Origin of the sequence: Pseudoalteromonas sp. SS15 (assembly GCF_049257195.1) — a bacterium.
In the GTDB taxonomy this organism is placed as follows: domain Bacteria; phylum Pseudomonadota; class Gammaproteobacteria; order Enterobacterales; family Alteromonadaceae; genus Pseudoalteromonas.
In genome coordinates this window covers 1-365,282 of record NZ_JBMMUD010000006.1, presented here as the reverse complement: position 1 = coordinate 365,282, position 365,282 = coordinate 1, and the positions used below count along the sequence as shown (strand labels likewise).

Sequence of the window (365,282 nt, the reverse complement as noted above, 5' to 3'; positions counted from 1 at the left end):
AGGTTAGGAAGTCAGGGCTCAATCTACAAAACAGCATCTGAGTGCTCAGGTCGTGCTCGAGCTCTCTGACTTCCAGAATTGATAAGTGCTAGCTAAACACTCATCAAGGAGAGATACAAGGTCTTTAGTTTCTATGCGTAAAAGATATTCATACGGGCCCGTCACATTATGACATTCTTTTATTTCATCAACATCTTGTAGGGCTTGCTCAAATGCCAGTTGAGAAGGTGTTGAATGTTCCGTTAACCCAACAGCTACATAAGCGATAAAACCGACGCCCAACTTTTCGGGATCAACCACTGCCTTGTAGCCTTTTATCAAACCTGACTTTTCTAATTCTTGTACTCTTCTTAAACAAGCTGAAGGTGACAAACCAATTTGCTCAGCAAGCTCTGTGTTAGCTATACGCCCATCCTTTTCTAGAATGCGCAATATTTGGTGATTATAACCATCAATTTTCGTCATTAATTGCAAAATCCAAGTTTATAAAAGTGAAATACGCATGATAATTGAGTTTATATCTCGCTAAACTTGTTTTAACACAAGTAAGGGAATAATCCTATGACTCAAGAAATCATTCTCGCGTTTGCCGCATTCGCGTTTGTTTCATCTATCACACCAGGACCAAATAACTTAATGCTAATGAGTTCTGGCGCAAATTTCGGATTTAAAATGACTGTGCCCCACTTGATGGGTGTTATAGTTGGCTTTGCAATCATGATTGAATTGGTTGGTTTAGGCGTCATGCAATTGTTCAATGCCTTCCCTGTGACTTACGACATTTTAAAAGTCGTTTCTATAGTCTACTTGCTTTACCTTGCTTTCAAAATTGCGACCGCCACACCGAGCGACGGCAAAGATATTTCAGAAAAAGGCAAACCTTTTTCATTCATACAAGCTGCACTCTTTCAATGGGTCAATCCTAAAGCATGGACTATGGCACTCACCGCCGTCAGTGTTTATGCGCCGGAACAAAACTTACTCACGGTCACTATTATCTCTGTTATTTTCGCTGTAGTTGGTTTTCCGTGCGTAGTAAGTTGGATTGTTTTGGGGCAAAAAATGCAATCAATCTTGAGCCAACCAAGTCATATGCAAAAGTTTAATTGGGCCATGGCGGGGTTATTAATCATCTCTATTGTTCCAGCACTTTAAAAAACTTTTCATCAGCAAAATATCAGTTTTTTATCAAAATAAAATCAATTAATTAACTGCAATTGCTTTCATCATGGTGGCAACTATTCAAGGAGTCACCATGAACATAATTAAACACTTCACGTTATTCATACTTTCACTCGCCTGCCTATTAAACTCGCTCGCGCACGCTCAAGAGCAACAAAGCAAGGGCGTTAAAACAATAAAGCACCAGTTTCAATCTAAGGCTGCCAAACAAACGATTTCATTCGATGTCATCTTGCCTTGGGGATACGACAAAAATCAAAAATACCCTGTACTCTATACCACTTCAGGAGGCAGTCGAATTGATATGCTTACTTATCAAACCGATTGGCTAAGTCACGTTGAAATGGGCCCTATGCCTGCCATGATCATAGTGCAATTACCTTATCTAGATGTTGAATCGACATTACATCCGAAAGATGTTTCAGCGTCAGGCGAGGGTAACTCATTGACTTTAAATGTACTAAAAAATGAACTCATCCCATTTATTGATAAAACCTACCTAACGTACAAATACAAAGTGCTGGAAGGATATTCAAGTAATGGTAATTTTGTGCTGTATGCGTTTGAACAATCACCGACGTTATTTAATGGTTTTATCGCCAGCTCTCCTGCTCTAGAACTAGACAAATCAGGACTTGTTGAAAGACTTTCAAAGCTAAAGTATTCAGAAAAGTATCATGATAGATTCTTTTATCTATCACTGGGCTCTTTCGTGAATAACGCACCTCTGTTTGAAAACATCAAAGAGAATCTTAGTCAGCAAGCGTTTCACGCCCGCTTTGCAAATTACAGCCAATTTAATTTCTTATCGGTTGCAAGCTTCAGCCTTACCGAAGCAATGGAATACCTATTTGCTGATAAAAGCCCTGACATTGCACAATTTGCAAGTGCAGGCCGACAAAGTGTTATTGCTTACTTTGAAAAACTTTCTCAAAAATACCAGCAAACGCTTAGTCCAAACCCAAGCTTAATCGATTTAAGTTTTTACTATATAGAGCACAAACAAGGTGAAAAAGCCGTTTTGACTATACAATATTTAGTTAACGCTCACCCTGAAAATACCTTTTATTTGAGCAGACTCGCAAAGGTTTATGAACAATTAGGAGAAACTCAAAAAAGCCGCCTCACATTACAACAAGGCATTAAGCTTGCGAATAAGCTCAACAATGCAGATGCCCTCACCTATTTCAAAGGTGAATTGAGCAAGCTTTAGACTAACTTTACTTAGGCAATTTAAGCAGCTTAGTTTTATTCAATTGAGCTGCTACGCTCTGCGCGTTAGACTCTGTAAAAAGAGGAACAAACTTATGACATTAAACGACTTCTTAGCTCAGCTTAACGCACAACCAGAAACCACTACCTTTGAGCTGTGTCAGCAAATAATTGCTGATAATTACACTTACACTGCATCAGCTTTTAATAATAATGGTTTGCAGAGCAGTGCTGAGCAAAACCAAGGCTCTTGTAAAATCTTAGCTTTTGCACAACTCAACAATTTAAGTAAAGAGCAAACATTGCATTGCTTTGGCGATTATTATCGTATCGATGTTGTTCAACATCCTGAAAATGACGACCACGGTAATATCCGTGCACTTTTAAAAGCAGAATCGAGTGTCGCAGCAGTTACTTTCGACGGTACGCCGCTTCAGTAAGCTTTTAGTCATTCAGATAGTGGTTTAAGATAAAAAAGCGTTAAACCACTATTTGATATTATGTCTATTGAACAAATTTGGGCTGAATACAAAACCAGCCTACACGCTTTTTTACTTTCGAAAGTGTCTAACCCTGCAGACGCAGAAGAGTTATTACAAGACATCTTGTTAAAAACACATTTGCAGATCCACCAGCTAAAAGATCAGGCCAGTATCAAGCCTTGGCTTTTCCAAATTGCCAATCACGCCATTATTGATTTTTATCGCAAACACAATAACTACCAACATACCGAGTTGATAGAGGTAATTGAAAAACAAGATGCAAACATTCGTGCTGATTTAATTAGATGCATTGAGCCATTTCTGCAGGCCATGCCTGAAGATGAAGCTGATTTAATAAGAAAAATTGAATTAGAAGGCTGCTCGCAAAAACAACAAGCTGAACAGCTTGGAGTAAGTTACTCCACTTTTAAGTCTAGGATGCAAAAAAGTAGAGCTGATTTAAAAGTGTTATTTGATCGCTGTTGTGACTTTGAGTTAGATAAACAAGGCAATCTAATTGACTATCATAGAAAACCACAACAAACCGAAAAAAAGAATTAAATAAAAACTTTTTAAATAGTTTCGTCTTTTTGCACCGCGCTTCGTCTTAATAAGTGAATACAAAACACCACTATTGGAGATGTAATGCGTTTTTTAAACAACCAAGCTTTTGAAGTAACCCCGAAGCAATTTTCAATCAGCAATCATAAACCACGTGTATTAGTGCTATACGGCTCACTTAGAGCCCAATCAATGAGTCGTTATGCAGCAGAAGAAGCGGCAAGAATACTCGAGTATTTAGGCGCTGACGTGAAGTTGTTCAACCCAAAAGGACTGCCTCTTTTTGATAATGGCGTATCGGTCGAAGACGAAAAAGTACAAGAGTTACGTGCTTTAGTAAAATGGTCAGAAGCACAAGTTTGGTCTTCTCCCGAAATTCACGGCAACATGTCGGCAGTACTTAAAAACCAAATTGACTGGATCCCACTCTCAGAAGGTGCAGTAAGACCTACACAAGGAAAGACACTGGCCGTCATGCAAGTATCAGGCGGCTCACAGAGCTTTAATGCGGTAAATAATATGCGTGTTCTTGGGCGTTGGATGCGTATGTTAACCATACCGAATCAATCTTCTGTTGCGAAAGCTTGGCAAGAATTTAATGAAGACGGAACCATGAAAGAGTCCGCCTACCACGCTCGTATTGTCGATGTGATGGAAGAGCTAATGAAATTCACATTGCTGACTCGTGACAATCTTGAATGGTTGGTTGACCGATACAGTGAACGAAAAGAAAGTATCAATACAGCCATTAAAGAGCAAGTGAGTCAGGCTGATGTTCTTGAAGTAAGAACCAAGAGTAAAACAAAGAAACAAGCTGCTGAAAAAAGCACTGCCAAAGTAGCTTGCTGTTGATTAACTTTAAAGCGTGCTATTTAGACCTTACAAAACTTTATCCTAGCCAAGTTTCAAAAAGAAGATTAAAGCTCAAGGGCTAAGTCGATGAAAGACAATTTCCCTCTTAAATTGTCTTTCTATTTCTTCTATTTTATTTGGCTCTACAGAGCCTCCCTCCATAAACAGTACTTTAATAAATTGCTATTTAAGCAATATAACCTACTCATAAAATCATAACCCTATGAAATAAATACTAATAAAAATAATCAGCAAGACGTCAGACTGATTTCATAACCCTTTCATGTTTTTTGTTTTTACAAAGTGGAATATCGCTTCATCAAGTCACAGCTCGTTGACTGTATTAAGTCTAGTTACAGGAAGAAACATTATGTTAAAGAAATTGGTAGTCTTAACTTTATCTTTATTACCTCTTTCTCAGTTACACGCTGAGCAGACAGAGTTCGCCACATTTAAAGGCGCATATATGGGTCAGCAAACCCCGGGGTTAATTGCAGAGCCTTTTGCACCGGGAATTATTTCAACTCAGGGTTGGGAACTTGAAGGCGTGTTCGCACCCGGTATGCAAGAGTTTTACTACACCATTGACCTTGCGCAAGGCAACAAAGACAAAAAGTTCAGCCCGACAGTGATTGGCTACAAGCTTGAAAATAATAAATGGCGTAAGTTTACCCAGTTCCCTCGCAGCGGCGAGATTGTATTCTCTGAAGATGGTAACACCATGTATATGGCAGAAAAGTACAGAGAGCGCACAACTGAAGGCTGGTCTGAACTCAAAAGCTTGGGGCCATTAATCGACAAAAAAGAATATGGCATCATGCGTCTGTCAGCATCAAACCAAGGCTCGTACGTATTCGATGACTATAAAAGCAATGATCTTATCCGTATTTCTAAATTAGTTAACGGCCAACGCCAAATCCCTGAAGTCATGGGAAAACAAATTAACACAGGGAAATGGACTGCTCACCCTCTTATCGCACCAGATGAAAGCTATATTATTTGGGATAGCGAACGAGAAGGCGGCTTTGGAAAGTCGGACCTTTATATTAGCTTTAAGCAAGCAAACGGTGATTGGGGCAAGGCCATTAACATGGGCCCAGAAGTAAACTCAGCAGAAAGTGACTTTTACGCCAGCGTTACACCCGATGGGAAATATATTCTCTTTAACCGAACTATCGACAGAGAAAAAAGAGACATAGACATTTATTGGTCAAGCGCAGAAATCATTGAACGATTGAGGGAAAAGCACAGCAATATCGACGTGACTTTAACTGAATAAAAACATACTCATTTTGGAGTGGCACACTGAGATCCCAGTTAGATTGTGCCACTTGAGTCTAAAAACTCACAATAACAATACAAAATGTATAGGAAAGTTATGAACCTAAGATCTGTTGTAATCTCATTATTCATTTTGATACTGCCTTTAAGTAATGTGGCATATGGTCAAAATAAAGAACCAAAACTTGAAGGTAAGTATTTAGGACAAACACCACCAAGCTTAACTCCTCAAGTCTTTGCGCCAGGCCTTATATCTATTCAAGGTCGATATGAAATGGGGGTTTCATTTACTCCCAATCTCGAAGAAGTGTATTTTTCCTCACAAAAAGAAGGCGATGTGGCATCTATACACTTCTCACAGATAACTAATGGTGTATGGCAACCTATAAAAAAAGCAAATTTTACCCAAGGTCAGAAGGCTGGAGAAATGGAGCCATTTGTGACACAAGATGGTAAGCATATTTACTTTACTGCGTATAATAAAGACTTCACCGATACCAAAATTTGGGTAGTCAATCGAGAAAACAATGGCTGGAGCACAGCTAAAAAACTTAAATCTCCGATAAATAACGAAGAAGTATTTAACTCCACACTAGCAAGCAATGGCGACCTTTATTATACGGATATCTTTAAATCACAAACCTTTTATTCACCGCTCAAAAATGGGCAATACGCAGAAATCTTCCCAGCAGATATCCCTTTTGGAATTCATGGGTTCATTTCACCTGATCAAAGCTATTTACTCGTTGATAATAGAAATATAGAAGAAAAATCAAGAAAAGACAGAGACTTGTATGTTTATTTCAAACAAAAAGACGGTAGTTGGTCAAAGCCTATTAATCTAGGGGAAAGCATAAACAGTAAAGTAAGTGAAACTGTCCCTACAGTTAGCCCGGATGGCCAATATCTGTTTTTTAGTCGGTTTGATGAAAAAGGAGATTTCTCTAATATTTACTGGGTAAGCACTGACGTGATTGAAAAGCTTAGACCTAAGGTTTAACTACGATTTTAAATAATGGTTTAAGCTAATTCTTTTCTACTTAACCTAAACTTTGGTTAAGAGATTTACAGTACAAATATTCAGCCAAACAAAATGTTTGGCTATTTTCTTTTTATGTTAGGTAAAAGCCTTGTTGGTTTAACCATTCAATTGCTTCGTAATCGTTTATGAACTTTCTAAAAGTAACACCGGCATTTTCAATGTGATGTTGAATATGGCTGCCTTGACAAGTGTTATCTACTAACCAACATTCTACTTGTTGGTTGTGTCTGGCTAGTTGAATAGCATTGTTGTGTTTATAGTTGATAACTTCTTCAGAGACCTGCCAGCCTCGCAGATCAGCAAAGAGTGCCCACTTTGTATCGCGAACTTTAGCAATCGTTTCATCAAGCTCCGTTAAATAGGCAATATCAGTTTGAATATCCCAGTCACCAGATATCTTAGCAACAACTATGTTGCTTTTGAGTTCAACGCTAAAAGTTGGTTTTACCATAGTAACTGACGCTTTTATTACAATGAGTTCTTTAATTAATTTATGAATGCTATTAATCAAATAATAGGCAATAAAAAGTCTGCTTTCAAAGTGCCATGATAAGCTACAACAGTATTGATTTAACTAAGTTAAAGTTAAACTCCAACGCCTATGGGCTCTATTGTGCCTTTTTACTCGACACAATTATTTAAGTCTACTTTGAGTTGCCCTATTTGCTGTGCAAAACCACCCACTTCTACTTTAGTTACTTGGCCACTATTTAACTTTACACTCGCACTCAACTTGGATGCTCGTCCCATAGCGCGACCTTGCTCAAAAACAAAATCGAATGTCTCTTCACCTGCAAAAACATGCTTCACAAGATAACAAGCCAAAGCGCCACTTGAACTGCCTGTCGCTGATTCCTCTGGAATACCAAAAAGCGGCGCAAAATTTCGGCAACTGGCTGTGAACTCACTGTCTGAGTCATTTAACTCAAAAGCATGCATGCCAATTAAATCGTACTTTTCACAAAACTCGCTAAGCTTCTCGTTATCTACTTCTAATTTGTCTAAATAACCTAAAGGCACTGGCACAATCACATCATGTAAGCCTGTGGAAATGACTTCAATGGGTAACTGAGTTGAAGATAATATATCAAACGGTAAACCAATTAATTCAGCGATATCCTCATACTCGAAGGTTTGTAGATAAGTCGGGCAAACTTGCTCCATCACTACACGACCATCTTCTTCAACATTAACTGATAAGATGCCGGCTTTCGTGCGTTGTTTATACTTGCCTGCAGAAATTAGACTCTTGTTAAATAAAGTTGAAAAAGTAGCAAGCGTCGCATGACCGCAAAAGTCAACTTCATCAGTGACAGTAAAAAACGACACTTCAAAATCAACCTCATCATCTTTTGAGACAAACGCAGTTTCTGAGTAACCTACAGCTTGTGCTATTTTGAGTTTTTCAGCATGAGACAAGTTGTCCGCATTTAATACTACCCCAGCAGGGTTTCCGCCTTTGCCGTCCATTGTGAACGAATTAACTAAAATAGCGTTTATATTATGCAAATCAACACCTTTGAATCATTAACTAATAGGTATGAAGTTAACCTTCAAAGAAAAAAAGCGCAATCAAAACGCTTACTAATTGAAATAAAAAAGCCGCTATCAAAAGCGGCTTTTTTGTTAATTTCAAAGCAGTTAAAGCTTAAACCTCTCAACAGACTCAGCCAGCCTATGCGCAAACTCACTTAATGACTCACTACTTTTGGCCATTTGTTTCATTGAAGATGCGTTATCACTCGCAGTATCTTTCGCTTCTAGCATGACATGGCCAATACGCTGGCAATCTCCTTCTTGCTGCTCTGCTGAGTGTGTTACTTGCTCACTTAAATGCGTCACTTCATTTAGCGCATCTTCAATTTGTTGCATTACAGCAACCAATGCTTGGCTTTGTTCAACACATACAGATGCATCTGTTTGCCCACTATGAATTGCATCAGCAGCTTGCTTGGTATCTTGCTGTAATGCCGAAATCATCTTATTGATTTCTTCAGTAGAGTCTTGAGTGCGAGACGCCAATGTTCTTACTTCATCGGCAACAACCGCAAAACCTCGACCTTGCTCGCCCGCTCTTGCCGCTTCTATTGCTGCGTTAAGTGCTAATAAGTTTGTTTGCTCAGCAATCGACACTATGGTGTCTAAAATCGACCCAATATTATTACTGTGCGAGGTTAAACGGGTCATCATTTCCACCGCTTCAGCCATCTTTTCATCAAGTGATTCGATGTGAGACTGATTATCAACCACCAAGGTTGAAGCCTCTGCTTTGCGTTCATTGGCTTGAAGTAAACTCTCTAAACTTTGCTGCGCGTTTTGAGATACATTTGATGCTGAACTTGATACATTTTGCGCCAAGTTTGCGGCATCATCCATTCTGATCATTTGTGATGCGGCATTCTCCGCTACCAGTCGACTCTCTGAAAGTGACTTTTCAGACACACTATCAAGCTCTTGCACTTTGGTGTTTATGTCATTTAAAAGGCTTCTGAGACTGTCTTTTACCTTGTTAATATTATCAATCAAAGTACCAAACTCGTCGTCATTACGCTTTTTCATGTCGCGAGAGAAATCTCCCTCGGCCAAAAAATTAAGCATTTTATTTACCGCTTTCAATGGGGAGAGCATGGCTTTACTGGTCGAATATGCAATAAATGCAGCTAAACCGACAAAGATGATCACTAAGATAATCGCACTGGTTTGGGCTTGAGCAATCAATTCTTGTGTAAGTTTTTGTGATGATTCAAACGATGTTTTGGTTTTATCTTGTATTGCATTTAATGCGCTGATGACGTTAACAGAATACTGCTCTGTTTGGCGGTAAGTGGCTGTCGCATCAACTTGAGATTGGCGCTGTTTATCAAGCTGTGCGTATAAACTACCAGGTGAGCGAAGTAAACTCTCAAGTTCCCGTTGTGCATTTTCAAAGTTATTAAATACTTCCTCTGCATTAACGCCTTGAGCTTGGCGTTTTAGAAAAGCAAAGTTGTCACTGATATTGTCTAAAATAAAAGACATATCTTCTTTATGCGCTCTGAGATTAGCGAGAGTTAACGTTGGGATCTGTTTAGCATTACTTTCTAACGTAAACAGCATATCGTCAATGCGAACACCTGTCCCCATCATTTCTTCAAGTTGACGATTATTCACACCTTCTAGCAATTCTATATCTAGCATAGCCACACTCGCTTGCTCTTTGCTATCAAGAAGTTTTACAAGGAGTGAAGAAATGTCATTCTGAGCAAGAAGTGATGTAGTTTTAAGTGCAAGCATTCTTTCGCCTGCTTGCTCCATTGCATCAACAGTTTGTTCTACCTTGGATACTGAACTACTTAGAGTTTGATCGTATGACAACTTGTTTTTGAGTTGAACGACTAACGTCTGTTGTGATGATGCGGCTTTATCAAAGCTTTGCTTTGCTTGAGTAACCTCATTAGACGACTCTAAATTATAAGCTTGGGCAATGAGTTTACTTAACCTCAATTGCTGAAGTTGAAGTTCATCAACGGCCCTTTGCCCTGGCAGTGTTATATCTGTTACTTTCCTATTTGCATCACTGATCTGTGATAGCGCCATATATCCCAATGAGCACGCCAGTAAAAGCAAAATCCCGATTGCCCCAAAGCCTGCTGTTATTTTTTGTTTTATTGTTAAATTGCTAAGCATAAAAATGGTTCCCACGGTTGAGGACCGACCACTATGTTATAAAACAAAGTAAATTCCAAGCATTTACTCTAAAACAATTAACGATTCTTTAATAAATTTAGGCAATTATGGTAAAAAATTCCAAGGTGATGAGAAATTAGACGGTTTTTATATTATTCAAAATGAAGCTATAGAACCTGACAAGTGATTAATCTTGACTGCTCTGTGCAAATAAATGCTTGTTATAAATTTTCAAAGTGCATTAACCTCGCTGTAACGCCACTTTTTCAATGCCATGAGCCGGTGTGAACTGCTTGAAAACTTTAAAACCATGTTTCTCATATAATTTAATTGCGGGTTGATTGACCGCAGCAGTCTCGACGATGGCATATTCAAACGCTTTGTTTTGAAGAACAAACTCAATTAATCGGCTAGCAATACCTTGTTTAAAAAACAATGGAGATACCGTTAAGCTCTCTATTTCTAATGTTGTGTTTGAAATGTCCTGGGCTGAAGACTCATTCAACGATATTTCAATCACACCAGCAAGCTCACCATCAACAATAAAACCATAAAACTCAGTCGTTGACTCTTGTATGTGTTCAACTGTACGTGATAAAGGCGGAAAGTTCTCAACACCAATAAGAACAGCTTCGATTTTGTAAGAGCTTTGAAAAACCTGATAAATTTGCTGGCTAACTTCTGGCGCTGTATTGTTTAATTGTTGGATCATCATCTTATTTATTATAGTTATCGATTTATAGAACAGTGCCGAGAATAACTCACTCAACTACCACAAGGTTATTTTTACTCAGCATTTTATGCGCAATGAAATTGTAAAGCACAAGCCAGACAAACACACTCGTTAGAACCGCGTAGCCTCTAAAAGTAGGTAAAAGCCAAATCATCATCACCACAACCAGCATATATGTAATGAGTACTGACGAAAGCAGTTTCAAAGATTTAAGCTTGAGCCTCACACTACAATGATTGCACTTAAAGTAGAACGGGAAAAAAGCGAGTGACATCGCAAAAGGCTCGATTTTTTCGTGGCACTTTGGGCAAATCGCATCAGACATCTTGGCTCCTCTAAACTTCATACAACTCTAAAGGCAAACCATCTGGGTCTTGGAAAAAAGTAAACCGCTTTTTGGTATATTCATCCACACGAATAGCCTCTACTTCAACCCCATGACTTTCTAATGCCTTTACTTCAGTCTCTATACATCCCACGCAAAAAGCCAAGTGCCTTAAGCCCTGAGCTTCGGGGCGGCTCACTCTTTTTGGCGCATTCACAAAAGAAAACAATTCAATTTGACTGCCATCTGGCAAGGCTAAATCTAATTTGAAAGAGTCTCGCTCTGCTCGGTAATTTTCTGCAACGACTTGTAAACCTAAAACTTGTGTGTAAAAAGCTTTAGACCTTTCATAATCAGAACAAATAATTGCCGCATGATGAATGCCTTTTAAATTCAACCTCTTCTCCTAACAAAATAAAACATTATCAAAGCTTACTCATCTATAAACGTCCAAGTGTCCGCACCGTCAAAACGCCTTATCTTAATATCTTGCGTAGTTACTGGGTCCACCATACGAAAATTCACAGCGGTTTTTTCTCGACCTGCTTTTTCAGTCAAGGTGTAATGGGTAGTACACCCACATTTTCTACAGCGATGAAAGTGTATGTATTCATCACCATGACTGTAAATTTCTGTACTACCTTGGCCGATATTGAGCGAAACTTCTTGCGGAGGGTAGTTTCCCCACAGGGCTGCTAAACGATGGCAAATAGAGCAATTACAACTGGTTAGTGACTCAGGTTTCGGCATAGTTAATTGTATATTCCCACAATGACAACTTGCATTTAGCATTCTATTTTCCTTTAGTTATTCGAAAAAGTGACTTTCACTAATTCGTTATTAGTTTTCACAAAGTTATCGCCTAGCATTTTTAATGGTTGTTTTGAAAAATCACTCATAAACAAATTGTTTTCATCAAAGCGGCCGACAATTTCTGCTTGCTCTAATGTTGGGTTATAGCGCCAAACATTTTGCTGTTTATCTTGAAGAAAAACTTCATTCCCTTTTGCGTAATAACGGCCTTGAAGTGTTAGAGTTGGCAATGCTGTAATTGCTTGCGCCTGACTGCCTACTATTTTTTTAAGTTGGCTGCTGTCATTCAATATTAGGGTGTTATTGGCTAACACCTGTGCCCAATGAAAAGGCCCTTCAAATAGAGTGCTAAGGTTATTCTTTTTTAAATCTATGGCAATTAGAGAGGTGTTTAACTCTGTTTCAGATTGTACGTACAAAGTATTGGCTGTTGCTTGCAGCAATTGTTTTACTGGTACATTCAACTCGAGTTTTTTTAGCTTAGAGTTTTCATCAGCAAGGCTTAAAAGCCAAACATGATTTTCAATAAGATAAGCCACTCGATTTTTATCTAACCAAATGTGATCTGTAACCTCACCTGCTTGAGTTAATTGTAAAAGCTGCTCACCTTGTTGCAGCCAAATCTGAGTTGAACGACTTCGGTTGCTGAGTACACTGATTTCATCTGTTTCAGGTCGAAACTTTCCCTGCACATCAGTAAATTTCGATGGCGCAATATCAACTACATCATTTAGCTGTGTTACAGAGCTTAATCGAACCTGATGGTTGTCTCGACCGAGTAAAGCAAACAACTGCTGGTCAATAAACGTTAACTCCGACACTTGCATGCTACTGGCTAGGTTTGTGTTGCTGATAACTTTTCCCTGCGGGCTGTATTCTACAAGTGATTTATCTAGAGCTACCCATAGATTGCCATTGTCTGAAAATGTCATAGCCAAGTTGCTCGAGCTTAACGTTTGGTAGAAATTTTTCGGCAAGCTAAGGGTTTCCAGCTTATGCTCTTCTAAGTCAAACATCTGTAATTGATTATTAAAATTAATAGCAAGTCGAGTTTTATCAAGCGACAAAAAAGCATTATCAATCTGACCTGCAAGCAAACTTGTTTGCTGCTGTGTTTTAAAATCCAACGAAATCAGCTCTGACTGCCATTGTTTATCGGTTTTAATAAATAAGAGTGTTTCATCATTTATGAAAAGCGGCGTGTGATAGAAGTTAGTTTGGCAAGGCAATATACGAGTAAGCGCTTTAGTCTTGATATCTAACACCACTAACTCGGCGCATTTAACGCCATTTTGCTCAATAATTTGGCCAAAACGCAGTTGCTGTTTATCTTCAACTAAAACCATTCGGCCATAAACATGCGCTTTATCTAACAGCACTTCCCGCAGGTTGCTTTGTGTATTGTGAAGCACTAGCTGATTGCCAGCTTGTTTATCGATAAAGATAAACTCAGTTTTAGACAGTGGCATTACTTGAGCTAATTGCTCAGTTTGTGTGTCTAAACTGGTCAAATTTACCTGAGCTATTTCAGCTTTTGTCGTCGGTTTATAAAATAAATGAATAGACGTAAATATGACGATTAAGAATGAAGCAACGACCAACAAAGCAATAGGTTGATTCAAGAGATTCTGTTTTATTTGATGGGCGGCTTTGACGATTTGCTTTTCAAACGCCTCTCTTTCAAGCTTCTCATTTGCACGACCTTTACCTTCAAGGCCTTCACTAACAAAAACCAAGCTATAACCGCGTTTAGGATGCGTTTTAATAATGGCCTGCTGTTTGGCAGTATCACCAAGAGACTTTCTCAGTTGTGCGATAACGCGTTGTAACGCATTAGGTGCAACAATCACATCTTGCCAAACTTGTAGCTGCAATTGCTCATAACTGACAAGCTCACCTTGGGCATCAAATAGCACTTTAAGCACCGACACCAGCTTAGGTTCGAGTTGCGTTACAGTGCCTTGTTTGCTTAGTTCGCCTGATTGCCAGTTTATGGTGAAACCATGAAATTGTGCCTGGTGCATACTTAGTGAGCTCGCAAGTTCTGTAAGATATTGCACTGACTCGAATTTGCGTCATCGCAGCCTTCGAGCAAGCCCGTTAAGGTTTGCTCTAACGCTTCAAGTTCAATTTTGGCTTTTTTAACTCGCTCTAATTGCGCAGCAATTAAGTCATCAACATGATTATTGTGCCCTTCGCAGGCATTGCCATGATCGCAACCAAGTACTTTTTTAATCTCTTCAAGAGGAATTTGTAAATCTCTACAACGGCGAATAAACGATAATCGCTCAACATCCTCTTGCTGATAAACGCGATAACCGTTGTCGGCACGTGCTGGCTCTGGTAATAAACCAATCTCTTCGTAATAGCGAATGGTTTTACTGGTCACCTGAGTTAATTTTGAAAGTTCGGCAATTTTCATGTTGACCTTCCTGTTACTGGAAGCTTTATAGTGGCCTTACACTAACGCACTTTTTATTCGTGTGAAATAGTTAAACTCATTTAAATTATTGGTTTATAGATTAGTCATGTTGAAATCGCGCATCGCATACATTTTTGTATTGGTCTTGCTGCACAGTTTATTAAACTGTGACCGCGCGCCTTTTCATGCCGATAATAGTCATGATGACCCTGTCCATGTACATGAGTTAGTTAAATCACCTCATTTCGATCAAGCCGATGACGGCTCTCAGATTTTCCACGCTGACATTCATAACCATCACACTTGTCACAGCGGCAATAGCGTTAAAGTGCAAAATGTACTGGCTTATAGCGAACAAATCTGCAGTTACAACCCAGCTTATCAAAGCAAAAGTTACCCGCCTTTAGTACCGCCTCCGAGTTTACTCAATCACGCCTAGCGCACACATTTCATCATTTTTTACTGATGACTCATAGCTATGGGCTTTAGCTTTTAGCTTTTAGCTTCTAGCTTCTAGCTTTTAGCTTCTAGCTTTTAGCTTCTAGCTTCTAGCTTCTAGTTTCTAGCTTTTAGCTTCTAGCTTCTAGCTTCTAGCTTCTAGCTTCTAGCTTCTAGCTTCTAGTTTCTAGCTTTTAGCTTCTAGCTTCTAGCTTCTAGCTTCTAGCTTCTAGCTTCTAGCTTCTAGCTTCTAGCTTCTAGTTTCTAGCTTTTAGCTTCTAGCTTCTAGCTTCTAGCTTCTAGCTTCTAGCTTCTAGCTTCTAGCTATCATCCAGTGTGCGCTCGACTGTTAATTTTCATACAGAATTTTAATAAATTGAGTAATAAACATGAAAAAGATCTCATTTTTGATCATGGGTTTGGCTGTTTGTATGCCACAACCTGTGTGGGCCGAGCAAACGCCGCTTAGCCTAAAAACTGTGCTACAACGCACACAAGCAAACCACCCTAGTTTGCAACTTTACAAAGAAAAAGCAGCAGTTATCGAAGCGAACCGCTTACAAGCGGGTTTATCGCCTAACCCTGAATTAAGCTTCTCGCTAGAAAATGCATTCGGCAGTAACGAAGCAAAAGGTGTCAGTGGTGTAGAAGGCACTTTACTTATTAGCCAACTGTTTGAACGTGGTGATAAAAAACAGCGGCGTATTGCGGTGCAAGATAGCAAACTGGTGCAATTTCAGACCGAATATCAACTCACGCAACTCGATGTATTTGCTAATGCCACCGCGCAATATTATCAGGTGATGCGCTTACAAAGCTTAATCGCGTTAAGTCAAACGCAGCAAAGTACGGTATCGGCCGCGCTTAATACCATTAAACAACGCGCAGCGGCAGGTGCGGTATCGAATGCCGATGTGGCTCGAATGCAGTTTGAATACGGGACATTAGAGCTCGAGCAGCAACAACTTGAAAGTGAATTTACAACAGCAAAACTGCGCCTAGCCCAGTTTTGGTTAGGTGAAACTGACTTCAGTAACGTTCTAGAACTACTGCCGACACGCAGAGACGCTAACGGCAATGTGAAAACAGAACTGAGCCTGCCAAATTTAGCTGACTTACATAACGCCATTGATATGGCCCCTGAAATTCAACTTATTTCACAACAAGTGCTAGCCGAACAAGCAACTATGCAATTGGCTTCCGCAAATTCGGTAGCAGATCTTACTTTGGGCACAGGAGTCAGATTTGATAATGCCAGCAACAGTGCTTCACTGCTGTTTGAAGCAGCGATGCCTCTGCAACTCAGCAATCCACAACAAGGCAATATTAAAGCGGCACGTGCGCAAATCGACTTATTAAGTGAGCAGCAGCAATTAATTCGTCAATCTCTTAAACAACAGATCAGCCAAACCTACAATCAAGCACAAAACCAACAACGCAGGCTCTTGCAGTTGCAAAGCCAATTACTCCCTTTGGCAAAAACTTTAATCTCACAAAGTTTAGACAGCTATCGTCTTGGCCAGATCTCAGTGTTGCAACTGTTAGATGCGCAAAAAGAGCGTTTCAATACCGAGCAAGCAATCATAGAAACACAAATATCACTGTTTAATTCACACCTTATGTTACAGCGCTTGATAGGCAACACCTCACTATCAGCACTGAATAACGCTCATTCTCAATCACCTCTCTCTAATCAAACTGCAACTTCTTCGCTATGGAGCAACACACTATGAAATCATTAAAACTATCGACTATCGCGTTAACATTCGCTTTTTCAACGCTTGGAATGACTCATAGTGCTATGGTTTTTGCTGGCGAAGGACATGATCACGATGAAAAGCCGACTTCAGTACAGAAACAACCACAACATGATGATGAAGAAAATGTGGTGGTGCTCAACGAGCAAGCCATTCTAGCCAATGGCATAAAAACCGAACGTGCGAGCAATGGCACAATAAGCCAACACGACACCTTGTTTGGCGTGGTTGCGCCAACCATAGACAACACTTTCACCATCATGGCCCCTTATCAGGGCATTGTTGAAAAAGTATTTGTAGAAATTGGTGATCGAGTGACAAAAAACCAGCCGTTACTCAAAGTACAAAATCGCCAAACGTTACAAAGTTATATCATCAAGAGCCCTGCCGATGGTGAAGTCACTGAGCGTTTAATTGCGCAGGGGCAACTGGCGTTAGATCAAACCTTACTGACCATCATTAATCTTAAGCAAGTGTGGGTTGAGCTGTCGGCATTTCCTGAAAACATCGAAAAACTCCAAATCGGTCAAAGCGCAGCTATTTACGATTTACACCAACACTTAAACACCTCAGGCAAGGTCTCGTATATCGCCCCTATGATGACAGGCGGACACATCGCTCGGGCAAGAGTGGTGATAAACAACCGTGACGGACACTGGCGACCGGGCATGCATGTGAAAGCTGATGTAAAAACGGCAGAGCTTACAAGCCAATTAAGAGTGAAACAAACCGCCATTCAAAGCTTAGAAGACGAAAACGTGGTGTTTGTTAAAACCGCAAACCGCTTTGAGGCACGCCATGTAACACTTGGTGAAGCCAACCGCGAATGGGTGTCGGTCATTGAAGGCTTAAATGCGGGCGAAGAGTATGTCACTGAAAACAGTTACATCTTAAAAGCCGATATTCTTAAAAACGGCGCAAGCCACGCACACTAAGGAGCAGATATGATTGATTTTATAGTTTCTTTTGCCGTAAAGCGTCGCTGGCTAGTCATGGCTGCCACTTTGTTGGTTGCCGCATTTGGTGTGTATAACATGACACGTTTATCGATTGATGCGGTCCCCGATATCACCAACGTACAGGTGCAGATCAATACCAAAGCCACTGGTTTCACCCCGTTAGAAACCGAGCAACGGATCACCTATTTAATAGAAAACGCCATGGCAGGGTTACCAAACCTCGAAACAACACGCTCATTGTCGCGTTATGGATTATCTCAAGTCACCGTTATTTTTGACGAAGGCACCGATATTTACTGGGCTAGACAGCAAATTGGCGAGCGCCTACAAAGTGTTCGCAGCGAATTGCCCAATAACATAGAGCCCAGTATGGGCCCTATTGCCAGTGGCTTAGGGGAAATATTTACCTATATTGTTAGAGCACAAGACAGTGCCAAAAAGCCCGATAGCTCGGCTTATAGCGCTGAAGATCTGCGCACTTTGCAAGACTGGGTTATCAAACCGCAACTCATGAAAGTTAAAGGTATTACAGAGATAAACAGTATCGGCGGGTTTGAAAAGCAATATCAAGTCGCCCCTGAGCCGAGCAAACTACTGGCGTATAAACTGACTATTGCCGATGTGGTTAATGCGCTTGAGCAAAATAATGCCAATCGCGGCGCAGGTTATATTGAGCGCAATGGCATGCAATATTTAGTTCGATCCCCTGGGCAATTGAAAACCCTGACTGACATTGAACAACTTGTTGTCGCAAGACGTGACGATGCACCTGTTCGTATTAAAGACATAGGCAAAGTCTCGTACGGAAAAGAGCTACGAACCGGCGCTGCCAGTTATGGCGGTGAAGAAGCGGTACTCGGCACAGCCATGATGTTGATGGGCGAAAACAGTCGTGTGGTTGCCAAAGCCGTGGCCGATAAACTACAAGCAATTCAACCCAGTTTGCCTAAAGGGGTTATCGTCGAAGCCGTATACGACCGCACAACATTAGTTGATAAAACCATTGCCACCATTGAGAAAAACCTATTTGAGGGTGCGGTGTTGGTTATCGTTATTTTGTTTTTATTACTTGGCAACATCACTGGTGCGCTCATCACCGCATTGGTTATTCCACTGAGTATGTTGTTTGCCATGACGGGCATGGTAAGCAATCGCGTATCGGGTAACTTAATGAGCTTAGGCGCCATAGATTTTGGTTTGATTGTCGACGGCGCGGTCATAGTCGTTGAAAATGCCCTGCGCCGTTTGGGATTAGCCCAACACCAACACGGCCGCTTGTTGACTTTAAAAGAGCGCTTAGACGTTGTGTATCACAGTACCAAAGAGGTTTTTAATCCCGCCGCATTTGGCATGCTGATCATCATGTTGGTGTATTTACCCTTATTTGCTCTAGAAGGCATCGAGGGCAAAATGTTCCAGCCAATGGCGTTTACCGTGATTGCTGCGTTAATCGGCGCGCTGATCTTTTCTATTACCTTTGTGCCTGCAGCCATTGCCATTTTCGTTAAAGGTAAAATTGAAGAAAAAGAAAATCGAGTCATGCGCTCAGCAAAAGCCATTTACCAGCCGTTACTCGCTTTCTCTTTAAAACACTCAGTTGCGCTAGTCGCCGTGGCATTCACTTTTGTAGGAATTGTCGCTTGGCAATCACAAAAGCTCGGAGCTGAATTTTTACCTAAACTCGACGAAGGCGATATTGCTATGCATGCGCTTCGGATCACCGGCACTGGGTTAGAGCAATCGGTTGAGATGCAATTAACGCTTGAAAACACCATTAAAACCCTGCCTGAAGTAGCGCATGTGTTCTCAAAAATTGGCACACCGGATGTCGCCACCGATCCTATGCCGCCGAATGTGGCAGACACCTTTATGATCTTAAAGCCTAAATCTGAATGGCCCAATCCTGATGAAAGTAAAGCCGATGTACTTGCACGACTCAGAGCTAAAGTCGCAGACATACCGGGTAATAACTACGAGTTTACTCAGCCCATTGAAATGCGCTTTAACGAATTAATCGCCGGTGTGCGCGCCGATGTGGCACTGCGTATTTATGGCGATGACTTAAGTGTACTTAAACAATATGGTGAAAAGGCCACGGTGCTATTGAAAAATGTCAAAGGTGCCACCGATGTACGTTTAGAGCAAATGGCAGGCTTACCGACTTTATTGGTTGAACCACAACGTGATCATTTGGCGTTACTCGGCTTAACGGTCAGTGATATTCAAGACACCCTCGCCGCTGCAGTCGGCGGTGTTGAAACAGGCCTAATTTATGAGGGCGACAAACGCTTTAAACTCTTAGTCAGGCTAGATAAACAATGGTCACAAGATTTAGAGGGCTTAAAATCACTACCTGTGGCTTTGCCCGCAAGTCAGAACCCAGATCTGGCGTTTGTGCCTTTGGGGGAAGTGGCCAATATCGTGTTAACCACAGGACCGAATCAAATTAACCGTGAAAGCGGCAAACGCAATGTGATTGTCACAGCTAACGTTAATGACCGAGATTTAGCCAGCTTTATCAGCGAAACAAAAACGCTTATGAATGGCGAACTAAATCTTCCTGCAGGTTATTGGCTTGATTATGGGGGGACTTTTGAGCAACTCGAATCAGCCAGTCAGCGACTCAGCATTGTAGTACCTGTGACTTTATTATTGATTTTAGGGCTGCTTTATAGCGCGTTTAATTCAATCAGAGATGCATTGGTCATTTTCAGTGGCGTACCATTGGCGTTAACAGGCGGTGTATTGGCTTTAGTACTCAGAGACATGCCTTTCTCGATTTCTGCCGCAGTCGGCTTTATCGCCCTCTCAGGCGTCGCAGTGCTAAACGGCGTGGTCATGCTGTCATTTATAAAGCAACTCAGAGAACAAGGTTTAAACTTATACCAAGCAATCGAGCAAGGGGCGCTTCAAAGGCTGCGCCCAGTAATGATGACCGCCCTAGTCGCCAGTCTCGGGTTTCTTCCCATGGCGCTGAATGTCGGCACAGGTGCAGAAGTACAAAGGCCGCTGGCTACAGTCGTCGTCGGCGGTATTATCACCTCGACACTTCTAACTTTAGTGGTGTTACCTGCGCTTTATAAATTGGTTTCTCGAAGATAACGGTACTTTCTTTTCTAAAGTAACCTTTCCTAAAGCAATCATTTCAAAAATAGCCACTTTAAGAAGCAGTGTTGGAACCCTGCTTCTTATTTAGAGTATATGAAGTGTATTTTTGATTAGATAAAATTAGACAGGAACTTTTATTTGCTTAACACCACATCAAACATAACACCCATAGTCGCCATATATACCAAATAAATAACACCAGATTTTAAAATTGTGACCCACCATGATCCCTGATACATGGTCTTAAATGCTTTTAAAAAGTACCACAAAGCATATAACAAGATAGGTGGTTGGAGAATTAGAAAAATTGTGTGCTTTTGTTCTAATACCTCAAGTGGCCCTATTAAAATCAAGACCAAGTAGCTCATGGTATGAATATGTAACGAAAACACAATATTACTCACCATGTAACTACTTGGGTAAAGTGCTTTTACGTAGAATGCAAATAGGGGAAACAAGATAAACATCGCTTTAGAATACAAATCTAAAGACGAAGCCGAGTAATCTTCTGCGACAATAAAAAACTGTTGAAATGTCGAAAACAATAAGAAAAAGATCACACTGAAAACCAAGTACAACCTAAGTGGTGGCGTATATTTAGCTCGCATTCCCTGATCATACTCGTATGAAGCCAAGCCCGGTTTAGTACAAAGGGTTTTAAGCGTTCGAGACAACCTGCCATCAATGTCTAACAATTCATGCACAGACTCTTTTATAAAAGGAATAAGTGGTTGCTTGGTTGATTTAATGCTTTGCCCACATTGAGAACAAAACTTAGAGTCTTCAGATAACAGGGCTTGGCAATTCTTACAATTCAATTCCATGTAATTATTCGTTATTCACTTAAAAACTATAAGTTTTTAAGTCGTTATATGACTTTTATCCATTTCATATTAGATATACGAGCAACGCAAGTACTATTAAAGATAAAAGGTTACTTCAATTCTAATTAGACTGTCACCCTTCAACGATTAGTGACTTTGGTCGTATTGCTAACTTTATAAAGTTTGCTTTATAAATAACTCGCAAACGCGTTTTTGATGACATTAAAGCAGCTTGTATTAAACAAGCTGCTTTTTATTGCTATTGACTTCGATTTACCCCACGCCAAAACAAAATATATCTGGCTGCTTTTTAATGCCGCATTCGATAAAATAACCAACTTAACAAATGTTAAATTACACACTAAACGCGCAATTAAATAAGGCAAGAACTCATTTCTCACAAAATTCACTTTAGCTCAACGCTATTAATCACCTACTCAATTGGCGCGTTTGCTTGCTTTTTATTACACGCTTTTTTTGCGTTTCCTGTGGTTTTAGCTGCAAGTATTCCTGCATTTGTTGCAAGCTTTATTCCGAGCAATGAAAAACTCGCTCACCACCCCCATGCAACCTTGTATGCAGGTTGTTTCACCGGTATGTGCTCTGTCAAATTAATAGAAAGCTTGTGGGCATTATCGCTCATTTGCTTTATCGGCACTTTGCTTTATGTTTCAAGTATTCGTCTGTTCAGTGGCTTTGGCGGACGACTTGGCGGAATTGCGTTTACCTCGGTCGCTATATTTGTACTTACTCGACAGGTATTGATGTAATGCTAAATTCGATTGCGATTGATTTGTTATTTATCTCTTTATTGGGCGCCATTTCAACCTACCTGGTAGCAAAACGAAACCGCTTTGATGCCATACGTGCGTCGAGCTGCTTATCGATTTTAGCCTATGGTATTTTCTACTTAGTTGGTTTGAATACTGAACTTTATAGCTTGGTATTTTTTGGCAGTACTTTTGTGGGCATGAGTGCCCCTATTCGGTTTGGTCTTGAAAGCATCTGTTTATCTGCGGTTTTATTTACTGTGTTTTTTGAGTATCTCATCCCTCACTTAACAGGATTTGGTGGCGCACTTGGGATCAGTGCATTCTTGTCAGTATGTATTTCCCATATTACTTTTCTACTGTTAGCCAAGATAAAAAGGTTTACACCCTAAGCTTTAATGAAATACAAAAAAACAAAGAAAGTCAGAAGCTTAAAGCCAAAAACCTCAACTACAACCACAAGAAGTACTAACCTAAATCCTGATCTACTCTCGTTTTAAAACCAATTTACTTTTATATCTAATTATTTATTAAGGATATAAATTAAAGTTATAAACACAAGAAACTCATATAGCGAAAGAATCAAAGCCTAATTAAAACAGATATTTAAAAACAAAAACACATAATATTAGAACTCTTAATTCCACCCTGTAACAAAAAGATCAAAAAACAACCTTGATAATTCGAACTCTAATTATTAGACTAATAAGCGAATAAACAAAACAAAGAGGAAATCATGAATACTTCTAAAAGCCTTACAGAGCTTGTCTGTTTCTATACCATTCTTTCTGTTGGTTATGTTTTCGCTATCTGCTCTGAAATCGTAAACTATAACCCTAAGTGGTCACACTCGAACCGCTAATTATAGTATGGCCAGTTCGCTGGCCTCCAAATCTCCCCTCATTTTAATTTCACTTTTGTCTTAATTCTTACCTATTCTATTATTAGTTGTTATAGTCAAAGCCTTTACATTATCTAGGTTTACTTCATTGCAAGCTGCATTTACCCATTTAGAACAAATACTTAAACAATACGCGCCATTATCAGATCAAGCTTTAAAACGCTACTTTAGTGCCTGCCACTTTACACATGTCGCTAAAGGAACAACCTTATATGCCATTGGTGAAATACCAAGTAGTTTTGCCTTTATTCATAAAGGGCTGATGCGCGCTTATTTAATAGATGAAGAAGGTAATGAATTTAATAAAAACTTCTTTGCTGAAGGACGTTTTCCAGGCTCAATGAGTGCCTTACTAAAAAATGAAACCAGCTTTTTAGCCATAGAAGCACTTGAAGACTGTGACATCATAACCATAGATTTTAAACAGTTTCGCCGTGAGTTGTTTGCTGATAATGAACTTATGGCATTTCATATTAACTATTTAGAGCAACATTGGCTGTTAGAGAAAGAGCCTAAAGAAATTGGATACTTACAACACGAAGCAAAACAGCGCTATTTGATGTTTTTAGACAAGTACGAGTCAATTTTGCCTAGACTCCCTCAGTACCACATTGCCAGTTATCTAGGGATCACGCCTACCCAACTCAGTCGCATTAGAAAAGATTTAAATAATTAATTGCTTTTATCAACATATGTAAAGGCGTTCAAAGTTCAGCTTTCATAGACTTACCACATCAACCACATGCAGGAATGAAAGCAATGAACTATTTAAATGCACTAAACTGGCGCTACGCTGTAAAAGAATTTTCAAACCAGACTTTATCGCAAGCACAGATTGATGGCTTAGCTGAGAGCGTCAGACTCAGTGCCAGCGCTTATGGTTTGCAACCTTACAAGCTTTTAATTGTTGAAAGTGCTGCACTTAAGAATGCTTGCTTACCTTTCAGTTATGGGCAAAACAAAGTCGCTGAGTGCTCACATTTATTGGTATTGGCAAATTATACCGAGATCACCGCTGACACTATCAACACTTTTATCAGTGAACTTGCGGCATCTCAAGGCAAAGAAGCTGAAAACTTATCGGCATATAAAAACATCATTTCACAAGACATTTTGAGTAGAACGTCAGCAGAGCAAAGTATTTGGGCGCAGCAACAATGCTACATCGCACTAGGTAAACTCCTCAGTTATGCAGCAATGAATCAAATTGATGCCGGTCCTATGACAGGATTTGATACACAAGGTATCAACCAAGTACTTGGGCTCGATAAACAAGGGCTCAATGCCGCTATTCTTTGCCCTGTTGGTATTCGTAGTAAAAATGACAGCACTGCAACTCGACCTAAATTTCGAAAAACAACCGAGCAGTTGGTGGTAACATTATGAATTCGCTCGGTATACTGGCAATCTTTGCTGGTGGCTGCATTGCTATTCAGGCAGCCATGAATGCAAGGCTCGGGGTACACTTAAACAGTGCGTTACTAGCCACAGGTTTTGCGTTTTTAGCAAGCTTTGCGCTTATCGCCAGCTTTATTGTGCTCAGCCAGTTTAAGACGCTGCAAATCACTTTTAGTAACATACAGCTGACAAGTGTGCCCTGGTATTTATGGTTTTCTTGCGCGTTGAGTGTGATTGGTGTCGGTGCAATGTATTGGTTAATACCAAAAATGGGTGCGGGTATGATGATGAGTTATGCCCTCACTGGCCAGCTTGTTATCGCCATGCTGATCAGCCATTTTGGACTATTTGAAAGCCCACAAAAACTCATAACCTGTAGCAAACTATTAGGCAGCGCACTGCTCATCGTCGGTATTATTTTAATTAACAGGGACTAAGATCATGACTTCAGAACTTGCAAAAAACTTACAGAATTTAGACGCCTTTTGGTCTTCAATGGCGCACAGTCCTGAGCTAAAAAGTGAGCAAATAAAGGAGCAAAAAAGCGAGCGAGAACTCAAAATACATACCAATTGGCCGAATAAAGCTTGGCAGGCCGACTTCGGTTTAGATTACTCAGAAAAAGCGCACCCAATACCCGCAGGAAAATCTAGAGTGACGATTTTAAAGCCTGCTGAGCATAGTTCAGAGCAAGTAAAAATGTCACTGCAAGCCATGGTTTTGCCTTTGGACGAGGCACACTTTAATGGGTCAAGCCAAGTTGAAGTGCTTACTCAACCCGATGATTTACCTTCTTGGGCTCAAGCTTGTTCAAACGCATTTGGTTATAACATCGCGCCAGAAGCTCTGTTACCTTTTCTCTCAAACTCAAATGCGACATTGTTTTCTTATAAGGTTGACGGGAAAATAGCTGGCACCGCCATCGCATTTCAAAGCGATGATGTGATGGGCGTGCATCAAGTCGGTGTCGATCCTAATTTTAGAGGCCAAGGCATAGCAAAAACCCTCATGCATCACTTAGTTGATTTTGCCAAGCGTCAAGATACTCGTTTAATGACGCTACAAGCTTCAAAAGCAGGGCTTCCGCTATACCAACAAATGGGATTCAGCTTACTTGCTGAGGTTTATCACCTAGAACCAAGACTAGCAATCTGACCCATACTGATACTCTTATTGCCGGTTTGGCTCGTAGGCTTCGTATTGGGGTAAATCTTCATTTAGACTATCCCAACACGCTTTTGATGTAACAAAGTTATGGGAAATTGGTCGTTCTGAAATGTCAGAATCAAGAATACCAAGGCGCAGGCGGATGCGAGATTTATCGGCATCATTTGAGCTATAAACTGGCGAACCACAAGCTTTACAAAAGTGACGTTTACGGCCGGTTTTCATCTCGAAGAAATTTAAGTTATCAGCACCTTTAACTATTTTGAATTCATCGATGTTCACAAAGCCATTGGTTGCAAACGCAGTACCGCTCGATTTACGACATAAAGAACAATGACAGTGAATAATAGCACTGATTTGACCAACTTCGACATTGATAGCGCCACACAGGCAACTTCCTTGGTACATCATATTTACTCATTACAATTATTGTGTGGCTAGTGTAATCAGCTAAGAGCCATTAATGAAGTAGCTCAGCAAATAATTTATGGGCATGCTCTAGAGCAGCTTTGCCATCATCAAGTGCCTTAATAGAATTTAGGTGTGCTCTTGCCCATTCTGCCAACGGTGGAATACGTTTAACTTCTTGCACTACAGTCTTTTTTGTCACCCCCTTCATGTGGTAGACCATTTCACTGCATAAGTCAGCAAGTTGAATAATTCTAGCTAAATGAACCGCTTCTTCATTTAACTCATGATGCGCCGATAATTCATAGTGATGATGATGAGCGACTACATCAGATATAGATTTGGGTATATTCCATTGCTTGCAGATCTGTTCAGATAATTGTGCGTGTGGCTCTTCAAATAATCGCTTTTCTGATTCAACATGCTGAGCAGGCGTAGTCCACACATAGTCATCAATATGATTGAACTTGTCCTGACTTTCTTGAAAGCGTAAAAATAACCCTAGGTCATGCAGTAAACCTGCTAGATATGCTTGCTCAGGTTTTACATGGCATTCGTTTAAATGACTCGCTATAAGTCGGGCCAAACACGCAACTTCAAGAGAATGCTGCCATAACCGTTTTTCGGCATCTGTCACCGGCACAAATACTTTAGTAACCGCGATAGAAGCAAGTAGATTATGAATTTGGTCGATACCAATACGGATCACCGCATCATGAATATTTGTTATTGGATTATGAATGCCAAACAATGCACTGTTGCTTAACTTGATAGTACGAAGAGCGAAAGTGGGATCAGACTCTGCAAGCTGAATGACTTTGTTAAAATAGTCAGGATCATTAACAGACAAAGATAAGAGTTGCGTTATCACACTCGGCAACATAGGAATGTTGTCGATTTCTTTTGTTAGCGCATTCGTCATATAACATCCTCAAAACAAAGCCCATACTAAAAGTATAGGCCTTGATTCAAATAACTAACAAAATGCTTTAGTGTGAATTTATACCAATCCTCTTAATTAAGTGATCTATTTTGAGGAATGGTATTAAGCTATCCACGCGTATTTCGGTAACTGCTTCTTTTTGGTTTGTTCGCACTATCATTGCTGCCATTTCTCGAACGACCACCACTGCTTGGGCGATTACTATTACTTGAACGATTCGAGTTATTTGCCTTCCCTTGCTCACTGCGTTGCCCTTGACCGCTCGGCTTGTTATTGCCGTTTTGCGGTTTGCGATTCCCCGAGATAGGCTTATTTCTGCGCGGTTTATTCGCGTTCGATTTATCACCTTCAACGCGATTACCTTGCGACCTAGGCTTTGACTTCGGCTTAGCTGCGTTGCTTGAATTTGGTTTAGCTTTGCTCTGCTGATTGCCAGTTGCAACTTGTTCACCATCCACTTGCTTAGGTTTTTTTGGCTTCTTAGGCTTTTTCTTTTTCAGTGGACGTGTGTCTAGCTTAGATTCTGGTACGGGGTTTTGCGGCTCAAAGCCAGGCTCAATTTTACGCGGAATGAGCTCTTGAATGAGTCGTTCAATCCCAAATAAATCATCGGCATCTTCATGGGTTACGAACGAAACGGCCTCACCAGTTGCGCCTGCACGACCTGTACGGCCAATACGATGCACATAATCTTCATACACATTCGGTAAATCGAAGTTCACAACATTTGGCAGCTCTTGAATATCTAAACCGCGAGCAACAATGTCCGTTGCCACCAGCACACGCACTTCACCCTCTTTAAAACCCGAAAGGGCTTTCATGCGGGCGTTTTGGCTCTTATTACCATGGATCGCTGCAGCCGCAATTTTTGCTTTTTCTAAATCACGAACCAAACGGTTTGCACCGTGCTTAGTGCGAGTAAAGACAAGCACCTGTTGCCAGTTATGAGTTTTCACTAAATGCTTAAGTAAGCCAGTACGTTTACTTCTATCAACTTCATAAACGCTCTGCTCAATGCTTTTCACTGTGCTGTTCGCTGGTGCCACTGAAATCTCAACCGGATCGTTGATAAGGCCTTTTGCCAGTTCACGGATTTCATCCGAGAAAGTCGCAGAGAACATTAAGTTTTGACGATTTTTTGGAAGCAATTTAATCACACGCTTGATGTCGTGAATAAAACCCATGTCTAACATGCGATCGGCTTCGTCTAATACAAATAGCTCTAATCTGTCGAACTTGATGGCATTTTGCTGGAATAAATCAAGTAAACGGCCTGGCGTTGCGACTAGTATGTCTGCACCACGACGCAACTTCATCATTTGCGGGTTGATTTTCACCCCACCATACACAACCTGTGTCGACAGGTTTAAATGCTGAGAATAAGTTTCAACATTCTGCCAAACCTGATCCGCAAGCTCACGCGTTGGTGTTAATACCAATGCACGCACTTGATTCGCTCTGGCTTTATCCCCTTTACTGAGTAGTTCAAGCATTGGCAGCGTGAAGCCCGCCGTTTTACCAGTGCCCGTTTGAGCAGCAGCCATTACATCTCTGCCCTCTAAAACGGCAGGAATAGCTTGTGCTTGAATGGGAGTTGGTTGGGTATAACCTTTGTCGGTTAAAGCTTGAAGAATATTTTGGGATAAAGCGAGATCAGAAAATTGCATATAATTACTCAAATTTGTAAGGCGATGCAGAGTACAGGAATAAAGGTGCGTAAGCAATTTAAGCTTAGTAATAGTTTTAATTTAAAGAAAGTTTACGGAAAATATCAGCGTTTACGTCTCTCGTGCTTAAAACGCTTGTCTGATAACTTAATCGTTAATTTGCAAATATCTGTGCTTTTGAGAATGTAAGGAACAAACATGTCACATGATTTCACCCAGGCCATTATCGAGTGGCAAGCTGGCGCTCCTAATGCCCAAGAGAAATTTCAATTGGTGATTTACGACCACCTGAGACAACTCGCCTCAAAGCAAAAACAAAAAATGGCGAAAAAACATGGCGAGCACAACCTTGAAGACAACATTAATGCAACAACTGCACTGGTGCATGAAGTCTTTATTAAAATTCAACAAGGCAGTACAGAATACCTATCGAACCGACGAGACTTTGCCTTGCTGGTCAGTAAATCTGTACACAATATTTTAGTCGATCATGCTCGTAAAAGTGCCTCCCAAAAACGCGATGCCGATATCACCAATATTGACAGTAAAAACTCGCTCATTGATGAAAGCCATGACCCTGACAACAAACTCCTTGATTTAAGTGCAGCTATCGAAGCCATGGAGGTCTCTTTTCCTCGCCAGGCGCAAACCATGCAGCTCAAGTACTTTGGTGGCCTATTGGTAAAAGAGATTGCAGACCTTTTAAACATCAGTGTTTCTAGTGCAGAAAAAGACATCGCGTTTGCTAAATCTTGGTTGAAAATGAGACTAAGCTAATGCAATTAACCGTGTTATCTACCCAGCTAAATTGCGTAGAAATACGCGTTATTTGGGACTCAAGGATAGGAAAATGCACAGTTTGGATTGGTGAACGATGTCACCATTTTCATACTTTATTTGGCAAATTAAAGCGAAAAGTTCAACTCACATTTGATGATATATGTCTTACTTTTGTCTTTGTGCCTATTAATAACAATCACAATAACAATCGCATTGGCTTATTTCTCATTAAGAAAAATCAGCTCATTTATAAAGCGACAAGTTGGTCACTGCAAACTTATAAACCAGTCAAAATATCAGACTTGCCTTTATCACAGTGGCGCTAATGTTCACCTCTTTTAGATTGAATATGTTTAAGCAAAAATTAAGCGTTTACATTTATTTACTTGAACTTATACTCATTAACCAGAGCTTTGGTTAAGAGATTTACTAACTTACAGATATTGAAATGATAATTGTTTTTTCAAGTCTGCAGCCGGAGACTTTCAGCGATAACCCCGCTCACGCGTCCTGCTATCGCTAAGGTACCTACATCCATGTAGGCAAGGCGAAATTACGCGTCAATAGCTGGCCTATTGCAAGTAAATTCAACGCAGTTAACGTTGAAAGTAGCCGCTGGAGATAGATTTATTATCCAGAGCTGAGGTTAATTATTAAGGGAAAAACAAGCATAACGCGCCATGTCACTTTACCAACATTTTGAAGCTTTATTAGACTTAGACTCTCAGGCACAAAACGATTACCTGACAGCACTGCAAGACGCAGAGCTATTGAGTCAATTACAAGCCTTGCTCACCCACCATAATCAATTAGAAGAAGCCACCGACTGGCATGATTTGGTAGCTGAGCAAGTTGGCAGAGTAACCGGCGATGAACAACTCCACCAGCTTCAAGGCACACACATTGGCCCTTATCAATTAACTGAGATGATAGGCCAAGGTGGTATGGGCGTTGTCTATAAGGCCGAACGAGTCGATGGCGCACTCAAGCAAAGTGTGGCGATAAAGTTCTTAATGCCCTCGGTGATACGTGTTGTTGGCGAGCAAAATGCAAAAAACGAAGCGCAGATCCTAGCGACACTCAACCATCCAAATATCACCAAAGTATTTGATGCTGGCACAACCGACGGTGGCATACATTACTTTGTTATGGAGCTACTTGATGGCCTGCCAATTGACGTTTACTGTGAGCATCACACACTCACTTTTGATGACACAATTAAGCTCGTACTCGATGTCGCAGACGCGATACAAAGTGCGCACCTTTTAAATATCGCGCATACTGACATTAAGCCATCTAATATTTTCGTGACATCGAGCGGTCTGGTAAAAGTGCTCGACTTTGGCATTGCCAAGCTCGTGCATGGTCAGTCTGAAGGAAACCATCAACAAGCATTAAAGCAGTATCTACAGGCAATGAGTTTGCCTTATGCCTCACCAGAGCAACTTGCCAATGACACACTGACGCTTAAAACCGATCAATATTCTTTGGCTGTCCTGCTTTATAAATTATTGTCAAAGCAACTTCCGTTTGAAACCGATGGTAAGACAAAACCTGAAATCATAAAAACCAAACAAACTCTGCCAAGTATTCCACTCTCAAAACAAGTAAGTGGTTTTAAAAACAAACGTTTGATTGGCAGCGACTTAGAATTCATTCTGGGCAAAGCGCTACAAATAGAACCTAAAAATCGGTTCGACAGTGTTAAGACGTTTAAGTCTGAGTTACACCGTTATTTGCGCCATTTACCGCTGCACAACCGCAAGCATAGCGTCGTATATAAGTTGAAAAAATGGCTACAACGCAGCCCTGCTCAGGCTGCTATTTATGCGGTTTTAGCGGTTTCAAGTATGACCTTTTATCAGCAAAACATTCGCATTGAAGCTGAACGTAAAACAGCTGAACAAGTCGCTGAGCAAATGATCAACATTTTTAAAATGACCGATCCGACTCAAGGATTTTCGCCTACGCTCTCAGCCAAAGATATTTTACTGCAAGGAGCTCAAAACATAGAGCAAGACGAAAACATCAACTTTGTCGCAAAGTCTCGGCTTATGACCAGCATTTCAGAGAGCTTAATTGGCCTTGGCTACTATTCAGAATCGATCCCATTTTTAAAAAATTGGTCAAACAATCACGAGTTTAAAGCAACCAACCCGAGCCTATATTTTAAGTCCAATCGTTTATATGCAAAAGCACTTCGTGGGGTCGGCGACACACAAGCTTCTTACGCGCTTACTAAACAGTTATTAGCTAACATCGACGAATACAAACCGTCTCAAACAGAGCAACTCGATGCCTACATCAACCTAGCAAGTTTAGGCATGGTCAAAGTGAGTCAGGCTGGCTATGACGAAGTGCAATCTTTACTTGAGAAAACACCAAGTATTGAAGACCCTGACCGTTACTGGCAAATGAAAGTCTCTGAGTTCACTGCGCTACAAGATGATGCTTATAGCCTCTACTTCCATGGCCATATCAATAAAGAGGAGATGCAAGCGAAGCATCAACAAGTCAAAGAGATGGCTAAAGCGTTAGATAATAATTTACCTAAGACGCATTTTGACTATGCACATTATCAAGCAAGTAAAGCCTGGCTAGAAATTGAATATGGTACTCAGTGCAAGGATTGTGTGCAAAATATCATAAATGCCATGCCTAAACTTGAGAAAAAATACGGCAAAGATCATCGCCACGTCGATTTTGCATATCGACAACTTGCACAAACTTATGAATTAGAAAGAAAGTTTGATAAGCAAATCGAAGTGCTCGAGCATGTCGTCAACCTCAGAGAGCGTCGGTACGGACAAAGTAGTTACGAATTTCTAGAGCAATACCTTTCTATGTCGAGGGCTTATGAAACCATTGGCAAAGTAGAGCTGTCAGAGAATATGCGACTTTATGCCTATAATTTATTTAAAACACTGGATAATAATTTTAACCGAACCGAAATAAATATTGGTTTATACGGTGAACTTCATACTGCGATTGCCATGTTTGAAGCGACTGAACAAATGGATAAGGCCTACCCTTATATTCTCGAAGCTGAAAAGTTACTGCATTCAGATCCAATATTTAAAATAGACAGTAATTTCGATATCCAAAGTATGCTAATGACTAGCCGAAAGAATTACATTCTTGAAGGTGTAAAGTTCAACATAGCGTTCTTACGCTCGCAGCAATCAGAATTTAGCTTTCCAAATGATTTTGAGCTTAACTTTGAGCTAGCCAGAATGTACTTTTTTGACCAACAGTTTGAACTATCGATCGACCACTATGAACAAGCCATGGCCGCCATCGAGCAATACCGAAAGACGATCCCCAGTTTTTTCGCTCAACATATCGGCCTACAATATATGAAATCACTTGCCGCCGCAGGTCGCTTAGAACAAGCGCAAAAAGAGTTCGACACTTGTTACACCTTTAACTATCTCGCCAACCCGTCAGAAGATAACTTTTGGCTAGGTTTACTCGAAAAAATAGCCAAGCAATATAACCTAAAAGTGAATGTGCCTGAGTTAAGCGAATATCAAGAAACACTTTCGGCCGAGAGCTCACAAGAAACCAAAGCGTCTAGTTTATAAAGTAGTTCAAATTCACATTGGTGATTTTTAATGATGACATCAGAGTCTGCACATTGGCTTATATCAAATTTGTTTTGTTTAGACTGCGCACAATGTAAACCAAAGTACATAATATTGAGGTTTTCTAGCACCTCGTAATTGAATACTAAAATCGCCAGATGCTCTTTCACTGGTAGTGAAAAGGTTGGTATGGTCTCTTTTATCTCTCCAAAACACACTTTATTATTTACTACCTGCCCCACTTTCATCGCTTTATTGAATTCAGAGATTAAGTGATGCAAATTAGTTGGCAAACAGTATGATTGTTCGAGTAATTTAAAAAAATAACACAATGAAAGTATTTCACCCTGCTGGCTCTGTAACTCTGTATTCGCATAGTGATTAATGCCTCGCGTTAAAGGCGGTAATGCATCTGAAATACACTTTATAGCAGCCAGTAAACTCGATTCTGTGCAAGGTAAGACAGCTGAAGTATGATGCTTAAAATCTGCCATATTAAATTCATAGAAGGCGTTTTTAGTATTTTTTTCTACTATCGGCTCAGGGTAGCTGTCAATTAACCCACATAAACCAAAGCGAGATTCCAACAATTCAACTACATGGCTATGTAGAATAGGGTTTGCAGCTTTGCAGTCACCTAAACTGGTGACTAACCAGTGGTTCTTTTCTTTTGATAGTTTGACAAGTGGAAATGCACTAATAAGTCGAAGCTCTATACTTTGACCATTATCGCTTTCATGCACCTCAACCCAATTCGTCAGAAACTCTGCCCACTCATCCGCGCCGATTAATGCATGGAGCTTAAAGCTGGCAGTGATATAAGCTTGAGATAACAACGCATCGAAGGCCAATGCTTGCTGTTCCAATTTAAACCAACGAAATTTTTGTGGGCAAGATAATAAACTACTCATTGAGCTTGGCAGTTTGTTTTGTTGCTTTTGATAGTCACTAAGTACTTGCAATTGTTCTGTGAGAGTGCGCATTTTGTTCATAGACTCCATGTTTAGCTAGGCTCAATCTAGCTATTCAACAACCGCTTTTTAATACACGCATTTTCAACTCAGAACCGTAATCGATAAACAAACTAGTACTAAATTACCCCGTCAGAGATTTTGCTAGTACGTTTTTATAGTTTTTCAAGTTTTTTCTTTTCATAACTGGTTATTGAGTTTATTGCAACTATACTCGTCTTGCTTTTGCTTACTTGTAATGGACATTTTTGATAGGGATTTCTAAGGATATCTAGCCACTCATAATGTATCCGCCAGTATTGATACTGACCCTTACACTATCCGTCGACTGGTATCTCCGTTGAATAATCGGAGGAATGACGATGAAAAAATCTGTAATGTGTAAATCACTGATCACTGCCAGCATTCTCGCTGGTCTATCTCTAACTGCTTATGCAGGTTCAAATAAAGGCTCGACACCTAAAGGTAAACCCTTTGTAGAACTTCAAGGCCAAATTGTTGAAGTCGAAGGTAAAGTTGCCACACTTCAAGATCAGGTCAATGCATTGGTTGCACGCGTTGACACTATTGAAGAAAGAGTCGGCGCTAATGAAGACGCCATTGCATCTTTAACGGCGACCAATGCCAGCCTTCAAGCGCAAATTGACGCCAACGCAGACGATATTTCGTCTTTGCAAGCGCAAGTTGATTCGCTCGAGGCCGAAAATGCCGACTTGCAAGCACAAATTGATGATTTGGGTGGTGCTGATGACTACTTACAATCTCAAATTGACGCGAACAATGCGCTTATCACTTCGCTGAATCAATCAATTAATGACATGGGAGTGTCATTACAATCTCAAATTGATAATAATTTAGTACTTATATCTATGCTTGAAAGTGAAATTGATAGCATTAATGCTTCACTTGATATGAAACAAATGATTGTGTCTGGTTCGTGCCCTTCAGGTCAATCTATCAGAGAAATCTATGATGATGGTAGTGTCGCCTGTGAAGTCGACGATGTAGGCGGCGGTAGCGGTATTATCAGTCAGGTAAGAGTCTATTCTTATAGATACGTTCATTGGAACTCTGCCGGCCATGCTTACGCAACTTGTCCTAATGGCTATGCGTTAACTGGTGGTGGCATACAACATAATTCAGGTTACCGAGGCTTTGAATTGTCAAGACCATACCAGGTCTCTGGTACCGCCTACGACGCTAATTGGGCCGCTCGAACTTGGCAAACTTACATATCGTACCCTTATTACAGTACTTACCTTTATGCTTTCGCAGTATGTATAAAATACAACTAAATGTATTTATTAAGTAATTTACTATGAAGATGGGCTCAGCCCATCTTCTCTTTGTTAAAACCAATGGCGCGTTTTATTTGCAAACCACACAAGGCTCAGCATCACAGGTACTTCGACCAATACACCCACCACAGTTGCAAGCGCTGCGCCCGAATGCAGCCCAAACATTGAAATAGCCACAGCGACCGCCAGTTCAAAAAAGTTAGAGGTGCTGATCATACATGCCGGTGCGGCAATGTTATGAGGCAGCTTCAACTTTTTAGCAAGCCAATAGGCCAAAGCAAAAATACCGTATGTTTGAATAAGAAGCGGAATAGCAATTAAGCCAATGACTTGCGGCTGTTCAATAATCGTTTGTGCTTGAAAGCCAAATAGCAGTACCACAGTGCCTAACAAACCAATAACAGAGAATGGCTTGATACCAGTCAAAAAGCGGTTTAACTGCGCCTCACCCTGCTGTTTCAGTAACAAACGTCTAAAAGTAAAACCTGCCGCCAGGGGGATCACAACATAGAGTACGACTGAGATAATCAATGTTTCCCAAGGGACTGTAATGTCACTCACCCCAAGTAACAGTGCGGTGATAGGCGCAAACGCAAATGCCATGATGATGTCGTTCATCGACACCTGCACAAGGGTGTAGTTTGCATCCCCTTTGGTTAGTTGACTCCACACAAATACCATCGCAGTACAGGGCGCAACACCCAATAAAATCATTCCTGCGATGTACTCGTTTGCACTTTGTGGGTCAACCATAGATGCAAAAAAGACTTTAAAAAACAACCAGCCTAACAAAGCCATTGTGAAGGGTTTAATCAACCAATTAATCACCAAAGTGAGGATGATCCCTTTCGGCTTTTTGCCGACATCTTTAATGGCTGCAAAGTCAACTTGCACCATCATAGGAAAAATCATCACCCAAATGAGCAAAGCAACGACTAAATTGACATGAAAGAACTCTAAACCTGCTACGACTGCAAAGGCGTCAGGCATAAAGTTACCTGCAATCACGCCAACTAAGATACTTAGCCCAACCCAAACCGATAAATATCGCTCAAATAGCCCCATACTTTACTCACTTTCAACTGGCTCATTCTTGTGTCAAACAGTGCCAAACAAGAATATATGAATTTTCATATATTCTAAGTCAATCAAGTTCAAATAGGTATATGGAAATTCATATATCTAAGCTTCTAACTTTAAAAGCTAATAGTCCGCACGGATGAAGTGATTTTGCACTAGGCAATCCAAATATCGTGTGGCTTTCACATGTTTAAACTTGAGTGGTGCTTTGAGCTCTGCAAAAAGTGGAATACCACCTCCGAGTAAAACTGGAATGGTCGTTATGATTAACTCATCAATCAAATCTTGTTGCAGAAAACTTTGAATGGTTTTACCGCCATCAATATACAGGTTTTTAAACCCTTGCTTATTCAAGCTATCGATGATTTCTTTTAATCCGCCCTTAACTAAAAATACCTTGTCTTTCAACTTTTCTGGTACTTGCTGTAGCGTATTGCTTAAGACAAACACGGGCTTCGAATATGGCCAATCACAGTCAAAACTCAATACCACTTCCAAGGTATTTCGGCCCATCACTAACGCGTCTATGCCCTGTATAAATTCAGAAAAACCACAATCATCGCCAGTTGGGTTTGGCACTTGATGCAACCAATCTACTTGGTTGTTTTTGTCTGCAATAAAGCCATCGAGACTGGTTGCTATATAGACCGTGTTTGTCATTGCACACCTCTTTTAACTTGTATAAAACTTAAAACCTTATTAAAATTCTACACTGTAGAATTGATTGTATAATTAGAGATATTTTGATGAGTGTCAAGCAAACAAAAAGAGGCCGCCCTGCACAAAAACAGTTAAGCCAAGACATCATCATCGACCAAGCAAAGCAACTCATGCTTGAAAAAGACAAGCCACCAAGCATTAGAGCTTTGGCAGCTGCATTAAATGTCGATGCCATGGCCATTTACCATTACTTTAAAAACAAAGATGCATTGCTCGAAGCTGTAACTGTGTCATTGATAAACGAAATTCATGACCCACAATCACTGCATTGGCAACAAGAAGTTTACGAATTAAGCAAAAGCTATTTAGCGATACTTGATAAGTATCGCGGGCTTTTACAAACCTTACTCAGCAGTAAAATGATTGGCCCAGCCGATGTGTTCGCAGCACGTTTCGAGCGTATAACTGAGTCACTAGATTTAAATACAGACACACAACAAACCGTGCTGCATTTGCTCGTTGATTATTTACATGGTTTTGCCCTTGCTATGGAGTGCAACCCCAACCGAGATGAACTAAACCTTGAGATGATAGAGCAACCTGTTACTTTTATTTGTAAAACAATGGTTTTAGAATAAATAACTTGATTAGGGAGAAGCTTCAATGAACACAGATATTTCAAAAATTCTAGTTGTTTGTATGGGTAACATTTGCCGTTCACCAACCGGTGAAGCTGTACTAAAGCACAAAGCTAAAGCATTGGGCTTAGATCTAACCATAGATTCTGCAGGCACTATTGGTTATCACAGTGGCGAGAAACCCGATAGCCGTTCAATGAAAGCGGGTGAAAAAAGAGGATACAGCTTTAAGGGCCAATATTCTCGCAAGGTTAAGCAAAGTGATTTTACAGAGTTTGATTTGATCTTAGCCACAGACAAACAAAACCTAGCTGATCTACAAGCTATTTGCCCAACTGAGTATCAGCACAAACTTAAGCTATTTTTAAGTTACGCAGATAGCCAATACGATGAAGTACCAGATCCCTATTATGGCGCAGGTGATGGCTTTGAACTGGTATTAGATTTGATTGAAGAAGCTTCAGACAAACTATTAGCCAAGATTAAAGAAACACAAAAATAGCGTTAAAACTTAAGCCAGCGCAATAAAATCAAATTTCATGCTCGTCTAAGGTATATTTCTGTGGTACAACGCAGCCAAACTGTTTTTAGATGAGCAAATTTGTGACCAATAATACTGAACTCTTTGCCAACATTGCCCAAGACTTGCAATTTACAGGCTACAGCATTCAAACCTTAGACCAAGAATTACCTGCGCTTCAGGCGCTAAAATCGCGTCTTGCTGAGTTTGACTTCGACACGTTTGATGAAGCAGGTATAGGTCGCAAAGATGATCATCAAAAGAATGAAACCATTCGCAGTGACAAAATTCATTGGTTAGATAACAGCAACGCACTTGAAGGTTGCTTTCTAGATTATATGGATGAGTTAAAAGCTTACATGAATAAGCGTTTATTCATGGGACTATTTAGTTACGAATGTCATTTTGCGCACTATCAGCCAGGTGCTTTTTACAAAAAACACCTAGATGCTTTCAAGGGTCAAACCAACCGTTTACTTTCTACTGTGTTGTATTTAAACCCTGACTGGCAAGCCGAAAATGGCGGAGAGTTAGTCATTTATGACGGTGAAGATCACGACAAAGAACTTACCCGTGTTTCGCCAAATTTTGGCACACTTGTGACGTTTCTCAGTGACGAGTTTCCTCATGAAGTTCTGCCAGCAAAGGCTGAACGCTTTTCAATTGCAGGCTGGTTTAGGGTGAATAACAGTGTAAATGGTCAAATAGACCCGCCACGTTAAATATTAATCTCATTTGTAAGAGTGCTTTATTAGCTAATGCGCTCTTACAATGCTTTCTATCACACTACTCTCCACTAAAGCGTTTTATTTGTAAAAACTGCCAAGATAACTCCTAGTTAATCTATACAACATTACCTCTCCCCACCCAGATTAAGTAACGTTTACTTTAAAGTCAGAGAATAAAGGACCTTGCATTTAACCACTCATCCTTCTTCTTTTAACTTTAGAAAAGCAACCAATTTAGATTTAAAGACAAACCAACATAAAGCCGAGACTGCAATGACAGTCAGGATAAACTGAAAAGTGACATGAACCAGCTCTGTTGAATTCGTTAAGTAAACTGAGGGCAAAATAAACAAAAAGTTCACTAATAAGAGATTTAAAAGCTGATAGTTTTTTTGCCATAAAAACGGACAAATAATACCAATGAATAGTCCAATTGAAGCGCCAAGCGTTAAAGCCAATACCGAGCTATTAAAAACCATTATTAATCCCAATAGCGCTAGCGAACTTCCAGCCATAATCCAACCAGCCTTTTCTATAAAGACTTTATTGAAATTTGCTAAATGTGCTTCTTGCATTTTTATCCTTAAATTAATCTCTATTTGTGTACACAAAAGTAAGTGTAAATAACATTTTAGAAGTGACTTTTATACTTAAATGCTGACCAGTTCTTCAGCTTTTATGTGTGCATGAGTCACAGCACAACCACCGTGCTTTTTAATATATTCTGCTACTAAATTGAAACCTACCCAATAACCTGCTCGATTAGGAAATTTCGATTGGTCTTTCCCTGCAAAATAAATCGTATAATCAAATTGACTATCTGATAAATGCGGTTGCATTTGTTGATATAAATCTCGCCAAGCGTACTGTTTTATATCATTAAAAAACGTCAACGAAGCCTGATTACTGAACTCACTCTCAAAATGACAAGCCAGCCCTTCTGTTACTAGGTGTTGAAGCAAAGTGTCATCTTTGCCGGTCACTGACGACCTTATGACGTGATGTAATTCATGTGCCATCACCATAGTTAATTCATTGTTGATAATATCGACTAAATCTTCGCGCTCGGTATCTAATAGAATATCAACTATATATGGCGTGCTGACACACCCAAGAATACCGCTGTTAGTTTTGTAATCTTGACTACAAGGGCTGATAACAATATCTATGTCGGGTAGTGCCATGTACCTTGAAATTTCGACCAATGAGCTCTGCGCTTTAGACTCTAATCGTTTGTAAATATGATCAAACTTTCCTGAAGCATTTAAAATCGTAATATTTGTTGGCATCGGATTTTTATTATTTACAGTGGGTTAGGGCCTAACAACTAAGACCTATCAATCAACTAAAAGCTTCGCACTATTTTATTGCAGCTTTAGTCAGTAACTCATTTAACGTAGTTGATTGATAGAACTTATAAAGCTCAGCATATGATTTAAACTCCATTAATCGTTTGGAGTACGTTGATGTGTAAGCCCATTCGTCAAAAAAGCGCTCCAAGTTCACATCAGCATATTTTTTAATATACTGAACAAACTGCTCGGCTGTCGCACCACTAGCATAATAATCTTTGTAAAAACCACCAATTAACGCATTAAACTTATTTTCACCTACCAGATCATACAACAAGCGAAAAAATACCATCCCCACCGTGTATGAATTTAAGCCATTTTCTCCGTAATCAATAAACGCTGTTTTAGAATATAGTGGATTATCTTTAAACAACTTTTTAAGGCGCGCTAAGTTCTTCTCTGTCTGAACATGCAAATGTCCTGACTTTCCAAATTTATCTAACGTTAGCTCTTCTAAGAATGTAGCCAATCCTTCATTCCACCTTGGTGAATGCGTATCAAGGCTTTTAACATTCCATTGGTGGCTAATTTCATGATAAACCCTATCGAGTTCTTTAAACCCTTGTGCATCTTGAATAACCGCAGTCACATCTGCTTGTGCACCATAATTCTTAGGTACTTCGATAAAAGTATAACCTAAGTCTTTTTGTAAAGGCCCAAACCACTTTGAATATAAGTCAAACGTTAATACTATTTGTTCAAGCAACTTCTGAGAAGATTCTTTTGATTCCCAGCTGAAAACAGCATAGTTACCTTTCGAATAAAGCTGGTAATTGGCAATTGCAAAATCCATACGCCATGCTGGCAATTTATTTACATATCGGTAGACACTCTTATGATTGTTTATATGATGAGATAGTAATTTCCCACCATTTGCCACTACCAACTCCTCTGGCACACTTATGGTTACATCATAATCGTAAGTATTTAACCAAAACTTTGCCTTTTTATTCACTTTATCATTTGGATAGGTAACAAGAGGGTATGCCAGCGCATCCATTCTAATAATAGAAAAATCTTTAGATATATTATCCTTAACATAATTCATTCCTGTCTCGGAATAACCCCTCAATGAGCCATCAAATTTGATTTCAAACTTAAAAAACTGATTTGGCTTTATGGGAGTATCTAGTTCTATTTCAATATAATTTGTCTGTAGTACAGGCCAATCTTCATTACTCAATACTTGTTGTGTGAATGCAAGCTCATTGCCTTTCATATCAAGGAGTTTTGAGACTTTTAATAATCGATATAAACGAAGCGGAATGTGGTTAGCATCTTTGCTAGATGTATTTATAACAGTAATAATCCCAGAAGCAGCTAAAGTTCGCTTTTCAATATTAATATCATAATTTAACTCATAGTGATCGGCAGCCAGTTGCAGGCTACGATGAGAAAATGAAACATTAGCTTGAGCCAGGCTCGTATAAATTGAAGTTAAGATAATAATGACTTTTAACAAAATTTATCCTTAATTGTGTCTAAATATATCCCTCAAACCATACGTAAAAAATGAGCATATTAAATACACGAACAACGAGCCTTGAATTTAAAAACCTATTAATTGCCGCTCACATTACATATGTGTTTTTTCTCATGTTATTCTGCAACTTGCAAGTTATAAACAAAAAGATTAACGCCTGATTATTATTATGTAAGAAGCATAACTTATAGCAATGCTTATCAGTTTTTTGCTTGTGCTATCAATTGCGATAACTGTGTTTTTGTTAACGAACCACTTTTTCTTGTGACTTCCTCACCGTTTTGGAAAACAATCACTGTGGGTAAGCCCCTTACTGCAAATTGTTTACTTAATGTCGAATTTAAAGAAACATCAACTTTACCCACAGTGACACTGTCAGCATTCTCTTTCGCAAAATCATTGATTGTATTGTTCATTAACAAACACGGGCCACACCACTGTGCCCAAAAATCCAACAAGACAATTTCATTCGAATCTAAGGCTTTTCTTAACTCTTCTTCACTAGACAAATTCAAAGGCCCATTAAGACTTTGGGCTTTCTTATTCACCTTTTTGGACATTGCTGATAATGGCCACTTGGCTATGGCAAGTAGGTTCGTCACCATCAAAGCTAAAAACAGAAATATCCACCCTAAGATTTTTATAGGAAAGAAATATATTGGCGCGTTTTCTATAAACGACTCGATGTTATTTAGCTTGCCTGTAATATGATTTCCAAGACTCAATGTTTTCTCCTTTTATGACTGACCGCTTATGTTAACTCTTTATTCGCTCGCTGCGGCTATCTTCGCGTTCGTATTCAACGCAGTCGTTTTACCTAGTTCAAAACCCCATGCAAAGAATAAACAGACTACAGCAGAGAAGAGTACAGCATATGCGATGAGCTTTGAGTCAGATAGGCTTTCGTTTTTCATATATTTACCTCATACGTACATTTGAAATGGGTAGAACCATTAAGCTAATACCGTATTCACAGAATTTACTTAACCAATCAGACTTAAATTCTCCAATTTCGTGTTATGTGTTCAGTTCTGAGCAGTGCTCTTTAGATACATAAATGCGACTAAACGTCTTACCTGGTTCACCCTGATATTTAATGTGCATACTTATGTGATAACCCTCTTCAAATTGAGCATCATAATTTGAGCTTTGGCAGATATAGTTTAATGCCACCTCATCATAGTGAGATTTAAACTCATCAATATTTTTTACATTTGAAGTAATACCAGAAACTGTTAACGCTAACGTGAAGCTTTTATCTGTCACATCAACGCTGTCTAAGGCGAGTTGCTCATCTTTAAAAGGTGTTATTTTCTTAATTTCACTTGCGACTGTTTTAGCATAACTAACTTTCGAGTAACCATAATAACCCACTGCAGCAACACCTAGAATTACCACTAATGCGATTTTTTGCTTTGTGAAACTGTTTTAGACATATAACCAAATTTCCCTATGTGTATTAAACCTTTGTAACTTAATAAAGATCGCTTTCTAAGTTTTAGCACGGTACTAACAGAACCAACTGTGCAGAATTGATGCTTTAATCTGCTTTTAGATAAGGCGGTTGCACCGCGTATTGACGATACTGTATTACGAACTCTGCTGCTTGGGCAAGAGTTTCTGGATAAGGAACGCTTTCGTAGCTATTTTTTGTTGTTCGAATTTTTTGAAATACAAACCCATGTTCAATTAAAAATTTAATCTTTTTCCACTGTGCTAAATCAGATTTTTTTGGGGGTTTAAAATGGCGACCTAAGTTAACCGCAATTCCCTTACAAATAGGGCACTCTATAGCCTTAGGATAATCATATGGTGCAACATCAAATTGACGCATGTTAGAAGTTCTACACTCACAACATGCAAATGACATTGAATATCTAGGGCCCTGATATTTTACTTGAGGTTGAGGTAAATCTCTTAGTCCAGCTTTTCTTCTAAACTCCATTCTCGACTGTTTATTCATCATTATTTTCGACCTACGACTCTTCCCCTAAATAGTCAAAAATACAAAGCTAACTAAAAAATTAAATCTTACAGGCTTGCTGCCTGACACTCTTTTTTGATTGAGTTACCCGTCAAACTAAACTTACAACTTGCTTAAGATACTAACTAATTTACTAACTATAACTTCTGGTGAGTGAGTTGGAACATCATGAGTGCTACCTTTAGCGACAACTAGTTTGCTACCACACTTTTCAGACAACTTCTTGTGTGCAGCTTGCCATTCATAGATCTCTTTTAAGGATGACCATTCAGGTTTTTCAGCTGAAATAATGAAACAATTTTTCCTATACTTGTCTCGAAGATTTTTTACTGAGGCATATGTTTCTGCTAATCCCTCTGTCTCGCGTGTTAGGGCTTTGCCTAAGTTGTTATTAGGTAGCTGAGACAAATCAATATTTTTCAACTCTTCTTCTATTCCACCCATTGAGTCAATAAACTCAACAGTAATCGGATCGATGAAAACTAATGAATTCAGTGAGTTTGAATATTTGGCACCATACATTTCCATTAAGTAATACGCATAGGAGTGACCCACATAAACGAATGAATTTGCATAACCTAACTGCTCAAGCCCTTTTTTCAAACCTTCAACTTCACCATAAATGTCATAAGGAGATTTAGGTAACTCACTTAAACCATAACCAGCTCTGTCGTAGGTAATAATAGCGTTATCTATTTTATTGGATAGTGTTTCAACTATGTTATTCCAGTGAGAAGAGTCTACGCCGGATCCCGACTCAAAAACGATTGCCGGTTTAGTTCCTGCTATAAAATTAAAACTAAGGTTATATTCTCCTACATCAATTAAAACTTGTTGAAGTTTTCTTTTTTCATCCAAACTATATGCTGAACTAGGCAAAAAAGAAGATATAGCTGTGAAGATTAAGAATACAAATCGTAACATGTATGTTGGAGTTCCTTTTTAATAGAACGCTTTGATAATTGCAGATTTTACTGAGTGATTTTGCATTCACAGCAGAATAGAAATAACACAGTAAAATTTGCCCAATGACTCAATTCGCCATGCTGTTACACAACAGACTTATCGTAACACACTAACTCTACAACGTTACTCTCTGGATCTTTGACATAAATCGACCTCCACTGACACCAAGTATGTTCAGCGGTGATAACCTCACACCCAGCATTCTCTAAGCGTGTTTTTTCAGCTAAATAATCTTCTGATGAGATTTCTAGTGCAAAATGATGCAGGCTAGAACATGCCGATTCAACTGTTGCGATATTGTCATTCACAAATGCTCTAGGTAACTCTTCAGCAAATAAACCGATTACTTGTGTATGACCACCATGCCCATCTGCAATTTTAAAAAATGCCACCTTAGGAAACTCTTTAATCAGCTCAAGACCAATAATGTTAGAGTAGAACTCTTTCATTTTATCCAGATCACGAACTCTTAATACCGTTTCACCTAACCCTTTAATTGCTGGATTCATCACTTTCTCCTTAAAACTATCGCCCCGAGTGAGGCTGTTACATTAAATTAGGGGCAGGTCTTGAACCGTGCAAAGCTTGCACAAAGCAAGACCTAAAATATTGATATTATTAAAAAATCATTATCTTTAAATTTCACGAGCTGGGCAATTTTTAAGATATTCAATATCAGTTGGGTTTCTACTTGTCGTAAAATCCAAACGAACAGAAGTTAAGACAGGAATACTATCCTTATTTTTTTCAGTCGGCTTCCACTTCCATTTAGTCAATGCTGCTGCGGCATTCTTATCAAAAACACCTTTAGGGAAGGAAGAGCGCACTTTGTAACCCTTAAGTTTTCCGTTTTGATCTATGCCTACAATCAAGTCAACGCAACCAGATATATTTTTCTTGGCTGCAGAAACCGGATATCTTGGTTCAACTCTTTTAACGACAGTCCAATACTCTTCAACAAGTTTGACGTGTTTTTTCGCAGACAAGTCTAGGTAATTCGATTGAGCTTGTTCAGTCTCAGGTATTGATGTACACGCTGCCAAAGTAAATGTTAGAGGTATTAACAAGTAAGATTTATGCACTGCTCTCTCCTTGGTTTTATTATTCTATTTTAAGGGCTATCAGAACTAACTCAAAATAAGCGCTAATAATCGACTGAATTTAGCATATTCAAAAGGTTGTTAGTTTTACAATTTACCTTGAACGTTTTAGTGAAAAATATTTATTTGACCATTCTTAATAAGAGAAATAAGAAACCAATAACCGCCAATACGAAAACTATAACCATTATTGTTAATGTCTTAGATTTTCGCATTGAGCTCAACAACGCCAACTCAGTGTGTGGGGTAAACAAATCGACAATACCATTAGATTTATGATTCTTAGGATGTTTATTCTTCATATAAACATTAACCTCCTACTCGACTTATCGTTTAGCTAACACTTGCCCCCTGTTGTTTAGGCACGAGTTAAATGAATGCACTCCCTTATTTAGGGCGTTTTAGAATAGCAATTGCAGCAATATTGTTAGCCAAACTACCCATATTGAACTCTAGTTCAACAAGCTCCCAGCCATTATTGCCCAAACTATTTAAGTCATCTTGTAAGGCTTGTGCGTCAAGTTTTGACGAAAATAGGCCTTGGTATCCGAACTGAACCGTTTTATATTCCCACTTCATTGATTAAACTCCGTTTTATAGATTTTTTATTGCGCTATTTTAAAATTATTCTAGAACTACGGACTTCTTTTTCGGTAGCTTTAGGTTGCATAGAAGGATTTAATGGGTACTCAAAACCATCAAAATTTAAAACGACTTGACCAACACCGCCAGTAGACACCACTAAATTGCTCCACCCTTTATTTTTAATCGGCGAGACTAATACCGGCTTTTTAGTGATCATAACTTTAGATTGAAATTTAAAGCCTTCTTTAGTACCAACAAAAACAAATGATGTGCAACCACCTGAGCCACACCAGTTTCTGTCGTTAAGGTAAACATAAGCATCTTTTATACCGTCATTGTTTAAATCAACAAAAGCAAATTCATAATTAACTTCATCCATATTAAAGTGTGAATTCAATGCTTTTTTTAATTCAATCTCACTTTCTGCATAAGTCACGGTAGTAAATAATAATGTCAATATAGTTATAATTTTTCTCATAGTATTCCTTTATGCCCAACTGATGAAAAAAAGAGGCTAAAATTAGCGGCGAAAGAGCATTGGCCTGCTGTTTTGCGTCCTTTGGTTTAGGCACTTGTTATGCATTTTCTGACCAAAGTGCATCCGAACGGAACGCATACATATAAATCGGATATGCAACAAATAGTAAAAAAGCAAAAACCCCTAGTGAAAACAATAATTGTATTAAACTAAATTGGTTAAACGTATAAAGGACTAACCAAAACACACTTATACCACCAAAAATCAATACATTTAAAACAAATATTAATATAGCTATTGTTTTAGTTCCGATAGCCACGCCGTATGCGTAACCATATATCGGTATTAGTATTGATGCTGAGACTATAACAGACAAAAAATCTGAATATTTTAAGCTTTCTTTGAAAGGTAAACCAACCAACTCAAGAAATGTAATGAGGGCTACAAAAGAAAATAGAAACTTCCACTTTTTCAAAATATTACTCTTAATGCATAACGTTCGAATAACGGGCGTTTACTGACCCAAAATGATTCAAACGCCTGAATCACAACGTTTCTATGAAAAAATGCGCCACGAGTAAACGTCCCTCGTTCATTCGCTTGTTAGAAGCTATGTTCGCACCTTAGATGCTATGAGCGCCCCTAATGGTGACAAAATTGCTGTGAGTGTAAACCAAACCGCCAAGTCAAACTGCTTGAATTTGACAAATGCAACCTTCGAATTAACAACTATCTGATTTGCATACATCGACTCCAAATCGAAGTTGGTAGACTTTACTTCTTTCCCACCATATAACTTACTCATGTACTTTGACGCTGAATATTTACAGGCATGGCCAAAGTACAATAGGTTGTCACTTTCATCCCGTTCTCCAATATGTATCCACGGTACTCTTAGCCTAGGTACAAAGGATAATAATGATATTGCAAGGGAAATGACCAGACATATGACCATAAATAATAGGTAGTAGGATAAATAGCCTTTCATCAACTCCGTTCCAGAAACCAGCCTCAATAAGCCAAAAATACTAGCAGAACAAAATGCTATATTTGCCGCATTCTTTGCCTCTGCGTACTTTATCCAGTCATTAACTTTGGAGAGAGTATCTTTTAAAATATCTATCAAAACAGTCCACCAAAACCAGTTGCACTTGCCTTGCAGTTTTCGTCATACCACTTTTCCATTTCTGTATTAACAAAATTTCCATGGTAACAGTCATGACTGTAGTTTTTTTCAAGCAGTTTCTTATTGTGTTCATTGAGGTTTGAATAGATCACATTTGATGCAAAGATAACTTTATTTTCCCAACCTTTATTTGCCTTACCACACAAGTTTGATGCGCCGTTCACTACATCTCCCATCCAGACTATTTCATTTAGACCGCTCCCCTTATAACCTGATTTGATCATTAGGGCTCGACCATAATCCATACCGATTCCGACCTCAATTTCAGTTATGTTACGTTTCTTGAACTTGTGGTTTAGCACTTTTATCAAGGAGTTGATCTTCGCCGAATCACTAAACATGCTGTCAATCTGCCACTTCTTAGGCGTATTGTAGATACCACTAACACAGTCACCTTCAATACGAATTTCGGAGCAGTTTATATTCCCATTCATTATTGCAACTACTTCCGATATGTAGCTCCTATAAATTTTGGCTAAAGTTGGACGTTTGTGCTTGTTCGGTAATTCTGATGAGTCTCTAATATCAACGAAGAGAGCCGAGCAGTTTACATAATAACCATTCTTATATGTCAACTTATCTCTGGACGGTATCTCATCAACCTCCGGGAAGGATGTATCAGACGCATCCAAAATCTCATCTAATCGTTCAAAGCTTTCCTCATGCTTATATTCTTTGTATTTGGTTTCCAACTACAGAACTCCTTTAGCTTCTAACGCCGCCGTAAGAGGCGGAAAATGCTTGGCTAAAATTAGCGACGAAGGAGCACAAGCCAAGCATTTTGCGTCCTTTCTTGACGGCTTTGTTATGTTGTTTTACATATGCTTGGAAAACTCTTTGAACCCTTTCCACGACAGGTAAAATTGAAAGAAAGAGTTTTGCATTAAAAATATTCCGAAAGACACTATCAAAACAGAATACCTATAGCTTGTATTTCCAATTTTAAATGTCAGTGAATCTGGGATAAACAATACAAGCAAGAACGTAAAACAGACGAATAGTAAAAGCCCCATAGTTACATGAAGCCTACCAACTAGCTTGGGTAAATATCCTGTCATTGTAGTATTGCGCACAAGTTTGTTATCTTTTGCGGATGCAAATAGGGATATGGATGCCATAACAAAGCCAAATAAAATCCCCGATAAGGTTGAGACAGCTGAAGCTATAGGCTGAATTTCTTTACTTGTTAATTTAGAAATTATTGGCCAAGAAAACCAGCATAGTGCCAATGTGACACCTATCACTAACCAATAGTAATGTTTCTTAATAAGTTCCATAGCATTAAGCCAATCTCGCTTGGTTTAAGTCGCCAAAATAATTAACTAGTTCATTTTCTTTTTCTAACCTAGCTTCATCAAGTGCTGACCACATTTCAAACGCAGGAGGATACCTGCCTTCCACTTCAATAGGTTTAGTATAAAATAAACGGTCTGCAACAAGATCTACAGGGTGCGTTATTAAAGTTTCATCGTTTTCTAACAATAACTTGCACTTTTTGACATCAAATTTAGTTTGAAGTTCTCTAAGTGCGCCCTTTAAAGTGGAGGCTAAATATCTTTCTTCCGCTACATCAGAGCGAGCATTGCCTCTTAAAGATAAGTTTAAAACCGCAGTACCTGTGCCGTTTAAAGTCGAAATTATAGAGTTATTAAAATCATGCTCTACATCGTTAAATAACTCTGGGTTTGTTGGTCTAGCAATGGCGAATTCAGCTGTTCTTATTTGCACATGGTTGTTCATTAACCACTGTAAATCCGCAGCTTCAATTATAGGATTTAAAACAGTTACATAGGCAGATTCTGTGAGGTATTTCCCCATGTTTGCGCTACTAATACAAAAGTGATTACGCTGAATTATGAGTACAGAGTAATCAGAGTAAAATGTAAAATAAGCTTTTTCTAAGAGATTTTCATTAGGGGCAAGCGAAATTTCACGTTCTTCCCCACCAATTATTGCAGCATGTGGTAAATCATTCGCTCTATGTTTACCAATAATACCCTTAAAACCATAAGCCGTAGACTCTATGTGCCTTAGTTCATAGCTATTTGAACCAATAATTTTTACGGTGCTATCTCCATTGTCAAACTTCGTTAGCATTGCATTCAATATTTCGAATGTCGTCTTCGGCTGTGCATTAGGACTGGAATTAGTCGTTGAGCACCCATAAAAGTCAAAATTATAATTTTTTTGTGGCATAAATAAATTTTCCTTAAAAACTCAACGATTGTAGATTTAACAACATAACGCCCTGTTAATGGGCAAAATATAGTTGGCTAGAATAAGCGACGAAGGAGCAAAAGCCAACTGTATTTTGTCCTTGTTAAACAGCTTGTTAGGTGTACTTACACGTTTTGCGTATACGGTTTTATACCAATTAACTCAGAAACACCTGAACCCGATTTTAAAGCTAATTTGATAGAGGATACAAAGGCATCCAATGATAAAGCTTCAAATTGAACGGTAAATTTTGCAGTACATGCGGTGTCATTTGACAGAGAGACTAATACAGCCGTATGACCAACAGAATCGAAGCAATGAAATTTAAGCTCACAATGCCCATAAGATGAATCAACGTCACCAACTTTAAAGCTGACTTCATCTGAATTAGATTGAGGAAAAGTTGATAATTGCTCAGCTAGTTTTTCAAACATTTGAGCATTTATATATTGCTCAGTTTCTCCAGCGAAGGTTTCATTGCACGCCTTTACCCATATTTTCGCTGGGTCATCTCGTAAAAATTCGATCTCTAATCTGGGCTGCATCCGCATGTACACCTAACGCCGTTGTAACCGGCAAAAAATTGTTGGCTAAAATGTGAAGCGAAGCGTAGCAGCCAACAGTTTTTTGTCCGCGTTGACAACCTTGTTATGCGTTGACACACAAAATTAAAAGCGCTTGCGCCTGCACCAATAAGCCAAACTTTAAAATTTAAAAACACCCACCAAACCCAAAATTGCAAAGAAGCGTTCTACTGGTGAATGATGATTCTGGTCACAGCTTAAATTGAAAAACGAAAAGCCAAGACCAGCTTAAAACTTAATTACGCCACTGTACCTAAAAGCTGATTTGAAGGAAAGACTTGAGATGAAAACCGCATTAAATACAGCGATTTAATGTGACGCATAACGCCGCAAATAAACGGCAAAAATTAGTTGGCTAAAATTTGTGAGGCACGAACAAAGCCAACTGGTTTTTGTCCGCCATTTTAATTTGCTTTGTTATATGACCAATAGCTTCTATTTTGAAAAAAGCTTTTTGAATAGCTCTTCGGATTGCTTAATGCCTTCATCGGTCAATTGCACTGACTTAGCCTTACCAACCGGATCACAAATTAGACCTTTTTCATGAAGCCTATTCATAACTTCCCAGTCAATTTGTTTCCAAGCTCGGCCATAGTCATGCAAGGTGAGATGTAATAAAGCTAAAGCTGCTTCATCTATTTTATTTTCATCTATATCCATTCAAAACTCCAAAGCCTGATGGGCATATAACGCTTGCCGTAAACGGCACAAAATAGTTGGCTATAATTTGCGACGCAGGAGCACAAGCCAACTGTTTTGTGTCCACGGTTTAACGGCCTTGTTATATGCCACATTTCTCAATCCATTTTTGAACAAATTTATTAAATCCTGGAGCATATTGCCAAAGCATAATAATAGTTTTTTTATTTGAGTCTAGTAACGCAAGAACGTCCATGTCAGAGTATTCTTTATAATTTTTTAGATCATGCCACTTAAAATATATTTTTTCGTTTGAGCCTTCAATCTCGACACCGCTGTCGTTATAAGTAATCTTAAAGTTAATTGTTTTTAGAAAAACACTAGCTAAATAAGCACACCTTATGCAGTACACCCATGAAACCAAAATAATTATGACGAGAAATAGGCTAGAGTGAAGGTTGGATTCAATTTCTCCCAAGTAGAGCAAAAAGAAAAACGCGGTTAAGCCTGCACCACTTATTGCAAGAGCAAAAAACATTGCTGTTGAAATGTAAATAAATATTTTATGTAGCAATGGGTGGTGATACACGATGCCTCCGTGGCATATAACGCTTGCCTAACCGGCGCGAAATAGCAGGCTATATTTAGCGACGAAGGAGCGCAAGCCTGCTGTTTTGCGTCCGTAGTTTAGGCACTTGTTATATTTCATTCTTTACGCGTTCCCATTCTTTCTTTAAGACTATTTGAGATTGCTCTATGGCTAACTGATGTGACTTCCAAAATGCCGCATCACTTTCCGTCGAACTACCTGATAACAGTGCATTGTGCATCTCTGTTATAAACACGACCAATTTGAGATGGCTTTCTTCATTAGGATTAATATATAAATTCAGCTTATTAATAGACTCTACAATATATTGATATTCAGCATCGCTTCGGTCTTCGAATCCAGACGCCCAATAATGAGAACATTTACCAGTTATATCTGCTAATAGCACTCTTAATTCATTAATCCATGTTTGACGAATAGGTGCAATAATTTGCTTGTTTGCAATACGTAAATTATTCGCATTTTGTTTTTTTGAAATCCGGATTGAGATTAGGGGGCCAACCACTACTGCTAGAATCGCAACTACAAGCGATAGAAAAGGTAGCAAAGACTTGGCAAATTCGAACATTATTTCTCCCTGAAATATAACGCCCTGTTAACAGGCAAAAAATAGTTGGTTAAAATTAGCGACGAAGGAGCAAAACCAACTGTTTTTTGTCCTTGTTTAACAGCTTGTTAGCTGCTGATTATATAATACCTTGTTCTGTACACCATTTTCGTAATGCTTCTTCAGTGCGCTTTGCTTCAAATTCATACCATTCTTCAATTTTATCAGCGCTCTCTAGTAAAGATTTGAACCTTGCATAAGCACCTTTACGATTAAAGATTGAACGTACTTTTTCATATTCTGTTGGTAAGTATTCTAGAGTAAAATCGAAAGCGAGTTTATTACCAAGGTTCAATTCATTTTTATGAGGGATAGCCAAGTATTTTTCATCATTAATATCGTCTGGTAATTCCTCTTCATTATCACCAAACTCAGAATAAAAATATGTTTTGCCTGATTCTTTACAAATGTACCCTTCATGATCAAGTGGTGAACCAAAATTGACGAGTTCAAATAGATCTAAAACATCGCTAAATTTAATATTCATACTGACCTCTGATGTGCGACTAAGCAGCTAACGCCTAATTAACAGGCAAAAAATTGTTGGCTAAAATAAGTGAACGTAGTGAACAAAAAGCCAACTGTTTTTTGTCCTTGTTTAATTTCTTGTTATGCAGATTCATCGTCAAAGTAAATGTCCCAAGATATATTAAGGTTTAATGAAACAAGCCTATTCATTAAATCCACAGTCATTGATGGGCCACCTTGACCATTAGAGTCCCAAAAACAAAATATGTCAGTTGAACAATTTAACTTGTGCAAATTACTCATAACTTCGAGTTTATCTTGCAGGTTATTTAGGATTATCTCAAGGTGCTCTACATTATCAGTTGAATCAGATAAATCCTTAGTAGAAAAAGCCCAATAATTAAATTCTCGCTCATGCTTATATTTGGAATCATGATTAATAGCTTTAACCTTTGTAGGATTAAAACCAATTAAGTCCGTGATTTTTTCAGGCGACAGTTCAGAAGAGAAAATCCTTAATGTCGCATAGGTCAATGTACATGCCATAGTTTGAGTTTAACTTATCTGCATAACGCCCGATTAACGGGTAAAAAATTGTGGGCTAAAATAGAGCGAAGCGAAAAGCCCGCAAGTTTTTTATCCCTGTTGAATTGCTTGTTATGCGTTGACGCACCGCTTTTGAAGCGCTTGCGCCTGCACTAATAAGCTAAACTTAAAATTGAATAACCCTCACCAAACTCAAAATTGCAAAGAAGCACTCTACTGGTGAATGACCTTTCTGGTCACAGCTTAAATTGAAAAACGAAAAGCCAAGACCAACTTAAAACTTGATTACGCCACTGTACCTAAAAGCTGATTTGAAGAAAAGACTTGAAGCAAAAACCATTTTAAAGACAGCGATTTAAAGTGACGCATAACGCCGTTGTAACCGGCAAAAAATTGTTGGCTAAAATGTGAAGCGAAGCGAAACAGCCAACAGTTTTTTGTCCGCGTTGACGACTTTGTTATGCGTTGACACTCAAATTTAGAAGCGCTTGCGCCTGCACTAATAAGCCAAACTTAAAACTTAAAACACTCACCTAACCAAAAATTGCAAAGAAGCGCTTGACTGTTGAATGACCTTTCTGGTCACAGCTTAAATTGAAAAAAGAAAAGCCAAGACCTACTTAAAAATTGATTGCACCACTGTACCTAAAAGCTGATTTGAAGGAAAGGCTTGAAGTAAAAACCGCATTAAAGACAGCGATTTAAAGTGACGCATAACGCCTTACTAATTGGCGCACAAATGCTTGGCTAAAATTAGCGACGAAGGAGCGCAAGCCAAGCGTTTTGCGTCCTTTTAAGTAACTTGTTAGCAGTACATTAATCGCCGACAAAAATTACGCTTTTACCATTGCTTTCGGCTGACTCCAAAACAGAGATAAACTCTGAAAATAGAGCGGCACTTTTACCGTACTGTGGAGCAACAGAGCTAAGTATATCTATTAAATTTTGAAGCCCTGATGAGAACTTGGTATCGGAATATTGATCTATGACTAAGCCAGTTTTAGCTTTAAATATCTCGAACGCTTCATTGAATAATGACCATTTCTCAGAATCAATTGCGTAAATCCATTCCTTTGGTTGGCCATTTTCCATTATGTGTAAATCTAGTGCCATATTTCCTGTACTGCTAACGCCCCATTCAGGGGCTTTTAATTGTTGGCTAAAATAACGAACGCAGTGAGGAAAGCCAACTGTTAAAAGTCCCGCACTGCAATGGCTTGTTATATGCTATTTAAAATCAAAACCAAGCCTTTTGTTACCGCAACAAATATAGCTAAACCAACCATAATTTTCGGTAACTTTGGGTAATTACCTATCATGTATTTTAGAGCTGGAGATTTATCTACTGTTCCAAGTTTTCCGCTGAAATGCAAAGCACCCATAACGCAAATTAAAATCACCAATAATGTATTGTATGGTTCAGGCAACATCTATTCTTTCCATGGCATATAACGCCTTAATAAACGGCGAAAAATAGCAGGCTAAACTAAGCGAAGAATGAGCGCAAGCCTGCTGTTTTGCGTCCATTGTTTAATTAATTTGTTATAAGGGCAAAACTCTATTTATTTGAGATTGAATACCAAGCAAAGAAAATTAAAAATAAAGCACTAAGCTTCAAAGCAATTAAAAAAGTAACCCCAATTTTTGAACTAGAATCAGAAAACCCAACTTTCATTTTTGAACTACTTGATTTTGGTTGCTCGATCAGACCAATACTTAATACCTCTTTAGCAAGTAATGTATAGTCATTGCTATCAGTAATACTTATTTTCCCGTTCCGTAATTTCCACATAAAGCTTGAAATGACATATAAAATAAAACCAACTCCCGTGACACTAGCCATGGTAAATAGAGAGAATAAGAACTCCATATATTTTCCCTGTAATAAGCTATTACTGAAAAAGATTAGAGGAAAAAGAACTATATAGAGCCAGTAATGCTTCACTGCTAATGAAACTATTTTCACCCAAAAAGATGGGAATAGAAGAACTTTCAATTGATTAATACTCCGCCCCTGCTAAAGCCCTTATAACAGCTTATTCTCTCCCAAATTGCCTGAATAAATACCGACAAAACGGGCTATATTACGTGTCCCAATATTCACACAAGAAAAGTTCATTGTAAACATGAGTTTAGAATGTCCAATTTTGCTCAGTTGTGAAAACTGGACAAAACGCGCTGTAATAATGTTATGCGTCAAAAATAAAATTCTGTATATAAAAACAGTGTTTTATTTTGATGTTTTTTGTGAGGTAGTTAAATTGATATTAGTGCATCATGATTGAAGGCTGAGAGTCTAAACAAACTTGCAAAGTAAACTTGATTAGATACCTAAACTCTCTTGCACACGTATTTTAGCTGCCACAAAATCTACATGCGCTACATACATCAAACTCGATATTTTACGAATGATGTGATCTTCATAATCATCTAAATGACCATCTGCAAAAGCAACGTGCCATAACAACTCGATCACTTCCATACGTTCTTCGTAGCTTGTTTTCGCATTCACTTCTTTTACAAATTGGTGCAAATCTAGCGCAGCTTCAACCATAGGTCTTACTTTATCTATCAGAACTTTAACCTGGCTTTCATCTAGCTCACACTGTGTTTTTAAAATTTCGGCAATCTTATCTAATTCCGATTGCTCAATTTTGCTGTCAGCGCGCATGACTTCAACTAAGAGAGCTGCAAGTCCAGTATTAAAGTCGATTGAATTCTCAGGCTGATTGGTTTGCTGTAATTCATTACTGAAGTCAGCTAATAATGCTTTAAGCTTTTTAAACACTAGTATGTCTCTGATTGTTCTATATAGTTTGATTATATCTCTGTTCTTCAAATTATATCGACTCATAAACATTTTCTTACAGTATTTAGGGACTCAATGACATACACTCGCCATTCTACATTTTGGAATTACATGGATGCATATGAAAACGCTTATCTCTGCACTACTTTTGACTCTTTTAGCGGGGTGCGTTTACGTACCAGAAAACGCACATAGCTATGATGAAAAATGTAATGTCATGCGTAAAAAGAAGGTGTTAGCCCTAGAAGAAGCAATCCCCATGGCAAATTGCTCAAATGAGGCATGTGCGCTATTAATGGCTAGTTATGGTTTAGTGACTGCAGCTAGCTTTGTGGTATCAGGTAGTATTGTGGTTATTTCTAACACCGTGTATTGGCTCGAAAAGCCCTCTGATTGCAAACCAGAGGAAACAAACATCAACTAAACTAAAATCGAGTTAACTTGGGAAAAACACCTGAACAACTAAGCCCGTTTTCCCATCACCTCGGTTATGCAAACTTAGTTGACCATGATGGGCTTCTGCGATTTCTCGACAAAGCGCAAGCCCCAAGCCGCTTCCACTTGCTTTGGTTGAATAAAAAGGTACAAGGGCATTCGCCATAACCGCTTCACTCATACCTTTACCTGCATCACTCACGCTGAGTAATGCACCTTGAGATTTAGCTTCAATTTTTACTTTAATCTGTTCTGCTTCTGAACCCGATTCATGCGCATTTTTAAGCAAATTAATAAGAAGCTGCTCTAGCTGAACTCTGTCTGCAAGGCATTCAACGTTTGGGATATCCCCTTCAATACTAAAAGCCCACTCTTGCTTAACACTGTTCAATAAACTCGACCAATCAATTACTTCGAGTTTTGGCTGAGGCAATTTGGCAAACTTGCCGTAACCTTGAACAAACTCATTCAGGTGATTTATGCGCTCTTGCATGGTCGAAAATACTCGCCCTAGCCTTGGTTCATCCAGGTTTTGCGTCAGTATTTTTCCACTGTGTAACATAGACGACATAGGGCCTAAAGAGTTATTGAGCTCATGACTGATGATACGTATTACTTTCTTCCATACTGCCACTTCTTGACGACTCAGTTCACGTGTAAGCTGTTTAAAAATATATAAACGGTGACTATGGTTATTTAACAAGAACTGTCCGGTTGAAAGGTGCCAAGTTTGGGCTTCGTCATCATGCTTTAATTGACTATCGTTTGAATGTGCGTGCTTTAGGTGAAATAGTCCATCTCTGCCTGCTTCCATCGCGTTTTGAATTTGCTCACTGCCAAAAGCATAGAGTTCGTTGCGAGTCAGACCTTCAAGTTTCTGCTCACTATTAAATAACAGTTTGGCACTGTGATTACTGAACACCACATAATCGTTACTGTCTATTAAAACCAAGGCTTGAGGCGATGACTGTAGCACTTTATCGAGCATCAATTCGCGCTGATAAATCCATTGTTTTTCTTGTCTAAGTTGCTCGGCGGTTTGATTGTAAGTGTGGCACAAACGCCCAAGCTCATCGTCTTCACTGTATGCAAGTAAACTCGAAAACTCACCGTCTTTGAAATTCAACAAACCCGTTTCTAGCGCTTTAATACCTGAGTTCACAGGCTGAGTAATTAGGCTACTGACAAACCAAGCCAAAACGATGGCTAAACTAAAACTAATCAGACTAAGGGTACTCGAAGCGCCAAGTACAAGTAAAACAGGCACTAACGCCAATACCACACTTAACATTGTTGCTAACTGCAATTTATGACGAGTACTGAGATTGGCTGTGAGTGATTTCATAAAGGTTATCGTTTTAATTTTATTAGTAGTCGATATCGAATTTTTGTAAACGCCTATATAGCGCTTGTCGTGAGAGCCCAAAATGTCTTGCTACTTTGGCAACAACCCCTTGGTATTCTCGCATTGCAGCCTCTATTTCATCTTTATTGGGTTCTTTGTTAGTATTTGTTTGCGTCACGTTTTGTGTTTGGTTTAAACCAAAGTCGGTAAACTCCAGTGCGCCACTTGGCTTTAGAACAGCAGCCCGCTTACAGGCGTTTTCAAGCTCTCGGACATTTCCCGGCCAAGCATAGCTCGTCAGAGCCTGCTCAGTAGCCAATCCAAATTCTCGCTCTGGCAAGAAATGTTTTATAAGTGGAACGATGTCGTCTTTTCGCTCACTCAGCGGTGGCAGCCTGAGCTCTATGACATTCAGTCGGTAATATAAATCTTCTCTAAATCTGCCTGCTTTTATGTCTTGTAATAAGTCAGCGTTAGTTGCCGAAATAACCCGTACACTGACTTTTTGTGTTTGCACTGAGCCTAAGCGCTCAAACTCACCCGTTTGTAGGACTCGCAATAATTTCATCTGACCAGATGGAGGAAGGTTGCCTATTTCGTCCAAAAATAACGTGCCACCATCCGCAGCTTCAAAACGGCCAATACGCTGTTTATTAGCGCCTGTGTAGGCACCTGCTTCTGCGCCAAATAGCTCGGCCTCGATTAACTCGCTGGGCAATGCGCCTGCATTTACCTTAATAAAGGGTTTATCTGCCAGAGCAGAGTTTAACTGTACAATTTCGGCAATGCGCTCTTTACCACTGCCATTTGGCCCTGTGATCAATACCGACACGTCTGACTTAGCGAGTTGCAATGCCATATCTACCACTCGCTCCATGGCTGTACTCGTATACACAAGGCCAGCCAGATTTGCCTGTTCATGGACAGAGTGTCGCTCATCTTGTTGTCGGTTAAATGTATCGTTGTCTTGTTTGGCTTTACCCAGTTCAATCAAATTTGCAATGCTGGTCAGTAATTTATTGTCATCCCAAGGCTTGGCAATGTAATCTGCGGCGCCCGCTTTCACTAACTCTATGGCGGTTTCTAGCTCTGTCCATGCCGTGATCAGAATAATCGGTAAGTGCGCATTGAGTGCACGAAGTTGATAAAAGAGATTCTTGCCTTCTTCACCCGAAGTGGTGTCAGCGGTAAAGTTCATGTCTTGGATAGCCAAGGCAATACGTTGATAGCGAACAACTTGCTCTGCTTCGAAAGGAGTGTGTGCTGTCACAACATCATAACCATGTATTTCGAGCAATAGCGATAACGCATCAAGTACAGCTTGGTTATCGTCAATGATGAGTATTTTGTCCATGTATTTTCTTTTTATTATTCGTGCTACACCAAAGGCTTGAGTGTAGCACGAACTAAGAGGTTGAGTATTTAGAAGTTAAATTGTTCGTGTTGCGATACTTGGGTCGATATTAGCCGCACGTCTTGCAGGACCAATTACCGCTAATAAACTCATCACAAAAACGGCAACGGCTGTTATTGCAACATACCAATTCGATAACGCAGGGACTGAATAATTCGCCATTAATTGTTGCCCCAGTAACACTGCACCACATACCCCTAGTACTAAACCAGCTATACAAATTAGGCTGTTTTCGACCACAAAATAGCTGATAATCGCTGATTTGCGAGCTCCTAACGCGCGTCTTGTACCAATTTGCTTAGTGCGCTTATTAATATTAAACAAGGTAAGGCCAAAAATACCCAAGGCTGTCACTAATACTAGTACGCTGATCAATATCACTAGCATACGCATCATTAGTCGGTCTTCGGCAACATAATCTGCTTTTTTTACATCCAGCCCGGTTAAATCTTGAATAACGCGCTTTGCATAATTTGAATGCATCGCACTTTCAATTTGCTTCATCACCTCGGCGCGGCGTCCTGGCTCTGTGCGAACTAAAAACTGATGAAGCTTACCTGGGCTCACTGTCGGTAGTAATACTGATTTATCTTTACGGTTTTCAATTTTCAACCAAGGGCCTTTCATCATGCCGATAATACCGACAATTGTTAAAGGCTGGTCGCCCATATAAATCACTTTGCCTAATCCATCCTCACCGGGATACAGATCGTCCATCAATGCTTTAGTTGCCAACGCCACTTTAGGGAATTTGCTATAGTCTCGATTCAACACAACTTCATCTTCAGTAAAGTTGCGACCAGCAATTAAGTTAACACCTAAGGTGTTTAAACCGTGCTCGTCTGTTTCAAAGTAACTGGCATTAACCGATTTTGACTTTTCTGGTACGGGTTTTAATCTAAAACCCGTTGACGAACCTCCCCCCGACAGTGGCACAGCACTGATCTGAACAGCATCAACAACACCCGGCATGGCTCTGAGCATCTGCTCATCTAAATCTACCTGTTGGATTAAATCAACGTCAGTGCCAAAGGTCATTACGTTAAACTTAAAAATATTTTCTTCTTCATACCCCGTTGGCTGGTTTAAATAATCGAGTCTGTCTTTGATGATAAAAGCTGCATTGCTAACAATGGCTGTAGTAATCGCTATTTGTATTAACAACAACACTGCCCCCACTTTGGAGCGTAACAAGGCATTGAAAATAGGCTTAATTTCTAACATGTCAGGCTCCTATTGGGTTTTAAGATAAGTAGCTGGTGTGGTGTTACATACTAACCAAGCGGGGTAAAGACCGGCGATAATACACGCTGAAATGGCGATTAACGGCGCGGTCATCAGCATGGAAATGTCCATATTCGCGAGTGCATCGTAATAACTCAGGCTTTGACGTATACCAAATAGACCAACTTGCGCCACAATAATGCCAATAACACCACCAAAAAGTCCCAACATACCAACTTCAACAATGTGCTGAAAAAACACTTGTTTCTTACTTGCGCCCAGCGCTCGTCGCACGCCCACTTCTGGCGCTCGACGTAAGAATTTCGCCAGTAATAGGCCTAGAATATTAGCTAAACATACTGCCAAAAACATAAAGCTCAGTGCGACCATAATCTTGTTATCTTCGTTCACTACCTCCCAGTAACTGATCCACTGGTTTACATCTCTAAGCTTATATTCGGCTTTTTCACGCGTAAAACGTCCAGCTTTCTTTTCTTCAGCAATATAGTTTTCTAAATACGCTTCAAAAACACGTTTCTCAGAGGCATTGTTTAACTCTACCCAAAACTGTAACCAAAACTTTTCTGATTGCAGCTTGTCGTTAAAGACTTTTACAGGTTCATGTTTCCAACCATTGGTATTTCCCCAAGTGTCTATTTCATTCGCTTTGATCAATGAGAACGGAATAAAAATATGCTCTGGTTTGTTGAAAGAGCCATTGTTTAGGTCGAAATATTTTATGTGTAACTTCCAGTCTTCGATCACCCCGACAACACGCACACTTAAATCATCAAGATAAAAGGTTTCCCCTACACTATTACTCGTACCGAATAATTTTTTGCTAATGCTTTGAGAGATTACAGCGACTGGAGCTGCACTACTTTCCTGCTCTTTGCTCCATACGCCGCCATTGATGAATGACAGATTAAACATATCAAATGCATCTCTTGACGCCACGCGTGTTTGCTCTAAAAATGGTTTCACTTTATCTGAGTTTAAGTGCACCGAAAAACCGGTTTTCATCAAAGCTGCGCGTTTAAATGGTAAATCCGCGTTTAATAAATTTTCAGTATCACGATAAGTTAACTGGTATGGCATGCTGTCAGGTGACCACCAGCTTTCTCCTTCATCCATACTTTGCAGTTGTACCGCAAACAGTTTGTCACTCTTTTCAGGAATAGGGTCCATCGACATCATGTGGTAAACCGACAAGCTGGTCATTGTAATGCCAATACCAACTCCTATGGCAATTACCATTAACAGGCTTACTAATGGCGTGCGTTTAAAGCTCCGCCAACTTAGATCTATATAATGACTGAACATATTAAGCTCCTACTGCCATATTTGGATTACCCTGATATAGCGTAAAATCAGCAAGTTGGCCGTCTACTACCTGAATATTGCGCGGTGCACGACGAGCTAACTCCGCGTCGTGCGTTACCATGATTATGGTGGCGCCATCTCGGTTAATTTGTTCAAGCAGCTCCATGACTTGACGTGCCATTAAGCTATCTAGATTACCTGTTGGTTCATCGGCCAATAAAAAGCGTGGTTCACCAGCCAGCGCTCGAGCAATAGCAACTCGCTGCTGCTGACCACCCGATAGTTGCTGAGGTAAATGCTTAGCACGGCTAGCTAGCCCCACTTGCTCCAAACACTGCTCTATTCTGCGCTTGCGCTCAGCCGCTTTGATCCCGCGATAACGTAAAGGCACTTCAACGTTTTCGTACAAGTTTAAATCTGGAATGAGGTTAAAGCCCTGGAAGATAAAACCAATCTTTTGGTTACGTAAGTCCGCACGTTGATTGTCATTCAGTTTGCCAACATCAATGCCATCCAATAAGTATTCGCCACCGGTGAAGGGTTCTAACATACCTGCAATATTCAAAAAGGTCGTTTTACCTGAGCCTGACGGGCCAGTTACCGCAATAAACTCGCCTTCTTCAACGTTTAAATTAAAATCACGTAATGCATGTGTTTGTACCATTTCTGTTTGATACATCTTGCTGATATTATTCATTTTTAACATTGTTCTTTCCTTTTTAATTCGGTCTATATTCTGTTGATGATGCCTAAATGTGCTTTTTGTTATCTCTGTAATACTTATCTCAACAGCCCTTATCTCAACAATACGGCATCGGCATTTTTAAATGTGTCGTAATTTGAAATGATGATTTCATCGCCTGGTGTAAGCCCACTTAGCACTTCCACATGGTTAATACTGGTGACACCTGTGTTGATTTCGATGCGTTCTGCACGTTCACCATTTAGCTTGTAAGCCACGTAGCCGCCCGCATTCATAAATGCGCCACGCTTTACCATTAATACATCACTGCGGTTTTCTAATAAGATACGCCCTGATAAACGCTGGTTTTGACGTATATTGCTAATATCACTTTGGTTAAAGCGCACACGTGTGGTTACTTCTCGGTTATTCACCTCTGGCGAAATGGCTGACAAAGTACCTTTTACTAACTCAGTACCCATTTTCAGCTCTACTTGCATGCCGATCCCTAAATCATTGGCATAGCTTTCTGGCACTTGTAGCTCGGCTTCAAAAGCGGACAAGTCGACTAAAGTGAGTAAGGCTTGGTTTTTAGTCACCATAGCTTTAGGTTGCACCATCAAGTTACCAACAATGCCTGACACACTGGCTTTTACATTTAAGTTACTGACTTTTCTTTGAAGTTCATCAACAACTAGCTGTTGTCTTGCAACTTGGCTTTGCGATGACTGTAACTCAAACGCCAAAGTATCCTTGGCGAGCTCAACCTCTTGCTTTGCATGTTTAAAGGTCAGCTTAGCTTTGGCTAAATCATCGACGGCTTTTTCTAAATCAATTTGACTGATCAGGCTTTTCTCTATTGAGAGTTTTGCTCGGCGGTTTTCACGCTCTGCGGCACTCAGTTCAACTTGCGCCATGTCTAAAGTTTTATTTAGAGCCAATGTTTGACGCCTTGCTTCTAACTCGCTTCTGGCAAGTTCACCTTTCAGTCTGGCAAGCTCTGATTCTTGCTGCTTTAAACTGTTGTTAAGCTCCGGGCTTTCAACCTCTGCAATCACCTGCCCCTTCTCTACACTGTCACCTGCTTTCACTTGCAAAGTGACAAAGCCTTGCTCTGGGCTGTACGCTTTTGGTGCATTAGCAGCAACTATTTTACCTGTTGTCGCTACATCTCTGACCAAGTCTCCTTTAATGACCGTCGCAATTTGTAGCTGTGCTTTATCAACAGACTGACTGACATTATCGGTATTCATCATGGCGTAGCCTGCCCAAGTAACAAGCGACAGCACACCAGCAATCAACAGTACAGGTTTTAGTTTTTTAGGCTTATGTTGGACCATTTGATCTTGGCCACTGGTATCTCTGATCATACTCATTCCTTATTGATTCAAAAATTGCTCAGTGCAGCTGATAAGTAATGACATCAACAACATCAAAAGGGGTGATACAAAAAAAGCGGTCGTTAAAATCATTGTCTTGCTCCTGAGCCTATTATGTCTAAATAGATACCAAGACTGTGCCAAACTTTAAAAACCAATATTATCATATAGTTACCTGTTTATAGGTTCTTGTCCGCTTGTCCGCGGACGATAAAAGTGTCCGCATCGGACACTTTTTAACTAATACCACCCCTCTTAATTAAGTGATCTATTTTGAGGATTGGTATAAGTCACTCACGCAATGATAAAAATGCTTAAGTCATTGAAATGAAGTAATAGACTGTTAATCTAAGAAAATAACAACGGTATCTAAACTGAGATTAAGGAGTATAAAAATGAAGTTCAGTTTATTAGCGCTTATCGCATTGCTCTTTTCGAGTCAACTTATGGCACAACCAGAGCAAATCTTTTTATTACGCCACAGTGAAAAAGCCAGTGGGAGTGATCCGTCATTAACAGATAAAGGAAAACTCAGAGCCAATAACATTGCCAAACAACTTCAGTCAGCCAAACCAACACAGCTGTTCAGTACTGATTACAACCGTACTCAACAAACCATCGCACCACTGGCAAGGGCAACGTCACTCAAAGTAAAAAGTTACAACCCAAGAGAATTAGTACAATTTGCTGGTGAGTTAAAGTTATTAAATGGAGTAGCTGTGGTAGTAGGCCACAGTAATACAACGCCTCAACTTGTAAAGCTGCTTTCAGGGCACCGAGTGAACATTGAAGAAGATGAATACGATAAGCTATATGAACTACGCTTGCATGGCGATAAATACCAGCTTATTCGTCACAAAACATCAGCTAAAGAAAAGTAATATTCTCTCATCAAAGATAACGCTTTTGTAACGTGAAAAATCGACAATCTAAATCTATGCTTTATAAAAAAGATAAAGCATAGAACTTCATGAACGTTCAACAATCGATTGTTATTCCCGCAGAAAAAGAGCAAATATGGCGCGTCATTAGCGATATTCGTCATGCCCAAAAGCATATTTCTGCCATTAAAAGCCTAGTGATTCTTGAGCAACCTAAAGAGGGGCTAAAAGGCCTAAAATGGCAAGAAACCAGAACCATGTTTGGTAAAGATGCCACAGAGAAAATGTGGATCACTGAGTCACAAACCAATGTATTTTATAAGACCAAAGCACAGAGTCATGGTTGCGATTACTATTCTGAGATGAAAATTATCGAAGGCACAGATCAATGTGAACTTATTATGGGGTTTACAGGAGTACCAAAAAGCTTGTTTGCAAAAATAATGGGAAAGCTCATGTCACGATTCATGACAGAACAGCTTAAGAAAACAATGCAGGCAGACTTAAAAGACATCAAAAGTGCAGTGTTGGCAATTCATAATCTAAAAAGCTGAGTGAATTATATTTGCTCTGAAAAAATTTCGTATATACCGGCTTCTGCTTGCTCAATTGTTTGTGAAGCAAACCCTAAGCGAATATGACTTATCTCGCCATCATTTGGTTTTAAAGAACGGACTGAATTAGAGTGATAAAACTCTTCTTCCGATTGAAAATAAATGCCCTTTTCTCTGGCTCTTAATTTTAACGCAACCACATCTTGATGGCAGTTTAGCCAAAATGCCATACCGCCATCAGGCTTGATAAATGAGAGGTTTAGGTCCTGCGCTTTTAAAGCATTTAGGGTACTATTCATTGCTTCCCATCGCGCTTTATATGATTTGGTCATGCGCTTTAAGTGGCGTTCAAATTCTCCTGTCTCCATCCAGTGCGCGACCGCCAGTTGAGTAAAGACGTCATTCTTATGATTAATGAGCTTTTTTAACCCTTTTAAATGCGCTAGAACAGGTTTGGCAGCATGTAAATAGCCGAGTCTCGCTCCCGCACACATTATTTTAGAAAAGGTCGATATATAAATCACAATACCCGCGGGATCATCTGCCGCCATTGGCTGAAGAGGCCGGCACTGATAGTGAAATTCATGATCGTAATCGTCCTCTATGATCAGCACACCATGTTGATAACACAAACGGTAAATTTCAAGGCGCCTAGCTATAGGCAAGGTTACTGTGGTTGGGTATTGGTGTAATGGTGTTAGATATAGTAGCTTGATTTTTCTCAGTTTTAGCTGGGTTTCTAAGTCATCAACACATATCCCCTGCTCATCTTGTGCAATATCGACTAGTGCAGCACCACAACTCTCGAATGCCTCTCTTGCAGGCGGGTAGCCTAAGGTCTCAATCGCAACAAAGTCACCTTGATTAATAAATGCTTTTGCAACCAAGTATAAAGCTTCTTGTGAGCCATTACAGATAAGTAAATCATCTGCATTAAACGCTCTTGCCTGACCAAGGTATCTTAAAATTTGGTGCTTAAGTGAAGGTAATCCTGCACTATCTGAATAATGCATGTCATGGGCGTTGAATTGCCTCGCGGCCATACTCAAAGATTGTTTAAATTTCTGTTTAGGAAAAGCAGATAAATCAGGTAGGCCGCCAGCGAAAATATAGTCAAAAGCAGAAAGTTCAATTTCACTTGTCTGTTGTAAGGGCATCGAAAAATTATACTCAAATGGTTTTACACTTCTTTGTTTAGTATATTTTTCACTGGCCTCAATTGGTAAATGCTCACTTACAACATACCCGCTTCTTTGTATGGAAGTCAGCCACCCTTCAGCCACTAAGCCTTGTAAAGCGTTCATCACAGTGTGACGATTTACTTGGTAATAAAAAGAAAGAGCTCTGGCTGACGGAAGCGCTGTGCCAGGTAACAATGAACCTGACTGAATTGCATTGCGATATATATCAATAATTTGCAAGTATTTTGCTTTACCATCACTAAAAACAATCTCTAACGGCTGCATGATACTGTAGTTTCACAAAATTGCGTTTTCATGGTTACCAACATAGTTAATCCAACCTCACCTGCGTTCTATCGAATTAGCTATAATTTTGCAGGAGCATTAATAATCTGCCAACTGCTGACCTTGTCATTCACGTATCCAGACTGGCGATACGCTTTTTCAATTTCACCGGTTTCTTTTAAAATTGATAGCCCTTTTTGGAGCGCTTTGATCAAAGGCTGGCTTTGAGCTGTGAAACGCGCTACGGGAAAATGGCGGCTGTCAGGCATAATGATTTTTAAGTTTTTGATCGGTAGATAGGTTTGCCCATTATGTTTAAAGCTCAAATCATCAGAGTTATGAAACGGGCCTAGCATCACATCAGCTCGTCTTTTATAGAGCATATCCAACATGGTCGTGTACTTACCTGTGTGATACATACCATTAAAGTTTAATTGTTTAAGTATTTTCCAATCATGTTGCCAATTTTGATTTGAAACTGCGATTAACTTAACTAATTCAGCGGGTTGCTTAACTGACAGCACATCAACATTGTCGCTATGCGTATATAACCCAGCTTCTGCACGACCCGCTTCTAACACGGCGCTGCTAATATGCAATTTATGCTCAAACTGTTTAATCTCATTCAACCAAAGCGGAGTCGCACTTAAATGGATTGCCCCTTGCTTCATCAATTTAATTCTACGTGGCGGATGATCAACTTGAATATAGTTAATTGGTAATTTAAATCCGCCAAGGCGAATTGCTTTAACAAGCAAAGCATGTTCAACAACATCGCGAGAAGCTTTTAAGCTGCTGTAGTCGTTTACGTCTAATATGTGTCTATTGTCTAAAAACTCAAAGTACTGCTGTTTTATATCATCTTGTATAGCTATGGTTATCGTTGAGTTGTCTATTTCGGCTATGCTAGCACTGTGCCAAAGCATACAAAAACACAATAATAGTAGGCGGGTCATATCAATCCTTAATCTTCTCAACGCACTGTCATTAAATCGTAATTTACTTATTAACTCAATAATAAAAAACTATTAACACTGGTCTAGTTGTTTGTTCCGCTCTGGTTGTATTTGTTAGACCTAATAACAGCTAACTTGCCCTTAGAGATCATTGCGACGATAAGGAATTACGAAGATGTTAAAACCCATTTCATTAGAGACCGAGAAAGTTAAGCTCATTCCATTAACTGAAAATCATCTAGGTGCCCTCTTTAAAGCAGGCAGCCACCCTGATATTTGGCGATGGGTGTTTAACAATTATTGTGAGAGCGAAGAAAAGTTAGCTTTGTGGTTTAAAAACACCGCACAATTTAACCAGAATGAACAAATTGTCATGGCAATCATAGATAAAGCCTACGGTACTGTCGTTGGCACTACACGGTTATTTCGACTTGATACACACAATCATAGTGCTGAAATTGGTCATACATTCATTGCTAAGTCAGCACAAAAAACCTATGTAAATACCCATGCAAAGTATCTACTACTCAGCCATGCCTTTGAGGATTTAAACTTAGTGAGAGTTACCTTTTGTACACATGAAAATAATAAGGTCTCAAGAAATGCCATTTCGCGTATTGGTGCCAGATTTGAAGGATTAGCATACAAACAACGTAAATTACCTAACGGTAATTTTAGAAATTCAGCCATTTTCAGTATCACTGACGATCAATGGCCAGATATAAAAGCTAAGTTAACGAAACGAATGCAAGCAACTGAAACTGCACAAAACTAAATCAATTTAATTGATTTAACACAATAATAAGGGAGTCAGTTCTAATTTATGGGCTCCTTCTGATCTTCATCAAATCAGCTCTAAATTAAGTCAGTCACCTAGGTTATTTTGTTTATAAATCAACCTTATTTGACTATATTGCCCGTCTTGCATTAACAGGATGGAATGCCAGTATGAGTTCACGGCACACTCAAGAAATAACACTAACAAAAGAAACCGTTCTACTTTCAACCACAGATCCCAGTAGCAGGATCACCTATGCTAATGAAGCTTTTTGTGATGTCTCTGGTTTTAGCACCACAGAAATGTATGGTCAGCCACACAACTTAGTGCGCCACAATGATATGCCTAAAGCAGCTTTTGCCAATATGTGGCACACAATTCAAGGTGGTAACTCTTGGATGGGCCCAGTTAAAAACAAAAGCAAAGATGGCCGATTTTATTGGGTGAATGCCTTTGTCACGCCCATAAAAAATGAGCAGGGTAAGATCATTGAGTATCAATCTGTCAGAACCCATCTGGACGACAAAGTTAAAAAGCGTGCTGAACGCGCATACAAAAAAATACAAGCCGGGCAAGTTGCCAACCGTTATTACGATAGCACCAAATGGATAAGCTATGGTTTGGTTGCATCAAGCGCTATTGCTTTTATGACATTGGCCTTCACCTTTTCACCTGCCATTTTGGCGCTCGCTATTTTGCTTATGTTAACTTCATACATGCAATTGAGATGGCGTAAGCGTTATCTTTATACCCTCAAAGAGGCCAAAGAAGCGTATGATAACCCACTTATGTCATTCTTGTATTCAGGGCATAACGATGCCGTTGGTTCATTATCTTTAGCAATAAAAATGCAACAAGCCAAAGTCAGAGCGGTTGTTGGACGGGTCAATGATGAATCTCTTAGGGTAAATATTAACGCTCAAAAAAATACTCAAAGTGGGCAACAAGTCTCAGAGCTATTAAAAAAACAAAATAATGAAGTTCAGCAAATGGTGCAATGTATGCAAGACTTTACCGTCACCATCGAAGAGTTGAATACAAATGTAGAACGAGCCTCACGCGCTGCAATGGCTTCAGAGCAACACACTCAAGATGGTAAATCATCGGTAGATAAAGTTATTGATGCCATACATCATTTAGATGAGCATTTAGCTGAGGTTAACCAAGCCGTATCTAGACTGGTTGCTGGAAATGAGAAAATCCATGGCATTTTGAATGTCATCAATTCAATTGCTGAGCAAACTAACTTGCTGGCATTAAATGCCGCGATTGAAGCAGCAAGAGCCGGCGATCATGGCAGAGGTTTTTCTGTTGTCGCAGATGAAGTAAGGGCCTTGGCTCAAAAGACTCAAGCATCAACAGAAGAGATAACCCAGCTAGTCCAAGAGCTGAATGATGTATCACAAAGTGCTGTTAGCTCGATGGACCAAGGAAACCTTTTGTCTAACACCAGTGTGGAGCTTGCAAGTAAGAATGGTGAAAGCCTATCGACGATTCAGTCCCATGTTACCGAACTGGCTGATCTTAACCGTTCGGTTGCAGCCGCAATAGAACAGCAGTCCGTGGTCATTAAACAAATCAACCTCAATGTTGAGAGCGTAAGTGAACTGGCCGACTTAGGTGGGCAACATGGTCAACATTCTCATAACTTAAGCCAAGAGCTGTTAAGCCAAATCGAGCAGCAAACCAAACTCATCCAGCAATTTTGCTAACATCAAGTTGCGTGGCTTAGGTCACGCAGCGCCCACTAACCGAATATCTTTTGTACCGCATTATTTACAAATCATAAAACGGGAGAGCTTAATGCTGACCAAATACTTCATTTAAAGCCCACTCAGAGCGATCGCTTCACTGTTTTCAGCGTAATGACTTGTACCAACTCACGCGAGGCCAATACCATGCTGTACTATTTAATTACCAGTCAAAACTACAAAACCTTCAGAAACATTGAAGATAAAGTAAAAGGAATTGCCTACGTTGAGGACATTACTCACCTGTGTAACCACGAACCACATCCTTGGCACATCTGGCTGACAAATAAGGTCGCTCACCTCATTAAAGCTGAATCATTATTTGCTCTGCTAGTCGTCATTTCAGCATTTATTGCAGCTTCTATGACTAATCTTTCTACCGGTCTATTTGTGATTGGCGGAGTAGTTGTTGTGCTCTTTAGTATCTGGGTTTGCGGATTAATTGGCATCGAGCAAGTTTCTCATTATGTATCATGCCAAGATATGCTTAAAGATAAAGAGGACTCACTTGCAATGTACATTGAAGCACAAGAGGAAAATCAGGAAACAATTGAAAATATACTGAAGTCTGAAAGAGAGCTTAACTTATATAAAGTAAGTGTCTAATTTATATTAGCGGGACAAGTCCCGCTAATATAACTTTATTTCTGGTTAGATAGCTTTTCTTTTGCAGCTTCAACTTTTGCAAAGTCTAAGCCTAATTCATCTACAGCCTCTTTAATCAAGCCTGGATTTTGCATGACTAAGCCCATTAACTGCTGCAGCTTTTCTTGAGGGATACCTAGTTGCTGCACAATCCCCATCGCCATAAGTGGGTTTTCTGTTAGTGCTTCAAATAGTTGGTTAATCTGTTCATCAGCAATATTGTGTTCTTTAAGAATGGCAATAATTGGATTCATAATTTATCACTCGGAATTAGTTTATAACTATTTATGTATGGGCAAAATCATTGTTTTCAACTCTCGCCATGAAGTTTGTTATATTTATCAAGCGCTAATTGAACGCGCTTTACTAAGGCTTTATCAGTTTTAAGGCTGAATGCCATGCAAGCTCGGCGATTATCTATTTCTTTTACCTCAATGACTTTTCTGAGCATAGAGTAATCATACCCTAGCTCTTTCATCCTTTCTGAGGCGGTGTATTCAGTGTGTAAAATCAGATCTACTCTTCCACCAAGTAACTTTCTAGGTGTTGAACTAGGATCTGAAGTGAGATCTAAATTTAACCCAGGCTTAAAACCTGCATCTGTCAGATACCCTTCACTTACGCTACCACGCACGATAGAAATCACATATCGTTTCGCATCTTCGAGAGAATTGAGCTGAATATCATTTCGTGTTTTTAACGCAAATAAATACTCTTTAACAGGGGCCATTAGCGGGCAAACCCATTGAAATAGCTTTTCTCGTTCGGGCGTTCGATAAATTGAGTAGATCATGGTATTGGCTTGAGTCTTAGCCAAATGCATAGAGCGTAACCATGGATAGCTTGTTATTTTATATTCAACACCAGCATCAGACAAAACAGCCCTCACTTTGTCTGTAGAGCGGCCAACAAGGTGGCCTTCGGCATTGGTATAGTTATAAGGTAACCACTCTTCAGTCACGACATGAAGAGTTTCTGACGCTGATACCTTAATACTGAAAAATAAGGCTAAATAAAGAAAAACTTTCATTTATTCCTCAAGGCAAGTAATAGTAGCTCACCTATCAAAAAAAGCATCAACTGCGAATGCGATTAACTCATCAACTTGAGATTCAAACTCTTCTAGCGGCTTTTCTATTTTTTGAAAATAGCTATCAACTTGTCCTTGAGTGAGTTTGCGATTTAATAAAGAGTATTCTTTTTCATCTAGCAGCTTGTCATACCTTGGAACAAAAGAAAAAATAGCATAATTAGGAGGCGGTATTTTCTTCACTGCGAATTGACAAAACTCTTCTATGTAATCGATACCATCAGGACCCAAACAACCGGGTTCAACACGGTAAAGAAGTTGGATCCTCATGTCTTTGCTCATTTTACTTACCTAAAAAAGACCACCTTTTTGATTTTTCCTTTTTCAATCTGGTAGCTAGTTACAAACTCAGAACGCTTATCAACTACACCTGCTTGCTGGGTGCAAATTTCTGAGCTTTCATGATCAATAACAATACTGCCATGCACAATTCGCTTAAGCGATTTTGCATTTAAGCATTTCATTTTCTTAAACATCAAACCATAACGTTTGATTAAATCTTCTTTACCCGTAAACATGAGTTTTTGTGGGTACATGTAGAACTCTACATCATCAGCATATAAAGCCAAGAATGATTTAATGTTTTGTTGATTATAGGCAACAATTAACTCATCTATTACTTTTTCAGCTGCTTTTTCTTCTGCTGTTTTAATATTGCTTAATGCGGCCGCCTTTTCTTCAAAGGCTGGATTTGCATTAATAGCAAATGAAAAAAAGAACAAAGTGATAAAACTAAAAAATCTCATAAGTACCTAATAAAAATACAGCATAATCCTGAGCACCTTATCAAATCTCAGTCTTTTTTCATAGCTTACCAGTATTGTTCGACTGATATATGACCAGGTTCAGAACGCCGGTGCCTTGAATAACCGAGCGTTTGAAGAAGTTGCGCCAAGTCTTTTACCATGTCTGGATTTCCACATATCATAAAATGAGAATCTTCAGGTAAACGTTCTTGATTGAAATACTTCGCTATTTCATTGCTTTGAATAAGATCTGTGATTCTGCCTCGTAAGCCCTTCTCTGGCATTTCTCGCGTCACTAGGGGTAAGTAATTAAATTGCTTAAACAGCTTTTGGTGTGCATGTATAAAGTCTTGATAAGTTAAATCTGTATTAAACCTGACACTATGAATAAGCACGACTTGCTTATATTTGTCCCACACCTTGCCATCTGCCAAAATAGATAAAAAAGGTCCAATGCCTGTGCCTGAGGCAATCATCCAGAGAATTTGGCGCTCTGGTGATTCTTCAATAGTTAAAAAGCCATTTGCTTTCGCTTCGACCTCAATGCTGTCACCGACTGAAAGATCAACAAGACCTGATGTCAACTTGCCACCTTCAACCTCTGTCAGATAAAACTCAAGTACAGGATCTTTCGGTGCATTAACATATGAGTAAGCTCGAGCAATTCTTTTATCACCTATTGTCATCGCTAACTTAGTAAACTGGCCAGCTTGAAAAGGGGCTACATCTGCAGCAACCTTGATGGTAAAAAGTGTTGGCGTCCACCAGTTTACTTCCGTGATTTTTCCACTAACCCATTGAGACATATAATAGCTCTGTTTATTTCACACTCTATAACTGTGGCAGATAGCACCGATATGTCAAAAATCTCAGCAGTTCACAAATTTTAGGCAAAAAAAAGCCACACTATTCAGTGCGGCCTTTTGGGGTGTGATTCGCTTTCATTTTGGGCGTGTCTCCAAAAATCAGCGATTACGTTACCAAGGAACTTTTTTGCTCAAAACCCAACGAGCAAATAACAACTTAAAACGCTTTGTGAAATCGTTAGATTGACTCTAAAGCAATCTTAACCATTTCGTTAAATGTACTTTGTCTTTCTTCAGCAGGTGTTGCTTCACCTGTGATCACATGGTCACTTACCGTGAATAATGCCATTGCTTTTGCACCATACTCGGCTGCAACGCCATACATGCCTGCTGTTTCCATATCTACAGCTAATACACCTAGCTTGTCTAATTCTTCATAGAAAGAACCGTCAGCTTGGTAAAACGTATCGGTAGTAAACACATTACCAACTTTCGCTTCAATACCTAGTTTACGTGCTGCATTAACACCGCTTTCAAGTAAACCAAAATCAGCAATTGCTGCGAAGTCATAACCGCGTACTCGAGCGCGATTTACATTTGAATCTGTACTTGCACCTTGTGCAAAAATAACATCACGGATTTTAATGTCTTGGCTAATACCACCACATGTACCGATACGGATAAGGTTCTTAACACCATAGCTAACAACGAGCTCACGCGCATAAATTGACATTGATGGAATGCCCATACCAGAACCCATGATACTTACAGGTTTACCATTGTAAGTGCCTGTAAAACCAAACATATTACGAACACCTGTAACTTGGCGAGCGTCTTCAAGGAAGTTTTCTGCAATATATTTTGCGCGTAAAGGGTCACCGGGCATTAATACCGTTTCAGCAAAATCACCATTGTTCGCATTGATATGAGGAGTACTCATTCTCTTTTCCTTCTTACGCCTTGATCAGGTCGTCAGCAAAGCTGTCGCCGTAGTCAAGTGTTGATAAATTAAACCACTGGGCAAGGGTTTGACCTATGTCAGCAAAACTTTGTCGTTCGCCGAGTGCGATATTGTCAATCCCCGGTGTATAAGCCAGTACCGGTACATATTCTCGTGTGTGATCTGTACCCGGTGCTGTTGGATCGCAGCCGTGATCTGCCGTAATAATTAATAAGTCATCTTTTTGCATTTTATTAAGTATTGTTGGTAGGTAATCATCGAATTGCTTAAGCGCTTCGGCATACCCTACGGCATTACGTCTATGACCAAATTTTTCGTCAAAATCCACAAGGTTTGTGAAAATCAAACTGTGATCAGGGGCGCTGTCGATGATTTCTGAGGTTTTCTCAAGTAAATTCATCAAACCTGGCGCTTTATGTTTCTGAGTAATACCTTGGTGGGCATAAATATCAGAAATTTTACCAATGCTGATCACTTCACCACCATCTTGCGCCAACTTATCTAATAATGTTGGTGCAGGAGGTAGCACAGAGTAATCTCGACGATTACCTGTTCGCATAAAGTCGGCACTCGAAGTGCCTATAAATGGCCGCGCAATCACTCGCCCTATATTCATATCATCAAGCAGTGCCCGTGCGATTTCACATACTTGATAAAGCTTGTCAAGGCCGAATGATTGCTCGTGTGCGGCTATTTGGAACACACTATCAACTGAGGTATAACAAATTGGCATGCCCGTTTTTACATGCTCTTCACCCAGTTGTTCTAAAATAACGGTACCTGAACCGTAACAGTTGCCTAAAATTCCTGGAATTTCGGCGCGTTTGCACAATTCAGTAACAAATTCTTCAGGGAAGCATGGTTGTGTATTAGGAAAATAACCCCAATCAAACAACACAGGTACGCCTGCCATTTCCCAATGGCCCGATGGCGTATCTTTACCGCTTGAAAGCTCTTTTGCATAACCCCAAGCCGCCTTTGGCGCTGAGCGTTCTGCCACTTCACACGCTTCTTTACCCGCGGCTTCACAAGCATCAACTAAACCAAGTTTAGTTAAGTTAGGTAAAGGAAGTGCTTCTCCTTTATCTTCTTTGTATGAAGCTAAAAGGTGCGCAAGGGTATTTGCTCCTAAGTCTCCAAATTGCTCTGCATCTGGAGCGGCACCTACGCCTAAGCTGTCTGCCATCAGGATAATTGCTCTTGCCATAATTTACCTCTTAACTTATGCCAATCTGGAGAATAAATAATTGCCTCCGAATCAGTGTTGAATACTTTAATAGTTGGTTAACAATAGCGTACAGGACATAAGTCCGCTTTTAAAACTAGACGCCAATTGTCACGAAAATGTCATAAAAGTCCTGTTTTTAGCAAGCGGACATAAGTCCTGTCGCAGAAATATCAAAATCGCTAAATTTGCTCCCTAAGCGAAGCAAAAGAGATTATTCGTGTCTTTTTTGCTATTGTGATCTTCCGAGTGAATCAACAGTTGGGTGTGAACTTTAGTGACACGAACAATTATAGCTATTGCTGGTGCATCTGCATCTGGCAAATCTCTTTTTACGCAAACTATTTATAACGAGCTTGTAAATGAGCTAGAAGATGGTTCTATCGCCATCATCGAAGAAGATGCCTATTACAAAGATCAATCGCATTTACCGTTTGAGCATAGAACACAAACAAACTATGACCATCCGGATGCATTTGAACATGAGCTTCTTAAATCGCATTTAGAGCAATTAAGATCTGGTCAGTCTGTAGAAGTACCAAGTTACGATTATGCGCAACATACTCGTAGTAAGGAAACTCGTCAGGTTAACCCTGCAAAAATATTAATTGTTGAAGGCATTTTATTACTCAGCGACCCTGAGTTATGTAAAGAGTTTGATATAAAAGTATTTATTGATACGCCCCTTGATATTTGTTTACTGCGTCGAACGCAGCGTGACATCGAGCAGCGAGGCCGAACACTACAATCTGTTGTGGAGCAGTATCAAGCAACGGTAAGACCCATGTTCTATCAATTTATAGAACCATCTAAACATTCAGCTGATTTAGTGGTTACACGCGGTGGCATGAATCGCGTGGCGATTGATATAATCAAAAGCAAGATAAAATATTTGCTACAAGAATAAAAACGGGAATTTACCATGACAACAATAATGAGCCTAGTGGGCATGATGGCCCTGCTGGGTATTGCATTTGCAGCCTCAACGAATCGCAAAGCTATTAATTTGCGCACTGTTGGGGTGGCGTTTGCACTACAGCTTTTTATCGGTGGTTTTGTACTATTTTCAGAAGCTGGCAGAAACATACTTGACCAATTATCAAGCAAAGTATCAGCGGTAATTGGTTATGCAGGAGACGGTATCGAGTTTTTATTCGGCTCTCTGGCAAAAAGTGACAGTAATATTGGTTTTATTTTTGCGATCCAAGTATTACCAGTCATCGTATTTTTCTCTGCGCTAGTCGCAGTACTTTATCACCTAGGCATAATGACATGGGTCATTAAAATTTTAGGTGGTGGTTTACAAAAGTTGCTTAAAACGTCTCGTCCGGAGTCGCTTTCTGCAACAGCTAATATCTTTGTCGGACAAACGGAAGCCCCTTTAATTGTAAAACCGTTTATTCCAAGCATGACGAAGTCAGAGTTATTTGCTGTGATGGTAGGTGGCCTCGCAACCGTAGCAGGTTCAGTTATGGCTGGTTACGTTGCAATTGGTGTAGAGCTTAAATATTTAATTGCTGCCAGCTTTATGGCTGCACCAGGTGGCTTCTTAATGGCAAAAATGATCGTGCCAGAGACAGAAACACCTAAACAGAATTTATCAGATGTCATGTCTGATGAAGAAAAGCCAGTGAATGTAATTGATGCAGCTGCATCTGGTGCGTCAAGCGGTATGCACTTAGCACTGAACGTAGGTGCTATGTTACTCGCTTTCGTAGCGTTGATTGCATTATTAAATGGTTTGTTAGGCGGTATTGGTGCTTGGTTTGACCATCCGACTTTAACATTACAAGAGATTTTAGGTTACGTATTCGCACCAGTTGCATGGTTACTTGGTGTTCCTTGGAGCGAAGCTGTAACGGCCGGTAGTTTTATCGGACAAAAGCTAGTAGTTAACGAATTCGTTGCTTATCTAGACTTTATGAATTATCGAGAAGGGTTAAGTGCACATACACAAGCAATTGTCACATTTGCGTTATGTGGATTTGCTAACCTTTCATCGATTGCAATCTTACTAGGCGGACTTGGCGGTATGGCGCCGAGTCGAAGAAAGGATATCGCACGCTTAGGGCTCAGGGCGGTTTTAGCAGGGTCAATGGCTAACCTAATGAGCGCCGCAATTGCAGGGTTTTTCCTCTCGCTAGCTTAGAAACTTAACGAGATTTCCCTAAAATTTGCAAAACAATTGGTTGGTTGCTTTAAGGGGTTAAAGTAACCACACTAACTTGAACGATACTTCACCAAAGGGCCTTTATGGCCCTTTTATCGTTTCTGGAGCAAGCTATTCTTTAAATGAAAAGTTTCCAATGAAAAATTTGCCCCTACTCCTCAGTTATCTTCCTTGAGCTATCTCTTACCAATTAACGATTGCAGTTTGTCTTGTTTTAAAAAGTTCTCTAAAGATAAAAACAGGGGCTTTGGCAACTCATCCAACCCAAACCATTGCCAACCTAGACACTTATTTGGTTCCATGATTTCTGGCTCGCCTTCTACATCATTTGCCACCACGTACAAAGTCACATAATGTTTATTTAATGGGTTAAATACATCGTTAGAAAAACCTAACTGACTTACTTCAGAAACCCTCAAACCTGTCTCTTCTAACGTCTCTCTGATTGCACAAGCCGCTATTTCTTCACCCATTTCTAGATGACCACCTGGAGTGGCCCACGTATTCGCACCATGTGACCCAATACGTTCACCGAGTAGAATTTTACCATCACGAATAATGACAACTGCGACACCCACTCGAACATGTTCTGACATAATATTTGCCTTAATTGTTATTTTATTAAACACAAAAAAAAGCCGCTTAATCGCGGCTCTGTATGGATAACCTGAGCTCAGGTTAGATAAATTTTTAAACTTCTTTCTTTGTTAATACGGCGGCATAAAAACCATCGTATTCAGAGTTAATTCCCGGTTGTAGGTTTAACTCTTCTAGTAATTCAAAGTTTGGATTGTTTTCAAGGAATGCCTGCACTTGCTGTTGGTTTTCACTCGGAAAAATAGAGCAAGTCGCATACACAAGCTTTCCGCCGACTTTACACATCTGGCTGTAACGTTGCAGAATTTCAGCTTGCAAGCTGATCATAGTATCAATATTTTCAGGTTGTAAATGCCACTTAGCATCTGGGTTACGACGTAATACCCCCGTGCCTGAGCACGGCACATCTAACAACACGCGATCAAACTTTTCTTTTAGGCGCTTAATCGTTTTACTATTTTTGATTAAACGCGTTTCAAGCATATGTACACCCGCACGCTTTGCACGTTTTTTTAGTGCATCTAGCTTATGCTGGTGAATGTCCATCGATAAGATGTAACCTTTATTTTGCATCAGATTAGCAAGGTGTAAGCTCTTTCCCCCAGCTCCCGCACACGCATCAACAACGCGCTGACCTGGTTTTACATCGAGTAATGGTGCTATCTGCTGAGAGCCCGCATCTTGCATTTCAAACCAGCCTTTGCTGAATGCTTCAGATTTAAATAAATAACCGTACTCTTCAACTTCTAAACAGTTCTCTTGCTCGAGTACTTTGGTGATTGATTGACTCTTTTTCAAAGACGTTTGTAACGTTTCAGCGTCAGCCTTCAAAGTATTTACACGTAAGTAAGGTTTCGCAGGTACGTTCAGTGCCTGGGCGATGTTAACCCAATCATCACCAAGCTCTTGCTCAGCGCGTTGCCAAAGCCAATCAGGGTAACTTTGTTGCTCTGCAGACGAGGCTTCATCAAGGTTTGCTTTTAGTGTCTCAACATCTAAACCTGCAAACTCAGACCAATTTGGTAACTCAACGCCATTTAACAGCTGATAAGCCTCAAAGTGTAGCCACGGCCAATTCTCATCTGAGGTGTCGATATCAAGTGCCGTATTGAGCTGGCGATGATAACGGATCAGCTCGTAGCAATGCTGCACATAATAAGCTTTGGTCGCTTGATTCCAAAAAGCTTGGTTGGCAAGGCCAGCTTCTATTGCTTTATCAGCGTACTGCTCTGTTTCAAAAACTTGTTTAATACAGCTAATAATGGCTTCAACACATTGGCTATCGTTTAACACTCGCCTAACTCCTAAATTCAATAACGACGCGGATTGTAGCTGATTTTCAGATAAGCGACGAGCACTATCCACATAAAACATGTAGGGTGCTCATTACATTTGCAACAGTTCATTACAAATTCGAACTTGTTTGCTCTGCAATTAAACCTAAGATAGAACCACACCAAGTTCGAGGAAAGGAATTTAAAATGAAACACACGCTTTTATTGATGGCAACTCTAGGCGCATCTTATTCAGCGATGGCAGCAAAAGACATTCCAATAAAAACCAATCGCAGCCTGATTGAAACTAAAAGCCCCATAATGTTTGCCTATCATGATGAAGACGCAAATTTAGCCGAGCTTAATCTTGAAAACATGGAATTTACCAAGCTCGAACTGCCAAAAGATACTTTTGGTTTTGATTACGGCAAGCTTGCGGGCTCATCTAAAATCACCGCTTTTGTAATGAATAAAGAAGGCATTTTTGCAGTCGATAAACACGGCGCTAAAAAAGTGCTCGCGACCAATGCACTGCTTTCAAAACTAGCATTCGACGAGTTCGAGAAAATCAATTTTATTAGCGACATTAATAATGATGGTCTCAGCGACATTGTTCTGCCCGATTTAACTCACTCAGAGATTTACATTCAAAACCCTGATAGTAGTTTTACCAAACACACATTCAGCACGGAGCCTAAATTCTCGGGTAATTTTAGCAGCGGTAAATTGCGTCTAGACATTGACCTAACCATGGTGCCTAAAGTATTCGACATAAACCAAGACGGCTTTAACGATTTAGTGTTTCATGATAGAGAAAAAATCGATGTCCTTTATGCCAATAAAACTGGCTATGCAAACGCGCTTAAGCCTTTAAAACTGCCTGTTGAGACGGGCAAACTTGATGACGTAGAAGCGAATCGCCGCATTGCAAAATTACTCGATATCAACAATGACGGAAAGCTTGACCTTGTCACGCGTTATGCACCAATTGTTGAAGGCATGGACTCACTCGATGTTGAACTCACCTTTCAGGTATTCTACGGACAAAAAGATGGCCAATTTTCAGAAACACCGCTAACTTTGCCTAAGGCTTCTGGCACTAGTCGGTTTGAGTTCGATAATGACTTTAACGGCGATGGTAAAAGTGAATTACAGAAATTCCACGTTGATTTTGGCTTAGGGACCATTGCCTCTATGGCTCTCGGTGGCGGCAGTACTGATGTTGATGTAGAAATCAGCTTTTATGCGCAAAATCCAGACGGCACCTTCTCTGAAGAGCCTGACTCTGAAAAAGAAGTTGAAATGGAAATTGGCATGAGCAGTGACGAAATGGCACTCACTTACTACGCCGGTGATATAAATGGTGATGGTAAACAAGATGCGGTATTTAAAACCGGCAGCAAAACGCTCAGTGTTTACTATGGCAATGCCGAGACAGTGCTAAACAAAAAGCGCGGCAAGATCAAACACAAACTACCAGAAGATGGCAATGACATTAAGCTAGTCGACATCAATAATGATGGCAAACACGATTTTGTACTTAGATTTCAAGATGATGACGGCAAAAGTACAATTCAAACTATTTTAAATTAGATAGCAAAAGTTTTTACGCTGCAATTGGGAGTGCCTTTGGTACTCCCTTTTTTATTTCAAATTAAAGGGTTGTACCCAACTATTTACTTGTAGAGTCACATTTATTTCATTATCTTTAAAATCAGAAGAATAATAAATCGGTGATATACGTGCAGTATCTTCCTCTCACATACACGCATTTTCAAGATGTGATCTCACTGGCTAATATCGTTCATGGTGATAACTATATGGACGAGCAGAGCCTAACAAAAATGCATCAACAGGGTATCAAGCATGATATTAATGCCAGCTTTGTTGCAATAAATGATAAAAACGAACTCGTCGGGTTTAGGCTCAGTTATGCCGCAGATCAATGGGACATTGATAAGTGGTGTAGCCCAAAGCTTTGGCCTGTACTCCCTTCACAGATGGCATATTTCAAATGCATCGCCGTTTCTGAAAAAGCCCAAGGCCAAGGCATAGGCCCCAAATTACTTCATGCCTCTATTGTTGCTTTAAGACAACAAGGAGCTTTGGCTGGTGTTGCGCATTTATGGAAACAAAGCCCAGGTAATGGCGCGGTGAAATATTTCACAAAAGCAGGTGGAGAGCTGATCAAGCTTCATGACAATCGCTGGACAGAGTTATGTGATACGCAAGGTTATGTCTGTACAGTTTGTGAAAACAGCTGTCAGTGCCAAGCGGCTGAAATGGCTTTACTTTTTTAAAGTTTAGTTCACGAAACATTGCGCGGCCCCTAACCGCGCAACTAAACGTTTTTCCTACCAAGGTATTTGCTCACCCTTATAGCTGTAAAACCCGCCACTTTGCTCGGCAGTTAAAGACTCAATAACTTGCTTTAACCCCTGCGCTGATTCTTCAGCACTTATCAGTGCATTTGGTCCGCCCATTTCTGTTTGAACCCAGCCAGGATGCAGCGCAACCGTTTTAACACCTTGTGGTAACAAATCGTTTGATAGGCTTTTGACGACTGAGTTTAAAGCCGCTTTCGAGCTGCGGTAAATGTATCCGCCCCCTTTGGTATTTTCAGTATGGCTACCAACTCGCGATGATAAAGCTGCGATTATTTTAAGTTCACTATTTAAGACTTGAGAGACAAACGCTTCTGCCAGTTTAGCTGGCGCTATCACATTGGCTTCAAATACATCACGCCAAGCATCTACATCGCAATTGCCAAAGCCATAACCTTTTGGCCCATAGAGCCCAGCATTATTCAAAAGCACATCAATGTTTGAGTCTGCTAATTTCGCGCTCAAAGTTGCCATTTGCTGATAATCGGTAATATCTAGTTCATAGACGTGGATCTTTTTGAATTCATTCTTTAATTGATTAAACGAAGTAGCAGCAACACTGTTGCGACACGTTGCGATTACTTGCCAATCATCAGCTAAAAAGACCTTGGTCAATGCTAGCCCTATGCCACGGTTTGCACCGGTAATAAATACTGTTTTCAAGCTGGTTCACCTAATAGATTCGATTTTGCCATTTTTACATTTGCCATAACACCCCGGCTTTCTTGGACAGCTGTTACCTCGAATACAAATGACTCTAAGTTCAGACGCCAACCCCCGCTCTATCCAATTAATATTAAGAATACGCGCCACACTAAGCAGTTGCTGTCGAATATTATGTGGTACAACTGTTGAGCCACCGTGTTTGATACAAAGTGCTTGTAGGTTCTCAACGACAGCTTGCGCATCAGTGCCCTGCGCATCAATGGCAGGATTCAAATCTATACCCATACACAGAACATGTTTTGCGCCAGCTAAGTCCTCAACTAATACTGACTCGCAGCAGTACAAACGCGTCTTACCATCAACGCTTAAAATTGAAAGCTGGGCACTGCTTTCTCGCGACATTTCACCAAACTTTCTAAATACCGCCCAGTGCTGACAGGGGTCTTCAACCTGACGCATGTTACCCCAAGGTAGTGGAATACCATTCCCCCGATATACCGCTTTCAATTTACCCGGTTTATACGCATCAAAGTAATGCCAATGTGGGTAGGGTGACACCACTGTCATGCGACGCATCGCCACAGATACCGAAATGTCGAGTTGTTTATGAACCGAAATATCATAGCCATAGCTGTCGAGTAATTGCCTAAACGGCGCTTTAGGACACAGTAATGCGCCAGCAAAAAAACTGGCTTCAAAATCTTGCCATGCTTGAAGAATATCTTGCGCATTGGGTGTGGTGTGTAATTCAGTTTCTTTTTGCTCAGCCCCACCTATCGATAAAATGCACTTAACCCCATCTTGATTGTGTAACACTGCATGCCCAATATGTACGGCTAAATCATATTTTAATCTGCTTTCTTTCACTTTTAATTTCTCATTTAAGAACACAATATTGGGTGCTCTTAAAAAGGAACTCACTAATCGTGACTTATTAACTTGTTTTACTTCGCTATGTTTATCTTTGTCATTAAACCATCTAATTTGTAAGCCTTTTTCTTGAGCGATACGCATTAAATCGTTGGAGGTTAAATAGAGGTTTTTATTGCCCACTTCTTCTGCTGCACGCTCTAAGTCAGGAAAATGATTTTGATGATGCTCTTGGTGGGCACGAATTAATAAATGTGCGAATTGACGGCCACTGATTCCCGTTTGAGACAGCATTTCTGGAATCGCAATTTGTAAAATATCATTACTAAACAGAAAGTTGGGCTCAAGTGCCATACCTGTGATCCCGCCACTTCTGCCTTTATCTGGCGTGATGGTGTCTTTTTCAGGCTCACTGTCTAAAAACCACTCAACTGGCTTTTGAAAGACTTGGGCGAGATTTTCGAGCATTTCTTGACTCGGCGTACGCTTGCCACGTTCTATCATAGAAAGGTAAGAAACAGAGGGCGCAGAATAGGCATCAACTCTCACACATCGACTAGATAAATCTTCTAATGTCAGATGGTTACGCTTTCTTAAATTACGTATTTTGGTCCCCAAAAAATGTGATTTCCGCATTAATGTTGATGTTTTTTTCACTGCCGTCCCCTGCTTATATTTTATTCACACAGTAAAAATAGCAGATTTTGTAAAATTTACACTGTGAAATTCTTTTTGTGAAATTATAAAAAATATTCACATACACTGAATTCAACAACCAACAAAAACGATTTAACGAATGAGGTTACGATTATGACAGCATTAACTCGCAGTGAAATGACAGATCAAACATGCCAGAAAATGACACTTGCAAAACAATATCTTGATGAGCATTGCCCGCTTGATCAGGGTTCACACACGCAAGTGACACATTACTTGGTTTACTACAATCACCTAATGGCGTTTTTCGCAGATGGCAGTCACTGTGGTTTAGAGCAGCCAAAACAATTTGTTGCCCTTTGCGGACACCGTGATGACCCAACAGCTATTTTACTTAAGAAAAAAGATGGCTTACATATTGAATTGACTTTCAATCGCCGAGGTGATGCAGGTCAAATTGATATGGCACACATTGATGACATTCAAATGGAAACACAGCTTAGTACCGTAGATAGTAATAATGACGCAACCCAATTAAAGCGTCTTTGGATCAGCTTTTTAACTGGCATCGAGTATTCAATTGTTCGTGAAGGTCAATCTAAAGCTTATACCGCCAAAGATGGCAGCGAGTATGTGTTGTAAAATAAAGTCACAATTAGCATGAAAAATCAGTGAGCACTGTAAATAAGCAGCGGTCGGTGCTCAATCGTATTTTTTGGATTACACCAAAGTTAAAAAAACTGTCGTAGATATAGCCTTTTTACTTGTGGATAACTTCACTGCTGAAATCATATTTTACCTTCAACCCTTCAAGTGCTGCCAAAAATGCCTCTTGCTCAAACAAACTTTCAATTATGTTAAATTGACTCTCTAAATAAGTTGGACTTAATATAGCTCTGTAATATTGCTCATGAGGTGCTTTTGAGAAATAAACTAAATCTCGCCAATGCGGGTGCAAGCTAAAATAATAATTTACTGTTGCTCGACTGATTACTGCCAGATCAAGGCGTTGCTTTATCAACATTTCTAGCAACTGTAATTCTGAGCTCGTTGGCGTCAGTTTGGCTTTCCCTGCTTTTAAAACAGGCGCAACTCTAAAATAATGATACCCTCTCACCCCTCCAATATTTTTTTCATAAAGCGACTTTTTACCCGCATAATCAAAAGGCTTTTTAATATGAGAAATAAATTCATCTTGATCATGTAATAAAGGCCTGGTCCAGAGAAACTTGGTTTTCTGCTTGTCTTTAAACCACACAGGGTGAACACCTAAGATCATGCCATCTAAGGTATTGTTGGCGATTTCTCTATTTAGTCTTTTACGAGGGACAAACTGGGCGACAAACTGATATCTGCTTTGAAAACGATTAAAAAGCTCAACTAGTTCAAAATAAAGCCCTGTTTCTAATTCTAATTGTTCAATATATGGCGGTTTTAAATGGTAGACATACACGTAAACTTTTTCAGTAGTGTGTATTCTTTTTCCCTCTTCTTTTGCATTCAGTGACAAAGGTATTAATAACAAAAGAAGTAGAATAACTAAAAAGTTTGGCACGATAATTCTATATTTTATTTATCATTTAATAAGTTATAGACGATTTTTGAGTTTCTACAACTGCTAATTAATTATCAACGCTGCAAAAAAACACAACTAAAAATTAGCATTGTAGCGGTTGTGCACCGCAAAAGTTCTTACGAAAAGTTAAATACACACCTATAAGACTGATTAAAGCAAGGGTTCTTTTATTGTGTCTTTGTACCAGTTCTTTGCATTCTGTAATTGAGCTTTAATAAACTCATCTTTTAACGTCATATAAACTTGTATGTCATTATTACAAGCCAGAGCTGCGTCCGTTTTAATCTCAGCATACTGTAAAGCAGCTTGCTTATGCGCTTTTAAATAATCTCTAAAAATACGATGCTCAAGCGCATGTTCATGGCCTTGTTCAAAAATATGCACATGATGGGTTCTTTGCAGGCCACCCTTTTGAAAGTAACGTCTTCCAACAATGCCGTTCTCGCCTTTGGCAATAAACCCAAGCGCCGTAAATTGCGCAGTGAGATTATCTAAAAAGTCCAATCTTTTCACTTCAACAAGTATGTCGATTATGGGTTTAGCACATAAGCCAGGTACTGATGTACTCCCTATGTGTTCAATCAAAATTACTTCATCTTCAAGCAAAGATTTTAGTTGTTGTTTAACCTCTAAAAACATTTCTGGCCAAAGTGGGTTATATTCTACGACCTCGATAATCCTTGCCATTCACTTTAACCTTATTGCTTAAACGTATTAATTAAGAGATATGACACGGTTTCTACCACTATCTTTCGCTTGATAAAGTGCTCTATCGACTCGAGAAAATACATCATCGAAGCTAGTATCCTCGCGATTGAACTCAGTAAGTCCAATACTGACCGTGAGCTGGATTTTTTTAGCGCCACATAGTAAGGATGACGCAACTTGATTTCTCAAACGCTCAGCAACATAGCCGCCTGCATTGATGTCCGTATAGGGTAACAATATTGCGAATTCTTCCCCGCCGATACGGGCAAAGGTATCTTCTTTTCGCAACAGGTCTTGTACAGTTGAAGTAAGATTTTGCAGTACTTCGTCTCCTACCGGATGGCCAAACTGGTCATTAATATTTTTAAAAAAGTCGACATCCAAAGTTAACAAGCTAAAGCACGTATTTTGCCGTTTAAAAATACTAAATGCTTTCTCTGCCTCTTTTAAAAAATAGCGACGGTTGTAAATACCGGTTAAATCATCCGTGTTAGCTAGACGCTTAAACTCTTCTTTTAGCTTGAAAATCTCAGTTACATCAGTTGAGAAACCAATCAGAGAGCGCTTTCCTGCCATGGTCACTGGTACTTTCACGCTTAAATAATGCTGAGTTTCTCCATTATCAACCATAACTTCCTCAACACGTTGTACTTGCTGCTCTGTTATGGCTTTAGAATCACTCGCATGAAAGTGCTCCGCAGTGTCTATAGGCAAAATATCTTGCTCTTTTTGACCAATTATTTGGTCTGAATCTAGACCGAATAAGTTCGCGACTTTGGAGTTCACATATAAAAAACGTCGTTCCTCGTCTTTCATGTAAACATAAGCTTCTACATTATCTAGAATAACGCTCAATAGTTGTTTCTGTTCTTCAACTTGCTCTCTAAGACGCTTTTCTTCGGTGATATCATGTGCGATACCTACCAAGCCAATGATATTTTTATCTCTGTCGAATAGTGGGGTTTTAATAATTCGGTAAACTCTTTGTTCTGAAGTATGGCGAACAAAGTTAGTTTCATCAGAGGCAATTTGCTGCTTACCAGAAAAAACTTTCCTATCATTTTCAACTATTTGTTGAGATATTGAGAGATCAAAAAACGCACTATCGTCTTTACCTACAATGTCATCTTTTGAACAACCAAATAATGTTTCAACTTTGTCATTTGCATATATGTATTTCCCTTGCATGTCTTTTGCGAAAATATAAGCGCCTAAGTTGTCACATATATTAGACATTAAAGAAATAGACTCACTTGTGACGGTATTTTGTATATTTTCCAAAAAATTATCCCTTATAGATTTTCGTATTTTTTGAACATTCTTTCGGTAGTCTTTCTAAAGAACAATGCAAACTTAGCACAACTAAAGCAAATAGAAACGTATTTGCGAGTAATCACTTCACTTTTAGGCTTGATTAATCAATTCAATTCAAGATATAAATTGTATACAGTATTTCATTTTGGATTATTAGTATGCACTTTCGGCTTTTAATTATCTTCACACTATTATCTCCTTTTTTCACTCAAGCACTAGATATAAAAGTACATACGCTGCCAGTTCAAAGCGAGCTCAGAGCAAGTGCCATTAAAGGAGATTTGATTTGGGTCGCTGGTAATGAGAATACTATCTACAAAAGTTTGGACAAAGGTAAGACCTGGATCAAAAGCGGATTCAAGTCTAATAAAAAGTTCGACTTTAGAGACATAGAGATCATCAATAACCAAACCGCCATTGTGATGGCGACAGGATACGGTGAAGATTCAGCGTTATACATTACCAACGATCAAGGGAGAAACTGGAGGTTACTTTATCAAAACACCGACAAAAAAGGCTTCTTTAATAGCATCGCCTTTGTTAACAGCAAGCTTGGTTTTCTAATGGGCGACCCTGTTAACGAACACTTTATGCTTAAACGCACAAAAGATGGCGGTGAAACATGGCACACCATCGACATGACACATTTTCCAGAGATTGAAAAAGATGAAATCGCATTTGCTGCAAGCGGTAACACACTCATCACTAATCGCCAAAACGAACTCTATTTTGCGACAGGTGGCAACCAGGCTGCGATCTATAAGTACAATTACAAAACCAAAACAAGTAATAAAATTCAACTCCCTCTGCATAGCAAGGGAAATACATCTGGTGTGTATAGTGTCGCGTTCAATAGTAAAAATGATCTATTTGCACTAGGAGGTGACTATAAACAAAGACAAGGTCCATATGAAAACATCGTATTGGCAGATAAGAATGGCACAATGGTTAACCAAACTATTAATTCTGGTGGTCTCATTACTGCGATGCAATGCGCTTACAACTTTTGTATTGCTGTTGGTAAATCAAATAGCTACATATCGAAAAACCATGGTTATCAATGGCAGCCGTTAACCAGCACTAGCTTTGAAGGGTTTTATACTTTAGCCCAAAGTGAAGGTACTTTTATTGCCGCAGGTACACAAGGAAAAGTAGCTATCATAACTCATGGCTTTCAACACTGAAACCTTGGTTTTTTGAGCACAAAAGCTTATCTTTAATTGGGTCTGTATGTTTATTTAGAGGAACTAAAATGCGTACTATCGAAAAAGAACTGTATCAACTTAGCGCTGATGACATTTGTGTTTACGCGGTTGTTAAAGGGTCTTGGAGTTATGACGAAGCGATCCAGTTCAGCAAAGACTTTTTAGATATTATCAAGACATTTGAAGGAAAGCCTTTTACACATCTGGTCTATTTTGATGAATTCACTTTTTCAGTGCCAGAAATTGAAGAAGTCATTCAAAAATTGGTAGATAAACTAGTATCTCAAGGTTTAAGATTTACCGCTCAAGTTATCCCATTTGAATACTACAACATCACTCAGTTTCAACTTGCAAAAATGACGCAAACTAAAGGCTTATTTGTCAAAAAGTCTTTTAATTGTTTAATTGATGCACAAGATTGGTTAGAGTCTCAATCTTTCAATATGCCTCATCAAAATAACCACTTTGAATGCGAAATCTTTAAAAGTTTAAAAACAGGATGATAACCAAAGGTTAAAAAATGTAAATGGTATAAATGCTTGTTTATTAAAAAATTAAACCAGGAAAAGCCTCTAAAATCACATCAAAATAAAACAAAAAATTTACAATTGTCATTGATAAAGGTGCAAAAACAAGTGTAAATTGTTCCTCTTTTGAACTGGAGGCGGCACTATGAAACGTATCTTATTTATCTCACTCTGCGCTGTGATCATAATCGCAACATTTTTCTTTACTAAGCATAGTGAAGATAAACAAAATACTGTCATCTCACAAACCAGCAAACCTGATGTAGTCAACGTAACTCCCCCTTCAGTACCTGTTGAAAAAGAAACCCACATTGAAGCTACTAAGCCTTTAACGAAAACTGATGTCAGATCAGATTTTTATGCAATCAACAAGCTATCAGAGAAAGCTAAATTTGTGCTAACTGAAGCCGGTGTGTTGCCATCAGATCTGAATAACGAAGCATACGTTGAGTTTGACCTTCCTTCTCTTCGAGCATTAGAAGCGGGCGACAATTTTGAGCTTATGATCCCTCAATCGGCAGAAACTTTTATCGCAGAAGTCACATTTATTGATGTCGCTGGAAATGGCGATAAAAGTATTTTTGGTAACGTGACTGGTGCAGATGGTCGCTTTCACACCACAGTTTTAACCGTAGGCAAAGATGCGGTTTACGGTCAACTTACCGCACCAAGTGGAAATTATGTATTTGAAACTAAAGACCAATATGGATGGATAGCTGCAAAACGGGACTTGTATAGAAAACACGTTGAGTTCGAGCATTCTGAGTCTGAACATCACTCAGATGCACAACACACGGAGCATGAAAAAACTGACATTTTTGCTCCTAAATTAAACAAAACTGACAAGTAAGGAAAACAGATGAAAACATCACTTAAAACACTGGTCGCTGCATCTGCAATTGCGTTTTCTGGTTTCGCTTCGGCGGTTACCATAGATATCGGTATTTTATATACAGATCAAGCAGCTGCTAAAACAGCAAACATCAACACTAAAATCAACCAACTGATTGCCTTTTCAAATCAAGTATATCAACAAAACGGAGTTGATATTCAACTTCGCTTAGCAGGTAGCCAAAACCTTGGAAACTATGCCATCACACCTGAATCTGGCTGGTTAAATGCCGTAACAAACAGCACTTATGTTGCAGATCTACGCAACACTTGGCGTGCTGATATGGTCGCTGTGCTAGGTACAGGTGAGAGTGCTGGTAATGGCTTAATTTCATGTGGTTTAGCTTGGGTTGGCCAAGGCTCTAACGGTAACTTATATAGCTCAATGAGCGATCGCATGTTCAGCATTACGGCCATTGATTGTGGTGCAACGACATTTGTCCATGAACTAGGCCACAATCAAGGCCTTGCTCACTCACGTAAGCAAGGTGATACATCTGGCGGTGTGTACGTTGATGGTATGGGTCACGGTGTACAAAATAACTTCGCAAGTATCATGGCTTACCCTCACGTGTTTGGTTCAGCAACTCAGTACGATTATTTTGCAAATCCAAATTGGTCGGTAAATGGCGTGCCTTACGGTGTTGTAGGTCAGGCATATGGCTGGAAAACAGTGAATGACACCAAATACAGTATTGCAAATTTTAAGTAATATTGTACAAAAATAAAGTGAGGTGCATTTAGCACCTCATTACTCGTAGCAGCTTTTCATACTACAGACATATTTACACTATTTTATTCCTTTTCTAAGAATAAATAACTTTTCTCTAAAGTACTTAAAAAATAAGTCGATAACTTGGCAATGTCATATTTGCTTGATATGCTGAAACATACACAAGCGCTTGTTCCAAAAGCACTGTTCAGTTTTTTGCAAAAATAATTTACACGCTAGAAATAAACTAAGTATTCCATGCCTCTATCGCAATTTTCAGATCAACTCATTCACGATCAATTTAACTCTACTCAATATGAACTATTGCATAAAATTGGGGAAGGTGGATTTGGTAAAGTTTTTAAAGCTATACAAGCTAATACAGGGCAACCCGTTGCGATTAAGTTTTTGGCAATCGAGCCTCATTGTGACGAGCAACAAAAAAAGCGTTACATAGAACGCTTTAAAAGAGAAACTGCATTAAGTAGTCAACTTCAGCACCCAAATATTGTTCGATTGCTCGACAAAGGGCAAATTAACGATAATTTATTATACGGTGTGTTTGAGTATGTCGAAGGACGATCACTTAGAGAGCATCTGATTCAAGAAGGTGCATTAAATGCCGTCGATGCAAAAGAAGTTATGCTACAGGTACTTGATGCCCTAGTTCATGCCCATCAAAATGGTATTGTTCATCGAGATATCAAGCCCGCTAATATCATGCTTAGCAAAACGGGTGCTAAGACTCACGCTAAAATTCTCGACTTTGGCATCGGCACGCTTACGCAAGATAGCCGTCAAGCCGATTTTAATACCCTAACGCTCACACAGGAAACATTAGGCACGCCATCTTATAGTGCCCCAGAGCAGTTGCGTGGCGAACCTGCAACAGAAAAAACCGACCTTTATGTTTGGGGTTTGGTTTTCTTAGAGTGTTTAACCGGTCTACCAGCAATTACAGGCTCGAGTATCGCCGCTGTTTATCATAAACAATTAAGCGATATGCAGGTTTCTATACCGAGTACTTTACTGGGACACCCAATAGCAGATTTATTAAGACGCGTATTAATTAAAAACGCCACCGATCGTGTAATTACTGGCGAGACGCTTTATCAAGAAGTGTCACAAGTTAATATGACTAATCTGGTTGGTGTATTAGCAGATTACCGAGCACAACAGCATGCGGATGATGACACTATGATCATGCGTAATGACGGTCCTGCCAGTGCGTCAATGCAAAACTTTACAGCTCATATCGAGCGTAAACAAATCACAGTTTTAGCTATGCGACTTAGCACCAAGGTGCTAACAGACAAAGAGCTTGATTTAGATATTGTCGATACTCTATTCAGATCCCAACGTAATCACTGTATAGACATTGCAACGCGCTATGGTGCGACCCATGTTGGTAACTTGGCAGATTCTGTGCTGTTTTATTTTGGCTACCCAATTGCCTCAGATAACGATACACGTCTTTGTGCGCGAACAATATTAGACGCCATTAGTGACATATCTAGACGTAACGCTCTTACCCAAGAAGCCCATGGTGTACAAATTAATGTGCATGCAGGTATTCATTCGGGGGTGTTCACAACCTATGCGACCGCTATGCCTGAAGGTCATATTGCGAATACGGCAATGGCTCTGGCAAGAGAAGCTGGCGAGCGACAAATTTTGTGTAGTGAGGAATCGAGGACTATTCTTGATCCCTATTCAGAGTTTGAATATTTTGGTGAAAAATTACTAAACCATCACGTTAGTAAAGAGCGTATTTTTAGTTTAACCGGTGAACGCCGAGTAGAAGCTTTTGGTTTTATGCGTGGCACAAGAAATAGCCATGAGCTTGTGGGTAGAAGCAATGAACTCGAACAGTCACTGTTAATTTTTAATCACGAAAAAACAGAAAATCGATTTACCCATATCCATGGTGAAGCTGGTATTGGGAAATCTCGTTTACTACAAGAAATCAGAAGTAATGCAGCCAGATACCAACACCTTGTTGCACAGTGTTTGCCTGAACATCAAAATAATGCGCTTTACCCAATTCTGACTTTGGTTCGATATTTATATAACACCAATAATTTAACCACCGCAGAAGCAATAGAAACCTTTACTTCTATTATCACAAAACATGACAACACATTAGATTGCAAACAAACTCTACCTATCTTATTGATCTGGTTAAATATTGCATTAAATGATGAATTAACTGCTTCAACTCTTGCTCCTGATGCGCAAAAAGCTCTATTGTTTCAAACACTTAGTGCATTACTAATGAGTCAAAGTGTCAGCTTCAGTGTCTCAAAACTTTATATAGTAGAAGATATTCATTGGGCAGACGTCACGACCATTGAGTTTATGCAGCATTTTGCAAAACAACTCCATAATGGCGATGTGCTTATTAGTACCTCACGTCAAAAAGTACCAACTGAATTAAAAGATCTCACTTTAATAGAAGTCGGTTTAAAAAAGTTAACTGAGCGAGCAACCGAAGACTTTATTGTAAAGTTATTTGACAATCAAGCAGTGTCACAAAGCGTACTTGACGTATTAGTTAATCGTACTGACGGTATACCGCTGTTTATCGAAGAGCTCATCGATATGCTTAAGCAAAAAAGCTTAGTCAGTGTCATAAACGGGGAGATTAACTTCACCAGCCCAGACAAACTAGACCAAGTCCCAACCAGTCTACGTGAGTCACTTCAGCAAAAACTAGACAATTTAATTCATGCTAAAGAAACTGCACAACTGGCCGCCACAATTGGCCGTGAATTCGAATATGAGCTACTTGTCGCCGCCTCTTCTCTGAGTGAAAATCAAATTCAAAATGACTTAAATGAATTGATTGCTAAAGATTTAATTATTCATCAACGCCATGTGAATAATGACAGTTATATTTTTAAGCATGCATTAGTGAGAGATGCAGCTTATGAAAGTACAAACACGTCAAACAAAGAAAAGAATCATAACAAGATAGCTGACATTCTCGTTTCAAAGTCATATTTAGAAGCTTTACTGGTTGCCCATCACTACAAACATGCAAAAAAATTCTTATTAAGCAGCACATACGCATTTAAGGCTGCTGATCATACGTATGAAGGCTCTTTGTATAAAGAGGCGTTCAACATAACTAATGAGTACTTTCAAATCGCTCAAAAGATTAGTGATGAGAATGAATCAATAAAGTGGCAACTTAGATTAAATAGCTACAATATTAGCTCGCTTATGCTTGGATTTGGCTACGGTGATGTTCGAATTTTTGAAAAAGCAAAACAAAATGAAGAATTGCTTAGGCAAAGCAATGGATCTTTAAGTATATCAATCGAAGAATATCAGAGATTACGCCACCAGCTTATTTGGTCTCAAATCAGTTACCACAATAACAATAATGAAAGAACTAAAGCGATAGCGCTGGCTGAAGAAGCTTTGATAGACAAAACACACAAAGCGAGTTATCTACACCGTCTACTAACTCAATCAATGCTTGCAAATAACTATGTATTTGATGCCCAGTTAGACAAAGCTGAACAATCATTATATGAATGTTTTGCACTTTTAGGTCAACTCAACCCTGAAGAAATTAGAAATGGCTTAAAAACTTACGGTTTGCTTCCAAACTGCTTACCGTATTATTTTAATTCAATTTTTCAAGCCATTGTAGGTCAGTCTGAGAAGGCAATAGAAAGCATAGAACTAGCTATTAAAGTTTCGCAAAAGTTTAATCATTTACCAAGCTATTTGATGGCATTAAACTATGCTTCGATCGTCTCTTATATTTGCAATGAAACTACTTTTGCAAAAGTCACGATAGAGCGAGCACGACAAGAGTTTAAGAGTGATTCACACCTTTATTTGGTTTTTCTACCAACTGATGCACTGAATGCTTGGCTAAACCAAGATACCGATTTGCTAAAAAATATCTGTGAACAAATTGAACAAACCGGGCAAGTACACTCCCTATCTTTCTATAAAACCATGTACATAGATACTTTAATTGAGTCTAAACAAATAGACCGTGCATCAACTCAACTTAGTGAGTTAACTGCCTGGTGTGAAACTCAAAACGAGAAAATAATGTTGAATAAATTAAAGGAATTAAAAAATGGAATCTGTTAGTGACGAGTTGCAACATGAATTCAATGAAAATGGCTATGTAATTGTCGATAACTTATTTGACGAAAACACATATCAAAAGCTCGCATCAGCTGCGTACTTATTAACCATAGATAAAATGAACCTCATTGAAAAAGATATAAAAAATGATTTGGGTGGTATCTTTGAGTTCATTTGCAATAAACCAAATTACCCAATTGCAAATACTAACAATCGTTATTTATCGAGAAGCCACCTTGACTGCAGAGCAGATAAACTCATCGATACCATCGCGAGCAACTTGATTGCAGCTGACATTCCAGACAGGCTTTTAGGTCATAAAGCAAAAAGGGCAGATTTTAAAGGATACATTTCTCTGATCCCTGAAGATAAAGTGAGAGGGATTAACAATCTTCATCAAGATTATCCATTAGATCATGATGTTAATGATTTAATTATGTGTTGGTGCCCAATCTCTCCCGTAGATGAAGCCAATTTCAGAATCATACCTGGCACGCATAAGCTTGGCGCTTTACCACAAGAGGTGTTTGGTCAATTTAAGCAATTGCCACCAAACATTACAGAGCAACTCAAAGACAGAATTAAAACCGTTGAAGTAAAGCTAGGACAAGCAATCATCTTCAATACCAAAACCGTTCATTCATTGGATAAAAACTTTACCAATAAGACAAACTGGTCTTTTTTCGTGAGTTTCGAAAAAGACTTTAATTAAACAAGGAAATTATAATGTCAAAAGAAACATTACTATCCCCAACTCTGCATTTTTTAAATGAAATTATGAATAACCCGGAAAGCTGTAAAGACTTTTCAGATAATCCAGAAGTTTTTTTCGAAAAATTCGAGGAAAAGTACGAGCTTAAACAAGAAGTTAAAGACTGCTTATATCACCCAATGCAGGGTCTTGAAGAAATACTAAAGATTGTCAAAAGTGAACTGACAACAACAACGACAAATTACCAACCTATTATTATTCTTCCGCCTCCAGGTGATAATGACTAAAAAGAAGTAACGTCCAGTTGCTCTTTACGTAATATCTTATAAAGAAAATGAGCATCGCAAAGCGCCTTGCTCATTTTTTTTTATTATTAGACACTTAACTAGATTATAATGTTAACTTTACGTAAATCCATTCTTTGTCCATAATTCAGATTTACAATGAGGTCTGGCTTTAACCACAAAGGATTCAATAATGCGCCGCTATGTACATACATTGGTTGCTGGAGCCTTACTTACAGCGTTGTCTGGCTGTGGGTTTGGAGACAATGATAACCATGAAATCGATTTTACCCCTCCTAAAGAAGAAGTAAATGAAGGAGATGTTAGTACTGAAGAGCCTCAGTCAAACATTGCCATTACAGAAATTTCAACTGGTCCATTAGATGTACTAGAGCCAAATAGTACATTTAGAGCCTACTACGATGTGCATGTAAAAGGCTTCGACGACATTGACGTTGATGTACACTTTTATTTAGTACATGCCGCTGAACTGGATGAGTCTGGTGATACTGAAGTTGAAATCGACGAAGTACACAAAGTCGGAGCATTAGAGCTGGTTGGTGTTAGTGAAGGTGATCACACTTTTGATATCGATATTACTGTTCCTAATGACTTAATTGGTGGTCACTACCATGTAGTTGCACAAATAGACCCACACGATGATCATGCTGAAGACATTGAAGATGATAACCACCCTTCTGTCGACCATGAACCATTTGCTGATGGTGAATTTCCTTTCGCTGACGTACATGTACGTGTATTAGAAAGCCATGACTACAAATTACTGAGTGCCGAGTTTGGTCAAGAAGCGTTAATTTTAGATGCACCAACGACTGATAATGGCACTAGCCATCATCACTCTGACCTAGTAGGTTTTATTGTCGCTGATTATGAAGGTGCTGAGCTTGGTTCTACTAGCATCAAAGCCGAAGTTATGGTTAACGGTAACTGGGAAGCAACCCATTTCTGGAATGCTCAAAACCAAGGGTATGAAGATGTGATCTTACATAACTTCACTGCTGGTTTACATGACGAGCACATTGGCTTTGACATTGCACTTGAAGATGACTTGCTACAACGCATTCATGACGAGCATGATGCAACGCAAGAACAAAACTTGCAAGTTCGTTTCATCTTAACTGATCTTGCTGAAAATGCAGAAACAATCACTGATAACAATGTGATTGAGACACAAATCCCGCTTTATTTCTACACAGGTGAAGAAGCAGATTCATCTGAAGGGTTTGCTAAGCGCGGTCCACAATATGCCGTTGGTTTAGCGAACATTAAGCTAGAAAAATCGTTCGATAAGTCTTACGGCGATAAGTCAAAATTCAGCGTCGGTGTTGATTTAAATGGTCAATTATTCATTGTACCTACCGGAGATATTGGTGGTCGTGTAACTGGTGAAGGCACTGTAGAAGCTTACTTCTTCAATGCTCAAAATACCCTTTTCAGCATCTCTTACGATGGTAGTGCGTATGTAAGCGGTAATAATACTGGCTATGCGTCAGAAATGATCATTTTCAATAACGTTGTTTTTGAAGATGAAAAATACGTCGCTAAATATGAAAAAGCTTGGGAAAAGAAATGGGAAGAAGAGAAAGTACTGGCGCAAGCACGCTTTACTATCGGCCCTATTCCTATGAGTGTTGAAGCAGGCGTAGATGGCAGCTTAGGTTTTGAATTAACTGTTGGCTACAACGCTGAATTATACGCAGAAGGTGACTTGTTCCACGTTGACTTCGGTGCATTTGGCCGTGGTGGTGTAAACTTAGGTCTAGTGTCTGCTGGTGTACAAGCTGTTCTAACGCTAATCGACAATACTTTCTCATTAGAGTCTAATGCAGGTTTTGCTCTGGTCAGCACAGGTAATAACAAGCCACATATTTATTATGGTATTGAGCTGAAAAATGACCTTGATGTAATCTCAGGTAAGTTTGGCCTATATGCTGAAACGGTTGGTGTTAAGTGGTGTAAAAAATGGGGTATCCCATACCCGTGTGGTAAAAAGACCACTAAATATGACCTATGGTTATATCAAACAAACAGTGTTTACAATAAGTCTTGGACACTATACTCGAAAGAGGACGAAATCGAACTATGATCCTATCATGTCGATTAAATTTGCTTGCTGCGCCCTTAGTGGCGCTAGCAAGCTTTCAAAGCCAGGCAAGCAACTATTGCCAACCTCAGTTTGACTTCAACATAAAGTCTTTCACCAGTTTCAATTACACCAAGCTTAGCAGCCCAGCTCAGCAAACTGATATTGAGATCCAAGGTAAGTTGTCTGTTATTTCAGTCAAAAAAGAAGACGAAAAAAATTGGTGGGCGATTAAAGCAGATCAAGTCAAAACGGTGCAAGGTCAGCTATCCATGCCTTTGCCAAATTACGAACGACCTTTTGCATTTAAACTCAATGAACAGGGCCTGATCACCGAATTTTATTTCGCTGATACTTTAGATACCCAGTCTCAAGATCAGCTTAAAGGTCTTGCTTATTACTTACAGTATCAAAAGAACTTATCTAAAATTACCAATGAAACCGACACACTCGGTGAGTATCGTGTTAATTATCAGCAAAAAGAAAATGCCTTAAGCTTTGCCAAAGTGAATTATGAGCACAAAAATAAGCAGGCATTAAATGCTTTTTCTCACATTGAGGTAGAAAAGTCAGAGCAACAAATCACGCCCTCAGAGTGTTTCTTAGATTCCCGTGACGGCATAGAAAAGCTGAACTTAGTGGGTGCAGATCTCACTTTTACATCTGAGCAAAGCTTCAGCGTTAAAAAGCTCAAGCAATCTTTTGAAACTGCCCTTTTCTCAATGTCTGATGATTTATCACTTTGGCAAAGTACTCATGTTGAGTTAACTCAAGCCGAAAAAGACAAGTTAAAGAAAGAGTTACTCGCTTTTGTTACTGAGCAAGATATTACTCAGATTGATGCACATACACTGGCCTTGTTACTGAAAAAATACGATGCCGTTATTGGTGAATTAAGAGGCGTAATCTTAGCAAATCAGATTTCAGATAATGCCCAAATGCGCTTATTTAATGCACTTGGGCAACTCGATACCCCGTCTAGCCAAATGTTATTAAGTGGTTTATTGGTAGGCACAGAGAAGCAGCCGCAAACTCAATTTAGAGCCCTGCGCGCGCTTACACAAGGGCACCAACCTCTTTCTCAACAAGCAACCGACACGCTTTTAGGTCTCTTGAACGATGGCTTTTTAAGTGTTGATCAAGAAGTGAGTTCAAGCTTCTACATGACGCTGGGTATTTTACTCAATAACCGAATTGGCTCAACGACAGCACAGCAACTTAGCCAAGCGATTGTTGAACACATCACGCTCAGTGAAAGTGAAAGCAAAACGGCCGACTTAATCACGGCGCTTGGCAATAGTCGCGACGATCAACACGTTGAATTGATTGAAGACTACTTGACTGATAGCAGTCCACGAGTTGAAAAAGCATCAATCAGAGCGCTTGGTATGATGCAAAGTGATTCTGCGTATCAAAACCTTGAAAAGCATTTTAATACTCACTCTGGCAGAAACACCAAAGCCTTACTTTCAGCACTTGGCAATTACGATATGAAGCCAAAAACCAGTGACTCTGTGCTTAACCTTGCGGTAAACGACAATGACGATGCGGTTCGTTATGCCGCGATTAATGCATTAGCAAAACAGCCTAATAACGAAGGTATTAAACAAACTCTTAGGCAGGCACTTCGCTCAGAAAAGTCTAAGCGTAACTTTAAGGCCATTGTTAAGTTACTGCATAAAAAACCTGCGCCTAAGCAAGATAACCAAGGTTAATTATTTAACATCTAAATCCAGCGCCTTACTTTTGTTAGATAAACGTCGTAAGGCGCGCCAAACTTCTCCTTCAAAATACGTTCCTCTGGTTTGATTTGAAATTGGGTAATGTACATCACAAATAACACTACTCCACACAACGCACTGTAATCAGCCAAAAACACCGCAAAAGCCAACAGACTCAATGCCACAGATAAATACATGGGGTTGCGGCTATACTTAAATACCCCAGTTGTTACTAAGCACGCTGTATTATTTGGTCTCGTTGGACTAATCGTGGTTTTGGCTTGTTTAAATGACCACACCGCAAACAACGCAATCCAAGATGAAAACACAAGCATAACGAGCGCTATTTTTGCCTTAAAATCGATAATACTATCTATGGAGATGGCAAATTCTGAACGTGAAAGATAATACATCCCCGCAGCACTCAGTAAGGAGATAAAAGGCGGTGGAATTTTGTGTTCCAGAAAATGCATATTATTCACTCGAAATAAAACTGATATCTAGCCTACTCCAATTTCATGCTTCTGCATATAAGTCGCTAGTAATTGCGCTTCAAGGTCTCCTTGTTGCAGAGCTTTGAGCACGCCTTGTTGATCTCCTCTACTACGCTGCTGTCCTAGTTTTTGCTTGCCTTCAAAATTCATAATATCAATCTTAAGCCCTACGATCGCTTTCGCTAGTTTAGCGTTAAAGTCATCATTAAAAACGTCTAGCTCTGATAACAGCGACGGCTCATATTTTTCTACAGTTTGGTTAACTACATTCACTGTTTCAGTTTCACTTAAAAGAGAAACAGTGCCGATAACATGCACCGCTGCATAATTCCATGTTGGTACGGCAGGCCCTTTTTCATACCAACTAGGAGAAATATATGCATGAGGACCTGAGAAAATAATCAGTACTTTTTGCCCTGCTAACGCTTGCCATTGCGTATTTGCTTTAGCTAGATGTGTGTAAAGTACATTTTGTTTTTCATCAAACAAAAAAGGTAAATGTGAGCAAGTTAAGTTAGCTGAAACCAGACAACCAAAACCATATTCATGAATAAACTGATTGACTGAGCTTGCTGTCATTTGAAGATTTTTAGGGATATACATAGTGTTACTCCTTTCTATAATTGCAGTAACACTAAATAAGTTTGGTCTAACTTAAATCAACCAGAAATGAAAACATTGTTAGACCAGTAAGTAGGATTGATATTATTACTTAAAACTGACTTCTCTTGTCTCTAGTAAAAATTGCTCTCCTGAATGAAAGTTAATTTCTATAAAAAATACATGGTTTTGTTTATATTTGGGTTCAGTATTGAGCGCCAACTGGGTGATTTCTGCAGGCATATTATCTGGCTGAGCAGTGAACTCTGTCACAGAAAAGTAGTCCACATCGCCATTTTGCTCGCTGTAATAAGGGGTAGGCACATAATCTAAATACACAACATCAAAAACATCATTCAAACTGCTTCCTGCGGGTAAGTCATCATTGAAAGCGGCACTAGAAGTAACCTTAATACTTGAAATACGCTGTTCTGTATAAGGTGGAATAGGCGAGCACGCATACGCTTTACTTATGAGTGAAAAGTCAAAAAATGTGTCAAAACGCTTAGCTAAAGCACTCTTTTCTATGTCTAGTTTTATGATAAAAGATTGAAAATCAATGGCATCAACACTCTCATAAGCATCTCCACCAACATATACACCACGAGCGTCAGAATTAAATACACTCAGTGTATAGTTATTAATAACATACTCAGGATTACTAAAACTTCCACAAGGGTTATCAGGTCCCTCATCGTTGCTACAACCGGCGATTAATAAGGCAAGTAAAACTGAGGTAAATAAGGTACTGCGTTTCATAGATGCATCCTTTCTAGTTTAAATAAGCGCTTCTATTTTGATTCCAAATCGAGTTTATGAAAAGCCTGTAGCATCAGTTTTTAGTTTTATTCTGATCTTCTTTGTAAATTAATGTAATAGCTCAATAAAAAGGCCAAAACCTAAGATGGTTTTGGCCTTTCGCTCTGGGGGTTGTTTTATAAAAACTTAATAACTTATTTGCTTTTTAAAAGCTTTTGAGTTCACGTAAGCAGTCTACTTCTATCGACAACCTGGTGTGTTGTAATCAACCACAATTGAAGCTCCTTTGGCGTTACCCGATACTTTAAGGTAGCCCCAATATTGGCTTTGGTTGTTTATATAAATACACTCACCATTGCCGCTATTGGTAGAAGAAGCCTCTACATTTGTGCTGGTAGGCCAGCCTTGGTTGCTATATTCAAGACTTAAATCGCCCGAGCCATTGGCGGTTGTGATTGCGATGCTGTTTTGGCCGCTCATATTTTCTAAGCTCAACCAGATTGTGTCTTGCTCAGCCAAGCATCTCACTTGGCCTTCGTATAAACGACCACCTGTTACAGGACCGCTTGTCGCACACGCATCTGGTACATTAAAGCCTGAACCCGCGTTGAAGCTCGCCATAATCGACGTATCAAAGCTGTTGTAACCATAAACCATCACATGGTAAGTCCCAGCTTGTACATTACTGATCTCACATGTTTCGTTATTGCCACCGATATAAGGACGGCAATCATAGTCTGACATGGTCGGCTCTGAACCAAACTTCACGTACAGATCGGCATCACCAGTGCCACCGTTTAAAGCAAAGTTCAGATTACTTGCACCTGCAGGTACCACAAACGTGAATTTCAATATGCTGTCTTGCGCGCCAGAAATAGCCTTCGATTCACCATTTTTCAATTGGTTGGTCGGCGTCGTATCACCTAAAATAGTCGCTGTTGTTGACTCAGTTCTGCTCGCACCTTCTGTATCAGTTGCAGTCAGTGTGACCGTATATTCACCTGCCTGCGCATAGCTATGTGCTGGGTTCGCTTCAGAGCTTGATGTGCCATCACCAAAGTGCCATGTATAACTTGCAATACTGCTTTCTTTATCAAATGAGCCTTGGCTAGAGAAGTTAATTAGCTCAGCTTTGTTTGCTGTATAAGGGCCGTTAATCGACACGACTGGCGCTTCATTCACTGTACCGCCGCCATTGGCTAGTTGCTGTGTCCACTGGGTAAATTCGGCATCGTAATCAACTGCCCAATTATTCAGACGTGCCTTATACGCAGCCCAATCACCTGTGCGAGTTGAGTTAAGCATCAACTTTACTTCATCTAAATGACGTTCAAACATAAATCGAACAGCCAAATAGCCCCAACGATAAATACGGTCTTGATCAAAGCCATCATAGGTGGTGTTAAAGATTGTACCTAACGTGTAAGTTGAGCCATCTTTAATAGTATCAATTGCAGCTTGGTTGTTATCTTCATTGGCAACATACTCGGCAACACCTTCACTCCACCACACAATTGCTTCAGTTGGAGCATTAAAATCACCATATAAGTCAAAGCGACCATCAAGATAGTGAACATATTCATGCTCTAAGTTCCAAACATAGTGATCAGGGTTCGCATAACTCGCTTCGTATGCAACGAAGTTTGGAATGTTACCAGGCTTTGAAGGGTCACCTTCTAAATACATACCGCCATTGTTGGTATTAATACCAAATATAGGGCCACCATATTTACCGTAGTCTGTGCTTGAATCAAAAATATTAACTTGTAATTGAACGTTGTTATCGTCAGCAACAGGTACATTATTAGTATCTAACTTGGTATGAAAATACCCTTCTTCATAGCCCATTTTGCTACATGCGGCTTGATGTTGGGTCGTGGTCATATTCTGCGAGCGAATTTTAATTGTGCTGCTACAAGTATAAGTTTGTGACAATACTTGATTTTCTAACTGTTCACCGTAGTTACAAATACCATAGTCGTTACAATCACCATGATAGCTTGCTGTTTCTGCTGCGCCTAACCAAGCAACATCGCCATAACCGACCATTTCATAACGACTAAAGATGTCCTTTAACCCTGCATCAACTGAAGCCTGAATTGCTGTACCTGAGTATTGCTTTAGCCTGCCAAGCTCACGAGCTGCATTTGCAAACATAAACTCAGCTTCAGAGTTAATCATATATGTGCTGGTTGTGAACTTTCTCAGTGCAGCAACGAGATCTGTTTGCGTACCAATTTTAGCTTTAAATTCGTTATTCCACTGACCGCGGAAAAGCAAAGTGAAAACGCCATTTACCGCACCACGCATGTTCCATTTTGATGCGTAGCTTTCGTTCCAACGGTTTAGCCACTGAGTCACAACTGGCAGATAAACATCTTGTTGCTCTGAACTATCCATCGTAATGATGACTTCAGATAAGGTTTTGCCGTGCGCATCATTGTCGTCATAGAAATGGCTGTTATTTACAAAGGCATCAATTGCGCCTTTTACCGCAGGCGTGACCCAAGTCGCAAATGTGACTTGATCGTTATAAAACTCTGCAAAATAACCCGCTCGCAAGAACAAGAACATGGCTTCAATATTTGCATCACCGCCACCTTGATAGTTTTGGCTCAGTGTTTTTACGTGATTTGCCACTGCATACATATTGTTCGAGTCAAATGCAGTTGCCTGAATATTGCTCGATGCTGAGAATAGTTCGTTTACACATTGCACACCTTGAGACTTAATTTCATTGATTAAAGTCGTGCTATTGGTGGTTGCCAATGCATTAACATTACATACCGCCGTTGCCTGTATATTCGCCATTGAGAATGCACTCATTTGCATCATGACAGGTTGCTCAGCATATTGAGATTCAGCAGTCGGGGCATTTTCAACATGACTCTCATTTTCTACACCATGATGATGGTGGTGGTGATGCTCTGTATTGATGGTGTTTGTTTGCTGCATTTGCGGTGCTGTCATCGCAAATGCTGTTATGCCATAAAACGAGCCTGCCACCAGTACTGCCAGTTTTTTAAGTTTCATTGCTTTTCCTTACTTGTTGTTTTTTATTTGAACAAATCGTTCAAACGCCAAACATTAAAGCAGCACATTAACAAGAATGCAATATATTGTATGCAATTATCAATTTCACAAACAATTAATTTACAAAGTGTGAGGTAACTGAATTGATTATAAGCGCTTTAATTGACTAGGAATTATAAATAGAAAAAGAGGCGAAGCCTCTTTTCTAGTTAGAACATAAAAAATTATTTAGACTTAGCAAAGCTGTGTATCAGTGCAAAGGCCTGTAGTGACACACCAAACTCGAGAGGTGGTGACACCACCAGCAACTGCTGGTGTTTGCTTTTCATCTAATAGCTTGTGTTCTTTAGATAGATTTTTTAGCTTCTTTTTATTTAATTTCAGCATGTTAAACTCCTTTTAATTAGCAAGTGAAGCCAACAAATGATGTACAAATAAATGGGTGGGTAAATGTTTCGTCATCAATGGGCTTTGCACCACCACCGACCTGAGGTGTCGCTGCTTCGCCTAACTGTTTATTTGCTAAAGGTTGCTGAAGTGTTTTAAGGTTTTTCTTTTTAAGTGTAAGTTTCATCGTTCTTCTCCTTAGATAGTTGATGAAACATTAAATTAACACCTCATTCTAAAACATGTTAGAAAATAGTTAGATTGAATAAATATTAAACACATTAAAAACTATCCAGAATTGAATATATAATACCAACCCTCTTAACTAAGCGATCTATTATTAGGATTGGTATAATAGCGCCCTATCAGGCTATAGGTAATGTAATCTCTATTTTTAAGCCACCTAATTCACTGTGAGAAGCGCTAATTTCACCACCATGGGCTTCTACTACCTTTTCACAAATAGATAATCCGAGTCCCGACCCACCTAGATCGCGACTTCGAGACTTATCACAGCGGAATAAGCGTTCGAATAAATGCGGTAAATCTTGCTCAGATACACCTGGGCTTGAATCTGAGAAGGACAAAATTACAACCTGTTCAGTATGTGAAACCTCAAAGCACACTTCCCCAGGTTTATCTGTGTAGTGGATAGAATTTCGACTCAAATTAGCAACAACTTGATGTAATCTTGCTGCGTCTACTTCAAGTAATACCTTATCGAGTGATGACTTTTTCACCTCAAGATGTAAATCATGGTCGCACAGTACATCTTCGATTTGCCCTGCTAAGTCATCGAATAACTCACTCGCATCATGCGTTTCTAAATTTAAATTAAACGTACCTGTATCAGCCTGAGCGAGCTCATAAATATCTGATATTAGTAGATTTAGGTTATCTAATCTCTGATTTAATACCTTGTAAGTCGACTGAGGATCTGACACAAGATTATGCTCAAGTGCTTCTAAATGAAGCTTTAAAACAGCAAGTGGTGTACGTAATTCATGAGACACATCAGCAAGCAGCTGCTTTTTAAGCTCTAAGGCTTGGTTTAAATGCTTGGCTTCCTGCTCCAACCTCGCTCTTCGTTGTCGAGTAAAAACCAACACAAATAAAATAATAAGCAATAAAACAGCAACTATTGAGAAACCAATATACCGCGTAAGTGTTTGCTCGGCTTTCAATAACGCCTGCTCCGCTTTTGCTTGCTTTAACTCGAATTGACCAGCCACGTATTCTGATTCAGAAGCTAAAACAAGGGTTTTCAGACTCCCTTGTTCTTTCATTTTGTTTTTGTAATTCAAATGCATTTGGTTTTGCGCTTCAAACGCTCCTGCTAAATCGCCTTTCCCCTGCAATGCTTGGGCTAGAAAGCCATAATACTTAGCGATATCTTTATCTTTGAGCGACTCAATTAACAAAATCTGTATATGTGCTTGTTCAAATAATTCCATTTGCAAATACGTATCAATCAATAGGAAGCTTGCTCGTAGGTATGCATTCACATTCTTAGTTATATCTAGCTGTGCAATAATTGCTTCAAGCGTGTCTTGAGCTAATTGAAACTTGCCTTGTCGCAAATACATTTCACTAATGTAAGTTTTCGTATCCAAAATCGCCAAAGGCACATTTAGCTCAGTTAATATCTCTAAAGACAGCTCAAAAAATTCATCAGCTTCATCAAATTGCTTTAGGGCGACTTTTTGTTCGCCCATTCTTCTAAGTGTAACTGCTTGGTCTTGCTTGCCATTAAGCCGCTTGTCTATGTCATAGACTTTTTTAAAGTAATCGAAACTTTTTGCATATTCACCAAGCGCAGCATAACTTTCAGCTAACCCCCACAGCGTATCATTCATCCAAAACTCTTGAGATTTTTTAGGCAAATATGGAATTTTTTGCAGTTGTTGCAATTGAATTTCTAGTGACTTTTCAACTAAGCCTAAACTTGTATAAATTGCACTTTTCTGCCTCGCAACGGCCATTTCAAGCTGCACATTTTCTGCTTTTACAGCAGCATCAAGAGAGGCATCTAATGCAATGACAGCATCTGAGTATTTGTTTAACTGTTGATAAGCATGGGCCAAAAATCGATTAGCATGAGATGATAAAGTATGTAATTCAGCTTGTTCAAAAAAATTCGCAGCAGCAATTAAGTAAGGAATTGCTTCGAAGTGATGACCACGAGTAATTGCCATATTACCGCGAGAGAGGTTCAACTTACCTGAGTACTCTAAGCTTTCAAATGACTCAAGTAAGGTTTCTAACTCTGCTAAATAAATGACTGTTTGTTCAAAGCACCCTTCACGGATGCACACAAGGCCTGCTCTATGAAGCACATATGCGGTTTGCATTTGTGTCAACTGTCTATTTTTAAGCAAATCATCCGCTTTTTTGAGCAAAACCTGTCGCTCTTTCGATGACTTCAAGCTTTCAGCTTGCACTTTAAATTCATCAAATTCAGCGTTAACTGAGCCGATAGCAGCCACACTAAAAAGTGCAAAAAACACAAAAAAAGCAATTTTCATATTCTAGAACAAACACTTGATTAACAAACAAAAGGAAAGTCTAGCGCGTAATGCAAAACGATTCCAACTAAAGTCTAACCCCATTAAACACATATGAGTCATTATAACCCACACCAAACCAAGTCAAAATGACTACCCCCATTTAAAAAAAGCAACTAAATTCAATATTATCAATAAGATAAAATCTGGCATCAATATTGATTAATATAACTCGTCGCGTTTAATTAAGAGTAAGCTTTATGCAATTAAAAGTCCTATCAGAGCAATCCCTTTATCAGCACTGCTTAAAGTTTGGCAGCCGTGCCATGCTGATTTTGTTATTACTGACGCTTTGCTCGCTCATTATCAGCTTTTCACTAGCAGAACAAGTCTCTTTGCCAGTGCAGATTGCTAGCCATATCGCAACAATCATTTTTAGCGCGTTATTCAAAGTTGCTTATGTGATCCGCTGTATCGGCGCTTATCACTTAGGCCACACTAGTTTTTAATCTTGAGGAAAGTCATGTTAACCAAACAGCACATAGATATTGTTAAAAGTACATCTGTGATTATTGAACAAGGTGGTAGTGCCATCACAGAGCATTTCTATAATCGTATGTTTAGAGACAACCCTGAACTTAAACACATTTTCAACATGAGTAACCAGCATACAGGTCGTCAAAAGGTCGCGTTATTTGAAGCAATTCTGGCCTATGCAAAAAACATAGATAACCTGAGTGCATTAAAAAGTGCGGTAGAGCGCATTGCAAACAAACACACCAGCTTTCACATTCAAGCGCATCATTATGACATTGTTGGTCTGCATTTAATTGAGACATTTAGAGAATTATTAGGCGCAGACTTTACACCAGAAATAGAAGACGCGTGGACCACTGCTTATGGTGTACTCGCTGATATTTTTATCAATAAAGAAAACTCAATTTATACAGAAAACGCCAGTAAACTTGGGGGTTGGCAAGGTAAACGTGCTTTTAGACTCGAAAGTAAAACACCTGAATCAAAATTGGTAACCAGTTTTGTGTTTATTCCTGTCGATGAACAAGCGGTTGCAGACTTTAAACCTGGCCAATACTTAGGTATTGAGATCAGTAGCGAACATTTTGAACACACAGAAATACGTCAATACTCGTTATCAGATAAACCTAATGGACGAAGCTACCGCATCTCTGTAAAACGAGAGTTGGGTGAGCATAATGGCATTGTCTCAAACTTCCTGCACGATCATTTAAATGTTGGTGATGTTGTTGATTTACATGCACCCGTTGGAGATTTCTATTTCACAGATAAACAATCTCCGGTTGTGCTTATTTCTGCAGGGGTAGGCATCACGCCAATGCAATCCATGCTTGAATTTAAGTCCGATATTAAATATCCACACCCAGTGACATTCTTACATGCCTGTGAAAACCAAGAGCAGCATTCTTTTGCACGTCAAACTGCGACTTTATGTGAGCAAAACCAATGGTCACACCATACTTGGTTAAGAGAAACGAAACAGTCTCAGTTGCTGGAAAATCAATCAACTGGCTTGATTAATTTTTCGCAAATCGAACTGCCAAAGCAAACAGGTAATTTCTATCTCTGTGGGCCGATTGGATTCATGAAATTTGCTAAAACCGAATTAGAAAACCTAGGTGTTTGCAGCAGTCGAATTCACTACGAAGTATTCGGCCCGCACGCCCAACTTTAATTTTTCCCACCCCAACAACGCAACCGAGCTGGCCACACATGTTACTTCGGTTGCTTCTAGCTTCTAGCTTCTAGCTTCTAGCTTCTAGCTTCTAGCTTCTAGCTTCTAGCTTCTAGCTTCTAGCTTCTAGCTTCTAGCTTCTAGCTTCTAGCTTCTAGCTTCTAGCTTCTAGCTTCTAGCTAATACTATTTACTCATTTTAAATGGTCGTACTAGTTCTTTTTTATAAACCCTGATATTAATACTACTACTTTAGTAAATTTAAAAAACAGACTAATACTTTTTAAGTATTCCCAAGGATGTAACTGGGTCAGTTTTCCAAATATTTGGGGTGCAATATGCATTTATTCGAACCTGATACAACCAATACATCAAATGGTGCTCGTCCACTGGTATTTTACGTCATCATCACATGCGTTCTTTTTCTTATTACTTTTTTCAGCTTTCCTTCTAAAGCAATCACCATGATGTCTGGTGAGTTAGCCAAACATTTGAAGTCATATAACTATGGCACCAAAGCCGATAACCGCTGGGTGATGCCATCAGCACAAGAGCAACACACATTCGAGCAAATGTTTGATGCCTTTTATCAACAAAACTGGCCGCTTGCAGAAGAATATGCCCAACAAATTGATTACCTAGTTATTCAGTTTTCAGATGTAGATACGGGTAATACTTACTACTTATTGCAAGAGAAAAACCAATTGCCAAGTGCCGATTTTAAAGGTGGTGGTACTTATGTGCTTAACCCAAATGGCTTAAACGCGGTACTTCAAGCGCCTCATCCAAAGCGCGACTCTTTCACAGGCACGCAATCAATTGACGCTTTTTTACACACGCAAAGCAAATTACTAATGCTCGCAGGAACACGTCGCGACAGTAGCCATGATATTAGTGAATGTACAGGCACTAACTACTCTGCAAGCGACGTTGCACACCAAACTGAATCATACTTTCAAGTCGCTCACGAACAAGCTAGCAACTACGATGACACGACCGTGTTTATTCAATATCACGGCTTCGGGTCTACCACTCGCGCCAAATTACAATCTCAATGTGGTACCGATAACGACCTAATGCTTAATTTAAGTGAAGGTGTTCGCTATGCAACCAACGATGATGAACACAGTATTATGCAACTGCTCAGAAAAAACGTCGAAGCGGGTGGAATAATTAAAGCCTGTGTTTATGGTAACGATACCAAAAGTCTTGGTGGTACTTGGAATGTGCAAGGTCGCCACTCAAATGGCTCTGTTGATAGTTGTCATAAAAGCGCAGCGGCTTCAGCAAAACGCTTTATTCACTTAGAGCAAAGTTATGGCGTCAGAAAGTATCACCGCGACGCAATGGCAGAGCACTTAAAACAAGCTTTGAATCAGTACTTTCAATAAGTTTTATTTGACGAAGATCCCCCAAACAAAACGGCGAACTGATGACTCGCCGTTTTTATTTGTAAATAAGCATTTCAAGACAGTAGTCACCAATCAACAGCTCTGATAGCTTAAATATTAGACTCCACCTAAATCGAATAATTGAGGAACCAATATGTTTATAAGGAAAGCTATTAATATTGCAATTGCTAGCAGTTTAATACTCGTTGCAGGCACGCTTAGCCAACCAATCTATGCTGCTGACACAATCGAACAGCATATTCAAAAAAGCATTGTTATTGCAGGAGAAGCACAACCTAAGACTACCTTAATGCAAAGGATGACTGAAGAGAATGTACCGGGCTTGAGCATCGCAGTATTAAAAAATGGTGAGATTATTTGGGCTAAAGGCTTTGGTATTGCTAACAGTAAGACAAAACAACCTGTAAACGAACATACGCTATTTCAGGCAGGCTCAATTAGTAAACCCATCGGTGCATTAGCCGCATTAAAATTAGTTGAGCAAGGTAAGCTGTCTTTAGACGAGGACGTAAACAAATACCTAAAAGGTTATCAATTAACTGGCGATAAGCTATCTAAAGAAACGCCTGTCACCCTGAGACAGCTACTCACTCATACCGCAGGGCTATCAGTGCACGGGTTCCCCGGCTATGCAACAGGAAATAAAATTCCCTCAACTATCGATGTACTCAACGGCCAAGGCAATACATCTAAGGTTGAAGTTGTGTTAACGCCAGGTTCTGAATGGCGTTATTCTGGAGGTGGCTACACGGTTATGCAGTTACTGGTTGAGCAAATTAGCGGACAGACATTTGCTGAGTTTACCGATGCAAACATCTTAAAACCTATGGGGATGCTAAGCAGCACCTACGCACATACATTACCAAATGATCTTAAGAAACGAGCCAGTGCCGCGTTTGATGGTGATGGCAATATGCATTCAGCTGTATTCAATGATTACCCTGAAAAACCAGCGGCTGGTCTTTGGACAACCCCAACTGATATTTTAAAGTATGCCGCTCATATGCAAGCCATTATGAAGGGTAAAAAAGACGGTATTTTGCAAAAAGAAACCGTACAAGCTATGTTTACCAAACACAAAAATGATTGGGGCTTAGGCCCTGCATTAATGGACGTTAAAGGACAACTTGCATTCGGACACGGAGGAAAAAACCTTGGCTTCACAAATGACTTTAAAGCGTTAGTAAATAAAGGCGATGCTTTTGTGGTGATGTCCAACGGTGACAACGCAAATACACTGAATAACGAGATTATGGCGACATTATCTAAGCATTATGATGTTGCATTCTTAGCGCAAACTGTCATTCAGCCAGTCACATTACCCCCCCAGCAATTAGACGCCTATAAAGGTGAATACCTGCTACTCACCGACATTGGTTATAACGGCGACTTCATCTCTAAAATTAGTGTGAATGAAGGTAAGGTGACAATTCAAAATCCTGGTGACGCAATGCCGTCCCGACTCGTGCCGGAAAACACCTCGAAATTCATCAGTGCAGTTTCTGGCAATGAGTTTGTTTTTAAATTTGAAGGTAAAAAAGTGACGGGATTAACTGTTGCCGGTCGATTTGAATTACAAAAGATAAAGTAAAGAAATTAGGTAAAAAATAAAAAAAAGTGCTTACTAAAGAGTAAGCACTTTGGTCTAAGTGAATTTTTATCGGGAAACGTTTTACCTTACTAAAACCTCAGGTCTAAACGAGTTTGGTTAGCATTTCTTCAGAGTACTCAACCACAGCCTCACCTGCTTGAACACGCTCAACATAGTCAGGGTTGGCAATGAAAGGGCGACCAATTGCCAGTAAATCGAACTTATTATCAGCAATGGCTTGGCTTCCTGTCTCTGCAGAAAAACCACCCACACCCACCAGCGTGTGTGGGTAATTTTGTCGAATATAGCCACTTACAGTACCACCTAAATAGTCGAACTCCATGGCATCATCAAAGATACCCACATGCAAATAAGCTAATTGGCGTTCAGACAATTGATCTAATAAATAGTCAAATACGGCTTTGTCTCTGCTGTCTGCTTCCATATTAAAATATGCCCCAGGAGAAACACGTAACGCGGTTCTATCTGCGCCGATTCGGTCACTGATGGCATCTACAACTTGTAGTGGAAAACGTGCCATATTTTCAGGTGTCTGACCAAACTCATCTTCACGGGTATTACTTGAGTAATGTAAGAATTGATCAACCAAATAGCCATTAGCACCGTGGATCTCTACACCATCAAAGCCAGCGTCGATGGCGTTCGATGCAGCTTGTGCAAAATCTTCTACCATTTGTTGGATCTGAGCTTGCGTCATAGGGGTTGGCGTTTGGTACTCAAGGTCTCGCATTCTCGGCACAGTGCCTTCAACCTTCACCGCACTTGGCGCAAGTACTTCATCGCCTTCATAAAAATACGGGTGAGATACTCGCCCTGTATGCCAAATTTGCGCAAAGATTTTTCCGCCATTCTTATGTACTGCATCTGTGACAACACGCCAACCATTGATTTGTTCAGGTGTGAACAAACCCGGAGTATTTGGATAACCTTGACCGTCTGCACGAATTTGTGTTGCCTCTGTGATGATAAGGCCAGCACCTGCTCGACGGGCATAATAGTCAGCCATCGCTTGAGTCGGTACTAAATTATCATCGGCCATACAACGCGTAAGCGGTGCCATTAAAATGCGATTTTTTAGTTCTATGGTGCTGTTTAATGCAAATGGTTGAAATAGGTTGTCAGTCATGGAGTTTCTCTTTAAGTAACATTCTTGAACGTTTATTCAAGATAGCCCTATTTGAATGATCGTTCAAGAACTTTTTTGAACAAACATTCAAATTGATTTAAACTTGTCGCATTAATACTTCAAGACAAATACAATGCGTAGTGCCGAATTCGACAAAGTTGCAGTACTTCGAGCTGCCATGCAGGCCTTTTTGAATAAGGGTTACACTAAAACTAGTATGCAAGATCTGAAACAGGCAACGGGTCTTCACCCTGGATCTATTTACTGTGCTTTCGAGAATAAGCGAGGCTTACTACTGGCTGCAATTTCGCAATATAACCAAGACAGAAGCGATGAGTTTTGTGCTTTCTTCATCAATAGCGAATCAAGTAAACAAGGTTTAGAAAACTATTTAGCACATATTGTGGAAGAGTGTTTAAGCTGCGATACCAGTAAAGCCTGCTTGCTCACAAAAGCACTCAATGAACTGGCCGAACAGGATGACGAAGTACAAACCTTGATAAGCCAACAGCTAGAAGCATGGCAGTCAGCCATCACCGACAAATTTGCTCGAGCACAAAATGACGGCGACATTTCTGATTCACGCTCTGCGGAATGTAGAGGACGATATTTTGTAATGGGTATTTATGGCTTGCGAACATTTGCTAATACGCATCCAGAACCAGAAACATTAAAAAAATTAGCAAAGCAACTATTCAAAGACGTTTGTGCTTAGGCCGCATTGAAAGCCTTTGATTAGATTAAAACCATACCTCAAAGACAAACACGCCCTAATAAAACAAAAAAAGAGCCATTTCGGCTCTTCTTTTTGATTTATTGAACGTTAATTAGTTAATTTCATCAGGGCATGTTCTTAATGTTGAGCGCTCGGTGGTGTAACACACTTTGTTTAATAAATTTACGAACTCTAGCGACTTTACAAAACTGCGTTTATCTTGATAAATCAGTTCACTTTTATTGTTATAACACTCAATGTAACCTGAGTTAACTAAACACACGCCCTGTTGCGTACCAATTAGATTATCAATATGACTTTTGCCTACAAACAAGTTATTGAAATAATCTGCCTGTTCGCCCCAACAGTGCCAGTCACCTGAACTATATTGAGCGCACATGTCTGTATTACTCACTGCAACAATGTTTGCCACACCCGCTTTTTCTGGTACTTCAAGCACAGACAACGGCCCTATACCATGACAACTCACCTGATCATCATTATTGAGTAAACAAACAAACTCTCCCTTGGTTACACCCTTTTTAACAGGGGCAGCTAGCTCTCCTACATCAAGCAAAGTATATGAATTATCTCGACATGAGACTTCATCGGCTCTGAAATAACAGGTGTAGCGTTCACCTTTGCCATAAATACGAGACGTCATATTGGTTTTTAAATCGGCTTGTATCAATTGGTTTTCACTATCCCGTGCACTGAGTGTCACAATACGAAAGCTGCTTGTTGCGTTATTAGTGACTTTCGCATCAGTCGAATTCAGAGTTTCAATTGTTAAATCATCATAATTAGTTGACCAACTCATTGCGTTGATTGGATTATTTAGGCGCTCTTGCCCATAACCAAATACATAAAAATCACTTCCTGAAATATAGGTTTTTTCTGAACCTGCAAATAATTTCAAGTTACTTTTATTAAGATTGACCGAAACATATTCTATGGTTGAAACCGTACCTGCATTCATAACGACTTTGAGCATCAGCTCTCTATCGAGTAAAATTTCTGAGGCTTTCAAGGTGAAAAATAAATTTAAACCATCTTGAGTCAGTGTCGCAGTATCTAAATCTGCGTAACTCACGTTCGATACGTCGAGTGAAACACTATCTAACACCCCAGCCCTATCAACTGCTAAAGCATTGAAAGTCAGCGGCTCGTTTTTAAATAGTTGTGGTAATTCACTTGGCTGCTCTATACCTAATGTCGCTTTTGTTGAAGATTCACTTAGCAAAGCAAATACAGCATTTTTTTGGGCTTCAAGCCCATTTTTAAAAGTAACTTTGTATTGCACCAAGGTACTTACTAACGAAGTATTTTGCGACGGCATCACTAATGAAAGCTCGGTCGCCGACTCTTCTTTTTGTTTAAAAATTTCTTCGTCAATTACCCACTCAAAAGACTGAATATCATCAGCACTATCTGTATCGACGCTCACCACCACTTCTTGTCCCGGCGCAGCATAAGCTCTGTTCACCGATAAAGAAAGCTTACCGACTTGCACGACATTATTTACTTTTACTTCAGTTTGAACAGACTTCTTTTCACCGCTTTGAGTTTCAACATCGAGTACTAATGTTGCACTGGTATCATCAGATACTTCATTCGCTTTGATAGTCACAGTCTTATTCTTGGTATTAACCAGTTCTCCTAACGAAGTATCTAGCCAGCGCCACTGATAAGAAGTAATGCGCTCAGATGATTGAATTCTCGGCTCTATCAATAAATAATCTTGCTCGTTAAGCTCATAGCTTGCATCAAGGTTAACCGTCAGACCCGCTTCGCTTTTCGGCAAAATAGTTAACTTAAATGGCTGTCGATATTCATCATGATCTGTCGTTATGACAAAGTTCAAATTATAGGAGTACTCGCTGGATAACGTCGGCGCTGTAAATGTCACAACTGAAGTACCACTATTATTAATCTCTTGCGTTATAACTTGTTTGTTCGCAAGGTCTAGCTCATCTGTTTGCCATTCAATATCAGTTATTTCTTCACTTGAATAAAATTTTGCAGTGATTTCAACTAAGTCACCAGAGAAAAACTCATAGTTATCTTGTAAATCAATATCAACTTGATTATTTGAGGCTTTCACCATAACGATAAAAGTTTTCATTACTTTGTTATCGGCACTGTCTGTCACTTCAAGAGTAAGTGTCACTTCTTGATCTGTTGTAACAGCAGGAAATTGCACTAATACCCCCGTATTTGACGAGTCCTTAAAAGTCACACCACTTAATGAGCTTGTCCACTTAACTGTGACGCTTTCATTTTCTGGATCAGAAATGGATGTCTTTAGTCTCATTGCGGTTAGAGAAGGCGTTTCTGAATCACCTGAAATACTGACTTGAGGGGCTTTATTTTGACTCACCGGTTGTGAGTCAGCAGTCTCTTTTTTACCACTACTGCCACCACAGGCATTTAACAAGATACAAAAAATCAATAATGAGAGATGACGCATTTTAATGTTCCTTATTTAGCTTAAATTCCTCAATTAGAAACTTACATTGAACCTAATAAAACCGCACTTTAAAAAGTGTATTAATTTGTAAGTAATTAATTTTATTTTAATTATTGCTAATTCAGGAACATTCCATAAAACTCAACGGGTACATTAATGCAAAATGTAACAACAGCCATATATTGTTTCAAATATAACCAAATGAACTATTCACAACAGGTTATCACTATGTTAAAAAAACACTTCACCATAACAATGACAACATAGATTAACAGGGAAAATATGAAAGTAATCAATAAACTATCTGCGGTAGCAATGGCTGTAATCGTTGCTAATTCAACTTCGGTATTTGCAGCTGAAAATAACGAAGAAGTAGAACGTATTGAAGTCACCGGCTCACATATTAAACGTACTGATATGGAAGGCCCTTCACCAGTCCAGTCTCTTTCTGCAGCAGATCTCGCTGCGACGGGCTCAACGGATTTAATTGGCGCATTACAAAAGTTACCAGTTTCTGGGGCAGGTACTTTTAGTACCCAAGGTAACTCGAGTGATGATACAGCCAATGGTGGTTCAAGTGTCGCGCTACGTGGCTTAGGTGCTTCATCAACATTGGTATTAATTAATGGCCGTCGCGTTGCTGTCAGCCCATTCGCAAAAGACATCGAAACCTCTTTCGTTGATTTAAATACCATTCCTGTTTCAGCAGTAAAACGCATCGACATTCTTAAAGATGGTGCGTCTGCAACCTACGGTTCTGATGCCGTTGCTGGGGTAATCAATATTATTATGCGTGACGACATCGATGGATTTGAAGTCGCAGGCAAAATTTCAGATACCGCTGACGGCGGTGGTGAAGAGCAAAACTTCACCCTACTTTGGGGCTCTACCAGTGACAAAGGTTATCACAACTTCTCTTTAGACTATTTTAAGCGCGGCGATGTTTTCTATGCTGATCGTGATTATGCCTCAACAGCCGATCAACGTTTCCGTGGCGGTAATAACTCGCTGAGCTCTTCTGGTATCCCCGGTAGTATCGAAGTCGTTAGAAGCATGCTAACAGACGCACAATGGAATGCCTTACCAACGAAGAGTATTGCCGATGACGGTACTCCTGTGAAACAAACCATCTTTGCTGATGTTTGGGGCCAAGACAAATGTGACGAATCTTTGATCATTGGCGACATTTGCCGCTATGACTATGCACCACACATGAGCCTAGTGCCTTCAACTGAACGTATTAGCTTTAACTACAATGGTGTGCAAGAAATCACAGATGACATCGAAGGTTTCATGGAGTTTTCAGCGCAACACGCTTCTACATTCATTCAAGGTGCAGGAAGCCCAAGCTTCACCGAATTATTCATGAGCGGCGATAACCCAAATCATCCGCTTGCCGATGACGCTGATCATTTCCTACATGGTGTTGATATTTCAATGCGCCGTCGTACATATGATATTGGCAACCGTAAGAAAGACGTAGACTCTGAGTATTATCGTGCCGTGATCGGCGCCCGTGGTACATTCAATGATTGGGATTGGGAAACAGCTTACTCAGCTATTCGTTCGAGTGCAGTAGAAAAAGGCTTTGATGGCTTCCCGAACAAACTGCGTGCTCAAGAAGCGATCGATAAAGGTTATTGGAATCCGTTTGAACCAAGTACCAATACCCCTGAAGGTTTAGCTTTCATTGAAACAACAACAACACGATATGGTAGCTCAAGCATGCAGTCTTTTGATGCGACGGTATCAGGTGAAGTATTTGAACTTGAAGCTGGTGCAGTGGCTGCGGCATTTGGTTTAGAACACAGATACGAGAAAATCGAAGATAACCCAGATAGCCAGTACCTACGCGGTGAGATCTTTGGTACGGAAGCAACACAGGCTAACGGTGATCGCGATAACACCGCCCTATTTGCTGAATTCAGCGTGCCAGTGCTTGAAACATTAGAACTGCAATTAGCTCTTCGTTATGAAAACTACAGTGACTTTGGTAATACCACTGATCCTAAAGTTGCTTTCCGTTGGGCACCTTCTGAAGATTTAGTTGTTCGTGGTTCATGGGGTACTGCGTTTAGAGCACCTTCTTTGGTTCAACTTCACTTAGGCCGTACTGACGAATCGCCAAGCGTCATCGACAAAGAGCGCTGTAAAATCACGGGTTCAGAACTTGACTGTGAACCGTACGAGTACACAGCCGTTGTTGCTGGTAACAAAAACCTACAACCTGAGACATCAACTAACTACAATTTAGGTGTGGTTTGGCAAGCGACGGAAGATTTCTCTGTGGGCGTGGACTATTGGAACTACGACCAAGAAGATCTTATTAAGAAAATTGGAGCACAAAAGCTAGTTGACTGCTGTGGTACCGATGCAAACCTTGTTGTACGTGGTCCGAACGAAGGCAGTACGCCAGGTCGTATTCAAACGATTTATGATACCTTCGTGAATATTGGTGGTCGTGAAACTGATGGTTTTGATTTAAACCTTGCCTATAAGCTTGATACCAATGACATCGGTTTCTTCAAGTTTGACTATAAACTTAGTTACGCACTGAACTTCGAGGAGCAATCTTTTGAAAGTGATGCAAATGGTAACACCTCAATTGCTGCTGAAGATCTAAATGGTGAATATCAGCACCCTCAGTTCAGATGGACTGCAAGCATTGATTGGGAATTAGATAATGTACTCACTACGCTAAGCTTCAGCCACATCGACGCTTACAACGATCTAGCTGATGCAAAAGGCGATAAATTTAAGATTGATTCTTGGACCACGCTGGATGCTTCAGTGAGCTACACAGGTTTTGATAATCTAATCTTAACAGCCGGTGCAGCAAACCTCATGAATGAAGAAGCACCGCAAGCGCCTTCTGAATCTATGGGTATTGATAATAAAACTCACAATGCGCTTGGTCGCCAGATGTACGCGAAATTCAAGTACAACTTCTAAGACATAAAAGCAAAAAGCCCTAGAGAATTTTCTAGGGCTTTTTATTAATTCAGGTTTTTAATTACTTACCACTTCTTGTACCGGCTCCGCCTCGAGTAGCAATTGACCTTTCAAACTTTTCCGCATCACGCTCGGCAAATGCCTTACGATATGCATCTTCTTCTTTAGTCACACATTTTTTCTTTACAAATCGACTACCTAGCTTAGGCTCTGTGTAACACACCATATTTTCTTCATCTATTTCTGAATTGTTAGCCTGAAGATTGTTATTAGTAGAATTACAACCAGCTAAAAAAATCATCGCGATTAATGAAGCACTCAGTGTAAAACTTTTCATAATTATTCCTTGTTGTCTGATCTGTACAGAATAAAGCTACACAAAAAACAACAGATTGTGTAGTTTTTATTCAAATTAATTTATACAGTTATCATAAAACGTTGTTGTTGCGGGCCAATCACTAAATACACCTATTACACCCACATCTTGGGCTAGAAAATCTAAAAGCGTTAACGTAAATCCATCATCTTTAGCTAACTCTTTCACTGATTGATAATAAAAACCACCACCATTATTGAGCGGCCCAGATCTTTCTAGTGACCAGGCTATGATTTTTAATCCCGCTTTTTTTGCCTCTATTGCATAAGTTGATTGCGCGAGTGTTCCTTCTTCACTGATAGTAACTAGCATCCAAAGCGGTGGCGCAATAATATTCACTCCCTTGGCTTTCAGTTCAGCCATTGTATGTTGCCAAGTGCTCGGATCATTGTGGTCAAACCCAGCAATGTCATAGCTATCATCTAAGTAAACCGCTTGCTGAGCATAATCAGGATGATGTTTTATCCAATATTGTACGTCTGAGAGTAAAAACGATTGAGGAAACACATCCTTCGCCGGCACACCCGCTTGCTTATATTCTGCAATCAGTTTTGTCGCATAATCTTGCTGAGTAAAGCCGTTGAATGGCATCTCAACTTGTGGTGTTTTAAGCTCAGGCGTCATTTTTACGCCTAGCCGTTTGAATAACGCAATACTTTGTTTATGCGTCATTAATGTACCACTTGCTGCATATAAATCAGTGCGCCACTTAGGTGTGCCCTGCATATACTCTTGTTTTGTTCTAGCAAATTCGTTGGCACCATCCATCTTGCCATTAAGTTGCAAAAATTCGTCTAGCGTTAAATCTGAAGTACAGCACTGGACCTGTGCCTTAATGCCTTTATTGATATCACCTGCTTGAAAAGGAATACGACATTTATTTGCAAGTTCAGGCATGGCTAATATGTTTGTCGTGGTATGCAGATCGCACTGAGAATGACGGCATACTAAGGCTTCGTCTTTGGTAAAAGCCACATCACACTCTAATATACCTGCCCCCATTTTAGCTGCTGCTATATATGACTCTTTTGTATGCTCAGGAAATTGCAAAGGTGCGCCTCGGTGGCCTATAGAAAAGTCAGTCTTTTTAATGCTCGAAGCTTCACACGCGCTAAGTCGGCTCTTTAGTTCAGACTCTGGTAGTTGTTCAAGTAAATAGTATGGTCGCACACCGACTTGAACTTCCTCATTCGATAGTTTGGGTTGCTTGGCACTACACCCTGCTAGAAGTATTAAACCTAAACCTAGTAATCTCTTCATCATAAGCTTTTTATTTGTTCACTTATGACAATTAAAACACCTAATAATGACAATAAAATGGATATCGTCACAAAACTCATCACAAACCGCTTGAATAAAACCCTTACTTTTAACCATCTAAAAGTCTAAAAAAACCAAAATACCCATTCCGGGGAATAATTTATTTAAATTAACAAAATAAGAAAAATGCATAATACTTTCATAAAATAGAAATTATGAGATATTTATATCTTAAAATAGAAATTTTTACATAAACTATCCCAAATGAAATCCGATGAGTATTTTTTATTCAATTCTCACCTTGACAAAATCCCGCCATAATTTAACTTTTAACACACCAGATTAACAACTGGTTAACTTAAAATATAAATAAAGGACAACAAGATGAATAAAACTCTGATCGCTGGTGCTGTTATCGCTGTGTGTGCAACACAAATGGCATCTGCTCAGCCAGCTACTTTCCAAGGGGCAAGTTTAGATTTAGAAGTAAACAACACCTGTATTGTTCGCTTCAACGATGACGTCTCAAAGTTTGATGTTGAAGGTAAAGCACGCGGCATGTTGGTTTCAAGTAATGCCAAAGCAAAACATATTTATAAAAATGCCATTAAAGGCATGGCAGTCAACATGAGTTGTGATAAAGCAAAAGCAGCTTTTGCTAATAACGCTGATATTATGCGCTTTACGCCAGATGGTATAGTACACGCTAACCCGGCTAAAGCATTTAAAGGCAAGCCAGGTTCTGGCGGTGGTAGCAATGGCCAAACAACGCCTTGGAGTGTGACACGTGTGGGTGGTCCTGTAGATGGCAGCAACTACACAGCTTGGGTTTTAGATTCTGGTATCGACTTAGACCACGCCGACTTAAATGTTGACAGTTCACGCGGTTTTACCGCATTCACGAAAGGCCGTGATGCAGGTATGGACGATGGTAACGGTCACGGTACTCACGTAGCTGGTACGATTGCAGCATTAGACAACAACATTGACGTGGTTGGTGTAGCAGCGGGTGCAAAGGTAGTACCAATCAAAGTATTAGATTCTCGTGGTTCAGGCAGCTGGTCTGGCGTTTTAGCGGGTATCGACCATGTTGCAGCAAATGCAAGTGCTGGTGATTGTGCAAACATGAGCTTAGGTGGTGGTTTTAACCAAGAATTAAACGATGCGGTTGAGAACGCTGCGCAGCAGTCAGGTGCCTTCTTTGTGATTGCAGCAGGTAATGAAAGCCAGCATGCGTCTAATGTTTCTCCTGCAAGTGCCTCACACAACCGTGTATTCACTATCTCTGCAACTGATTCTAACGACCGCTTTGCGAGCTTCTCAAACTATGGTAATCCACCAGTAGACTATGCTGCACCGGGTGTAAGCATTCTTTCAACACGCAGCGGTGGTGGTACAACAACAATGTCGGGTACTTCAATGGCTTCGCCTGCAGCATGTGCCGTTATCATGATGAGTAATGGCAACCCTAGTGTGGATGGCAAAGCGATTAACGATCCTGATGGCAACGCAGACAGCATTTTACATCTTTAACTAACCTGAGCTTTGGTTAAGAGATTTACTAAAGTAGTGATATTGAATTGGTAAGTATTTTTTTCAATTCTGCAGCCGGAGACTTTTAGCGATAACAAGGCGAATTTACGCGTCAATAGCTGGCCTATTGCAGGTAAATTCAACGCAGTTAACGTTGAAAGTGGCCGCTGGAGATAAATTTATTATCCATAGCTCAGGTTAACTAGTTGTTCTTTTGTAAGCTGTTCGTTGCTTAACTAACGCTCACATAAAACACTTCATATCATTCAAAAAGGAGAAGCGGATCTTCTCCTTTTTGTTTAGTTTCTAAAACAATAAAAACTTAAATCCAATCAAAATCAATACCACGCCACCGAGCATCTCAGCTTTACTTTCAAGCCAAGTACCAGACTTATTGCCAACCAACACACCTAAGTAACTAAACACAGCGGTAATAACCCCTATGATTAAACAGGCAATAAATGGATTTACTGACATTAAGTTTAAAGTAAACCCTGCGGCCATGGCGTCAATACTGGTAGCAATGGCCAATAAGCACATCACTTTTTGTGTTAGTTTTTTAAATTCTACTTCTTCATCGCCATCAAAAGCTTCGTATATCATTTTTGCGCCAATACCAAATAACAAAATAAAGGCTATCCAGCGTTTGTAATCATCGACCCAACTTAATAGTCCTGCACCGCCTAAATAACCAATTAGCGGCATGGCTCCCTGAAAAATACCAAAATAAAGGGCACACATTAGAGCAACTTTAGGTAAATTGTTTTGCTTTTTAGCGCCAAGTCCAACCGATACCGCAAAGGCGTCCATACTCAGCGCGACGGCCAATATCAATACTTCAAACATTCAACTTCACAACCATCTTAAATTGGTCGTGAATATTAATTTATTTTATTAGAGAGTAAAGCGAATTTGTCCGTTGCTAACTTTTAAGCCCTTGCTATTTTTGAGGGTAAAATAATGGTTTAGTGAACTAATCACAAAAGACCTTCATAAAACGTTATTCACCTGCATAATCTAATGTCTTGACTATACTAGAGTAATAACGAGTTCCTCTTTCAAATCCGCAGTGTTAGGAGCTTACTCTAAATTAGCAGCAATGATGGATTGCGTTGTATGGGTGATTTCGAAAAGGCATTGTTTTTATTAATTTTTAGCTTAGTCATGTTTAATGCCAATGCACAAAGCCGACATGCGGACACACCAACCTTTAGCGGTCATAGCGTTAAAAATAAAGCGGTGTATAGTTTATCACTGCAAGACTTACTTAACGTCAAAATTGCCACCAGCACACTCACAGACAAAGCAATTACTGATATTCCCTCTCCCGTCACCGTCTTTACTCGGCAAGATATTGAAACAATGGGTTTGCGGTATTTACACGAAATACTAGAGTTTGTGCCGGGCTATCAAGTAACACGCTATAGTAATTACCCCTACGAGTACTCCGCCTCCTCACGTGCACTAACCTTTGGCGCGTCGAGTAAAAAAATTCTATTTTTACTCGACGGCCATAAAATAAATGGCCCGCGCTCAGGCAATGCGGCTCATTTAGCAAACTTTGCTTTGGCACATATTGAACGACTAGAAATTATTCGCGGTCCTGGCTCTTCAATCTACGGCAGTAATGCGTTTACTGGCGTTATCAATATCATTACAAGAAAAACCGGAAAGTCGGTCAGTTTAGCAACTGGCAACGACATTGATTACGATTTATTTGTAACCCACTCAGGCCAACAAGGTGACTATAACTGGAATATTCAAGCAAATCGTATTGAAGCGTCAGGTAGCGACTACATAGTAAATAATACCTTTACTCAGCAAACTTTTCATACTCAAGACCCATATGACTTAACGACACTTCATGCCCAAATACATAATCAAAACAGCGCCTATAACATTCATTTTAGGCAGCTTGATATGACTGAGTTTTATCATATTGCCCGCACCAGCAACGAACATAACTTTTCACGCCATAGTGCTTTACTATTTTTGACCGAGCATCAATTTAGCCTAGTTGACAACATTCAATCTCGTCTGCAGTTTGATTACTTACAAACCACATTAAAAAATGGCAACCAAAGTACGCCAGGTGGCGTGTTCAGTAAAATCAGCGAACCGAGCAGTGACGCGCCTTTATTTGGCTATGGGGTATTTGAAGACTTTAGAGCTGCCCTTGCTTTGCATAACAACTGGCAAGCAACTAAAGAGTCGAGTGTGCAATTTGGCTTTGAATGGCAAATTAACAAAGAACAGCGGGCCGAAGGATTTACCAATTACGACCTACCCGCTTTACTGAATCAAAACTACCCTATTCAGCATTACCCTAATGTTGACTTTAAAACACAAATTGGCGGTGAAACTTCGCAGCCTTTCATTGGTGCTTATGCGCAGTATCAAACATCATTCGCAAACATAAATTGGGTTATCGGTGGCCGGTTTGACCGCTATCCAGATCTTAAGACACAATTCACACCAAGGCTTGGGGCCGTCTATTTAGCTAAGAATAACTGGCAATACAAACTGCTTTATGGCGAAGCCTTCAGAGCACCAGAGCTCAGTGAACTAACTTTATTTAGCGGCATCACTCGAAGTGGTAACGCAAACTTAGAAAGCGAATCAATAAAAACCACCGACTTCATCGCACAGTTCACAGGTGAGCAAATGCTATTTTCGGTTGATCTATTTTATAACCATTTTTCAGACCCCATTATTAATGGTCTGGTGAGTGAGAATCTGGCTGGGCAAGTTAATTCGACCGATCAATATAGTCACGGCATAGAAACTGAGCTGGTTTGGGAGTTACAAAACAATATTAAACTAAGAACAACGGCCACCTACTTCACAAAAAGACCGATTTCTGCGTTTAGAGATTCAAAAACATTAGCAAGTATTCAGCTAGAACACACTCTAGAAAACTTGACCTATCAATTATCTGCAACTTATCGCTCCAACAGAGAAACGCCAACCACAACAGAGCTGAATAACAACATTGCTGGCTTTTGGTATCTCAGGGCATATGTGCACTATCGGTTAAACCCTAAGCTGTCCTTAAAATTTGGCATCAATAATTTACTTGATGATGCGTTGTATAACCCTTCTACTGTTCCGGCTCACCCAAATGGCATACCGTTGAAAGGTCGCAATGGTACATTAGAGTTCAGTTGGAAATTTTAGGTATGAGTATGAAATATCTCTTACTTTCAATATTCTGCACTGTGGTCATGCTAAGCAGTATTAACAGTAATGCAGAAGACACTATCTCTGAACAAACCCTAAAATCAGCTTTTATTGGCCAATTTAGTCACTATATAAATTGGCCAAACAGGCCCCAGCAGTTGAATGTCGCATACATGGGCAATGACGACCAATACTGGCAGGCCCTTCAAAATATGGCGAACTCTGGGGCGTCTAAATACCCTTTAACATTAAGCCGCATTTCTAAAGCAGAACATGTGCTCTTAACAGACGCACATATTTTAGTAATAGGACAAAGCCACAATAGATATATTTCTGGAATTAATGCCTTGTTAGGCGACCGAGCAACCTTGCTCGTCAGCGAATATGTCACTGATAACAAATTGATTGGCATTAACTTTTATAAAACCGATAAACAAACGCTGTCTTTTAACCTTAACCGCTATAACTTGCTGTATCAGGAACTCACAATCAGTGAAGATATTGTCTTGCTCGGTGGCTCTGAGATTGATGTTGCCCATATGGTTAAAGAAATGACCGCCAAACTCTCCAACTCAGCTAAACAAATCGATAAGTTAAACAACCATATAAAAAACCAGCAACAAACCATCACCAGTAAACAAACCCAAATAGAACAAAAGCAAGCGCAGATAAATAACCGAAACAAAGAGCTACTTCTACTCAGTGATAAAATCAAACAGACTCAGTTTGATCATGAAAAGCAATTAGACGACCTTGCCAGTCAACTGGCACAGAAAGAGCACCTTCTTGCAGATAAACAAAATAAAGTGAGCGAGACTCAAAATGAACTTGATAAAATGAACGAGCAAAGTCGTAAATTAACGGCACTTATTGATAAAAACCAACAACACATTGAACAACAAACTCAAAAATTAAATCGTTTATCAAATGGCCTCAAAGAAAAAGAACAAGCGTTGCAGGTCAAAGAAAAACAAGTAGAACAAACCACTAATGTGCTATTTATTAGCCTAGGCGCATTGATAGCTTTTGCTGTGCTTGCGGCAAACCTATGGTATTTATCTAAACGTAAACAAGCCCTAAACAAGCTACTAGAAGCACATAACGAAGAGCTAGAAAACATCAATCAGCAGCTTATATCAACGCAAAAGCAACTCGTTGAATCAGAGAAAATGGCGTCACTTGCTGGTTTAGTGGCGGGGGTTGCGCACGAAGTTAACACACCATTAGGGGCTGCAATTACAGCCGCCACCCACCTAAGCGCGATTTCGACAGAGATCTATTCAGATTTCAAAGATAAAAAACTATCAAGCCAAAAATTTGAACGTATTCTTGAGGAGCAGCTACAAGCAACCGATATCATTTTCAAAAATTTGTGCCGCTCTGCAGATCTGATCAAAAGCTTTAAGCAAGTGTCCGCTGATCAGGTATCCGAAGCAGCCAGAGAGTTTGAAATAGGAGATTATCTACACGAAATCATCACGAGCTTAAAACATGAGCTTAAACGCGCCCAAGTTGATGTTTCTATTCGCTGTGATTTTCAAAAACGTATTTACACTTATCCCGGCGTTTTTTCTCAGGTGATCACCAATCTTGTCATTAATTCACTTATTCATGGCTTTAAATCTCAACAAGCTGGGCACATCCAACTCGAAGTAAAACAAGAAAACGGACACCTCTTCATTAACTATACAGACAATGGATGCGGCATAGACAAACAGAATATAGATAAAATTTTCGACCCATTCTTCACCACAAACCGAAATTCAGGCTCGACAGGCTTGGGCTTGAGTATTTGCTATAACTTAATTACCCAAAAAATGCAGGGAAATATCACCTGCTTAGAAAGTGAAAGCGGCGCACACTTTGAACTGTCTTTTCCTTTTACCATTCAAACCTAACCAAAACTGGCCCAAAATAACAAAACACTCAAACCTATCGAGCTTATACCTATTAAAACGAGATGTTTAAGCGCAGGCGGTACAAAGCGCTGTGCAAATTAACGATGTTTTTGCCAGGGTATCACTAACAATCCAAGAGTTGTCCCTATCAAAACCCAGCCAAACACACTAAAAACGAGCGCCCATTTCATATTTTCAGCATTCAAAATTAAAGCTGTACCAGCCACCAAACGACAAGCCATTTCTGTAAAATGGGCTTTCTGTGAATGAGCAAATGCGAGCAAGAACGTTTTTACACGCTCAGGCTTAATCAAAGCCAAAAAACCAAATGCGATAAAATATGCACTCAAAAGTGCAACTATCCATTGCGCCAAGTCACTCATCATTTTAACCCTGCACGTTACTTTCTTATAAAGCCTGCTAAACGAACATTAATCAGTTTCTAAAAAAGATAAAAACGTTAACTTTGTAAATAGTTAAATAATAATTAGAAAATAAAGCAACAAGAAAAAGAAAACTCAATAAAAAACCACAAAAAGTGAATATTAATTCTTTATCTTTGAATGAACATGAGTAGAATCACCGTTCTCAAAATGACGTTCAAATTAACTATGAGGTTTTACGTGTTCTCGCTTTTTCGTCCTTCAATGATTGCCCTTGCAGTCTCTACTGCGGTTTTACCAAGCACATTCGCACACGCGCAAACTCAGCCTAATACTGAGTTAAAAGCGCAACTTTCTAAAGAGATTGAGACCATTCAGGTAACGGCAACACGACGAAAAGGCACTGTACAAGAAGCCCCCCTCAATATTACAGCGGTCGACAATGATGTGATGAAGCAGCAAAACATCACTGATCTTGAATCTGTATCACGCTGGGTGCCGGGTTTAACCATTACCGATCAGGGCGGCCGTGAAAGCTCTCCCATCATTGTTCGTGGTTTGAATACAAATTCATCTGAGCGCGCATCTGATTCTGGTACAGTTGCCACTTATTTAGGTGAAATCCCACTCAGCGTTAACTTACGTTTAACCGACATTGAACGTGTAGAAGTGCTCATCGGACCGCAAGGCACGCTTTATGGTGCGGGTACATTAGGTGGCGCTATCCGCTACATGCTAAAAGCACCTGAACTTGATTACACTGAAGTACAAGTGAGCGGCGACGTGTTTGCCCTATCTGAAAGCGACGGCCAAGGTGGCGAATTCGGTGCAGTTTTAAGCCTGCCATTGATTGAAGATACACTGGCACTGAGAACGAGCTTTAACCATTACACCAACCCAGGCTATATCGATTACAACTATGTTGTTAAAACACCCGGTGTTAGCAAGCCAGATATTGACTGGAACAACTCTGAAGAGCTTGCACAAAACATCACCCAATATAAAGACGCCAATGACGAAAGCATTACCACAGCGCGCGTATCTTTACGCTATCAGCCATCTGATGTGTTTGAAGCAACGCTTAACTACTTCTATCAAAAACAAGAAAACGGCGCGAACAGCATTAGCCAATATCAAAGTTTGGCGAGCAGTAATCCGCTTGCTGACAAAGTCGGTAAGTACGAATCGGCCTACCGCGTATTAGAGCCAAATACCCAAGAAGATGAGCTACTCAGCCTTGAAATAAAAGTAGATTTAGACTTTGCAGAGCTCGTTTCTGCTACGGGTTTAACAGACTACGAACAAGTGGGTCAACGTGACCAAACCGATCTGCTTTACGATATTTGGCCGGGTTACGCAGACTTCCCTAGTTTCACCGCACTAACCGACGACACCAGCGAAGTAAAAAACCTTACACAAGAAATTCGTTTAGTGTCGAAAACCGACACTGCATTAAATTGGATAGCCGGTGTCTATTACAACAAAACCAAAGGTAGTTCAGACGACCGTGAATACACGCCAGGCCTTAGCGATTTTTGGGGCGGTGATATCACCAATATCGAAAAAGACTTAGAGTATTTAGCACTGGGTGAATACGACAACAAAGAACAAGCTATTTTTGGTGAAGTTGGCTATGCGTTTAGCGATAAGCTAAACGCCACTGTCGGTGCGCGTTTTTATGAGTATGAAGTAAAATCACTGTCTGGTGCTGTCACACCGCTATACTCGGGTGATATTAGCAGCATCAGCCAAGTTCCAATGGAACTGGTAGAAGCCAGCGACAATGGCTCATTATTTAAGTTTAATCTTGATTATAAGTGGGATGACAACGTCATGACCTACTTCACTATCAGCGAAGGCTTTAGATTAGGCGGTGGTAATGGCGTAATGTCATGCCCTGAAGTATTGCCTGATCAACAGATTATTTGTGCCTTGCCACACGAGGTGGATTATAAGCCAGATACCACCACCAACTATGAGTTAGGCTTAAAATCGACTTGGTTTAAGAACAAGCTACATTTGAACATCGCAGCCTTTAATGTGCTCTGGAATGATGCACAAATTCAAGCAACCACGGTTAACGGTAAAGCCATTATTACGTCAAATGCCGGTGAAGCACAAAGTAAAGGTATTGAATTTGCGACTCGTGCAATATTAACCGATAACTTAAGTACTTATTTAACTTATTCATATGCCGATGCAAAGTTAACGCAAGACGCACCTGCACTGTTTGCCGTTTTCTCTGAAGACGACTACAGCAGCGAAGAAATCGCCAAATATCAACCTTACTATAGTGGTGAAAAAGGCGATAGATTACCGGGTGCCCCGAAACATCAGTTGTCATTTGGCGTAACCTACAACACCGACGTATTAGAAGATAAACTGCTGACTATCAACTATGGTTTAACGGCGCAAAGTGATGTGATCACCAAAGTAGGTTTAAAAGCTGACGGTGAAACTTTAGCGGGTTACGCTATGAGTAATTTAAGCTTTAGACTTGCCGGTGAAGCTTGGTCAACGACCCTATATATAAACAACTTATTCGATAAATACGCGCAAACGTCAGTACGTCGTGATAAGTCTTGGGCGGGTGAAGGCAAATATCCAGAGCTTTCAAAGGCACTGCCTGAGCTACAACGTGTGTACGGGCACTATGTCACTACACCTCGTACTATTGGTGTTAAATTCGACTACCAGTTTGAGTTATAAATGACCTTAGCAAGTCAAGTAAAACAATACCTTACAAAGGGCGCGCTCACCAAAGCGCACCCTTTATTGGTGTCTTGGTTACAGCAGGAGCCCCACAACCCTCATGCTTGGGGCTTTCTGGCTGAACTAAATTTACTCGCTGGCGATAAAAGCAAAGCGCTTAAAATTATTAGCAAGGCGCTGAGTTTAGCACCGTCATTACCTATTACACTTCACCTAGCTAAAACTGCATTGTTGGCGGGCGATCACCAACAATGCGAAAATATACTCAAAGACTTAACCTTTAATACAGCACACCCACTTTCAGCCTCTGCAATAGAGCTAGATTTGGCCGCTAATTTATGGCTTCGCCTCAACCAACCATATCGCGCACTCAGTTTATTCGATCAAGCCCATTCACTTGATGAATTAAACGCAAACATTAGTTTAAATTACGCGATATGCTTAAAAATGGCAGGCAAAATACAAGATGCTGAAAGGTTATTTGAGTCAGTAATAAAGCAGCAGCCTTTAAACGAATTGGCGCATTTATCACTCGCTGAGCTCAACGCTGACAAATCGAATACTATTCCCATTTCTTTAGAAAAGGCGCTCGAAAAGAAGCCAAAAAGCCAGTACCTCAATTATGCCAAAGCCTTATATCTAGAAGCACAAAAAGACTATAAATCGGCATGGCATAGTTTTGAATTAAGTAAAGAAACTGCAGCGCAAAGCGTTCAATTTGAGACAGACGCCCACCAGAAGTTTTGTTTAAATCGTATTCAAAGTTCGATTAGTGAAAAACTTGATGCGTTTATAAAAAATACGTCCAAAACTGGTAACAAAGCCATTGCTCCTATTTTTATTGTTGGCATGCCCCGCTCTGGTACCAGCTTGTTAGAGCAACTTTTAGCAACGCAACCACGACTTAAACCGCTCGGTGAACTGAGTTTTTTACCTCAATTACTAAACATCAAAGCGGGGTTTTATAAGCAAACAGAATTAACCCTTTCGGATACCGCCGAACTATTATTTAAGCAATATAGTCAGCTACTTAACGAGAATAACCAGCAAACAGACATGCGACAAAACAATATAAGAGGCATAGATAAACAACCGTTTAATCTCTACTTTGTCGACGTAATTTTGAAGCTGTTTCCTAATGCGAAAATCATCTGGCTAGTGCGTAATAAATTCGATACCTGCGTCGGTAATTTTAGACAAGCCTACCAAGTAAACAGTCCATTTCATCATTACAGTTTTGATTGGCAACATATCAACGCCTGTTACGACGACTTTCTTAAGCTAGGTACCCATTGGCAGCAAACATTTAGCGAAAGTTTTATACGTATCGATTATGAAAACTTAGTCAGCGAGCCACACTCTCAGCTTGCTGATTTATTCAATTTTCTAAATATCGAAGCCGAGGGTGATCCCCTTGAATTTCATCAGCACAACTACTTTTCAGCAACCGCCAGCAAGTTGCAATTAAGACAGCCACTGAACACGCGCTCTATCAACAAGTTCAAAGGGATTTACCCTGTATAAACCGTTATAAATCATCTGGCGTGAAATTGGCTTTAAAAGTAAACGCATAAGGCGAGTCACCGTGTTCTCTTAAATGTTGTAAGCGCGCTTTTGCTTCTTCAGCGGTGGGAGTGTGCCCCTCTTCAATCCACCATAATACATAAGAGTCTTCATTTAGCTTTTCGAACCACTCACCTTTACGTCGCATAAAATCACGGTGATGAGTGCGAAACATAAAATCTTTAAGGGAGTCTGGGCTTGTCCATACTGACATATTGATTAACAAACTCGGATCATCAAACGCTTGAATGCTTGTCGCATCACCCTATTCATCATTTATACCAATCCTCTTAATTAAGTGATCTATTTTGAGGCAAGGAAAACTGCTCGATAGCAAGGCGAAAATTTTGCTATTTAGTTGCTCTAAATAAGAAATTTTTAACGAAGCTAGCGTCAGTTTTAGTCCCTCAAAATGATTGAGTATTATTGAGGATTGGTATTAACCGCCATACGAAACCTTCGCTTTGTTCCGCGGTGGCATTTACCACATCGAGATTATCAACAAAGTCTTTAATTTCTGGGGCATCCAAAGGGTATTTTGCTCGGGCTATATTCAATTGTGCTAAATGCATGACTCTCTCCATGAAAAATTAAAAGGCTAAGTTGCATCGCAAACAAACCCACTCAACAACTTACTTCTCACCTTTATAGATAAGGTCAAAATTGTTTAGTTCAATTTTTAAACAGTAAGTTGTTTAAAAATAAGCAATAATAAATCCCCAACTCAAACAAACTAGAACAAAAATTCTTGCCTATACTCTAAATAAATCGGCAATGTAAGGGGAAGTTATGACTAAAAACAGGATTGACGCGCTCACTGGCATTCGTGGCATTGCAGCTTTATGGGTGTTATTACATCATTTGGTTAGTCAGTACCCTTTGCAAGGTAAACTCCCCGTTTTAGTCGAACACATCGCTGAAAAAGGCTGGCTTGGTGTCGACCTGTTCTTCATTTTAAGTGGCTTTGTGATTGCATATGTTCACCATAAAGACTTTTCAACTCAAATCACAGCCAACACCATGAAACAATTTATGGTTAAACGCATTGCGCGTATTTATCCTGTACACCTACTGACCACTTTATCACTCGTGCCCATCTATTTTGGTGCAAAATGGGCGTTTGGTTACGACTCGCCTGTGAATGCTTTCTCACTTGAAAAACTACTTTACAGCTTGAGTTTAACAAATGGTTTTGGCTTTCATGATTCCTTGGGATGGAATGCCCCTTCTTGGTCAGTCAGCTCGGAGTTTTTAGCCTATTTGGCCTTCCCATTTTTGGCCGCTTTGCTGCTCAGAAAACAACTTTCAGCATTGGTGTGCTTTGCCTTAATCGCCATGATTTTTACCATAACCACCTCTATAGGCTGGGTATTAACAGATATGGATAGCTACATTGCAGGCTGGGAGTGGGTATCGATGCGTGTTTTATCAGAGTTTATTTTCGGTATGCTTATTTTTCAGCTTTATCGTCTAAATTTTAAAGCCCCATTTTGGCTGTTTGCGATAGTTTCAGCGCTGATCATCGTCTATATGAGCGTGATTAACGCCCATAGTCGTTGGGACTGGGTCATGGTACTCACCTTTGGCGTGTTAATTTATGCGCTGACGAATTCCGAACATGGCGTCAGCCGTTTTTTAGCCTCATCTAACATGAAATATTTAGGCGAAATCTCCTACTCTATCTATTTATGCCATGGCGTAGTGTTTATGGTGTTCAACAGCGCATTACCAAAACTACTGCCAAGCGGCGAGGGAGTGTTCTTATTTATTCCCATATTAATTTATGTGACCACCACACTGATTGTTGCACATTTTATGTATAAGCTGGTTGAGATCCCCGCACAGGCTTATTTAAAAAAGAGATTGTTATAAACGGTAATTTCAAAAATGAGTAGGATATTAACCCGCTTTTGCACACATCAAATTGTTATTTTTGTTTATTCTACGCTCATATTCACTTGGAGGTAAATACCCCAAAGAAGAATGCAAACGTTGGTTGTTATAAAAACCAATATACCGTGTGATCACGCCCCTTAAGCTGTTTTCACAATTAAATTTCCGACCGTGATACCGCTCTGCCTTAAAGTTATGAAAAAATGACTCCATATGGGCATTATCATTCATTACTTTTGGCCGGTTCATACTTTGAATAATACCGCGTTGCTCTAGTCTTTTACTGTACAAACGAGCCCTGTATTCAATCCCTCTATCGGAATGAAAGACTAACCCCGCTTCAGGCTTTCTATTTTTCAACGCTTGCTTCAAAGACTTCAGCGTCAAAGAGGCATCGCGTGTGTCTTTGAGCGACCAGCCCACCACTTTTCGGCTGCACTTATCCATAATTACCGATAGGTAACGCCATTCCCCTTTTACTTTTAAGTAGGTCACATCACCAACCCAAACTTGGTCAGGTTTGTTGGCCATGACGTCCAACTCCCTATTGGGAATAGCAGCAACAAACTCTTTAAGCTTTTTATTATTGCGATAAAAAGTAGCCACTCTGGCTTTAATTCCATTTTCACGCATCAGTCGAGCAACTCGTTTTTGACTGACTCGAAAACCTTGTTGTTTCAGTGCTTGGGTTATTTTGGGGCTACCGTATACTTTTCCACTCTGATGCCAAATTTTAAAAATTTCATCTGTCAGTGCTTCATCTTCAAATGTTCGATTACTTTTCCCTCTTCGTTTCCATGCGTAGTAGCCATGACGAGAAACACCATATACACGGCACATCACGAGTAACTTATGCTTTGCTCTATTCGCATCTATAAATTCGAAGACTTCTTTTTTTGTTCCAAAGAGTGTTGGATGGCTTTTTTTAAAAGTTCATGCTCTTCTTTGAGCAAGTTATGCTCACGCTCAAGTTCTTTTAAACGCTTTAATTCAGCACTAGTTTTAGGTCGATATTGACTTGTTTAGGTTTAGACATGAGTGTTCCGTTACGAATTTCCATACGCCAACGGTATAGCATGATGGGATGTATGCAAAGCGCTTCTGCTACATCTTTTGCTCGAATGTTATCTATTTTGCTCAATGCAACAGCAGTTGCTTTAAACTCATCTGTGTAAAAATTGTAGTGTTTTCTTCGTGCCATCTGACACCTCCATAGTTATATGAAGATGTGTGCATTATCGGATCAAGTTCCGTCCACTGTTTAATTAATTTGTTATGTTTAAATTAACTCAAACGGGTAATTATTTTTGCGGCCAACTTGTCCATTAGTTTGCTAGGTGCAAACGCTAACAATAGGCCAATTATTGGAAATAAACAGGCAAACAACACAGCCGATATTTTTGTACTTTTGTCATTGGTCGGGACACCGTTGACTTCAATTACAGCATTCGGATCAAGTGCAGCTTGGACAAAGAAGAATACTAGTAGGCACCCTATTAAAATAAGCATGCCCCCAGCAAGCCTGCTAAGCCCAACTATGACATCAACTCTTTTCTTTAATTCTGCTTCCATACTCACTTTAAACATAGACACAATGACTCCCACACGGTGTTAGCCTCCGCTTTTCGTGGGTTAGCTTAATTCAAAGCCAGAGCCATAATTAGTTTGTCAAATAACTAAACAGCAGAGGCTAACATGAATAAACATAGCATACTTTTTATCGCTCTTGATACACATAAAGAATTCAATGAAGTCGCCTATATTGAAGAACATAGAGGCGCACAACCTGTTCACCTTGGTCGCTCTCCTTCTTCCAAAGTGGCCGTTCAAAAACTGGTTCGCCAATTCGAATCTAAATACCCAGGTGCAACGCTACACTTTGTTTATGAAGCTGGCCCATGCGGTTATTGGATTTACCGATTAATTACCAGTCTCGGACATTTCTGTTACGTAGTTGCCCCTTCCCTTATTCCTAAAAAGCCTGGTGAGCGTATCAAAACCGACAAACGTGACGCTCTAAAGCTCGCAAAACTCCTTAAATCTGAAGACCTAACACCCATTTATGTGCCTGAGCCTGAAGATGAAGCCATCAGAGACTTATCTCGCGCACGCGAAGTGGCTATGAAAGACCTAAAAGATGCTAAATATCAATTAAAAGCCCTACTACTTCGCAATAATATTAACTACAAAGGTACTGCAAACTGGTCTCTCAAACACTTACGCTGGCTTACAGAATTAGTATTGCCACACCCAGCACAACAAATCGTTTTACAAGAGTTTATTCAAACTATAAACGAGCGAACTGCACGATTGGAGCGACTCGACAACGAACTCTCTCATCATGTTTATCAATGGCGTTACTATCCCGTAGTGAAAGCAATCCAAGCGATGCGCGGCGTTCGCTTGCTCGTGGCCGCTGGCGTTGTCGCTGAGCTTGGCGACTTATCACGCTTCGACCATCCCCGTAAATTAATGAGTTATCTTGGTCTTGTGCCTAGTGAACACTCGAGTGGTGGCAAACGCCATATTGGCGCCATCACAAAATGCGGAAATGGCCGAGCAAGGCGCCTCCTTGTTGAAGGCGCGCACACATATCGCTATGCAGCAAACATATCGACAGATATGCAAAAACGACAAGAAGGTTTACCAAAAAACATTATTGATATCGCCTGGAAAGCGCAGCTTAGGCTCTGCAAGCGTTATAAAAAAATGATAGCCAAAGGAAAACACTACAACCTTGTTGTCACGGCAATTGCCCGAGAAATGATTGCGTACATATGGGCAATTGCAAAAGAAGTGGTGCTTACGCCTGTCAATGCAAAACTGAGATTGGCAAGAGTACCTGCATGAGAAACGAATTAGAGTTAATGCATGAGATCAAGCATCGGGTGTGGTACAACCACCGACGGCGTTAGGATGGCAATGCAGCTAACGCTGCATTGAACCACGAACATAGACTGAAGACAGGTGCCACGACGAACTAAGTAAGGTCTGCTCTGTTACTAGAAATAGTAATAACCAACGAATATCAGCAAGATAACCGACGACATTACTTGCTTCATCCTATGTATTAACTCGCTCTAATTCGAGTTGAAGTAATTATGGCTTAAAAAGTTAGGCGAGGATCAGTGCGTTTAACTTGACAGTGGGAGTCATACCAACGCTTGCCTAACCGGCGCGAAATAGCAGGCTAAAATTGGCGACGAAGGAGCGCAAGCCTGCTGTTTTGCGTCCTTTGGTTTAGGCACTTGTTAGTTTTTAATTTTCTGTCGCAGATCTTTGAAACTCTTTTAAGTACTCTTCTCTTGAACCAATAACTCGCTCTCGAGCTTGTGTATACATTTTTTGATTGAATTTATAAATATCTAACCCGCCCTCATCAACACTGGAGGCTACAATGATATTTTTAGTTAAAGGGAAAGCAAAAACTTTAAAGTCAAATAACTCATTTAAGTCAGAATAAACTACAGGATTATCACATGTTAAAACCAATCCCTGATCTTGTTCTGTTACGTAGAATGAAAAATTAATTAAGCTTTCATCTAACATCTTAAAAGTTAATAATGGCAATAGGGAATTTTGAATTACCGTTAAATGAGAGTCTTTTTCCCTATGTGCATATAAATATTTAATAAATTTACGGTCATAACCCAAATTTTTCTTAGTTATCTCGCTTGCTGAATCATATAGCCCTAGTAAGTTTGATGCATATTCTTTTGCCAAACCTCTTTGGCAAGGAGTTCTCCAGAATTGAAGAGCAATAATAACTTTCAATAATTGATGAAATTCAATGGTATTTTTAGCTTCAAGGTATTTTTTAGGGTTATGTCTAATCTCGTTCATTAATCGAAATGCGCCAGATAACTCACTCTCTACTTCAGAGTAAAAGTCTTCTATCATCTGTGAACGCTCATTCTGAAAGCTAACTGTATATAAGTGCTTGTCATACATTATTTGAGCAGGGTGCATAGTAGAAATATTATGCCTAGGCTTCCTTAAAACATATACTTTGTCTTCTTCTTCCATGGTAAACCCTTTCATATAAACTTCAGGGACATAGTGATGTTTTACTTTAGTTTGCTTGCTCAAATACTTTCCTTAAAAACTAACGCCTAAAGCAGCGGCCGTAGTGTAGGCGCGAAGCGCCGAAACGTAGGTCCAGCCCCACAGGGGCGATGCTGGCTTTACTTGTTAGCTGTGAACCCGTCAAGTTGACATTTGCACTACCTATACATGAATAATAAATATTTAGTGAATGCATCTAGCAACGCCGAATATAAAAAATAGAATAAAGTGGCCACCCCATTCTATTGAGGACAGTATGAGTGGAAAAACATACCATCTCTTTTTTGATTTTGTAGTAATCATCATAAAGAAGATTACACCCGGTATTAGTAACGGCCAGATGAGTAGAATAAGCTCGAACCAACTCCAGCTTTTGCAATGAACCGCTTTAAGCCATAACCAAATAGGTAGAAAGCTCAATACGATTAAGTAGGAAACGGCCACTCTAGTCTTCATGTACATAACGCCGCAAATAAACGGCTAAAAATAGTTGGCTATAATTTGTGAGGTACGAACAAAGCCAACTGTTTTTTGTCCGCACTTTTTGATTTGCCTTGTTATGTTGCATTAACACAAGGGTAGCCAATTTCTGAAATATCTTTTTTTAGCTGTTTTATTGATACTTCAGGGTTTACTTCTTTAACCAATTCTTCGGTTAAAGGTAAATGGTTATAAATCTTTGCAATAGTTGTAACATCCAGATCTAATTCATAATACTCTTGAGCAAATACCCTATATGTTTCAGGGTTACAGTCAAAGATTTCTAAAAGATATTCTGAACCATCAGGATCTTCGTCATCTGCAAATTCGAAGTCACCTTTACCCCAATAGTCTGCCGAATGAAGTTTCCAAATACAAAATGAAATATTATCCATAGAGAAAGCCGGTTCTTTAGAGGCAGTAACGAATTCAGAAGGCAATCCTTTTAATAAACCTGGCCATGGAACTTGCCCATCAGTACTCCAAGATGACATTGAAGATTCATGGTCAAAACCTTTAATAAAGCAGCCCTCTTGATTGAATAGTACATAGAAGTCATCACCACAACCATTCCTCATCGAACCCATTTGCTCATTAACGTCCCAATTTGAATTGAATGAATAAAAACGTTCATCCCATTCAGGGGACATAATTGCATCTAGCATTGCGAGTGATTGAAGTAGCTTTTTTAACTGCAATACTTCTGGCATTGAGCTTAAATTTTTAGTTGATATAGCATCCAATGCTGGAGACTCCTTTTGCAACATAACGCCTTAATAAACGGCGGAAAATAGCAGGCTAAACTAAGCGAAGAATGAGCGCAAGCCTGCTGTTTTGCGTCCATGTTTAATTAAATTGTTAGGCATACTAGGCGCCTCGGTATGACATTATCGCAACTAGGTTACTGGGTTTAGCATTATTTACTGTTATTACCCATTGCTCTAGAAAACTGTTGCCTTGATACAGAGTATATGAAGTTGTAGTTAGGCTACCCGATTGAGAAACTAACTCTTTTTTATAAGTAAACCCGCTGTTTTTTGGTGGTAACCAAGCTTCCATACTAGCTTGAATTGTTTTTGGCTCACCTTGGTGTATAAACACAGAACAAAGTCTATTTTCGAGTAATACAAGCCCGAAATCACCATCATCATTATTCAAGTGCCAAGCTTTGCCTGCGTTACCTTTTAGGTAATTTTGAGCAATTTGCTCAGGTGCGATTACAAAACCTTCTCTGTTAGCTAATTGCTCTAGAGCCTTTGAGCTTTGGCGACCAACAACACATGTTCCCATAAACAATTGGATTGGCGTTGATTTTCTTAGAGCAAGACCTTTATCTTCTTTCTCTGTTGTTGATTTGCACCCAACAGTTGATAAAAGAAGGGTTGCAAGGATGTAAAATGTAACTCGATTCATATTCCGTATGCCTAACGCTTACAATAACGGGAAAAGCTGAGCGACAGCGAGGCTTTTTCCCAATGAGCGAAGCGAATGTTGTTGATTGTTTTGTTATATGCCATCTATCACCAAAATCAAACTCTTAACTACTGCAACAAATATAGCTAAACCAGTTATGTATCTAGGCAGCTTAGGATATTTTTCATTCATATATTTTAGCGTTGGAGATTTATTTGCACTCCCAAGTTTTCCACTAAAATGCAAGGCGGCTAAGATGCAAATAATTATCACCAATAAGGTATTGTAAGGCTCAGCTAACATCAAAGAATCCTTGGCATATAACGCCGTTGTAACCGGCAAAAAATTGTTGGCTAAAATGTGAAGCGAAGCGTAGCAGCCAACAGTTTTTTGTCCGCGTTGACGACCTTGTTATGCGTTGACACTCAAATTTAGAAGCGCTTGCGCCTGCACTAATAAGCCAAACTTAAAATTAAAAAACACTCACCAAACCCAAAATTGCAAAGAAGCGTTCGACTGGTGAATGACCTTTCTGGTCACAGCTAAAATTGAAAAACGAAAAGCTAAGACCAGCTTAAAACTTAATTACGCCACTGTACCTAAAAGCTGATTTGAAGAAAAGACTTGAAGTAAAAACTGCATTAAAGACAGCGATTTAAAGTGACGCATAACAGCTTTTTCATAGGAAAAATTCCTTAATTTGTCAGTACAAAATCGGGAATCATTCCTGTTAATTTCGCTAAACAATATCTTGTTTCTGAAACAGACTCAACACCTTATGTTTTTCTTGGAAAATAAACAGGCATTGTAAACGGAGAAAATCGGGCATTGTAAATAAACTTGCATCTTACAGCTATTTGACTACTGTTTATTTATACATATTAAAAACTTTTAACCCTATGTCAAACTCTCCTTTTCTAAATGCTTTAGAGCGCTACATGGTCACCCGTAGGTATGCTAAGCGTACAATTAAAACTTATATTTATTGGGTGTATCACTACATTCTGTTTCACAACAAACAACATCCTAAAGACCTTACTGCAAGCCACGTTGAGCAATATTTAGAGTTTTTGTCGAACGACAGAAGTGTTGCCGCAAGTACACAAGCAACCGCATTAAACTCATTAGTCTTTCTATACCGAGAGTTTTTGAAATTACCATTTGAACGGCAATTACAATTTAATATGAGTGAGCGCCCCAGAAAATTACCTGTCGTTCTCACACAAGATGAAATTAAGCGGTTATTTGCGAATCTCACGCCTTCAATATTACTTCCTTGCCAGCTCATGTATGGCAGTGGCTTAAGGGTTATGGAAGCAGTTAGATTACGTGTACAAGATATTGATTTCGATTACTTAAGTGTGAAAGTTTGGCAAGGTAAAGGCGCCAAAAATCGGCGAGTCACCCTTGCTCCTGCACTTATTCCTGCGCTTAAAACACAAATAGAAAAGGCTAAGCAAACGGCATTCAATGATATAACTAATCAAGCATACAAAGGGGTTTGGTTACCACATGCACTTGCCAAAAAATACCCCAATGCACCTAAAGATCCGTTGTGGCATTATCTATTTTTTTCTAACAGCCTAAGCTATGACCCTCATGAACAATCTGCATTGAGAAGACATCATATCGATGAGTCGAGTTTGCGGAAGGGAATTAAAATCGCGACTAGAAAAGCGAAAATAGAAAAGAATGTCAGTTGTCACACCCTACGCCATTCATTTGCGACCCATTTACTACAAAGCGGAGCTGATATTAGAACGGTTCAAGAACAGCTGGGTCATAGTGATGTGAAAACAACGCAAATTTATACCCATGTACTACAAAGAGGGGCGAACAGTGTTGAAAGCCCTCTATCAGCTATTTTGTAGTCTTTATTTAATAACCTGAGCTTTGGTTAAGAGATTTACTAGAGTAGTGGTATTGAGTTGATAAGTGTCTTTTCGACTGAACAGCCGAAACTTTAAAATCAAAAAAGCGCAGTCCGTTGCGCTTGCCCAACACGGGCCAAAATAAACTCAGTTGAAAAAGGTTATTTGTATTCGCTGTCAAGCTTAGTTACACGTGCCTAACTTTTTCCAAACCGCCCATTGGCTTGAGTATTGAGCTGGGTTTTGACCACGTGTCCACCACTTAGCTTCATATAGCTCACCGTTTAAGCTTGCTTTATTTCCCGCGGTATACACTTTGTTATTACTCCACTCGGCGACTGCACAATCACTGCTGCTATCAACCACATTGATGGTGTTTGACTTTGACTGTGTGCTTAAACCCGTTGCATCAGTCGCCACAGCGTAAATGCTCACATTACCTAATTGGTTGGCTGTGAAGCTCGCCGCGTAAGGCGCTTGTGTACTCACGCTCACTTGTTTGCCATTCACAAAATAAGCAACTTGTTTTAGGTCGCCATCTTTGTCATTTGCGCTAACAGAAAGTGATAAACGCTCGCCAAGTTTTACCGTTTGGCCTTGGCTTGGTGACAATAGTGTCACTTCTGGTGCCGTTGGCGTTGGCTCTTTGCTTTCATTTACCACCACTGTGACTGCTTTGGCTGTGGTCGTTGCACCTTTATCGTCTTTTGCAATGGCGCTAAAGCGGTAGCTTCCAGCCTTGTCTGACTTCCAATTAAATTGATAAGGTGCGCTGTTTAAACGCGTTAGCAGTTGACCGTTAATGGTTACTTCAACTAACTTAATTTCACCGTCACTGTCTTTTGCATCAAGGTTAAAGTTAACGCTTTGCCCTTGTTCAACCTCAGTATTGTTTAGCGGGCTGATGAATTGCACGCTCGGCGCTTGATTTGGCTTGTCAGTAACGCCGCCACATTCTAGGCCTTTTTTCCACACACCCCATGACCCTGAGTTGCTACCCGGGTTTTGGTCTCGGTTCCACCACTTGGCTTCGTATTCAAAGCCATCAAATGAGACTTTTTGGCCCGACGTATACACGCGACCGCCCTGCCAAGGTGCAGTATTACATTGACTCGGATCGATTAGAGTAAAACTAACCGTTTGCGCATCTGCCTTAGCGCCATCGTTGTCTGTTGCACGAGCAGCAACCACGAATTGACCGGTATTGTTTGAAGTAAACTTGGTTTCGAATGGCGCTTGTGTGTCAGTTGCATGTAGTTGACCGTTTACAAAAAACTCTACCTTTTCAACACGTCCGTAATCATCTTGTGCATTTGCAGTAATGGTCACGTCCGTGCCCACAATAAAGCGCTCGTTTACGTTAGGGCTAGTCAGGGAAATCGTTGGCGCTTTGTTTTCAGTACAAGCAAAAACACCCACTTGTTTAAAGGCTTCACCAATGGCTTTAATGTCGTACCCAAGGTCTTTTGCAGATGCCGTTACGCCACAGGCAAGTGATTCAAAGTTACCGTTATAAACCCAAAAGTTTTTGTTGGCGTTGTACATCACTTCATAGGCTTTTTTTACACCCCAGTCAGGCGTATTTGCTAATAAATAGAAAGCTTTATTAAACACACCTGAACTACTATGAACGCCCATACCCGGTTTGAATTTGTCTGCATGACCAATTGAATGACCATCTTTTTCAGGGTTCGCCATATAACGCAGTGCAGTGCGGTTTTTAAAAATACTTGCGCCAATTAACCAGTCAACTTCACAGCTGCCATCCGGTTTTTGGTTCATGTAACACTCCAGCGCTTCTGAGGTCATATCAGAGAATGCTTCATTCACACCGCCCGACATATTGCTATAAACCAACTTTGAATTTTGATGCGTCACGCCGTGGCCGATTTCGTGGGCAACAACGCCCAATGAAGTGAATGGGTAAACGCCATAATTGGCTAAGTCACCATCACCAAAGGTCACCTCTTTACCATTCCAAAAGGCATTTAAATAATCTTCGCGATAATGGATACGCATCACCAAATCGCCAGTTAGGGCGCGGCTATCAAACCAATCTTTGAATAGATCTATGGTGGCTTGGCCGTAATACATTGCGTCATTGAGCGGTGAGTACGCGCCATTTACGCTTTTATGGGTGTTTTCATAGCAAGGAAACTGAAACGTTTCTGTATTTGTCGTGCCGTGCTCCATGTCAATAACACGAATATCTGTGTGCCACATCTCACATTGTCCGTTGCCTAGCTCTTTGGCATGAAAATGGGGTTTATCGGTTCCATAGTGATGTAGACCAATTTTTTCATTGCCGCCGGGGCCTGAGCCTACTCTGGTGTGGTGCAAGGTTTCAATGCGTTTTAATACCGCACCTGAATGCGCATCAATGGTAAACTCTGGGCGCGTTGGTGCATCTTGTGTTTCAGCCAAAATAGAGACTAAGTAAGCCAGTTTTAGCTCACCATTATGCGGGAATATAACCAGCTCAGCGTGCTCATCAGATGATGAAATAAGTGCTTTAATTTGCTCTTTAGCAAACGCGATTGCTTTATCAGCGTCGATGCTCGGAATAACTGTATCTATACTTGGCTTTGTGATCACCGAGCCACTAATAGACTTTATTTCGCCCTCAGTTTGAAACCAGGCACTGAACACATTTTTTTCTTCATGGTGAGTGACAATTTCACCACCATAAACACGCACACCTTTATAATATTGGCTACGACGCAAATGCTTACCATCAGCAGATTTTGTGTGTGTTCTAAATTCAAAATCGCTCTGAGACGACGAACTTGCTACTCTAAAAAAGCTATCATTTTGTGATAACTGAGACTTTAAGCTGTTTTGTAGTTGTTTGTTGTTATGAAGGCTTACCGGCTCATTGGCCATTGCAGTAACACTGGTTAATGCACTTGCACCCATGCTTGCAGCCACAAAAAAGGCCACCTTACTCATTTTTAACATTTTTATTCTCTTTTTATGTCTTTGTTACTTCGTCTAAAAAGGTGCGTCCATGCACCTAGAATGAACTTGGTTTTGATTATTGATTTATGAAGATTAAAGCTTGCGCCATACGCCGCCGTTGCCTGGAATTTGACCACGAGTCCACCAGCGCGCTTGGTAGGTTTCGCCGTTATGCTCAACCTTATCGCCACCGGTATAAACTAGGTCGCTACGCCATGCGCGTACTTTGCCGTCATCTGGGATGATCTCGGCCCATACACCGCCATTGCTTGGTATTGCACCTTTGGTCCACCAACGAGCACGATACTCAACGCCTTTGTACTTAACCGTGTTACCGCCTGTGTAAACCTTGTTCGGGTCCCACGTTGTGTCATCGTTACCCGGTGGAGTTGGCTCAGTTACCTCAACGTTATTAATGGTTACGTTGAATTCGCGTGTCACTGTGTGCTTGCCATCAGTCACTGCAACACTGCCTTTTACAGTGGTGGTTTTAGCCACTTCGCCCGCTTTAAGTGTCACACTTGCGCCATTACCCACCACAGTGTGGCCCGGCACACGCCATGTGTAAGACAGCGCCTTGCCCTCAGGGTCGTTGGCCGTTACACTCAGTGTTTTTGACGTGTTTTCGTCTAAAGTTACTGCGGCAACTGAGCCCACAACAGGTGCTTTGTTTTCAACAACTGGGGCTTTTACAGTCACTTTGACTGCACGATTAACTGTGTTAACGCCGTCGCTCACGCTTAGGTTAACGGTGTAAACTGAGTCAGTGGTTACTTTAGGTGCCACGATGATTACGCTGTCATTTTCAGTCTGAAGATTCAGCGCTGCATCGCCTTGCCAGTTAAAGGTCACCGCTTTGCCTTCTGGATCAGTCGCAGTAGCTGTTAGAACATGAACATCACCCGCGTTGAGTGTGATCTGCTCAACAAGCGTCACAATTGGGGCTTTGTTTTTAGGCTTAGGTGGCACAACCTCTCCCGCTAAGCCTTCGTGCATGGCGTTTAAGATATCGCCGTTATCTGCATCGATTTCCCATGCAAATAAACCAGCTAGATTATGCTCGCGTACATAACGACCTTTGGCACGCACAGAGCGAGGGCTATCATAAGTAACCAATGTGCCCTTTTGACGGTTCCAAACATAAGCGGCTTCTGCTTGTTCATCGTACCCTACTTCAAACCCGTTAATACCTTGCTCGTCTTGACCAATCATGTGGGCTTTTAAGCCTTTATAATCAATCACACCCGCTTCCCACACACCTTGTGACGTTGAACCTTTCAGCTTGCCATTCGCAGGGGCGGTCATTGGGTTGCCCTCAATTTCAGCGTTTTGTGGGTAAACCCCTTCCCAACCACGGCCGTACATAGCGGTCCCCACTACCAGCTTGTCGCTTGGTACACCTTGCTTAAGTAGTAATTGGATAGCGTTGTCTAGCGTGTAAGCAGGGCCTTTTCTTGGCTCGCCGTTTTCGTCAACACCTGTGCCGTTACACTCATCGGCACTCATGTGAGAGCCACAGTAAATCGCAGTTTGGTGACCCGTTACATTGTTCCAACCACCAGCGAAGTCGTAGGTCATGGCAAAAATGTAGTCCATGTACTGCGCAGCTTGCTTGTAGTCAACGTCTTCAATTTTGTCGTAGCCTGTACCAATTGCGGAAGTCAGTTCAAACTCACGGCCCATTTCGATTTCTAACTCATCAAGCATCTCTCGTAGCTCTTTCATTAGAATGATGTACACTTCGCCGTCTTTTTCAAAGCCAAGATCTGGGTTCGCACCATCACCACCCGGGAACTCCCAGTCGATGTCGATACCATCGTAGAACTTCCACGTTTTTAAGAACTCGCGCATTGAGTTAACAAAGGTGTCGCGATTTTCTTTTTTGTCGAAGTCGAAGAATGGATCAGACAGCGTCCAGCCTCCTACCGACGGTAAAATCTTCAGATCAGGATTGCGCTTTTTCAGTGCCATAAGCTGCGCATAAGTACCACGAATTGGATCTTTGCTGCTCACACCCGGCAGTGCTTTTTGAACTGCCGCCCACGGGTCGTGTATAACGACTTCGTAATCTTTTGAGCCACCACATGCCAGTTCAAGGGCACGTAAGCTGTTACCGTTTTCAATTTCTGCGAGCGAATCATTTGGACCACACACAGGAATAAAGCCGTAAAGCAGGTGAGTAATGTTGTCAGCTGGGATCTGAGTTACATCGAATTTACGACCGTAGATACCCCACTCTACAAAGTAAGCACCAACCACCGTATTTGGATCGGTGTCGAACTTTTTGTTGTTAGGGTTAACGTTGAGTTTAAGTGGCTCTAAGTGGCCGCCGTCTGTGTCGGCAATGACAATTGGCTTAGACGCAGACATAGCACAGCCGCTAGAATCACATAGGGCAATACGCAGTTGGTGACGGCCTGATTTATGATACGGGAAGCGAATAGTGCCGCCAGTCGTGCCTGCCGATAAAGTGCCTTCGTTCACCACTTTATCATCAAAGTATACTTTGTAGCTGTCACCGCCTTTGCCAGACCATGCGTTCCATTCAATTTGAATGTCGACAACATCTTTGGCTTGAATTAACTGCTTGTAAGATCCGCGACCATAGATGTTTACATCGACAAACGAATAGTTTTGCGGTTTCCAGTTAATGCTTGGCGTCGATGGTGCGGCAAATGAAGCGGCACTTGCTAAAGCTGCGCCTACGGCGGCAGCTGTGGTTAAATATTTAAACATGTTGTATTTACCTTACTGAGTATTATTAGAGTTTTTTCCAAACAGAACTTTGGCCCGGTGTTTGACCGCGCGTCCACCAGCGAGCTTGATAACGCTGACCTTCAAAGGTCACAATGGCGCCACCTTGGTAGGCTTTGTTGGAGTTGTATGAATTGGTATCGTCACCACCGCTTTGGACTAATTCCCAAGCTTGGCTAGAGTCTGGCGCTTGGCCGCGTACCCACCATTTGGCGCGGTAAGTTTTGCCTTTATAAACGGCTGTATTACCTGCGGTATAAACCTTGTTCGCATCCCACGTGTCTTTACCTGTTGGAGGTGTAGGTGTAGGTTCAGGCTTGTCTACTTTGTTCGTGACATTAATCACCAGCGGCACGGTTTTACTAATGAAGCCGTCTGACACCGTTACCTTGCCATCAAAACGCGTGTCTGCATCCACTTGCGGCGCAGTCACTGTGATGGTTGAACCTTGACCTGTGAAACGCACAGCAGCAGGTAGCTGCCAGTCGAAGTTCAGCGTTGCTTGCTCGTCATCAAAAGCATGCACATGTAGATGTTTACTTTGCCCTTCTTCTAATGTCAGCGGCGCTGGCGTATGCACAGTCGGTGCGGTATTGGTTGGTTTTTTGTGTACTTTAAGGTTAAAGCTGTGCGCCTTATTGCTTAAGAAAACTTGATTGCTCTTGATGTTTTCAGCATCAAATACAATCTCACCACTGGCATTTTGCACACCAATGCGGAGCAAGCTGTCAAAGCCAGATACCAGCTTGTTGGCAAATTCAGCCTGCCACTGGTTGGCATTCGCTGTAGTCACATCGAACTTTTCTTGAATCAGCTCTCGGCCATTTTCGTCAAATAGTCGTGCCCAAATGGTGTCACCGTTTTGAGCTTCTTGCCCTTGTTTTACAAAGTAGTCAAAGGCATACCAAGTATCAGGGGCTGGCGTCGAGGCATCATCGCGCTTGATGGTGATGTCGCTACAGTTGTAAAAACCTTCGCCAACCACATCGTCACGTTGCCAGCGGCTATACAAAATTGCATCGCCCTCAAAACGTTCTGGTATGGCAACTTCCATCTCGTAGTAACGATGTCCATCTGGTGCCATAAAGAAGTCAACATTGCCGTGCGCTTGCACCAGCTCTAAGTCGCCCCATGCCAGTGGTTTATTTTTAAAGTCCACACCCGGCTTGGTTAAATAAAACTGCCAAAAACTTGGATTATGAGGCGTGGTTGCGCGGTAGCGGATCTTAATTTTGCCTTCGCCATTGGGCACCACTTCGGTTTTTTGCCAATCTGCTGAAGGAATATTCATGCCCGCCTTGCTGGCATTACCTGCCGCACATAGCGTGCCGTCAGGCACATTGGCTTCAACCGCGCTTTGGTTGTTGTAATCTGCAGTGTTTACAGAAAACTCATGGCGCTGAATAAGCGGCTCATGTTTTGATTGTAAATACGCTGCGCGACAAGCAGCATTTGGAATATTAGAGCCATCTTCTGGCCACCAATATCCACCTTGCTCGTGACAAATTGTTTGTCTGGCTTTAGGAAAATCCATATAACCGTGCGCATTGACTTTGCCAATGAGCCCCGCCCCTAAAGCGACGCCAACGGCGCATAAGGTGAGTTGTTTTTTCATGGTTTACTCGTTTTTGTTATCAATTCCAATTGTTTTACACATGACTTTGCTCACGTCGCAGACTCTATTCAGTCGCAATCTGTCAATCATTCATGTTGAAAACGTTTGATAAAGGAGCGGCCTAATGGCCACTCCCCGTTGGGAACCCTAACGGGTTAAAGGCTACATACTTTTTGCCATGCGCCACCGTCACTTGGTGCACCGTTGGTCCACCACTTGGCTTTGTAAACTGCGCCGTTGTGGATCAGAAGGTCGCCCCCGACTGCATGACTTGGCTGACCCGCCCAATTTGTGCGAGGCCAATTCGGGTAGGTGTTAATGTTGTTTACATTGACACCTTCACAAGCTTTGCCATCTGGTGGGGTATTGTCATCAGTATCACCACCGTTACCGCCGCCGTTGCCTGTGTCAGGCTTAGTCGCAATAGGTAACTCAGGGTATTCAGACGTAAACGCATATTTGCTGCCGTCTTTTTCAACTACAAAGTTCACCGGACCTGTAATTGGCATGTAATACATCACTTGTGCATTGACCGTTTCGCCCGGCTTAAATGACTCAAGCTGACCGCCCCATTGGTTTTTAAAGGTAATTGAGAAACGGTGGAATTCGTTCTCAAAACCGCCAATGTTATTACCTGCGCTATTTGACGCATCGTGCTCTACTGCCATGCCCAGTTTTTTGCGTGCATTCCAGTTCGATTTAAAAATCGGTGACGTCGACGTCGGGACGTTAAACGTGATCGTCGCTCCAGTTAGATCCAGCTCTGAATTATTAGTAAACGCAAAGGTTGGACGAATTGGGTAGTTTTGATCACCAACCGGGAAGTCTTTGGCAACAAAACGAATATCGACGGCTTTTTCTGGCGCAGCAAACTCGTTGTCACCCAGGTTCGTGTTATACGCCACACCACTTTGGTTAAAGGTGTTGTACGCTAAAGACGTCATGGTTGACCCCATGAAGTATTCGCCTTTGTCTGCGTGGTAGTCAAAGTCACCTGCCAGTTCCCAGAACATCACCCCGCCGAGACCCTTTTCAACCACATAGTCGAGTTTGGTTTTCATCGACTCTGTGTCTTCCATTGAAAGGAATACTTTTTTCTCGGCGTTGTATAACCAAGGAGCCACCGCGACGTCGTCGTAATGACGCACATAGTCACCTTTAAATACATCATCCGGATCTGAGTCAGGCGTTAGACCATAAACCCCTAGGTAGCTTGGGTTAATGCCATGCTCTAGGTTTTTAGCGTGCCAAAGTGGGTTCGAGCCTGCTGCAACTTCTTGGCCGTTTTCGATGTCGTGCCATAAGTTATCGATACCAATGGCACCGTTACCACACTTGTTTTTTTCACCAATGCCCGTGCCTTTTGGACAGTCGTTTTGGTTAGGAAGAGGTGCGCGACCCCACAGGCCATTTTCGCCACCGCGTACGTCTTTAAAGCCACGGGTATAGTAAGGAATACCAATGTTAATGCGCCCTGCAGGCATAGTGCCGCGGAAGTAATTCACCGCCCAGTCAGTATTGAGATAACCGATACCACCAAACTCTTTGGTGTTGTACACATTCCAGGTTTTAAGCTCTGTATCTTTACCTGTGTCGTACAGTGGCGCATTGTGACCAACGTGATCATTCCACGCACCGTGCAGGTCGTACGTCATGATGTTTACAAAGTCTAAATACTGAGCCGTTTGGAATGTTTCCATACCGCGTAGTAGGTAGCCTGATGACGGCGCGGCAATGGTTAACATGTAGTGTTTACCGTCTTGCTCACCCGCTTTATCAAGGGCTTCACGTAGGTCTTTCATCAGTACTTGGTACGATTTGTTTAAACCTGCACGACGTGCGTTACTGATCGCAAAGTCTTCTGGGTGGCCTGTGTCTTTCATTGATGACGGGTATTCATAATCCACGTCTAGGCCATCAAAGTCATAGGTTCTTAAGAACTCAACTGAGCTTTTAACGAACGCGTTGATACCAGCTTGGTTAACACTGCCATTTTCATTGGTGGTCATGGTGTAAAAACCGCCGTTGTTAACGCGTTTACCCGTTTCGTCAAAGTAACCGCCGGTTTCAGCCCAACCACCTACCGAGATAAGCGTTTTCACGTGCTTGTGTTTTTTCTTGTATTTGCTCAGTAAGTTAAAGTGACCTTTGTATGGCAGAGATGGGTCCATCTCAGCGCCTTCAACACCCGGCCAAGTCATGTTAGTGGCGGCATTACCTTCGGCATTTGGATTACCAATACTGATTTCGTTTTTGTCATTAACATGGGCAAACGCGTAGTTAATATGGGTGATCTTATCCCAAGGAATATCATCAACTAGGTAGCTTGGTTGGTCATTTTTACCATGACGCCAGCTAGTAAAGTAACCAATCACACGTCTTGGGTGATCGGCACCCATTTTTTCACGACCTTCTGTGTCGTAAATATCACAGTACGCAGGCGTTACACCGGGTGTTTGATATAAACCTGCTGGGCGACAGTCTTCATGCGAAACTTGGCCGTCTGTGGTGTCTTTAACTACAAATGTGCGGCTGATAATGTCAGACGCTAAACCGTGTTCGTCTTCAGCAACTAGGCTAAATACTTGACGGCCAGCCGAAGTGGCTTTCCACACAACTTGATGTTCATTGTTAGTGCTGGTCGCTAGCACGTCGCCATTTAATTTTAGCGTTTGTGTTAGCTTGTCGCCGTCAGTGTCGTTGGCAATCATAGTGAACACAATTTCACTGCCGACTTCTAGCTCGCTTGGAAGCTGAGCCGCAAGCCTAGCAATTGGTGCATTGTTTTTATCTTTTGGTGGTTCTGCCGTGACTGTGACTTTACGACTTACAGAGCGTGCTGTTGCACCGTCATCATCCAATGCCACGCCATGGAAATTATGCGTACCCGCTTTTGCTTTCCAAACGAACGTATATGGTGCATTGCTCAGTACTTTAACCAACGAATCGTTATGATATATCGCAACATGTTTAACAACGCCGTCACTGTCTTGTGCACTAAAGTCGAGCGTGACTTCTTCGTTTTCTTGCACAGAGAGATCTGCCGCTGGCTTGAGAAGCTTCACCGATGGCGCTTGGTTTTCTGGCTCAGCAGAGCCACAAGCACCTAGCTTAGTCCACTCTTGCCACTGACCTGAGCGAGCTTTTGGTGAAGAGCGGTTCCACCAATTAGCTTTGTAGGCAACATCGTCTTGCTGGACTTGATTACCGCCAGTGTAAACTTTCCCTGACTCCCATAGAGGGATATTTGTACAATCTACAGCGGCAAAAGCGGGTGCACTCAGCATGGCTAACACCAAGGCTGAAGGCTTGAAACCTCTGCGCACTAAATTGAAATGTTTCATATTTTGTTCCTGACCTTAATTATTGTGATTTACTCAACCAACTAATTTGAAAATCACTTATTTACCCATTTAAGGGGCAAAAAAAGTCTAGAACACAATTTTTGAATCACAAAACTTTAACATTTGTGATTTTTTGAATTTTAAAAAAGTAGCGATTAGTAATAAAGGATGAGACAAAAAACAATCAAAAATGACGATATTGTTAAAATACCCATATATAACAAAAAGATATAAATTTATTTAAAGTTATACACTGAAGAAATAACTGATTAAAAACTACAAAAAATCGTTACATTTACTTTACGAAACTCACTGAGCATACCAGCCACAAATAATATAAAAAGATTATTAAAATAAATTATTATAATACTTTTAGTTCAATTTTAACCGTAAACTAGTAATTTGACTAAATGGTTTGAAAAGAAGTGCTTAGTCAAAACTGTTAAAAAATTGATATTGATTCTTATTCAAAAAGCTGGTTTTAATACATTTTCACTATCTTTTTATTGTTAAAAATTTCGCAAAAATCAGCAAAGGTAACAATGCTCTTTAAAGTAAGTGAGTTTTTCCAGTTCAGACAGAATTGAAAAACAATTCTTTATGCTTAAAAAAGCATGCCTCCTTTCTAATTTTCAAACTTTAAAGCGTCTATATTTCAGCCAAGAAATTAAGGGGTTGGATTAGAAGAATGAGCAACAATGGTCGGGCGCTATTTTAGAAGGCGAAACCATATCCTCGTTTGGATATGTTAAAAGCACACATTAAAGTATAAGAAGAATACATGCCTGCTTAATCTGAGGTTTTTACATATTAAGCAGAGCATGGAGTGTTGATTCATAATAAAAAAGGCGTCCTTGCCAAAAGAAAAATCTATGCGTTAGCTATATGTCATACCAACCCTCAAAATAAATGACTAAATAAAGAGGGTTGGTAATAAAGTTATAGCTTTGTCCAGACTGAGCTAGTGCTTGGGTTTTCGCCACGAGTCCACCAGCGCGCTTTGTATTGTGTACCTTCGTACCAAACTAAGTCGCCGCCAACATAAACTGTATTGGCATCCCAAGTTGTTTTACCTGCATCAGCAAGATTATTGACTGTGACGTTGAAAGTACGAGAAACCGTATTAACACCATCGCTCACACTCACTGTGCCTTGTACTGTTTCAGTTGCAGTCACTTCGTTAGCCGTTAATGTTACTGAGCTACCAGAACCCGTTACTGTGTGACCTGGTACTGACCAAGTGTATGTCAGTGCTTGGTTCTCAGGGTCATTTGCAGTTACAGAGAGTGAAGTAGATGCTTTTTCGTCAACAGTTACATCAGCAACAGTACCCACGACTGGTGCTTTGTTATCTGAAGCCGGTGCTTTTACAATCACTTTAACTTGACGGTTTACTTCGTTTTTACCGTCTGACACTTTAAGGCTTAGGGTATAAACGCTGTCTACTGTGACTGTTGGGGCAGCAACAGACACACTTGCGCCATTCGCTGTTAGCGTTAATGCTTGATCTGCAGACCACTGGAAAGACACTGCTTTACCTTCTGGATCAGTCGCTGTTGCTGAGACAGTAGCAGATTTACCAGAGTCGATTGTCACTTCAGAAACAAGGTCAACCACTGGTGCGCGATCTACTGGCGTATCACTTGCACCTAAGCCTTCATGCATTGCATTTAAGATATCGCCGTTATCTGCATCAATTTCCCATGCAAATAAACCACCTAGGTTGTTAGCGCGCACGTATTGGCCTTTTGCCTTTACAGAGCGTGGGCTATCATAAGTGATTAATTTACCTGTACTACGGTTCCACACGTATGCGCCTTGTGCTTGCTCGTCATAGCCTACTTCAAAGCCATTCACACCCTGCTCGTTGGCACCAATCATGTAAGACTTAACGCCTTTATAGTCAATGACACCCGCTTCCCAAACGCCCTGCGCTTTAGTGCCTGTTAACTTGCCATTACCCGGTGCTGTCATAGGGTTATCAGCAATCGTCGCATTTTGTGGATAAACACCTTCCCAACCACGGCCGTACATGGCCGTACCTACGACTAGCTTCTTACTTGGTACACCTTGTTGAAGCAATAACTTGATTGCATTATCAATTGTGTAAGCTGGGCCTTTGCGAGGGTTACCTTGGTCATCAACACCTGTACCATTACACTCACCCGCGCTTAGATGTGAACCACAATAAAGTGCAGTTTGGTGACCAGTTACGTTATTCCAACCACCAAAGAAGTCATAGGTCATCGCGAAGATGTAATCCATGTACTGAGCAGCTTGCTTGTAATCAACGTCTTCAATCTTGTCGTAACCTGTACCAATCGCCGAAGATAACTCATACTTACGGCCTGTTTCAGCCTCTAGACCATCAAGCATGGCACGTAGCTCTTTCATAAGTGCAACATAAGCGGCACCATCTTCAGGGCTACCTAGGTTAGCATTAGGACCACCACCACCTGGGAATTCCCAGTCAATGTCGATACCATCGTAAAATTTCCACGTTGTTAAGAACTCTTTCATTGAGTTAACGAATACGTCACGGTTTGCTTTAACCGTAAAGCCATGGAAAGGGTCTGAAAGTGTCCAACCGCCTACAGAAGGAAGGATTTTAAGATCAGGATTACGTTGCTTAAGCGCCATTAATTGGGCATAAGTACCACGAATTGGGTCTTTACTGTTGATACCAGGCAATGCTTTTTGGATTGCAGCCCATGGATCATGAATTACGACTTCGTAATCTTTTGAGTCGCCACATGCAAGCTGAAGCGCACGTAAGCTGTTGCCATTTTCAATTTCACCTAGTGAGCTATTCTCACCACAGATTGGAATGAAACCATAAAGAATGTGCGTTAGGTTATCGACAGGGATCTTAGTTACATCATAGTCACGACCGTAGATACCCCATTCTACAAAGTAAGCACCAACCACAGTGTCTGTTTGTTTCGGATACGTTTTGTTATTTGGGTCAACATTCATCGCCAATGGCGCAAGATGACCACCATCTGTATCAGCAATGACAATCGGTTTTGCAGCTGACTTAGAACATCCTGTTGCATCACAAAGCTCAACACGTAAATCGTGACGACCAGACTTTGTGTAAGGGAATGAAATCGTGCCACCATTTGCGCCTGCAGCAACTGGGCCTTGATGAACAACTTGATCGTCAAAGTAAACTTTATAAGTGTCGCCTGCAGAGCCAGACCATGCATTCCATTTTATGTTGATCTGGACTTCTTTTTTGGTTTTAACCAGCTGTTTGTATGAACCGCGACCATCGAGGTTGATTTCAACAAACGAATAGTTTTGCGGCTCCCAATTAAGACTTGGTGTTGCCGGTGCCGCCATCGCTGTTGCTGCGCTCATGGCTGCCGCGACTGCGACTGCTGAAGTTAAAATTTTAAACATAGTTTAGTTCCTTCAATTGTTGTGTTTCCCGCCACGTTTCGACACTGAATGAGTTAACAAACACGAAAAATCTTGATGCGCACGCACATCTCTCATTCGTATTTGCTTTTCAAACACGAGCATCTCAGCGCTTTGGGTCGTTCTAATGGTTATTAAAGTTGTTTCCTTATGTTGTTTGAGCTCGAGCATTGCCCTTGCATCAAACAACATGCTTTATAATTTTTCTTTCATAACTCTCTGGGGTTTTGCCTAAGAAAGCTGTATTCCTAATTCGCTTCTTAATTACCACCAGACTTTGTGAGTAACTCCCACGCTTGAGAGCTGTCAGGTTTTTGCCCTCTTACCCACCATTTGGCACGATACGTTTTGCCTTTATAAATAGCGGTTTGACCTGCGGTATAGACCTTGTCAGCGCGCCATGTATCTTTTGAACCATCAGGTGGTGTCGTAGCTTTATTTTTCACATTGACAGTCAATGGCACTGTTTTACTAAACTCACCATCAGATACGGTGACTGAACCTGTAAATTGCTGATCGGCAGTCACTTCTGGCGCATTCACTGTGATGGTTGAGCCACTGCCAGTAAACGTTAGCGGTGCAGGTAATTCCCAAACAAAACTAAGTGTTGGCTGCTCATCATCAAACGCATGAACATGAAGATGGGCACTGCTATTTTCGTCCAGCGTCAGTGCCGATGGAGTATGTACCGTAGGCGGTGTATTTTTAGGTGCCGCGACAATAGATAAATTAAAGGTGTGGTTTTTATCCGTTACAAACACTTGGTTTGAAAGCAAATTTTGACCATCAAATTGCACATTTCCTTGCGCATCTTTGATACCAATCTGGATCAATTGGGCAAAGTCTAGACTGACTTGCTCTGCCAATTGCTGCTGCCAATTTGGCATATCAGCGGCAACTTTTAATTGTTGCTGAATAAGCTCTTGACCGTTCACATCAAATAAACGCAACCAAACTGTATCGCCAGCATTGGCTTCTTGCCCTTGTTTGATGAAATAACCCGCCGCATGCCATTCAATTGGATTAGGATCTGTGACTCGTTCAATGGTAATGTCTGAGCAGTTATAAAACCCCTCACCCACTACATCGTTACGCTGCCAGCGACTGAATAAAATGGCTTCACCATTGAACTTCTCTGGAATAGCCACATCCATTTCGTAATAACGCTTACCATCTGGTGCCACAAAGAAATCCACATTGCCATGCTCTTGAACAAGCTCCACATCAGCCCAATTTAATGGCTGCGCGTGAATATCAACGCCAGGTTTTGAAATATAAAACTGCCAAAAACTTGGGTTGTGAGGTGTGGTAGCGCGGTAGCGAATTTTAATGGTGCCGTTTACATTAGGTTTAACAACAGTTCGCTGCCAATCCACTGAAGGTGTGTTGATGCCGATTTTATTTACATCGCCACCTGAGCATAACTCACCGTCAGGCACAGCCGCTTCAACTGCCGCTTGATTTAAGTAATCAGCTACATTAGCTGCAAACTCATGTAGCTGTATAAATTGTACTTGCCCACTTTTTAGATAAGCTGCACGACAGGCAGTATTTGGAATATTGCTGCCATCTTTTGGCCACCAAAATCCGCCTTGTTCTTCACAGATTGCCTGTCTCGCTTTGGGGCTGTCCATGTAACCATGGGCTGAAACAGAGTCAGCAAAACCTAGGCCCATTGCCACAGCAATAGCCGATAACATTATTTTTTTCATGATAGTTCCTTGGGGCTGGCAAGCAGCCCCTTAGATTTCTGGTTAAATAATTTCTAGTTAAAGGTTTGGCTTACAAAGCACACACTTTTTTCCAATCGCCGCCTTCAACAGGCTCTTTCGATGTCCACCAGTTGGCTTGGAAAACAACTTGGTTGTGTATGATGTAATCGCCTGCGTTGGCATGGCTTGGGTTACCCGCCCAATCAGTGCGCGGCCAGTTCGGATAAGTGTTAATGGTGGTTACATCAACGCCATTACATGTACCATTTCCTGGGTCACCGTTACCTGTATCTGGCTTAGTCGCGATTGGTAGTTTTGGATACTCGCTAGCAAACGCATACGAAGCACCATCTTTTTCAATCGTGAAGTTAACCGGACCGGTAATAGGTATGTAGTAAAGTACTTGCGCATTCACAGTTTCACCCGGCTTAAATGATTCAGCTGCACCGCCCCACTCATTGGTTAGTGTGATTGAAGCTCGGTGGAATTCATTCTCAAACCCACCAATATTATTACCCGCGGCATTAGAATTATTCGTATCAATCTTGATACCTAACTTCTTCTGCGCATTCCAATCTGACTTAAAGATTGCAGAGGTAGAGACTGGAATATTGAATGAAATCGTTGCACCAGATAAATCAATTTGCGAGTTGTTAGTGAACGCGAACGTTGGACGAATTGGGTAGTTATCATCGCCAACTGGGAAGTTCTTCGCCTCAAACTTAATATCAACGGCTTTGGCTGCAGGTACAAATGCACCGTCACCTAAGTGCGCTCCATAAGGTGTTGATGCTTGGTTGAAAGTGTCATATGCAAGACGCGTCATAGTGCTCCCCATGAAGTACTCGCCTTTTTGAGTGTCGTAGTCAAAGTCACCCGCAAGCTCCCAGAACATCACACCACCAAGCTCTTTATTGACCACATAATCAAGCTTGGTCTTCATTGACTCTTCGTCTTCAATCGATAAGAACACTTTCTTTTCTGCATTGAACAGCCAAGGCGCAATGGCAACGCTGTCATAGTGACGCGTATAAGTACCCACCATTTTGTCTTCAGGGTTATTTACCGGATCTAGACCATAAACACCTAAGTAGCTTGGCGTAATGCCGTTTTGTAAGTTTTTAACGTGCCATAGCGGATTACTACCCGCTGGTACTTCAATGCCATCAACGGTGTCATGCCATAAGTTATCGATACCAACCGCACCATTACCACACTTGTTTTTCTCACCAACACCAGTGCCCGGCGCACAATCAGCTTGGTTTGGTAACGCTGCACGACCCCAAAGGCCATTTTCTCCTCCCTGCACATCTCTAAAACCACGAGTGTAATAAGGCAGACCGATATTGATACGACCTGCTGGTAACGCACCTCTGAAGTAAGTCGCAGCCCAATCAGTGTTTAAGTAACCAATACCTTCAAATTCTTTAGTGCCGTACACATTCCACTGCGCCAGCTCAGAATCTTTACCTGTATCGTAAAGCGCTGCGTTATGACCAACATGATCGTTCCATGCACCGTGTAAGTCATAAGACATGATGTTCACAAAATCTAGATATTTAGCTGTTTGGAATGTTTCCATACCACGCAGTAAGTAACCAGAAGATGGTGATGCAATGGTGAGCATATAGTGTGTATTATCTTGTGCACTTGCCGCATCGAGTGCTTCACGAAGTTTACGCATTAACACATCGTAAGAGGCATTTAGACCTGCACGACGGGCATTACTAATTGGGAAGTCATCAGGGTGACCTGAGTCTTTCATTGATGAAGGATATTCGTAGTCAATGTCTACACCATCAAAACCATACTCACGAATGAATTTAACCGCACTTGCTACAAATGCGTCGATACCAGCATGGTTTACACTGCCATCAGCATTCGTCGTCATGGTATAGAAGCCACCGCTATTCACACGATTACCATTTGAATCGAAGAAACCACCAGTTTCAGCCCAACCACCGACAGAGATCATGGTCTTCACGTCTGGGTATAGCTTCTTATATTTGTTTAATAAGTTGAAATGACCTTTATACGGTAAGCTTGGGTCCATCTCAGCACCTTCAACACCCGGCCAAGTCATATTAGTAGCCGCGTTACCGGCCGCATTTGGATCGCCGATGCTTAGTTCATTTGCCGCATTCACGTGTGCAAACGCATAGTTGATGTGGGTGATTTTATCCCAAGGAATGTCTTTGACTAGATAGCTTGGTTGACCGTTCGCACCATTTCTCCAACTTGTGAAGTAACCAATAACACGACGTGGGTGATCCGCACCCATTTTTTCACGACCTTCAGTGTCGTAAATATCACAGTAAGCAGGTTGTACACCTTGCGCTTGGTATAGACCTGCTGGGCGACAGTTTTCATGACCTGTAATTGGGTCACCTTTTTCTTTGACGATGTAAACACGCTCAACAGGTGTTGCTGCAAGGCCCAACTCATCTTTAGCAGTCAACTTGAATGTGTAAGTGCCCGCAACAGTAGGTGTCCAAACATACTGCTCAGTTCCTTTTGTGCTATTTACAACCACTTCGCCATTCACGGTCAGTGTTTGCGTTACTGCGTGACCATCTGCATCTGACGCACTCAGGTTAAATGTTACTTGCGAACCGACTTCTAGTTCTGATGGTAGAGTCGCCGCTAAGCTTACAATCGGTGCGCGGTTCTCATTTGATTTCTTCTGAACTGTCACAGAGTGACGTGCCGACTCCGTTCGCGCCCCGTCATCATCCTGTGCAATCGCATAAAATACATGCTCACCAACCACTGCTGTCCAATTAAACTCAAATGGTGCAGCGCTTAGCGTAGTTAATAATTGACCGTCTAAATAGACTTCAACTTGCTTAACTTGACCATCGGTATCACTGGCTTCGGCCAAAATGGCAACGCTGTCATTTTCATTCAACAAATTGCCATTTGCAGGGCTTAACAAAGACACCTTTGGGGCTTCATTAACAGGTACATCGGATTGACAGCTACCTAATTTCGTCCACTCCTGCCAATCACCTGAGCGTAATTTAGGTTCTGCTTTGTTCCACCAATTAGACTTATAAGCTACTTTGTCTTGCTGAGCTTGCATACCTGCAGAGTAAGCTTTTCCAGCCTCCCACTGAGGAATATTTGTACAATCCACATTGGCAAACACTGGGGTGCTGAGTATCGCTAAAACCAATGCAGAAGGTTTAAAACCTTTTCGCATCAAATTCAAATCCTTCATAACTTGTTCCTGATTAAATCTGTTGTATTTTTTTAACTAAATTAACTTGTAAGTTACAGATGTACCCGTTAACGGATCGAAATCAGTCTAGAACATAAATTTAAAATTACAAAGTTTTAACATTGCGACATTTTCACGCTCAAGAAACAAACAGCGGCAGAGTTAAAACTGCACAAAAAGCGTGCAAATATGAAAGTTGTATGAAATTTTCTATATTTTACATAGGCATATACTAAAGTCTCATTAAGAAAAATGTGGATTTTCCATAATCAGAGACGCTTCGTTTTGAATAAAAAGCTTTACAGAACAAGATCATCAGACCAGATGGGGCTTTCTTACCAAAATATAAAAAGCTCTTACTTTTCAAACCTTTATTTTTAACCTGAAAAATTAATATAATTAAAATCGGAGAGAGGAAGAGATCTTACCAAAAAACAAAGATGTTAATAATAGAGTTAAATTACAAAAAACAGAAGTGAACACTCTTAAATAAGAATCAATTGCATAATTCACAACAGCAAACATCCCAAACTCTATTGGAGCCAAGGTTGAGCTAAATTACCTAATTTGATAACATCGGGACAGTAGTAACATCTAGTTAAGTAAATGTGTTTACTGCCAAAAATCAGTTCAGGGATTTATTCACAGTGACGTGCTCTTCTCCAAATACTTCTTTGAATAAAATCCCCAAAAAATATTAAATAAGGATTTTTTGTGAAAAAAACAAACCAGGCAACATTGCTCTTAGTTGCATTATTAGGGTTAACCGCGTGTGGCGGTGGCAGCTCTAACGAGACTCAAAACGATGTAAAACAAGATCAAAGCAACACGCAACCACAAAAAAAAGAAATTACAATTGTTGGTAGTGTTGAGAAAGGACCATTTGTTATAGGGTCAACAGTTACAATTAATATTCTTAATGATAAAGGCGAAAACACCGATTCAACCATTGTAACTAAAACCACTGATGATCTTGGTAACTTTGAATTCAAAGTTCCTGCGGGCTCAATTATCGAAATTTCAGCTTCTGGTTACTATAGAAATGAAATAACCGGTGGTTTATCTGAAGGTGAATTAACTTTAAGAAGTATTTACAAAGCCTCAGAAACAGAAAAACAAAATGCGAATGTTAACTTACTTACTCATTTAACAAGCAACCGTGTTTTAGAATTAATCAAAGCCGGTGAATCTAGCTTTGAACAAGCAATTCAGCAAGCTGAACAAGAGTTTACAACAAACTTTAAAAACGTAATCAGCAGCTCAAACAATGCTAATTTTGCAAGCCTATCTATTTATAAAGATGAAAATTCAGAAGCAAGTGCTTATTTATTGGCCCTATCTTCGATGTTTTATCAACATGCTATTAATACAGCGAAAAACAATCAAACTTCACCTGATGCAGAATTAACTGCAGCTTTGAATAAATTAGAAAGCGACTTCGGTACTGATGGAAAAGTTGATGACTTAGAGTTACTAACTGATATACAACAAACTCAAAAACTAATTGACCCTTTACAAGTACAGCAAAACCTCTTTGATTGGGTATCTGGTAAAGAACAATATGCCGTACCAGATATCAATGAGTTTTTAGATACGGACTTAGATGGTATCGCAAATAATAAAGATAACGATGACGACAACGACGGCATAGCTGACGAAGATGATTCATCGCCTCATTTAGCTGACTTTATTGTTGAAGATAAAAACATTTCGGTTTTAGAAGACGAAAGTATTACGCTTGATCTTACAACGAATGCACCTTTAGGCGATGAGGTGAAAATTATCGCAACTCAAGTGAAAGGGCCTACCAATGGTGAACTTTCAGGATACTTCCCTGAGATTACTTACACGCCATTCAATAACTTCAATGGACAAGATAAGTTTACACTCACTCTTTTCCAGGATGGAATTGAAAGTAAACCTTTTACAATTAACGTTGATGTAAAAGCAGTTAATGATGCCCCTACCATAGAAGGTCAGCCTGAAGTAAACATTATAGCCAATAATGAGTATTCCTTTTCACCTTCTATTTCAGATATTGAAAACAACCAATTAACTGTTACTGTTGAGAATTTACCTGAATGGCTTACTCTAGACTCTTCAACAGGAATGCTTCATGGTACCCCGACAAATGCTCAGGTTGCCACTTATAGTAATATTCAAATGTCAGTAAGTGATGGCACTACAACTAGTCAGTTAGCACCTTTTTCTATAAATGTAGATTATTCAACTCTCGCTGCCCCAACAAATCTTAAGCAAACAAGCTCAACGAAAGAAAAGCTTCAAGAAATAAAGTTAAGCTGGGAGAAAGTGGAATTTGCTAAAAGCTACACCTTAGAAATTTCTCTGTTTGAAGACTTTAGAACAATCTTACAGACCGAGAAGATAGAAACTAACAGTATCACCTTAGAGAAAGAGCCAAATCACTATTATTGGAGAGTGAGTACAGTAAATCCAATTGATCAAGAGGGCTTTAGCAGCGAAGTTATATCACTAGAAGCAGGGATTTTTACAAAAGAGTTTGGTGGTTCACTAAACGATACACCAACTAAATTAATTAGTACTAAAGATAATGGTTTCATTCTTTTAGCTTCAACAAACTCACCAGAGCTTAATGCAAATATCGATAGCGCTGGTGATGATTGGATCTTCAAAACAGACATTGCTGGCAACCTGCTTTGGGAATATTTTCACCATACAACAGGTTCTCAAAATTTAACCGACATAACTGAACTTAAAGATGGTTCAATTGTTGCAGTGGGCAGAAGCTGGGACTCTGGAGAGAGTGTCATAATTAAATTAAATGAGAAAGGTCAAAAAGTTTGGGTTAAACCATTTGTACCAACTAATCCAAATTATAAACAACTATTTTTTAAAGTAACTGAAGCACATGGCAAACTATACGTCATTAACCAGTTATCAAATAGAAGTGACAATAGCCTTTTGGAATTTCAGCTGCTGGCAATAAATTCAGATAACGGAGATATAGATAGCCAGACAACGCTTAACGCTCCTGAAGGATTAATTGTAAATGGTATTGGTAGAATTTTTGAAAGTAAGAATGGCAATTTAGTAATTTCTGGAAGTATGTCCCCGCCAGATGTCAACTCTTTCGAGTTAGGTGGTGCATTCATACATTTGTTAAATGATCAGTTGGAAGTTATATCTGAATGGAACAATGCTGGTCAGTTTTCACATCTTAATAGTGACTATAGTATTGAACTGGAAAACGGCAGTTTTGCAATAGTTGGTCAATCTACATTTGCAGGTATTAGCTTATCAATCATAGATTCAAGCTTGAAGCAAGAATCTAACTCGAAGCACGAAGCTGGTTTTGACTCGTACCCATATGGATCAAATGGCTTATCAGAGAATAGTAATGGTAATTTCAATACATTCATCTCATCAGAAAATAATAACTATTTAGCTGAAATAAATAGTAGATTTGAAATTTTATCTAAAACTCTAATTCATGATGAGACTAGTGAAAACTATTTTTATCCAAAAGGTATAATAGAAAATCATGATGGCACTCAAACTATCCTTATTCAAAAAACACAAAAGAGATCAAATAAGAAAAGTATTCTTTTGAGAAAACTTAAGAATTAATTTCATAAAGGAGCAAACAACGTTTGCTCCTCTCTACAACCTAAACCCCTTCATCTGCTGCTTCAGATTATCGATAAACATCCTTGTTTTTAAAGGCGTAAAGCTTGTTTTAGGATAGTACGCCCACAAACGATTCAGTTCGCTTTTTACATTAGGTAGAACAGGCGCTAACACGCCCATATCTAATTCTCTCTCTACATAATCTGGAGAAATGAATATTAGACCCATGCCTTGTATGGCGGCTTTCAAAATTGCATCAAGATTTTCTGACACAAAGTTATAGTTTGAGAAAGCGACGAACTCGCCGTTTTCTAGTAAAATGCCGCCCTTTTGCTGGTAATAATTATTGAGCAACATCTTATGCTGAGCTAGGTCTTCTACTGTATTAATAGGTGGGTGTTTTTCTAAATAGCTTGGTGCGGCGAACACACTCATTTGATAGTCAATTAAGTGCGTACCTTTGTGTGACACTGAGTCGAATTCTTCATGATAACGAGTGATCACTAAGTCATGACTTAAATCAGGATCATTACCTGGAATAAGCACGTTTAATTGCACTGACATTTTTGGATATTTTTGTAAGAACCGTTCTATGTTTGGCATTAACAATGAGCTACCAACAGCTTGTGTTGCCGCGACTTTTAGTACGCCTTGTGGCTCTTCGTGGGCACTTTTTACTGACTCCAGCATGGCATCAAATTGCTCAAGCCAAGGTGAAGCTTTTTGCAGAAAACCTTGTCCTGATTCGGTTAGGCTTACTTGTCGAGTTGTTCTCACAAATAAACTAGTTGCTAATTGTTTTTCAAGCCAATCAATTCGTTTACTCATCGCTGAAGCAGAAATACCTTGCTGTTCGGCAGCTGATGTAAAACTGTTTGTTTTGGCGACAAGCTCAAAGCTTTTAACTGCTGATAGCCAATCCATTTATTATTTCCTGTTAGGAATTAGTATTTTTATTATTACCCTATTTTTAAGAAAGTAAAAAGCCAGTATTTTGTGCGTCTGCTCATTTTATAAGAAAAGTTATGTCCTCTATTGTGTTCCTTGCGGTGCTATTGATGTCTTGCTCTCAGTTTGCAAGCCAGCTTTATATGCCTGTTTTGCCAGACATAGCTACAGATCTGGCTTTAAGTTCCAGTGCAAGCCAAGCAGTGATCGTGAGCTTTTTCATCACGCTTGGGCTAACCCAGTTAATTGCCGGGCCTCTGCGAGATAAATATGGTGACAGACAAATCCTAATTATTGGGCAGCTCATTTTAATAGCAGGTACGCTAATATGTGGTTTTGCGGAGTCAAATTGGCAATTTCTGCTAGGCCGAGTTTTACAAGGGATAGGCTCAGCTTCGCCCGTTTTGATCAGTCGAACCTTGTTAGCACAGTATTTAACTGGTGCAAAATTAAAGAGTGCGATGGCAAGCCTTGCAATGGCAGCGTCGATCACAGCAATACTTTCGCCCATGATTGCAGGCACACTCGCGCAACTTATTAATTGGCAGGGCTTGTCTTTTATCATGGTGCTACATTTTGCACTGGTGTTGTGGCTAGGCTTTGTGCTCCTTCCTAAATCACAAAAAAACAATGCTCACTCTATTAGACCTCGAGCGTTGGCGAGTTTATATAAATCACTATTACAAGATAAAAATTTAATCTTATTGGCTAATTTTAAGTGGTTACCTACTTACTTATACTTAACCATTCAGCTTTATTTACCCTTTTATTTACAAGCGCAATTTCAGTTTAATACCGAGCAAATTGGCTATGCCATGATGCTACCTATGGCGGGCTTGTTAGTCGGTTCGTCTTTAGCAAAAATAATGCAAAAGCGTATGAGCTATATGAAAATCGTCAAATTACTATGGCCTGCGCTGCCAATAGCTGCGTTTATTTTCGAGTTTAGCCATATCAGTGCGTTAGTTATGCTATTTGCTTACACGCTCATCATGATGGTATTTGGTGCATATTTTCCGAGTTATATGCACATCATTGGCTTATTACAACCAGAGAAAGCCGGCTCAGCCAATGCGCTAGTAGGCGCAATAGAGTTATTATTTTTCACGGCTTTAGCTTGGTTGACTAATGTTATCTTATTTAGCAGCCAACACATATTGCCCCTTATCGTGCTAACTTGTTCAATGGTGTTGTGGCTTTGCTGGAAAAAACTATCATTAAACCTAACCCTGTGTGAGAGATAAATATAAATGGAATTCACAACAAAAAGGCTAATCATTCGTCGACTTAAAGTCTCTGATTTAGAGGCAGTATTAGCGCATAGAAGTGATCCATTTACTTCCCGTTATATTGGCAAACCTGCCACCCTTGCTGATGCACAAGCGCGGATCGCACAAGCTCAACTGCCTTGGGAAGGCAAAGAAGGTGAAAGGCTCATACTTGCAATTGAATGTAAACAAAGCGGCCGTTTGCTTGGTGAGCTGATGTTCAAGTTTGTTTCTATAGAACATCAATGCGGCGAAATTGGATACCGTTTAGCCAGTCAACATCATGGTAAAGGCTATGCATTTGAAGCCGCAAGCGCTTTAATCAAAGAAGTATTTACCCAATTTGAACTTAACAAGCTTAATGCAATTTGCGCTGTGGATAACATAGCCTCGTGGAAACTCATGGAAAAGCTGGGAATGAAAAGAGAAGGAAGACTCAGAAGTTATATGACCCTTCCTTCAGGCACTACTGACTGCTTTACCTATGGCGTGTTAAAGCATGAAGTTATATAGCCCTAGGGCTTATGCCTTTAACTTTTTATACCCTTAGCTCTCTATCCCTTTAACTCTTTATACCCTTAGCCCTTTATCCCTTTAAAAAGGAGCGGATAGCGTCTGATCACTTCACCGATATAGTCATCGGCCAGTATCGACTTTTCAAATTGCTCGATATCTTTACTGGCATGGATCACCCATTCAAGACGCTCAATTGCTCTTAAAAATCCACGTTTCAAATGCACTTGCTGCTTATATTCATCACAATTACGCGCCAATATCTCGATTTTTGCAGGGTCGGCTTTCAAGGCACTCAGTACCTCTTGAATATAAGCATTGTCTTGTGGTTTTGGGGCACGTCTCACTCTATTTCTCATCACTTCGCCACTGAATCATATCGTCTTCAAATACTTTACCCTCAAGTACGGCTTTGAGAGCTGTCTTGATCATAACGCATGTCCAAAATGTGTGCGGACAGTTTAACACCCGTCCGAAATCTGTCCGACTGACCGTCCGATGTTAGTTATAAATATACACAAAAACAAAAAATCATATATTTTCATAAACTTACCTTTTGGCACGTTGCTTGTAATACCTAACCATTATTCAGGTATTATTTTTAAGGCGGACAGCTGTGATCAGAGACACCCAAGGACAAGACAAGCAAGTAGCACCACGTCGAAATGGTAAAAAATGGTTATTGCTTGCATCAGGCTTAATAGCCACAACAGCATTAACGGCTTATTCAGTGCCGAAATTTAGTCAACTTTTAAGCACTGATTTAGTGGTGTCACAATCAGTGATCCAAACTGCCATTGTTGAACGTGGTGATATGCTCGAAGACATTCGAGTCGAGGGTAAAACACTCGCAGCAATCAACCCTGCTGTATACGCCATTGCACCAGGTACGGTCACTTTACATGTGAAAGCGGGTGATAATATTAGTAAAGGGCAAGACTTATTGAGCATTAACAGCCCTGAACTAAGAAATCAGTTACTGCAAGAACAAGCAACTCTGGCACGATTAGAGACAGAATTTAATCGTCAGAAAATCACCACAGAGCAACGCTTACTCGATACCCAGCAGCGTGCAGAATTAGCACGTGTTGACCTAGAAGCTGCATCGAGTGCCATGGAGCGCGCTAATGCCAGTATCAAAAAGCAAATTATTTCTAAATTGGAGCTCGAAGAGAAAATCGTAGCGCTAAAACGTGCAGAGCTTAATAAAAAGCATGCTATTGAAGCACTCGACTTAGAGCAGAAAAGCCTTAATTTTGAGCTTAAAATAGCCGAACTAGCGTTAGCTCGTCAGCAGCATTTAACACAAGAACTAGAACGTCAAGTGGCGGCGTTAACTATTCAGTCACCGCTAAGTGGCATTGTTGGCACTGTAAACGTACAACAGAAGCAACATGTGCAACGAGATGCAGAACTGATGTCATTGGTTGATTTATCAGAACTAGAAGTCGAAGCTTTTATTCCTGAGAACTTAGCCGATGAACTGGCAATTGGTTTAGCTGCAAACATTCAAATTAATCAACAAACTTACCCTGCAACTCTGGTCGCTGTTTCTCCAGAAGTTGAGCAAGGCCGAGTCGCTGGCCGCATTCGCTTTGACCAACAACCAGAGAAACTTAGACAAAATCAACGTGTCAGTGCGCAACTTATTTTGTCGCAAAAACAAGATGTCCTAAAAATCAAACGCGGCGCTTTTGTCGAAACTGGCGCTGGCAAAACTGCCTACTTAATAAACGAAGGACAAGCACAACGTCAATCAATCAGCATTGGCGCTAAAAGTATTCACGAAGTTGAGTTAACATCGGGCGTGAAAGCCGGAGATAAGCTCATCATCTCAAGTCTTGCTGCGTTTCAAAACCAACAAAACGTCATGCTTAGTAATTAACCTGAACTCTGGATAATAAATCTATCTCCAGCGGCTACTTTCAACGTTAACTGCGTTGAATTTACTTGCAATAGGCCAGCTATTGACGCGTAAATTCGCCTTGTTATCGCTAAAAGTCTCCGGCTGCAGACTTGAAAAAGCACTTATCATATGAATATCAATACTTTAGTAAATCTCTTAACCAATGCTCAGGTTAATTAATAAAAAGGAAAATATCATGTTATCAATGCAGAACATCAGCAAAATTTATCGTACCGAGCTTATCGAAACCCACGCCTTGGTTGACGTCAACTTTGAGGTAAATGAAGGGGACTTCATCGCTGTCACCGGCCCTTCAGGTTCAGGTAAAACCACCTTCTTAAACTTAACCGGTTTACTCGAACCTTTTGACAAAGGCCAATATTTTTTAGACGGACAGGATGTTAGTACATTAAACGACAGCCAGCTGTCTAAAATCAGGAACGAAAAAATTGGTTTTATCTTTCAAGGTTTTAACCTGATCAGCGAGTTAAACCTTTACGACAACATTGAAGTGCCTTTAATTTTCAGAGGGCTACCAAGCCATGAGCGTAAGCAACGTATCGAAAATGCCCTTGAAATGGTCGGTCTTGCTAGTCGCGGGAAGCACTTTCCAGCGCAATTAAGTGGTGGTCAACAACAGCGTGTTGCAATAGCCCGTGCACTTGCAGGACAGCCTAGATTCTTATTAGCCGATGAGCCAACAGGTAACCTCGATACCCATATGGCACGCCAAGTGATGGATTTACTGCAAGAGATTAACCAGCAAGGTACAACCTTACTGATGGTGACGCACGATAATGAACTGGCCCAACGCGCACATCGCAACATTCAAATTCTCGATGGCCAGTTAACCGACATAAACAAAAGCCAACTCACTGATTTAGCTGTTTAGAACACAGGTGCGACATGAAAGACTTATTTCAACTCGCCCTGCAAGGCGTTAAACAAAAAGGCAAACTCACTATTTTAATGATAGTTAATTTGATGATCGGCATTACATTACTTCTCACCATGAGTACCACAGTGAAGTTAAGCGGCAACAGCGTGCTAACCGACAAAGCATCGCAAATGCACCATTTTAGCCTCAATTATATGGATAACGACTTTGATATCCGTAACCAATTTCGCTACCCGCCCCTGACGTTTCAAGATGCTCAGGCACTTAAAAATGCCGATTTAGACTATAAACACCTTTCATTTAACTATGACACACGGTTTATTTTGGAGTCAGAGCAACTCGATAGCGCACGACCTATGATAGCCACGGCCTCTGCTTCTGATGTCGATTATTTTAATGTGTTTAATGTGCCTTTTATTTACGGTGCACCTTGGTTAGAAGCACAATCAGACAGTGACGTCATCGTGATCGATAAAAAAGTCAACGATCACTTTTTCTCAGGTGAAAACTCGGTAGGCCAATTTATCAAAGTCGATAAACAGTCTTTAAAGATTGTCGGTGTGATGGACTTATCTCAGCACAAGCGTCGTATTTCAAATATGCGCTTTAGCAACCGCTACAATGATTTAGCGATTGTGCCTATGGCAACAGCTGAGAGAATGAACTTGCCTCGTGCTGGCTACATGCCTTGTCAGACAAAAGAAGAAAACCAACGCAGTGAATATCGCCAACATAATATTTCGGCACTTAAATCGGCAGAATGCGGCTACCTTCACACTTGGATTGAGTTCGATCAACAAAACCACCAGCAACAACTCGCTGCAGCAACTTTGTGGGCGCGAAATTACACCCAGCAGCAAGCAAACCTAGGTCGTTTCCCTCATGAAGAGAAGTACAAGTTAAACGATTTACAGTTACTACTGAATGAATTTGCGCAATTCATGCGTTGGGAAAAGGTCTACCTTCAGTTTTCTTATTTACTATTTGCGATTTGCTTAGTGAATACCGTGGGCATTTTGCTTGCAAAATACCAATCTAAAAACAAACTGGTTTCGCTCTATCGTGCACTTGGTGCGAGCCGTTGGTATATCGTCAAAATACATCTTATCGAAATAAGTTTAATCGCCTTCGCAGCCATTATTGCAGGTGTACTATTCGCCCATTTAGGCCTTGAGCTGATGTTCCAAGTTAACATGTATCAAATGGACTACTCGGCAGATCCAAGCTTGGTTAAGCACTTCTTCAGTATGGATTACAGCTTTGCATTAACGTCTGGTGCATTCATTTATGCCGCTATCTTAATTGCAGGTTTATATCCGGTTTACCGTATCAGCGGTATTTCGCCAGCATCGCAGCTTAGGGGGTGATCATGTCTTTAAAACATATTTTAAAATTAATTCTGAAACAAAAAAGCATCTCGATACTGATTGTTTTCCAAGTTGCCATTACTCTGATGATCGTAAGCAATAGCGCTTTCATTAGTTATGCAACGCTGCAAAACTGGTTAATACCATCAAAGCTAGAAGAAAAACAAATCTTGAATGTGGTCACCCATGTTTATGATGAGCAAGTCGATAAAGGGCAGTTAATTGAACGCGACCTAGCGGCTATTAGAGCCCTGTCAGAAGTTGTTTCAGCAACGTATAGCGGTGAAGAAAACGTCATTGATACACGTCGCTCGAGCAATGTTGTGTATAGCGATAATCTTGATGAAAATGCCAAAGATCATTCCATTGCACTGTTTGGTGTTGACCAACAAGGCGTTGAATCTCTAATGCTCAATATCAGTAGTGGTCGTGACTTCTACGCAAACGAGTTTGTCACAGGCGATGCTTCAACCTCGCCAGCAAGTGTTGCGCTGATCAGCGATGATTTAGCGAAAACCCTATTCGAAGAGGCTTCGCCTTTGGGTCAAACCGTCTATTTGAATGGTTCAAAAACACCTTATCAAGTAGTGGGGACGTTCGAAGATAAAATGCTTGGAGAAAGCGCGACTTACGACCAAGTTTGGTATCACGGTATGATTATTCCAGAAGCTATTTATGGTCGTAACAACGAAATAAACTACATTATTCGTGTTGCGCCTAATACCTCAGAGAAAGTCTTAGAAACAATTGAGACATTACTTTATCAAGAGCCAGGGCGTATCGTCTCTCGTGTCGAATTCTCAGCGCGTGCCAAAAAACGTTTATGGGATGGCAGAAGTAGCTTTGCTTTTGTGATGTTTGCTATTAGTGCGGTCGCCTTACTTATCACTTCATTAGGTATTATTGCGCTTGTTACCTTCTCAGTCAAAATGCGCCATAAGAATCTAGGTATTTTGAGAGCTTTGGGCGCGAGTAAAAGCATGGTACTAAAAAGCCTGATCATCGAAAATTCGCTACTGGCACTGGTTGGTTTGGTAATAGGCTTCTTTTTATCTTTGTGGCTAAATATGGCACTATTACAAACACTTGGGGTACAAGGGACACCTGATATTATCGTTGGCATACTGGTGACCTTATTTGTTTGGCTATTAACTTGCTTTGCGGCTTACTTACCAGCCAGAAAAGCAACGTTAATTGCACCTGCGCAAGTGACTAAAGCCAATTAATTCAATAAAAGATTAAACACAAAAAGAGGGACTTAATGTCTCTCTTTTACATCAAAATAAATAAAAAGTATAAAAGTATGCAGCAAAGCAAGGTTCTGATCATCGACGACAACCCTGATGTAGTAAAAGCACTCAGGGTTTTATTTTTAATTAATGACATTGAATGCGATGGTGCAACTTGCCCAGAAGAAGGCATGACAAAACTGCAACAAGGTGGTTATGATCTCGTCATTCAAGACATGAACTTCACGAAAGACACGACTTCGGGCGAAGAAGGTGAAGCACTTTACCATCGTATTCGTCATTTTGACCCTGATCTGCCGATAATTCTACTCACTGCATGGACTAACCTTGAAATGGCTGTGGCACTTATAAAGGACGGTGCTGCCGATTACATTGCCAAACCTTGGGAAGATCAAAAGCTTCTTACAACAGTACAAAATTTACGAGAAAGCTATCAACTGCAACAGCAGCAACTAAGCAATCACGTCAAGCAAAGATCACGGTTGCAAAACCTTAGTGATAACTTCGATCTGGCAGGTATGGTATTCGCCGACAACAGTATGATCAACCTCGTTGAAATGGCCACTCAAGTCGCCCATTCAGATGCACCCATTTTAATTACCGGACCAAATGGCGCAGGTAAAGAAAAAGTCGCTGAGCTTATCGTTGCCAATAGCCAATACAAAAACGCCCCATTCATAAAAGTAAACGCGGGTGCATTACCTGCTGATTTAATCGAAGCGGAATTATTTGGCGCAGAAGCTGGCGCATATACTGGGGCAACCAAAGCCAGAGAAGGCCGTTTTGAAGCTGCCAATGGCGGGACTTTATTTTTAGATGAAATTGGCAACTTGCCCCTTTCTGGGCAGCAAAAATTACTTAGGGTATTACAAAGTGGCGAATTTGAACGCGTAGGCAGTACCAAAACGCGTAAAGTCTCAGTGCGTATTATCAGTGCCACCAATACCAACCTGCCTCAAGCCATCGCCAATGGCGAGTTTCGAGAAGACTTATACTATCGACTCAATATGATTGAGCTAAAGCTGCCCCCGCTGGCGCAAAGAAAAGACGATATTCCCTTGTTAATACAATCATTTCTCGATTCAGATAAAACCCTTAGTACCAACGCCGAGCACACATTAATGGCGCACTCATGGCCGGGGAATGTGCGTGAGCTGCAAAATGTACTTGGTAGAGCCGCACTCCTTTGCCAAAACAACACCATTGAAAGTAAAGACTTAGGTATTACACTGTCAAAACTGCCAATTGAAGAAAAAGTCGAATATAGTTTGCAAGACATTCAAAGTGCACTCGATAAACATCAAGGTATTGTGGCGAAAGCCGCACGAAGTTTAGGGCTAAGCCGTCAGGCATTTTACCGTCGTATGGAAAAATTCGGATTAAAATAATGCAGCACAATGAGATAAGTTTATTACACAAAACAGGCTATTCTGTGCTGGGTTGTTCTGTATTGTTTTGGTTTGTATATGCCGCTGGCGAACAATTCGGATATCAGGGTGTTTGGCTAACTGCTTTCGCGTTTACTGCGTCATTCATATGCTTAACCACCACCCTCTTCTATTTTGTCAGCTTTCAACAAAAACAATTGGATGCCTTACAAAATGGCATTAAAAGCTTCAAAGATGGCGACTTTTCTATTCGTATTCACCCAGATGGCGATAAACACCTGGCACCCATACTAGACTTATATAATGACCTTGCTCGCAACCTTACTGAGCAGAGACAAACTTTAAGCCAAAAAGAACACTTGCTTGATAGCATTGTTCAAGCATCACCTATGGCAATTGTGCTTTTTAACCCTTTTAAACAAGTGGTCTACCACAACCAGCAAGCAAACGAGCTATTACAAGTTGCAGGTTCGCTAAAAGGCAAGGAGCTATACGGCTTACTGGATAACGTCAGTGCACCAATTCGCTCCTTTTTACTTGAGCAAGGCTCTGGCATTGTCAGTTTTGAACACAATGATTTAAAACAGAGCTACTACGTTGCTAATCAAACAGTGACGTACAACCACCAGCCCCACCAGCTTGTTTTATGCAAAGACTTGTCTTTAGAGATTGGCAAAGAAGAGCTGCAACTTTGGAAAAATGCCATTCGCCTAATCAGCCACGAACTCAATAACTCATTGGCTCCTATTGCTTCGCTAACATCGTCTGCAGAAGCCATTTTAGAAAAAAACGCCCACCTAGATTTACTCCCTGATATTTTGCAAACCATTAACCAAAGAGCCTCTAACCTCAATGCATTCATCGCAAAATATGCCGAATTTGCCCGTTTGCCAAAACCAAATATCAGCAAACAAAACCTAGCAGATATGCTGCAGAGCGTCCAAAAACTCTATTCTTTTGAACTATTGGCTGATTTGCCATTCGAACATGCCTACTTCGATGTATTGCAACTAGAGCAGGTATTAATAAACCTGCTTAAAAATGCCCATGAATCTGGTTCAAAAGTGTCTGATATTGGCATTAAAGTCGTTAAAGATTATGACCGAGTTCGCTTTGCCGTGGTCGATAGAGGTCAAGGGATCACTCAGGGAAAAATCAGCCAGGTAACCTTGCCGTTTTTTTCAACAAAACAAGGCGGCTGTGGACTTGGTTTGAGTATTTGCTCTGAAGTGATCAACGCACACAGCGGTCAATTAAAGATCAAAAATCGCACAAACGGTGGTGTTATGGTCGAATTTGACATTCCATTGAAGTTTTAAAAACAAAATATTAAAAAAATCATAAGTTATTGATAAACATTAATTTATGAATATATTCATAAATTAATGTAAGCAAATTTGTAATGGGGTGTAATAAAATTAAGCATAAAAATCGCATTAAGTAGTATAAATCTGTTTCAATCTAGGATAAATTAGTCCCCATAATGCGTTTGAAGACAGCCAAAATAGCAACTAAATTGTTCTGAAAAATTACGTATTAATTATCGAAAAGGAAGCAACCAGAACCAAAGCAAAACTACCATCGGATAAGTGTAGTGCTTAAGTTTAAATGTATTACGCATTATGAATATATTCATAAGCGATTAAAGGAGCTAACTGTGAATTTTGAAACCAGACAAAATATGGCCAATGAAATTTGGCAAATAGATGCTCGCTCGGCGCTCGATAAAGTGCATCAACAAATTAAAAACAATACATTAAACTCTCTGCCTAATCTTCAAAACCAGCGACATGCGCATGGTGCTATCCAATCTTATTGGCATAGTTGTTTTAAGTTAATGGCACCACTTCAAGTTCAAATCGAATACGTCAACTCTACTAGCTCAAATGAAAGTGTTGAATTAAAAAATACTGGCCCAGCTATTATTGACCTTGAGAGCTGGCGCTTAGAGCTTGCGGAAACAGGCGAGACTTTGTTCACCTTCCCATGCAATAGTTATATTAAACCAAGTCAAATACTTAAAGTCGAACAGCAGCAAAGTACTTTCATGTTTAATAAGCTTAGCCCAGTGTTCAAACAGTGTGGTTGCCATATTAGATTATTAGATGCTGAAGGCAGTGTGGTTAGTGCTTGGGTCAATGGCCGCAAGGCCCATGAGTCAATCATTATTTCGCACATCAGTCTTGATACAAACACAAACCGCAACAAAGACAAAGATCACATTGAGTTAATCAACTTAAGTACTTCTTGGGTAGATTTATCTGGCTGGACGATATGTATCAAGGATGGGCCTGAGTTTACTTTTGCTCAAATGGCAAAAATGGAGCCCTGCTCTGAACTAAAAATTTACGCTAACCATAATGAGCCAGGTTGTTACTCATTTGACAGCTCGACTCCAATTTTTCAACAAACAACAAGCACCGTTGCATTATTAGATAAAAATAAGCAGCGTGTTAACGAATATCACTTTGCATAACTCCCTAAGCTTCATAGTGATTTTGGGGGCATTAGCCCCCTTTTTTTTACCATGCTATGATGCAGGCTCATAATAAAAATCGAGCTCAGGGATATGATTTTATATACACTTTTAACCATTCTACTGATTGTACTGGGTATGCTCACTTTTGTGCCTAAGTACCAAGATGCCATCAACCGTTTTTCTACAGGTATAAATTTTTTCCTTACCTTAATTGCAACCTTATTTGGTGTGTTATTAGCTATGGCATTTGCCAATATAGAAGAAGAGCAAAAAGAAAAAGAACACGTCATTAAACTCATGCAAGCCACCATCGCCGCTATAGAGAGCTCTCATGATTACTCTGAAGATCTGTATGAGTTTTACTTAGAACTGCCAAAGGAAGATGAAACACGTACACACTTTTTTGATAAGAACCCGCTGCCATTTCCTGATTACCTCAACACCTTTATGAGGCAAAGTCTGGTTAACAGAACGCTTTCAGAAGACACACTGATAGATTTAAATGAGTATAAGTTTAATTTACAGAAAACAAGTAATGGCAACCAACCACAGATTTATCTTCTGCTATTGACGTATACAATTGAGGCATTGCAACTTGAAATTGCCTATCAAAAAGGTGAAAAGTCGTTATCTGAATTGGAGCAAGCAATTGACCGAAAAGATAAAAAGTTTAATCTAGCTTTGGATGAAGTGAAGGGCTCTAGCCTTTAAGTTATTTTCACTGATTTTAAAATAACAAAGCGAGGGGTAAACCCTCGCCTACATTGCGTTTTATTTCTAGCTTCTCGCTTCTCGCTTCTCGCTTCTCGCTTCTCAAAAATTTTAACTAATCACCTCAAACTCAATCTGCGCTTGCTCTTGCTGAGAAAGTAGAGATTTAAGGTGTTCAGCAATGTCTTGGGCATTATCATTCAAGAAAAAATCAAAGCCAGTGCCATTACCATCAAGAATAATCGCAAGCCCTTCATCAACGACAGTGACTTTAGAAATACGTTTAACTTCAATGCGCTCACTCTTGCCACTGACAAACATTGGATGCAAAGACTTATTGGTTATTCGCAAAAGTTGCCCATCACGCTGTAGCTGATTATTCAGTAAATTGGCCTGTTTGTATTTAGGGTGAAAACGATAACATTGACCTGCGAACAAGATCGCCATACAAATCACGAGATAATCTGGCAGCACGCGCTCTTCAATACTGAAATGACCGACAAGAAGTAGGCCTGTCAAACTCAGCACCAGCCCCATTAATGCTTTATCTGATATTTTCAAAACTATCCTTGGGTTATTATTATTTTGTTCATAAATTAACTTATGACATTTTTCAGTGCAACAAACTGTTGTAAACATAAGTAAAAAAGCACCTAAGCCTTTAATCGACACCAAAGTGTTTAATCAAAAGCAAAGATGCTTCGAGTAGGAGTCTGCACGACGCAAAAAGCGCAAAACCCTATGACTCACATGGGCAGTGTGTCACCAAATTTATAAATGTTTACTTTTAACTAAAAGAAAACTCCAGCACATCAAAGCAAGCACCTAGTGTGTGGTAATCACATTTAGCACCCGCTTCACTCTTTTGATTACTGTATTTTTGATTTGCACCAGTCAGTACTCTGAACCAAGCGCCGAACTCATGATCTACAAAGTGCTGCCAGCAATAATCCCAGAGTGCAGTGTACTGCTCTAGATAGTGTGGTTGTTTAGTCTCATCAAACAACATAGCCGCGGCTGCAAAGCTTTCGGCTTGTACCCAGAAGTATTTGTCGCTGTCACAAGTTTGATAGTCAGTATCAAAGCCATATACCAAACCACCATGAAAGGTATCCCATGCCTTGCTATAGGCCACATCAAATAAGTACTGGGCTTTTTCTACAAACTCAGGGCGCGCTTCAAAGGCATTAAGTTGCATCAGTAACTTGGCCCATTCTGTTTGATGACCTGGCTGGAAACCCCAAGGACGATATAGGTTTTTCGGGTCGTCTTTGTTGTATTCAAGATCAGGCACTAACTCTGGCGTAAAGTGCTCGTACACTAAGCCTAAGCTTTGCGCTGAGAGCTCAAAACAAAAACGATTGGCCAAATGCTGGGCTTTTTCAAGGTATACAGATGATTGAGTCGCGCCATATGCTGCGATTAACGCTTCACAAATATGCATATTGGCGTTCTGACCTCGGTAATCACACAATCTGCCATCATCGTAGATGGTATCGGCGTAGATCCCCTCTTGTGCTTGCCAAAAGCGCGACTCTAGTAACTCGAATGTTTCACTTATTTTTGCATCCGAGTCAATCACACCGGCTTTATAACAATGGGCGTAACACAGTAATACGAACGCATAGCCGTAGGCTTGTTGTGTCATGTCTTGCGGTTGGTTGTCTTGCAAAGTCCACGCGTAAGCTTTTGAAGATTCGCGCCAATGTTGTTGCTCTACATAGTCCAAACCATGCTTTGCAATGACTAAGTAATCGTCGTTGTTTAACAGCTTTGCCGCACGACAAAAGTTCACAACCATTCGTGTGCTACTGACAAGCTGGCGAAATCCATTGTTAAATGTTGTGCCATCGTCTAAGTAGTTTTGGAAATAGCCACCAAGGTCGTTGTCGACGCAGCGGTCTTTATAAAAGTCGACGATCGATTGACTGTGTGTTGTTAAAAATTCTGAGTTATAAAAATTCACGTGTGTTTTACTCTAAAAAGGCAGCATCGTATGTGCCACTAAATTGTTCGTTAAATAAGTCGCTGACTTGTGTGAAACTTGGCAATGCAGGGAAAGCACCTTGTGTCGACACAGCAATTGCGCCTGCGCAACTGGCAAAAGCCACAGCACTTTGAATGTGTGCTTCGCTATGCAATAAAGCCTCAAGTTGGATGGATTCGCTGAGCAAGTATAAAATCGCGCCAATAAAGCCATCACCACCGGCTGTGGTATCAACCACCTGCGTTTTCGCTGGAGTCACGTAACCGCGGAATTGTGTACTTACATACTCAATCTCATCACCGCCATTGGTGATCAAAATAAGCTTACAATTGGCAGCTAAACAATCAGATAAGTACTGCTCAGGATTACCTTGTGACAACAGTTCAAACTCTTCTTTAGCAAACTTAACGACATCAGCTTGTTTCACCACTTGGTTTACCAACTCAATATCAATGTGTTGATCTTTCCAAAGGTTGGCGCGCAAATTCACATCAAAACATACCTGTAAGCTCAACATTTTTGCTTGTTCAAGCACAGTTTGCGTGGTTTTTGCAGCGCCAGATTCAGTCAGAGTATTACTGCACAAGTGCACAAGGCTGTTGTTTGCAAACCACGCCTCAGTTACTTGCTCAGGTGTGAGCAAAAGGTCAGCGCTGTCTTTTCGCATAAAGGTAAAGCTTCTGTCGCCACTTGCATCTAGATGCACAAAGGCCAGAGGCGTCGGTGCAGTCTCGTGTTTTAAAGTAAACTGAGTATCTACACCGTAATGCGCAAGGCTGTGAATTAAAAACTCACCAAACTGGTCACTCCCCACTTGTCCGGCAAATTGCGCCCGCCCACCGAGTTTGGCTAAAGCCACAGCAGCATTGGCAGGCGCACCACCGGGAAATTGTCGATAATCGTTAATGATTAAGCCATCTTGCACTTGGCTTTGAAACTGCAAAAAATCGATCAGCGCTTCGCCATAACATAACACTCCGCTCATGCTGCACTTACCTCTTGCGCTCGGCCTTTATATTGGCTCATAGCAAAAAATAGAATGTAGACATAAGCGAATACCGGCACTAAGAAACTCACTTGTACTGAGAACTTATCAGCGACAACCGCTTGCAGCAGTGGGAAAACCGCACCGCCAACGATGGCTTGGCATAATAGGCCTGAGCCCTTGGCTGTTAGTTGACCTAAGCCACGTATCGCTAAGCTGAAAATCGTAGGGAACATGATTGAGTTGAAGAAACCTACCGCTAATACGCTCCACATTGCGATCTTACCGGTACTAAACACAGTGACCATCAATAGCACCACAGCCATCACTGCATTTAAGGCCAATACCAAGCTAGGCGCATATTTACGCATTAAGATTGAGCCGATAAAACGACCTATCATCGCGCCGCCCCAATAGTAAGCCACCATGTTGCCCGCTTGTTTTGTTGTCAGACCACCAATTTCAGGACGCTCGAAGTAGTTCACTAAGAAGCCACCGATAGATACCTCAGCACCCACGTATAAGAAAATACCCAGTGCGCCCATCACAAGGTGCTTTTGCTGCCAAATTGAGCCGCTCACTTCCACATCTTTTTGCTGTTCAAAATCCAGCTTTGGCAGTTCAATAAACTTGAATGAACAAGCTACCGTAATGGCTGCCAGTGCAATTAAGAAATAAGGTAATTGCACCTGCTCTGCACCAGCACTGCTGCTGGTTGCTGAAAGAATAAAGAAAGTACCAAACAGTGGCCCTGCCGTATGACCCAGCGAGTTAATCGCCTGCGCCAAATTCAAGCGACTGGCCGCATGCTCAGGTTCACCCAAGCAATTAACATAAGGGTTTGCAGATACTTGCAACACGGTTATACCGCCTGCAAGTACAAAGAGTGCGCCTAAGAACAACGCGTACTCTTTCACACTTGCTGCAGGAATAAACAGCAAGCAGCCCAGAGCTAATGTTGATAAGCCAATGAACACGCCATTGCGATAACCAAACTTTGCCACCACACGACCGGCCAATGGCGACACTAAAAAGTAAGCGCCGAAGAAACAGAACTGCACCAACATAGCTTGGGTATAGCTCAGTGAAAATTCTGCTTTTAAGAATGGGATCAGAATGTCGTTTAACGCGGTAATAAAACCCCAGATAAAAAACAAACTGGTCATGGCATAAAACGCCATTTTTTGATTAATTTGCTTTGCCATGATTAATTCGCCTCAGAAGTTGCTACCGAAGGAGCGGCAACTGAATAAGATGGAGGACGATGCTCAAGTGCACCACCGAACGCTGGGTTAGGCTGAGTATCTAAGGTAAACTCTAGACGCTGTGGGGTACGAATATGTGATTCGTCAATCCAACTATTCAGCGTGTCTTTACCATTGATTTTTAAACCTTTAATGTAAATGTGTTCAGCGCTTGCAGCAGGTGCTTGAATGGTTAAATTACCAATTTGTGCCTGTTCAAATGCCGGGCTTGATAACACCATGTCTGCACGACCTGGGTAGAACGGATACATGCCTAATGCCGAGAATACATACCAAGATGACATCTGACCTAAATCGTCCTGGCCCGGAATACCAGACACTGAGTTATGCCAAAGTTGCTTCATGGTCTCGCGCACCGTTTGCTGCGTTTTATACGCATCGCCTGTGTATAAATACATCCAAGGCGTGGCAATTGACGGCTGATTCGATACATCAGCATATTGTGCTGAGTCACGATATAACACCCAAGTACCATCAGATTTACGGAAATGTGAATCTAAACGCTCAGACATCACCTCATCACCACCTAATATTTGGCTTAGCCCTTGGCCATCGAACGGTAACATCCATAAATACTGAGCCGGGCTGCCTTCGACAAATAAGTGACCACTGAATGGGTCAAACGCTTCTTTCCAGCTACCGTCTTTATTACGGCCTTGAATATAGCCAAGCTCTGCGGTCGCTTTAGGGTTATAAAGGTTTTTCCAATAACCTGAACGCGTAAGCATTTCAGTGCTGTGTGCGTCTTTACCTAAACGCGCTGCAAATTGTGACATGGCAAAATCGGCAGAGACTTGCTCTAAGGTTTCACTCGCCCCTTCCCACGAATTAGATTGATCAGATAAGTAATTCAGCGTTAGCCACTCATCTAAAGACGGTTTTTGGCCACGACAGAACACCGGACAACCCACGTCTGATAAATCGTACTCGGTTGGCACTGTTGAGGCTTTATATAAAGACTCGTACGCGCCTTCTATATCAAACTTATCTGCCCCAAATGCCACAAAGTTTGCAATGGCAATCGCTGATGGGTCGCCACTCATTACCCCTGTTGGGCCATTGTTGTGCGTCCATCTGTCCCAAATGCCATTAAATTGATTGGCTTGATTGAATAGCGACTGCGCAATATCACTGCCAACTTGCGGGTGCGTTAAGCTCACTAACTGCAGTTGTGAACGATACACATCCCAACCTGAGAAGTTCGCGTACTGCGCTGTTTGCTTGTCAGTGATCGTATGAACTTGTTGATCAAACCCTCGGTACTCACCGTTCACATCACTGAAAATATTTGGATGGAATTGACTGTGGAATAATGCCGTATAGAAAGTCGTCAGTAAGTCTTTATCGTCAGACTTCACTTTCACGCGACTAAGCGCATCGTTCCAACCCGCATAGGCTTTGTCTTTTATTTGCGCAAAGCTTTGCTGACCTTGCTCTTTGCCGAGGTTCTCACGGGCATTATCTAGGCTTACGTATGAAATACCCACACGCATTGTCACAGGTTGTTTCGCTTTAACGTCTAAATCGACCCATAGACCTGAGCCTTTACCCCACTCTGGTACACCGGTTTCACCATAGCCCATACCGCCTTGGCTAGAAGTCGCATCAACTGTTACCTTGTCATCAACATACGCACCGCTGCCTGTGATCGGCGCATCAATTTTCGCCACAAAGTGTAGCGTGTAATAATCACGACGGTTATATTCGCCTAAGTAACCGCAAAAGTTACCACTGGTAACATAACCGCTCACCTCACCTTTTTCTAAATCCACTTGGGTAAATGCATCACCACTGCCCAGCTGCGAATAAGCCGTTCTAAAAATCAGCTTGGCTTGCTCTGGCGAGTCAAAGGTAAATTCGGCAATACCAGTACGATCGGTTGCTGATAAACGTACATTAATGCCCGAATCTAGACCTACTTGGTAATAACCCGGAATGGCAGTTTCATCATCGTGGCTAAAATTCGCGCCATAGTAGGCGTTAATTTTATCGGTCGCAGGAGAGTGCTTGATGGCTTGATTAAACGGTAAAACGGGCACATCACCTGACGCACCTAAACAACCCGTGCCCGACAAACGGGTAAAAGAAAAGCCCTTTAAACGCGTCGCTTGCCAGTTATAGCCGCCCGGTGAGACTGGAATACGCACATTGTCTTCATTAATTCGCTTGCTGATCCCTTCGCTTTCTTTCATTAACGCTTCGGTGTAAGCGTGCTCAGGACCAAAGTTGAACATACCAAATGGCTGCACCGCACCAGGCACAACGTTAGCCGCTTGACGATGGTTAAATGGCCCTTTGGTACCAATAAATGGATTTACAAAACTGGCTGGATCTTGCACATAAGCAACGGCTTTGCTGTTTGCTTGCTCTGCAGGCTTTGCTTGTGCATCTTCATTGCGGTTATCGCCGCAGCCGCTGAGCGCAAGGCTCAGCGAAACCGCAGGCGTAACAAGAAGCAATGAACGAGAGAATGTCTTTTTCATGCTTCTGTCTCTTATTTTAAGAAGTTGTTGTTCACTGGGTTACTCATTGACGGCGGACGTGCCGACAGTGATTGACCAAATGACTTGTTAGGCTTAGCCGCCATAGTGAATTCAAGCTTGCCACCGCCCATGATGTCATCATGAGTGATATAGCTGCGCTCAAGTTTTTTGCCGTTTAAGCGTACTTCTTTTACATATTTGTTTTTCTTAGATAGGCCTTTTGCAATTACAGTAAATTGCTTGTTGTTTGCCAATGCTAAAGAAATTTTCGGTAATTGCGGTGCACCTAATGCGTAAGTTAAATCGCCCGGTGATACTGGGTAGAAACCCATTGCCGAGAAGATATACCACGCCGACATTTGACCTACATCGTCGTTACCCGCAAGACCATCTGGCTTATCTGAAGACAGCGTATCCATGATTTGACGAATACGTGCCTGAGTACGCCAAGGCTCGCCCGCATAGTTATATAGGTAAGCAATATGATGGCTTGGCTCATTACCGTGAGCGTATTGGCCAATTAGACCTGCAATGTCTTCATGCTCTTTGATTTTTTCGTACGACAGCTCAGTTTCGAATAGCTCATCAAGACGCTCAACAAACTTCTTGTCGCCACCTTTTAGCTTAATTAAACCGTGCACGTCTTGTGGTACATAGAAGCTGTACTGGTAGCTGTTACCTTCGGTGAATGCACCCATGTATTTTGCTTCTTGCGGATCAAAGTCTGGATTCCATGAACCATCTTTCATGCGCCCACGCATAAAGCGTACTTCTGGATCAAACACGTTTTTGTAATATGTCGCACGCTCATAGTATTCAGCCGCTGTTTTCTTATCACCAAGTGCCGTGAAGAATTGACCAATCGTATAGTCATCATAGGCATACTCTAAAGTGATAGAGGTTGACTCAGGTAACACGTCTAGCGGTACATAACCATATTGTTTGTACTCAGGAATGGCATCGTAATGCGGGTGGTTTGCAGTATCGATCATGGCTTTTTTAGCAAGCTCAACGTCGAAATCACGAATGCCCTTTAGATACGCATCAGCAATCACTGATACCGCGTGATAACCGATCATCGTCCACGTTTCATGGGCTTGGAACGACCAGATAGGTAGCATTTTGTCATGGCTCTGCTGATAATGATCAAGCATTGAAGAGATCATGTCTGATACTTTGTCAGGCTCAATGTAAGTCAATAATGGATGCAGTGCACGATAGGTATCCCATAGTGAGAATAGCGTGTAGTGCGTGTGATCTTTCGCTTGGTGAATTTCACCATCAACACCACGATATTGACCGTTTACGTCTTGATAGACACTCGGTGCTTGCAGTGCGTGATAAACCGACGTGAAGAACTGACGCTTTTCAGACAGCGAGCCTTCTACTTCAAACTTATCAAGTGATTTGTGCCATGTTTCGTCTGCTTGCTTAACCACTTTATCGAAGTTCCAATGCGGAATTTCAGTCTTTAAGTTTTCAAGTGCATTTGATTTACTTACTGCTGAAATCCCCACTTTTACCATCAGTGGCTCGCCTTTTAGGCCTTCAAAGTCTGCAACCACTTTAATGGCTTTACCTGCAGCTTCTGGGATTTTGTAGTTAACAATGGTCGATGGCTTTTTGCCATTGCCTTCGGTTAAACACCCATTACAACGGTAGCGTGTGTTGTCTAGGTTGATCAGCTCGATATCGCTAAACGGCTTTGAGAACTCAATGGCAAAGTACATTTGACGATTGTTCGCCCAGCCATTTGTCGCACGATAAGCTAAAATAGTACGGTCGTCGATAACGCGCACATCACTCCAAATTACTTTGTTTTTGAAGTTATAAATACTGTGCGTTAAATCCATTAACACGCTGCCTTTATCATGCTCTTTAAAGGTGTATTTGTGCATGCCCACACGAGTAGTCGCAGTCAGCTCAGCATTCACCTTGTAGTCTTGTAGCCAAACTTGGTAATAACCCGGCTTTGCCGTTTCATTGTCATGACTAAAGCGAGAACGATAACCCGCATCTGGATTGTCAGCTTTGCCCGGCTCTAACTTCACTTCACCCGTAATAGGCATCATCAATAAATCGCCAAGATCTGAGTGACCCGTGCCGCTAAAGTGCGTATGCGAGAAACCAACAATGGTGGTGTCGTCATAATGATAGCCCGCACAACGCTTGTAAATTTCTGGTTGTGGGTCAATGCCTCTAAATACTGAGTCGGTATCTGGGCTCAACTGCACCATACCAAAAGGTACAACTGCACCAGGAAAAGTATGGCCGTCACCGCCAGTACCAATAAATGGGTCTACATATTGCGTGTTTGCTGCAACTTGTGTCGCACCTAACATCATCACACCGCCTGTGACGAGTGAGTAAGTCATGCGTTTAGCACTGTGCCACCCGTGGCTTATCGTTTTCATTGTTTGCCTCTTTGCCAAATAACCTAAAAAATTATATACCCTTGCCATTTTAAGCCGCAGCGTTGTTGGTTTCGTTCTCTCACCCCAATCACATAGAGGATCTATGCTCATGAGGTTTCTTTTGCTTGCCGCCTACCTGCAACTAAAAATAGTTTGGTATTGGAATGAGCCGATTATCCTCTAATTTCCTATTAAAGGTAAAATGGAACGTTCCAAGAATAATTTGAATATACTGATCGATTTGCTAGAATACAACCCATTGCGACAAAATTAATCTTTGGTTGGCGCTGTTACAAGCACAATCACATTCTATAGATAGCCAAAATTTGAAAACAAATAATACTAACAAGCAGTCTGTCACTGTACATGACGTAGCCCGAGTGGCGGGTGTTTCAAAGTCTACAGTGTCACTTGTTTTACGCGGCAGCGATAAAGCCAGCGACCGCGCAAAAGAAAAAGTACTCAAAGCCATCGAAGAAACAGGATACGTTTATAATCGTGAAGCCGCGGCGATGCGCAGTAAGTCTTCAGATTTAGTCGCTATTGTGATCAACGACTTAACCAACCCTTATTCTGCAAATTTAGCGGTTGCCCTTGAAAAACACATTCGAGAATTGGGTTTAATGGCAACGCTCGTTAACACCAGCGAAAATGCCCTAACGCAAACGCAAATTGTGGCCAAACTACAAGAATACCGTGTAAAAGCCTTTATTATCTGTCCGACGCCAAACACCCAAGCAAGCTGGCTTAATCAACTACAAAAGCCGTATACGCAAGTGGTCAGCATCATGCGTCAAGTAGATGGCAGCCAAGTGCCTTGTGTATTACCAAACAACGAAATGGGGGCTTATAACGCAACGAAAGCGTTAATAGCACGCGGTCATAAGCACATCGCCTTTATTGGTGGTGATGCAGCAATATCGGACTACCATCAACGTTTAGCTGGGTTTAACAAAGCCGCCAAAGAGCAAAACGACATACAAACTTGGGTGTTTAATAGCACCACAAACCGTCACGGTGGTCGACTAGCAATGTCAGAATGCTTGGCGCAAGTACCGCAAGTTGAATCTGTGGTCTGCTTTAATGACATTGTGGCTTATGGCGTGATTGAATATTTAGCCGAGCAAAACTTAAAGCCTGGTGCAGATATCGGCGTGATCGGCTTCGATGACTTGGACGACTCAAAATTGATGAGTGTACCGCTAAGCACAGTAAAGATTGATGCCAACGATATCGCTAAAGCCGTGTGTCATATCTTGAAAAACGACACGCAAGAAGGATTAACTCAAGTGCCTGTGGAGCTAATAGAACGCAGCTCATAACTGTTCAAACTAAGTTCTATTTATGGCGCCAGTATGGCGCCATAAATAGAGTGTAAATTAGAGGCCGGCCCCGTTTATTTTTTCTTCCGTACGTGTTGCTCTCAATTCCTGCAATAGCTTCCCTCTTTAAATAACCTTCTTTACCAATATAAAACGACCTAGCCACTTCGATTATTTTATAACTTATACCCAAATTTTATACATGCCGATTTTTTCAATAGATTCAACATTCTAGTACCTTAAACACACCTAGAAGTAAAAATTTTGTGAATTAAAGGTTGATCCCTTGCGAAATAACGTCAATTATTTAGGAACGTTCCAAATTAACAAAGCAATTAAGCAGACAACATTTTGCTTTTTTAAAACATCAAAATTGGAACGTTACAAAAACATCAATGGGAACAAGGTATGACATCTAATAAACATCTTAAAACACCTATCGCGTTAGCACTTGCTTTCGCAGGCCTAAGCTTTAACACACTGGCATCTACCACGTTAAATGCCGATCTCACTGTACCAAATGGGATTATTAACGCATCAGAACAAAACACACCATACGAAACAGCAGACAAAGCATTTGATAACGACCAATACAGTAAATGGCTGGCGTTTTCTCCTACAGCTTGGCTTAGCTATGAGCTCAATCAGGCGAAAGTCATCACCGGCTACTCGCTGACTTCAGCAAACGATGCGCCGAGTCGTGATCCGCAAAATTGGCAGTTACAAGGTTCAAACGATGGTATTAATTGGCAAACAATTGATAACCAAGTTAGCCAAAGCTTTTCAAGCAGATACCAAAGCAAGCAATATTCTGTATCGAGCAACCAAGCCTATAAACATATTCGCTTAAATATTTCAGCCAATCATGGCGCAAGCCTAGTGCAACTGGCCGAAGTTGAACTATTTGGTAAAAGCGCAGATAACAATAATGGAACAACACTGCCAATCAACCAGTCTTTGAGCCTAAGCCAAGGTCAATGGCAACATTTTGGTCCTTTCAACGTCGCAGGCAAAGTAAACGCCTCAACGTCTGGCAGCGGTGATGCTGACCTGTATATCAACTTAGGTGCACCTGCAACGACTCAAAACTACACCTGCCAAAGCATTACTCCAACCGCAACAGAAAACTGTGAGGGATCTGGTCAAAACCTGTATGTGTCGGTTTATGGTTACTCGCAAACAAACGTCAATATCAATATTACTGAACAAGGTGTCACTGATCCTAATGACGGTTTATGGAAAAAACCTGTGGTGGATTTTGTCGATGTGAACCCAGAAACAACCGGCTCACAATTGTTTAAACGTATTATTGCCGATCCAGCAGGGCATATGGCTCAGCGCTGTGTCGATGTCGCTAAAATTCTATATAAAGACCCAATTGAGTCTGAACGTTTCAGAAAACTACGTTTCGAGTTACGTGCAAAAGATCATTGGGGCCAAGACTTTGTCGCATATAAAATGGGGCAAGATGGTTCGGGCGAAATGACCATAGTCGTCAGTACCGCACACCTTGAGCGTTTATATCGTGAGGGTGGTAATTCTGACTCTGCGATTTCAGACGAAATCGATGGTATCTTATTCCACGAAGTGACTCATGGTTACAACAATTCGCCACTCACACATGACAACTACGGCGATGGTCAAGCTTACTGGGCGTTTACCGAAGGGTTAGCTGATGCCGTACGGATTGGCGCAGGCTTCCACAAAACACGTACGCCAAGCACCTTAGATCCTAGAAAGTGGTTAACAGGCTATGAAGGAACAGGTTTCTTCTTACACTATATTAAAACCCATTTAGACAATGACTTTATCTACAAATTTAATAAGTCGGCGAAAGACATGGGTAATTACACTTGGTCGTTCGATGCGTCATTTAGACAGATCTTAGGACGTGGTGTCGAAGACGTATGGAATGAATACGCTAACTTTATAAACAGTGGCGGTCAGTTACAGTACTAATCGAAAAAGGCTAAAGCGTTTAAATAGGTTAAAACGCAAACGCCCAACAACCTAAAATGGGGTTAAAACGTTAGATTGTTTCAACCCCGTTTCTTAGTAAAACTATAAATAAATCTAGTTAGGAATTTTTCATTCAGACAAGGAAAAGGAATGCATCAATAGTGCGCTATTGAAAGTTCTTTTGACGCAGTATGAGAGAAAAATGTCTTCTAGATTTCAACGTTTTAACCTGATTTTAGGTTAAATTGGCTTTGGGCGTTAATTCTGTCTTGATTTGCTTACTTTCATCGAGCTCACTTTACTTTAAATTGTTTGAATACACTCTATCTTCCCATCATAACGACATATGGAGAATTGGAAATGGTTTCCCCATATCATCTAAAGGCGAACGAGAAACAATTTTAAACCCCATCGCTTCGTAAAAGCCTACAGCTTGAGGGTTTTGTTCGTTCACATCGACCTTATTGATGTAATGACAATTCAATGCATTCTTTAATAACGCTTTGCCAATTCCTTGTCCTCTATATTCATTCAAAATAAATAACATTTCTATTTTCTCTGAATGAATACCAATAAAGCCAACAATTGCGCCCGCATTATTTTTCATGCAATGTAAAATGACATTAGGAAACGCCTGTTCAACAATAATAGGCTTAAAAAACGCGATATCTTCTTCACTTATAAAGTTGTGAGTCGCTCGGACTGAGTTTTCCCAAACGCTTAGCAGTTCAGCATAATCGCTGGGAAGCACATCATCTATATACATAGTTATCTCTAGTTTATTTTAATCAAAAACGGTAAAAAAATCTGTTCAGCTTAAACAGCAGAATATTATAAAAATTCAGCTTTAATACTTAAGTTTCATATCCATAGCTAAACTTGAACCAACGCAGGGACAGAGCTATTATGAAATTTCGATCGTGATTGATGAAATCAAAAAATACAAAATTAGGAATAAAAATAATGAACAGGACATTAATTGCTTTTTCTTTTCTCTCCTTGTTAGTAACCTCTGAGAGTTTCGCATCAAACTCAGATTTAAATTCAGCGTTTAAAAAACATTACAAAGCGTATCAATCAGCAGTTAAATCGGGTGATAAAGAAAGTATTATCAAATCAGCAAAACAAGCATATGAAATTGGTCAGCAATTTTATGGTGAGCATGACATCAATACTATTAATCTTGCAATTAACTATGCAAATGCATTAGATAACAAAAACCCGGATAAGCTTGCTCTGTTAGAAAGCAATTTAAAAATTATTGAAACTCACCATAAAGACAATCTAAAAACCACTTTTGATGTGACTCTACCAATTGCCAAAATTACATTTGATGAAAACAGTAGGGCAGCGCTAAATAGTTTAAAAGAAATTGCACAAAAAGCAGAAGAACAGAAAGATTATGAGTTTGCTTCAGTCGCCTACCATGAAGCAATCAAACTCGCAGTAAGGAAGAGTAAAACTGTACCTGTAGCAAGAAAATTAATCCGCAGAAATGATGAGATAAATAAGGCGCACTTACCTGAAATATCTGTGCAGCGCCTCACTTCAGATATGTGGGTTGCATCTTTAGACGAAGCAAGAAACAGAAAAAAAGCCGCAATAAATCGTTTGGAGCATGTTGTGAAAGTCTTTGATCAGAACCTCGATTTTGATCACCCTTTTGAACTCACAGCACATTCCAAGTTAGTAGGTCTATATGAGAAGTCAGGTCAAAGTGATAAGGCCACTAAACATTGTTTAGCCATAGCAGAAATGGTGCCTTGGAAAGATAATCAAGAACAAGAGCCGTTATACAGAGCACACCCTGAGTATCCATCAAATATGGCACGTAGGATGAAGAGTGGCTGGGTAAAGCTGCAATTTACAATCAGTAAATCAGGTTTTGTTAAAGATATTGAAGTAATGGATTCATCCGAGGAAGGTTTTGAAAAGGCATCTGTTGAAGCGCTTGAGCAATGGCGTTATGCACCTAAATTCGAAAATGGTGAACCTGTTGAAGCGGTTTCGACAGTGCAATTAGATTATAAGATTAGCCGAGGTTAAGACTTAAATTGCGGTTTATATTTTTTATGAATTTTACGAAATAAAATATCAAACCAAAAAAGCAGGCCGAATGGCCTGCTTTGACTCTCACATTAATAATCTAGGGAAAATATTAATCTTGTGTCCAAATCGCGATTTCACCGATTTGCACTAATCTGCCGTTATCGCCGCCAATCCCCTCACCTTGTCGCTCATTTTTGAATGAGAAACGAACGTGTTGCACGTCAACTGGCTTTTCAAGCTCGTAGGTGTAAGTCGTTACCAACTCAGGTAAGGCCGTAAATGTTTGCTCATCGATGAGTGTCCATGTTTCACCATCGTTTGAAGCAAATACTTGCCAGCTCGTTGGGAAACGAATTTCGTTGTCACTGGCAGTGGCAATCGAGTATTTCGCTACATTCACCGCTTGTGGTAATACAAAATCAGCATTCACTGCTTCAACTTCATTAATCGGTAAAATATCTGGAAGATATTCTGGTACCCACCAAGGCGCTTCGACAACCGCATTAAACTTCTTGCGAATATCATTATCAGCCAGCGCTTCTGGACCTTCTCCCCAAATACCAATATGACTTGCATTGGTCGTTACGCTTACACCGTCAAACTGCACGGCATTATTAAAGCCCACCACCGGTGTTGGGTAAGGAGGGACTTTGCCAAGTGATTTAAGGTAAGTTTGGTATTCACCAACAATCACTGCCAGGCCACGATTTTCACCAAAAATATGCTTAAATGCAGCATCGAACGACCACTTAGGAAGTTCTTTCGCCGCCGCATTCAACGCTTTAATAAAGTCGATATTACGGTTGGTGTTCACCACCCATTCTAAGAAGAATGAAGTCTGGTTATAGGCATCTTTGTTGATGTCATCTAACCAATCTATGTTTGCTCGACCGTGCTCATAGAAACCCGCTTCGATACGGATAAAGTTAGCCAGTGCTTCTAGGTAAGTATGGTAGTCGGTGCCTTCAATGTAATCGCCAGTATTTGGCACATTGTTGTAACCATGGGTCAGTTCATGCCAAAGTACACCGATTATCTCGTCACGAATAGCTTGATCGCCTTTGCCTTCTAAATTAGCAATATGGTTAAGATCAAACATCAATTGCATCTGTTTGTCTGTGCCACCTTTTGCTGCCGGGAAATCATATTCATCGGTGATAAACTCCACCGATTCAAATACGTTAATTTCGGTGACATTGTTGAATAAACGCTTAGCGATCAACTCAGAAATTCGGTGAATTTCTGCTTCTAAGTCAGGCATCACGCGCTCAAGTACCGCTTGACCTGGATGCTCAGGTTTATTCTTGGTAAATGTCACTGTTGGCTGAGGGAAACCTGCCCAAGGGCTCGCTGGGTCCCAAACACGAATAAAGTCAGCTTTAACCAGCTCAGATTCACCTTTGTCGTTCTTAGCCACTAATGTCACAGTTTTCGCGCCTAGTTCGTTAAAACGAACAAGCGGTTTACGCTCAGTGCTGGTTGCAGGCGTGCCGCCTTCAAACGTCCACTGCCAGCTTGTTGGATTAACTAGTGAAGTATCTTCAAATACCACAAGCTCGTCCACTTCAGGCGTTAGGTTAGACGCGCCAAACGATACGATAGGCGCTTCTGCAATCACAATTAATTCAAGCTCTGCAAGCTGAGTAATGTCTGCACCATAGCTATCTGTGCCGCCGTGCTCTAAATCGAATTTAAAGTACTGATAAGCGGCTTGCTCACCTTCCAGTTCGTACGCTTTTAACTCTGCGCGACCTGCAAACGCTTCATTTGCGCGAGAATCGATTTCAACCCATTCTTGCTTGTCGTTTGAGCCATATACCACCCAGTTCTTAGGGTCACGCTTAGGCTCATCGTTTGCCGAAACAAAATGGTATTTTTGCAAAGCAGCCGCTTTCGCCGCTTTGAAGATCACAGTGGCTTTTTTATCAAAGGCCAAGAATTTGCTGCTGTGATTACCGTCAATTAAATTGCCAACCTGCTCACCATCTGGAGACGTTACCCCTTCGGCCAATACAGCTTCTATTTCTGCACCTTTGTCTTGTGACATATTGCGAAGTGCACTTGACCCCGCAGTTTCCGTCACTTGCGTGCTTTGCTCTGCTTCGCTTTGTGTCGAGGTAAAACCTGAGCCATCATTACAGCCAACCAGAATCGCCGATACCGACAATGCCAGTGCTGATAAAGTAAATTTATTCATGTTCGTTCCTTATTATTCTTGTTAGAACTCGTAAGTCATGCGCAATACAAACTCGCGACCAATGCTGTCGTAGTTACCACCTAAGTAGAACGGATAGCTACCCATGGTTTCGTCTTGCGGCGGCATCGCATTAAGCAAATTCTTCACAGAGAAAATCACACGGGTGTTGTCACCAATGAATTGACCGAAAGTTAGGTTATGACGGTACCAAGCTGGTAGCTTTTGACGCTCGCCATACACGCCAAGGTTCCACATTTCACCTCTGTACATGCTCAGCAATGAAATCGAAGTATCCTCTTTTTGCCACGTTAAGCTAAAGTTCGCGGTATCGTTGAAGTCGTAATTGTTCTGATCGTCTAAGATATCTTTAAGCGGATCAGCCGCTTCAATGCGTTCTTTTTTCTTCAATACTTTGTTGTACTCGAACTTGTAGCGGAACGTTCCAAAATCAGTATCAAATAAACCTTGCACGCCTAGATCAATACCGCCGTCTTGAGTTTCTGAGGCATTGATATAACCTTGACGCACTGAGTGCGGCGTATAGGCATCACCAGCAATCGGGTTGCCTAGGCGATCTGTACCCTTACCATTTTCATCATAACGTTGAATACGCGCTTCGGTGTTTTTACACAGTTGTGAGTTTGGATCTTGAATGCCTTCTTTACATTCCCACATTGTTCCAAGAATACTACCTGCGCTAAGAACTTTGATTTTGTCTTTAATCGTGATGTCATAAAAATCAACATTGAACGAAAGGTTTTCTGAATATTCATACACAAAACCTGCGGTAAACGAGTGGCCAGTTTCTTCTTTCAAAGTTGGATCGCCCGCAGATACCGTCTCGAAGCTCGCTTGCAATGAAGCCAATTGTGGGTTCGATAAATCGACGTTTTCACAGGTCGCTGTTAGCGCGTCGGTTGCATAACCTGATACTTCACCTTGAGCAGCTAATACTGCACACGCATCGGCGGTAATACGGTCGTTGCCAGAGCCAAAGTTTCCTGAGAAGCCTTGATAAACTGAAGACATACTCGGGCCGCGGAATGTCGTGCTATAAGCAGAACGAAGTACTAAAGATTCAACTGGTGTGTAGGTAAAACCAAGCTGATAAGTGGGTGCACCGCCTACATCAGTAATGTCGTCATAATGGTCGTAACGAACAGCGGCTTCTACATCAAATTGCTCTGTAATTGGAATTAAAAACTCCATCGCAGCTGCATAGCGGTCACGTTCACCTTCGGTAATAACACCAGTTAAACCCACAAACTCTTTATTTAGAATACGCGCGTCTGGCGTTGCACGCGTGCCTTCATTCATCGCTTCAACATAAGCGGCAAATGACACAGGCCCTGCTGGTAGTTCAAATAAGTCGCCTGTGATATCGGCTGTAAAAGTGTTATTGAACGAGTTACCGTCGTACGTTGCCCAATCAGCAATTTGCATTGCCGAGTCTGCTGTTAACGGCGCAAACCACATTTCGTAGTTAGGACGATAAACTGGCATGCCATTTACTTCACCGTATTGCTGACCTTTAACCAAGCGGTTGCCTTCATTGGTGTGATGTAAATAACGATCGTTGAAGTCATAGTTTGCACGGCTATAACCTACTGAATAGTAATAATCGCCAATCTCACCTTTAATACCCACATTGAAAGACAGTGAAGTATCGTTATACGTACGACCTAAGCCATCTTCGGTATATTCTTCATCAGCAACCACTCGCCACATGTATTTAACCGGTGCACCCAGTGTACCTTCTTGGTTTTCGATATCTGGATCCCAGAATGTACCGCCATGAATTGACTCATGATGACCCCAGAAGAAGGTGTTACGACGGCCTTTTTTCTCTTGATCGATATAGAAGCCATTCGCAAATAAGCTGTGCTGATCGTTTAAGTGATATTCTGAGTTGATGTAAACACTGAATGCTTCTGATTGATTTCGAAGTAACTTATCGCTGGTTTCATCCCAACCACAGCTAGCACCATAACTATTTCGCTCAATAAAATGCTGTACAGCGCGTGGATGCGGGTTTTGCTCAGAGTTACAGTACTGCGCTGAATACTGGTTTTTGTACTCGGTGTTATCAGCCCAAACTGTGATTGAACGGTTTGTTTCGTGGTGTGCTTTTGGATCTGGGTTGTCCCATACACTGTCATGGTAAGGTCTGTCACCCGATAGCAAAGGATCAGTATGCTTATACTCTAGTGCATAATCGAATGTGAACTCGTCTTTTTGGAAACCGCCTACAAAAGTTAAACCTTTTTTCGCGCCCGTTCCATAAGTATCTTGGCCATAAAAAGCATCAACATAATGCGAATCTATGCCTTTTTTTGTGATGATATTAACAACACCCGCCATCGCATCTGAACCATAAATCGCCGATGCACCACCCGTTTGAATATCAATGCGTTCAACCATGGCAGTTGGGATCATATCAAGGTTAACAAAGTTGGTTTGACCGCCGTAAGGCATTGGGTAGTAGGCTAAACGCTTTCCGTTTACTAGGATCAGCGTGTACTCTGGGCCTAAGCCTCGCAACTTTAGCTCTTTGGCACCCGGCGTATAAGAACCCGTTTCAACTTCACCTAAGATCTGGCCGTTGGCCGCAGTCACACTACTTAACGCTTCATAAACATTAGTGAAACCACTTCTCACCATATCTGCAGATGAAATCGTTTGAATATTTGTAACACCCTCAAGTTCAGTACGCTTAATACGTGAAGACGTCACTTCGATACGTTCAACTTTTTCTTCGACCTGATTTTGCTCCGCAGCAGTTGCAGAAGCAGATATCGACAAAGACACGGCCAGTGCCAACGGCGATAGCATTAAAATTTTGTTGTTATTCATCTTAGCCTCTAAGATTTATTTTTATGGAACGTTCCATTTCTGTGTTAAAAAAATACTGCAGTGAATATCAATAAACTCACAACAGCATGGAACGTTCCAATAATTGCGCATCATTTAATCATTGTCAACAATTTAGGTAATAAAAATTCATCTAATTGTAACTATCTGTTACAAGTTACTTAACGAGCATTAAAGTGTTAATGATGAAAAGAAAGTTTGAATATATATTCAAATTTAGAGAATGGTCATTATCACTTAAAGAAAGAGATAATGACCGTTTAAAGACAAGATTTATTATTTAGCGAGTTCAGCCTGATATTCTTGCCAAAGTTTTTCGACCTTTTCGCCTGTCACATATTCAATGGCTGCGGCAAACGTCCAGTCAGGTAACTCAGTCGCCGTTGCATTAAATTGATGCTCAAACGCTTCATAACGTTTACTTAACCAAGATAAAAAGAAGCCCGTATTTGTGTAGCCGCCAAGCCAAGTATCTGAAGGCTCTGGGCTACGTGTCTTGTGAAAGCCCGCATTAATTCGAATTAAGTCAGCAACCCCTTCAATAAACGCATGGGTTTCTTCTGGTGTGCCCGTTGCTGATTGTGGGAATAACTGATAACCATGGGTCAGCTCATGCCAAAGCACACCCAATAACTCATAAGTGACTTGTTCATCAGGTTTATCGGCTAGTCTTTCGGTGATGTACTTACTGCTAAATGCGATTTCCATATTTGAATAATCACCCGCGCGATAAGCGAGCGTATCCATCCATTTTAGCCTAAATGTAACCTGCTCAAATTCAGGCACTTCAGTGAAATTTTTATACAACATAGGCACTAAGTCACGGGTGACTTCATTAATTGCTTCTTCGATATTTGGCAGCAATTTAATCAGTCTTTTCGCGCCAGCAGATTCAGTGTCTTCAAGTTTCACAACCACTTTAGGTAACTGTAAACCAGCCCACGGGCGATGAATATCCATGGCTTTAATGACATTTTTTTGTGTGATGCTGTCTGTACCTGTACTGTTTTTGGTTTTTAATGTAATCGAGTAACTGCCCGGTTTTGTAAAGCGTACTTTTACGTCATTACCCACATGCTTAATCTTTGCGCCAGGTATTATCCATTCGACATCATCAGGATCATTGTCACTGGTGTTAGTAATGGTGATTTCTTCATTTAGTCTTACAATGCGCTTATCAAGTTCAAATGATGCTAAGGGAAGGTCTGTTGCAGCAAACAAGCCTATATCGGCTACTTGCAAATAACTATCACCCCATTGTGTTGTTCCCTGTTGCTTTAACTCAAAACGCACGTGTTTCACTTTCTGGCTATTTGCCACTGTATAAGTTTTAGTCTGTGCTCTTGAATCAAAACTTTGCTCTGTTTGGCTGTCTAAGAGAAACCAATTTTTTCCATCAACAGAGCCTTTTACCTGCCAATGTTTAGGGTCTCGAGCTGGGGCATCCCCTGCTGATGTTAAAGAATATTGATGAATTTGAAACGCGTCTTTAAAGTCAATCTGCACCCAAGCTTGGGACTTATCAGACAAAAATTTACTGTGAATTGAGCTATCAAATAATTGTTCAACGGATTCATTTTCTACAAACGCAGGATGTTGTGCCTGTACAGTAAATGACTCCTTATCTGTAATATCATAAAGGACAATATCTTTTGCGAGTACTGCCTGCGAACACACTGCAGCTAAAAGCATTATCAAGTTATTTTTTTTAAACATAATCACATTCTTTAAGTTTCTAAATGAGACACACAATATTGGAACGTTCCATAAAAGCAAGCGTTTTGCGTTAAAAACACACACCTTTTATACTTTCCTAATAACACACACCACCTTTAGAGCATCTAAACTTATGAAAATTATATCAATATCTCTCTCTAGCTCACATCAATATTTTTTCATAATTAGAAACTGCTTTGCTGCACCTAAAGCTTGATGCTAATGTTAGGTCAGAGCTTTTATTGCATGGAAACTCAATATGAAAAGTGCCCCACTCGCCACAAATGAGAAGTTACGCATAAAAACCTTAGAAAGGTATGAAGTACTTGATACAGCAGCTGAGCAATGCTTTGACGATATCACCAAATTGGCATCTGTCATTTGTAACGCACCAATTTCATTAGTCAGCCTGGTTGATAACAATCGCCAATGGTTTAAATCTAAGGTTGGCCTTGATGCAGATGAGACAAGCCGAGAAATCGCATTTTGCTCACATGCAATTTTAGAAGATCACATTTTCGAAATTGAAGACGCACGAAATGACGAGCGTTTCTTTGATAACCCACTGGTAACCGACGGGCCCAAAATTCGTTTTTATGCTGGCGCTCCTTTATTAGCTCCGAATGGCGAAGCAATAGGTACGCTTTGCGCGATAAGTAACGAGCCACACAAGTTGACGGACGAGCAACGTTTAGCACTTCAAACACTCGCCAAACAAGTTATTGCGCAACTAGAGCTACGACTTAAAATAAAACAATTGAAAGAGACAAACCATGCAAAAGACGAGTTTTTGTCAACAATAAGCCACGAACTTCGTACTCCGCTCAATGCCATTACAGGTTTTAGCGAAATTTTAAAAGAGTCGGCCGACATAAAAGCTCTGCCAAAAAAGCAATATGAATTTATTGAAAACATAGAGTTTAGTAGTCACCAGCTACTCGAGATAGTCAACTCGGTGCTTGATTTAGAAAAAATTGATGCCGGAAAAATGGAACTAAAACCTCAGCCAGTAAGCCTTGATAAGTTATTTCAAAGCATAATGAACATGATGGCAAGTAAGGCGCAGCAGGGTGAGATAGAACTTAATTACGATATCGATAGTGGCCTTGTTACGCGTTTCTTTGATGTTGATAAAACAAAGTTAACGCAAATCATCGTAAATATAATAGGTAACGCAATTAAATTCACGCCTCAAAGCAAGCAAGTGAATGTTCGCTTTTATCTAAATAAAGATAAATTACACATAGAAGTTGCCGATCAAGGCATAGGTATCAGCAAAACCGATCAAGCCCTACTGTTTGATAAATTTAAACAAGTAGGAATGCATAGAAAAGAAGGTACAGGTTTGGGCCTTTGCATTTCTAAAGGGTTAGTCGAACTAATGAATGGCAGAATTCAGTTATCGAGTACGTTAGGTAAAGGCACCTTAGTTTCAATATCACTACCTGTTGACGAATGCGAGCAATGTACTGAACCTGAGCCAATCGAAGCAAAGAGCTTTGAAAAACTACACATTTGTGTTGTCGAAGATAATCCGCTCAATCAGATGTTAATTAAGGCAATGTTACAACAACTTGGTGGACAATATACGATTTTTGAAACTGCTGAGGCGTTATTTGAAATGTCGAGTCTAAACACATTTGATATCTTTTTACTTGATATTAATTTACCAGGAATGTCTGGTTTACAAGCATTAGAAAAGCTAAACGACTTACAATGTCAGCAGCCCAAAGTTGCTGTCACCGCTGATATTTTTCAAGAAAAAGAGCTCAGTTCACTTTTTGATTCAGTTATTACAAAACCCTATAAAAAGTCAGACTTAATTGACGTATTGAATCAACTAGTAACTTCTCCGCTTCCCTTATAAAAAACAATGGATGAATCACACCAACTTATACGTTTCTTATAAAGTGACTATTCATATAAGCTAAGATTTAGTTTATTTTCTCTATCGCAACAATTTCTGAACGATTCATAGTCACTTTGTAACGCTCTAACTGCTTGACCGAGTCTTCTCTGTTTGTAGTGTATTTTAAAACTAGATTTATCTGATAACGACGCTCAACTCCTTGCCCTGACACTTTATTACCTTCATGACTATAAAGTTTTCCCGCGCCTTTCTTTAAATAACGCGCAAATGAGCTTAAATTAAAAGAAATTCGCTGCTGAATTTCTTCGTAGCCAGGAATAAACTCTTGCTGTTTAACCTCGTTTTTACTGCAAAAGTGTAAAAGGGTTGCTGATTGCTTGTTTTGCTGACGGCGCTTTTGCAACAAGGCGTCGACATCTTCAGGGAGCTCTTTACTTTTTATTAATTCGAACCACACAGTTTGTCGCGCTACAACTTTGTCATCCACAGAATTTTTAAAAATATTTCGCCACTTTGGTCGACCATGCTGTATTTTGCGCCATGCCCATTGGGTGATTTCGTCTTTAAAGGTTTCGCGCAGGCCATAAATGACACCTAATAAAGCAATCAGGGCGATGGTGATTTCTTGAAAATTTGAACGGGCATTTAAAACCAAATACATCACAAAGGCCATGATGACGCCAGTTACTAAGCCGCGCACTAAACGTTTCAAATTTAAGTTTAAATCTTGCGTCTTTTTATTGAACACTACGCCATGTTCAATCAATCGTTGTAAAAGGCGCATTTTGTTGGTGATCCGATTTGGATCTTCAAGTGTCACTTGTGAATTGTAATTGTGCTTTTCTCTGTAAGCGGTTTCTTCTTTACAAAACGCTAAAATCTCATTTCTTTCACTACTAAATTCACTTGATTTTGGGCCTTTTGCTAAAAGTTTTAAAAATGCCTGCTCGCTGTGCCAACTTAAATAGTTATCGGCATTCTGAAAGTAAGGCTTTAGCGTTTGCTCTGGTGGCTTGTAACGACGCAATTTCTTTAATAACTTTTTAGCTTGTTCAACTAGCTCACCGGCAACGGGATAAAACTCATCGGCTTGCTTTAGTTTTAATGTGGCTTTTATATCCGCATCAAGTGCAATGCGGATTTGATATGAGAAAAGATTCAAATTCACCCTGTAGTCGCTTTTTTCCCCTTTATTTTGACTAATGTATCGGCTTCGAACTAAGGGTAAGTGAAGTTGTTCAGAGTAATAAGCACAGTGCGTTTTTATATGGGCGTTAAAAAAGTCTACTTCATTAAAGGTATCTTTATTTATTCCCATATCGGTCGGGATAGAAAAGTATAGGTCAAGCTGGCTGGCTTCTTTTGGGAGTAATTGAGTAACCAGTTTAAAAGATAAGCTTTCATCAGGGCTTAATTTGGTTTTAGTCATATAATAAACGGCCCTCTTATTGCTATACACGGTTACATTTCAAATATACCACATATCAGTAACTTACACTGTTCTATTTTATTGCTTTTGTGCATTCACCGCTTCTAAATAACGGCTTTCAATAAATTTCTTCTCTTTGACTAGATGCTTAATTTTGTGCTTTGCCTGCTCTAAATCTTTTTGTAGCGCTGCTACCTCAGCCGGTGACACATCGCCATCGGTTTGTAACGAGAGCTGATCAATTAACTGGTTTTGTTCTTCAATTTGGCGCTTGTAATTATTCAACATGGTTGCCATTTCAGACTCACTTTGACTCGCTGGCGCCATAGGCTCGCTGATCCACTCTTCTTTTTGCGCTCTCAATGCGATCACTTCATTTTGAAGTTTTTGATTGCTACTTTGCAGATCTTCGAACGAAGAGGTTTGTATTTCTAACTCTGTTTTGGCCACATTCAGTTTTTTAGCAGAGACATCTAAGTCCCCTTTTAACTTTCGGATCAGCTTATGAGAGCGGCTTAATTTCTTATTAAGATCATTAATCGAAGCCTGCTCTTCCTTGGTGATGTGATCAGCAGTTGAAGCACGAATTTGTGCCAATTGCTGCTCGAGTGCAACTTGTACCTGCACTAATTCAGAAATCGTTTTACTATGTTGATCAGAAAAGCGACTGGCTCGCTCAACGGAGTCTCTACACAATGCAACAAGTGCTTCATTATCAGCTCCCCCCTGTCCTCGTCCAGTCATTGATACTGCAAACTTTCTGAACTCTCTCAAAATAAGTAACAAAATATAGAACCAAGCTGCCAAAATCAGTAGCCCGAAATTCAAGGCTATATATTGATAGGCTTCGAGGGGAAAATTAAACGTCACATTGTCAGCCTCACAAGTATCCATATGACAAGTTTAGTTTTAATCAGAAATTCTGCCTATACTGAATAAAACTAATCTAATCAAGGGCACTATGTGAAGGTTCTGGTTGTCGATGACAGTTTAGCAACACGAGAAATCATCAAGCGTACTTTACAACAGTTTGAGTATCGCAAACTGTTTGTTCGCTGTGCACAAAGTGTGTCTGAAGCCTTGCAGCTATTAGATAGCTGGCACCCAGATATTGTGTTGACTGATTGGTATATGCCTGAACAAACCGGGCTTGAGCTACTCGAGGGCATTCGACGTAATGACAGCCAATTACCCGTTGGAGTGGTTTCTACCATAGATGAAAAAGAAAAAATACTTGAGGCCCAAAGTGCTGGCTGCAGTTTTTTCTTATCAAAACCCTTTACCGATGCACAGTTACATTCTCAACTACAACCAATCGTTGAAGCGCTAGAACAACAAGAATTTTTGACCGAGCAAGCTGTACCTTTAAAAGAGGGGTTACCCTTACCAAAAACGGAGCAACTTGAACGGTTAATGAAAAAGAATATCAGCGAAGATTTGATCCTTAAAGCAATACGTGCGCAGCAATTCGATGAATCAAAACTCCCTAGTGTAATGGCCGTTTATGCTGAACGAGGTACACAAAAAATAAGGGTGATCATGGTATTAGATATTTATGCTGTGTGTGTTTTAGCGAGTAGCTGTAAGATTATTGATAAAGCAGAGGCGCTAAAAGCAATACATCATAACGAAGTACACCCAGATATTATGCAGGCCTGTAAAGAAGCCTTAGACAAAACCGCGTATGCATTTTTAGATAACCAAAGCCGTATGAGTTTGTTTGTTAGAAGCTGTAAATTTGTTTCTAAAGCCCACCCTAAAATTGAACAAATTTATAATTACCCGCTCGATAGCCGCATGGATTTGAGTTGTGAGCGTGAAGGCATGGCGCAAGGTAAAATGCTGATTGTGGGCGTTTGATATCACTGCTCCCACAACCAGCCATTATTTGCTTTAAATTACATTAGATTAAGTTAGATATTATTAATATTTTCTAAGTAAGTTTCTGCTTGATTAAGTACCGCAGCCCTTTGCTCGTCTGTTTTCTTAAGCCAATTTTTAAATACCATGGCTGTACGCGGGTTGTTGCCCAGCTTTTCTTGGTTTCGATGCATAAAGTGCCAATACAGTGAATTTAATGGGCAGGCATTACTTCCCACTGTTTCAGTGACTTTGTAAGCACAACTAGAGCAATAGTCGCTCATCTTTTTCACATAGTTTCCACTTGCCGCATAAGCTTTAGAGCCGACAATCCCCCCATCAGCAAACTGGCTCATACCACGAGTGTTTGGCATTTCTACCCATTCGATCGCATCGATATACACGCCCAAATACCAGGCATCAACTTCATCGGGGTGAATACCTGCAATCAAACAGAAATTACCGGTGATCATTAATCGCTGAATATGATGCGCATAGGCGTGATCAAGTGATTGGCTAATTGCATGATGTTGACAATTCATTTTGGTATTCGCATCCCAAAACCAACTAGGCAGCGCACGCGTTGTGTCTAAGTGATTCAGTGTGGCGTAGTTCGGCATATTCGCCCAGTAAACGCCTCTGACGAACTCTCGCCAACCGAGTATTTGCCTGACAAAGCCTTCTATTTGCGCCAAGTTAATTTTGCCATTTGATTGTCGATAGTAATGGATTGCGGTATCAACTACCTGCTTGGGCGACAATATCTTACTGTTTAGAGCGAATGAAATGCGACTGTGATATAGGCTCCAACCCAGGTCTTCATCTAAGCCTTCTCCCAAGCCTTTTAATTGTCCCGTCATGGCATCTTGAAAACGGCCAAAATTAGGTAAGCAGACTTCACAAAAAAAGTTTAGAAGATCAACAGACTGCTTGCGATTTATGGGCCAGAGTAAGGTGTTATCACCTTTGCCCATGGTTTTTATGTTGTGCCGTGCGATCCGCTCGTTGATTTCAGTCACATCATTGGCAAATAACAGAGGTTGCGGCACATTACTTAAATCTTGTTTTTTAAGCTTTTCACGATTGTCTTTGTCATAATTCCATTGTCCACCTTCAGGCTCGCCATTTCGCATTAAGATATCGAAACGTGCGCGCATCGTACGATAAAAGTGCTCTAACCTGTGCTTTTTGTTGGCTTTAAAGTACTGCCCTAATTCTTGATCACTCACGTAGAAGTGCTCAGCTTCAAAGCCCATGGTTTTGATTTCTAGGCTTTGGCAAAACTCGCTGATTTGAGTACGAAGTCTCGCTTCATCAGCAAGCTGATACTCAAATTGCTGAATACCGAACTTTTGAATTAAGTGCGATAACAGCTCAGGCAAGCTTTTATACTCTGTAGTATCGTCCAAGGTTAGGTGCAAAACGTGAAACCCTGCTTGCTCTAAGCCTGCAGCAAACCCTTGCATAGCCGCAAAAAACGCCTGTACTTTTTGGATGTGGTGCACTGTGTAAGTAGCTTCTTGATGTAACTCGGCGATAACATACAATACAGACTCATTTTTATCTTGATACCAACTGTGACTGGCATTGAGTTGATCACCTAAAACTAATCTGAGCGTTTGATACTGATTATTCATACCAACTCCTTATCTTGTTTGCCTTTATTGCCCGCACAGCGTTTAGAGCAATACTTCACATTTTCCCAATCGCGCTGCCACTTTTTACGCCACGTAAAAGGTCGCTCACATACAAGGCATAGTTTGGTCGGTAATTGGCTTTTCTTCATGTTACATTTCATCTTCTGTTAATCGGGTCTGACATGGCGGGCGAGTAAGTGACCAACTTGAGCTCGTACTTCGGGGCGCTTTCGCCATTTCCACAATAAGTCTTGAGCTGCTTTGTAGCTTTTTGCCACATCAACAATGGGTTCTGGGTAATCTTTGCCATGCTCCACGCCATACATAAGTTGCTCCATTGGCGAAAGCTGCCACGGTTCGTGTACTAAAGGCGCGGGAATATTGGCAAGCTCAGGCAACCAACGTTTTACAAATTCACCGTCGGGGTCTTTTTCAAGACCTTGCTTGACTGGGCTATAAATGCGTATGGTATTAAAACCTGTTACCCCAGCCTGCATCTGCATTTGGCTGTAGTGAATACCCGGTTCAAAATCTAAGAACAGACTGGCCAAATAAGGGGCGCCTTCGCGCCAATCCACTTCGAGATGATGACATAAGAAGCTCACTAACATCGCCCGCATTCGAAAGTTGATATACCCGGTTGCAATTAAACAACGCATGCACGCATCAACCATGGGCACACCCGTTTTACCTTCTTGCCATGCAGTAAGTCGCTCAGCTGCGAGTGCTTTATCTGCGCGCGGTAAGTGTGTGTAGCCCAAATTCACAGGCTCAAACTCCATCGAGCTTTGACTTTCAAATTTTTGGATAAAATGACAGTGCCAATGCAATCGAGAAGTAAAAGCAACTAGGCTTCTGCGCCAACCTTTTTTTTGCCAGTTTTGTAACACCGCCTGATACGCTTGCCTTAAACTGATATTTCCCCACGCCAAATAAGGAGAGAGCCTAGAGCAATGAGTTTGACTCAATATAGGACTCGAAACACTGTAAGCATAAGCTTGCCCACGCGTGTCAAAAAAGGAATCTAAAACCTCTTTGGCAGCTTTTTCGCCACCTTGTTGGTACTCCCCGGCTTCTAAAAACCATTCAGGGTGTTCATCAATTGAAGCTTTTTTTACACTGTCTGCAAATTCTTTTTCAACACACCAATTAACTACATCAAGGTCTACATCAGCAATTTGGGCGCGCATGACTTTTTGCCAATACTCGTCCCAGGTTTTGCGATGTGTTAGCCCTCTTATCACTGCGCCGTATGGGGTTTCATGCCAAATAATGCCTGCATTTTCGCAGCAAGATGCAATCAGCTTATCTCGCTCAAAAGTGTTGTTTAAGCCTATTTCTTGATGAGAGTAGAGTCCGGCAATGGTGTATTTATCATGCAGCTCTGCAAAAGTGTGCTGAACGTCTTTAAAACTGATATAGAGCGAACCTTCTGGCACGCGTGCAGCTATGTCTTTTAGAGATGACAAAACAAACTGCCAGTGCCGCGGTTTGTAATGCGGATCATCAAGCAGCATGGGCTCAAAGCAATACACTAACAAAACAGCATGACCTGACTGCGCGGCTTTAAGTAAAGGCTCGTGATCAGTGAGCCGTAAATCTCGTTTTAACCAAACGACTGAAATCGCCATAAACTATTGTGCACGCGTATCAACAGGCCAATCAGCGGCATCAACCGAGTCCAATGGTTGAAAATCTTGCTTACCAAGCCAATGATTAATAAAGACATCATGGGGGTCATACTGGGCATGCTGTTTTTCGATATTGAAGTGACGACCACCTCGGGGATCTGCACCCACGCCTGCAATGTACTGCCAGTTGCCCCAGTTAGATGCCACATCATAATCGAGTAATTTTTGCTGAAAATAAGCCGCACCATAACGCCAATCAAGACACAGTTCGTTTACTAAACAGCTAGCCACGATTTGTCTACCTCGGTTAGACATAAACCCAGTCTGATTAAGTTGCTTCATACAGGCATTGACCAGAGGGTATGGGGTTTCGCCTTCACACCATTTTTTAAATCGTTCAGGGAAAAAGCTTGTTAACGGCTTACTATTCGCTTGCCCTTTAAATGAAAACAGGCTTTCACCTTGATAAAGCGCCAGCCACTGAAAGTACTCTCGCCATAACAACTCAAATTTAATCCAATAGGTTGATTCATTCTTGGTCACATTAGATTCATACTGCTCAACCGCATGCCACACTTGCCGAGGTGACAAGCTACCTTGCGCAAGATAAGGGCTAAATTTAGTTGAAAGTTGCCAGCCATCGAGTTCGTTCCGGGTTTCTTTATACGTGCTTGGTGCCGTTGAATCAAAGTAACTTTTTAAGTGTGCTGATGCTGCATACTCACCACCATGAAATAATGACTCGGCAACGCTTTCATCATTTAGCCCTTCACTTTGCAAAATGTCGCCAATCACCTGCTCTGTACTCATAAAATCTAATGCCGTTTTAGTCGCTGGCGGAAACAGCTCATTCAGTGTTAAGGGCTCGGCAATCTCAGAAGTTTTTTGTTTTTCGACAAAACGGCGATATTTTGAAAAGCTATCAAGGTAGGCCGGATGGCTTAAAACTTCCGTGTCATGCCAAAGGGTGTGTTGCCAAGCACTGTGCAGCCTAATGGAGGTGTTCTGCTCAATCTCTTTGAGCCATTGCCTTTCATACACACCAACCTGATGCGCCACGGCTAAAGTATTGACTTGTAGCTTCTCACATAAATTACTAATAGCTGAAACAGGGTTGCCTTTAAGAAGTATTAAGTTATGCCCTCTGGCGGCAAGTTGAAGTGCCAAATTTGAAATTGCTTGTAAGGTAAAAACAAGACGCTGCTTGCCCATTGCACGTTGCTGAAAGTTGTTCGCTTTGAAGTCTGACTCATTCAATATATAAACAAACGACATTTCATCTGAAAAATCACACACATTATTCAGCAATAGATTATCTTGTAACCTTAAATCGTGAGTGAACCAATATAGCGTGTTTATCTTTAGCAAAGTATTTATCCAGTGTAAGTATGCGCCTATTTTAATTACGATAGGTTCCGCTCATAAGTTCACTATCAGAACGAAATTAGGACAAATAATGAAAGCTACGATTAGCTGCGATGTGCATGATTATTTTGAGATTGTCTGTATGAGGAAAAGTCAGATCACCATCACATTACACTCAGGTCAAAAAATATCAGGCGAAGCAAGTAATATAATCACGAATAACAAAAGAGAAGAGCAGATTACCATTATTAATGAAAGGCTTACCACTGCAATAAAGTTAACAGATATTGCTAAATTAGAAGCTCATGATAATCTTGTACCCGAACATAACTTCATTACAAATATAAGTTCACCAGAAAAGTAATTAATTTAGTTAAGTAGTTACTAAGTTTTAAGTTAAGGATAATTATGTCATCAAAAATATGGGGGATTTGCCTTGTTTCTTGCGCGGTCTCGTTTAGTGCGGGGTTTTATTTAAAAGGGTCTCAGGTAGCTATAAACGACTCTAGCAAATTAAACAATTTAAATGGAACTGTTTCACAACAATCCCCTTCAGAACAAGGGGTGAAATCATACGAAAAAACAAAACTTCACACCACAAATCAGAACTTATTCACTAAAAAAGTCGTACTTGATAAGGTTGACGACTTTTTGATTCGTAATAAAAACATTCACGATTTAAACATTACAAACAAAATGGTTGCGCCTTTTTATCAACTACTTTCAGAGCTAGACGAATACCAGTTGCAGCAAAAAGCAGAAGATTTAGTTGATCAGTTACCAAACTACGCAGCGTCTCGTCTACTTATTATTACACTTGAAACACTCGCAGAGTTACAACCTCAAAAAGCCCTTGAAATATCAATGAGTATAAGTGACGAACACTATGACAAATTCGCAAATATACAGTCAGTTTTTTCAATATGGAGTGCCTCTGCTCCAGAGGAGGCACTCGAGTGGTACGCTTCCGAAGACTTTAGTCAAACTCAATATGAACATTTAGCAAAAGATATTTTATCAACCACAGTGCTTAATCATCTCTATAATGAAAATAAACCTCTAGCGTTAACTAAAGTCTCCGAGCTATTACAGCAAAATAAATTAACCGCTTTTTCCATGGAAAGATTATCTGAAAGTATTAATCAATCTAATGAATTTAGATCTTTATTAGATGTGCTTAGTGTTTCGCAATATCACGACCGCGGTATGGTAGAGGTTACAGCACAATGGTTTGAAAAAGCACCTCAAGATGCAGCAGCTTGGGTCAATATGTTGGATGAAGAGCAAAAGTCTCCGCGTTTATTCAATCTCGCTCTAAAGAATTGGATCAAGTCAGAACCCAAATATGCATCTGATTGGTATATCAAACAATTTGACGAACAACAGCAGAGCGAAGCAATTTCCAAAGCCGCAACGTATTTTGCTAGAGAAGACCCTAAATCAGCTTTAGAATGGGTTGAAAGTTTAAACATGACAAACTCTCAAAATGCAATATATAACATTCTAAAAAATGCTAGTTATCATTATCCTGATTTTGTGATCGCAAACCTAGATAGGGTACATGACACAAAAAGTAAATTGTCTGCTTTCCAAGATGCTATTTACTCTATTTATTTGAGCAACCCAGACAAAGCTCAAAAGCTTATAGACGCCTCTGAACATAAAGAAGCTTTAGAAGTATATATACACAAGTTAAATCAATCATAAGGAGGGAAATTGGTTTAATCACTATTCTCTTTTTAGATCAATTAACTGTGTAAACCGGTGAATCATTAAACCAAGCATCAACGCGCGCAATCAACATAGGGTTATCGCTGTGATTGGCGATAACCTGAGCCTTTTTAGCAAACTGCTCCGCTTTGCTTTGCAATAACTGGCTTCTTGCAATATCAGCCCTAGCTAATAATACCCAAATCTGGTTTGCAGGTGCTTGTGAGTGAGTCGCGATTTCAAATGCTTGTTGTAAATATTGCTCAGCAAGCGCATTATTTTGCTGCGCATTTGACACCTTTGCTAATTCAATTAATGCCGCAGTTTGACCATAATCACCTTGAAACTGCTTATGATATTGCAGTGCCGCAGTGAGATGGTGTGCAGAGTCGCTAAACTCACCTTGCAAACGCTTGATTTTGCCAAGCTCTTCATGAGAATACGCAATAAATAACTCATCGTTTTGCTGCTCAGCCAATTGTTTCGCTTGTTCAACATACTGCTCAGCACTGAGCAATTCGTTTTCTCTGTCGGTTTGCTGTGGCCAATTTATTTGCAAATATCCAATCATTAAATAAGCGCGCAATAACTCTCTACCTTGCTCTCCTTGAGTTTGAGCCAGATTAATACTGTCTTTAAGCAACGCTATCGCCTCTGTAATTTGCCCTGAGTTTGCATAGCTCGCAGCCAAATAACGTTTGGCCGCCAATAAATCTGGCTCTGTACTTAACGCAGTTTGCAACAAGGGTTTTGCAGCAACGAAATCTTGCTCTAAATATTTTGCAACACCTCTAGCAAAGGCCTCATTACTAAATTGGCTGATGCTTTTATCATTACCTGAGGGCTGATATTCATCGAAGCGAATTGCTATTTTGCTCACTAATTGATTGAACGCGTCATCAACAGAGGATGCGAACTCAATACCTTGCTCCACACCAAATGGCGTTTGTAATTGATAATGCAATTGGAAATCTTCAGGGAAACCCGTCAAACGAGTGGCAACGATTAGATCAGCTTCTAACTTCTCTTGAATGGGATAAAGCGCCCCCCTTTGATAAGCTCTGCGCTGCTCGGCGTTCAGCCTTTCTATCGCGAAAAGTACATGTTCGCTCTCAATGACCGCTAATTGACTTGATTGACTTAGACCTAGTGTGAGTTGCTCTTGACCACGCAGTGGCACCCAATTGTGAACGCTGTCTTGCACATCATTCTTCACAGGTAAAAATGCCACTTTTAGAGGCGGCTCTGAACGAATAAATAAAAACACAAACACCATTATCAGCAACAGAAAAACGGCGATTGACGCGCCAATCCACACTTTACTTTTATCTATGACTGGCCGAGTTTTAATTCTAGCTTGTGGATTAATAGACTGAATTGGCTCTGACTGTAATGATTCAGGTAATAAAGGCGCAACCCACTGGTAGCCTTTGCGTGAATAGGTTTTTATTACATTGGCACCGAGTAAGTCTCGGATCTCTTTAATAGATTGTGTTAGCACTTGGTCTTGGACAACAACATCATCCCAAACGGCGTTTATGACCGCCTGCTTACTGACAATATCGCTTTTATGTTCAATAAGGTAATTAAGGACTTGTAAGGTTTTTGCGCGAATAGAATGTTCAGAGTCAACGCTGCTAACTATCCCTGTTACTGTATCTAACACTTTGTCGTCTATCTGAAATCGCATGACATTCTATGGCATTATTTTTAGTTTTTCTGTTTTAGTAGTCTGCTATATCAACTCAAAAGTAGCAAGTTTATGAGGTTGGGAAAGTATTCATAAACTTGCTAGTAAAGTTAAAGTATTAACCTGAGCTTTGGTTAAGGGGTTTACTAAAGTGTTGATCTTGAATTGATAAGTATTTTTCAAGTCTGCAGCCGGAAACTTTCAGGGATAACAAGACGAATTTACGCGTCAATAGCTAGCCTATTGCAAGTAAATTCAACGTAGTTAGCGTTGAAAGTAGCCGCTGGAGATAAATTTATTATCCATAGCTCAGGTTAAATTAATAATATCTTAGGTCATCGACTTTGCCCCAAAACACGCGATACGAATAAGCGGTGTAAGCCAAGATTGTTGGTACCACAAGTAAAGCCCCCCAGAGTAAAAAGGCCAATGATTCAGCTGCCGCCACTGCCTGCCAAATAGTAAGGTGATTTGGTACTATGTCTGGGAAGAAGCTAATTGCTAACCCCAAGAATGACAGAGTAAAAATAGTCACGCTCAAGATAAACGGGTGATGTGCTTTATTATCAGGCTGGGTTGTTAGCTGCGATAGCTTTCGAGCAATTAATACAAAGCAACTAAAACAGATAATCGGCAACGGTAATAGCAGCAACATGCTCGGCCAGCTAAACCACTTCAAGAAAATCTCAGGCGACAACCATAAATTTGCGCCTGACACGAGGGCAATACCCACTAATGCAATATACACACAGCGCTTGCAGACGTTTATTGCATATTGCTGCAACTCACCTTCGGTTTTCATCACCAACCAAGCTGCACCAATTAGGGTATAAGCAGCAGCAACACCGACCGCACTCAAAAGTGCAAAACCATAAGACCAAGCAGACTCATCAAAGCCCATCACATAGCGACCTAACATGTAGCCCTGCGATGTCGCTGCCAACAGTGACCCAAACTTAAAGGCCAAGTCCCATGCATTCTTATGGTCGACAATGGCTTTAGCTCTGAAATCAAACGCAACGCCACGCAAAATCAAGCCAATCAGCATAAAAGTACAGGGAATATACAGCGCTTTTAGCACCAAACTATGCGCAGTCGGAAATGCAATCAGTAGCAACCCAATTGCCAAAACTAACCAGGTTTCATTGGCATCCCAAAATGGGCCTATTGAAGCGATCATTTTATCGGCATCATGATCGTTGTTGGTAGGTAATAAAATACCGACTCCCAAGTCATAGCCGTCCAAAATGGCATATAGCAGCACAGCTAATGCCATTAACGCTGCGTAAATAATTGCTAAGGTATCTTGTTCAAACATGCGCAGACTCCTTAATTTCAATACTTGAACGTTTTTTGCCTACATGCTCTTGTTGAGATATTTCTTCAATAAGCACCGCTTTTCTCGCCATCAAAAATACCGTGTGTAAATAAGCGACCAATAAAAACGCATACACGGTTAGATACATCACTAAGCTAAACCCGACATTGGCTGGTGCAATGGTGGTTGCAGCTTGATCGACGGTTAAAACACCGCTAACAATAAACGGCTGACGGCCAATCTCAGTGACATACCAGCCTGCAAGCGTTGCCACCCAACCAGAGAAACTCATTGCTACTAAAGTTCGTAGTAACCAATTTGGTAAAGCGTTATTCTTATAAAGCTTAAATGCGGCAAACCAAGCAACTGCAATCATGAGTAAACCAAGCCCCACCATGACTCTGAAACTAAAGAACACAGGTTTTACAGGTGGGTGCTCACCTTTAAATTCATTTAAGCCTTTTATTTCGCCATCAAGTTGATGGGTTAAGATTAAACTCGCCAAATTTGGCACAGCGAGTTCAAAATGATTTGTTCTCTGCTCTTCGTCTGGAATAGCGAATAACAATAAAGGGGCGCCTTCTGTGGTTTCCCACACACCTTCCATCGCTGCGACTTTTTGTGGTTGATGTTCAAACGTATTGAGACCATGTAAATCACCTACATAGGCTTGTAACGGTGCCAATACGGCTGCCACAACCAGCGCAACTTTAAGTGTGAGCCTTGGCGCTTTTTTATCATCGCCTCGCAGCAATCGATAGCTACTGATCCCTGCAATTAAAAAGCTCGCGGTAAGACCTGATGCAATCAACTTGTGCGTAAAACGATAAGGAAAGGAAGGGTTAAAAATGATCGCCCACCAATCGGTCGGATAAGCAATGCCATCTCGCATTTCAAAGCCAACAGGCGTTTGCATCCAAGAGTTAAGGCTTAAGATCCAAAATGCCGACAAAGTTGTGCCAATCGCTACAACAAAACAGGCGATGGTATGCACGCGAACAGGCACCTTATTTATACCAAACAACATGATCCCTAAGAAGGTTGCTTCTAAAAAGAACGCGGTTAGCACTTCGTAGCCAAGTAATGGCCCTGCAATATTGCCCACTTTTTCCATAAAGCCCGGCCAGTTCGTACCGAATTGAAAAGACATGGTGATGCCACTCACAACACCTAGTGCAAAAGTCAGCGCAAAAATTTTTACCCAGAAACGATAGGCTCGCATCCAAACCGCATCGCCAGTTTGTTCAAACCTGACTTTAAAGAATACGAGGAACCATCCTAACGCGATGGTTATAGTAGGAAATAAAATATGAAAACTGATATTTGCCGCAAACTGAATTCGCGACAGCATTAATGTATCTAACATGTTCCCCTCCGAACACGACCCAAGCACGCCTTAGTTGCAATCTTCCTCAACTAAGATTTTAAACTTTCAATAATTACTGAAACTTTAAAATATACTAAACACTAAATTGACTCAGATCAATTAATATCCCGGTTTTATTTTGAACAAATTGAGATAGCTCAGAAAATTCCTGTGTTAAGAGAGAGTGAAAAATGACATGATGAGCAAATACTATTAAAACGCTTAGGTCGTGCGCTTTGAAAACGTTACGCTTTTTTCTTTATATCTTTCTATCAATCACCGCCGTGGTTGCAAATGCAAATATTCTCTCTATTGAGCAAACGCCAAGCTTTGTTTTAACTGATAATGTTCAAGATGTTGATGGGTTAAATAACCCGAGAGACATCGCATTAAGCAAAGATAAGAAATGGGTATTTGTTGCCAGTGCCGATGATAACTCGCTTTCGGTATTTAAGGTGAACTCTGACTTGTCGCTTTCACATCAGCAAACAATTAAAAGCAGTGACGAAGTTAAACTCGAGGGCGCACTTTCTGTGGTGAGTGACGACAGCGGCCAAAACATTTATGTATTAAGTTATTACCACAGCGCACTGTTACACTTTAGCTTTTCTGAAAAAACAGGATTAGCGTTACAACATACCTTGTCTGACAATCTGCCTTTTGCACAAGTATTTAAACAACCTGAAACCATCAAACCAGAACAAGATACGGTTGGGCTCTTAGGTGGTTATGAGCTAGCAATTAACCACAACACCAATCAATTGTTTATCGCTGCAACCGTCAGCCATGGTGTTAGTGTATTTAACTTGAATCAAGATGGTAAACCAATCCTGTCTCAACGAATTCATACAAACAAAGATGCAGCCCTTTCAGGTGCAGTTTCTGTGACAACCAATAATACAGGCCAATTTTTGGCTGTCGCAGGGGTGAATGGTAAAGCCGTATCTATGTACAAACGTAATAAAGCTGGGAAATTTCACTTTTATCAAACTCTAAAGCACCCATTTGATATGCCGATTTCTGTGACTTTTGCTGGAAACGGGCACTACCTCATTGCGGTCGATGCTATAAACAACGATATTGTGTTGGCTCGCAAAAACCATGAACAAGCATTTGAAGTTGTAAAAGTGGTTAGTAAAGACGAACATAATATCGAGGGTTTGAATAAAGTAACGCTATCTAGAAATCAAAGCGCCATTTTAACTTTCTCAGAGCAAAGCCATCGCATTGATGAATTTCAGATAAACGAAGCTTCACTAAAGCACTCAAAAAGCCTTACTCCAAGCGGGCTACAATCAGCCACCGCACTTGAATTTATTAACTCAACGCATGTTGTGTCAACTTGGGCTAAATCTGATGCAATCGCGGTGTTTAAATTAAATACCGAATCATTAATGCACTAAAAAGGCAACTAACGTTGCCTTTTTAACATATCTAATCTTAACTCAGGTTAAAATTAAAAGTTATAACGGATATTTAAACCGGTATTTTTGTAATCGTTTGCATTTCTGTGAGCAAAGTTTAGTGTGAAGTTCTCTGCAAAAGTATAGTTTAGCTGTACTTGATATACTGCATTATCTTCTGATAAATACTCAAAATCCAAATGCTCATACCCTACACCAACAAGCATATTTAAGGCTTTGTTAAACGCAAAGTGATAATTGGCTTCTAAACCATATATTGTTGCGTCGTAAGAACTTTTATCAATACCTCCACTATATGAATATTCAATTTCTGTTTTTAATTTTCCAAAGTAGGGAGATACTTCAATAATTTTATCTTCCTCTAAGTACGTTAGATAACCAAAACCTGCATACAACTGACTCAGCTCATAATCATCATTATCATCTGAGTCTGTTGTTACTATATAACTGGCTTTGATTAAAAACTTCTCTTCCAATTGTTTACTGAACTTTAGCCCCACACCTTTTGGATCAAATCTAGAGTCATCAAACGATATAGTGGCGTAGCCTGCCTCAACATAATCAAAGTTAATGTTGCTTGCAAAAGCTGAAGAAGAGATTAGCGAAGTTGCTAGAAGAATTGCGCGAATTTTCATTTTTTCCCTTATATTCCATTCCTAAAAATTCGTCGCAATTTTAATGACTTACTCTGCATAGTGTAAGCCTTCTATGTAATATATTGTAAACAAATTAACGACAGGTAAAGCTCATCACCAATTCATAAGGTTGACCCATTGAATCTTCAGCGATACCACCGCCTATCGACATCGCTGCGCCTACATCATCAACTGCATTTTCACCTAGTACCCAAAGCACTGTGCCCGCTGTCTCTACAGCGCTGGCGATATTTAAATTCTGTAAATATTCTTCTTCAGGCATGCTGCCAACATAAGTAATGTTTTCATTCAGTACGTAGGCTTTCTTGTCTTGCTCGTCACAAAAGTGCTTAGACTGTTTTAATGCTTCATTACCTGCTTCAGATTTTGTTTGTGCCGTGAGCTTCACATAATGCTCACCACTGTCTGAAGGACGCACATTGTTGTGGTGCGCACACGCGGTTAATAGAGTCGCTAAAGAAAGTGAGATTAGTGTTTTCGCTGCATTCATCGTAAGTGCCTAAGGTGTTTGTTTTGATGAGTCTAAGTTAGCGCGATTACCTGTGAGAGTCCGTCAAATGTCGTGAGAAGTTGTAGAAAAGTGTAAAAAGACTAAACGCTCAAATAAAAAATAAAACCATCATATTTCCGGTATTCATAAATAGTTTATGCAAAAAACCTCAATTATGCTCCCTGCTCGTTTTTATTTATTTCTTTGTTTAGATTCCCTTCTCATCTGCATTTTTTAATCGCACAACCTAAATTTGCATTGTCCCTAATAATCCCTAGAATGCGCCGCTCAATTGACTGACAGGTTATTACGAGGTTTTCATGTCAAAGTCTTCTTTATTAACGCTTGGGTTTATGACCTTTGCGTTATTTTTAGGTGCGGGTAACGTTATTTTTCCGCCACAATTAGGCCAAGGCTCAGGTGAATTTTTCTGGCCAGCAACTATCGGATTTTTGATCACTGCTGTGGGATTACCTGCCCTAACGCTTATAGCAATTGGCTACATGGGCGGTAGCGAAGCGCTTACCAATAAACTACCGCGCGCAGGCCATTTACTGTTTTGGGGTGTATTGTTTCTATCAATTGGCCCGCTATTTTCATTACCAAGAACATTTAGCGTGTCATTTGAATTTATTGCCAAACCATTTTTCGCCGATTGGGCCTTGTTACCTTTCACTTTAGTAATGGCTGCAACCACGCTATTCTTTGCGCTTAGCCCTGGCAAACTAATGGACAGGATCGGTAAAATCTTAACGCCGGTTTTATTACTGATGCTGTTATTTATCGCCATCAGTGCTTTTTTATACCCGCACGGACAACTCGATAACACCGCAGAGCAATACCAATCTTTCGCCATTGCCTCTGGCCTATCCGAAGGGTATATGACCATGGACGTGTTAGGCGCTGTTGGCTTCGGCTGGTTAGTGATCAATGCGCTTAAAAGTGCGGCCCCTAATGCGCCTGTTGTGCCTAACCTGATCAAAATTGTGCTGATTTCTAGTGTTGCGATGTGTTTCGTTTATATTGCAATTGCTTTTGTGGGTGCAAATTACGGCATTGTTGAAAGTAATGGTGGTGCACTTTTATCAAATTACATGAATTGGATCTATGGTACGCCAGGCGTCTTATTAATGGGTGTAATTGTAACGCTTGCTTGTTTGACTACAGCCATAGGTTTGACCTGTGCTTGCGCTGAGTTTACTAGTCAAAACTTCAAAAGCATTAACTACAAAACCAGTACCATTACGATTGTCGCCATTACAACATTAGTCGCTAATCTGGGCTTAGACCTGTTGATTGCTATTACATTACCACTCGTTGTTGTACTTCACCCTGTTGCTATCAGTATTATTTTATTGGGTCTGTTCTATTTAAAGCGTCCGTTCAACGGCTTGGTATACAGTTTAACCATTGCAGCTGCAATCACCGGCGGTGTCATTGATGCGCTCAAGATCCTTGGCAATATGCCAGAGCAACTGCATAACGTATTTGTAAATTACCTACCTTTATATCAATACAATGCTGGCTGGATCGTGCCAACATTAGTCGTTTTTGCAGTCGCAAATATGCTGTTCCAACGCAAAGAAAATACAGCTCAAGCAGCTGCTTAAAGTGCATAACGAGTAATCTAAGGCCAACGATTTGCTATAAGTAATATAATTTTACAATTTATATACGCAAAAGTTGGCCTTCTCATTTTTCATTCGATTTTTCTCTATATAATGCCACCAGCAAAAACAGGGAAAAGAAATGAAAAAAATAAAACATACACTTAAAACATGGCTAAAGCGCTCCCCCGTTGCCATCGCTCTTTCAAGTGCTTTTGTATTACCGACCACCTTTGCCGCCCAAATCGATGGGGTACTAGATGAAGTACAATGGCAAAACGCTCAAGTCATCAACTTAGACAAAACCACCAGCCCATTCACCCTTGCCCAAGCTGATAAGCAAACTCAAGTAAAATACTTCTCTAGCGAAGAAGGTATACATGTTGCCGTGATTGCCACGCAAGCACTCGATGAGCAAACCTCTATGCGAACCGCCCGTGACAGTGATTTAGAAAGTGACTTCATTGAACTTATTATCGACTTTGATAATGGTAAAAACACCGCTTATGGCTTTGCGCTTGGAAATGGTGGTTCAATGCGCGACGGTATTTGGCAAAACAATAACAATTTCAAAAGTGATTGGGATGGCACCTGGTTTGGTAAAACCAGCCAAACTGACACCGGTTGGGTAGCTGAATATTTGATCCCTTGGAACGTTGCACCAATGGCGAAAATCGACGGTGACGATCGTCAAATGGGCATTTACGTTCGCCGTCATGATGTTAAGTCAAACCGAAGCTACAGCCATGCACCAACCTCATCGAGTCAGCCTGACTTTTTACGCGAGTTCAGTCAAATTAAGGTTGCTAACCATGCCAGCTCATCTTTAGATATTTTCGCTTCTGCAACATACCAAAACGATATGCTTAACGACACCGATGACAGCAATATCGGCGTAGATATCTTCTGGCGTCCAGATGCAAGCCAACAGTTGAGCGTGGCATTAAACCCTGATTTTGGTCAGGTCGAATCTGATGGTTTAGTTGTTAACTTTTCACCATTCGAAACTTTCTTTGCAGAGCGCCGCCCTTTCTTTACCGAAAACCAAGCTTTATTTGATATTCAAGGTAATGCGGGAATGCGCCTAGTGCATACACGCCGAATTGGTGTGTATGGCGATATTGATGCCGCAGTTAAATACACCTCGAATGGCCAAAATAACGACTTTGGCGTGATGGCTGTCTTTGAAGATGATGGCCATTTTAACGATAAAGAATCAAACAAGTTTGCCACTGCCCGTGCCCAACACCGCTTTGATGACTCTCAGGTTGGCTACTTAGTGACTTATGCAGACAAAGCCACACAAGGTCGTGAGTCTCAGGTTCACAGTGTCGATTACCGTACTGACGTGTCTGATACATTGCAAATTCGTGCACAAGTAAACGGCAGCTTTGTTGATTCTGACACACACAAAGGTCAAGTCGATGGCTACGGCGCATGGTTGAACTTTGTACATAAATTCAGTGATAACTGGCAGCAACGTTTAAACTTCACGGTTTACGATGAAGAGTTTCAAGTCAATGATTTAGGCTTTTTATCACGCTCAGATTTACAACGTGTTTGGTATAACAACGAACGTTACTTCACCGATTTTGATGAAAGCAGCAGTTTGAAGCAACGCCGCGTTGAAGGTTACTTTATGCGCGATCACAACAGTGATGGCGATCATCTAAGAACTGAAATGGGAATAACAGGTACCGAAGAGTACAAAGACAGTGCCTTTTGGTTCTGGCGTTTCGACTATACGTCTTCAGGCCTTGATGACAGAACAACCCGAGGCAATGGCGACTTTAATTTAGGTTCAGGCCGTGAGTTTTTCACTGAGTACAACTTTGGTAGCCAAAACAAGTTCCGTCACCATGTCGCTTTTGGTCTACAAAGTTATGACCGTGAAGGCGATGGCGGTCGTTTCCACTATCACCCAAGCTACTACTTCACCGATAACTACCGAGTATCATGGAGTTTATGGGCTGTGCAGCAAAAGCAAAGCTTATATTGGATTGACAACCAGCTTGCTCGTTATGACTACAAGCAATTAGAAAACAGCTTAGATTTTGACGCCACCATCGATGATAAGCAAGAAGTTCGAGTGCGTTTCCAATGGGTCAGTGTAACGGGTAAAAATGGTAACCTATTTGCCATTAACAAGCATGGCGACCTATACGATGCCAACGCCCAAGTAAGTGATTTTTCTCGTTCAACAACGCGACTACAAATTCGCTACCGTTATGAGATTGCTCCGCTTTCTAACATCTATTTGGTTTATAGCCGTGGTGGACAATCTATCGATGATTTAGATCAGAGCAACTTCTCGTTATTCAAAGAGGGCTGGGACAATCGTACCGGCGACAACTTTGTAGCGAAAATTCGCTATCGTTTCTAAAAAAAACGCTATATTCCCCAAATCACCTTGTTCATAAACAGTCAGTGGTTTGGGGGTGTTGCTCTACCAAAAGTAACTTGTGACATAGATTTTAGTCCCTATTTTCGTGTATTATTCATTTTTTAATAATAATGATGATACGAAATGGATTTATTCAAACCCGCCCTGCTTACCTCTTTGCTATTTAGTGCTAACAGCTTTGCCACAACAACGGTTGACCAAAGAAGTTTATCAGTTGAGCTTACAAAAACCGCAGCAATGTTAAATAAAAACGGGCCTGTGATGTTAGATGAAGAAACACGATTAGACTCTGTTGCGACATTTAGCAGCCATATTATTTATAACAACACTATGATTAACTACAGTGTCGAGCAATTAGATCCCAATCAATTTAAAACACTGCTTCAAGACATAGTAATAAAGCCACTGTGCGGCAATAAAGACTTAAAAGCATTCAAAGAGTATGGCGTGACCATGGTTTATCGCTATCTTGATAAGTCAGGTAATTTTATCAGTGAGTTATCGAAAGATATGTCAACCTGTCCATAAGCTTATAGCGATTAATGCCCGAATATTCTTAGCAAAAAGATAAGCGCTTACATAAAACACCTTATCTTTTTGTTTTCACCCCAAGCCATTCCTTACGATTTAATTTCTGTCTATACTCAGTGATAACCATGCTTTTGATAAATGAGCTTTATATTGCGACTGAGTGTTTGCTTTTTCCTATTCTTATTCAGCCATAACTTATTTGCGCAATGTGCCAAAGACAAAACCGTGCACGTAGGCATTGGTGCAACTTGGCCGCCTTATGTTATGTATCAACAAGACAGAGCCTTTGGTCTTGAAATAGATATCAGCAGAAAAGTCTTTCAAACAGCGGGCTACTGCGTTGAGTTTGTTAGACTGCCGACCACCGACAGGGCCATAAAAGAACTTAGTATTGGCTTAGTCGACGCGCTTCCCTCATCAAGTTTTAATCACGAAAGAGAAAAAATCGCCGCTTTTACAGCGCCGTATCGACGCGAAAGAATGCGGTTATTCACTCACCTCCCCGTTGAACCAATCAACGACTTAAAAACGCTGTTCGACCAAAAAATGTCATTTGTGATCAACCCTGGGGCATTTTACGGCGATGAATTTGATGGGCACTTTCAAAAACCAGAAAACAAATCACAATTTGCTTTTGTAAAAAGCATTAAACAGCGCATGAGCATGGTGCATTTAAAAAGAGTAGAATTTTTGGTCGAAGATGAAATGGCAGGGCTTTACTACTTTTCTACGTACCGAGGCGGTAACATTCAGCTTCACCCTTATATAGTCAATGACAACCCCATTCACTTTATGCTCAATCGTGAACGCTTTTCTGAGCAAGACATTCTCAAAATTAATAATGCAATCTCGTTACTTCAACAAGAGATTAATACAATTATTGATCGCTATACGACATCCAACACTTAAGGCTGGAAAAATCTGAGCTAGCACCCCATCTCTGTTGAAAATTACTGCACTATAAACACCTATTTGGTATCCAAGCCCATTCAAAATGTTAAAAAACTTGTGGCTCCCTCATTTTTGGCCTTTTAAAATTTAAATTTACGCAACAAAACTAAGGCGCTTCAACTACACTTAATCAATCGTTTATTCAAGTTGAGACTCTTACCTTGAACTACGTTTTTAAAGTGAAAACTCGCGTTGCGACTTTTATATTTTTGACCTGTTTACCATGCACTGTAGTAGCTGATAGCAATGAGGAAATAGACTTATTTTCTTTGTCGCTGAGTGAACTAATCAATGTCACCGTCGAAGCTCGAAAAGTTGAAGAAGACTTGCAACGCACTCCCATTTCAGTTTCTGTCATGTCAAATCGCTTTTTGAAAGAGCGCAGCTTAACCAACTTATTAGAAGCCTCTTACTTTATTCCCAATATTGAAATTACCACGGTAGGCGAGAACTCAGGCTGTACGCATTGTGCGGGGATCACCATGCGAGGGGTTGGACAAGTGGATCCTATTCCAACCACAGATCCGAGTGTTGGCATTTATATAGATGGTGTTTACCATGCCCGCTCAGCCGGTGGTATTTACAGCTTTTTAGATATTGATCGCATCGAAGTGTTAAGAGGGCCACAAGGCACACTGTTTGGAAAAAATACCATTGGCGGCGCCATTAATGTGTTCACAAATAAAGTCACTGACAAAAAACAGTTTAATGGTCAGGTGACCATCGGCGAATTTAACCGAAAAGATGCGTCTGTTATCTTCAACTCTCCTATTTCTGATAACGTGTCTGCACGCTTAGCTTTGTCGAAGAACTATCGAGAAGGTTTTGTAACTCGTGTGAATGGAGATAAAGAAGGCGGACGAGACGATCTCAATGTCATTGCGAAACTGAATTTTAAACAATCAGAACAGCTAAATTTTGAATTGAGTTACGATAGACAACTACAAAACAATGGCAGTGCGCCCTCAGTGCTCCCTAAAAAAAATGATGATGCTTCACTCATTGTTTTGTATAACCGTATCGCTGAAGTATCTCCAGCAATTGACCCTTATCCTAAACTGACCGTATTTGATGATAAATTTCGCAGTGCCTCTACTGATGAAAACGAAAATCACCTGAATCAATATGGCTACAAAGCAAATATTGAGTGGGATATCTCAGATCAGCTTAAGCTCAAGTCGATTAGCTCCTATCGAAGCCTTGAAGCCGTATATGGTCGTGATTTTGACAATAACTCGTTTAATATTGGCGTAACCAGAGACTACCAAACTCAAAAACAAACAAGTCAGGAGTTTAATTTAACAGGCAGTGTCGGTAGCCAGTTCGATTGGTTACTAGGCCTGTTCGCCATTGATGAAGAAATTCACTATTTGTTTAATTTTACTTTTATCGAGGGCTTGTATCTTGGCCTTGAAACAATACCCGGCCCACTTGATGACTCTCCGTTAAGCAACCCGACAGCAATTGGAGGCGCTGGTAACCCCTTAAATATTGGACTCGACTTAGATAACACATTCAATAATGACATTGAGAGTGAAAGTGTCGCAGCCTTTTTCAATGGTAATTATCGCTTTGATGAGCAATGGACGTTAACTTTAGGTGGTCGCATCACCCGTGAGAAGAAAAAGCAGCAAGTCATTACAACCCGAAATATTGCCCAAGTTGTCGCAATAGAAAGAACTGATACGAGCCCAGAAGGTCCAATTGAAAAAAGCTGGCGGGTATTTTCACCTTTAGCCAGTGTTCAATATCAGGCTTCAAACAATATGATGCTGTTTCTAACGGGGTCCCGCGGATTCAAATCTGGCGGTTTTAATGGTGTGGCTAATACGCCCGTTTCGGCCAGACCTTTTGACCCCGAATACTTAACCGCATTTGAACTGGGTATGCGCTCTCAGTGGTTTGATAACACCCTAAGATTAAATGCAACGGCATTCTTTATGAAGCACAAAGACATGCAATTAAGAGGAGGAGAATCAGGCGAGGATTCCGGCGTCGAAATATTTATCGATAACGTTGGTAATACTGAGACTCAGGGTGCTGAAATAGAGTTTGAGCGCATCACTGGTAGCGGTTTTACTGTTTCTGGTAGTTTGTCTTATACAGATGCCAAGTTTACCGATGTTGGTACAGCTACTGAAGTCACCACAGACAGCAAGCTGATTAAAACACCTAAGTGGACAGCCTCAATGGGTGTTAAATATAACTGGGAGTTATCCCATGGCCAGCAGCTTTCAACTCGCCTAGACTGGGCTTATCGAAGTAAAGTGTACAATGACGTTTTTAATAGTCCTTTTGCAACTCAACAGAGCATAGCTCTGGTGAATATATCTGCAAACTATCAAATCAGCGAGTCACTCAGTGTCACTGCGTTTGTTACCAACTTAACAGACAAATATCATGTTATCGGTTCAAACGACTTCACGGCGTCATTTGGTGTCGCAGAGTTTTATCTCGCACCACCAAGGCAAGCGGGAGTCAGTATTCAATATCAGTTTTAAATAAAGATATTAGCTCAATAAATGAGCGAGATTGTATATCTTCGTCTATAGTTAATTAAAGTCAGATCAAATAGTCATTTTGTGTTGCGATTTTGACTTTTTATGGCCTGAATTTCAGGCTAGCTAGTTGTAAATATGAATTTTCCTATTTCCTTTGCAAAAGATAAAAGGGGTAGCCAGAACTGCGCTAACCCCTTTGTTTCATGCGAATAAAAAGCTTCATGCGAATAAAAAACTTCATGTGAATAAAAGCAGCTTGCCCATAAAACCTGCATGAGTAAAAGCCGCCTTTAGACTAGTCTCTACTTTGCCTCGCCGGATAAAATACGTAACTGCCAACCAGTGTTGCAGCCAACATAAATATCGCGCCATCATGAACCTGGCTATTAAAGGTATATCTAAATAAAGCCAACAAACCGAAATAAGCTATGGTCGAATATTGCAACCAATGCCAACCTCGATTCACCTTGGGATCTTTCTGAGAAGCAAGCAAATAGCGACCTAACCATAAGCCGATTTGTGATGACAACAACACAAGCCCGCCAACCACAAAAAATGACAACCACACCAGAGACTCAGGCCAATTGATGATCTGCGCCGATTTCGCAGGTCCTGACCAAAGCGCATCCCAACTCACTGCGATGATCAACGCCCATGAAATGGCTTTATGCGTAAAGCTGGCCTCATCACCTTCATGATAGTCTTGCAACTCTTGATACAGAAAATAAGCAATAAACGCGAATGCAACTAAGCCAATAATGGGGCTAATGCTCGGTAGCCATTTCAAACCAAAATAACTCAGCATGTAACCAAACATCGGAAACAAAGTATGGGTTGCAGTTACACCCACCACCCAACGCACTTTCACTGCCTTGTCGCTCAGTTGTTTACTATAAAGTGCTGTGACTATGGCTACATCTAGCCCAATCGCTAAACCCATGAGCAAACAGGCAAAAAGAAATTCAAGCAGTAGCTCCACACCGTTACTCCTTTAAGGGTTCGCTATTTTCAGCCTGCGCCCAATCAAGTCGAATATCAAAGCCATACCTGAAGTCTTCTTCTAGTGGTGGCATATTATCTTCAACTTTTTCAAGCACATTCGTGGCTACACCCAATGTTGCTTCTCGACCAAACAGATAACTTTGCTCTTTCATGATCGTAAAATAGGCTTTATTTAAATCGAGCGCTCTGCGTGTTGAAGGCATGATGAGTTCATAAATATTCGGTAATGCCTGCACCTGCGCTGTTTTAACCGAGCCATCGTGATTGAACCACTTTCGCAGCATTTCTTTGTTTTGTCTGAACTCATCGCCCCCACCAACTCTTTGCAGATAGGTTAAAAACTCACCTTGCTGTTGACCCAATGTAGGCGTGTCTGTTTGCGTTTTCAGATTGATGTAGCCCCACCCTTTAGCGCCTTCAACTTTGCGTGCAAAAGAAAAAGTCTGATCTATGGTTGTACCCACGGTTTTATGACACCCATTACACGACTGTAATTCTTGATAATGCTGTTGGCGCAACTGGCCCTTTTCATCTTCAATAAAGCCATTTATGGTCCAGCTAAAACCGTTATCTATGCCCCTTTCGCGCAAGTTAATTGTGCGAGGGAGCTGTTCAAACTCTTTTTCTTTCGCCTCTCTGTGATAGGTGATCGCTACTTTGCGATTATTCTTAAAGGCATGTTTTTTCATGTAGCGAACTTCTTTCATGCGCTCTGCATTGTATGGCTTGCCATTTTCGTCAACGCCAATGTAACGAACGGTATGTAAGAATTCGGTGCCTTGTGGATACAGCATATCGGTTAAAGGCACTTTCTTAGCGTCACCAAGATAATGACTGCGTTTTTGCATTGTCGTGATCACAGAAAGCTTACCGTCACCATTGAGATCGACCTGTAGCTTTCTTTCATCTATATCAGGTACTGTGATGCTGTCTAATCGCTTCATAGACATTTCAAGTAAGCTTAAATTGGCAAAATACACGTCTAGGCTATCTTCACCTTTCAACTGCCTAAACGACTTATCTAGTCGGATCATTACATCGCCTGTCGAGCCATTGGTTGGCCAAAAAGTACTTGGAAATGGTTTGTAGTTAAATGCCACCCAATGGCTGCCATCAACAGCAAGACCATTTTGTGTAAAAGCTTTATCAGGAGTCGCCAAATCTTTCAGTGCGACAGCACTAATTTGCGGATGTGCTGGGTGAATTTGTATAAATTCGGAGTAGTTATCTTCTTTGATCCATTTTTTGATAAAAGCATCGTCAATGCCCTTTATTTTTAAGGTGCGATCAACAAATAAGTTTTTCCAACTGTTTGTCATGCCCTCATCAGAGAATTGATAGTCCCCCTGCAAGTCACCATCATTCATGATATTGGGTCTTTTATCAGAACTGGGGTAGCTCTGATGGCAGGCCATGCATGGGTTATGCTTGCCTTCAGTTTTAGTATAACACTGAGGCGGGATCACTGACTCTGGATTATAAATTTCATTATTTTTAATAAAGTCGAGCGCCTTGAGCGTGTTAGTGTTTTTGTACTCAGTTGCACTTTCATGTCCGTAGCATGACGCTGAAAAAAGTGCTGTGGCTATAGATATAAGCCAAATTAATCGTGTTCGCATGATGATTACCACTGATGAAAAAAGCAGAGATCTGACGACCTCTGCTACAACTGGATTAGTTCTTTACTGGCTCGTATAGCCATAATGTATTGTTTTCTTGGAAGCCATCTTCACCAATAATGATGCGGCCATCATCCATTACAATCACATTATCTGGCTGAGACAACTGGTTAACATCACAGCGTGTTGCATCTTTGAAAGAGCCACGGAAAGTTGAACCCATCACAACAGGTTCAATACGGCTAATGTTATAACCAGCTTCTAGTTTAGCTCGGTAAACACCACCACAGTCTTTTACGCGGTTAGATAATTGAATATCACCTTTGCCATCTGTCATTGTGTTATCTAAATCAGCAATCGCGATGTAAACAAACGCTTCAGTAACTTCTTCACCAGCAATGGTATTTACACCTTCAATGGCTTCTTTAGCACGATCAGTATTAATCGAAATACCTTCAAGCTTACGCCATTCTGCAGTTGCGCCTTTTGCGATTGCCGCTTGACGAGACTCTAAAAACACCACCCTGTCATCCATTGGCGCACCTGCGGTGACTTTACCACCTCCGTTTTCAACAGTCGGATAAGTCGCCTCACCGTTTTTCCACGCTTCAACATCAGCCAAAGTCATATAGCTGGTTTCGCCTTCAACATAGTCTTCAGTACCAATGCCATCAAAGTCAGCGATCCAAGCTTCGATTGTAGCGTTATCGCCACGACCAATCTCTTTCCATTCAACACTAAAGCCTGTAGTTGCAGGGTCATTTTGTCCTGCATCTTGTGTTAACTTCGCGCCATAAAGCGTGCCTTCACTTAAATCTTCTGGTGTGTCTGCAACAAATTTGAATAGTACGCCGCCAGTGTCATCTTGAGACATATACACTGTTTTGCCATCTGGCATTACTGTTGCGTTTTCATGCTCAAAGCGACCTAATGCATAGTGCTTAACCACTTCTGGTTCAGCCTCTGTAGGCTTCTGTACTTCGGCAATATAACCGTAACGGTATGGGTTTGGCGCGTCTGGTGCCGTTAATTTCCACATGTAACCCAAGATACTTGAGTCTATTTCAGACTGATTATTCCAGCTTGCACTCGTTGTAGAATTAACCGATGTGTCAACAATCCACTCTTCTGAAGTAAGTGGTGTATTCCATGGCGTCACAGAGCCAAAACAGTTTGCTGCCGTGCCGTGAACACCTTTAAAATCAAGCATCATGGCATCATCAACTGACCACATGCCTTTGTCATCTTTAGTTAATGCTAAACGGCTCATACCACCTGGGTACATTTCCCAGTTAGTGAACAAATAACCTTTCCCCTCACCTGTAGGAATAAAGCCATTAAAATCAGGCATATCGTTTTCTAGAATTAACTGATTATCTTGATGTGAGTAGATATGACCTAAACCAGACGGCAATTTACCCGCATAAGTATCGCCAGTTTGACCAAGAATTTGATACTGACCATATGCCGACATCACTGTTTGACGCTCTTTCTCGCTTGAAGGTACAGGAGAATCAACCAATGTTTTTGGTAGTTTATTAAAGTTAACACCAGCAAGAACACCTACAGTACCTGTATGGTATGTTTTATCGTTTAAATCATCTTTTTCAACATTACTATCAGAAGGGTGTTGCGCGTTGAAGAACAGGTCGCCTTCTTTCGTTAAGAAGATACCCGTTACTTCAGCACCAGTAGGCACTGTTGCTAAACGTGTTAACTTACCAGCTGTGCCATCAAGACCATTTTCGCCTGCTTCACCTTGTGCGCCAGTTTCGCCAGTCTCACCTTGTGAACCAGTTTCACCTACTTCACCTTGCACACCCTGTTGACCCGTTTCACCTTGTGGACCTTGCGCGCCCTGCGCACCGTCATCACCGTCGATACAACCCGATAATGCAACCAAAACACTGAGTGTGAGCGCACTGAGCTTTAATCCATTCGTTTTCATTTTTTTACCTTGCTACGTTGTTTGTTGGGTTTAAAACGCAAGCTAGAATAGAGGCTCTATTTTAAAGTTAGGCTAAATAAAATTGACATTTCAATGACTTAAATACGCAATTTCTATTACAACCGTCATCTAAGAAAAGTGTATTTCTTTATTAGAAAAGCAACATAAAACAAATGGAAGACCAGATATTTACTGACTTTAACAGAATAAAAAAAGAGGCAACTCAGCCTCTTTTTAACACCTTTGCAAAATGACAGGTGTCTTTAAAAGGTCATACTGATCCCAATTGATGGCAGTGGTGGAATCAATGGGGTCGGAATCAATGGGGTCAGAGTTGTTGATTTACCTTTCAAATTACCTCATACATGAGAGCGAACCATTGAGCTAGGGTTTTCTATGTCTAGGGTCAGTATTACTTCACAAAATGAGCAAGCTAAAAGGTCACCAATTAGTTTCTAAGCGCTTACAAAGCTAAGCAATACAGATCTCTTGACTTAAAAAGTGAAAGTCTAGTTAGGGTCTGCAAGTGCATGGTTATTAAACCAATTAACTAAGAACTCGATAAAATAGCGTACCTTTGGTGGCGTGTGCTGTCGCACAGGATACAGCGCAAGCAAATTCATAATGGGCTTTGAGTCATTGATAAGCACTTCAACCACCTCGCCTTTGGCAAGCGCACCGGAACTAATAAAACGCGGGATAAAACCAATACCTAGCCCTTGCTTAACCATGTCTAGTAAAAACACTGAGTTGTTTGCTTTTAATGGCCCATTAATTTGCACAGGCTCTTTACCCACTGGCCAGTAATTTTTGTGGCGAAAGTAGCTGTACTCAAAGCAGTGATGGTATTGTAAATCAGACGGTGTTTTGATTTCTGGATGCGCAGCTAAGTAGCTAGGTGAAGCACAAATACTATAGGTAAACTCGGTGATTTTTTTACCCACATAGGCCGAGTCAAACTCACGACTCGCGACTCGCAGCCCCACATCAAAGTTATGTTCAAGTAAATCTTGAGCCATGTCACTAAACTCAATATCAAGTTCAATTAAAGGGTACTGCTTCATAAATGCTGCCAGTGCAGGAGCGAGCACCGTTTGACCCAGCGCCATCGGTGCATTCAATCTCAAACGCCCTTTTACGGTATGCTGAAACGCCTGTAACTGCGATTCCGAGTCTTCAATTTGTTTCAATATATCCCGGCAGCGCTGCAAATACTCTTCTCCTAATTCGGTAAGTTGTAAACGGCGAGTAGAACGCTGTAATAAGCGTACTTCAAGGGCTTCTTCTAACGCACTGATCTGCTTGCTGATCATCGACTTGCTAGTGCCTACTTGTTCTGCGACTCGAGAAAAACTACCAAGCTCCGCAACGCGTACGAACAAATACATCGCCTTTAATTTATCCATGATTAATTGTTTCCTTATTGGAAAAAGACTGGGCTTATTATGACTATATATCACACCAATTTTGCGTTCTATAGTGTATCTAATTCAACAACAAAACAAACCAAGGTTCTTATGTACACACTTTATTTTTCACCTGGCACCTGTTCTTTAGCAACTCAAGTCATCCTTCGTGAACTGAATGTGCCGTTCCAATTAGTTAATCGTCATTCTGTAGAAAATTATTTTTATATCAACCCATTAGGTGCAGTACCTGCGCTCGGTGTAGAGGGTAATATAATCACCGAAGGCGCAGCTATCATTTTACATTTGCTTAAACGTCACCCTAATGACTTACTACCAAACGATCCTCGAGCAAAGGACAAGGCAGTGCAACAACTGATGTTTGCTAATGCATCAGTGCACCCGGCTTACAGTAAATTGTTTTTCATTACGCGAGCACTTGGCGACGAACATAAACAAGCCAAACAACAAGCTCTCCAAACTGCGGCAGACGACATCAATAAGGCGTGGGCGCACGTTGAAAAAACACTAGAAGAACAACCTTATATTGCAGGAGATCAACTTACGCCTGCCGATATTTTGTTGAGTGTTTATGAAACCTGGGGCCAATATTTTGATGTTGCAATTGAAATTGGCCCTAAGACCCAAGCGCTAGTTGATCAAGTCCGTGCGCGTGCTAGTTTTGTTGCCTCCATCGCAGCCGAGCAAGAGGCAGCATAATGGACGACTCATTAAAATCCTCGTTAGAAATCATTGAGGGCATGATCCTAGATTATTTTAAAGGGCTCCACAGCGCTGACATTGCACTACTCGATAGCTTATTTGATCCAACCGCGCAGCTTTACGCGCCAGGTATTCGACGCACTAAAGATGAATGGTTGACTCTTGTAGCAAACCGCCTTGTACCACAAGAACTTGGCCACCCGTTTAGCTATCAAATTTTGTCAGTCGAGCTGTTGGGCGAACAAGCCTTTGCCAAAGTCAGTTGTCCGCTGCTTGGTCACCAATTTATCGACTTTTTGGGTTTCTTGCGAGAAAACGACAAGTGGCAAATTGTCACAAAACAGTACGCCACAAATCCATTTTTAACTGTATAGAAAGGATAAACCATGCCATACGTAAATATTAAAATCACCGACGAAGGCGTTACCCAAGAACAAAAGCAACAACTTATAGCTGGCACCACGCAGTTATTGGTAAGTGTGTTAGATAAAGATCCTGCCACTACCTTTGTCCTGATTGAAGAGGTTAAGACGGACAACTGGGGAATTGGTTATGACTCAGTCACGACACTTCGGCAAAAGCGATAAAAGGTAAAACCACACAACTGTTGAAAAAAGAAGGTTAACAAAGGCACCCAATCTCATCTGTCTTAGTTTGGGTGTTTATATGATTTTAATTAGTATCATGTCTACCGTAAACGATGACCTGATCTGCGGTGCCATTTTCGTCAGGGTCTAAATCAATACCCATCAAATTACCTATATGATCTACGTAATGTCTATGAAAGTCGTCATTTTAGAAACGGTATTTTAAAATTGAATAAGCAATAAAAAATGCATGGGCAGTGAGATATTTACTGACTTTAACAGAATAAAAAAAGAGGCTTTTAAGCCTCTTTTAAACACCTTTTCAAAATGACAGCTGTCTTTAAAAAGTCATACTAATACCAATTGATGGCAGTGGCATATCTGGAAATTGATAGTCTTTTTCAAACTCAGTGTAGGCCGCGTTATATTCAAGCTCTTGCACTGCTCTTGAGCCATACACGTTTAACACTTCAATATACAAGTTGGTGTCGAGACCAAACCACTCGGTTTTATAGTCAGCACGAATATCTAAACGATGATAGTTACCCCACTGCTCGGCGTTAAACTCGCCGTAGTTTGGCACATAAAATAATGGCTCGTTGGCCGCGCTGTTCGGTTCAACATAAGGCGTTGCAGAGTTTACTTGCGTGTATCTTCGGCCACTTTGGAAACGCCATTTCGCGCCTATTTGCCAGTTTTCGTCCCACTTATAGTCAAGTACAATATTTGCCACCCAAGGCAAATCAAATTCAGAGTTAAACTTTTGCTGCGTCAACGGGTTGTCTCGCTCAGTTTTACTGTAGGCAATGCTCGCCCAGCCAAACCAGTCATCTGAAAGCTGCTTATTAACCAAAAGCTCAATACCATAAGCTGTGCCACTGGCGACATCTTCAAATCGAGTAAAACCAGACACATCTTGGTCTAACGAACGCATTTGCGCATTCGGGTTTGCGACTACTAGGTTATCAAGCGCTTTATAGAACAGCTCTGTTTTCATACTTAACCCGTCATCAAGGGTCGATTCAAGATTGAGTACAATATGGGTTGCCTCACTGGCCTCGAGCTCTGTATTACCATAGCCTTCGATAAGGTATTGATAATCATCAATCAATGTATGGTGTATACCAGCGCTTAAATTCAATTTATGTGCGTCGTTTAAGCGATACCCCAAACGTGCGCGTGGCTCCAGATAAGTTTGACTGTTGTTATTAGTGCCAAGTAGCGCAACCCCCACTTGGTAGTCCCAATTTGCACTTAAATCTCCGTTCGCCGAAACATAAGCGTGATACTGCTCAAATTTTAATGTGCCTTCTTCGGCAAACATATCACTAAAATAACTCGGCGGGCATACTTCAAACTCTAAGTTACAAGGTAATAGACGCCCACTACTGACATAATCGACTTCTGTCGATTGCACCTTGGCACCAAATAGCACGTCAACGTCTTCGCCTTGATACTGACTGTCAGCCTTTAAAATCACTTTGGTGATGTCTGCATCCCAACGAAACACATCCCCTTCTCGCTCTTGTTGATTTTGCGTCAGTAAATTTAAGCTAGTGGTGGTTTCGAAATCACCATTAAAATTCTGCCAACTGATTGCTTGGCTATGAAAATACGTTTGATAACGTTCGCCCGATGCCAAATCTGGGTTTTTGCCTATGTCTCTGCCATCCGCATCAAAGGCAATTTCGATATAATCTTTCGCACCATTGGCGGTCGCTCTGATCACATTGTTGTCGTCTAAATCCCAAATCAGCTTCGCTTGATAATCTCGATTTCGAGGTGGCACCGCAAAAGAAAAGTCTTCGTCCTCAATAAAGTTATCGACATAGGTATGCACTAAGCTTTCTCTAAAAGACACGTAAAAAGCCGCATTATTTGCAATGGCTTGCTCATACAAAAAGCCACTTCTAAAGAAACTTAAATCTAAAACATTGGTTGGGTTATCTGCGTCGGGATCTCTCAGCTCAGTTAAAATCACACCGCCATTTGCATTGGCATATTGGCTCGACCATGCACCTGTTTTTAACTCAAAGCTTTCTATCAACAAGGGGTTGTAAACACTGATCCCATCATTATGAAACACATAGCCCATCTCAAGTCCGTCAGTTAGGTATAAATTATCACTTACAGAGCTGCCGCGAATGGCCGGTTGTGCAACTGGGCCGCCAGTACTCGGCGTTGCTAATACCACACCCGGTAATGCTTCAAGCCCTTTTAATGGGTCGTTACCCGTACCGGGTAGAGACAATAACTTACCAGAACTGATTTTTATGCCGTCAGGCTTAGAAGCCACTACAGTAATACTTTCTATATTTGCTTTGTCATCGTCATTGTTATTTTGCGTATTAGCTAAAGCGTTTGTTGCAAGGGCGCCAACTAAAACAGCTAAGGTGGATTTAATAAAAGTCATTTTTGCATCCTCAATATGCGTTTATTTAATGACAGTAATTTACGCTGTTGTTGCTTTCTGGTTTAATTAAGCCATTGATTTATGTATGAATGGGCGGTTTTTTGTATGAATGGGCAATTTCCAATTGGTTCCATTAGCCCTTGGCGCTACTTTGCTTGTATTGGCTTCTTTTTAGCATGCCTTTTAAGTATCTCAGATGATGACAATGCACTACCGAATTGGCTAAATTTTGTCGTTTGGCAGGTACAAGTGTTCTCTGGTTTGGCGTTTTTTATTGCCACACACACCTTAATGAAAGGCGTATTAGCAAGACAAAACGATATTGTAAAACTGGCCATCAGCTCTGTGATTGCAGTGACTATTTATGTGCCATTTTCTTTATTGCGCGACGTATATATAGAGCATGAAACCGCGTATACCTTATATGCCCTGTTTGAAGAGTGGCAAAATATGGCACCCGCGGCACTCATTTCATGGGTGGCAATAAACCTGCCTTGGCTAAGTGGCTTTCAGATCAAACGCTCTGAGAACACGACTTCCTCGTCACAAAAAACAACTCAAACCACTGATAATATTACTAATAAAAATAAAATCGAGACGGTTAATCCTGTAACAGTTAATTATGAAACTACTGAGCCTACAGTTGATCCACAAGACAATTCAGCTACACAGCCAGAGCATGACTTTTTAAAAATCGCAAAAATAGACAACATAGACTCACTCATTTGCCTAAAAGCAGAGCTGCATTATTTAAAAGTCGTTACTGAGCAAGAACAACATCTGATTTTATACAACTTAAAAGATGCCATTGAAGCACTTTCAAACATCGACTCTACACTCGGCGCAGGACAAACCCACCGCAGTTATTGGGTAAACCCAACTCATGCAAAAAAATTACTCAGGAAGAATCGAGAAGGCGAGTTGGTGTTATCGAATCAAGATAAAGTGCCAGTGAGTCGAGCGAATATGAAGAAGGTGAAGGAGTGGTTTGAATAGTGCCCTTATAGGCACTAATCAAACATTGAGATTGCCAAGTTCAATTTGATAATATCAAATCTGAGCTAGTACATCTGAGATAGTTAAATTCAAGTTATGCAACATTCTCTTCTTTTTGTGCAGCTTCTATAGCTAAAGACTCTCTATATTCTGTAGCCTCGGCTTTCATAGTCCAGTGAACATCAGATAAGTTATGTTTTTCAACTGTTTGCTTAATTTCGGCAAGTGTAGTTTTGAAAAATTCTTTCCTCGGATTTATCTTATTTACAGATTCTCTTTCAAACCTGCGATGTAAATCTTTTTCTAACGAAGGAGCATCTTCACTATAAATCATTGCATGGACATCAAATGAAAATGGTACTGAAGCATCGCCTAACTCTTTAACTCTATCTAGAGGCTCTAATCGTCTTGTCATCCCTATTTTAAATACATTCTCTCCAAAACTACCTATATTACTTATAATGTAAACATGGCCTCTTCGTGTTTGTTGAGCCATGGATAACGCTCTTTGACCTCGCTCTTCAGCTTCATGTAACTTACCTTCAAGCTCGGCGAGTTGTGCCTCAAAATCTTTCCTTTGCTCTTCATTTGCACTGGCTAATTCACTCCTTGCTTTTTCTAGTGCTTTTTGAAGGATGCGTTCTTCTTTTTCAGCTTCCCTAATTGCTTTCTCCATCTCCTTTCTTGCTTTTTCTTCTTCTCGAATCTGCTGTTTAATTTCACGTTGTTCAGCTAACTCAATCTGACGAAGTTCATGGGTTGATACTGCCCACCTTAATTCATCCTGACGAGCATCTAAAAAAGATTGATTAATACGTGCATTTCTAAATGGTGCTCCGTTGTGATTAACCAAAGCAAAAGCATCTACAATTTCTTGTTTAATTTTTCCATAATTATCATGTTTAACCTTAGATAAAGCTGAATCAACTTTTCCATTGAACGCATCAACTGCAAAGTGAATTGCATATGTTTTTCTCTGTGGTTCTACATAATCGCAGTCACCCGCATGACCTTGTTTGACCATATCACGTACTCTTTTTCTCGCTTGTTTTAACTGCTCTCCAGCTTCTTTGAAGCTAAACTCTTCCGCGAGATCATCTAAAACTGAATGATTTGGAATTATATAATCATCCTTATAACCTTCTATCGTATTTCTCATTGCCTTGATCGCAGCACTGTAAGAATCAGCTTTTTCTTTTGCATCATAAGCATCCCCAGCTATTATTTGAGCCTGCTCTTTTGCTTGTGAGACTATTAACTTAGCCTCTTGATGAGCAGTTTCGGTTAAACTCAAAGCTTTTTCTTTCGCATCCCTAAGCTTCTGATTAGCTTGAGAGTTAAGTTCTTTAGACTCTAATGTTATAGTCTCAATTTCTGCGTTGGCTTCAGCAATAAGGCGTTTAGCTTCTATTTCAGCTTGAACTAATTTTGCTTCGGAATTTGATATATTTAACGCTGCTATTTTTTCAGATTCAGAAAGTAATTGTTGAACATGCGAATCCATATCAATAATAGAGCTGTATTTTTCTTGTAATCCGTTGGTTATGGTTTTCTGAGATTCTAATTGCTGGACTAAGTCTTCAAATTCTGCTTCAACTTTATTTCTTTTGCGTTTAGATAACCAAGCGATAAACAACGGTATGAGAATTATAAAAAGGGTAATTATCGTAACAATATTCCCTGTATTACCTTGTTCCATAAAGTATTCCTTAAAGTTATTACTTGGTTTCTAATACTATTGATTCAGTTCGATTTTTCAACTTAAAGTGCTGAATAAAATAATAACTAGGAAGATAATTCGAAACAGAAAAGCACGAAGCTCCCACCTCATGCCTTTACCTACTCAAATATTACTAAACACCAAACCTAAGGCTAAGCATTACTCACTTTAGTAAGCTGCTTTCGCTTTTGCAGCATCACAAATGGGGTGATCACGGCCATTAGAATGAATGCATAGATCATGTGTGCGCCTATGCCAATGGCAAGAGCCAGACAAAAGCCTAAACCGAGTAAAATCATTGGGCGGTTTTTCACACTCAGTAATCGCCATGCCGCTAACATGGCCGCGGCGTAAATCACAACAAACACACCGTTCACCCAGTTAATTAAGTCTTCTAGGTCTTGTTGGCTATAAAATGTGACAATTAAAACCAGTGCAATCACCAGCATAAGCGTGGTTAGCGCGCTTAAAGGCACATTGAATTCGTTTCGTTTTGCCAAATAGCTTGGTAATACGCCCTGCTCTGCGAAACTACAGATCAATCGTGCAAGACTTGCGATATATACGTTAACGGTTGCCAGTCCACCAGCGACGCCCAAAACGCCAATTACATAATGTCCGTTATGACCGAATAATTCACCGAAAAACGCATTGAACAGCCCAACCATGCTGAGTGATTCGTTATTCGGATAGGCAATGACTAATAAAGTACACGCCACATACACAGCGCCAACCAATACTGTACCGATGAGCATCGCTGGGATCATGTCTTTTTCTGGATTTCTGAAATCATCCGACAGGTGCGACATTGCCTCGACACCTAAGAAGCTCCAAAATGCGATCCCCGCGGCGCCAAGCATGGCATAGGTATCGAATGAGCTGGAGTTAAAATTAGCCGCGGTTGGACTACTTTTGCCAAAGAGTAAGATCACCAAAGTTAAAATAATCAGCGTAAGCGCAAATTGTAATTTGGCCGACACTTGAATGCCGCGTAAATTTATTAGCCATAAAAACAATAAGGTAGAGAGCTGACCTAAAAGTAAAGTTTGCCCTTGTACTGGCACAATTTGCTGCACAAACATAAAGGTCATGACAATGGCAGCTGGTGCGCCAATTGGCACTACGCACATAAACATTAAGCCAATCACTCGGCCTGCAACCTTGCCAAACGCTTTTTCGACAAAATAAGCTGGCCCTGCCGCATGGGCAAAACGTGCGGCCAATTTTCCAAAAATCAGCGTGACCGGCACAATTGCGACGGTTAATAGTATCCAAGCATAGAGCGCGCTAAACTCTGCTTGCGCCACAGTTAATTGTGGCAATATAAATACCCCAGTGCCCAACAAAGTGGTGGCCATCATGCCCGCCCCTTGCCAGCGCCCTATGCCTTGCTTATCTGTTTTCATTTCTCGTTACCCCTTGTTATTGTGGGGCTAGTATATAAATGTTGTTCATTGCATTCTGCGCAATTTCACCCACTTTCAGCAGATCAAACCGACAAAATGACGGTTTACCAACAAAATACCCGCAATTCGATTGAGTGAGGTAACTTAGATTATTTTTACATCAACCCCCTTATTCAAAGCGCGACTAGAATAATTACTCTTGCAAGCAACTAAAATCTGTGTGAATTTATGCCAATAGATCTAAAATTCAAGGAATTAGATGTTTAAGCACGCTCACTTATTTGCTTCTCTCTTGCTGATTGGTTTTAGCACCGCTCATGCAAACGAACACTCAAACGCAGCTGTATCGCCCAGCCTTGCTCAACACGTCGATATTGATGGGTCGTCTCTATATATAGAATGTTTTGGTAAAAAAGCACCGAATATTATTGTGCATTCTGGATTTGGCGGCGCAGGCTCAGACGGCGGCTGGGAAAGTGTGATTAAATCTATCAGTAAAACCAATCGTATTTGCTTTTATGACAGAGCGAATCTTGGCAAAAGCAGCCGCTCAAAGGGCCATTACGATATTCAAGTTATCGCCAAACAACTTGATGCCTTATTAAATAAAGCAGAAATTAAACCGCCCTATGTGATGGTATCGCACTCTTATGGCTCTTATTCTGTGCGTGCTTACAATCACCTTTTTAAAGACAAAGTTTCTGCGGTATTGCTGGTTGACCCCACTCAATACGGCATGTTTTACAACGGCGTAGCCAAGTGGGACCCTGAAGAAGATACCTACAACAAAGATGAAATCGCCAGAATGAAAGCAGAGCAAGCGGGTTTTAACGACCCAAATAGCAATCCAGAGCGCATCAATCATAAAACCAGCGCTGAGTTTATTCGAAATAGCGACGATTTCGGTCTGACGCCACTGACCCTAATTTGGAATAAAAACGGCATTTGGCAAGGCGGCGATGCGCCCGACACCTGGCACCCAAAAACTTGGGATAGAATGAAAACCATGTACGCCAAAGCCATTGACGACATGCACAGGCTCTCAACAAAACAAACTACCCGTTTTGCCAACACCGAGCAGCACAATATTTTTTTCTATGAGCCCAGTATTGTGGTGAAAGAACTGAAAGCCTTGCTTAAACAGGTCAAATAAGCCTGTGCTCAACCTAGCTCAAAATTGATTGATTTAGATAAATACCGAGCAGCTTTGCACTCTGCCACTCGGTATTTAACGCTTAAGTTTACGCTGCTTATTTAAAGCTCATTTGATAAAGCGAGCTTGTCAATTTCCATATGCTTTTTAATAAAGCGGATCAGGCGCTTGTCTTTGTTTGGGTCCAACGGTAGATATTGCCCATCTAGATATTTGGCTAATACTCTTTCAAGCAAATAGCTATACGCCAATACACCTTGCTTTGATGTGGGGGAATGCAGTGCACTAGGGTCAACAAAATAACTCACCGCTTTATTTGCCTCTTGCAGTCTCAATACATAGTCGTTGACATCATTGATGAAGATTTTTCTATCTCCGCGACCTGCCCACACAAATACAGGGCTTTGAATTTTGTCAGGGTGAGCACTGGGTGAATTTGCAGTAAGCTGTGCTTTGGCCGCTTTGTCATCCCAATCCACGATCATTTTTCTAAAGTAATAATCACTAAATTGCCCACGCACTTTTTCAGCAAAGCGATAATACAAACGCGCTGAGCGGCCGATGTCTAAACCCGGTGCACCTGCAAAACCCACCTTGAACAGTTTGGCTTCAAAAGTCAGTGCAGTCAGGCTACTAAAGCCACCAAAACTGTGGCCTATGATGGCGAGTTTATGTTTATTGCCGATCCCTTGAGATAAAATGAAATGCGTACCATCTATGATGTCGTTGTGGGTAATACCAAGCCCGAATTGTTTATTTGCCCCTTTTTCATACCCTTTACCATAACCTGTTGAGGCTCTGAAGTTGGGTTCAAACACAATGTAGCCTCTATTTGCCAATAACTGTGTTTGTCTGTCAAAACCCCATTTCACTTGTGAGAAAGGGCCACCATGTGCTTTAACCACTAAAGGGGCATCAGATAACGCAACACCATTTGGCAACGTTAAGTAACCATAAAGATTAAATCCATCACGACTTTGATATTGCACTGGCACTTTTTCAGATACCCAAGCATCTTTCATTACTTCGTCGTTTTGTTGTAATGCGTTTGCTTGTTCATTCAAAATGCGTTGCAAAGTCTGTTGCTGTGGCTGATAAATATAATACTGGGTTGATGGGCTATTCTCTTGCAAGCTTATCAACCAAGGTTTGGCTTGATACGCTTTAATACTCGCAGGTAACGCAAACGTGAATGCTTTGCCTTCGAGATATTCACGAATATGCGTTAAGTGTTTAGCCACAACAGGGTGGCGGCTTAATTGCTGCGTTTTGGCCCCTTCATATAAATAGGAGGTTGGAGTGAGCGAGCCATTCTCGTCTTCGCCCAATGTCGCTGACACCAAGTCGAAGGCTTGCTGTGGTTGCGCTGCAACATCGAGCAACGTCTGCGTTTTTAAATCAAACCAAGCCAGTCTTTTAAACTCTGCATCATGATTGGTTTGGATCAGTAACTGTTGTGATTTGTCGTTAAAACCCTGTATTTGGCACTTATCATCCCATTGACAGGTAAAGGTCAGTTTTAAAGGCCCATCAGGCTGAATTTGATGAATAAAGCGCTCTCCGCGATTGCCTTCTGCGGTATTCACTTGCTTAATAAAAGCCGCGTTACCCGTGTTCGCGTTTACTAATAGCTGTGAAAAAGGCAGTGTTGTCTGCCATATCACATGCGCTTTGCCTGAAGCTGCAATGCTCAATATTTCAAAGATGCGTTCATTGGTACGCCACTTTTTAACTAAAAAACTGGCAGGCTGACTTGGGTCTACGCCCAAAAATCGTTCTTTCTTTTTCCAATCAATTTTGGCCAACCTTTTCAGCTTGGCTTTGTGTTTTAATGGCAACACTGAAAGCTGTTCACCGACTCTAACGAACACCGCTGAGCCGTCTTTTGAAATCTCAAATGATGGGCGCTTTCTAAGTGTTACTAGTTTAGTGGTTTTAAGGTCTGCAAGGGTATATTGATTAAGTGACCAGCGTTTTATACCCGCTTTTTCTTCACTGCTGAGATACAAAACATAATCGGCATTGGGTGATAGGGTCACTGCCTGTATACGCTCGCTTTGTAAAAAGTGCACTGCCGGTAGAAGCGGCGCACGTTTTTTTTGTTGCACGCGTTGTTTGACCTCATTGAGATCGGTTAAAAACTCAGCTTTGGCAGAGCTTGTGCACATTACCCATAAAATCAGCGCGCAACGAAGCATACCACTGAAAATGTCAGTCATATTCATTATTCACTACCTGGTTGTTGATGCGCCGAAGCGCATCACTTGGTTAATTTAGGATTGCGTTAGAAGAAGTTGTTGAGGCTTTGATATTCGCGCCTCTGATGTTGCTAAGCCATGGGGTCAACAACATAAAACAAGCCACGCCAATTAAGCTCATGAATAGAGCCATACCCACCCAGAACAGTTGTTGCTGTGTGCTTAATTGTGCTCGTCTTGCCAGCAGATAAACCAAAGCCATACTGAATAAAGTAAACCCTATGGCATATGCCATAACTTGAGCAGACCTTGTTCTCGAAAGATAGTCATCAAATACAGCGCCAATGCTTTGATCATTGCTGTTTAACGCCTCATTGGCTGCTTCAAATACGGTGGCAAAGAAAATCGGCGACTGCCAAAACTCTTGCTCAGCCACAAACTTAGGTAAAGGTCGGTGTGCAATATACTGCTTTGAAGTCACTGGCGTCACTTCGCCTGCATAGTCAGCAAACACCACAGACACACCCGGTTTTTGGAAGCCAAAGTAAGAGCGACCATGAAACAGAAATAATGCTCCGTCAGGTAACATATAAAACTGCGTATACATTCTGCCAAAAGCTTGCTCAGGATATGGAACAGAGAAAAGCGGTGCACTGCTGGTATTCAAAGCAAAGAAATCACGCTTTTCGAATACCAACGCTCTTAGATTTGTTGCCATAGAGACAAGTTCACCATCGCGTTCAGTTTCAAAAGGCCCGTAAAAGTGTTCATCGTCTTGCGTTTGAAACTTTATTTCCATGTACTGCTCTTCGAAATCAAGCACATAAAGCGTGTTAGGTGTTTGGATAAAACGACCTGCTATCAATCTTGGCGGATGAGAAAATACCTCTAGGTTTTGTATGTCATCAATTGATGTCACAGCATGAAAGCCATTTTGATCAATGACATGTTTGAGGTTTTTGCTGACCAAGTCATAACCCAAAAATACTTGATATTGATGTGAAAACTGCCACTTAGTCAGGGTTTTCATGTCTATGTATCTTTGTTGCTGATCTTGATGCATCAACTGGTTCAATGTATCGAATGAAGTTGGATGTGTGCTCATAAATAATGTGCTGACACCCTCTAAATTCGGCAGCAAATGGGCTCGCCATTGTGTTTCATCGACAGGTAAAATTCTATCTAGAACCGCTTTGGCATCTGGCCCCCACATTGAAGCGTAATACTCAGGTATGTCGGCTTTTTCAAACCGATCAGGATGGGTCGAAAATAGCGTAACCGGAATATGGTAAAACAGAGCCTGAGTCGACATTAAAATGGCACCCAAAGCAGGCCCCATGAGTATAGCTGCGATAAATTGGCGACTCATGCGAGTATCGTGTTGACTGACATTCAATTTGAAGGCTGATCTTGCTAAAAAATACACAAGTGCAACCATTATCAAGTCAACAAATAACACAAGAAACGGCGAATTTGGTGTGCTATTGAGCACAAAGAGCAGCATGCCAAGAATCAGTAATGCCCCCTTATTTGCCGAAAGCGCAATATATACGCCGGTGAAATATGCAAATATTGCAATAAGTGCTACGTGGCCCACATACAGGTAATGCCTAAACTCAATGAGCTCAAGTGACGCACTGTCTAACACAACGAGCATAAACAGTAATGGTACTACGAGGACCATCATCACAATGCTTAACCCTGCTGCGATCAACGCTTTGAAAATGATTTGCTCAGCTAATGGGCGGTGCATCAGATACGCCCAATGGTTCTTCCTTTTATGTAATAAAAATTGCGTCACAGAAAAGATCAAAGGCAGTATTATCGCAAGGCCACTCAGCACAGTGCTGAGCATGCCTCGGCCAGCCATAAGATCGCCCTGACTCGATAAATAAGCCAGTAAAGCTAGAAATATAAATGCCGCCGTTTTGGCATACGCTTTGTAGCGATTAAGCTCAGATAAGAATAGATCCCTCATGCGGCTGACTCCCTTTTAATTAACCCTTTTAATTTCTGCCATGGCATCAGTATCAAGAATGCAATCAGCGCAGTTGGGCCTGATATGAGCGCAATCAATAACCAAAACTTATGTGTTTTATTGTCTAATTGGGCTTTTTTGCCAAGATAGAAGATTGCAGCAACTGAAAGCAAACAACCAAAGATAATAAGAAATGCAAAACTCAAATCGATCGGTCTTTGCCAAATAAAACCTTTGCCTTTTGAGGGTTCAGAATTAAACATCAAAGTTGAATGCACTAAGTTATCTACAACATTCAACACCAATGGAGAGAACATTAACTTTTGTTGGTGTAACCAATCTGGCAGCGCTGAAAGCTGCACTTCTTTGCTCACTAGTGTGATGTTGTCGCCCTCATGAGGCAGGTAAAATAATTGCGCGCCAGCTTTGAGTGCCGCAAATAAATTGCCGTCGTGCACCATGAGCACATAACCGTCCATCACCTCTGCCATCACAAACTCAGGCGATACAGGGTGGGCAAAGTCTAACGACACTCGTTTGATTGGTGCTAGGCCGCCAAGACTGTCAACAAAGTCCACTTTATTGAATAGATAAACTTGCTGGTTAGAGCTCATAAAGATCACATCAAACATAGGTACTGGAGTCGAGGTGAAGTGCTCTTTTTCACCAGTTAATGCAAATTTCAAATCGATTCGCTTATTCTCAAAATCAACTTGATAGAGCTTATTTTTGGTTTGCACATAGTGAGTGTTTGTTTGTACTGCCACAGCCACATCAGCAAATTTATCAGACTCTGTCAGCTGACTTGCTTGGTCTACAAACCCAGTGCGACCTAAAAAACCAACTCGTTCTCCAGTTTGTCTATCAATACCGACAAATAGCATGTCTGAATGAGAGAACACCCACTTTGTGGTATCTGTCTCTAGCGCAAACTGGCTATGTCGAGTATGTAAGTAAAAGCCATGTTTATGTTGAGGTTTATAAAAATGTGCTCGCGATAGTGTGTTGGTTTTAGCAAGTTTAAGCTGCCTTTGTATTGTATCGCTAAGTGGCTGTTCGATATCTCTGGCAAGCCATTGCATTACCTCAAGGTCGGTGTGCTTTCGTAATAATTCATAATCAAATGGCCCTTGAGTTTCTAATTCATGCAGCGGTTTAGCAAAGTCGTATTGCTGCGAAGTTAAGCTTAGAGGAATATGGTAATAAAAAGCTTTTAACGATATTAAACCCACGACTGCAACAGGCTGAATAAAAAGCACAGCAATGGCGATGAATCGCTTAGATGTTTGCTCTGCAGCAAGATTAACGCGAAAAGAAGCATAAGCTAAATAACCGCTAAACAGTAAGAACATTGAATCTAACAGCAAGAAATACAGCACACTTTCTTGGCGCCTTAAAATCAAATAGGTGAGTGAGAACAATACGCCAATTGCGAGTTTATTGTTTGCCAACGCAATAAATTGACCCAAGGTATAGCCACATAGCATGACCAAAAATGCATGCACAACGTTTGTGTAATGTCTTGTTTCAACCACTTGCTGCGTCGTGACATCTGCAATCAACACATTCACTAAAAATGGCAGAATGAAGGCAATAAACAGCAGTAATGCACCGGCTAGACTTAGAGCAAAATAAATTCGCCCTTTAGATAAAGGTCGATGCATCAGATAGATCCAATGGTTCTTTCTTCTATGCAAAGACACGGACACCAGCCCAAATAACACCCCAACAGCAACACCACCTAAAATAATAAAAAGATGCAACTCAGATTGCGGCTCTACCACTGAGAAAAATTTGCTGAATGTGCTCCACAGCACCAACTGAAGCAGGCATATGCCCCAAGCAAAAAGTTGGTAGCGCTGATATTCACTTTTGAATAAATCAAACATCACGCTCTCCTACTGTGGTGCTCGGTGATTTTTTGCCAAGATAGAAGCAATGGCTTTATCTAAGCTAACAGGGACTTGCGTGGCGGCTTCTATGCCGAGCGCATTCAGTTTTTCTAATGCCTCTGCGGCCTCTAAGTCAGCCAAAACTAAGTGAGTTTGTTCATCTATAGTGCGAGCCGAGAGTACGTTACCTAATGTGCTAAGTTGTGACTCACTCAATGCCTCATCAAAGATCCAATACGTCACCATGTCACAGAATTTTTCGGGGCATTCGTTATATTTCATTTCGCCATTTTCAATCACGATTAACTGTTCAGCGACACGCTCTATCTCTTCCATCTGATGCGAGCAATACACTATGGTGGTGTCGATATCTGCTTGGGTGAACATCAAAGCTTCTAAAAACGCTTGCTTGGCAACGACGTCTAAACCCAGTGTTGGCTCATCTAAAATCAGCACTTCTGGCGCTTGCGCTAAAGCCATAGCGAGATTCAAACCCGCCCTTTCACCACGAGATAACGCCGATACTTTTTGTGACTGCTCAACATTAAAGTTACCTATCACACTGTCATAGAGATCTTGTCGCCAGTTTTTATAAAGGTTTTTCTGCATGGCGGTCACTTCATGGACTTTCATCCAGGTTGGCAGTGTATGCTCTTCGTTCACATAGCCAATACGACCTCGGTGTTCAGGCTCTAAAGACTGACTGTTATGACCCAAGATAAAAGACTCACCCGAGGTCGGAGCATCGAGTCCTAGGAGTATTCTAAATAAAGTACTTTTGCCCGCACCATTGGCACCAATCACGGCATGAATGCCACCCTGTGCTATTTTCAAATTAAGAGATTGGATCGCGACTTTCTTGCCAAAACGCTTATGCAGTGCTCGGGTTTCAATAATGTAATTAGCCATAACTAACGCTCTTTATCCTGCTTGTTAATCGTCTGTAATTGCCCTTGTAGATGCTCAATAATCTCTCGGTGACTAAAGCCTAAGCTAATGATCTCATTTATGAAGTCATCGGTAGCTTGCTCAAGCTTTTGCGTCCGCTCTTCCTCAGATAAAGTGCACTGTTGCTGAGTCACAAAAAGGCCTAAACCCTTCTTTGATTCGACTAAGCCAAGGTCAGTTAATTCGTTGTAGGCTTTGGCTACCGTATTTGCGTTAATGGTCAATTGCATTGCCAAGCCACGCACACTGGGTAACTTACTTCCTGTTGGTAATGTTCCGCTGGCAATCTCTTTTCGAATGCCATCGACAATTTGGCGAAAAATCGGCCGAGCGTCCCCGGTCACAATTTGTATCGCCAGTGCAGTAGTTTTTGTCATTAGCTAATTATTCACTGTACTATCTGTAGTAGTACAGTAGATCGAGTGTACTACTTCGTCAATAGTACAGTTTAGGTTATTTTATTTATCTATAAAAATCAGTTGGTTGATTTTTACTTTTTTGCTTTAAGAATAGTTTAAAGGCTAGTTAAGAGGAGTCTATAGACACAAATGTGTATCTTTTTGGGAGTTAAGCATTACAGTCGAATGCCTAAATAAAGCAGCAATAACATCACTGCTTTTCTGTGACTGGTTTAAAGAACAGAAAATAAATACAGGACAGAAGGTCAGTACCTTTAGGCTTAAAAAGTACTGACTGAGATAATTATATAAATTGCATTAAAGTAAGTCGTTTTTTTCAAACAAAGCGAATGCTTGTTCAACCTGTTGATGTTTAAACCTGACATCAATTGGTAACCCTTCGACCTGAAAATGATTTGGGATAGGTAAACTTAAAGTAATCTTTAGTGCAGTTTTTTCACCTTCAAATGGCCCCATTAAAAAACTTGGCAAGCGAGAAGTTAACTCGGTGGGTTCACTGATCCTTGCATTAAGCTTAGTGCCATCTGGAAAGCGAATTTGCGCCTCTTGTCCTATGTTCGAGTATTCAAGGTGCTTTGGGTCTAAATAGGCGACTACTTTACTTTCTTTCTGAGTATCAATGAGTAATAAAGGCTGCCCTGCAGTGACACGATCACCAGTTTGCACCAATACGTCTTCTATTCGCCCTGCATTGTCGGTCTTTATAAACAGCGACTGCTTAAGTGCAGCTAAACGCGAAAACTCATAGCTTAGATCATTATATCTTTGCCCTTTTAAGCCAAAACGGCGCTCTAGTTCTTGACGTTCTTTCTCTCTTGAAATATCAACTTTAGTTTGCTCATACGCCATTTGCGCAGCATTGTACGCATTTACCGCACTGGCTAAATCGGCTGCGGGGATCACCCCTTTTTGCTTAAAGCTTTCGTATTTTTCAAGTAACTCTTTTTGTCGCTGAACACCTTGTTTGGCGACTTTTTTACGTTGCTCTAACTGACTTAAAATGATCTGACTTTGTGGCATGTGCTGGGTGTAAAGCATCATCATTTGTCGATTAATTTCGTTGTATTGTGCTTCAAGTTCTGTATTGCTCAGTACCAGTAAATCTTGAGCTTGCTCGACATTCATCGCCTTGCTGACATGCACAGATTTAATCACGCCATCGTATGGCGCTCGAATAGTAAGCGGTTCACTGGTCACTATGCCAGGGGCCACAATTGACACTTTAGGGAAAAGAAATAACCATAACACTAACCCTATCGGAGACGTCACCAACAGTACTAAAAGATACCAGCGGAACTGATAGGCGGCGCGCTTGCTTCCTGCGTAAGCCACATTCAGCCCTTTCTCAACTTGCGGATTTTCAGACTTGGTACTTCCATTAAACCTAATTTTCATCTTTTAAAACCTAACGAGAACTTAAAAACACTTAATAAACCTGAGCTCTGGATAATAACTAAAACTTTTGTCCTTTCTTTAGCACCCACCAAGGCGCCATCGAGCTTTCTTCATGGGAGCGACGAACCAATTCATTGAGCAATGCAAAACAACAAATGGTGCGCATGATCATGGAATAAATGGGATAAAGCGGTAGCCACACTGCTAGCTTGAGATCTTGTTTTGGTCGCTCTGATACACCTAATAGCACTAAGGCATAAAAGTACGCGATGGTGAAAAAATACAGCGTAAAAATAACCAAAGACAAAGACACAATAAATTGCCAAGGATAGATAATCATAGTGACGATTAAATACACCAATACCACAAACGGCAGCATCACATTTTGTAAAAAGCCATAGAGCAAAGTGAATAAAAAGCTTTTCCAACCCAGTAATTTTGGCGAAAAGGCTGGCCAGTGTTTTCGAAAATACAAAAACAGTAAGTCACCATCCCATCGAAGCCTTTGCCATAACAAGGTTTTGAAATCGTCAGGCGCATCAGTGTGACCTATTGCCAGTGTCGCATACGGAATTTTGAGATTAGGGTGGCGCTTAAAGTATTGTTTAATGCGAATGGTTAAATCGAGATCTTCGGCTGTGTGGGTATCCCAGCCACCGATTTGCTTTAAGAAGTCTTTTCTAAAGGCGCCAAATGCCCCTGAAATATTGTTAATTAGATTCCATTGCGCCAGCCCTGTTTTACCGCCCTGCATAGACACTAAATATTCGATTGCCTGCATTCTTGTCCAAATAGAGCTGGTAACGTTTCTTACTCTAAGCGCACCGCCAACTGCGGGTACATTCGGATCTTCAAACAAACGCACTATGCGGCACAACATATCATTGTCGAACGAGGTGTCGGCATCTACATTGACAACGATGTCACCTTTAGCCGCATCAAGGCCTGCATTTAAAGTAGATACTCGCCCGCCGCGTTGCCATTTAGGCAACACTCGAATATGTCGTTTTGCTCGCTTGATGTTTTTCATACAAGAATTCGCTACCGCATAGGTATGCTTATTTTGTACCGCACCATCAACCACAGCAATGATTTCAACTTCACCCGGATATGTTTGTTCCACCAAAGATTCTATGGTCGTTTTAACCGCATCCCCTTCTGCATAGCAGGTAATGATGCAACTCACTTTTGGGAAGTAATGAGAGGGCTTTTTTAGCAGTTTTGCATTTGCCCTACGCCACTTAAGTACGCCTAGAGTGATCAACACAAACAACGGCATTTCGTAGGCCAAATACATGGGCACAAACATCATCATTTGGGTAAAAAACTCCGTCGCTTGTGAGAATATGTTGGCGACTAGATACAAAATAGTATTTAGTTCGCTCAAAACTCAATACTCCTGGCTTGCTCAAGCGCCTCAAACAACCACATATTCACATCATCAGACATGCTTTTATCTGGCAGAGCCAACGCTTTAATAGATAAGGCTATATTCTTATCTGACTGTAAAAGCTCTATTTCATTGAGTTTTTGATAGATTTTTGGCAATTGTGCTAAAGGAGTGAGTGGCAAAAACAACAGTAAACTATGCTCTTCTTGCACACAGCAAATATCGGTAAGACGAATACTTTTTGCGATCCGCTGCTCTAACTCATCAAACAGTGAAAAAGCCACTTTCTCGCCTTTGTCTTGAATGAATTGCTCGACGTTTTCCATTGTAATGTAAACAACGCTATGCTCTTGTTTGTGCCTGAGCGCCAAGTTATTTTGCCACTGTAATAACCAGCAAAATTGCGTGAAGTTAATATTTTCAGCTTGGTCGAACATGAAGCTATTAAACTTTTCACCAAACTTCGCCAAATTGCGGCCATTTGCTGATAACTTGTAGCTATTAACACTCTGCACTATCAGGTTATTTACGTCATTTTTCTCACCGCAATCCATGCAGTCTGCAACCACATCTGAGTCTACAAATAAGTTAAAACAGCTATTGCACTGCTGATTTTCGATAGGTCTATCATAATCAACGCCAATATGACGAAGCGGTTTTGAACAGTTTGGGCACCCCAATCCGATTTGCTGCTTAAATTCATGCTCAGCTGCAACATGACCGCAATTAAAGCAATGCAAACTTGCTTTAAGCCCTATATCTATAGATTGGCAAGACGGGCAAGTATCAACATAATTAAGATGACCGCTGTGACAGGACTGGCAATAACGTACCCGATTAACGAGTGAATCGACTTCTAGCCAGTTTCTTCGAACGACAGAGGCAAGCCAATTAATACTGTCTTCGGCTTTTATGCCCCAAGCTTGAAGTAACGGATACCAATACAGAGATTGCATTTGAGGCGATTTTGCTGGCAATAAAGTCGCATTTTTAAACACCCACAAGTAACTGAGTAACTTCATCACCGCGGTTTCAACCAAAGTGCTGTTTACTGCCAGCTGCTTTTTACGGGTTTCACTAAACTCAGCCAATGATTTGCTTTGCTCAGACCAAATACCATTAGCCAAATGAGTCGACAGCGAACTCGCTTGGCAAACAAATATGGTGCTTAACCAAAACGTCTCTGACTGCCTTAAGAAAGCCAATGTTTCATCTTGTGTTTGAGCTGGTAAATCTAAAATGATCAACCCAATATGTTGCTTTTCTGAAAACTCAGCCTCAAACGAATCGATGTTTTTGAAATAAAGCAGCTCTGTTAAACCAAAATTTTTCAGGGCTTGATCGTTTTCAGCAATAAAAATAGAAGAAGAAAAAAATGAAAGGTGAGACTTAGACTGATCGAGCATACAACATTAATCCATTAACTACTTAAATAGAACAAAGCAACGAGCAAAATCTGCCATCGATTCCACTATCGTTTAGTCATATTTATTTATCAATAATTTGCTTAGCTATCAAATTGACTCAATAAATACGCTTTCTAAAACTACGAAGATAGTACCACAAATAATTTATACCTTTAAATAGGAATAAATAAAAAAGCCAATTATATTAGCAAGATAAGAACAATTCTTATCAACAAGAGATTAGAGTAAAAGACCTATCTAATACTTAAAATGTTTTGTTTAATTTGTTTTTCTATTTCACTACTTGCAAAAAACGGGAGAACTAAAAGGCTGAATAGCTTTTCAATATAAAGCGAAGATTGTTGCAAATGTTAATCGAATTCAGTCCTTGCAATATCACTTTCATAAAAATTCGGGCAGTGTAAAATTCTTACCTGACTAGAATTCTCAAAAAGTGCTTTATAGTGGATAAGTTCGATAAACAGATCATTGCTGAATTAAAAAAGAATGCGCGCCAAAGCGTCTCGGCCATTGCCGATACCGTGAGTCTTTCACGCTCTGCCGTCACCGAAAGAATTAAAAAGCTCGAACAAAATGGCGTTATTCGAGGCTACCAAGTGTTACTGAGTGAGTCTCAAAAAATTGGTGTGTCTGCTTATTTTGAAATTCAGCACCAATGTGCGCGTTGTTCTGAAGTCGTGCCTTTGTTTCAGGCTATTCCAGAAGTAGTGACTTGTCGTGGGATCACCGGTGATATGGATTTATTGGTTTTTGTTCAAGCAGAATCAATGCAGCGCTTACATGAAATTCGTGAACACCTCGACGCCCAGCCTGATTTTGTGAAGATAAAAACCCATGTAGTAATGAGTGAGTGGATTGATAACCGAGCAGGTTAATGCCCTAAAAAGTCACTAAGAATAAGCGTTCATATTAATTACCAAACGAGAAAAACTTCTCATTTTTGTGCCACCTAGACTAAAGTTTAGCTAATTAGAAACGCGACTTGGTGATGCATTGTTATTCATTTTACTGCTGATTGAGCTAATATTACTCCTGCTGATCTTACTGCCTTTAGTGGCATTAAGTGGCGAGTATTACCTGCTCGATTTACTGAGTAACTTTCAACTTCATTTTTTTATATTAGCGCTGTTTTTTAGTATTCCTTTGCTGCTAAAGTCAGTCAAAGTTGGCACGGTATCAGCCGTTCTCTCAATCGCATTTTTTGCCAGTAGCCACCTTTGGTGGTTCAGTAAGGCACAACCATTAGAAGCGAAATATTTAGACGAGCCCCCCAAACTGCACATCGTGCAGGCAAACTTAAGTTACTACAACCCAGTGCTAAGAACTGCTGTTGAAGAGCTGAACTCGCTCGATGCTGACTTATATCTTTTTTACGAGTTTAACCAAGAACAAAAGCCACTCTTTTTAGAAATAGCAGCTAAGCGTTATAAGTTTGGTAACGGGGATTATGATGGCTTTCCTGACGGGATGGGGGTAATTAGTAAATACCCGCTTACTAATATTAAAAAACATAAAATATTACCTAAGAAAGGCACGGTTATTACTCTGACTTTGCAATTGCCAAAACAAAAACTCGATCTCATTTTATTGCATCCACCCTCACCACGTACTCCTGATAAATGGCAAAAGCGCAATGTGTTATTGGGCAGTGTTCAACCCTTAGTTGAGCTTGCTAAAAATAAACATATTCTAGTGGCCGGTGACTTTAATACCACTCCTTGGTCAAATCACTTTCCACGTCATCATCAACTCACCCCGTGCTATCAACAAACTGGCATGTATGCATCTTGGCATGCTTCTAAATACCTACATCCTTATGCTTGGTTAACCGGTTTACCGATTGATCATTGTTTAACGAGTAACAACATTAAAGTCTCTCAATTCAAAACCCACTCCCTACCGGGTAGCGATCATCTAGCATTAGATTACAAAATATTATTAGTTGATTAGTGTTTGACCTTTTATATCGCGCACGATATAGTCTTGCACAGTTCAAATAAAAAAGTGCTTAATTTATGTTTTATGATTTAAAAGCGACAAGCTTACAAGGCAAACCAATCAACTTCTCTGATTTTAAAGATAAGGTCGTATTAATCGTTAATACCGCAAGTGAATGTGGCTTTACTTACCAATATGAAGGTTTACAAAAGCTTCACGAAGAATACGCAGACAAAGGGCTTGTGATCATCGGTTTTCCTTGTAACCAATTTGGTAATCAAGAGCCAGGTGATGCCAGTACCATTCAGCAAGGGTGCTTGATTAACTATGGCGTTGACTTTTTGATCAGCGAAAAAGTTGATGTAAATGGTGAAAACGCGCACCCAGTTTTTCAGTATTTAAAGTCTAAGAAAACAGGCTTCTTTGGCAAAAATATTAAGTGGAACTTCACAAAGTTTTTGATTAATCGTCATGGTGAAGTTGAGAGCCGATTTGCGCCTGTGACAAAACCGCAAGCAATTGCTAAAAAGATTGAAAAGCTTCTGTAGAGAGTGCGCAAATGCAAACCGATGATTTACTTAAATTAGAAAATCAGTTGTGCTTTCCGCTTTATGCCGCATCTAGGCTGGTGACACGTCTTTACCAGCCTTTACTTGAAGCCCATGGTCTGACTTATCCGCAATATATCGTTTTGTTGATCCTGTGGGAGCAAGATGGCTTAACGGTGAGTGATATCGGTGATAAAGCCATGCTCAGTAGTAATACCTTAACACCGCTACTGAAAAGAATGCAGAGCGCCGAATTAGTCGAAAGAGCAAGAAGTGAGTTTGATGAACGTAAAGTGATCATTAAACTAACGGAAAAAGGGCACGCATTAAAAAGCGAAGTCGCTTGTATTCCTATGCAATTGCTAGAGAATAGCCAAATTGATATTGAAAAAGCTAAGCAACTGAAAAGCTTATTAGACGAGCTCATCAATAAGTTAGCTTAACCAAAGCTCAGGTTAAATAAAAAACACGAGAAGAAATGGCAAAAGGACACTTGATGAAGAGTGTGATACTTGTTCGCATATCTTGCATAATTTTTAGCTTGGCACTCATTGATGCAATAGGTGCATTATTAGGCTTTTGGTCAATTGAAGGTTATGAGAGAGACATCATCTTAACCATTGAGAGTGTGGTTTTGATTTCATTGCTCATTAATAGTTTAATGGTAAAGCGATGGGTTGTTGGCAGCACGAATGACAGGGCCTTCATAAAAATCGCATGGCTCAGTTTTTTAGCGCTTTGCTTTTGCCTTCTAGGCGATGTGACTAACTTCAATCTCCCCGAAACCTTCTATCGGTATGAAAGCGTCATCAAACATGACTATTTAGTCGACTCTATATTCTTCTTTTTACCCGGCTACACCCTACTTTTACTCGCTGGTTTTCGTGCCATCGAATTAAACACCATAGATAAACGTTTTATCAGATACCCTGTGGTTGCGGGAAGTGTGGTCGGAGTGCTTTCTATGGTGATGATGCATCTTCCTGACACGGGTTGGTTTATCACAATTAGCACCGGTATTTATGCCATGCTGATTGGCGTTGTTGGTTTTACTGGCCTTGCCTTTATCTTATCTTGCGGCGGTTTAAAAGCATCAAAAGGCGAGTTACTGGTTGGCATTGGCTTTATTCTGGCTGCTGTTGCCGATGCCATCATCGGCAATTTTTGGATTTATGGTAATCAAGGCGAAGGGGTTTATCCGCAAGTCAGATACCTTAACTGGATGGTTTACATAGCCTCGCAATGCTTGGTGATCCATTTACCGCATCTACTTGTAATAAATTCTAAGTATTCGCGTGATAAAAAACAGCAAGATTACAATCCTGTGACGTAACCGAGGCAAAAATGAATGATCAATACCAAGCAAATAATATCTTTGCGAAGATTTTAAAAGGCGAAGCCCCTTGCATTAAATTATTTGAGGACGACTACACGCTTGCTTTTATGGATATCATGCCACAAAAAGAAGGGCATGCTCTGGTTATTCCAAAACAAGCTGCTACAACGATTTACGATCTCACAGATCAAGCCGCTCTAGCTTGTATGAAAACAGTACAGAAAGTAGGTAAGGCCGTTGAGCAAGCATTAAACGTACAAGGGACTTCAATTGTGCAGCATAATGGCAATGCCGCAGGCCAAACTGTGCCACACTTTCACTTTCATATCATTCCTGGTTCATTGCACGGCTTAAAAGTCCACGCTGAAGTGAAGGCTGAACCAGAGCATATAGAAAAAGTCGCGGAGAAAATTAAGGCATATATATAACATATGCCTTTTACACAAAATTAATCTGAGTTTCGTTCATTCGGTAAATCAGATAAATACTCTACAAACTCCACTTCAAACCCGTCTGGGTCAATGAAATACAGGTTTTTTCTAAATGGATGGTCACTGCCTGTCTTATCTATCTCGAACCCGGCCGCTAACATTCTTTTTGCAAGCGCCTCGATATTCTTAACAACATACGCAAAGTGCGCGAGACCCACTTGATGCCCTTCAAGCCTACGGTTGTCACCCACACCGTGGTCGCTCATGGCTAAATAATGATAGTCATCGCCAAAATGTACCCACGTACGCTGTTTTCCGTACCATTCTCCCTCCCCTTTGCTGCGAATAAACCAATGTGGAAATGCTGCCTGATAAAACTTGAGTGAACGTTCGATATTGCTGACGACTAAATTGACGTGTTCTAAATACATAATGCGCTCCTTACTTATTAGCCATGGTTGCGTTAAAAAGTTGCGTGATTCTTTCGATTATTTTTGTGTGCTTCATTGTCTTCATCCTTTGATAATTTTCTTGTCTGTTGATTTGATGAAGCCACTTTAAAAGCTCAAGTTAACTTGAGGTAAAGTGCAAATTTTCTGATTGATACCATTGATAAAATTGATGAGTAGAAAAAGCTAAAAGCTAAAAGCTAAAAGCTAAAAGCTAAGAATATGAACGTTCAGTTCCGAAACTGTCGAGTAAAAATCTCTCTTTAAATTTAATATTTACCTCGTTAACTAAAATCTCACTAGGAATTCATTATGTTTAAAGAACTACATCAGCAAGAAAATCCACTTATACTTTGTAATGTATGGGATGCAGCGAGCGCTGTTATTGCTGAAAAACTTGGCTATCAGGCAATCGGCACATCAAGTGCGGCAATTGGAAAATCTTTTGGTAAAACTGACGGACAAGTTATCTCTTTTGAAACGTTATTGATGGTGGTAAAACAAATATCAGAAGTGACCACATTACCACTTAGTGTGGATATAGAAGCGGGTTATGCTGACACGCCTAAAGAGATTGTCGAGCACATTGCAAAACTGGCAAAGTTAGGTGTGGTTGGTATTAACATCGAAGACAGCCAATTAATCAATGACCGCAGAACTTTAGTCGATAAGCATGATTTCAGTGAGAAACTGTCACAAATTAAAGCGCTTTTAAATGACGCAAATATTGAGATGTTTATCAATGTTCGATCAGATACTTACATCGTTGATGCAGCCACTGCATTGCCAAAAACAATCGAACGAATTAGCCTATACGAAGACGCTGGGGCGGATGGTATCTTCTTACCTTGCTTAACGGCTACTGATGATATCAGTAAAATCGTTGCTAACTGCTCTTTGCCACTTAATGTCATGTGCATGCCAGAGCTTGTAAGTTTTGACCAACTGCAACAACTCGGTGTTAAACGTATTTCAATGGGTAATTTTGTTTACGATAATATGCTCGCCCATTTAGAAAATACTCTGTTATCTATTAAACAACAAGGTTCGTTTAAGCCTCTGAGCTCTGTCAAATAGACTGTTAATCTTCGTTATACTCTGAAGACTAGCGGCAAGGCGAATGATCTTAAAATAGTGCAAATACACTTGACTCTGCTATTTATCATCGCCGTTATCTTCTTTACGTTTTGGTTGTTCTTGCTTTGCTTTAGCCACGTTTTTAAATGCCGGTGGTGGAATTGGAAACAATGAAATCAGCGGCATGAGCGCCATAAATAAATAGGCACCTTTGGGCATTTTCTTTGCCCACTTTGTCGCGCTTCTTCCAAAGAAAATAAACAGTAAAATAATTAAAACACCTAACCCAATGGTTAAAAAATCCATTTTAACTTACCAAGATTATGACTAATACATAATCAACTTAATTGTGCTCTTCCTCCTTTAATTCAAGTTATTACATATAAATTTATGCCCTATGAGTATTTTCACTTTGACAATAAAGCTGAAAAGATCAAATATAAATAACAATCATTTTCAATTGCATTTTATATTTTACTTATGGATACCAATAACACGCTGATCCAACAGGCTATGCTTACTTGGCAAAATACAATATGCGAGGGTAACAACGCATTCGAAAACAATCGCTATATTACCGCGGACAAATTATACCAAGATAGCTTAGAATACTTAGCTGATATTGGTGGTTTCATAACTTCAAATACACCGCCACCTACATCTTGGGTTATTGATCAATTTGTGCCCGCTCTGATTGTGTCTTATTTGAATTTAGTCGATTCTTCTATGGCTCAAGGAAAGCATAGCACCGCGTGTGATTTTTTAGTTGAAGGTTATAACGTAGTGTGTGATTGCGCCCACTGCTTGATGAATACAACTGAAGATGAAAATCACTATTTGTTTTCAAAACATTTGTCTCAGCTACAGCATCATTCATTTGCAATTCGAAAACACCTTGCTCAATCACCAAGTTTGCTGAACAAGCTAGAAAAAATCTCTGAACCCTATTCCGTCACATCGCTGACTTATCACTAATTTATATCTATCAAAACCGAAGGAGTGCTTAATGCCATTCACACTGCCAAAACTAAATTATCAATATGATGCATTAGAGCCACACATTGATACAAAAACCATGGAAATTCACCACGCTTTGCATCATCAAACCTATGTAAATAAAGCCAACGAAGCGCTTGCAGGCACTGAGTTTGCTGAGAAAAGTGACGAGTGGTTATTAAGAAATATTCAAACTCTACCAGCCTCTCTTCAAGGTGCAGTGAGGGACCATGTTGGTGGGCATCATAATCACAGTCTATTTTGGGAAGTGATGTCTGAGAACGGTGGGCAGTTACATGAAGGCAAACTGGCTGATGATATCAATAAAACATTTAGCAACTTTGATACTTTCAAAGAACTGTTCATCAAAGCTGCACTCACACGTTTCGGTAGCGGCTGGGCTTGGTTGGTTGTGAACGAGCAAGGTGAGCTACAAGTAACCAGTTCACTCAATCAAGACAGTCCACTAATGGATAATTTAATGCCTATTTTAGGCTTAGATGTATGGGAACATGCATACTATTTGAAATACCAAAATCGCCGCCCAGAGTATATAAATGCCTTTTTCAATGTCATTAATTGGGTCGACGTAGAGCGCAGATACTTAGCAGCGATTTAGTATAAGCATTGCAAATTTAATATGCTATGTGCTTCAAGTCATTTAACCTGAAGCACTCATTCATCACACCATTCTTTTTAGCAAATCAAATTTATCAACATCATTCAGACCGAGATCTTCAAATTGCGTATTGATTTGGTTACTAAAATTAAGCCGTTGGTTTTCTTCATCTGGCCTGTCTTTGCCAGCCAGCAAATTATCAATTTGCAGTTGTAGTTGCGCGCTTAAATCAGCGGTCATATTTCTTAACTTCTCTTTATCAGAGCGATGTAATGCTGAGTCTTCGTCCATATCTTGATCTGTCAACGATAGCATTTCCATGCGCACTTTTAGCTCTTTATAATCAAGATAATTAATACCTAAATTATTGAAGATAAGTGCCTCATTGATTTCTGAAGGTAATATTTCTACATCAATTGGCATTTCCATTATCTCTATCATGGTTTCTTTATAAGTTTCGATAGAGCGCTCTCTGTCACTTAACGTATCATCTACTCGCTCAGAGGCCTTGTCTTTGGCTATGTTATAGAGTTCTTTTGCTTGTTCTGACAAGGGTAGATTTTTTGTTAAAAGAGCAACGGCAGATTGCGGTTGATATTCTTCAGCTTTATTTAATTTATTCAATTGATTAGCAAACGAGTCATACTGGTTTAGACTGTTTTTTTGTGAGGCCGAATGTGCTTGGTTAAAGCTTGGATCAGTATACATACTGGTATGAATTTTCATTGCTATCCCTAAATCTGAGCGTAAGACTGAATTTAAAAATGAGTACTCAGATAAAGTTAGCAAACTTTATACCATGTAAAATCATCAGCAAAGCACTGAAAAACGAGCTCAAGTCGTCATGTAGAGGCAATAACTTTCCTGCTGCAAACTTTTATATTTTGTTTTTTGCCGTGACACTAAGATCTATGCTTTTAAACTTTGAATTGTTTTATTTCTTGCTTTAATTGCTCAGCCATATCTGACAGCTCTTCACCTGAAACTGAATTATTTTGGGCACTCATTGAGATTTCATTAATGCTTAAATTAAAAACTTCAATAGAGTTAGACATTTCGCTCGTAACAGATGTTTGTTCTTCCGTGGCCGTTGAAACTTGAATATTCATCGATGCAATTTCACTCACTGAACTACTAATAGCCTGAATCTTTTGAGAAGAGTGCTCAGCCATTTCTACACTTTTTGAAGCCCTATTCTCGGCATCAGCCATTGCTGAGACCGCATTATTAGCTTTAGTTTGCAGCTTACTGATCATCTCTTTAATATTCTCAGTGGCCTTTTGAGTGTTATGTGCCAGCGTTCTTACTTCGTCCGCAACAACCGCAAACCCTCGCCCTGAATCTCCCGCTCTCGCAGCTTCAATGGCTGCATTCAGGGCTAATAAATTAGTTTGTTCAGCAACGCCTTGGATCATCATCACAACTTGATTGATTTCGGTAGTTTGATTGTTTAATTCATTAATTAGCTGAGCGTTATTTACCACTAACTCAGCGAGTTCATGAATTGCACCAATACTCTCTTCAATGGTTTTTTGCCCTTCAATTGATAAATTTTCAGCATCTTCAGCATGTGTTGCGGTACGTGATGCACTTTCTGATACTTCAGCAATGGCTGAGCTCATTTCAGTAATTGCTTGTGCAATCATTGCGGTTTGCTGCTCTTGCTCTAAAGCCGAAGATGCCATTTGCTCACCAGATTTAGCGACTTGACCAGATAAGCCGGACAAGGATTCAATGGCCGATGAGATTTTACTTAACATGGCATGAAATTTATCCATCATCATATTAAAGTCTATCGCTATTTTACTAAACTCATCACTCCCTTTATCTTCAACGCGTAAAGTTAAATCGATATCTCTGACAACTTGTTCTATGGTTTGACCCATTTTTGTAAGAGGCGAATTTATGCTTTTATAAATTAGAAAACCGATAGACAACATTACAAATACAATAACTACAGACAAAGCAATAAGTGAAAACTCAACCTTCTCAGCTTCCTTGTCACCTTCAATTTTTAGCAGTTGAGCTTGTTTTACTTGATAGTTAATTAAGTCGTTAAAACTCTCACTAAGCGGGTCAAAGGTGCTGTAAAGTTCATTTATAAACAATGCATAATCTTTTGAGCTAAAAGTATTGTTTCTTATCTCTGATAAATATTGTTCAATTAGTTGATCAACTTCTCCACGTTGCTGCTCAGCTTTGCTGATTAAGCTTTTTTCTTCTGCACTTGTCACATTTTTTAGATAAAGCTGCCAATTTTTCCGAGCTATCTCTTGTGCTTTTAAAATATCAGTTATGGCTTGCTCTTTAGTGACGGCCTCACCTCTGAGCTTGTGGAATGTGTCGACAATAATCACCGCATAATCGTCAGAGACAACTTTGATTTCTTGCATTGGAACAACACGAAGGTCGTATAACTCATCCAAATCATGAATGATAATTTTGACTTCTTTTAAAGTAAAAATCGTCGCACCTATAAATAAAATAATAGGCAGACATGCAAGCATAATGAGTCTAGATTGGACGGTTAATGTGTTTAACATAGTCAATGAGCACGAATTTTATTTTGACTAAGTATTGACCATGATCTAGCTGGGCGCAAAAAAGGAGGTTATTAAAACCTCCTTTTTAAAAGACTTTGATAATTTAACTATTTAGAGAAACCCACTGAGCTTGTATTTCTTCAATCACGGATGGATCTTCAATTGTCGAAGGAACTTGAATTTGCTCGCCATCGACCAATTGTCGTAGGTTTTTGCGCAGTATCTTGCCTGAACGAGTTTTAGGTAAGCGCTCTACGACCTGAATGGTTTGCAAACAGGCAATGGCACCGATTTGAGCACGAATAGAGGCGCGGATCTCATCAGCAATTTCATCTTCTTGCTTGGTACAGCCTTCTTTCGTTACCACCATAGCAACGGGCACTTGTCCTTTTAAGTTATCTTTACTGGCAAACACCGCACACTCAGCCACACTTGGATGCGCCGCAACCACTTCTTCCATTTCACCGGTTGATAAACGGTGGCCCGCCACATTAATCACGTCATCGGTTCGACCCATGATAAACAAGTAGCCATCTTCGTCGATATAGCCGCCATCACCCGATAAATAATAGCCTTTATATTGAGATAGGTAGCTTTGTTTAAATCGTTCAGCGTTGCCCCAAATTGTAGTTAAACAGCCCGGTGGTAGTGGTAATTTTACTGCAACCACACCTTGTTCATTCGCTTCGCATTGACTGCCATCCACATCAAGAATGTGAACTTGATAGCCAGGTGTTGGGACAGTCGCACTGCCCGCTTTGGTTGGTAGTTGCTCAATACCCACTGGGTTACAAGCAATTGCCCACCCTGTTTCCGTTTGCCACCAGTGATCTATCACTGGGAGGCCGGTTTTTTCTTGTAGCCATTCATAGGTTGCAGGGTCCAGTCTTTCGCCCGCCAAGAACAACCTTTCTAAACTAGACACATCATATTTAGCCAATAGATCGGCATCTGGATCTTGCTTTTTAATTGCTCTGAAAGCCGTTGGCGCACTAAATAACGCATTCACCTTATATTCTTCTACCACTCGCCAAAATGCGCCAGCATCTGGTGTAAATACGGGCTTACCTTCGTATAAAACCGTGGTGCAGCCGTAAATCAACGGCCCATATACAATATATGAGTGGCCGACGACCCACCCTATGTCAGAAGCTGCCCAAAATACTTGCCCTGGCTGCATGCCATACACGGTTTGCATGCTGTAATTAAGTGCCACCGCGTGACCGCCTTGTTCACGTAAAACGCCTTTTGGAGTGCCTGTGGTGCCAGAAGTATAAAGAATATAAAGCGGGTGAGTTGCAGGGAGTGGTACGGCATCTGTTGGACGCGCTTTTTCAAGAATGGCTAGCCAGTCTAAATCTCGCCCATCTTGTAACTGAGCTTGGGCTTGTGGTCGTTGGAAAACCACGCAATGATCTACTTTGTGCTCGGCAAGTTCGAGTGCTTCGTCTAGCATTGGCTTGTATTCAATTATGCGGCTGGGCTCAACACCACAAGATGCAGTAAGCACAAGTTTAGGTTTAGCATCGTCTATACGCATAGCGAGTTCACGTGGGGCAAAACCACCAAATACCACTGAATGAACGGCGCCAATTCGGGCGCAGGCTAGCATAGCAATAGACGCTTCGGGGATCATCGGCATGTAAATCACCACGCGATCGCCCGCTTCTACCCCTAAGTTTTTTAAGCCACCAGCAAACAAGCTGACCGCTTCATGAAGTTGGTTATAGGTGTATGTTTGTTTTTGCTCAGTGACTGGTGAGTCATAAATAAGTGCTAACTGCTCGCCTCGCCCCTGTTCAATATGATGATCGAGTGCCAAATAGCAGGTGTTTAGCTCACCATCTGCAAACCAATGGTCAAGTTGCTCATAGCATTGGCTGACACCTTGAGTCGGCAGTGTATGCCACTTCAGCTTTTGTGCTTGTTTAAGCCAAAACGCCTCTGGGTCCTGTTGAAAGTCTTGATAGTAAGACTGATAGTTTATGTTTGTTGTTGTCATAATAGTGCCTTTAATTTCGCCAAATAACCTTGGTTAATTTATGGTCTTTACACTCTCACGCTAGTTTACGCTGACGTTAAAGGACACTAGACTTTAGTCGATTTACCCAAATTAAAGGTTGAGTTGCTCAACTTTAGGATAACGCTCACTTGAATATTCATGATAAATATCATCAAGATAGCCTCTAAGTTCTGAGGCTGTTAAATAATCAGGAATAACGACATCATATACTCGACTTCGTATGCCAGTTTGCGATTCTTTATAAAGTCGCCACTGTTCAGATTCTCTTCGAACCGACATTAAGGTGCCAAACACATTGATACTGCATGTGATACCTCAGCGCTTAATCGTTAACGGTTTATCTTTTACACCTGCGTAAAATACCATGATCTCAGCATCCTCTGTGCCTGTACTAGTCCCCAAATGCAATGTATCGACCACTTCTACAATGGGGTCGCCCGCTTTCATCAGTAACGTCTCTCCTTTTTGCGTTTTTACAGTGAGCTCACCTTTTAATAACACACCTACGTTAATAACTGGGTGTTGGTGCATAGGTAAGGTTACGCCTTTTGGAATAGTAATGCATAACACAGTCACTTCAGGCTGACCTTGCGGGTAATGTGGTAGCTTAGTGCCATTCCAGCTATTTGAGGATTTTACAACTTCAACCACCTTGATTTCATTTTTGATTTGCTCAGTGGATACACAAGCAAAAAGAGGGAGTAAGCACAGGGCCAAAAAGCTATTTTTCATTTTATTAATTCAAACGCGTCGCAAGACGTTCCTTGATGATATCTTAATTGCCAGCCTATCTCGGTTTGTTGCCAGAGTGAAGCCCGTCTTGAAAAAGCATCGACTTTTCCGTCTTCATAAACCCAAGCTGCTTCATAGGTCAGTAACCTTGAATCATGCCCAACTGTAATACATTGAAAGTTTTGAGAATGCACAAAACCCGCTTCATAGGGTTCAAAAGCGAGCATTTCTAAAATACCCTGAAGATCGTAACGTTTGCCTGAAGCCCCAACCTCAACGAACTCAGGGTGGAGAAGACGCGTAACTTTACTGACGTTTTGTCTCACTTCGTATTGATGGAGTGCAACTTCCTGTGTGATCAGAATATCCATATCTTTCCCCCTGCTAACTTATAAAAGTCTAGCAAAGATTCTCATAATGCATTGAAGTGTTTTTGTTTCAACTTGGGAAAGTCAGTCCGATTTTTATATTTTAAATACAAGTTATTAAACACCGCCGTTTTTGAAAGCTTATCTAATTCCGTTAAAAATTGACGACCCGATTGCTGCTCTGACGCTTTACAGCAGGCCTGATAAGCTTTGATCAGCTCAGCAATGGTTTTATATTTGGCTTGCTGCAGTTTGATTTGATATTGTGCTTCAATAAAAAATGCCACACCACTCCAATAAACACGCTGCTGAGCGTTGAGTTGCCACATATTGCTACTCACACTCGCTAAACGCGCATCTGTAAGATGAGACAATCGATAGGTGTTAGATTGTCCGCGCTCAAGCCCAGCTTTGAGTCTCATCATCATATTGTCATAAGTAATAACGCCGCTGTCTTTCATGATTTGGTTTTGCAAAAAAGTCGCTAAACCTTCACTCAACCAGAAGTCTTCGTAATTTAATAACGGGTGATATAAATGGGCTAACTCGTGATACAGCGTCCAGTCGTTTTTTAATTGTTTAAGACTCGCATATCGACTAAATTGCAGCTCAATACCATCTTGCTCGCCGCGAATGACTTCGGCCCAAGGCACAGCTTCAAAAGCAAAGTATTGTGGCTTCAAATATATTGGTACGTTTTTTTGTATTAAGGGCCCGAGCGTTTTTTCAGTTGCAACTAAGCCGTGATTTATCCAGTTTTTCACTTTAATTTGCTGCGCTTCGTTGAGCTCTGACAAGCCAACGAAGTCGGCTTTCGTATGAGCTAAAAGAGCAGCCAGACTGTATTGAGAAAACACCAATATAAAAAATGCCAAACCATAAATAATTTTCAATCGCCACCTCACAACACCCAGTTTCAGTTTTCTTAAAACAATACTCTACTCAATTAATTTTAGATGACCTGTGAAAGCAGGTTTTACATTCAGTGCCGTTTTTGGCTAGTAGTCTGGCACTATCTACATATAATGACTGCAAGCATATTTAATTGGAGCGCTTATGCTCAGTCTCGAAACCTGCCAAAAAGCCCGTTTTTCAAGAGATCCCCGCTTTGATGGCAAGTTCTTCATTGCGGTCAAAACCACGGGGATCTATTGCAGAACGATTTGCCCTGCATCGCCACCAAAAGAAGAAAACGTAGAGTATTTTAAAAATGCAGTGCAGGCAGCGGAGGCTGGTTATCGTCCATGCTTGCGATGTCGCCCTGACAGCGCGCCAAGTTCGGCGGCCTGGCAAGGCAATGGTGCAACCTTAAATCGTGCTGTTCGTTTAATTGATGAAGGCGCTTTACAAACGGGTTCTATTGTTGAACTCGCTACACGGTTGGGCGTCAGCGATCGATATTTACGAAAATTATTTAACGAGAAAATGGGCGTTTCTCCAAAAACGTATGCACTCTATCAGCAGTGTTTGTTTGCCAAAAAACTACTGCACCAAACCAGTTTGCCTATTACTGAAATTGCGCTCGCCAGTGGCTTTGACAGTATTCGCCGCTTTAACGATTGCTTCAAACAACAGCTTAAACTTACTCCGACTCAAATGCGTAAACAGACAAATAAAAATAATGCAAAACTGACCTTAAAGCTGTCGTACCGTCCGCCATTTGATTGGCAAAAGATGCAGCGTTTTTTATCTGCCAGGCTAATTCCTGGACTAGAGTGGATTGGCGAAAACTTTTATGGCCGCAGCTTCATTTATCAGGGTGTTAGAGGGCAGTTTACCGCTCACCACCAAGCTGAGAAGCATCAATTTTTGGTCGAAATTAGCCTTGAAGATAATCGTGTTCTCAAACCTGTGGTCAGTAATATTCGCCGCGTGCTTGATTTAGACGCCGAGCTTGAGCAAATAGAACAAGATCTCACTGACGCGCTTGGTACAAACACACTGATAAGCTCAGGGTTACGCTTGCCCGGTATTTGGGATGTGTTCGAAGCGGGTATGCGTGCTATTTTGGGTCAGCAAATATCGGTGACTGCTGCCAAAAACTTAGTGATAAAACTGGTTGAAATCTTAGGTAAAAAAGAAAGCAATGACCAAGAAGCTCAATGTGAAGATGTGCTGTACTTCCCGACGCCCGAAGCCATTGCGCAAAGCGACTTAGCATTTTTTAAAATGCCCGAAAGCCGAAAAAAAACCATTACAAGATTCGCTCAATTTACTCAAAACCAACCCGTTGAAGCGCAAAATCCAGATAACTGGTTGGCACTCAAAGGAATAGGCCCTTGGACAGCGAATTATGCGAAAATGCGCGGCTTAAGCGACCCAGATATATTTCTCGCTACCGATCTTGGTGTAATTAAAGCACTAAAAGCACACGCTGATTTTGACTCAGAAAAAGCCGCCCCTTGGCGCAGCTACCTTACTTTTCAACTTTGGGACAAACTATGATGTTTTGTGACTATTTCAAAAGCCCGCTTGGCATGATGGAAATAAAAGCAACCGATGAAGGGATATGCCAGCTCATTTTCTGTGGCGAGCATAAAGAGCCTGTTGTACCGTCAAAACTCATCGCCCTATGTATTACGCAACTCGAAGAATACTTTGCGGGCACTCGCCAAAACTTTGATCTTCCCCTAGACCCTGTGGGTACTGAGTTTCAAAAGTCAGTCTGGCAAGCTTTATGCGATATTCCATTTGGTCAAACTCACTCTTATTTGCAGCTCGCAGAGCAGCTTAACAATCCTAAAGCCGTGCGCGCCGTCGGTGGGGCTAACGGCAGAAACCCAATAACTCTGATTGTACCTTGTCACCGAGTGATTGGCGCATCGGGCACGTTAACCGGTTATGCAGGTGGGGTTGAACGAAAACAATGGCTACTGGCACACGAAGGCGTATCAGGGTTTGCCAAACCACTCGTACTGGATGAAGTCATTCATACTCGACAAGATAAGACGCAATTTTTACGCTAGTCTCAGAGGAATAGAACGATCTAAAGTTACATTTAGATCGTAATTACAGAAGTTTAGCATTTTAAGCGCTTAATCATTTGTATGGATAAAAGTAAATCAGTTCCAACGTCTCGTTTTTCTCGGCTCAGTAAATTTGGCTTACTCGCCTCAAAGGTTGCAGGCAATGTTTTAATAGACAGTGCTAAGTCTGTCGCCAAAGGTGAAAAGCTTAATAAACAATCCTTGATACTCTCCCCCAAAAATATTGAGAACCTGGCTGAACAGCTCGCTCAGCTTAGAGGCGCGGCCATGAAGTTGGGGCAACTTTTATCTATGGACTCAGGTGAAGTTTTACCTCCCGAATTAAGTAAGTTATTGGCAAGGCTCAGATCCGAAGGTCATGCCATGCCCCACAAGCAATTAGTTGGTGTACTTAAATCGCATTGGGGGGATAACTGGCTCGACAAGTTTTCACACATCGAATTAAAACCTTTTGCCGCCGCTTCCATTGGTCAAGTCCATAAGGCCACACTAGAAAATGGCGAAAAATTAGCGGTAAAGATTCAATACCCAGGGATCGCAAAAAGCATAGAAAGCGATGTCGATAATCTGGCAAGCCTTCTAAAAATGAGTGGCTTATTACCCAAGCATATCGACATAGCGCCGCTTATTGTTGAGGCAAAGCAGCAACTTTTAGACGAATCTGACTATCAACTTGAAGCGCGTCACTTACAGCGCTATCAAGAGAACCTAGAAAACTTTGAGCAGTTTAAAATACCCAAAGTGATTAACGATTTAACCACTGAGCATATACTGAGTATGGAGTTTGTTGAAGGTATCGATTTAGAAGCCTGTGTGTCTTTGCCACAAACCCAACGTAATGCCCTTGCAAGCGACTTAATTTATTTATTCTTCTTTGAGCTTTTGAAGTTTAATACTGTGCAAACCGACCCAAATTTTGGCAATTATCTTTATCAGCCCGATACGGGAAAAATCGTATTACTGGACTTTGGTGCAACCCGAGAGCTCACACAATCAGTATGTAACGGCTACTTTGCGCTCTTTTCTGGCGCCATGTCTGAAAATAGAAATTTAGTGGCATCAGCTGCTGAGCAAATTGGTTACTTCAATTCTGAAATAGACTTGGAATACAAACATAAAGTCGTGGATATTTTTATGCTTGCTTGTGAACCGCTTAGACAAAATAAAGCCTATGACTTTGCTGCAAGCCCCCTTGCCAAACAAATTCGCGACAAAGGACTTGAGATGAGCACAGATAAATCCAAATGGCACTCTCCGCCCATCGATGCACTATTTATACACCGAAAACTGGCAGGGCTTTACCTGATTGCCGCCAAACTCAATGCCAAAGTGAATGTGCAACAGTTGTATAAATATTTCTTACAGCAGGCAAAACTGGCTCAAAAATAATACAGCGTGTAGCATGGGGTAATCGCCTAAATAAAAAGGATTACCCCGTGAATTTAAATCAGGTCACATTGCCAGTTAAAAATATGCCCATCGCCGTAGAGTTTTACCAAACACTTGGCTTTAAACTCATAGTCGATACACCGCACTACGCAAGATTCATGTGCCCAGAGGGCGAAGCGACATTTTCTCTTTCTCTAAACGAAAACGATTTTAATAGCGGCACCACCATTTATTTTGAGCACGAACAGCTAGATGAGTGGGTTGCTAATCTGCAATACAAAGGCATCGAGTTTGCTCAACTCCCTACAGATGAACGTTTTTTATGGCGTGAAGCCATATTACATGACCCGTCTAATAATAAAATAAAACTCTATTGGGCCGGCGAGAATAGGTTAAATCCACCTTGGCGCGTTAACCCAGACTAGGGCTAACACGCTAATTTTTGAATTTCATGATAGTGCTCACTCAGCTACCATTTCAAAATATTCTCTACCACTTTCAGTTTGTCGTTATAGACTTTTAAACCCAAACTATGAAGCACAGCAACGGCGCTAAAAGACGGAATATTAACCATGCGCTTGTGCTGACTGAACATCAGGCTGAATAAAAGCCCATATACTTTTGCCGTGTTAAATTGTTTTGGACGTTTGATCTGCCACTGATCTATGCCTTCTTTTGGCAAAGTACAAGGAATATGATCTGGATAAGCCTGCCAAGGGGCACTTAGCGCTTCAGGAAACGCATACTGCAAAAAGTCATGATAAAAACGGTGCTTTCTCACCCGTGAAATAGGCTGAGACAGCACATGGCGCAACACTTTCCATGAATAAAATGGCAGGCAGAAGTCCATTTGGTAATCGTCAACTTTATCGAATGGGATCGCCAGATGATGATGCTGATCATTCAACAGTAAGAATAAGTAATAGGCTTTATCTAACGGCACATCACCGAATTGCTTTAATGAACGAATAATATTGGCTTTCAACGTTGCCTGCATGCCTTCAGCGCCGCGAATAATCGACTTAGGAATATACGCAAATTGTTGTGATAAATACGCATCAGCTAGATGTTCAACATCTTGAGTTAACGCCGCTTGATACACTTTTTCAGAGTAATAAATCACACCCAAGCCAACACTCCCGCCATTTCCGGACCAAGAAAGCCCTGGGCGAGTGACACGATAGTAGTCTGGGTGAGCACCGTTGCGCCAATGCTTTCCGAGCCTGTCTTCAACCGTTTTCGCTTGCGTGTCTTTAACTTTGATCACATCAAGTTTGATGTTCTGACTATCAGCGAAAGCTTGCGCACAGTATAGATCTTGAGTTCTACCTTGAGAAAAATTGAGCGCTGACATATCTAAATTGCGGCGCTTCAATAAACAAGCAATCAGTCTTGAATCTAAACCACCTGAAAGCGTCGTGAGAACATGTTTATCATTACCAAGATACTTATCAACGTTATTGTCTAAGTCTTGCTTAAGCCCTTCTAATGCGCCTTCATAATATTCACCCGCTTTAGCCAACTCACACCAATCAAAGTATTGGGTTTTGCGCACACCTAAACTTGACGCTTGCACGCGATGACCCGGTTGAATACATGAAATCTCTTGATAATGAGTATGGTCGAACAGGTAATAACCTAATGTCGCGTATTCCATCATGCCTTCTTCATTACAAGTCAGTGGTACGCCTAGCTCTTTTAACAAGCTGAACTGGGTGCTAAAAATAAACGCCCCTTCATAATACATATAATAGAATGGACGAATGCCTAGGGCGTCTGTCGCAATATCTAAGCAGTTTGATTGTTTATTGTAGCGGGCCATGCAAAATACCCCTTCACATGACTTCAACATCTTATCGGTGTAGTTTTTATTTAAGGTATCTAAGTCCCTAACTCTATCTGAAGACAGCAGCGGATGACCAACAAGCGTTGCAATTTGCGAATCTGTTTGCAAAAAAGCACTTGGCCCGAAGGTTTGATAGTCGAGTGTCGCCATATACAAGGCGCGTTCTTGCACTGAATTAAACTGACCGTCGATACGATTTTTTTCCTCCAACTTGAATTTTTCAATAATAAAATCATGCTGTTGCGTCAGCCCCGATGCACAATAAATTCCAAATAATTTAGCCATGAGGGTCACCTTGTTATCTAGTAAGCTTGTCTTTTCGTTATTAGATAAAACTCAAGCTTCGTACCAAGCTGACAAAAAATTTAAAAAAACACCTTTACCTAAAGTTAGGTTGAGCTTTTAAGCTGCGTGCCATTCAAACTAAAAGGAAACGAACAATGGCAAATACCCTCATACTTTTCTCTAGCGCCAATCAAGCAGGCAACACCTATCAACTGACTCAAGCTGTGCGAACACAATTAGATGAAAACCATACCCGCTACTTTAATTTAGACGTCCATAATTATGCCGATTACAACTATCACAACTTTTATAGTCGAGATGACTTTTACGACATGGCTGAAGCGCTCTCATGGGCTGATAATATCGTTTTTGCCTCTCCAGTTTACTGGCACGGCGTCACTTCGAATATGAAACGTTTAATCGACCGCATCACAGAATTAACAGAGAACCCTGAGATTAAACATATAGGTAAAGGGCTTAAGAATAAAAAAGGATTTGTACTGACAACCTCTGCCAGTAAAGAAGTCTGCCCTGTTTTTGCAGGTTTCTTCGAAAAAGTGTTCAGCTATTTTGATATTCACATGACCGAGCTTTTACATTTAGATTGCAATAAAGCACTTACCCTACCAAAGCAGCAGATCATAAATTTTGCACAACTGTTAAAGTAGCTTGTACCCATTTCAATCTTCAAAAGGAATACCGATGCATCAGCGCTTTATCTCTTTATCACTGCCTTTAGCTGTATCATTTTTACTTTCAATGACATGCATTGCAAAAGCAAATACTTTTGAGTTATCCAGTAACGATATCAAAGCTGGAAAAACGCTAAGCTCGAAACATGTCTATCAAGGCTTTGGCTGTGATGGCGACAATCTCTCACCTCACCTTGCTTGGTCTGGTGCACCCAAAGATACCAAAGCTTATGCTGTATTTGCTTATGACCCAGATGCCCCAACAGGAAGTGGCTGGTGGCACTGGCAACTTGTAAACCTACCAGCTAATACTACTGAGTTAAAAACTGGTGTGGGAATATCAGGTAATACGCTATTGCCTCAAGGCGCGATACAGATCAATAACGATTTTGGCAGTAATGATTTTGGCGGTGCTTGCCCGCCAAAAGGACATGGACTGCACCGCTATCAGTTCACCGTTTTCGCGTTAGCAAAGCCGCTTAATGTGTCTGAAAATACTAAAAGTGCCGTTGTCGGTTATATGGTAAATGCGAATACGCTTGCCAAAGCGAGTATTGAAGTGTCCTTTCAACGAGATTAATTAAAGTCCGTCACTTTAATTTAAATAACGACTCTAAAGGCATATCAAAAAATTTTGCTATTTTTAAAGCAATCACCACTGACGGTGTAAAACGACCAGTTTCAATAGTACTAATTGTTTTACGAGAGACTCCCACAGCATCAGCCAACTGCTGCTGTGAGAGTTTATTTAGCACTCGTACTGAATGAATATTATTGTCTAATTGTTCATTCATCTGATTTGTTTAGCCCATATAAAACAGGTAACGCATAGCATATAAACATCACCCCAATCACTAGCGTCGCAAGTGTCTTAGCAGAGATGCTATCAGCAGGAAAACTCTCTGAAATAAAAGAAGAAATGTTTGAAAATAGAAAAGGTGAAAGAGCAAAAATCACACTATGGAAAGACCATTTAAACCCTAATAAATTCAGATGGTTTAAGTATTCATCTTCAAAACTGGCAGTCCAAAAATTACGCCTTTTGATGCTAGACATCGTTGTAATTACTTTGTACATAAAGTAAATGAAATAGACTGACAAGCCGAATTTTGCTATGCCATAAACAAATGTTAAAGACTTAGATGCTTGAAAATCTAAAAATGACTCTAAGCTCGCAGAGAAAAAAAGTAGACCCATCACAAGCGCTAAGTAAGCATGCCAAGTAATATATTGAAGTTCTCTTTCTGAGTTAGAAACTGTAACTTTTTCCATATTCAACTCCTTGTTGATATTTTTAAACACTCAACGTGTAACCCTAAGGTACACACTGATACCCTAGGGTGTCAAGAGTAAAGTATAAATATGCATCTCTTGCTGGCACTCAAGTACCAATAAACAAGTAATTTCAATAAAACATGACTGACTCATATACAAGATGCAGCTTTGCCATCAGTTTGAAAAATAAATTATTTACCCTAGGTTTTACATAGTAATTTTTTAAAATTGATTAATACTTACAAGATAAGTAAGTTAGGATGTAAAAAGATGTTCTTAAACCAACTTTCCGTCAAAGCAAGACTAGTTTTACTTGTTGCGCTTCCTTGTATCGCCTTCCTCCTACTTGCTGTTGTAACGCTAGTGCTTACAGGTAACTTAGTTGCTGGCATTCAAAGTATTAATAACGACAGAGTGGTGCCGCTCAAGCAAATTAAAGTTGTGTCTGATAATTATGCAGTGAGTATTGTTGATAACTTACATAAATATAATGCAGGTTTAATGTCTAAAGCCGAACTACTTAATGCTATAAGCGATGCAGAGAACTTAGCCTCTTCCCAATGGACAGCTTATCTTAAAACAGAGCTTACACCTGAAGAATCAAGGCTAATAAGAAATAGTGAAGCATTATTTGATAATGTAAAAACGAAAGTAGAAGAGTATAAGGCCTTACTAAGGTCTGACAATGATTTAACAGAATCTCCCTCACAATTTGTTAAAGTGCTTTACGCTACATTTGATCCCTTTAGTTCAAGCTTAAATGCGCTGATTGATCTTCAACTTGATACCTCGCAACAATTTGCTGACCAAGCTGCAGCAGACTATCAAAAAGAAAAAATGATATTAGTCACTGTATGTATCATTCTTTTTGCGATTGTTATTTTCTTAGCGATTGCAATAAATCGCTCGATTACAATGCCACTCAATAACATAAATCAAATTATGGCAAACATTGCTAACAACACTGACTTAACTCTGCGTGTAGATGAAAATGGTGATGATGAGTTTGCTCAAACTGCATCGAGTGTAAACACCATGCTTGCTCATTTTAATGCGTTAATTACTGAATTGCTGGATCTTGTGATTAATTTGCGTTCGCAAACTGAGGGCCTATCTGACAATAGCCTATCGATTGCCAACAGTACTGAGCAACAAGAGCAGCAGACAACCCTGTTAGCAACGGCCATTACTCAAATGAGTGCTGCGATTAAGGGCGTTGCAGATACAGCAGTAACCACATCACACAAAGCCAATGAATCCGACTCCCTCGCTCAAGCAGGATTGCAGAGTGTTCAGGATAATATCCAAGCCATTAATCAATTACATGAATTGCTTAACCAAACTAAAAGCGATATAGACTTATTAAGTGATAAAACTAACGAAATTAATAGCGTCGTACAGATCATTCAAAGTGTTGCCGAGCAAACAAACTTACTTGCTTTAAACGCTGCAATTGAAGCAGCCCGAGCGGGAGAGTCAGGCCGTGGCTTTGCCGTTGTAGCAGATGAGGTAAGGCAGTTAGCCCACAATACGCAAAAAGCGACTGAGCAAATCAGCGAAATGATTGTATCACTGCAAGATGCCTCAAAGCGTACCGTAGATAGTATGGAGCAAGCAGCTGATCAAACAGAAAAGAGCGTCTCTATCGCTGCAGGCTCTGCTGATTCAATACAAAAAATAACTTCAGCAATTTCTGAGATTGCAGATCTAAATATTATTATATCGACTTCTACCGAGGAGCAAACGACCGTTGCGAATGAAGTCGCCGAAAACATTAATCAAATCACAACCAGTATCAAGAGCGTGGCGAATAGTGCCTCTGAAAATGCACAAACCAGTCAAAACCTAAAAGACATCTCAAATGAATTAGAAAAAGACATCAGTAAATTTAAGGTTTAGACATTGGTCTTTTTTAAGTGCTTGGCTTACAAGCGGCTATTTTCATTGCTGTTCATTCAGCATTGAAAATAGTCGGTTAGTCTCCAATTTATAGCCAATATTTGGCAATCATTTAAAATAGATAATTATCAGAATCTTATTGGGTAAATAACGTGATTAAAGCCATTCTTGTGTTTGTTTCAGTTATCGTATTTGTAGTTGGTGCGATAGTTTTAAGTAATAATTTTAGTAATTTACAACATGGCGATGCCTCTTTTGTATATGAAACTTCGAGTGTAGACAAGTCTATAGCAGAGCAAGTTCACCAATATTTGATTGATCAAAAAGTCTATGACGGTTTACAAGGTGAAGTGTTGCTTTTGAAGAAAAACAAAGCTGGAGTGTGGGTTGCTAAGTTTCCCGTTTATCAAGGTGGTGACGTTGCACCGGAAGTATTAAAAGACCTGCAAACACTGAGCTTGGGCATCAAGCAATCAGTTTTAAATAATGAGCCGCTAGAAATACACATCACCAACAGTGGTTATCAATCAGTGCAATTTTTTAAAATTTAAAATTCTATTTATAAATTAATGAAATAGGCTAATCGAAGCTACAAAACCATCATAGGTTTTTCGATTAGCTATTAACTTAGAACATGAGTGGTTTTAATTAACAATTATCTTTATCCACCAATGCCTTTATATTCAGAGGCTGTTTGAATTTCGTCTCTAGCCTGTTGAGTACGACGCAATTTTCTCAGGTTTTCTTCTCTTACAGCTTGACCATTTGCATAGCCTTTGTTGAAGCTTTCTCTCATTTCCAGTGGACATGCATTGTTATTTGGTAACCCCTCGGAGGCAACTTTCACTCCATTGTCATAATTACAGAAGCTTCTGATACCCGCAGTGTAACCTGCAACAAATTCAGATTGCGCCGAATTACTTAGATTACTACAGCTATTTTTATACATATCAAAGTTGCGAACTGATTTACCTTCTTGACCAACTGACTGCCCTAAAGCAGCCCACCCTTGAGCAGGATTGCAATCGAGGCTGGTAGTCGTTGTGGCATTACAACCAACAAGCATCATCGACGTAAAACCGAGTGCGATTATTTTCTTCATAGTTTCACCTTACACTTCCATCTTTTGTTTATTGACTAAAATAACTTTTCTGAGAATTTCAATCTGGTCTTCAATTCCTTTTGTATTAGGAAAACGGCTGACCACACTTTGAAGCACTGACAGTGCAGCTTCATAATTTTGAATATCGACATACATTTGAGCACGCCCCAACATGGCATGACGCTGTGTCGACTCTAACGCTTCAGCCCTTAAAAAGAGCGTTTCAGCTTCAATGAATGACTTTTCGGTCACTAAGAAGTTTGCATATGACAATAAAGCAAAACCATTGTTGGGGTCTTTATTTACAGCACTTTCATAATTAAGTTTGGCTGATTTTGGTTGCTTTTGATTACGTTTTAATTCAGCGGTATGTAAATAAATCACTGACTGTTTAGCATCATCGTATTGCTCAGCTGTTTTCATCAACTCTGCTAACACGCCTTCCAGGTCACGCCACATTTCACGTTGACTTAACCAAGACAAGTAAGCACGCAAGCTCGTTAAATCTAACTCTTCTGTATTTATATGGGCCTTGATCAACTCTACAGCTCTTTTAAAACTATCTTGTTGTAGATGAAGTTGCGCAGCAGTTTTTAAATTATTAACCCGTTTATCGCCTAACAAAATGGCCATTTCTAATGATGCTAGGGCTTCTGTATTTCTCGACTGCTCAAGCTGCAAAACAGCTTGATCTAACCAAAATTGACTATTGTTTGGTTCTTTGGCAATTAGGTCTGATAACAAAGCTTGTGCGGCTTCAAACATTTTTGCTTGAGTGAGTGATATAAATAAACCTTGTTGCCATTGCTTATTTTCAGGCTCAATAGCAAGTGCCTGTTGGTAGGCTGTTATGGCTGAAAAAGGACCATGCTGGGTTAAATTTAAATATCCCAATTGCCCATATACTTCTGCCTCTTTAGCCCCTAACTCTATGGCTCTGGCAAAATAATCTCGCGCTTTTTCCATTTTATTTTGCAACATATATAACTGCCCTAAATCAACATGGGCACGCACCAGTTGAGGGCTTCTAGAAAGCGACGCTAAATAAGTTTGCTCTGCCTTATCATATTCTTCGACAGCAAAATATACCTGAGCCTTGAGCATCATCATGGCAATACTGAGCTCAATTTCATAAAAAGTTTCTAATTCTTTTAATACAAGTTGTTTATCCCCCGTATCTAGAAGGCCTCTTAACCTCTCTGCCATTTCATACTCTTCTGGGGCAATAGGCGCTTCACGCTCTCTGTAAGGACCCGAAAACTGAGGAATGATGAACGTGGGCTGCTCGACCTCTAACTTAAAATTGGTCGTCTGTTGCGCATTACTTGAAATGCTGACAACGAAACAGCCTGCGATAATAAAGCTAATGAAATGAGATACCTTCATTTAAGACCTACCATAGTTAAAATGAATGCCATATAAGTAAATAGCCTGCACGGCTCTACCATCTTTTTTAGGAATTGTGAACTTGGCCTTTTCTACCCATTTTCTAATGGCTGGCACCATATCAGGGTGAACTGGATCGACTATTTTCTTGATAAAAGGTTTACCTTGCGTGTTGATGATTAACTCAACCAATGTTGAAACACGCTTTAACCCCTGCTTTCTGATTGAGTGAGGTGGCGGAAAATACTCTTGAGACACCACCTTAGGTATTTGGTCCAAGCTCTCAACAGCCAACAATGGCATATCAAACGTCATTCGCTGTTGGATTTTAAGTGAATCCATCGCAAAATCAGGCTTTTCGAGGCGTTCAACTTCAGGCATTGCCATTTGTGGTTTATCTGAATAATTCAAGGTCGGCCCACCGCCTAAACTAACCAAATCAATACTCACAGGTGAAGGGGGTTGATCTGAAGACTTGGTTTGCATCTTGGGTGGCGGCGGAGGTGGAGCGGGTATAGCCACATCTACTTTACGAATAACAACATCTTTTTCGGGAGGGGTCGGTGTTTGTTTTATTGCAAATAAACTATAGGTTAGAAGTAAAACGAGTAGCGCACTCAATATCCAAGGCAATAACATTACAATGCCATCTTTAAACGAGAAGTTAATTGTCCTTTTAACTGTCAACATAGCGCTCTAGTCCTTCATAGTCGCGAGGCTAATATCACTCAGCCCCGCCAACTTAGCTTGATCTATTACTTTTACTAATAATTCGGTTTTGACTTGTTTATCAGCTTGGATCACCAAAGGCCGCTGTTCAGATTTTACCGCCTGCATCAAAGTCGCTCTTATACCTTGTACACCGATGTTTGTGCCTCCATACATCACTTCGCCAGTTGATGTGATGGCAATCATGAGTACCGATTTTTGTAAATTTTGACTTGATACCGCAGTAGGTTTGTCAACTTCGACGCCCGTCTCTTTGACAAACACTGTGGTCACTATAAAGAAAATAAGTAATATAAACACCACATCTAGTAAAGGTGCTAAATCAATTTCTTGTCCTTTGGATTCTGCGATCTTGTTTTCAATTATTGAACGCATCTGGCCTCCACTTGCCAACTTTTTAAAGTTCTTTCTAATAGCGCTTGAAGAAGTAATCCTGGTACCACTAACACCAAGCCTAGTTGTGTGGTAAACATCGCCGATGCAATGCCACCGCTAACCATCTCTTGCATATCTAAACCGTTATGCACAGACATATGATCAAATGTTCCAAGCAAACCGCTAATCGTGCCTAGCAGCCCAAGCAAAGGCAGACTTGCTAGCAAGGTTTTGAGTGCACTCAGCCAGTAATTGCCTTTGCTAAACCAAGTCTCTGATTTGTTGGCAAAACATAAAAATTGCAACTGCTTGCTATAGCAGAACATAGCCACGGCTCCCAGCGCCCAAACAACCCCGTGATTAAGTAAATTTAAATAAAGCGAAAATTCACTCATTATTGGCTCTGCAGTTCAAGCTTACTTAACTTAATTGCATTTGCTTCTAACTTAGCGTTTAAGCTCTTGGCTTTACGGTTTAGTAGTGCACTCATTATCAAAGATGGGATCGCCACAATCAGGCCCAACTCTGTCGTTACTAACGCTTCAGATATACCACCAGACACAGTCGCTGCGTCACCCGTGCCAAAAGTATTCATCATCATAAATGTATTGATCATACCTGAAACTGTTCCTAGTAAACCTAAAAGAGGCGCTATTGCAGCCGAAGTAGCAACCACACCTAAGTAATTTTCTACGCGGTAACGATACTGCATTAAAAAAGCGACTAATTGGTCATCTCTATATTCAGACACAGGATTATTAACAGCAATATCGACTAAGTCTTTCTCAGCCCCCTTGAATTGAACACTCATTGCGAAATTATTTACATCGGTCTGCTTTACTTTCTCTATAAAATCATGACTTGGTTTTGGTATGCGAAGAAGCTGATAGCCTTTAATTAAAGTTGCTAGCAACGAAATCAGTCCAAAAAATAGAATGGGTAGTGCCCACACACCGCCTTTTTGAATATGTGAAATAACACTGTCTTGTTTATGAAGCAGTTTTTCAGCATTGCCTAAGGTTGGATCAAATGTGACAAAACCAGACCCTGTATCAGCAAACCTAGCCAGGTGCTCTATGTGTGATGCGCTATAAATATTTGGAATAATATTTGGCAATGTTTGGTTTATCTGATTTGTTAAAAGTCCACCTTGTGCCAGCTCTGAATTATATGCTAGCGCCAAAGGGCCCAAGTTTAATACTCTGAAATCAACAACTTCACCTTTATCATTGACGACAGGCTTCTCTTGCCAATTCGGAGACAATTTATTAATGAGCTCGTGCTGTAAGGTGTTAAACACACTCGGTGATAAGGTAAAATCGCCATTGGCATTTTTGTATGCTGACAAAGCTAAATTTTGCTGTTCAAAAAAGCTCTGCACTATCATCTTTTGATAGTTATCTTGCTCTCGCCATGCTCTTACACGCTCTGATAACTGCTCATAACTAATGACTTTTTCATCCGATGCGCGTTGAATAGACTCAGCTTGTGCTCGTAATGCCTCGACTTCTTTCAAAGACTGTTCAAGTTTAGTTTGATAATGCAAAGATTGATTATTAATGCTGCTTTGTAATTCTGATAAAGCAAGCTTGGATTCAGTTACTCTTTGAAGTAATTCAGAAGTATTCGCAACAGTATTAAAGCTCAGCAAACATGCTAAAAGTAAAACAATTTTACGCATTACAATAACTCCTTGTTCAAGCTAGGCAACGCCAAGGGCAATGACACAAACTCTGCTGTTGTGGGCTTTTCTAGGATATTTCTAATTTTGTTTATTTGTTCTGGTAAATTTACTGATGGCAAAACGCTCGATACATCTTCACCGTGATACCACTGCCAGCCAGACTGCTCTATTCTGCCAAAACCATAAGATGCGCCATCTGCAGATAAATACCAAGCTTGAGAAAGACCGAGATAAATTTGACTTACTAACAACTCAGTTTGCTTGCCGTTGATTGGTACCAACATGTTGCTAGTATTTAACGCAACACGATTATTAAACTCATCAGTTGCTTTGTATAAACTCAAATAAAGCTCTAATTTCTCACTAAGGTTAAGCGTACTTTGCGTAAGTTTCTCAGCTTTGCTTTGTAATTCTGATTGTAAAGGTGGGGGGAGCATAGGAAGAACTCGGGCGACAAAACTCTCACCTTTACTCAATTCATTTTCTACAAGGGTTTGGTTGCGTTCATACTGCACTTGCTGCTCAGTAAGTGCTAAGCGTTTGTTATCAACCTCTGATTGTGCGTCTTTCGCTTTACCTAACAAGGCTTGAAGCGCTTGCTTCTCTTGTTCTAGTAATGCGAGTTGGTTTTCTAGGGATTGCTTATTTGCCTGCCAAGTGGTTTCTAATTTCCCTCGCTGACTTTCTAACTCCAGCCATTGCTGCATTATTTCGTAATCAGATTGAGAAGCTATACTTATCAGAGGTAAAGATAGCGCTGTCATTAGCAAAAAAAACTTCATCGAAACTCCATTTCATTTAGTGCAAATAAAAGTCAATACAGGTACAACATGGCATGGAAGATTACAATTATCAACAAAATGATAATGAAAAAACATCAAGTTACACTTAAGGTTAACAAAAGACTATTATTTACAAGCGGTCATATTGTACGCCTAGCTACTTACTAGGCTCACTGTTGTGAATAGATAGAGAATAATATTACAGGCAAAGAAAACGCGCTCTTATTAAACCCCAATTAAACTCAGTTTTTCTTTAAGCTTTGCAATAAGTGAGGCCTCATTCTCAGTGTCATCATTTAACCCGACCAGCAAGGTCATAAAATACACGTCCATTAACACATCGGCATAGAGTAATTTTTGTTCATCCCCAAACACCAATTGGTCTTTAAAGGCATTCAACTGTGGGTCAAGTGACTGACTTTGCCATAAAATCTCTTTGAATAAGACTTTACTAAACTCTCGTTGAGACAAGTAAAACGGATACAGTGCTGAGGCAAAATGCAGCAGCCTATCAATGGGTGTTGTTGAAGTGTCTGACTTAGCAGTTTCAGTTAATAAGTTATTTAATTGGGTTTCTAGACCTGATTTGAGTAAATCTAGTTTATTTGGGAAGTGACTAAAAACGGTACCCGTCGCAACGCCTGCCGCTGAAGAAATATCTCTAGTACTGGTTTTTTCATAACCATTTTCAGTGAAAAGCTGCCATGCAGCCGATAAGATCCGCGATCTTGTTTGCTCTCGTTTTGACACCCTACCTCCTAAAATCACGCGACATTAAAACAAGTTTAAAAAAAAATGCCAAGTTCTTATTGAAAAATGAGCGCGCTCAATATTATTATGAGCGCGCTCATTTTTAATTTGGAGATTTCAATGGACTTATTTTTTCGCATTATTGGTGCCTGTATTTTTTTGCCTTTCATTGGCTTTTATAGTTATGTACTAGGACCAATCCTGAAGCTTATTTTGTTACCTGGGGGCCTGTTGTTACTGCTACTGATTTTAGGTAAAGAGGATGGGGTCGAGCCTTTGATTGAAACTTTTAAAACTAAAACGAAGGCACCAGAGAGTGCTGAAGTGTCATAACATTGAGACGCTAACATTTAACCCATGTCTTCATTATTTTCTGTTATCAAAGGAACCGTAATAAAATGAAAATCACCTCATCAGGGTCATTTATGCTAGTAAGCGTCGCAGCACTTGCCCTTTTCACAGCCTTGTCTCATATGTCTTGTATTGTGTTAGGCCCAGAGTGTTATCGTGCACAAATGGCGCCTGAAGCTCTCATTGAACTCTCTCAATCTGCACCTTGGCGTGCAGCCTTAGAAACAACTTTGGTATCACTGCTGTTTGTTGCAACCGCCATTTTTTGTTTGTCTGGCGCAGGGGTGATCAGAAAAGTGCCAATGTTAAAACCAGCCATCATTACGATCTCTGTGATTTGTATATTTAGAGGGGTCGCCACCTTGCCTTTGAGCGTGCTCTTTCCTGAACAAGTGACAACATTTTCTATTATTGCTGGTTTTCTATGGTTTTTAGCGGGCACATTTTGTATTACAGGCTATCGCTTAGTAAGCCAAGAAAGTACAGAAAGACAAAATTCGGTAAGGCATATTAATACGCTCTAAATATTTACTTTGTACAAAAAAAGCACTAGCTTGTACCTAAAAAGTAAAGGGAATTATCATGAAAAGAACTGTATTAAGCCTAATTTGTAGTTCTGTGTTATTTGGCTGTGGTGGGAGTGAAACACAAAACGCACAAGAAAAAGATGAACAAGAATCAGACAAACTCAAAGCGGTATCACCTTTTCCAAGCTCGCCACAGGCAAAGCCCGCAATAGATTTTGACCAGCAATTAATATCTGACATAGAAGACTTTGTGAAGGTCGCCTATTCAGTGAAGTATTTTTACCCGTCAACCGAGAATCGTGATTCAAATTGGTCGTTGTTTATCGCGGAAAGTTTGGTCGATTTAAGTCAGACGGATCCAGCACAAAGAACAGACCTAGGTATCGAACGGCTTCGCCAAATCGCGCCTTATATCGCTTTTAATAGAGCACTATTACCTGAAATCAATGATCAGACCACCGTTTCTACTTGGAAACAAAATGCACCAATAAATCAAAGTGTCTACACTCGAGCTTTGTTAACTGATGATTTCTCCTCCTTAAAAAATGATGAATACAGTGCGAGCGAACAGTTTGCAGAACTCAACTATGGAGCACAAACATTATACTTACCTTTATATTTACCTACGGATAAGCAATTACAAGGTTATACCTATCAAGAGCCAGGTAAATGGCAAATAGACAATGACTTTGAACAACCTGAAATATGTATGACCACAGTCTCTGAAATGTGGGCAAGCATTGCACATTTTTGGCCTTACTTTCAGCAAATTGACGTTGACTGGGCACAAAGTTTAACGCCCCTTTTAACTGCCTGCACTGACGATGATGTACTAAGAAAGCAAAAAAGCATGTTTGCTGAGTTTTCAAAGTTAAACGATAATCATATTTCTATTGTTTTCCCAACACCTGAAGAATATAAATTCAAAAGTTACATCCCGTTTACCTACGAACTAGTAGAAGAAAAAGCCATTGTTACCCAGTTAGATTCAGCTCACCCAAACGGTATAGAAGTAGGTGATGAGGTGGTTTCAGTCGATGGCATAGAAATAAACAATTACTTAGACAACAAATCGATTTATTCATTAAAGAATACATTGCACAGAAAAAACCTCAGTGCGAGGTTTGATGTTTATGCCAAGCACTTTAACCCTGTGAAATATGAAATTCGTAAACCGAACAATGATATACATAGCATTGAAGTGTTCCCCAAAGACTTAAACAAGCGCGAGCCATTTGTTGGGATGCCCTATGTACCTAAGAGTGACCATATTTTTGAATATGTTGACGACAACATTTTAAAAATCAATGTCTATAACGTTCAAGAAGCTGATATTACTGAATTACGTAATGAACTGAGTGAAGCCAAAGCAGTAATATTAGATATGAGAAGATACCCTACTAGCTGGCGGGGTTGGCAGGGCGTGTTAGCACTATTAATTAAAAACGATGCGACTAATGACACCATCGCTTATCACTGGCAAGGCAGTCCAAATCAACGAGACACTAAAAAACAGGTGATCACGCAACGGATTTACCGTTCAGAAAATGCCTTTAATGTACCTACTGTTGTGCTTTCATCGAGGCATAGTATCAGTCAAAACGAACACAGTTTTATCTTTGTTCAAAATGGTGGTTTGCCCATTTTAGGTGAAACAACTTCAGGAATTAATGGCAATATTTTAAGAATGAATATCTTTGAGGGAGCCGAGCAAGACAGCGGTACTTACTTTGTGTACACCAATATGGAAGCAAATCGCCGTGATGGTACGCCTTTAATTAACCAAGGAATAGAGCCCGATATTAACGTCCCAAGAAGCATCGACAGTGTATTAAATCAGGTCGATAACCAAGTGAATGCTGCCATTGATTATTTACAGCAGCAACTTGCAAACTAAAAACATTGTTCATTTTGAGGCTTGATTGACGCTCAGTTAAGCCTCGTTAAGCTTGTAAATCTATAAAAGTTACAGCAAGATTTTTGACTCATGTTGACCAGTTTTACTCGTTTAAAATGCTGAACTACATTAAAAATGCTGGTCTGCACGTTCCTGTTTAATAAACGCTTAAAACAAGCCTCCTACCGAAACTTACTTGCAGCTAAATTTCACCTTACATACTATCAAATGAGATATTCAGTTTTAGAAGAAGCCGTCAGTATGTTTAAAAAACTTGCTTTAATGCTCGCTCTTTCGGGAGTGAGTGCTCAATTAGCAGCAACAGAAGCCGCTCAAGGGCGCGAAATAGACACCTTACCCGACGTATTGTCTTTCAAAGAGCGTGTCGCACCAATCAATGAAATGGTAACAGACAGACTCGAAAATTTGCTGCCAAAGCTAATGCAAGAAGCTGATCTTGATATGTGGCTGGTGATCAATCGCGAATACGGTGAAGACAAATTATTTTATACCTTGGTTCCACAACCCACTTTTGCCGCCCGACGCACCACACTGCTCGTTTTTTCAAAACAACCAGATGGCAGTGTCGAGCGCTTCAGTGTTAGCCGTTATCCAATCGGCGATTTATATCCAACAGTCTGGGAAGGCGGTAGCAAAGAACAACAATGGCAACGTTTAGCTGAGGTCATTGCTGAGCGAGATCCAAAGCGTATCGGTATTAATATCAGTGAAGATTGGGCGCTCGCTGACGGCTTAAGCGTTGGGTTATATAATAAACTACTTGATAATTTACCTAAAAAGTACCAAAAGCGTTTAGTCAGTGCAGAGGACTTAGTGATCCGTTGGCTTGAGACACGCAGCGAAAAAGAACTTCAAGTTTACCCTACTGCAGTCACTCTGGCTCGCGGCGTTATTGCAGAAGCTTTTTCTAATAAAGTCATTACGCCTGGGGTGACGACCACCGATGATGTCGCTTGGTATTTGCGAGAGCGCTTTGAAGCATTGCAGCTCAGACCGTGGTTCCAACCTTATGTGAATATTCAACGCCAAGGCGATAAAGTTAACAAAGACGCCCCGTTTTTAGGCGAATATAACCGTGTAATCTTACCAGGCGATATCATTCACACCGATGTAGGTATTTGCTATCTAAATCAATGTACCGACACGCAAGAGATGGGCTACGTCTTAAAATTAAATGAAACCGATGTGCCAGAAGGCTTAAAATCAGCCCTGAAATTGGGCAATCATTGGCAAGATATTCTCACCCGTAATTTCAAAACAGGTTTAACGGGTAATCAGATCTTAGCCAACACCATTAAGCAAAGTGAAGCTGAGAATATCATCAGCAGTACTTACACTCACCCGCTGGGCTTTGTTGGTCACGCACCAGGCCCAACCATTGGCATGTGGGATAATCAAGGCCCGACCCCAGTTCAAGGTGATTGGAAATTGTATCCAAATACTGTGTATGCCATTGAAGGTAATGTGAAAGTACAGCTACCTGAATGGGATAACCAATGGATCCAAATCAAGCTGGAACAAGATGCGGTATTTGATGGTAAATCAGTCTGGTACTTAGCAGGTCGCCAAACTAAATGGCATTTGATTAGGTAACTGCAAACCCTAACCATTTGATTTTAATCAACTTAATCAAATAGGGGGCATCCTGCCCCCTGGTTGTGTTAGCTAATTAAAATTTAATTCAGAATAAGTATCGAACTTTAAACGTTACACTGTCTTCAATGGGGCTTGTCCAAAGCGTGCTTGTGCGATTGCCATAACTGTTTTGACCAATTGAATCACGGTCATGACTGGCGCTATCGACGCTGCCTCTGCGGTAAACAAAAAACACATCTGAAAATGGCCCCATACGATAACGCAATTTAAACTGGGCAGTTAAGCGGTTATCTTCAAAGCTGGTGTCAAGATCTTGCTTGAGCAGCTCGCCTTGCTCTTGTACGGCAAAAGCTTGCTGAGTTTTGGCATCTAAAAATGCGACTTGTATTGAACTAGACCACTCTAACTTCTCAGTTAGCAGGCCATTTACGATAATATTTGAGGCAAAATAGTCTCTGTCGTATTCACTGATCACATTTTGCTGATTGGCCACCAGCCAGCCTTCACCGGTTCTTAAATAGTTATTCCAATTTATGCTCCAATTAGCATGTGGCATCCAAGTCAAGTCAACCGCATATTGGGTTGACGTTGAATCGAACCCTTCTTTGTCATATTCAAAGCTAGCCGCCCAACTGAAATCTCCCACATATGGGCTTTGGTAAAAGAGCCTGATCCCTTGCGCCGAAGGTTGAGTAAAGGCGGTAGTATTGAAGCCTAAATTATCTTGCTTGCCCTGAGTTAAGTAATCAAAGGTTAAATTAAACTGTGCCCCTGTCGTTAGCATTAACTGACTAGAGTAAGTTTGCGTCGCGGGCAGATTTTGCGATGCGCTATTACTTTCATGGCTGAGTTTTACCACATGTTTAACACGTGTGACCCAATCGTTCGTATAATTCACCGAATGTTCAAACTCAGACTGAGCATATTGCCAGTCGTTTCTGACTAAATACCCCATATCACGGTTGTCGAACTGGTCGTTCAATTTTAAATAACGATTGGTAATTTTGGTATTGGGTGAAAACTGATAGCCCAAATTTAAACTGAGGCCGTTACCCGTTTGTGTGGTATTGATTTCAGTATCTGTATTAATTTGACTCAGTAATAATGACCCCTGCAATGACCAAGTTGCACTTTGATACTGACTATCCCAAGCTAATGTACTAGCACTTCTATCAAGATATGGGCGTTTAACATGCGTGGTTAGTAAACCAGTTTGCCAATTATTTTGTCGATATTTCGCCCTTGCCGCGTAAAATGACTTACCCGCGTCAGAGTCTAAATTCGACTCTTCAACAGCAAATGCTCCTAGCTGTAATTGATCTCCTTGATGAACAAATCTTACGGCTGCATCTATTGGCGTAATATGCTCACGACCATCATCACTGCCCGCACCAATTCGGCGAGTATGTATCAGCTTGGTATTTTGTTCTGCTTGGACGTTAAAAACGCTGATATCTTGGGTAAAAAACGGGCGTTTATCGGTTCTCAGCGTTTCAACTGCACTGTAGTTAATATTTACGTCATCACTGTCAACTTGGCCGAAATCTGGGTTAACCGACACACTCAATTTCTGATGGTGAGCTGGCTTATAGATTAAATCAAAACCCACATCGGTTTGGCCCTTGTCACCTTGTCGGTCTGATAAATCATTTTGCTGGGTGATATAAGGTATAAATGCCAGTTGCTGCTGATTAGGGATCTCGGCAGATACCTTCGGCATTGCTAGGTAAAAGTCACTATTACTAATGGTTTGTTTTTGACTCGCGTAAATAAAGTTATTCGCAATATCATAAAGTTGAACAGAAACTCCCACCTCTGACAGTCCATTTTCATCCGCTGAATGATGGAAGGATACAGTGTGCCAAGGAATAAATACTTCGCTTGACCAATAATCATCATGCTCAAAGTACTGGCTTTGCCAGTCTCCATCCCAATCGTAGTCAGTTGTAAGTTGTGGTGTGAGTACCGCATCTTGCGTACCGCCACCAAGGGTTGTTGCAAATAAATAGCCACTACTGCCATCACCGCCAAAATCGAGATAAATGCGATTGAACTCGCCTTGCATAAAGTTATCTTTGATATTGAATTGCTTCTTGCGAGTCTCAGCACTTTGATAATTAATAATGCCAATGTAAATGCCTTTTTCATCACTGTAGACTTTGGCATTAACTTGCTTTTTTGTTTGTTCGAGTGTGGCAGGCACTACTTTGTAAAAAGTATTAAATGCTGTTGCTTGCTGCCATTGGGGCTCATCTAATTTGCCATCAAGTACGATTGTCTGAGCCATAACCGATGGCGCGATTGTAATTGTAGTCAAGGCTATCGCTTTTGCTACCCGTGAAATTTTCATAATAACTTCCAACTAAATTTCGATGCGCTTATTGCAACAAAACTCGTGCAAAAAAAACCTGAAATTTTTCTGAATAACACTCATGAAAGCCTTATAAACGTTGACTTTTATCTTATAAAAGATAACGTTCGCCTATGAGACTAATTTAACAACTGCGGTAAACGTTTTATGCCATCTTCGTCACAGGGACATCAGTTTGACACTTGGGTGTTTTATCCAGAAACAGATGAATTGGTCTGTAATAAAACCCAACATACACAAAAGTTAGAGCCGCAAGTTGCCCGACTACTAGAACTATTTATAAAACAACAAGGCACAACCTTATCGCAAGGGCTTTTAAACAATGAACTCTGGCCTGACACCATAGTTGAAGCGAATAGCCTTTATCAGTTATTGGCAAAGCTACGTAAGGTATTAAAAGATACCCCTAGAACGCCTAAGTATATAAAAACTATACCTAAAAAAGGCTATGTGTTCATTGTAGAAGTGAGGTTGCTAGCTATTGAGACTTTGCCAGGGCTCACAGACATTGAGTTGGCAAAACCTGCAAACAATTCTGCTTTTTTGAATTTAGCCATACTTATAAAAAAGCCTCTTTACTTAACTTTATTCACCTTAGTTTTTATTGCTTGCTTTAGCGCCATTGCTTTTTTTAACCATAAACCTCAAGTACTTACACCACCAGAATATAAGGTAGAAGACATCAGCTACGAGCTGGGGTTAGAATTTGATATCGCTGCACACTTCGAACAAGATTTAATTGCTTATGTCAGCCAATTTAATCAGCTTGTTATTGCGAATAAATTAGGCAATCAGCTCTATGAGCATAGCTTTAACACTCGGATCGCACACCCAAGTTGGCATCCCCAAAAAGACCTAGTGGCATTTTGGCAGTATCTTGAAGATAAGTGTGTTTTAAAAATTATTAGCAGTAATGGCAAACAGTTACATGAAACTGAAGCGATTTCATGTGACCGTATTGAAGCCCCAATTTGGCAATCAGATGACGAATTGACTCTGGTCGTGCATCGTTGGGATGACAGTGAAGGCTTTTTGTATCGTTTAAGCACCCGTCAATTTGTGAAGATACCCGTGCCACTCAACAAAGGCGAAAAACTAATAAAAGCAGTCAAAGCATGGGAAAACCAAACCTTCTATCTCGTCAAGCAAGTTAACTATCATTCAAAGTTAATTACTTTAGACGGTCACATTCATCTCTCTTGGCCTTATCCAGTTTGGCTAGCCATTTTTGATGCGAAACAACAGACCATCATTACTAATGATGAAAGTAAGTATCATAACCTCATCGCGACACACTGGGATCAGCAACAGTATAGTGTAATGCGCTCAACTCAAGGGATCTTCTCTACCCTTTCGATAGATAAACATGGTGATATCTTTGCGGCCGCTGAGAGTTGGCAGGTTAATATAAGAGATAATGATGATTTACCGATTTTCTCAAGCTCAAGTATTGATTACCTGCCAGTCAGTAACTTACTTGGAGAAACTGCATTTATGTCTCGTCGCACTGGTGTATGTGAGGTTTACTTACATGCAGATGATAAGATCCGCCAGCTCTCATTTCATCAGGGTCATGAATACGTTGGTATTCTAAATTGGTCGCCTGATAATAGTTTGCTATTATCAAACCGCGATAACAATATTGTTTTATATGATAGAAACCGTACGACAAAACAATTTCCATCTAACCTGCCCCTCACCTTAAAAAATGCGGGCTGGATAAACAACGAACAAGTTTGGGGTTCTGATGGTGAAAATATTTACACTTATGATCTTACAGGTCGCGTTATTGGCAAAACACAACTTAAAAACGATTTTGTTGGTTTCCATCATCAAACGCAGCAATGGCTAATATTAAAAGCGCAACAGTTACTGACCACGACAACTATAGATAACTCAAACAATATTGATATATTAACGACACTGTCTAAGCAACAAGCTCATCATTTTCGTGATGTAAGGTTTCAAAATCAATCAATGTATTGGCTCAGCCAATGGTCAAAACAAGATTACATTTGGCAACTTGATATGCAAAACCCAAGTACTCCTGAATTAAAGAAATCTGGGTCTCTCATTTGGCATTATGATATTAAACCTGATGGCAGTTTACTGATTGCTAAAATGGAAAGCATTGAAGGCGACATTAAAAAATTCGCAATAAAAAAGCAATAAAGGCGCGACTCAACTAAACTCAAAAGATGCCTTAAGCAAACTGCATCAACCATGTTAAAACACCTATTCGTTTTTGCATTATTTCTATTTAGTACCCATGCCTTGAGTTGCAAACTAGTGGTGCGCGTTGAAGACTACGCTGCACAATCACATCGTGATGAAAATCAGCAGTGGCAAGGCATTGACATCGAGCTGACTAAAGCTTTGCTCAACCAAGCGGGCTGCAGTTATCGGTTTGTGCCCGTTCCCTGGGGGCGAGCTTTAAAAATGCTAGAAGAGGGCAAACTCGATGTGATGTTGAGTGTCAGTAAAACAAGTGAACGCACTAAATTCGCGCACTTTATCGGCCCTCAACGCATTGAAAAAATAAAGATAGTCAGTAAAGCAAATCCTGCTATTGTAGTGTCTTCATTTAAAGACATTTTAAAAATACCACTTCCGCTTGGCATTCAAGAAGGTGCTTATTATGGTGAATCATTTAATGCATTCACTAAAGCACTTACGCCTTCCGACAGATACTTTTTCAAAGTTCCCAATAATGATACGAAACTTTCTCTGCTCATCAAGAACAGAATCTTCGGCTTTTTAGAAGAGCAATTAAACATCGAGTACGAAATTAGGCATGAGCTAACCCCAAAAGATGTCTTTGTTCACCCAATCATCGTCAATCAAGCCCCTGTATATTTCGCTTTCAGCAAAGAGTCTGTCTCTAATAATCAACTCAAAGCGATTGAGCATGCGTTCAATCACTTAACTTTCTCTGGTGTGTTTGAGCAAATCTTATTAACCGCACAAAACTGATCCAAAGCAATAAAACTAACCTTTCAAGACATTCTGAAATTAAGAGCAAACCTCTGCTTTTTAATAACAAAAATTTGCATAAAAGACTTTTTATATAATGAAAAAGAACTACTCTTAAATGAGGTGTTAATTTTAAATAATCGTATCAAAAAGGAGTATTTTGACATGGGGATTTACAACACGTTGGAATATGCCGATTCAAATAATGAAGTCAAAGCGATTTATGACGATATTTTTGAACACTTAGGCAATGAAGGGTTAGTCGATTACTTCAAGGTGCTTGGTAATTACAATCCACATATTCTTCAGACCACCTGGGCACTATTCAAAAACGTACTCCTCACCGGAGAGTTACCTAGAGCACTTAAAGAACTGGTATTTATCGCTATTTCTAACGAACGTGAATGTGCCTACTGCACGTCTATTCATTGTGCTATGTGTCGATATCTAAATATTGATGATGAAACCATCAACCAAGTTTTACAAAAATCTTCTGAGCTTAACCCTAAACGAGTAAAGGTATCGATAGATTTTGCCGTTAAGATGGCAACAAATAGCGCCATGGTTACTGAGCATGATCATAAAAGTTTATTAGACAGTGGGTTAACTAAAAACCAAGTATTTGAACTTATGTCTCTCGCCAGTGTGGTTAATTACTCGAACACATTGGCTCAAGGCATGATGCTGGTCGTTGACGAAGAGTTCGCTAACTTACTTAAAGATAACGTTGTAATGTAATTATGAATGGCAGTGTAATTGACTCTTACCAACTATCTTCTTTAATTGAACTGACTAGTAATCTTGCCGATGACAGCATGCATGCAGACTTGTCGTCTCAAAAGATATTGCTCAACGCTGTAAACAAACTGCTTTGGACATTAAACTTTGATTATTGTCTTATGATTGATAATGAAGAACACATAGATTGCCTGTATGGGGAAGGTGACGAGCATCTAATAGAGACCATAGAATTACTTCCAATCAAAGAGCTTAAAAACAACACTATTGTGCTCATAAACCAAGTTCAATACTACCTTATTTATCAAGTGCTCCCGCTCGAACATAATAAATCAAATACTTTGGTATTTCTTCAGCAGGGTCAAGCATTTAACTCTTCCTCTCTTATTATCATTGAGCTGTTTAGTGCCGCAGTCAAACGTTTACTCATCACAAAGGCTGAGGAACATAAGAGACTAAAGCTTAAAAACGAAGCACAGGTGCTATTGCGTTCAAATCAGCTTAAATCGGAGTTCTTGGCTAATATGTCACATGAGCTAAAAACACCGATGAACGGCATTTTGAATCTTGTGCAATTACTGCAAAACACGCAGTTAGAGCCTCATCAACTTGAGATGCTCAACACCATATATGAAAGCACAGAAAATTTACTCTGTGTCGTTACAGACGTCCTTGAATATAGCAAGCTAGAAACAAACAATATCAAACTCATTTCCAGCCCATTTGTACTATCTAAACTGATTGAAAGCATCACTATTGAAATTAAGCCGGAGGTTAACCGAAAAGGTCTCACATTCACTGAACAATTAGACGTACAGTTACCAACACAGTTGATTGGTGATGCGTTGAGAATTAAGCAGCTCTTACATAACTTATTGAATAATGCAGTTAAATTTACCAAAAGCGGCAGTGTATCTATTACTCTATCAGGTAAAACGCTAGAAAAGAACGACTATGAATTAACAATTGCAGTTGAAGATACTGGTATTGGCATGACAAAAGATGCTCAGACTTGGCTGTTTGAACCCTTTGTTCAAGGCGACGGCTCAACAACTAGAGAGTACGGCGGCACAGGGTTGGGTCTTGCTATTTCTGCTAAATTAGCAAAAGCAATGAATGGTAAAATTCAAGTACATAGCGAGTTGGATAAAGGCACTAAGTTTATTGTCACCTTACCTTTAAAAAAGGTCGCTCAAGAACAACCTCCTCAATCGCCTGAAAAAGCCTCTCATTACACCTTATCGACCTCAGAGTTACAGCCTCATACTATCTTAATTGTTGAAGATAACTTAATTAATCAGAAGGTTGCAGGTCTATTACTTGAAAAGCTTGGCTATAAATATGATATTGCAGAAAATGGTCAGGTCGCATTAGATAAGCTAGAGCAAAAGCATTACAGCTTTATTTTTATGGATATACAGATGCCTGTAATGAACGGCCATGATGCAACGAAAGAAATTATAGCGAGATATAAAAATCAACGACCAAACATAGTTGCAATGACAGCCAACACATTTGATGAAGACAAAGAAAAGTGTTTTGCCAGTGGTATGGATGACTTCATTGCAAAGCCTATTTCAGAGCAGGAAATGGTTAGAGTGTTGAGTAAATTCCCCGTTAAATAGCCCTTCCCTTGTTTAGCTGACAGTAATTTAACTCGTTCTATCAGTAATTATGTCATGAAACTCCTAGCCTCTTACGAATAAAAAAAGCGCCCCCATAGCTCCATATGCAAGGCGCTTTAAAGCTTAGATTAAATTAATTTATTTAACTTCAGTGATCACAGTATCAATCAGGTGTACTACGCCGTTTGAAGTGTAAATATCTGTGGTTGTCACATTCGCACCTTCAATTTGCAGGCCTGATGTTGGCAATTTCACTGCCCACCATACGTTATTGAATGCATCACCTTTCATATCTCCGGCCGCTTCATCTTGAATAAATGTGTATAGAGGACGACCTAAATAAGCGACTTGCATTGAGCCGTCACCTCGTTCAACCAGCGATAAACCCGGGATATTTTTAATGCCATCTGCAGTTGCGGTTACCGGCGGCCAGTTCGTTGCACAAGTATCAACGCATTGGCTCATCGCATTTTCTAAATCACCGTCGAAAACATATATTGTTTTACCAGCCATTGTAGAACCTGCACCTGAAACTAAGGTACCTGTTTCTTTGCTATACGTAACCGCATCACTATCTGTATTAGATACGCCAGCAAAATTAACCAGGTTCACTGATAACTTGTTACCTTGCAGGGTTTCTACCTCAACCCCATTAGCGGCATAAGCATTTAAGCTGTTAACTGAAGAAGCTAAAACATGCTGTTTAAGCACAGCACCAAGGGCATCTTTATCTGCAAGCAGAGCATTAAGCGTATCTGTTGGGATTTTCTTAAATGCCGCATTCGTAGGAGCAAAGACGGTAAAGTTAGCGCCAGGGTCGCTGAGGGCATCGACTAAATCAGCGGCACCCAATGCAGTAACAAGGGTTGATAAACTATCTGTGTCTGAAGCAGTCTGAACCACGCTTTTGGTAGGCTCTCCCATATCTTTTGGCGGCATGATCACTTTATTTAGCACGTGAATAACGCCGTTATCAGCCATTACGTTTGCAGCGGAGATTGCAGAATCATTAATGAATAAAGTAGAGCCCGTTGTTGATAGCGCAGCGTTAGAGCCATTCCCCATTTTCACTAAGCTTTCTTCACTATTTGCCACCGATATCGCAGCATCAGACATGACTTTTTGCTCTGCAATAACATGGTAAAGCAGAATGTTTTTAAGTGTTTCAGTGTCGCCTTGTAATGCGGTTAATGTCTCTTGTCCTAATGCTGCGAACGCAGCGTCAGTAGGGGCAAAAACAGTAAATGTTTTGGTTGGATCTGACACTTCACTGTCTAGCCCAGTAGCGGCAAGTAAAGACACTAGCGTATCAAAACTGCCATTTTCAGAAGCCACATCTGCAATTGTGCCAAAGCTCTGTGGCAATGTAACGTCTCCCACAATCACACTGTCGATGACATGGATAGTGCCGTTTGTTGTCACTATATCTTTAGTGACAATTTTAGCGCCGCCAAACATTAACGAATCAGTTTCTGTGTTAACGGAAATACCTAACTCATTTTCTAATACCGTCTTAACCGATTTACCGTTTAGAGACATGGCTGTGACTGAGTCTGCATTAATTGGCAGTACATGCTGTTTTAGAATATCTGAAAGTACATCAGGGTTTGCCAGTAAAGTATTTATTAGTTTGTCACCTATGGCTGAGAATGCCGCGTCAGTTGGTGCAAATACTGTAAATGACCCTGAGTCGTCAGATAACACGCTGTCTAAGCCAGTGCGCTCTAAAGCTGCGATTAATGTTTTAAAGTTGCCATCAGCTTTTGCTGTTGCAACAATATTTGCATTCGACTCTGTTGGTGCCGGTGGCATTAACACAGCATCAATCACGTGTATGACACCGTTATCGGCCATGACATCCGTCGCTGTTACTGTGCTGGTGTTTATTAATAGGTCATCACCAGAAAGTGACAGTGCTATCTTGGCGCCATTTACTGTTCCAACCGTGTTACCCGCTGAAGATAACGCAGCTTCGGCTGCAACTTTGCTTCCCAAAACATGATAAGTAAGAATGCTACTCAACTTTTCTGGGTCTTGGGCTAATGCATCTAACGTTTCTTGACCTAGTGCAGCGAAAGCAGCATCAGTCGGTGCAAACACGGTAAACATACTATCAGCATTGTCTAATGTGTCGTCTAAATTTGTTGCTTCAAGCAATGAAACCAATGTTTTAAAATCACCACTAGCTGCGGCTACGTCATAAACAGTATTTGGCTCTGGTACTGGGGGCTGTATTTCTATTTTATTGTCATCGTCATTACAGCCTGCTAGCAACAATGAAAGACTCAATGCTGCTCCAAGTTTGATTGATTTAACCACCTCTACATTCCTCTTGTGTTTAAAGTTCATACAGAGTTACGGAGGGTAGTTTCTAAACGATCAGAAAATTTTAAAAAAATTAACAAAAACAAATAAAGCGCGTAATTTGCTACTTTTAGAGAATAATAAAGGAAGATAAGCACTATTACCTGCAAGTATTGTACTTTTCAAATTCAATAAAGGACTGCTTTAAGAGATTTAGTAAAGCTTGTTATCACCCAATGGTACTTCGAGTTCATTGTTAATTTTACTCGGTCCACCAACCATTTCATCGTAGGCACTAGATTGGCGCATAACCTGACATTCAGCTTTGACATTTTTTAATTGTTTTTGTAAAGCAACGAAGTTATGACTTTTCAAACGCTGCCCTTTTTCGTCAGTCACCATGAACTCTTTTCCATCAATGACGACACTGACATTGTATAAAGCTAAATCTAGTGAATGGTAAATAATTTTATCAACATAGAAGTACTTCTCTAATTTACTTAACTTCAAAATCACATCCTCGATTTGCTTGACCTGTATACTAATCAACGAATAATTACGCTCAGATTAACTACAAAGTTCACTATTAATTCTTAAAAGGCACAGAATTGTTTTTTGACGTATTTATATGCGCACTTGTCTATTGTTTTGGTACTTTGTGTCAATGCGTTGTTACTATGTAACGATGAAATATAATCGATAAAAAACTCAAACGAAAAGGACAACAACAATGCCATCAGCCAAATATACGCTTTGTGCATTAGCTGTTTTAACTGCTCAAGCACATGCCTCTAAGAGTGAAGAGTGGTTTTTACACAGCAGCATTTCTCCAGACGGTAAGCAAATAGCTTTCTCTTATAAGGGTGACATTTATACTGTACCAGCCAAAGGAGGAACAGCTCGCCCCTTGACTTTACACAGTGATTGGGATGGTCACCCCGTTTGGTCTAATGATGGCAAGCATATTGCGTTCGCAAGTGATAGAAATGGCAATTTAGATGTGTATCTTATGCCATCTTCAGGTGGTAAAGCTAAGCGTCTGACTTACCATTCAGCCAATGATGTGCCTCAAGATTTCGCCAAAAATGATAAAGCTGTACTTTTCACATCAGCACGCCAAGATTCTAAAGACTCGACGATTTTTCCTACTGCACGCTTAACTGAAAGCTATACGGTGTCATTAAATGGTGGCACACCTAAGATGCTATCAACCATTCCAGCATCAGAATTACAGTTTTCTCCTGATGGCAAGAAAGTACTTTATCGTGATGAAAAGGCTTACGAAAACGAGTTTAGAAAGCACGATGTATCTGCATTTGCTCGTGATGTTTGGCTACAAGATTTAGTTTCAGGCAAACACACCCAACTGACAACATTTGCGGGCGGCGATCACAACCCGGTTTGGGCTGATAACAATACTTACTATTATACGTCTGAAGAAAAGTCGGGTGCATTTAACGTTTGGCGCGCCGATTTAGATGGCGATAACAAAAAGCAAATCACTGACTTTAAGCAATTTCCTGTTCGCAGTTTATCTATCAGTGACAATGGCACGCTGGCATTTGTGCACCATGGCAGTGTCTACACGTCAAAAGGTGGCAGACCTAAGCATGTGAAGATCAATATCGCCAATGATGTGCAAGAAGACGATATGATGCCAACCATGTTAGGTGGCAAAATCACCGAATACTCTGTCTCGCCAGATGGTAAAGAAGTGGCGTTTGTGGCGCGTGGAGAAGTGTTTGTTGCTAGCACAGAATTCGGGACGACACGCGCAATCACCAATACGCCGCAGCAAGAGCGTTCAGTGTCATTCCATAAAGATGGCAGAACCCTGTTATACGCTGCAGAACGAGGCAACAGCTGGGGGTTATATGAAACATCGATTGCCGATGAGTCAGAGCCTTATTTCTTTGCCGCGACTAAATTAAAAGAAGAAGTCGTTCATCAAGTAGATACAGATAGCTTCCAACCTATTTACTCACCAGATGGTAAAAAAATTGCGTTTTTATCTGCTCGCGATGAAATTCAAGTTATCGATCGTGAATCTAAAAAAGTAAACGTTGCACTGGGTAAAGAGCATAACTACTCGTATGCAGATGGCGATATCACCTTTGCATGGGCACCAGATAGTTATTGGATGACTGCGGATTTCGCACCAAGAAGTCGACTGTTTGTGACAAATATCGGCGTTTTCCCATCTGATGGTTCACAACAACCTCGCGATATCAGCTTGTCGGGTTATAACGATACCTCACCTTCTTGGCATACCGATGGTGAAGCGGTTCTGTGGGCCAGCGCTCGCTATGGCCAACGTGATCACGGCAGTTGGGGCAGAGAATTCGACGTGATGGCCGCTTTCTTAACACAAGACAGCTATGACCGTTTTAGATTCTCTAAAGAAGAGTATGCACTGCATAAAGAGCTTGAGAAAAAAGCCTCAAAAACAGAAAAACAAGACGATAAAAGCACTGAAGACAAAGCTGAAAAGCTTGAGATTGAGTGGGATAACATCGAACAGCGCACAGCGCGTCTGACTGTTCATGCATCAGATCTTGGTCAAGCGTATTTAACAAAAGACACCAAGGCACTTTACTACTTTGCGCGTTTTGAAAAAGGCTATGACTTATGGCGTCATTCAATTCGCGATAGAAAAACAGAGTTGGTTGCAAAACTAAATGCACGCAGAGCAAGCATGACGTTTAGCGAAGATGAAAAGAACATTGTTATTCTTGCCGATGGCACGCTACGTCAAGGTAAAGTAGGCAACAAAATTGCGCTTAAACCTATTTCGACCAAGCCTGTAATGCAACTACAAGCTGCTAAAGAGCGTGAATTTATGTTCGATCACAGCTGGCGCATCATTGATGATAAATTCTATCGCGATGACTATCACGGCATCGACTGGGACCAAGTTGGTCAATCTTACCGTGCCAAAGTGGCATCAGTGGGCCATGGCCGTGACTTCGCGAATCTATTTGCTGAAATGACTGGCGAGCTAAATGCATCACATATTGGTTCATCTTACCGCCCTGCCCCTAAGCCAACCGATGATGCTACTGGCCGTTTAGGTTTGTTTTTCAATGATGTAAACCCATTTATGGTTGAAGAGGTACTGGCTAAAGGTCCATTTGATAAAGCCAGCAGCAAGGTAAAACCTGGGGTAACGCTAAAAGCTGTAAACGGCGTTGAATTAAGCGAGTCACAAAACTTATTCAAGTTGTTAAACCACACTGCAGGTCAACGTGTACGTTTCACTTTTGTAGATACTGATGGCGCGCTTTTTGATGAAGTCATCAAACCAACAAACAGCCGCACTATTAATAACTTACTGTACGATCGCTGGGTGTTATCAAGAGAAGCTCTGGTAGAAGAATTATCAGGCGGTCAACTTGGCTATGTGCATGTGCGTGGCATGAACGATCCAAGCTTTAGAGCCGTTTACTCTCGTCTGTTAGGTAAACATTTTGATAAGAAAGCCATTGTTGTTGACACTCGCTTTAATGGCGGCGGCTGGTTACACAACGATCTTGCAAAACTACTGAGTGGCGAAGAGTACTTCACCATGCATGTTCGCGGCCGTCAGTATCACGGCGATCCGCTCGATCAATGGAACAAACCATCTGTGCTGCTTATCAACGAAGGTAACTACAGTGATGCCCATGCATTCTCTTACACTTACGATCAATTAGATTTAGGTGAAATGGTGGGTATGCCGGTGCCAGGTACAATGACGGCAGTTTGGTGGGAAATGGGGATTTCAGGCGATTTCCGCGCGGGTGTGCCTCAAGTGGGTATTAAGAACACCAAAGGTGAATACCTAGAAAACAACCAAACCATGCCAGATCACCTTGTTAAGAATGACCCTCAATCAGTTGAGCAAGGTCGTGATAAACAAATCGAAAAAGCAGTCGAAGTTTTACTTAAAAAAGTAGACTAACCGTGTATAGGCCTAGGGAGTAAGTTTCTCTAGGCCTTAATTTTACTGAATTTAATCGCATGACCCTCATCCTGCTAACAACATAACGTTATACGACTTATCTTCGTCAAAGACTTCTGATTACTTTAAAAAAATGCATCAATAAATTGAACTTAAGCCCAGCCTCGACTACACATAAGAGTACGATAATAAGTTTAATTTTCCCATGGCTGAAATCATACTTCCTGAAAATGAGATCATAGTTTCAAAAACTGATACACACAGTCATATTACTTATTGCAATAAGCTCTTCATTGAAATTTCAGGCTACACAGAACAAGAACTACTAGGCCAACCTCATAATATTATTCGCCATCCAGATATGCCTAAAGCCGTTTACTTATCGCTTTGGAACACCATTGGCGCTGAAGATGAATTCTTTGGATTGGTGAAAAACCGCTGCAAAAATGGCGACTTCTACTGGGCATTTGCCAACATCACAGCAAGTTACGACGTAAACGGTCAAGTAATGGGGTATTACTCCGTAAGACGAAAACCTAGCCCGGCACTCATTCAACTTATTGAACCGATTTATTCTCATATGCTAGAAGTTGAAGCTAAAACATCAAACAAACAAGATGCAATGCAATCTTCTTGGCAATTCCTAGAATCACAACTAGATGGGCTTGGAGAAGATTATGTGGCAACACTTCTACAATTTAATCAAAAAGCCAACTAACTTGGTGTCACTGGTACTAATATGTATTTTAGTTATTAGTATTTACCAAAAAACCGGCGAAATTATTTGGTTAATAACACCAGTCGTATGGCTAAGCCTGGCGCTACTTTTCAATAACAAAAAAAAGCCAAGCCATGATGATCCCTTATACCAAACTATACTCGATGCAAGTCGCGCATTTTCTGATGGCAACCTCGAAGTGAGGATCACAGGCATTTCTGAGCACTCCAATTACAGTGAGCTAGCGTGGAATCTCAATGCCGCAATTGACCAAGTAGAAGCGTCAATGCGTGAAATGCAAGCCTGCTTTAAAGCAGCAAATGATTCGCGTTTTTACCGTAAAACACTGCAACAAGGTCTAAAACCCGGTTTTCATGCAAACTTGTCTATTATCGACAAGTCGATTGAGTCTATGAAAGTCTCACATTGGCGAGCACAAAAAGATCATACATTGAGCGAGCTTTCTAACAATAAAGCTGACAATTTAATTGATAACCTCAGCGCCACACAAAGAGATCTGAATAAAATAGCAAAAGACATGACCAATATTCAGACCTTGTCTCAGGACTCTTTAAATATCACCATGTATAACAATGAAAATGTGGGTGTACTGTTCAACACCATAGAGTCATTCGCGTCCCAAACACACGAGTTATCGGATACTACCGTTGAATTATCAACGGCGGGTAAACAAATTACCGAAATGGTCAGCACCATAGTAAAAGTAGCAGATCAAACCAACTTGCTTGCTCTCAATGCAGCGATAGAAGCAGCAAGGGCTGGTGAACATGGCAGAGGGTTTTCAGTTGTCGCTGATGAAGTAAAAAATCTTGCAGAAACCACTAAAGAAACAGCAAGCAGTATAGGCGAAATTGCCGAACGATTTGCCACCGCATTAAATAGTGTGCTTGAAAACTCACAACATATGGCAACCGCCTCGACCGAATCAAAAGGCTTAATAGAGTCTTTTGGTGGGGGCTTTGAGAGCGTTATGCGAGCGTCACAAGAAGTATTTGAGTTAGTTTCTAATGTGCATGCAATTTGTAATGTCACCTTAACTAAAGTTGATCATACTTTATATATGCAAAGAGCCTATTGGGCTGTAGAGCGCAACGAAGCACATGGTGACAATGCACAGTCTATTCTCGTTGACCATCATAACTGCCGCTTTGGACAATGGTATCATCAAGGTGAAGGGCAACAAGAGTACTCCCACTTACCCTGCTACGCGCAAATTAATACGCCACACAAAGCGGTTCATGAGCATGTTCACAATGCCATTGCACTGCTTAACACCGATTGGCAAACAAACCTAGAATTTCAAACTCATATTCAGCAAGAATTCGCAAATGCAGAAGCGGCCAGCAAGCAGCTCGTCAATCTAATGGACGAACTCGCTGAGCAGAAAAAGCATTTTGAATCAACCAGCGGTAGCGGTGATAGCGAAATAGACTTGTTCTAGCATGGTTCATCTAAGGTTAAGTTTAAAGCGTTTAATAATATGGAATTGCCTCATTTACTCTATAAATTAATGACTTAGCGATATTATTCTTACGAAAGCCTATAGCACAACAGTCATAACAACGCTCAAAATCAGGAAAGCCTATGCTCAGGACAGCAGTATTACTCTCAACTTTGTTCAGTTTCTCTACTCTCGCATATGATAATAATTTTGACGAAACGCTTGCTTGTTATAGCTCTGATTCAAACCCCGGAATAGCTGTCAGGTTAGAACAATCTGGAAAGGTGATTTACAGCGGTGTAGCTGGTCTTGCAAATATACAAAATAAACAACAACTCAAACTTGATGACGTTTTTCAAATTGGTTCAGTATCAAAACAATTTACTGCTGCAGCCATTTTACAGCTTGCTGAGCGCGATAAATTAAAGTTGTCGAATACACTTGGAGATTTCATTGAAGGCCTGCCAAAAGACTACTCACAAGTCACCATTGAACGTGTACTTAGCCATACTTCAGGTTTACCAAACTATAACAATGACCCGAGAATTAGAAATATTTGGCACCAAGAAAGAAGTCTTGAGGGGATCATAAAAGAGATCACAAAACAGTCTGTCATAGCGAGCTCCGGCGAGTTGTTTAACTACTCCAACACAGGTTATGTATTGCTTGGCAAAGTCATTGAAGTCGCTTCGGGTTTAACATACGCTGACTATCTCAAAACGCATATTTTCAAGCCTATACAAATGAATAGCTCATACGTCATAGAACGCGGTGAAGGCAATACAGGTATAACAGGCTATACCAGCGCTAATGATACACCTTTCAAAGTAGACAGAAGCTGGGTGCATGCATCTGGCGCGATTGCTTCCACGCTTGAAGATATGGGTCGCTGGCATCAAGCACTCATTAATGGCAGAGTCATTTCGAAGGCAAGTTATCAACTGATGATTACCCCTGCGCTTTTAAATAATGGCGAAACTTCGCCTTATGGGTTTGGCCTCTATAATTACCCCATTAGCGGCAAAATGACCATTAACCACGAAGGCTGGATCCCTGGATTCATGACTTGGTCTATTTACCTGTCTGAAAACGACCTATATGCCGTGGCATTTAGCAATAATGATGCTAAGCACCCTGGTCCATTAGTGCTAGATATGATTGCAAAACAATTAAACTTATCCCCCTCGCCAATTACTTATACTAATACAGGTTTCGCTGAAGACTTAGTGGGAAAGTATCAATTTACTGACCAACGCATTATGACTATCTCACAAGAAAATAATCTGTTTTTTGCTCAAATAAATAACGAACCTAAGCAACGTCTAACCTTAAGAGCAGATAAAGCATTTTCATTTAAATGTACCGAAAACTACTATAAACTGAAGAAAACCAATGAAGCAATAACATTGACGCCCGTTAGCCTTTATCGGGGTGAAGGTCAGTCTTTGCGAAAAATACTTTAAGGACATCCAAATGAAAATTATAAAAATAACATTGCTTGCAGTCTTACTGACTTATTCATTCACTTCAATCGCAAACTCAGAGGCGGAAGTTGAGGCTGCAAAACTAATGAAAGTCATGGATATGGACAAGGTCATGAATGACTCAATGTCTAATATGGTAGACATACAAATTCAGCAACAACCTACTCTGGCTCCTTTCAAATCAGTAATGATGAAGTTTTTCCAAAAACATATGAGCTGGGAAAGTTTAGAGTTCGAGTTCATATATATTTATTCGCAGGCGTTTACTGCTCAAGAATTAAAAGAATTAACGGCTTTTTACGAAACACCGACAGGTAAAAAAACCATAGAGAAAATGCCTCAACTTATGGCTCAAGGTGCGCAGATTGGCGCTGCACGTGTTCAGGAGAATATGCCAGAATTGCAAGCTATGATAAAAGAAGAAGCTGAGAGACTAAAGCAACTATCAGAGCAACAAAATTAACCAACATACGGAGTGGTCATTAGTTGGATATCTGTAGGAAAGAAAAGAAAAGATAAGGAAAACAATGAATAAAGAATTATTAGTGCATTATCTAACAATTGGTTTGACTGCAGCTATGCTTGTCTTCGGACTGGACGTCTACAATCAAGAAGTGACTCTTACAGTACAATATGGTTTAACTTACTGTATATCAGCACTTGTTGGAACTGTTCTAGCAGCTTTGTATTTCAGTTTAGTTGGCCATAGGTTCTACAAACATCAATTCTTAGCAACTTTGATCCCTTGCATACTATTTGCTTTATTGGCAATTAAGCTCGATCCTGTAATCTCAATACCGCTTCATGACATTACTATAATAATAACTTCATTATTGATTATTTCTAGTTCGTTTGAGAAACGAAAGAATTAATTCAAACAAGCAAAAAAGATGAGAAGGTGACTTACACCTTCTCAATACTCAACAATACTTCACCCACTTTAAAACCAAACTTAATAATCTCTGTACGATTAATTAAGCGGTTTTCATCGACCAAATACATCCAATCGTCGAGGGTAACCACTAAAGGTTCGCCTTTATATTGAATTTCTAAGTCATATCGCCAGTACAAGGCATTTCCACGTGCCTGACCGTTTGCTTGACCAATTACATCATTCGCAGTGCCCGTATACACTCCATCAGCGGTTTTTGTTATTAGCCAAGTGCGCGTGTCTTTTTCACCGTCATCATAAACAAACCACTCATCTAACTTGCCTTTTAGCTGACCATTTTCTTGCTGCCAAGTGCCGATCAACTTCACGGTAAAACTGCGCTGAAATGCACCACTTCTATCGAGCACCACACCATGAGCTTTTAGCTCACCTTGAAAAAACTTCTCCAATTTAAGCTCTGGTGTTTTACCGACGTAATCATCAATATGATTGCTTGAACATCCAACTACAAACATGAATCCTAAGATGAGTGTTAGCACTCTGATCATTTTTTCTCTCCAATAAGTTGCGCACGCAGTTTAGGCTCCGAGGTTTTTTCACTGAGCCAAATCGCGAGAAAGGCTTTGCCAAATTGCGGATCTGTCATGCTGCCTATTTTGCGCGTTGCATCATAAAAATCTGACACGCCATCGGGGTGAACAAGTATCGTCAGTTGGCTGCCTTCTTTGATATCGGGCCAGATCTGCTCAAGTTGTGTTGCCCAATTTGGTATGGCTTCATTTTCATAACCAATATGAACCCATTGATCTAACGTGGCTTCTATCAAGTCTTCTTTGTCTATGTCTCTGAGGTAAGTGATTTTCAGCGCGATTGGAGATGTATCGCTTTGATAGCTTGGTGTCTGTCCGAACAGCTCTGCTTTATACAGATCCCAAAACATCACAGACATTTGACCCTCACCGTATTTTGTAAGGTCTTGTGCCGGAGAGGCAAAACTGTTTAAAGAAAATAAAAAACAAATTAAAAAAATCACACGCATGACGTGTTCCTGTTGATTTAGCTTAACTTGTAATACGGTCTGTTATTTAAAAAGATCAGCAGTGGCATGATTAACGCCCAACCAAGGGCATAAATAAATAAGAATTGTGTCTGCGCAACGCCCATACCCAACGCACCAAATTTAACCGCGGCAAAGTAACTTAGCGGGCCAAAAATGCCACCGATTAACGCGTTAATAAATACATTTAGTTTATTCATCCAATCAAAAGAATAATTAAGACTAAGCACAAACATCAGCCAAAGTAAACATAACCAAGCCGGAAAGAAGCCTTCATTGAAGGTTAAAATGCCCAACTTAAACATCAAAAAATCAAACGCTATGCCGACAGAGGCAATCGGCAACAGCTTGAAATCTCGGGATCGATGCTTAAATACTGCGAAGTGCAGTGCAATTAAGGGCAATAAAAGCCAGCTTGCATATTCGGTTAACAAAGCACAGGTAAACCATACAAGCTGGAATAGGAAGAAGTTAATAACGGCAAATTTGTTCATCTTTATCGTTTCGATAATTAGGCTTACGAAGCACTAAATGATGAGTGCTAATCACACGCTCTAAAAACGCGCCTTCACAGTACGCCAAATAGAAATGCCATAATCGTTTAAACTGCTCGTCGAAGCCAAACTCGGTAAGCGCTTGCCAATTTGCATCAAAGCCTTTACGCCAATCTGCTAGTGTTCTTGCGTAGTGCAAACCGATATCTTGAATATTATCGAGCATCATGTTGGTTTGCTCGGCAACGTGTTTGCTCATAACTGCAATAGATGGCAGGCAACCACCTGGGAAGATATAGCGCTGAATAAAGTCAACGTTAGTACGGTAATGATCGTAACGCGAATCTAAAATGGTAATGGCTTGAATAAGCATTAAGCCGTCATCTTTAAGCAGGCTATTACACTTAGCGAAAAATTCCGCCATAAATTCATGACCAACGGCTTCAATCATTTCAATTGAAACTAGCTTATCGTATTTACCTTCGAGTAAGCGGTAGTCTTTTTTAAGCAAAGTGATCTTATCTTCAAGCCCCTTGGCTTTTACTTTCTCAACCGCAAATTCGTATTGTGCATCTGAAATTGTCGTTGTAGTCACCTGACAACCATAGTTTTCAGCAGCGAATATTGCCAAGCCGCCCCAACCAGTGCCAATTTCAATTAAATGGTCTGTCGGCTTTAAATCGAGCTTGTCGCAGATTGTTTTAAGCTTGTTAAGTTGCGCTTCATGTAGTTCGGTTGCCGTTTCGTTATAAATGGCACTTGAGTACATCATAGTGCTGTCTAAGAACCGAGTGTACAGCTCATTGCCAAGGTCGTAATGCGCCAAGATATTATTTTTTGAACCGCTTTGGGTATTGGCATTTTTCCGATGAAAAATCTTATTTTTCAGTTGGGTAAACCACGCGCCCTGCTTCTCTATTTCATCAAGTTGTTCTTGGCAACGGGCAAATACTTGGATAACTTCGGTTAAGTTTGGTGTCGTCCATTTTTTCGCGATGTAGGCTTCTGCAGCTGCTATGCTGCCCCCTTTTACGAAGTCGACATACATAGACGTATCTTGCACGATGATCTTGCCGCATAGCTTAGCGTCCACATTACCCAAACGAGTTATTTGTCCTGCTTCTTCTATTTCTAAACTGGCTTTTTGTAATTTATCGAGTAACGAAATAACTAGGTTACGACATTTATTCTCAAACCAAGAAAGTTGCTCTAGATTCGTTGTTGCGGTGACATTGGTAGATGACTGTTCCATTATTAACCTCTAGTCTCAGGGTGCGCAATAAACGGGATACGTTTGGCAAACAATTTAGCAGCTTGCCAATAAATGCCAGCGACTACTTTAATTGGCATTAGCGGCGCCGACAGCCAAGCTTTGAACAAACTGCTTTTTGTTATTTCACACTTTTTCATCGCAAGCGTGGCATCAAATTGCTTATGGTCTTTATGATTTTCAATATGAACCAAAACCTGCTCTGCTGGTGGCTTTACCCGCCAATGGTATTGCATGTCTAAGTCCATAAAAGGAGATACATGAAAATCTTTTTGAGTTTTCATATCGCCTTGTAAATCGACCAAATAGTAATGACGCTCAAGCCAAGGTGTATTGCTTACCTCAACCAGCATGTAGCGACACTCACCGTCATTTTGATAACAAAAATAAAAGTTTGCAGGGCTAAAATAAAAACCGAAACATCGACACTGGCCCATTAACGTGACTTTTTCGCCATCCCATTTCCCACCCAATTGGGAAACTTTACTTGCTATACGTTGTTTTAAATTACCCGGTTCATTTTTTACATAATCAGCTTGAAAAAAACTCATAGGCGCAAATTTTTTCAAACTAAATACTGAATGAGTTGCTGCTAATTCTTCAACTTCATCTAAGTCTAGCGCGAGTTGCGTCATAGTGTAGTTAAACTCATGACTTTTCGGACTAAAACGTCTGTGTCTAACTTGGCCCTGATAAATCGCGCTATTCATAACTACAGCTCACACTCAAATCGTTTACATACGTCTAATGCTGAACGCACACCATCTTCGTGGAAGCCGTTATACCAGTATGCACCACAAAAGTGGGTGCGATTTTTACCACAGATATCAGAGCGACGCTGTTGCGCTGCCATACTTTGCTTGTTAAACACCGGATGGTGATAGGTAAATTCTCTTAATATTTTAGACTTATCTATGATGGCCGTTTGATTCAATGTCACACAGAAGGTGGTGTTACTTTGCAGACCCTGCAATATATTCATATTGTAGGTCACCGCGGCTGGGCGCATATTGGTATTGTCTAAACGGTAGTTCCAGCTAGCCCAAGCAAGTGGGCGCTTTGGCAGCATGTTGGTATCGGTATGAAGCACCACTTGGTTTTCACTGTAAGGTATAGCGCCAAGTACTTGCTGCTCTTGTTCGTTCGCATCTGCCAATAATGCAAGTGCTTGATCTGAATGGCATGCAAATACCACTTCATCAAATAATTCTTCACTGCCATCGGCGAGCTTTACCACAACACTATCTTCGTTACGTGTTACAGAGCTTATATCACTATTGAGACAAATCTTGTCTGCAAACTCACGCGTTAATGGCTTCACGTATTCACGAGAGCCGCCTTTAATCACATGCCACTGCGGGCGGTCGCTGATGTTTAACAAACCATGGTTATAGAAAAACTGCACAAAGAAACGGAGTTCAAAGTCGCGCATTTCTTGTAAGCTGGTTGACCAAATAGCAGCACCCATTGGCAAAATATAGTGCTGGCTAAAATAGTCTGAAAAATGCTGTTCGTCTAAAAAATCACCCAGTGTTAAATGAGGGGCAATTTGCTGAGCATGTAACGCTTTACAGGCCTTGTTGAAACGTAAAATTTCTCTAATTAGCCCCCAAAATTTAGGGTTCAAAATGTTTCGGCGCTGCGCAAATAACGAATTTAAGTTATTGCCATTGTACTCTAAGCCCGATTGAACATTATGGACACTAAAACTCATCTCAGTGTCTTTATAGTCAACGCCAATTTGGCTAAGCAGTTTTAAAAAGTTTGGATAGGTTTTGTTATTACAAACAATAAAGCCGGTATCAATAGCATACTCTTTACCATCGACCTCGACATCAACAGTGGCCGTATGACCACCAATATAATCGTTCTTTTCAAATAACTTGATATCATATTTTTTCGATAACAAGTAAGCGCAGGTTAAACCAGAAATACCACTACCTATGATGGCAATTTTCTTCATGTTTTTATCATCCTTTTAGCGAGCGGACGCCAGAGACTAAAGGGTAAAAGAGATAAGACTTTAAGCGTCCACGTAAAGCCTTTAGGAAAATGAATATCAAATGTGCCTTTGTTCATGCCTTTGAAAATGGCTTTGGCTGCATCATCGGCTTCAATAATGCCAGGCATATCGAAGTCGTTTTTATCGGTAAGCGGTGTTTTTACAAAGCCAGGATGAATGACACTGATGCCAATCTCTTGTGGCTCTAGGTCTACACTGAGGGTTTTAGCTAAATACGTAATGCCCGCTTTTGATGCGCCATAGGCTTCAGCGCGCGTCAGTGGTACATAGGCGGCACTTGAACTCATCAAACCAACCTGACCACCAAACTTCATTTGCTTTAACCAAGCTTCTAAACAATAACCCACGGCAATTAAGTTAGTTTGAATGACTCGCTCAAACAATGCGCCATCGAACTGTTTAGGGTTATCTATATACTCACAAGTACCCGCATTTAGAATTAAATGGTCAATAGCTAAGTCTTTTGGCAAGGCACTTTTAAGTGCGTTTTTGTCATTTAAATCGAAAATACACGGTGTGATGTTTGCTGATTTCTCACTTAACGCATCTAACTTTGCTTGATTTCTTCCACACGCATATACCGCGAACCCTTGCTGCGCATACTCAAGCGCCAAGGCTTCGCCAATGCCCGAAGAAGCGCCTGTAATGACGACTACCTTAGAGTGACTACTCATGCTGCAGTCCTGCGTTTGATTAAGTTAATCACAGTGCCAAACACGGGCAGGTGCTGATAGATCATTTCACCTGCATCAAAATAGTCACGGTGGTAAACAACCTTGCCATTTTCAAATTCAAGGTAAGTGTTACCATTCACTTTAAGCGGTTGCCCTTGTTTTATCTTTTTGTGCGAAAAGGTCATCACCCAATACACGCTGGCTTTGTTGTCTTGCTCAAATGAGGTGTGAATATCAAATTGGCCTTGGTTCAGGTTTTCATACATGTTTGCAAAATAGTCGGTAAGCGCAGGCAAACCTTCTATTCTGTGAAGCGGATCTTCAAACACAATATTGTCACCGTAGACTTCGCCGAGTAGTCCAAGATTCGACTTGTCTAGTTGGTTATACAGCTTCAAAAAATCTGATATCAGGGCATTATTCGACATATTTAAGATAACTCACTCTTGTAATATTCTAGTGCCTGATTTCTTGCTTCTTTCAAATCTACAATCGCATCGGGATACACATCACTTTGACCTGTTGCAGCCAAATAAGCTTGCGGTGCGTGAATATGTTTGGTCGGCACATTTTCTAATTCTGGTAAATACTTACGGATAAAATCGCCGTTGGGATCAAACTTCTCACTCTGTGTGAGTGGGTTAAAGATCCTAAAATATGGCTGTGCATCACACCCTGTGCCCGCCGCCCATTGCCACCCACCATTATTTGCGGCCAAATCACCATCTATAAGGTGCTGCATAAAAAACGCTTCGCCTTTGCGCCAATCCACCAGCAAATGCTTAGTTAAGAAGCTGGCAACTATCATGCGTAAACGGTTGTGCATCCAACCGGTTTGTTTAAGCTGTTTCATTGCAGCATCAACAATTGGAAATCCAGTTTGGGCGTTGCACCAAAGTTCAAATTTTGCTTGATGATCTGGCCAAGTGAAGCCGTGGAACTTTTCTTGAAAATCTTTGTTTTTACTTAAACTTGGGAACGCATCTAAAAGGTGGCGATAAAACTCTCGCCAGATCAACTCATTCAACCAGCTAAATTGTGGCGCTTTCATATCTTCGAGCACATTTGGCATATGATTAATCAGCTCAATGAAAACTCGTTTTGGACTAATAGCACCGATGGCTAGGTAAGGTGATAAACCACTGGTTGCTTTTAAATCAGGCCTGTCTCTGTATAGCTCATAGTCATCGTGCTTTTCAGCTAAAAAGCGCGGCAATACTTGTCTGAGTGTCGTGTCTGCCAACGGCCATTTAGACGACTCAACTTTTGGGTAACCGAAACTAAACTTGTGCTCATCAAACTCAACATCAACTGCCGCTAGATTGCCTAAATAGCTTTGATCGAAGCCACTTTGCTTAACCGCTTGCAGCCAGGCCTTTTTAAACGGCGTGTAGACCTTGAACATTTCGCCTTGTTTGTTGCGCACAGAGCCTTTCGGCAACATCACATCGGCTTCGAAAAGGTTAAGCTCAATACGTGCTGCTACTTGCTTATCTCTGTCTACTTCGTCTATTTCTAGCTGGCTATTTGCGAACACTCGCGTGATTTGATGCTCAGAGCAAAAGCTCAACAATTGCTCGATTTGGCTATTAAAATCGCTGCCGTTTATGACAGTCAGCTCAACACCTTGAGCGTTAAGCTGTTGTTCAAACCATGCCAAGTGACGTGCCATAAAATCGACCTGAATAGGCGAGACATTATGGCGTTGCCAAGTATGAGGAGTAGAAATAAAAATTGCCTGTTTGCATCCTTGCGATAGGGCTTGAATTAATGCGGGGTTGTCGTCGAGTCTAAAGTCTTTCCTTATCCAATAAAGGGCACTCATTATAGGCTATACCTTAGTTTTAAATCTGCAGGATATGGGTTTAAATAGGCTTGCTTTGACAGATACTCGTTCGGGTAATCACGCAAGTAATGATTAATCAAAGTCAAAGGTACTAGTAGTGGTACTAGGCCTTGACGATACGCCATGACTTGTTCCGTTAACTCTTCTTTCTTAGTTTTGTCGAGTACTTTTTTGAAGTAACCCTGTAAGTGCTGCAAGGTATTCGTATGGTTACGACGTGAAGCTGGTTTTTTCAATGCAGACATCAACATCGAAATGTATTGCTCAGAAAGTTCTTCCAGTGGCGCTTTCGACTGCCCTAGCATATTGCCGATTTTGCGGTACATTTCGAGGTTATGGCTCATCACCAAATATTTGTTTTGGCTGTGGAACTCGATCAATTTGTGTTTGGTTAAACCAGACGCCAACAGCTCTTGCCATTTTTTGTAAGTGTATACGCGCATCACAAAATTTTCTCGTAACACGGCATCGTTTAAGCGACCATTTTCCTCACAAGGTAAATTTGGGTGTGCGTCTAGAATTTGTTTGGCGAACAAGCCAACGCCATTGTGCTCACAGCCTTTACCATGTTCGTAATAAACCTTTACACGTTCCATGCCACAGCTAGGGCTGCCTTTCATAAACACAAAACCACTCAAATGGTCGATTCGTGACGCCACTTTTTGACCAAACTCAGTCATTTTTTCTGTGACATCCATTGAGCCATCAGGTCGCGAAACCGCAATCACATCATCATATTTGATTTGTCTAATAGTTGGTCTTGGAATAGGCAAACCGACCGCCACTTCAGGGCAGAACTTTTCATATTCAACATGTTTGCCTAACTGATTCATACAGAAATCAGATTTTTTATGGCTCTTGTCAAAGCGGACCTGATCGCCCGTTAGACAAGCACTAATACCAATTTTTATTGGCGAAGAAAATTCAGGATTAAACTCATTCATAGCTATCTCCTAGTAAATAAACTTACCTATTGGATTAAGCAATTTGCTAAGTCCTTGAGTAAAGTGAAGCGAGTCACTAGATACAGTTAAGCACAAACACCCTTCTTTAGTAAAAGGCGTGTGGGTATTTTTACCATCAAGCCAAATGAAATCACCACGTTTGTAAGTACCCATTTCGTCTTCAAAACTGCCATCAACTAACAAAGTTATTTCAAAGCCATTGTGTGTATGATTAGGCACAGACCCTTCAGCGTCTATGTGTAACAGGCTCATGCGTAGATCACCATCTTCCAGCTCGATGCGTGAGCGAGATAATTTGCCTAGATTCATCCAGTTAGAACGCTCTAGGTTGCATAGAACCTGTGGTAAGCAATATGGCGTATCTGCTACTTTCACTTCTTGAGGCTCTGGCTCGACAAATTCATCAATACTGGTGTCTTCTGTTACGTCATCAATAAAAGCATCAAAGTCGAACTGTATTTCTGATTCTTCAAAAGCAAACGCATCTGTATCAAAACAATTTTCAGCCGCTTTAGCTGTCAACTCTGTGATCTGATGTTGGCACTTAGGACACATCTCTAAGTGCGCTGCAATCATGACACTCACAGAAGCTGGTAATTCCCCAGCCACATAGCTTTCGAGCAGTTCTAATTTAGGGTGGTACTTAATCATAGTCTGCTCCTATGTGTTGTTTGAGTTTAGTCAGTGCGAGTCTTAAACGTGATTTCACAGTACCAAGCGGAATATTAAGTTGCTTTGACAACTGCTCTTGTGAAAGCTCTTGGAAATAAACGCCATGAACAACCTGTTTCTGATTTTCAGGCAGCTTATTAAGGTATTGCGCAAGTTGCTTGTCCATTAAGTGATCGGCAAACATGTGGTCATCACTGTTTTGTGCTTCAGCCAATGGCCATATCTCTTCACTGATGGTGTCTTCTTGGTTAGATTGAATTTTACGTAACATATCAAAACTGATATTACGCATAACCGTGTAAATCCAAGTTGTCGCTGCACCTTTCTCTATGTTGTAGAGATGTGCTTTGCGCCACACATTGGTCATGGTTTCTTGTAAAAGCTCATTCGCCATTACAGGGTTATTGAATTGTTTGCGCCCAAAACCAATGATTTTTGGAGAAAACCATTTGAATAAATTAGCAAAGGCACGTCTATCACGCTCTTGAGCCACGCTGATTAACCAAGATGACAACATCTTGCCATCTACTTCAGCAGGCATAGTTTGAGACTGTTTTGTTGTGCTCATCGAAGGATGGGAATTCCTATTTTCTGTGCTCACCATGACTAAACCCATTAATTGCATTTCGTATTACATACGTTTAAAAACAGATTCGGATCACTTAGATTGGTTAGTTTTATTAATTGTAGGACACTCTACAAATTTAACCTAACATTATGGTGTGTAAGAAGTTTTGCGCTTTATCAAAACTGTATTGATCAACAAACACTTCTTTTTGCTCCATAGACAATGGAAGCAGTTCTAAATAACGTGCACAAACCCAATTTGGATTATCAAACTTCGGCGATGGGTAAAGGCTTTGAATGTCTGGGTGTAAAGAGAATATCTCTTCTAGTTTATCGGCTAACGCAATGTGATTTTCACTTGCACTTGCTTGAGCCCAGTGCGGGAAAGGCTCGCAATTGGCAAAGCGCAAATTGTCTTCGTCAAAGTAAATATCACTAAGCTTTACGAGCGATTTTGCTTTTACATCAATATGCAGCATGCCTTTTTCTTCAAAGAAATCGATTATGTCAACCCAAGCCGCCCATTCAGATACTTCAAACTCGGCATCTGGCTTGTAAATGGTGAGTGCAAAGCCTTGCTCTTTGGTTGCAATAGATACCAGTTTTTTATATCTCGGCTCGAAAATACGAAGGCGTGTTACTCCTTCAGGAAGCAAAAATACAGGAAGCGGAAAAACGGGTAATTGCATAAATAAGACCTAAAAACTCTACATGGCAGTTTTTACGTCAAAGCGTATAAAAAAGATCGATTAAGTTTTCACATCTTTTTTATCACTTTATTTGCTTGCTTGTTTTGCCTTTTAAACAGTTAGAATCTATAAATAAAAATAGCTTTAAAATACGGGATTATTTATGTCACTCCATCAACTCATCTATCTCAGCAAAGCGAGTCGACAGCTCGACAGCGTAGACTTTTTAAAACTTTTAAAAGTGGCACGCGAAAACAACATCAATCTTCGTGTAACAGGCAGTTTGTTTTATAACGGCGGCTGGTTTTTACAGGTTTTAGAAGGTGATTTGCCCATAATTCAAGACTTATATAGAAAAATTGAAAACGATGACAGACACATGCAGGCCAAGGTACTTTATCTCGAACCTGCTACCAGTCGTACTTTTTCTCGCTGGACCATGAATATGATCAACCTTGATGAGGAGCATGATAGTAAATACCATGTTTTACGTGATTTGCTCGATGCAGCTGTCAAAGGCAATATGATTGATGGGTTAAGTGCCCCAGTGAAGCTCTTAAAAGTCTTTTCTGACGATAACCTGTTTGGTATTCGTTAATATCTAAATGTTAAACCTACACTGAGCAACTGCGCCTGTTTTGTCTTCGCGGTTGCTCAACGTTAGTTTTGCACCTTGTTGTTCAATCATGTTTCTACACAAATTAAGACCAATGCCTTTACCTTGCACTTTGGTGGTATAAAACGGCACAAATAAATTGTCGGTATTTTGAATACCCGACCCCGAGTCTTTTATTTCAATCACAACTTGCCTACCCTGCTCATACGCATTTAACTCAATAAGTTGTTGTGATTTACTCGCTTCAATGGCGTTTTTCACTAAATTAACCAGCACTTGCTCAAGCAATACTCTATCAGCAAGCACATAAAGCGCATCACATTTAACCTCTATGGGATAATCAAACAAATTACTCACCGACTGCAATAATGGCGCAATCTCGCATTGCTCAATATGAACATCGAATTGTTTGCTTAAATTCGCATAGCGATTTACAAATTGCATTAAGCCATCACTGCGTTCAACTATAACTTGTAAAGCCGGGTCTAAATTCGCAAAGTCATCATTACCTTTAAGCATATCTTGCAGTGTTTGCGCTAACGACTTGATGGGTGACAACGAATTATTGATTTCATGGCTCAATACGCGGGTCATTTTCTGCCAAGCTAATTGCTCTGTGTGATACACCACCTGCTCAATGTTAGTTAGTACCAACAACTGATAACTTTGCTCTTGCATGGTGAATTGGCTATGACGTAACTGCCATTTTGCAATAAGAGACTCATCACTTAATTGCCATTTATTTTCGGCTAACGTAAAGCCAAAATCATCCGCGTTTGTATGCCTGAGGGTCTGCCATGGCTGCTTGCGCCAATTAGAAAAAGCCTCATTGGCATGATGTAATTTATGTTCTTTATTTAAAATTACTATTGGCGTTGCCAGCTGTTCAATCAGCCTGAGTACTAACACCGCTTGTTGGTCATATTGCGATTTTCTGCTCTGTAAGTCTGCCGACATGGTGGTGATTTCATCTGCTAAGAGTTTAACTGCACCTTGATTAAATTTAGGGTTGGCGCGCAGTGAATAGTCTTCATTTCTTATCGCTTCTAGGACTGCTGAAAAGCGGTAATAAGGGTTGAGTAAAGCACGCCTTACATACCAACATAACAGCGCAAACGGGCAAAGAAATAATACCAATACGGTACAAACTACTAAGATACTTGCTGAGCTATACCAAAGAATAAAGCCTATTAACCCCGATAAAACCAGCAAGCAACTGCCAATAAACAGTGTCAGGATGCTTTCGATGGAGCGCAACTCTAGTCGCTCTGTGATCTTGTTTATTAGTTTGAACATGTGCTGGCTCATTATTGGTTTTATTTAGTAACTTACTTAGTCGACATAGCAAACTTTTCTAACCGGCGATAAATGGCACTTTTACTTATGCCAAGTAATTCACCTGCTTGTTCTACATTGTTGTGAGTTTGCGCCAGTGCCATTTTAAGGAGTTTTTTCTCAGCATCTTCGAGGGTCATCAAGGGAATATCATCTTTTGAAGATGCATTATTCGATGAATTTTTCAGCACTTTAAACTCAAGGTCATGCACATCTATACAATCACTTTCGGCCATTAAAACCGCTCTTGCCATCATATGACTGAGCTCTCGTACGTTACCCGGCCATGCATAATCAAGCAAAGCCTGTTCGGCTAATTTGCTCAACGGTAACGGAGTTAGTTGATATTGTTTGGCATGTAATTCAATAAAATGCTTTGCCAACACTATGATGTCTTCGGGGCGAGCACTTAGAGGAGGAATAGTGAGCTCTATGGTGTTCAATCTAAAATATAAATCGGTTCTAAACTCACCACTTTCAAGCATGGCCTCAAAGTCGGCATTAGATGCCGCAATAATGCGACAACTCGCCTGTTGGGTCAGCGTATCACCGACTCGCTCAAATTGTTTTGACTCAAGCACCCGCAGCAGTTTCGCTTGTTGATTCGCCCCCATTGTCGCAACTTCATCTAAAAACAATGTACCATTATTGGCAAGTTCAAAGCGCCCCACTCTGTCTTGCTTAGCATCGGTAAATGCGCCTTTTTTGTGGCCAAATAACTCGCTTTCAAACAAACTTTCTGGAATGGCGCCCATGTTTACCGACACAAACTCACCGGTGCGTGCTGAGTGAGCGTGCACATATTCTGCGATACAGCTTTTTCCAGTGCCATTTTCACCACGCAAAAATATCGTCGCATCGGTTTTAGCAATACGCTCTAACTGCGCTTTTAACTTTTGCATCTGTGGGCTATGCCACAAAATAGAATTTGTATTGTGGTTTGATGAAATTTCGCTATTGCCCAATTGAGTTGGTTCTTGTTGGTTAGAAATCGCTTTTTGATGATCAATTTGTGCTAAAGCTAAGTGCTTTTTGACCATCATCACAACGGCATGATTATCCCAAGGTTTAGCAAAAAAATCCTTCGCGCCCAGTTGCATAGCCTCAACAGCCAAAGAGACACTCGACCAAGCGGTCATCGCCAGAATAGGTGGAGAGCTTGTTTTTTGTTGTTTACGCAAAAACGCCAACCCTTCTTCGCCCGATGTGGTGTCAAACTCAAAGTTCATATCGAGCAGAATTAAGTCAATATGATGCGAGTGTAAAAGCTCGCTAGCAACAGCAGGACTCTCAGCTTCAAACACCTCATAACAATGATTGTTTAGCAAAAAACGAAGACTGAGTCTCACGTCGCCTCTGTCTTCTACAATCAAAATATGCTGCTTTGCTGCTGGCATGCCCATACTGCTCCTTGGATGTTATTTAGTTATAAGTTATAAGCTGTAAGCTGTAAGCTGTAAGCTGTAAGCTGTAAGCTGTAAGCTGTAAGCTGTAAGCTGTAAGCTGTAAGCTGTAAGCTGTAAGCTGTAAGCTGTAAGCTGTAAGCTGTAAGCTGTAAGCTGTAAAACGAGTTTAACCTAGTCCTCATTAAGAAGACTAGGTTAGTGCTTTGCAAAGTTTCAGATTACACGCTCAAGGTTATTCATTACGCAGCGCTTTTAGAGGATCTGAGCTCACTACAGAGCGCACCGGTAAGTAGCAGGCCAATACAGAAATCGCCACCATGATAGGAATGGCCAGCAATAGCACTGAAATTTCCCCTGTTATTTGCATCGCAAGGAGTCGTGTGCCAATTAAATAGCCTATTCCCGCCAGTACGCCACCTAAAAGCACACCAAATACAACAGGCTGCATACTTTGCTTTAATACCATTTTGATCACTTGTCCAGTATGCGCACCAAGTGATAGGTGAATGCCCAGCTCGTAACGACGCATGTGCACGCTGTAACTCAGTACGCCATAAATACCCGCAGCAGCCAGACTTAATGCTAATACAATTAAACTCATCGTTAAAATCGCAACCAATTTTGAGGCTCTTAATCGAGTCGTTAGCATATTGTCTAGCGTTTCAAAGTAAGCAATACTCAGTTGCGGGTTTACCTCTTTTAGGGCTTCGAGTAATTGTGCTCTATCGACTTGTTCATTGCTTTTGAAAGTGATTGCAAAACGAGAGCCTGCTTCAAACGGTAAATAATAGCGCTCTTCTGCATAGCTATCTCGATTGTCTGGTACATAGATATTGTCTACTACGCCCACAACTGTGAGTGGCTCATTCGGTGCTGCTTGCAATGTTTTGCCAATTGCAGACTCTGACTTAAACAGACGCTCTGCGAGTGCTTTACTAATAATAATTTCTTGCGGAGTATTTTCTGAACCTTGTAATGAACTAAAACTGCGCCCTTCAAGCATCGGCATACCGAGTAAAGCAAAACTATTTTCGTCGAAGAAACCAACACTGACGATGCCTAACATTTCGTTATTTTCATCGTACAAGTAATTTTCCCAGCCCATTTGCAAAGGAGAAGCGATTGTCAGCGCAGCATCTTCAACTTGCGGTAACGATTTGAGCTGGCTTTTGACTTGTTGCGCAACATCATGAAAACCTGCATTTAAATTACCCGTATCGACGCGAAGATAATTTACATTATTGGCATTGAACCCGGCATCTTTAACCAATTTATTAATCGCAGGAGATAACACTGTTGTCGCGCCAAGTAACAGGGCTGTGGCTAATCCAACTTGTAAGGCAACCAGTACATTTCTGGTGAGACTAGATATCTGTGCTCCCGTACCTTTACCACTGCTTTGCAATGTTTGATTAAGCTGTTTGTAAGGCACTTGTTGGCTGGCGAGCTTCGCCATGACGATACTGATAAATACACTGACAATAACACTTACCGAAATTGTCACAGGATCTAGAGTTAGATGCTGCATTCTCGGGAACATATACTGTAAATCGCTGGCTAACCAAACCATTGACCAGCCCGCGATGAGCAAGCCAAAAATACAGGCAAGCATAGATAGCAACAGCGCTTCGCTAAACATGCCTAAAAAGATATGGTGTGTTTTCGCCCCCAATGCCGCTTGAATGGCCATCACGCGTTTTTTTTGCACCGCGCGAGATAAAAATAAATTACAAATGTTAGTGACAGCAATGAATAACAAGGTAATCACACCTGCCAGTAACAACAATGCCATTTCGCCACTATCCGCGACTATTTTCTGTTTTATTGGTACAAAGCGTGCGCCAATTGCGGTATTAGCAGCAACATCATCGCGACTTTGATACAACTCGTTAATTTGCTCACCAAGTGCGGTATTTACTTGCTCAATTGATACACCATTTTTGAGAATTGCAATGCCATTTACTCCACCGGTAATACTTCCCCAATTACTAGTGCGGCTAATTTCTTGGTCAAAACTAAACCAAGCATGCATAGAAAAATTACCAAATACTTCTGGCGCATTAAAATGACTCGCTGTTACACCTATGATCTGATATTTATCATTAGCAATAGTTGTATAAGTACCAATCACCTTTGGGTCAGCACCAAAGTGCGTTTGCCAAGCCTCAAAACTCAATACCAAGACTCTTTGCTTATCATTAATGGTTTCTTGTTGATTAAAAGCACGGCCTAAATGCATAGGCACATCAAGCATAGTAAAATACTCAGGTGTGACTCGAACGCCATCAAGGTAAGGTGTGTCTGACAAATCTCTTAGTTTTGCACCAAACAAACTCATAAGAGCCATTTGCTCGATATATTGCTCGTCTTTATAAATATGATACTGCGCCGACAAAATCTGAAAGCCGTATTGCGTCTCGCCATTGATTGTTTCGCTTTGGTCGGTAACGACGAGCTTATCAGCATTCGGGTATGGTAAAGGCTTAGTCAGTACCAAATAATTGATATTCAGCACCACCGCAAGTGCAGCTAATGTCACTGCAAGGGTCGTGATCACTGTTAAGCTAAACCCCGGTAATCTTAATAAACTGCTGACTGCGAGTTTAAATTCTTCTTTGATGATACTCATACCGCCAGCTCCATTTTAAACTCATCGGCCATCACACCATCAAGTAAATGCAACTTGCGTTTTGCCATATCTGCATATCTTGGGTCGTGGGTTACCATACAAATGGTGGTGCCTTGTTGGTTTAGTTCAGCCAGCATCATCATAACCGCATCACCGTTTTTAGAGTCTAGGTTACCGGTTGGCTCATCAACGAGTAAAATTGCCGGGTCGTTGACTAGGGCTCTGGCAATCGCAACACGCTGCTGTTGACCGCCTGATAACTGATTCGGTTTATGACCCGCTCTGTGTGTCATTTCAACCTTGGCCAAGCACGCCTCTACTTTTAGTTTAATTTCTTCTTGCGATAAAGGTTGCTCACGATAGCGTAGTGGCAGTGCTATGTTGTCGAAAACCGACAATTCATCAATCAAATTAAACGACTGAAATACAAAGCCAATATGCTCATTTCGCATACTCGCTCTTTGATTAACACTAAGATCACTGACATCGTGACCGGCTAGAATATATTCACCGTCTGACGCGGTGTCTAATAATCCTAGTATCGATAAAAGAGTAGATTTACCACAGCCTGAAGGGCCTGAAATCGATACGTAATCACCTTCATTGATTTCTAAATCAACGCCACGTAAGGCATGGGTTTCCATCTCGCTGGTTACAAACTTTTTCGTGATATTGGTTAGCTTTATTTTGTTATTACTCATGATCTTTCCTTTTTTATATCGCGATTGCCTGGCTTACTTCACAATGGCAATGTGGGTATGTGCTTGCCAGCGAGTCATATCGTTTAGGATAAACTGCTCATGTGCTTGTGCGCCAGCAAGTATTTGAATTTGCTCGTCTGTTGCCGCACCAAACTGAATTGGAGTAGCGATGGCCGAGCCGTTATCGGTTAACTTAAATAAGGTAGAATTTGAAAAAGCTTTTACGTTGACGGGTTTTTTAATAAACAGTGCGTTTGCTAATTGACCCACGGCAATTGTGCCTTCGATGTTTAGCTCTGGTCGGGCGTTGTCGGTTAACGCGCCGTTTAGCGCCACTTCAACCTGTATATTGCCGTTGTTTATAACCGGGTCGATGCGGATCACTTCCCCTAATATCTCTCCGCGACGAGTATTAATACTCACCGCCTGCGCCAGTTGAATAGACTGCATTTTTGACTGTGGCACATTCAGCAAAGCATAGAGATCCGTGGTACTGCCGACTAAAGCCAATTGCTCCCCTAAATTCACCGCTTGCCCGAGTTCTACACTGAGCGATTGCACCACACCATGAATACCTGCTTTAACCGTTAAGCTGTCGAGTTGTTGTTGTACTAAATCTAATGCCTCTTGTTGCGCCAAAATATTTGAGTCGGCAATTTTTAAATTGGCAGCATGCAGGGCCTCGAGCTGGGTAATGCGTGCAGTTTCAATCTCTAAACGACGAGTTAACTGCCTGACCTGCAACTTAGTACGCTGGTAGTCGATATTAGAGACAATACCTTTGCTGACCAATTGACTCTGTGCGTTCGCTTCGAGTTCAGCGCTTTCAAGATCGGCTTGAATGCGAGCTAGCTCAGCCTGTTGAGCAAGCAATTCGCGTTTTTGGTTTATATCCGTTTGAATGCGTTGATTTTTACTGTCGATGTATGCACGCTTTGCATCGCGCACTGATTGGGTAATGTTCGGATCTGAAAGTCTCAAAATAATACTCTCAGGCGTTACTTCCGCACCCGGTTTTAAAATAATTTCATCTACTGTTGCCTGACTTTTCGCAGTGAGTAAACGCGGCTTTTTCGACTTTAAACGGCCAAAGCCTGACACTTCTAAGTTTAATACGCCCTGCTCGACCTTCGCCGACCAAATCTCATTGGCTTTAATTTGCTGTGCATGACTCGGTTGTAAAAATAGCCAAATACAGGCCGCCAATAGCAAGCAAACAAACGCTAAAATGCTCAGTTTCCGTTTGGTGTTTTTTTTGGGCTTTACGACCACATCCATAACTCGATCCCATACTGTTTTTAATCTTTAATGCAGTAGATAAATCAAGTGCCATGCCAAAACATAAGAGCATGAAAAATAAAGATTTTAAGAAACCTTTATACAAATACAGAAATATTATTTTCGAAACCGAAAAACAATTTATCGAAATCGAAACTTCAAAATCAAAATATTCCCTTACATCTATTCACTATCAAAAGCCCTGTTTTAGATATAACTTACGAGCTCAATTTGAATGAATCATTAACAAAATATAGGGATCACAATGTTTGAAATGTTAGTGGGTCTGGAAGTCAGTAATGATGAAATATATGACCAATACCGTGATGCTATGAAGCCTATTCTAAAACGTTTTGGTGGTGAATTTGGTTATGATTTTAAAGTATCTGAAGTACTGAAAAGCGAAGAAAACACAGAAATAAATAGAGTATTCACCATTCGCTTTTCTGATGAACAAAGTAAAAACGCGTTTTTTAATAACGATGATTACCAATTAGCAAAACAGCAATTTTTCGAAACTCCTGTCAATCAGGTCACCATCATTGCTAGTTACACAAAATAGCTAGTAATGATAGAGACCTGATTGCTTAAAGTTAAGCTATTTTGCTTGTCGTAATTTGGCAGCTTCTAGACTATTTTGAATAGCTGATTCTAACAACAACGTATCACTGCCAGGCCCGACAGTGAGTAACTTCGCCCCTGTCGTCGGCTTTCCGCGGTAAGGCCTGACATAAATTTCACCATCCGGACAGCGTTCAAAATAAGTATAACCGGGCTCTGTGCCTAAAACTGTACAACCCTTAATTCGGATCACGCTGCTTGGGATCGCATCACAGATTTCTTTAATACAAATAGGGTCTGGTAAGTTAGGTAAATCAACTGAGCACGAGGACCAATGTGACTTATGATGCGCAAGCTTTTCTGCACTATTATTCGATGGCAACAGCTCAGGAAGTTTATTTATTTCTAGCTCTTCGCAAAGCATGATCTCTGCGGTTGGATTAATCACTCGAATATCGCTTTTCACTTGAGCCAAACGAGCTTCACTTACTGAGTCAGTATGCGACAGTGTGATCAAAGACGAGACTTGTATTTGATTCGCTTCTAGCTCGTTATGGATATCTCTCAATTGCCAATTTTTAACATCAACCACAGAAATTTGTACCGGAGGCATAAAACGCGCTTCTATGCCCACCCCAAGAAACCCCATTAAGGCACAGGCATCGGTTGTGCCATTCGCTTCGATGAGTGTAATGCCATTGGCACGCTCAGGAATTCGATTAACCGACTCTCTCAGCTCACCAATACCACTACAACAAATACAGCTGCCATTCAGTGCTTTTAGACTTTTCTCATCAAGCATATCCAAAAACTGCTGCGCATCTAAATTGGCATTTTCATAATCATTTAAAACCACAAAAGGTGACCAATTCGCTTTGCCGTATTCAGTGACCAAACGTTTTAATAACGTGGTTTTTCCCGCCCCAAGAAAACCAACGACAACAATAATAGGTTCCACTTTCTATCCTCTCATTTGTAAGTCAACTCGACTTTAAACACGCCCCGAAAACGTGATATTATCACAAAAATATTTTAAATTACCCTTTTCGATGAATTCTCATAAACTCCCTCTTAATTGACACAATTAAAAAGAAGATAAAACCTAGTAAATCCATATTCCCTCCATAATGAATTCATAATTACTTGATAAAAAATACCTTCTGCAATATTGCAGAGTCATAACAACAATAAAAATTAGATGCGTCATGATCGGCTCCTACAGGATGTTGAGCCGATTATTTTTTATCACTATGTCCTGCTCACGTTCTTTTCACCTTCATTAAACTTTATAGCTTTCATAAACATAGTTCTCTCAGTTACTATGTCAGTAAAATTTATACCTCCCCCTTTTAATCAAGTGATTTTATTTGAGGCAAGGTATTAAAGTGACTACAAGGAATATCAATGCGTCAAAGTTTAAGAAATAAAATCATCTCTGTGTGTGAGCAAAAGATAGCGAAAAAGGGAGAGACCGTCGGTGTGTCGTTTTATGCTTTTTTTGCTAATAAAAACGACGACCCAGATCAACTGATGGAAGCTGCTACTTGGTGGATACAAACGCATCAATTAGATCACTTCGAAAAAGCTGTCAAAATTAAAGAAATGGTTGAGCAAGGGCTGTAAATAAATGGAAATGAATAAAACCACTTTTAGACTTTTTATTGCACTGAGTTTACTCTCAGTAATCAGTGCTATCAGTTACTCTGCTGTTAAAGACTTTCAATATCCAGATTTGGTTCAGCAATTTTTAGATACTTCAGAACAAGCGCTTACATGGCTTGATTGGATCCCTCTAGCTGCCACTCTGATTGCCTTTTTTGCAAACATTTCATTATTATTTTTTTCGAACATTGGGCGGTTTGTCTATGTAATCTGTATTCCCTTTACACTCATTTTGCCTGGATTAAACAACGAAACGGTAATTACTAATCAAATAGAAGATCTGCTTTTTGGTATAGATACATTAATAACAGGCTTTGTGATTGCTCTTTGCTATTTTTCAAATGCTTCTAATTATTTTAAACAACCTAAATAACAAATACTTTTATAACGTTATGACACAAAAGCAGACTTTCGCCTGCTTTTATAAAGTTAACACTGCGGGTTATCTCGCTCTTTATTGAAGCTCAACCCAAAATACACCAACATCTTTTTTAACGACCTTAACTTGGCTGCCTTTGCTTAAAGGTTGTTTACTCTTAACTAACCACTCTATGCCTGAATAAGCATATTTATAGCCGTTATGCTCATCAACGTCCTGCTCTAAGGTGAAAGTAAGCTCTGCAAAATCACTGTGCACATCAGTTGACTCACGACTTTCTTGTAACCTTTTAAGCGGCTTCCAAAGCAGTGCTGCTAAGCCGGCAGTTATGATGGCATTCACCCAAAGGGCGGTTATCCAACTTGCATCGAGTAAGCCTGCATACATCAAGGCACCACTGAACACCAATGAAAGGCCAACAAAGAACAGCACAAAAGTGGCAAAGCCAAGCACTGCCACTTCAATAATCAGTGCTATGACACCCAATATGAGGAGTGTTTGCGCAATATTGTCTGTCAAAAATTCCATAGGCTAGCCTTTTTGTTTTTGATTTAACGAGTTGATAATCGACATACCTTGTGCAACCAAAGAGCTTGCATCAGTGCCGCTGTCTGGTAAAAGTACAACTGATGACTCCTTAGCAATCGCTTCTTTGGCACTAATCGCCTTGGTTGCTAAGTCTAGTTGAATGGCTTTTTGACCTTGCTCTGTATTCGCTGCTTCACCGACTTTACGAAGAGCATCTGCTTGTGCTTCAGCAACGGCTAAAATTGCTTTTGCTTCACCTTCTGCCTGTAAAATTTGCTCTGCTTTATCAGCTTCAGCTGCAAGAACTTGCGCTTGCTTTTTACCTTCGGCAACATTAATGGCCGCTTGTCTATCACCTTCAGATTCTAAAATTTGCGCACGTTTCACACGTTCTGCTTTCATTTGTGCTTCCATCGCTTCCATTACAGAATTAGGTGGCACAATGTCTTTAATCTCATAACGTAATACCTGAATACCCCATGGCTCTGATGCTGAGTTAATCGCAGCAACAATATTGGTATTCAGTAAATCACGCTCTTCAAAAGTTTTATCTAACTCCATTTTACCCAGTTCACTACGCATTGTAGTTTGCGCTAATTGGGTAACCGCAAAAATATAGTCATCAACGCCGTAAGTCGCTTTATATGGATCTAACACTCTGAAATATAAAACACCATCAACAATTAAAGAAATATTGTCTTTGGTAATGGCTGACTGAGAAGGCACATCAACCGCCTGCTCTTTTAAACTTCTATCCGCGGCGACACGATCAATGAAAGGAACAATAAAGTTTAAACCCGCTTCTTTGGTGGATTGATATTTACCAAAACGCTCAACCATCCAAGCACGATTTTGTGGTACAAATTTGATGCTACTTTTTAAGACAATAATCACAAAAAGCAGTAGAAAGAATTCGACTTGAAATACAAATTCTAAAATTTGGCTAACTGGATCCATGTTTTCTCCTTTTTATTATTGAGTATTCAGATTACCACCTTGTTTCTATGTTCTCTACTTAGATTTTTTCCTTTAATAAGAAAAAAGTTTGTTTTTGTTCAAACATTTAAAAACCACCATTTGTACCGATTTATTTACAAAATCCCCGCCAGCATTTTTGCATACTGTATATTTTTACAAAAACATTACAGCCAAAACCGCTAAAAACCTAAAAAGGTACAAACGTTAACAATCTTAAAAATAAAAACTAATGCAAATACCGCAATTTTGTAACAAGTGTTTATTATATATTTACTTTCCCTATTATGTTGTTTCGGCTTTTGAAACGAGCTGAATAAAATCATTAAGGGAAAACAATGAAAAAAAACAAATTGAACATAGCAATAAGCACAGCTCTTGCGGCTTCTTTATCTGGCTTTGTTGCTGCTCCAGCTTATGCAAATGAAGCTGATTCAAAAGATGAAGCAAGTAAGATTGAACGTGTAGAAGTCACTGGTTCTCGTATCGCTCGATATGAATTCTCTCAACCAGCACCAACAATTACACTAACTGGCGAAGAAATTGAAAGAGCTGGTATTCCTGACCTTGCATCTGTTCTATCTGAACTTCCGGCCATTGGTGCAACTGCGACAATCCGTGCAAACTCAGGTAGCAACTCTGCAGCAGGCTCTAGTAGCATCGATTTACGTCGTCTAGGTACGGCTCGTACTCTTGTTCTGGTAAACGGTAAGCGACATGTAGCTGGTTCTGCTGGTAGCTCAACAGTCGATTTATCTACAATCCCTAGCTCTCTAATCAAGCGTGTTGATGTAATCACAGGTGGTGCATCTGCAATCTATGGTTCTGATGCTGTATCTGGTGTTGTTAACATTATTCTACGTGATGACTTTGAAGGTCTAGAAGTTAAAGCTAGTTACTCTAATTCAACTGAAGGTGTAGGTAACAGAAACCTGACGACTAGTTTACTAGCAGGTGCGACGACTTCGGACGGTAAAGGTAATGTAACTTTCTTCGTTGGAAAAGACGTGATTGACGAAGTAATGGCACGCGATCTTCAAAACTTCAATTTAGATGGTCACGTTCCAAACCCAGAAAATACCGGAGAAGAAGACGGTATTTTTGACGAAATTTGGGTCAAAAACGTGATGTCAGAACGTATTAGTCCAAACGGTGTTTTATTAGCAGGCCCATACAACTACACTTTCTCTAATGACGGTGTAGGTGAATTAATGCCTCAACGAGATTTAACAGATAGTTTTGCATTTGGTAGTTTCCCTGATGGCTGTAAGTACTGCTTCGTTGGTAAAAACTACAACAACTTCTTGCCGGAAAGAGAAAAGGTAACTGTTGCGAGTACTTTTAATTACGAAGTATCAGAAGCACTAAACTTTTACTCTGATGTAAAATATGTAAGAGCTGATATTGCTCAGCAATTCCAACCTAGCTTCCGTTTCAACAGAGACAGAGTAAACATTGCTGATAACCCATTCATTCCTCAAGCATCAAAAGACTTTTTTGCAGCAGAAGGGATAGAAACCGCTTTTGCAAACAAATTCTTTGACGAAATTGGTAACCGTTCTGCAGATAACAAACGTGAAACGTTCAGAATGGTATTTGGTGCGAAGGGTGCTTTCGAGTTGAGTGAAACACCGTTCGATTACGATGTTTACTACTCAAATGGTCGCACAGAAAACGACCGTATCACTCAAAATGACCTGATTGTAGGCAACTATGTTGCTGCGATTGATGCTGTAACAGACCCTGAAACAGGTAAAGCAGCTTGTAGAGCAAATGTTCCTTCGGCACAACCTGACGGTTATTCAAACCCTGCAACTGTAAATCGTAATGCATGTGTGCCATACAACCCATTCGGTTATGGCTTAGCTTCACAAGAAGCACAAGATTGGGTTACTGCTGACGTTCAGCGTAACGATACAATCAAGCAACGTTATTTTGGTGGTTTAGTATCGTTTGATACAGCTGAGTTTTTTGAATTACCTGGCGGTGCGGTAGGTTTAGCTGTAGGTTATGAAAAGCGTTGGGAATCTTCTGAAACATTAACTGATGAACTGACTCGTTCAGGTGCAATGGCGAACGCTGCAACCCCGAATACGTACGGTGAGTACGATGTATCTGAAACCTTCATTGAAACAAGCTTACCTATTTTAGCGGATGCTTTCTTAGCCCACGAACTAACTTTAGATGCAGCATTCCGTAAAGCCGATTACTCGCATGCAGGTAAAGTGGACTCTTGGAAAACTGGTTTTATGTGGTCGCCAATTGAAGGTTACAGCCTTCGTGGTACATATGGTGAAGCAGTAAGAGCACCAAACATTGCTGAAGCTTTCTCACCTCGTTCACCAGGCTTTGGTAGTGTTTCTGATCCTTGTGATGCTGATAATGTTGGTAACCAGCCAAATCGTGCTAAGAACTGTGCGGCACTAGGTATTCCGGCAGACTTCCAGCCTGATGATGCAGTAAGTAAGCGCGTGATCAGTGGTGGTAACCCGAACCTTAAAGTTGAATCTTCAGAGTCATTAACGGTTGGTTTAGTAATGAACCCAATCGACGATCTGACGTTCAGTATTGACTATTACGATATTGAGATCATTGATGCAATATCCAGCCTGAGAGTTCAAACTGTTGCAAATAACTGTGTAGACGGTCCAGAGCTTGATCCAACTTTCTGTGGTCAGGTAACACGTGACCCTAAAACATTAGAAATTACACAAGTTGAGTCAGGTGAATTAAACACAGCAAAACTTGAATTAAAAGGTGTTGATTTTGACTTAAAATACAAGCTTGACCTTGCTGACTTCAATTTACCAGGTGAAGCAAGAGTTAACTTATTCCTAAGTCATACTATTGAATATAACACTTATCAGTTCCAAAACCGTCCTGAGTTAATTGCTCGACAACATGGTCAGCTTGGTGACCCAGAACTACAAGGTAACTTGAGTGTAAATTACCGTCTTGATGACCTTTCTGTAACTTGGTCAACGCGCTTTATTGACCGCTCGGCATTAATCAACCTAGAAGATACCTTGACAGCTGAAGGTGAGCCTCGTGGTGATACAGAAGAAGACCAAGAACATTCATATATTGGTAGTCACTTCACACACGATCTGTCAGCGCGATACAACCTAGACAAAGCGACAGTTGAAGTAGGTTTCCGAAACGTTTTCAACAAGATACTACCTGATTACGTTTCTGGTAATGGTTCTGGCTCATCACTTTACGATCCTTGGGGTCGTCGAGTATTTGCTAACGTAACTTATAAGTTCTAATCTCCCTGAACTTACTCAAAAGGCAAGGTTAACCTTGCCTTTTTTCGTTATTACTAAAAAATGAGAGGATTGTTTGGTAAAGCATATTTGCATCTATTGGTTTACTCACATAACCACTCATACCTTCAGCTAAACATTTTTCTTTATCACCGCTCATTGCATTGGCTGTTAGCGCAATAATTGGAGTATCTTTAAACACTTTATAGCGTGGGTTTTCTCGGATCTCTTTTGTCGTTTGATAACCATCGAGAATAGGCATTTGGCAATCCATTAAAATCACATCAAATTGCTCTGCTGTTGCATGTTCAAGCATATCGAGCACTTCTCTCCCTGAATTCGCTATTTTATATTTAACTTGCCAATTACTGAGTATTTTAGTGGCTACCAGTTGATTTACCTTATTATCTTCGGCAAGTAGTACAGAAAGCCCAGCTAAAGATTGCGACGTTTCAATTGGCTCAGATTGAGTTGGTTTAAACTTATTATTTAACAATTTTTCAGTAAATAACTGCATCAAATCAAAGCAGGTAAAGGGATGATAAAACACGCGACAAGCAGATTCTTTCACTAACTGGCTATTGGGAAAATCACTATTCACATTACAAATAATGCTGATCTGCTTCGCTTGCCTTTGAGCACTTTCAATTAAATAAGTACTTTCTAAGCCTGATGCAGAGCAATTCACCAAATCTAAAATGATTAAATCAAAAAAGGATTGCTGCAAAGATTTAGGTGTCAGCAATTTAAGGGATAAGCCTTTTGCTGCAAACTGATTTTCTATGATTTCAGCAAAAGTGGAGCTCGGGCTATATAACCCAATAGACTTAGGTATCTGTAATTCACAGTTATCACTTGTCTTAGAACCATACCTTTCGGCAACTAAAGAAAAAGCAAATTCAGTGCCTTTTTCGGGTGAGCTTGATACCAGTGACACATCGCCTTCCATCAAATTACATAAGCGCTTTACTATGACGAGCCCGAGCCCTGTTCCACCATAGAGCCGAGTTGTTGATGCATCACACTGGCTAAATGCATTGAATAATTTATGTTGAGCTTGGCTGTCTATCCCGATCCCGGTATCAATTACTTTCCCTGTTAATCTCACTCTACCATCTTCTTGCAGTTCAGACTTTAGCTCAAGTTTGACATGCCCTTGCTCGGTAAATTTAATCGCATTACTCAATAAGTTATTGAGTACCTGCCGAACTCTAACTGGGTCTAGCTGTAAATTATGATGAGTGACTTGATGGCAATCGACAAATAACATAACTGGTTTGTTACTCAGCGCTATGGCAAATGATTTGGCGACACTGTCTAATAACGCTAATAGCTCAACAGGTTCATTGTTGATTTCTAGCTTACCTGATTCAATTTTTGAAAAGTCTAAGATGTCATTTATTACACCAAGCAGTGAGTTTGCACTTGCATGGGCAAGCTCTGTATATTGATCTTGTTGTTTTGACAGAGGGGTATTTTGTAAAAGCTCCAAACACCCTATCACCCCATTTATGGGTGTTCTGATCTCATGACTCATATTTGCCAAAAATTCAGATTTAAGTTTTGAATGTTTCTCTGCTCGTGCTTTTTCAATTTTCAAGGCTTCATTGGCTGTGATAAGTTGTTTTTGAACTGATTTATTTTTGTTATTTCTTATTTCACCCGTCATGATGGCAAAGGCGAAATTAAACAATAGCTGACTCATGAACAAAGCAATAATAAACCACTGGGCTTTTATAGAGTCATCTTGTTGCAGATTATTAGCCCCTTGCCAATTCACATCGATGATCTTATTGAATGACACCACGAATAAAATCACGACACTAAGTAATATTAAAAAGCTTGAAACTTTAAAGCGGCCTTGGCTATGGCGATATAAACACCACAAGACCCAACTTAGAAAAATCACGACCGTGGTCACACCAAGCGTGAACCTTAAAGGGTAACTAGGGTAAATAAAGGTCAGCATAAGATGCAGTAAAACGTAACAAGTTATAAAGATTGCGAGTTCAATTTTTGGAACACTTCGCTCACAAGCTCGGTAAGTACCCTGTAAAATAAACAAAAATGACGTTTGTACCACAAAATTAGGGAGTACATATTTAAGCGCTTCTGGAAGAACAGCTTGGCTATTAAATAACAATAAGCCTGTCATCAGGAAACAAGATGATATGGCCCAATAACGCACTGCTGTGATATCTCTGTTTGCCAACCACAGAAAAATCAAAGAAACGGCAGAAGTAAATACACCGACACCACTCATTAATAATAACGTGACTGTTGATAATTGCATGGCATCTCTTTGGATGGGGTAAATATAAAATGGCAACCAACTTCAAAGTGGCAAATTTGTATGTTTTTAGCCACATGGTTAATATAAAAACCTAGTCGCCAACTACCATAATGTAAAGCTAAACACTTGTAATAAAACTCTTAACAGAGCTGGACTAATCTTCTATATTGAAGAGGCTTTGCTTTTATAGATTACTTGTATGGCTGCGCAAATATGCCCGAATATATAAAAATTATTCTTCTCACCAGCCTAGCCGGATTATGTATCCCTATTGGCGGTTTAATTGCCAGTATTGAATCTATTCGCCCTTATTGGCTAGAAAAAGAGCTGAGACATTTTCTTATCGCATTTGGCGGTGGCATTTTATTGGGCGCAGTAACAACTGTATTAGTGCCTGAAGGCATGCATAATTTACCAAGTCAGTTCATTGCCATTGCGATTTTGATATTAGGCGCGCTGAGTTTTTTCTTTATAGAACGACAACTTGGACTCAAACGCCGTGAATCGCCTCAATTAATGGGTATGACTTTAGATTTTGTGCCCGAAGCAATTGCATTAGGTGGTCTGGTCGCTACTGGCTCATCGACCGCTTTAATGCTCGCTCTGCTGATCGGTTTGCAAAATTTACCTGAGGGTTTTAACGCTTTTCGCGAATTAAAAGAACAAAACAAAAGTACTAAAACCACTTTGATGATTATGTTCTTACTGGTGCCATTAGGCCCTTTAGCTGGATTGTTTGGCTATTATGTGTTGGCAGGACATCAAGCCATGTTAGGCGCTATTATGCTCTTTGCGTCTGGCGGGATCTTATACTTAATTTTCCAAGATATAGCACCGCAGTCTAAGCTCAAAAAACATTGGGGGCCTCCGCTTGGTGCTGTTTTTGGCTATGCCTTGGTGTTATTCAGTAATATGCTGATTGGCCATAGCTGATCAGCATTGAGGAAAATATCTATTTCAGTTTAATTCACCCATTTATTGCGGCGGAAATAAATCACTTGTGCCACTACTAAAACAAACAGCATGCCACTGAATATGTAGAAAGCCATCGGATTATCTGTACCTGGCACTCCACCCACATTAATGCCTAACAACCCAGTTAAAAAACCAAGTGGTAAAAATATCGCAGCCACAATCGACAACACATACATGCGGTCATTCATGATCTGCCCAACTCGCACATTGATCTCTTCTTGCAATACAGCTGCACGCTCTTTGCATGAATCTAACTCTTCGATATAGCGTGTAATATGGTCAAGCGATTCGCGAATTTGGTGTTTACATTCACTGCTTAACAGAATGTTTTTATCATGAAGTAATGACTGAAGAGCTTCTCTCTGCGGTGATAAATGGCGGCGGATTGCAATAATTTGTCTGCGTAAGTTTGCCAACTCCGATTGAAAGCTCGCTTGCTCTCCCGTCAATACCGAGTCTTCATATTCACCGAGCTTGTCATCAATGAAATGAACCGTATCAGACATGTTATCAGTCAAGTGCTCAATCATACTCACGAGCCATTCAGAGCTCGTTTTAGGGCCCTCAGCTTGATTCAGTAAAGCTGCAATTTCTGATACCGAAAAAATACGCCTGTGCGCTGTCGAAACCACGCAATTTTCAGTGATATAAAGTCGAATAGACACCATGTCTTCTGGTTTTGCTGATTTTGCCAGATTGATGCCGCGTAAAGAAACAAACAAACCACTACCAAAAAACTGTGCTCTAGGGCGAGTTTCTTCAGAGGTGAGTGCTTCTTTTACTGTATCAGATAAAAACGCAGCGTGTTGAATCCATTCAACCGCATGCGCTTCACTATAATCTAGATGTACCCAAAATGGCTGGCTTTGATCAAGAGACTCAAGCGACACTTGAGCTTGTGACTTTAAATTATAAACGCGTTGTGTGGTGTTGGTTTTTTCCATTACAGGTTCCGTGCTGGATGTCGTGATTATCATTCATGATTGGATCAGCCATAAATAATAATCAGCTTTTCGTTATGATTCAGGACGCTTTTAAAATCTTAGCGTCGTCTATTTCATAACGCGAATAAAAATTGCCCTTGCATAAATAACCACATCCGAATAGTCATTTATCAAGGGCAATGAAGATACTTAAGTTATAAGGGCCTTAATACTGTTTTAGATTAACGCCACTTTGGTTTATCGGCTTCGAAATAGCTTCGCTTTTGTTTTTTGCGTTTTCATCACGCACCTTTTTATTACGTCTTTCTTGTTTATCATTTCTGAGTGAGTCACAACTAATACGCATCATGGAACATCTCATTATAGTAATCACTTGGGGTCATCGACCCTTTACTATTACTCACTGCACTTGAGCGGTGAGAAGCGCGATAAACCGCATATAAAAACTTCTGCCATAACTTGTGCTCGTAAAGCATAACGGGTTCTTGTGAACTTAATGCCGCCACAAATTTGTGTTCTGTTTCAGTTTCTGGCATCAATGAACCGTCATAAAGACCTCTTAAAGTATGCCCATAATGAATTAAATAATTTGCCTCTGAGATTGTAAAAAACCCAGAACGATCAATACCCCCAAAGAAGTGCTCTTCAGCATAAAACTTTTTACTTCCTGGACGAATATCCGCAATCATAACTGTCTCCAAAATGTAAGCCCTAACAAGCTAGGGACAAAGCAAACATAAAAGAAGATTTAATGTTTGAAAAACAAATAATAATTGTCGTGAAATAAAAACTTTTTAGTTTTCCTTTTTGAAATTTCCACCATAAATTTATCTCGGAAATAACCCCACTAGGAAAAACGATGAAATACCTTTTATGTGTTGTCTTTTTGTTTGCATCTGCAATGACCTTAGTCAATGCCGCTGAGTCTGAAAATGCTTCGCCATGGGAAGTGAAAGACGCGTATTTATACTGTGTTGAGGCTTACGGTGACAAAGATGAGAAACAACTACTTGATTGCGTGAATGAAGAAATGATCGCAGGTGAGTACAATACATTTAAAACACTGACTGATGTATTGGCATATATCGAAAAGGCAGAGTAATAAAACTGCTTTGCACTGATGCCTAAGGATGCGGGACAGGCAAGTAATGCAACTTAAAACCTCTAGCACTATTTTGGCAACCTCCTCATTCACAAAAGGGCTCATGACGAGCCCTTTTTATTTATGCTTTATCTGGTGATTTTCAATTCACCATCGATATGAATATCTCTTTGTGGGAAAGCAATCACAATATCAGCGTCTTTAAATGCTTTATCTAGGGCAAAACGAATATCACTCGAGACTAGTCTCAGCCCCCCTTCGACAGTTGAGTTGATCCAAAAATAAGACTCAAAGACCAATGCATTATCACCAAAATCTAAGAAAAATACGGAAGGCTCGGGGTCATCCAACACTTTGTCATGGGCTTTTGTAGCAGCTAACATAAGCTTTGCGACTTGCTCACAATCAGAACCATAAGCCACGCCTATTCGCACAGTACCACGCACTAATCTGTCTCTTAACGTCCAATTCACCACCGTATTTTCGAGCAGTTTGCTGTTTGGGATAAGCATATGCACGCCATCAACACGACGGATCCGTGTTGAGCGGGTATTTATTTCTTCAACAATGCCCTTAACCCCCTCAACCTCTAAGAAATCACCAATACGAATGGGTTTTTCACCAATTAAAATCCAGCCACTGATAAAGTTATTTATGATATTTTGCGCACCAAAACCAAAGCCGATGGCAATCGCCCCTGATAAAAACGCAAATGCCGTGATCGGCACATTAAGCATCGACAGCGTCGTTAAGAAGATAATCGCCAAAGACACGATGACGATGATTTTACGAATTAGCTGAATGATATTGGGGTCTCGCTTTTTCGCGGTTAAACGCTTTTCGACAGATTTAACGATCACTCGCACCAGCCAGAAGCTCAAAATCAGCCATAAAGGAATGATCAGTACTTCACCGACTGTGAGCGGTTCTTCATTGAATGTAAAAATGGCATGGTTCAAAAGCGCACTTAATTTCGCGAGCATAATTTATCCTTTTTTAGGTCTGTACCACTTATTGACTATTGTGACTCAGTCACAGCCATAGAAATATACAGGATTTATCGTCTTTATTCTGTTTATTAAAGCCGCTTGGCACATAGCTTGAACTAATTATAGCTAAATGTAGTTAATTCAAAAATAAACCAATGAAATAATTGAGTTTTTAATTATAGAGCTAACTATCGGGATAAAAACAACACTGAATTAGTGCACGATTGCACCACAATGAGGCAACTATGAATTACACTGAAGTTAATTTTGATGGGTTAGTTGGACCAACACATAATTATGCCGGGCTGTCATATGGCAACGTGGCATCTAAGTCGAATGCCAATAAAGCCGCAAACCCCAAAAAAGCTGCGTTACAGGGTTTAGAAAAAATGCATACGCTTAGCCAGATGGGGTTACATCAAGGTGTATTAGCGCCCAATGCTCGACCTGATTTAATCACATTAAGAAGCCTTGGCTTTTCAGGCTCAGATGCCAATGTTATTTCACAAGCAGCAAAATCAGCCCCGCAATCTTTAAAAGCCTGTTATTCAGCATCTTCTATGTGGACAGCCAATGCGGCAACCGTGTCACCAAGTGCCGACAGTGGCGATGGAAAAGTGCATTTCACCCCTGCGAATTTGAACAATAAAATTCACCGAGCCATTGAAGCCAAAACCACCAGCAAAATTTTAAAAGCCACGTTTGCAGATGACTCTGTGTTCACGCATCACGCTCCTTTGCCTCAACATGTTTTATTTGGTGATGAAGGCGCTGCAAACTATACCCGTTTAGCCGACAGTTATGGTCATCCAGGGTTAGCGCTTTTTGTATATGGCGAAGACATGAACAGCAAAGTAAAACCGCAAGTTTTTCCGGCGAGACAAACCCGCCAAGCTAGTGAAGCAATTGCCCGCAGTCACCTGCTAGACCCCGCGCAAACCCTGTACATTCAGCAGAACCCAGCTGTCATAGATCAAGGGGTTTTTCATAACGACGTAATTGCCATTGGTAATGAAAATGTCTTTTTATTTCATGAACAAGCTTTCTATCAGCAAAAGAAAGTCATTGCGCAAATCAGACAAAATTACACTGGCACGCGCCCGTTACATTTAATCGAAGTTACTGACGCAGACTTGAGTGTTGATGAAGCTGTTAAAAGCTATATCTTCAACAGCCAGTTAGTCAGCTTGCCAAATGGAGGCATGGCATTGATTGCACCGAGTGAATGCCAAACAATCGATGCTGTTGAGCGCTATTTGGCGGCACTTTGCCAAGCCAGCAACCCTATAAACGAAGTCATTTATATGGACTTAAAACAAAGTATGCAAAATGGCGGAGGACCGGCTTGTCTGAGGTTAAGGGTTGCATTATCACAACAAGAATTAAACGCAGTTAACCCATATTGTTTAATGACCGATTCGTTATATGGCACATTAGCCCAGTGGGTAAATAAACATTATCGTGATCGCTTGGTTGAAGCTGACTTAGCAGATCCAAGTTTAATGCTGGAGTCTCAACAAGCGTTAGATGAGCTTACACAAATTATGAACTTAGGCTCGGTATACGACTTTCAACAGTAAACCAATTCATTAAAAACGGCGTGATAAGAATCACGCCGTTTTATTGAAATATCAAGTTTACTTAAAAAGTTAAGTACTCTCTTCGCCTAACCATCACTGTGTTTTAAAGAAGCTCAGATCTTTGTGCATATCTTGTGCTCGCTCACTCATCTCGGTGCTTGCTGCTGTCACTTCTTCTACTAAAGCGGCATTTTTCTGGGTCATTTCGTCCATCTCAGACACCGCCGACGAAGCCTGCTGAATACCATTGAGCTGATTATTGCTGGCATCGGTGATCTCTTTAATCATCGACATCACTTCTCTGACCGAAGAGGTAATCTCATCAAGAGATTCACCAGAGCGATTTACCAATACAGTGCCCTCTTCAACTTTTCTGACCGAATCTTGGATCAAGGTACTAATTTCTTTGGCTGCAGAAGATGAGCGCTGGGCTAGATTTCGCACCTCTCCGGCAACCACAGCAAAACCTCGGCCTTGCTCGCCCGCTCTTGCGGCTTCCACTGCGGCATTTAGTGCCAGTAAGTTGGTTTGAAAGGCTATTTCGTCAATCATACCAACGATGTCTGAGATACGTTTACTCGAATCAGAGATTTCACCCATCGCATCAATTGCGCCTTTGACAACTTCACGACCTCGCTCTGCCGCATCACTGGTTTGCTGCGCATGTGTGTTAACGTTTTGAGCATTCTCAGCATTATTTTTCGCCGATGCTGTTAGCTCTTCCATCGTTGCTGCGGTTTCTTCTAAAGAGGAGGCTTGCGACTCGACTCGCGTACTTAAATCAGCATTACCTGTTGAGATTTCCGATGCACCAGAGCTCACGTTATCAGCGAGATCTAAAATAGACACTAAGGTCGATTTGAGTTTTTCAATTGACGCATTGAGAGAATCTCTGACCAAATTGAGCTCAGGGCCAAATTCGCCTTCAACTCTTTGCAATAAGTCGCCTTGCTCTAAATAAGACAACACTTCAGCAATGGTATCTGTGCCTTGCTTACGCTGGGTTGCATCTTCACCATACATGACGATTTTGGTGATCTCACCCGCGGTATTAAAAATTGGGTTGAAAGATGCGTTGATCCAACGCGCCTCCCCTGACTGAGTTTGATGTTTAAAGTCACCGGTCACAAACTCACCGCTCGATAGCTTTTGGCTAAACTCTTGGTACTCAGATGATGAAATAAAGTCTGGGTGTAACAATGATTCTAAGCTCATACCGACCATATCAGTGGCCTGATGGCAGTTAAACACCGCCAAATAGTTTTCATTCACCTGCTCTAAAATGCCTTGAGTAGAAAACTCTGCCACTGCATTTGCACGGCTAATCGCATCCAGCTTATAGGTAAATTCGAGCGCTTTCATTTTGGTCTCGGTGATATTCGCCTGAACTGAAATAAATTTAGTGAGTGTACCTTCGGCATCAAATACCGGATTAATCGCCAGCGAAATCCAATACGACCCACCGTCTTGGTCATAGTTTAAAATTTCATCATAGAAGGCTTCTTGTGCGTTCAATTTTTCGCGAATTCTTTTTACCGTATTTGCATCGGTATCTGGCCCTTGTAAGAAGTTACCAGGCTTTTTGCCCCTCACTTCTTCTAAGGTATAACCCGTTAACTTAGTAAAACCCGGGTTAATATATTCAATCTTGCCTTCAGCATCGGTAATGACCACCGAGTTGTCAGTTTTATTCGCCACTAATGACAAGGTTTCGAAAGTTGTTCTCCTTGCGACTTCTTCGGTTACATCACGCACAAAGGCGGTGTAATGAATATCTCCATCTATCATCACTTTGGACAGAGCCAAACTGCCCCACACTTGCGACCCATCTTTTCTAAAAACAGGCACCTCACGGCTAGTGCCAACAATCTTATTCTGACCTGTAGCGCGGTTTTTATTTACAAAAGCATCATGATTTTGCTGAATATCCATCGGCACCAACATTTTCACATTTTTGCCTAACACTTCTTTTCGATCATATCCCCAAAGTGTCTCAGCTGCTGCATTAAACTGAGTGACTATATTATCTGGGTTTATTGAGACCACAGCATCAATGGCTTGCTCAAGCACTTGATTTAAATACTCTCGTTGAACTCTTTGTTCGGTCACATCTCGGACAAACGCGGTGTATTGCATTTTTCCGTCGCACTCAACTCGACATAAGGATAAATTGCCCCACACCTTGGTACCATCTTTACGAAAAATCTCAACTTCTCGATTCGAGCCAACTATTTTATCTTGTCGAGTTTGCCTATTGGCATTCACAAAATTATCGTGATTAGCTTGTATGTTGGCGGGCACCAACATTTTAACGTTTTGACCTATCACTTGTTGTCGTGAATAACCCCAAAGCTGTTCAGCGGCTTTGTTGAATTGGATAACATTATTGTGTTCATCAATGCTGACTATGGCATCTAATGCATCTTCCAAAAGCTGCTTAATAAATTCACTTTGAAAACGCTCTTCGGTGATGTCTCTTAAAAAGGCGGTGTAATGAATTTCATCACCAATCGAAAATTTCGATAAAGACAACTTACCCCAGCGTTTTGACCCATCTTTACGGTTGATCTCTACATCTCTTGCAGAGCCTACAATCTTATTAATACCAGATGTTCTGTTTTTATTGACGAATTGATCATGCTGAGGCTGTATGCCTTTAGGCACCAACATTTTTACGTTTTGGCCAATGACTTCTTCTCTTTTATAACCCCAGAGAGCTTCTGCTGCCGCATTAAAAAAAGTCACTTGGTTGTTTTGGTTTATCGATACCACCGCATCGATAGCTTGCTCTAATACAGCTTGATAATAGCTTTGTCCATCACTTGCTGAAGATGATGTGGAAGTCTGATTTGGTGCAAAAATATTCTTAATAAAAGAGAGCATCTAACTTTATCCAAAATAGATTCGTTGCACTTAAGTAAAGTACAAAATTAAAGCATTCACCAACAAGATTCTGTTCTTGAAAAGAAAAACAATACGATTTTTGTTAAGATAGAGATTGAACTTCACGATTTGCATCACGTAAATCAAAATAAAGGAGCCAACTTAAAGATGCGCCCTCACGCAATATTAATCAGTATTCTTTTTACATTGCTGACATTTTTCAGCCACGCAAAAGCCGATAATAACTCAGAACAAACTGTGCAACAGATTGAGTCCCCACTCTATAAACCACTTGTTGAACGCTACATTTTGGATGAGCTCAAACAACTGCGCCAAGACCAGCAAGCTACGCGCGCTGAGCTAATTGAAAAAGTTGTCAATGCCAAATTAGAGTCGTCAGACCGAGCTATCCGTTACACTGCTGACACCACAAACACTATTTTTTACATCATTACCGCTGCGGCTTCTATCTTGGTATTGCTAGGATGGAAATCGATTCGCGACATCAAAGAAAGTATGGAAGCATCGACAACACGACGGATTGAAAAGCTAACAGCCAAATATGAAGACCGCTTAAATCAACTAGAAGACACCATTAAAGAGCGTTCAAATCAGATTGTTGAAGCACAAAAAGTCATATCTGAAAGTAATATGGTGCATTCACTTTGGATGCGAGCGGGTCTTGAAAAAAGCGATCAAGAAAAGCTTAATATTTACGATCAAATCTTAGAAATTAACCCACATGATGTTGAGGCTCTGACATACAAAGCTGATTTATTATTAGATATGAATGATGATGCTTGGGCATTATCGCTTGTAAATCAAGCTATTGAACTAGATAGCAATTATGCACTTGCCTACTGGCAAAGAGCCTGCGCTAAATCTAAACTGGCACAAGTTCAAGAAGCCCTTGAAGATATTCGCACTGCATTGACTCTATCTAGCACCCTTAAAGAAGAGCTCGATAGGGAGTCTTATTTCAGTGGCTTACGCAAAGAACCCGCATTTATTGCACTACAGCAAGCCTAAATTAGTCCTCCCAAATATAATTAAGCCTCTCTTTTAAGAGGCTTAATTGTTGCTTATTCGGTAAATTTATTTATTCCTTTGTAGAACTCAAGTCAGCTCAAATTGGCTGTGCAACTTTCACCACACGTTTCTTTGGTCTTCTTCTTTTTAGCCACATATAGCAGCCTGTAATCGCAAAGATAAGCGGCGTTAAACCAATGACACACCAAATAATTCGGCTAGTTAGACCAGCAAAATAGCCAAAGTGAAGCTTTCGAAAACTATCGACCGCCACCAAGAAGAACGGCGCTTCACGAATATCATAATTTGGCATGCGCTCACCTGTTTGCTTATTAAAGCTGACGGTTGAGGCATATTCACTGGTGACAAAGCTGGTATCGCTTACCTCACCAAAAAAGGTAATTTGCAGTTCAGGCTCGTACGGAAAGAGTAAATACGTTGGTTTAAAGCCGCCCATTTGCTGAGTCGACTCAGCCACCATTTTATCGAGTGACAGCTGGTGATTGTAGAGCCTTTCAGTGATCACAATTTGGTGGTCATCACTATGCTCAAGCTCGTGATGTATGATCTCAGAGATATTCCAATACACACCGGTAAAACCAATCACCAATAAAATAGGCGCAGACCAAATACCAACTAACTTATGAATATCGCTAAACAGCGCGATGCGTTTCACCTTTAATCTCAGAGTAAAAAACTTTTTCCAAAACTGACGGTAAATAATCAGTCCTGAAATGCCCATAAAGAGCAAAATAAGAGACGCCAACCCCGTTACCCACAGCCCGGTATCACCAATCAAAAACTTATAGTGCAAATCAAGCAGCCAGTCAGTTAAGTAATGATTGACCGCAACGGGCTCAGAGCGCACAACCCCTTGGTATTGATCAAGATAGACTTTAAACCATTCACTCGTACCATGTTTGAGCACATAGATGCGATCTGCTGTTATACCATCATCAAAGACTTCCCAACTGCCAATTTCATAACCCTGAAGCTGGTTGTTGAGCTCAGCTCTTAACTCGTCATAACTAAGTCTGTTCCCTGTTTCGCCCGCAACAACTGCAAGTTCTGGCATTAACCAATGATCAAGTTCTTCTTTAAAAACTAAAATACTGCCTGTTAAAGAAATAATGATCAGTGGAATGGCCACAACTAATCCAAGATAGCGATGCCATAGATGAAGTGTTTTTTTCATTTTTGATTGCCCCTCATATGGTTATAAATCACAAAAGGCCGCATAAGCGGCCTTAAATTTTTTATAAACTTACAATGACCAATTTAAAGTCAATGCATAGTTACGAGGTGCACCATAGAAGCCTTGTGCCCAATACAGTGAGTTAATGTACTTCTCATCAAATACATTATTCGCATTGAAGGTCAGGTTAACTTGCTCGTTGATGTCGTAGCTTGCCATAAAATTCACAATCGCATAGGCGTCTTGCTTAGTGACAACTAAAGGTTGAGGGCTTTGTATACGGCTGATCTCATCTTGCCAACGCATATTCATACCAAAACTTAACCCTTCAATGGCTTCAACGTCATGCTTAACAGCAAGCTTAAATACTTGCTTTGGTGTGTAGTCTTTTACTAGTTGTGCTTCAACATTGCCGGCATTAAACGTATCAGACACATCAATATCTGTATTGGTATAACCTAGATTAGCACTGAAGCCATAACCAAGCTCACCACTTAGCTCGATTTCATACCCTTTCGATTGAATACCTGGTGCTGCTTTGTGAACTGTTTTATCTGGTGTCGAGTTTGCCACATCTGCAACAGCAATGTTCACTTGCTCTGCGTTGAATAACGCAACATTTAGCATAAATCTGGCGTCAAATAGCTCGGCTTTTACACCCAACTCTTGAGTGTCGCCTTCAATTGGTGCTAACTGTAAACCATTAATGTCTTTTTCAGTTTGTGGCGCAAATGTTTCGCTGTGAGAAGAATACACATTAATATCGTCATTCACTGAATAAACTAGACCAACATGGCCCGTTGTATCGCTCTCTTCACGACCTTTATCATTGCCATATGATAAACCTTGTGTTTCCCAGTTTGTGTATCTAAGACCACCAAGTAGCTTTAAATCATCAGTGAGAGAAAAACGCGCAGATACATACTGAGAACTTTGTTCACTATGCACATCAGAGCCAGGGGCAGCTGGGTTTACATCAACCAAAGTTGGCACCGGTACAACACCATCCCACTCATTCATGTTAGGCATTGGCGGGAAGCCATTACCGGTTTGATAATCATATAAAGAGCGATCAAAGTAATACATATCAGCTTCGCTAGCACCAAAAGCTACGAGATGCTCTTGACCAAATAACTCAAAGCTACCACGCGCATACACATCAAATAAATTAACTCGGTCGCGTAGTTGATAATCGCTGGCATAACCAGTTAGACCTAAGCCTGTTTCTGAGTCTGGCGTGCCATAAACATAAAATAAATTGGAGTGTTGCTCGTTTTGCGTATGTGCATAGCGTGCAATGACACTCCACTCGCCACCAATATATTGCTCAAGCTCTACAAATGCTTGTTTTGAGGTGTTGTTCCAATAAGCCCAATCTGCTGCTGTTGAAGTAGAAACATCATAGTTTGTCGGCTGACCTTTGTTATCAAATAACGCTAATGCGCCCCAAAGCGGGCTGTCAGCATCATTACTCTGATAGGTTAAACTGGTTGTTAAAGTCGTTGTGTCTGTTAATGCAAATTCAGTAATGCCGTAAAATACTTCACGATCTACCGCATAACGGTCTAGGTAAGAGTCACGCTTTTGCTTAACAACAACAGCGCGGCTAGAAACCATATCATTAAAGCTACCAGACACATCAGCTTCAACACGTTTATTTGACCAAGAGCCTGCAGTTACTGACACATCAGCACGCAAATCGGCTGTTGGGCGTTTACGAATAAAGTTAACTGTGGCTGACGGGTTACCTGCACCTGTCATCATGCCGTTTGCACCCATCACAACTTCAATTCGCTGATAAATCGCTGTATCTAGCGTGCCCTGAAGAGAGCCTCGCTCTTGCGGTAAACCTAAGCCATCTACCTGAAAGTTAAGAATATCGAAGCCACGTGCTTTGTAATAAGTGCGGTCTGTTTCTATCTTCTCAACAGAGACACCCGGTGTCGTTTCTAGTACTTGATTCACATCATCTAATGAAAAGTCGTCCATCAGCGCACGCGTCACAACACGCACAGATTGCGGCGTTTCTTTAATCGAAATACCGAGCTTTGTGGCTGTTTCTGCTTCAACTGCCAGATAGTTACTGTGCTTGTCACCTAATACTTGAATTTTCTCAATGTCTTTTTTGCCATCATCCGCAAAAGCATGACCAGAAAGAATTGCCGAAGTAGCAACGAATAGAGCGCTTAACTTAAATACACGACTTGTCATAAGAGAGCCTAAATTGGTTATTATTGAATCGCGACGCAATATAATGCAAATGAGATTGATTTGCAAAATCAATTGCAAAAATAAAAACTATTTCTGCTATGAATAAGCAAGTAGTGAAATGAAAAAAGACAATTGATATAGTAATCAGCTACCTAGAGTAGCTATACCCAAACCACCTCAAGATACGAGGTTCAGCGAGAATTGATTGGCTGTCAGACAAGGCATCGATTTGAAGGTCTAGTGGTTCTAAATCGAAAATTGATAACGCAGTATGAAAGCCAATCAAACTCGCCCAAGGGAGCGTGCTTTCAGTCCTATTTCATCGTCAAAGAACTTGGAAAGGACTCGTCATTACGCTGCGTCCTTTTCCTTGAACTAGAACAGAAGGCAGCGCTCTGAATCATGCATCTTGAGGAAGTTTGGGTATATATCCATTCATAAAGTGTGGTTTACTCTGTAGACATAACTGAAATAAAGCGCCTAAACGCTTTTATTGCTAAAAACACATTATCTAAGGAAGAGAATGAGTAGGCTGATCGTTTTTAATTTTGATGGCACAGGTAATGAGCCTGAAGATGCAAAACAATATGATGAACAAAAAGATGCCAGCATCAGTAATATCTTAAAGCTGCACTTTTTAATGGGTGGTAACCTACACCGAGATGGCGAGTATTATGGCCTGTCAAATCGCAACAACATCGAACATTGCTTTTACTATCAAGGGGTAGGTACGTATGGCGGCTGGTTTAACCGCTTTATTAATCAGGGCTTAGCGTTTAATTCATGGGATGTGTCAGATATTCTAAACAAAGCGAGAAAAGACTTTTTAAACCACTACCGAACGGGTGACACCGTATTAATCACTGGGTTCTCTCGCGGCGCTGCTTTAGCAAGGCGATTTGTCTCTTTGATTGAGCATGCTATTTACAATGACGACACGCCTCCTTTCATTTTTTTATGTGTATTCGATACCGTTGCGAGCATTGGTCTACCCGATTTAAGCACTCGCAAACGCCCTAAATTCTCAGTCGTTTTTGAGCATGGTCGCACTATTTCAAACCTAGTCAAACACGCCACTCATTTAGTCAGCCTTGATGAAAAGCGTAAAGCCTTTCAGCCAACCTTGATGAACCATGATCCAAATAGGATCACAGAAATTTGGTTTGCGGGTGCTCATTCAGATGTTGGTGGCGGATATAAAATGGATGGCCTCGCTGATGTGGCACTTGGTTATGCCATGAATTGGCTCAAACATATGCAGCAGTCGCATGGCTTACCCCGCTTTACTTTAGACATCACGGATAGCGATTGCCTCAAACGAGCTTGCCCCGACGTACTTCAAGGTACCATCAGTCACGACGATTTATCTCTATCTCCTAATGCGTTAGGCCTTAACCATCAACAAACTCGCACTTTTTTTATTGATTGGCTTACTTTAGATGACAGAGTTTGTTGTGTGATGAAAGACAATAAAATCGACCCTAGCTTAACGCCTGTGGTGCACCACAGTGTCGCCAAAAGGGTTAACTTAGATAACAATTACCAACCAAATTCACTTGAGCAAACCGAACACCATTTATGGCATGACTTTACTCTACCTTTGCAGACATTTTCATGTGTCACTGAACACTGTGAACAGAAAGAGCAAGATTATGCTGAATTAGATGAGCACTAAATTTTGCACAAAGTGGTCAGATGAGTTATAAAAATGCTTAGTGCGTTAGGGAGTATCTTAATGAAAATCCATCAAATAGAAGGTTATATACAAACAATTTATCTTGTTGAATATCAAGATAAACTCATGCTACTTGATGGTTGCTGTCGTGCAGATCATGACATTGTACTGAGCTTTATAACGCAAACACTCAATCGTGCCATTGGCGATTTAAAAATCATTCTCGTGACCCATATGCACCCTGATCATGCCGGTGGCGCACATAAACTTGCTAAAACCACAGGGGCAAAAATTGCTGCATGTAATGCACCGGGGCACTGGTATCGCGGCCTAGATGGCATTTTAATGCATTGGACTGATATGTTACTCGCGCTTTATGTTGCAGGTCGAAAAGGTAAGAAAAAGCAAAACCTGTTATACCCAAGAAAGTTGCGAGCCGACCATTTTCTCGCAGACGGCATGACCATTCCGGGGTTTGATGACTGGCAAATCATGCACATTCCTGGTCACACCGACCGCGACATTGCCGCTTATCATATTCCATCAGAGCGTGTTTATGTGGCTGATTTAATGGTTAAAGTTAAAGGTAAATTAATACCGCCATTTCCACTGTTTTATCCGCGACGTTACCGCAACTCGTTACTGGCCATTAAATTACTTCAGCCTAAGTCTGTTATTTTGGCTCATGATGGCGAGTTAGACTTTGCTGATATAGACTTCGACAGTTTGATAGAGTCAGCGCCCACCACCCCAATGACGCATTGGCGCTCAGTAAAATATAAGTTTAAGAAAGCACTTAACATCAATTAGCACTGGGTTTAAACGATTCGGATTTTTCGACATACATTCTGGCAGTTTGGATATATCTGCTAGTTTGTTCACTGGTTAAGCTATCAGCAACTTGAACACTTGGAGCAAATCTGATGGCTTTATTCACTTCTTTCAAAACAGCAATAGCCGTGGTTTTAATCGGTATTTCATCCATCGCCCATGCAGGTCACGATACTGAAACAGATCAAAATGGCGTTATTTTAGCGGGTCACGATGTAATTGGTTACTTCACAGAAGGTAAACCTGTTCTTGGTAGCGCAAAGTTTACCGCCGTATATAACGACGCAATTTACCGTTTCGCATCAGCTGAAAATAGAGACTTATTTAATAAGAACCCAGCTAAGTACGCCCCTCAATATGGCGGCTTCTGCGCTTACGGTATGACATTTGGTAAAAAATTCGACATCGACGGTAAGGCATTTGAAGTCGTAGACGGCAAGCTATATGTAAACAAAAACTTAGACGTTTACAAAGCTTGGGCTGAAAACGTTCCTAAGCACATTCTTGAAGCCAATTCAGAATGGCCCGAGGTAGAAGAGGTCGACCCTAACAAACTTTAACCGCTAGGCGGCTAAGTTTGTTTGTCAGGCTAGTCTCAGGGAACTTAGCCTGACCTTTTTTGTATTAACTGCTAAGTCTATTTTAACTTACCTTGCTTGATTTCATTTAAGAGTACAAAGCTAAATACCATAATTGGCAAGTTTGTGGTCACTGGATTAAAAGCTTCAATTAACAATTGCGGTTGAAGCATAGCAACCGAAAGTAATAAAAAAGCCAATGCGAGTATATTTAAGATATTCATGAGCTTAGTTTTATAAAAAACGAAAAATAGCAAACCAAATATCACTTCGCCAATACCCGCCGCCTTAGTTATTAAATAAGAAATATCATCTGAAAAACCTATGCTGCCCGTCATGAGCTGTTCGAGTGGCGCAACATGCACAAGCTTTGGAAAAATACCGTGATACAACCACACAAAAGTAATCATATAACGGGCCATTTGAACTGTTGTCATGTTATATCCTATTAGACTCACTTCTTACCGCCCCCGGTGCTTCACCTTGGTGTTGTTTAAATGCTTTACGAAAAGCCGCTTCTGATTCATAACCACTGAGCTGTGCTATGTCGGCAACACTTTTCTCAGTATTCACAAGCAAACGATATGCCTCAACCATTCGCCATTTAACTAAATACTTCATCGGGCTTAAGCCAACCAGACTTGTAAACTTGTCAGAAAAGTTCGAGCGACTCATCAGCGCTTCGTCGGCCAATGATTGTAATTGCCAATTATGCTGTGGGTTTTGGTGAATGGCATTCAATGCTTTGCCAATTCGCGTATCAAACATCGCAGCTAATAGCCCTGAATTTAATACATTTGTTTCAACTTGTTGTCGTAAAACTTCAATAAAAAGCAGATAAGCCAATTGATCAACCACGGTATAGCATCCTATCCTGGCCTGCTTTAACTCGTTGATCATCATTTCAATCAGCCTGCGAGTTTTAGCATCATCAGCATTTGTACTTGCTTGAAGATGGATCACATCGGGCATTGCATCTAATAGCGGGTTCATCTGAGCATGCTTAAATTCAAAAAAGCCACAGACCATATTGGTTACTGCGCCATCATTACTCATTGGGGCGTTTATTAATTGCTCATCAGGCTTATCTGCAGAGTTGGCAATGATATGTTGATGATCGTGCGGAAAAATCACCAAGTCCCATTTCTTTAGTTGCTTAACCTCACCATTAATATGCAACCAAGCCTCACCATCACCAATTAAATGAAATGGAATACGACGACTGCCTGATGTATCAACGGCCCACGTGCCACAAAAATCGCCGTTTACATACACCTCAGCGTTAAGTGACAAGCGCTTCAACAGCACACTCAAAGGATCGGGGTCATTTAAGTATATATTTGGACTTTCGGACATGATTTTCGAATATTAAGACATAGTGCAATGAATGGGCTCTATTTAAACTTGCTTGTACAAATTAAGCAAACCGGATCTGAATATGGCCAACATCACATTGTTTCACAAAGACTACTGCCCTTATTGCAAAGCAGCCAAAGCGTTACTAGCCAAATTAAACTGGCAATACAAAGAAATTGAAGTATCAGATGACCAAGATGCATTTAACAATATGGTTGAGCTGAGCGGCGGGCGAAGAACCGTGCCGCAGATATTCATTAATGACCAGCACATAGGTGGATTTGAGGACTTTCAAGCTTATGTGAAAAAGCTCGGCAAACTAAAACGTGCTTAAAATCATGGGCGAACTCTGACTCGCCCGTTTTTTATTGGTCGCGTTATTAAAGATTTAATTACTCACTTTTCGTTGAAGCCAGTGAGTAAACATATGCCTCAACTTGCTCGCCGCTTTCAAGGGTTGCATTCACAATAACGCGTTCGTATTGTTCACCCTCAAACTCATCAAGTATGGCCCAGTATTCTTTCAAGGCATGAGAACAGAATAGCAGACCTGAGACTTCACTAGCTGCATCATCTAGTTAAATTGCAGGGAAACCGAGTTCAGCTCGCCACCCTGCTTGATGCAGCTCTCCCTTGACAGTCGCAGGCAACCACTCACCTTCAACTTCCTGCAAAATATGCTCATTTGGCTTGCCCGGCGCGAGCGTCCCATATACAAATAACCTTTCCACTTTATCATCCCGTTTTTTATAAGAGTTAAAACATATAAGAAAGGTGATTTACAGAACAGCTTTTTATCCGGTTTCTCACAAAAATTAATACTGCCAAATCGGTACACTTTTCTGATACAGTGCTGATAAATAAAAATAATGAATCTCAGGACACGCTATGGAAGCAAACATCTTAATAGGCATTATTGCAGTCGTGGCATTGCTAATTACAGCTTTCAAATTTAAATCAAAACAATTAGCTAAAAGAAAAGCCCACATAAAAAACTTTAAGGTACCCGCAAAGGTTTTGCAGACGGTTAAAAGCCGCTACCCGCATCTGTCTGACGAACAGTTAAAAACAGTAGAAAGGGGCTTGAGAGAATGGTTCCATGTAAACTTATTAGCCAAAGGTAAGCCCGTTTCAATGCCTTCGCAGGTTGTTGATGTGGCATGGCATGAACTCATTTTGTTTACCAAGTTCTATCAGGACATTTGCCAAAAGGCGTTTGGCCGTTTTTTACACCACCATCCAGCCGAAGCCATGTCTTCTCCCAAATCAGCTCAACAAGGCATAAAGACCGCTTGGAAACTAACATGTGCGAAAGAAAGAATTTCTCCTCTAAAACCGACCCGATTACCGCTTTTATTTGCAATAGATGCCTTGCTTGATATCGAAGATGGTTTTAAGTATCAACTTAATTGCCAAGGGGTCGGTAAAGAGGGTTATTGTGCAACACATATAGGTTGCTCTGCTTCATGTGGCTCAAGCGGTGCTGCCGACGGAGGTGGTGATTCTGGAAGTTGCTCTGGGGGTGGCTGCGGTGGGGGTAGTTAATAAAAGCTGCTAAAAATTAACTAAGCAATGCGAGTTTAAAATTAATTACCTTTTGCCCCCTAAAATTAGGAACGCTCATCTCTGCCAAAAAGAGCGCTGAGCCCCCACCCTCTTAAATATGGGATACTTTGTAAAGCCTAAACTGTGAGCTAAGAACAAAACTTGAATCTACTTTTTCGTTGACCGATATTTTTACTTAAATTGAAGAGTGAACTAGATTTAATAAGCGTCGTTTTAGTTTTATTCACACGGAAGAAAATGAAAAAAATAAATCTTAATTTCATGTTAGTGATACTCCTTACTGTTTTGGTGAATGTGTCTTTGATCGTTTTTACGATATTACAAATTAACAGTACAGATGCCTTACAGGAAAGCTGGGATGGCAAAGCCACCATTAAAGTTGTTAACGCCATTGAACTGGCTGAGCTGGAAAGAAATTTTGGCTATGTCGGCTTTATTCACCATTTTAAAAACTATGTTATTCGCAGAGATCCCCATTATTTTCAACAAGCAGAAAGACGTTACGTTAAAAGTAAATCTTCTTTGGCTCAATTAAAGAATACTTTAAATGACACAGGCGCAGATCAACATATAGCCGCGATCCTTGAAACCCTTGAGCTTTATTATCAAAAGCTACTCTATGCCCGAGACAATCAACACTTGGATATTGCACAGCTTGATGAACGGGTAAAAGTCGATGACAGTCGCGCTCAAGCCGCACTTGAAACTTTGCGACTCGCAGTCCTACCCAAGTTAAAAACACTTAAAACTCAAACCGCACAAGAAACAAAACAAATTAATCAACGTAACATTATTCTGCTCACCATATTATTGCCTTCACTCCTGATCTCGAGCCTATTTACTCTGAAATTTCTTAGAAAAGAATATCGCTCTTCAAGACAACTTAATACAATTTTAAACCTCTCTCCCGATGGCATCTTATACATCAACGAGCAAGGTAAGATTATTCGCAGCAATGAATCTGCTTCAACTATTTTGGGTTATACCTCTGACGAGCTCTGTAAAATGACCGTAGAGCAGCTAGTGCCTGAACAATTTAAACAAGCACACCTGAGTGAAAGAGCCAAATTTATGTCTAAACCACAATCTTTGAATATGGAACAAAGACATACAAACCTATTATGTAAAACCAAAGACAGAGGTGAAATCGAAGTTGCCGTTTCTTTGGCCAATAAGTTAATAGGCAAGCAGTTTCATACTGTCTGTGTCATAAAAGACATAACCGTGCACAAACAACTCACTATTGAAGCCACAACAGATCACCTAACCGGCTTACTCAACAGAAGAGCCTTTGACAGCGCTCTAGAAGTTGAATTACAGCAATGCGAACATAGAAAACAGCCACTGTCATTAATCTTAATCGACCTTGATAACTTCAAATTAATTAATGACGAATATGGTCACGAAATGGGTGATAAAGCACTCGTATTTTTAGCCAATTTTTTAAAGAGCCATTCAAGACAATATGATCATATTGTACGTTGGGGCGGGGATGAGTTTATATTGATATGCCCTAACTTAGGCCCTAAAGATTCGCTGCAATTTGCGCAAAGATTGCGTAAGCAATTCTTTAATGACGAATCAAAGTGGCCAGAACATCAAACGTTGAGCATCGGTATCCATACGTCACTGGCAGATGAAAACTTATCGCCAAAACGCTTATTAACCGGAGCCGATAAAGCGCTGTTTTTAGCTAAAGAGCAAGGTAAGAACTGCGTCAAGCACTATAAAGATTCTCTGCAATCAGTTTATGTCCATCCAAGAGCGAATAATGATTAGCGGCAATAATTTATTTCCAACTAAGAAATTAAAATGACTGCTTTATGAAATTTAATTGAACAATTCTCTGTCTTTAACAGTACAAGTTAACTTCAACAAGACAGAGGACTGCTCATCATGATCAAGCACTTATATGTAATTAGTGCCGCCTTAGGAATGACTTTTTCAAATCAAGCTATCGCTTCTCCAAAATCCGTCTCTGCCAACGAGTTTATTCAATTATTCGAAAAGTTAAACGGTAAACACCCAGGTGTTCGCAAAGCTCACGCTTCAGGTGTATGTGCAGTCGGTGAGTTTCAGCCCAACACTCAGTCTGCGCTATTCAAAAATGCGCCACTGTTAAATAACGGCACTCTCCCAATAACCCTAAGATTCTCCATGGGTGGCGGTAACCCTATGGCTGACGAGCGCACAACTGGTACGCGTGGCATGGGCATGCAAATTAACCTGCCAGATGGCGCACGACATGTTTTTACGGGAAATAACTTCCCGGTATTTGCAGGAAAAGATCCCGAAACTTTCTTTGGTTTTTTATCAACCTTATTGCCCGATGAAAATGGCAAGCGCGATGCAAAGAAAACCCAAGAATACATCAAGAATAACCCGAGCGTGCAAGGCAATGTGGCATGGAATGCACAAGCCAAAACACCAGCCTCATATGCCAACACTGAGTTTTTTGGTCTACATACTTTCTTTTACAGTAATGCCGCTGAGCAAGTAAAATTCCGCTGGCAACTTACACCTGACTTAGGTATAAAAACACTATCAAAAGAGCAAGCCCAGCAGCTTAAGCCCGCTTTTTTAGCTGATAAGCTCGCCAATCAACTTAATCAAGGTACTGTATCTTTTACGCTTAATGCGGTGATTGGTGAAGCACAAGATGTGGTAAATGATCCGTCTGTTCAATGGCCAGCTGACAGAGCACAAGTCGCACTTGGTAAAGTGGTTCTTAAACAATCAGGCGGAGATGCTTGTACGCCAATCAACTTTGACCCCAATGTGATTTCTCAAGGCTTTTCAGCCAGTGACGACCCAGTATTAAAAATGCGTTCAATGGCTTATGCCATTTCATTTGGGAAACGTTTAAGCGGCCAGTAATCCCCTTTTGTTTGAGCCTGAAAAGCAGTGTGATGTTTTTCAGGGCTCATCAGCTAACACTCTGCAAATGATACCAATCGGTGACAACACAAAATCATTTGGAAATATTCATCTTTCGCCTTAATGACTCTGAGAACAACTTCGCCCCAAAACAAACACAAATAAAAATCCTTCTCATTTAAAATTTCATATGTATAATTGCGCGAGATAAAATAGTCGTCAGCTCGTTGTAATTATTAATGAAACTTTCAAACTTACTTGGCACAGTCAGACAGTGGCATTGGATCACATCCGCATTATGCCTTGTCGGTATGTTGTTATTTGCAGTAACGGGGATCACTCTGAACCATGCTGCAGATATAAAAGCCACGCCAGTGATAACCACACTAGAAGTCGAGCTGAGTGAAGGCATTAAACAGACACTTAACAATCGCGATAGCGGCCCACTTCCACAAGCCGTTAGACAATTTTTGATAAACGACCACAACATTACAACCCCAAAAACAGATGCCGAATGGGATGAGTACGAGGTGTATTTAGGTATGCCCAAACCTGGTGGCGATGCTTGGTTGAGTATCGAGCTTGATAGCGGGTTACTAGTGTATGAAAACACCGACCGCGGTGTGATCTCATATCTTAACGATTTGCACAAAGGCCGTAATACCAGCACAGCATGGCGCTGGTTTATCGACTTTTTTTCTGTGCTTTGCATTGTGTTTTCAATCAGTGGTTTTTGGTTACTTATTCGCTATGCAAATCAACGCCCTAGCACTTGGCCACTGGTCGTTGCTGGTGCAGTTTTCCCTGTCATTATTTTAATTCTCAGTGCGCATTAAGGAGCGTTTGATGAAACATTATATTGCCCCACTTTTACTTGTTGCGGTCTCGGCTCCGAGCTTTGCCAGTGAACTCAAAGTCTCTGTTGAGCTGCCTAGATTAGATGTTGCCGAATATCACAAGCCTTATGTCGCTGTGTGGATTGAAAATGACAGCAACAAAGTCGTCAGTAATCTAGCTGTGTGGTACGACCTTGATATGCGTAATAACGAGGGCGAAAAATGGCTTAAAGATATGCGTCAGTGGTGGCGTAGAACAGGCCGTAACCTTGACTTGCCTGTTGATGGCATGAGCGGCGCGACTCGCGGGCCAGGCACACACCAAATGCGTTTTTCTTTAGAGCAAGCCCAACTTCAAAGTCTTCCAGCAGGTAATTACCGCCTGCGTGTTGAAGCTGCACGAGAAGTGGGTGGTCGCGAACTCATTAATCTGCCTTTTACTTGGCCGCAGACTAAAGCAACCACATTTAAACAAGCCGGTAACTCTGAGCTCGGCGCTATTTCATTCACGATTAACCCATAGGAAATACCATGAAAGTAACCCTTCTTAAATCGCTATTATTAGCGGGCCTAGCTGCAAGCTGTTTTAACGTAAACGCCCACCGAGCTTGGATCGTACCGCAAGAAACACAGCTTTCGGGTGAAAACCGCTGGGTCAGTTTTGATGCTGCGGTATCGAATGACATCTTTTTATCTAACTACAATCCGGGTCGTTTCTCGGGCGTTAAAGTGCATGCACCTGATGGCACACCGACTGAGGTCGAGAATATGCACAAAGGCAAATACCGTCATGTGTTCGATTTAGCCTTAACCCAAGAAGGTACTTATAAAGTATTTACTGCAAGCAGTGGCCTATCTGCAAGATGGTATGAAGACGGTAAACGTAAATGGTACCCAGGTCGTGGCGAAGCCTTCTCTATGGAAGAGTTTAACAAACGCGTACCAAAAGATGCCGACAAGCTAACCGTTACCCAGTTTTCTCGTCGTATGGAAACCTTTGTAACTTTGGGTGCACCGACCGAAAAAACACTAAAAGCAACAAACAAAGGCTTAGAGCTCATTGCCATCACTCACCCGAATGAGCTTTATGCGGGCGAAGCAGCTAAGTTTAAGTTTTTAATTGACGGCAAGCCTGCGGTCGGCGCTGAAGTCGTTGCTATTCGTGAAGGTACTCGCTATCGCAATGCGCAAGAAGAGATCAGCGTAAAAGCAGATGAAAATGGGGTTGTAACGCTTAACTGGAATGGCGCAGGCCGTTACTTCTTCGAAGCAGAGTACCAAGATAATAAAGCGGCGGCTCCTGCGACTGTGCGTCGAGGTACATATGTTGCTGTGTTAGAAGTTTTACCTGACTAACCTGAGCTTTAGTTAACCAATATGCTAAACGCATCTCCCTTCATACAAGCCGGCCTGCTTTTGGTAGGCTATTTCGCCTTTACGCTGTTTTGCTATCGCAAAGTCATTGTTGCTAAATGGCAAAATCATAAAGAGCGCCGCGCAAAAATGCTCATTGCCTATGCAAGTGAAAGCGGCTCTGGTGAGCAGCTAGCCCGTGAATTACATGTAAAACTAAAAGATCAGGGCGACCCTGTACTGTGTATTTCGCTAAACCAAGTGACCGAGCAACAATTAAAACAAGCCGACACCCTATTAATTATCGCCAGCACTTATGGTGAAGGCGAAGCCCCTGATAATGGTAGGCATTTTCAGGGCAAATTAGACACATTTAAAAGCACACTTGCTCATCTAAATTACGCAGTACTTGCGCTTGGAGACAAAGCATATAGCCAATATTGTCAATTTGGCCTAGCGCTCAACCAAGCACTACAAAGCAAACACTGTAAACCCTTGTTTGCGCCAATTTTAGTCGACAAGCTTGATGAAAACAGTATTCATGAATGGTACTCACACTTATTAAACAAAGGTTTGCTAGCAGAAGCTGTGCCTCGTTCAACGCTGTCGTCTACTCAGCTACCTATTCAGCAGCTCAAACTTACTGGCCGTCAACAAGTAAATATCAATAGCCCCGGCGCCCCTTTATTTGAAATAAATCTCGCTGTGCCCAATGATTTAACATGGCAAGCCGGCGACATTGCGCGCTTACACATTAAAGATACCGTTCGCGAGTACAGTATTGCCAGTGTGCCACAAGAGCAAAGTTTAAAGCTGCTGGTACGAGAACAAAAACATCCAACAGGTGAGCTTGGTCTCGGCTCTGGTTGGCTATGCCATCAAGCAGATTTAGACAGTACGCAAGCATTCTCAATCAGGGCGAACCCTAAATTTAATCCATTAGACGAGCATAAAAAGCTCATCTTGATCGGAAATGGCAGCGGCTTAGCTGGGCTTAGAGGCCATTTAAAACATCGAGAACTAAAGCAACATCATGAAAACTGGCTGCTTTACGGTGAGCGTTGCGCAGAGCATGACTTACCTTGGCACTTAGAACTCACAGAGTGGTTTAATGCCAAGCACTTAACTGAAATCGATCTCGCTTTTTCTAGGCAGACCGCTGATAGCAACATAAAAGTAGGTCGATGTCATTCTGGCTATGTACAAGATGCCTTGTTAGCTCAACAGGCAAAGTTAAAAGACTGGATCAATAACGGAGCCGCGATTTTTATCTGTGGCAGCTTACAAGGTATGGCAAAAGACGTTGAAAGCATGTTAATTGATATATTGGGTCAACCCGTATTATCAAGATTAGAAAGACAAGAACTTTATCGCAAAGATGTGTATTAAGTAATTACCTACGCCATTACATACTATCAGCACAAAGAAAGCTTAGTATCTTACTTAAGCTTTCATAACACTAAAAACCCTTTTATTCACTTTAGATCATAAAGTTAAATAAGATCGTAACCATTGGATAACAACCCTACACGTGATAATGAAAACAATTATCAATTAGCTTTACTTTTCAAATTTAAGCCTTTACAGTACGCAAAAAATTTCATTAATAGCAATAAACTAGGCTCTCTCAAGATGAACACACCTTTTAAACTCTGCGCACTTTCTTCGCTTATTGCTGCGACATTAAGCACTTCTGCACTGGCTCAACAAGCACCTAAAGCTGAACAAGATGACATGGAACGCATCGTTGTGACTGCAACAGGTTTTGAGCAAAAAGTACCTGACGCACCAGCAAGTATTTCTGTAATTACCGCTGAAGACATTCAAGGTCAGTCTTACACAACTCTACTTGATGCTGTTAAGTATCAAGAGGGTGTCGATGTGGGGACTACGCGCGACAAAACAGGTCAAGGCAGTGTGAGCATGCGTGGTTTAACCGGTGAGTACACCCTATTGCTTATCGATGGTAAGCGCCAAAACAACCATGGTGACATTTATCCAAACAACTTTGGTGGCAACGCGTTTAATCACATTCCACCAAAAAGTGCCATTGAACGTATTGAAGTGATCAGAGGGCCAGCTTCTACGCTTTATGGCGCTGATGCTATGGGTGGTGTCATTAACATCATTACTAAAAAGTCGCTAAACGAATGGACTGGCAGCATTGATTTTGGCCGCAGCTTTCAAACTAATGATGAATTTGGTGACGACATCACCACTGATTTCAGTGTTTTCGGCCCGCTAATTGAAGGCCTAGTAAACTTCTCTGCACGCGGCAGCGTATACGAGCGTCAAGCATCTAACCCTGAGTTTGCGCCAGCTGTCGATGCTAATGGTAAAGTACACCACCGTGAACTTGGTTTTGGTAGCGGTGGTAAAACCGTTGATAACACCAACACACAATTAGGTGCCACATTCGTATTCACGCCAAACGAGCAAAACACCATTACCTTTGATTACGATGTATCAAATCAAGAGTACGACAACACACCTAATTACGATATTGAAACAGGCCGCATTACTTACCCGCTTGGCACCAAAGACAATATTGAATCTATCTGGCAAGACCGCAAAGGTGTCGTAAACCCACGTGCAGGTTACGCTGCTGATCAAGAGTTCGACAGAACTTGGTGGTCATTAACGCACAACGGCGAATTTGATGACTTCACCACATTTGTTTCTTTAGCTTATGTTGATACCGACAACAACGGCCGTACAATGCCGCTATCAGTTGCCGAGCGTAAGCAGTTACAAGCTATGTACGATGGGACAGGTGAGTATGCAAACCTAGACGACGCCGCGCGTAAAGCATTGGCTGAGCGTACTTTCTTACCGCGCCCTAAACGTACACTAAATAGCAACCAGTACACCCTAGATGCACGTGTTGATATTCCTGTAGACGATTTGGCGGGCGACCATGTATTTGTGATTGGCGGCCAACTGGTTGATGGCGAATTACAAGACGGTGTTTTCGGTATGGAATCAGGTGAGACACAAGGCTTACAATCGCACAAAATGACCGCCCTGTTCGTTGAAGATAACTGGCATATTGCTGATCCACTAACTGTTACTGTGGGTGTACGCCACGACAACCATGATGTATTTGGTAGCCAAACTTCACCGCGTCTTTACGGTGTTTACGAACTTGGTGAAGCCTGGACTGTAAAAGGCGGGATCAGCACAGGTTATAAAACCCCAAAAACGACTGACTTATACAACGGTATTACTGGTTTCGGCGGTCAAGGTACCTCACCGTTTGCAGGTAACCCAGATCTAAAACCTGAAACAAGTACCAACAACGAAATTGCCCTTTACTGGAATCACCCAAGTGAAGAGCACAACTTCAATATCACTTACTTCACAACAGAGTTTGAAGACAAAATTGCCCGTGGCGACCGCATCCAAAGCTGTACTGCGACCAGCAATGTTAAACCATGTGTAAACCTAGGCCAGTACGACGAATTAGGTTACAACAGCTACAGCCAAAAGATCAACATCGACAAAGTTGAGATCCAAGGTTTAGAAGTCGCAGGCCGTTATGCGTTTAACGATGCTGTGTCTTTATACGCAAACTACACATGGACTGACAGCGAGCAAAAGAGTGGCCCACAAGAAGGGCAACCGCTGACAAACACTGCTGAGCACATGGCAAACGCAACCCTTGATTGGCAAGTGACTGACGCATTCTCTGTCACTCTTAACGCAGAAGTACGTTCAGACCGTTACCGTGGTTGGGACAGCACGCTTGAAAAGCCGCTGTACTACAAAAACTATCAACTACTTCATTTGGGTGCGAAATACGACTTGAACGAAAACGTGACTGTGTTTGCCCGTATCAACAACTTACTAGACACTGACTTTACGTCTTACAGTGTTGATTACGCAGACCTTGACGGTGACGGCGAGTTCACTTACTCAAGCGGCCGTGGTGCTGTAAGCGAAGTGGTATTTACAGATAACTATAACGTTAAAGACAAAGCGAGAAACATCTGGGTAGGTGTGAACGTTAAGTTTTAATACCGTGCAAAATACATCTTGCGCAGCAAGATTACTTTTGCGTAAGGGGGAGGCGCGCCTTGAGGCTTGCGAGGGCGCGCAGCAAGACTAGCGCCGAGCGTGAGGCCTTGGATGGCCGAACCGGACCCAAGCTACAAGGACGTAATACAACACAAAACTTTTCTTACAAGGTTTAAAGTCTTAACCCAAGTCTTCAATTTAACCCTTTGTCGCGTTGGCGACTACAACCAAGGGGAGGCTGCCGCCGGTCTCCCCTTGGAACCCCACGGCGCCCTTCATCACACTAGATCCTTCAAACAATAAATTGATATGAACGTATACGCCATGAAGGTACGTCCATGTACAAGCATGGCTTGGCTCGCATCCATGCGAGCACATTACTCATCAATTCATTCTTTTCAGGGTGTGATAAAAGGGAAAGGGCGTTGTCTGTAAGCTTTAAGCCCACAATACAAATCCCTACTGTTTTTAAGAAACTGCACCCATATTTAACTCATTTTCCGAACTCCCCTCTTTCACCCAAAAAAGATGCAATCTGAACTTCAGCCACGTATATTTGTCGTTTAGATTTTTATTCGACACAGTAAAACAATGCGCAATTTAATATTTTCGGCTTTCGCGTTATCGGCGATGCTCTCGTCAAATGCTTTTGCACACACAGCCCCTATCAAACTTAACTTTCTCGACGAATACATAATCCCTGCAGAGCTAAGCGTTGATGGTGATAAAGTTGGTGGTTTATCGAGTATTGAGTTCGTTAACGGCAAGTACTTAATGATTGCTGATGATTCTAAAAAGCCGCGCTATTTTCAGGCAAAAATCAGTATCGAAGGTACTGAGGTAGAAAACACGAAAATCAGCAATATCTCGTTCGAAAAATCATTACCGCTAATGGGCCAAAAATCGAGCAAGCGTGTTGTCGACCCTGAAAGTTTAATTCCTGCCCCTAAGCAAAACAGCATCGTCTGGACCAGTGAAGGCAGTGTGAAATACAACAAGCCGCCTGCTATTTTTATGCAGTCACTCGCAGGTGACATAGACCAAACTCAAACCACTTTTACGCTGCCGAGCATGTTTAACATCGGCAAAAACACCGGTCCACGTCATAATGCAGTGTTTGAAGGCGTGACACTCGATATGTCGGGTAAAGGTATTTGGGTGTCGATGGAAGGCGCGCTAAAACAAGATGGTGAAGAAGCGACTTTAAAACACGGCAGCATGGTGCGTATTTCACACTTTGATTTTGCCAGCAAGCAAATGCAAAAACAGTTCGCCTATTATGTTGAACCACTGGTAGACCGCAAAGGCGCTAAACCCGATGCATTTCGTACCACAGGTTTAGTTGAGATCTTACAAATCAACGAACATCAATTTTTAACCATGGAACGCTCTTACACATCTGGGTTAAAAGACGGTGGCAATAATGTGAGTATTTACCTAATCGATACGCAAGATGCAACCGACACATCGAACATTGCTTCTTTAAAAAACCAGACGTTTAAAGCAGCGAAGAAAACCTTGGTATTAGATTTAGCCACGATTACCGACAAGTTAGGGTCGAAGCAAATTGATAACTTGGAGGGTTTAACGTTTGGCCCAACTTTAGCGAATGGTAATCGCAGTTTGCTGATGGTGGCGGATAATAATTTTAATGTGCATGGCCCGCAATTGAATCAGGTGTTGTTGTTTGAGGTTTCTGGCATGTAGGTCGGACTTTAGCACGACAGGTTTGAAATTTGCCTTCAATTTGATTCTTTGTCGCGTTGAACAAGAAACTTAAGACTTTCAAAGCGAGATTTAAAAACAAATAGTGCTTCTAAACTCTCACGGTAGCAGCGGCTTTACGCCGCGATTTACATTGCAAAATATACGTTGTGAGGCAACGTATATTTTGCACCTTAATTACATCTATAAACAACGACACATGATTTAGAATCACATTTAAAACCTTCAGACTCACAAGAACCACCACCATCATGGGTGTCTAAACCTAATTGATTAAACCAATCAATTAATGCTGTCACATTGCTTTGCGAAGTGTTGAAGTTCCTCGCCTGATATTTATCAGTGGGAATTAACTTTCCATCTGACGTTTTTGCTCTTTCTGTTGTTGTAACTTCAACTTCGAGCCCCTCAGAAAGGTGGTTTCTAAATGAAATATTTACTTCTATAGAGCTACCATCAGGAAATATTACTGTCGCTGCAGCTGTCGTCTTTAAGCTAGTTGACACACTTATAACAGCAGAGACCCCTACATTGAGATCTGCAGCCATTTGATTAAAAGCGGCTCTTAACTCTTGGATTGTAGCTAATATTGGTGACTGTTGGTTATTTACATAATCATCTATAAAGTTAGAAAATGATGAACCTGCATTGAGTGCTTCCGCTGAAGTCGCATATGGAGAGTCTTGATTTAAAACAATCTTATTAGACAAGTGGTTGTTCAAATCAGTCATATATCGTTTAGCTTCAATTAATGAGCTTTCTATTTGGCGCTCTAAAGGAGATTTCTCAACTTTAACGTCAATCCTAGGCGGGCTACCTGGAACTTTACTGCCAGAATGTCTAAAGACTGTTACTTTAAATTGCTCGAAATTTGCATTTTGAGTGTCAATTACATTTATCGTGTGTACACCTGGAGGAAGGAAATTAGCTCTGCTTTTAACTTTTTCAGTCATGATGCTTTGTGAACAGCCATCACAACCCATTAAATTATTTGCATAGGTAGGTAAAGCTAACAAAGTTAGAGTCAATATGATTAGTTTGTACATAATATTCCTTATATATGTTTAGAAAAACTGACAAAGAATATAGTACCTAAAAACAATAAACTCAAGGAATAAAAAATTGCAGGCGGGATGCATTTCTACGAGATAAACCTCGGCTACAGAACAACACTGCTAACTGAGCAAGCTTAATTCACAGAGTCAGGTCTTGCATTGTGCAAGTATAAACTGAGGACCAACAGGCAACGCCCTTCCCCCTTTTAGCTCGCCTGAAAATAAGCAATTGATGAGTAATGTCAACGCATGGATGCGCTGCAAGGCTGATTTCAAGCCTGTCGCGCTAGAGCACGACCTTGTATCTCTCCTTGATGAGTGTTTAGCTAGCACTTATCAATTCTGGAAGTCAGTGAGCTCGAGCACGACCTGAGCACTCAGATGCTGTTTTGTAGATTGAGCCCTGACTTCCTAACCTCCATTAAACTGAATGGTATCCTAGCGCCCCAAATTCGGGTGACGCTGTATGTACAAGGG

General features: G+C 40.6%; 326 protein-coding genes and 4 pseudogenes. 140 read left to right on the top strand and 190 right to left on the bottom strand.

Going from position 1 to position 365,282, the window contains the following annotated elements:
- Positions 1–45: 45 nt before the first annotated feature.
- Positions 46–465 (bottom strand): Lrp/AsnC family transcriptional regulator, encoded by a 420-nt coding sequence (locus tag AAEU28_RS14800; RefSeq protein ID WP_421964836.1) that lies wholly within the window; start codon positions 463–465, stop codon positions 46–48.
- 96 nt (positions 466–561) lie between these two features.
- Here AAEU28_RS14800 and AAEU28_RS14795 point away from each other — a divergent pair, with 96 nt between their 5' ends.
- The 7 genes and pseudogenes from AAEU28_RS14795 (at position 562) to AAEU28_RS14765 (ending at position 6,570) form a co-directional block, all read left to right on the top strand.
- Positions 562–1,155, top strand: coding sequence for a LysE family translocator (locus tag AAEU28_RS14795; protein WP_421964835.1), 594 nt, complete (start codon positions 562–564; stop codon positions 1,153–1,155).
- Positions 1,156–1,255: 100 nt separating this feature from the next.
- Complete coding sequence (locus tag AAEU28_RS14790; RefSeq protein WP_421964834.1) at positions 1,256–2,395, top strand: alpha/beta hydrolase-fold protein; 1,140 nt, start codon at positions 1,256–1,258, stop codon at positions 2,393–2,395.
- 94 nt (positions 2,396–2,489) lie between these two features.
- The gene (locus AAEU28_RS14785) at positions 2,490–2,834 is read left to right on the top strand and encodes a HopJ type III effector protein (RefSeq protein ID WP_421964833.1); all 345 of its coding nucleotides are present in this window, start codon (positions 2,490–2,492) and stop codon (positions 2,832–2,834) included.
- A 60-nt stretch (positions 2,835–2,894) separates the two neighbouring features.
- The gene (sigZ, locus tag AAEU28_RS14780) at positions 2,895–3,437 is read left to right on the top strand and encodes an RNA polymerase sigma factor SigZ (protein WP_421964832.1); all 543 of its coding nucleotides are present in this window, start codon (positions 2,895–2,897) and stop codon (positions 3,435–3,437) included.
- A gap of 84 nt (positions 3,438–3,521) precedes the next feature.
- A pseudogene (arsH, locus tag AAEU28_RS14775) lies at positions 3,522–4,205 on the top strand (arsenical resistance protein ArsH); the annotation flags it as partial.
- Positions 4,206–4,659: 454 nt separating this feature from the next.
- Positions 4,660–5,568 (top strand): hypothetical protein, encoded by a 909-nt coding sequence (locus tag AAEU28_RS14770; RefSeq protein WP_421964831.1) that lies wholly within the window; start codon positions 4,660–4,662, stop codon positions 5,566–5,568.
- Positions 5,569–5,667: 99 nt separating this feature from the next.
- Complete coding sequence (locus AAEU28_RS14765; protein WP_421964830.1) at positions 5,668–6,570, top strand: hypothetical protein; 903 nt, start codon at positions 5,668–5,670, stop codon at positions 6,568–6,570.
- Between the two features lie 112 nt (positions 6,571–6,682).
- On the opposite strand, the gene AAEU28_RS14760 is transcribed toward AAEU28_RS14765, so the two are convergent.
- From AAEU28_RS14760 to AAEU28_RS14720, 9 genes are all read right to left on the bottom strand, one after another.
- Complete coding sequence (locus tag AAEU28_RS14760; RefSeq protein ID WP_421964829.1) at positions 6,683–7,063, bottom strand: hypothetical protein; 381 nt, start codon at positions 7,061–7,063, stop codon at positions 6,683–6,685.
- Positions 7,064–7,233: 170 nt separating this feature from the next.
- Positions 7,234–8,121 (bottom strand): PhzF family phenazine biosynthesis protein, encoded by an 888-nt coding sequence (locus tag AAEU28_RS14755; RefSeq protein WP_421964828.1) that lies wholly within the window; start codon positions 8,119–8,121, stop codon positions 7,234–7,236.
- Between the two features lie 132 nt (positions 8,122–8,253).
- Positions 8,254–10,278, bottom strand: a complete 2,025-nt coding sequence (locus tag AAEU28_RS14750; RefSeq protein ID WP_421964827.1) for a methyl-accepting chemotaxis protein — start codon at positions 10,276–10,278, stop codon at positions 8,254–8,256.
- A 241-nt stretch (positions 10,279–10,519) separates the two neighbouring features.
- Positions 10,520–10,993, bottom strand: a complete 474-nt coding sequence (locus tag AAEU28_RS14745; RefSeq protein WP_421964826.1) for a GNAT family N-acetyltransferase — start codon at positions 10,991–10,993, stop codon at positions 10,520–10,522.
- 46 nt (positions 10,994–11,039) lie between these two features.
- Positions 11,040–11,336, bottom strand: a complete 297-nt coding sequence (locus tag AAEU28_RS14740) for a hypothetical protein (RefSeq protein WP_421964825.1) — start codon at positions 11,334–11,336, stop codon at positions 11,040–11,042.
- A gap of 10 nt (positions 11,337–11,346) precedes the next feature.
- On the bottom strand, positions 11,347–11,733 hold the full coding sequence (locus AAEU28_RS14735; RefSeq protein ID WP_421964824.1) for a VOC family protein: 387 nt from the start codon (positions 11,731–11,733) through the stop codon (positions 11,347–11,349).
- A gap of 35 nt (positions 11,734–11,768) precedes the next feature.
- The gene (locus AAEU28_RS14730) at positions 11,769–12,128 is read right to left on the bottom strand and encodes a GFA family protein (RefSeq protein ID WP_421964823.1); all 360 of its coding nucleotides are present in this window, start codon (positions 12,126–12,128) and stop codon (positions 11,769–11,771) included.
- A gap of 11 nt (positions 12,129–12,139) precedes the next feature.
- Positions 12,140–14,173 (bottom strand): winged helix-turn-helix domain-containing protein, encoded by a 2,034-nt coding sequence (locus tag AAEU28_RS14725; protein ID WP_421964822.1) that lies wholly within the window; start codon positions 14,171–14,173, stop codon positions 12,140–12,142.
- Positions 14,174–14,175: 2 nt separating this feature from the next.
- Positions 14,176–14,571 (bottom strand): MerR family transcriptional regulator, encoded by a 396-nt coding sequence (locus AAEU28_RS14720; RefSeq protein ID WP_421964821.1) that lies wholly within the window; start codon positions 14,569–14,571, stop codon positions 14,176–14,178.
- Between the two features lie 106 nt (positions 14,572–14,677).
- Between AAEU28_RS14720 and AAEU28_RS14715 the strand changes: the two genes are divergently transcribed.
- The 4 genes from AAEU28_RS14715 (at position 14,678) to AAEU28_RS14700 (ending at position 20,827) form a co-directional block, all read left to right on the top strand.
- Positions 14,678–15,010: a hypothetical protein gene (locus AAEU28_RS14715; RefSeq protein ID WP_421964820.1), complete on the top strand. Its 333-nt coding sequence runs from the start codon at positions 14,678–14,680 to the stop codon at positions 15,008–15,010.
- 388 nt (positions 15,011–15,398) lie between these two features.
- Positions 15,399–16,742 carry a TolC family protein gene (locus tag AAEU28_RS14710; RefSeq protein ID WP_421964819.1) on the top strand — a complete coding sequence of 448 codons (1,344 nt, stop codon included), beginning with the start codon at positions 15,399–15,401 and terminating at the stop codon, positions 16,740–16,742.
- Positions 16,739–17,701 (top strand): efflux RND transporter periplasmic adaptor subunit, encoded by a 963-nt coding sequence (locus AAEU28_RS14705; protein ID WP_421964818.1) that lies wholly within the window; start codon positions 16,739–16,741, stop codon positions 17,699–17,701. Before AAEU28_RS14710 ends, AAEU28_RS14705 begins: the two co-directional genes overlap by 4 nt.
- Positions 17,702–17,710: 9 nt before the next feature.
- A complete protein-coding gene (locus tag AAEU28_RS14700) occupies positions 17,711–20,827 on the top strand; it encodes an efflux RND transporter permease subunit (RefSeq protein WP_421964817.1) in 3,117 nt (1,038 codons plus the stop codon).
- Between the two features lie 140 nt (positions 20,828–20,967).
- Here the strand turns inward: AAEU28_RS14700 and AAEU28_RS14695 are convergent, their stop codons facing one another.
- Positions 20,968–21,657 carry a DUF3667 domain-containing protein gene (locus AAEU28_RS14695; RefSeq protein ID WP_421964816.1) on the bottom strand — a complete coding sequence of 230 codons (690 nt, stop codon included), beginning with the start codon at positions 21,655–21,657 and terminating at the stop codon, positions 20,968–20,970.
- 488 nt (positions 21,658–22,145) lie between these two features.
- On the opposite strand from AAEU28_RS14695, the gene AAEU28_RS14690 reads away from it, so the two are divergent.
- The 7 genes from AAEU28_RS14690 to AAEU28_RS14660 all read left to right on the top strand — a co-directional run bounded on the left by AAEU28_RS14690 (position 22,146) and on the right by AAEU28_RS14660 (position 25,881).
- The gene (locus AAEU28_RS14690) at positions 22,146–22,427 is read left to right on the top strand and encodes a hypothetical protein (RefSeq protein WP_421964815.1); all 282 of its coding nucleotides are present in this window, start codon (positions 22,146–22,148) and stop codon (positions 22,425–22,427) included.
- 11 nt (positions 22,428–22,438) lie between these two features.
- Complete coding sequence (locus AAEU28_RS14685) at positions 22,439–22,819, top strand: hypothetical protein (protein WP_421964846.1); 381 nt, start codon at positions 22,439–22,441, stop codon at positions 22,817–22,819.
- A 344-nt stretch (positions 22,820–23,163) separates the two neighbouring features.
- Complete coding sequence (locus AAEU28_RS14680; RefSeq protein ID WP_257720524.1) at positions 23,164–23,289, top strand: hypothetical protein; 126 nt, start codon at positions 23,164–23,166, stop codon at positions 23,287–23,289.
- A 127-nt stretch (positions 23,290–23,416) separates the two neighbouring features.
- Complete coding sequence (locus tag AAEU28_RS14675) at positions 23,417–24,004, top strand: Crp/Fnr family transcriptional regulator (RefSeq protein WP_421964814.1); 588 nt, start codon at positions 23,417–23,419, stop codon at positions 24,002–24,004.
- Positions 24,005–24,087: 83 nt separating this feature from the next.
- Positions 24,088–24,714: a nitroreductase family protein gene (locus AAEU28_RS14670; RefSeq protein WP_421964813.1), complete on the top strand. Its 627-nt coding sequence runs from the start codon at positions 24,088–24,090 to the stop codon at positions 24,712–24,714.
- Complete coding sequence (locus AAEU28_RS14665) at positions 24,711–25,163, top strand: DMT family transporter (RefSeq protein WP_421964812.1); 453 nt, start codon at positions 24,711–24,713, stop codon at positions 25,161–25,163. Before AAEU28_RS14670 ends, AAEU28_RS14665 begins: the two co-directional genes overlap by 4 nt.
- Positions 25,164–25,167: 4 nt before the next feature.
- Positions 25,168–25,881 carry a GNAT family N-acetyltransferase gene (locus tag AAEU28_RS14660; RefSeq protein WP_421964811.1) on the top strand — a complete coding sequence of 238 codons (714 nt, stop codon included), beginning with the start codon at positions 25,168–25,170 and terminating at the stop codon, positions 25,879–25,881.
- A gap of 15 nt (positions 25,882–25,896) precedes the next feature.
- Here the strand turns inward: AAEU28_RS14660 and AAEU28_RS14655 are convergent, their stop codons facing one another.
- The 3 genes from AAEU28_RS14655 to AAEU28_RS14645 form a co-directional block, all read right to left on the bottom strand.
- Positions 25,897–26,301 (bottom strand): GFA family protein, encoded by a 405-nt coding sequence (locus tag AAEU28_RS14655; RefSeq protein ID WP_421964845.1) that lies wholly within the window; start codon positions 26,299–26,301, stop codon positions 25,897–25,899.
- Between the two features lie 52 nt (positions 26,302–26,353).
- Entirely contained in the window at positions 26,354–27,223 is an 870-nt protein-coding gene (locus AAEU28_RS14650) for an HDOD domain-containing protein (RefSeq protein WP_421964810.1), read from the bottom strand.
- A 128-nt stretch (positions 27,224–27,351) separates the two neighbouring features.
- Positions 27,352–28,911 (bottom strand): DEAD/DEAH box helicase, encoded by a 1,560-nt coding sequence (locus AAEU28_RS14645; protein WP_421964809.1) that lies wholly within the window; start codon positions 28,909–28,911, stop codon positions 27,352–27,354.
- Between the two features lie 198 nt (positions 28,912–29,109).
- Between AAEU28_RS14645 and AAEU28_RS14640 the strand changes: the two genes are divergently transcribed.
- Together AAEU28_RS14640 and AAEU28_RS14635 are read left to right on the top strand one after the other, a co-directional pair.
- Positions 29,110–29,688, top strand: a complete 579-nt coding sequence (locus AAEU28_RS14640) for an ECF-type sigma factor (RefSeq protein ID WP_421964808.1) — start codon at positions 29,110–29,112, stop codon at positions 29,686–29,688.
- A 683-nt stretch (positions 29,689–30,371) separates the two neighbouring features.
- Positions 30,372–33,275, top strand: a complete 2,904-nt coding sequence (locus AAEU28_RS14635; protein WP_421964807.1) for a protein kinase domain-containing protein — start codon at positions 30,372–30,374, stop codon at positions 33,273–33,275.
- Here AAEU28_RS14635 and AAEU28_RS14630 read toward each other — a convergent pair.
- Entirely contained in the window at positions 33,221–34,258 is a 1,038-nt protein-coding gene (locus AAEU28_RS14630) for a hypothetical protein (protein WP_421964806.1), read from the bottom strand. The genes AAEU28_RS14635 and AAEU28_RS14630 overlap by 55 nt on opposite strands.
- Positions 34,259–34,608: 350 nt before the next feature.
- Here AAEU28_RS14630 and AAEU28_RS14625 point away from each other — a divergent pair, with 350 nt between their 5' ends.
- A complete protein-coding gene (locus AAEU28_RS14625; RefSeq protein WP_421964805.1) occupies positions 34,609–35,541 on the top strand; it encodes a hypothetical protein in 933 nt (310 codons plus the stop codon).
- Positions 35,542–35,595: 54 nt separating this feature from the next.
- Here the strand turns inward: AAEU28_RS14625 and arsB are convergent, their stop codons facing one another.
- Both arsB and AAEU28_RS14615 read right to left on the bottom strand, forming a co-directional pair.
- A complete protein-coding gene (gene arsB / locus AAEU28_RS14620) occupies positions 35,596–36,609 on the bottom strand; it encodes an ACR3 family arsenite efflux transporter (RefSeq protein ID WP_421964804.1) in 1,014 nt (337 codons plus the stop codon).
- 138 nt (positions 36,610–36,747) lie between these two features.
- Positions 36,748–37,284, bottom strand: a complete 537-nt coding sequence (locus tag AAEU28_RS14615) for a dihydrofolate reductase family protein (RefSeq protein ID WP_421964803.1) — start codon at positions 37,282–37,284, stop codon at positions 36,748–36,750.
- An 86-nt stretch (positions 37,285–37,370) separates the two neighbouring features.
- On the opposite strand from AAEU28_RS14615, the gene AAEU28_RS14610 reads away from it, so the two are divergent.
- The 3 genes from AAEU28_RS14610 to AAEU28_RS14600 all read left to right on the top strand — a co-directional run bounded on the left by AAEU28_RS14610 (position 37,371) and on the right by AAEU28_RS14600 (position 39,164).
- Entirely contained in the window at positions 37,371–37,922 is a 552-nt protein-coding gene (locus AAEU28_RS14610) for a TetR/AcrR family transcriptional regulator (protein ID WP_421964802.1), read from the top strand.
- Positions 37,923–37,959: 37 nt separating this feature from the next.
- The gene (locus AAEU28_RS14605; RefSeq protein WP_421964844.1) at positions 37,960–38,424 is read left to right on the top strand and encodes a low molecular weight protein-tyrosine-phosphatase; all 465 of its coding nucleotides are present in this window, start codon (positions 37,960–37,962) and stop codon (positions 38,422–38,424) included.
- 101 nt (positions 38,425–38,525) lie between these two features.
- Entirely contained in the window at positions 38,526–39,164 is a 639-nt protein-coding gene (locus AAEU28_RS14600) for a 2OG-Fe(II) oxygenase (RefSeq protein ID WP_421964801.1), read from the top strand.
- 203 nt (positions 39,165–39,367) lie between these two features.
- On the opposite strand, the gene AAEU28_RS14595 is transcribed toward AAEU28_RS14600, so the two are convergent.
- The 26 genes from AAEU28_RS14595 to AAEU28_RS14470 all read right to left on the bottom strand — a co-directional run bounded on the left by AAEU28_RS14595 (position 39,368) and on the right by AAEU28_RS14470 (position 56,763).
- Positions 39,368–39,745 (bottom strand): hypothetical protein, encoded by a 378-nt coding sequence (locus AAEU28_RS14595; protein ID WP_421964800.1) that lies wholly within the window; start codon positions 39,743–39,745, stop codon positions 39,368–39,370.
- Between the two features lie 75 nt (positions 39,746–39,820).
- Positions 39,821–40,459, bottom strand: a complete 639-nt coding sequence (locus AAEU28_RS14590; RefSeq protein ID WP_421964799.1) for a DUF2268 domain-containing putative Zn-dependent protease — start codon at positions 40,457–40,459, stop codon at positions 39,821–39,823.
- A 70-nt stretch (positions 40,460–40,529) separates the two neighbouring features.
- A complete protein-coding gene (locus AAEU28_RS14585; RefSeq protein ID WP_421964798.1) occupies positions 40,530–41,984 on the bottom strand; it encodes a M1 family aminopeptidase in 1,455 nt (484 codons plus the stop codon).
- Between the two features lie 221 nt (positions 41,985–42,205).
- Entirely contained in the window at positions 42,206–42,730 is a 525-nt protein-coding gene (locus tag AAEU28_RS14580) for a thioredoxin family protein (RefSeq protein WP_421964797.1), read from the bottom strand.
- A gap of 39 nt (positions 42,731–42,769) precedes the next feature.
- Positions 42,770–42,919 carry a hypothetical protein gene (locus AAEU28_RS14575; protein ID WP_421964796.1) on the bottom strand — a complete coding sequence of 50 codons (150 nt, stop codon included), beginning with the start codon at positions 42,917–42,919 and terminating at the stop codon, positions 42,770–42,772.
- 103 nt (positions 42,920–43,022) lie between these two features.
- Positions 43,023–43,403 (bottom strand): hypothetical protein, encoded by a 381-nt coding sequence (locus AAEU28_RS14570; RefSeq protein ID WP_421964795.1) that lies wholly within the window; start codon positions 43,401–43,403, stop codon positions 43,023–43,025.
- Between the two features lie 142 nt (positions 43,404–43,545).
- A complete protein-coding gene (locus AAEU28_RS14565) occupies positions 43,546–43,971 on the bottom strand; it encodes a hypothetical protein (RefSeq protein WP_421964794.1) in 426 nt (141 codons plus the stop codon).
- A gap of 120 nt (positions 43,972–44,091) precedes the next feature.
- On the bottom strand, positions 44,092–44,913 hold the full coding sequence (locus tag AAEU28_RS14560) for an alpha/beta fold hydrolase (RefSeq protein ID WP_421964793.1): 822 nt from the start codon (positions 44,911–44,913) through the stop codon (positions 44,092–44,094).
- Positions 44,914–45,038: 125 nt separating this feature from the next.
- Positions 45,039–45,464: a VOC family protein gene (locus AAEU28_RS14555; RefSeq protein WP_421964792.1), complete on the bottom strand. Its 426-nt coding sequence runs from the start codon at positions 45,462–45,464 to the stop codon at positions 45,039–45,041.
- Positions 45,465–45,590: 126 nt separating this feature from the next.
- Positions 45,591–46,037 carry an energy transducer TonB gene (locus AAEU28_RS14550; RefSeq protein ID WP_421964791.1) on the bottom strand — a complete coding sequence of 149 codons (447 nt, stop codon included), beginning with the start codon at positions 46,035–46,037 and terminating at the stop codon, positions 45,591–45,593.
- Between the two features lie 405 nt (positions 46,038–46,442).
- Positions 46,443–46,634 carry a DUF4177 domain-containing protein gene (locus tag AAEU28_RS14545; protein ID WP_138483917.1) on the bottom strand — a complete coding sequence of 64 codons (192 nt, stop codon included), beginning with the start codon at positions 46,632–46,634 and terminating at the stop codon, positions 46,443–46,445.
- 34 nt (positions 46,635–46,668) lie between these two features.
- Positions 46,669–47,118 (bottom strand): hypothetical protein, encoded by a 450-nt coding sequence (locus AAEU28_RS14540; RefSeq protein ID WP_138560227.1) that lies wholly within the window; start codon positions 47,116–47,118, stop codon positions 46,669–46,671.
- A gap of 97 nt (positions 47,119–47,215) precedes the next feature.
- A complete protein-coding gene (locus AAEU28_RS14535) occupies positions 47,216–47,593 on the bottom strand; it encodes a hypothetical protein (protein ID WP_421964790.1) in 378 nt (125 codons plus the stop codon).
- Between the two features lie 135 nt (positions 47,594–47,728).
- Positions 47,729–48,244, bottom strand: a complete 516-nt coding sequence (locus AAEU28_RS14530; RefSeq protein ID WP_421964789.1) for a Pycsar system effector family protein — start codon at positions 48,242–48,244, stop codon at positions 47,729–47,731.
- Complete coding sequence (locus AAEU28_RS14525; protein ID WP_421964788.1) at positions 48,241–48,996, bottom strand: adenylate/guanylate cyclase domain-containing protein; 756 nt, start codon at positions 48,994–48,996, stop codon at positions 48,241–48,243. The genes AAEU28_RS14530 and AAEU28_RS14525 overlap by 4 nt, the downstream gene beginning before the upstream one ends.
- Before the next feature lie 589 nt (positions 48,997–49,585).
- Positions 49,586–50,500 (bottom strand): DUF6731 family protein, encoded by a 915-nt coding sequence (locus AAEU28_RS14520; protein WP_421964787.1) that lies wholly within the window; start codon positions 50,498–50,500, stop codon positions 49,586–49,588.
- A gap of 146 nt (positions 50,501–50,646) precedes the next feature.
- Positions 50,647–51,066: a hypothetical protein gene (locus AAEU28_RS14515; protein WP_421964786.1), complete on the bottom strand. Its 420-nt coding sequence runs from the start codon at positions 51,064–51,066 to the stop codon at positions 50,647–50,649.
- 474 nt (positions 51,067–51,540) lie between these two features.
- Positions 51,541–51,765, bottom strand: a complete 225-nt coding sequence (locus AAEU28_RS14510; protein ID WP_095728844.1) for a DUF6429 family protein — start codon at positions 51,763–51,765, stop codon at positions 51,541–51,543.
- A gap of 121 nt (positions 51,766–51,886) precedes the next feature.
- Entirely contained in the window at positions 51,887–52,333 is a 447-nt protein-coding gene (locus AAEU28_RS14505) for a hypothetical protein (RefSeq protein WP_421964785.1), read from the bottom strand.
- A gap of 109 nt (positions 52,334–52,442) precedes the next feature.
- Positions 52,443–52,922, bottom strand: a complete 480-nt coding sequence (locus AAEU28_RS14500) for a hypothetical protein (RefSeq protein ID WP_421964784.1) — start codon at positions 52,920–52,922, stop codon at positions 52,443–52,445.
- Between the two features lie 118 nt (positions 52,923–53,040).
- Positions 53,041–53,448, bottom strand: a complete 408-nt coding sequence (locus tag AAEU28_RS14495; RefSeq protein WP_421964783.1) for a UPF0158 family protein — start codon at positions 53,446–53,448, stop codon at positions 53,041–53,043.
- Positions 53,449–53,570: 122 nt separating this feature from the next.
- Entirely contained in the window at positions 53,571–53,963 is a 393-nt protein-coding gene (locus tag AAEU28_RS14490) for a DUF4279 domain-containing protein (RefSeq protein WP_421964782.1), read from the bottom strand.
- 828 nt (positions 53,964–54,791) lie between these two features.
- On the bottom strand, positions 54,792–55,088 hold the full coding sequence (locus tag AAEU28_RS14485) for a hypothetical protein (protein WP_421964781.1): 297 nt from the start codon (positions 55,086–55,088) through the stop codon (positions 54,792–54,794).
- A gap of 107 nt (positions 55,089–55,195) precedes the next feature.
- Positions 55,196–55,405 (bottom strand): hypothetical protein, encoded by a 210-nt coding sequence (locus AAEU28_RS14480; RefSeq protein ID WP_284242516.1) that lies wholly within the window; start codon positions 55,403–55,405, stop codon positions 55,196–55,198.
- A gap of 128 nt (positions 55,406–55,533) precedes the next feature.
- Complete coding sequence (locus AAEU28_RS14475) at positions 55,534–55,845, bottom strand: hypothetical protein (protein ID WP_421964780.1); 312 nt, start codon at positions 55,843–55,845, stop codon at positions 55,534–55,536.
- Positions 55,846–56,298: 453 nt separating this feature from the next.
- On the bottom strand, positions 56,299–56,763 hold the full coding sequence (locus AAEU28_RS14470; RefSeq protein ID WP_421964779.1) for a TerB family tellurite resistance protein: 465 nt from the start codon (positions 56,761–56,763) through the stop codon (positions 56,299–56,301).
- Between the two features lie 142 nt (positions 56,764–56,905).
- Here AAEU28_RS14470 and AAEU28_RS14465 point away from each other — a divergent pair, with 142 nt between their 5' ends.
- Positions 56,906–57,208, top strand: a complete 303-nt coding sequence (locus tag AAEU28_RS14465) for a hypothetical protein (RefSeq protein WP_421964778.1) — start codon at positions 56,906–56,908, stop codon at positions 57,206–57,208.
- Between the two features lie 12 nt (positions 57,209–57,220).
- Here the strand turns inward: AAEU28_RS14465 and AAEU28_RS14460 are convergent, their stop codons facing one another.
- The 6 genes from AAEU28_RS14460 to AAEU28_RS14435 all read right to left on the bottom strand — a co-directional run bounded on the left by AAEU28_RS14460 (position 57,221) and on the right by AAEU28_RS14435 (position 64,577).
- Positions 57,221–58,564, bottom strand: coding sequence for a sensor histidine kinase (locus tag AAEU28_RS14460; protein ID WP_421964777.1), 1,344 nt, complete (start codon positions 58,562–58,564; stop codon positions 57,221–57,223).
- A gap of 22 nt (positions 58,565–58,586) precedes the next feature.
- Positions 58,587–59,918 carry a sigma-54-dependent transcriptional regulator gene (locus AAEU28_RS14455; protein ID WP_421964776.1) on the bottom strand — a complete coding sequence of 444 codons (1,332 nt, stop codon included), beginning with the start codon at positions 59,916–59,918 and terminating at the stop codon, positions 58,587–58,589.
- Positions 59,919–59,993: 75 nt separating this feature from the next.
- A complete protein-coding gene (locus AAEU28_RS14450; RefSeq protein WP_421964775.1) occupies positions 59,994–61,202 on the bottom strand; it encodes an ABC transporter permease in 1,209 nt (402 codons plus the stop codon).
- Between the two features lie 9 nt (positions 61,203–61,211).
- Positions 61,212–62,525 carry an ABC transporter permease gene (locus tag AAEU28_RS14445; protein WP_138481305.1) on the bottom strand — a complete coding sequence of 438 codons (1,314 nt, stop codon included), beginning with the start codon at positions 62,523–62,525 and terminating at the stop codon, positions 61,212–61,214.
- A gap of 1 nt (position 62,526) precedes the next feature.
- Positions 62,527–63,231, bottom strand: coding sequence for an ABC transporter ATP-binding protein (locus AAEU28_RS14440; protein ID WP_058032267.1), 705 nt, complete (start codon positions 63,229–63,231; stop codon positions 62,527–62,529).
- 89 nt (positions 63,232–63,320) lie between these two features.
- Positions 63,321–64,577, bottom strand: coding sequence for an efflux RND transporter periplasmic adaptor subunit (locus tag AAEU28_RS14435; protein WP_421964774.1), 1,257 nt, complete (start codon positions 64,575–64,577; stop codon positions 63,321–63,323).
- 404 nt (positions 64,578–64,981) lie between these two features.
- Here AAEU28_RS14435 and AAEU28_RS14430 point away from each other — a divergent pair, with 404 nt between their 5' ends.
- Both AAEU28_RS14430 and AAEU28_RS14425 read left to right on the top strand, forming a co-directional pair.
- Positions 64,982–65,467, top strand: coding sequence for a SixA phosphatase family protein (locus AAEU28_RS14430; RefSeq protein WP_421964773.1), 486 nt, complete (start codon positions 64,982–64,984; stop codon positions 65,465–65,467).
- 89 nt (positions 65,468–65,556) lie between these two features.
- The gene (locus AAEU28_RS14425; RefSeq protein ID WP_421964772.1) at positions 65,557–66,021 is read left to right on the top strand and encodes an SRPBCC family protein; all 465 of its coding nucleotides are present in this window, start codon (positions 65,557–65,559) and stop codon (positions 66,019–66,021) included.
- A 5-nt stretch (positions 66,022–66,026) separates the two neighbouring features.
- On the opposite strand, the gene AAEU28_RS14420 is transcribed toward AAEU28_RS14425, so the two are convergent.
- Together AAEU28_RS14420 and AAEU28_RS14415 are read right to left on the bottom strand one after the other, a co-directional pair.
- Entirely contained in the window at positions 66,027–67,487 is a 1,461-nt protein-coding gene (locus AAEU28_RS14420; RefSeq protein WP_421964771.1) for a PLP-dependent aminotransferase family protein, read from the bottom strand.
- Between the two features lie 80 nt (positions 67,488–67,567).
- A complete protein-coding gene (locus tag AAEU28_RS14415; protein WP_421964770.1) occupies positions 67,568–68,443 on the bottom strand; it encodes a hypothetical protein in 876 nt (291 codons plus the stop codon).
- A 175-nt stretch (positions 68,444–68,618) separates the two neighbouring features.
- Between AAEU28_RS14415 and AAEU28_RS14410 the strand changes: the two genes are divergently transcribed.
- From AAEU28_RS14410 to AAEU28_RS14400, 3 genes are all read left to right on the top strand, one after another.
- Positions 68,619–69,218 carry a GNAT family N-acetyltransferase gene (locus tag AAEU28_RS14410; protein WP_421964769.1) on the top strand — a complete coding sequence of 200 codons (600 nt, stop codon included), beginning with the start codon at positions 68,619–68,621 and terminating at the stop codon, positions 69,216–69,218.
- A 173-nt stretch (positions 69,219–69,391) separates the two neighbouring features.
- Positions 69,392–70,933: a methyl-accepting chemotaxis protein gene (locus tag AAEU28_RS14405; protein ID WP_421964768.1), complete on the top strand. Its 1,542-nt coding sequence runs from the start codon at positions 69,392–69,394 to the stop codon at positions 70,931–70,933.
- Positions 70,934–71,119: 186 nt separating this feature from the next.
- A complete protein-coding gene (locus AAEU28_RS14400) occupies positions 71,120–71,578 on the top strand; it encodes a hypothetical protein (protein WP_421964767.1) in 459 nt (152 codons plus the stop codon).
- A 35-nt stretch (positions 71,579–71,613) separates the two neighbouring features.
- On the opposite strand, the gene AAEU28_RS14395 is transcribed toward AAEU28_RS14400, so the two are convergent.
- The 7 genes from AAEU28_RS14395 to AAEU28_RS14365 form a co-directional block, all read right to left on the bottom strand.
- Positions 71,614–71,871, bottom strand: a complete 258-nt coding sequence (locus tag AAEU28_RS14395) for a DUF2999 family protein (protein ID WP_421964766.1) — start codon at positions 71,869–71,871, stop codon at positions 71,614–71,616.
- A gap of 56 nt (positions 71,872–71,927) precedes the next feature.
- A complete protein-coding gene (locus AAEU28_RS14390) occupies positions 71,928–72,647 on the bottom strand; it encodes a substrate-binding periplasmic protein (protein ID WP_421964765.1) in 720 nt (239 codons plus the stop codon).
- Between the two features lie 27 nt (positions 72,648–72,674).
- The gene (locus AAEU28_RS14385; RefSeq protein ID WP_138481324.1) at positions 72,675–72,989 is read right to left on the bottom strand and encodes a hypothetical protein; all 315 of its coding nucleotides are present in this window, start codon (positions 72,987–72,989) and stop codon (positions 72,675–72,677) included.
- Positions 72,990–72,994: 5 nt separating this feature from the next.
- Positions 72,995–73,453: a nuclear transport factor 2 family protein gene (locus tag AAEU28_RS14380; protein WP_421964764.1), complete on the bottom strand. Its 459-nt coding sequence runs from the start codon at positions 73,451–73,453 to the stop codon at positions 72,995–72,997.
- 65 nt (positions 73,454–73,518) lie between these two features.
- The gene (locus AAEU28_RS14375; protein WP_421964763.1) at positions 73,519–74,259 is read right to left on the bottom strand and encodes a ferredoxin--NADP reductase; all 741 of its coding nucleotides are present in this window, start codon (positions 74,257–74,259) and stop codon (positions 73,519–73,521) included.
- A gap of 238 nt (positions 74,260–74,497) precedes the next feature.
- Positions 74,498–75,199: a purine-nucleoside phosphorylase gene (gene deoD, locus AAEU28_RS14370; RefSeq protein ID WP_421964762.1), complete on the bottom strand. Its 702-nt coding sequence runs from the start codon at positions 75,197–75,199 to the stop codon at positions 74,498–74,500.
- A gap of 13 nt (positions 75,200–75,212) precedes the next feature.
- Positions 75,213–76,427: a phosphopentomutase gene (locus AAEU28_RS14365; protein ID WP_421964761.1), complete on the bottom strand. Its 1,215-nt coding sequence runs from the start codon at positions 76,425–76,427 to the stop codon at positions 75,213–75,215.
- A 295-nt stretch (positions 76,428–76,722) separates the two neighbouring features.
- On the opposite strand from AAEU28_RS14365, the gene udk reads away from it, so the two are divergent.
- A complete protein-coding gene (gene udk, locus AAEU28_RS14360) occupies positions 76,723–77,352 on the top strand; it encodes a uridine kinase (RefSeq protein WP_058032252.1) in 630 nt (209 codons plus the stop codon).
- Positions 77,353–77,367: 15 nt separating this feature from the next.
- Positions 77,368–78,594, top strand: a complete 1,227-nt coding sequence (locus tag AAEU28_RS14355) for a NupC/NupG family nucleoside CNT transporter (RefSeq protein WP_421964760.1) — start codon at positions 77,368–77,370, stop codon at positions 78,592–78,594.
- A 197-nt stretch (positions 78,595–78,791) separates the two neighbouring features.
- Here AAEU28_RS14355 and AAEU28_RS14350 read toward each other — a convergent pair whose 3' ends face one another.
- Entirely contained in the window at positions 78,792–79,211 is a 420-nt protein-coding gene (locus tag AAEU28_RS14350; RefSeq protein ID WP_421964759.1) for a nucleotide triphosphate diphosphatase NUDT15, read from the bottom strand.
- Positions 79,212–79,305: 94 nt separating this feature from the next.
- Entirely contained in the window at positions 79,306–80,586 is a 1,281-nt protein-coding gene (locus tag AAEU28_RS14345; protein ID WP_421964758.1) for an RsmB/NOP family class I SAM-dependent RNA methyltransferase, read from the bottom strand.
- Between the two features lie 107 nt (positions 80,587–80,693).
- On the opposite strand from AAEU28_RS14345, the gene AAEU28_RS14340 reads away from it, so the two are divergent.
- The gene (locus AAEU28_RS14340) at positions 80,694–82,079 is read left to right on the top strand and encodes an FG-GAP repeat domain-containing protein (RefSeq protein WP_421964757.1); all 1,386 of its coding nucleotides are present in this window, start codon (positions 80,694–80,696) and stop codon (positions 82,077–82,079) included.
- Between the two features lie 149 nt (positions 82,080–82,228).
- Complete coding sequence (locus AAEU28_RS14335; protein WP_421964756.1) at positions 82,229–82,786, top strand: GNAT family N-acetyltransferase; 558 nt, start codon at positions 82,229–82,231, stop codon at positions 82,784–82,786.
- Positions 82,787–82,840: 54 nt separating this feature from the next.
- Here the strand turns inward: AAEU28_RS14335 and AAEU28_RS14330 are convergent, their stop codons facing one another.
- Positions 82,841–83,533: an SDR family oxidoreductase gene (locus tag AAEU28_RS14330; protein ID WP_421964755.1), complete on the bottom strand. Its 693-nt coding sequence runs from the start codon at positions 83,531–83,533 to the stop codon at positions 82,841–82,843.
- Positions 83,534–83,539: 6 nt separating this feature from the next.
- Positions 83,540–85,063, bottom strand: coding sequence for a DUF3612 domain-containing protein (locus AAEU28_RS14325; protein WP_421964754.1), 1,524 nt, complete (start codon positions 85,061–85,063; stop codon positions 83,540–83,542).
- 105 nt (positions 85,064–85,168) lie between these two features.
- Here AAEU28_RS14325 and AAEU28_RS14320 point away from each other — a divergent pair, with 105 nt between their 5' ends.
- The gene (locus tag AAEU28_RS14320; RefSeq protein WP_421964843.1) at positions 85,169–85,705 is read left to right on the top strand and encodes a malate synthase; all 537 of its coding nucleotides are present in this window, start codon (positions 85,169–85,171) and stop codon (positions 85,703–85,705) included.
- A 118-nt stretch (positions 85,706–85,823) separates the two neighbouring features.
- Here AAEU28_RS14320 and AAEU28_RS14315 read toward each other — a convergent pair whose 3' ends face one another.
- From AAEU28_RS14315 to AAEU28_RS14305, 3 genes are all read right to left on the bottom strand, one after another.
- Positions 85,824–86,618 carry an ABC transporter substrate-binding protein gene (locus AAEU28_RS14315; RefSeq protein WP_421964753.1) on the bottom strand — a complete coding sequence of 265 codons (795 nt, stop codon included), beginning with the start codon at positions 86,616–86,618 and terminating at the stop codon, positions 85,824–85,826.
- Positions 86,619–86,789: 171 nt separating this feature from the next.
- Entirely contained in the window at positions 86,790–87,326 is a 537-nt protein-coding gene (locus tag AAEU28_RS14310; RefSeq protein ID WP_421964752.1) for a GrpB family protein, read from the bottom strand.
- A gap of 27 nt (positions 87,327–87,353) precedes the next feature.
- Positions 87,354–88,628: a sensor domain-containing diguanylate cyclase gene (locus tag AAEU28_RS14305; protein ID WP_421964751.1), complete on the bottom strand. Its 1,275-nt coding sequence runs from the start codon at positions 88,626–88,628 to the stop codon at positions 87,354–87,356.
- A gap of 191 nt (positions 88,629–88,819) precedes the next feature.
- Between AAEU28_RS14305 and AAEU28_RS14300 the strand changes: the two genes are divergently transcribed.
- The 9 genes from AAEU28_RS14300 (at position 88,820) to AAEU28_RS14260 (ending at position 100,924) form a co-directional block, all read left to right on the top strand.
- Positions 88,820–89,845 carry a WD40/YVTN/BNR-like repeat-containing protein gene (locus tag AAEU28_RS14300; protein WP_421964750.1) on the top strand — a complete coding sequence of 342 codons (1,026 nt, stop codon included), beginning with the start codon at positions 88,820–88,822 and terminating at the stop codon, positions 89,843–89,845.
- 68 nt (positions 89,846–89,913) lie between these two features.
- Positions 89,914–90,369 carry a hypothetical protein gene (locus AAEU28_RS14295; protein WP_421964749.1) on the top strand — a complete coding sequence of 152 codons (456 nt, stop codon included), beginning with the start codon at positions 89,914–89,916 and terminating at the stop codon, positions 90,367–90,369.
- Positions 90,370–90,538: 169 nt separating this feature from the next.
- Positions 90,539–91,243 (top strand): hypothetical protein, encoded by a 705-nt coding sequence (locus tag AAEU28_RS14290; protein WP_421964748.1) that lies wholly within the window; start codon positions 90,539–90,541, stop codon positions 91,241–91,243.
- A gap of 9 nt (positions 91,244–91,252) precedes the next feature.
- Complete coding sequence (locus AAEU28_RS14285) at positions 91,253–91,996, top strand: zinc-dependent metalloprotease family protein (protein ID WP_138481357.1); 744 nt, start codon at positions 91,253–91,255, stop codon at positions 91,994–91,996.
- A 258-nt stretch (positions 91,997–92,254) separates the two neighbouring features.
- Positions 92,255–96,112 carry a TOMM system kinase/cyclase fusion protein gene (locus tag AAEU28_RS14280; RefSeq protein ID WP_421964747.1) on the top strand — a complete coding sequence of 1,286 codons (3,858 nt, stop codon included), beginning with the start codon at positions 92,255–92,257 and terminating at the stop codon, positions 96,110–96,112.
- Complete coding sequence (locus tag AAEU28_RS14275; RefSeq protein ID WP_421964746.1) at positions 96,099–96,821, top strand: phytanoyl-CoA dioxygenase family protein; 723 nt, start codon at positions 96,099–96,101, stop codon at positions 96,819–96,821. Before AAEU28_RS14280 ends, AAEU28_RS14275 begins: the two co-directional genes overlap by 14 nt.
- A 14-nt stretch (positions 96,822–96,835) precedes the next feature.
- Positions 96,836–97,108: a hypothetical protein gene (locus AAEU28_RS14270; protein ID WP_421964745.1), complete on the top strand. Its 273-nt coding sequence runs from the start codon at positions 96,836–96,838 to the stop codon at positions 97,106–97,108.
- A 190-nt stretch (positions 97,109–97,298) separates the two neighbouring features.
- Positions 97,299–99,212 carry a hypothetical protein gene (locus tag AAEU28_RS14265; RefSeq protein WP_421964744.1) on the top strand — a complete coding sequence of 638 codons (1,914 nt, stop codon included), beginning with the start codon at positions 97,299–97,301 and terminating at the stop codon, positions 99,210–99,212.
- Positions 99,209–100,924 (top strand): HEAT repeat domain-containing protein, encoded by a 1,716-nt coding sequence (locus AAEU28_RS14260; protein ID WP_421964743.1) that lies wholly within the window; start codon positions 99,209–99,211, stop codon positions 100,922–100,924. The genes AAEU28_RS14265 and AAEU28_RS14260 overlap by 4 nt, the downstream gene beginning before the upstream one ends.
- Before the next feature lie 11 nt (positions 100,925–100,935).
- On the opposite strand, the gene AAEU28_RS14255 is transcribed toward AAEU28_RS14260, so the two are convergent.
- From AAEU28_RS14255 to AAEU28_RS14225, 7 genes are all read right to left on the bottom strand, one after another.
- Positions 100,936–101,403, bottom strand: coding sequence for a methyltransferase family protein (locus AAEU28_RS14255; protein WP_421964742.1), 468 nt, complete (start codon positions 101,401–101,403; stop codon positions 100,936–100,938).
- Between the two features lie 27 nt (positions 101,404–101,430).
- The gene (locus AAEU28_RS14250; RefSeq protein ID WP_421964741.1) at positions 101,431–102,027 is read right to left on the bottom strand and encodes an FMN-binding negative transcriptional regulator; all 597 of its coding nucleotides are present in this window, start codon (positions 102,025–102,027) and stop codon (positions 101,431–101,433) included.
- Positions 102,028–102,132: 105 nt separating this feature from the next.
- The gene (locus tag AAEU28_RS14245; protein WP_421964740.1) at positions 102,133–102,783 is read right to left on the bottom strand and encodes a DUF5034 domain-containing protein; all 651 of its coding nucleotides are present in this window, start codon (positions 102,781–102,783) and stop codon (positions 102,133–102,135) included.
- A gap of 240 nt (positions 102,784–103,023) precedes the next feature.
- Positions 103,024–105,816: a collagenase gene (locus AAEU28_RS14240; RefSeq protein ID WP_421964739.1), complete on the bottom strand. Its 2,793-nt coding sequence runs from the start codon at positions 105,814–105,816 to the stop codon at positions 103,024–103,026.
- Between the two features lie 234 nt (positions 105,817–106,050).
- Complete coding sequence (locus AAEU28_RS14235) at positions 106,051–106,203, bottom strand: hypothetical protein (protein ID WP_421964738.1); 153 nt, start codon at positions 106,201–106,203, stop codon at positions 106,051–106,053.
- 16 nt (positions 106,204–106,219) lie between these two features.
- Positions 106,220–106,390 (bottom strand): hypothetical protein, encoded by a 171-nt coding sequence (locus tag AAEU28_RS14230; RefSeq protein ID WP_349287917.1) that lies wholly within the window; start codon positions 106,388–106,390, stop codon positions 106,220–106,222.
- Between the two features lie 178 nt (positions 106,391–106,568).
- Positions 106,569–108,728, bottom strand: a complete 2,160-nt coding sequence (locus AAEU28_RS14225) for an ATP-binding protein (RefSeq protein WP_421964737.1) — start codon at positions 108,726–108,728, stop codon at positions 106,569–106,571.
- Positions 108,729–108,967: 239 nt separating this feature from the next.
- On the opposite strand from AAEU28_RS14225, the gene AAEU28_RS14220 reads away from it, so the two are divergent.
- From AAEU28_RS14220 to AAEU28_RS14205, 4 genes are all read left to right on the top strand, one after another.
- Entirely contained in the window at positions 108,968–109,216 is a 249-nt protein-coding gene (locus AAEU28_RS14220) for a hypothetical protein (RefSeq protein WP_421964736.1), read from the top strand.
- A 14-nt stretch (positions 109,217–109,230) separates the two neighbouring features.
- Positions 109,231–110,418, top strand: a complete 1,188-nt coding sequence (gene hmpA, locus AAEU28_RS14215; protein WP_421964735.1) for an NO-inducible flavohemoprotein — start codon at positions 109,231–109,233, stop codon at positions 110,416–110,418.
- A 337-nt stretch (positions 110,419–110,755) separates the two neighbouring features.
- Entirely contained in the window at positions 110,756–111,808 is a 1,053-nt protein-coding gene (locus tag AAEU28_RS14210) for a hypothetical protein (protein WP_421964734.1), read from the top strand.
- A 154-nt stretch (positions 111,809–111,962) separates the two neighbouring features.
- Positions 111,963–113,420 carry a serine hydrolase domain-containing protein gene (locus tag AAEU28_RS14205; protein ID WP_421964733.1) on the top strand — a complete coding sequence of 486 codons (1,458 nt, stop codon included), beginning with the start codon at positions 111,963–111,965 and terminating at the stop codon, positions 113,418–113,420.
- 103 nt (positions 113,421–113,523) lie between these two features.
- Here AAEU28_RS14205 and AAEU28_RS14200 read toward each other — a convergent pair whose 3' ends face one another.
- A complete protein-coding gene (locus AAEU28_RS14200; RefSeq protein WP_421964732.1) occupies positions 113,524–114,567 on the bottom strand; it encodes an alkene reductase in 1,044 nt (347 codons plus the stop codon).
- A gap of 133 nt (positions 114,568–114,700) precedes the next feature.
- Here AAEU28_RS14200 and AAEU28_RS14195 point away from each other — a divergent pair, with 133 nt between their 5' ends.
- Entirely contained in the window at positions 114,701–115,282 is a 582-nt protein-coding gene (locus AAEU28_RS14195) for a TetR/AcrR family transcriptional regulator (RefSeq protein WP_421964731.1), read from the top strand.
- 112 nt (positions 115,283–115,394) lie between these two features.
- Here the strand turns inward: AAEU28_RS14195 and AAEU28_RS14190 are convergent, their stop codons facing one another.
- Positions 115,395–117,752 (bottom strand): hypothetical protein, encoded by a 2,358-nt coding sequence (locus AAEU28_RS14190; protein WP_421964730.1) that lies wholly within the window; start codon positions 117,750–117,752, stop codon positions 115,395–115,397.
- Between the two features lie 315 nt (positions 117,753–118,067).
- On the opposite strand from AAEU28_RS14190, the gene AAEU28_RS14185 reads away from it, so the two are divergent.
- Positions 118,068–120,704: a TonB-dependent receptor plug domain-containing protein gene (locus tag AAEU28_RS14185; protein ID WP_421964842.1), complete on the top strand. Its 2,637-nt coding sequence runs from the start codon at positions 118,068–118,070 to the stop codon at positions 120,702–120,704.
- 61 nt (positions 120,705–120,765) lie between these two features.
- Here the strand turns inward: AAEU28_RS14185 and AAEU28_RS14180 are convergent, their stop codons facing one another.
- Positions 120,766–121,041 carry a hypothetical protein gene (locus AAEU28_RS14180; protein ID WP_421964729.1) on the bottom strand — a complete coding sequence of 92 codons (276 nt, stop codon included), beginning with the start codon at positions 121,039–121,041 and terminating at the stop codon, positions 120,766–120,768.
- 75 nt (positions 121,042–121,116) lie between these two features.
- Positions 121,117–122,340, bottom strand: coding sequence for a glycerophosphodiester phosphodiesterase family protein (locus AAEU28_RS14175; RefSeq protein ID WP_421964841.1), 1,224 nt, complete (start codon positions 122,338–122,340; stop codon positions 121,117–121,119).
- 384 nt (positions 122,341–122,724) lie between these two features.
- On the opposite strand from AAEU28_RS14175, the gene AAEU28_RS14170 reads away from it, so the two are divergent.
- The gene (locus tag AAEU28_RS14170) at positions 122,725–123,873 is read left to right on the top strand and encodes a S8 family serine peptidase (RefSeq protein WP_421964728.1); all 1,149 of its coding nucleotides are present in this window, start codon (positions 122,725–122,727) and stop codon (positions 123,871–123,873) included.
- A 306-nt stretch (positions 123,874–124,179) separates the two neighbouring features.
- Here the strand turns inward: AAEU28_RS14170 and AAEU28_RS14165 are convergent, their stop codons facing one another.
- Complete coding sequence (locus tag AAEU28_RS14165) at positions 124,180–124,719, bottom strand: manganese efflux pump MntP family protein (RefSeq protein WP_421964727.1); 540 nt, start codon at positions 124,717–124,719, stop codon at positions 124,180–124,182.
- 270 nt (positions 124,720–124,989) lie between these two features.
- Here AAEU28_RS14165 and AAEU28_RS14160 point away from each other — a divergent pair, with 270 nt between their 5' ends.
- A complete protein-coding gene (locus AAEU28_RS14160) occupies positions 124,990–127,050 on the top strand; it encodes a TonB-dependent receptor plug domain-containing protein (protein WP_421964726.1) in 2,061 nt (686 codons plus the stop codon).
- An 8-nt stretch (positions 127,051–127,058) separates the two neighbouring features.
- Positions 127,059–128,951 (top strand): YfiR/HmsC family protein, encoded by a 1,893-nt coding sequence (locus tag AAEU28_RS14155; RefSeq protein WP_421964725.1) that lies wholly within the window; start codon positions 127,059–127,061, stop codon positions 128,949–128,951.
- Between the two features lie 98 nt (positions 128,952–129,049).
- Here the strand turns inward: AAEU28_RS14155 and AAEU28_RS14150 are convergent, their stop codons facing one another.
- Complete coding sequence (locus AAEU28_RS14150; protein ID WP_421964724.1) at positions 129,050–129,337, bottom strand: hypothetical protein; 288 nt, start codon at positions 129,335–129,337, stop codon at positions 129,050–129,052.
- Positions 129,338–129,598: 261 nt separating this feature from the next.
- Here AAEU28_RS14150 and AAEU28_RS14145 point away from each other — a divergent pair, with 261 nt between their 5' ends.
- Positions 129,599–132,043 (top strand): TonB-dependent receptor, encoded by a 2,445-nt coding sequence (locus AAEU28_RS14145; protein WP_421964840.1) that lies wholly within the window; start codon positions 129,599–129,601, stop codon positions 132,041–132,043.
- Positions 132,044–133,570: a tetratricopeptide repeat-containing sulfotransferase family protein gene (locus AAEU28_RS14140; RefSeq protein WP_421964723.1), complete on the top strand. Its 1,527-nt coding sequence runs from the start codon at positions 132,044–132,046 to the stop codon at positions 133,568–133,570.
- 4 nt (positions 133,571–133,574) lie between these two features.
- On the opposite strand, the gene AAEU28_RS14135 is transcribed toward AAEU28_RS14140, so the two are convergent.
- Positions 133,575–133,859 carry a DUF3291 domain-containing protein gene (locus AAEU28_RS14135; protein WP_421964839.1) on the bottom strand — a complete coding sequence of 95 codons (285 nt, stop codon included), beginning with the start codon at positions 133,857–133,859 and terminating at the stop codon, positions 133,575–133,577.
- A 190-nt stretch (positions 133,860–134,049) separates the two neighbouring features.
- Positions 134,050–134,181, bottom strand: a pseudogene (locus AAEU28_RS14130) (DUF3291 domain-containing protein); the annotation flags it as partial.
- Between the two features lie 217 nt (positions 134,182–134,398).
- Between AAEU28_RS14130 and AAEU28_RS14125 the strand changes: the two are divergent.
- Positions 134,399–135,481 (top strand): acyltransferase family protein, encoded by a 1,083-nt coding sequence (locus tag AAEU28_RS14125; protein ID WP_421964722.1) that lies wholly within the window; start codon positions 134,399–134,401, stop codon positions 135,479–135,481.
- Positions 135,482–135,508: 27 nt separating this feature from the next.
- On the opposite strand, the pseudogene AAEU28_RS14120 reads toward AAEU28_RS14125, so the two are convergent.
- From AAEU28_RS14120 to AAEU28_RS14110, 3 genes and pseudogenes are all read right to left on the bottom strand, one after another.
- A pseudogene (locus tag AAEU28_RS14120) lies at positions 135,509–136,417 on the bottom strand (IS3 family transposase); the annotation flags it as partial.
- Between the two features lie 70 nt (positions 136,418–136,487).
- Complete coding sequence (locus AAEU28_RS14115; RefSeq protein ID WP_421964721.1) at positions 136,488–136,703, bottom strand: transposase; 216 nt, start codon at positions 136,701–136,703, stop codon at positions 136,488–136,490.
- Between the two features lie 83 nt (positions 136,704–136,786).
- Positions 136,787–137,095: a hypothetical protein gene (locus AAEU28_RS14110; RefSeq protein WP_421964720.1), complete on the bottom strand. Its 309-nt coding sequence runs from the start codon at positions 137,093–137,095 to the stop codon at positions 136,787–136,789.
- Between the two features lie 102 nt (positions 137,096–137,197).
- Here AAEU28_RS14110 and AAEU28_RS14105 point away from each other — a divergent pair, with 102 nt between their 5' ends.
- Entirely contained in the window at positions 137,198–138,352 is a 1,155-nt protein-coding gene (locus AAEU28_RS14105; protein ID WP_421964719.1) for an IS110 family transposase, read from the top strand.
- A 408-nt stretch (positions 138,353–138,760) separates the two neighbouring features.
- On the opposite strand, the gene AAEU28_RS14100 is transcribed toward AAEU28_RS14105, so the two are convergent.
- From AAEU28_RS14100 to AAEU28_RS14085, 4 genes are all read right to left on the bottom strand, one after another.
- Positions 138,761–139,591 (bottom strand): DUF4238 domain-containing protein, encoded by an 831-nt coding sequence (locus tag AAEU28_RS14100; protein ID WP_421964718.1) that lies wholly within the window; start codon positions 139,589–139,591, stop codon positions 138,761–138,763.
- A 533-nt stretch (positions 139,592–140,124) separates the two neighbouring features.
- Complete coding sequence (locus tag AAEU28_RS14095; RefSeq protein ID WP_421964717.1) at positions 140,125–140,814, bottom strand: hypothetical protein; 690 nt, start codon at positions 140,812–140,814, stop codon at positions 140,125–140,127.
- 100 nt (positions 140,815–140,914) lie between these two features.
- A complete protein-coding gene (locus AAEU28_RS14090) occupies positions 140,915–141,460 on the bottom strand; it encodes an NMCC_0638 family (lipo)protein (RefSeq protein WP_421964716.1) in 546 nt (181 codons plus the stop codon).
- Between the two features lie 93 nt (positions 141,461–141,553).
- Positions 141,554–141,763 carry a hypothetical protein gene (locus tag AAEU28_RS14085; protein WP_138627488.1) on the bottom strand — a complete coding sequence of 70 codons (210 nt, stop codon included), beginning with the start codon at positions 141,761–141,763 and terminating at the stop codon, positions 141,554–141,556.
- A gap of 596 nt (positions 141,764–142,359) precedes the next feature.
- On the opposite strand from AAEU28_RS14085, the gene AAEU28_RS14080 reads away from it, so the two are divergent.
- Complete coding sequence (locus AAEU28_RS14080; protein WP_421964715.1) at positions 142,360–143,331, top strand: integron integrase; 972 nt, start codon at positions 142,360–142,362, stop codon at positions 143,329–143,331.
- 183 nt (positions 143,332–143,514) lie between these two features.
- On the opposite strand, the gene AAEU28_RS14075 is transcribed toward AAEU28_RS14080, so the two are convergent.
- The 7 genes from AAEU28_RS14075 to AAEU28_RS14045 all read right to left on the bottom strand — a co-directional run bounded on the left by AAEU28_RS14075 (position 143,515) and on the right by AAEU28_RS14045 (position 162,357).
- On the bottom strand, positions 143,515–146,289 hold the full coding sequence (locus AAEU28_RS14075; RefSeq protein ID WP_421964714.1) for an Ig-like domain-containing protein: 2,775 nt from the start codon (positions 146,287–146,289) through the stop codon (positions 143,515–143,517).
- A gap of 93 nt (positions 146,290–146,382) precedes the next feature.
- On the bottom strand, positions 146,383–149,025 hold the full coding sequence (locus AAEU28_RS14070; protein ID WP_421964713.1) for a glycosyl hydrolase family 18 protein: 2,643 nt from the start codon (positions 149,023–149,025) through the stop codon (positions 146,383–146,385).
- 25 nt (positions 149,026–149,050) lie between these two features.
- Complete coding sequence (locus tag AAEU28_RS14065; RefSeq protein ID WP_421964712.1) at positions 149,051–150,658, bottom strand: lytic polysaccharide monooxygenase; 1,608 nt, start codon at positions 150,656–150,658, stop codon at positions 149,051–149,053.
- Positions 150,659–150,813: 155 nt separating this feature from the next.
- Entirely contained in the window at positions 150,814–154,002 is a 3,189-nt protein-coding gene (locus AAEU28_RS14060) for a glycosyl hydrolase family 18 protein (protein ID WP_421964711.1), read from the bottom strand.
- Positions 154,003–154,941: 939 nt separating this feature from the next.
- Entirely contained in the window at positions 154,942–157,407 is a 2,466-nt protein-coding gene (locus AAEU28_RS14055) for a glycosyl hydrolase family 18 protein (RefSeq protein WP_421964710.1), read from the bottom strand.
- A gap of 278 nt (positions 157,408–157,685) precedes the next feature.
- The gene (locus tag AAEU28_RS14050; RefSeq protein WP_421964709.1) at positions 157,686–159,137 is read right to left on the bottom strand and encodes a lytic polysaccharide monooxygenase; all 1,452 of its coding nucleotides are present in this window, start codon (positions 159,135–159,137) and stop codon (positions 157,686–157,688) included.
- Positions 159,138–159,207: 70 nt separating this feature from the next.
- Positions 159,208–162,357, bottom strand: coding sequence for a glycosyl hydrolase family 18 protein (locus tag AAEU28_RS14045; protein WP_421964708.1), 3,150 nt, complete (start codon positions 162,355–162,357; stop codon positions 159,208–159,210).
- Positions 162,358–163,071: 714 nt separating this feature from the next.
- Between AAEU28_RS14045 and AAEU28_RS14040 the strand changes: the two genes are divergently transcribed.
- Positions 163,072–165,966, top strand: a complete 2,895-nt coding sequence (locus tag AAEU28_RS14040) for a putative Ig domain-containing protein (RefSeq protein WP_421964707.1) — start codon at positions 163,072–163,074, stop codon at positions 165,964–165,966.
- 33 nt (positions 165,967–165,999) lie between these two features.
- Here AAEU28_RS14040 and AAEU28_RS14035 read toward each other — a convergent pair whose 3' ends face one another.
- Positions 166,000–166,890 carry a LysR family transcriptional regulator gene (locus AAEU28_RS14035; protein WP_421964706.1) on the bottom strand — a complete coding sequence of 297 codons (891 nt, stop codon included), beginning with the start codon at positions 166,888–166,890 and terminating at the stop codon, positions 166,000–166,002.
- Positions 166,891–166,991: 101 nt separating this feature from the next.
- Here AAEU28_RS14035 and AAEU28_RS14030 point away from each other — a divergent pair, with 101 nt between their 5' ends.
- Entirely contained in the window at positions 166,992–168,158 is a 1,167-nt protein-coding gene (locus AAEU28_RS14030) for an MFS transporter (protein WP_421964705.1), read from the top strand.
- 6 nt (positions 168,159–168,164) lie between these two features.
- The gene (locus AAEU28_RS14025) at positions 168,165–168,695 is read left to right on the top strand and encodes a GNAT family N-acetyltransferase (RefSeq protein WP_421964704.1); all 531 of its coding nucleotides are present in this window, start codon (positions 168,165–168,167) and stop codon (positions 168,693–168,695) included.
- A gap of 65 nt (positions 168,696–168,760) precedes the next feature.
- Here AAEU28_RS14025 and AAEU28_RS14020 read toward each other — a convergent pair whose 3' ends face one another.
- Positions 168,761–169,054 carry a hypothetical protein gene (locus tag AAEU28_RS14020; protein WP_421964703.1) on the bottom strand — a complete coding sequence of 98 codons (294 nt, stop codon included), beginning with the start codon at positions 169,052–169,054 and terminating at the stop codon, positions 168,761–168,763.
- 257 nt (positions 169,055–169,311) lie between these two features.
- Between AAEU28_RS14020 and AAEU28_RS14015 the strand changes: the two genes are divergently transcribed.
- The 8 genes from AAEU28_RS14015 (at position 169,312) to AAEU28_RS13980 (ending at position 178,694) form a co-directional block, all read left to right on the top strand.
- Positions 169,312–170,580 carry an efflux RND transporter periplasmic adaptor subunit gene (locus AAEU28_RS14015; RefSeq protein ID WP_421964702.1) on the top strand — a complete coding sequence of 423 codons (1,269 nt, stop codon included), beginning with the start codon at positions 169,312–169,314 and terminating at the stop codon, positions 170,578–170,580.
- A gap of 217 nt (positions 170,581–170,797) precedes the next feature.
- Positions 170,798–171,493 carry an ABC transporter ATP-binding protein gene (locus AAEU28_RS14010; RefSeq protein WP_058032168.1) on the top strand — a complete coding sequence of 232 codons (696 nt, stop codon included), beginning with the start codon at positions 170,798–170,800 and terminating at the stop codon, positions 171,491–171,493.
- 14 nt (positions 171,494–171,507) lie between these two features.
- On the top strand, positions 171,508–172,866 hold the full coding sequence (locus AAEU28_RS14005) for an ABC transporter permease (protein WP_421964701.1): 1,359 nt from the start codon (positions 171,508–171,510) through the stop codon (positions 172,864–172,866).
- Between the two features lie 2 nt (positions 172,867–172,868).
- Positions 172,869–174,092 carry an ABC transporter permease gene (locus AAEU28_RS14000; RefSeq protein ID WP_421964700.1) on the top strand — a complete coding sequence of 408 codons (1,224 nt, stop codon included), beginning with the start codon at positions 172,869–172,871 and terminating at the stop codon, positions 174,090–174,092.
- Between the two features lie 77 nt (positions 174,093–174,169).
- The gene (locus tag AAEU28_RS13995) at positions 174,170–175,504 is read left to right on the top strand and encodes a sigma-54-dependent transcriptional regulator (protein WP_421964699.1); all 1,335 of its coding nucleotides are present in this window, start codon (positions 174,170–174,172) and stop codon (positions 175,502–175,504) included.
- Positions 175,504–176,823: a sensor histidine kinase gene (locus AAEU28_RS13990; RefSeq protein ID WP_421964698.1), complete on the top strand. Its 1,320-nt coding sequence runs from the start codon at positions 175,504–175,506 to the stop codon at positions 176,821–176,823. Before AAEU28_RS13995 ends, AAEU28_RS13990 begins: the two co-directional genes overlap by 1 nt.
- A 338-nt stretch (positions 176,824–177,161) precedes the next feature.
- Complete coding sequence (locus tag AAEU28_RS13985) at positions 177,162–177,980, top strand: lamin tail domain-containing protein (RefSeq protein ID WP_421964697.1); 819 nt, start codon at positions 177,162–177,164, stop codon at positions 177,978–177,980.
- A gap of 93 nt (positions 177,981–178,073) precedes the next feature.
- A complete protein-coding gene (locus tag AAEU28_RS13980; RefSeq protein ID WP_421964696.1) occupies positions 178,074–178,694 on the top strand; it encodes a hypothetical protein in 621 nt (206 codons plus the stop codon).
- Positions 178,695–178,805: 111 nt separating this feature from the next.
- Here the strand turns inward: AAEU28_RS13980 and AAEU28_RS13975 are convergent, their stop codons facing one another.
- From AAEU28_RS13975 to AAEU28_RS13950, 6 genes are all read right to left on the bottom strand, one after another.
- On the bottom strand, positions 178,806–179,255 hold the full coding sequence (locus AAEU28_RS13975; protein ID WP_421964695.1) for a hypothetical protein: 450 nt from the start codon (positions 179,253–179,255) through the stop codon (positions 178,806–178,808).
- A 226-nt stretch (positions 179,256–179,481) separates the two neighbouring features.
- Positions 179,482–180,660 (bottom strand): AGE family epimerase/isomerase, encoded by a 1,179-nt coding sequence (locus AAEU28_RS13970; RefSeq protein WP_421964694.1) that lies wholly within the window; start codon positions 180,658–180,660, stop codon positions 179,482–179,484.
- Positions 180,661–180,667: 7 nt separating this feature from the next.
- Positions 180,668–181,666: a carbohydrate kinase family protein gene (locus AAEU28_RS13965; protein ID WP_421964693.1), complete on the bottom strand. Its 999-nt coding sequence runs from the start codon at positions 181,664–181,666 to the stop codon at positions 180,668–180,670.
- On the bottom strand, positions 181,663–182,871 hold the full coding sequence (locus tag AAEU28_RS13960; protein WP_421964692.1) for a sugar MFS transporter: 1,209 nt from the start codon (positions 182,869–182,871) through the stop codon (positions 181,663–181,665). The genes AAEU28_RS13965 and AAEU28_RS13960 overlap by 4 nt, the downstream gene beginning before the upstream one ends.
- 2 nt (positions 182,872–182,873) lie before the next feature.
- Complete coding sequence (locus AAEU28_RS13955) at positions 182,874–185,414, bottom strand: GH92 family glycosyl hydrolase (protein WP_421964691.1); 2,541 nt, start codon at positions 185,412–185,414, stop codon at positions 182,874–182,876.
- A gap of 11 nt (positions 185,415–185,425) precedes the next feature.
- Positions 185,426–187,828, bottom strand: a complete 2,403-nt coding sequence (locus tag AAEU28_RS13950; protein ID WP_421964690.1) for a GH92 family glycosyl hydrolase — start codon at positions 187,826–187,828, stop codon at positions 185,426–185,428.
- Positions 187,829–188,154: 326 nt separating this feature from the next.
- Here AAEU28_RS13950 and AAEU28_RS13945 point away from each other — a divergent pair, with 326 nt between their 5' ends.
- Positions 188,155–189,150, top strand: coding sequence for a LacI family DNA-binding transcriptional regulator (locus AAEU28_RS13945; protein ID WP_421964689.1), 996 nt, complete (start codon positions 188,155–188,157; stop codon positions 189,148–189,150).
- Between the two features lie 408 nt (positions 189,151–189,558).
- On the top strand, positions 189,559–191,109 hold the full coding sequence (locus AAEU28_RS13940) for a basic secretory protein-like protein (protein WP_421964688.1): 1,551 nt from the start codon (positions 189,559–189,561) through the stop codon (positions 191,107–191,109).
- A 334-nt stretch (positions 191,110–191,443) separates the two neighbouring features.
- On the opposite strand, the gene AAEU28_RS13935 is transcribed toward AAEU28_RS13940, so the two are convergent.
- A complete protein-coding gene (locus AAEU28_RS13935) occupies positions 191,444–191,875 on the bottom strand; it encodes a GNAT family N-acetyltransferase (RefSeq protein WP_421964687.1) in 432 nt (143 codons plus the stop codon).
- A 161-nt stretch (positions 191,876–192,036) separates the two neighbouring features.
- Here AAEU28_RS13935 and AAEU28_RS13930 point away from each other — a divergent pair, with 161 nt between their 5' ends.
- A complete protein-coding gene (locus AAEU28_RS13930) occupies positions 192,037–193,155 on the top strand; it encodes an energy transducer TonB (protein WP_421964686.1) in 1,119 nt (372 codons plus the stop codon).
- Positions 193,156–193,267: 112 nt separating this feature from the next.
- Here AAEU28_RS13930 and AAEU28_RS13925 read toward each other — a convergent pair whose 3' ends face one another.
- The 3 genes from AAEU28_RS13925 to AAEU28_RS13915 form a co-directional block, all read right to left on the bottom strand.
- Positions 193,268–195,355 carry a basic secretory protein-like protein gene (locus tag AAEU28_RS13925; protein ID WP_421964685.1) on the bottom strand — a complete coding sequence of 696 codons (2,088 nt, stop codon included), beginning with the start codon at positions 195,353–195,355 and terminating at the stop codon, positions 193,268–193,270.
- A 21-nt stretch (positions 195,356–195,376) separates the two neighbouring features.
- Positions 195,377–198,208 (bottom strand): TonB-dependent receptor plug domain-containing protein, encoded by a 2,832-nt coding sequence (locus tag AAEU28_RS13920; protein ID WP_421964684.1) that lies wholly within the window; start codon positions 198,206–198,208, stop codon positions 195,377–195,379.
- 294 nt (positions 198,209–198,502) lie between these two features.
- Positions 198,503–199,942: a basic secretory protein-like protein gene (locus tag AAEU28_RS13915; protein ID WP_421964683.1), complete on the bottom strand. Its 1,440-nt coding sequence runs from the start codon at positions 199,940–199,942 to the stop codon at positions 198,503–198,505.
- A gap of 259 nt (positions 199,943–200,201) precedes the next feature.
- Here AAEU28_RS13915 and AAEU28_RS13910 point away from each other — a divergent pair, with 259 nt between their 5' ends.
- On the top strand, positions 200,202–201,809 hold the full coding sequence (locus AAEU28_RS13910) for an ATP-binding protein (protein ID WP_421964682.1): 1,608 nt from the start codon (positions 200,202–200,204) through the stop codon (positions 201,807–201,809).
- Positions 201,810–201,876: 67 nt separating this feature from the next.
- On the opposite strand, the gene AAEU28_RS13905 is transcribed toward AAEU28_RS13910, so the two are convergent.
- Positions 201,877–203,241: a hypothetical protein gene (locus AAEU28_RS13905; protein ID WP_421964681.1), complete on the bottom strand. Its 1,365-nt coding sequence runs from the start codon at positions 203,239–203,241 to the stop codon at positions 201,877–201,879.
- Between the two features lie 78 nt (positions 203,242–203,319).
- Positions 203,320–204,111 carry a chromosome partitioning protein ParA gene (locus AAEU28_RS13900; RefSeq protein ID WP_240722013.1) on the bottom strand — a complete coding sequence of 264 codons (792 nt, stop codon included), beginning with the start codon at positions 204,109–204,111 and terminating at the stop codon, positions 203,320–203,322.
- A gap of 93 nt (positions 204,112–204,204) precedes the next feature.
- Here AAEU28_RS13900 and AAEU28_RS13895 point away from each other — a divergent pair, with 93 nt between their 5' ends.
- Complete coding sequence (locus tag AAEU28_RS13895) at positions 204,205–205,101, top strand: response regulator (RefSeq protein WP_421964680.1); 897 nt, start codon at positions 204,205–204,207, stop codon at positions 205,099–205,101.
- Positions 205,102–205,154: 53 nt separating this feature from the next.
- Here the strand turns inward: AAEU28_RS13895 and AAEU28_RS13890 are convergent, their stop codons facing one another.
- Genes AAEU28_RS13890 through AAEU28_RS13875 form a run of 4 tightly spaced genes read right to left on the bottom strand, consistent with a single transcriptional unit; the run spans position 205,155 to position 209,737 of the window.
- Complete coding sequence (locus AAEU28_RS13890) at positions 205,155–206,738, bottom strand: cryptochrome/photolyase family protein (protein WP_421964679.1); 1,584 nt, start codon at positions 206,736–206,738, stop codon at positions 205,155–205,157.
- Positions 206,735–206,887, bottom strand: coding sequence for a DUF2256 domain-containing protein (locus AAEU28_RS13885; protein ID WP_421964678.1), 153 nt, complete (start codon positions 206,885–206,887; stop codon positions 206,735–206,737). The genes AAEU28_RS13890 and AAEU28_RS13885 overlap by 4 nt, the downstream gene beginning before the upstream one ends.
- A gap of 18 nt (positions 206,888–206,905) precedes the next feature.
- On the bottom strand, positions 206,906–208,369 hold the full coding sequence (locus AAEU28_RS13880; RefSeq protein ID WP_421964677.1) for a deoxyribodipyrimidine photo-lyase/cryptochrome family protein: 1,464 nt from the start codon (positions 208,367–208,369) through the stop codon (positions 206,906–206,908).
- A gap of 3 nt (positions 208,370–208,372) precedes the next feature.
- Positions 208,373–209,737: a DASH family cryptochrome gene (locus AAEU28_RS13875; RefSeq protein WP_421964676.1), complete on the bottom strand. Its 1,365-nt coding sequence runs from the start codon at positions 209,735–209,737 to the stop codon at positions 208,373–208,375.
- 88 nt (positions 209,738–209,825) lie between these two features.
- On the opposite strand from AAEU28_RS13875, the gene AAEU28_RS13870 reads away from it, so the two are divergent.
- Both AAEU28_RS13870 and AAEU28_RS13865 read left to right on the top strand, forming a co-directional pair.
- Complete coding sequence (locus AAEU28_RS13870) at positions 209,826–210,098, top strand: Rho-binding antiterminator (RefSeq protein ID WP_421964675.1); 273 nt, start codon at positions 209,826–209,828, stop codon at positions 210,096–210,098.
- A 44-nt stretch (positions 210,099–210,142) separates the two neighbouring features.
- Positions 210,143–211,441, top strand: a complete 1,299-nt coding sequence (locus AAEU28_RS13865; RefSeq protein ID WP_421964674.1) for a hypothetical protein — start codon at positions 210,143–210,145, stop codon at positions 211,439–211,441.
- 37 nt (positions 211,442–211,478) lie between these two features.
- Here AAEU28_RS13865 and AAEU28_RS13860 read toward each other — a convergent pair whose 3' ends face one another.
- From AAEU28_RS13860 to AAEU28_RS13850, 3 genes are all read right to left on the bottom strand, one after another.
- Entirely contained in the window at positions 211,479–213,134 is a 1,656-nt protein-coding gene (locus tag AAEU28_RS13860; RefSeq protein ID WP_421964673.1) for a winged helix-turn-helix domain-containing protein, read from the bottom strand.
- A 319-nt stretch (positions 213,135–213,453) separates the two neighbouring features.
- Complete coding sequence (locus AAEU28_RS13855; protein ID WP_421964672.1) at positions 213,454–214,452, bottom strand: cytochrome d ubiquinol oxidase subunit II; 999 nt, start codon at positions 214,450–214,452, stop codon at positions 213,454–213,456.
- A complete protein-coding gene (locus AAEU28_RS13850; RefSeq protein WP_421964671.1) occupies positions 214,445–215,818 on the bottom strand; it encodes a cytochrome ubiquinol oxidase subunit I in 1,374 nt (457 codons plus the stop codon). The genes AAEU28_RS13855 and AAEU28_RS13850 overlap by 8 nt, the downstream gene beginning before the upstream one ends.
- Positions 215,819–216,054: 236 nt before the next feature.
- Here AAEU28_RS13850 and AAEU28_RS13845 point away from each other — a divergent pair, with 236 nt between their 5' ends.
- Entirely contained in the window at positions 216,055–217,221 is a 1,167-nt protein-coding gene (locus AAEU28_RS13845) for a hypothetical protein (RefSeq protein WP_421964670.1), read from the top strand.
- A 53-nt stretch (positions 217,222–217,274) separates the two neighbouring features.
- On the opposite strand, the gene AAEU28_RS13840 is transcribed toward AAEU28_RS13845, so the two are convergent.
- Positions 217,275–217,877, bottom strand: a complete 603-nt coding sequence (locus AAEU28_RS13840) for a hypothetical protein (RefSeq protein WP_421964669.1) — start codon at positions 217,875–217,877, stop codon at positions 217,275–217,277.
- A gap of 94 nt (positions 217,878–217,971) precedes the next feature.
- The gene (locus AAEU28_RS13835; protein ID WP_138560060.1) at positions 217,972–218,388 is read right to left on the bottom strand and encodes a hypothetical protein; all 417 of its coding nucleotides are present in this window, start codon (positions 218,386–218,388) and stop codon (positions 217,972–217,974) included.
- Between the two features lie 320 nt (positions 218,389–218,708).
- Here AAEU28_RS13835 and brnQ point away from each other — a divergent pair, with 320 nt between their 5' ends.
- The 5 genes from brnQ to AAEU28_RS13810 all read left to right on the top strand — a co-directional run bounded on the left by brnQ (position 218,709) and on the right by AAEU28_RS13810 (position 226,382).
- Positions 218,709–219,998 carry a branched-chain amino acid transport system II carrier protein gene (gene brnQ, locus AAEU28_RS13830; protein ID WP_421964668.1) on the top strand — a complete coding sequence of 430 codons (1,290 nt, stop codon included), beginning with the start codon at positions 218,709–218,711 and terminating at the stop codon, positions 219,996–219,998.
- Positions 219,999–220,137: 139 nt separating this feature from the next.
- Positions 220,138–222,378: a DUF5916 domain-containing protein gene (locus tag AAEU28_RS13825; RefSeq protein ID WP_421964667.1), complete on the top strand. Its 2,241-nt coding sequence runs from the start codon at positions 220,138–220,140 to the stop codon at positions 222,376–222,378.
- A gap of 144 nt (positions 222,379–222,522) precedes the next feature.
- Positions 222,523–222,927, top strand: coding sequence for a hypothetical protein (locus AAEU28_RS13820; RefSeq protein WP_421964666.1), 405 nt, complete (start codon positions 222,523–222,525; stop codon positions 222,925–222,927).
- Positions 222,928–223,068: 141 nt separating this feature from the next.
- On the top strand, positions 223,069–223,839 hold the full coding sequence (locus AAEU28_RS13815; RefSeq protein WP_421964665.1) for a substrate-binding periplasmic protein: 771 nt from the start codon (positions 223,069–223,071) through the stop codon (positions 223,837–223,839).
- Positions 223,840–224,042: 203 nt separating this feature from the next.
- Positions 224,043–226,382 carry a TonB-dependent receptor gene (locus tag AAEU28_RS13810; RefSeq protein ID WP_421964664.1) on the top strand — a complete coding sequence of 780 codons (2,340 nt, stop codon included), beginning with the start codon at positions 224,043–224,045 and terminating at the stop codon, positions 226,380–226,382.
- Between the two features lie 295 nt (positions 226,383–226,677).
- On the opposite strand, the gene AAEU28_RS13805 is transcribed toward AAEU28_RS13810, so the two are convergent.
- From AAEU28_RS13805 to AAEU28_RS13790, 4 genes are all read right to left on the bottom strand, one after another.
- Complete coding sequence (locus AAEU28_RS13805) at positions 226,678–227,361, bottom strand: manganese efflux pump (protein WP_421964663.1); 684 nt, start codon at positions 227,359–227,361, stop codon at positions 226,678–226,680.
- Between the two features lie 4 nt (positions 227,362–227,365).
- Complete coding sequence (locus tag AAEU28_RS13800) at positions 227,366–229,003, bottom strand: hypothetical protein (protein WP_421964662.1); 1,638 nt, start codon at positions 229,001–229,003, stop codon at positions 227,366–227,368.
- A 55-nt stretch (positions 229,004–229,058) separates the two neighbouring features.
- Positions 229,059–230,951: an alkaline phosphatase PhoX gene (locus tag AAEU28_RS13795; protein WP_421964661.1), complete on the bottom strand. Its 1,893-nt coding sequence runs from the start codon at positions 230,949–230,951 to the stop codon at positions 229,059–229,061.
- Positions 230,952–231,460: 509 nt separating this feature from the next.
- The gene (locus AAEU28_RS13790; RefSeq protein WP_421964660.1) at positions 231,461–232,357 is read right to left on the bottom strand and encodes a LysR family transcriptional regulator; all 897 of its coding nucleotides are present in this window, start codon (positions 232,355–232,357) and stop codon (positions 231,461–231,463) included.
- A gap of 111 nt (positions 232,358–232,468) precedes the next feature.
- Here AAEU28_RS13790 and AAEU28_RS13785 point away from each other — a divergent pair, with 111 nt between their 5' ends.
- From AAEU28_RS13785 to AAEU28_RS13775, 3 genes are read left to right on the top strand one after another with little or no spacing between them, the layout of a single operon-like run.
- Positions 232,469–233,077, top strand: coding sequence for a glutathione S-transferase family protein (locus AAEU28_RS13785; RefSeq protein ID WP_421964659.1), 609 nt, complete (start codon positions 232,469–232,471; stop codon positions 233,075–233,077).
- Entirely contained in the window at positions 233,077–233,454 is a 378-nt protein-coding gene (locus tag AAEU28_RS13780) for a nuclear transport factor 2 family protein (RefSeq protein WP_421964658.1), read from the top strand. The genes AAEU28_RS13785 and AAEU28_RS13780 overlap by 1 nt, the downstream gene beginning before the upstream one ends.
- 12 nt (positions 233,455–233,466) lie before the next feature.
- Positions 233,467–233,667: a 2-hydroxymuconate tautomerase family protein gene (locus tag AAEU28_RS13775; RefSeq protein WP_421964657.1), complete on the top strand. Its 201-nt coding sequence runs from the start codon at positions 233,467–233,469 to the stop codon at positions 233,665–233,667.
- Positions 233,668–234,007: 340 nt separating this feature from the next.
- Here the strand turns inward: AAEU28_RS13775 and AAEU28_RS13770 are convergent, their stop codons facing one another.
- On the bottom strand, positions 234,008–236,080 hold the full coding sequence (locus tag AAEU28_RS13770; RefSeq protein ID WP_421964656.1) for a TonB-dependent receptor plug domain-containing protein: 2,073 nt from the start codon (positions 236,078–236,080) through the stop codon (positions 234,008–234,010).
- 105 nt (positions 236,081–236,185) lie between these two features.
- Between AAEU28_RS13770 and AAEU28_RS13765 the strand changes: the two genes are divergently transcribed.
- Entirely contained in the window at positions 236,186–237,076 is an 891-nt protein-coding gene (locus tag AAEU28_RS13765) for a LytTR family DNA-binding domain-containing protein (RefSeq protein WP_421964655.1), read from the top strand.
- 94 nt (positions 237,077–237,170) lie between these two features.
- On the opposite strand, the gene AAEU28_RS13760 is transcribed toward AAEU28_RS13765, so the two are convergent.
- Entirely contained in the window at positions 237,171–238,775 is a 1,605-nt protein-coding gene (locus AAEU28_RS13760; protein ID WP_421964654.1) for a DUF4041 domain-containing protein, read from the bottom strand.
- A gap of 173 nt (positions 238,776–238,948) precedes the next feature.
- The gene (yjeH, locus tag AAEU28_RS13755) at positions 238,949–240,202 is read right to left on the bottom strand and encodes an L-methionine/branched-chain amino acid transporter (RefSeq protein ID WP_421964653.1); all 1,254 of its coding nucleotides are present in this window, start codon (positions 240,200–240,202) and stop codon (positions 238,949–238,951) included.
- Between the two features lie 259 nt (positions 240,203–240,461).
- On the opposite strand from yjeH, the gene AAEU28_RS13750 reads away from it, so the two are divergent.
- Positions 240,462–241,355: an alpha/beta fold hydrolase gene (locus AAEU28_RS13750; protein ID WP_421964652.1), complete on the top strand. Its 894-nt coding sequence runs from the start codon at positions 240,462–240,464 to the stop codon at positions 241,353–241,355.
- Between the two features lie 101 nt (positions 241,356–241,456).
- On the opposite strand, the gene AAEU28_RS13745 is transcribed toward AAEU28_RS13750, so the two are convergent.
- The 8 genes from AAEU28_RS13745 to AAEU28_RS13710 form a co-directional block, all read right to left on the bottom strand.
- Positions 241,457–243,580 (bottom strand): prolyl oligopeptidase family serine peptidase, encoded by a 2,124-nt coding sequence (locus AAEU28_RS13745; RefSeq protein ID WP_421964651.1) that lies wholly within the window; start codon positions 243,578–243,580, stop codon positions 241,457–241,459.
- 43 nt (positions 243,581–243,623) lie between these two features.
- Positions 243,624–245,531, bottom strand: a complete 1,908-nt coding sequence (locus tag AAEU28_RS13740) for a hypothetical protein (protein ID WP_421964650.1) — start codon at positions 245,529–245,531, stop codon at positions 243,624–243,626.
- Entirely contained in the window at positions 245,528–247,420 is a 1,893-nt protein-coding gene (locus tag AAEU28_RS13735) for a hypothetical protein (RefSeq protein ID WP_421964649.1), read from the bottom strand. The genes AAEU28_RS13740 and AAEU28_RS13735 overlap by 4 nt, the downstream gene beginning before the upstream one ends.
- A 9-nt stretch (positions 247,421–247,429) precedes the next feature.
- On the bottom strand, positions 247,430–248,332 hold the full coding sequence (locus AAEU28_RS13730; RefSeq protein ID WP_390442597.1) for an ABC transporter ATP-binding protein: 903 nt from the start codon (positions 248,330–248,332) through the stop codon (positions 247,430–247,432).
- A gap of 2 nt (positions 248,333–248,334) precedes the next feature.
- Positions 248,335–248,748 (bottom strand): GntR family transcriptional regulator, encoded by a 414-nt coding sequence (locus AAEU28_RS13725; protein ID WP_421964648.1) that lies wholly within the window; start codon positions 248,746–248,748, stop codon positions 248,335–248,337.
- A 339-nt stretch (positions 248,749–249,087) separates the two neighbouring features.
- Complete coding sequence (locus AAEU28_RS13720) at positions 249,088–250,185, bottom strand: HlyD family secretion protein (RefSeq protein ID WP_421964647.1); 1,098 nt, start codon at positions 250,183–250,185, stop codon at positions 249,088–249,090.
- A gap of 58 nt (positions 250,186–250,243) precedes the next feature.
- Positions 250,244–251,572, bottom strand: a complete 1,329-nt coding sequence (locus AAEU28_RS13715) for a glycosyltransferase family 2 protein (protein ID WP_421964646.1) — start codon at positions 251,570–251,572, stop codon at positions 250,244–250,246.
- Entirely contained in the window at positions 251,569–252,981 is a 1,413-nt protein-coding gene (locus tag AAEU28_RS13710) for a hypothetical protein (protein ID WP_421964645.1), read from the bottom strand. The genes AAEU28_RS13715 and AAEU28_RS13710 overlap by 4 nt, the downstream gene beginning before the upstream one ends.
- Positions 252,982–253,445: 464 nt before the next feature.
- On the opposite strand from AAEU28_RS13710, the gene AAEU28_RS13705 reads away from it, so the two are divergent.
- From AAEU28_RS13705 to AAEU28_RS13680, 6 genes are all read left to right on the top strand, one after another.
- On the top strand, positions 253,446–253,877 hold the full coding sequence (locus AAEU28_RS13705; protein ID WP_390444141.1) for an Lrp/AsnC family transcriptional regulator: 432 nt from the start codon (positions 253,446–253,448) through the stop codon (positions 253,875–253,877).
- Between the two features lie 118 nt (positions 253,878–253,995).
- Positions 253,996–254,952 (top strand): endonuclease/exonuclease/phosphatase family protein, encoded by a 957-nt coding sequence (locus AAEU28_RS13700; RefSeq protein ID WP_421964644.1) that lies wholly within the window; start codon positions 253,996–253,998, stop codon positions 254,950–254,952.
- A 65-nt stretch (positions 254,953–255,017) separates the two neighbouring features.
- The gene (locus AAEU28_RS13695; protein ID WP_404395879.1) at positions 255,018–255,488 is read left to right on the top strand and encodes a glutathione peroxidase; all 471 of its coding nucleotides are present in this window, start codon (positions 255,018–255,020) and stop codon (positions 255,486–255,488) included.
- 11 nt (positions 255,489–255,499) lie between these two features.
- Positions 255,500–255,931: a MarR family winged helix-turn-helix transcriptional regulator gene (locus AAEU28_RS13690; protein WP_421964643.1), complete on the top strand. Its 432-nt coding sequence runs from the start codon at positions 255,500–255,502 to the stop codon at positions 255,929–255,931.
- 53 nt (positions 255,932–255,984) lie between these two features.
- Entirely contained in the window at positions 255,985–256,821 is an 837-nt protein-coding gene (locus tag AAEU28_RS13685) for a hypothetical protein (RefSeq protein WP_421964642.1), read from the top strand.
- 11 nt (positions 256,822–256,832) lie between these two features.
- The gene (locus tag AAEU28_RS13680) at positions 256,833–257,252 is read left to right on the top strand and encodes an HIT family protein (protein ID WP_421964641.1); all 420 of its coding nucleotides are present in this window, start codon (positions 256,833–256,835) and stop codon (positions 257,250–257,252) included.
- A 20-nt stretch (positions 257,253–257,272) separates the two neighbouring features.
- On the opposite strand, the gene AAEU28_RS13675 is transcribed toward AAEU28_RS13680, so the two are convergent.
- A complete protein-coding gene (locus tag AAEU28_RS13675; protein WP_421964640.1) occupies positions 257,273–257,686 on the bottom strand; it encodes a VOC family protein in 414 nt (137 codons plus the stop codon).
- A 330-nt stretch (positions 257,687–258,016) separates the two neighbouring features.
- On the opposite strand from AAEU28_RS13675, the gene AAEU28_RS13670 reads away from it, so the two are divergent.
- Positions 258,017–258,781, top strand: a complete 765-nt coding sequence (locus AAEU28_RS13670) for an isocitrate lyase/PEP mutase family protein (protein ID WP_421964639.1) — start codon at positions 258,017–258,019, stop codon at positions 258,779–258,781.
- A 78-nt stretch (positions 258,782–258,859) separates the two neighbouring features.
- Here AAEU28_RS13670 and AAEU28_RS13665 read toward each other — a convergent pair whose 3' ends face one another.
- Positions 258,860–259,087 (bottom strand): hypothetical protein, encoded by a 228-nt coding sequence (locus AAEU28_RS13665; protein WP_421964638.1) that lies wholly within the window; start codon positions 259,085–259,087, stop codon positions 258,860–258,862.
- Positions 259,088–259,261: 174 nt separating this feature from the next.
- Here AAEU28_RS13665 and AAEU28_RS13660 point away from each other — a divergent pair, with 174 nt between their 5' ends.
- Entirely contained in the window at positions 259,262–259,756 is a 495-nt protein-coding gene (locus AAEU28_RS13660; RefSeq protein ID WP_421964637.1) for a hypothetical protein, read from the top strand.
- 31 nt (positions 259,757–259,787) lie between these two features.
- Entirely contained in the window at positions 259,788–260,396 is a 609-nt protein-coding gene (locus AAEU28_RS13655) for a superoxide dismutase (RefSeq protein WP_421964636.1), read from the top strand.
- A 63-nt stretch (positions 260,397–260,459) separates the two neighbouring features.
- Here AAEU28_RS13655 and AAEU28_RS13650 read toward each other — a convergent pair whose 3' ends face one another.
- The 7 genes from AAEU28_RS13650 to AAEU28_RS13620 all read right to left on the bottom strand — a co-directional run bounded on the left by AAEU28_RS13650 (position 260,460) and on the right by AAEU28_RS13620 (position 266,955).
- A complete protein-coding gene (locus AAEU28_RS13650; RefSeq protein ID WP_421964635.1) occupies positions 260,460–261,122 on the bottom strand; it encodes a hypothetical protein in 663 nt (220 codons plus the stop codon).
- A 191-nt stretch (positions 261,123–261,313) separates the two neighbouring features.
- Positions 261,314–262,939 (bottom strand): methyl-accepting chemotaxis protein, encoded by a 1,626-nt coding sequence (locus AAEU28_RS13645; RefSeq protein ID WP_421964634.1) that lies wholly within the window; start codon positions 262,937–262,939, stop codon positions 261,314–261,316.
- A gap of 103 nt (positions 262,940–263,042) precedes the next feature.
- On the bottom strand, positions 263,043–264,941 hold the full coding sequence (locus tag AAEU28_RS13640) for a propionyl-CoA synthetase (protein WP_421964633.1): 1,899 nt from the start codon (positions 264,939–264,941) through the stop codon (positions 263,043–263,045).
- Between the two features lie 111 nt (positions 264,942–265,052).
- Positions 265,053–265,256: a DUF7661 family protein gene (locus tag AAEU28_RS13635; protein WP_421964632.1), complete on the bottom strand. Its 204-nt coding sequence runs from the start codon at positions 265,254–265,256 to the stop codon at positions 265,053–265,055.
- Positions 265,257–265,277: 21 nt separating this feature from the next.
- A complete protein-coding gene (locus tag AAEU28_RS13630; protein WP_421964631.1) occupies positions 265,278–265,694 on the bottom strand; it encodes a cupin domain-containing protein in 417 nt (138 codons plus the stop codon).
- Positions 265,691–266,065 carry a DUF4440 domain-containing protein gene (locus AAEU28_RS13625; RefSeq protein WP_421964630.1) on the bottom strand — a complete coding sequence of 125 codons (375 nt, stop codon included), beginning with the start codon at positions 266,063–266,065 and terminating at the stop codon, positions 265,691–265,693. Before AAEU28_RS13625 ends, AAEU28_RS13630 begins: the two co-directional genes overlap by 4 nt.
- Before the next feature lie 41 nt (positions 266,066–266,106).
- On the bottom strand, positions 266,107–266,955 hold the full coding sequence (locus tag AAEU28_RS13620) for a hypothetical protein (RefSeq protein ID WP_421964629.1): 849 nt from the start codon (positions 266,953–266,955) through the stop codon (positions 266,107–266,109).
- Between the two features lie 163 nt (positions 266,956–267,118).
- Here AAEU28_RS13620 and AAEU28_RS13615 point away from each other — a divergent pair, with 163 nt between their 5' ends.
- The 4 genes from AAEU28_RS13615 (at position 267,119) to AAEU28_RS13600 (ending at position 270,863) form a co-directional block, all read left to right on the top strand.
- Positions 267,119–268,507: a DNA-3-methyladenine glycosylase 2 family protein gene (locus AAEU28_RS13615; protein WP_421964628.1), complete on the top strand. Its 1,389-nt coding sequence runs from the start codon at positions 267,119–267,121 to the stop codon at positions 268,505–268,507.
- Positions 268,507–269,028 (top strand): methylated-DNA--[protein]-cysteine S-methyltransferase, encoded by a 522-nt coding sequence (locus AAEU28_RS13610; protein WP_421964838.1) that lies wholly within the window; start codon positions 268,507–268,509, stop codon positions 269,026–269,028. The genes AAEU28_RS13615 and AAEU28_RS13610 overlap by 1 nt, the downstream gene beginning before the upstream one ends.
- Before the next feature lie 81 nt (positions 269,029–269,109).
- Positions 269,110–270,438, top strand: a complete 1,329-nt coding sequence (locus AAEU28_RS13605) for an ABC1 kinase family protein (protein WP_421964627.1) — start codon at positions 269,110–269,112, stop codon at positions 270,436–270,438.
- A gap of 47 nt (positions 270,439–270,485) precedes the next feature.
- Positions 270,486–270,863, top strand: coding sequence for a VOC family protein (locus AAEU28_RS13600; protein WP_421964626.1), 378 nt, complete (start codon positions 270,486–270,488; stop codon positions 270,861–270,863).
- A gap of 44 nt (positions 270,864–270,907) precedes the next feature.
- Here the strand turns inward: AAEU28_RS13600 and AAEU28_RS13595 are convergent, their stop codons facing one another.
- Complete coding sequence (locus AAEU28_RS13595) at positions 270,908–272,569, bottom strand: asparagine synthase-related protein (protein WP_421964625.1); 1,662 nt, start codon at positions 272,567–272,569, stop codon at positions 270,908–270,910.
- A 155-nt stretch (positions 272,570–272,724) separates the two neighbouring features.
- Here AAEU28_RS13595 and AAEU28_RS13590 point away from each other — a divergent pair, with 155 nt between their 5' ends.
- Complete coding sequence (locus AAEU28_RS13590) at positions 272,725–273,237, top strand: flavodoxin family protein (RefSeq protein ID WP_421964624.1); 513 nt, start codon at positions 272,725–272,727, stop codon at positions 273,235–273,237.
- 34 nt (positions 273,238–273,271) lie between these two features.
- Complete coding sequence (locus AAEU28_RS13585) at positions 273,272–273,841, top strand: YbhB/YbcL family Raf kinase inhibitor-like protein (protein WP_421964623.1); 570 nt, start codon at positions 273,272–273,274, stop codon at positions 273,839–273,841.
- 10 nt (positions 273,842–273,851) lie between these two features.
- Here AAEU28_RS13585 and AAEU28_RS13580 read toward each other — a convergent pair whose 3' ends face one another.
- Positions 273,852–274,055 (bottom strand): helix-turn-helix transcriptional regulator, encoded by a 204-nt coding sequence (locus tag AAEU28_RS13580; protein WP_421964622.1) that lies wholly within the window; start codon positions 274,053–274,055, stop codon positions 273,852–273,854.
- Positions 274,048–274,533, bottom strand: coding sequence for a hypothetical protein (locus AAEU28_RS13575; RefSeq protein ID WP_421964621.1), 486 nt, complete (start codon positions 274,531–274,533; stop codon positions 274,048–274,050). The genes AAEU28_RS13580 and AAEU28_RS13575 overlap by 8 nt, the downstream gene beginning before the upstream one ends.
- Positions 274,534–274,806: 273 nt before the next feature.
- Between AAEU28_RS13575 and AAEU28_RS13570 the strand changes: the two genes are divergently transcribed.
- Both AAEU28_RS13570 and AAEU28_RS13565 read left to right on the top strand, forming a co-directional pair.
- Positions 274,807–276,435, top strand: a complete 1,629-nt coding sequence (locus AAEU28_RS13570) for a methyl-accepting chemotaxis protein (protein ID WP_421964620.1) — start codon at positions 274,807–274,809, stop codon at positions 276,433–276,435.
- A gap of 152 nt (positions 276,436–276,587) precedes the next feature.
- Entirely contained in the window at positions 276,588–276,986 is a 399-nt protein-coding gene (locus AAEU28_RS13565; protein ID WP_421964619.1) for a hypothetical protein, read from the top strand.
- A gap of 110 nt (positions 276,987–277,096) precedes the next feature.
- On the opposite strand, the gene AAEU28_RS13560 is transcribed toward AAEU28_RS13565, so the two are convergent.
- The 8 genes from AAEU28_RS13560 to AAEU28_RS13525 all read right to left on the bottom strand — a co-directional run bounded on the left by AAEU28_RS13560 (position 277,097) and on the right by AAEU28_RS13525 (position 283,243).
- A complete protein-coding gene (locus AAEU28_RS13560; RefSeq protein ID WP_421964618.1) occupies positions 277,097–277,537 on the bottom strand; it encodes a DUF2799 domain-containing protein in 441 nt (146 codons plus the stop codon).
- Positions 277,538–277,546: 9 nt separating this feature from the next.
- On the bottom strand, positions 277,547–278,923 hold the full coding sequence (locus AAEU28_RS13555) for a tetratricopeptide repeat protein (protein ID WP_421964617.1): 1,377 nt from the start codon (positions 278,921–278,923) through the stop codon (positions 277,547–277,549).
- Entirely contained in the window at positions 278,924–279,613 is a 690-nt protein-coding gene (locus tag AAEU28_RS13550; RefSeq protein ID WP_421964616.1) for a hypothetical protein, read from the bottom strand.
- 6 nt (positions 279,614–279,619) lie between these two features.
- Positions 279,620–280,027 carry an ExbD/TolR family protein gene (locus AAEU28_RS13545; protein WP_421964615.1) on the bottom strand — a complete coding sequence of 136 codons (408 nt, stop codon included), beginning with the start codon at positions 280,025–280,027 and terminating at the stop codon, positions 279,620–279,622.
- Positions 280,015–280,422 carry a MotA/TolQ/ExbB proton channel family protein gene (locus AAEU28_RS13540; RefSeq protein WP_421964614.1) on the bottom strand — a complete coding sequence of 136 codons (408 nt, stop codon included), beginning with the start codon at positions 280,420–280,422 and terminating at the stop codon, positions 280,015–280,017. The genes AAEU28_RS13545 and AAEU28_RS13540 overlap by 13 nt, the downstream gene beginning before the upstream one ends.
- A complete protein-coding gene (locus AAEU28_RS13535; protein WP_421964613.1) occupies positions 280,422–281,708 on the bottom strand; it encodes a MotA/TolQ/ExbB proton channel family protein in 1,287 nt (428 codons plus the stop codon). Before AAEU28_RS13535 ends, AAEU28_RS13540 begins: the two co-directional genes overlap by 1 nt.
- The gene (locus tag AAEU28_RS13530; protein WP_421964612.1) at positions 281,708–282,493 is read right to left on the bottom strand and encodes a DUF3450 family protein; all 786 of its coding nucleotides are present in this window, start codon (positions 282,491–282,493) and stop codon (positions 281,708–281,710) included. Before AAEU28_RS13530 ends, AAEU28_RS13535 begins: the two co-directional genes overlap by 1 nt.
- A gap of 225 nt (positions 282,494–282,718) precedes the next feature.
- Positions 282,719–283,243 (bottom strand): TetR/AcrR family transcriptional regulator, encoded by a 525-nt coding sequence (locus tag AAEU28_RS13525; RefSeq protein WP_421964611.1) that lies wholly within the window; start codon positions 283,241–283,243, stop codon positions 282,719–282,721.
- 120 nt (positions 283,244–283,363) lie between these two features.
- Here AAEU28_RS13525 and AAEU28_RS13520 point away from each other — a divergent pair, with 120 nt between their 5' ends.
- From AAEU28_RS13520 to AAEU28_RS13505, 4 genes are all read left to right on the top strand, one after another.
- Positions 283,364–283,576: a hypothetical protein gene (locus tag AAEU28_RS13520; protein ID WP_421964610.1), complete on the top strand. Its 213-nt coding sequence runs from the start codon at positions 283,364–283,366 to the stop codon at positions 283,574–283,576.
- Between the two features lie 65 nt (positions 283,577–283,641).
- Entirely contained in the window at positions 283,642–284,118 is a 477-nt protein-coding gene (locus tag AAEU28_RS13515) for a hypothetical protein (RefSeq protein WP_421964609.1), read from the top strand.
- Between the two features lie 58 nt (positions 284,119–284,176).
- Positions 284,177–286,018: a S41 family peptidase gene (locus tag AAEU28_RS13510; protein ID WP_421964608.1), complete on the top strand. Its 1,842-nt coding sequence runs from the start codon at positions 284,177–284,179 to the stop codon at positions 286,016–286,018.
- 261 nt (positions 286,019–286,279) lie between these two features.
- A complete protein-coding gene (locus AAEU28_RS13505; protein WP_421964607.1) occupies positions 286,280–287,632 on the top strand; it encodes a M24 family metallopeptidase in 1,353 nt (450 codons plus the stop codon).
- Positions 287,633–287,720: 88 nt separating this feature from the next.
- Here AAEU28_RS13505 and AAEU28_RS13500 read toward each other — a convergent pair whose 3' ends face one another.
- The gene (locus tag AAEU28_RS13500) at positions 287,721–289,985 is read right to left on the bottom strand and encodes a DUF5916 domain-containing protein (protein ID WP_421964606.1); all 2,265 of its coding nucleotides are present in this window, start codon (positions 289,983–289,985) and stop codon (positions 287,721–287,723) included.
- A 168-nt stretch (positions 289,986–290,153) separates the two neighbouring features.
- Here AAEU28_RS13500 and AAEU28_RS13495 point away from each other — a divergent pair, with 168 nt between their 5' ends.
- The 4 genes from AAEU28_RS13495 (at position 290,154) to AAEU28_RS13480 (ending at position 295,342) form a co-directional block, all read left to right on the top strand.
- Positions 290,154–292,178: a winged helix-turn-helix domain-containing protein gene (locus AAEU28_RS13495; protein ID WP_421964605.1), complete on the top strand. Its 2,025-nt coding sequence runs from the start codon at positions 290,154–290,156 to the stop codon at positions 292,176–292,178.
- A 102-nt stretch (positions 292,179–292,280) separates the two neighbouring features.
- The gene (locus AAEU28_RS13490; protein WP_421964604.1) at positions 292,281–292,979 is read left to right on the top strand and encodes a substrate-binding periplasmic protein; all 699 of its coding nucleotides are present in this window, start codon (positions 292,281–292,283) and stop codon (positions 292,977–292,979) included.
- A gap of 165 nt (positions 292,980–293,144) precedes the next feature.
- Positions 293,145–293,717 (top strand): carboxymuconolactone decarboxylase family protein, encoded by a 573-nt coding sequence (locus AAEU28_RS13485; protein ID WP_421964603.1) that lies wholly within the window; start codon positions 293,145–293,147, stop codon positions 293,715–293,717.
- Positions 293,718–293,719: 2 nt separating this feature from the next.
- Entirely contained in the window at positions 293,720–295,342 is a 1,623-nt protein-coding gene (locus tag AAEU28_RS13480) for an ATP-binding protein (protein ID WP_421964602.1), read from the top strand.
- A 138-nt stretch (positions 295,343–295,480) separates the two neighbouring features.
- Here AAEU28_RS13480 and AAEU28_RS13475 read toward each other — a convergent pair whose 3' ends face one another.
- Positions 295,481–297,661, bottom strand: coding sequence for a fasciclin domain-containing protein (locus tag AAEU28_RS13475; protein WP_421964601.1), 2,181 nt, complete (start codon positions 297,659–297,661; stop codon positions 295,481–295,483).
- Positions 297,662–297,859: 198 nt separating this feature from the next.
- A complete protein-coding gene (locus AAEU28_RS13470; RefSeq protein WP_421964600.1) occupies positions 297,860–298,162 on the bottom strand; it encodes a DUF6482 family protein in 303 nt (100 codons plus the stop codon).
- A gap of 214 nt (positions 298,163–298,376) precedes the next feature.
- Here AAEU28_RS13470 and AAEU28_RS13465 point away from each other — a divergent pair, with 214 nt between their 5' ends.
- From AAEU28_RS13465 to AAEU28_RS13440, 6 genes are all read left to right on the top strand, one after another.
- Positions 298,377–301,586, top strand: coding sequence for a S41 family peptidase (locus tag AAEU28_RS13465; protein WP_421964599.1), 3,210 nt, complete (start codon positions 298,377–298,379; stop codon positions 301,584–301,586).
- A gap of 205 nt (positions 301,587–301,791) precedes the next feature.
- Complete coding sequence (locus AAEU28_RS13460; protein WP_421964598.1) at positions 301,792–302,304, top strand: PAS domain-containing protein; 513 nt, start codon at positions 301,792–301,794, stop codon at positions 302,302–302,304.
- Positions 302,264–303,766: a methyl-accepting chemotaxis protein gene (locus AAEU28_RS13455; RefSeq protein ID WP_421964597.1), complete on the top strand. Its 1,503-nt coding sequence runs from the start codon at positions 302,264–302,266 to the stop codon at positions 303,764–303,766. The genes AAEU28_RS13460 and AAEU28_RS13455 overlap by 41 nt, the downstream gene beginning before the upstream one ends.
- Positions 303,767–303,909: 143 nt before the next feature.
- Positions 303,910–305,229, top strand: coding sequence for a serine hydrolase domain-containing protein (locus tag AAEU28_RS13450; RefSeq protein WP_421964596.1), 1,320 nt, complete (start codon positions 303,910–303,912; stop codon positions 305,227–305,229).
- A 10-nt stretch (positions 305,230–305,239) separates the two neighbouring features.
- Positions 305,240–305,713: a DUF2059 domain-containing protein gene (locus AAEU28_RS13445; protein ID WP_421964595.1), complete on the top strand. Its 474-nt coding sequence runs from the start codon at positions 305,240–305,242 to the stop codon at positions 305,711–305,713.
- Between the two features lie 64 nt (positions 305,714–305,777).
- Entirely contained in the window at positions 305,778–306,122 is a 345-nt protein-coding gene (locus AAEU28_RS13440; protein WP_421964594.1) for a hypothetical protein, read from the top strand.
- A 31-nt stretch (positions 306,123–306,153) separates the two neighbouring features.
- On the opposite strand, the gene AAEU28_RS13435 is transcribed toward AAEU28_RS13440, so the two are convergent.
- The 13 genes from AAEU28_RS13435 to AAEU28_RS13375 form a co-directional block, all read right to left on the bottom strand.
- Entirely contained in the window at positions 306,154–306,690 is a 537-nt protein-coding gene (locus AAEU28_RS13435) for a DUF3833 domain-containing protein (protein ID WP_421964593.1), read from the bottom strand.
- Positions 306,687–307,181 carry a chalcone isomerase family protein gene (locus AAEU28_RS13430; RefSeq protein WP_421964592.1) on the bottom strand — a complete coding sequence of 165 codons (495 nt, stop codon included), beginning with the start codon at positions 307,179–307,181 and terminating at the stop codon, positions 306,687–306,689. Before AAEU28_RS13430 ends, AAEU28_RS13435 begins: the two co-directional genes overlap by 4 nt.
- 17 nt (positions 307,182–307,198) lie before the next feature.
- Positions 307,199–307,693 (bottom strand): DUF2878 domain-containing protein, encoded by a 495-nt coding sequence (locus AAEU28_RS13425; protein ID WP_421964591.1) that lies wholly within the window; start codon positions 307,691–307,693, stop codon positions 307,199–307,201.
- Positions 307,671–308,945: a class I SAM-dependent methyltransferase gene (locus AAEU28_RS13420; RefSeq protein WP_421964590.1), complete on the bottom strand. Its 1,275-nt coding sequence runs from the start codon at positions 308,943–308,945 to the stop codon at positions 307,671–307,673. The genes AAEU28_RS13425 and AAEU28_RS13420 overlap by 23 nt, the downstream gene beginning before the upstream one ends.
- Positions 308,946–308,947: 2 nt before the next feature.
- Entirely contained in the window at positions 308,948–309,673 is a 726-nt protein-coding gene (locus AAEU28_RS13415; protein WP_421964589.1) for a DUF1365 domain-containing protein, read from the bottom strand.
- A gap of 2 nt (positions 309,674–309,675) precedes the next feature.
- Complete coding sequence (locus AAEU28_RS13410) at positions 309,676–310,926, bottom strand: NAD(P)/FAD-dependent oxidoreductase (protein ID WP_421964588.1); 1,251 nt, start codon at positions 310,924–310,926, stop codon at positions 309,676–309,678.
- Entirely contained in the window at positions 310,923–311,660 is a 738-nt protein-coding gene (locus AAEU28_RS13405; RefSeq protein ID WP_421964587.1) for an SDR family NAD(P)-dependent oxidoreductase, read from the bottom strand. Before AAEU28_RS13405 ends, AAEU28_RS13410 begins: the two co-directional genes overlap by 4 nt.
- Positions 311,657–312,088 (bottom strand): nuclear transport factor 2 family protein, encoded by a 432-nt coding sequence (locus AAEU28_RS13400; RefSeq protein WP_421964586.1) that lies wholly within the window; start codon positions 312,086–312,088, stop codon positions 311,657–311,659. The genes AAEU28_RS13405 and AAEU28_RS13400 overlap by 4 nt, the downstream gene beginning before the upstream one ends.
- Before the next feature lie 2 nt (positions 312,089–312,090).
- Positions 312,091–313,485, bottom strand: a complete 1,395-nt coding sequence (gene phrB / locus AAEU28_RS13395; RefSeq protein ID WP_421964585.1) for a deoxyribodipyrimidine photo-lyase — start codon at positions 313,483–313,485, stop codon at positions 312,091–312,093.
- The gene (locus tag AAEU28_RS13390) at positions 313,485–314,450 is read right to left on the bottom strand and encodes a YbgA family protein (RefSeq protein WP_421964584.1); all 966 of its coding nucleotides are present in this window, start codon (positions 314,448–314,450) and stop codon (positions 313,485–313,487) included. Before AAEU28_RS13390 ends, phrB begins: the two co-directional genes overlap by 1 nt.
- Before the next feature lie 9 nt (positions 314,451–314,459).
- Positions 314,460–315,122 (bottom strand): ChrR family anti-sigma-E factor, encoded by a 663-nt coding sequence (locus AAEU28_RS13385; protein ID WP_421964583.1) that lies wholly within the window; start codon positions 315,120–315,122, stop codon positions 314,460–314,462.
- Positions 315,115–315,711 carry a sigma-70 family RNA polymerase sigma factor gene (locus AAEU28_RS13380; RefSeq protein ID WP_421964582.1) on the bottom strand — a complete coding sequence of 199 codons (597 nt, stop codon included), beginning with the start codon at positions 315,709–315,711 and terminating at the stop codon, positions 315,115–315,117. The genes AAEU28_RS13385 and AAEU28_RS13380 overlap by 8 nt, the downstream gene beginning before the upstream one ends.
- Positions 315,712–315,847: 136 nt before the next feature.
- Complete coding sequence (locus tag AAEU28_RS13375; protein ID WP_421964581.1) at positions 315,848–316,399, bottom strand: LON peptidase substrate-binding domain-containing protein; 552 nt, start codon at positions 316,397–316,399, stop codon at positions 315,848–315,850.
- Between the two features lie 163 nt (positions 316,400–316,562).
- Between AAEU28_RS13375 and AAEU28_RS13370 the strand changes: the two genes are divergently transcribed.
- Positions 316,563–316,997 carry a BLUF domain-containing protein gene (locus AAEU28_RS13370; RefSeq protein ID WP_421964580.1) on the top strand — a complete coding sequence of 145 codons (435 nt, stop codon included), beginning with the start codon at positions 316,563–316,565 and terminating at the stop codon, positions 316,995–316,997.
- Between the two features lie 3 nt (positions 316,998–317,000).
- Here the strand turns inward: AAEU28_RS13370 and AAEU28_RS13365 are convergent, their stop codons facing one another.
- From AAEU28_RS13365 to AAEU28_RS13340, 6 genes are read right to left on the bottom strand one after another with little or no spacing between them, the layout of a single operon-like run.
- Positions 317,001–318,311 carry a sensor histidine kinase gene (locus AAEU28_RS13365; protein ID WP_421964579.1) on the bottom strand — a complete coding sequence of 437 codons (1,311 nt, stop codon included), beginning with the start codon at positions 318,309–318,311 and terminating at the stop codon, positions 317,001–317,003.
- A 32-nt stretch (positions 318,312–318,343) separates the two neighbouring features.
- Positions 318,344–319,747 carry a sigma-54-dependent transcriptional regulator gene (locus tag AAEU28_RS13360; RefSeq protein WP_421964578.1) on the bottom strand — a complete coding sequence of 468 codons (1,404 nt, stop codon included), beginning with the start codon at positions 319,745–319,747 and terminating at the stop codon, positions 318,344–318,346.
- Positions 319,748–319,776: 29 nt separating this feature from the next.
- Positions 319,777–319,938, bottom strand: a complete 162-nt coding sequence (locus AAEU28_RS13355) for a hypothetical protein (protein ID WP_421964577.1) — start codon at positions 319,936–319,938, stop codon at positions 319,777–319,779.
- Between the two features lie 50 nt (positions 319,939–319,988).
- Positions 319,989–322,385, bottom strand: a complete 2,397-nt coding sequence (locus tag AAEU28_RS13350; protein ID WP_421964576.1) for an ABC transporter permease — start codon at positions 322,383–322,385, stop codon at positions 319,989–319,991.
- The gene (locus AAEU28_RS13345) at positions 322,382–323,086 is read right to left on the bottom strand and encodes an ABC transporter ATP-binding protein (protein WP_421964575.1); all 705 of its coding nucleotides are present in this window, start codon (positions 323,084–323,086) and stop codon (positions 322,382–322,384) included. Before AAEU28_RS13345 ends, AAEU28_RS13350 begins: the two co-directional genes overlap by 4 nt.
- A 33-nt stretch (positions 323,087–323,119) precedes the next feature.
- On the bottom strand, positions 323,120–324,364 hold the full coding sequence (locus AAEU28_RS13340; RefSeq protein WP_421964574.1) for an HlyD family secretion protein: 1,245 nt from the start codon (positions 324,362–324,364) through the stop codon (positions 323,120–323,122).
- A 265-nt stretch (positions 324,365–324,629) separates the two neighbouring features.
- Between AAEU28_RS13340 and AAEU28_RS13335 the strand changes: the two genes are divergently transcribed.
- Positions 324,630–324,926 (top strand): DUF1330 domain-containing protein, encoded by a 297-nt coding sequence (locus tag AAEU28_RS13335; RefSeq protein ID WP_421964573.1) that lies wholly within the window; start codon positions 324,630–324,632, stop codon positions 324,924–324,926.
- 36 nt (positions 324,927–324,962) lie between these two features.
- Here the strand turns inward: AAEU28_RS13335 and AAEU28_RS13330 are convergent, their stop codons facing one another.
- The gene (locus tag AAEU28_RS13330) at positions 324,963–325,883 is read right to left on the bottom strand and encodes a GTP-binding protein (protein WP_421964572.1); all 921 of its coding nucleotides are present in this window, start codon (positions 325,881–325,883) and stop codon (positions 324,963–324,965) included.
- A gap of 446 nt (positions 325,884–326,329) precedes the next feature.
- Here AAEU28_RS13330 and AAEU28_RS13325 point away from each other — a divergent pair, with 446 nt between their 5' ends.
- Both AAEU28_RS13325 and AAEU28_RS13320 read left to right on the top strand, forming a co-directional pair.
- Positions 326,330–326,548 carry a DUF6500 family protein gene (locus AAEU28_RS13325; protein ID WP_421964571.1) on the top strand — a complete coding sequence of 73 codons (219 nt, stop codon included), beginning with the start codon at positions 326,330–326,332 and terminating at the stop codon, positions 326,546–326,548.
- Between the two features lie 4 nt (positions 326,549–326,552).
- Positions 326,553–326,960 (top strand): hypothetical protein, encoded by a 408-nt coding sequence (locus AAEU28_RS13320; RefSeq protein WP_421964570.1) that lies wholly within the window; start codon positions 326,553–326,555, stop codon positions 326,958–326,960.
- Positions 326,961–327,041: 81 nt separating this feature from the next.
- On the opposite strand, the gene AAEU28_RS13315 is transcribed toward AAEU28_RS13320, so the two are convergent.
- Positions 327,042–327,494, bottom strand: coding sequence for an NfeD family protein (locus tag AAEU28_RS13315; RefSeq protein ID WP_421964569.1), 453 nt, complete (start codon positions 327,492–327,494; stop codon positions 327,042–327,044).
- 3 nt (positions 327,495–327,497) lie between these two features.
- Positions 327,498–328,451, bottom strand: coding sequence for a slipin family protein (locus tag AAEU28_RS13310; protein ID WP_138484346.1), 954 nt, complete (start codon positions 328,449–328,451; stop codon positions 327,498–327,500).
- A gap of 356 nt (positions 328,452–328,807) precedes the next feature.
- Here AAEU28_RS13310 and AAEU28_RS13305 point away from each other — a divergent pair, with 356 nt between their 5' ends.
- The gene (locus AAEU28_RS13305; protein ID WP_421964568.1) at positions 328,808–331,738 is read left to right on the top strand and encodes a TonB-dependent receptor domain-containing protein; all 2,931 of its coding nucleotides are present in this window, start codon (positions 328,808–328,810) and stop codon (positions 331,736–331,738) included.
- Positions 331,739–331,766: 28 nt separating this feature from the next.
- Here AAEU28_RS13305 and AAEU28_RS13300 read toward each other — a convergent pair whose 3' ends face one another.
- Positions 331,767–334,028 carry an ATP-binding protein gene (locus AAEU28_RS13300; RefSeq protein ID WP_421964567.1) on the bottom strand — a complete coding sequence of 754 codons (2,262 nt, stop codon included), beginning with the start codon at positions 334,026–334,028 and terminating at the stop codon, positions 331,767–331,769.
- Positions 334,029–334,241: 213 nt separating this feature from the next.
- Here AAEU28_RS13300 and AAEU28_RS13295 point away from each other — a divergent pair, with 213 nt between their 5' ends.
- A complete protein-coding gene (locus AAEU28_RS13295; protein ID WP_421964566.1) occupies positions 334,242–334,961 on the top strand; it encodes a ZIP family metal transporter in 720 nt (239 codons plus the stop codon).
- A 29-nt stretch (positions 334,962–334,990) separates the two neighbouring features.
- On the opposite strand, the gene AAEU28_RS13290 is transcribed toward AAEU28_RS13295, so the two are convergent.
- From AAEU28_RS13290 to maoP, 3 genes are all read right to left on the bottom strand, one after another.
- Positions 334,991–335,947, bottom strand: coding sequence for a zinc transporter ZntB (locus AAEU28_RS13290; protein WP_421964565.1), 957 nt, complete (start codon positions 335,945–335,947; stop codon positions 334,991–334,993).
- Between the two features lie 205 nt (positions 335,948–336,152).
- Positions 336,153–336,296, bottom strand: coding sequence for a hypothetical protein (locus AAEU28_RS13285; RefSeq protein WP_421964564.1), 144 nt, complete (start codon positions 336,294–336,296; stop codon positions 336,153–336,155).
- A complete protein-coding gene (gene maoP / locus AAEU28_RS13280; RefSeq protein WP_421964563.1) occupies positions 336,283–336,636 on the bottom strand; it encodes a DUF413 domain-containing protein in 354 nt (117 codons plus the stop codon). Before maoP ends, AAEU28_RS13285 begins: the two co-directional genes overlap by 14 nt.
- A 170-nt stretch (positions 336,637–336,806) precedes the next feature.
- Between maoP and AAEU28_RS13275 the strand changes: the two genes are divergently transcribed.
- Positions 336,807–337,049 carry a hypothetical protein gene (locus tag AAEU28_RS13275; protein WP_421964562.1) on the top strand — a complete coding sequence of 81 codons (243 nt, stop codon included), beginning with the start codon at positions 336,807–336,809 and terminating at the stop codon, positions 337,047–337,049.
- A gap of 128 nt (positions 337,050–337,177) precedes the next feature.
- Here the strand turns inward: AAEU28_RS13275 and AAEU28_RS13270 are convergent, their stop codons facing one another.
- The gene (locus tag AAEU28_RS13270; protein ID WP_421964561.1) at positions 337,178–338,032 is read right to left on the bottom strand and encodes a mechanosensitive ion channel family protein; all 855 of its coding nucleotides are present in this window, start codon (positions 338,030–338,032) and stop codon (positions 337,178–337,180) included.
- A 251-nt stretch (positions 338,033–338,283) separates the two neighbouring features.
- Here AAEU28_RS13270 and astB point away from each other — a divergent pair, with 251 nt between their 5' ends.
- Entirely contained in the window at positions 338,284–339,618 is a 1,335-nt protein-coding gene (gene astB, locus AAEU28_RS13265) for an N-succinylarginine dihydrolase (protein ID WP_421964560.1), read from the top strand.
- A 93-nt stretch (positions 339,619–339,711) separates the two neighbouring features.
- On the opposite strand, the gene AAEU28_RS13260 is transcribed toward astB, so the two are convergent.
- Positions 339,712–342,501 carry a PAS domain S-box protein gene (locus AAEU28_RS13260; RefSeq protein ID WP_421964559.1) on the bottom strand — a complete coding sequence of 930 codons (2,790 nt, stop codon included), beginning with the start codon at positions 342,499–342,501 and terminating at the stop codon, positions 339,712–339,714.
- 168 nt (positions 342,502–342,669) lie between these two features.
- Here AAEU28_RS13260 and AAEU28_RS13255 point away from each other — a divergent pair, with 168 nt between their 5' ends.
- Positions 342,670–343,530 carry a tetratricopeptide repeat protein gene (locus AAEU28_RS13255; protein WP_421964558.1) on the top strand — a complete coding sequence of 287 codons (861 nt, stop codon included), beginning with the start codon at positions 342,670–342,672 and terminating at the stop codon, positions 343,528–343,530.
- A 97-nt stretch (positions 343,531–343,627) separates the two neighbouring features.
- Here the strand turns inward: AAEU28_RS13255 and AAEU28_RS13250 are convergent, their stop codons facing one another.
- Together AAEU28_RS13250 and AAEU28_RS13245 are read right to left on the bottom strand one after the other, a co-directional pair.
- Positions 343,628–344,725, bottom strand: a complete 1,098-nt coding sequence (locus tag AAEU28_RS13250; RefSeq protein WP_421964557.1) for a PepSY-associated TM helix domain-containing protein — start codon at positions 344,723–344,725, stop codon at positions 343,628–343,630.
- Between the two features lie 69 nt (positions 344,726–344,794).
- On the bottom strand, positions 344,795–346,936 hold the full coding sequence (locus tag AAEU28_RS13245; RefSeq protein ID WP_421964556.1) for a TonB-dependent siderophore receptor: 2,142 nt from the start codon (positions 346,934–346,936) through the stop codon (positions 344,795–344,797).
- A gap of 523 nt (positions 346,937–347,459) precedes the next feature.
- On the opposite strand from AAEU28_RS13245, the gene AAEU28_RS13240 reads away from it, so the two are divergent.
- The 3 genes from AAEU28_RS13240 to AAEU28_RS13230 all read left to right on the top strand — a co-directional run bounded on the left by AAEU28_RS13240 (position 347,460) and on the right by AAEU28_RS13230 (position 350,002).
- Complete coding sequence (locus AAEU28_RS13240) at positions 347,460–348,611, top strand: phospholipase effector Tle1 domain-containing protein (RefSeq protein ID WP_421964555.1); 1,152 nt, start codon at positions 347,460–347,462, stop codon at positions 348,609–348,611.
- 60 nt (positions 348,612–348,671) lie between these two features.
- Positions 348,672–349,421 carry an MBL fold metallo-hydrolase gene (locus AAEU28_RS13235; RefSeq protein WP_421964554.1) on the top strand — a complete coding sequence of 250 codons (750 nt, stop codon included), beginning with the start codon at positions 348,672–348,674 and terminating at the stop codon, positions 349,419–349,421.
- Between the two features lie 110 nt (positions 349,422–349,531).
- Positions 349,532–350,002 (top strand): YHS domain-containing (seleno)protein, encoded by a 471-nt coding sequence (locus AAEU28_RS13230; protein ID WP_421964837.1) that lies wholly within the window; start codon positions 349,532–349,534, stop codon positions 350,000–350,002.
- A 77-nt stretch (positions 350,003–350,079) separates the two neighbouring features.
- Here AAEU28_RS13230 and AAEU28_RS13225 read toward each other — a convergent pair whose 3' ends face one another.
- Together AAEU28_RS13225 and AAEU28_RS13220 are read right to left on the bottom strand one after the other, a co-directional pair.
- On the bottom strand, positions 350,080–350,457 hold the full coding sequence (locus AAEU28_RS13225) for a DoxX-like family protein (RefSeq protein WP_421964553.1): 378 nt from the start codon (positions 350,455–350,457) through the stop codon (positions 350,080–350,082).
- A gap of 1 nt (position 350,458) precedes the next feature.
- Positions 350,459–351,376 (bottom strand): AraC family transcriptional regulator, encoded by a 918-nt coding sequence (locus AAEU28_RS13220; protein WP_421964552.1) that lies wholly within the window; start codon positions 351,374–351,376, stop codon positions 350,459–350,461.
- A gap of 82 nt (positions 351,377–351,458) precedes the next feature.
- Between AAEU28_RS13220 and grxC the strand changes: the two genes are divergently transcribed.
- A complete protein-coding gene (grxC, locus tag AAEU28_RS13215; RefSeq protein ID WP_421964551.1) occupies positions 351,459–351,710 on the top strand; it encodes a glutaredoxin 3 in 252 nt (83 codons plus the stop codon).
- Positions 351,711–351,768: 58 nt separating this feature from the next.
- Here grxC and AAEU28_RS13210 read toward each other — a convergent pair.
- Positions 351,769–351,930 (bottom strand): annotated as a pseudogene (locus AAEU28_RS13210) (gamma-glutamylcyclotransferase family protein); the annotation flags it as partial.
- 24 nt (positions 351,931–351,954) lie between these two features.
- Positions 351,955–352,107, bottom strand: coding sequence for a hypothetical protein (locus AAEU28_RS13205; protein WP_421964550.1), 153 nt, complete (start codon positions 352,105–352,107; stop codon positions 351,955–351,957).
- A gap of 157 nt (positions 352,108–352,264) precedes the next feature.
- Between AAEU28_RS13205 and AAEU28_RS13200 the strand changes: the two genes are divergently transcribed.
- From AAEU28_RS13200 to AAEU28_RS13160, 9 genes are all read left to right on the top strand, one after another.
- On the top strand, positions 352,265–352,921 hold the full coding sequence (locus tag AAEU28_RS13200) for a glycine-rich domain-containing protein (RefSeq protein ID WP_421964549.1): 657 nt from the start codon (positions 352,265–352,267) through the stop codon (positions 352,919–352,921).
- Positions 352,922–353,179: 258 nt separating this feature from the next.
- Entirely contained in the window at positions 353,180–354,721 is a 1,542-nt protein-coding gene (locus AAEU28_RS13195; protein ID WP_421964548.1) for a GGDEF domain-containing protein, read from the top strand.
- A 117-nt stretch (positions 354,722–354,838) separates the two neighbouring features.
- Complete coding sequence (locus AAEU28_RS13190) at positions 354,839–355,819, top strand: catalase family peroxidase (RefSeq protein WP_421964547.1); 981 nt, start codon at positions 354,839–354,841, stop codon at positions 355,817–355,819.
- Between the two features lie 239 nt (positions 355,820–356,058).
- On the top strand, positions 356,059–356,655 hold the full coding sequence (locus AAEU28_RS13185) for a PepSY-associated TM helix domain-containing protein (RefSeq protein WP_421964546.1): 597 nt from the start codon (positions 356,059–356,061) through the stop codon (positions 356,653–356,655).
- 10 nt (positions 356,656–356,665) lie between these two features.
- Positions 356,666–357,178 (top strand): DUF2271 domain-containing protein, encoded by a 513-nt coding sequence (locus AAEU28_RS13180; protein WP_421964545.1) that lies wholly within the window; start codon positions 356,666–356,668, stop codon positions 357,176–357,178.
- 8 nt (positions 357,179–357,186) lie between these two features.
- The gene (locus AAEU28_RS13175) at positions 357,187–358,011 is read left to right on the top strand and encodes a DUF4198 domain-containing protein (RefSeq protein ID WP_421964544.1); all 825 of its coding nucleotides are present in this window, start codon (positions 357,187–357,189) and stop codon (positions 358,009–358,011) included.
- 21 nt (positions 358,012–358,032) lie between these two features.
- Complete coding sequence (locus AAEU28_RS13170) at positions 358,033–359,397, top strand: sulfite reductase subunit alpha (RefSeq protein WP_421964543.1); 1,365 nt, start codon at positions 358,033–358,035, stop codon at positions 359,395–359,397.
- 243 nt (positions 359,398–359,640) lie between these two features.
- Complete coding sequence (locus AAEU28_RS13165; RefSeq protein WP_421964542.1) at positions 359,641–362,025, top strand: TonB-dependent receptor domain-containing protein; 2,385 nt, start codon at positions 359,641–359,643, stop codon at positions 362,023–362,025.
- Between the two features lie 591 nt (positions 362,026–362,616).
- Positions 362,617–363,732: an esterase-like activity of phytase family protein gene (locus AAEU28_RS13160; protein WP_421964541.1), complete on the top strand. Its 1,116-nt coding sequence runs from the start codon at positions 362,617–362,619 to the stop codon at positions 363,730–363,732.
- A 191-nt stretch (positions 363,733–363,923) separates the two neighbouring features.
- Here AAEU28_RS13160 and AAEU28_RS13155 read toward each other — a convergent pair whose 3' ends face one another.
- Positions 363,924–364,796: a hypothetical protein gene (locus AAEU28_RS13155; RefSeq protein WP_421964540.1), complete on the bottom strand. Its 873-nt coding sequence runs from the start codon at positions 364,794–364,796 to the stop codon at positions 363,924–363,926.
- Positions 364,797–365,282 lie beyond the last annotated feature (486 nt).

Bases quoted from the DNA above. Each gene is read 5' to 3' on its own strand.
- AAEU28_RS14800 (WP_421964836.1), bottom strand. From the start codon at position 465: ATGACGAAAATTGATGGTTATAATCACCAAATATTGCGCATTCTAGAA.
- AAEU28_RS14795 (WP_421964835.1), top strand. From the start codon at position 562: ATGACTCAAGAAATCATTCTCGCGTTTGCCGCATTCGCGTTTGTTTCA.
- AAEU28_RS14790 (WP_421964834.1), top strand. From the start codon at position 1,256: ATGAACATAATTAAACACTTCACGTTATTCATACTTTCACTCGCCTGC.
- AAEU28_RS14785 (WP_421964833.1), top strand. From the start codon at position 2,490: ATGACATTAAACGACTTCTTAGCTCAGCTTAACGCACAACCAGAAACC.
- sigZ (WP_421964832.1), top strand. From the start codon at position 2,895: ATGTCTATTGAACAAATTTGGGCTGAATACAAAACCAGCCTACACGCT.
- AAEU28_RS14770 (WP_421964831.1), top strand. From the start codon at position 4,660: ATGTTAAAGAAATTGGTAGTCTTAACTTTATCTTTATTACCTCTTTCT.
- AAEU28_RS14765 (WP_421964830.1), top strand. From the start codon at position 5,668: ATGAACCTAAGATCTGTTGTAATCTCATTATTCATTTTGATACTGCCT.
- AAEU28_RS14760 (WP_421964829.1), bottom strand. From the start codon at position 7,063: ATGGTAAAACCAACTTTTAGCGTTGAACTCAAAAGCAACATAGTTGTT.
- AAEU28_RS14750 (WP_421964827.1), bottom strand. From the start codon at position 10,278: ATGCTTAGCAATTTAACAATAAAACAAAAAATAACAGCAGGCTTTGGG.
- AAEU28_RS14745 (WP_421964826.1), bottom strand. From the start codon at position 10,993: ATGATGATCCAACAATTAAACAATACAGCGCCAGAAGTTAGCCAGCAA.
- AAEU28_RS14740 (WP_421964825.1), bottom strand. From the start codon at position 11,336: ATGTCTGATGCGATTTGCCCAAAGTGCCACGAAAAAATCGAGCCTTTT.
- AAEU28_RS14730 (WP_421964823.1), bottom strand. From the start codon at position 12,128: ATGCTAAATGCAAGTTGTCATTGTGGGAATATACAATTAACTATGCCG.
- AAEU28_RS14725 (WP_421964822.1), bottom strand. From the start codon at position 14,173: ATGCACCAGGCACAATTTCATGGTTTCACCATAAACTGGCAATCAGGC.
- AAEU28_RS14720 (WP_421964821.1), bottom strand. From the start codon at position 14,571: ATGAAAATTGCCGAACTTTCAAAATTAACTCAGGTGACCAGTAAAACC.
- AAEU28_RS14715 (WP_421964820.1), top strand. From the start codon at position 14,678: ATGTTGAAATCGCGCATCGCATACATTTTTGTATTGGTCTTGCTGCAC.
- AAEU28_RS14710 (WP_421964819.1), top strand. From the start codon at position 15,399: ATGAAAAAGATCTCATTTTTGATCATGGGTTTGGCTGTTTGTATGCCA.
- AAEU28_RS14705 (WP_421964818.1), top strand. From the start codon at position 16,739: ATGAAATCATTAAAACTATCGACTATCGCGTTAACATTCGCTTTTTCA.
- AAEU28_RS14700 (WP_421964817.1), top strand. From the start codon at position 17,711: ATGATTGATTTTATAGTTTCTTTTGCCGTAAAGCGTCGCTGGCTAGTC.
- AAEU28_RS14695 (WP_421964816.1), bottom strand. From the start codon at position 21,657: ATGGAATTGAATTGTAAGAATTGCCAAGCCCTGTTATCTGAAGACTCT.
- AAEU28_RS14680 (WP_257720524.1), top strand. From the start codon at position 23,164: ATGAATACTTCTAAAAGCCTTACAGAGCTTGTCTGTTTCTATACCATT.
- AAEU28_RS14670 (WP_421964813.1), top strand. From the start codon at position 24,088: ATGAACTATTTAAATGCACTAAACTGGCGCTACGCTGTAAAAGAATTT.
- AAEU28_RS14665 (WP_421964812.1), top strand. From the start codon at position 24,711: ATGAATTCGCTCGGTATACTGGCAATCTTTGCTGGTGGCTGCATTGCT.
- AAEU28_RS14660 (WP_421964811.1), top strand. From the start codon at position 25,168: ATGACTTCAGAACTTGCAAAAAACTTACAGAATTTAGACGCCTTTTGG.
- AAEU28_RS14655 (WP_421964845.1), bottom strand. From the start codon at position 26,301: ATGTACCAAGGAAGTTGCCTGTGTGGCGCTATCAATGTCGAAGTTGGT.
- AAEU28_RS14650 (WP_421964810.1), bottom strand. From the start codon at position 27,223: ATGACGAATGCGCTAACAAAAGAAATCGACAACATTCCTATGTTGCCG.
- AAEU28_RS14645 (WP_421964809.1), bottom strand. From the start codon at position 28,911: ATGCAATTTTCTGATCTCGCTTTATCCCAAAATATTCTTCAAGCTTTA.
- AAEU28_RS14640 (WP_421964808.1), top strand. From the start codon at position 29,110: ATGTCACATGATTTCACCCAGGCCATTATCGAGTGGCAAGCTGGCGCT.
- AAEU28_RS14635 (WP_421964807.1), top strand. From the start codon at position 30,372: ATGTCACTTTACCAACATTTTGAAGCTTTATTAGACTTAGACTCTCAG.
- AAEU28_RS14630 (WP_421964806.1), bottom strand. From the start codon at position 34,258: ATGCGCACTCTCACAGAACAATTGCAAGTACTTAGTGACTATCAAAAG.
- AAEU28_RS14625 (WP_421964805.1), top strand. From the start codon at position 34,609: ATGAAAAAATCTGTAATGTGTAAATCACTGATCACTGCCAGCATTCTC.
- arsB (WP_421964804.1), bottom strand. From the start codon at position 36,609: ATGGGGCTATTTGAGCGATATTTATCGGTTTGGGTTGGGCTAAGTATC.
- AAEU28_RS14615 (WP_421964803.1), bottom strand. From the start codon at position 37,284: ATGACAAACACGGTCTATATAGCAACCAGTCTCGATGGCTTTATTGCA.
- AAEU28_RS14610 (WP_421964802.1), top strand. From the start codon at position 37,371: ATGAGTGTCAAGCAAACAAAAAGAGGCCGCCCTGCACAAAAACAGTTA.
- AAEU28_RS14595 (WP_421964800.1), bottom strand. From the start codon at position 39,745: ATGCAAGAAGCACATTTAGCAAATTTCAATAAAGTCTTTATAGAAAAG.
- AAEU28_RS14590 (WP_421964799.1), bottom strand. From the start codon at position 40,459: ATGCCAACAAATATTACGATTTTAAATGCTTCAGGAAAGTTTGATCAT.
- AAEU28_RS14575 (WP_421964796.1), bottom strand. From the start codon at position 42,919: ATGAAAAACGAAAGCCTATCTGACTCAAAGCTCATCGCATATGCTGTA.
- AAEU28_RS14565 (WP_421964794.1), bottom strand. From the start codon at position 43,971: ATGATGAATAAACAGTCGAGAATGGAGTTTAGAAGAAAAGCTGGACTA.
- AAEU28_RS14560 (WP_421964793.1), bottom strand. From the start codon at position 44,913: ATGTTACGATTTGTATTCTTAATCTTCACAGCTATATCTTCTTTTTTG.
- AAEU28_RS14555 (WP_421964792.1), bottom strand. From the start codon at position 45,464: ATGAATCCAGCAATTAAAGGGTTAGGTGAAACGGTATTAAGAGTTCGT.
- AAEU28_RS14545 (WP_138483917.1), bottom strand. From the start codon at position 46,634: ATGAAGTGGGAATATAAAACGGTTCAGTTCGGATACCAAGGCCTATTT.
- AAEU28_RS14540 (WP_138560227.1), bottom strand. From the start codon at position 47,118: ATGAGAAAAATTATAACTATATTGACATTATTATTTACTACCGTGACT.
- AAEU28_RS14520 (WP_421964787.1), bottom strand. From the start codon at position 50,500: ATGCCACAAAAAAATTATAATTTTGACTTTTATGGGTGCTCAACGACT.
- AAEU28_RS14515 (WP_421964786.1), bottom strand. From the start codon at position 51,066: ATGCAGCCCAGATTAGAGATCGAATTTTTACGAGATGACCCAGCGAAA.
- AAEU28_RS14510 (WP_095728844.1), bottom strand. From the start codon at position 51,765: ATGGATATAGATGAAAATAAAATAGATGAAGCAGCTTTAGCTTTATTA.
- AAEU28_RS14500 (WP_421964784.1), bottom strand. From the start codon at position 52,922: ATGTTCGAATTTGCCAAGTCTTTGCTACCTTTTCTATCGCTTGTAGTT.
- AAEU28_RS14495 (WP_421964783.1), bottom strand. From the start codon at position 53,448: ATGAATATTAAATTTAGCGATGTTTTAGATCTATTTGAACTCGTCAAT.
- AAEU28_RS14485 (WP_421964781.1), bottom strand. From the start codon at position 55,088: ATGGCACTAGATTTACACATAATGGAAAATGGCCAACCAAAGGAATGG.
- AAEU28_RS14480 (WP_284242516.1), bottom strand. From the start codon at position 55,405: ATGTTGCCTGAACCATACAATACATTATTGGTGATTTTAATTTGCGTT.
- AAEU28_RS14475 (WP_421964780.1), bottom strand. From the start codon at position 55,845: ATGGAGTTCTTATTCTCTCTATTTACCATGGCTAGTGTCACGGGAGTT.
- AAEU28_RS14465 (WP_421964778.1), top strand. From the start codon at position 56,906: ATGAAAACGCTTATCTCTGCACTACTTTTGACTCTTTTAGCGGGGTGC.
- AAEU28_RS14460 (WP_421964777.1), bottom strand. From the start codon at position 58,564: ATGAAATCACTCACAGCCAATCTCAGTACTCGTCATAAATTGCAGTTA.
- AAEU28_RS14455 (WP_421964776.1), bottom strand. From the start codon at position 59,918: ATGGACAAAATACTCATCATTGACGATAACCAAGCTGTACTTGATGCG.
- AAEU28_RS14450 (WP_421964775.1), bottom strand. From the start codon at position 61,202: ATGTTAGAAATTAAGCCTATTTTCAATGCCTTGTTACGCTCCAAAGTG.
- AAEU28_RS14445 (WP_138481305.1), bottom strand. From the start codon at position 62,525: ATGTTCAGTCATTATATAGATCTAAGTTGGCGGAGCTTTAAACGCACG.
- AAEU28_RS14440 (WP_058032267.1), bottom strand. From the start codon at position 63,231: ATGTTAAAAATGAATAATATCAGCAAGATGTATCAAACAGAAATGGTA.
- AAEU28_RS14435 (WP_421964774.1), bottom strand. From the start codon at position 64,577: ATGATCAGAGATACCAGTGGCCAAGATCAAATGGTCCAACATAAGCCT.
- AAEU28_RS14430 (WP_421964773.1), top strand. From the start codon at position 64,982: ATGAAGTTCAGTTTATTAGCGCTTATCGCATTGCTCTTTTCGAGTCAA.
- AAEU28_RS14425 (WP_421964772.1), top strand. From the start codon at position 65,557: ATGAACGTTCAACAATCGATTGTTATTCCCGCAGAAAAAGAGCAAATA.
- AAEU28_RS14420 (WP_421964771.1), bottom strand. From the start codon at position 67,487: ATGCAGCCGTTAGAGATTGTTTTTAGTGATGGTAAAGCAAAATACTTG.
- AAEU28_RS14415 (WP_421964770.1), bottom strand. From the start codon at position 68,443: ATGACCCGCCTACTATTATTGTGTTTTTGTATGCTTTGGCACAGTGCT.
- AAEU28_RS14410 (WP_421964769.1), top strand. From the start codon at position 68,619: ATGTTAAAACCCATTTCATTAGAGACCGAGAAAGTTAAGCTCATTCCA.
- AAEU28_RS14405 (WP_421964768.1), top strand. From the start codon at position 69,392: ATGAGTTCACGGCACACTCAAGAAATAACACTAACAAAAGAAACCGTT.
- AAEU28_RS14400 (WP_421964767.1), top strand. From the start codon at position 71,120: ATGCTGTACTATTTAATTACCAGTCAAAACTACAAAACCTTCAGAAAC.
- AAEU28_RS14395 (WP_421964766.1), bottom strand. From the start codon at position 71,871: ATGAATCCAATTATTGCCATTCTTAAAGAACACAATATTGCTGATGAA.
- AAEU28_RS14390 (WP_421964765.1), bottom strand. From the start codon at position 72,647: ATGAAAGTTTTTCTTTATTTAGCCTTATTTTTCAGTATTAAGGTATCA.
- AAEU28_RS14385 (WP_138481324.1), bottom strand. From the start codon at position 72,989: ATGAGCAAAGACATGAGGATCCAACTTCTTTACCGTGTTGAACCCGGT.
- AAEU28_RS14380 (WP_421964764.1), bottom strand. From the start codon at position 73,453: ATGAGATTTTTTAGTTTTATCACTTTGTTCTTTTTTTCATTTGCTATT.
- AAEU28_RS14375 (WP_421964763.1), bottom strand. From the start codon at position 74,259: ATGTCTCAATGGGTTAGTGGAAAAATCACGGAAGTAAACTGGTGGACG.
- deoD (WP_421964762.1), bottom strand. From the start codon at position 75,199: ATGAGTACTCCTCATATCAATGCGAACAATGGTGATTTTGCTGAAACG.
- AAEU28_RS14365 (WP_421964761.1), bottom strand. From the start codon at position 76,427: ATGGCAAGAGCAATTATCCTGATGGCAGACAGCTTAGGCGTAGGTGCC.
- AAEU28_RS14355 (WP_421964760.1), top strand. From the start codon at position 77,368: ATGACAACAATAATGAGCCTAGTGGGCATGATGGCCCTGCTGGGTATT.
- AAEU28_RS14350 (WP_421964759.1), bottom strand. From the start codon at position 79,211: ATGTCAGAACATGTTCGAGTGGGTGTCGCAGTTGTCATTATTCGTGAT.
- AAEU28_RS14345 (WP_421964758.1), bottom strand. From the start codon at position 80,586: ATGTTTTATGTGGATAGTGCTCGTCGCTTATCTGAAAATCAGCTACAA.
- AAEU28_RS14340 (WP_421964757.1), top strand. From the start codon at position 80,694: ATGAAACACACGCTTTTATTGATGGCAACTCTAGGCGCATCTTATTCA.
- AAEU28_RS14310 (WP_421964752.1), bottom strand. From the start codon at position 87,326: ATGGCAAGGATTATCGAGGTCGTAGAATATAACCCACTTTGGCCAGAA.
- AAEU28_RS14300 (WP_421964750.1), top strand. From the start codon at position 88,820: ATGCACTTTCGGCTTTTAATTATCTTCACACTATTATCTCCTTTTTTC.
- AAEU28_RS14295 (WP_421964749.1), top strand. From the start codon at position 89,914: ATGCGTACTATCGAAAAAGAACTGTATCAACTTAGCGCTGATGACATT.
- AAEU28_RS14290 (WP_421964748.1), top strand. From the start codon at position 90,539: ATGAAACGTATCTTATTTATCTCACTCTGCGCTGTGATCATAATCGCA.
- AAEU28_RS14285 (WP_138481357.1), top strand. From the start codon at position 91,253: ATGAAAACATCACTTAAAACACTGGTCGCTGCATCTGCAATTGCGTTT.
- AAEU28_RS14280 (WP_421964747.1), top strand. From the start codon at position 92,255: ATGCCTCTATCGCAATTTTCAGATCAACTCATTCACGATCAATTTAAC.
- AAEU28_RS14275 (WP_421964746.1), top strand. From the start codon at position 96,099: ATGGAATCTGTTAGTGACGAGTTGCAACATGAATTCAATGAAAATGGC.
- AAEU28_RS14270 (WP_421964745.1), top strand. From the start codon at position 96,836: ATGTCAAAAGAAACATTACTATCCCCAACTCTGCATTTTTTAAATGAA.
- AAEU28_RS14265 (WP_421964744.1), top strand. From the start codon at position 97,299: ATGCGCCGCTATGTACATACATTGGTTGCTGGAGCCTTACTTACAGCG.
- AAEU28_RS14260 (WP_421964743.1), top strand. From the start codon at position 99,209: ATGATCCTATCATGTCGATTAAATTTGCTTGCTGCGCCCTTAGTGGCG.
- AAEU28_RS14255 (WP_421964742.1), bottom strand. From the start codon at position 101,403: ATGCATTTTCTGGAACACAAAATTCCACCGCCTTTTATCTCCTTACTG.
- AAEU28_RS14250 (WP_421964741.1), bottom strand. From the start codon at position 102,027: ATGTATATCCCTAAAAATCTTCAAATGACAGCAAGCTCAGTCAATCAG.
- AAEU28_RS14245 (WP_421964740.1), bottom strand. From the start codon at position 102,783: ATGAAACGCAGTACCTTATTTACCTCAGTTTTACTTGCCTTATTAATC.
- AAEU28_RS14240 (WP_421964739.1), bottom strand. From the start codon at position 105,816: ATGAAACTTAAAAAACTGGCAGTACTGGTGGCAGGCTCGTTTTATGGC.
- AAEU28_RS14235 (WP_421964738.1), bottom strand. From the start codon at position 106,203: ATGCTGAAATTAAATAAAAAGAAGCTAAAAAATCTATCTAAAGAACAC.
- AAEU28_RS14230 (WP_349287917.1), bottom strand. From the start codon at position 106,390: ATGAAACTTACACTTAAAAAGAAAAACCTTAAAACACTTCAGCAACCT.
- AAEU28_RS14225 (WP_421964737.1), bottom strand. From the start codon at position 108,728: ATGAAAATTGCTTTTTTTGTGTTTTTTGCACTTTTTAGTGTGGCTGCT.
- AAEU28_RS14220 (WP_421964736.1), top strand. From the start codon at position 108,968: ATGCAATTAAAAGTCCTATCAGAGCAATCCCTTTATCAGCACTGCTTA.
- hmpA (WP_421964735.1), top strand. From the start codon at position 109,231: ATGTTAACCAAACAGCACATAGATATTGTTAAAAGTACATCTGTGATT.
- AAEU28_RS14210 (WP_421964734.1), top strand. From the start codon at position 110,756: ATGCATTTATTCGAACCTGATACAACCAATACATCAAATGGTGCTCGT.
- AAEU28_RS14205 (WP_421964733.1), top strand. From the start codon at position 111,963: ATGTTTATAAGGAAAGCTATTAATATTGCAATTGCTAGCAGTTTAATA.
- AAEU28_RS14200 (WP_421964732.1), bottom strand. From the start codon at position 114,567: ATGACTGACAACCTATTTCAACCATTTGCATTAAACAGCACCATAGAA.
- AAEU28_RS14195 (WP_421964731.1), top strand. From the start codon at position 114,701: ATGCGTAGTGCCGAATTCGACAAAGTTGCAGTACTTCGAGCTGCCATG.
- AAEU28_RS14190 (WP_421964730.1), bottom strand. From the start codon at position 117,752: ATGCGTCATCTCTCATTATTGATTTTTTGTATCTTGTTAAATGCCTGT.
- AAEU28_RS14185 (WP_421964842.1), top strand. From the start codon at position 118,068: ATGGCTGTAATCGTTGCTAATTCAACTTCGGTATTTGCAGCTGAAAAT.
- AAEU28_RS14180 (WP_421964729.1), bottom strand. From the start codon at position 121,041: ATGAAAAGTTTTACACTGAGTGCTTCATTAATCGCGATGATTTTTTTA.
- AAEU28_RS14175 (WP_421964841.1), bottom strand. From the start codon at position 122,340: ATGAAGAGATTACTAGGTTTAGGTTTAATACTTCTAGCAGGGTGTAGT.
- AAEU28_RS14170 (WP_421964728.1), top strand. From the start codon at position 122,725: ATGAATAAAACTCTGATCGCTGGTGCTGTTATCGCTGTGTGTGCAACA.
- AAEU28_RS14165 (WP_421964727.1), bottom strand. From the start codon at position 124,719: ATGTTTGAAGTATTGATATTGGCCGTCGCGCTGAGTATGGACGCCTTT.
- AAEU28_RS14160 (WP_421964726.1), top strand. From the start codon at position 124,990: ATGGGTGATTTCGAAAAGGCATTGTTTTTATTAATTTTTAGCTTAGTC.
- AAEU28_RS14155 (WP_421964725.1), top strand. From the start codon at position 127,059: ATGAAATATCTCTTACTTTCAATATTCTGCACTGTGGTCATGCTAAGC.
- AAEU28_RS14150 (WP_421964724.1), bottom strand. From the start codon at position 129,337: ATGATGAGTGACTTGGCGCAATGGATAGTTGCACTTTTGAGTGCATAT.
- AAEU28_RS14145 (WP_421964840.1), top strand. From the start codon at position 129,599: ATGATTGCCCTTGCAGTCTCTACTGCGGTTTTACCAAGCACATTCGCA.
- AAEU28_RS14140 (WP_421964723.1), top strand. From the start codon at position 132,044: ATGACCTTAGCAAGTCAAGTAAAACAATACCTTACAAAGGGCGCGCTC.
- AAEU28_RS14125 (WP_421964722.1), top strand. From the start codon at position 134,399: ATGACTAAAAACAGGATTGACGCGCTCACTGGCATTCGTGGCATTGCA.
- AAEU28_RS14115 (WP_421964721.1), bottom strand. From the start codon at position 136,703: ATGGCACGAAGAAAACACTACAATTTTTACACAGATGAGTTTAAAGCA.
- AAEU28_RS14105 (WP_421964719.1), top strand. From the start codon at position 137,198: ATGAATAAACATAGCATACTTTTTATCGCTCTTGATACACATAAAGAA.
- AAEU28_RS14095 (WP_421964717.1), bottom strand. From the start codon at position 140,814: ATGTTGCAAAAGGAGTCTCCAGCATTGGATGCTATATCAACTAAAAAT.
- AAEU28_RS14090 (WP_421964716.1), bottom strand. From the start codon at position 141,460: ATGAATCGAGTTACATTTTACATCCTTGCAACCCTTCTTTTATCAACT.
- AAEU28_RS14085 (WP_138627488.1), bottom strand. From the start codon at position 141,763: ATGTTAGCTGAGCCTTACAATACCTTATTGGTGATAATTATTTGCATC.
- AAEU28_RS14080 (WP_421964715.1), top strand. From the start codon at position 142,360: ATGTCAAACTCTCCTTTTCTAAATGCTTTAGAGCGCTACATGGTCACC.
- AAEU28_RS14075 (WP_421964714.1), bottom strand. From the start codon at position 146,289: ATGTTAAAAATGAGTAAGGTGGCCTTTTTTGTGGCTGCAAGCATGGGT.
- AAEU28_RS14070 (WP_421964713.1), bottom strand. From the start codon at position 149,025: ATGTTTAAATATTTAACCACAGCTGCCGCCGTAGGCGCAGCTTTAGCA.
- AAEU28_RS14065 (WP_421964712.1), bottom strand. From the start codon at position 150,658: ATGAAAAAACAACTCACCTTATGCGCCGTTGGCGTCGCTTTAGGGGCG.
- AAEU28_RS14060 (WP_421964711.1), bottom strand. From the start codon at position 154,002: ATGAAACATTTCAATTTAGTGCGCAGAGGTTTCAAGCCTTCAGCCTTG.
- AAEU28_RS14055 (WP_421964710.1), bottom strand. From the start codon at position 157,407: ATGTTTAAAATTTTAACTTCAGCAGTCGCAGTCGCGGCAGCCATGAGC.
- AAEU28_RS14050 (WP_421964709.1), bottom strand. From the start codon at position 159,137: ATGAAAAAAATAATGTTATCGGCTATTGCTGTGGCAATGGGCCTAGGT.
- AAEU28_RS14045 (WP_421964708.1), bottom strand. From the start codon at position 162,357: ATGAAGGATTTGAATTTGATGCGAAAAGGTTTTAAACCTTCTGCATTG.
- AAEU28_RS14035 (WP_421964706.1), bottom strand. From the start codon at position 166,890: ATGGATTGGCTATCAGCAGTTAAAAGCTTTGAGCTTGTCGCCAAAACA.
- AAEU28_RS14030 (WP_421964705.1), top strand. From the start codon at position 166,992: ATGTCCTCTATTGTGTTCCTTGCGGTGCTATTGATGTCTTGCTCTCAG.
- AAEU28_RS14025 (WP_421964704.1), top strand. From the start codon at position 168,165: ATGGAATTCACAACAAAAAGGCTAATCATTCGTCGACTTAAAGTCTCT.
- AAEU28_RS14020 (WP_421964703.1), bottom strand. From the start codon at position 169,054: ATGAGAAATAGAGTGAGACGTGCCCCAAAACCACAAGACAATGCTTAT.
- AAEU28_RS14010 (WP_058032168.1), top strand. From the start codon at position 170,798: ATGTTATCAATGCAGAACATCAGCAAAATTTATCGTACCGAGCTTATC.
- AAEU28_RS14005 (WP_421964701.1), top strand. From the start codon at position 171,508: ATGAAAGACTTATTTCAACTCGCCCTGCAAGGCGTTAAACAAAAAGGC.
- AAEU28_RS14000 (WP_421964700.1), top strand. From the start codon at position 172,869: ATGTCTTTAAAACATATTTTAAAATTAATTCTGAAACAAAAAAGCATC.
- AAEU28_RS13995 (WP_421964699.1), top strand. From the start codon at position 174,170: ATGCAGCAAAGCAAGGTTCTGATCATCGACGACAACCCTGATGTAGTA.
- AAEU28_RS13990 (WP_421964698.1), top strand. From the start codon at position 175,504: ATGCAGCACAATGAGATAAGTTTATTACACAAAACAGGCTATTCTGTG.
- AAEU28_RS13980 (WP_421964696.1), top strand. From the start codon at position 178,074: ATGATTTTATATACACTTTTAACCATTCTACTGATTGTACTGGGTATG.
- AAEU28_RS13965 (WP_421964693.1), bottom strand. From the start codon at position 181,666: ATGAGCGGAGTGTTATGTTATGGCGAAGCGCTGATCGATTTTTTGCAG.
- AAEU28_RS13960 (WP_421964692.1), bottom strand. From the start codon at position 182,871: ATGGCAAAGCAAATTAATCAAAAAATGGCGTTTTATGCCATGACCAGT.
- AAEU28_RS13955 (WP_421964691.1), bottom strand. From the start codon at position 185,414: ATGAAAAAGACATTCTCTCGTTCATTGCTTCTTGTTACGCCTGCGGTT.
- AAEU28_RS13950 (WP_421964690.1), bottom strand. From the start codon at position 187,828: ATGAAAACGATAAGCCACGGGTGGCACAGTGCTAAACGCATGACTTAC.
- AAEU28_RS13940 (WP_421964688.1), top strand. From the start codon at position 189,559: ATGACATCTAATAAACATCTTAAAACACCTATCGCGTTAGCACTTGCT.
- AAEU28_RS13935 (WP_421964687.1), bottom strand. From the start codon at position 191,875: ATGTATATAGATGATGTGCTTCCCAGCGATTATGCTGAACTGCTAAGC.
- AAEU28_RS13930 (WP_421964686.1), top strand. From the start codon at position 192,037: ATGAAATCAAAAAATACAAAATTAGGAATAAAAATAATGAACAGGACA.
- AAEU28_RS13925 (WP_421964685.1), bottom strand. From the start codon at position 195,355: ATGAATAAATTTACTTTATCAGCACTGGCATTGTCGGTATCGGCGATT.
- AAEU28_RS13920 (WP_421964684.1), bottom strand. From the start codon at position 198,208: ATGAATAACAACAAAATTTTAATGCTATCGCCGTTGGCACTGGCCGTG.
- AAEU28_RS13915 (WP_421964683.1), bottom strand. From the start codon at position 199,942: ATGTTTAAAAAAAATAACTTGATAATGCTTTTAGCTGCAGTGTGTTCG.
- AAEU28_RS13910 (WP_421964682.1), top strand. From the start codon at position 200,202: ATGAAAAGTGCCCCACTCGCCACAAATGAGAAGTTACGCATAAAAACC.
- AAEU28_RS13905 (WP_421964681.1), bottom strand. From the start codon at position 203,241: ATGACTAAAACCAAATTAAGCCCTGATGAAAGCTTATCTTTTAAACTG.
- AAEU28_RS13890 (WP_421964679.1), bottom strand. From the start codon at position 206,738: ATGAATAATCAGTATCAAACGCTCAGATTAGTTTTAGGTGATCAACTC.
- AAEU28_RS13885 (WP_421964678.1), bottom strand. From the start codon at position 206,887: ATGAAGAAAAGCCAATTACCGACCAAACTATGCCTTGTATGTGAGCGA.
- AAEU28_RS13880 (WP_421964677.1), bottom strand. From the start codon at position 208,369: ATGGCGATTTCAGTCGTTTGGTTAAAACGAGATTTACGGCTCACTGAT.
- AAEU28_RS13870 (WP_421964675.1), top strand. From the start codon at position 209,826: ATGAAAGCTACGATTAGCTGCGATGTGCATGATTATTTTGAGATTGTC.
- AAEU28_RS13865 (WP_421964674.1), top strand. From the start codon at position 210,143: ATGTCATCAAAAATATGGGGGATTTGCCTTGTTTCTTGCGCGGTCTCG.
- AAEU28_RS13860 (WP_421964673.1), bottom strand. From the start codon at position 213,134: ATGCGATTTCAGATAGACGACAAAGTGTTAGATACAGTAACAGGGATA.
- AAEU28_RS13855 (WP_421964672.1), bottom strand. From the start codon at position 214,452: ATGTTTGAACAAGATACCTTAGCAATTATTTACGCAGCGTTAATGGCA.
- AAEU28_RS13850 (WP_421964671.1), bottom strand. From the start codon at position 215,818: ATGTTAGATACATTAATGCTGTCGCGAATTCAGTTTGCGGCAAATATC.
- AAEU28_RS13840 (WP_421964669.1), bottom strand. From the start codon at position 217,877: ATGAAAATTCGCGCAATTCTTCTAGCAACTTCGCTAATCTCTTCTTCA.
- AAEU28_RS13835 (WP_138560060.1), bottom strand. From the start codon at position 218,388: ATGAATGCAGCGAAAACACTAATCTCACTTTCTTTAGCGACTCTATTA.
- brnQ (WP_421964668.1), top strand. From the start codon at position 218,709: ATGTCAAAGTCTTCTTTATTAACGCTTGGGTTTATGACCTTTGCGTTA.
- AAEU28_RS13825 (WP_421964667.1), top strand. From the start codon at position 220,138: ATGAAAAAAATAAAACATACACTTAAAACATGGCTAAAGCGCTCCCCC.
- AAEU28_RS13820 (WP_421964666.1), top strand. From the start codon at position 222,523: ATGGATTTATTCAAACCCGCCCTGCTTACCTCTTTGCTATTTAGTGCT.
- AAEU28_RS13815 (WP_421964665.1), top strand. From the start codon at position 223,069: ATGAGCTTTATATTGCGACTGAGTGTTTGCTTTTTCCTATTCTTATTC.
- AAEU28_RS13800 (WP_421964662.1), bottom strand. From the start codon at position 229,003: ATGCGAACACGATTAATTTGGCTTATATCTATAGCCACAGCACTTTTT.
- AAEU28_RS13795 (WP_421964661.1), bottom strand. From the start codon at position 230,951: ATGAAAACGAATGGATTAAAGCTCAGTGCGCTCACACTCAGTGTTTTG.
- AAEU28_RS13790 (WP_421964660.1), bottom strand. From the start codon at position 232,357: ATGGATAAATTAAAGGCGATGTATTTGTTCGTACGCGTTGCGGAGCTT.
- AAEU28_RS13785 (WP_421964659.1), top strand. From the start codon at position 232,469: ATGTACACACTTTATTTTTCACCTGGCACCTGTTCTTTAGCAACTCAA.
- AAEU28_RS13780 (WP_421964658.1), top strand. From the start codon at position 233,077: ATGGACGACTCATTAAAATCCTCGTTAGAAATCATTGAGGGCATGATC.
- AAEU28_RS13775 (WP_421964657.1), top strand. From the start codon at position 233,467: ATGCCATACGTAAATATTAAAATCACCGACGAAGGCGTTACCCAAGAA.
- AAEU28_RS13770 (WP_421964656.1), bottom strand. From the start codon at position 236,080: ATGACTTTTATTAAATCCACCTTAGCTGTTTTAGTTGGCGCCCTTGCA.
- AAEU28_RS13765 (WP_421964655.1), top strand. From the start codon at position 236,186: ATGAATGGGCAATTTCCAATTGGTTCCATTAGCCCTTGGCGCTACTTT.
- AAEU28_RS13760 (WP_421964654.1), bottom strand. From the start codon at position 238,775: ATGGAACAAGGTAATACAGGGAATATTGTTACGATAATTACCCTTTTT.
- yjeH (WP_421964653.1), bottom strand. From the start codon at position 240,202: ATGAAAACAGATAAGCAAGGCATAGGGCGCTGGCAAGGGGCGGGCATG.
- AAEU28_RS13750 (WP_421964652.1), top strand. From the start codon at position 240,462: ATGTTTAAGCACGCTCACTTATTTGCTTCTCTCTTGCTGATTGGTTTT.
- AAEU28_RS13745 (WP_421964651.1), bottom strand. From the start codon at position 243,580: ATGAATATGACTGACATTTTCAGTGGTATGCTTCGTTGCGCGCTGATT.
- AAEU28_RS13740 (WP_421964650.1), bottom strand. From the start codon at position 245,531: ATGAGGGATCTATTCTTATCTGAGCTTAATCGCTACAAAGCGTATGCC.
- AAEU28_RS13735 (WP_421964649.1), bottom strand. From the start codon at position 247,420: ATGTTTGATTTATTCAAAAGTGAATATCAGCGCTACCAACTTTTTGCT.
- AAEU28_RS13730 (WP_390442597.1), bottom strand. From the start codon at position 248,332: ATGGCTAATTACATTATTGAAACCCGAGCACTGCATAAGCGTTTTGGC.
- AAEU28_RS13725 (WP_421964648.1), bottom strand. From the start codon at position 248,748: ATGACAAAAACTACTGCACTGGCGATACAAATTGTGACCGGGGACGCT.
- AAEU28_RS13720 (WP_421964647.1), bottom strand. From the start codon at position 250,185: ATGAAAATTAGGTTTAATGGAAGTACCAAGTCTGAAAATCCGCAAGTT.
- AAEU28_RS13710 (WP_421964645.1), bottom strand. From the start codon at position 252,981: ATGCTCGATCAGTCTAAGTCTCACCTTTCATTTTTTTCTTCTTCTATT.
- AAEU28_RS13695 (WP_404395879.1), top strand. From the start codon at position 255,018: ATGTTTTATGATTTAAAAGCGACAAGCTTACAAGGCAAACCAATCAAC.
- AAEU28_RS13690 (WP_421964643.1), top strand. From the start codon at position 255,500: ATGCAAACCGATGATTTACTTAAATTAGAAAATCAGTTGTGCTTTCCG.
- AAEU28_RS13685 (WP_421964642.1), top strand. From the start codon at position 255,985: ATGAAGAGTGTGATACTTGTTCGCATATCTTGCATAATTTTTAGCTTG.
- AAEU28_RS13680 (WP_421964641.1), top strand. From the start codon at position 256,833: ATGAATGATCAATACCAAGCAAATAATATCTTTGCGAAGATTTTAAAA.
- AAEU28_RS13675 (WP_421964640.1), bottom strand. From the start codon at position 257,686: ATGTATTTAGAACACGTCAATTTAGTCGTCAGCAATATCGAACGTTCA.
- AAEU28_RS13670 (WP_421964639.1), top strand. From the start codon at position 258,017: ATGTTTAAAGAACTACATCAGCAAGAAAATCCACTTATACTTTGTAAT.
- AAEU28_RS13665 (WP_421964638.1), bottom strand. From the start codon at position 259,087: ATGGATTTTTTAACCATTGGGTTAGGTGTTTTAATTATTTTACTGTTT.
- AAEU28_RS13660 (WP_421964637.1), top strand. From the start codon at position 259,262: ATGGATACCAATAACACGCTGATCCAACAGGCTATGCTTACTTGGCAA.
- AAEU28_RS13655 (WP_421964636.1), top strand. From the start codon at position 259,788: ATGCCATTCACACTGCCAAAACTAAATTATCAATATGATGCATTAGAG.
- AAEU28_RS13650 (WP_421964635.1), bottom strand. From the start codon at position 261,122: ATGAAAATTCATACCAGTATGTATACTGATCCAAGCTTTAACCAAGCA.
- AAEU28_RS13645 (WP_421964634.1), bottom strand. From the start codon at position 262,939: ATGTTAAACACATTAACCGTCCAATCTAGACTCATTATGCTTGCATGT.
- AAEU28_RS13640 (WP_421964633.1), bottom strand. From the start codon at position 264,941: ATGACAACAACAAACATAAACTATCAGTCTTACTATCAAGACTTTCAA.
- AAEU28_RS13630 (WP_421964631.1), bottom strand. From the start codon at position 265,694: ATGAAAAATAGCTTTTTGGCCCTGTGCTTACTCCCTCTTTTTGCTTGT.
- AAEU28_RS13625 (WP_421964630.1), bottom strand. From the start codon at position 266,065: ATGGATATTCTGATCACACAGGAAGTTGCACTCCATCAATACGAAGTG.
- AAEU28_RS13615 (WP_421964628.1), top strand. From the start codon at position 267,119: ATGCTCAGTCTCGAAACCTGCCAAAAAGCCCGTTTTTCAAGAGATCCC.
- AAEU28_RS13610 (WP_421964838.1), top strand. From the start codon at position 268,507: ATGTTTTGTGACTATTTCAAAAGCCCGCTTGGCATGATGGAAATAAAA.
- AAEU28_RS13605 (WP_421964627.1), top strand. From the start codon at position 269,110: ATGGATAAAAGTAAATCAGTTCCAACGTCTCGTTTTTCTCGGCTCAGT.
- AAEU28_RS13595 (WP_421964625.1), bottom strand. From the start codon at position 272,569: ATGGCTAAATTATTTGGAATTTATTGTGCATCGGGGCTGACGCAACAG.
- AAEU28_RS13590 (WP_421964624.1), top strand. From the start codon at position 272,725: ATGGCAAATACCCTCATACTTTTCTCTAGCGCCAATCAAGCAGGCAAC.
- AAEU28_RS13585 (WP_421964623.1), top strand. From the start codon at position 273,272: ATGCATCAGCGCTTTATCTCTTTATCACTGCCTTTAGCTGTATCATTT.
- AAEU28_RS13580 (WP_421964622.1), bottom strand. From the start codon at position 274,055: ATGAATGAACAATTAGACAATAATATTCATTCAGTACGAGTGCTAAAT.
- AAEU28_RS13575 (WP_421964621.1), bottom strand. From the start codon at position 274,533: ATGGAAAAAGTTACAGTTTCTAACTCAGAAAGAGAACTTCAATATATT.
- AAEU28_RS13570 (WP_421964620.1), top strand. From the start codon at position 274,807: ATGTTCTTAAACCAACTTTCCGTCAAAGCAAGACTAGTTTTACTTGTT.
- AAEU28_RS13560 (WP_421964618.1), bottom strand. From the start codon at position 277,537: ATGAAGAAAATAATCGCACTCGGTTTTACGTCGATGATGCTTGTTGGT.
- AAEU28_RS13555 (WP_421964617.1), bottom strand. From the start codon at position 278,923: ATGAAGGTATCTCATTTCATTAGCTTTATTATCGCAGGCTGTTTCGTT.
- AAEU28_RS13550 (WP_421964616.1), bottom strand. From the start codon at position 279,613: ATGTTGACAGTTAAAAGGACAATTAACTTCTCGTTTAAAGATGGCATT.
- AAEU28_RS13545 (WP_421964615.1), bottom strand. From the start codon at position 280,027: ATGCGTTCAATAATTGAAAACAAGATCGCAGAATCCAAAGGACAAGAA.
- AAEU28_RS13540 (WP_421964614.1), bottom strand. From the start codon at position 280,422: ATGAGTGAATTTTCGCTTTATTTAAATTTACTTAATCACGGGGTTGTT.
- AAEU28_RS13535 (WP_421964613.1), bottom strand. From the start codon at position 281,708: ATGCGTAAAATTGTTTTACTTTTAGCATGTTTGCTGAGCTTTAATACT.
- AAEU28_RS13530 (WP_421964612.1), bottom strand. From the start codon at position 282,493: ATGAAGTTTTTTTTGCTAATGACAGCGCTATCTTTACCTCTGATAAGT.
- AAEU28_RS13520 (WP_421964610.1), top strand. From the start codon at position 283,364: ATGGACTTATTTTTTCGCATTATTGGTGCCTGTATTTTTTTGCCTTTC.
- AAEU28_RS13515 (WP_421964609.1), top strand. From the start codon at position 283,642: ATGAAAATCACCTCATCAGGGTCATTTATGCTAGTAAGCGTCGCAGCA.
- AAEU28_RS13510 (WP_421964608.1), top strand. From the start codon at position 284,177: ATGAAAAGAACTGTATTAAGCCTAATTTGTAGTTCTGTGTTATTTGGC.
- AAEU28_RS13505 (WP_421964607.1), top strand. From the start codon at position 286,280: ATGTTTAAAAAACTTGCTTTAATGCTCGCTCTTTCGGGAGTGAGTGCT.
- AAEU28_RS13500 (WP_421964606.1), bottom strand. From the start codon at position 289,985: ATGAAAATTTCACGGGTAGCAAAAGCGATAGCCTTGACTACAATTACA.
- AAEU28_RS13495 (WP_421964605.1), top strand. From the start codon at position 290,154: ATGCCATCTTCGTCACAGGGACATCAGTTTGACACTTGGGTGTTTTAT.
- AAEU28_RS13485 (WP_421964603.1), top strand. From the start codon at position 293,145: ATGGGGATTTACAACACGTTGGAATATGCCGATTCAAATAATGAAGTC.
- AAEU28_RS13480 (WP_421964602.1), top strand. From the start codon at position 293,720: ATGAATGGCAGTGTAATTGACTCTTACCAACTATCTTCTTTAATTGAA.
- AAEU28_RS13465 (WP_421964599.1), top strand. From the start codon at position 298,377: ATGCCATCAGCCAAATATACGCTTTGTGCATTAGCTGTTTTAACTGCT.
- AAEU28_RS13460 (WP_421964598.1), top strand. From the start codon at position 301,792: ATGGCTGAAATCATACTTCCTGAAAATGAGATCATAGTTTCAAAAACT.
- AAEU28_RS13455 (WP_421964597.1), top strand. From the start codon at position 302,264: ATGTGGCAACACTTCTACAATTTAATCAAAAAGCCAACTAACTTGGTG.
- AAEU28_RS13450 (WP_421964596.1), top strand. From the start codon at position 303,910: ATGCTCAGGACAGCAGTATTACTCTCAACTTTGTTCAGTTTCTCTACT.
- AAEU28_RS13445 (WP_421964595.1), top strand. From the start codon at position 305,240: ATGAAAATTATAAAAATAACATTGCTTGCAGTCTTACTGACTTATTCA.
- AAEU28_RS13440 (WP_421964594.1), top strand. From the start codon at position 305,778: ATGAATAAAGAATTATTAGTGCATTATCTAACAATTGGTTTGACTGCA.
- AAEU28_RS13435 (WP_421964593.1), bottom strand. From the start codon at position 306,690: ATGATCAGAGTGCTAACACTCATCTTAGGATTCATGTTTGTAGTTGGA.
- AAEU28_RS13430 (WP_421964592.1), bottom strand. From the start codon at position 307,181: ATGCGTGTGATTTTTTTAATTTGTTTTTTATTTTCTTTAAACAGTTTT.
- AAEU28_RS13425 (WP_421964591.1), bottom strand. From the start codon at position 307,693: ATGAACAAATTTGCCGTTATTAACTTCTTCCTATTCCAGCTTGTATGG.
- AAEU28_RS13420 (WP_421964590.1), bottom strand. From the start codon at position 308,945: ATGGAACAGTCATCTACCAATGTCACCGCAACAACGAATCTAGAGCAA.
- AAEU28_RS13415 (WP_421964589.1), bottom strand. From the start codon at position 309,673: ATGAATAGCGCGATTTATCAGGGCCAAGTTAGACACAGACGTTTTAGT.
- AAEU28_RS13410 (WP_421964588.1), bottom strand. From the start codon at position 310,926: ATGAAGAAAATTGCCATCATAGGTAGTGGTATTTCTGGTTTAACCTGC.
- AAEU28_RS13405 (WP_421964587.1), bottom strand. From the start codon at position 311,660: ATGAGTAGTCACTCTAAGGTAGTCGTCATTACAGGCGCTTCTTCGGGC.
- AAEU28_RS13400 (WP_421964586.1), bottom strand. From the start codon at position 312,088: ATGTCGAATAATGCCCTGATATCAGATTTTTTGAAGCTGTATAACCAA.
- phrB (WP_421964585.1), bottom strand. From the start codon at position 313,485: ATGAGTGCCCTTTATTGGATAAGGAAAGACTTTAGACTCGACGACAAC.
- AAEU28_RS13390 (WP_421964584.1), bottom strand. From the start codon at position 314,450: ATGAATGAGTTTAATCCTGAATTTTCTTCGCCAATAAAAATTGGTATT.
- AAEU28_RS13385 (WP_421964583.1), bottom strand. From the start codon at position 315,122: ATGATTAAGTACCACCCTAAATTAGAACTGCTCGAAAGCTATGTGGCT.
- AAEU28_RS13380 (WP_421964582.1), bottom strand. From the start codon at position 315,711: ATGAGCACAACAAAACAGTCTCAAACTATGCCTGCTGAAGTAGATGGC.
- AAEU28_RS13375 (WP_421964581.1), bottom strand. From the start codon at position 316,399: ATGCAATTACCCGTTTTTCCGCTTCCTGTATTTTTGCTTCCTGAAGGA.
- AAEU28_RS13370 (WP_421964580.1), top strand. From the start codon at position 316,563: ATGTCACTCCATCAACTCATCTATCTCAGCAAAGCGAGTCGACAGCTC.
- AAEU28_RS13365 (WP_421964579.1), bottom strand. From the start codon at position 318,311: ATGTTCAAACTAATAAACAAGATCACAGAGCGACTAGAGTTGCGCTCC.
- AAEU28_RS13360 (WP_421964578.1), bottom strand. From the start codon at position 319,747: ATGCCAGCAGCAAAGCAGCATATTTTGATTGTAGAAGACAGAGGCGAC.
- AAEU28_RS13355 (WP_421964577.1), bottom strand. From the start codon at position 319,938: ATGAGGACTAGGTTAAACTCGTTTTACAGCTTACAGCTTACAGCTTAC.
- AAEU28_RS13350 (WP_421964576.1), bottom strand. From the start codon at position 322,385: ATGAGTATCATCAAAGAAGAATTTAAACTCGCAGTCAGCAGTTTATTA.
- AAEU28_RS13345 (WP_421964575.1), bottom strand. From the start codon at position 323,086: ATGAGTAATAACAAAATAAAGCTAACCAATATCACGAAAAAGTTTGTA.
- AAEU28_RS13340 (WP_421964574.1), bottom strand. From the start codon at position 324,364: ATGGATGTGGTCGTAAAGCCCAAAAAAAACACCAAACGGAAACTGAGC.
- AAEU28_RS13335 (WP_421964573.1), top strand. From the start codon at position 324,630: ATGTTTGAAATGTTAGTGGGTCTGGAAGTCAGTAATGATGAAATATAT.
- AAEU28_RS13325 (WP_421964571.1), top strand. From the start codon at position 326,330: ATGCGTCAAAGTTTAAGAAATAAAATCATCTCTGTGTGTGAGCAAAAG.
- AAEU28_RS13320 (WP_421964570.1), top strand. From the start codon at position 326,553: ATGGAAATGAATAAAACCACTTTTAGACTTTTTATTGCACTGAGTTTA.
- AAEU28_RS13315 (WP_421964569.1), bottom strand. From the start codon at position 327,494: ATGGAATTTTTGACAGACAATATTGCGCAAACACTCCTCATATTGGGT.
- AAEU28_RS13310 (WP_138484346.1), bottom strand. From the start codon at position 328,451: ATGGATCCAGTTAGCCAAATTTTAGAATTTGTATTTCAAGTCGAATTC.
- AAEU28_RS13305 (WP_421964568.1), top strand. From the start codon at position 328,808: ATGAAAAAAAACAAATTGAACATAGCAATAAGCACAGCTCTTGCGGCT.
- AAEU28_RS13300 (WP_421964567.1), bottom strand. From the start codon at position 334,028: ATGCAATTATCAACAGTCACGTTATTATTAATGAGTGGTGTCGGTGTA.
- AAEU28_RS13295 (WP_421964566.1), top strand. From the start codon at position 334,242: ATGCCCGAATATATAAAAATTATTCTTCTCACCAGCCTAGCCGGATTA.
- AAEU28_RS13290 (WP_421964565.1), bottom strand. From the start codon at position 335,947: ATGGAAAAAACCAACACCACACAACGCGTTTATAATTTAAAGTCACAA.
- AAEU28_RS13285 (WP_421964564.1), bottom strand. From the start codon at position 336,296: ATGATGCGTATTAGTTGTGACTCACTCAGAAATGATAAACAAGAAAGA.
- maoP (WP_421964563.1), bottom strand. From the start codon at position 336,636: ATGATTGCGGATATTCGTCCAGGAAGTAAAAAGTTTTATGCTGAAGAG.
- AAEU28_RS13275 (WP_421964562.1), top strand. From the start codon at position 336,807: ATGAAATACCTTTTATGTGTTGTCTTTTTGTTTGCATCTGCAATGACC.
- AAEU28_RS13270 (WP_421964561.1), bottom strand. From the start codon at position 338,032: ATGCTCGCGAAATTAAGTGCGCTTTTGAACCATGCCATTTTTACATTC.
- astB (WP_421964560.1), top strand. From the start codon at position 338,284: ATGAATTACACTGAAGTTAATTTTGATGGGTTAGTTGGACCAACACAT.
- AAEU28_RS13260 (WP_421964559.1), bottom strand. From the start codon at position 342,501: ATGCTCTCTTTTATTAAGAATATTTTTGCACCAAATCAGACTTCCACA.
- AAEU28_RS13255 (WP_421964558.1), top strand. From the start codon at position 342,670: ATGCGCCCTCACGCAATATTAATCAGTATTCTTTTTACATTGCTGACA.
- AAEU28_RS13250 (WP_421964557.1), bottom strand. From the start codon at position 344,725: ATGAAAAAAACACTTCATCTATGGCATCGCTATCTTGGATTAGTTGTG.
- AAEU28_RS13245 (WP_421964556.1), bottom strand. From the start codon at position 346,936: ATGACAAGTCGTGTATTTAAGTTAAGCGCTCTATTCGTTGCTACTTCG.
- AAEU28_RS13240 (WP_421964555.1), top strand. From the start codon at position 347,460: ATGAGTAGGCTGATCGTTTTTAATTTTGATGGCACAGGTAATGAGCCT.
- AAEU28_RS13235 (WP_421964554.1), top strand. From the start codon at position 348,672: ATGAAAATCCATCAAATAGAAGGTTATATACAAACAATTTATCTTGTT.
- AAEU28_RS13225 (WP_421964553.1), bottom strand. From the start codon at position 350,457: ATGACAACAGTTCAAATGGCCCGTTATATGATTACTTTTGTGTGGTTG.
- AAEU28_RS13220 (WP_421964552.1), bottom strand. From the start codon at position 351,376: ATGTCCGAAAGTCCAAATATATACTTAAATGACCCCGATCCTTTGAGT.
- grxC (WP_421964551.1), top strand. From the start codon at position 351,459: ATGGCCAACATCACATTGTTTCACAAAGACTACTGCCCTTATTGCAAA.
- AAEU28_RS13200 (WP_421964549.1), top strand. From the start codon at position 352,265: ATGGAAGCAAACATCTTAATAGGCATTATTGCAGTCGTGGCATTGCTA.
- AAEU28_RS13195 (WP_421964548.1), top strand. From the start codon at position 353,180: ATGAAAAAAATAAATCTTAATTTCATGTTAGTGATACTCCTTACTGTT.
- AAEU28_RS13190 (WP_421964547.1), top strand. From the start codon at position 354,839: ATGATCAAGCACTTATATGTAATTAGTGCCGCCTTAGGAATGACTTTT.
- AAEU28_RS13185 (WP_421964546.1), top strand. From the start codon at position 356,059: ATGAAACTTTCAAACTTACTTGGCACAGTCAGACAGTGGCATTGGATC.
- AAEU28_RS13180 (WP_421964545.1), top strand. From the start codon at position 356,666: ATGAAACATTATATTGCCCCACTTTTACTTGTTGCGGTCTCGGCTCCG.
- AAEU28_RS13175 (WP_421964544.1), top strand. From the start codon at position 357,187: ATGAAAGTAACCCTTCTTAAATCGCTATTATTAGCGGGCCTAGCTGCA.
- AAEU28_RS13170 (WP_421964543.1), top strand. From the start codon at position 358,033: ATGCTAAACGCATCTCCCTTCATACAAGCCGGCCTGCTTTTGGTAGGC.
- AAEU28_RS13165 (WP_421964542.1), top strand. From the start codon at position 359,641: ATGAACACACCTTTTAAACTCTGCGCACTTTCTTCGCTTATTGCTGCG.
- AAEU28_RS13160 (WP_421964541.1), top strand. From the start codon at position 362,617: ATGCGCAATTTAATATTTTCGGCTTTCGCGTTATCGGCGATGCTCTCG.
- AAEU28_RS13155 (WP_421964540.1), bottom strand. From the start codon at position 364,796: ATGTACAAACTAATCATATTGACTCTAACTTTGTTAGCTTTACCTACC.